The sequence below is a fragment of the Lentzea californiensis genome, from assembly GCF_024648825.1.
GTDB classification, from domain to species: Bacteria; Actinomycetota; Actinomycetes; order Mycobacteriales; family Pseudonocardiaceae; genus Lentzea; species Lentzea californiensis.
The window spans coordinates 1530953-1988517 of record NZ_JANBBE010000001.1 but is presented as its reverse complement, the minus strand read 5'-3'; the positions used below and the strand labels follow the sequence as shown (position 1 = coordinate 1988517).

The following is a 457565-nucleotide window of genomic DNA, read 5'->3' as shown; positions in this document are numbered from 1 at the left end:
GTGGCGCCCCGGCGAGGTCCGCGTCATCGAGGAGGACATGCAGGAGCTCGCGGTCACCATCGTCGGTGAGACGCTCTTCTCGACGGAGATCGGCAAACGCGCGGTCGAGGAGGTCCGCCGGTCCATCTTCACGGTCATCCAGCAGGGCATGATCCGCGCGTTGTCCCCGTCCTTCGTGGAGAAGCTGCCCCTTCCGGGCAACCGGGAGTTCGACGCGGCCATCGCGCGCATGAAAGCCGTTGTGCTGCAAGTGATCGAGAGCTGGCGCGCGGACGGCACCGACAACGGCGACGTCCTGTCCATGCTGCTGCTGGCGCAGGAGGACGGCGTCGGCATGACGGACCAGCAGACCTACGACGAGGTCCTGACCCTGCTCACCGCGGGCATCGAGACCACGGCGATCGCGCTGGCCTGGGCGCTCTACGAGGTCGGCAACGACCCGGAGGTCGAACGCCGGCTGCACGCCGAGGTCGACTCTGTGGTGGGCGACCGGCCGGTGACGTTCGCGGACGTCGCGTCGCTGACCTACACGGCCCGGATCGTGCAGGAGACTCTGCGGAAGTACCCGATCTGGTTCGTGATGCGCCGCACGCTCACCGAGGTCCAGCTGGGCGAGGTCACCCTGCCCGCCGGCGCCGAGGTGATCGTCAGCCCCCACGCGCTGCACCACGACGAGCGCTATTTCCCGTCGCCGGAACGGTTCTGGCCCGACCGCTGGACGCCCGAGTTCACCGCCGGCCTGCCGCGCGGCGCGTTCATCCCGTTCGGCGGCGGCAACCGCCAGTGCCTCGGCAACACCTTCGCCCAGACCGAGATCGTCATCACGCTCGCGACCATCGCGGCGAAGTGGCGCCTCTCCCCCACCCGTCCGGCGCGCGTCAAGTTCACGTCCGCGCCGTACCCGAACGGCCTGCTCATGAAGGCCGTCCCCCGCAACTAGTTGGAGGTAGTTCCCCCATGCGTTTCCGCCGGCTGTGCGCCATCGCGCTGCTCGCCACCGGAACCCTGTTAGCCCCGCCGCCGGCCTCCGCCGCCACGGTGTGCCAGGACGTCACCTACCCCGTGCGCATCGGCCTGACGCCGCTGGTCACCTCGCAGGAGACCGTGGCAGGCAGGCTGTGCGTCCCCGCGGGCGCGACGACCGTGCAGGTCCTGATCCCGGGCGGCACCTACGACAGGACGTACTGGGACGTCGGCTTCGAGCCGTCGACCCACTCGTTCACCCGCTCCCAGAACAACGCGGGTTTCGCCACCCTCGCGCTGGACCGCCTGGGCACCGGCAAGAGCTCCAAGCCGCTGAGCGCCCTGATCACGGCCTCGACCCAGGCCAGCGCCGTCCACCAGGTCATCACGACCCTGAAACCCCGCTTCACCAAGGTGATCGTCGCGGGCCACTCCATCGGCTCCGCGATGGCGATGATCGAGGCAGGCACCCACCGCGACGTGGACGGCGTCCTGGTCACGGGCTTCACGCACAAGATGAACTACATAACCGTCGTCCCCGTGCTCGCCAACATGATCCCGGCTGGCCTGGACCTCGGCTACCTCACCACGATGCCGAACACCCGCTACAACTCGTTCCACAAACCGGGCCCGCTGATCCCGGGCTCGATCTCGTTCGACGAGGCCACCAAGGACGTCTTCTCCGCGACCGAGGCCGTGGACACCATCCTGCTCAACACGGTGATCATCCCGATCTCGCGCAGGATCAACGTCCCGGTCCTCATCGTCGTGGGCAACGACACCCACTTCTGCAGCTCCGGCATCCCGCTGATGGGCAGCGACTGCTCCTCCGCCGCCGCCCTCAAGGCGGACGAGGCCCCGTTCTTCCCAGCGGCCCCGCGCCTCGACACCTACGTCCTCAACGGCTACGGCCACTCCATCAACTACGCCCCGAACGCCCCCGACTACCACGCCGCCGTCGCCCAGTGGTCCAAGGGCATCTAGCCAGTGGTGTGGCCCGGAAGGTCGCCGGGCGAATTCGCGGTCAGACGGGTGCATCGTGGTGCCGCCCCCACGTCCTCGTACTGGATGTACGGGGGCGTGGGGGCGGTGCCGCGAGGCGCCCCGCTGAGCGTGAATTACCCAGCCGACCATCCGAGCCACACCACTAGACTCGGCGCATGGACGAAGAGATCCACGAGCGAGTCCGCGACTTCATCAAGGCCATCCCCCGCGGACGAGTCGCCACCTACGGCGACATCGCAGATCTCGCCAAGGCCCCGTCGCCACGGCTGGTCGGCCGCATCCTCAACGAGGACGGCAACGACCTGCCGTGGCAACGGGTCCTCAAGGCCGACGGCACCTGCGCCCAGCACCTGCGCGAGACCCAGCTGCAGATGCTGCACGAGGAGGGGGTGCCGAACCTCGACGGCAAGGTGAACCTGCGGGAGTACCGGTGGGAGGACGCCCGCAAGGAGGCGGACGAGGTACCCGGCCTCTGGTGACGCCCAGTACGGCAGGTGACACCTCCACTGGAACAGGACCCGGCCACCGCAACCCGCCGCGCGCGGTGCCACCAGACGCCCGCCCACGCAAGGCGACCACGTACGAACCCTGGCGTGGCGATGCGAAGCGAGCCGTGTGAACGCCCTGATGGACCACCCTCGCAAGGTGACTGATCGTCAGGGCGCGACCCCTCAAGCAGATCGCAACAACACAGCCCGAGCCTCGTAGTACTTCCGCAAAACCACATCCACCACCAGCGGATGAGCCCCAATCGGCTCAGCCACGACATCCGCCCCACACCCCGCAAGCGACCCGTGAAACACCCCAGGCGCCAGCAACCAAGAAGCAACGGCAACCCGGCGCCCAGACCCGCGCAACCCAGCCACCACATCCCCCACTCGAGGCGTAGCGGTAGCCACATACCCGGCCCCAGCCGCCCCCAGCAAAGCCGCAGCCTGCCGAACAGTGGCCAAAGCCCGAGCATCAGACGAACCCGCCGCGGCGAGCACAACTGCGTCGCCGCGGCGGAAACCTGCCTCCCGCAACCGATCCCGGACCGCCGGCACCGCGTCCAACCCCACGGGCGACGTCAGCACCACATCGGCCCGAGGCCCGATCTGCTCGGGAATGTCGACCCGGACGTGATACCCGGCAGCCAGGAACACCGGCACCACGACACAGGGACCATCCACAACGGACCGGACGTCCGGCTGCCGCACATCGGCGTACGCGACCTCGACAGGCAGGTCCACCGACTCCTGAACAGCAGCGGCGATCTCCGAACACACCGCAGCCCCACGCGGATCACGCGTCCCGTGGAACGCCAACACCAGTTTCATGCAGGCTCCATCGCTAGCCGATAACCACGCTTCACGACCGTGCACACCATCTGCGGCGACCCCAAAGCGGTCCGCAACCGCCCGATCGCCGTCTCGACGGCATGCTCCTCGCCACCGGAAGGCAAGGCAGCCAACAGGTCCTGACGCGACACCACCCGGCCACGAGCGGCCACCAACGTCCGCAACACGGCCATCGGGGCAGGCGCGACAGGCCGCAGCTCCCCGTCGATCACCACGGCCTGAGCACGCATCTCCATGTCACGAGAAGCGATCCGCAACCGCAACGCCCGCGAAGGCAGCTCCAGCGCCAACTCGCGCACCATCGACCCGATCCGCGACCGGGCAGGCTGCACGACGGGAATCCCGGCGGCCACCAACGGCCCGGCGGTGATCGCGCCAACGCCGACAACAAGAACATCGCGCCGCAAACAGGAAACCAAAGCCCCGAAGTCCGGAGCCGTGCGCAGCACAGAAGAAGCCGCAGGCGCCGAGGTGAACGTCAAGGCGTCCACCTGCCCGGCCAGGACAGCGTCGATCAACCGCTGCAAGGGCCCCAGATCGGCCGGCGGCTCCCACCGGTAAACGGGAATCTGTACGACGAGAGCCCCGGCGGCTTCCAGTGTGTTCACGAAGTCGGACAACGGCTCACCGTGCAGCTGAACGGCCACTCGCTTGCCCGACACGCCCATCCGCAGCAGGTACTGCAGCAGCTCGGCGTTCGACTCGGACGAAGGCGACCAGGCCTCGACCAACCCGGCCGCGCGGACCGCACCCTTGGCCTTCGGGCCGCGCGGCAGGACCACGGCGCCTTCCAAGGCCCGGTGCAGGCGCCCGGCGAGCCCCCATCCCTCGGCTGCCTCGAACCACCCGCGGAAGCCGATCGCGGTGGTCGCGACGACGACGTCCACGGGTGACGACACGAGTTCCAGCGTGGCGGCGTGCAGGGTCGCGTCGTCGGGCAGCGGCACGATCCGCAACGCCGGGCCGTGCAGCACCGAGGCGCCCTTGCGTTCCAGCATCGCGATGAGCTCGTCGGCCCGGCGGGCCGCGGTGACGCCGATCGTGAAGCCCGCCAGCGGACCCGTCATGTCAGCTCCACAACACCGTCACGCACGCGCACTTGATGCACCGCAACGGAGACAGATGGTTCGTCCAGGCACTTGCCGGTCGCCAGCTCGAACGCCTGCTTGTAGACCGGCGACACCACGACGGGCACGCCGCCGCGGTCGCCCACGATGCCGCGCGACAGCACCGCGGCCCCGCTGAACGGGTCGATGTTGTCGAGCGCGTGCACCGTGCCGTCCGCGGTCAGGAACACCGCCACCTGCGAGCCGTCGGGCCGCAACGCGGCGACACCCTGTTCCGGCTTCAACACGTCAAAGTCACAGACGATCATCTGACGACCTCCGGGATGCCCAGGGAAACGGGGACGCGCTGACCGCGTTCAGCGCGGAACGAGATCGTGGGGTCGGGGACGCCCGGCGCGTTCACGAACGACGTGAACCTCGCCAGCTTCTCCGGGTCCTCCAGCACTCCGCGCCATTCGTCGGCGTAGTCGGAGACGTGCGACTCCATCGCGGTCTCCAGTTCGGCGCAGATGCCGAGCTTGTCTTCGACGACGACCTCGCGCAGGTGGTCGAGCCCGCCGTCGAGCCCTTCCAGCCACGCCGCGGTGCGCTGCAACCGGTCGGCCGTGCGGATGTAGAACATCAGGAACCGGTCGATGATCCGGATCAGCTCGGCCGTGTCCACATCGGACACGAGCAGGTCGGCATGCCGGGGCGTGAAGCCGCCGTTGCCCGCCACGTAGAGGTTCCAGCCGTTCTCCGTGGCGATGATGCCGAAGTCCTTGCTGCGCGCCTCGGCGCACTCACGGGCACAGCCGGAGACGGCCGACTTGAGCTTGTGCGGCGACCGCAGGCCCCGGTAGCGCAGCTCCAGCTCGATGGCGAGGCCGACGGAGTCCTGCACGCCGTAACGGCACCACGTCGTGCCGACGCAGGACTTCACCGTGCGCAACGACTTGCCGTACGCGTGCCCGGACTCGAAGCCCGCGTCGACCAGCCGGCGCCAGATCTCCGGCAGCTGGTCGACGGTGGCGCCGAACAGGTCGATGCGCTGGCCGCCGGTGATCTTCGTGTACAGGCCGTAGTCGCGGGCCACCTCGCCGATGACGATCAGCTTCTCCGGCGTGATCTCACCGCCGGGGATGCGCGGCACGACCGAGTAGGTGCCGTTGCGCTGCAGGTTCGCCAGGAACCTGTCGTTGGTGTCCTGCAACGAGACCTGCGTCTCGCCCAGGATGTGACCGTTGCCCAGCGACGCGAGGATCGAGGCCACCGCGGGCTTGCAGATGTCGCAGCCACGTCCGGTGCCGTGCTTCTCGATCAGCGCCGAGAACGTCGTCACCTGCGTCGCCTGGACGATCTCGAACAGCTCCGCGCGGGAGTACGTGAAGTGCTCGCACAGCGCCTTGGACTGCTCGACACCGCACTCCGTCAGCAGCTTCTTCAGCATCGGCACGCACGAGCCGCAGCCGGTACCGGCCTTGGTGCACGCCTTCAGCTCGGCCACGTCGCACGCCACGCCGTGCTGGATCGCGTCGGTGATCGTCTGCTTGGTCACCGCGTAGCAGGAGCAGACCTGCGCGTCGGCAGGCATCTCCACGTCCACGGCCCCGCCCGGCTGCAACAGCGCGGCCGGAACCTCCTTGCCCACCAACGGCCGCAGCGACAGGTACGACGAGGCGTCACCGACGAGCACGCCACCCAGCAGGATGCGGGCGTCGTCCGACACCACGAGCTTGCTGTAGGTGCCCGCGACGGCGTTGTTCACCACGACTTCCAGCGCGCCCTCGGTCTGGGCGTGCGCGTCGCCGAACGACGCCACGTCCACCCCGAGCAGCTTCAGCTTCGTGGACACGTCGGCACCGGGGAACACCCGAGCGCCACCGGAGAGCTGGTCGGCGACCACCTCGGCCATCGAGTAACCGGGGGCCACCAGCCCGTACGTGACCCCCTCGACCGCGGCGCACTCGCCGATCGCGAACACGTGCGGGTCGGAGGTGCGGCAGGCCGCGTCGACCAGGTAACCGCCGCGCGGCCCGAGCTCCAGCCCCAGGTCGAGGTCGGTGCGCGGCCGGATGCCGGCGCTGAACACCACGACGTCCAGGTCGAGCTCGAGTCCGCTGGCGAGCTTCGCGATCAACCGCGAGCCGTCGCGTTCGATGGAGGAGGCGGACGTCCCGGTGTGCACGGTCAGGTCGAGCTTCTCGACCAGCCGCTTCAACAGCCCGGCACCACCGTCGTCGACCTGGATCGGCATCAGCCGCGGCGCCAGTTCCACGACGTGCGGCGAGACCCCCATGCCGCGCAACGCGTTGGCGGCCTCCAGGCCGAGCAGGCCACCGCCGAGCACCATGCCGGAACGCCGGCCGGGCCGGTCGGCCGCCTCGACCGTCGCCCGGATCTCGTCCAGGTCGTCGACCGTGCGGTAGACGTGGCATCCGGGCAGGTCACGACCGGGCACCGGCGGTACGAACGGCACCGAGCCGGTGGCCAGCACGAGAGCGTCGTAGGAAATCTCGACACCCGAGGAACCCACCACGACCTTGCGGGCGCGGTCCACGGACACGGCCTTCTCGCCGAGCCGGAGCTCGCAGCCGTCCAGCGCGGGCAGCTCCAGGTCCGCGAAGGTCCAGCTGTCCACGTAGGACGACAGCGCGACGCGGTCGTAGGCGGGGCGGGACTCCTCCCCGAACACCACGATCCGCCAGGACGAGCCACGAAGGATCTCGACGAGCCGGTGGCCGACCATGCCGTTGCCAACTACGACCAGAGTCTGGGTCATCGGGCATTCCTCCTTCCGCCCGGTATGCTCACCGGGCGGCGTGTCATCCCAAGGTCCGCGGTATTTCGCGGGTGTTAAAGGAAACTCTCTCCGCAGTTCAGGGAGTTGTGCGTCACACGCCCGCGTAGGCGAGCGACGGACGCGCCGCGAACACGTTGCGCCGCAGGTAGAACCACCAGGTGGTGCCCACGCAGAGCCCGTAGAAGACCAGGAACGCGGTCAGCGCGGGCGTCAGGGTCTTCGATCCCTCGAGCGAGAACTTGAAGACCAGGTTCACCAGCACACCACCGGCGGCGCCGATCGCACCCGCGATGCCGACGACGGCGGCGGCCTGGCGCTTCGCGGACTTGTCGTCGTCGGACTGGGTGCGGAAGATCGCCGGGATCATCCGGTACGTGGAGCCGTTGCCCACGCCCGCCAGTACGAACAACGCGATGAACGAGCCGAAGAACAGCGCGAAGTTCCGCGAGTCGACGCTGACGATCACGCCGACGGAGCCGATGGCGAGGCCGACGAACGTGCCCAGCGTCACCTTGGCGCCACCGATCCGGTCGGCGAGCCAGCCACCGAACGGGCGGGCCACCGAGCCGATCAGCGCGCCGAGGAACGCGAGCGCCACCCAGCCCTTGTAGTCCACGAAACTGATCTTGATCAGCGACGGGAACGCGAACGAGAACCCGATGAACGAGCCGAACGTGCCGATGTACAGGAAGGACATCACCCACGTGTGCCGGTTCGACAGCGCGAGCTTGTACGACTGCCCGTCCGGCTTGGCCTGGGTGAGGCTGTCCATGAAGAACCACGCGCAGGCCGTGGCGAGGACGATGAACGGCATCCAGATCAGCGCCGCGTAGGCGAGGTGGATCCCGGTGCCGATGGTGATCACGATCGGCACGAGGAGCTGCGTGATCGCGACACCGAGGTTGCCGCCGGCCGCGTTCAGGCCGAGCGCCAGGCCCTTCTTGCCCTCGGGGTAGAAGAACGAGATGTTCGCCATCGACGACGAGAAGTTGCCGCCACCGAGGCCCATCGCGGCCGAGGTCAGCAGGAAGAACCAGTAGGGCGTGCCCGGCGTCGAGACCGCGTAGGCGAGCATCGTGCACGGGATGAGCAGCAACCCGGCGCTGATCGTCGTCCACAGCCGGCCGCCGAAGCGCGGCACCGCGAACGTGTACGGCACCCGCAGCGCGGCACCGACCAGGTTCGGCACGATCAGCAGCCAGAACTGCTGGCCGACGCTGAAGTCGAAGCCGACGGAGCCGAGGCTGACGACGACGATGCTCATCAGCACCCAGACGCTGAAACCGAGGTTCTCCGCGAGGATGGAGAACACGAGGTTCTTGCGGGCGATCCGCTTGCCCTTGTTCTCCCAGAACTCGGGCTTCTCCGGCTCCCAGTGGTCGATCCAGCTCATTTGAAGTCCTCCGCGGGGTCGGCGTTGCCGCAAAAACTAGGAAGCGCGCATTACCGAGGCGTTCTGGGCGGTGACGGCGGAGGCAACTCCGCCGCACATCACGCCGGGGCGGGCTGTGAGGCTCCGAGCCAGTCGAGCAACCCGCACACTGCGTCCTTGCAGCCACCACAGCCCGTGGTCGCGCGGGTGGCCTCCGCGAGCTGCGGCAACGACTCCGCGCCCGCACGCCAGGCCGACACGATCTGTCCCTTGGAGACGGTGTTGCACCGGCAGATCACCGCGCTGGACGGCAGATCGGCGGGGGACGCGGCCTCGGCGGGCAGCGCACGTCCGAGCAGCAACGCCAGGCGGTCGGTCGGCGCGGGGATGCCGCGGTCGTAGAGCTGGGTGATCGTGGCCGCCGCGTCGGGCGCGCCCAGCACGATCGCGCCCGTCACCCGGTCGTCGCGCAGCACGAGCTTGGCGTACCGGCCGCGCGAAGGTTCCTGGAAGCACAGGACTTCCGAGTCCGGGCAGTCCACATCGGTGTGCACGTCACCCAGTGCCGCGAGGTCGACGTCGCGCGCCTTCAACCGCGTGACGACGGACGTGCCCCGGTAGCGGGCGGCCGGGTCCGCGCCGGTCAGGCGGTCCGCGAGCACGGCGGCTTGGTCCCACGCGGGCTGCACCAGGCCCGACACCGTGCCGGGGTGCTGGGCGCAGTCGCCGATCGCGTGGACGCGCGGGTCGCTGGTGCGCAGCGCGTCGTCCACGACGATGCCGCGGTCGACGGTCAGGCCCGCCCGCACCGCCAGCGACGTCTCGGCGCGCACACCGGCGGAGACCACGACGAGCTCGGCGGGGACGTGCGTGCCGTCGTCGAGGATCAGGCCGTCACCGGGCAGGTACTTGGTGGCCATCGAGTTCAGGCGGAACTCGATGCCGAGCTTGCCGAGCGTGCGGGCCAGCACACCGCCGGCACCGGGGTCGAGCTGACGTTCCATGAGGTGGCCGACGGGGTGGACGACGGTGACCAGGCAGCCGCGTCCGGCCAGGCCACGGGCGGCCTCGATGCCGAGCAGGCCACCGCCGAGGACGGCGACGGGCATGCCCTTGCCGGCCTTGGCCTCGATCTGGGCGCAGTCGTCGAGGGTGCGGAAGGCGACGACACCGGGGGCGAGCCTGCCGTCCTCGGTGAGGCCTTCGGCCGGCGGCACCCAGGGGACGCTGCCGGTGGCCAGGACGAGGGCGTCGTAGGGAACGGACTCGGGCTCCGGATCACCTGCCCTGCCGGCCACCACGGTGCGCGCGGCGCGGTCCACCTCGAGGACCTCCCAGCCCAGCCGCAGGTCGACGCGGTGCTCCTCCGCCCACCTGTCGTCGTGCAGCCGCGTCGACTCCGGCGTCATCGTGCCCGCCACCACCGTCGACAGCAGCACGCGGTTGTACGCGGCGTGCGGTTCCGCACCCACGACCGTGATGGAGATGTCGGCGTCACGCCGGCGCAGTTCGTCCGCCAGCCGAGCCCCTGCCATGCCGTACCCGACGATCACGACTCGTCTCATGCCCGCTCCAATCGAACCGCGCAGACCTTGAACTCGGGCATCCGGCTCGTGGGATCGAGCGCGGGGTTGGTGAGCAGGTTCGCCCGCCCGTCACCGGGGAAGTGGAACGGCAGGAACACCGCGTCGACGCGCATGCTCGGCACGCACCGCACGACCGCCGTCACCGTTCCCCGTCTGGACACGACGTGCGCCGACTCGCCGGAAGCGAGGCCGGCCCGCGCGGCCGTGTCCGGGTGGATCTCCACGTACATCTCGGGAACGGCCTTCATCAGCTCGCCGATCCGCCGCGTCTGCGCTCCCGACTGGTAGTGCTGCAGGACGCGGCCGGTGGTGGCCTGCAACGGGAACTCGTCGTCCGGAGGCTCGGCGGGGCCGCGGTGGTCGACCGGGATGAACCGCGCGAGGCCGTCGGGGTGCGCGAACCGGTCGAGGAAGAGCCTCGGCGTGCCGGGGTGGTCCACCGACGGCACCGGCCAGTGCAGCTGCTCGGACTCCAGCCGCTCGTAGGTGATGCCGGAGTAGTCGGAGGGGCCGCCGGCCGACGCGCGCCGCAGTTCCTCGAAGACCTCTACCGGCTCCACCGGGAACTTCTCGCCGACGCCGAGCCGCGAGGCGAGGCCCTGCACCAGCTCCAGGTCGCTGCGCACCCCGGCCGGGGCGTCGAGTGCCTTGCGGCGCCTGATGATCCGGCCTTCGAGGTTGGTCATCGTGCCGTCTTCCTCGGCCCACTGCGTCACCGGGAACACGACGTCGGCCATCGCGGCGGTCTCCGACATCACGAAGTCCGCCACCACCAGCAGGTCCAGCGCCTTGAACCGGTCGACGACACCGGACGCCCGCGGCGCCGACACCACCGGATTGCTGCCGAACACCAGCATCGCCTTGATGTCGTCCGCGACCAGCAGCTCGTACGCGCTGCGCCCCGGTCCGGGCAGCCAGTCGACGCCCCAGACGTCCATCACGTGCCGCCGCGCGGCGGGATCGTCGATCTTGCGGTATCCCGGCAGCTGGTCGGCCTTCTGCCCGTGCTCACGGCCGCCCTGGCCGTTGCCCTGCCCGGTCAGGCAGCCGTACCCCGAACCGGCGCGACCCGGCAGACCCAGTGCCAGGGACAGGTTGATCCACGCCGAGACGGTGTCCGTGCCGGACGCGTGCTGCTCGGAACCGCGCCCGGTCAGCACGTACGACCGCCCGGCCAGCATGTGCACGGCAGCGCGCTGATCGGCGGCGGACACCCCCGTGACGCGTTCGGCCCGCTCCGGCCACCACCCCGCCGCCACCCGCCACGCGTCGTCGAAACCCGAGGTCCGCGAGGTGATGTACTCCTTGTCGATCACGCCCTCGATGACCGCGGTGTGCAGCAACCCCAGTGCCAGCGCCAGGTCCGTGCCCGGCGCGGGCTGCAGGTGCAGCGTCGCGCGCTCGGCGGTCGGCGTGCGCCGCGGGTCGATGACGATCAGCCGCGGGCCTTCGAGGTGCCGCAGGAACGGCGGCATCGTCTCGGCCGGGTTCGAGCCCGCCAGCAGCACGGTGTCGGCGCCGCGGAGGTCCGTCAGGGGGAACGGCAGCCCGCGGTCCAGTCCGAACGCCCTGTTGCCCGCGGCGGCGGCCGACGACATGCAGAACCGGCCGTTGTAGTCGATCTGCGAGGTCTTCAACGCGACGCGCGCGAACTTGCCGAGCGCGTAGGCCTTCTCGTTCGTCAGCCCGCCGCCGCCGAACACGGCGACCTCGTCGGGCTCGTAGGAGGTGATCCGGGCGGCCACGAAGTCCAGTGCCTCGTCCCACGACACCGGCCGGCCGTGCAGGAGGGGCGTGGTGAGGCGGCCGGGATGGCGCAGCAGCTCCCCTGCCGTCCAGCCCTTCTGGCACAGCCCACCGGGACCAGGTGTCACCTGGCCGTCGATGACGCTCATGGAGCACTGCAGCGCGCAGTAGGGGCAATGGGTCACGCCCCTGACGCTAAGAAGCTCCCGTTAACGCCGCGCGCCGGAATGTTTCTGACGTGGAAAATGGCCCGCTCAGAGCAGTGCGGTGACGTGGTGAGCAGCTCGTTCCAAGCCCGCAAAGGACTGTGGCGTTGACAACGGGTGCAGCGCGTGCACGGCCAGCCGGAACAGCGTCGCGCGCACCAGTGCCTGCTCCCACTCCGCCTGGTGGCTCCACCGGTGCAGCAGCCCGGAGTCCGCGCCACCCCACGCGACGGCGTCCACCGCGACCACGGCGGCAGCCCACTCGGCGGGACGCCAGTAGGCGGTGAAGTCGATGACGGCCGGCGGCGCGTTGCCCGCGAACAGCACGTTGCCGAACAGGTCACCGTGCACGACCTGCGGCTTGAGGTTGATCGGCTTCTGAGCTTCCTCGATCAGGTCGAACAGCCTGCCGCCGAGGTCGGCCTCGAGCGGCACGTCCTCCTCGCCCCACGCCTTGCGGTCCGCGACGGCGAACACGTCCGTGCGCGCCTCCAGGAACCGGGGCTTGGGCAGCTCGGCGGTGGCCTGGTGCAGGCGCTGGGCGACGGCGATGACCTCGTCGTGCCGCGCCTCGGCCCGGCCGGCCAGGAACTTGGTGGCGGACCAGCCGCCGACGACGTACCTGCCGTCCGTGGACCGCAACGGTCTGCCGATGCGGAGGTGGTGGACGTCGAGACCGTCGAGGGTCTTGGCGATCCAGGTGGCCTCGGCGGGCCTGGGCGACGGTCTGATCGTGGCGTCGCCACAACGCCAGGCGGGGCCGCCGTCGATCAGCTCTGGCTCGGCGTCACGTGCCCCGAACGCCGCACGCACGTGCGCTGGGGGCGGCTCGGGGGACCTGGTCACGGAAGGGCACGCTACCTGCTTAGACCGTCCGGGTGGTGGAAGGCAGCACACCACGATTCGCGCCGCCACCCGAAAAGCCGAACGGCTGGTGGGTGCTTTCGGGCGCTCGCGCACCCAAAAGCACCCGTCACCGTTAGTACGTCGGCAGGCTGGGGTCGACCTCGCGGGCCCACGCCAGCACGCCGCCACCGACGTGCACGGCGTCCTTGAAGCCCGCCTTGTGCAGCGCCGCGAGCGCCTCCGCGGAACGGGCGCCGGACTTGCAGTGCAGCACCAGCGGCTTGTCCTGCGGCAGCTCCGAGAACGCCTCCCCGGACAGGATCTTGTCCTTGGGGATCAGCACCGAGCCCGGGATCTTGACGATCTCGTACTCGTGCGGCTCGCGCACGTCCACCAGCAGGAAGTCCTCGCCGGACTCCTGCTTGTGCTTGAGCTCGAGCGGCGTGATCGTGTTGCCCGCGGCCGCCTGCTGCGCGTCCGTGGACACGACACCGCAGAACGCCTCGTAGTCGATCAGCTCGGTGATCTTCGGCGACTCCGGGTCCTTGCGGATCTTGATGGTCCGGTAGGACATCTCCAGCGCGTCGTAGACCATCAGGCGGCCCAGCAGCGGGTCGCCGATGCCCGTGAGCAGCTTGATCGCCTCGGTCACCATGATCGAGCCGATCGACGCGCACAGCACGCCCAGCACGCCGCCCTCGGCGCACGACGGGACCATGCCGGGAGGCGGCGGCTCCGGGTAGAGGTCGCGGTAGTTGAGGCCCTGGCCGTTCGGGGCGTCCTCCCAGAAGACGCTGACCTGGCCCTCGAACCGGAAGATCGAACCCCACACGTACGGCTTGCCCAGCAGCACCGCGGCGTCGTTCACCAGGTACCTGGTGGCGAAGTTGTCGGTGCCGTCGAGGATCAGGTCGTAGTCGCGGAAGATCTCCAGCGCGTTCTCTGAGTTGAGGTGCGTCTGGTGCAGGACCACCTTGACGAACGGGTTGATCTCGGCGACCGAGTCGCGCGCCGACTCCGCCTTCGGGCGGCCGACGTCGGACTGGCCGTGGATCACCTGGCGTTGCAGGTTGGACTCGTCCACGACGTCGAAGTCGACGACGCCGAGCGTGCCGACCCCGGCCGCGGCCAGGTACAGCAGTGCCGGGCTGCCGAGGCCGCCCGCGCCGACGACGAGCACCTTCGCGTTCTTCAGCCGCTTCTGCCCGTCCACCCCGACGTCCGGGATGATCAAGTGGCGGCTGTAGCGCGCGACTTCTTCCTTGGTCAGCTCCGCGGCTGGCTCAACGAGCGGCGGAAGCGCCATGCTGGTCCTCCTCGACGAATGTCTCCGTGTCCGAGACAACGTCTACCCTGCCTCGACTCTTCCCCGTTGGAAAGTCGTCTCAGCCTGCGGGAAACGCGTTCGGCGTGCACACCTTGCCGTCGGCCGGCACCACGTCCTGGCCCGCGTTGAGCTGCGAGACGAAGTCGTTCGAGACTCCGAACGTCTGCTGCATCATCACGGGGGCGGGCGCGCCGTTCTCCGCGCAGGCCGCGTGGCCGCTGCCCAGAGCGTGACCGACCTCGTGGTTGATCACGTACGTGCGGTATCCGGCCAGGTCAGGGCCGTAGACCATGGCGCCGCGCACCCAGCGGGCGACGTTGATGATCACGCGCTTGGTGCCGGGGTTCCAGCAGGAGGTCTCGAACGGGATCTCCTTGCCGCACAGCGTGTGGGTCGTCTTCGTCGTGGTCAGCGTCACGAAGAAGTCCGGGTTCTGGTTCGCCTCGACGCGCTGCAGCGCGACCTGCTTGGTGCCGATCCAGCTGCGCGGGTCGGAGAGGATTCCGTCGATCGTGCGCGCGAACGCGGCCGGGTCGTCGTTGAAGTCGGCGGGCTTCACACCGTCCTCGACGGCGATGGCGTACTTGCGGAACTTCGGCGCGCCGGCCTCTCCGATGCGCGGGCCGCTGCCGGCGATCACCTTGAACGTGCCGACGCCGTCCTGCGAGAAGTCCGGACCGGCCGGCAACTCGGCGGTCGGGATCTTCAGGTCGGGTTTCTTGGCCGGCAGCTCGGAGGCGGGCGGCTCCGGCGTGCCCACGGGCGTCTCGGCGGCGTTCGTGCTGCCTCCGTCGCCGGTCGCGGGCGTCTTCGGCTGCACCGTGTCGAGCACCACAAGAGCCGTCAGCACGAGCAGGACCGGGATCGCGTAGATCCGCCAGCCGTAGTTCGCGACGAGCTTCTTGACGCCACGACGCTTGGGCGGCCGGCGCATCGCCTGCGTGCCGTCCGGCTCCCAGGCGGCCGCGAGCGGTTCCGCGCTGGTCCGGCGCTCGCCGCGACGGTAGCGGTCAGCGGGCGGAGCAGTACGTCCTCGCTCGGGGGCGCGATTCACGTGCTCCAGGGTCCCACACCCCCCGTATGGCCGTCGTTCGTCACCATGAGCGCCGGTCGACCGCCTCCCACATGCCCAGCACGGCCCTCGCCACGGTGGCGGGCCGCTCCATCTGGGCGACGTGGCCGGTCTTGGGGAGCACCAGCAGTCGTCCCTGCGGCAGCGACCGCGCCGTCCGCGGGCCCTTCCGCACGCTGACGAGCCGGTCGTTCTCGCCCCAGAGCACCAGCGTCGGCACCTTGACCAGCGGCAGCAGCCGCCACAGTGACTTCGGTCCCGGCGTGAGCCAGCTCTGCATCAGGCCGAACGTGCTGCGGTTGAGCGCCTGCCCCGCCCACTTCTGCCGGGCGCGCTCCTCGTTCTCCTTGATCGACTCCTCGATGCGGTGGTCGGGCACCACGCTCGGGTCGGCGAAGCACAGCTCCAGCATCTGCCTGGTGCGCTGGTGCGCGGACAGCTTCGCGAGCTCACGGCGCACCTTGGCGCCGACGATCGGCAGGACGGCGAGCGCCATCCGCGGATCGGACATGCGGTCGAGGCGCGGCCTGAGGTCGGGCACGGCCGGCGAGACCAACGTCAGCGTCCGCACGAGATCCGGCCTGCTCGCGGCCACCATGACGGAGATCGCGCCACCCATGGAGTTGCCGAGCAGGTGCACCGGCTGTGAGAGCGTTTCCAGGTACTTGATCACCGTGCGCGCGTGCGTGGCGAGACTGAAGTCGTAGCCGGGAATCGGCTCCGAGCGGCCGAACCCGGGCAGGTCGATCGAGTAGCCGCTGACGTGGTCCTTCAGCTGCGCCGCGAGATCTGTCCAGTTCGTCGCGGACCCGCCAAGCCCGTGCACGTACACGGCCGGCGGCCCGTCGCCTGGAGTGACCCTCACGTGCACCTCGTGGCCGTCTACCTGCTGGAACTCACCGGGCCACGGCGTCTGGGACTTGTCCAGCGGCGGCAGCGCGACCGTGGACAACGGGGCGGGAATGATGGTGCTCACCGGACCAGGATGCGGGAAAGAACGGCAAGATGGTTCCCGGAAGTCCGCTACCAGCGAGTAAGGTTGCGCTCAGCCTCGGTCTGGCAACCCCTGTCCGACGGCCGGATCACTCGTGCTGGAGGCACCATGACGGAGACGGCGCAGAGCGCACCCGCGGGCCGGGGCGTTCGACTGCCGCGCACCGCCCGCCGTGCGCAACTGCTGGCGGCGGCGCAGGACGTGTTCGTCACCAACGGCTACCACGCCGCGGCGATGGACGAGATCGCCGAACGCGCGGGCGTGTCCAAACCGGTGCTGTACCAACACTTCCCGGGCAAGCTCGAGCTCTACATGGCACTCCTCGAGTCCCATGTGGACGAGCTGGTCGGCCGCGTGCGCACCGCGATCGGTTCCACCACGGACAACAAGCTCCGCGTCCGTGCCGCCGTCGCCGCGTTCTACGACTTCGTGGACGGCGAGGGCCAGGCGTTCCGCATGGTGTTCGAGTCCGACCTGCGCTCCGAACCCGCCGTGCAGTCGGCCGTGGAACGCGCGACCACCGACTCCGTGGACGCGATCACCGACACGATCACCGCGGACGCGGGCCTCGACGAAGAGCGGGCACGCCTGCTGGCCGTCGGCCTGGTCGGGCTGTCCCAGGTCACGGCACGGTCCTGGCTCGCGGACAACCGCCGCGTGCCCAAGGAAGACGCCGTGGCGCTGATCTCGAACCTGGCCTGGCGCGGCATCGGTGGCGGTTTCCCGCTTCAGCACTGACGTTCCACACCGATGAGTAGCGTCTCCCCCTTGGATCATCGGCCTGAGGGGGAAGCATGATTCTCGTTACCGGTGCTACGGGGAACGTCGGCGCGGAAGTGGTGGCAGCGCTCATCGCCGCCGGTGAGCCGGTGCGCGCGCTCCAACGCAAAGGCGAGGCACCGGCGGGTGCGGAGACCGTCGCCGGCGACCTGAACGAACCGGAAAGCCTCAAGCCCGCCCTCGACGGGGTCGCTGCGGTCTTCCTCCTGCCCGGCTATCGGCACATGCCGAAGTTGCTCGAGCAGGTGCGCCTGGCGAGGGTGGCACGGGTCGTGCTGCTGTCCGGTGGTTCCGCCGGCGACGGCGATCCGGACAACGCGGTTTCCCGTTACATGGCCGAATCCGAGGCAGCGGCACGGGAATCCGGTGTGCCGTGGACGTTCCTGCGGCCGAGCGCGTTCATGTCGAACACGCTCCGCTGGGCTCCGCAGTTGCGGGAGGGCGACGTGGTGCGGGAGCCGTTCGCGGACGTGCGCGTCGCGAACATCGATCCGTGCGACATCGCCGCGGTCGCCGTCCAGGCCCTGCTGACGTCCGCCCACGAGGGACAGATCCACCACCTCAGCGGTCCGGAGTCGTTGCTGCCCGCCGACCGGCTGCGGGTGCTCGGCGAAGTGCTCGGCCGTGACCTCGTCCTGCGCCCGCAGGCGAACGACGAGGCGCGGACCGAGATGAGTGCGGCGATGCCCGCCGAGTACGTCGACGCCTTCTTCCGCTTCTACGTCGACGGCACGCTCGACGAGTCGAAGGTTCTGCCGGCCGTCGGGGAGATCACCGGCCAGCCGCCGCGGACCTTCCGGCAGTGGGCCGCCGACCACGCGGAGGCCTTCGCCTGAGGCTGATGAGGGGAGCTTTCATAAACCTCAGGTTCATGAAAGCTCCCCTCATCTCACATCAGTGCGGCTATTCGTCTCGCCACGTCCTCGGACCGTTCCAGCGGCAACATGTGCCCGGTCTTCGGATAGATCACGAACTGCGCGCTCGGCAGCGCCTCGGCGAGCACCCGTGAGTGCCGCATCGGCGTGAGCACGTCCCACGACCCGGCCATCACGACCGTGGGGATGTCCGACAGGACCGCCAGCGCTTCCCGACGCTGGTGCAGCGTCAGCTCCTCGCGGATCCCGACGAACGCCTCACCGGTCGTGTTGCCCGCCATCGCCGCGGCCGCGCGCACGTCGGCCCACCTGGGACGCCGCCCGAACGTCATCCGCAGCCCAGGGGCGATCACGCGGCCGAACCCGACCTTCGGCCGTCCGGCCAGCCACCGCCCGGCGAGCCGCTCCACCCAGAGCTGCTGGGGCAGGTTGCCGCACGACGTGGCGATCAACGCCACCCCCGACACCCGCTCGAACAGCTCGGGCCGCTGCTCGGCCAGGGCCATGATCGTCATGCCGCCCAGCGAGTGGCCGGCCAGCACGATCCGCCCGGTCGGTACGCACTCCTCCAGCACCGCGGCCAGGTCGTCGGCCAGCTCCGAGATCGTTCCCGCACCCGAAGAACCACCGTGACCACGCACGTCGTAGCGCACCACCCGGCCAGGCAGCGCGGCGGCGACGCGGTCCCAGGTGGTCAGGTCCATGGTCCACCCGTGCAGCAGCACCGCGGTCACGTCGGAGGGCGAAGTCCCCGACGTGACGACGTTCAGCCGATCAAGAACGAGCGACGCCATGAGCGCATCCCCGGCCTTCCCACGAGTCCGGCCTCGTCCAGGAACGTCATGATCCGCTCGCCGGCCCAGCGGATCATCTCCTGGAACCGCTCGTTGCCCAGCGCGGCCCGGTGAGCCTCGCGGACGTCCAGCCCGACGGCGGCGTACGCGGCGGGGTTGATGATCGCGCGCGTGATCATCATCGACACGTACCCGACCAGCCACTTCTGGTACGGCAGCTCGTAGCCCTTCAGCTCCGACATCCCGCGCAGCAGCTCCTCACGCGCGAACCGCACGTGCCGGGCCTCTTCGAGCACGTGGATCCGGTTCACCATCCGCACGAGCGGCTGGATGGTGTCGTCGGTCATCGCCTCGCGCTGCAGCCGGTCGAGGATCTCCTCCGCGACCAAAATCGAGCCGTACATCGCGGGCCCGTAGCCGATCACCGGCAGGAGCTTGCCCATGCGGTGCGTGTGGCGCGTGGGCCCGTAGGCCGGGCAGCCGATCCGTTCGACCAGGCGCGCGAACATCGTCGAGTGACGGCACTCGTCGGCGACCTCGGTCAGCGCGTACTGGGCATGCCGCGTGGTCGGGTCGGTGTTGTAGACCATCTTCACGAGCATCTGCATGAGCAGCAGCTCGAACCACAGGCCGACGGACGCGATCGACGCCAGCTCGTGCTTCGACAGCTCGATGCGCTGCTCCTGCGAGAGCGAGTCGTAGAGAGGCGTGCCGTAGAGCGAAATGCGCTGTTCAGGGATGTAGAAGAGACCGTCGACCAGAGGTGCGGACCAGTCGATGTCCACCTCGGGGTCGTAGAACTTCTCGGCGGACGACTTGAGGAGTCGTTCCGCTGTCTTCTCCCGATCGGCGACCCTCATCGGTTGCCCTCCCCGGTAAGTGTTACTTGAGGTAACGGTTACTTCTGGTAGCGTGCGTCACATGGCACGTACTGTCAAGGGGCCGGACGCGCGACGTGAGCGGTGGAAGGGTCACCGCGAGCAGCGCAGGGCGGAGTTCGTGGAGGCCACGATCGCCGCCGTGGCCAAGAAGGGCCCGGACGTCGGCATGGACGACGTGGCCGCGGAGGCCGGCGTCAGCAAGCCCGTGCTGTACCGGCACTTCACCGACAAGTCCGACCTGTACCTGGCAGTGGGCCAGAAGGCCACCGAACTGCTGATGGACCGCATGGGTCCCGCCCTGATCGCCGACGGCCCGATCCGCGGCCGCATCCTCGGGATCGTCGACGCCTACCTGTCGGTGATCGAGGAGAACCCGAACCTCTACCGGTTCGTCGTGAAGGGGTCCTTCGTGGACCGCCCGGTCGAGAAGGACGTCGTCGCCGAGGACAAGAACCTCATCGCGTCGACCCTCGCCAGGATCCTCGGCGACTACCTGCGTTCCTTCGAGATGGACTCCGGCGGCGCCGAACCGTGGGCGCACGCGCTCGTCGGCATGGTGCAGAACGCGGGCGACTGGTGGCTCGACCGCCAGACCATGTCCCGCACGAACCTCAGCGAGTACCTCACCACGCTGATCTGGCACGCGATCGACGGCCTGCTGCGCTCGGCGGGCGTGCAGGCAGACCCGGCGAAGCCACTGACCCCTCTCCGATTGGTGGATTGATGAGCGAGCACGAGCACGACGAAGAGGGTTACAGCGGCGCCGCCACCCTCGTCTTCGGTTCCGACGAGGTCGCGGTCGAGGTCGACCTGCGGGGCTACTTCCAGCCGATCGACGGCCGCTACCACTGGTACGGGCGGATCAAGAAGCACGACGACGTCACGAGCCGGGTCGAGGGCGGCGCGCGCACCGCGCTGCTGCGCACCCCCACCGGCGAGGCGGAGGGCACGCTCACCGACCAGGACCCGTGGGGCCGTTACCGGGTCGGTGGCGTCTCCACCCCGCCGTACAAGGTCGAAGAACCGGTCGAGCACTAGACCGTCCACCGCAGCGAGAAGGGCCCCGGTCGCGGTGACCGGGGCCCTTCTCAGTGCTGACGACTCAGGCGCCGAACCCGACCTTGCGCGAGTCCTGCGGGCCGATCTCCACGTACGCGACGCGGCCAGCGGGCACGACGAACCGCGCACCCTTGACGTCCACCAGCGACAGCACGCTGGACTTGCCGGACACCGCGTCCGCAACCAGAGTCTCGACCTCGGACGGGTTGAGCTCACTGGTCACGACGAGTTCGCGTCCGCTGTCCGCGACGCCGATCCTGACCTCCACGCTGACCTCCGTGCTCAAGAGAAAAATCTGATCCCGAGCCTACCTAGCCCAGACCCAGCTGCGTCATGCGCCGCGCGTGCGACTGCTGGAGGCGGCGGAACAGCTGACCGATCCCGGCGAGGTCCCCCGAGCCCCGGATGATCAGCTCCGAAAGGCCGTCCCGCTCCGCCACCACGTACTGGGCCTGCGTCAACGCTTCTCCGAGCAGCCGCCGGCCCCACAGCGCCAGCCGGTCGCGCACCCGCGGATCGGACTCGACGGCGGCCAGGACTTCGCGTTCAGCGAACGCCGAGTGACCCGTGTCGGCGAGCACGTGGAGCACCAGTTCCTTGGTCGGCGCGTCCAGCCACTCCGCGATCTCGCGGTAGAAGTCGGCCGCGAGCCCGTCGCCGACGTACGCCTTCACGAGCGACTCGAGCCACGACTTGGGGCTCGTCGACTCGTGGAACGCGTCGAAACCCTTCACGAACGGCCCCATCGCGTCCTCGACGGTGATGCCCTCGGCGGCGAGGTGCTTCTGCAGCAGCGTGAAGTGGCCGATCTCGGCCGCGGCCATCTGCGCGAGAGCCGCGCGCCCCTCCAGCGTCGGCGCCGTGCGCGAGTCCTCCGTCATCCGGTCGAAAGCCGAGAGCTCGCCATATGCAAGCGCTCCCAGAAGATCGACAACACCCTCCGCAACACCCATGAGACCGAACTCTAGTGCGCGCTAGGTGGTCAAATGTGTCTTGCCAGGTAGAATGGGGGCGGACGCCCGGCGTGACGAGTGTGACGACCACGCAGTGGCCCAATTTCTTCTTGGGCAGGCGCCAGAATGGTGCGCGTACACCTTTCCCGCAGCTGCTCATCGAGCGCGGTCGAGAGGCCCGGCCAGGGCTCGTACGCGCTTGGTACGAGAGAGGCTGATCACCCTGACCGCTGAAGTAGAAGCACATCTGGACCCGGTTCTCCTGGAGCACAGCGAGACCGGAGTTCCCGTAGAAGACACGTCGCACCCGTTGCTGGCAGACGCTCCGGTGCAGGCCGAGTCCCCCACGTTCGCCGAGCTCGGCGTTCGTCACGAGATCGTCAAGGCGCTCGGCGAAGCCGGCATCGAGCGCACGTTCGCCATCCAGGAGCTGACGCTCCCGATCGCTCTCGCCGGTGACGACCTCATCGGCCAGGCGCGCACCGGCATGGGCAAGACCCTCGGGTTCGGCGTGCCGGTGCTGCACCGCGTCGACCTGCCCGGCGACGGCACCCCGCAGGCCCTGGTGGTCGTGCCCACCCGTGAGCTGTGCCTCCAGGTCTCGCACGACCTCACCGACGCGTCGAGGCACCTCGGTGTGAAGGTCGCCGCGATCTACGGCGGCATCCCCTACGAGCGGCAGATCGCGCAGCTCCGCAAGGGCGCCGACGTCATCGTCGGCACGCCCGGCCGCCTGCTCGACCTGGCCGAACAGCGCCACCTGGTGCTCGGCAAGGTCCGCATGCTGGTGCTGGACGAGGCCGACGAGATGCTCGACCTGGGCTTCCTGCCCGACATCGAGCGCATCCTGAACATGGTTCCCGACGAGCGGCAGACGATGCTGTTCTCGGCGACGATGCCGGGCCCGATCATCACGCTGGCGCGCACGTTCCTGAACCAGCCGACGCACATCCGTGCGGAGGAGAACGACGCAGGCCAGACGCACGAGAACACGTCGCAGTTCGTCTACCGGGCGCACTCGATGGACAAGCCGGAGATGCTGGCCCGCGCACTGCAGGCCCGTGACCGGGGTCTCACGATGGTCTTCGCGCGCACCAAGCGGACCGCGCAGAAGGTCGCCGACGACCTGACCGAGCGCGGGTTCGCCGCGGCCGCCGTCCACGGCGACCTGGGTCAGGGCGCGCGGGAGAAGGCGCTGCGGGCGTTCCGCGCCGGCAAGGTCGACGTGCTGGTCGCCACCGACGTCGCCGCGCGCGGCATCGACATCGACGACGTGACGCACGTCATCAACTACCAGTGCCCCGAGGACGAGAAGACGTACGTGCACCGCATCGGCCGCACGGGCCGTGCCGGACGCACGGGTGTCGCCGTCACGTTCGTCGACTGGGACGAGACGCACCGCTGGAAGTCCCTCAACGACATCCTGGGCCTCGGCCAGCCGTTGCCGGTCGAGACGTACTCCACGTCGGACCACCTGTACGCCGACCTGGGCATCCCGTCCGGTTCGACGGGCCGGTTGCCGCTGAGCCACCGCACCCGTGCGGGCCTCGACGCCGAAGAGGAGGAGAAGCTCGACACGGGCAAGCGCAAGCGCCGCAGCAGCACCACCAGCAGCGGTGGCAGCAGCCGTCGTACGGGTTCCTCCCCCGCCGGTGCCGAGCAGGTCACGGAGTCGAGCGAGGAGACGAGGCCGAAGCGGTCCCGCTCGCGCACGCGCAGCCGCGCCGGCGTGTCGCAGGAGGGCGAGCAGACGCAGGGGGCTCCCGAAGCCACCGAGAAGTCCGCCTCGGACAAGCCGCGCAGGCGCCGGCGTCGCCGAAGCTCTGCCGAACAGGCCGCTCCTTCGGCAGACTGATCACATGTCGTCCCCCGGTTCCGACGTCACCGACGTCGAGGACGTGCTCGACGAGCCCGCACACGAGGCCGCACCCGTCGCAGAACGTCCTCCCGCCCGGTCCTGGCGCACCCGCGCCGACTTCATCGCGATCGCCCTGATCGCGGTGGTGTCGGTGACGGCGTCCGTGCTGACCTGGGCTTTCAGCGATGCTCGCGCCACGACGTCGGTCACGGGTCCGTCGTCGTGGGAGCCGCTGCCCGAAGTGACCACGCTGCCTCCGTCCCTCGCCGAGGTGTGGCGGGCGAAGAGCGGCGCCTCGCTGTCCCCCGTGGTCGTGCAGACCGCGTCGAAGGACACGGGCGAGGAGAAGCCGTCGACGGTCGTGACCGGCGACGGCGGCGCGGTCCACGGGCGCGACCCGCTGACGGGCGACGTGCGGTGGACGTACGAGCGCGACCTGCCGCTGTGCGTGGTGAGCACGGGCTGGGGCCGGGCGATGGCCCTGTACTCCAAGGGCACGAACTGCTCCGAGCTCACCTCGCTCGACGGCGTGACCGGCGAGCGGCGGGCACAGCGCAACGGCGACGCGGAACCGGGCACGGCACTGCTCAACGAGGGTTCGCACCTGATCACCACCGGCTCGAAGTTCGTCGAGGTCTACCGGCGCGACGACCTGGTGCGCTCGCTCGAGTACGGCGGCCTGCGCGCGATCGTGAACCCGAACAAGCAGCCGCGGGCCGGCTGCACCTACGGCTCGGTCGCCGTCACCACCGGCAGGTTCGCGATGGTCGAACGCTGCCCCGACGACGCGTCGGACCGGGTGACGATCCTCAAGCCGAACCCGGACAAGTCCGACGAGCCCAAGGTGTTCGGCAGCCCCGTCACCGGCGCGAAGAACGTGCAGGTCGTGGCTGTCACCGAGAAGCTCGTCGCGGTGGCGGCACCGGGTCCGAGCCGGTTGCTGATCTTCGACGCGGAGACCGGCAACCAGGTCGGCGAGGCACCGCTCGACGTTCCCGAAGCCGACTTCGCCGAGCCGCCCAGCCACGTCGCGCGCGTCTTCACGACGAAGACGAACGCCTTCTGGTTCACCGGGTCCCGGACGGTGGCGCTCTCGCTGGAGACGCTCACTCCACTGTGGACCGCCGAGGGCACGCTGGGCGCCGGTACGACGCTCGCGGGCCGCGCGGTCATCCCGGTGAAGGAGGGCCTGCGGGTGTACGAGCAGGCCACCGGTGCGGTCGTGGGCACCATCCGGCTGAACCGCGAGGGCCACACCGGCCCTGTGCAACTCGCCACAGCCGGTCCGGTCGTCCTCGAGCAGCGTGGCGAAACCCTGGTCGCGCTGAGATAGTTCAGCTCGTGCACTCGCAGATCAGCCCTCACCGGGCGCAACGCGTCGACCTCCCGGGCCGCTACGGCACGATCGCGGCGCTGCGCGCGCCCGCGCTGGGCGACGACGCGATGCGCACGACCGTGCTGCTCGTGCCGGGCTATACAGGCTCCAAAGAGGACTTCGCGCCGATGATCGATCCGATCGCGGACGCGGGTTTCGAGGTCGTCGCGATCGACCTGCCCGGCCAGCAGGACTCGCAGGGCCCGGACGACGAGGCGCTGTACCGCCCCGGTCCGCTGGGGTCGGTGCTCGCCGAGCTGATCGGCAAGATCGCGGCGGACGGCCGCAAGGTGTTGCTGCTCGGCCATTCCTACGGTGGTCTGGTGTGCCGGGCGGCGGTGTTCGCGGGGGCCCCGGTCGCGGGGCTCACGCTGATGTCGTCGGGCCCGTCCGAACTGCCCGCGGGAGATCGCCGCACGGTGCTGGAGGTCGGCGAGCACGTGCTGGCCGAGCAGGGCGTCGAGGGCACCCAGCGGCTCAACGAGCTGCGGGCGGCGCAGAACCCGGCGTACGCGGTGCTCCCGCGGGAGCTGAAGGACTTCTACCGCACCAGATTCCTCAAGTCGCAGCCCGCGGCGTTGCTCGGCATGGGCAACGGACTGCGCTACGAACCGGACCAGGTCGCGAAGCTGGCCCGCGCGCTGCGTTCGTCCGGCACGCCTTGCCTGGTGGTGTGCGGCGACGCGGACGACGCGTGGACGCCCGCAGCCCAGCGCGACATGGCGGAACGGCTGGACGCGGACTTCGCGGTGCTGCCCGGCGTGATGCACTCGCCGAACACCGAAGCGCCGCTGGACCTCATCGCCACACTGCTGCCGACGTGGCGGGCCTGGCTGAGCTCCTGAAGCCACTCAGCCAGACCGTTCACGGCATCACCAGCTGATCTTGATCTCACCCTCGTGGGTCGCGGAGTGCGGCCACGCGCTGAGCTCGGCCTTGGCGTACGCCGTTCCCCGGAGGAACGCGCGGTTCTGCGCGGTCACGCTGAGCCTGACGGTCTGGAACGCGCCGGTGCAGGTGATGCTCTTCGACGTGCTGCCGGAAGCCACTCCGAGCGGCACCCTCTGGGTGATGCTGAGGTTGATGTACCCCTGCTGCCCGCCGGCCGGGCACGAGAACGTCACGTCGGCCTCGACTGCCGCGCCCGACGCCTTCCGCTTGGCCGGCGACTCGACTCTGACGAGCGCCTGCGAAGGCGACTGCGCGCTCACGTCGGCCATGACCGGCGCGATGGACGCGAGGATCGCACCGCCCGCGACAGCCACGACAGCCGCCGTCTTCCCCGCGGTGAACTTCTTCATGCTGTTGTCCCCTCATTCATTCCATCCTCTGTGGATGGAAACCCCAGACCGGCGCAGAGGCCGGCGACGATCAGCACAGCGGGCAGGTGCCACAGGAAGTCGAAACCGCTGTGCACCAGCACGACGACGACTGCCGCCATCGCTCCCGCCCACAACGGGGTTCCGCGCCCGCGCCACAGGACGGACAGCGTGGCCGCCACCACCCCCAGGGCCAGCACCAGCCCGACGGCCCCCAGTTCGACGAGCACCTGGAGGTACTCGTTGTGCACATAACGCATGACACGGGAGCCTTCGTCGCCCCTGTCGAAGAAAAAAGATCCATTCCCCGGTCCGGCTCCGAGCAACGGCGTCCGGGCGACGAGGTCCAGCGCGGCCCCGGTCGCGCCGGCGCGGTCCGGTGAGCTGAACGAGAACCGCGTGGCCAGGCCGTCGGCGAGGCCGTACCCGGCCACCGCGGCGCCTGCCAGCGACAGCACCGCGACCGGCACCACGAACCGGCCCAGCCTGGGCAGGCCGAGGGTCACCAGCGCTCCGGCGATCAGGCCTGCGACCGCGAGCACGGGCTGCGGTTCGCCGGCCACCCGCATCGACGGGAGCAGGGCACCCACCGCCACCCCGGCCCCGAGCAACGGTGGCAGGGCGGCGGTCAGCGTCTCCTTGACACCCCGGGAAGCACAGAGCACCACCAGGCCCGCCAGCAGTGCGATCACACCGGCCCGGCTCATCGTCGCGCCGATCCCCGCGCACAGCAGGAAACTCGCCACCGCCGTGAGCGGACTCGGCCGCAGGACGAGTGACAACACAGCGGTCGCCGCCATCACCGCCGCGGCCGCGTTCGGGTAGGTCAGGGTCGACCCGGCCCGCAGCAGCCCCTCCGCCACCGTCGACCACGACGGCAGCCGGAACACCACGGCAAGCCACCCGGTGAAGCCGATCAGCGCACCGACGCCGACGATGACGGTGGCGAGCAGCTCGCGCTGGTCGCGATCTGCCTGTGCCGCAACGAGTGCGGCACCGGCGAGCACCACGGCCGCGGCGGCCGGCGGGAGTCCCGACAGCACGTCACCTTCGAGCAGTCCCCGCAGCAGGGCCCACGCCGCGAACGTTCCCCCCAGTGCCACAAGGATGTTCGGCCGCGGACGGACCAGCACGACGGCCAGCACGACGAGCAGCCCCGACAACACACGACCGGGCAGGTAGTACCCGCCCTGCGCGACGACGGCCGCGGCGAACCCCGCGACCACCAGCAACACCGGCACCGGCAACGCGACCGAATCTCGGCGCGCACCAACGACGTCCCCCACGTCCATCGACTTCCCCCAAGGATGATCGAACCGCCTCCCCAAGCGGATCGAGAGCACACTGTAGGTGCAGGAAGGCTGCGGCGGAAGGACGAGTTCCCGTCAGGACAGCAGCACCGCGGTGAACGCGCCGAGCAGCATGAACGGCCCGAAGGGCAGCGCGCTCTTGAGCGTGATCCTCCGCAGTAGCAACAGGACCAGCGACACGAGGGCCGACAGGACGAACGCGAGAGCCGCGCCGACCAGCAGCACCGGCCAGCCGAGCCACCCGAGCGCCATCCCGACGACCCCGGACAGCTTCACGTCGCCGAAACCCATCCCGGCCGGGTTGAGGAACTCCAGCACGCGGTAGGCGAACGCGAGCGCGAGCCCGCCCAGCACCGCCCGGCCGAGCGCGCCGAACGTGCCGCCGGTCAGCGCGGCCAGGGTGAGCAGGGCCAGCACCAACGGGTACGCGGGCAGCGTGAGCACGTCCGGCAGTCGTTGCACGGCCGTGTCGATGAACGCCAGCGCGACGCCGACGGCCCCCAGGTACGCGAACGCGAGCAGTTCGGCCGAGCCCGCGAACTTGGTCGCGAGCACGGCGAGAACCGCCGCCGACACCAGCGGCAGTGCGATGCCGGTGGGCGTGAACCGGCCGACCAGCCCGCGCAGCGCGACAGCCGAGGCGAGCCCGCCCAGGGCACCGCCGGCGGCCCAGAGAACCATCATGCGGCCGACGGTAGAGCGCGTACGATCGCGACGGAACGTGACGGCGGCAGGTCTGGCCGAGTGGTCTACGGCGTGTCCCCCTGTCGGCCGACAACGTCCTCCGATCTGCGGTTTCGTTACACCTCATCGCCCGATACCGGCGGTCGTCCCCCATCACGCAGAGTTGCGGCGTCCCGACTTGGACCTCACATCCCTCAGGAGACCGCCATGCTCAGCTTCCTCAGCTACGTGCAGACGTTCCTCACCCGCACCAAGCGCGAAGACGACGACAGAGGCGCGACCGCCGTCGAGTACGGCCTCATGGTCGCCCTGATCGCGATCGTGATCATCGCCGGTGTGACCGCGGTCGGCGTCAACCTCCTGGCGCTGTTCAACCAGATCGCCGGCGAGCTCATCTGACCGGTCGCGACTTCACTGATGGCTGAAGTCTCCTGTTCCCGCGTGGCCGGCGCTCCCCTCCGCCGGCCACGCGCCTTCCTCCGGAGCGGTCATGACGAACCTTGCTCGCGATCGCGGCGCGACCGCTGTCGAAGTCGCCCTCCTGATGCCGATCGTGCTCGTCCTCGTGATGGGCATCGTCGACTTCGGCTGGGCCGTGCGCGCCCAGATCACCCTGACGCAGGCCGCCCGCGAAGGCGTCCGGGTCGCCGCGCTGGGCCAGCCCGATCCGGGCGGCCGCGCGGTGCTCGCCGCGACCGGTCTCGACGGGGTCGACGTCGCGGTCGACGCCTGCCCGGCAGGCGGGACCCCCGGAGAGGACAGCGCCGAAGTGACGGCGACCCACACCTACACCTTCATCACGCCGATCGGCGGACTCGCCGGACTGTTCGGCGGCGGTGGCTTCGGAGCCCCGATCTCCCTGAGCGCCACGGGGGTCATGCCATGTGGATGAGGACGGACGACGACCGGGGAGCGCTCGGAGTGCTCTTCGCCATCCTGCTCGGGTTCGGCGTCCTGCTCGGCATGGGCGCCGTCGTGATCGACGTCGGCTTCCTCTACGAGGAGCGGGCCGAGCTGCAGAACGGTGCCGACGCGGGCGCGATCGCCGTCGCCCAGACCTGCGCCGGCGAGCCCTGCCTGGTGAACAAGTCCAACTACTTCGCCAACCACAACGCGAAGGACGGCGCGTCCACTGTGGACGCCGTGTGCGGGCACGACGAGGGTGGCGTGCTGCCCTCGTGCCCCGCGGCGACCGGCGCGATGACCGACTGCCCCGCGAAACCCGCCGCCGGCGTCGAGTACGTGGACGTGCACACCTCCACGCAGACCTCCGGCGGTGGCACCCTGCTCCCGCCCATGTTCGCCCGGTCGTTGCTGGACAACGGCTCCTACCAGGGCTCCCGGGTCGCTGCCTGCGCCCGCGCGAGGTGGGGTCCGCCGGCGACCGCGGCGAAGTTGATGGCGATGACGATCTCGTGGTGCGAGTGGGACCAGGCGACCTCGAGCGGCTCGAACTTCGGCCCGGAGCCGCCCGCGACACCACCGTTGTCCGTGCACCGCGTGCTGAAGCTCCACACCACCGGCGGCACGGCCTGCCCGAGCGGCCCGGCGGGCTCTGACGGTCCCGGCATGTTCGGCTGGGTCGACGGCACCGGCTGCTCGGTCGACATCACGAACAACACCTACAGCGCGGACACCGGCGCCTCGGCCGGCAGCGACTGCAAGACCGCGCTCGCCGACGCGTACTCCTCCCGGCGCAAGGTCTTCCTCCCGATCTACACCAACGTCACCGGTACCGGCACCGGCGGCACGTACGCGCTGGCGGGCTTCGCGGGGTTCGTCGTCACCGGCTACTGGCTGCCCGGTGCGAGCCAGAAGGACTGGCTGACGAACAAGAACGAGTGCAAGGGCTCGGACAAGTGTGTCGCGGGCTACTTCGTCGAGGGCCTCATGCCCAGCACCGGCACCATCGGCGGCCCCGACCTCGGTGCCCGCATCGTCCAGCTCATCGGCTGAAATCCAGGAGTCGTCATGAAGAACCGCGCATTCGTCATCGTCCTGGCGGTGTTGCTGGCCGTCTGCGGCAGCGCCGGGGTGTTCCTCTACGTCCGCAGTGCCGACACCCGCGCGATCGCGGGCCAGCAGGCCGTGACGGTCCTCGTCGCGAAGGAACGCATCCCCGCCGGCACGAGCGCCGACTCGCTGAAGGACCTCGTCGAGCAGCAGCAGATGCCCAAGAGCACCGTGCCGGAGAACACCATGTCCGAAGTGGACGCGTCGGTGGCGAAGCTCGTGACGTCGTCGGAGATCCCCGAGGGCCAGCTGCTCACCAAGGCGCTGTTCACCGAGCAGGCGTCGCTGGCCAAGGGGATCTCGATCCCGGACGGCCTGATCGCGGTGACCGTGCCGACCGAGGCCTGGCAGCGCGCGGGCGGGCTCATCCAGAAGGGCTCGAAGGTCGCGGTCTTCGACACCTTCACCGTGATGGACGGCAAGGGCAACACCCCGGCGGGCGACGGGCTCTCCAAGCAGTACGAGCGGAACCAGTCCACCCGGCTGCTGCTGACCGGCCTGGAGGTCCTCTCCGTCGTCGACGAGAAGAAGGCGGCCGAGGACGGCGACGTCGGCAAGGCGATCGTCACGGTCGCGGTGAAGCAGGCCGACGCGGAGAAGCTCATCCACGGCCAGCAGACGGGAACGCTCTACTTCGCACTGCTCGGCGGCAAGTCCGAGATCGCGCCCGGCAACGGCGTCGACAACCGCTCCCTGTTCGGAAACTGAGGCGTGCCATGACGATCCTGTGCGAACCGGCCGCGCTCGCCGGACAGCTGTCCCCCGCGCTCGGCGGTGACGTCCGCGCTGCGGAGACCCTCGGCGAGGCCTCGCGGTTGCTCGCCTCAGACCCCCTGGAAAGCCTCGTCGTCATCGGTTCGGCCGTCGGCCTGGACGAGGCACTGGCGTTCACCGCGGGCCTGCGGGTCGAACGCCCGTCGGCCGGCGTGGTGCTGCTGCGCGACGTGCTCGACGTCGCGGTGCTGACCCGTGCGCTGCGAGCCGGGGTGCGGGAGGTCGTCGCGCGGGACGACCTCGCCGCGCTGGTGGATGCCTGCACGCGGTCACGGGCCCTGTCCTCGCAGGTCACCGGGGTGCCGTTGCCCCGGGCCGACGAGGGCCGGAACGGCCAGGTGCTCACGGTGTTCGCCGCGAAGGGCGGGTGCGGCAAGACGACGCTGGCGGTGAACCTGGCCGCGTCGCTCGCGGCCGGTGGTGAGAGGTCGGTCTGCCTGGTGGACCTCGACCTCTCGTTCGGCGACGTCGGCATCTGCCTGCGGGCGGAGCCGGTCCGCACGATCGTGCACGGGCTCGGGATGGTCGGCCACGTCGACGCGGCCGGGGCGTCGTCGCTGCTCACGGCGTGCCGGCCGGGGCTGAGCGCGTTGCTCGCGCCGGTCGAGCCCGGCGACGCGGAACGGATCCCGGCGGCGCTCGTCGGCGAACTGCTGGAGGTGCTGCCCAGGATGTTCGACTTCGTCGTCGTGGACACGCCGTCCGCGTTCAGCGAGCACGTGCTGGCCGCAATGGATGCCTCGCACCACCACGTGCTGCTGACCACGCCGGACGTGCCGGCGCTGAAGAACCTGCGCGTGACGCTGGACATGCTGGACCTGCTCTCCTACGCGCACGACATCCGGTCGGTCGTGCTCAACAGGTCCGACGCGAAGGTCGGGCTCTCGATGGACGACATCGACCGCGTGGTGCGCAGCGACATCCGCGCGCACGTGCCGTCCAGCCGCGACGTCCCGATCTCGGTCAACAAGGGCAACCCGATCGTGCTCGACCTGCCCAGGCACCCGGTCAGCGAGGCCGTCTCGCGGTTCGCCCGCGAGCACGTGCTCGCCGAGCCCGTCGCCGCCGCCAGGCCCTCGAAGAGGTGGTTCCGATGAGCCTGGCCAACCGCATCGCCGCGCAACGGGAATCGTCGTCACCGACGCCGCCGTTGCGTCGCCAGAGCCGCGCCGCCGACCCGTTCGCCGAGGTCAAACGCAGCGTGCACGCCGGTCTGCTGGAAGTGCTGGGCCCCAAGCTCTACGACGCGCACCTCGACCAGCGCGAGCTGGAGACCCGTGTGCGCCAGACGTTGCAGGCGGTGCTGGAGCGCGACGAGACGCCGTTGACCAACGCCGACCGCGCCCGCATCGCGCTGGAGGTGCTGGACGAGATCCTCGGCCACGGGCCGCTGGAGCCCTACCTCCGCGACCCCGGCATCTCCGAGATCATGGTCAACGGGTTCGACCAGATCTACGTCGAACGGGCCGGGCGCCTGGAACCGGTGCCCGTGGCGTTCGCGGACGAGTCGCATTTGCGCCGCACCATCGACAAGATCGTCGCCAAGGTCGGGCGCCGGGTCGACGAGGCGTCCCCGATGGTCGACGCGCGCCTGCCCGACGGCAGCCGCGTCAACGCCGTCGTGCCACCGATCGCGCTGGACGGCTCGGTGCTGACGATCCGCAAGTTCGCCGCCGACCCGTTCACCGTCGACGACCTGGTGGGCTTCGGCACGCTGACGTCCGCGACGGCGTACCTGCTGCAGTCGTGCGTGCAGGGGCGGCTGAACGTCCTGATCGGTGGCGGCACCGGCTCGGGCAAGACGACGTCGCTGAACGTGCTGTCGTCGTTCGTGCCCGCGGACGAGCGCATCGTCACCATCGAGGACGCCGCCGAGCTGCAGCTGCGCCAGGACCACGTGCTGCGCCTGGAGGCCAGGCCGCCGAACGTGGAGTCGCGTGGCGAGGTGGCCGTGCGGGACCTGGTGCGCAACGCGTTGCGCATGAGGCCCGACCGGATCATCGTCGGCGAGGTCCGCGACGGCGCGGCCCTGGACATGTTGCAGGCCATGAACACCGGCCACGACGGCTCGATCACCACCGTGCACTCCAACTCGCCGCGCGACTCGTTGTCCCGGCTGGAGACGATGGTGCTGATGGCGGGCGTGGACCTGCCGGCGCGGGCGATCCGCGAGCAGATGGCGTCCGCGATCGACCTGATCGTGCACCAGTCGCGGCTCAAGGACGGCACGCGGCGGATCACCCACATCACCGAGGTCGTCGGGATGGAGGGTGAGATCGTGACGCTGCAGGACATCTTCACGTTCGACTTCCACGCCGGGGTCGACGAGCGCGGCTTCTACCGGGGCGCGCTGCAGTCGACCGGGTTGCGGCCGCACTTCGTGGAGCGGTTGCGCGATCGTGGCATCGACGTTCCGCCGCACCTGTTCGGAGGTGGTCCGCGATGACCCGCGTGGTGGCCGGTTTCGTCGCCGGCGTGCTGCTGACGTTCGTGTTCGGCGCCTTCGCCTCCGCCGCACCGACTCGCGGGGTCGTGGTGCTGCTCGACACCAGCGGGTCGATGGCACCGGACCGGATCGTCGTCGCACGGCAGGCGATCTCGACGTACGTGTCGTCGTTGCCCGCCGACGTCCAGGTAGGGCTGGTGGCGTTCGCGTCGCGGCCTTCGCTGGTACTCGCGCCCACCGCGGACCGAGCCGCCTTCTCCGGTGCGCTGAACTCGTTGCAGGCCAAAGGTGACACGTCGTTGTTCGACGCGGTGCCGGTCGGGCTGTCGGCGTTGCGGGGCATCTCAGAACGGCGGATGGTGATCGTGTCCGACGGCGAGGACACCGTCTCCCGTTCCACTGTGGACGCTGCCGTCTCCGCGGTCGCGTCCGCCGGTGTGCCGGCCGACGTGATCGGCTTCCAGTACAGCGACGAGGCCCTGCGCCGGATCTCCGCCGCTGCCGGAGGACGACTGCTGACCGCATCCGACGCGCCTGCCCTGGCGGCCGCGTTCGCCGCGCTGACCGTGCCGGCCCCGGTCACCGCCGCACCTTCCGTCGCCGCTCCCGCACCCCTGCCCGCCGTCGCACCTGTTCCGGCTCCCGGGCAGAACTGGGTGGCCTGGGTGTTGGTCGTGGGCACGTTCCTCGTCGTGTTCCTCGTCGTGATCATGTTTCTGGTGCCGCGCCGGTCCGCCGCCGGACGCAGGCTGGAACAGCACCTGGGGCACTACGGGGCGCAGGAACCCGTCGCACAGGAGGAAAGCCAGGCCGCGCAGACCGCCGTGGTCTGGACGCGCCGGGTGATGAGCGACGACGGTGCCGCCCGCCTCGCCGACCGGCTCGACCTGGCCGGCATGAAGGCGAGCCCCGCCGAGTGGACCCTGCTGCGGCTCTGCGCCGGTGCCGGGCTCGCCGCGCTGCTGACGTTGCTGACGACGTGGTGGATCGGCGTGCCGCTGGGCTTGGTGCTCGGCTGGCTGCTGGCGGCGCTGGTGGTGCGGGCGCGGGCCTCGAAGCGCCGTGCCGCGTTCGCCGACCAGCTCCCGGACGTGCTGCAGCTGGTCGCGAGCTCGCTGCGGTCCGGTTTCTCGCTGGCGCAGTCGATCGACGCCGTCGTCCGCGACGACACCCAGCCCACCGCGGGCGAGTTCTCGCGCGCGCTGGCCGCCACCCGGATCGGTGCCGAACTGGAGGACGCGCTCGACCGCGTGGCCGCCCGGATGCGCAGCGCCGACCTCACGTGGGTGGTGATGGCGATCCGCATCCAGCGCCAGGTGGGCGGCAACCTCGCCGAGGTGCTGATGAACACCGTCTCCACCATGCGCGACCGTTCGCAGACGTTCCGGCACGTCCGCGCCCTGTCCGCGGAAGGCCGCCTGTCGGCGTACGTCCTGGTCGGGCTGCCGATCTTCCTCGCGGGGTTCCTGTTCTGGTTCCGCGCGGAGTACATGCGGCCGCTCTACACGACGTTGATCGGCGTCGTGATGCTCTCGTGCGCCGCCGTCCTGGTCGTGCTCGGCTCGTTGTGGATGCGCAAGCTCGTGCGCGTGGAGGTGTGACATGGCGCTGTACCTCGGTGTTGGCTGCCTGCTGCTCGCGGTGTTCCTCGGTGCTTTCGCACTCGTGGTGAAGCCACGCGTCACTGCCGCCGGTTCCCTCGCGCTGATCGAGACGAGCTACTCGGCCGCCGTGACGGCGAAGCAGGACGTGGTCGTCTCGCCGGGCTGGTTGCGGTCGATCGCACTGCGGCTGTCCCCGGCCGGTGTCGCGTCGGGGCTGCAACGCCGCCTCGACCTCGCGGGCAACCCCGCCACGTGGACGCCGGACCGCGTGCTGGCCGCCAAGGGCCTGGGGCTGCTGCTCGGTCTCGGGCTGGGCGGTCTGCTCGGCGCGCGTTCGGTGGGCTGGCTCGTCGCCGGCCTCGTGCTGGGCGCGGTGTTCGGCTTCTTCCTGCCCGACCTGCTGCTGCTCAACGCGGGCCAGAAGCGCCAGGAGCTGATCCGCCGCGCGCTGCCCGACGCGCTGGACATGCTCACCGTGTGCGTGGAAGCGGGTCTCGGCTTCGACGCGGCCATGGCCCAGGTGGCCCGCAACACCTCCGGCCCGCTCGCCCAGGAATGCGTCCGCGTCCTGCAGGAGATGCAAATAGGCAAGTCCCGCAACGAATCCCTGCGGGCCCTGACCCTGCGCACCACCGTCGCCGAGCTCCGCGCGTTCGTCTCGGCTTTGGCCCAGGCAGGTGAACTGGGTGTCCCGATCGCGTCCGTGCTGCGCGAACAGGCCCGCGAGATGCGCCTCCGCCGCCGGCAGCGTGCCGAGGAGCAGGCCCAGAAAGTCCCGGTGAAGATCCTGTTCCCATTGATCACATGCCTGTTCCCGGCCATGTTCGTGATCATCATCGGTCCCGGCGCCATCAGCATCGCCCGCGTGCTGATGAACCTGTAGGTCCTGTCCTCTGAGGACGGAAGACTCCGTTACTCCCTTCGATGTAACCAATTGGTACGTGCGACCGACATGCGGGTTGAACCTTCAGTGAGAGGGGCGGCTCGTGGGAACCAAAGTCGTCGTCGTCGACGGACACGCACTCACCCGCTTCGGCCTGAGAATGCTCGCCGCCACGAGCAGCGACCTGGAGGTCGTCGACGAGGCGGGCACGGCGGCCGAGGCCCCCGCGATCATCGCCGCGGCCTCTCCGGCCGTGGTCACCGTGGCGGTGGGCCTGCCGGACGGCAACGGCCTGCGCCTGGCCCGCGAACTGCGCGACCGCTACCCGCTACTGGGCATAGTCGTCCTGACCTCGCACGGCGAGGACGACGTGCTCTTCCGCGCACTGGAGACCGGCGCCTCGGCGTTCGTGGGCAAGTCCGCACCCGTCGAGGAGATCCTCTGCGCGATCCGCCACGCGTCCGTGGCGGCCTTGTCGTTCACCGCCACCGGCCTCGCCACGGCCATGGCCCGCCGCCACACCGCCCACCTGCTGCTGAGCCCGCGCGAACGCGAGGTGCTCAACCTCCTGGGCGAGGGCGTGTCGATCCCGGCGATCGCGCGAACCCTGTTCGTCTCGCCGTCGACGGCCAAGACCTACGTCTCACGCCTCTACGAGAAGCTGGGCGTCTCCAACCGCGCCCAGGCCCTGATGACGGCCCTGCGCATCGGCCTCATCCACAGCGACGCCGCGACCGCCTGAACCGCCCGGTCCCCACCGGCTCAGGCCCACCAGAACGTCCACAGCGTCGCGGCGCTCACCACGAGCACCACCAGCGACGCGACCGGCGCCTTCCAGTCCGCGTACCGGTCGGCCACGATCTGCCCGGCGACCACGAGCAGCGCCGCCACCACGTGCGCGACGACGGACAACGTCCCAGGTCCAGGCAGATCACGGGAGTTCGCGTAGAACTGGACGCCGATGTTCCCCAGAGCGAGCAGCACCATTCCCACCGCGAGTACTCCGCTCACGGCGCGCAGGAATCCGTAGGTCCGCGACGGTCGCTTCGCTGCTTCGACGTCCACTCCAGCCACCCTACGGGTCCACGGATGCGCAGGCAGTCATGCCCCGGACGGCCCAGGGCGCGTCCCGTAAGTCTCGTCCGCGACAGTCGCGGCCGAGGGCCCCGGAGGCGGAAGCCGCACCTCGGACACCTTCACGGCGCCAGCAACGCCCAGGGGTCCAGCGAAGGCGCCGCCGCCTGCCCCTCCGCACAACTGCGCCGGAAGTCGCACCACTGGCACTGCCGCCCGGTCACCGCCGGGAACAGGACCTCCTGGTCCCCACCGGCCTTCAGGGTCTCCGTGGCCAGGTCGATCTCGTCCGCGGCCTCCTCCGCCCGCCGCACGTGCCGCGCCAGCGACTCCTCCGTGTGCTCCCACTCCGCGATCGACCCGGACGGCAGGTGGTGCAGCTCGACCTTGCGGCACGGCTTGCGCAACGTCCGCCGGGCCGCGAGCGCGTACAGGGCCAGCGCCTGCGAACCACGGGCGTCGTCGGACGTCAGGACGTGACGGCCGGTCTTGTAGTCGACGATGACGAGCTCACCGTCGCGGGAGTCGATGCGGTCGACCCGGCCCTCGGCCACGATGCGGTCGGTCGGCGACGACACCCAGCGCTCCACGCCCAGCGGTTCGAAGTCGACGTCCAGCGCCGTCACGTAGTCGTGGACCCAGCCCTGGGCTCGGGTGCGGTACTCGGTGGCCTGGTCGACGTCGCGAAAGCCCTCGGACTTCCACTGCCGGTTCAGCAGCGCCACGGCCTGGTCCGGGGTGCGGCGGTCGGGCGGCAGGTCGAACAGTGCCTTCAGCGCGTTGTGCACGACGGCGCCGAGGGTGTTGTGCGCCCACGCGCCGCCCCTGGGTGGTGAAGGCCGGTCCAGGTACGTCATCCGGAAGCGGCGCGGACAGCTCGTCCACGTCGACAGCTTCGCGGGCGTGACGCGCACGAGCTTGCGGGGTGCCGCGGTGCCGAAGTCGAAGCCGAGTTGTTCCACCCCAACCAAGTTACTCAGGCACCCTGACAGTTTTCGATGGCCCCTGCTCCGCAGATGGCGGCGAGTTCGTCGGGAAGTCGGTCGCTACATTTCCGGGCATGGAGATCTGGCACAACCCGCGCTGCTCCAAGAGCCGCGCCGCCAAGCAACGCCTCGACGACGAGGGCGTCGACTACACCGAACGCCGCTACCTCGACGACGCGCCGTCAGCCGAGGAGCTCGACCACGTCCTGAAGCTGCTCGGCAAGGAGCCGTGGGAGATCGCGCGCACCAAGGAAGCCGCCTACCCGAAGCTGCTCGAACACGACCGCGCGAAGTGGATCGCGCACATGGTCGCCAACCCGAGCCTGATCGAGCGCCCGATCATCATCGACGGGGACAAGGCCCACATCGAGCGCTAGACACCGGACGAGATGAAGCCCTGCACGGACGACGCGACGAGCTGCACGGCGATCGCGGCCAGCAGCAGACCGGCGATCTTGGCCATCAGCAGGATCCCGCTCTCCTTGAACACCTTGATCAGCAGGCCGGCGGACCGCAGCGTCCCCAGCAGCACGAGGTGCACGGCCACGATCGCCGCGGCCAGGGCCAGGTAGGAGCCCCAGTCGCCGTTCGCCTGGCGCACGAACACGATGGTCGCGGCGATGGCACCAGGTCCGGCCAGCAGTGGTGTGCCCAGCGGTACGAGGGCGATGTTGACGTCCTCGACCTCGGGGTGGTTGGTCGCGCCCTTGCCCGTCAGCAGGTCGAGTGCGATCAGCAACAGCAGCAGCCCGCCCGCGCCCTGCAGGGCGGGGATGCCGATGTGCATGTACGCCAGGATCGAGTTGCCGGCCACCGCGAACAGCGTGATCACCAGGAACGACACCAGCACGCCCTGCCGCGCCGCGGACTTGCGGGCCTCGCGCGACTTGCGGCCGACCAGCCCGAGGAAGACCGGCACGGTCCCGGGCGGGTCCATGATCACCAGCAGCGTGATCGAGGCCTCGATGAAGAGCCGCAGGTTGAACACGAGAACACCGCCCTATCCCACGAGGATCTTGCAGCCCGTCGCCCTCTCGGCCAGAGCATCCAGCATCTCCGGCGCCGTCGTCTCCGCGCCGAGCCGCACCGTCTTGTTCGTGCCGTGGTAGTCACTCGACCCGGTGACGATCAGGCCCAGCGAGTCGGCCAGCGACCGCAACGACCGCCGCGTCTCCTGGTCGTGGTCCGGGTGGTCCACCTCGACGCCGAAGAGGCCGGCTGCGGCCAGCGAGCGGACGACGGAGGGCGCCACGACGGGGCCGCGGGAGCGGGCGAAGGGGTGGGCCAGCACGGTGACGCCGCCGGCCTCGGTGATCATCTCGATCGCGCGCTCGACGGGGGTGTCGGTGCGGCCGACGTAGTACTGGCCGCCGGTCAGGAACGTCGCGAACGCCTCGTCGACCGACGTCACCACGCCGGCGCGGATCAGCGCCTGGGCGAGGTGCGGGCGTCCGGCCGGCGCGTCGAACGGCAGGCGGGACATCAGGTCGACCGGGTCGATGGGGAAGCCGTCGGCCCGCATCATCTCGGCCATCTTCTGCAGCCGCTGCCGCCGCTCCTCACGCAGGCGCGACTGCTCCTTCATCAGCATGGCGTGCGTCGGGTCGTACAGGTACGCCAGCAGATGAACGGTGATGGTGTGGCCGTAGCCGTCGGCCGACGAGCACGACAGCTCGGCGCCGCGCACCAGCCTCAGCCCGGACGGCAGCGCCGCCTCGGCCTCGGCCCACCCGGCCGCCGTGTCGTGGTCCGTGATGGCCACCGCGTCGAGTCCCGCGAGGGACGCGGCCCTCACCAGGTCGGCGGGGCTGTCGGTGCCGTCGGACTCGGACGAATGGGTGTGCAGATCGATGACCACGTCGTCCAGTGTGGACGACGTGGCGAACGATCCGTGTTACGGGACCATCTTCTTCCCGCGCGCCGCGCGCTGGGCCTTGATCATCGAGAACCGCTCGGCCTGTGCCTTCTTGTCGCCGAAGGTCAGCTCCGAGATGGCGTCGTAGACCTCTTCGGGGTTCGGCAGGAACTCCAGGCGGTTCAGCGCCTGGATCTGTCCCGCCGACTCCACGATGAGCGTGCCGTAGCCGAACATGCGTCCGCCCACGGTGCGCTCGTAGGTGAGGTCGGTGACCTTGGTGATGGGCATCATCGCGACCTTGGTCTCGAAGACGCCCGAGGTCAGCATGAAGCGCTTGTCGGTGACGACGATGCGCTCCACCCACCACTCGATGATGAAGTACGCAACGCGCAGCAACACCAGCAGAGCCCCGTACCAGAGCACGTTCTGCAGCAGGCTCGCGTCCGCCGGGAGCAGGTACGAGATCATCATGAAGCCGGCGAGCAGCGCCGCCGCCTCCAGCACGTCCCAGATCAGGTAGGACCAGTGCCTGCGCACACGGATGACCCGACGCTCGCTCGGGAGCAGGTAGTCGTCCGGATCACGTGGTGCGAACATGCGCTACCAGCCTTTCCTGGTACCAGGCAGTGCCCTGTCTGACCTGCTCCCGCCACCCGGCAGGTGGCTGGTACCCAGACTAGAAGACGGAGCGCACGAACGTGATCAGCGCCTCGGCCGCGGTTCGCAGCGAGTTGAGGATGTTCTGCACGAGTTGAGCCGCCTGCTGAGGCTCCGCGATCAGGAAGAACAACAGCAAGGCGATTCCAGCGAAAGTGAGAATTTTCTTCAAGTTCACGGTGTCCACCCCGTCCGCGTCGCACCCGTTTGGCGCCGTTCGTGACCGTTGTACAGCACGATTCAGCGCCTTGGGAGATTTGTACCGCAGCCGGGGTAGCGGACAGCACCGCCGATCCGGTGTGACTACGCTTCGTGATCGTGACGCCCAGCAGCAAGCGCACGATCCGTTGCGTCGGAGCCGTCGTTCATGACCCGAACGGGCGACTACTGCTCGTGCGACGCGCCAATCCACCTGGTGAGGGCCTGTGGTCGGTACCAGGTGGGCGCGTGGAGGCCGATGAGACGGATGAGGCGGCCGTGACTAGGGAACTAGCCGAGGAGACGGGACTCTGCGTCACCGTCGGACGCCTCGTCGGCCACGTGGAGCGACCGGCCACGAACGGGGTTTTCCTGATCTTCGACTACGAATGCCAGGTCACGTCGGGTGTGCTCCGAGCGGGCGACGACGCATCGGATGTCGCTTGGGTCGACCGTGCGACCTTGGACACACTTCCGACCACCGACGGGCTCGTGGAAGCGCTCTCCGAGTGGAACTGCCTGCCCAGGGCCTGATCAGGGTTCACGCGTTAGGGGCGGGCCCTCAACGCCAAACGAGACGTTGCCCGTGGGCCTCGGTGGTCGCCAGTGTGGTCGTCTCCACGCCTGACTCACCGACTCGGATGAGGCGCAGCTCACCGGCCTCGTGAGCGGCCCACCAGACAGGTCTGCCCAAAGCCGACAACGCGGGCACGAGGTCGAGGCCGGACCCGCTCGTGATGACGACGAGCGGTGCGTCGATCGGCTCGACCGCCTTGGCCAGGTCCGCGACCGGGTCGCCGGCCACCAGGCGCGGCGGGTTCTTCCGCAGCACCCCGCACGCCACCCCGAACAGGCGCAACTTCTCCGGCTGGTCGGCCCACACGCAGGCCTCCAGCCACGCGTAGGCGTCCTCGTCGGCCAGGTCGGCGGGCGCGACCCCGATGCCCGCCTTCGCGGCCACCTTGATCGTCTTGGGCAGCTTCGGCAGCACGGCGCCGGGCGCGAGCTCCAGCGAGCAGTGCAGCCCCAGCGCGGCCTTGGCCGGTCCGGCGACGAGCTGGCCGGCCTCCGCGGTCTGGTAGCGGTACGAGTACTGGTCGAGCCCGAGCAGCAGACCGGCCGTCGTCGCGGCCTCCACGAGCCCGATCGGCCCGCCCGCCTGCTTCGCCGCGGCCACGACGGCCGGGTAGAGCAGGGCCGCGCGCCGCACCTCGTTGGTCTGGATCACCTGCGAGCTCACCAGCGCCCGCACGCGGTCGCCGCGTTCCAGCAGGAAGTCCCGGAACAACGGCCAGGTGCTCTCGTCCGCGCCGTACGTCCCGCCGAGCGACGGGTAGTAGTTCGAGAGCTGGTGGAACGGCTCGGCCTGCACCAGCCGGTGCGCCGCCGCCAGCAGGAGCTCGCCCGTGGCGTTGTCCTCGCTGGCGGCGGTCAGCAGGTCGGCGACCTCCGGATCGGCGGCAGCACGTGACGCGAGGTGCTCGTAGAGCGGCGATGTGGCCGCTGCTTCCTCCGCGAACGCACGCAGACGTTGCTGTGCCAGGTCCAGAGACGTCACGTCACTTCCCCAAAACTAGTTGGACACCGGTTCAGGCCGTCCCGGCTGCTCGCCGCCGCGGGCCTCGCCGTAGGACTGCTTCGGCACCATGACCTTGCGCCTGAAGATGCACACGACCGTGCCGTCCTGCTTGTAGCCGCGAGTCTCCACGTAGACCACGCCCCTGTCGTCCTTCGACTTGGACGGCGTCTTGTCGAGCACCTCGGTCTCACCGTAGATCGTGTCACCGTGGAACGTCGGCTTCACGTGCCGCAGCGACTCGATCTCCAGGTTGGCGATCGCCTTGCCGGAGACGTCGGGCACGGACATGCCCAGCAGCAACGAGTAGATGTAGTTGCCGACGACGACGTTCTTGCCGAAGTCCGTCGTGTTCTCCGCGTAGTTCACGTCCATGTGGAGCGGGTGGTGATTCATCGTGAGCAGGCAGAACAGGTGGTCGTCGTACTCCGTCACCGTCTTACCGGGCCAGTGCTTGTAGACCGCTCCGACCTCGAACTCCTCGTAGTACCGACCGAACTGCACCGCGCCTCCAACTACGTGTGATCGAGATCTGACTCAGGTGGGGAGACAGTCTTCACACGGAGGGAGTACCCTCGGCAACCGGTGTGTGAGGATTTCCACCACCAGTGACTTCGCCCCGAGGAGGTGAGGACCCCTAAATGAGCAAGGACCCCCACCCTGCCAGTACCAAGCGCGTCCTCACCGAGGTGGCCTGCTAGATCGTTCTAGTTCGCTGAGTCTCCACCGGTAGGACGCCCGTCGTGCTTTTCGTGCACTTCGACGACGTGTGGCCCTGGAGGAACTCACCATGCCCAGCCTGCCCTCGATCCGCGGACGCGGCGCCCAGCAGCGCCCTGCGCCGCGCATCGCCGTGCCTGTGTCGCACTACGTGGTCGACTGCGCGGTCTACGTCGATGGCAAGCGCTTGCCCGGCCGGTGGACGCACACCGACGCCGTCAAAGAGGTCAGCAAGCGCAAGGACGGGTTCGTCTGGATCGGACTGCACGAGCCCGACGCCGAGCAGATAGAGGGCATCGCCGAGACGTTCGGGCTGCACGAGCTCGCGGTCGAGGACGCGGTGCACGCGCACCAGCGCCCGAAGCTGGAGCGGTACGACAACACGCTGTTCATGGTCTTCAAGACCGTCCGCTACGTGACCAACGAATCCCCCGACACCGCCAACGAGATCGTCGAGTCCGGCGAGATCATGGTGTTCCTGGGCAAGGACTTCGTCATCACCGTGCGGCACGGCAACCACTCCGGGCTCTCCAAGCTGCGGCACGTGCTGGAAGCCGACCCGGAGCGCCTGGAGATCGGCCCGTCCGCGGTGATGCACGCGATCGCCGACCAGGTCGTCGACAACTACCTCGAGGTCACCGACCACATCGAGGCCGACATCGACCGCATGGAGGAACGGGTCTTCGCGCCGCGCACCGAGGTGAGCGCGGAGCAGATCTACATGTTCAAGCGCGAGGTCGTGGAGCTGCGCCGCGCGGTGATGCCGCTCGCGAACCCGTTGCGCCGCTTGGCGGAGGGCTACACGCCGCTGATCCCCGAGCAGGTGCGCGCGTTCTTCCGCGACGTCGACGACCACCTCACCGAGGTGTCCGAGCGCGTCATCGCGTTCGACGAACTGCTGACGACGCTGGTCGACGCGACGCTCGCGAAGATCACGCTGCAGCAGAACACCGACATGCGCAAGATCACCTCGTGGGTCGCGATCATCTCCGTGCCCACCATGGTCGTCGGTGTGTACGGCATGAACTTCGACTACATGCCCGAGCTGAAGTGGAAGTTCGGCTACCCGCTGATCATGAGTCTGGTCCTGATCGCCTGTCTGACGCTCTACCGAATACTGCGCCGAAATCGCTGGCTCTAGTCCCGGTTTCGCCCGCTTTCTTCGTTGTAGAAGGGCCCCGTCATGACCAGAATCCTCACCAACATCCGCTTCTGGATCCTCGCGTTCCTGCTCTGCTGGATCACCACCGTGTTCGTGCTCATCAGCGGAACCCCCTGACGTGAAAGCGCGGCTGACGAACCTCAGGTTCTGGCTGCTGGTGTTCCCGATCGGCTGGCTCGCGATGGTGTTCGTGTCCATCGCGGTCTGGCCGTCGCCGGGCGCCGGGTCACCGGACGAGCTCGCCGCCGAAGTGACGAACGCGTTGCGCCTGCACGACTTCCACAAGCTGGAGCCGCTGCTGGCGGTCGGTGGCGAGGACGTCGCGAAGACGACCGCGGACCAGTTCCAGACCGCACAGGTGGAACGCGGCGTCTACCGCGATGGCGCCATCATCGTCGAGTACACGCATGACGGCACCCGCGCGGAGTTCCGGCTGCCCGTGGAGATGCAGGACGGCCGGTACGTGGTGAACCCGGTCGTCACTCCCAGGGGGTGACGTCCCAGGTGAACGGCGTGCCGTGGCCCGCGCCGTGGCCGAGGTTCAGCGAGATCCCGGCCGGCCAGAGCTTGAGCAGCAGTTCGAACCGGTAGTCGTCGTCGGTGCGGCGAGGCTCGAAGACCAGCAGCGCCAACGGTGACAGGGGCGTCGCCTTCGCGGCCGCGTCCGCCAGCACGGCCCTGCCCATCGCCCGGTCCGCGGGCGAGGCGTACTGCCACACCACCGAATGCCACACGACGGTGAGCACGTCTCGTTCGGCTCGGGCGAGCTGGTGCGCGAGCCACTCCGGAGCGGCCGACCGGTCGACCCGGACGGGGTCGGTGGCGGCGAGGTCCAGCGCGTCCCGCAGGCGGTTCCACCTCTCCAGCTGGTCCGGCCAGACGAACGAGCTCAGGTGCAGCCGTCCGTCCTCTGTGGACACGTCGACCGGGGTCAGGTCGCAGCCCGCCCTGCCGACGACGCGCAACCGGTGACTCAGGTCCGCGGACGGCCGGCCGGTCCACTCCGGGTCGAGGACCAGGAGGCTGTCCGGATCGCCGAGAACGGTGTCCGGAAGCTGGTAGCCGACGTGGTGCGGGCGCAGGTTGAGCCCGCCGCTCGCGCCGACCTCCAGCAGCCGCACGCAGAACGGCACATGCCGGCCGGCGGCCTTCGCGGCCTCCTGCGCGGCCACCATCAGACCGCCGTAGAGGGGCGCGCTGCGGCCGGGTTCGTTGGTCTGCACGACGGTGGCCAGGACGCGTTGCCGCAGGACGTCCGCGTGTTCGTTGAGCGCGGGCAGCGCGTCCTCCCACAGCGTCGGCAGGTGGGGCTGGCCGCCGACCGACGGGTAGTGCTTCGCGAGGCCGGGCGCGCGGCCTTCGAGCACGAGCCGGTGGACGGCGCCCGCGAACCGCAGCCCGGGCACGGTGCCCTCCCGGTCGCGTTCGGAACCGGCCATGATCCTGGCCGTGACACCGCCCTGCCGGAGGTCGTCGGCAGCGTCGGTGAGGAGTCGCTGGGTCAGCGGACTGCGGTCGCGGCACCCGTGGGCGGCCGCGCCGAACAGCTCGGCAAGCACGGTCATAACGCTAACGGCAGCGCCGCCGCCCGTCATGTGGGGAAAGTCCTCATTAAGCTGCTGGGATGGCTCGGATTCTGGCTGTCGCGGACGAGGTGGTCGAGCAGCTGTGGACCGATCAGGTGCACCAGCACTCGGGCGTGGACCTGATCGTCGCGGCCGGTGACCTGCCGTTCGACTACCTGGAACACCTGGCCAACGCCCTGGACAAGCCGCTGGTGTTCGTCCCCGGCAACCACGACACCGACCTGTCGGGCTACTCGAACGTGCGCGGCCTGTGGACCAAGGCGGGCGTGCCGGTGCGCTGGCCAGGACCAGCCGGTGCGGTGAACGCGGACGAACGCGTGATCGACGTCGCCGGCCTGCGGATCGCCGGTCTCGGTGGTTCGATCCGCTACAACAAGGGCCCGAACCAGTGGACGGAACGGCAGCAGGCCCGCCGCGCCCGCCGGGTGTCCCGGCTGGCCGGGTGGCGCAGGCTGCGGGACGGACGTGGCGTGGACGTGCTGCTGACCCACTCGCCGCCGTTGGACTGCGGCGACGAACCCGACGGGCCGCATCGCGGTTTCGACTGTTTACGCGGACTTGTCTCTCGGCTGCAGCCCTCGTTCATGCTGCACGGCCACATTCATCCGCACGGCGTGCCGCGCCCGGACCGTTCGCTGGGCGCCACACGCGTGATCAACGTCGTGCCGCAGAAGGTCTTGGAGATCTCGGGAGGTTCGTGATGAGACGTGACACCGGTTTCCCGGTGGCCGATGCCGAGAGCGACTTCCTGCGCGCTCGCCGCCGTCAGGTGATGTCGCGTCTCGCGGCCTGGCTGCGCCGCGAGCCCGACGACGTGAACATCATGCTGCCGTTCCACGAGGTCGTGGACGCCCTGGGCATGGCGTCGGAGAAGCGCCTGGGCCTGCAGACGATCCGCCTGGACTCGATCGTCGGCAGCGTCGACCGCACCCGCGACTTCGACCGCCGCTTCCGCCCGACCTCCGGCCGCGTCCGGGAACGCTGGCAACGGCTGGCCCTGGCCGCACGCCGCGGCGAGAGCGTGCCGCCGATCGAGGTGTACCGGGTCGGCGAGCTGCACTTCATCAACGACGGCCACCACCGCGTGTCCGTGGCACACGCCATGGGCCTGGAGGTGATCGACGCGTACGTGACGCAGGTGATCACCCGGATCAACTCGTCCGGCATCCGGTACCGCGGCGACCTCATCGTGAAGGACTACCGGCGCCTGTTCCTGGACCGGGTCCCCCTGAGCGGCGAGGCCCGCGCCGCCGTGGTGCTGTCCGACCCGTGGCACTACGCCCAGCTCGGCGAGCACGTCGAGGCGTGGGGGTTCCGGCTGATGCAGGACAGCGGCCAGTTCCTGGACCGCGCCGAGGTGGCGCGCCGCTGGTACGCCGACGAGTACAAGCCGGTCGTGGCGATGCTGCGGCAGGCCGACATGATCGGCGACCGCACCGAGACCGAGGCGTACATGTGGGTCGCGGCCGAGCGGTACCGGCTGATCCGCACGCACCGGTGGGACGCCGACGTCATCAACGCCGTGCGCGAGGAAAGCCAGTCGCACGGCCGAGGCCCACGCGTCTGAGGTGACGCCTCTGCGTGTCGCCCTTTGAACTGATCACCGTGGCGCCACCCGCGGCCCGTCCGCGTCCGGCAACGGCCGCGCCTGGTCCAGCACCTCGTCGGTGTACTTGTCGAGCAGCCGCGTGCCGATCTGCTGCGCGTACCCGAAGATGACCGCCCACAGCAGCAACGCCGCCGCCGACGGGATGCCGATCAGCCCGCTGGTGACCCCTGCTCCCAGCGCCAGGATGCCCACCACCGCCAGTGCCGCGCCGAGCATGATCTTGATGAGCGCCTGGTAGCCGATCATCACGTACGGCGAGAGCGACGGCCGGCGACGTAAGAGCAGCACCACGGAGGCCAGCACCGCGCCGAACGACCCGAGCACCTGCACCAGCCACACGTCCACACCGGACGCCTTCACCGTGCCACCGGGACAGACGGTGGGCAGCGCGTTCTCCTTCGGGTCGACGCACAACGGGATGATGCCGGGCTTCACGATGCCGACGACACCGAGCACCGTGTTGATCACGAACAGCACGATCGACGCGGCGATCAGCTTGTTGCGCAACGCACGCGAGCCGGCGTGCGCGAAGTCCGAGTTGTCGTAGGCCGCCCGCAGCGCGTCCACCACGATCGCGCGCTCGACCGCGGGCGTGAACTCCCCCGGCTGCAACTCCTCCAGGGCGCGGCGGCGCGGATCGTCGTCGTCCAGGTACTGCGCCACCCGCGCACGAAGACCGGGCAACCGCCCGAGGAACCCGCGCTCGGCCGAGATCGTGGCCACCTCGGCCTCGTGCAGAGCGCGCCAGGCACGTTCGATGTGCCAGCCCGACCACCACGACGGCAGCATGCGCCACCACGGCTCACGGGCGTTGAGCATCGCCTCGACCACGGCGGCCTGCGCCTCGGCCGTGCGACGCCACACGTCCCCCTCGGGATCGACCGGATCGGACGGGCCGAGGGCAGCCAGATCCGCGCGGACCCGGTCCAACCGGGACTGCACGACGAGTCTCCAGTCGGTGACTCTGGGTTTGCGCTCGGCCATGCCCCGATGGTGACAGGAGGGTCCGACAATTTCCGCAGCCATCCGTGTGACGTGGGCAAACGTCACCCGAACACCTCAGTCCGTGATCGTCTGGCGCATCCACGGACAGTAGCGGCCGATCGAGCTCGGCCGACCGCAGCCGACCAGCGGGGAAGGCGCCGCACAGGGCACCGGGCGACGCCTCCCCCGCCCGCTCAGGCGGTCTGCGAAGGTTCCACCAGCGCACGGAGCCGGGGAGGCATCCTCTTCTCCAGCCCGTACGGTTCGAGGTGGGCCTGCAGCACGCCCGTGAACGCCCGCTCCACCGAAGCGGTGTCCCAGTTGTCGCTCTCCAGGATCGGTTGCTTGAAGTACGGCTGGCCCACGATGTGCAGCTGCCTGCCGTTGCACCGGATGACCTGCCCGGTGATGCCCTCGGCTCGGTCAGAGAGCAGGAACAGCACCAGCGGCGCGACCTTGCCCGGCGTCCGGTCGGCCGGGATGGCGCGCAGGGAGCGTTCCGACTTCCACACCATCCGCGTGTGCGCGACGGGGCACACGGCGTTCACGCGGATGCCTTCGGCTTCCAGGTCGAGGGCCCACGAGTAGCTCAGTGAGGCCACCGCGCCCTTGGTCGCCGAATAGGTGGCGAGTTTGCGCTGGCCGAATGACGCGCCGGAGGAAATGTTGATGATCGAGCCGCCGCCGGTGGCCCGCATCGCGCGCATCGCCGCGATTCCGGTGTAGATGACGCCGAGGACGTTCACCTCGACCACGTGCCTGATCGTCTCGGGGTCGTCTTCCCACGGCGCGGTCTCGTAGTTCAGGCCCGCGTTGTTCACCAGGCCGTCGACTCGGCCGAATTCGTCGGCGCACAGGTCGACGATCTTCGCCGCCTCGCTCGGGTCGGCGACCGTGTGGTTCGAGGCCACGGCTCGGCCACCGAACTCCCGGATGTGCTCCGCGACCCGTTCTGCCAGGTCACCATCGTTGTCGTTGACCACCACCGACGCACCCGCGAGGGCAGCGTGCATCGCGTAGGCCTCACCCAGTCCTCGACCGGCCCCCGTGATGACGACCGCTTTTCCGTCCAGGATCCCCATTGCACGCTCTCTTTCAGTCGGCGGCGGTTCCCCGGAACCCCCCGGTGGTCTCGTACCCGCCTTCGACAAGCGTGCGGACGATCCGAAGAAGCGAAGACCACGTTTCGATGAGATGTCGCTGCCGAGCGCCCAATGGCGAACCGAGTTCGGCAGGGCAGATAGGGCGGGACTAATAAGTCCCAACTGCGCGAGGGCTTTCGCCCTCACTCGATCGAGTGACAGAAACGGGCCGCCTTCCCGCGAGGGGAAGGCGGCCCGTAAAACGAGAATTCACCGTTCCGTGTAAGTCAGGTTCCTGCCGTTGGACGGGTCGAAGAGCTGAACCTTGTCCGCGTCGAACCAGATTTCCGACGAGGCGCCTTCCACCGCGCCGGACGCCGACGACAGCCGCGTCACGAGCGAGATGCCGTCACCCGGCACGTCGTCCGATCCCGCGTCCGCCGCGAGCTCCTGGAGCTCCGCCGAGGCCGCCTGCTCGCCCGTGAGGTTGAAGTAGGCGTACTTGTCCGAGCCCATCGACTCCAGCACGTCCACGTGCTGCGTGAACTTGCCTCCCGACGACAGCGCCGCCGCGTCGACCAGTGCCGCGTCCTCGAAGTGCTCGGGGCGGATGCCCATGATCACCTCGCGGGGCGCGTCGGCACCCTCCACCAGCTGCCGCACCCGGTCCGTCAGCGTCACGTCGCCGAGGATCGAGCGCAGCGAACCGTTCTCCAGCGTCGCCGGCACGAAGTTCATCGACGGGGAGCCGATGAAGCCCGCGACGAACAGGTTCGCCGGCTGGTCGTAGAGGAACTGCGGCGCGCCGATCTGCTGCACGACACCGCCGCGCATGACCACGACCCGATCGCCGAGGGTCATCGCCTCGGTCTGGTCGTGCGTCACGTACACCGTGGTCGTGCCCAGCTGCTTCTGCAGGCGCGACACCGAGGTGCGCATCTGCACGCGCAGCTTGGCGTCCAGGTTGGACAGCGGTTCGTCCATCAGGAACGCCTTGGGGTTGCGCACGATCGCGCGCCCCATCGCCACGCGCTGCCGCTGGCCACCGGACAGGTTGGACGGTTTGCGGTCGAGGTGCTGCGTCAGGTCCAGGATCTCCGCGGCGTCGTTGACCTTCTTCTCGACCGTCGCGTTGTCGACCTTGGCCAGCCGCAGCGGGAAGGCCATGTTCTCCTTCACCGTCATGTGCGGGTAGAGCGCGTAGGACTGGAACACCATGGCGATGTCCCGGTCCTTGGGCGCCTTCTCGTTGACGCGCTGCCCGCCGATGCGCAGCTCGCCGTCGGTGATGTCCTCCAGCCCCGCGATCATGTTGAGGGTGGTGGACTTCCCGCAGCCGGACGGCCCGACCAGGATGATGAACTCGCCGTCGGCGATCTCCAGGTTGACCTCCTGCACGGCCAAAGCGCCGTCGGGATACCGCTTGGTCACCTTGTCCAGAACGATCTCTGCCATTGGTCAACTCACCCCTTGACGGCGCCGGAGGTCAGGCCGGCGACGATCCGGCGCTGGAAGAACAACACGAAGATGATGATGGGGATCGTGATGACCACGGCGGCCGCCGCGATCGATCCGGCCGGGTCCTCGAACTGCGAACTACCGGTGAAGAACGACAGCGCCACCGGCACGGTCCGCGACTGCTCGGTCGAGGTGAGCGAGATCGCGAACAGGAAGTCGTTCCAGCAGAAGATGAACACCAGGATCGCCGTCGTGAACACACCCGGTGCGGCCAGCGGCGCGATGACGCGACGGAACGCCTGCCCCGGCGTCGCACCGTCCATCTTCGCCGCCTTCTCGAGCTCCCAGGGGATCTCGCGGAAGAACGCCGACAGGGTGTAGATCGCGAGCGGCAGCGCGAACGTGATGTACGGCAGGATCAGGCCGGGCCACGTGTCGAACAGACCCAGCGAACGCTCGATCTCGAACAACGGCGACACCAGCGAGACCTGCGGGAACATCGCGATCAGCAGCGAGACGCCCACCAGCAGGTTCTTGCCGGGGAAGTCGAGCCGCGCGATGGCGTAGGCGGCCATCGTGCCGAACACCACGGCGATCGCGGTCGCGATGATCGCGATGCCGATGGAGTTGATCAGCGCTCGCGTGAACTCGGACGTCGAGAAGATGTTCTGGTAGTTCTCCAGACTCCACTCGCGAGGGATGAAGTTGCCGTCCGCCAGCGTCTTCGACGACTTGAACGACAGGGACACGATCCACAGCACCGGGATCAGCGCGTAGATCACGACCACCGTGTTGAGCACACCCCAGCCCCACTTCTTGGCCGGGGTCTCCGCTCCTCCGATACCCGCCATCAGCGCTTCCCTCCGTCGTCACTGCCGGGGGCAGCGGTGCCGAAGAGCTTGATGAACACGAACGCGATGATCGCGACCATGATGAAGATCAGCACGGACATCGTCGATCCGATACCGAGGTTCAAGCCCTTGATGAGGTTGTTGTAGGTCAGCATCGACACCGACGACGTGCCCTGCGAACCCGCGGTGAGCACGAAGAGGTTGTCGAAGATGCGGAACGCGTCGAGCGTACGGAACAGCAACGCCACCAGGATCGCCGGCTTCATGATCGGCACGGTGATCTTGATGAACCGCTGCCACCCGCTCGCACCGTCCATCGCGGCGGCCTTGAGCAGGTCGTCCGGCACCAGCGCCAGGCCCGCCATCAGCAGCAGGGCCATGAACGGCGTGGTCTTCCAGATCTCCGCGAGGCCGACGACCATCAGTGCCGGGATCTTCTCCGTGAGCACGGGGTCGCCGCCGAGCGCCTCGGCGAGGTAGCCGGTGCCGGGCGTCCAGGCGAAACGCCAGGAGAACGCCGCCACGACCGTCACGATGCCGTACGGGATCAGCGTCGTCGTGCGGACGATGCCCCGGCCGACCAGCGCCCGGTGCATGATCAGCGCGAGCGACATGCCCAGCACCAGTTCGATCGCGACGGTCACGACCGTCAGCACGACCGTCACCCACACCGCGTTCCACCAGTACGGACTGCTGAGCACGGTGACGTAGTTGTCGAACCAGATCCACTCGGTGCGGTCCGGGAACTTCAGGTCGAACCTCTGCATCGACAACAGCAGCGAGTAGAGGATCGGCCAGCCGGTCACCGCGATCATGGTGATCGCGGCGGGCGCGCAGAGCAGCCAGCCGAGCTTGCGCTCGGCTCTCTTGCCCTCGCTCAGCGCGACTTTCTTCTTGGGCGCGACGGGTTTCGGTGCCGCCGCTGCCTTCGCCGTGTCTTCTGTGGTCGCGTGACTCACGGCAGAACCCCCTTCGAGTCGAGAGCGTCCTGCAGTTCCTTGCGCAGCCTGTCCGCGGTCGCCTGCGGGTCGATGCTCGCGGGCGGCGACAGGATCGTGGAGATGACCGTCGAGACGTTCTGGTAGGCGGGCGTGCGCGGCCGCACACTCGCGTTCTTCAACGTCTCCTTGATGTCGTCGCGCATCGGGTACGCCTCGGCCATCTCGGGCTCGTCGTAGACGGCCTCGATGGTCGGCGGCACACCGTCCTTGAGCGCGGCGAGCTTCTGGCTTTCCGCACCGCGCAGGCACAGCACCGCGTCGAACGACTCGTCCGCGTGCGTGGTGTAGTTGCTGACGGCGTAGTTGATCCCGCCGACGGTGACCTTCGACTGCTCACCGCTGACCGTGGGGTACGGCGCCCACTTGAAGTTCTTCGCGAAGTCCGGCTTCTTCTGCGCCGCCGCGTAGACGTACGGCCAGTTGAGCTGGAACGCCGCGCTGCCACCCTCCATGGCGAGGCGCGCGTTGTCCTCGGCCGCGTTGGAGAACGACGGGTCGATCGCCTTCGACGTGGCGAGCTTCTTCAGCGCCGCCAACGCTTCCACGGCCTTGGCGTCGACGACGGCCTTGGTGCCGTTCTCGTCGAGGATCGTGCCGCCGTTGGAGTTGACCAGGGTGTTGTACAGCACGACGAGTCCCTCGTACTGCTTTCCCTGCGCCACGATCTGGCCGGGCTTCCCTTCCGCCACCAGCGCCTCGGCCATGGAGATCATCTCGTCCCACGTCTTCGGCGGCGTGGGCACGAGGTCCGAGCGGTACCACAGGAGCTGGACGTTCGTGTTGTCCGGAGCCCCGTACAGCTTGCCCTCGTACGTCGCGGTGTCGAGCGGCGTCTTGAGCGTGCCGTTCTGCACCTGCGACTTGACCGAACCCGTGAACTCCTTGATCCAGCCCGCCTTCGCGAGCTCCGCGGTCCACGTGACGTCGAGCCCGAGGACGTCCATGCTGTCGTCCTCCGCCGCGAGTCTGCGCACCATCTGCTCGCGCTGACCGTCCGCCTCCCGCGGCAGCTTGTTGTAGACGATGTTGTATCGCCCGCCGGCCTTCGCGTTGCAGCTGTCGACGATGGCCTGGAAGTTCTCCTGGGGATACTTGTAAACGTTGACGGTGATGCCTTGGTCGCCAGACCCGCAAGCCGTGAGGGTTCCTGCCGCGAGTACCGCGGCTCCCACTCCGGCGGCGAGTCGATAGCGCCGTGTCGCACCCATCGGCCCTGCCTCCTTCCCGACTGCACGGAGGAGCCAGACCGCTGTCTGCCCGGCACCTCGTCGTGCCACCGGCCGCACCGGGCGAACCGGTCAACCGAACCTAGGCCCGGTGATCAGGAGCCGCAACCAAGGGAAGCAACGATTCAGAACCAATGGCCTTATGTGAACCTTAAGAACTCGGGTTCACCGGACGCATCGCGAGCCTCGCGAGCAGGTCACGGCCCTTCTCGGCCGACTTCGGCTGGCAGAGCACGTCATACCGGTTCGCGACCAACTGGGACGCGGACTGGAAGTCCCGCTTGCCGCGCGCCGACCCGTACCCGACCGCCGCGAACACCAGGCCGAAGAAGACACCGGTGATCAGACCGGTCAGCACCGGCCCGACCGTGACCCCGGGCTCGGGACTGAAGAGGGTGAGCAGGAGGCCGACGAACAGACCGAACCACGCACCACTGGCCGCGCCGGTCATCAGCACCCGGCTCCAGGTGAGCTTGCCGGTGATGCGCTCGACCAGCATCAGGTCCACGCCGACGATCATGACCTCCTGGACCGGGAAGTCCTCCACGGCCAAGTGGTCCACCGCGCGTTGCGCTTCCTCGTACGTGGCGTACGAACCGATCGGCCACCCCGTCGGCGGAGTGGGCAGGCGGGGAGGGACGCCGGACCGGTTCGGGTTGGCGAACGGACTCGTCACGGGGACCACCCTCTGTCGGACGCGCTGATCGTTCCATCCTGCCAGTGCCCACTACGGCGTGCCGACATGCCTGCGGGTGTTTTGCCGGTTTCCACCTTCAGGCGGCATGACCACGTGGTCGTCGTCGTTGCCCGGCCGGAAGAACCGCCATTCCTCGCGCCCCGATTCGCCGCATCGCGCTTCGATCCGGAAGCCGTCCGAGAGGAACACCGTCAGATCTCCGTCCGCGTCCAGCTCGACTGACGTCACGACGACCTGTGCGCCGCCCAGGTGCGTGGTCAGCTCCGCGGCCCGGACGTCGAACCTGTTGGCGCCCTGCACGTCCCAGTCGAACTCACCGTCACCGCTCCAGCCCGCTGGTGGCAGGCGGACGTCGGAAGCCCCGGTGATGCGCTCGTCGCCGAGGTACACCCGCCACGGGCCCTGCAGGTGCAGCGCGAACTCGGCGATGTCGCGTGTCCCACCCCGGTGGTCGGGCAGCTCGAGGATCGGGCCGAACCCCAGCCAGACGAGATCGCAGGCACGGCCGGCACACCGCCACCGCGCACCGACCAGATCTGCCAGGGACCGGCGCGCCGCGTCGATCAGGAAGTCGCTCACCGGCGCATTGTCGCTGCGGGACCGTCAGCCGGGGAACGCGATTTCGAACCGGTGCACCAGCGCCCGGTGCGACCGCGCGTACTCGTCCCGGCTGTCCGCCACCCGTTCCGTCTCCTTCTGCAACGCCTCACGGGCCGCACCGGCGTTCCCGCCGAGCACGTGGACGACCGCGAGTTTGCGCGCCCGCTCGAAGTCGAGCAACGACTCCGGCTTGGCGACGAGCTCACGCGCCAGGGTGTCCCACTTGGCGTACTTGTCGATGTACGGCTTGCCGTGCTTCAAGAACGCGGCCACCAGCGACGCCACCAGGGGAGCGTGGTCGCCGCCGGGAGTGAAGGTCCACTTCCAGACGGGCTTGTCCTCCATCAGGTGGCCGAGCGGTGCGGAGACGACCGGTGCCGCCCGGAACCCGACGCCCAGCGCTTTGCAGGCTTCGTCGTAGCGGCGGAAGCAGACGCCGACCAGCGGAGTGAGTTCGAGAGAGCCCGCCACGCCGAAGCCGAGCCAGCCGGAGACGCCGTCACCACAGTCCTGGAGCCAGACGTGGCCGCGGCGGACGAAGCCCGTCGGCCGCAGCGCGGTGTCCACGGCCATGAGCACGTCGGTTTTCGGTGAAGGCCTCACGGACGACAGCGTCCCACCGTTCATCGGATCCAGCAGGGTCAGTGCAGCACCGGCCCGAGGAACTCGGCCAGCTTGCGCACCACGTCCGGCGGCACCTCGTCGAGGTGTTCCGTCAGCTGCAGAAGTATGCGACCGCCGCCCAGGTGCTCAACGGAAGAACACGGCGCCGTCGAACAGACCTCTTGCACACCACCCAAAGCGGCTACCTGACGCGGTCCCAGCAACGTCGCCCAGTGCGGGCCGCGGGCCATTTCCGCTGCCATGAAAAGGGATTCGTCCAGGCCGACGCCGGCGGCGACCTCATGCGCGGTGCGCACGCCGACGCGGTCCAGCGTGATCCAGCCGCCGCTGGCCCGCACCAGCGAGGCGCCCGAACGGAAGACGGACAGCCATTGTTGTTGCACCGCATGGGAGATCCAGCCGCCGAACAGCGACCGCGAGGCCGTGACCACGACCTGGTGCGGGAACGCGGGGTCGTCCTTCAGCAGGATCTCCGCGCTCCAGCCGTGGTCGACCAGGGGCAGGCCCTGGAAGTCGAGCTGGACGAGTTGCACGCGCAGGAACGACGGCAGGTCGGCCAGGGCCGCCGACCACGACGGAAGGGTGAACTCACCCGAAGAGAGCAGCAGCCGGGCATAACCCGGCGGGCCCCAGGGCGTTGTGTCGGAGGGGTGGTAGTCGCGCGCCACCGAGACGAGCTCCTCGACCGATGCCGGGCACAGGGGTGCGAGCAGGTCGGTGAACAGGGCGCCGAACCACTTGGCCAGCGCGGGACGGTCGACACCGGAGAACGTGTCCAGCTCCATGCGGACGACGTGTGGCGGCGACACAGGTCCGGGAAGTGTCAGATCTGTGCTCAAAGTGAGCGAACCTTATGGCCCGCGAGCGCAAACCGTCAGGGGCCAGTCCCGTGAAAGATTGGCCCCTAACGGACGAACGTCAACTGGCGTCTAGCCGCGCGACTGGTAGTCGCGGAGCAGGCCGCGCGAGATGATCGTCTTCTGGATCTCCGACGTGCCCTCGCCGATCAGCAGGAACGGGGCCTCGCGCATCAGGCGCTCGATCTCGTACTCCTTGGAGTAGCCGTAGCCGCCGTGGATGCGGAACGACTCCTGCGTCACCTCGGCGCAGTACTCGGAGGCGATGAGCTTCGCCATGCCGGCCTCGACGTCGTTGCGCTGGCCCGAGTCCTTGAGGCGCGCGGCGTTGACCATCATCAGGTGCGCGGCCTCGACCTTGGTGGCCATCTCGGCGAGCTTGAAGGCGATGGCCTGGTGCTCGACGATGGCCTTGCCGAACGTCCTGCGCTGCTGGGAGTACTCGATCGCGAGCTCGAAGGCGCGGATCGCGATGCCGCACGCGCGGGCGGCCACGTTCACGCGGCCCACCTCGACGCCGTCCATCATGTGGCGGAAGCCCTGGCCGGGCGCACCGCCCAGGACCTGGTCCGCGGCGATCTCGAAGCCGTCGAACACCATCTCGGTGGTGTCGACGCCCTTGTAGCCCATCTTGTCGATCTTGCCGGGGATCGTGAGGCCCGGCAGGACCTCGCCGTAGCCCTCGGGCTTCTCGACCAGGAACGTCGTGAGGTTCTGGTGCGGCTTCTCGGCGCCCTCGTCGGTCTTCACCAGCACGGCGGTGAGGTTGGACGTGCCACCGTTGGTCAGCCACATCTTCTGGCCGTTGATGGTGTAGCCGTTCGAGCCCTTGACGGCCTTGGTGCGGATCGCCGCCACGTCGGAGCCGAGTTCGGGCTCGGACATGGAGAACGACCCGCGCACCTCGCCCGCGGCCATGCGCGGCAGGTACTTCTGCTTCTGCTCGGGCGTCCCGTGCTGCTTGAGCATGTGCGCCACGATGAAGTGGGTGTTGATGACACCGGAGACGCTCATCCAGCCGCGTGCGATCTGCTCGACCACCAGCGCGTAGGTCAGCAGGGACTCGCCCAGGCCGCCGTACTCCTCGGGGATCGTCAGGCCGAAGAGGCCCATCTCCTTCATACCCTCGACGATGTCGGCGGGGTACGTGTCGCCGTGCTCCAGCGTCTGGGCGTGCGGGATGATCTCCTTGTCCACGAACGTGCGGACGGTCGCGAGGATTTCTTCCTGGATGTCCGTGAGACCCGCGGTCTGGGCGAGGCGCGCCATCGCACTTCCCTTCCAAGGCTTTGGTTACCGGCGAGTATGGACCGGTTAACGCCCGTTTGCGACCGGGGTGTGCTCTCCGCAACAACCCAGGCGCCCGCTGTACCGAAACAGCACCGCTGACAGGTGTATTCGCGCACCCGCACGCGACGAACACCGCCGGCGGACCTTAAGATCCCCGGTCAGACATCTAGGGGGATTCGCGATGACCTACGACCCGTACAACCCGAAGCAGCCAGGTGATCCGTACGGCCAGCAGCCGCCTTACGGCCAGCCCGGTCAGTACGGTCAGCAGCCCATGTACGGCTACGGCTACCCGCCCCCGCCCAAGTCGCAGACGAACGCGATCCTGGCTCTGGTGCTGTCGCTCGTGGGGTTCGCGACCTGTGGCGTGACGTCGATCGTCGGCGTCATCTTCGGGCACATCGCGATGGCGAAGATCAAGCGTGGCGAGGAGGAAGGCCACGGGATGGCGCTCGCCGGCATCATCGTCGGCTACGTCGTCATCGTCGGCTACCTGCTGTTCATCGCGTTCTACGTCTTCGCGATCTTCGCGGCGGTCAACGGGAGCTATCGCTAGAACGGGGAGATCTCAGCCCGCGAGGGCGATCTCCAGGGTGCCGCCGCAGTGGCGGCAGACGTCGGCGAACACGTGGACGTCGGCATCGCATCCCGGGCAGCTGCGGAAGCTGCGCTCGAGCAGGTCGTCCTCGCGGCGTTTGAAGAGCCGCAACCGTCTGCTCGTCTTGCCGTTACTCGAACGTGACATGCCCCAGAGCATGCCCCCACCCAGGGGCGAGATCGCAAACTCCGGTGACGGATTGTGCGCCACTTCACCCATTTTGAATGCAACCCGTGACGGTCGAACACGTCCAGTGACATTCAGCGTGAAGTAGCGCACAATCCGTAACGGAATCAGGCCTCCGGTGGCGTCCAGACGTTCGCGCGGGACATGCCCGCGGCACGGCCCTTGCCGGAGATCACCAACGCCATCTTGCGCGACGCCTCGTCGATCATCTCGTCGCCGAGCATCACCGCGCCCCGCCTGCCGCCCGCCTCGGACGTGTAGAACTCGTACGCGTCGAGGATGTTCTCGGCGTGGTCGTAGTCGTCCTGCTTCGGGCTGAAGACCTCGTTGGCCGCGTCGATCTGGCCGGGGTGCAGCACCCACTTGCCGTCGAAGCCCAGCGCCGCGGAACGACCGGCGACGCGCTTGTAGCCCTCGACGTCGCGGATCTGCAGGTAGGGGCCGTCGATGGCCTGCTTGTCGTGGGCCCGCGCGGCCATCAGGATCCGCATCAGGATGTAGTGGTAGGCGTCGCCGACGTCGTAGCCGGGCGGCTGCTCACCGACGACCAGCGACTTCATGTTGATCGACGCCATGAAGTCCGCCGGGCCGAAGATGATCGTCTCGACGCGCGGGGACGCGGTGGCGATCGCGTTGACGTTGTTCAGGCCCAGGGCGTTCTCGATCTGCGCCTCGATGCCGATCTTGCCGACCTCGTAGCCCATCGTCTTCTCGATCTGCGTGAGCAGGAAGTCGAGCGCGACGACCTGCTCGGGCGTCTGCACCTTCGGCAGCATGATGCAGTCGAGGTTCGCGCCCGCGCCCTCGACGACCTCGGTGACGTCGCGGTAGGTCCACTCCGTCGTCCAGTCGTTGACGCGCACGACACGGGCCTTGTCACCCCAGCCGCCCTCGTTGAGCGACGCGACGATGGTCTTGCGGGCATCGGGCTTGGCCAGCGGCGCGCAGGCGTCCTCCAGGTCCAGGAACACCTGGTCCGCCGGCAGCGTGCGCGCCTTGTCGATCATCTTCTGGCTCGAGCCGGGGACCGCCAGACACGAGCGACGGGGACGCTGCTGGTCGACCACTGGAGTACCTCCTTGTACCGGCCGGTAACTATGAGCGCCACAGTGGCACGCATCATCTCCGGGCGCATATTCGCTGAGTCCCGTTTCACAAACCCTGGCAGGCTGAACCGGTGGAGATCACTCGAGTACTCGACGCCGCGCTGCGGAAGGCGGCCGCCGTCTGGATCACCTCGCACGGTCATGAACCGCGTCTCGTGCACTCCCACTGGCGTGCCGACTCGCTGTGGGTCATCTCCGGCGGCACCGAACCGACGGTCCCGGGACTGGCTGACGGAGCGCAGGTCACGGTCACCGTCCGCTCCCCCAGCACGCACTCGCACCTCATCGACGCCCAGGCCGTCGCGCACCTGACCGAGCCCGACGACGAGACCGCACAGGCGCTGCGCACCGCCCGGCTCAACACCAAGCCGTCGTGGGACGCCGTGTACCGGCTGGAGTTCGGCGCATGATCACCGTGCCCGAGGGCTTCGGCGAGGGTCTGGGCGACGGCGCTCCGGCATGGGTGACGAAGTTGCCGAAGCTCGCCACCAAGGCGTGCGCGCGCTGGCGGCTCACCCCGGACGGCGCGCTGATGCACGGCTTCTGCGCGGTCGTGCTGCCGGTGCGCCGGGCCGACGGGCACCCCGCGGTGCTGAAGCTGAGCTGGACGGACGACGAGACGCAGCACGAACCGCTGGCGCTGCGGCTCTACGACGGCAACGGCGCGGTGCGGCTGCTCGACCACGACGCCGAGCTCGGCGCGTTGCTGCTGGAACGCCTCGACCAGCACTCGCTCGACGACGAACCGGTCGACCTGGCCATCGGCGTGATCGGCGGCCTGCTGCGCCGCCATCGCGGAATCCAGGCGCCGGAAGAGGTCCGGCGGGTCTCCGGCGCGGTGAGAGATCATCCGGCGATCCCGCGCGACCTGCTCGGCGCGGCCCGTGAGGCCGGCACCCGTCCGATGGGCACGACGCTCGTCAACGAGGACCTGCACTACCAGAACGTGCTGCGCGGCGACCGCGAACCGTGGCTGGTGATCGACCCGAAGCCGTTGTCGGGCGATCCCGAGTACTGCGTGATCCCGTTGCTGTGGAACAGGTTCGGCGAGCTGGACGGCTCCAGGGGCCTCACTGACCGGTTCCTGGCGGTGTGCGACGCGGGTGAGCTGGACGTGGCGAAAGCTCGCGACTGGACGTTGCACCGGGCCGTCGCCAACTGGATCTGGTGCCTCGCGGAGGACATGGCCGACGTGGCGGTGATCTGCGCCGACATTGCGCGGTGGGCGGCCCGGACCTGATCTAGCCTGGTGTCGTGGTGGCCGTGAACAGGATCTACATCGCTCAGCTGGCCGGACTTCCCGTGTTCGGCCCCGACGGCGAACCCATCGGCAAGGCCCGTGACGTCGTGATCAGCCTCCGCATCGACCGGCAACCGCCGCGCGTGCTCGGCATGGTCGTCGAACTGGTGACGCGCCGGCGGATCTTCGTGCCGATGCTGCGGCTCACCTCGATCGAGCCGAACGCCGTGACGCTCGCGACCGGGTCGGTGAACCTGCGGCCGTTCCACCAGCGCGTCAACGAGGTGCTGGTGATCGGCGAGCTGCTCGACGCCAGGATCACGGTCGACGACGGTGCCACGGCGGTCGTCGTGGACGCCGCGATGGAGCTGACCCGCACCCGCGACTGGCGCATGGTCCGCGTCGCCGGCCGGGAACGCACGGGCCGGTTCAGCCTCAAGGGCCCCGTGCAGGTGTGGCAGTGGGAGGACGTCACCGGCCTGAGCGTGAACGAGATCGCGGGCCAGCCGCAGGGCGCACAGCAACTCGTCGCTGTCTACGAGGGGATGCGCGCGGCGGACGTGGCGCATTCACTGCACGAACTGCCGCCGAAGCGCCGCCACGAGGTCGCGGACGCGCTCGACGACGAACGGCTCGCGGACGTCATCGAGGAACTGTCCGAAGAGGACCAGAAGGACATCCTGTCGCACCTGGACGAGGAACGCGCCGCGGACATCCTCGAGGCGATGAACCCGGACGACGCGGCGGACCTGCTCAGCGAACTGTCCGAGGGCACCAAGGACCGCCTGCTGGAACTGATGGAACCCGAGGAGTCCGAACCGGTCCGGCGGCTGCTGGAGTACTCGTTCGACACGGCCGGTGGCCTGATGACACCGGAGCCGATCATCCTCACGCCGGACGCGACGATCGCGGAAGCGTTGGCACGAGTGCGAAATCCCGACCTCACGCCCGCCCTGGCGTCGATGGTCTTCGTCTGCCGCGCGCCCTCCGCGACACCGACCGGCCGCTACCTGGGTTGCGTGCACATCCAGCGGCTGCTGCGCGAACCACCGTTCGACCTCGTCGCCGGCGTGCTCGACACGGACCTGACCTACCTGTCGCCGAACGCCTCGCTGAGCGACGTGACGCGGTACTTCGCGACCTACAACCTGGTGTGCGCCCCGGTGCTGGACGAGGCCGAGCACCTGCTCGGCGCCGTCACCGTGGACGACGTGCTGGACCACCTGCTGCCGGACAACTGGCGCGAGACGGGACTGAGCCATGCCTGACCTGCCACCTCGGCGCAGACTCGACCAGCCGCGCGGACCACGCGGCTTCCGGTTCACGATCGACCCGGACACCTTCGGCCAGCTCTCCGAACGGCTCGCACGTTTCCTCGGCACCGGCAAGTTCCTGTTCTGGCAGACGCTCCTCGTGATCGCGTGGATCACGGTCAACCTCGTCGCCGTGTCCCTGCGGTGGGACCCGTACCCGTTCATCCTGCTGAACCTGGCGTTCTCGACGCAGGCCGCCTACGCCGCGCCGCTGATCCTGCTCGCGCAGAACCGGCAGGACGACCGGGACCGGGTGTCGCTGGAGGAGGACCGGAAGCGGGCCGCGCAGACCAAGGCGGACACCGAGTACCTGGCGCGTGAGCTGGCGGCGGTGCGGCTGGCCCTCGGCGAGGTGGCGACGCGCGACTTCATCCGGGGTGAGCTGGAGAAGCTGGTGAAGGAGCAGAACAACCTGAAGAAGGTCCGTCCTTGACCCTGGTCACGCGCTGAGCTGGCCGCTCGCGACCAGGTCGTCCAGCACCTCGTGGATCGCGGGAGCGGTCTCGGCGTGCTCGCGGTACTCGTCGCGGGTCACGTACGTCAGTTCGGCGATCTCGCCGGCCGGGCGCGGTGTGCCTTTCAGGTCGGCCGTGAAGCAGGTCATGTCGACCATCGCGCCCTCACCCTCGCCGTAGGCCGGGGCGACGTAGCGCTTGAGGACCACGGGACGTGCGGCTTCGACGCCGAGCTCTTCGGAGACCTCCCGCAGCAGGGCCTCTTCGAGGGACTCGCCGGGCTCGATCTTGCCTCCGGGGAGGTAGAAGGCCTTCTTGTTGCGTGAGCGCACAACGAGGAGGCGGCCGGCCTCGACGTGCACGAGTCCCACCACCGTGATCATGCGGTCACGGGAACACGTCGTCCGCGGCGAGGCGGTCGCACGTGCGGCCGAACGCCTCGAGCTCACCGGGGCCGAAGCTCTCCCCGAAGTGCTCGGCGACGCCGGCGAGGTGGGTTGTGGAGGCACTGCGGAGGCGTTCGGCACCCAGCGGTGTGAGCACGGCCACGATGCCGCGTCCGTCACCGTCGGCGCGTTCCCGCCCGACGAGCCCAGCACGTTCCAAACGGTCCACCAGGCGGGTCACGCCAGAACGGGACAGCAGAACGGCATCGGCCAGTTCAGTCATGCGCATGCGCATGGAAGGCGTCTCGGCCAGTTGAACCAGCACGTCGTACGCCGCGAGCGATAGGCGCTGCTCAGCAATCAGTTCGGCCTCGAGGACCCTCGTGATCCGTGCATGCGCGCGGAGGAACGATCGCCACACCCCGAGCTCGACACGGGTGGGCAACCGGGAACTACCCGATTCCGGCACGGGCGTCGATGTTACGGACAGCGCCCTCTCCACTACGACCTGGCCCTGTACTGGAAAGTGACCGGCCGGTAGGACGGGCACGAACCGGACGTAGCATGGATCGGTGACCACCACACAGCCCCTCCCCACCACCGAGGACGTCCGCAAGGCGCTCGCCGGTGTGCAGGACCCCGAGATCCGCCGCCCGATCACCGAGATCGGCATGGTCAAGGACGTCGAGGTCGGCGCGGACGGCGTCGTCGTGGTCGGCATCTTCCTGACGGTCGCGGGTTGCCCGATGCGCGACAAGATCACCAAGGACGTCACCGCGGCCGTCACGGCGCTGGACGGCGTCTCGTCCGTGCGCGTCGACCTGGACGTGATGAGCGACGCCCAGCGCACCGAGCTCCGCAAGACGCTGCGCGGCGGCGCTGAAGAGCCGGTCATCCCGTTCGCCCAGCCGGGCTCGCTGACGCGCGTGTACTGCGTCGCGTCCGGCAAGGGCGGCGTCGGCAAGTCGTCCGTGACCGTGAACCTCGCCGTGTCGATGGCCGCCAGGGGCCTGTCGGTCGGCATCGTCGACGCGGACATCTACGGCCACTCGATCCCGCGCATGCTCGGCGCCGACGGCCGCCCCACCCAGGTCGAGAAGATGATCATGCCGCCGCAGTCGCACGGCGTGAAGGTCATCTCGATCGGCATGTTCACGCCGGGCAACACCCCGGTCGTGTGGCGCGGCCCGATGCTGCACCGCGCGTTGCAGCAGTTCCTGGCGGACGTGTTCTGGGGTGACCTGGACGTGCTGCTGATCGACCTGCCGCCCGGCACCGGCGACATCGCGATCTCCGTAGCCCAGCTCGTGCCGAACGCCGAGATCCTCGTCGTCACCACCCCGCAGCAGGCCGCGGCCGAGGTGGCCGAGCGCGCCGGCTCGATCGCGCTGCAGACCCGCCAGCGGGTGGCCGGGGTCATCGAGAACATGTCTTGGCTGGAGATGCCCGACGGTTCGCGCATGGAGATCTTCGGAACCGGCGGCGGCGCGGCCGTCGCCGAGTCGCTGACCAAGGCCATCGGCTCCGACGTGCCGCTGCTCGGCCAGGTGCCGCTGGACCCGCGGTTGCGGGAGAACGGTGACTCCGGGACGCCGATCGTGCAGGCGGTGCCCGACTCGGCGGCCGCTCAGGTGCTGACCGGGATCGCCACGAAGCTGTCCGTCCGCTCCCGCGGCTTGGCCGGCCGCCTGCTGAACGTCTCCCCAGCCGGCCGCTGACCTCTTCCGCTCGACCGCACGCGGGGACCTTTCGTACTGCATGTCAGTACGAAAGGTCCCCGCGTGCGGTTCAGAACGAGGTCAGGTCGCGTCCGGGTCGTACGGCGGGCGCTCGCCCGGCGCGAGCGGGCGCTGCTCGGCTGCCGGCGGGGTCGACGGCGTCGGGTAGCCGTTGGACTTCGTGGTGGGCTCTGGGTCGTCGAAGAGGTGCTTCGTGACCGCGCGCTTCGGGTCGAAGTTGCGCAGTTCGCGCAGGTCTTCGAGGGGCTTGCGGAGTGACTCGAACTCCGGGCCCATCTCCTGCTTGAGCTGTTCTCGTGCGCCGGTCGCGTACTCGCGGACCTGCCTCACCGTCTTGCCCAGCCAGGCCGCGGCCGAGGGCAGGCGTTCGGGGCCCAGGATGAAGAGACCCGCGATGACGATGATGAGGATCTCTACCCATCCGATGCTGTCGAACACGGGTCCCAGCCTACTTGTCAGTCGCTCTTCAGTGTCACGTCTAGTTTGAGCTCGCGGCCCTGGCGGGCCAGCACTACCTGCACGGTTTCGCCGATCGCGTGCTCGCGGACCGCTACGACCAGTTCGGCGGCGTTGCGGACCATGCGGTTGCCCACCTTGGTGATGACGTCGCCCTCCTGAATGCCGGCGGCTGCCGCGGCGCCTCCCGCGGGGACGTTCTGCACCTGGGCGCCTTCGGAGGTCTCGGCGGACACGGACTTCACGTTGATGTTCATGTCCGCGTGCTTGACCTGGCCGCTGCGGATCAGGTCCTGGCTGATCTTGCGGGCCTGGTTGCCGGAGATCGCGAAGCCCAGGCCGACGGAGCCGCCGGTCTCGGTGCGGATCGACGAGTTGATGCCGATCAGGGCGCCGCGGGAGTCGACCAGCGCGCCGCCCGAGTTGCCCGGGTTGATGGCGGCGTCGGTCTGGATCGCGTCGTAGGTGACCTGGGGGCCGCCGTTCTCGCCCGCCGCCGTGACCGGGCGGTGCAGCGCGGAGACGATGCCCTCGGTGACGGTGTTGGACAGCTGCAGCGGGGAGCCGATGGCGATGACGCTGTCGCCCACCTGGAGTTCGTCGGAGTTGCCGAACTGCAGGACGGTCGGGTTGGTGACCTCGACCTTGATGACGGCGAGGTCGGTCTTCGGGTCGCGGCCGACGACGCGGGCCTGGGCGCGGGTGCCGTCGGTGAAGACGGCGCTGAGCTTGGCCGAGGAGTCCTGGGCCGCTGGGGCGACGACGTGGTCGTTGGTCAGGATGTAGCCGCCGGCGTCGATGACGACGCCGGAGCCGACGCCCGCGACGTTCGCGCCCTTGAACTCGATCGAGACGACGCTGGGCGTCACGCGCTTGGCGATGTCCGAGATCGAGCCGGCCGGGCGTTCCTTGCCCTCCGAGATCTCGGCCAGCGTGACCGTCGAGTCGGTCAGGGGGTTGCCCGCCCGGCCGATCAGCCAGCCGACGAGGCCACCGACGGCACCGAGGACGAGCGCGACCGTCAACAGCAGCGCCAGGGCCGCCGGCTTCACGCGACGGCCGAAGAGGAGTTCGGGAACGCTCAGCTGGGGACCGGGCCCCGGCTTGCGCTCGGGTTCGCCCGGCGGATCCTCACCGACGGCGGGCGGGCCGATCACGGCGCCGGAGGCCGGGTCGCGCCACGGGTCACCGGCGGGCTTGTCGCCCCAGAACACCGGATCGATGTCCGGGTCCGGGTCGGACGTGGGCTGCGGCGGCCGCTGCAGGAGTTCCTGCGAGCCCTGGCGGCCGAACGCGGTCACGAGGGACTCGGGAGGCGGTGGTGCGGACTGGAGCTGGGACACGGGCACGTCGCGCGAGGCGAACGCCCCGGGGACACCGTCAGGACGGCCGAAGGCGGTGGCGTACGCGGGGTCGACCGGCGGCTGCACCAGGGGGCGTGGCCGGAGCCTGCGATGCGCTCCGTCGTCCACTCCGGAAACGGGTGTGGACGTCTGGCCGTTGGGCGACTGCTGGCTCATCTCTCCCCGGATTTTTCGCTAGGAGTGCTGAACTACAGCGTGCCTGACGAACAGTGAAATGACTGTCAGGGGGTGGTCGCGAAGACCGCGCCGGCGTTCTGCGGAACCGGAACCGCGGGAGCGGGCGTCTCGCTCTCCGGCGTGGTGAACGCGAGCGCGCTCAGCAACATGCCGCTGACGACGACACCGGCACCCTGGCGGGCACGACGGCCGCTGAACCAGCCGTTGCTGCCGAGCGGTCTGGACGAACCCAGCACGGGCCCGGCACCGAACGCGGGCTTGTCCGTGCGCTGCACAGCGACGAACTGACCGTCCTCGGTGATGGCGAGCCCGTCCGGAGCGGACGGCAGTTCGACCTCCTGAGGGATCGCACCGAGCCTGTCCAGCAGCGACGCCGACGCCGTGGGCGCCGAAGCGGTGCGCACGGCGGAGCGCGCCTGCTGCTGGGTGAAGGTCTCGAACGCGCAGAAGCCACAGCGCTGAACATGCGCGGACGCGCGCTCGTGCGCGGTCGAGGACAGTTCCCCGTCCACGAACGCGACCACGGCATCCGGCAAGAGATGCTGCTCAGGCAGGCCCCAACCTCGGAGGTCGGTCATGCAGAGTCCTCCAGCAACGATTCTTGACGACGGCGTTCGAGCGCGACCTTCAGAGCCTGGCGGCCCCGATGGATCCTGCTCCTCACCGTACCCATCTTCACCCCGAGAGTGGCGCCGATCTCCTCGTAGGAGAGGCCTTCCACGTCACAGAGCACGACGGCGGCACGGAACTCCGGCGGGAGCTCGTCCAGCGCGGCCTGCAGGTCGGGGTCCAGGTGGTTCTCGTCGTAGATTTCCTCAGGGGACAGGTCGTCACCCTCGAGGCGGTCGTTGTCCTCGGGCAGCGCCTCCATGCGCACGCGACTGCGTCGGCGTGCCATGTCCAGGAAGAGGTTGGTGGTGATGCGGTGCAGCCACCCCTCGAAGGTGCCCGGCTTGTACGACGCGAGCGACCGGAAGACGCGGATGAACGTCTCCTGCGTCAGGTCCTCTGCGTCGTGCTGGTTGCCGGTCAGGCGGTACGCGAGCCGGTAGACCCTGTCCGCGTGCTCACGGACGATCGCGTCCCACGAGGGCGGCGTCCAGTCGGCCGTCTCGATGGGCGCGACGGCCTCCGGAGAACTCGACTGCGTGCGCATCAGGTGTTTCGGCACCTCCATGTGGGCCGCCCGGCGACCCTTATGCGGCTCAACGGGCGACGGGTCCGGCTTGTTCCCGACTAGAGCCTGGCTTCCTGCCTCTGTACCTTCTCCTGCTCCCTTTAAACGATCGTGAGAGTGGGCTGAGAGCACCCTGAGAATTTTGGTTCGGGCCACGTTCACCCGTTTTGGGCAGAGATGGCACTAACCTGCTAGACCGTGACCACGGAATCGGCCCTGCGGGAGTACGTCGAGCAGTACCTCCCCGAGGACGACGTGCACCTGGCAGCACGAGCACGCGGCCAGGAACTGGGCTGCGTGCCCATCGGCGCGGGCGGAGGCGCCGCCCTGCGGTTCCTCGCGACCGCACTCCAGGCCCGCGCTGTGGTGGAGATCGGCACCGGAGCGGGCACCAGCGGCCTCTACCTCCTGGCGGGCATGCCACAGTCAGGCGTCCTGACCTCGATAGACGTGGCCTCGGACCACCAACGGGCAGCCCGCGAGGCCTACGCGGCGGCCGGCATCTCCCCGTCCAGAACCCGCCTGATCATGGGCAAGGCCCTGGACGTGCTCCCCCGCCTGACCGACGCGGCGTACGACCTCGTCTTCGTGGACGCCTACAAGCCCGAGTACCCGCAGTACCTGCAACACGGCGTGCGCATGCTGCGCCCGGGCGGCGTGATCGCGTTCGACAACGTCCTCTGGCACGGCGCCGTCGTGGACCACACGAAGCGGGACGAGTCGACTCAGGCGATGCGGGACATCGCGCGCCTCGTGAAGGAGGACGACCGCCTCGTGCCCGTGATCCTCCCGCTGGGCGACGGCCTTCTCGTGGCGGCGCGGCGTCCATAAGAAAGCCGGTTGGCCCACCTGAGTGAAGCGGTAACAACGCTTCGCGACCATTCGACATGTCCTCCGCAGGGTCGGGGACGGTCAATTCCCCGAAAGGGGCTCAGGTGAAACCAACAAGAGTTCTCGCCGCACTCGCGGCTGCCTTCGTACCGATCATCGGGCTGACCACACCCGCCGTCGCTGTTGACGACCCTTGCTGGGCAAACGGTGACGACATGGTCGACTCCAGCTGCGGCAGGCCCACGTACATCATCGATCCAGGCATCCACCACGAACTCACCAGGGCCGACGTCCTGAGGTTCGCGGACTATTACGTGGACCGCGGGTTCGACCGCAATTTCCTCTGGTACGCACCGGAGCAGCAGCGACAATTCCACTCCGCGACTGAAAGATGGTCCGGCTGCGTCGGCAACGTGCAGCTCTACACGCCCTGCCAACCGAGTGCGGTGAACTACCACCCCGTCGTCGGCTCCTTCGACGAGAACCCCGTAACCCTGCACACCCTGTCGTACGAAGGCAGCTTCATCGCGCTGGCCTGCGGAAACTTCTCCGAGAACAAGTCCGGCAAGCCGGTGCCGGTGATCAGCGGCCACAAGTACCACGACGCGAACCGCAACGGCGTCCGCGACGCCGGTGAGCAGGGCCTCGCCGGCTGGACGATGACCCTCCACCGCGACCGCTCCGACGCAGGTCAGGGCACTGGCGCGGTCGACACCAGAACCACTGACGCGAACGGCTACTACGAGTTCCGGCTGAACGGCCAACTGCCCGGCGACTACGCGGTCACCGAGGAGAACCGCGCCGACTGGACTCGTACCTCAAGCACCGAACGCCACGCCGTGCACGTGCCGATCGGCGCCGCCAGCACCAAGTACGGGGGCCGCGACTTCGGCAACGTGGAGACGAAGGCCGACGCCGTGAAGGTCGCCTTCGACGTCGTCGACCCGCCCGCCGAGATGACCGCCGACACCAGCCACGCCCTGCGCGTCCGCGCGCTGCTGGAGAACCGCGGCCCCGCCCCGGTCATCGAGGTCCAGGACGCGATCTCCGCTTCCGGTCCGCCGGACTGCTCGTTCACCACCCCACCGCCCGCGATCAGACAGCTCACGCTCGGCAGGCCTGTCGAGGTGGTCTTCGAGGTCGGCGTCACCTGCCTCGACCCGAGCTTCCACCCGTTGACGTTCCACAACGCGCTGACGGTCACCACCCCCGGCGTCACCGATCCGGACCCGGCGAGCAACCACCGGACCACGAGCGCCACGATCGCGGTGATCGACGAGGCGAACGTCGGCATCGACAGCACCCGGCTCGACTGCGTGACCCGCACCTACGTCCGCGACCAGTTCGAATGCACCGTCACCGCCGTCGCGGTCAACATGGGAGACCACGGCCCTGCGGACACCGACGTGCGGCTCGGACTCACCGGCCCGGCGGACTGCGCGCTGACCCCGGACGGCCCGACGAGCCACGCGACCTCGCTGTTCACCAGCCCGGTCACCGTCTCGTCGAAGTGGGACGTGACCTGCGCGAACCGCAGCTACCACGACTTCACCGCGTCTTCGGAGGCCGTGCTCGGCCACCTGCACGTCATCGACCCCGACGGCGCGAACAACAGCGGCACGGCGACCGGCCGCGTCGAGGTGTTCGAGCGCACCGACCTCTCGGTGGCGGACCTGCGGCTGACCTGCACCGAGCGCCAGTACCGGACTCAGGCGTTCGACTGCACGAGCACGGTCACCGTGGCCAACGCCGGCCCGGCCGACGCCGTGCACACGCTGACCACGGTCACCTTCGGCGCTCCCGCGGACTGCACGGTCTCGCCGGACACCGGCCAGCAGCAGGCGCACGTCCTCGGCGCCGGTGCGTCCGCGACGTTCACCAAGGACTGGACGGTGTCCTGCACGGAGAGCCGCAGGCACCTGCTGTCCACCGGTGCGGTGGTGATCGCGGACGAACCGCACCCCGAGGACACCGACCGCACCAACGACGCCCGCTCGATCTCGTGGGTGCCGCCGGACGTGAAGCCGCGCAGCTTCCCCAGCTCGATCAACGTGAAGAAGGAGGGCCTCGTCCCGGTGGCGGTCCTGTCGACGACGGAGTTCGACGCCGTCACGCAGGTCGACCGGACCAGCCTCACCTTCGGCGCCACCGGTCTGGAGCAGAGCCTCGTCCGCTGTGGATCAGCCGGTGAGGACGTGAACGACGACGGACTGGCCGACCTGGTGTGCCAGTTCGACACCACGAAGACTGGCCTGACCTGTGGCATGACGACGGCGACCCTGATGGGCCGCACGACCGACGGCCGCCGGTTCGAAGGGCAGGACGACGTCAAGCTGACCGGGTGCTGAGCCCGGCACGACCGTTCGATCAGTAAGCCCTGACGCCCTTGCCGAGGACCGTGACGCCACCGGCGCTGACCGTGTAGCGCTCACGGTCCATCGGCGCGTCCACACCGATCAAAGCCCCATCAGGCACAACGACGTTCTTGTCCAAAATAGCCCGCCGAACCACAGCACCCTTGCCGATCCGAACTCCGGGCAACAGCACAGAGCCCTGCACGACCGACCCGACCTCGACGGTCACGTCGGACGAGATCACAGACCCGTGGATCTTCCCGGAGATGATCGACCCGGGCCCCACCATGGAGTCCTCAGCAGACCCACCGGCGATGAACTTGGCCGGAGGCATGGGAGGAGTGGCGGTCCGAATAGGCCACAACTGGTTGTACAGGTTGAAGATCGGATGGACCGAAACGAGGTCCATGTGCGCGTCGTAGTAGGCGTCGATGGTCCCGACGTCCCGCCAGTACCCGCGATCCCGATCAGTGGCACCGGGCACGTCGTTGTCCTGGAAGTCGTAGACGTGCGCCTTCCCGCGGTCCACCAGCATGGGGATGATGTCGCCACCCATGTCGTGGTCCGAGTCGGGGTTCAACGCGTCCCCGCGAAGCGCGTCCAGCAACGCCTCGGTCGTGAACATGTAGTTGCCCATGGACGCGAAGGTCACGTCCGGGTCGTCCGGCACGTGCGGCGGCTCGGAGGGCTTCTCCAGGAACCGGGTGATCTTCCCCGAGGCGTCGCTGTCGATGCACCCGAACGCCTTGGCCTCGTTCCGCGGCACGCGGATGCCGGCGACGGTCACGGCCGCGCCCGACTCGACGTGCTGCGAGATCATCTGGCCGGGGTCCATCCGGTACACGTGGTCGGCTCCGAAGATGACCACGTGGTCGGGCTTCTCGTCGTGGACGAGGTTCAGCGACTGGAAGATCGCGTCGGCCGAGCCCGTGTACCAGCGGGGGCCCAGGCGTTGCTGGGCCGGGACCGGTGTCACGTACTGACCGAGCACATTGGACAGGCGCCACGTGGTCGAGATGTGGCGGTCCAGCGAGTGCGACTTGTACTGCGTCAGCACGCAGAGCTTCGCGAGCCCGGCGTTGACCAGGTTCGACAGCACGAAGTCGACCAGCCGGTAGTTGCCCCCGAAGGGCACAGCCGGTTTCGCGCGGTCCGCCGTCAGTGGCCACAGGCGCTTGCCTTCACCACCGGCAAGCACAATTCCGAGAACGTGCGGCTGCCCCTTCACGGTATGTGACCCTATCCGTGCGATCGTTCTCGAACCAGACGCAAAGCGGTTCGTCCCAACAAGTACCGCCGTGATCTACGGTGGGTGCGTGCGAGTAGCGCTCTTGACCCGGGAGTATCCGCCAGAGGTGTACGGCGGGGCTGGCGTGCACGTGGGATTCCTCGTGCCCCATCTCCGCGAGCTCGTGGACGTCGACGTGCACTGCTTCGGTGCACCGAGATCGGACGCCACGGCCCACAACCCGCCGCACAGCCTGGAGCAGGCGAACGCGGCTCTCACGACCCTCGCGGTCGACCTGGAGATGGCCTCGGCGATCTCCACTGCCACGCTGGTCCACTCGCACACCTGGTACGCCAACATGGGCGGTCACCTGGGCAAACTCCTGCACGGCATCCCGCACGTGGTGACGGCGCACTCGCTGGAACCGCGCCGGCCGTGGAAGGCCGAGCAGCTCGGCGGCGGGTACCGGATCTCCTCCTGGGCGGAGCGGACGGCGTACGAACACGCCGACGCGGTCATCGCCGTGAGCGAGGGCATGAGGGCCGACGTGCTCGACGCCTACCCCGCTCTCGACCCGGCGAGGGTGCACGTCGTGCGCAACGGGATCGACAGCGACGCCTACCACCCGGTCACCGAATCGGACGCCCTGACGTCCCGTGGAATCGATCCCACGAAGCCGATCGTGGCCTTCGTGGGAAGGATCACGAGGCAAAAAGGTTTGAGCCACCTCGTGGCCGCCGCGCACCAGATCGACCCGGACGCGCAGATCGTGCTGTGCGCGGGAGCGCCGGACACGCCGGAGATCGCCGAGGAGATCAGGCAGGCGGTCAGCGAGCTCTCGCAGTCGCGGCCGGGCGTCTTCTGGATCCAGAAGATGCTGCAACCGGCCGAGGTGCGGCAGATCCTGAGCCACGCGGCGGTGTTCGTGTGCCCGTCGGTCTACGAACCGCTGGGCATCGTGAACCTGGAGGCGATGGCGTGCGGCACCGCGGTCGTCGCGAGTGACGTCGGCGGCATCCCCGAGGTCGTCGTGCACGGCGAGACGGGCCTCCTCGTCCACTACGACGAGCATGACTTGTCGACATATCGACTCCAGCTCGCGGAATCGATCAACGAACTGATCACAGACCCCGAGCGCGCGAAGCGCTTCGGAGCCGCCGGACGCACCCGCGCTGAGCTGGAGTTCTCGTGGTCCGCGATGGCCGGGCAAACCGTCGAGGTCTACCGCAGTGTGATTTGAGCCACACTCGTCCGGGGCAACCCTGAAGAGTGAGCGCCGCCTTTAACCAGTAGTGACGTTTCGGTTTCAACTGGTGAGGGGCGCGAGGACTGTGCGTTGTGCGGTGCTGGGTCTGACGGTCCTCCTCGCAGTGACTGGATGTGCCACAGCTCCCACCGCGCAACCGGCGGCGGTCCAGCTCACGATGGACGGCAAGAAGCTCGCCGATGCCTCTGAACTGCAGGCGACCGCCGAGGCGCAGCTCGCGTACACGCTGGACTACGGCTACGTGGCACGGGCCGGTGCCGCCGCGGTCAGCTGCTGGTTCGCGAAGACCGGCCTCGAGTCCGAGGTCGACAAGCGGCTGTGGTGCGGACCGGTCCAGGTCCCCGGCACCGGCGCCAGCACCGACTGGGTGCCCGTGCCGCTCAAGGAAGTCACCAAGACGGATGATGAGGTCCGTTACGAAGTGCAGTCGCCGCAGGTACCCGAGAAGGGCAACCGCAGCACGCCGAGCGGGACGCTCGTGCGCACCGACGGCAAGCAGTTCGACCCGTCGAAGCAGCAGGACCTGACGGCCGGACGCGACTTCCTGGCCGTGCTGCCCGACGACGGCAAGCGCTCGAACCACGAGCTCGGGCTGGGTGACGCCGACATCAAGCTGCGCGACGACCTGCTCGGCACCGCCGTGACCGGCTGGGCGAACCCGGACATCTGGTTCACCTCGGAGGGCACGCTGCGCGCCGAGACCGGGTCACGGCTGCGCGTGGTGCGGATGAAGGTCGAGAAGCTGAACGAGACGGACAGCGGTTTCCACCGCACCAACTGGCAGGGGTTCGCCCCGCAGCCGTCCGAGCTCGCGCTGGAGGTCCCCGGCAAGCGCCAGGTCCTCCCGGCCGACCGGCTGCCGGCCGCCGGCTCGGTCTTCGTCGTCTACACCGTGCCCGACCCGCAGGAGGGCGCCGAGCACATCACGCTCGGCACGCTCGGCGCCAAGTCGCTGGAACAGCGCGCCGAGGTCCCGTCCGGCAAGCGTTCCGGCAACCCGCCGCAGGTGCTGACGCGCGCCTCCGCCCCCGCCCAGTTCACGGAGCAGACGCAGAAGATCCGGTTCAACGACCGGGAGCTCGGCCTGAAGATCACCGGGGTGAGGCTCGGCCGCCAGCGCCCGGTCAAGCTCGGCGAGAGCCAGTACGACGTGGCCACGATCTCCGCGCCGGACAAGGCGTTGCTGGAGGTGCGGATCGAGGCGACCGGCGACCTGCCCGACACCGCGGGCGGCCTGTGGACCAAGGACCTGATCACCGTCACGCTGCCGGACGGCTCGGCCGCCCGGCAGGTCGGCGCCCGCTACGACGGCGGCCCGCTGCCGTTCGCGATCGTCGTCGAGGTCCCGGCGGACACCCGCTCGGTCTCGGCCGGCATGGTCGACGGGCTGCTGGACCTGCCGCGCCTCGGCAGGACGACCATCGCGCCGGTCGACTCGCGCGCCACCCTCGCCCTGGAGTTCTGAGCCGGTGGTGTGTTCGCTAACCCTCGCCGGTCCATTTCGTGTCCAGGCGGGTAGCTCGCGGTGCCGCCCCCACGCCCTCATATCGGGCATATGGGGGCGTGGGGGCGGTGCCGCGAGATGCCCCACTGGGCGCGGAATTGACCGGCGAGGATTGCGAACACACCACCAGCATCGCTGCTAGCGCCAGCCAGCCCAGGAGCACCAGTACCAATCCGCTCCAGCCCCACTCCTCGTAGGCGGTGGCGCCGGACGTCCCGCCGATGCTGCTGCCGACGTAGAACCCGGCGAGGTAGAGCCCTGAGGCCTGGCCGCGGGCGTGCGAGGGAGCGCGTGCGGCGACCCAGCCGCTCGCCGTGGTGTGCGAGGCGAAGAACCCGGCGGTGACGATCGCCAGGCCGAGCGGGACCCACACCAGACTCGCCATGGCACCGAGAGCCAGCACGCCGATGCACAGCAGCAACACCTTGCCGCGGCCGAACCGGTCGGCCAGCCTGCCCGCGAACGCCGCCGCGGTGCTGCCGAAGCCGTAGAAGAGGAAGACCAGCGTCTCCAGCCACGCCGGGCCGGAGAGCTGGAAGCCCGCGACGTTGTAGAACGAGATGAACGTCCCCACGAGCAACACCGCGACCACGTACATGGACAGCAGCACGGGGTCTTTCAGCGCCGCCTTCATGCCGTTGGGCGCCCGCTTCGGCCGGTGCTGGGCCTTCGGCAGGAAGAACACCACGACCAGGGCCGCGACCAGCCCGAACACGCCGGCGAGCAGCACGGAGCCGCGCCACCCCAGCCAGTCCGACGTCATGCCGGTGACCAGCCGTCCCGACATGCCGCCCAGGCTGTTGCCCGCGATCATCGCGCCCATCGCGGCGCCGAGCTTCCCCTTGTCCAGCTCGTCCGCGAGGTAGGCCATGGACGCCGCGGGCACCCCGGCCGCCGCGACGCCCTGCAGCACCCGCAGGACCAGGAACACCTCGTAGTTCGGCGCGAACGGCAGCACGAGGCCGAGCAACGCCGCCACCAGCACGCTGACCACGATCACCGCCCGGCGCCCGGTCCGTTCGGACAGCATCGCGATCGGCACGACCACCACCGCGAGCGCCAGGGTCGCCGCGGAGAGCGCGAGCGACGCGCTGCCCGGTCCCAGCCCGTACTCGGCGGCGATCTGCGGCATCACCGCCTGCGGGGTGTAGAGCAGCGCGAAGCAAGCGAACCCCGAAGCGGCGATGGACGCGGTCAACCTGGTCACGCATCTGACGCTAAGCCATACGTCCAATACGGAAATGCGGCAAAATCGATCCGTGGACGAATTGGATCTGGCACCGAAGCTGGCGGTGCTGAAAGCGCTTGCCGCCGACGAGCACGTGACTCGCGTCGCGGAACGCCTCGGGCTCCCCCAGCCCACGGTCAGCCGCTGGATCGCCGAGCTCGGCGAGCAGCTCGGCGCGCCGCTGCTGGTGAAGACCGGCCGCCGGGTCCGCCTCACCCGCGCGGGCCGGTTGCTGGCCGAGGCCGCGACGCGCTCACTGACCGCGCTGGAGCCCGGTCTGCGCGAGGTCGAGGAGGAGCTCGACCCGGAGAAGGGCCGTGTCGTGCTGGGGTTCCTGCACATGCTCGGCCGGTCCGTGGTGCCCGAGCTGGTCCGCGGGTTCCGCGCCGAGCACCCGCACGTGCGGTTCGGCCTCGTTCAGAACGCCCGCTACACCGTGGTCGAGAAGCTCTTGCAAGGCGAGATCGACCTCGCGCTGGTCGCTCCGCCGCCGGAGGAACCCGAGGTGGAGTCGGTGGTCATCTTCGAGCAGGAGCTGATCGTCGTGGCCCCGGTCGCCCACCGGCTGGCCTCGCGCGAGGTCGTCCGGCTCGCCGATCTCGTCGACGAGGACCTCATCCTGCTGGAGCACGGCTACGGCCTGAGGCAGATCACCGACGACATGTTCGCGAAAGCGGGCCTCACCCCTCGGATCGCGTTCGAGAGCCAGGAGATCGAGACCGTGCGCGGCCTGGTGGCGGCCGGGCTCGGCGTCGCGATCCTCACGCACGCCGAGTCCACTCCACCGCCAGGCCTTCGCGAGCTACCGCTGTCGCCGCGGTCGGCCCGCGTCTTCGGGCTGGCGTGGCTCAGGGACCACCCGTTGCCGCCCGCCGTCCGGGCCTTCCGCGACCACGCGTTCCGGACTCACGGCGTCCAGCGCTGAGTGCCCGACCACGTCCGCAGGTACGACTCGGCGCCACCGAGCATGTCCTGGACCAGCTGGTCGCCGCCGAGCTGGCGGACCTTCTCGACCCAGTCCGGCAGCAGGCCGATGTGCGCGCCGCCGTCGACGTTGATGTCCCAGACGCGTTCACCGGTGCGCTGCCGGTCGACCAGCGGGCCTTCCGGGTAGGTGCGGAACGGGTAGGTCACGCCGGTCTGCGGTGCCGGGTGCGCACCGACGCCGTTGTAGTCGGAGCCGAACCCGATGCCCACGTCGTACCTGCGCCGCAACGGTTCCGCGGCGGCCGCCTGCGCGACGTACCCCTCGGGGCTGTTCTCGTAGCCCGCGATGAACCCGCCGAGCCCGTAGACCTTCTCGGTCCACTGGGCGTCCATCCAGCTGTGGCTGGAGACGATGCCGGGGTAGCGCGCCTGGGCGGCCAGGTCCAGCGTGCGACCGGCGGCCTTCACGCTCATGTGGTCGATCTCGATCATCATGTGCCGGCGCATCATGCCCTGCACCGCGTACTCGCCCAGTGACGTCAGGCCGCGCACGTTGCACCGCTTCGCCGGGTCGTACGCGGGCGCGACGGCCGAGGCCGGGACCAGCGCGTTCGGGCCGACGGTGCCGATCGGGTTGTCCTGCTGCGGGCCCTTGCACTGCTCGGTCTGCCACCACTGGCCGGTGCGCAGGAACTGGCCCGCGTTGATCACGCCGCCCTGCGTGCCCGAGTCGAACCGGACGCCGCACAGCGCGTTGTCGAACTTGTGGCACAGGAACGCGCTGCGCACGCCGAGCGCGTACATCTCGTCGAGGCCGCGGTCGATGTCGCCCCTGTTGCACAACGGGATGTCGAGGAACGTCCGGCAGCCGAAGATCTCGGAGGTCTCGATGCCGAGGACCACCGCGAGCTTGCCCTGGGTGATCACGTCACGGGCCTGCTCGGCCGACGTGACGATGCGGAACCAGCCCTTGCCCGCGCCGCCGAACTGCCTGTCGACGAACGCCTGCAGCTCGTAGGTGCGCTGCGCCTGCAACCGGACCGACTGCATCTCGTCGCAGGGCTTGTCCTTGAACGGGTGGATGACGCACAGCGTGGCGTTGCTCGTCAGGTCCTGGACCAGCACGCGCTGGCCGCCGCGCCACGCCCGTTCCAGCCAGGCGTAGTAGTTCTGCTGGTGCGAGACCGTGGTGGAGGAGGGCCAGTCCTTGAACGTCGGCCAGCCCACCGGGTCGTGGCCGTCGAGGTCGCCCGTCACGATCGCCTCGAAGATCGCGCCCAGACCCGCCGGGTGGTGCTCGGAGCAGTCCTTCAGCGCGTCCGCGATGCCCTGCTCCGAGAACGGCTTGCCGCAGATCAGCTTGCCGCCGAAGCCCTCGTGGGTCATGAGGTGGTTGTGCGCGTCGACGAACCCGCGCACCCTGCCCTGGCCGTCCGTGCCCTTGAAGGGCTCGCCCGTCACGTTGATCTGCGAGTCCACCGCCGGCCGCGCCACCGGTTCCCACCAAGGCGTGCTCGCGGTGGCAGGACTTAGGGCCGTTAGGACCAACGAGACGGCGAGAGCCAGGCGGAGTAACACGAGCGCTCCTCTACGACGGTGTGAAGGCGCTCACATCATGCCGTGGAACTTCGCCGTCTCGTATGGGTAGTTAGTAGGGATTAACGCGAATATTTTTCAGCCAGCTCGACGAGCGTCCGCGCGCCGAAGCCGGTGGCTCCCGCGACGACCTCGTCGTAGACCTTCTCCGAGCGCGCCGGGCCGGCGATGTCGAGGTGCGCCCACGGCACGTCGCCCGCGAACTTCTGCAGGAACAGCGCCGCCGTGATGCCACCGGGGCCGGGCGGACACTGCTTGTAGTCCGCGATCTCGCTCGCGACCGCGCTCACGTGCTCCTCCAGCAGCGGCATCCGCCACCACTGCTCGCCGACGTTCGCACCGGCCTCGACGACCTCGGCCGCGAGCTCGGCGGACGGGCTGAACACGCCACCCGTGCGCAGGCCGAGCGAGACCTTCATCGCGCCGGTCAGCGTCGCCACGTCCACCAGGAGGTCGGGCTCCAGGTTCTTCACCGCGTACGCCAGCGCGTCGGCCAGGACCATGCGGCCCTCGGCGTCGGTGTTCGTCACCTCGGTGGTCGCGCCGCCGTAGTGGCGCACGACGTCGCCCGGCCGGTACGCCGAGCCGCTCACGTGGTTCTCCGCGCACGGCACGAGCCCGGTGACCCTGACCGGCAGCTTCCTGCGCGCCACGGCCAGCAGCGCGCCGATCACCGCGCCACCGCCCGCCATGTCGGTGCGCATGAGGTGCATGCCGTCCGCGGGCTTCACCGAGATGCCGCCCGTGTCGAACGTGATGCCCTTGCCGACGAACACCAGGTGCGGGCCGGTGGTGCCGTACGTGAGCTCCAGGAACCGCGGCGGGCGGGCAGATCCGCCGCCGACCGCGAGCACGCCGCCGAAGCCCTGCTGTGCCAGCCACTTCTCGTCGCGCACGGTGGCGCTGAGCCCGTCGACCCTGTCCGCCAGCCTGGCGGCGGTCGTGGTGAGCCAGCGCGGGTCCTTGACGTTGGACGGCGTGTTGGCGAGATCCCGTGTCAGCGCCGTCGCGGTGGCGAGCGCGTGGGCCTTCAACGCGGCCGACGTGAGCACCTCCTCGAACCCGTCGTCGTCGGCCGTGATCAGCCGCAACGAGCCGACCCGCTTCGGGGCTTCCTCGCCGGTGACCTTGAAGCGGTAGCCGCCGAGCGCCGCGCCCAGCACGAACGCGCGCACGTTGGCGGCGTCGAAGTCGGGAGTCAGCAGGACGTCGGCGGTCTTGGGCGCGTCCTCGCCGCTCAGCGCCCGCACGAGAGCGGCGCCTGCCGCGCGGTAGTCCGCGAGCGAGCCGGTGCCGACACCGAGCGTCCAGGTCTCGTCGTGCCGCACCGCCTCGCCGGCCTTGCCGGTCAGGCCGGAGACGTCGATGCCGTCGCCGCCCGGTCCGAGCGCCGGTCCCGTGGACACGAGCACGACCGCCGGAACGTCGCGGCGTGCGGCGGTGGCCACCTCGACGTCCACGAGCTTGGTTGGCACTGACGGCACCGTCGACGCCACGGTTGGACCTCCCCTATTGCATTAACGACCGTTCATTCTCACCTGGTGCGAGAACGAAGCGATGCCCCGGTCTCCACTGTGGAAACCGGGGCTCAACACTGCTTCCTCGCCGGGATGCCTCAGCCGGCGGCGGCCCTCAGCGCGTCGCCCAAGGCGCTGGCCTCGTCCGCCGACATCTCGACGACGAGGCGCCCACCACCCTCGAGCGGCACGCGCATGACGATGCCGCGTCCCTCCTTGGTGACCTCGAGGGGACCGTCGCCGGTCCGGGGCTTCATGGCCGCCATCGCGTGCTCCCTCCGTCAACATCTTCCCCGTCCGGCCAGGCCGGATCTGCTCCATTCTCCCCTATGGCGACTCAGGGGCGAAACCGAACCGATCTTTTGGCGAGTCCGGGTGACAGTTGTCGATCTTGGCTTGTGCCTGATCAACACCTGTTTTCACGACAAGGCAACACTTTGGGCACGTAGGCCGTGTCGTGCCGGTCCGGTCGATGGGAGCCACAGGCGAGAGGCCCGGAGGCGGTGCCGCCGGGACGCCCTCATACCGGGCGTATTCGGGTGTCCCGGCGGTGCCGCCTCCGGGCCCCTCGGCTGCGGCTGTCGCGGCCGGACCGACACGGCACGGCCTTGGCCGTGTCGTGACAGACTGGGCCGGGTGCGAGCCCGTTCCGCGCTCTTCGACGTCTACGGCGGCCACCTGCGCGAGCGCGGTGGGGCCGCCACCATCGCCGCGCTCGTCCGGCTGCTCGAGCCCCTCGGTTTCGCCGCGCCGGCCGTCCGCACGGCCGTGTCGCGCACCGTCCGGCAGGGCTGGTTGCAGCCGTCGCGGCTGCCTGACGGGCCCGGATATGCCATGACACCTCGCGGGGAACGAAGGCTCGACGAGGCCGCCGCCCGCATCTACCGCACCGGGCCGTCCACGTGGGACGGTCGCTGGCACGTGGTGGTGCTGGAGGAGATGCCCGGCCGTGACTCGCGCGACCACCTGGCCTCGGAGCTGCAACTGCTCGGTTATGGCGCACTCGGTCCTGTGACGTGGATCGCTCCCCGGCCGTCGCCGGAGCTGGCCGACGTGCTGGCCGCCGAGGAGGTCGCGGCACGAACTTTTCACGGTTCACACGACGGTGGCGACGCCGAGCTCGCGGCGAAGGCGTGGGACCTGGCCGAACTGGGCCGCGACTACGCCGCGTTCGTCGCGCACTGGCACGAGACGGTGTCCGTTGTGGACGAAACGGACGACGCGGCGGCGTTCGCAGCGTCACAGCAGCTGCTGCACGCGTGGCGGAAGTTCCTGTTCCGCGATCCCGGTCTTCCTGCTGAACTGTTGCCACCGGACTGGCCGGGGCACGCGGCAGCGTCGTTCTTCGACGAACAGACACTGCGGCTGGCACCGGGCACGAGTCGTTTCGTCGACGAGTGCCTGCGGCCGGTGCGCAACGTTTCCACAGCTTGATGGAGGTCCAGTGTCCGAGCTCCTCGTCGACGACGCCGATGGTGTGCGCACGCTCACGTTCAACCGCCCCGAGTCGTTCAACGCCTTCACCGTCACGCTGAAGGAGGCGTTCCTCGCCGCCCTGCGGGAGGCGGCGGCGGACGACTCGGTGCGCGCGGTGGTGATCACGGGTGCGGGCAGGGCGTTCTGCGCGGGTCAGGACCTCAAGGAGCACATCGGCCTGCTGCAGGCCGGTGATCCGGCGCCGCTGCACACCGTCGAGAAGCACTACAACCCCATCGTGCGCGAGCTGATCGGCATGCCGAAGCCGGTGATCGCCGCGGTCAACGGCAGCGCGGCCGGTGCGGGCGCGTCGTTCGCCTACGCCGCGGACCTGCGCATCGCGGGAAAGTCGGCGAAGTTCCTGATGGCCTTCGCGAACGTCGGCCTGACGGCGGACTCCGGCGCGTCCTACACGCTGCCGCGGCTGATCGGTCACGGCCGCGCGATGGAGATGATGCTGCTCGCCCAGCCCGTCGGCGCCGAGGAGGCGTTGCGGGTGGGCATGGTCAACCAGGTCGTGCCGGACGAGGAGCTGCGGTCCACCGCGCACCTGCTGGCCGCGAAGCTCGCCGCCGGACCGACGACGGCCTACGCGAAGATCAAGGAAGCGCTGGCCGCGGCGGCGGACGGGACGCTGGAGGACGCGCTGGAGGCCGAGCGGCGCACCCAGGCCGACTGCGGCGCGACCGAGGACCACCGCGAGGCGGTCGACGCGTTCGTGAACAAGCGCGCCCCGAAGTTCAGCGGGCGCTAGCGCCCCCGCGCCGGGCCCCGGACGTTGATGAGGGGAGCTTTCACAAACCTGAGGTTTGTGAAAGCTCCCCTCATCAACCCGGATGCCATCAAGCTGAGGCGCGGAAGCAGGTCGCGATGTGGTCGTCGACCATGCCGGTCGCCTGCATCAGCGCGTAGCACGTGGTGGGGCCGAGGAACTTGAAGCCGCGCTTCTTCAGTTCCTTGGCCATCGCCTTGGACTCGTCCGTGATCGCCGGGACGTCCGCGAACGTGGCGGGCCGCACGTGGCCCGCCGGCGCGAACGACCACAGCAGTGCGTCCAGGTCGACGCCCTCCGAGACGATCACCCGCGCGTTGTGGATCGCGGCGTCGATCTTCAGCCGGTTCCGGACGATGCCCGCGTCGGCCATCAGCCGTTCGACGTCGGCGGGACCGAACTTCGCGACCAGCTCGGGGTCGAAGCCGCCGAACGCCGCGCGGAACGCCGGGCGCTTGCGCAGGATCGTGATCCACGACAGCCCGGACTGGAACGCCTCCAGCGACATCCGCTCGTAGAGCTCCGGCGTGCCGTGCAGCTCCACGCCCCACTCGGTGTCGTGGTACTCGGCGTAGTCCGGGGTCGAGTCGCCCCAGGGACAACGGGAGATCAGCTCAAGCCCGGTGCTCACTCGGCTCCAGCTCCTCGAGCTCGCGCACACGCGCCCGCAGCGTCTCGACCTCGGTCGCGAGCCGCTGCAACGCCCAGTCGACCTCGGTCATCTTGTAGCCGCGGAAGACCTGCTGGAACTTCAGCTCGCGGACGTCCTCCGCGGTGATGTCGTCGGACGGCAGCCGCGTGGGCGACGCTCCGGGTGGCAGCGGCGCGAGCTCCTCGCCGCGCCCGAACACCAACGCCGCGAGCAGGAACACCACTGCCGCGACGGCGATCATCACGATCAGGTAGATCAGGGCGTTGGTCACACGACGATCGTGGCACAGCTCAGGCAGCGGCGAGCGAGCAGACCGAGACGAACGATCACGATCCAGGTGATCAGGCTCGCGATGGTCATCGGCAACGACTGCACGAGCCGTGACGCGTCGACGTGCGCGGTGGCCAGGATGATCGCGAGGTTGCCCAGCAGCACCGCGGCGACGGCCAGGAGCGCGATGGTCGCGCCGGCCTTCGCCAGCAGCTTCGTGTCGTACTTGCGAGCCAGGACCCGGCCCAGCACCAGCGCCACCAGCGCGACGCCGGACGCGATGCCACTGGTCAGGTCGTTGGCCTGGGCGACGAACAGGTACCAGGCCGGCGGCCTGGTACCGAAGTCCTGCCACGGCCCGATGAGCAGCATCCGGCCGTACTCCCACGCCATGTGCATCAACGGCAGCACGATCGCGAGCCAGACGAGCGTGCGCGTGCCGTACGCGACGGCCAGTTCGGCCTGGTACTCGTTGGCGATCTCGCGCACCGGCCCGAACTCCTCGACCGCGCGCTCCTGGGCTTCGCGCTCGGTGAGCCCGCGGTCCACGTGCGCCTCGGTGGCGTCGGCGAGGCTGTCGCGGGTCTCGGTGAGCAGCTCGCGGACCTGCTTCTTCGAGCCCCGCAACCGTGAGCCGAGCTCGGTCATGTACCGGTCGACCACGTCCGCGTCCATCACGTCTGCGCCCACTTGCCCCCACCTCCCAGCACCCCGTCGATGACCGTCGTGAACTCGCGCCACGCGTCGCGCTCGGCGTTCAACGCGCGCTGCCCCGCCTGCGTGAGCTCGTAGGTGCGGCGCTTGCGGCCGCCGACCGTGCTCCAGTCGCTGCTGACGTGCCCGGCCCGTTCGAGCCTGCGCAGCGCCGGGTAGACGGTGCCCGTGGGCAGGTCCAGCGCACCCCCGCTGCCCTGCTGCAACGCTTCGATGATCGCGTAGCCGTGCAGCTGCACACCGTCGAGCGTGGCCAGCAGCAACGCGTCGAGGTGGCCGCGTAGCGCGTCGGGCTTCATGCGTAGCGACTCTACCGATGTGCGCCCCGGGAACGGTCCCTGAAATCTTCGGTCAGGGTCAGCCCTGAAATCCCCCTGAGATGCGCTTTCCAGCCTTAATAAGTAGGCCCGCTACACATACCGTCCCTACTCATGAGCGCAGTAGACCTCGCCCGCCTCCAGTTCGCGTCGACCACGTCGTTCCACTTCCTGTTCGTGCTGCTCACGCTGGGTCTGGTGACCCTGCTGGTGGTCATGCAGACGAGGTTCACGATCACCGGCGCGGCCGTGCACGAGCGGATGACGCGGTTCTGGGGCCGGATCTACGTGATCAACTACGCGCTCGGGATCGTCACCGGCATCGTGATGGAGTTCCAGTTCGGGCTGAACTGGTCGGGCCTCGCGACCTACGCCGGTGACGTGTTCGGCGCGCCGCTCGCGATGGAGACGCTGGTCGCGTTCTTCCTGGAGTCGACGTTCCTCGGGCTGTGGATCTTCGGCTGGGGCCGGCTCAACCGCTGGCTGCACCTCGCGTTGCTGTACCTGACGGCGCTGACCGCGTTCGCGTCGGCGTTCTGGATCATGGCGGCGAACGGGTTCCTGCAGAATCCCGTCGGCTACCGGGTCGACGGGAACGTGCTGCGGCTGGACGACTTCGGCGCGCTGCTGACCAACCCGGCCTTCACCTCGGCGCTGACGCACGTGGTCTTCGCGGCGATCACGGCCGGCGGCGTGTTCATGACCGGGATCTCGGCGTACCACTTCATCAAGCGGACGCCCGAGGTCGACTTCTTCCGCCGCTCACTGCGGATGGGCGTGGTCACCACGGCGCTGGCCACCCCGGCGTTGATCGGCGCCGGGTTCGCCCAGTTCCCCGTGATCGCCCGGTACCAGCCGGACAAGACCGAGGCGGCGCCGTGGATCGGCGCACCGCTCGGGTTCATGATCCTCATCGGGATGGGCCTGACGATGATCAGCTGGCTCACGCTGCCGCTGCTCGTGAAGGACGCCGTGATCCGGATGCGCTTTCCGTTGTACCTCATGGTGATCGGCATCCCGTTCCCCTTCGTCGCGGCCATCTTCGGGTGGATGTTCCGGGAGATCGGGCGGCAGCCGTGGCTGATCTACGGCCTGCTGCGCACCGAGGACGCGGTGTCGCATGTGGACGCTTCGCAGATCCTGTTGTCGCTCGTCGTGTTCACATTCCTGTTCCTGGCGCTGGCCTGCGTCGACTGGGCGTTGATCGCGCGTGCGGTCCGTCGCGGTCCGGACGTGGCGCCCGCTCCTGTCTCGCCGATGGTGGTGACGCTCTAATGGAAACTCTCTGGCTGACCGTGCTCGGTGTTCTCACCGTCGGGTACTTCGCTCTGGCCGGCTTCGACTACGGCTCCGGCCTGCTGCTGGCCCTGCCGAGACGATACGTCTCGTCTCATCGCAAACGAGACGAGACGTATCGTCTCGTCACACCGTTCTTCCTGGGCAACGAGGTGTGGCTGGTCGCCGCGATCGGAGTCCTGTTCGCGGCGTTCCCACGCCTCGAAGGCGAGCTGCTCTCCGGCGCACACAGCACGTTCACGCTGCTCCTGGCCGGGCTGGTGCTGTTCATGGCGGCCGTGCAACTGCGGCTCTGGTGGTGGCTGGTGTTCACGGGCGCGCTGATGGTGTCGGTGGGCTGGGGGCTGTTCCTGGCGCACCTGCTGCACGCGCCCTGGCCGGTGGCGCTCGTCATGCCGGTGCTGTTCGCGGTGCACGGCTGGGTGTTCCAGACCCGGCGCTGGAAGCTGTTCCCCGTCACCGCGCTGCTCTGCGCGCTGCCGATCCCGCTGGCGTTCAGCTCGATCGACGTCACCGGTCTCATGGCGCACGACGACACCCTCGGCCTGCTCGCGTGGGTCGCGGTCCCGATCATCCCGCTGGTGGTGCTGGCGCAATGGTCGATCGTCGCCATCTCCTCGCGCTGATCCCGGTCCCGTTCCTGGTGCTCGCCCAGGCCGAGCTCCTGGCGTCGGTGCTGAGCGGCGGAACGGGGATTCTCCTGCTGTGCCTGGTCATCGGCGCACGAGTGCTGGTCTGGTGGGTGCACCGCGAGTGGGCGCACCGGGCCGCCGAACGGACGCGGGCACGGCTGCGGGAAGCGTTCCTGCGCTCGCCCGGCACCAAGGCCGGTGAGGTCGCCACGCTGATCACTCGGGGCGTGCACGACGTGACGCCGTACGTCATCGGGTATCTGCCGCAACAGGTCCTGGCGGTGGCTGTGCCGCTCGCGGTGGTGATCAGGCTGGCGTTCGCGGACCTCACCGCGGCCCTGACGATCCTCGTGACGCTGCCGTTGATCCCCATCTTCGGTGTGCTGGTCGGCGCGCACACCCGCGCACGGACGGCCCGCCAGTGGGACGCGCTGGCCACGCTCGGCGGGCACTTCCTCGACGTGGTCAAGGGAATCGGCACGCTGCGGGCGTTCGGGCGGGCCGAGGCGCAGTCCACGACCGTCCGCACGCTGGCCGCGCGGCACCTGACCGAGACGATGTCGGCGCTTCGGGTCGCGTTCCTGTCGGCGTTCGTGCTGGAACTGGTCGCCACGATGTCGGTGGCGGTGGTCGCCGTGCCGATCGGACTCAGGCTGCTCGACGGCGGAGTGCCGCTGCAGACCGCACTCCTCGTGCTTTTCCTTGCCCCGGAGGCATTCTTGCCGCTCCGGGCCGCAGGGGCGCAGTACCACGCGAGCGCTCAGGGCCGGGAGGTGCTCGCCAAAGTGCCTGCACATCAAGAAACCACGGGTCAGGCGCCGCCGGACCTCGCCCAGGCCGAGATCGTGCTCGACGGCGTGAGCGTCCGCAGCCTGAAGAACTTCTCGCTGCGCATCCGGCCCGGTGACCGGATCGCGCTGGTCGGCCCGAGCGGCGCGGGCAAGAGCACGATCCTCGGGCTGCTGCTGGGTTTCGTGCGGCCCGACCACGGCCGCGTGCTCGTCGGTGGCGTCGACCTGCGGGAGATCGACCACGGGCAGTGGCTGGCAGCGCTGTCGTGGGTGCCGCAACGCCCCACGCTCGTCCCGGCGAACCTCTCGTCCGGCGAGCAGCAGCGGGTCGCGCTGGCCAACGCCCTGGACCGGCGTCAGGCAGGGCTGTTCCTGCTCGACGAACCGACCGCACACCTCGACGCGGAAACGGAGTCCCTAGTGCTGGAGGCAACCCGTGAGTTCACCCGAGGCCGGACCGCGGTGATCGTCGCGCACCGGCCCGCACTGCTCGGCGAGGTCGACAGGGTGGTGGAGGTGTGAAGCTCGCGATCTTCATCGGCACGCTCGCCGAACTCGCCGGCGTCGGTCTCACCGCGACCGCGACCTGGCTGATCATGCGCGCCGCCGAGCACCCGCCGATGCAGGCGCTGACCGTGGCGATCGTCGCGGTCCGCACGCTCGCGCTCGCCAAGGGCGCCCTGCGCTACCTGGAACGCCTGTCCAGCCACAAGGCCGTGCTCAGCGAGGCCGTCGAACTACGGGGCCGGGTCTACGACGACCTCGCGCACCGCAGGCACGTCCCGTCCGGCACGGCGCTGACCCGCATCGTCACGAACGTCGACCAGCACCTCGACACCAGGCTCCGCGCCACCCTCCCGTGGATCACCGCCGCGCTGGTCGGCGCCGTCGTCACGGCCGCCTCGGGCTTCTCGCTGCCGCTGCTCGCCGGTCTGCTGGTCAACCTCGCCCTGCTGCCCTGGCTCGCCGTCCGCAGGCCGCGGGACCTCACCCCGTTGCGCGCCAGGCTGACCGAACAAACCACCGAACTCCTCCACAGCAAAGAAGAACTCATCGCCTACGGCCTGTTCGACGACAAACTCCGCACCGCCACCGAAACCGCGAAAGAGCTGTCCCGCAGCGAACGCACGCGAGATCTGACACCGCTGGCGATCGCCGTCCAGTTCGGCGCGGCACTGCTGATGCTCGCGCAGCACGAACCGGCCTGGCTGGTCATGGCCGCCGTCGCCACGTTCGAGATCACCGTCCCGCTCGCGGCCCTGAGCAGGCCCGTCCCGGAACCCACCGACGAGCCCGAACCGGCCCACGAGCCGGAAACCCTGGAACTGACCGGCAGAACGGCGATCGTCGGCCCGAGCGGTTCGGGCAAGACGACGCTTCTCAACGCCCTCGCGCGGAAACTCGAACCGAGCAGGGGCGCGCTGGCCGACGCCCACGTCTTCCACACCACGGTCCGCACGAACGTCCTGCTGGCCAAACCCGGCGCCACCCAGGAAGAACTCGACAGGGCAGCCGGGATCGCCGAGCTGGACCTCGACTGGGACCGGGTCGTCGGCGAACGCGGCGAGGAGATCTCGGGAGGCCAGCGACAACGCCTGGTCCTCGCCAGGTCGGTGCTGGCGGACCCGGAGGTCCTGCTCCTGGACGAGCCCACCGAGGGCCTCGACCCGGAACAGGCCGACCGCGTGCTCGGCAAGGTCCTGGACAACTGCCAGGGCGCCGCGCTGGTCGTCACCCACCGGGAGGAGCAGCTAGCCCTTTTCGATCACGTGCGTCATCGGGGGCCGATCGGCCACGAGCACGTCGGTCGAGTCGGGTAGCCACTCGCCGCCGACCTGCACGAACTGCGTCAGCGGACCGGATTGCGCCTCGACCCCGCAGCGCGCCAGCGCCGTCCCTATGATCTGCGACGACATCGCGCCGAGCTGCAGCAGAGACCGGTTCCGGTGCTTGCGCACGCCCAGGTTCACCTGCGCCAGCGCGGAAAGCCCGTGCACCCGGTGCACGTCCAGCAGCAGCCCGATCTCCACGCCGTACCCGGCCGCGAACGGCACGGACTCCAGAAAGGACCGGGTGGCCGCGTACTCGCCGCCGAGTGGCTGCACCACACCGGAGAGCTCCGGTCGCAACGTGTTCAGCAACGGCCGCGCGACCAGCTCGGTCACCCGGCCGCCACCGGAGCTCTCCAGCCGCAACGGCCGCCGGTAGAACCCCTTCACCAGGTGCACGCCGCCGTCCAGCAGCAACGGCCCCAGCAACGCCGTGACGAACGCGGTCTCCGGGTCGACCAGGTCGGAGTCCAGGAACACGACCAGGTCCCCGGACGTCGCGGCGAGCGAGCGCCACAGCACCTCGCCCTTGCCCGGCAACGGTTCCAGCCACGGCACGACGTCCTCGCGCAGCACGACGCGCGCCCCGGCGGCGGAGGCGGCCTCCACCGTCCGGTCGGTCGAGCCGGAGTCCATCACCACCAGCTCGTCCACCAGCGTCCCGAGCAACGGCCGGACCACGGAGACGACCTCCCCGACGGTCTCCTCCTCGTTCAGCGCGGGCAGCACGACGGACACGGTCCGGCCGCGTTTCAGCGCCACCAGTTCGGCGGGGGTCCACGACGGCTGCTGCCAGGTGTGCGAGGCGAACCAGGCTTCGACGGAGGGCAGCATCAGGCGAGCGCCCTCAGTGCCCTGGCAGGCGGCCGGGTGCCCGTCACGCTCGCGACCATCTCCACGACCTTCCTCGCCTGCCGCACGTCGGACGCACGAACGGCACGTGCTCCGGACATCGCGGCCACTGTGGCAGCCGCGAGCGTGAAGTCCTCGTCCCCTGCCGGGATCGTCACGACGTCCAACGCCCCGGACAGCGGCGGCAGTTCCAGCTCGCCGTCGAACTCGACCACGTCGGCGCCGGCCTCGACCGCCCCGGCGAGGGCGTCCGCGCTGGTCAGATGCGCAACGACCAGCACGCGGTCTTTCGGCAGCTCAGTGACGCGGAATCGGTTCACACCACCCAGCGTAGACAGTGAGCTGGCTCACAGCCGCTTGCTACTCATGAGTAGCCAACTGCTTTACTCCCCAGTAACAACCCTGTGTGATCTACGTCATGGTCAAGGAGGACCAGAGTGCGACGGTCACTTGTTCTAGTCCTGGTACTCCTCTCCACCCTGCTCGGTGCTCCGGCCGCCCTCGCGGTGGTCCCTGGGCACCAGATCTCGTACCGGTCGATCCCCGGCGTCGGTGGCACCGCTCTGCAGGCCCTCGTCGTCGAGCCGACCGGACTGGGCAACGGCCCTTTCCCGTTGCTCGTCATGCCGTCCAGCTGGGCGGTTCCCAACATCGAGTACGTCGGCGCGGCGGCCAAGCTCGCCAAGCAGTCCGGGTACGTCGTGGTGAGCTACACCAGCCGCGGCTTCTGGGACTCGGGCGGCACGATCGACGTCGCCGGGCCTGAGACCGTCGGTGACGTCAGCAAGGTCATCGACTGGGCCATCGCCAACGCGCGCGCCGACGGCACCAAGGTCGGTGCGGCCGGGATCTCCTACGGTGCCGGGCAGTCGCTGCTGGCCGCGGCGAACGACAAGCGCATCAAGGCCGCGGCGGCGCTGAGCACGTGGACCGACCTGGCCCGCTCGCTCTACCCGAACAGCACGGTCAACAAGCAGGCCGTCGAGGTCCTGCTCGCGGCGGGCAAGGTCACCGGGCGTCCCGGTCCCGTCCTCGTCGAAGCCGAGGACGCCTACCGCGACGGCAGGTTCTGGGAGGTCGTGCCGATCTCCGCCGAACGCTCGGCGGCGTCCAAGATCGCCCAGATCAACGCCAACGGCACCGCGGTCATGCTCGGCAACGCCTGGAACGACGGCATGTTCGCGCCGGGCCAGATCGCGGACTTCTACGGCAGGCTGACCGGCCCGAAGCGGCTGATGCTCTCGCCGGGTGACCACGCCACCGCCGAACTGTTCGGCGCGGCGGGGCTGCCCAACGAGATCTGGGAGTCGGTCGGCCGCTGGTTCGACCGCCACGTCAAGGGCACGGCCAACGGCATCGACGCCGAACAGCCGGTGCAGCTCAAGCCCAACAACGGTGGCACGTGGAAGAAGTTCGGGGCCTGGCCGGACGGCAACGCGGACACCGTGCAGCTCGACGGCAGGAGGATCCACGCCGGCTGGGGCACCGTCGCCGACAGCGGCACGATCCTGCTCTCCGGTGCGCTGCAAGGGTTCCTGAACATCCCGACCGGGGTGTCGCTGCCGTTCGTCGACCGCAACGTCGCGGGCGTGTGGAGCGGGCCGCAGTACCCGACGGGTGCGACGCTCGCCGGCACGCCGAAGCTCAAGCTCCAGGTGACACCGAGTGCGGAGACGACGACGTTGTTCGCGTACCTGTACGAGGTGGGACCGCTGGGCCTCGGTGCGTTGATCACGCACAAGCCCGTCAAGGTGACGGGTGCGGGCCGCACGCAGACGCTCGACGTGGAGCTGGAGCCGACGGTGTGGGACGTCGGCTGGGGCAACCGGCTCGCACTGGTGATCGACACGGTGGACCCGCGTTACCTGACGGAATCGACGCGTGGCTCAACCGTCACCTTCGGACCGTCGAGCCTCACGGTTCCGAAGGCGTAAGAATGTCCGGGTGGACCTCACCCGGGAACAGGTGCTCCTCCACCGGATCCATCAGCACGAACTGGACCGGCGGATCAGCGACGCGACCGAGCTGGCGGTGTTCTCCCTGGGCGTCCAGGACAACACCTCCGGCTCGGCCCTGCTGAGTCTCGCCGCCCGGCTGGACGCACCGTCGACCGAAGACTTCACCGTGACCTGGTCCGTGCGGGGCGCTCCTCACCTGCACCGGGCCGGCGAGCTGAAGGCGTTCGCCCGCGCGCTGTGGCCGTGGAGCGACGCCGACGCCCGTGCCCGCGCCGCACGTCCGAAGGTGGACGACGTGCTGGCGTCCCTGCGGCACATAGCCACCGCCATGAGGTCGATCGTCACGAAGCCGATGGCCAAGGGCGAGGTGAGCAAGGCCCTGACCCCGTTGGCGCCCCAGCAGACGATCGAACCGTGCCGGGGCTGCCAGACCGAGCACGTGAGCGACCCGATCTTCCGCCTCGGCGCGCTGCCGGCGGGTCTCCGGATCATCCCGGAGGAGAAGACCGTGACGTTCGAACGCATCCACGGCTGGCCGGGCGTGCCGCGCAAGACGGCGGGCTTCGACGAGCTGGTGCACCGGTACCTGACATTGCACGGCCCCGCCGGACCGTCCGAAGTGGCCGGTTACTTCGGCACCAGCACCCGCGAGGTCAAGAAGCGGTGGCCGAAGGAGGGCCTGGTCGAGGTCACCGTCGAGGGCGAGAAGGCGTGGCTGCCGGAGGACGTGGAGATCGCCGAAGCCGAACCGCCGGAGATCAGGCTCCTGCCGCCGACCGACCCGTACCTGCAGGCACGCGACCGCGACCTGCTGCTGCCGGACAAGGCCGCGCAGAAGGACATCTTCCGCATCCTCGGCCGGCGCGGGGCGGTCCTGGTGGACGGCGAGATCGCGGGCTCCTGGCAGGGCAGGGTGGTGTCCGGCAAGCGGTTCGAGGTGACGGCGACGCCGTACCGCCCGCTGCCGGACCTCCTGCCGGAGGTCCAGGTCCTGGCGCGGGCGAAGGGGCTAGACGACGCAAGCGTCAAGGGCGACTGACACGTCGTCCGTGACGATCAGCGACTTCAGCGCGGCGTGCGAGACGAAACCCTTGTCCCGCAACTCCGTCAGCCACTCGACGAGTCCCTTGTAGTGGTTGTCGACGTCCAGCAGCACCACGGGCTTGCCGTGCATGCCGAGCACACCGGCCGTCCACACCTCGAAGAACTCCTCGGCGGTGCCGATGCCGCCCGGCAGCGTCAGGAACGCGTCCGCCTTGTCGTCCATCATCTTCTTGCGCTCGCGCATGGTGTCGACGACGTGCAGCTCGGTCGAGTCGCGGTCGGCGATCTCCCTGGTGGCCAGGCCCTTCGGGATGACGCCGTAGGTGTGCGCGCCGCCCGCCCTGGCCTCCCGCGCCACCGCGCCCATCATCGACGTCTGCCCGCCGCCCCAGACGAGGTGCCAGCCGCGTGCCGCGATCTGGCGCCCGACCTCCGCCGCGAGGTCGACATAACTCTGGGGGACGGTGGCGAGGCTTCCGCAGTAAACAGCTACGTACATCGGTCTGGGGTTTCCACTTTTCTCGTTCGAGGGACCAAGGGGCCCGTGACGACGTCCGAGAAGTCGCCCGTGGCCCCTGAACACGGCTTTAGTGCGCGTCCGCCCACGCCTTGTGCGCGTCCTTGACCACGCGCACCGCGTCGTCGATGTCGTCGGTGAGGTGCAGCAGCGCGAGGTCCTTCTCGCCGACCTTGCCGCCCGCGAGCACCGAGCTCTGGATCCAGTCGTAGAGACCCTGCCAGTACTCGGTTCCGAACAGCACGACCGGGAACTTCGTGACCTTCTTCGTCTGCACCAGGGTCAGCGCCTCGAACAGCTCGTCGAGCGTGCCGAATCCACCTGGCAGGCAGATGAACGCCTGCGAGTACTTGATGAACATGGTCTTGCGCACGAAGAAGTAGCGGAAGTTCACGCCGAGGTCGACCCACGGGTTCAGGCCCTGCTCGAACGGCAGCTCGATGCCGAGGCCGATCGAGAAGCCGCCGGCCTCCGAACAACCGCGGTTGACCGCCTCCATCGCGCCGGGGCCACCGCCGGTGATCGCCGCGAACCCGGCCTCGGCCAGCGCCGCGCCCAGGTCGCGCCCGGTCTGGTACTCCGGGTGGTCACGGCCGGTGCGCGCCGATCCGAAGACCGTCACCGCGCTCGGCACCTCGGCCAGCGCGCCGAAGCCCTCGACGAACTCGGCCTGGATCCGCAGCACCCGCCACGGGTCGGTGTGCACCCAGTCCGAAGGGCCGCGGGAATCGAGCAACCGCTGGTCCGTGGTGGTGGTGCGGTCGTCCTTGCGGTCACGCCGCTCCACGACCGGGCCGCGACGCTTCTCCGATGGGCGCTCATCGACGGCGCCGTTCTTCTTCTCTTCCGTCATCACTGAGATTCTAGTGATCAGTTCAACAGAAATCGCTTAAGCACGGCGAAACACTCGGTGATCTGCCGGACCGGCACGTTCTCCTCCTGGGTGTGCGCCAGCGTCGGATCGCCCGGCCCGAAGTTCACCGCGGGCATGCCCAGCGCCGCGAACCGCGCCACGTCCGTCCATCCCAGCTTGGCCACCGGGGTGCCGCCGGCGGCTTCCACGAGCTCCTGTGCGGCGGGGGCGCCCAGGCCCGGCAACGCACCCGCGGCACGGTCCGTGACGGTGACGTCGAAGCCCTCGAAGACCTCGCGCAGGTGCTGTTCGGCCTGCTCCACCGTGCGGTCCGGTGCGAACCGGTGGTTGACCGTGAGCACGGCCTCGTCCGGCACGACGTTGCCCGCGACGCCGCCGCTGATCCTCACGGCCTGCAGGCCCTCGTGGTAGTGGCAGCCGTCGATCTCGGGCTGGCGCGGCACGTAGGCCTCCAGCCTGCGCAGCGCCTCGCCCAGGCCGTGGATCGCGTTGCTCCCCATCCACGCCCTGGCGGTGTGCGCGCGCTTGCCGGACGTGGTGATCTCGATGCGCATCGTGCCCTGGCAGCCGGCCTCGACCGTGCCGTTGGACGGCTCGCAGACGATCGCGAGGTCGCCCGTCAGCCAGTCCTGCTGTTCGCGCTGGATCCTGGTGAGCCCGTTGCGCTCGGCCTCGATCTCCTCGCAGTCGTAGAAGACGAACGTGAGGTCGTGGCGCGCGTCCCGGCTCAGGGCCGCGATCGCGAGCATGACCGCGTCGCCGCCCTTCATGTCGACGGTGCCGCACCCGTGCAGGACGTCGCCCTCGCGGCGGCTCGGGAAGTTCCGGTTGATCGGCACGGTGTCCAGGTGCCCGGCGAGCACCACCCGGCGCTCGCGGCCGAGGTTCGTCCTGGCCAGCACGGCGTTCCCCGACCGGGTGATCTCCAGGTGGGGCGCGTGGAGCTCCAGCGACCTCTGCACGAGGTCCGCGATCTCCGCCTCCTCCCCGGACACGCTGCGCACATCCACCAGCGAGGCCGTCAGGTCGATCGGGTCGGCGAACAGATCAAGGGTGTCGGACACGCGGCTCACCCTACCCACGCGGCTTGGGCGCTGGGCCGTTCAGCCGATACCGTGCTCTGCGTGATCAAGCGCACACTCCTGGTCATCTCCCTGCTGCTCACGGCCACCGGCTGCGGCGAGGCTCCCGCCGCGTGCGACCGGCAGTGCGGCGAGATCCGGACGTTGTTCACCGCGCCGTGCGGCTCGCAGCACAGCTTCACCCCGGCCGACTGCGCCGCGTGGGTCGGTGACGTCAGCACCATGACCCGGCGGCTCGACAGGTCCCTGCAGGGCAAGCAGGTCCAGGAGGACGTCAGCGAGGTCCTGCCCCGCCTGATGACCGCCGTGGGCGACTTCGAGGCGCACCGGTGCGCCGAGGTGCGCGTCGACAACGTGTCCAGCACCGACGCGCGTCAGTCCAAGTGCAACGAGGCCCTCATCGCGACCAGGGGCGACCTGGGCTCGCTGTACTTCTCGGCCGAAGTGCCCGACTGACCCTTAGGACTAGGCTTGGTGGCCGTGAGCACCGCATACGGCATCGGCTTGGCCACTGTGACCCCGGACGGCACCGTCCTCGACACCTGGTACCCGTCCCCCGCGCTCGGCGGGGAGGCAGAGCTGGGGACCGTCCGCGTGTCCTCCGCCGAGATCGCGGGGGCCCTGGGTGAGGCCGCCGCGAAGCTGCTCGGCGAGGACCTGGAGCGCGGCGTCGAGGTCGTCGGCGTCAAGGTCGGCGTCGACCTGGACGCGGCACCGGAGAACACCTACGACATCTGGCTCCGCCTGCACCTGCTCAGCCACCGCCTGGTCAAGCCGCACGGCGCGAACCTCGACGGCATGTTCGGCCTGCTGACGAACGTCGTGTGGACGAACCACGGCCCGTGCGCGGTCGACGGCTTCGAGCAGACCCGCACCCGCCTGCGCGTGCGCGGCCCGGTCACGGTGATCAGCATCGACAAGTTCCCGCGCATGGTCGACTACGTCGTCCCGTCCGGTGTCCGCATCGGCGACGCGGACCGGGTCCGCCTCGGCGCCCACCTGGCGTCCGGCACCACGGTCATGCACGAGGGCTTCGTGAACTTCAACGCCGGCACGCTGGGCAGTTCGATGGTCGAGGGCCGCATCTCCGGCGGCGTCGTGGTCGGCGACGGCTCGGACGTCGGCGGCGGCGCGTCGATCATGGGCACCCTGTCCGGTGGCGGCAAGCAGGTCATCAGCATCGGCGAGCGCTGCCTGCTCGGCGCGAACGCCGGCCTGGGCATCTCGCTCGGCGACGACTGCGTGGTCGAGGCGGGTCTCTACATCACCGCCGGCACGAAGGTGACGCTGCCGGACGGCGAGGTCGTCAAGGCGGTCACTTTGAGCGGACAATCGAACCTGTTGTTCATCCGGGACTCGGTGACCGGCACGGTGAAGGTCAAGCCCCGGAAGGGCACCGGCGTCGAACTGAACGCCGCGTTGCACGCGAACGACTGAGCAACTCGGTGCCGGGGGCCCGGTCTGCGCGGGCAGGCTGGGCCCTCGCCACCCGCAGGGCCGGCTCTAGGAGGTGCACGTGCTGAAACAGCGACTGGAGTTGAACGCTCGCGCCGCGATCGAACGTGCCCTGGAGGGAGCGCAGTCCGAGGACTCCTTCGTGGAGTTCAAGACCCAGTGGCCGATCGACCACGGCAAGGCCGCCCGGCAGATCGCCGCGCTGTGCAACGCCGCGCGCGGGTCGGAGGCCATGTGGATCGTCGGCGTCGACGAGAAGGGCCGGTACGTCAAAGGCGCGCTGGCCGAGGAGCTCTCGAGCTGGTGGCCTCGCGTCGAGAGCCACTTCGACGGCGTGGCACCGGGTCTGACCACCGTCGCGTTCGACTGGGCGCGTGGCCGCACCGTCGTCGTCCTGAGCCTGCAGACCGACAACGCGCCGTATGTGTTCGTCACGAAGAAAGAGCCGTACAGCAGGGAAATCCCGTGGCGCTCCGGTGAACGCACCCGGTCCGCCCGCCGCAGCGAGGTGCTGGAACTGCTGGTGCCCAAGCTGGACATGCCCGGCTGGGAGTTCGTCAGCGCCCGTGCGACGTTGAGCCAGCACTCGCCGACGCTGCGGTTCGAGGGCGACCTCTACCTGGAGACGAACCAGCCGTTGTCGTTGCCGCACCACAGATGCCACTCGTACGCGACGTACGGGCTCGACAGCGAGACGGTCGACCTGGCGTTCAGCTTCCGCACCAACACGCGGGACGTGCGGGCGGTCGAACGCGTCGTGCGCGTCGCGGAACCGGCCGTGCTGCACGTCAGCGCGGACGCCGACGTGGAACTGGACTCGTTCGCCGACCTGTGGGACCTGCACTGGCACCTCGTGCTCGGCCTCGGCCTGAGCGGCGAGGAGATCAGCACGTCCGTGCGGCTCACGACGGATGCCGTGCCACCGAACCAGTTCACCCGCAGGGTCTGGTCGGCTCTCAAGCCCTGAGGTCAGCCGCCGAGGCGCTCGGCCGCCGCGCCGATCCGTTCGTCGGTGGCCGTGAGCGCGACCCGTACGTGCTTCGCGCCCGCCGGTCCGTAGAACGTGCCCGGAGCCGCGAGGATGCCGCGGTCGGCCAGCCACGAGATCGTCTCCCAGGCGTCCTCACCGCGGGTCGACCACAGGTAGAGCCCTGCCTCCGAGTGCGACACGGTGAACCCGGCCGCCTCCAGCGCGGGCTTCAGGACCTCACGCCGGGCCAGGTAGCGGGACCGCTGCTCGGCCACGTGCGCGTCGTCCTCCAGGGCGGCGCGCATGGCCTCCTGCACCGGCCGCGGCACGATCATGCCGGCGTGCTTGCGCAGTTCCAGCAGGCCCGCGACCAGTTCCGGGTCGCCGGTGACGAACCCGGCCCGGTAGCCCGCGAGCGACGACGACTTCGACAGCGAGTGCACGGCGAGCACCCCGTCGAACGAGTCCACAACGGACGGATGCAGCACCGACACCGGTGAGGAGTCCCACGGCAGCGCCAGGTAGCACTCGTCGGACGCCACGACGGCACCGACCGCGCGGGCGGCGGCGACCGCGTCCCGCAGCTGCCCGGCCGACAGCACGCGTCCCGTCGGGTTCGACGGCGAGTTGAGCCACACCAGCTTCGTGCCGGCGGGCGGCAGCTCCCCGTCGGCCAGGCGGACGACCTCGGCTCCCGCCAGCAGCGCGCCCACCTCGTAGGTGGGGTACGCGACGGCGGGCACGGCCACGACGTCACCCGGCCCGACGCCGAGCAGGGTGGGCAGCCACGCCACGAGCTCCTTGGAGCCGATCGTGGGCAGCACCGCCGCCTCCTGGACGCCGACGACCCCGTACCGGCGCTCCACCGCGGCGACGAAGGCCGCGCGCAGCTCAGGAGTGCCGTGGGTGGTCGGGTAGCCGGGAACGTCGGAGACCGACGACAGCGCGGACTGGATCACCGCGGGAACCGGGTCGACAGGCGTGCCGACCGACAGGTCGACCACGCCGCCGGGGTGCTTGCGCGCCTTGGCGGCATGGCCGGCCAGCTGGTCCCACGGGAAGTCCGGCAGCGCCGGGCCCCTGCGTGAAATGATCAATGCCCCTCAGCCTGCGGTGCGAGCACCTTCACGAACTCCGGGTCGGCGCTGACCTTGCCGACCTTCGACGCGCCACCGGGCGAGCCGAGTTCGTTGAAGAAGTCGACGTTCGCCTTGGTGTAGTCCTTCCACTCGTCGGGGACGTCGTCCTCGTAGTAGATGGCTTCCACCGGGCACACGGGTTCGCACGCGCCACAGTCCACACACTCGTCGGGGTGGATGTAGAGCATCCGGTCGCCTTCGTAGATGCAGTCGACGGGGCACTCTTCGATGCACGCCTTGTCGAGCAGATCCACGCACGGCTGGGCGATCACATAAGTCACTGCGCTCTCCAACTTCATCGGTCACACCGCGCAAGCCGGAGAGTACGCGGCACGTACGAGTATCACCCGGTCAGGCTTGCCTTAGCTGCACGGTGTGCCACGTCACAACCCCTGCTTGAAGAATCTCTTCCCAACCTAGCCAGGATGGACGCGTGCACACCGTGGATCACCTGGAATCACTCTGCGCGCGAGCATGGCCCGCCCTGGCAGAAGTTCCGCTTGGAGACTGGTTGATGCGTGCCGCCGCGGGCTTCACCGGCCGCGCCAACAGCACGCTGACCTGCGGTGACCCCGGAATGCCGATTCCGGACGCGTTGAGGGCCGTACAAGGGTTCGCCAGCGGGCACGGGATCAAACCCACCGCACATGTGGTCAACGGCTCACCTCCGGAACCCGCGATCGAGGCCGCCGGCTGGCGGGTCGATCTGGATCATCCGGGCGGTGCCGAGTCACTCGTGATGACCGGACCGCTGGAGAAGTTCGCGGACGGCGTGGCCGAGAGTCGTGATCTTCCCGGATGGTGGGAACTCACGGCCGGATCCGAGGTCTCGCCCGCGCAACGGCACGTGCTGGGCAGCGGGAGCGGCGTCTGCTTCGCGAGCATCACCGACGGGGACACCGTGATCGCGGCTGTGCGCGGCGCCGTGGTCGAGGACGTGCTGCACGTCGCCCGGCTCGCCGTGCGGCCGTCACACCGCCGTCAGGGCCTCGCGAGGCGGCTCATGGGCGAGGTCGCGGGCTGGGGCCTGGAACAGGGCGCCACGACGTGCGCGCTGCAGGTGGCCGAGCACAACGAACCGGCGATCAGGCTGTACGAGGAACTCGGCTGCACCGAGCACCACCGCTACCGCTACTGGATCCCGGCGGGCTCGTAGAGGCCCGGCCGGTTCGCCGCGTTGCGCGCCATCACGGCACCCACGGCCACCGCGCCGGGGAACGCGCCGGCCGCGAGCATCAGCAGCCCGCGCCAGTCCTGCAGCAGCAGGACGGGCGTGCCGGCGTTGGAGCCGGGCTCCAGGTAGCCGAACACCATCAGCGTGAAGAACCAGACCAGCAGCGGCAGCGCGGCGGTCAGGACCCGCTGGGACAGCCCGGCCGCCCACGACACCAGCAGGGGCGTCGTGACACCGGCGACGATGATCATGATCGGGAACGGCCAGGCACCCAGGTCCGGCAGCAGCGTGCCGTCGAAGCGCAGGGGCAGGAACATCGTTTCGAGCACGGCGAGCACCGCTGCCTCGACGCACAGGAGCAGCAGGAAGACGACTCGCCAGCTACCTGTCACCCAGTCCTCCGAACAGATCCGCGGCCGCACCCTCCGGCGAGCCCTTGGCGAGCACGTAGTACTCGGCACCGACCAGCGGCTGCGCGATGTCGTTCGACAACGCGTACCCGCCCTCCCACACACTGACCTGCGTCGAGTGTGCACGCAAAGCGCGGCGCTTGGCCGTCAGGTGCTCCGACACGTCGACAACCGTTGTGATCTCTTCATCCGGCGTCACGGGGAGCTCGCCCGCCTCGGGCAGCCGGAACGCCTCGGGGACGTTCTCCAGCGCGGCCACACCGGCGTTCGTGGCGTCGCGGGACGTCACGGCGTAGAAGACCCGCTCGACCTCGGAGACCTGGGCGCACGCGGCGACCGTGATCTCGTGCGCGCGGATGTGGTCCGGGTGGCCGTAACCGCCGAACGCGTCGTAGCTCACGACGACCTGGGGCTTGACCTCGCGCAGGATTTCGGCCAGCTGGGCGGTCTGGTCGTCGAGCGATCCCTGGACGAACGCGCGCGGCTTGGCGTTGGACGGCACGTCGACCATGCCGGAGTCGCGCCACCGGCCGATGCCGCCGAGGAACCTGTGGTCCGTCACACCGAGTGCGGCGCAGGCCGATCTCAGCTCACCCACCCGGTATCCACCCAGCTGGTCGGCGGCGTCCGCGGCGAGGTTCGCCAGCGCGGGCGGGATGATCTCGCCCTCTTCACCCAGCGTGCAGGTGACGACGGTGACGTGCGCGCCGGCCGAGGCGTAGCGCGCGATGGTGCCGCCGGTCCAGAGACTCTCGTCGTCCGGGTGGGCGTGCACGAAGAGCAACCGTGGTGGGGCAGTCAGCGTCACTGGAAAAGAGTAATGGTTGTGCCTGACGCCCCTCCTCCGGAGGTTGATGAGGGGAGCTTTCATAAACCTGAGGTTTATGAAAGCTCCCCTCATCTCACGAGACCACGCCCTTTAAACGACCGCTCGTTCTTCGGCGAAGTGGCACGCGGACAGCGTTCCTTCCGGCCCACCGCGCCTTTCCAGCTTCGGTTCCTCGGTGGCGCAGATGTCCTGGGCCTTCCAGCACCGCGTGCGGAACCGGCACCCGGACGGCGGGTTGACCGGCGAGGGAACGTCACCGGTCAGCACGATCCGCTGGCGCTTGCGCTCCGCCTTCGGGTCCGGCATCGGCACCGCGGACAGCAACGCCTGCGTGTACGGGTGCATCGGCTTGCCGTAGATGGCCTCGCGCTCGCCCATCTCGATGATCTTGCCGAGGTACATGACCGCGACCCGGTCCGAGATGTGCCGCACCACCGAGAGGTCGTGCGCGACGAACAGGTACGCGAGCCCGAGCCGTTCCTGCAGTTCCTCCAGCAGGTTCACGACACCGGCCTGCACGGAGACGTCCAAAGCGGACACCGGCTCGTCCAGCACCAGGAACTTCGGGTTCAGCGCCAGGGCGCGGGCGATGCCGATGCGCTGCCGCTGACCGCCGGAGAACTCGTGCGCGTACCGGCTGCGGTGCTCGGGGTTCAGGCCCACGAGCTCCATCAGCTCGTTGACCCGCCGCTGCGCAGCGCCCCGATTGTTCGCGCCCTCGACACCGTGGATCACCAGGGGTTCCGCGATGATGTCGTTGACCTGCCACTTGGGGTTCAGCGACGCGTACGGGTCCTGGAAGACGATCTGGATGTCCTTGCGCAGCGGCCGCAACTGCTTGTTGCTCATGGTCGTCAGCTCGCGGCCCTCGAACTTCACCGAGCCCGAGGTCGGCTTGTGCAGCTGCAGGATCGCGCGGCCGGTCGTGGACTTGCCGCAGCCGGACTCGCCGACGAGGCCGAGCGTCTCACCGGGCTGCAGCGCGAACGACACCCCGGACACGGCCTGCACCGTGCCGGTGTTGCGCGGGATGATCCCCTTGCCCCGCACGGGGAACTCCTTGACGAGGTCGGTGACCTCCAGCAGTGGCGCGGTCACTTCGCCTCCTCATCCGTGAGCAAAGACCCGTGCACGGCGGTCACTTCGAGCGACTCGTCGGGGTTGGCCGCGGCGAACGCGGCCGGGTTCTCCACCGTGCCGATCTCGTCGTGCAGGAACAGCTTCTGCGGCGTCTCGATCGTCGCCAGGTGCTCCCAGCGGTGGCACCGCGTCGTGTGGTTCGCGGCGCCGGCCTCCTCCAGCAGCGGTTCCCACTCGTGGCACACGTCGGTGACGAGCGGGCAGCGTGGCGAGAACGAGCAGCCGGTCGGCAGGTTCACCAGCGAGGGCGGCGCGCCCTTGATCGGGGTGAGCCGCTTGCCCAGGGTGGCCGGGTTCGGGACCGACCCCAGAAGCCCCACCGTGTAGGGCATCCGCGGGCGTTCGAAGACGTCGTCGACCGGGCCGGACTCGACCACGGTGCCGCCGTACATCACCTGCACGCGGTTGACCATGCCCGCGACCACGCCGAGGTCGTGCGTGATCATGACGATCGCCGCGTCGGTCTCGGCCTGCAGGCGCAGCATGGTGTCGAGGATCTGCGCCTGCACCGTCACGTCGAGCGCGGTGGTCGGCTCGTCGGCGATGATCACGCTGGGGTCGTTGATGATCGCCATCGCGATGACCACGCGCTGCCGCATGCCGCCGGAGAACTCGTGCGGGTACTGCGCCGCGCGTTTGTCCGGCTGCGGGATGCCGACCAGTTCCAGTGCCTCGACCGCCTTGGCCCACGCCGCCTTCTTGGAGACGTCGTGGTGCGCGCGGTAGGTCTCGGCGAGCTGCCACCCGACGGTGTAGACGGGGTTCAGCGACGTCATCGGGTCCTGGAAGATCATCGAGATGTGCTTGCTGCGGAACGGTTGCATCTGCTTGTAGGTGCGACCGTTCAGCTCCTCGCCGCGGTAGCGGATCGAGCCTTCGATGACCGCGTTCTTGGGCAGCAGGCCCATGATCGCCATGGAGGACACGGACTTGCCGGAGCCCGACTCGCCGACGATGCCCAGCACGTCGCCGGGGTTGAGGTCGAACGAGACGTTGCGCACGGCGCGGACGTCGCCGTCGTCGGTCGGGAAGGTGACCGACAGGTCCTTGACCGAGAGCAGCGGCGCGGTGGTGCCGGAGGGCAGGAAGTCCTCCGTCAGTTCGGGAACACTCATCAGGCACGCACCTTCGTCTGCCTCGGGTCGAACGCGTCGCGCAGGCCGTCACCGATGAAGTTGACGGCCAGGGAGAGCGACACGAGCACGATGAACGGACCCCAGAACAGCCACGGGCGGTTCATGAACTGCCCGTAGTTCTCGAGCACGATGACGCCGAGCGAGGTGTCCGGGGGCTGGACGCCCAGGCCCAGGAACGACAGCGCGGCCTCGGTCAGCACCGCGGCGGCGATCGCCAGCGTGGCGTTCACCGTGATGCTGCCGATCATGTTCGGCACGAGGTGCTTGAAGATGATGCGTGGCGTCGAGGCGCCGCACGCCCGTGCCGCCTCGACGAACTCCCGCTGTGCCAGCGAAAGCGTCTCACCGCGGGTGATGCGGGCGATCGACATCCACGCGAACGCGGCCAGCACCAGCGCGACGACGTACCAGCTGCCGGAGAAGCCCTTGACGACGATCGCGGCGACCGCGATCTGCGGGATGATCAGCAGCAGGTCGACGAGGCGCATCAGCACCGTGTCGATGAAGCCGCGCAGATATCCCGCCAGGGCACCGAAGGTCACGCCGATCGCGGTCGCCAGCGCGGCCACGATCAACGCGATCTGCAGCGAGTAGGCCGTGCCGCGCATGAGCAGCGCGAGCATGTCCTTGCCGACCTGGGTGGTGCCGAGCGGGTGGGTGCCGCTCATCGGCTGGTAGGACTTGCTGGTCACGTCCTCGTAGTCGAAGGTCCAGATGAAGGGACCGACGAACGCGAACAGCACGAGGAAGGCGAAGACGCCGAGGCTCACCATCGCGAGCCGGTGGCGCAGGAAGCGCCGCATCACGAGCTGGCCCTGCGTGCGGGTCTTGGTGGCGTCGAACTCGTGGGAACTGGACTCGGGAGCGCTGTTCACCACGCCGCCCTCGGACGCCAAGTTGATGTTAGCCAAGGCGAATCCTAGGGTCGAGGATGCCGTACACGACGTCGGCGATCAGGTTGAACAGCACGATCAGGGTCGCCGTGACGGCGAGCCAGCCCATCAGCATCGGCGGGTCGAACTGCCGCACGGAGTTGACCAGCAGCGTGCCCATGCCGGCCCAGCCGAACACGGTCTCGGTGATGATCGCGCCGGACAGCACGGCACCGAAGTTCAGCGAGAACAGCGTGGACACCGGGATGAGCGCGTTGCGGAACGCGTGCCTGAAGATCACGCGGCTCTGCGAGATGCCCTTCGCCCGCGCGGTGCGCACGAAGTCCGAGTGCAGGATCTCCAGCATGGAGGCCCGTTCGAACCGGCTGTAGGCGGCGAAGCTGATCAGCATCAGCGCGACCGTCGGCAGCAGGAACGTGCCGGTGTACTTGAAGATCACCTCACCGAAGCTGCCCGTGAAGCCACCCGGCCGGGGGCCGGCGGTGGTGAGCCAGCGGTCCAGCCCCATCGACTCCAGGACGTTGTTGAACTGGATGCCGTAGTTCTTCACGATGACCGCGACGCAGAAGATCGGCATCGAGAACATGAGGAACGCGGTGCTGGTGGCGAGGTAGTCGAAGATCGAGTACTGGCGCACGGCGGCGAGCACGCCGACCGAGACACCCAGTGTGAGGGCGAGGAGCTCGGCGCCGATGACGAGGCGTCCGGTGGTCCACAGCGCGTCGGTGACGGCCGGGAAGACAGCGGTCTTGGCCTGACCGAGGGCGATGCTCTGACCCCAGTCGCCGGACAGGAAGTCGGCGAGCCAGTTCCAGTAGCGGATGAAGACCGGCTTGTCCAAGCCGAGAGCCGCCTCGGCCGCTTTGAGGTCGGCTTCGGTGACGCCGGGCCGGAATCGCATTTCCGCCAAGGGGTTTCCGGCGGTGGCGACGAGGACGTAACAGGCGAAGCTGCCGATCAGCAGGATGGGTATGGAGATCAGCAGCCGTCGGATGATGTAGCGGATCACGGCGAGCTCCTAGGGGGCAACCCGGCTCGGGCGGGGCCGGACTCGTGGTCCGGCCCCGCCCGGTCAGGCGTAGCGCACTTCAGCTAAGACGATTTACTTGGTCTGCCACTCGTTGGCGTTCCAAAGCGCGCCGTAGTAGCTCTGGAAGTACACGCGGTCGAGCCCCTTGAAGGCCCACATGTTCGGCATCTGGAAGAGCGGGAGCGAAGCGTAGGCGTTCGAGATCTCCTCGTCCGCCTTCTGGAAGTACTTGAGCGAGTCCGCGATCGACGTCTGGGACACGGCCGACTTGAGGGCCTCGTCCGCGGCCGGGACGGTCAGGTTCTGCCAGTTCTGGCCACCGCCCGTCTCGTAGATCGACTTCTTGTCGCTCTTGACCGGGCCACCGGACCACGCGAACAGCGCGACGTCGTAGTCGCCCTGGCTCACGCGCTCGTCGAGGAAGTTGGGGTCGGTGTCGTCCTTGATCTCGATACCGGCTTCCTTGCACTGGCCCTGGACCAGCTCGACGGTCTGCTTGCGCCGCGGGATGTCGGTGTGGCTGATCCGGAAGGAGGCACGCACGCCGTCCTTCGCGAACACGCCGTCCGCACCCTGCGTCCAGCCCGCGTCACTGAGGATCTTCTTCGCCGCGGCCGGGTCGCCCTTGGCCTTCTCGGCGTAGAGGTCCTTGTAGCCCTCGTCCTTCGGGAAGAAGATCAGGCTGCCCAGCGGCTTCGCGTCGGCCTGCACCTCGGAGATCAGCTTGTCGATGATGTCCTGGCGCTTGACGCACATGAAGAACGCCTTGCGGATCTCTTCCTTCGAGAGAACCGGGTTCTTCATCTGGATGTCGAAGTGCTCGAACGACAGGCCGGGGCCCGCGCCGAACGTGATGCCCTGGGCGCTGAGGCCCTTCAGCTTCGTCGCCGCGTTCGCGTCCGGCTGGGCCATGGAGTTGACGGCGACCTCGCCGTTCTCCAGCGCCTGCGCCTGCGCGACGGGGTCCGAAACCGCCTTGAGGACGATCTTGGACGGGCCACCGGGCTTGCCGACCCACTTGGGGTTGCGCTCCAGCGTCACCGACTGGTTCGGCTCGAAGGCCGACAGGACGTAGGGGCCCGCACCCGGCATGAGCGCCGCGGTGAAGCCGTTCCACTTCTCGTTCCAGAAGTCGGCGGCCTTCTGGATGTCAGCGGCCGCGCTGTCCTTGTTCAGCTTGGTGATGTCGGCGATGCCGGCGTTCTTCTCCAGGATGTGCGCGGGGAGAACGTCGTTGTTGAACAGGCCGATGAAGTCCGGGTACGGGTCGGCGAACGAGCCGACGAACGTCTGGTCGTCCTTGCACTCACCGGTCATCAGGTCGTACCCGGTGCTGCCGGCCGGCTTGAAGTACTTGCTGCCGTCGGCCTTCTTGGACGAGTTGCTCTGGGTGAACCACGCCATGTAGAAGTCGTCGCAGTCCCAGGCCTCGCCGTCGGACCAGCTGACGCCCTTCTTCAGCTTCCACGTCACGACCTGCGGAGACTTCGAGGTGACCTCGACGCTCTCCATCACGTCCTTGTTGACGCTGTACTTGTTGTTGCCGTTCAGGATGTGCGCACCCGGCTGCGTGAGAACCAGGGCGAACGTGTTGTAGGACTGGTTGGCGTCCTCGGTCGCGTTGTTGTACGCGGTGAACGCCTTGTCCGTCGACACCACGATCTGGTCGCTCTGCTTCGTCTCCGGCGCGGTGTAGCCGTCCGCGGACTCGCCGCGTGCGACAGCCATCTCCGCCACGGTGGCGTCGCCACCGTTCGCGTCGGTGCTCCCACCACCGCCACCACCGCAGGCACCCAGCACGAGAGACGCGCTGGCGACCAGCGCGATCGCCGGAAGTGCTTTGGTTCTCCTCATCGACACGTGCCCTCCTAGCACTGGGCGGCTGTGGCCTGGTCGGCCAGCACGCCCATAACCGTGATGTGCCATACGCGCCCCGAACCGGCACATCGTGGGCAGCACGGTAAGAACCCGTTGAGGCGGCGGTCACTACCTGGGAGGGGGATCGTGACCCAATGGAAACAGGTTGTAGCAGGCCGCAATGGCCCGATTACCGGGCGAATGCGTTCGTTGACCGGGCACACGGAATTCTGTCAACGAGAACGGCCGAACGTAGCAACGCGAAAAGTGCGCGCGCAACGCGATTTCGACCCCTCGACTACTTGTCGAGGCGCCGCCATTCGGGTGCACCGCTGAGCACGCCCGCCAGGGGTGCCCCGGCGTCGACGCCCGAAACCGTGGGAAGAACACCAAGTAGGTCGACTACCTGGAACAACGGCACCGAGACCGCCTGGGCGGCGATCAACGGCTCGACCCTCGCCAGCACGTCGGACACGAGGACCTTGCCGTTGAGGGCGGCCTCGACGTCCGCCTGGATCGCCGGGTCGCAGAAGCCGGCGGCGTTCTGCGGGCTGGGCGTCGCCCCGTCCGGAGCGTTCCCGGCACACCCGAACTCACTCGCGAGCGCCGCCGCCGTGTCCCCCGCGTCGACCCGCGGCACGACAGCGATGTCGACGTCCTTCTCGGTGAGCTGCGTGCTGAAGAGGTCCTCGGCACTCGGCGTGACGACCTCGGAGTCGATCCCGCGTTCCTTCAGCTGGACCTTGATCCGGTTCGCGATGGAGACGTACGGCTCGGACTTCTCGGGCGCGGCGATGCGGAGCTTGAGCGCCTTGCCCTCCTTCTGCCACTCGGCGCCGGCCTTCGAGTAACCGGCCTCGGTCAGCAACTGCTCGCTCGCCGCCGCGTCGAGCGTGTTCCCGTTGATCGTCTTCACGTACCCGGCACGGCTGGGAGGCACCACGTACGAGTCGGCCCGGAACGAGGCACTGGGCCCGCTCTGCGTCCCGGAGGCGATGAGCGCCTCGCGGTCGAGCGCGGCCACGACCGCCTTGCGCGTCTTGACGTCCGCCAGCCGCTCATTCACCGGCCGCAGCAGCACCTGCACGACCTCGTTGCGCGGCACCGGCTTCGTCGTGAGCTTCTCGATCCCCTTGAGCAGGTTCACGTCCGCGGCGTCCGCACGAAGGAGCGCGGCCTGGTTGTCGCCTTTGGACAGTGACTCGGCCATCGCGCTGTGCGTGGCCCTGCGGATGACGACCCGGTCGAGCGTCGTCGGCGTCTCCCAGTACCGATCGCTGCGTTCGAGCACGACCTCGCCACGCGGCTCGTCGAGGCTGCGCACCTGGAAAGGCCCCGCCGTGGCCGGAAACCCGGTGGCGAGCACGTTCGACCACGTACCGGGCGCGTCCTTGAGCAGGTGCGCGGGCAACAGGTTCGAGAAGAGGCTCCGCCACCCCGGGAACGGCTTGCCGAAGACGACCTCGACGACCTTGCCGCCCTCACGGGAGCTGACGTTGTTGACAAGGCGGTAACCCGCCGGATCCACAACACCGGGTTCGGCGCGCATACGCTGCCACAGGTAGTAGAAGTCCTCGGCGGCGATCGGAGCGCTGTCCGACCAGCTGGCGTCCTTGCGAATCGTGTAGGTGACCGTGAACGGCTCGGCCTTGGTGACCTTGGCACTCACCATCAGGTTCCGGTCGAGCTGCGGAGCGCCGTCGTTGCCCGGCCTGAACGGACTGGGCAGCAACAACGAACTCAACGCCGTCGTGATCGGACTCTGCGCGGCGAGGGCGTGCGGGTTGTAACCGCCGGCCACGTCGTCCACACCCACCACGACCTCCGTGACCTTGGGCCCCGTGGTGGTGATGACAGGCGCCTCGGACTTCGGGACCAGGGGCGGAGGCGGCGCGTTGGTGCACGCCGCAGCTGTGCCGCACAGGACGGCAGCAGCAAGCACTCCCCCGAGTCGCCTCATGGTCCTCACATTGCCAGAAGGTTGGTGGTGGCGTTCGGGCAACCCAGGTTTTGTCACCCGCGCCACTTGAGGGACGTGTGGTGGTCGGGACGGGTTGCTCGTTCGGTTAGTAGTACGGCTCACCTGGTCGTGCGGTTCGGGGGTTTGGCTGGTGGTGCTGGGTTCGGTTGGTGCTGGGTGGCGGTGCCGGGCTGGTTGGCCTAGGTGGCGCCGGGCCAGGCCTGGGCTTCGCGCCAGACTGGGCCTGAGTGGCGCCGGGCCAGTGTCCCGCGCCGGAAGTCCGCCGCTGAAGTCCCTGCCGTTCGTGCCGCACGCGGGGCGCTTTCGTACTCTCCACGCGCACGAAAGCGCCCCGCGTGCGGTTGATGACGGCGTGGCTGAGGCCCCGCGACGTTGATGAGGGGAGCTTTCCCAAACCTGAGGTTGATGAAAGCTCCCCTCATCAACCTTCATACTTTGATGACGAAATTCCGGCGCAGGACACTAGGCCTGGGCCTCGGGCGGGCCTGGCACCGTGCGGGTCGGATTGCGTTGGTGTGTCGCGTTCCAGCGGGGTGGTCACCAGTGCGCTCAGGTCGCCTTGCGCTTGCTGCGCGGCTTGAGTCCCGCCGCGTCTCGCCTGGGCCTCGCCTCTGGCGCTCTTCTGGTCGGCACCAATCCCACCCTGCCATCGGCCATTTCCGTTCTCCAGGGCGCCTCGTTCGGCCCCTTGACGGGCCCCGGACACGACGAAGGGCGGCCGGGCCGGTGGCCTGGCCGCCCTTGTCAGGCGTGCGTGCGCGCTGGGGTCAGCCGCGTGCCTTGAGGCGCGAGCGCTCGCGGCCTCGCAGGTTCGCGTCCAGGGTCACCTTGCGGACGCGGATGACCTCCGGGGCCACCTCCACGCACTCGTCGGAGGCGCAGAACTCCAGCGCTTCCTCCAGCGAGAGCTTGCGGGGGCGGGCCAGGGTCTCCATCACGTCTGCCGTGGAGGAGCGCATGTTCGTGAGCTTCTTCTCGCGGGTGATGTTGACGTCGAGGTCCTCGGCGCGCGGGTTCTCGCCCACGACCATGCCCTCGTAGGCGTCGGCGCCCGGCTCCACGAAGAACGTGCCGCGGTCGGCCAGCTGGATCATCGCGTAGGCGGTGATGGAGCCGGTGCGGTCGGCGACCAGGGAGCCGTTGTGGCGGGTGCGGATCTCGCCCGCCCACGGGGCGTAGCCCTCGGAGACGGCGTTGGCGATGCCGGTGCCGCGGGTCTCGGTGAGGAACTCCGTGCGGAAGCCGATGAGGCCTCGCGACGGGACCACGTAGTCGAGCTTGATGCGGCCGGTGCCGTGGCCCGACATGTTCTCCATGCGGCCCTTGCGGTTCGCCAGCAGCTGCGTGACGGCGCCGAGGTGCTCCTCGGGGCAGTCGACGGACAGGCGCTCGAACGGCTCGTGGACCTTGCCGTCGACGGTGTGCGTGACGACCTGGGGCTTGCCCACGGTCAGCTCGAAGCCCTCGCGGCGCATCTGCTCGACGAGGATGGCCAGCGCCAGCTCACCGCGGCCCTGCACCTCCCAGGTGTCCGGGCGCTCGGTCGGGAGCACCTTCACGGACACGTTGCCGACGAGCTCGGCGTCGAGACGCGCCTTGAGCACGCGAGCCGTGAGCTTGGTGCCGCCGTTGCGACCCGCCAGGGGCGAGGTGTTCACACCGACGGTCATCGAGATGGCCGGCTGGTCGACCGTGATCCGGGGCAGCGCCTCGGGGGTCTCGGCGTCGGCCAGCGTGTCACCGATGGTGATGTCCGAGATGCCGGCGATGGCGACCAGGTCACCCGCACGAGCGAACTCGGCCGGGACGCGGTCCAGCGCCTCGGCGATGAGGAGCTCGGTGATGCGGACCTTGACCGGCTCGCCGTCCTCACGGCACCAGGCGACGGTCTCGCCCTTGCGCATCGTGCCCCGGTGGATGCGGCACAGCGCGATACGGCCGAGGAACGTCGAGGCGTCGAGGTTCGTGACGAGCGCCTGCAGCGGGCCGTCGACGTCGACGTGGGGAGCGGGGATGTGGTCGAGCAGCACCTGGAACAGGACGTCCAGGTTCTCCTCGTCCGGCTGGCCGCCGTCCTCGGGCTGGTTCAGCGACGCGCGACCGGCGCGTGCCGAGGCGAAGACGACCGGCAGGTCCAGCACGGACTCGTCGGCGCCCACCTCGGTCGCGAGGTCGAGCAGCAGGTCGTGGGCTTCCTCGACGACCTCGGAGATCCGGGCGTCGGGGCGGTCGACCTTGTTGACCAGCAGGATCACCGGCAGGCCGGCCGCGAGCGTCTTGCGCAGCACGAAGCGCGTCTGGGGCAGCGGGCCCTCGGACGCGTCGACCAGCAGGACGACGCCGTCGACCATCGACAGCGCACGCTCGACCTCGCCGCCGAAGTCGGCGTGGCCGGGGGTGTCGACCACGTTGATGATCACGTCGCCGTCCGGCGTGTGCCTGCGCACAGCCGTGTTCTTGGCGAGGATCGTGATGCCCTTCTCCCGCTCGAGCTCGCCCGAGTCCATGACCCGGTCGACGAGCTCGGCACGCGCGGAGAAGGCGCCAGACTGGCGCAACATTGCATCGACCAAGGTGGTCTTACCGTGGTCGACGTGCGCGACGATCGCGACATTTCGCAGGTCAGTTCGCGTCTGAAGGACAGACGCGGTGGCCGTGGGCACGCAGAACTCCTAGAGCTTCGAAGGCGTTGGAGGGGCTCGCGCCGGACACTTCGATGCGCAGGGCCACTACTGATACTACCGGCTGCGTCGCCATTACCACACAAGAGTGCCAGTGAACTGAGCCTCACCTACTCTAGCGATACGTGGCGGAGTGGAGTTCGAACAGTGGGCAAAAAGCTCAAGAAGAAGTGCTGCCGGTCCAAGCCCCAGTGCAAGCGCTGCCCGGTCCCGTTCCTGCTCAAGGAGCGTGACAAGGCCAGGAAGAAGGCCGCGAAGAAGGCTGAGAAGGCGGCCAGGAAGGCTCTGAAGAAGGCCGCCTGAAGCCCTCTGGAGGCCGCCGTGCGCGGGGGCCTTCTCCAGCGTCGCTCGACCGCCGGACGGCCCGCGCACAGGTGTCGAAGCTCACCCGAACAACACGATCGCCGGGTCCCGGACGCGCGGCGCCACCCCGGTCGCCCAGCGCGGCGATCGAGTGGCCGGCCTCACCGGAGCCCTAGGACTGCAGCACGGCCTCGTTGAGCTTCAGGAGCTCGGGCGCCGTTCGCGTCGCCTCGAACTCGCAGATCTCGTACTTCACCAGTTTCTGCTCGGCCCACGGGTCCGTGGCGAGCAGCGCCTCGAGCTTGCCCCGGGGCATGGGCCGCGTGATGATCACGCCGCCCGTCCTCGGCACCTGACGCCCCGAAGCGAGGAAGAGACCTCGCTCGTACTGCTTCTCGACCCAGTTCCGGTGGTCGGGGAGGGCGTAGTCGATCTGTTCCAGTGGCGCGGCGTACTTCAGCAGCACGATGAACATGCGTTGACGGTAGACCTATACTCACCATCGTGCGCACGATGAACGCCTACTGGTGGGCCGCTTTCAGGCGGCCGGAGTAGCTGCGCGCAGACACCACCACTGACGCGTACACGAGCCGCCCGGACGGGCGGCTTTTTCGTGCGTGTCGTCCGAGGCGGTCCTTCACGAAAGGACCACTCATCATGATCCGGCTCTCCGCCATCACGCCCTCCGGCCAGGTGCACCCTGGGCAACTACCTCGGCGCGCTGCGCACGTGGGCCCGTGAGGGCACCGACGACGACGTGTACTTCATCAGCGACCTGCACGCGATGACGTCGTCGCACAACCCGCAACGGCTGCGATCCATGACGCGGGAGCAGCTCGCGGTGCTCATCGCGTCCGGCATCGCCCCTGCCAGCGTGTGCGTGCAGAGCGATCTGATCCGCGAGCTGGGAGCGCTGAACTGGGTGCTGGAGTGCACCTGCACCTACGGCGAGGCCGCGCGGATGATCCAGTTCAAGGAGAAGTCGCTCGGCCGCGAGTCGGTGCGGCTGAGCCTGCTGACCTACCCGGTGCTGATGGCCGCGGACATCCTGCTGCAGGGCACGGCGGAGGTGCCGGTCGGCGAGGACCAGCTCCAGCACGTCGAACTGGCCCGCGCCCTCGCCCGTCGGTTCAACCACGCCTACGGCGACGCGTTCATCGTCCCGACCGCGGTGGTGCCGAAGGTGGGGGCGCGCATCAAGGACCTCTCGGACCCGGCGCGCAAGATGGACAAGTCGGCGCAGAACTCCGCGGGCGTCGTCTTCGTGCTCGACGACCCGGACCTCGTGCGGCGCAAGGTCCGCAGGGCCGTGTCGTCCACCGAGGGCATCGCGAACCTGACCGAGATCCTCGCCTCCTGCACCGGCAAGGAGCCCGAGGACTTCACGAGCAGGTTCTCCGACCTCAAGAACGTCGTGGCCGAAGCGGTGATCGAGGAGCTCCGTCCCGTGCGCGACCGCACGCTGGAACTGCTCGCCGACCCCGCCGAGCTGGACCGGATCAGGGCGTCCGGCGCGGAACGGGCCCGCGAGCGCGCCCAGCACCGGCTGAACGCGGCCCTGCGCCTGTCCGGGCTCAGTTGAGGAGCTGCTGAAGGGCCGGCACCAGCACGCGATCGGCGGGCAGCCAGTCCAGGCCGGGAAGCTCGCCGGCGGTGACCCACCGGACAGCGTTGTGCTCCAACGCCTCCGGCTCACCTCCGGCGAGCTCCGCGGCGAAGATGCGCAGCACCACGTCCTTCTTCAACGGCACGTCCGGCCCGACCTGCTCGCCGACGACGACGGGAACACCCAGCTCTTCCACGCATTCGCGCACCAGCGCGTCCGCGGGCTTCTCCCCCGGCTCGACCCGCCCGCCGGGCAGTTCCCACTGCCCCGCATGGCTTTCCGGGTAGGAGCGCTGCTGCGCCAGCAACCGTCCACCCCGGACGATCGCCGCACCCACCACGACCCTGGCCGCGCGCAGCTCCTCGCACCGCCGGGCGAGCAACGCCGAGCGCTTCTCCAGCACCCGCAACGCCATTCCGCGCCCGACCGCCACGTCCGCGAACCGGCCGACGACACCGCGTACCGAGGTCCAGGAGACCCGGTCGACCACCATCGTCCCGGCGCCGGTCGTCACGAGATCCGTGTGCAGCTCCAGGAAGTCACCGGCCGCGGACACCCCGGACAGGTCGGCGCGCGTGACCGTCAGCCGCACCCCGAACGGCCCGGTGAGCACGTCACCCAGGCACAGCAGCGGGCCCGGGACCCCCACCCCGAACCCCGCGATCAGCGAGGTGTCCAGCAGGGCACCCGCGACGACGGGGACAGGCGCGTCGACCAGCGCCGACGCTCGCAACTCAGGCACCAGAGCTTGCTACCAGGACGGCCAGCGGATCTCCAAACGCGCACCACCGGCAGGTGACTCCGCGGCGCGGACCGTCCCGCCCCTGCGTTGCACGAGGTGCGACACCAGGGCCAGGCCGAGACCGAACCCGCCGGACCGGCGGCCGCGGTCCTCCTCCACCCGGTAGAACCGGTCGAACACCTTCGCGCGGTGCTCGGCGGGGATGCCGTGGCCGTCGTCGTCCACGAGCAGCCGCACGTCCCGCCCGACCGGCACCAGCGTGAGCGTGATCGTCGAGTACGCGTACCGGGCGGCGTTGCGCAGCAGGTTGTCCAGCACCAGCTCGACCTCGGAGCGCCTGGCCGACACCAGGCACGCCGACGGCGGGGCGGTCAGCCGCACCAGCAGCTCCGTGTCCAGCCGGGAGATCGCCGCCTCGGCCTCCAGCACCAGGTCCACGGCCTCGGCGCGCGGTGGCGCCGCCGTGTCCGCGCGGGCCAGGATCAGCAACGACTCCACCAGGGCGCTGAGCCGGATCGACTCCTCGACCACCGACTCCAGCACCTCGATGGAGAAGTCGGGATCCGGGTGCGCCACCGCGACCTCGGCCTGCGCCCGCACGGACGCGACCGGCGACCTCAGCTCGTGCGCCGCGTCCCCGGTGAACCGCCGCAACCGGTCCGAGGCCTCGTCGCGCCGGGCCAGCAACGCGTTCAACGCCTCGGCCAGCGCCTGCAGCTCGTCGCGCGACGGCGGCACCGGCAGGCGTTCGCCGTGCGGCAGCTCCCCCGCCGCGACCCGCATCCGTTCGACCGGCCGCAGCGACGAGCGCACCGACAACCAGGTCGCGATCCCCACCAGCCCGGCCACCAGCACCGCCGCGACGGCCAGCCAGCGCGAGCCGAGCGTGTTGGCCTTCCCGTACCCCAGCAACGTGCTCGCGTAGACCTCCAGCCGGGGCGTCCCGTCCCCGGAGAACACCACCTGCCCCCGGAACCGGAGCGCGGACTCCCCCTCCAGCCGCAGCACGGGCTCCCCGGACCGCAGGGCCCGGATGTCCTGCGCGGTCAGCGGGAGCGGCGGCTTGCCGTCCACCGGCACACCGGCCACGTCCAGCACCCGAGGCGGCGACTTCTCCAGCTCCTGGTCGACCGCGGTGATCTGGATCAGCCCGATCAGCGAGGGCGCCAGGCCCGTGAAGGCCAGCAGGCAGAGCAACGCGACCCCGGTGGCCACGACGGTGATGCGGAAGCGCAGCGAGCGCCGCAGCCACCAGCCAGGACTCACTTGTTGCCCAGCGCGTTGTCCAGGTCCGGCGTGGACGCGATGTACCCGTGCCCGCGGATGGTCCGCACGACCTCACCGGCCCCCACGGCGTCCAGCTTGCGCCGGAGGTATCCCACGTAGACCTCGACGGCGTTGCGGGTGGCGGCCTGCTCGTCTCCCCAGACGGTCCGCAGCAGCTCGTCCTTGGTCACCACGGACCCCGCCCGGGACGCCAGCACGTCGAGCACCGCGTACTCGCGCGGCGACAGCGACACGTCCTGCCCGGCCCAGCTGACCTCGCGCAGCCCGCGGTCGATGACCAGGTGTCCCAGCGTCAGCTTCCGGCGCGCCCCGCCACCGCGTCGCAGCAACGCCCTGACCTGGGCGACCAGCACGACGAAGCTGAACGGCTTGACCAGGTACCCGTCGGCGCCGAGGTCGAGGCCGTCCGCCTGGTCGACCTCCCCGTCCTTCGCGGACACCATCAGCACGGGCGTCCGCACCCCGTCGGCCCGCATGCGTTGCAGCACGCGGTACCCCGACAGCCCGGGCAGCATGATGTCGAGCAGCACCACGTCGAAGGCCCCCGTCAGCGCCACCCGCAGCGCCGTGGGCCCGTCGGACGCGGTGACGACCTCCATGCCCTCAGCGGAAAGTCCGCGCTCCAACGCCCGGCGCACGCCGACTTCGTCGTCCACGACCAGCACTCGAGGCTTCACGGGTCACAGCATGACGGGCCCGGCTCTCAGCTGCGCGCAAGATCTCAGCCGTCTCTCAGAAATCATCGTCGCTCAGGCACAAAACCGCAGGTGGGAGTAGTCTCAGCACCATCTCAGCAACCCACCACCAAGCTATGGGTACAAGCCCTTGGAGGAGGGGACCAACTGATGAACAAGCGAAAGGTGACCCTGGCCGCTGCGGCGGCCGGTGTGATCACCGGTGTGGCAGGGCTCAGCCTTGCCGCCATGCCAGCGGGTGCGGGCCAGCCGCCATCACTCCCGGACGTGTCCGCGGAGTCACTCGTGCAACAGGTGCTGACGAGCAAGCCGGGTGCTTTCGGCGGAACGGTGGAGGTCGACAACAAGCTCGGCCTGCCGTCGCTCGCCGAGATCCCGCAGCTCGCCGACGGCAAGCACAGCGCGCGGATCTGGACGGACGGCAACGGCAAGTTCCGCGCCGCCCTGCCGAACGGCCAGTCCGAGCAGACCATCGTCAACGACGGCAAGACCACCTGGTCTTGGAACTCCGCGGACAACGAGGTCACCAAGGCCGAGCACAAGGCGGACCAGCCGAAGCCGGACGAGCAGAAGGCCCAGTCGGTCGACCCGGCCGCCGCGGCCAAGCAGGTCGTCGGCCTGACCAAGGAGTTCAGCGACATCACCGTCGACGGCACCGCGCGAGTCGCGAACCGTGCCGCCTACGAGCTCGTGCTGACCCCCAAGGCCAGCGAGAAGACCCTGATCCGCGAGGTGCGGATCGCGGTCGACGCCGAGCTGAAGATGCCGTTGCGCGTGGCCGTTCTGACCAACGGCGCGAGCGAGCCCGCGGGCACGGTCGGCTTCAAGGAGATCAACGTCGGCGCGCAGGACCCGAAGCTCTTCGAGTTCACGCCGCCGGCCCAGGCCAAGGTCACCACGCCGGAGGCCAAGGAGGAGAAGGGCCGCGACCGCAGGCCGGAGCTCGGTGTCGAGCAGGCGTTGCAGGGCAAGGACCCGCAGATCTTCGGCACGGGCTGGGACACGGTCGTCGGCGCACGCATTCCGGCCGAGGCCATGACCCAGGTTCCCGCCGAGGCGCAGGGCCTGGTCGACAAGTTCACCAAGAAGGTCAGCGGCAACTGGGGTAGCGGCCAGGTCTTCACCACGAAGGTCGCCACGATCCTGATCGCGGACGACGGCCGTGTCGTCGCGGGCGCCGTGCCCGAGCAGGTCCTGTTCGACACGATCGGACAGGTGAAGTGACCACCTCGACCAGCGCGCCGGTGACAGCGCCCAGCAAGACCGCTGTCGCCGCGCGGACCAAGGGGCTGCGCAAGGAGTACGGGAGCACGGTCGCCGTGGACCGCGTCGACCTCGAGCTGCCGGAAGGTGCCGTGCTCGGCATGCTCGGGCCCAACGGGTCCGGCAAGACGACCACGATCCGGATGCTGCTCGGGTTGGTCCGCCCCACGCAGGGGGAGATCGAACTGCTCGGAAGGCCGCTGCCAGAGGGAGCCGAGCAGGCGCTGCCGCACGTGGGCGCGCTGGTCGAGGGTCCGGGGTTCCACCCGTTCCTCAGCGGACGGGAGAACCTCGTCAGGTGTGCCGCGTTCGAGCCTCTGCTGCCTCGCAAGGAGATCAAGCAGGCCGTTGAGGACGCCATCGAACGCGTCGGGCTCGCCCAGGCGGCCCACCGCAGGTACCGGGGGTACTCGCTCGGCATGAAGCAACGTCTCGGCCTGGCCGCGGCGTTGCTCGTGCCGCGCAAGCTCGTCGTGCTCGACGAGCCGACCAACGGCCTCGACCCGGCCGGCACGCGGGAGATCCGCAAGATCATCGGGGACCTGCACGCGGCCGGCAGCACCGTCCTCGTCTCCAGCCACCTGCTGAGCGAGGTCGAGGCCACCTGCACGCACGTCGCGGTGCTGCACCGCGGCACCGTGGTGGCGCAGGGAGAACTGACCGAACTGCTGCAGGCGGGCGGCTCGGCGCTCCAGGTGATCACCCCGGACGTGGAGACGGCGCTGAGCGCGTTGCGGCAGGCCAAGATCTCCGCCCGCCCGCTCGGCGACGGCCTGCGGGTCGAGCTCGCCGGGACGAGTGCGCCGCAGGTGATCGAGACCCTGGTGCAGGGCGGCGCCCGCGTCTTCGAGGCGACGCGCTGGAAGACCGGTCTGGAAGAGCTGTTCGCGCGGCTCACCGAGGCCGAGGAGGCCGAGCGCGGGATGTCCGCTGTGGACACCCTGGACGGGGGACGGCGATGATCACGCGGCAGTTCGGTTCCGAGGTGCGCTGGATGCTGCGCCGGCCGCGGACCCTCATCGGGTTGTTCGGCCTGGTCCTCGTCCCGATCATCATCAGCTTCGGCATCTGGACCGCGAGCGACGAGGGCGAGGGCGGCGGCGGGCCTCCGGGTCTCGGCGCGATCCTGCAGGGCAACGGCATGGTCGTGCCGATCTTCACGTTGTTCCTGTCGCTCAACCTGCTGCTGCCGCTGGTGGCGTCGATCTGGGCGGCGGACGGCCTCGCGGGCGAGGCCCAGCACGGCACGTTGCGCGGCCTGCTGGTCGCACCCGTGTCGCGCGTGCGGCTGCTGTTCGTGAAGCTCTTCGGCCTCACCGCGATGTCGCTGTTCGCCGTCACGCTGATGGCGGTCGTCGGCATCATCTCGGGCACGGCGTTCCTCGGCAACGACGGCATGATGACGCTGTCCGGCACCACGCTCTCGACCGCGGAGGGCCTGGTGCGCATCGGTCTGTTCATCCTGCTGGTGACGTTCCAGATGGTGGCGATCGGCGCGGTCGCCCTCGCCGTCTCGTCGGCCACCGAGCACCCGCTCGTGGTGCAGGCGGCGACGATGACGACGATCATCGTGTTCCAGGTGCTGGGGCAGTTCACGTCGCTGGACTGGCTGCACCCGTTCCTGATCACGACGGGCTTCCCGGGGCTGATCGACGTGATGCGCGACCCGATCCCGTGGGAGCAGATCGGCGACAGCACGCTGCTCGCCGGGTGCTACCTGCTGATCGGCACGGGCCTCGCGGCCATCCGCCTGGTCACGAAGGACAGCTAGCCACCTCACATCAGGTTGATGAGGGGAGCTTTCATAAACCTCAGGTTTATGAAAGCTCCCCTCATCAACCTCAGAATCCCGACGTTTCGGACAAGATTTCTGGCCAGGTGCTAGCGGAACCCGCCCTCGCTGTTGATCACCTGACCGGTGATCCACTCAGCGTCGTCGGTGCACAGCCAGGAGATCAGCCGGGCGGCGTCGTCCGGCTGACCCCAGCGGCCGAGGGGCATGCGTTCGCGCACCCACTCCCTCGTCTCCTCGCCGGCGTAGCCGGTGTCGGTCGGGCCGGGGTTCACCGCGTTGACGGTGATCCCCTGCCTGATCAGCTGGTGCGACAGCGTCGGCATGATCCCCACCAGCGCGGCCTTCGACGCCGCGTAGGCGATCTCACCCGGCATCGGCCCGAGGTTCTGCCCGGACGTCATGAACACGACACGTCCGCCCGCCGCCCCGTCGTGCTGCCGGGCAAACGCTTGCGCCAACAGGATCGATGACCTCATGTTCACCGCGTAGTGCGCGTCGATCTTCTCCGCGTCCAGTTCGCCCAGCGCACCGTCGGGCCCGCTGCTCGCGTGGTTGCACACCAGCACGTCGACACGCCTGTAAGCCTCGACCGCCGCCGCCACCACCTGGTCGGGCGCGTCCGGCAGAGCGAGGTCGGCACCGACGTGCTCGACGCGACCGCCGATGCCCGCGACCACGTCCTCGATCGAGTCCGCGCCCCACGGCCGCTCGGCGTCGTGCGCGACGTGGTGCTGCACGAACAGATCCGCGCCCAGTCCGGCCAGCCGCCGCGCGATCGCGTAGCCGATGCCCTGCCGCCTGCTCACGCCCGTGACGAGCGCGACCCGTCCTTCGAGAGATCCCATAGACCCCACAGCTAACCGATGCGGGCGACGCCGTCCAAGTCAATTTCGAGCCGGACCCGGTCCCCGATCTCGGTCATCGGGCCCACGGCCTCGTACTCCTCGCCGTCGATGTCCACGAGCAGCCGCACGTGATCGCGCCGATGGACCCGCTCCACCACCGTGCACTCGATCAGCCCGTCGGAGTCGACCCGCAGCGCCGTTGCCCGCAGCCCGACCCGTTCCACGTCCAGGCCCACGAACGAGCCTGGGACGAACTTGGTGCAGCCCAGGAACTTCGCCGTCTCCACGTCGACCGGCGAGGACCACACCTCGGCCGGCGGGCCGACCTGGACGATCCGGCCGCGCGACATGATCGCCACCCGGTCGGCCAGCGTGAAGGCCTCGTCGTGGTCGTGCGTCACGACAAGAGCCGTCGTCGCGGCCTCGCGCAGCAACCGCGCCAGGTCGACCGCGAGCTGTTCGCGCAACGCCCTGTCCAGCGCCGACAGCGGCTCGTCCAGCAGCAAAAGCCGGGGCGAGGGAGCCAGCGCCCGCGCCAGCGCCACGCGTTGCTGCTCGCCGCCGGACAGCTGCGTCACCCGGCGATCGGCATAGCCTTCGAGCCCGACCAGTTCCAGCAGCGACAGCACGCGCTTGTCCCGCGCCTCGCGCTCGACCTTCTTCATCCGCAGGCCGAACGCCACGTTCCCGGCGACCGTCCGGTGCGGGAACAGCTGCCCGTCCTGGAGACCAGGCCGAACCCGCGCCGGTGCACCGGGACGCCGGCCAGGTCGGCGGTGTCCCAGGAGACGGACCCCGAGGTGGGCTTCTCCAGCCCGGCCACCGTGCGCAGCAACGTCGACTTGCCGCAGCCCGACGGCCCGAGCAGGGCCACGACCTCGCCGTCCGCCACCGACAGCGACACGTCCGACACCGCGGCTGTCTGTCCATAACGGACGGTGATCGAGTCCAGTTCCAGCACCATCAGAACTCCCCGCTGCTCGGCACGCGCAACCGCTCGATCAGCAGCACGCACCCGACCGTCACGACCATCAGCAGCGCGCACGCCGCGTAGGCCATCTGGCTGTTCAACTCCCCCGGCCGCGACATCAGCCGCGCGATCACCACCGGCAACGTCGGCGCGTCCGGCCTGGCCAGGAAGCTCGTGGCCCCGAACTCCCCCAAAGCCACGACGTACCCGAACCCTGCCGCCGCCACCAGGGACCGCCCGACCAGCGGGAGGTCCACCTCGCGCCACACCCGGACCGGCGAGGCGCCCAGCGTCGCCGCGGCCTGCCGCAGCCGTTCGTCGACGGCCCTCAGCACCGGCAGCACCATCCGCACGATCAACGGCGTCACCACCAGCGCCTGCGCCAGCGGCACCAGCATCGGCGACGTCCGGAAGTCCCCCGGCAGCGCGTCCATCGTGATCAGGTACCCGAAGCCGACCGTCACCGCGGACACGCCGAGCGGCAGCATCAACGCGGTGTCCAGCACCTCGGCGAAGCGGGCGCCCGACCGCCGCAACCCGACCAGCACGACGGCCGAGAACACCCCGACCACCAGCGCCACCAGGGTCGCGTCGAACGCCGTCCGCAGCGAGTTCACCGCGGCGTCGATGCCGGTGACCGCCAGCGTGCCGCGGTCGCCGCGCGTGTTCAGCGCCACGTACCCGGCGAAGCTCCATCCGTCCCTTGTGGACAGTGAGCGCGTCACCAGCCCGACGACCGGCGTCAGCAACGCCACCACGACGGCGAACGCGGCGAGGACCACGTACCACTCGCCGCCGGACGGCGGTCGCGCCAGCTCTTCCCTGTCCCGCAACGCCAGCGCGGTCTCCCGCCGGCGCCGGGCCAGCGCGCCGAGCACCAGCACCGCCAGCACGGCGGCGAACTGCAGCAACGACAACGCCGCCGCCCCGGACAGGTTGAACAGCTCGACCGTGCGCAGGTAGATCTCGGTCTCGAGCGTCCGGTACCGCGACCCGCCCAGCACCAGCACGACACCGAAACTGGTGGCGCAGAACAGGAACACGACCGCGGCGGCCGACCCGATCGCCGGTGCCAGGGCGGGCAGCACGACCGACAGGAACGCCCGCGGCCGCGAAGCACCCAGTGCCCGGGCCGCGTCCTCGGCACGCCGATCCGTGTGCGCCCACAGCCCGCCGACGGTCCGCGCGACCACGGCGACGTTGAAGAACGCGTTGGCCAGCACGATCGGCAGCACGCCGCCATCCGGCCAGAACGTGCGGAAGGCCAGGCCCACCACCACGGTCGGCAGCACGAACGGCACCATCACGGCGGCCCTGATCAGCCCGAGCCCGCGGATCCGGCACCGCGCCAGCACGAACGCCAGCGGCATGCCCGCGACGACCGCCACGACCGTCGACGCCAGCGCCTGCCCCAGGGTGAAGCCGACGAGTTCCCAGGTGTCGCTGTCGGCCAGCGCCGGCAGCACACCGCCTTCGCGCAGCCCGAGCGACACGATCGCCAGCACGGGCCACGCGAAGAAGAGGGCCAGGAAGGCCAGCGGCAGCAGCGCCGCCGCCGACCACCCCGTGCGGGAACTCAGCCCTGCACGAGCTTGCGCCACTGCTCGACCCATGCCTCGCGGTTGTCCTTCACCTTGTCCGCGGGAAGCGACTGCGGCGAAGACGGCAACGGCGCGTCCTTGGCCCACGACTCGGGCAGCGCGACACCTTCACGCGACGGGTAGACGTACATCTGCTCGGCCACCTGGGCCTGGAACTTCTCACCCAGCAGGAAGTCGAGGACCTTCTTCGCGTCCTCGGGGTTCTTGGCGCCGGACAGCACGCCCGCGTACTCGACCTGGCGGTAGCAGGTGTCCAGCACGGCCTTGGTCTTGCCGCCCTCGGCCGACGGCGACGACGCGTAGGACACGACGATCGGCCGGTCGCCCTTGGTCGCGGAGAACTCCTGGTTGTAGGCCTCTTCCCAGCCGCTCACGACCTTGACGCCGTTGGCCTTGAGCTTGGTCCAGTAGTCCTGCCAGCCGTTCTCGCCGTACTCGGCGATCGTGCCGAGCAGGAACGCGAGACCGGGCGAGGACGTGGCCGGGTTCTCGACGACCAGCTTGTCCTTGAACTTCGGGTCGATCAGGTCGTCGTACGACTTGGGCTCGGCACCGCCGAGCTTGGCCGGGTCGATGTTCAGGCACACGTCACCGACGTCGACGGCCTGCAGGCGGTTCGAGTCGTCGGCCTTGTAGCGCTGCGCGCCCTTCGAGGCCTCCGGCGAGGCGTACTCGGCGAACACGCCCTCGTTCAGAGCCCGCGAGGCGAACGTCGAGTCGACGCCGAACGCGACGTCGCCGATCGGGTTCGACTTGGTGAGCACCAGCTTGTTCGTGAGCTCGCCCGCGTCACCGCTCGCGAGCTGCTTCACGGTGATCCCGGAGGACTTCTGGAACTCCTCCAGCACCTCCGGCTTCACGGCGAACGAGTCGTGCGTCACCAGCGTGACCTCGTGCGACTGCGGTGCGGTCGAAGTACCGGCCGAACAACCGGTCAACGCCACAGCGGTGACGACGGCAGCGAAAATCCTTCTCACAGCAACCTCTCCCTACGCCGGTATGACCCGGATCAGGTGGACGGTCGAGGGCTTGCGAGCCCTCCTCTCAGCCCGGCGCTTCACCGGACTCCCGTGGTAAACGCGCAGCCTACGTGACGTGGTGGGACGATCAGGACATGGCCGAGCTGTTGAGCGACGATCAGTTGGACCACATCCTGCCCAAGCTGCCCGGCTGGTGCCCCCAGGACGCGGCGCTGGTCCGGACCGTGGAGCTGCCGAGCTTCTCCCAGGCGATCGCGGTCGTGAACCGGATCGCGGAGATCGCGGAGAACGACAACCACCACCCGGACATCGACATCCGGTACAAGACACTGACATTTCGCCTGAGCACGCACTACAAGGGAGGAATCACCGCGCTCGACGTGTCCCTCGCCGAGGAGATCGACGGGGTCCTGGACGCGATGAGCTGATTCGGTCAAGACGTGTGCTGCTCACGGCCTGTGGACCGCCGGCGCACCTCGTGGAGGCCCGCGTCAGCCGGCGACTCGGCTGGGTTCGCCGTCGGCAGCTTCCTCGTCGCCGGGCAGCAGCTCGTTCCTCTTGCGCCTGGTCGCCAGCCCGATCGCGACCAGCGTGAGCATGCCCGCGGCCGGATAGCCCCAGCCGAGCAGCACGAAGTACCAGGGTCGCGGGAAGTCCCAGATGTTCGGCTGGGCGAGCAGCAGGAACGAGATCAGGTAGCCGCCGGTCAGCAGGACCCACAGGCCGGCGGTGATCTTGCACAGCAGGTGTCCGCCCTCGTAGATCAGCCACAGGAGGGCGGGCACCATCCACACCCAGTGGTGGCTCCACGAGATGGGCGAGACCAGCAGGCCGAGCATCTGAACGCTGACGATCAACGCCAGCGCGTCCTTGGTCCTGCTGACCGCGAACCACGTGAGGGCGGCCACGACGAGCACGGCGACGATGTAGATCGGCCCGGTCTTCACGTCGTAACCGACCGTACGGCTCAACGCACCTCGCAGTGACTGGTTGATCGCGCTGCCGACCGGCCCGACGCGGCTCGCGTCACCGAGCAGCTGGAACCAGAACTTGTCCGACTGGGACGGTGAGATGGCCCACCCGATGCCGTACACCGCGACAAAAGCGACGAACGACCACACGGCGGCCATCCATCGGCGCTGAATGAGGAAGTACAGCCCGGAAATCGCGGGCGTGAGCTTGATGCCGGCGGCGAAACCCACACCGGCGCCGCCCACCCAGTTCCGCGCGCTGGCGAGCGTGCCGATCAGGATCGCGACCAGCACCAGGTTGATCTGGCCATAGTTGAGCGTGGTGCGGACCGGCTCGATCCACAGCGTCAGCGCGGTCCACATCATGGCGCGGCGCGGGTCCTGCAGCTTGAGCAGCTTCAGGCTGGTGCGCACGATGAAGTAGAGGCAGCCCAGGCAGAGCAGCTGCCAGATCCAGCGCGACGCCTCCCACGGCACCCAGCTCATCGGCGTGAAGATCGCGGCCGCGAACGGCGGGTAGGTGAACGGCAGCGGGAACACGTCCGCGTACTGGTCGAGCCGCCACTCGTAGAGGTCGCCGGAGAACAGGTGCGGCGACCCGTTGCGGTACACCAGGAGGTCGATCATGGTCATCTTCGCCTGGAAGGCGACCATGAACAGGTGCCCGGCGACCGACAACGCGAGCAACCACGGTGCTACGGAGAGCACACGCGCTTCCACAGCACGGAGTTTCACCCAGAAAACGTTACCCGAGGCAACGAAACGGGGTACCCCGGCGTCATTAGGAACGGGAGAGATCGCAAGAGGGAGTTTTTCTGATCATGTCTGTTGATCTTGTAGTTGCCGCTGTCGCCGCTCTGGCCATGCTGGGGGTCGCGTTCGGAGTGTTCGCCGCTGCCGCACGCACGAAGAACAACGTGTAAGCCGTTCTGAGACATGAAGAAGGGGCAACCTCCCATGTGGAGGTTGCCCCTTCACCGTCTCCGAGGGGGGAACGGTGTTTTGGTACGGCGTTTAGAAGTAGTGCGCCCGGCCGCCGATCGGCTTGCCGACCGCGCCCAACACGGCGAGAATCGCGCCGATCACCAGCAACACCACGCCAAGCGTCGTCAGGATGCTGATACCAGCAAGCCATCCGACGACGAGCAGGATCAGTCCGAGGACGATCATGACACCTCCAGGTGGGGAATCCTGTTCTAGGGCTACCCCGCCGAGGTCGGTACAAACCTCGCTTCATACATTCGTCACCGATAGAATCAGCTCGCGGGGCCTGCCGCACTCCCGCGCTGCTGAAATGGATCTCCCCCAGCTTGGCCGGCAGCGCCAGCTCGTCCCCGCGGCGGGGTGCACAGCCGGGAGTTGCCGGGGTACCGCGACGTGGGTGGGGACCGCGCCGCTGAGCACCTGCTCATGCGCCTCGCGCAACCACCGGGGTCCACACGAGTTCGTCGGCCGGACATGCGGGCCTCCTGATGGACCGCGAGAGCCTCCGCCTGCTGACCCGCCCGGTGCAGCGCGAGCACCAGTTGGGCCCAGAACGTCTCGCGCAACGGGTTTACCGCACCAGCGACCGCAGTTCCGGCACCAGCACGTCGGCGGAGCGGGGCAGGTCCTCGTCGATTCGGCGTTCCAGCGCGACGACCTGCTCTTTCGCTGGCAACGCTCGGTCTCAGCCCGCCGGAACAGCGACAGGCTCGCGTCGAGCAACACTTCCCAAGGCCCCAGCACGCAGTACTCGACGATCACCCCGGCCGAGTTGAGTGTGCGACTCGGCACTACACGCTCAAGAGCTTCGATCGACCGAAGCGAGCAGATCTCGTGCCCGCTGGATCTCGTCCTGGTAGTTCTCCCGGTCCCGCGCGCGCTCGGCGACGGCCAGTGCCTCGGTGAGACACTCTCGCGCCCGACCTGGCTCACCGGCCTCGATGAGTGCCGCCCCCAGCATGATCAGGCAGTCGGCCACGTCCGTCACCGCGCGCATCTGCCGCCACACCAGCACCGCCCGCTCGTAGCTCTCGACGGCTTCGGCGTGCCTGCCGAGGCCGAGGTAGATGTCGCCCAGCGCCTCCTGGTTCCCGGCGGGTCCGGCGTCCTGGCCGTTGAACTCGGTTTCGGCGAACTTCTCCGCTGCTCGCTGACAGAGCTCGAGCGCACGGATGCCGTCGCCCACGTCGTGGTGTGCCCTGCCCAGCGCGGCCAGATGGCGGCCCACCTCGTAGCTGTCCTGGTGGTCCGCCATGCGCGGATGGATCTCCGCCAGCACGTCGAGCGCTTCGGCGAAGCGGTCCTGCTTCGCGTACGAGAACGCGAGGCCGCGCCGCAGGTGCGCCTCCGCGAGGAGGTCGCCGCCTGGCTGCGCGCAGCGGATCGCTTTCAGCAGGTGGACCTCGGCGGTGTCGAATTCGTTGAGGCTGATCTGCGCGGAGGCGATTCTGCGGTGCATCAGGCTCTGGGCGTTGAAGTCACCGAGACGTTCCGCCGCCGCCAGCCCGAGGCGGTGCCCCGCCACGGCGTCGTGGATGTGGCCCTGCCGGGAGAGGTAGTCGTGCAGCGTGAACATCGTCTTCCAGGCGAAGTCGTCCGCCCTCAGCTCTCCCGCTCGTTCCACGGCGCTGAGCAGTACCCGGTACTCCGCGCCGAACCGAGCCCACGCAGCGTCCGCGTCCGCGACCGGCTCGAGCAGCACGGCCGGCGCGGGTGGCTCCGTGACGATCGGCGCGGAGTTGAACTGCAGCAGCCGCCAACTCGCGTGCGCGGTGTGCAGGTAGTGGTCGAACATCCGGCGCAACGCCTCGGCCCTCGGCTCGGCCGGCAGCTCGGCCGCCCGCTCCGCCGCGAAGTCGCGCACCAGGTCGTGCAACGCGAACCGGCCGTCGGCGCCCGTGTCGAGCAGACTTCCCGCGACGAGTTCGGCCAGCAGCCGCCGCGTCCTGGGCAGTGGCAGCCCGGCGAGGCTGGCCGCCGCTGCCGCGCCGAAGTCCGGGCCGGGGTGCAGTCCCAGGAGGACGAACAACCATGCGGCGTCCTCGCTGAGCGACCGCAGTGACCAGGAGAACACCGCGCGGACGCCGGTGGAGTCGTCGACGTCCAGCGCGTCGAGCCGTTCGCCCGCCAGCTCGTCGGCCAACGAGGTCAGCGAGTCGTCGTACGCGGCACGGGCGGCGACGATGCTCAGCGCCAGCGGCAGTCCCGCGCAGTGCACCACCAGTCGCGCCGCGGCCCCGCGCTCGGCGGCGACCCGCTCCGCACCGATCCGCGAGATCAGCAGGTCGAGCCCACCCCGTTCGTCCAGGACGTCGAGCGCGATCGGCCGCGCCCCCTCCCGCGCCACCAGGCCGCGCAACTGGTTGCGGCTCGTGACCAGCACCAGGTTGGAGGCGCTGCCCGGCAGCAACGGCCGGACCTGGTCGGCGTTGCGGGCGTTGTCCAGCAGCAGCAACACCCGGCGCGACGCGAGCACCGACCGGTAGTGCGCGGTCAACGCCTCGTCCGACCGCAGGTGCGCGAACGACACGCCGAGAGCCAGCAGCACGTTGGTGATGGCGACCAGCGGCCGCACCGGCTCTGCCCGCGAGTCGAAACCGCGCAGGTTCACGTAGATCTGGCCGTCTGGGAACCGGTAGGCCACCTGGTGCGCCCAGTGCACCGCGAGCGAGGTCTTGCCCACGCCGCCGATGCCGTTGATCGCCGCAATCAACACCGGCTCGTCCCGCCGCGCGTGCAGCATCTCGGTCAGCCGTGCCAGCTCCTGTTCGCGACCGACGAACTGCGAATGCGTGAGAGGGAGCTGCCGAGGAACCACGGGCGAGGTGGGCACGTCACCTCTGAGGACCTGCTCGTGCGCCTCATTTAGCCGTTGCCCGGGATCCACGCCGAGCTCGTCGGCCAGGTGCCCGCGGACCTCCTGGTAGACCGCGAGCGCCTCCGCCTGCCGGTCGGCGCGGTGCAGGGCGAGCATCAGCTGGGCCCAGAAGGTCTCGCGCCACGGGTGCTGCCGCACCAGCGACCGCAGTTCCGGCACCAGCACGTCGGTGGCACCGGCGAGGTCGATGTCGATCCGGCGTTCCAGCGCGACGACCTGCTCCTCCACCAGCGGCGGCACGTCCTCGCGGTGCAGCGACTCCGACGTGACGTTGCCGAGCACCGGCCCGCGCCACAGCTCCAGCGCCGCGCGGTACTCGCCCTCGGCGGCGAGGCGGCGGAACACGGCCAGGTCGAGCCGGCCGGGGCCGACCGCGGCCGAGTAACCGCGCGACGACGTGCGGACGCAGTTGGCCGCGCCGAGCGACTGCCGCAACCGCAGCACAACGGTCTGCAACGTCTTGTGCGCGCGGTCGGGGGCGGGCGGCTGGCCGTCCCACACCCGTTCGACCAGCTCGTCCACCGACACGAACTCGTTGGCGCGCAACAACAACGTGGCGAGCAACACCCGGCCGCGCCCCGCAGGGACAGCTACGGGTGCACCGTCGAGCAGTACCTCGAGGGGCCCCAGTACCCGGTACTCAACTCTCACGGACTGGAAGTCTAGGGGCGCGGACTGGGACGGCGAAGGCCCCTTCCCAGGTGGGAAGGGGCCTTCGCCGTGAGGTGCGTCAGACGTTGAAGCGGAACTCCACCACGTCGCCGTCGGACATGACGTAGTCCTTGCCCTCCATGCGGACCTTGCCCGCCGCCTTCGCGTCGGCCTTCGAGCCCGAGGCCACCAGGTCGTCGAACGACACGACCTCGGCCTTGATGAAGCCCCGCTCGAAGTCGGTGTGGATCACGCCGGCCGCCTGCGGGGCGGTGGCGCCCTTGGGGATCGTCCAGGCGCGCGATTCCTTCGGGCCCGCCGTGAGGTACGTCTGCAGGCCGAGGGTGTGGAAGCCGGCGCGGGCCAGGGCGTGCAGGCCCGGCTCGGTCTGGCCGATCGACTCCAGCAGTTCGAGAGCCGACTCGTCGTCGAGTTCGATCAGCTCCGACTCGACCTTGGCGTCGAGGAACACGGCGTCGGCCGGGGCGACGAGCTCACGCAGTTCCTTCACGCGGGCCTCGTCGGTCAGCACGCCCTCGTCGGCGTTGAAGACGTAGAGGAACGGCTTGGTGGTGAGCAGGGAGAGCTCACGCAGCAGTTCACCGTCCACCTCGGACTGCGCTGCGAACAGCGTGCGGCCCGCGTCGAGGATGTCCTTGGCCTTCTTCGCGTTCTCGAGGACGGCGCGGCGGTCCTTCTGCATCCGCGCCTCCTTCTCGATCCTCGGAATGGCCTTCTCGAGGGTCTGCAGGTCGGCGAGGATCAGCTCGGTGTTGATCGTCTCGATGTCGCTGGACGGGTCGACGCGGCCGTCGACGTGCACGACGTCCGGGTCGTCGAAGACGCGGATGACCTGGCAGATCGCGTTCGCCTCGCGGATGTTCGCGAGGAACTTGTTGCCGAGACCTTCACCTTCCGACGCGCCCTTGACGATGCCGGCGATGTCGACGAACGACACCACGGCGGGCACCTCGCGCTCGGAGCCGAAGATCGCGGCCAGCTTGGAGAGACGCGCGTCCGGCAGCGGCACGACGCCCACGTTCGGCTCGATCGTCGCGAACGGGTAGTTCGCGGCGAGCACGTCGTTGCGCGTGAGCGCGTTGAACAGGGTGGACTTGCCAACGTTGGGCAGGCCGACGATACCGAGGGTCAAACTCACGGGAAGCGAGTCTACGGCAGGGAACGGTCGTGTCCGATTTCCGCGAGCCATTGCTCGTTCCCGCTGGCAGGATCGACGGCATGGTCATTGACGAAGAACACGCGTACCGGGTGTGCTCCGCACGTGACGCCCGTTTCGACGGGTGCTTCATCCACGCGGTCCGCACGACCGGCATCTACTGCCGGCCGTCGTGCCCCGCGGTGACCCCGAAGCGCCGCAACAGCCAGTTCTTCCTGACGGCCGCCGCCGCCCAGTCGGCCGGTTTCCGCGCCTGCCGCCGCTGCCTGCCCGACGCCGTGCCCGGCTCCCCCGAGTGGGACCTCCGCGCGGACCTGGCCGGCCGGGCGATGCGCCTGATCAGCGACGGCATCGTGGAACGCGACGGCGTGACGGGCCTGGCCACCAGGCTCGGCTACTCGGAACGCCACCTCACCCGCGTGCTGACCGCCGAACTGGGCGCCGGTCCGCTGGCCCTGGCCCGCGCCCACCGCGCCCACGCCGCCCGGCTGCTGATCGAGACGACCGAACTGCCGTTCGCCGACATCGCGTTCGCCGCGGGCTTCGCGTCGGTGCGCCAGTTCAACGACACGATCCGCATGGTGTTCGCCTCGACCCCGTCCGACATGCGAGGCCGCGGCAAGGCCCCGGCCGGCACGCCGGGCCGCATCGTCCTGCGCCTGCCGTACCGTGCGCCGTTCGACGCCACGGGCCTGCTCGCCCACTTCCGGACGCACGCGCTGGCCGGCGTGGAGGAGGTGACCGCCGACTCCTACGCCCGGACGCTGTCGCTCCCGCACGGCGAGGCGACGGTCCGCCTGACGTTCCCGGCCGACCACGTCCTGTGCTCGCTGCGCCTGGCGGACGTGCGGGACCTGGGCGCGGCCGTCTCCCGGGTCCGCCGCCTCCTCGACCTCGACGCCGACCCGGCGGCCGTCGACGAGTTCCTGGGCGCGGACCCGATCATCGGTCCCCTGGTCCGCGAGACGCCGGGCATCCGCGTGGCGGGCAGCGTCGACGGCGCCGAGACCCTGCTGCGCCTCGTGGCCCCGTTCACCGGCGTCCCGCTGCAGATCCCGGACGGCAACCTGACCCACCTCTACGCGGCCGGGGACCACCCCGTCACCGAGGCCCTGGCGAACGGCAGACTCGTCGTGGACGTGGGCCGTTCGATCGAGGACCTGACCGGGGAACTGACCCCCTTGACCGGCCCAGCGGTGGCCGACGAGGTGGCCATGCGGGTGCTGGGCGCACCGGACGTGCTGGTGCTCCCCCGAGCCTCACGACACCTGACTTCCCACGGCCCGGACTGGCGGCCGTGGCGCTCCTACGCCGGAGCACACCTGACGAGGAAGGCAACGACATCATGACCGTCGCGCACACGTCCACTGTGGACACCCCGGCGGGGCCGTTCACCGCGATCGTCGCGCCGGACGGAGCAGTGCTCGCCAGCGGCTGGACCGCCGACCTGGCCCTGCTGACGCCTCAGATCCACATCACCCTGATGCCGTCCGAGATCACGACGCGACCGGACCTGGGCGACGTCACGAAGGCGACCACCGCCTACCACGACGGCGACCTGACGGCGATCGACGCGATCGAGGTCCGCCAGAAGTCGGGCCCGTTCCTCCAGCACGCGTGGGACGTCCTGCGCACGGTGAAGGCGGGCGAACCCGTCACCTACTCCGAGTACGCCGAACTCTCCGGCCGCCCGGCCGCGATCAGGGCAGCGGCCTCAGCGTGCGCCCGCAACTCCGCGGCCCTCTTCGTCCCCTGCCACCGCGTCATCCGGATCGGCGGCAACCTCGGCGGCTTCCGCTGGGGCCTCGACGTGAAGCGCTGGCTCCTGGCCCACGAGAACTAACCGACGAGGTCGATCTCCGGCACGGCCGCCACGGACACCAGCTCAGTCCCGCACCGGGGACAAGCCCTGCCCGCCGGAGCCGCGCCGGACCTCAGGTCCCCTTCGATGCCAAGCCACTCACCAACCCCGTTGTCACGACACGTGTGACAACCAACGCGGTAGTTGAGCCGCACCCACGGCTCCGCGGTCAGCTCCGAAGCCTGAACCGCGGGCTCCACCGAGTCGCTGAACGGCGCCCACCACGACGTGATCCGGCACCGCAACCGCCGCTCGGCACCGTGCTCGGCCGCATCGAAAGCACTGACGCGCATCGGAGCCGGATGCTCGTCACCGGTGCACAGCCCGTACGGCAAGCCGTGCTGCAACTGCACAACCCGCCCGGCCCGCAGGCAGACCAGGCAGTCGTGGACGAAGTCGAGCCGGTTGGACCACACGAAGTGGGCGGCCGGGGTGACGGTGACGCGAGCGGTGACTTCCACGTGGGACAGCACCAACCGAGGTTAAAGCCGCCGGCCACCCCCGTCCACACAGGACGCAGTACCTGATGAGCGTCGGGCAACGGCGAAGCAGAGCCACCCCCGGCCACCAACGGCAATGGCGAAGCCGAGGCGCGTGAACCTCTGCGGGCTGGTCAAGCGGTGGTGACCCACGCACTCGGCGATGACCGGCGCCGGCTCGGTACTGCCCGCCCGGCCACCATCAAGCCAGCGACATCTCCAACGTCGACCCGGTCCGAGCCTTCCGCACCCTCAACCGGGTAGGAATCCGCTGCCGCAACTCCTCGACGTGCGACACCAGCCCCACAACCCGCCCCCCGGCACGCAACTCGTCCAACGTGTTCATGACGATGTCCAGGGTGTCGGAGTCCAGCGTCCCGAACCCCTCGTCGACGAACAGGGTGTCCAGCAAGGCCCCACCGGTCTCGTTGGCCACCACGTCGGCCAGCCCGAGGGCGAGCGACAGCGAGGCGAGGAACGACTCCCCGCCGGACAACGTCTTGGCCGGCCGGGCCCGCCCCGAGTAGTCGTCCAGCACGTCCAGGTTCAGCCCGCCGCGCGTTCCGCGAGCCCCGGCCGAGTCGGAGTGCACGAAGCTGTACCGCCCCTGGCTCATCCGGTGCAGCCGGGCGGAGGCGGCGACCGCGACCTCCTCCAGCCGCGCCGCCAGCACGTACGACCTCAGGGTCATCTTCTTGGAGTTCTGCCCGCGTCCGTTGATCACGTCGGTCAGCGCGTCCAGCTCGGCGTAGGCGGCTTCCAGCGGTTCCAGGGACTTCCACTCGGCTCGCAGCCGCGCGGCCAGTTCGCCGACCCGCTCGTACGCCGCGCGGGCGCGGGCCAGGCCGGTGGCGGCCGACGAGGCCGCGGACCTGGCCGAGGACGCCGCCGCTGTCACCTCGTCGAGGTCCACCTCGGTGGCCGGGTCGATCCCGGCCAGTTCTTCCAGCGTCGCCGAGGCGGAGGCACGCGCGCGCTCCCAGGCGGCGATCCTGTCGTCCAGGGCCTGCAGCTTGATCGCGGGGCGGGCGGCGGCCAGGGCGGCGTCGACGTCGGTGAAACCCGCGGCGGTGGCCTGGCTCGCGACCAGGCTCTGCTGTTCCTCGATGCGGGCGTGGGCGGCGTCTCGGGCCGCGCGACGGTCTGCCAGTCCCACCAGGGCCTTCGACAACCGGAGCAGGTGGTCGCGGCGGGTCAGGACGTCGTCGTGCTCGCCGCGCGCCTTGTCCAGCCGGGCGCCGCGTTCCTCGACCACCGTCACCAGCGACGCGTGCTCGGTGTGCAGGCCCACCAGCTCTCGCTCCACCTGGGCCTTCTCCTCGCCCAGCTGGCGGGTCTTGGCCTCCAGGCCGACGAACTCGTTCTGCCGCTGCGAACGCGTGCGGGCCAGTTCCAGGGCCGCGCGGTACTCCGCGATGGCGACGGCGGGGTCGTCCGAGCCCAGTGCCTCCCAGCAGGCCTGGATGCGCAGTTCGGCGGCGTGGGCGGCGCGTTCCGCCTCGTTGCGGCGGTCCAGGGCGGCCTGTTCCTCGTGCGCCGCGTCTTCCTCGTCGGTCGCGCCGACGCCGCCGAGCATCGGTTGCGCGGGCGCGGGGTGGGACGGTGAGCCGCAGACGGCGCAGGGCTTGCCGCGCTTCAACGCCGCCGCGAGTTCGATGGCCATGTTCTCGAGGCGCTGGTGGCGGACCTGCTGGAGGACGTCCTTGGCCTTCTGGTGGACGTCGATCGCTTCGTGCAGCTGCTTTTTGGTGCGCTCCAACGCTTCCCCCGCATCCGGCAGGGCGAGGGCGGCGTCCGCGCGGGACTTCAGCGACTCCAGGCGGGCCGAGGCCTCCGCCGCCGCGTCCAGTTGCAGACGGCACTGGGCGAGGCGTTCTGGCAGCACGTCCAGTTCGGCGCCGAGGGCGAGCAGGCGGCGTTCGACCTGGTAGGAGGAGTTCTTCAGCACCGACAGCCTGCGCACGTCGGCCTGCTGGCGTTCGGCTTCGGCGGCCAGTTCGCCCAGGCCGCCCGCCTCCTCGCGGTAGCGCTCGGCGTCCTCGCGCAACGACGAACCGGTGTAGCCCAAGCGCTCCAGCGATTCGAGGGCCTGGGCCTCGTCGCGGACGGCGAACTTGTAGGTCTCCTGCAGCTTCGCGATCTCGTGGAACGCCGGCACCACGGGGATCGCGCGGCGGGCGGCGTCGCGTTCGGCGAACCACGACGCCGAATCGGCGGCCTCCACGCGGGCCAGCAGCTCGCGGGCCTCGCGCACGCGGCGGATCTGGTCGGCGTGCACGCGGGCCTGGGCCAGCAACGCGTCCGCGCCGTCGGCCACGCCCGCCGTCTCCTCCGACAGCGCGGCGGCCTCGGTCACGGCGGCGGAAAGGCGCTCCAGCACGGACTCCAGCCAGCCCGGCTCGCACGACGGCTCGCCGCCGGCGGCTTCCGCCACGCGGTGCATGAGCTCGTCGGCGCCCTTGCGGCGTTCCTCCAGCACCCGGCCGGCGGCGACGCGGCGGTCGCGGAACCACTTCTCCACGTCGAGGAACCGCTCGGTGCCGAAGAGCTTCTCCAGCAACACCTCGCGTTCGGCCGTGTCCGACCGCAGGAACCTCGCGAACTCGCCCTGCGGCAGCAGCACGACCTGGAAGAACTGCTCGTACGACATGCCCAGCATGTCCTCGACCGCGCGCGCCACGTCGTCGATGCGGGTGATGCCCTCGCCGTCCCAGCCCTCGAGCCAGGTCAGCGTGCACTTCGCGGGCTGCGTGGTGAAGCCGCCGCCGCGCTTCTTCGGGCGGTCGAACTCCGGCGAGCGCACGATCCGGAAGCGCCGCGACTGCACCGTGAGCTCCAGCGACACCTCCGTCGGCACCTGGGGGTCGGCGTACTCGCACCGCAGCTTCTTCACGTCGCCGCGCGCGCCCGGCACGCGGCCGAACAACGCGAACGCCACCGCGTCGAGCAACGTCGTCTTGCCCGCGCCCGTGTCGCCGTGCAGCAGGAACAGCCCGTCCGCGCCCAGCTCGTCGAAGTCGACGGCCTCGGGCTTCGGGTAGGGCCCGAACGCCGTCAGTTCCAGGCGGTGCAGTCTCATTGCTCCTGCTCCCTCGCCACGGACGCGAACGCCTCGCGCAGCAACGCCATCTCCGCCGTGGAAGGCTCAGAGCCGCGTGCGTCCGACACGAAGCAGCAGGCCACTTCCTCGTCGGAACGGCCGCGCACCCGGTCCGCGTAGGTCATGTTGTGCCGCAGGCCCTGCTCGGGCCGCCACTCCACGTGCACCGCGTGCTCGAACCGCTTCTGCAACTGCCGCAACGCGTCCATCGGCCGCACGTGGTCCGTCAGCACGACCGACAGGAAGTGGTTCTCCAGCGGCGTGTGCGCCGGGTCCTCCAGCACCTCGGCCAGCGTCCCGCTCACCACGGCCAGCTCCCGCGGCACCGGCAGGTCGCGCCTCTCCACGCCGACGAGCCCGCCCTCGTCCAGCTCGACCAGCCACACCGACTTGCGGTGCCGCGCCTCGGAGAACGAGTACGCCAGCGGACTGCCCGAGTACCTCAGGTTCTCCGCCAGGGTCTGCGGCCCGTGCAGGTGCCCGAGAGCCACGTAGTCGACGCCCGAGAACACCTGCATCGACACGTCCTGGACGCCGCCCACCGCGATGGTGCGCTCGGACTCCGACGGTGCCCCGCCCGTCACGAAGGCGTGCGCCAGCACCACGGAACGCGAATCCCTCGACGCCAGGTCGGCGCGAATGCGCCGCATCGCCTCGCCGAGCACGGGCGTGTGCCCCTTCTCCGGCACCCCGAGCACGTGCCGCGCGGGCTCCGGCTCCAGGAACGGGATCCCGTACACCGCGACGGGACCGTGCTCGTCCTCCAGCTCGACGGGCTTGTCGAGCAACGAGATCTGCGTGCGCAGGTACAGCCCGCCCGCCGCCGCGAACTCCCCGAACACCCCGATCCGCGCCGCCGAGTCGTGGTTGCCCGGCGTGATCACGATCTTCGACCCGGCCGCCCGGATCCTCATCAGGACCCGCGCGCACAACGCCACCGCGTCGGCGGACGGCACCGCCCGGTCGTACAGGTCGCCCGAGATGACCACGACGTCGACCTTCTCGGAAGACACCAGGTCAGCGAGGCCGCCCAGCACCGACTCCTGCTCCACGAGCAGGTCGCGGCCGTGGAATGTGCGCCCCACGTGCCAGTCGGAGGTGTGCAGGATCCGCATGGCCCCAACCGTAGAGACGGGGTCCGACAAAACTTCGGGAGGGTTCCCGGCGTGTCACCCGATCGAGTTCAACATCTCTGGTGGAGCATCATCGGTGCCGTGACCGCAGTGATCATCACCGCCTCGCTCGTCCTGGCGCTCGTGTGCGCCGGGGCGCTGGTGTTCGTCTACCGGCTCTACCAGGACAGCGTCCGGCGCACCGACGAAGCACTCCAGGCCATCGGCTCGGAACGCGCGCGCTACGACGCCCAACAGGTCGCCCTGCAACGCTACGAAGTGGCGTTCTCCAGCGTCAGCGGACGCGGTGAACTGGGCGAACAGGTGCTCGTCGAAACAGCGCGCGCACTCGGCCTGAGGGAAAACCTCCACTACACGCTTCAGACGGACGTGGCGGGCGGCGGCGCGGTCCGGCCCGACATGGTGCTGAACGTCGGCGGCGGCCGCGCGGTCCCGGTCGACTCGAAGATGTCCATGGCCACCTGGGCCGAAGCCGTCGAGACGGACGACCCGCAGGAACGCCAGGACGCGCTGCGGGTGCACGTCCGCAACATCCGCTCCCGCGCCGCCGAACTGGCCGGCAAGGGCTATCAGCGCTGGGCCGACGCCATCTACGGCACGATCATGTTCGTCCCCAACGACGGCGCGGTCGTCGCGGCGCTGGACACCGATCCCGAACTGCTGCGCTGGCTGCTCGACCGCCGCGTGTTCCTGTGCGGCCCGACCGGGTTCGCCGTGATCGCGTCGAGCGCGATGTTCGCGGTCACCGAGCGCGCGCTGGCCGACGACGTCGAGCAGGTCAGGCTGCAGGCCGGCCGTGCGAACCGGGCCGCGGACACCGCCATCGAGGCCGTCAACCTCTCCACCACGCACCTGCAGCGGTTCCTGAGCGCCAGGCGCAGGGAGCTCGACGCGCTGGAGGGGTTCCGGGCGAGCGTGGAACCGCTGACGGACGCCTCCGCCACCCCCACGCCCCTGCCGCTCGTCCGAAGGGCGGACGAACAGTCCGCTTAAAACGCACGCAGTGTGCCCGCGGGTTGCTTCTGGGTGAGAAAGCAGCGGACTGACGAACACCGAATGGCCGAACGGCTACCGTGTGCGTCGTGAGTGAGTTGCGCGAGCGTTCAGCAGCTTTCGATGACGACGACGTCGAAGACTACGACGCGGTTCCGTGGAACTACCGGGCCATCTTCGGGGAGTTCAAGGGCATCCCGTGGTGGGCGGCGATCCTCGCTGCCCTGGTCCCGGCGTTCATCGGCGCTTTCATCGACATCAGCTCCAGCAAGACCGTCGGCTGGACGTTCTACGTCGTGTTCTTCGCCGGCGCGCTGGCCGCGATCCTGCTCGTGCAACGCCGCAGCCTGTTCGGGCCGATGGTGCAGCCGCCGCTGGTCCTGGCCGCGACGGTGCCCACCCTCGTGCTGCTGACCGGCGAGCCCGGCAAGGGAGGCCTGTCCGCCATGGCGCTGGGCCTGGGCAAGCCGCTGATCGACAGCTTCCCCGTCATGGCGCTCACCACCGCCGTCACGGTCGGCCTGGGCATCCTGCGGATCTTCCTGCAGAAGAACCCGAACCGGCCGAGCAAGGACGAGGTCCGCGAGGCCAAGGCGGAGATCAAGGACCGTTCCAAGCCCGCCCGCAAGCCCCGCGAGGAGCCCGAGGAGGACGAGCGCCCGCGCCGTCCCCGCCCGGAACGCGCCGAGGGCACCCCGGCCCGCCGCCCGCGTCCCGAGGGCGCTCCCGCCCGCCGCCCGCGCCCGGAAGGCGCCCGCGCCGAACGTCCCGCGGGCCAGCGCCGTCCCCGCCCGCCGCGCGAAGACCGCTAGCTGGTTGTTCGCGGCCACTCCCCGAACCGCGAACAACGAGGTCGGGACAACGAGCAGGGAAATCGGCCGCACTCTGCCAGCATGAGCTCGATGCCTAGGGGAGAACGTCCACTGGACGAGGGCGACAGCCCGCTGCTGCGGTTCGCGAAGGATCTGCGTCAGCTCCGCGCGGACGCGGGCACCCCGACCTACCGGGAGCTCGCCCGACGCGCGCACTTCTCGGTCACGACGCTGTCCGACGCCGCCGGTGGGCGGAAGGTGCCGGGCCTGGACGTCACGCTCGCCTACGTGCGGGCGTGCGGCGGCGACGAGCAGACGTGGGCGCAACGCTGGCGTGAGGTCGACGAGAGCTGGGCGCTGTCCAAGGTCAGCCCCTCGCCGTACGTGGGCCTGAGCGCGTTCACGAGAGAAGACGCGGACCGCTTCTTCGGCCGCGAGAAACTCACCAACGCGCTGAAGAGCCGCCTGGAGACCCACGACTTCCTCGCGGTCTTCGGAGCGTCCGGCGAAGGCAAGTCCTCCCTGCTCAAGGCGGGCCTCGCCCAGCACTACCGCAACCCGGTCTGCTGCACGCCCGGCACCGATCCGGACGCCGCCATCGCCGCCGCCCTGGACCACGACCCCGACCTGTTGATCGTGGACCAGTTCGAAGAGCTCTTCACCCTGTGCGACGACCCGGTGCGGCGCGAGGCGTTCCTCGGCCGGCTGCTCGGCGCGGGCCGCAAGACGGCGATCGCGGTCAGGTCCGACTTCTACCCGCACTGCTCGCAGCACGCGGCGCTGGCCGAGGCGCTGACGGACGCGCAGGTCCTGATCGGCACGCTGACACCGGACGAGCTGCGCCGGGCGATCACCCAGCCCGCGGCCAAGACGGGTTGCACCGTCGAGGGCGCCCTGCTGACGACGCTCATCGCCGAGGCGAGCGGCCGCAGCGGCGTTCTCCCGCTGGTCAGCCACGCCCTGGTCGAGACCTGGCACCGCAAGCGCGGCAACATCCTCACCGCCGGCGCCTACGAGGCGGCCGGCGGCATCGACGGCGCACTGGCCCAGAGCGCCGAGACCGCCTACGCCCAGCTCACCGGCGACCAGCAGCACCTGGCGCGCCAGCTCCTGCTCAGACTCGCCGCGGACGGCACGAAACGTCCCGTCCCCCGCAGCGACGTGATCAGCGACGAGGTGCTGGACGTGCTGGCCGGCGCCCGGCTCGTCACCGTCGGCGAGAACACCGTCGAGGTCACGCACGAGGCGTTGTTCCGGGCCTGGCCGCGCCTCACGGCCTGGCTGGACGAGGACCGGGAGGGCCTGCGGACCCACCGCAGGCTCACCGAGGCCGCCCGCCTGTGGGAGGAGCTCGAACGGGACTCCGGCGCGCTCTACCAGTCCGTCCGGCTCGCCGAGGTCACCGAGTGGGCCGCTCGCACCGACGCCGTCCTCACCAGGGGCGAGGACGCGTTCCTGGCCGCGTCGAAGAACCTCGCCCGCCGCCGCACCCGCCGTCTGCGCGCGGCGGCGGCCGTGCTGGTCACGCTCGTCCTCGTGGCGAGCATCAGCGCCGTCACCGCCACCCAGCAACGCCGCGAGGTCGAACGCCTGGGCCTGCTCACGCAGTCGCAACAGCTCGCCGCGCTCTCGGCCGCGCTGCTGCGGAGCAATCCGGACGAGGCCGCGCGCCGTGCCGCCGAGGCGTACCGGACGGCACCGACCACGGAGGCCCGCAGCCAGGTGCTGAGCGTCGCGGCCGGGCGTCAGCGCGACACCCGGCCCGTCAACGGCCTCGGGGTGAAGGCCGGCAACGGGATCATCGGGGTGCAGAGCCCGAACGGCGCGGCACTGTTCGACGGCACCACCCTCGCGCCCCTCACCGTCCTGCGCCCCGACGACCGGGTCACCGAACTGGACCTCGCTCCGGACGGCTCCGTCGTCGTCACCGGCCTGCTGGGCCGCGTCACCGTCCACTCCTCCCCCGCGGCGGAACCCGTCGTCCTGTGCGAGACGAAGCCGTGGACCAGCGTGAACTTCATCGAGAACGGCCGTGCGGTCCTGGTCGGCGGCCAGATCTGGGACGTGGCCACGGGCAGGATGCGGGCTCAGCTGGCCCACAGCGACGACTGGTACCGGTTCGACGTCGCCGGTGACGTCATCGCCGGTTTCCGGGAGACCTCCGTGTCCGTGTGGAGCCTCGCCACCGGGCAGCGCACCGCGCAGTTCGACGTCGGCACGTACGCCGGTTCCGCGGTGCTGCTGCACGGCGGTCTCCTCGCGGTGGGCGATGCCGGTGGCGAGGTGCGGATGTGGAACACGGCGACCGGCGCCCTGGTCAGGACCCTGCCACCCCACAAGGGCTGGGCGGGACTGGCCGCCAGCGCCGACCGGACGGTGCTCGCCAGCGCGGGGAACGAGGACACCGAGGTCAGGGTGTGGGACGTCGTGCACAGCACCGCCCTGCGGCCGATCCAGGTCGGCACCACGACCGCGAGCATGGCCTTCACCCCGGACGGCAGGCTCGCGGTGTCCAACGGCAGCGCGCTGCGGCTCCTGCCGCGCAGCGCCGTGCCCGTGGCGTCCGCGCATCCTTTGCGGGCGCTCTCGATCGCCCCGGACGGCAGCATCCTCACCTTCGACGACGCGGGCGTGATCGAACGCCGCGACGCCTCCCTGCGCCGCCTCGGCCGCGTCGAGACCGGGGCGACCGGCCGCACCCTCGCGCGTTTCAGCCCGGACCGCGGCCTGCTCGCCACCGCGGGCGCCGGCGAGCCGGTGGCGGTGCGGCGGACCTCCGACGGCCGCCTCGACGCCACGCGCGACGAGGACCTCCTACCGGCCGCACTGGCCTTCGCGGGCGACAACCGGCTGCTCTCGGCCGGGGGCGACAGAACGGCGACGCTGTGGACGAGCGGCCCGAAGACGATCGACACCCACAACAACGGCACCCCGACCGCGGCCACGTTCGGCCGGAACGACCACGAGGTCGTGCTCGGTTCCGACTGGGGACTCGTGGTCGTCTGGAACCTGGAGACCGGGAAGGACTTCAACCTCGGCGCGGTGCACGAGAGCCCGGTGCGCGCGCTCGTGATGTCCCCCGACAAGCGCACGCTCGCGACCACGGGCGACGACGGCCTCATCTTGTTGTGGGACACGGCCACGTGGAAGAAGAAGGGCGAGCTGCGCGGCCACACGGGCACCATCGGGGCGTTGGAGTTCAGCCCGGACTCGTCACGGCTCGCCAGCGGCGGGAACGACAAGAACGTCGTCATCTGGGACATGAACACCCAGCAGGCGTGGGCGACTCTGCGCGGCCACGCCGAGAGCGTCACGCACGTCGCGTGGATGCCCGACGGCCGTGCGGTGGTGTCTGCCGCGGCCGACGCGTTGCTCGTGTGGCAGCTCGACGTCGAGAAGGCGCTCCAGGCACTCGGCTGAGGGTGACACCCGGCCGACCGCCCGTCCGGCGTGGCGGCCGGACGGCACCGCTGTGGTGTCCGCGGGCGCGGACGCGATGACCGTCTGGCCGCTCGACGCCGAAAAGGCCTTGGCGGGCCTCGACTAGCGGACGAGGTCCTTGCGGAGCTCTCGCGGCAGCGAGAACGTGATGCGCTCGTTCGCCGTGGTGATCTCCTCGACCTCGCCGTAGCCGTGGGACTCGAGGAACTTCAGCAGTTCCATCACCAGCAGGTCCGGCACCGACGCGCCCGACGTGACGCCGACGGTTTCGACGCCCTCGAGCCACGCCAGGTCGACCTCCTTGGCGTAGTCGATCAGGTAGGAGGCCTTGGCGCCGTGCTGCAGCGCGACCTCGACCAGCCGCACCGAGTTGGAGGAGTTCTTCGAGCCCACGACGAGCACCAGGTCGCACGACGGCGCCATCGTCTTCACCGCGGTCTGGCGGTTCGAGGTGGCGTAGCAGATGTCGTCGGACGGCGGGTCCTGCAGGTCCGGGAAGCGGTCCTTGAGCTGGCGGACGCGCACCATGGTCTCGTCGACCGACAGCGTCGTCTGCGACAGCCAGATCACCTTGGAGGGGTCGCGGACCTCGACGGTCGCGGCGTCCTCGGCGGTGTCGACGAGCTGGACGTGGTCCGGCGCCTCACCGGCGGTGCCCTCGACCTCCTCGTGGCCCTCGTGGCCGATCAGGAGGATGTCGTAGTCCTCCTTGGCGAACCGCACCGCTTCTTTGTGGACCTTCGTCACCAGCGGGCAGGTGGCGTCGATGGTGCGCAACGAGCGCTGCTCGGCCTCCTCGTGCACGGCCGGCGACACCCCGTGGGCCGAGAACACGACGAGCGCGCCCTCAGGAACCTCGTCCGTCTCGTTGACGAAGATGGCGCCGCGGTCGGACAGCGTCTCCACGACGTACTTGTTGTGGACGATCTCCTTGCGCACGTAGACGGGAGCGCCGTACTTCTCGAGGGCGAGCTCGACCGTCTCGACGGCACGATCAACGCCCGCGCAGTAACCACGCGGCTTCGCCAACAGGACTCGCTTGGGCATGGCCCCAGGGTACCCAGGCCCGGTCCTAGGCATTTCAGACGCGGTTGCGGCAGGCTAGTGCGCATGAAGCCACTGCCACTGGGTGTCCGCATCGCCGCCGGCCTGGCGGTGACCGCCCTCGAACAGGCCCGCAAGCTGCCACAGCAGCTCGCCGGACTCCCGTTGACGGTGGTCAGCGAGGCGATGCAGCTGTCCATGCGCGTGCAGCAGCATGTGACCGAACTCGCCATCAAGGGCGACGACGTCCTCTCCGGACTGCGTCCGGTGGAAGAGGAACCGGAGTGGGCGACCTTCGACGAGGAGGAGACGCCCGTCACGACTTCTCAGGAAACTCCCGTCGAAATCCCCGCCGACGACCCGTGGGAGGAAGAGGAACGGGCGATCGTCGCCGAGGTTCCCGCGTTCCTCCCGGTGTACGACGAGCTGTCGATCGCCCAGCTGCGCGCCCGCCTGCGCAACCTCGACGTCGAGCGGCTCGAGGAGTTGCTGCGCTACGAGAAGGCGCACGAGGCGCGGCCGGAGTTCGTGGGAATGCTCAACCGCCGGATCCGAACGGTGAGTGCCCCCGAAGGGATCAAGCAGAGTCGTGAGTGAAGCGAAATCCACGCCGGAGAACCCGTGGCCGGTGCGGACGGTCGCCCGCAAGCTGCTCGACTGGATCAACCGGCTCGGCGACGTGTGGGTAGAGGGTCAGGTCACGCAGCTCAACGCGCGCAGTTCCACGGCGTTCCTGACGTTGCGCGACCCGAGCGTCGACATGTCCATGTCGATCACCTGCAACGCCTCGATGATCCGCGAGCTGCAGCTCACCGAGGGCAGCAGGGTGATCGCGCACGGGAAGATCAGCTTCTACCCGAACCGGGGCACGCTGTCGTTGCGGGCGGACGACATCCGCGCCGTCGGCATCGGCGAGTTGCTGGCGCGCATGGAACGGCTGCGCAAGCTGCTGCACGCCGAGGGCCTGTTCGACCCGCGCCGCAAGCGCCGTCCGCCGTTCCTGCCGAACAAGATCGGTCTGATCACCGGCCGGGCGTCGGCGGCGGAGCGCGACGTGCTCACGAACGCGCGGAACCGCTGGCCCGGCGCGCACTTCCGCGTCGTCAACGTCGCCGTGCAGGGCCCGACCGCCGTCACCCAGGTGTTGACCGCACTGTCCACTCTGGAACGCGATCCCGAGTGCGATGTGATCATCATCGCCCGCGGCGGCGGCAGTGTGGAGGACCTGCTGCCGTTCTCCGACGAGGCGCTGTGCCGCGCGGTGTCCTCGTGCCGCACGCCGGTCATGTCGGCGATCGGCCACGAACCGGACACCCCGCTGCTCGACCACGTCGCTGACGTGCGTTGTTCGACGCCGACCGACGCTGGCAAACGGGTGGTTCCCGACGTCGCCGAAGAGAGTGAACGCGTCCGGCAGATGCGCGACCGGGGCCGGCGCGCGCTGCACGGCTGGGTCGACCGGGAACGGAAACTGCTCGACTCGCTGCGGTCCCGACCAGTACTTTCGGACCCTTACGGCCCGCTGGAGCGCCGTTCCGAGGAAGTGAAGCGTTTTCGGGACCAAGCCCGCCGGGCCGTGACGCAACGGCTCGATCGGGAGGACGTCCACCTCTCGGGGACGAAAGCGCGCTTGACGACCCTCGGACCAGCCGCCACGCTGGCCCGCGGATACGCCGTTGTGCAACTCGTCACACCTGACGGTCCCGACGGCGTGTTGCGTTCTGTCGCGGACGCGCCGAGCGGAACACAGCTGCGGGTACGCGTCGTTGACGGAGCAGTGCGGGCCGAGGTCACCGGTCCGGAAACCGATCGGGAAGGGGGAGGTACCGATGATGCGTGATGCCGTGTTCCTGCCCCTCACCATGGAGGCCGCCGGTTCCTGCGCCTCCGGCCTGCGCACGAAGGCGGAGGCGGCGAACCGCGCCGCCTCGGAGTGCTGGACGGCCATGGTGGGCGACTGCGACACCACGAGCCGCCGCACGCTGATCCTGACGTTGCACGACCTGAGCGAGGCCACCGCCGGCACGGTGCAGTACCGGCGCGTCGCGGAGGCCGAGGCGCTCATCGACGAGGCGGTGCGAGAGGGTGACGGCGAGGAGTTCGCGGAGGCCCTGGTCGGCTACGACCTGGCCGTCGCGACCGTGCTGAGCCGTCTGAGGAGTCAATCCGCGTGAGTTCGGAAACCGCCCGGCAGGACACTGCACCGGGTTACGAAGCCGCCCGCGACGAGCTGGTCGACGTCGTCCGCAAGCTGGAGGCCGGTGGCCTGTCGCTGGAGGACTCCCTGGCGTTGTGGGAACGCGGTGAGGCGCTCGCCAAGACTTGTGAGCAGCATCTCGCCGGTGCGCGCGAGCGAATCGATGCAGCTCTCGCCGTGGTCGAGGAGGACGTTTCGGACGCGTGATCCCGTGCAAGGATTCAGCTGCCGATCACAAAATCCGGCACGCTGAGTAGTCGCATGGAGGCGCGCAATGGTGAACACCCCCGCGGAACGACGTCGCGAAGCCCCCGACCGGAACCTGGCACTGGAGCTCGTGCGCGTCACCGAGGCAGCGGCGATGGCCGCGGGCCGCTGGGTGGGTCGTGGCGACAAGAACGGCGGCGACGGCGCGGCCGTCGACGCCATGCGCAAGCTCATCCACACCGTCTCGATGAGAGGCGTCGTGGTGATCGGCGAGGGCGAGAAGGACGAGGCGCCCATGCTGTTCAACGGTGAGGAAGTGGGCAACGGCGAGGGCCCCGACTGCGACGTCGCGGTCGACCCGATCGACGGCACCACGCTGATGGCCAAGGGCATGCCGAACGCGCTGGCCGTGCTGGCCGTGGCCGAGCGCGGGGCGATGTTCGACCCGTCCGCCGTGTTCTACATGGAGAAGCTCGCCGTGGGCCCCGAGGCGGCCGACGTCATCGACATCACCGCGCCGCTCGCGGAGAACATCCGCCGCGTCGCGAAGGCGAAGCACAGCGACGTGTCCGACGTGAACGTCTGCATCCTCGACCGCCCCCGGCACGAGCAGATCGTGCACGAGGTGCGGCAGGCCGGCGCGCGCATCCACTTCATCTCCGACGGTGACGTGGCCGGTGCGATCGCGGCAGCGCGCCCCACGTCGGGCGTGGACATGCTCGTCGGCATCGGCGGCACCCCCGAGGGCATCATCGCCGCCGCGGCCCTCAAGTGCGTCGGTGGCGCCATCCAGGGCCGGTTGTGGCCGAAGGACGACGAGGAGCGCGAGAAGGCGATCGGCGCGGGCCACGACCTGTCCCGCGTGCTCACGACGAACGATCTCGTCAGCGGCGACAACGTCTTCTTCTGCGCGACGGGCGTGACCGACGGCGACCTCCTGCGCGGCGTGCACTACCGGGCGGGCGGCTGCACCACCCAGTCGATCGTCATGCGCTCCAAGTCCGGCACCGTGCGCATGATCGACGGCTTCCACAGCCTGCACAAGCTGCGCGAATACGCCTCGGTGGACTTCGACCTGCCGGAGGACGTGCAGCAGCCGCTGCCGTAGTCGCTGTGAATCTGTGAACCGTCAACGGACAGTCACCCTCCGAGTGACCCTAGTGACGGAGTCACTTTCGTCCTTAGTTTCCGACCTGACCCCGGCAACCCTGCGCCGGGTTCAGGAAAGGAACTCAACGATGAGGGCACGTTCGTTGTTCTCCGCGGTCGTCGTGGCCGCCGGCGCTCTGCTCGCCACGGTCACCGCGGCCACCGCGGCTCCGGCTCCCACCGCCGACGGCGAGGTCACGCCGATGATCGTCGGTGGCACCAACGCCTCCCAGGTCTACCCGTTCATGGTCTCCCTGCAGAGCACCTCGGGCAGCCACTTCTGCGGCGCGTCGCTGGTCAAGGCCAACTGGGTCGTGACGGCGAAGCACTGCGTCCAGGGCTCTTCGGCGTCCTCGATCCGCACCCGGATCGGCACCACGAACCGCACCAGCGGCGGCACCACGACCGGTGCGTCGCGCATCATCCTGCACCCGTCCGCCGACCTGGCGGTGGTGCAGCTCAACACCTCGGTCAGCCAGGCCCCGATCACCATCCCGACGTCGTCGGGCGCGGTCGGCACCGCGACCCGCATCATCGGCTGGGGCCAGACCTGCCCGGTCCGCGGCGCGTGTGGCGCTCCGGTGACCCTGCAGGAGCTCAACACCTCGATCGTCGCGGACAGCCGGTGCTCCGGCATCAGCGGTGTGTCGGAGATCTGCACCAACAACACCGGTGGCAACAAGGGCGCCTGCTACGGCGACTCGGGTGGCCCGCAGGTGAAGTCCGTCGGCGGCCGCTGGGAGCTCATCGGCGCCACCAGCCGCTCCGGTGGCGGCGCGAACTGCGCCCAGGCCCCGTCGATCTACGTCGACGTCGCGTACTACCGCTCGTGGATCAACTCGAACGTGGGCGGCCTGTAACCCCTGCGGTCCGGTAAACGCATTCCGAGGGCCCGTCTCCCATTCGTTATGGGAGGCGGGCCCTCGCCGTTGCAACCTGGGCGACCCTCCCGCCGTCTACTTCGGCAAGGGATGGAACAACCAGGGGGTACGCGATGCGGATGCTGCTCGTGGCGGTCGCGTTGATGTCGGTGGCGGGGTGCGCGCAGGGGGCTGTGCACGCCGAGACTCCAGCAGCCCCACCACATTCGGCGTCGCCTTCCGCGTCGCCTCCTTCCGAGGCGCCGCCTTCCACGCCCTCGTCGACGCCTGCCCCGCCGCCTCCGCCACCGCCGCCGCCCGTGGTGAAGCCGACGCCGTGCACCATCAGCGACGGCGCGTGCATCCAGCTCTCCACGAACCAGTCGTGGGTCGTCCGGGGCGACAAGATCGTCTACGGCCCGACGCCGATCACCCACGGCCGCAGGGGCTTCGAGACGCCACTCGGTAACTTCCCGGTGCTGCGCAAGGTGAAGGACGAGTGGAGCCGGCCGTACAACGCGGCGATGCCGTGGTCGACGTACTTCACCGAGAGCGGCATCGCGTTCCACGAGGGTTCGCTGACCGATCCGTCGCACGGCTGCATCCACCTGGACCCGCCGTCGGCGAAGTACTACTTCACCAACCTTTCGATTGGCGACACCGTCCAGGTGGTCTCATGATCATCGACCATGAGAGCCCTGGCCATAGCGGCCTTGTTCCTGCTTAGCTCCGCGTCGCCGGCGCAGGCATCCGGCTGCACCGTCCACAACGGAGCCTGCGTGCAGAAGCACACGAACCTGGCGTGGCTCGTCTCCGACGGCGTGACGAGCTACGGCCCGGTCCGGATCAGCCACGGCAAGCCCGGCTTCGGCACACCCGTCGGCGACTTCCCGGTGTTGCGCAAGGTGAAGAACGACTGGAGCGTCCCCTACAACGGCCCGATGCCCAACGCGGTCTACTTCACCACCGACGGCGTCGCGTTCCACCAGGGCGACCTGAACTCCCAGTCGCACGGCTGCGTGCGCCTGACCTGGAACGACTCCGAGGTCTTCTACGACAACCTGTTCCCCGGCGAGCGCGTCCAGGTCCTTCCATAAGAAGATGATTCAAGTCACCCGGTAGTGGTTACTCCACCACAGAGGGGTGATGCGAGATGCGAGTTCTGATCGCGACGGTGCTCCTGATCCTCGGCTTCGCTGTACCCGCACAGGCTCAGGCGGGATGCACCGTCCAAAACGGAGCGTGCCTGGAGAAGCACACGAACCAGGCGTGGCTGGTCTTCAACGGCAGGACGAGTTACGGGCCGGTGACCATCAGCCACGGCAAGCCGGGGTACGAGACCCCGGTGGGCACGTTCTCGGTGCTGCGCAAGGTGAAGAACGACTGGAGCGTCCCCTACAACGGCCCGATGCCGAACGCGGTGTACTTCACCACGACCGGTATCGCGTTCCACCAGGGTGACACTGCCGTCCAGTCCCACGGGTGCATCCGGATGGCCATGGATGCGTCGCTCGTGTTCTACGACAACCTGATGATCGGCGAGCAGGTTCAGGTACTGCCTTAGTTCGCCGCTGGAAGGCCTGGCCGGTACCCGGCCGGGCCTTCTAGCACTGCGCGCGTTCCTTCGCGAAGTCGTCCGCGGTGAGGTAGTCGCCGTCGTAGCTGACCTTGCCGTCCTTCAGGCCGTCGAGCGTGAACTCCACGACGGGCGTGCTGCCGTCGTCCCGTTGCACGGACAGCCGGAGCGGCTCGGCACCGTTCAGCCGCTGCCAGGCGACCTTCTCCTCGGCGCCGCCTGGTTTCTGGCCGACGGTGAGCTCGCGGACCTCGGCGGGTTGCGCGAACCCGATCCGCCAGACCTCCTTCTCACCGGCCTGGACCCACATGGCCCTGACGCCCGGCCTGCCGCAGCCGGCGTCGACGAACTGCGGCAGCCCGGTCGGCGTGAGTTTCACGGCCCACGTCTGCTCCGGGGAGCATCCGCCGAGCACGGTGACCGCGGCGAGCACCGCGATCGTCTTCCACCGGGTCATTCCGCTCTCCTCAGCCGATAGCCGCCCACCAGCACCCATCATCGCGTCCCATCACCGAGACGCGGGCGGCGAGACCGTTCGGCAACCACCCCGTGAGCCGTTCGAGTTCCTTGCCGGCCACGACCAGGGCCGTTCCGGGGTCGGCGGACAGGTCGTCGAGCAGCACCGGCACGTCCACCGCGCTGAAGTCCACATCGGACACGGGCCGCCCGGCGGGTTCGTCGTTCACCCGCACGACCCGCCAGCCCTCGTACCCCTCCCACTCGACCTCGGCCGCGTTCAGCGTGGCCACGAACTCGTCCAGGCGCGCGTGCGGCGCCACGAGCGCGATCGTCCCACCGAACCGCCCGGCCAGCGCGCTCAGCCGCAACGGGTGCTCCAGGCTCGTGGGCTCGGCCTTCGTCCGCGCGTACGGCACCCCGAGCCGCCGCGCGACCCGTTCGACCGTCGCGTGCACCCCGTCCTCCAGCGCCGCGACGACCAGTCCGACGTCCCGCGACCGGTTGAGCGCCTCCGGCAACGCGAGCTGCGCGACGGCGAACCCGGGCAGCACCGCGACGTCCGGGCTCAGCAGGTCCGGCACCGTCAGCTCGACCAGCACGTCGGAACCCCAGCCCGACGTGCTGGTCGAAGCGTTGACCCGCCGCTCGACCAGGTCGGACAACGGCTGCCAGTACACCGCGCGCGGCCGGCGTGCGACGGGCCCGGCCCACCACGGCATGCCCGGCACCATGTCGGCCCAGTAAACGTGAATCACGAGATCCCCCAGGGTTGCGTCGGTGCGCGTCCCCCTGACACGCGCAACCCAGTGCGTTCAGACGCCCATGTTATCGACGGGCACCGACGTCCCGCTGTCGTCCCGCTGACGCGCGAGGAGCCTCTCGACCGTCGCCTCGATGCCGTCGACCCTCTTCAGCGCGGTCTCGTGGTCCACCCCGTCGTCCTCCCTGGCCAGCGTGTAGATCACCCCGCCGGCGCTCGCCACGTGGTCGGGCACCCACACGATGCCCCGCTCGCGCAGCAGCGCGGCCACCCCGTCGTCGGTGAGCTGGTTGTTGGCCGGCCCCACGACCAGCCCGACGTTCAGCCGTGCCACGGTCTCCGGGCTCAGCACCCCGCCCACCGCGGCGGGCACCAGCACGTCCGCCTCGACCTCGTACGCCTCGTCCGGGTGCACCCAGCCGAACTCGCCCGTCCGCCTGCTGCCGTCCACATCGGACACCGTGATGTCCGCGCCTTCGAGCCCTCTCGCGATCAGCTCCCCCACCGACCCGAACCCGCTGATCACGACCTTCCTGCCGGTGAGGTCCGGCGTGCCGAAGGTGTGCCGCGCGGCCGCCCTCAACGCCGCCAGCACGCCCCGCGCCGTCGGCCCGCTCGACGACCCGGTGCCGCCGTTCTCCTCGGGCAGGCAGTAGGCGTGCGGCGTGAGTTCCCTGAGCACCAGCATGTCGGCCGGTCCGGTCCCGACGTCCGGCCCGGCGCGGTAGGCGCCGCCGAACTCGTTGATCAGGTCGGCGTGGTCGAGCAGCACGGCGCGCCTGCGTTCCGGCGTGAGCTCGCGGTCGACCACGATCACGCTCTTGGCTCCCCCGTGCGGAATTCCGGCCGCCTCGCACTTCAGCGTCATCGCCTTCGACAACCGCAGCACGTCGGTGACGGCGTCGGTGATCCGCGCGTACGGCTTCATCCGGCACCCGCCGACCGCCGGTCCCGCCTCGGTCGAGTGCAGGGCGACCATGGTGGTCATCCCCGAGCGCTTCCCGGTGCGGACGACGAGTCGTTCGTGCTCCCACATCTGCGTTCCTCCCGAACTTCGGTCAAGCATCGATCTCGAAGTTAGGGTGAACAGCAACGGCTGACGTGCTTCGCCGAACGTTGTTCGGCAGAGCGATCTGAGGAGTGCGATGGATGAACTTGATTCGGCGATCGTGCGCGAACTGCAGCGCGATGCCCGGCAGTCGAACCGCGACATCGCCCGCAAGGTGGGCGTCGCGCCGTCGACGTGCCTGGAGCGCACCCGCCTGCTGCGCGAGCGGGGCGTGATCCGCGGCTACCACGCGGACATCGCGCCGTCCGCGCTGAACCGGGGCGTGCAGGCGCTGGTGTCGGTGCAGGTCCGCCCGCTGAGCCGGACCGTGATCGACGCCTTCAAGGCCTTCGCCGCGGGCCTTCCCGAGGTGACGGCGGTGTTCGTGATGGCGGGCAGCGACGACTTCGTGATCCACGTGAGCGCCCAGGACAACGACCGCCTGCACGCGTTCCTGGTCGACAGGCTGAGTCAGCGCAAGGAGATCGTCGACTTCCGCACGTCGATCATCTTCCAGCACCTGGCGAAGCACGACCCGGCGCCGCTGCCGGGGGCCTGACAGACCCCCGGCGCACGCGTCAGCTGCCGTCGCTCGAATGCCCCGGGAACAGGTGCGCCGAGGGGTTGAGGGCCACCGCGATGTTGTTGACCGCGGTCGCCGCCTCGCCGAACCCGGTCGCGATGAGCTTGACCTTGCCGGGGTACTGCGCGACGTCGCCCGCCGCGTAGATCCTGTCGAGCTTGGTCTTCATGGTGGAGTCGACGAGCACGGCGCGGTGGTCGAGCTCGAGTCCCCACGACTCGATCGGCCCGAGGTCCGCGGTGAAGCCGAGGGCGGCCACGACCGCCTGCGCGGGCAACGTCCGCGCGTCGCCACCCTTGCCCTTGACGTCCACTTCGGACAGTGGCTCGCCGCGCAACGCGAGCACCTCGGCGTCGGTGATGATCTCCACGCCGAGTTCGCGCACCTGCCGCACGGTGGCCGCGTGCGCGCGGAAGTTGGCCCTGCGGTGGACGATCTTGACGCTCGCGGCGATCGGGTGCAGCGCCAGCGCCCAGTCGAACGCCGAGTCGCCACCGCCCACGATCACCACGTGCTGCCCGGCGTGTTCGGCCAGCACCGGCACGAAGTGCACCATGCCGCGGCCCAGCCAGCCGTCGCCCGCGGGCAGCGGGCGCGGGTTGAACTCGCCCATGCCCGCCGTGATCAGCACGGCCTTGGTGGTGATCGAGGAACCGTCCGCGAGCCCGACCCGCAGACCGTCCTCATTGGACTCGCAGGTGCGTGCCTGCTGGCCGAGCAGGTAGGTCGGCTTGAACTGCGCGGCCTGCTCCACCAGCCCGTTGACGAGGTCACGTCCCCGCACGGCGGGGAACCCGGCCACGTCGAAAATCATCTTCTCCGGATACATCGCCGTGACCTGGCCACCCGGTTCTGGCAGAGCGTCGACCACTGCGACGTTCATTTCCCGGAAGCCTGCGTAGTAAGCGGCGAACAACCCCGTGGGACCAGCTCCCACGATGAGGAGGTCGACGTCACGCTCCATGAGTGGTGCCCTTCTGCCAGTGGTGGGTGGCAGTGCTGTGATCGACGATAGAGACTCGGAGGTATGTCTGAACAGGAGTACCGCGTCGAGCACGACACGATGGGTGAGGTCCGCGTGCCGGTCGACGCATTGTGGCGCGCCCAAACACAACGCGCGGTGGAGAACTTCCCGATTTCCGGTCGAGGCCTGGAACGAGCCCAGATCAGAGCGCTGGGCCTGCTCAAGGCAGCGGCGGCCAGGGTCAACGCTCAGCTCGGCGTTCTCGACGCGGGCGTGGCCTCCGCCATCGCCGCGGCGGCCGACGAGGTGGCCGCCGGTCAGTGGGACGCCCACTTCCCGGTCGACGTCTTCCAGACGGGTTCCGGCACGTCCTCGAACATGAACGCCAACGAGGTCATCGCCACCCTCGCCACCCGCGCGCTGGGCAACGACGTCCACCCGAACGACCACGTCAACGCCTCGCAGTCGTCCAACGACACGTTCCCCACGACCCTGCGCGTGGCCGCCACCGAGGCCGTGGTGACCGACGTGATCCCGTCGCTCGAGCACCTCCTGGGCGTCCTGGAGTCACGCGCCCTGGAATGGGCGGACCTGGTCAAGTCGGGCCGCACGCACCTCATGGACGCCGTCCCGATCACCCTGGGCCAGGAGGCGGGCGCCTGGGCGGCCCAGGTCCGCTACTCCGTCGAGCGCCTGCAGGCCTCCGTCCCGCGCCTCGCGGAACTGCCGATCGGCGGTACCGCGGTGGGCAGCGGCCTGAACGCCCCCGAGGGCTTCGGCGCGGCGGTGGCGGCAGAACTGGCCAAGGCCACCGGCCTGCCACTGGTGGAGGCCCGCGACCACTTCGAGGCCCAGGCCACCCAGGACGGCGTGGTCGAGATCTCCGGCCAGCTCCGCGCGTCGGCGGTGGCACTGTTCAAGATCGCCAACGACCTCCGCTGGCTGGGTTCCGGCCCCCGCACCGGCCTGGGCGAACTGGCGCTGCCCGACCTGCAGCCGGGCAGCTCGATCATGCCGGGCAAGGTCAACCCGGTGATCTCCGAAGCCACGATGATGGTCGTGGCGCAGGTCATCGGCAACGACGCCACCGTCGCGTTCGCCGGCTCGCAGGGCAACTTCCAGCTGAACGTGATGCTGCCGGTCATCGCCCGCAACGTCCTGGAGTCGTCCCGCCTGCTGGCCGCCGTGGCAAGACTCCTGGCGGACAAGGTCCTCGCCGGCACCGAACCGCAGGTGGCGCGGATGAGCGAGTACGCCGAGTCGTCCCCGTCCATCGTCACGCCGCTGAACCGCTACATCGGCTACGAGGAGGCGGCGTCGATCGCCAAGCAGTCGCTGAAGGAACGCAAGACGATCCGCGAGGTGGTGCTGGAACGCGGCCACGTGCCGGGCAAGCTCACCGAGGAACAGCTGGACGCGGCGCTCGACGTGCTGCACATGGCCCGCGGCGGCCGCTGAACACCTGATTCCGGTCGCCGGGCCTATCCCTCGGCGACCGGAGCAGCCTCTTCCTCGGCCATGTACGGGTATCGCAGGCTGCTGAACTCCAAGACCTCGTCGTCGGTCATCGGCGGTACCACCCACTGGTTGGCCGCCATGTGCGCGAGGAACTCCTCGGGCAGCGCCACGTGGTACTTGCGCAGGTAGTGGACGAGCGTGCCGCTCCAGAACCACACGCCGTCGGTCCACTCACCGCGCTCGTTGACGCCCGGTCCGTCCGGGTCGGGCAGGTCGGTCGCCCAGGCCTGTGGGAGCACGACCAGACGCCCCTGTTCCAGGTAGCGAAGCGCGTCCTGCTCCCAGGGCTGTTCGCCACCGGCCATCGCGGCCCGCACTTCGTCCGCCGACTCGTAGAACCCGATCTCCTTTGCCACGACACCGCCGTGCCGGAGCTGGTAGGGCGTCACCGTGACCTCAGGGCGGCCTTCCCCCCAAGGCAGCACGACGGTGACGAGATCGCCGTCCGCCTGCACGACCTCGCAGGCGAGTTCGACGTCGAGCGGAAGCGCGGCACCAGGAACCAGCCACGGGTAGCCGAACGCCGACGCCTCGTGGACCGCACTCCGCTCGGTGCCCTGCGCATCGGTGAGCCGGACCTCGACCACCTCGTCGTCGACCCACCGGACCGCCTGGCACACAACACGCGACATGCGGCCAGACGCTAGAAGACGGTGGCGGTTCGTGCACATGAGGACGAGTCGTCGGAGCCGTTGGTCATCGCGTTCACCCGCTGAGGCGCCAGGTCAGGAGTACATCGCGAGCCAGATCGCGATGTAGTGGCAGAGCGCCGCCACCACGGTCGCGGCGTGGAAGAACTCGTGGTACCCGAACACCTGCGGCCAGGGGTTGGGCCACCGGGTCGCGTAGAACACCGCGCCCACCGTGTACAGCGCCCCACCCACCAGCAGCAGCACCAGGGCGGCAACACCGGCGTGGTGCAGCAACTCGGGCAGCACGAAGATCGCGACCCACCCGAGTGCGATGTAGATCGGCACCCCGAGCCACCGCGGTGCGTGCGGCCAGGCCAGCTTCAGCGTGACACCGAGGATCGCGCCGACCCACACCACGGTCAGCACGACGCGTCCGGTGCCGGGGTTCATCGCCAGCAGCGCGAACGGCGTGTAGGTGCCGGCGATGAACACGAAGATCATCGAGTGGTCCAGGCGCTTCATCCACGTGCGCACGCGGTCGGACTTCCACGTCACGCGGTGGTACAGCGCCGAAACACCGAAGAGGCCCACGACCGTGAGGCCGTAGACGGAGGTTGCGAGGGCAGCGCGTGCGGACACCGTGGACGCCGCGAGAGCGATCAACGTCGCGCCTGTCGCCACCGAGGCGACGAACGACCAGAAGTGCAGCCATCCACGCAGGCGCGGCCGCAGTCCGGGCTGGGGAGGAACGGTCGCAGTGGTCACGAGGTCCTAGGTTACGCGACCGTAGGTTTCCGACCAGTACTCAGTGATGAAGCTTGCACGGCGTACGCTGTTCGGACGTGGCACTCCGCACCCGTGTGAAAGACGTCGCTATCCACCTCTACGAGTGGATTCTCCGCCGCGAACTGAGCACGACGCCACAGGCGCCCAAGCACGTCGGCGTGGTCCTCGACGGCAACCGAAGGTGGGCCAGAGAAGCCGGCTTCACCGATGTCGCGCACGGGCACAGGGCCGGCGCGCGCAAGATCCTCGAACTGCTCGACTGGTGCGCTGACGCCGACGTCGAGGTCGTCACCCTCTGGATGCTGAGCACCGACAACCTCAACCGCGACAACGACGAGCTCGCGCCGTTGCTCGACATCATCGCGGACATCACCGACGAGCTGGCCGGGGACGGCAAGCCGTGGCGCGTCCGGCACGTCGGCGCCATCGACATGCTGCCCAAGGAGCACGCCGAGCGGCTCACGAACGCCGCGGCCCGCACGAGGAACCGCACGGGCATCCAGGTCAACGTCGCCGTCGCGTACGGCGGGCGGCAGGAGATCGCGGACGCCGTGCGGAAGCTCCTGCAGGCGCACGCCGAGCGCGGCGGCACCATCGAGGAGCTCGCCGAGGTGCTCGACGTCGACCACATCGCGGAGCACCTCTACACGTCCGGGCAGCCCGACCCCGACCTGATCATCCGCACGTCCGGTGAGCAGCGGCTCTCCGGGTTCATGCTCTGGCAGTCGGCGCACTCGGAGTTCTGGTTCTGCGAGGCCTACTGGCCCGGTTTCCGGCGCACCGACTTCCTGCGGGCCATGCGCGAGTACGCCAAGCGCCACCGCCGTTACGGCAGCTGACGAACGCCGAAGGGGCGCCCACCGCGAGGTGAGCGCCCCTTCGAACCGAGAACGTCAGCCCTCGACGTTGACGTCGTCGCCGTCCACCACGCCGCCCGCGGCGCAGGTCTCGGTGAGGCTCGGGGAGTTGATCGGCACCGCAGCACCCAGCACGCCGACGTTGTTGCCGCAGGCGCCGACAACGGCGTTCACGTTGTTGCCGTTCAGCACGCTCAGGAGCGAGCCGTTGGTCTGGTGGAAGCTGTCAGGCGCCGCGGACGCCATCCCGGTGGCGCCGAACATCATGAGGCCAGCCGCAGCGACCGTGGCGACACACGCCTTCTTCAGCATTTCTTCTCCTTGTGAACAGGTGCTACTACCAGAAAGAGTCCAGGGGCGCCCTGAAATGACGCCCCTGGAACCATGAATCAAGTGCGAGCGAAAATCAGCCGTCGACGTTGACGTCGTCGCCGTCCACGATGCCGCCCGCGGCGCAGGTCTCGGTGATGCTCGGGGAGTTGATCGGCACCGCAGCACCCAGCACGCCGACGTTGTTGCCACAGACGCCGACAACGGCGTTCACGTTGTTGCCGTTCAACACGCTCAGGAGCGAGCCGTTGGTCTGGTGGAAGCCGTGGTAGTGGTGGTGATGGTCGTCGTCCCCTCCCGCCATGGCTGCCGGGGCGAACGCGAGCGACAGAGCGGCAGCGGCGGCAACCACTGCGAATGTCCTCTTCACGTCAATCTCCTTCATGTCGGGTCATCCCCGTCATTTCCGGAGTCTTCGGGGATCTCCGGACTTGGGGTCCTCGTGCGAAAGTTACCCGCGCCCGTTCGGCTTGATGCTCCCATTAGCCCGATTGTGTGACCACATGATCAACAAATTCCCCGATCAGGTGGTAGTCGTTTCTCAATTCGGTCGCGAGTAAGGCGCTGTGGTAGACGCCTTAAACTCTCCGACTCATGGACGCCAACGAACTGGTGCGCGGATATCTGGTGCTGGGGCTGCGGCTCGGGCGCCTGGTGTCCGGGTTCGTCGACTCGTTCACCGGCGACCCGGCCCTGAGCCGCGCCGTCGACAACGAGCCGCGCCTGCACCCGAGAGCACTGGGCGACCACGCGCGGGCGCTGCGCCGGGAGATCCCCGGCAGCGACCTGGCCGAGCAGCGCAAACAGTTCCTCGACGCGCACCTGAGGGCGTTGGAGTGCACGGCGCGCAGGCTCGACGGCGAGCGCATCTCGTTCGTCGACGAGGTCGAGCGGTACTTCCAGGTCCGCATCCGCCCCGGCGACGAGGACTCGTACGCGCAGGCCCACCGCAACCTCGACGTGGCGCTCGCCGGGCCGGGTTCGCTCGCGGACCGCCTCACGGCCTTCCGCGCGGCCGACGAGGTGCCCGCACGCAGGCTCCAGGGCGCCGTGCAGGCCCTGTCGAGCGCGCTGAGGGACCGGGTGCGCCAGAAGTACGCGCTGCCCGAGCAGGAGATCGTGGAGTACCGGGTCGTCACCAACAAGCCGTGGAGCGGCTTCAACTACTACCTCGGCGGCTACCGCAGCAGGGTCGCGATCAACGCCGACATGGGTCACCGGATGGCGAACCTGCCGCACCTGGTCGCCCACGAGTCCTATCCGGGCCACCACACCGAGCACTGCCGCAAGGAGTCGGGCCTGGTCGCCAAGCGCGGCCACGCGGAGCAGTCGATCTTCCTGATCAACACGCCGCAGTGCCTGATGGCCGAGGGCATGGCGGACCTCGGCCTGCACGCCGCCGTCGGGCCCGGCTGGGGCTTGTGGACGGAGCAGATCTTCCGCGACCTGGGGTTGCGAATGGACGGCGAGCTGTCCGAAAAGGTCGAGTCGGCGGCATCGGGCCTGCTCACGGTGCGGCAGGACGCCGCCCTGCTGCTACACGACCGAGGTGCGGACCAGGATGACGTGGTCGCGTATCTGCGCAGGTGGCTGCTGGTTCCAGAGCGTCGCGCACGGCAGATGGTCCGCTTCCTGGCCGATCCGCTGTGGCGCGCGTACACCACGACCTACGTCGAAGGGGTGCGTCTCGTACGGGCCTGGTTGGACGTCCGGGTGCCCGGCGAATCGCTCGACTCCCGCTATCTGAGGCTTCTCGACGAGCCCCTCGTGCCGAAATCACTCGAATCCCAGGTCAGGGACGGCTTGTCGTGGTTGGCGCGCAACACCCACGAGAACAGCATGTGACCAGCGGAAACACGGCTGCGGTCACGTTTCGGGATGTTTTCGGGCAGATGACAACTCGGGATTCACCTGTGTGGCTTCGTGCAGATGGGGCACTTCCGCAGGTAACTTCGAAAGTGGCGGGACGCGACCACTGCGGACCGCGCAGGGAGGCTCTGATCGTGGCAGACAACGTCGCGAGGGGGCCGGCACCCGGCCCTCGTGGTCGACCTGCCTGACGCCACACCGGCGGATGGCGGGACGATCAATCAGGGTGGTGCCTGGCCCAGCGAGGAGCGGACGCGGGTGCCGCGTTCGTGAGGGAGTTGCCGTGAACGCACGACGTCCCGCGAGCCGTTCCTCAGGCTCATCGCGCAGTTCTTCCTCCCGGCGCAAGTCCGCCGCCCCAGCCATCACGACATATGTGCTGGACACGTCGGTACTGCTGTCCGATCCTCTCGCCGCCACCCGTTTCGCGGAGCACGAGGTCGTGCTCCCGCTCGTGGTGATCAGCGAGTTGGAGGGCAAGCGCCACCACCCCGAACTGGGCTGGTTCGCGAGGGAAGCACTGCGACTGCTCGACGACCTGCGCTTGCGGCATGGTCGCCTCGATTCGCCGATCCCCATCGGGGATCTGGGAGGCACCTTGCACGTCGAGCTCAACCACTCCGACCAGGAGGTGTTGCCATCAGGTTTCCGAACGGACTCCAACGACGCCCGAATCCTCGCCTGCTCCCTCAACCTCGCTGCTGAGGGACGCAACGTCACCCTGGTGACCAAGGACATGCCCCTGCGGGTCAAGGCCGGATCGGTCGGCCTGCAGGCGGAGGAGTACCGGGCACACGACGTCACCCTGTCAGGCTGGACGGGGATGTCCGATCTGGACGTCCCCCAGTCCATGGTGGACAGCCTGTTCAAGGAGAACGTCGTCGACCCCACCCAGTACGAGGACCTGGAGCACATCGCGGAACTGCCCTGCCACACCGGAATCCGGTTGCTGGCGGGCACCTCGAGCGCTCTGGGCCGGGTGACCGCGGACAAGCAGATCAAGCTGGTGCGCGGAGATCGGGAGGCGTTCGGACTGCACGGGAGGTCCGCCGAACAGCGGATCGCCCTGGACCTGTTGCTGGACTCGGAGGTCGGCATCGTCTCGCTGGGCGGGCGTGCCGGCACCGGAAAATCGGCACTGGCGCTGTGCGCCGGTCTCGAAGCGGTGATGGAACGCAGGCAGCACCGCAAGGTCGTGGTGTTCCGGCCGTTGTACGCGGTCGGTGGCCAGGAGCTCGGCTACCTGCCGGGTAGCGAGAACGAGAAGATGGGGCCGTGGGCGCAGGCGGTGTTCGACACCCTCGGCGCGCTGGTGAGCCAGGCGGTCGTGGAAGAGGTGATGGACAGGGGCATGCTCGAGGTCCTGCCCCTCACCCACATCCGCGGCCGCTCGCTGCACGACTCCTTCGTGATCGTGGACGAGGCGCAGTCGTTGGAGCGCAACGTGTTGCTGACCGTGCTGTCGCGTCTGGGCAGCAACTCGCGGGTGGTGCTGACGCACGACGTGGCGCAGCGCGACAACCTGCGGGTCGGCCGGCACGACGGCGTGGCGGCGGTGATCGAGAAGCTGAAGGGCCACCCGCTCTTCGCCCACGTCACCCTGACGCGCTCGGAGCGTTCGCCGATCGCGGCTCTCGTCACCGAGATGCTGGAGGACTACGCCTCATAGCAATGGTGTGAAACGGCCCCGCGCAGCTTTCGTTGCGCGGGGCCGTTTCCTGTGCGGTCTAGTCCAGCGCGCGTTTCATGAAGCCGCGCAGACCGAGCCCGCCGAAGCCCGCGATCGCGACGACGAGCACGACCAGCACGATCGGCAACGGGATGTGCGGGACGTCCGGCACGAGCTCCGCGCGCATGCCCTCGCTCACGTACGTCAGCGGGTTGAGCGCGCAGACCACCTTGAACCACAGCAGGTCGTCGCTCAGCGACCGCCACGGGAACTGCGCGGACCCCGTGAACAGGATCGGGGTGAGGATCACCGCGAACATCACGTTGACCCGGCGCGCGGGCACCGACGTGCCGATGACGAGGCCGACGCTGCCGCCGGCGAGACATCCGAGGACGATCACCAGCAGTGCGCCCGGGATTCCCGACCACTGCCACGACACGTCGAGCATCACGAACCCGACCGGCACCATCAGCACGGCCGCGAAGAACCCGCGGACCGCGCCGAACACGATCTTCTCCACCGCGACGAGCGGGATGGAGATCGGCGCGAGCAGCCGGTCCTCGATCTCGCGCGTCCAGGAGAAGTCCAGCACCAGCGGGAGCGTCGTGTTCTGCAACGCGCCCAGGAACCCGTTCATCGCGATGATGCCGGGTAACAGCACCTGGGCGAAGTCGTCCTGGACGTACCCGATGTCCCCCAGCACCTTCGCGAAGATGAAGAGGATGAAGAACGGCTGGATGACCACCTGCGCGAGGAAGCTCGGCAGTTCGCGGCCCGTGACGAAGACGTCGCGCCACAGGATCGCCTGGAACGTCCTGAGTTGACTCACCGAAGCTCCCTGCCGGTCAGGTGGATGAAGACGTCTTCCAGGCTGGGCTTGCCGATCGCGACGTCGCTGACCGTGACGTCGAGGTCCCGCAGGACGTTCAGCACGGCGGGCAGCGTGACCGAGGTGTCGGCGTCGGTGTAGACGCGGTACACGCCGTTGAGCTCCTCGACGCGCTGCGCGCAGTCCACTTCGGACAGAGCTTGGGTGATCTCGGCGATGTCGTGGCCGTTCGGGCTCACCGTGACGCCGACCGTGTTGCTGCCGGGCAGGGTCTTCGTGAGCTCGTCCGGCGCGTCCAGCGTGAGCAGCTTGCCGTGGTCGACGATGCCGACCCGGTCGCACAGCTTCGTGGCCTCGTCCATGTCGTGCGTGGTGAGCACGACCGTGACGCCGTCCGCGTGCAGTGCGGCGACGCGCTCGTGGACGAAGAGCCTGGCCTGCGGGTCGAGGCCGGTGCTCGGTTCGTCGAGGAACAGCACCCTGGGCCGGTGCATCAGGGCGCGGGCGATCATCAGCCGTTGCGCCTGACCGCCGGACAACGTGTCGACGAGCGCGTTCTGGTGGTCCTTGAGGCCCATCCGCTCGAGGATGTCGTCGGCGAGCTTCTGCCGTTCCTTCGGCCCGATGCCGTGGTAGGCCGCGTGGAACAGGAGGTTCTGCCGCGCGTTGAGCGACCGGTCGAGGTTGTTGCGCTGCGGCACGACAGCAAGCAGCTGCCGTGCGCGCTTGGAGTCGGTCACCACGTCGACGCCCTCCACGAGCGCCTGCCCCGAGGTGGGGCGGACGCGCGTGGTGAGGACACCGACCGTGGTCGTCTTGCCCGCGCCGTTGGGGCCGAGCAGTCCGAAGACCTCACCCCGGCGGACGTCGAAGCTCAATCCGTCCACCGCGGGTTTCTGTCCCGTTTTATAGACTTTGCGGAGATCTCTTACCGAGACCGCTTCGTCCACCTGTTCACCATCCCCCTGGCAACGGCCTTCCCTCCGCGAATCCAGCGGCGGACTGGATGCCGAGCACAGCCTTGTCGTGGAATTCCTCCAGCGAGTTCGCACCGGCATACGTGCAGGCCGAGCGAACGCCGGACGTTATCGCATCGAGCAGGTCCTCCACGCTCGGGCGCACCGGGTCCAGCTTCATCTTCGAAGTGGAGATGCCCTCTTCGAACAGCCCCTTCTTGGCCCGGTCGAACGCGTTGTCACTGCGCGTCCGCGCCGTGACAGCACGCTTCGACGCCATTCCGAAGGATTCTTTGTAGAGGTTCCCGCGCTCGTCCCGCTGCAGGTCCCCGGGCGACTCGTACGTGCCCGCGAACCAGCTCCCGACCATGACGCTGCTGGCCCCGGCGGCCAACGCCAGCGCCACGTCCCGTGGATGCCGCACACCACCGTCGGCCCACACGTGCTTGCCGAGCCTCCGGGCCTCCGCGGCGCATTCCGCGACAGCGCTGAACTGCGGCCGCCCCACCCCGGTCATCATCCGCGTAGTGCACATCGCGCCGGGCCCGACACCGACCTTGATGATGTCCGCGCCGGCCTCGACCAGATCCCTGACACCCTGTGCGGTGACGACGTTGCCCGCCGCGACCGGCACACTTGGGTTGGCTCCCTTGAGGGCCTTGAGCGCCGCGAGCATCTTCTCCTGGTGCCCGTGCGCCGTGTCCACGACCAGCACGTCGACCCCGGCCTTGATCAACGCCTCGGCCTTGGCCCGCACGTCCCCGTTGACCCCGACAGCAGCCGCGACCCGCAACTTGCCGTCGTCGTCGGTAGCGGGCCTGTAGACCTCCGCCCTCAACGCGGTCAGCTCCGTCAGCACGCCACGAAGCCTCATCGCCTCGTCCACACCCAACGCGATCTTGTGCGCGCTGTGGTGGAGCTCGTCGAACACGTCCTGAGGCCGCGAGTCGAGCGACAGCTTCAACACGTCGGTGCTCATCACGTCGCCAAGCCGCGCGAACCGGTCAACCCCCGTGAGCGCCGCCTCGTCGACAACGCCAAGGGGCCGCCCACCGTCGTCCACGACGACAACGGCCCCATGCGCCCGCTTGTGCAACAGGTTCCACGCGTCCGCCACCGCATCACCCGTGGTGAGCGTCAACGGCGTGTCCCAGACGGGATGCCGCTCCTTGACCCACGCGATGATCTCGGCGACGGCCTCGGTGGGCACGTCCTGCGGGATGACGACAAGCCCGCCACGCCGCGCGATGGTCTCCGCCATCCGCCGCCCGGCCACGGCCGTCATGTTGGCGACGACGATCGGGATCGTGGCCCCGGTACCGTCCGAAGTGGAGAGGTCGACGCCGAACCGCGACTCCACGGCGCTTCGGCCGGGAACGAGGAACACGTCGTCGTAGGTCAGGTCGTAAGAGGGTCGATGCCCTTCGATGAACCGCACGTGCTTCCACGATACCCGCAGCGTCCCACTTGGGCAGCTACGCGCACGTCACGTCGGCCCGCGGTCCGCGTCCGGATCGGACGGACTCGGCGATCCCAACTCGGCGACCCGGACACAGCTGCCCATTGCCTGACCGACCCGCCCCCGCGCTTCCTTACCTTGCGGAACGATTGAAATTCAGTTTCGGTTCCCGGCTGTCCACAGCTTACCCAGCCACACGTTTCCGCAGGTCAAAGCTCCGCAATCTGTGGACAACTCGAGATCTTGACCGGACGAGCACGTCGGCCCGGGAATCACCGGTTCGTGAGCGGCAGGTTCCAGCGAACTGCGGACAAGTGCGTCTCAGCATCAGCTCCGAGCCTCAGCTCGGGTTCCACGCGTACCCGGTCGTCGTGGTGACCGCCACGAAACCGAGCCGCTCCAAGATCGGCCGGCTGTCCTCGGTCGCGTCGACCTGGAGGTATTTGATGCCGCGGTCGACGGCGAGGCGGGCGCGGTGTGCGACGAGCGCGCGGTAGATGCCCTTGCCGCGCCACTCGGCGAGGGTGCCGCCGCCCCACAGGCCCGCGAACTCCGTGCCGGGCACGATCTCGATGCGCGAGGACGACACGACCTTTCCGTCTGCCTCCGCGATCACCGCGATGACGTTCGGGTCGTCCTTCTTCTTCATCAGGCGGTCGACGAGCCAGCTGTGTTCACGGCCGAAGACCTCGGTGGCGGTGGCGGCCAGCCTGTGCACGTCGGCCTCGTCCACGGCCTCCCGGATGACGACGCCGTCCAGCTGCACCGGTGCGGTCATCTCTTCGGCGAGGCCGATCAGCACAGTTTCCCGGCCTTCCGACTCGAAGCCGGCCGCTATCAGCCGTTCGGGCAGGTCGGCGGGGGTGTCGTGACTCCACGTCTTCCACTCGACGCCTTGGTCGCGTGCGGTGAAGAAGTCGCGTTGGCGGGCGATGAGCTCGTCCAGTTCGGGCCCGGTGACGCCCAGGTCGGGCGGGCCCCCGATGAAGCCTCGCCGGCGTGGCCAGTGCACCCGGAACACCGGGCCGTCGCGGTGCACCTCGGCTCCGGGATCGAGGATCGTCCACTCGGCTGGGCGGGCCTGGTCGTCGAACGCGCTGAGCAGCGCGGCTGCAGTCACTGGCCTGACGGTATTGACAGGCGCTGCTGGTGCGCACTCGATTTTCGGGCGGTCAGGCCTCGGGGTTCGGTTGTGCGGTGGGCAGGAGTGCCCGCACCTCCTCGATCGTGGTCGCTTCCGACGGGTCCTTGTCCGGGCGGTAGCGGACGACGCGAGCGAACCGCAGTGCCACGCCGCCGGGGTAGCGCGGGGAGACCTGCACGCCGTCCAGTTCGATCTCGATCACCAACTCCGGGCGGACCATGACGACCCAGTCGTTCTGTTCGGTGACGATCTCCTGCAGGGCTTTGGTCTGCCACTTCAGCAGCTCGTCGGTGAGGCCCTTGAAGGTCTTGCCGACCATCACCGGCGGGCCGCCGTCCGGGTCGCGGGCGCCCAGGTGCAGGTTCGACAGCCAGCCTCGGCGGCGGCCGCTGCCCCACTCGACGCCGAGCACGACCAGGTCGAGCGTGTGCACCGGCTTCACCTTCTGCCAGGCGCTGCCCCGGCGGCCTGCCGCGTAGGGCGAGGCCAGCGACTTCACCATCACGCCCTCGTGGCCTGCGGAGAGCGCCGCTGTGACGACGGTCGCCGCTTCCTCCGGCGACGGGTCAAGCACGCCTGGGATGACGTGCTCGCCCGCCACCTGCCTCAGTGCGGCGAGGCGGTCGCGCAGCGGCTCGTCGAGCAGGTCCTTGCCGTCGAGGTGCAGGCAGTCGAAGAAGTACGGGTGCAGCAGCAGCTCTCGTTCGTCCTGCGCGCCGAACCTGCTCATCGTCTCCTGGAACGGGCGGGGTCTGCCCTCGTCGGTCAGCGCCAGCGTCTCGCCGTCGAGCACCACCGACGTGCACGGCAGGCCGCGGACGAGCTCGACCAGTTCCGGCACCGTCTTGGTGATCTCGCGCAGCGTGCGCGTGTAGATGTGGACCTCGTCGCCGGAGCGGTGCACCTGGATGCGTGCGCCGTCGAGCTTGTGCTCGACCACGCAGCTGCCGAGCTCGGCCAGGGCCTCGTCCAGCGACTCCGCCGGTGAGGCCAGCATGGGCCGCAGGGGGCGTCCGACCTCCAGCCGGAACGCCTCCAGCACGGGTGCGCCGCCCTCCAGCGCGGCCACCGCTGTCTCCGGTAGCCGGCCGGACAGCATGAACGCTCGCCGCACCGTCTCGCCGGGCACGTCCGCGGCCGAGGCGATCGCGTCCAGCATGACGCCCTCCAGCGCGCCCTGGCGGAGCTCGCCGGTGAGCAACCTGCGTAAGAAGTCCTGCTCCGCCTCGGTCGACCGCGCGAACAGCGCCGTGAGCAGGCCGGCTCGGCGCTGCGCCGAGCCCTTGCCGGACGTCTCCGCCACCTCGGCCAGCGCAGCGTCGACCTCGGCGATCGTCAGTTCGGCTCTGGCGGCGGGCGGCACGGACAGGTCGAGGACCGTCCGCCAGCCCGCGCCGATGCGACCCTGCCGCGGCGTGCCTATGAGGAACGACACCACCGCGACCACCACGTCCGCCGTCGCCGCGCGCAGCAACGCGGACAACGCCTTGACCTTGGCCAGGCGTGACCGGGTCGCCGCCACCGCGGCTGACGTGTCGACCACTTCGGAGAGGAGCACGGTTCTATGGTGCACCCGAGCACTGACAATTTCTGGAGGCTCGGGCTAGGCTGACCGGGTCAACCGTTCTACCTGGGGGTTTACCGCACCATGCGTGCATTCATCGCTGCCGCCCTGCTCTTCGCGGCCGTCGCCGTCACGTCCTTCGCCGGTCCCGGCACCGGAGATCGCGAGCACATCCTCGGCTCGGACGCGAGCGCTATGCGGGAGCACATCCTTTAGGCGAAGACGTCGGCGATCTCCCTGACCGCCTCACGCAGGCGGTCAGGGGTCAGCGACGCGTAGCCGAGCACCAGACCGGGCCACATGGGCGTGCGCGTGTACTGCGCCAACGCCCAGACGTGCACGCCACGCTCCGCAAGCCTGCTCTTCAACGCGAGGTCGTCCGTCCCGTCGGGCATGCGCAGCACGACGTGCAACCCGGCTGCGACGCCGATGGGCTGCCATGTGGGCAGATGCTCTGCAACGGCCTCAAGCAGCGCATCCCGTCTCTTCCGGTAGAGCGCGCGCGTACGGCGTAGATGCCGGTCATAGCCGCCTGTCCGCAGCAGGTGCGCGAACGCGGCCTGCGGGATCGTGCCGGTGCCCATGTCGTTGTACTGCTTGCGTTGCACGATGCCTTCGCGCAGACGTTCCGGCACCACGAGCCATCCGAGGCGCAACGCGGGCGCCAGCACCTTGCTCGTCGTGCCCTGGTACACCACGTGTTCGGGCGCGAGGGCCTGCAACGCTCCCAAAGCGGGCCGGTCGTACCGGTGCTCGGCGTCGTAGTCGTCCTCGATGATCAACGCGTCCCGCTCGCGCGCCCACTCGACGAGCGCCCGCCGTCGTTCCGGGTGCAGCACCATGCCCAGCGGAAACTGGTGCGCCGCAGTGACCAGCACCGCTTTGCAGTCCGTTTTGGACAGAAGGTCGACGCGGATGCCCTTGTCGTCCACCGGAACCGGCACGGTGACGAGGCCGTGCGAGCGCAGCAGGTCTTCGCCGCCGAAGTGACTGGGTTCCTCGATCGCGATGCTGCCGTTCAGCATCCTGGCGGTGAGCTGCAGGCCGTCCGCCGCGCCGTTGGTGATCACCGCGTCCTTCGCGACCACGGCCCGGACGCGGGCGAGGTAGTCGACGATCTCCCTGCGCAGTCCCAGAAAACCGGCCGGGTCGGGGTAGGCGAGGTCGTCGTCGGGGAGCTCGGCGAGTGCCGCCCGATGAGCCGCCACCCACTCGGCTCGGGGGAACGCGCCCAGTGCGGGCAGGCCGGGCCGCAGGTTGTACCGCCACCGCTGCGGCGGCTCGGGCACACCGCACGCTCCGGCCGGCCCGAGGCTCGCGACCGTCGTCCCCGAACCGCGCCGCGTCGTGAGGTACCCCTCCGCGACGAGCTGCGTGTACGCCGACGTCACCGTGCCGCGCGCCACCCCGAGCTGCGCCGCCAGGTCGCGGCTCGACGGCAGCCGCGTGCCGGGCAGGAGCCGCCCGTCCCGGATCGCGCGGCGCAGTTCGGCCTCCACCCCGCGACGCCGCTGGTGCTCCGGCAACAGCAGCTCGCGAAAAGTGGTCCAGTTCGTGGTCATCGAAGTGGAGCTTAAACCTGGACCAGTTCAGCGCAAGGCTCTGAGGCATGAAACTTGGGGTGGCCGCGGGAGCGACAGCGGCAATGATCGTCGGCGCTTCGGTGCCGATCACGGGAATGCTGGAGGGCTACCCGGTCCTGACCGGCCAGGCCATGCGCTACGCCCTCGGTGCGGCCGTGTTGCTGCTGGTGGCACGCCGTTTGCCGATGCCTGCGTGGCGCGATGTCCCGCCGTTGCTCGGGGTAGTCGTCACGGGCATGCTCGGCTTCAACGCCCTGCTCATCGCCGCCCAGCAGTACGCGCAGCCGGGTTTCGTCGCCGCCGTCATGGGCGGCTCACCTGTCCTGCTGGCCCTGCTCTCCCGGCAACGCACCACATCCGCCCTTGTCGGCGCCGTGGTGGTGGCGGCAGGCATCGTGCTGTTGTCCGGCGGCGGCTCGTGGCACGGCCCCGGCCTTGTTCTGGCGTTGCTCACGATGGTCTGCGAGGTCTGCTTCACCCTGTTCGCCGTGGGAGTCGTACGGCGCCTTGGCGTGCTCGGCGTGGCGACCTGGACGTGCATCTTCGCGACGGTGATCGGCGCCGTGCTCGGCACGTTCATCGGCGGCTGGCAGGTGCCGACCCCACGGCAGAGCTTCGCTCTCGTGCTGCTGGCCGTGTTGGTGACCGCGCTGGCCTTCGGGCTCTGGTACTTCGCCGTGAACCGTCTGGGCTCCGACCGCGCGGGCGTGCTCATCGGCCTGATGCCGGTAGCCGGCCTGGCGGCTTCCGTGTTGCTAGGCGCGCAGGAACTCTCTCTCGTGTCCGTCGTCGGCGTCACCACGGTCGCACTCGGATGCGTCATCGGGCTCCGGCGCGGAACGCACGAACCAGCGGGGACTCACGACGCAGAGGGAGCCCACCACACACACGACGCGGGCCGGGTACCCCCAAAATCAACAATAGCGAGTGGGTTTGACACTCCTGCGGGAGTTGTTGCGCCGTAACGGTGTCAGGAGTAGCGACCACGACAGTCATCTGCCGGACGATCGACCGGGAGTGTGTTGACGCGATGCCCCAGAAGTAGTGGCGTGTCGAGAAACTCGAAAACTCACGAACTGACCTTCGCGGGCCACGAAGCAGCCTCGTCAGCGGGCAGTACGCGAGCGATGTCGACGAGAGGCGTCATCATCGGGTAGACGCGGCCCGCGTTCCACGACCGCAGGTACGGCGGCGGGTCCAGCACGACGACCCGGCGGCCCTCGAACAACGGGATGTCGGACGGGTGGCCCTCGTTCCAGATCGTGGCGCCGGACGCATCGGAAAGCTGGAACTGGCCCCGGATTCCGCCCTCGGGTTCGAGGTCCGGGCCCACGGACGCCGCCTCCACCCACGACTCCAGCGGCGGTTCGCCGGGCACGTGCTCGGGGATCAGGCGGTACGCGAGCAGCGTGTGGAGCTGGAAGTTGTCGCCGATGCCGCCGATCGTCACCTCGAAACCGGTGCCACTGGGGCGATGCAGCACCAACAGCGGTTCGAGGTCCACCACCATCAGCAGGCCGTACAGCCACGAATCAGCGGGCACGGCAGCGAGAAGGCGCCCGCGGTGCGGCAAGCCGGCGCGGACGTCCTCGTCCTGCAGGGGCAGGAGAAGCGCGCTCCCAGGCCTCGCCTTCACCGCGCTCGAAGGCTTCCACCACACGCAGGACCAACGGTTCCAACGCATCGCACATGCCGATGTAGAACAACAGGTTGCCGAGCAACTCGTTGGCCTGGACGTCCGGCGACGAGGACAGCACCAGGGCCGCCGCCGACATCTCGTCGGACGAACGGCCCTGGGCCTCGTTGATGAAGGTTTCGAACGCGCCCGGTTCGCCCCGGACGACCGCTGCCGACGTCAGATCCACGCGCGGGACACTAGGCCAGATCAGGTCCCTGCGAGCGGAGATCGTCGACCTTGGACATGGCATCGCGCAGTTCGCCGAGCCACGTGTCCGCGTGCTCGCCCACCAGGCGCACGGCCCATGCCAACGCGTCTGCGCGTGAGCGGGCCACGCCGGCGGCGACCAGTGTGTCGAGCACTTGGCGTTCTGGCTGACGCAGGCGCGTCATGACCGGCACGGCCAGGTGCGTGAACAGTTCGCGCGTGCCGCCCAGAGAAGCGCCCCAGGCGACCTTGCGGCCGTAGCGGTGCTCGGCCTGCCGGGCGATCTCGATGCGTTCGTCGCGCGTTTCCTCGCGCCAGCGCGAGATGCGGCCCGACTCGGCCGCCGAGCGGGAGGCGTCGTCGAACTCGCCCTCCAGCGGCGCGAGCGTGCCGATGACCGTGATCTCCTCGCGGTCGACGATCACCTCGGCGGCACCGGTGAACCAGCCGTCCGGGAGCCTGCCCGCGAACCACGCCGCCGCGTCGTCGGCCGGGGGCAGGTCAGCCTGCTGCCACCCGCCTCGTCCTCGCCATCCACGTCCCATTACAACCGCCTCTGATTACATGATTACGTTGTAACCGACGCTACGCCTGCAATCAGTCAGGCAGTGTTCGCCGTCAGCGAAGTGACCAGGGCGTCTACCGATACGACGGGCCTGTCGCACACGTAGCCGCGGCACACGTAAGCCGCGGGACCTTCGTCGACCAACGGACGGTCTTCGAGCAACGGCACGGACGCCGGCTCTCCGGCCACGACGACGCCGCCTCCGGGCACATGGGCGACCGCCGCCGCCCACAGCGACGCACGGCGCGAGTCGTCGGCACCCACCACCGCCACCTGCAACGGGCCCGCGACCAGCGCCTCGGCGGCGGTGAGCCAGTGGCCGGCGAACCGGGGTGCCCGCGCGGCCAGCAGACCGGCCCGCGTCACCGCCTCCGAAGCAGCGGTGAAGTAGTGCGAGGAACGATCAGCGCCGGACAGCAGGGAAGCCGTCAGCAAGGCCGAGGCCAGCGAGGACGCACCGGAGGGCGACGCGTTGTCGGTCGAGTCCGCAGGACGCCTGACCAGAGTCTCGGCGTCGTCGGCGGTGTCGTAGTAAGCGCCGGGAGAGTCCGGCACGGCGAACCGCGCGAGAGCGGTGTCGAGCAGCCCGCAGGCGAGGTCGAGCCACCGGATCGAGCCGGTGACCTGGTGCAACGCCAGCAGGCCGTCGGCGAGGCAGCCGTAGTCCTCCAGCACGCCGAACGACGGCCCGGCGACGCCGTCGCGCGAGGTCCGCAGCAGCCTGCCCTCGACCAGGTGCACCGAGGCCAGCAGCGACGCCGCCTCGGAGGCCGCCGAGATCCACGACTGCTCACCGAAGAACGCGCCCGCCTCGGCCAGCGCGGCGATCGCCATGCCGTTCCAGGAGGCGATCACCTTGTCGTCCCGCCCGGGCTGTGGCCGCAACGCGCGCTTCGCCAGCAGCCCGGCCCGCACCTCCTCCCCCGGCTCCGACACGAACCGCAACGTGGACTTGCCGTCCTCGAAGTTCGGCTCGGGAGTCACGCCGAACGCGGCAGCCGCTGACCCGAGCTCCTCGAACGACCACACGTACGTCAGGCCCTCGACACCCTCGGTGTCCGCGTCGAGCGATGCCGCGAACCCGCCTTCGGCCGTCCGCAGGTCCCTCAGCAGGAACGTTGCCGTGTCCCGCGCGACCCGGTCGTAGCGCTCCGAACCCGTCACGCGAGCGAGGTGGGTGTAGAAGCGGAGCAGCAAAGCGTTGTCGTACAACATCTTCTCGAAGTGCGGCACGACCCACGAGGCGTCGACGCTGTAGCGCGCGAACCCGCCGCCGAGCTGGTCGTAGAGCCCGCCGTCGGCCATGGCGTCGGCCGTCGCGGTCGCCATCGACACGGCCTCGACCGAGCCGGTGCGTTCGTGGTGGCGCAGCAGGAACTCCAGCGCCATCGACGGCGGGAACTTCGGCGCGCCACCGAACCCCCCGTTGCGCCGGTCGAACTCGCCGAGCAGCGACACCACCGCACCCGCGAGCACATCCGCATCCACAGTGGACGGCGGCAACGGCGAGGCGTGGCGTGAGATCTCCTCCACCACAGCGGAAGCCGACTCCAGGATCTCGCCGGGTTGCGCGGCCCAGGTCGCCGACACGGCCTCGATGAGCTGCCGGAACGACGGCATGCCGGGGCGGGGGGCCGGCGGGTAGTAGGTGCCGGCGTGGAACGGTCGCGCGTCCGGCGTCAGGAACACCGTCATCGGCCATCCGCCGTGGCCGGTCATGGCCTGCGTGACCTCCATGTACACGGCGTCGACGTCCGGGCGTTCCTCGCGATCCACCTTCACCGACACGAAGTTCGCGTTCAGGAACGCAGCGACCTCGGCGTCCTCGAACGACTCGTGCGCCATCACGTGGCACCAGTGGCAGGCCGCGTACCCGATGGACAGCAGCACCGGCACGTCGCGCCGCCGTGCCTCCTCGAACGCCTCCTCCGTCCAAGGCCACCAGTCGACCGGGTTGTCCGCGTGCTGCAGCAGGTAAGGGCTGGTCGCGTCCGCGAGCCGGTTAGTCATGCGAACCACACTAAATCAGCAGCGCAGAGGGCGAATCTCGATCAGACTCACGCTCGTGTTGCTCACCATGACCACGACGCACCAGCCGGCGACCGACCTGGGCCACCTGCTGCACAAGCATCCCGACCGGGCTCAGTCCTTCACGACGAGCTCGGGTGTCGCGCACGTCTTCTACCCGAAGGCGACGAACGAGGAATGCACGGTCGCCCTCCTGCTGGAGGTCGACCCGATCGCGCTCGTCCGAGGTCCCGGCAGCACGCTCACCCAATACGTCAACGACAGGCCGTACGCGGCCGGGTCGTTGCTCACGGTCGCGCTCGGCAGCGTGTTCCGCACGGCCATGAACGGCCGCAGCGAGAGCTACCCCGAACTCGCCGCGACACCGATCCCGCTGGTCATCCGCATCCCCGCGCTGCCACACCGGCTCGCGGAGCGGCTGTTCACGCCCCTCGGCTGGACCGTCGAGACGACCGGGCACGGCGATTCGCGCTTCGGTGACGTGACGCTGACCGGCACCGTCAGGCTCAGCGACGCGCTGAAGCACCTCTACGTGCTGCTGCCCGTCCTCGACGGCGGCAAGCACTACTGGGTCGCGGCCGACGAGGTCGACAAGCTGCTCAAGGCCGGTGACGGCTGGCTGGCGGCGCACCCGGACAAGGAGCTGATCACCACCCGCTACCTGGCGCGCAAGCAACCGTTGATCACCTCGGCCCTGGAACGCCTCGCGGACGTCGACGAGGTCGAGCCCGAGGAGCTCGACAACGCGCTGGCCGAGCCGAAGATCTCCCTTGCCGCACAGCGCAAGGAGGCCGTGGTCAAGGCGCTCAAGGACGCCAGGGCCAAGCGCGTGCTCGACCTCGGCTGCGGTGGCGGGGCGCTGCTGCGCGCTCTCGTCAACGAGCCTGAGTTCACGGAGATCCACGGTGTCGACGTGTCCGCGAAGGCGTTGCAGGAGGCCGCGCGCAAGCTGCACCTGGACCGCATGGGCGAGCGCCAGCGCGAGCGGATCACGTTGCGGCAGTCGGCTTTGACGTACGCGGACACCGAACTGGCCGGCTATGACGCGGCGGTGCTGATGGAGGTCGTCGAGCACGTCGACCCGTCGCGCCTGCCCGCGCTGGAACACTCGGTGTTCACCGTGGCACGCCCGGCGACCGTGCTGGTGACGACGCCGAACGTCGAGTACAACGCGCTGTTCGACACGTTGCCGGAAGGCCAGCTGCGGCACTCCGACCACCGTTTCGAATGGACTCGTCAGGAGTTCCAGGATTGGGCCGGCGGCGTCGCGGAACGCCGTGGCTACGCGGTGCGCTTCGTGCCGATCGGGCCGGAGGACGCCGAACGCGGCGCGCCGACCCAGATGGCCGTGTTCAGCTCGAAGGACGTGAACTGATGGAACTGAAGATCCCCGACCTCTGTCTGGTGGTGCTCGTCGGCGCCTCCGGTTCCGGCAAGTCCACGTTCGCGCGCAAGCACTTCCTGCCCACGCAGGTGTTGTCGAGCGACTACTTCCGCGCGCTCGTGGCAGACGACGAGAACGACCAGTCGGCGTCCACGGCAGCGTTCGACGTGCTGCACTACGTGGCGGGCAAGCGGCTGGAGGCCGGGCGCGTCACCGTGGTCGACGCGACCAACGTGCAGCCGCAGGACCGCGCCCGGCTGGTCGAGGTCGCGCGCAGGGCGAACGTGCTGCCGGTCGCGATCGTGCTCGACACCCCGACCGAGGTGTGCCTTGCCCGCAACGCGCAGCGTCCCGACCGCGACTTCGGCGCGCACGTCGTGAAGCGGCACCGGGCGGCGTTGCGGCGCTCGCTGAAGTTCCTCGGCAAGGAGGGGTTCAAGCGCGTCCACGTGCTGCGCTCCGAGTCCGATGTGGACAACTCGACGATCGTGTACGAGCGCCTGCTCAACGACCTCAAGCACGAGACCGGCCCGTTCGACGTGTTCGGTGACGTGCACGGCTGCCGCGCGGAGCTGGAGGAGCTGCTCACCGAGCTCGGTTACACCCTGGTGCGCGACGACGAGGGCCGCGCGGTCGACGCCGTTCCGCCGGCTGATCGCAAGGCCGTGTTCGTCGGCGACCTCGTGGACCGCGGCCCGGACACTCCGGGCGTGCTGCGTCTCGTGATGGGCATGGTCGCGGGCGGTCACGCCTTCAGCGTGCGCGGAAACCACGAGGAGAAGCTCGTGCGGGCGATGCGCGGCCACAAGGTGACGGTCCGGCACGGGCTGGAGAAGTCGCTGGAGCAGTTCGCGCACGAGCCGGAGGAGTTCCGCCTCGCCGCGACGAAGTTCTGCGACAGCCTGGTCGCGCATTACGTGCTGGACGGCGGAAAGCTCGTCGTCGCGCACGCCGGGCTGCCCGAGCGCTACCACGGCCGTGCGTCCGCGAAGGTCCGCAGCTTCGCCCTGTACGGCGACACGACCGGCGAGACCGACGCGCACGGACTGCCGGTGCGCCTGCCGTGGGCGAACGACTACCGCGGCTCGGCGATGGTGCTGTACGGGCACGTCCTGACGCCCGAGGCCGAGTGGATCAACAACACCATGTGCCTCGAGACGGGCGTGGTGTTCGGCGGCAAGCTGACCGCGTTGCGCTACCCGGAGAAGGAGCTCGTCTCCGTCAAGGCGCACCAGACCTGGTACGAGAACGACGCACCGTTCCCGCCGAAGGCCGTCGAACGCGCGGCGGACGTGCTGGCGCTCACCGACGTCACGGGGACGCGCCGGGTCGACACGTCGCTGATGGGTGCCGTGACGATCCGCGCGGAGCAGTCCGCTTCGGCCCTGGAGGTCATGAGCCGGTTCGCGATCGACCCGCACGAGCTGCTGTACCTGCCGCCGACGATGGCACCTGTGGCGACCTCGCAGCGCGACGACGTGCTGGAGCACCCCGAGGAGGCCTTCGCGGAGTACAGGTCGGCCCGCGTCGAGCAGGTGATCTGCGAGGAGAAGCACATGGGCTCCCGCGCGGTGTTGCTGGTGCGCAAGGTTGGTGGCGCGATCTACACGCGCACCGGCCGTGCGTTCTTCGACGGCGCGTTGGGCACCGAACTGCTCGATGGCGTGCGTTCGGCTTGTGCGGGGCTGTTCGAGGAGTTCGCTACAGACTGGCTGCTCATCGACGCCGAGCTGATGCCGTGGAACGCCAAGGCGTCCGGGCTGATCCGCGAGCAGTACGCGGCGGTCGGCGCGGCGGCGAACGGCGCGCTTCCGGTCGCGGTCGACGCACTGGCAACGGCCGCTTCGCGCGGTGTCGACGTCACGGAACTGTTGGCACGCACGACTCAGCGCGCCTCGAACGCCGCTGCCTACAGCGCGGCGTACGAGCGTTACTGCTGGCCCACCGACGGGCTGGAGGGCGTGCGGGTCGCGCCGTTCCAGCTGCTCGCCGCGGAGGGCCGGACGTTCCATGACCGTTCGCACCTGTGGCACCTGGAGACGCTGGGCAAGCTCGAAGGACCGTTGTTCCAGCGGACCCGGCACCTCGTGGTCGACGTGAACGACGCCGCGCAGGTGGCCGCCGGCGTCAAGTGGTGGGAGGACCTGACCGCGGCCGGCGGCGAGGGCATGGTCGTGAAGCCGCTGGCGAACCTCGGCGGACGCGTGCAGCCGGGTGTGAAGGTGCGCGGGCGCGAGTACCTGCGGATCATCTACGGCCCGGACTACACGTCGCCCGAGAACCTCTCGCGGCTGCGCAAGCGTTCGCTCGGCCGCAAGCGCGGACTCGCCCTGCGCGAGTACGCCCTGGGCATCGAGGCCTTGGAACGCCTCGTGCGCGGCGAACCCCTGTGGCGGGTGCACGAGTGCGTCTTCGGCGTGCTCGCGCTCGAGTCGGAACCGGTGGACCCAAGACTGTGATCCTCGAAGCCGTGATCGGCTCGCACGCCTACGGGCTCGCGAGTGTGGAGTCTGATGTGGACAGACGCGGGGTGTTCGTCGCGCCCACGGAAGCGTTCTGGCGCCTGGAGAAACCCCCGACCTCGGTCGAGGGGCCAGATCCGGAGCAGCTCAGCTGGGAGGTCGAGCACTTCTGCAGGCTGGGCCTCAAGTCGAACCCGACGGTGCTCGAAACGCTGGTGAGCCCGCTGGTCGAGATCAGCACGCCGATGGGAGAGGAGCTGCGGGACCTGTTGCCCGCGTTCCTCTCCCGGTACGCCGTGCGCGCCTTCACGCGCGCAACGGAGATGCAGCTGTCACGCGCAGGCCGCAACCTCAAGCCGAAGCAGCTCATGCACGTCGTGCGGTTGCGGCTGGTGGGGCTGAACCTGCTGCGCACCGGCCGTTACGACATCACGGCGGACCGCTCGTTGCTGCAGATCCGCGACGGCTCGATGGCCTGGGACGACGCGGTGGCGTGGGCGCATCGGCTCGGCGACGAGATCGCGTGCGCTGAGGGCCCGCTACCGGAGGAGCCGGACCGGGCGCGGGTGGAGGATTGGCTGGTGTCGGTGCGCAGGAGGATGTTGTGAGCTACGAAGTACCCGACCTGAGCGCCGTCGTCGCCGAGCAGTCGCACGGCCTGCTGTTCGCGACCGTGTCCGGCGCGCACCTGTACGGCTTCCCGTCGCGCGACTCGGACGTGGACCTGCGCGGCGTGCACGTGCTGCCGCTCGCCGAGGTCCTCGGCCTGCGGCGCGGCCCGGAGACCAAGGAACGGATGTGGGTGCGCGACGGCGTCGAGATCGACCTGGTCACGCACGACGTGCAGAAGTTCTGCCGGCTGCTGACCCGCCCGAACGGCTACGTGCTCGAGCAACTGCTCTCGCCGCTGGTCGTGCACACCACGGACGCGCACCGCAAGCTCGCCGCCCTGGCCGCCGGGTGCCTGACCTCACGGCACGGGCACCACTACCGCGGGTTCGCCGCCACCCAGTGGCGGCTGTTCGAGAAGACGGGCGAGATCAAGCCGCTGCTCTACACGTTCCGCGCGCTGCTGACCGGCGTGCACCTGCTGCGCACCGGCCAGGTGAACGCGCACCTGCCGACGTTGCTGGAGGAGCTCGACGGCCCGGACTACCTGCCGGGACTCATCGAGGCGAAGATCCTCGGCGAGCACCGGGCGCTGGCCGGGGTGCCGGGCAGGCCCGCTCCCGAACGGCTGGAGGCGGACCTCGCGCACTGGCACGAGGAGCTGCGGCAGGCGCGGGAGAGCAGCGATCTGCCGTTGGAGCCGCCGGCCTCCGAGGAGGTCCACGACTTCGTGGTCTCGACGCGGCTGGCCTGACTTCGGGGCGACCGCGTTCGCGTGACCTGGCGTCGGGCCGAGCGCGCTCGCGTGGCCTGGCGTCGGGCCGAGCGCGCTCGCGTGGCCTGGCGTCGGGTCAACTACGCAGGCGTGGTCTGGCGTCGGATCGACCGCCCTCGCTGCCCTGCCGTCGGGTCCACCGCGCTCGCTGCCCTGCCGTCGGGCGCCCATGCTCGCTGGCGTCGGCCACGCTCGTCTGAGTTGGCCGTGATCCCGGCCGTCGACCACGCTTGCCTGGCTGGCCGTGATCCACGGCTCAGCTGCCGTGACACTGAAGATCTGACATGGCCGGGCTCACCCCAGCTGTCCTGACCCTCGCCCCCGCGCTTCCTCCTCCTGCGGAACGAAGGAAACGCCATTTGCGTTCCCGCGTATCCACAAGCTACCGCGCCTAGGCATCTCCGCAGGTCAGCGAGCTACAACCTGTGGACAACTCGCGATCATGACAATCCAGCGAGCCGGACAACCGCCGCGGCAAGCGAGGAGTCAGTCCTTCTTCTTCTCAGCCTTCGAGGAAGCAGGCGCCGCCGGAGCGTCCTCAGAAGCCTCAGCCGGCTCGTCGAACGATGCGGGCAAGCCCTTGATGTGCTTGTTCATCGACTTGACGAGGAAGAACACCGCGATGAAGAAGACGATCAGCAGGACGAGGCCGACCGGGGAGGACTTGCCGAAGTCCTCGCCCTGGCCGCCCTTGTCGTCGTCGTTCGTGTTCGACGGCTGCACGGCGACGAGCGCCACCGTGCTGCCGACGGAGAAGTCTGGGGAGAGCACCCCTAGACCTTAACTCCGGCGAACAGGTCGTTCTCCGGCAGCGTCGAGTCGACCAGGGAGCGGACGAGCTCGTACTCCTCGGTCGGCCAGATCTCTCGCTGCAGTTCCATCGGGATGCCGAACCAGCGGCTGGTCGGGTCGATCTGGGTGGCGTGGGCCTTCAGGGCCTCGTCGCGGACGTCGAAGTAGTCCGCGCATTCGACCTGGGTGGTCACGCGGTCCATGACGTCCGGGCGGTCGGTGCTCCAGTTCGAGAGCCACTCGGTGTACGGCGACTCCATGCCGCGGGCCTCCATCGCCTCGTGGAACGCGAGGATCTTGGCGCGGGAGAAGCCGTGGCCGTAGTAGACCTTCTGCGTTTCCCAGGCCTCGCCCAGTTCTGGCTGGTAGGCGGGGTCGGCGGCCGCGTCCAGGGCGGCCATCGAGATCTCGTGCGTGCGGATGTGGTCCGGGTGCGGGTAGCCGCCGTTCTCGTCGTAGGTCACCACGACGTGCGGGCGGAAGTCGCGGATCGCCTCCACCAGGGACGGCACCGACTCCTCCAGCGGCACGAGGGCGAAGCACCCCTCGGGCAGCGGTGGCAGCGGGTCGCCCTCGGGGAGACCCGAGTCCTTGAAGCCCAGCCAGCGGTGCTGGATGCCGAGGATCTTGGCCGCGCGGGCCATCTCCTCCCGGCGAACCTCGATGATGTTCTCGAGCACGTCCGGCCTGTCCATCGCCGGGTTGAGGATGCTGCCCGCACCACCGTCGGTGCAGGTCACGACCATCACGTCGTGCCCTTCGGCGATGTAGCGAGCCATCGAGGCCGCGCCCTTGCTCGACTCGTCGTCGGGATGTGCGTGCACTGCCATAAGGCGCAGCTTGTCGGCCATGACCCCCGTGGTCCTCCTGTGAGAATGGTCCTGCGACACTCATCAACTGAACGCCGGGCACCATTGTTCCCCAGAGGCCGAGGAGGACGCGGAAGTGGCACAGCGCGTGCTCCCCGAGGGGCGCTACAGCAGGCAGAGCCGCAAACCGCTGGCCACCTGGGCGCGGTGGGCATTACTCGCCGTAGCCGTCGCGGTAGGTGCCGTCATCGCCTTCGTCGGTTACCGAAATCTCGGCACAAAGCCGATCGAGGCGAAGCAGACCGCGTTCATCCTCCTCGACGACGACCAGGTGAAGGTCAGTTTCGAGGTTTCTCGCGATCAACCGGAGCGTGCAGCGGTCTGCATCATTCGGGCCCGGTCCAAGGACGGGGACGAAGCAGGCAGACGCGAAGTTCTGGTTCCGCCGGGAAATGACGTCGTCGTGGAGACAACCGTTCTCCGCACCTCGAAGCCGCCGGTCACCGGCGAGGTGTTCGGGTGCTCCTACCAGGTTCCCCCCTACTTGTCCACGAGCTAGCGGCCAAGCGGGTGATCTGCGGTTTAAACGGCGAGATGGGGAACAAATCGCCGTCGCTGAACGTTGTCTACGTGTTACTATTGCAGCTCAAGCACGGCCCCGGCGCGGGCCGTGTTTTTCCGTTCCGGGCCACGGCCCGGGAACTATCTGGGGCACACGCGTGCGCCGGAGCAAGACGAGGAGTTGGTGACCGTGAGCGACACCCAGGTGACCTGGCTGACCCAGGAGGCCTACGACCGGCTCAAGGCTGAGCTGGACGAACTCATCGCGTACCGCCCGGTCATGGCTGCCGAGATCAACGCCCGCCGCGAGGAGGGCGACCTCCGTGAGAACGGTGGCTACCACGCGGCTCGCGAGGAGCAGGGCAAGCAGGAGGCGCGCATCCGCCAGCTGCACGAGCTGCTCCAGGCCGCGAAGGTCGGCGAGGCTCCCACCACCAAGGGTGTCGCGGCACCGGGCACAGTGCTCACGATCCGCTACGAGGGTGACGACGAGACGGAGACCTTCCTCCTCGCCACCCGCGAAGAGGGCGCGCACGGCGAGATGGAGGTCTACTCCCCGCTTTCGCCGCTCGGCAAGGCCCTGAACGGCGCCAAGGACGGGGAGACCGTGTCCTACGAGCTGCCGAACGGCAAGCAGCAGAAGGTCACGTTGATCTCCGCTGTTCCTTACCAGTCGTAGTCACGCCACAAAACGTTGGAAAGGGCGGTCACTTCGGTGGCCGCCCTTTCACGCGTTCCAGCAAAGGCCGCACACGTGGGGGCACCGGAGTCGACAACGCAATGGAAGTCGACAGCCTTCGGACGTGAGGAACGTCGACGATGTGATCTACCACGCGTTGCAGGTCCGCATTCGATCTCGCGACCATTCGCACGAACAGATCTCCTTGGCCAGTCGTCGCGTGCACCTCGCACACTTCACTGATCGCGGCCAGCCCTTCGCACACTTCGGCCCGGCGTCCCTGCGCGATCTCCACCGTCGCGAACGCCGTCAGCCCGTATCCCATCGCGCCGAGGTCGACTGCCGGCGGGAACCCGGTGAGCACTCCCCGCTCGACCAGTCTGTCCAGCCGGGCCTGCACGGTCCCCCGCGCGACGCCCAGTCGGCGGGAGCATTCGAGGACGCCCAGGCGGGGCTCGTCCGTCAAGAGCAACAGCAGCTTCGCGTCGAGTTCGTCAACGGGCTGGTCAGAGTGCTCACTCTGCTGATCCGAAGGCATAGATCACTATACAAATTGTCCTGTGAATTCGCTGACTGTTGCTCACCCTGTCGGGTCGAATCATGCTGATGGGCATGACGCAGCAGCTTGACGACGTGAGCTACGACCAGCTCCGGCAGCTCGTGGGGTTGGTCGACTACGACGCGACCAAGGACCCCTTCCCCGTGCGCTCCATGGACGCTGTGGTGTTCGTCGCGGGCAACGCCACGCAGACCGCGTGGCTCTACCAGGTGGCGTTCGGCATGGAGCTCGTGGCCTACGCGGGCCCCGAGACCGGCCAGCGCACCCACAAGTCGTTCGTGCTGAAGTCGGGCTCGGCCCGCTTCGTGATCCACGGCGGCGTCACGCCCGGTTCCGAACTCCTGGACCACCACCGCCGCCACGGCGACGGCGTGATCGACCTGGCGCTGGAGGTCGGCGACGTCGACCAGTGCATCAAGCACGCCCGTGAGCAGGGCGCCACCGTGCTGGAGGAGCCGCACGACGTCACCGACGAGCACGGCACCGTCCGTCTCGCCGCGATCGCGACGTACGGCGAGACCCGCCACACGCTCGTCGACCGCTCCAAGTACACCGGCCCCTACCTGCCTGGTTACGTGGCGCGCAGCTCGTCCGTGAAGCGCCCGGAAGGTGCCCCGAAGCGCCTCTTCCAGGCCGTCGACCACTGCGTCGGCAACGTCGAGCTCGGCAAGATGGACTACTGGGTCGAGTGGTACAACCGCGTCATGGGCTTCGTGAACATGGCGGAGTTCATCGGCGACGACATCGCCACGGACTACTCCGCGCTCATGTCGAAGGTCGTCTCCAACGGCAACCACCGCGTCAAGTTCCCGCTGAACGAGCCGGCGATCGCGAAGAAGAAGTCGCAGATCGACGAGTACCTCGAGTTCTACGAGGGCGCGGGCGTCCAGCACATCGCGCTGGCGACGAACGACATCATCAAGACCGTCACGGCCATGCGCGACGCGGGCGTCGAGTTCCTGGAGACCCCGGACTCCTACTACGACGACCCGGAGCTCCGCGCCCGCATCGGCGAGGTCCGCGTCCCCATCGAGACCCTCAAGGAACACCGCATCCTGGTCGACCGCGACGAGGACGGCTACCTGCTGCAGATCTTCACGAAGCCGATCGGCGACCGCCCGACCGTCTTCTACGAACTGATCGAGCGCCACGGCTCCCTGGGCTTCGGCAAGGGCAACTTCAAGGCGCTTTTCGAGGCGATCGAGCGCGAACAGGAGCGACGCGGCAACCTCTAGTGGTGTGGCTCGGCACGTTGCCGGTGCATCCGCGGTCAGACGGGTGCACCGTGGTGCCGCCCCCACGTCCTCGTACTGGTCGTACGGGGTCGTGGGGGCGGCGCCGCGAGGCGCCCTGCTGAGCGTGGATGCGCCGCCGACGTGCCGAGTCACGCCACTGGTGGCGATCCCCCGGTAGGCTGCCTCACGGGGGACTCACATCGGGTGGAGGTGGCATGGCATTCGCGCGACGCGTGGCCGCGGTGATTCCGCTGGTCGGAGCCGTGACCACGGCTGCGGCACTGACCGGCGCGGCGTTCTTGACAGTGGCGCACGCGGGCTGTGACGAAGCCGGCCGCTTCGTCCGCACCGGCGAGACGATCCAGTTCGTCGGCGGCTGTGTGAACGGCGCCGACCTACCGTCGGCTCCGACGGCCGAGGTCGAGAACGTCGACAGGTTCGGCTCGAAGAAGCCGTAGAAGTCGCACGCGGGGACCTTTCGTTCGGTCTGACCGAACGAAAGGTCCCCGCGTGCGGTTCAGCTCAGCCGAGAGCGGCCAGCAGGTCGGCCACCAGGTCATCGCCGGACTCGATACCGACCGACACCCGCACCAGATCGGCAGGCACCTCCAGCATCGACCCGGCCGTGGAAGCGTGCGTCATCTTCCCGGGGTGCTCGATCAACGACTCGACCCCACCGAGCGACTCGGCCAGCAGGAACAGCTGGGTCCGCGCACAAACCTCGAGCGCAGCCTCCTCGCCGCCCTCGACGATGAACGACACCATCCCGCCGAACCGGCTCATCTGCTTGGCCGCGACGGCGTGCCCGGGGTGCGACTCGAGGCCGGGGTAGATGACCTTCTTCACGCGCGGGTGCCTGGTCAGGGCCTCGGCGACCAGTTCGGCGTTGTCGGAGTGCTTCTCCATGCGGAGCTGGAGGGTCTTGATGCCGCGCAGCGTCAGGTAGGCGTCGAACGGTCCGGGAACGGCACCGGCGCCGTTCTGCAGGAAGCCGAACGCCGCGTCGAGCTCTTCGTCGGAGGTGATCAGGGCGCCGCCGACGACGTCGGAGTGGCCGCCGATGTACTTGGTGGTCGAGTGCAGCACCACGTCCGCGCCCAGTTCCAGCGGGGTCTGCAGGGCCGGGGAGGCGAAGGTGTTGTCGACCACGAGCTTGGCGCCGGCGCCGTGGGCGACCGAGGCGATCGAGGCGATGTCGCCGATGTTCAGCAGCGGGTTGGTGGGCGTCTCGATCCACACGAGCTTCGTCTCGGGACGGATGGCCGCGCGGATGGCGTCGACGTCCGAGACGGGGGCCGGCGAGTGGGTGACGCCCCACTGCGAGAAGACCTTGTCGATCAGGCGGAACGTGCCGCCGTAGGCGTCGTTCGGGATGACGATGTGGTCGCCGGGCTTGAGGAACGTGCGCAGCGCGGCGTCGGTCGCACCCATGCCGGAGGAGAACGCACGGCCGTAGCGGCCGCGTTCGAGCGACGCGAGGCACGTCTCCAGTGCACGGCGGGTGGGGTTGCCGGTGCGCGAGTACTCGAAGCCTTCACGCAGGTTGCCCACGCCGTCCTGGGCGTACGTGGACGTGGCGTAGATGGGGACGTTCACCGCACCCGTGGTCGGGTCCGGGTCCTGACCGGCGTGGATCGCCCTGGTGGCGAAGCCGTATGGGGTGCTCATGTTCGAAGGGTACTCACCCATCTGGCCGCCGACCGCAAGAGTCCAAGCAGTGAAAACGGACCAGCCCCCGGCCGAGGTGGCCGGGGGCTGGTCGAGGTGGTGCCTTGGGCTTTACCAGCCCTGCTGCTGACCGCCGTAGCCCTGCTGCGGGGGCTGGCCGTAGCCGCCCTGCTGCGGGGGCTGCTGCTGCGGGTAGCCGCCGGTGCCGGGCTGCTGCGGGTAGCCGCCGGTGTTCGGCTGGCCGTAGCCCGGCTGCTGACCGCCGCCGTAGGAACCCGTCTCCGGCCAGTTGATCACGACAGTGCCGCAGATCTTGTCGGAGTAGGTGTCCTTCTTCGGCTGGTTCCACAACGGCGACAGGTAGTTGATCAGTGCGCCGATGCCGCAGAGCAGGCCGAACGCGTAGTTGACCAGCAGTCGGAGGAACGCGACGCCACCGCCGGGTGGCTGCTGCGTGTCCTCCTTGATCACCTTGATCTTCGCGACCTTCTTGCCGAGCGACTGCCCCGTGGAGCCACCGCGCAGGACGGTGTTCCAGATCAGGAAACCGAACATGCCGCCGTAGCCGACGAGGAGCGCGACCAGGCTGAGGATGCCCGCGGTGTCCGGGTCACCGGTCGAGGCGCCGATCATGCCGACCACGAACACGACCAGCCAGCCGACGACGCCGGGAATGCCGTAGTCGATCAGACCTGCGACCGCGCGCGAGCCCCACTCGGCGTAGCCGGTCGGGGGCTGCGGGGCCATTCCGTAGGCGGGCTGGCCGTAACCGCCGGGCTGGCCGTAGGCCTGCTGCTGCGGCTGGCCGTACGGGTTCGACTGCGGGGCCCCGTAAGGCTGCTGCGGAGCACCGTAGGGCTGCTGCGGCTGTTGCGGCTGGCCGTACGGGTTGGACTGCGGAGCGCCGTAAGGCTGCTGCGGAGCACCGTAGGGCTGCTGCTGCGGAGCGCCGTAGGCCGGCGGCTGGGCGGGGAACCCGCCGGAGCCGGGTCCCTGTGCCGGGAAACCACCCGAGGCGGGCGGCACCTGACCGGGGCTGACGACCTGGGTGGCGTCCGCGTTCTGCTGCGGTGCGGCAGGAGACTGCCCTGGCGAGACGACCTGCGTCGCGTCCGGGTTCGGGTTCGCCGCGGACGGCTGGCCACCCCCCGGGACGATCTGCGTTGCGTCCGCGTTGGGCTCCTGCGGCTGACCGCCGAACGGATTTCCTGGCGGCTGCGGAGCGTTCATCCGGTTTCCAACCCCCTTGGCTGGGCCGTGTACGAGTGAGACAGGTGTTGATCTGGGGCGTCACGCTATCGGACGCACCGGCTTCTACGCTCAGCGACCAGCCAAGAACCCCAGAATGTCCTGTCGGGTGACGACTCCGGCGGGCTTTCCGTCCTCCAGGACGAGGGCGGCGTCGGCGTTCGAGAGCGCGTTCATGGCGATGCCGACCGGCTCACCGGCGCCGAGCGTCGGCAGCGGCGGCGACATGTGCTTGTCGAGGCGGTCGGACAGCTGGGCCTTGCCGGTGAACAGGGCGTCGAGCAGGTCGCGTTCGTTGACCGCGCCGGCGACCTCGGCCGCCATGATCGGCGGTTCGGCGTTGACGACGGGCATCTGCGAGACACCGAACTCGCGCAGGATCGCGACGGCGTCGCCCACGGTCTCGTTGGGGTGCGCGTGCACGAGGTCGGGGAGCATGCCGCCCTTGCGGCGCAGCACGTCGCCGACGGTCGCGCCGGTCGAGTCGGGCGGGAGGAAGCCGTAGGACGCCATCCAGCGGTCGTTGAAGACCTTGGACAGGTAGCCGCGGCCGCCGTCCGGGAGGATCACGACGACGACGGCGTCCTCGGGCAGGTCCTTCGCGATGCGCAGCGCCGCGGCGGCCGCCATGCCGCAGGAACCGCCGACGAGCAGGCCTTCCTCGCGGGCGAGGCGGCGGGTGGTGTCGAACGAGTCCGCGTCCGAGACCTCGACGATCTGGTCGCAGATGGTCTTGTCGTACGCCTCGGGCCAGAAGTCCTCGCCGACGCCTTCGACCAGGTACGGGCGGCCGGTGCCGCCGGAGTAGACGGAGCCTTCCGGGTCCGCGCCGATGACCTTCACGGCGCCGTCCGAGATCTCCTTGAGGTAGCGGCCGGTGCCGGAGATCGTGCCGCCGGTGCCGACGCCCGCGACGAAGTGCGTGATCTTGCCGGCGGTCTGGCGCCAGATCTCGGGGCCGGTCTGGTGGTAGTGGCTCGCCGGGTTCTCGGGGTTGGAGTACTGGTCGGGCTTCCACGCGCCGGGGATCTCGCGGACGAGCCGGTCCGAGACGTTGTAGTAGGAGTCCGGGTGCTCGGGCGCGACGGCGGTCGGGCACACCACGACCTCGGCGCCGTAGGCCTTGAGGACGTTGCGCTTGTCCTCGCTGACCTTGTCCGGGCACACGAAGACGCACTTGTAGCCCTTGCGCTGGGCGACCAGCGCGAGGCCGACGCCCGTGTTGCCGGAGGTCGGCTCGACGATCGTGCCGCCGGGCCGCAGCTCACCGGACTTCTCGGCGGCCTCGACCATCCGCAGCGCGATGCGGTCCTTCACGCTGCCGCCGGGGTTCAGGTACTCCACCTTGGCCAGCACCGTGGCCTTGATCCCCGTGGTCAGGGAGTTGAGCTTGACCAGCGGCGTGTTGCCGACCAGATCGACGACGTGCTCGACGTACTCCACCGGTATCTACTCCCCTGCTCCCACTCTCCGAGATAGCGGGACGAAGCGTAGCTCTAGTCGCGGCAGAGGTTGATTCGAACGGCGAGGCCGACGATTCCGGTGGGAAGGGGGTGACGCGGATGATCGGACTGCGGACGCTGCGAGCGGTGGCGATGACCGCCGTGACGCTCGGGGGTCTCTCGGGCGCGATGGCCGGTCTGCTCACTGAGCAGGGACGACGTGCTCGCGCGGCCATCGGTGTGCTGGAGCACCTCTGGCCCGCGCCGGACGGCGTGTACCTCGACGACGGCGGTGAGCCGGTGCGCCTGGCGGTGCTCGGCGACTCGATGGCGGTGGGTGTCGGTGTGACCCATCCCTCGCAGATGCCGGGCGTGTTGCTGGCCGAGGCGCTGGCCGAGGAGGCCGGCCGGCCGGTGCGCCTGTCGACGTACGCGATCAGCGGCTCGACCACGCGTGACCTGGTGCCGCAGGTCGACGCGGCCGTGCGGGACGTGCCCGAGGTCGCGTTGATCATCGTCGGTGCGAACGACGTCACGTCGCGGCTGGGCACCGCCGAGTCGGCCCGGTTGCTGGCGGAGCAGGTGGGCAGGCTGCGCGCGGTCGGCTGCGGCGTGGTCGTCGGCACGTGTCCCGATCTCGGGATCGTGCGGCCGATCCCCCAGCCGTTGCGGATGATCGGGCGCCGGTACAGCCTGCGTCTCGCGGCCGCGCAGACCGCCGCGGTGCGCCGGGCGGGTGGCGTGCCGGTGCCGCTGGGGAACCTCCTGGCGCCGGAGTTCATGGCACGGCACACCGACATGTTCAGCTCGGACCGCTTCCACCCCAGCGCGATCGGCTACGAGGCCGCGGCCGGCGCGCTGCTGGCGCCGTTGTGCCAGGTGGCGGGGCTGTGGCCGGGTTGGGTCGCCCCTGCCGTGCGGATGCCGTCCGCGGCGGCGCTGGCGGTGCGGCCGTCCCGCGTGCCGGCGTGGCTACAGAAGCGGCACGCTTGAGTTTCGGAATTCTCGTCACTCGCGCTGGCCGTGGTGAGCGGGCGTTAACTAGGCTCGAAGGCAACCTTGACTCTCAACGAGGAGTTTCGTGATGCCTGAGGCCGTGATCGTCTCCGCCGCCCGCTCCCCCATCGGCCGTGCGGGCAAGGGTTCGCTGAAGGACGTTCGGCCCGACGACCTGGTGGCGCGGATGATCCGCGCGGCACTGGACAAGGTGCCGCAGCTCGACCCCGCGCAGATCGACGACCTGATGCTCGGCTGCGGCCTGCCCGGCGGTGAGCAGGGCTTCAACATGGCGCGCATCGTCGCCGTGCTGCTGGGGTACGACAACCTGCCCGGCACCACGGTGACCCGGTACTGCGCTTCGTCGCTGCAGACCACGCGCATGGCCCTGCACGCCATCAAGGCGGGCGAGGGCGACGTGTTCATCAGCGCCGGCGTCGAGACCGTGTCGCGGTTCGCCAAGGGCAGCTCCGACTCGTGGCCGGACACGCACAACCCGCTGTTCGGCGAGGCCGAGGCGCGCACCGCCTCCGTCGCCCAGGCCGGCGCCTCGGAGTGGGTGGACCCGCGTTCGGTCGACGTCGTGCCGGACGTCTACATCCCGATGGGCCAGACCGCCGAGAACCTGGCTCTGCTCAAGGGCGTCTCGCGCCAGGAGATGGACGAGTTCGGCGTCCGCTCGCAGAACCTCGCCGAGAAGGCCATCGCCGACGGCTTCTGGGCCCGCGAGATCACGCCGGTCACGCTGCCCGACGGCACCGTGGTCTCGACCGACGACGGCCCGCGCGCCGGCGTCACCTACGAGGCCGTGTCCCAGCTCAAGCCCGTCTTCCGTCCCGACGGCCGCATCAACGCCGGCAACTGCTGCGCGCTGAACGACGGCGCCGCGGCCCTCGTGATCATGTCCGACACGAAGGCCCGCGAGCTCGGCCTCACGCCGCTGGCCCGGATCGTGTCGACCGGCGTCTCCGGCCTGTCCCCCGAGATCATGGGCCTCGGCCCGGTCGAGGCGTCGAAGCGCGCGCTGGCGCTGGCGGGCCTGTCGGTCTCCGACATCGACCTCGTGGAGATCAACGAGGCGTTCGCCGCCCAGGTCATCCCGTCCTACCAGGACCTCGGGATCGACCTCGACCGCCTGAACGTGAACGGCGGCGCCATCGCGGTCGGCCACCCGTTCGGCATGACCGGCGCCCGCATCACCACGACCCTGATCAATTCGCTGCAGTTCCACGACAAGCAGTTCGGTCTGGAAACGATGTGCGTCGGCGGCGGTCAGGGCATGGCGATGGTCATCGAGCGCTTGAGCTGATCTTTCGCTCAAGATCTGCAAATTGACGCTTGCAAGTGGCTCCGTATCACCCGAACGGAGCTACTTGCCTGCGCCCTTCCTGCCGATGAGATGAATCATCGCGCAATGGCGTCATCAGGCGAGGGGAAGTCCGTCCCTACCGATGAGCAAGGAGGGGTCGGACATGCCCTACGTGTGGTGGCAAAGCGAATATGACCTGCAATGCCATGCTTTCCCGCTCGACCAAGCCGATGGTCCGCGCAGCTTTTACGAGGCCGTCTGCGAGCATTCGGTGCCCGACGAACGGGTGTCGCGCGCGCAGGCGGGTGCTCTCTGCATGGACTGCCTGATCAAGGTGGGCACCGAACTGCCGGACGTGCGCTGGCGGGCTTAGCGCCGCCACATCCCGATCGAGCCCGGTGCGCTCTCCACGAAGCCATGTCGTGCGTAGAGGCGACGGCCGGGCGGATCGGCGAGCAGACTGACCTGAGCGCCTGGAGAGGATTCGTAGATCCTCGCCAGCAGGGCGGTCATGATCGCGTCGCCGATGCCTTTGCGCTGATGCTCGGGCAGCACCGCCATGTCGATGATGACGAAGTACCAGCCGCCGTCGCCGAGCACTCGGCCCATGCCCGCGGTTTCACCCGATTCCACGTGAATGACGATTGCGCAGGCCCATGCGCCGTTGATGCCGTTCTCGGCTTCTTCGCGAGTTCGTTCACTAAGTCCGGATTCCTTGCGCAACCGCAGGTAGTCGTCGACCGACGGCGGTTCCATGACCAGTTGATATGCGGAGTCCACCGCGATTCCCCCAGAAGTCGAATTCCTGATCGTCATCCCGAACGCCGAAGGGGCGCCCCGCCGCAGCGGAACGCCCCTCCAGCACACCCGAAGCGTCAGTCCGAGTTGAAGTACGACAGCAGGCGCAGGATCTCGGTGTACAGCCACACCAGGGTGACCGTGAGACCGAACGCGATCTGCCACGCGAACTTGGCCGGCACGCCGGCGCGGATCGCCTGGTCGGCGGCGTCGAAGTCGATCAGGAAGCTGAACGCCGCGAGGCCGATGCAGACGAGGCTGAAGATGATCGCGAGCGGGCCACCGCTGCGGAGGCCGAGGCCGCCGTCGGTGAAGAAGCTCATGACCAGGTTGAAGAGCATGAGGATGCCGACGCCGATGATCGCGCCGACGATCCACTTGGTGAACTTCGGCGTGACGCGGATCGCACCCGTCTTGTAGACGACGAGCATTCCGAAGAACACGCCGAGCGTGCCGATGATGGCCTGACCGATCATCACGACACCCTGACCGGGGTTGCCGGTCATGCGGTCGACCATGTTGCCGATGATCCCGCTGAACGCGCCGAGGAAGACACCTTCGACGGCGGCGTAGGCGAGGACGAGCGGCGGGCTCGGCATCTTCTTGAACATGATGACGAGGGCGAGCACCAGACCGATGATCGCCGCGGGGAACAGCAGACCCCACGCCTTCATGAGGTACGTGATGACGGCCGTCGTGGCCACCAGCGCGAGCGTGATGCCCGTCTTGGTGACGACGTCGTCGATCGTCATCGGCCGCTCGCTGGTCAGCGGCGGCGGGGCCTGCTGGTAGCCAGCCTGCTCTGGCTGGCCGAAGCCTGCGTAGCCTCCGTACCCGCCGCCGGTCGGCAGGTTGCGGAAGGCCGGGTTGCTGCTCGAGCGCACCTGATCCTCCTGTGGCGTTGCTTTACGCCGTCACTGGGTTCAACGAGCACGCTCGGTGCCATGTTCCCCATCGGTAAAGGCGACTTTACCCCCGACGACGATCACACGTGCGCAAATACTGCGCCAACTCCAGAGCGTTATACGACTACGGCGTGTCGCGGCGTGTCCGCCCCGAACCGCGTAAGCCGCGTCACATTCCGATCACGTTCACACGCAGAGTAGCGAGAGACTTCCCCCTCGTGGCGGCTTGTCCCCGGTGTGGGGGACCGACAAGCTCGCACGCGGGATAATCCGCAGGTCAGAGGGGATCAAGATCCAAATGGGCTGGAAACGTCTGGCCGCCGTGGCGATGGTCTCGGGGCTCGCGCTCCTGACCGTTCCCGCGACGGCGTCAGCGGTCGGCGTCAAGGGCATCGGCCACAACGCGTCAGGGCTCCAGCCCAACGCCACACCGGGGAGCGAGTGGCACGGGTCATACATCTGGCAGGACAAGCAGGTGTGGTGCGTGCAGTACGCACTGCCCGCGCCCGACAGCGGTGTCGGTTACCGCGAGGGCGACGAGCTGCTGACCAAGGCCGGCAAGAAGCTCGACGCCGGCGTCGCGGCGAACATCTCGTACCTGCTGCTGCGCTACTCCACGACCAAGTCGCCGGAGGAGGCCGCCGCCCTCGCGCACCTGCTGCACAGCTGGACGTCGGTGCCCGACGGCGCGGTGCGGCTCGACACGACCGACCCGAAGTTCCTCGCCTACGACGCGCCCTTCTACGCCGCGCGGCTCCCCGCGCCGGTCCTGGACGCCGTCGCGCGCATGAAGGCCGACGCCGAGGCGAACCGCGGCCCGTGGACGCTCAGCGCGACCGCGCCGAAGGAACCGCTGATCATCGGCACCGAGTCGGCCTGGAAGCTCGCGCTGCTCAAGGCCAACGACAAGGGCGTCACGAACGCGCCGATCAACTTCACCCTGACCGACGCCACGCTGGCCGACGGCAAGACCAGCGGCACGGCCACCACGGGCGCCGACGGGCAGCCGGCGACGGTGAAGATCATCGCGACCGGTCCGAAGCCCTCGATCGCGGCCGTCGCGGACTCCCCCGCCGACCGGCCCGTCGTGCACTTCCCGATCCAGACGGAGAACATGCAGCGCATGGTCACGACCGGTGGCGAGAAGAAGCTGAACGCCACCGCGAACGGCCAGGCCAAGACCGCTCCCGGCGCCGTGAAGATCACGAAGATCGACTCCGAGACGAAGAAGTCCATCCCGGGCGTCGCGCTGCGCGTCACCGCCAAGGACCAGACGTCGGCGGCGAAGAAGCAGGACGACACCGACCTTCTCGGCACGGACGGCAAGCCGCTGGTGCTGCAGACCGGCCCCGACGGCACGGTCGAGGTGCCGGACCTGCGCACGCCGCAGGAGATCTGCCTCGTCGAGGTGGCCGCCCCCAAGGGGTATGAGGAGTTCTTCGACCCGAAGGCGCCGCCGTCCGCGTGCGGCACCCTTGCGGCGGGTCAGACGCTCGCGCTCGAACTGGTGAACAAGCCGAACAAGCCGGTCGTGCCGAGCACGATCCCCGCCGGCGCGGACGGTCAGACGCCGGTGGCCACCGCGTCGTTCGACATGGCGCTGCGTCCTGGGCTGATGCTGGCGGTGGGTGGCCTGGTGCTGCTCGGCGCGGCGCTGGCAGGCTTGCTGGTGTGGCGCAGGCAGTGAGTCCCAAGGCTTTCCTGACCGGTGCGCTGGTGGCGGGTGTGGCCGCCGCCAGCGTGCTGGTCACCACGTCCGAGACCGACGTCCTCCCCGGACGCGCGGTCGCGGACGAGATCCCGGTGGTGGGACCGGGGCCGGTCGCGGACAGCCTGAGCACCGGCCGCGGTCCCGACCTCACCGGGTTGATCGGCGGTGCGAACACGGCCAACGCCAAGCCCGCCGACCCCACTCGGCAGCAACCGCAGCAGCAACAGCCCGCGCCGCCCAAGGCCGGTCCGGGCTCGGTCCGGCTGCCCGCGGGCGGTTCGGCGACGCTGGTGCGCAAGGAGGTCGAGGACGGCGTGCTGCCGGTGCCCGACGGCATCGGTGAGGCCACCTGGTGGGGCACCGAGATCGCGGGCGCCGAGGGGGCGACGGTGCTGGCCGGGCACGTCGACTGGAAGGGCGCGAAGGGCCCGTTCGCGGAGCTGTGGCAGGCGCAGAACGGCCGTGAGGTCGTGATCGCCGACAGCGCGGGCAAGGAGTTCAAGTTCCGCATCCGGCAGATCGAGACCATCCGCAAGGAGGAGCTCCCGGCGCGCGCCGTCGAGTTCTTCGGGCCGCGTGGGCCGCACCGGCTCGTGTTGGTCACCTGCGGTGGCACGTGGGTGGGCGGTCAGCAGGGGTACGAAGCGAACCGAGTGGTCATCGCCGAACCCGTTCAGTGACCAATCGCGCACCTCGCGCAACCCGTTCGGGTAATCAGTCGTCTCCTAAGGTGTGAAACGGTGGGGATGGTTGACCACGGGCCTTGCTCTGGGACTGGTTCTGGCGGTGGTGATGACGCTGGGGTCTCACGAGGGCCCGGCGAACCAGGCGGACTCCGGCCCGTTGCCGATGGCACCACGGCTGCCCGCTCCCAAGGACGCGGGACCGACGCCGACGGTCCCCGCAGCCACGCCCGAGCAGGTGCGCAAGCAGCCGTGGATGCACAAGCTGACGCCGGGTGAGAAGCCACCGCAGTTCGTGCTCTTCTCGTTCGACGGCGCGGTGTCGAAGCAGCACTGGGACAAGGTCCTGCCGATCGCGAAGTCCAAGAACGCGCACGTGACGGGTCTGCTGTCCGGCGTCTACATGCTGGCGGACCCGGACAAGAGCCAGTACCAGCCGCCGGCGGGCCTCAAGCGCGGCCTGTCCGACATCGACTTCGGCGGCACCAGGCAGGACGTCACCTCCCGGATCGGCTACCTGAACCAGGTGATCGCCGACGGCCACGAGATCGGCACGCACTACAACGGCCACTTCTGCTCGAACGGCACCCAGCCGTCGGTCGACAAGTGGGACACCGCGGCCTGGAACGCGGAGCTCGCCCAGTTCAAGCAGATCGTCGACAGGTCCCGCGCCGCCGGGCTCAACCTGCCCGCCGACGCCGTCCGGGGTGGACGGACGCCGTGCCTGGAAGGCAACTGGGACCAGGCCTTCCCGGCGATGGCCGCGAACGGGCTCGTCTACGACACCAGCAAGGTCGCCCTCGGCGTGCAGTGGCCGACCGTCCAGAACGGACTGTACGAGTTCCCGATGCCCGAGGTCCGTGTTCCCGCGCTGGGCAAGCAGGTCGTCATGATGGACTTCAACCTCTGGTACTCGCTCAACCAGGCGAAGGACGAACCCCACCGCGCGGCCGACTTCGCCCAGATCGTCCTCGACACCTACAAGTCGGTGCACCAGGCCGCGTTGAACGGCAACCGCGCGCCGATCGTCGTCGGCAACCACTTCAACGAGTGGAACGGCAACGCGTTCTCGACGGCGATGGAGCAGTTCATGGAGTACGTGTGCGACAAGCCGGAGACGGTGTGCGCCACCTACACCGAGGTGATCCAGTGGATGCAGCTGCAGGACCCGGCGGTGCTGGACCAGCTCCGCCGGATGCCCGCTGCTCGCAACTAGGTGACCCATCCGTGTTTGCCGACGCCACGCGGGGACCCCGCGTACCGTCATGGGGTACGCAAGGTCCCCGCGTGGCGTCGCAGCAAGACACGATTGGGTGGATCTAGCCGTCGGTCGAGATGATCCGGTCGTCGTTCGCGCCGGGTGAGCCGTTGGCGTCCTGGTTGGACGTGCCCAGCCACAGCGTGCCGTCCGGCGCCGGAGCCACCGCGCGCACGCGGCCGTAGCTCGTGAACACCGCCTGCGGGGTGCCGAGCGTGGTGCCGTTCACCGGGATCTTCCAGACGCGCTTGCCGGTGACGGCGCCGACGTACAGGGCGTTCTTGTAGAACGCGATGCCGGTCGGGCCGGCCTGGCTGGTGGACCACGTCTTGACCGGGTTGGTCATACCCGCGGTGTTGCAGTTGCCCTCACACGTCGGCCAGCCGTAGTTCTTGCCGGCCTCGATCCGGTTGACCTCGTCGGTCCTGCTGTTGCCGAACTCGGTGGCGTACGCGGTGTTGCCGATCCACGTGATGCCCTGGACGTTGCGGTGACCGATCGAGTAGACGACGCTGCCGGCGCGGGGGTTGCCGGCGGCGGGCTTGCCCGTCTCGTCGAAGCGCAGGACCTTGCCGCCCAGCGAGTTCCAGTCCTGCGCGAAGGCCGTGTTCTGGCCGTCGCCCGTGGTGGCCCACAGGAAGCCGTCCGGACCCCATTCGAGACCGCCGCCGTTGTGGTAGCGGTTCTTGGGGATCCCGGTGACGATCGGCTGCGGCGTGCCACCGAGCGGGAGCTTGGCGACGCGGTTGTCGCTGGCCGTCGAGTAGTAGATGAAGACCGAGTTGTCGGTCGCGAAGGTCTTCGACACGGCGAGGCCGAGCAGGCCGCCCTCACCGCCGGTCAGCTGGGCCTGTTCCACCGTGTCGAGTTCGGTCACCGTGGTGCCCGTGATCTTCTTGATCTTCCTGGTGTCCCGCTCGGTGAAGATGCCGCTGCCGTCCGGCAGGAACTCGATGTCCCACGGGATGTCCAGCCTCGTGGCGAGTGTCCGTTCGGCGAGGACCGAGGGATCGTCCTGTGCCGACGCGGGCAGTGCGCAGAGGGAAGCGGCAAGGGCAGTGCAGGCTGCCACTGCTGCGATACGACGAGCACGCATGTGTGCTCTCCTTCGGGTCCGCTCGTAGGGGTCTGCGGCGGCGGCGTTGCAGGGCGTGTTCACGCAATCACAGATCGCGGTGACCCGCAACAGTGGTCGGAGGTTCCGGTATTCCCGGCTGTCGCGGAGGTGAAACAAGCCGATTTCCCTCCGATGTTTTCGGGTAACTTCGTGGACGGTCTGGACCTCGGCGACCCGGAAGACTTACCGTGTGGGGCGCCGCCGCGCCCCAACGGAAAGCGCTTGCACGCCCATTCGGGCATGCGGGCCGGACACCCGAGGAGTTGCGCCATGAACGTTGCCGTCACCACCAGCGAGACGAAGCTGCCCGAGGTCAGGCGCGAGTGGGTCAAGCCCGACTTCCGCGACTTCGAGACGCCGATGGAGGTCACCGCCTACGCGGCCCGCAGCTGACGTCAGGCATCGCGCCGGGGTTCCTGGCAGGCTGCCGGGAACCCCGGCCCCGCGCGCGTTCCTGGAGGAGTTCCCGCCCATGTCTGCCGTCGCCCCCGCGGAGTTCGTCGCCGAGCTGCGTGCCCTCGCACCCCGGTACTGGGACAGCCACCCGTTCCACCTGCGCATGCACGCCGGCCAGCTCAGCAAGCACGAGCTGCAGGCGTGGGCCGCGAACCGCTGGTACTACCAGCGTTGCATCGCGCAGAAGGACGCCGCGATCCTCTCCAACTGCCCGCTGCCGGAAATTCGCCGTCAGTGGCGTGAGCGGATCATCTGGCACGACGGCACCCGGCCGGGTGAAGGCGGCGCGGAGAACTGGATCCGCCTCGCGGAGGCCGTCGGGCTGACGCGGGAGGAGGTGCTCGACGAACGCCACGTGCTGCCCGGCACGCGCTTCGCCGTCGACGCCTACGTGAACTTCGCGCGCACGCGACCGTGGGTCGTCGGCATCGCCTCCGGCCTCACCGAGATGTTCTCGGGTGCGTTGATGCGCAAGCGTTTGGCGGCGCTGCGGGAGCAGTACCCGTGGATCGCCGAGGAGGGCTTCGCCTACTTCACCGACCGGATCCAGGCGGTCGCCGGTGAGGGACGGGCCACTTTGGACATCGTGGTCGAGCACTCGACCACCCGCGAGCAGCAGCTGGCCGCGGTGTCCGCGCTGTCGTTCAAGTGCGACGTGCTGCGGGCCGTGCTGGACGCTGTCGACTACTACGCGGGCAAGGGCAAGCCATGACGACGGCCGTCGCGCTGGACGCCGTGCCGCGGATCCGGCGCGGCGTGAAGTGCGCCTACGACCAGATCCGTTCCGCGCACGTGGTGCTGTTCCCCGAGGGCGTGCTGGTGCTGAACGAGACCGCGGCTTCCGTTGTGGCGCTTTGTGACGGCGTTCGATCCGTCGGTGACATCGCCGTGGCGCTGGCCGGCGAGTACGACGGCGTCGAGCCCGGCGACATCGCTTCGCTCATCGCCCGCATGGTCGAACGAAGGGTGGTGGACGTCGATGGCTGAGGCACCTTTCGGCCTGCTGGCCGAGCTCACGCACCGGTGCCCGTTGCAGTGCGGTTACTGCTCGAACCCGCTGGAGCTGGTCCGCCGCGACGCCGAACTGCCGACCGAGGACTGGCGGCGGGTATTCGACCAGGCACGGTCGCTCGGTGCGTTGCAGATCCACCTGTCCGGTGGCGAACCGTTGCTGCGGCCCGATCTGCCGGAACTGGTGGCGCACGCGAACAGCCTCGGCTGCTACGTCAACCTGGTCACCTCGGGGGTCGGTCTCTCGCGGGACCGGTTGCGGTCACTGGCCGCCGCGGGTGTCGACCACGTGCAGCTTTCCCTGCAGGACGCGACACGGGCGGGCAACGACCGGATCGCGGGCATCAAGGCGTTCGACCGGAAGGTGGAGGCCGCGGCCCACGTGCTCGCCGAGGGTCTGCCGCTGACCGTGAACACGGTGCTGCACCGGCAGAACCTCGACAACGTCGCCGGCATCATCGCGATGGCGGAGCAGATGGGCGCCGAGCGCCTGGAGCTCGCCAACACCCAGTACTACGGCTGGGCCCTGCGCAACCGCGCGGTGCTGCTGCCGACCCGAGCCCAGCTCGCCGTCGCCGACCCGATAGTGGCCGCGGCGCAGGAACGCCTGCGCGGCCGGATGGAGATCGTCTACGTCATCGCGGACTACCACGAGGCCCACCCGAAACCCTGCATGTACGGGTGGGGCGCGCGGCAGCTGACGGTGGCGCCGAACGGTGACGTGCTGCCCTGCCCCGCCGCCACGGTGATCTCGTCGCTGGAGATCGAGAATGTGCGCGACTCCTCGTTGCACGACATCTGGCACCACTCGCCGTCGTTCAACGCCTTCCGCGGCTTCGAGTGGATGCAGGACCCGTGCCGCTCGTGCCCGCGCAAGGAGATCGACTTCGGTGGGTGCCGCTGCCAGGCGTTCCAGCTGACGGGTGACGCCGCCGCGACCGATCCCGTCTGCTCCCTGTCGCCCGAGCGGTCCACTGTGGACCTGATCCTGGAGACCGAGATGGCGCCGTCCGAGGTGCTCGCGATGGCGATGCGGAAGATGCGGTGAAGGCGGTCCTGCTCGGCACGACGGCGGGGGGCGGTTTCCCGCAGTGGAACTGTGCCTGCCCGCTGTGCGTGCGCGCCCGTTCCGGCTCACTGCCCTCGCGGTCCCAGGACTGCCTGGCGATCACCGGCAACGGCACCGACTGGTGGCTGGTCAACGCCTCCCCGGACATCCGGACGCAGATCGCCTCGTGTTCGTTGCTGAACCCCGGTCCTGGAGCGCGTGACACGCCGTTGCGCGGCGCCCTGTTCACGGACGCCGAGCTCGACCACACGCTGGGACTTCTGACGTTGCGCGGCGGCGCGGGCCTGACGGTGTGGGCGCCGGGCACGGTCCTGCACGCGTTGAAGGACCAGTTCGACCTGCGCACCGTGATCGACGGCTACGCGCCGGTGGCGTGGCGTCAGGTCGACGAGACCTTCGAGGTCGCTGGGCTGCGGGTCTCAGCGATCCCGATCAGCGGCAAGCGCCCGAAGTACGCCCGTTCGTCCACTGTAGACGGCCATTGGGTGGTCGCCTACCGCTTCGAGGATCCCGTTTCCGGCGGCGTGCTGGTGTACGCGCCCTGCCTCGCGTCGTGGCCCGCCGGGTTCGACGAGGTGGTGGCCGGTGCCGACTGCCTGCTGCTCGACGGCACCTTCTACGCGGCCTCGGAGATGGGATCGGCGACCGGCAGCTCGTCCGGCCAGGCCGCGATGGGCCACCTGCCGATCACGGCGAGCCTGCTCGAGCTGCGGCGGTTTTCGGGGGTGCGGCGGATCTACACGCACCTCAACAACACCAACCCGGTGCTCGACCCGTCCTCGCCGGAATCGGCGAAGCTGCGTGAGGCCGGTGTCGAGGTCCCGTTGGACGGCACGGTGATCGAGCTGTAGATCGGCCACAATCACCGGATGTCCTTCATCATCGGTGGCCGCCCGCTGGCCGAGCGGATCGTGGCCGAGCTGCCGTCGTTCGTGCGGCTCGTGCTCGCGAAGATCACCGAGCGGGTGCCCGCCTACCAGCAGCTGCCCGCCGAGGAGCTGTCCGGCGACATCGCCCGCGTCATCGAGGGGACGCTGCGGGCGTTCGCCGAGGTGCTGCGCACCCGCGAGCTGCCGGCGCCGGAGGAGCTGAGGTTCCTGCGCGAGTCGGCGGCACGGCGCGCCGAGGAGGGTGTGCCCATCGACGTCGTGCTGACGGCGTACCACGTGGGCATCCAGGTGGTCTGGGACGTGCTGGTGCCCGAGGCACGGCCCGAGGAGGTCGGCGAGGTGCTGGCGCTCAACGCCCTGGCCATGCGCTACCTCCAGGTCGTGACGCCGGTCGTGAGTGCCGGCTACCTCGACGAGCGGCAGACGATGTTCGACGACGAGCGGTCGGCCCGGCACTCGTTGCTGACCGGCCTGCTCGACGGCACGCGCGTCGCGGACTGGCCGGTGGTCGTGCTGGCCATGCACGTGCCGCCACACCCCGACGAGCTCACCGACGGGGTGGACGCCGCGGTCGCCGCACGGCGCAAGCTCCGCAGGCTGCGCACCGAACTGGAGCGGCACAGCCGTGAGCCCGTGCTGTCCTCGCTCACCCCTGCCGGCGGTCTCGCGCTGGTGCCCGGCGACGACTCCCGCGTGGAGCAGGTCCTGTCGGACGTGACGAGGGCGACCGGGGTGGCGTTGACCGTGGCGGCGGTCGCGGCCCCACCCTCCGGGGTCGCGGCCGCCGCCAGGCTCGCGCGCGAGGTGCTCGACGTCGCGGTGCGGTCGGGTCCGGGCCTGTACCGGCTCACCGACGTGCTGCTGGAGTACCAGCTGTCCCGGCCGAGCGCGGCACTCGGTCCGCTCGCGGGGATCGTGGCACCGCTGACCGAGGAGCTGGTGCAGACGCTGGAGGTCTACCTGCGGCGGGGGTCCCGGCGTCCTGCCGCGACCGAACTGCACGTGCACCCGAACACCGTGGACTACCGGCTGCGGCGGGTGGCCGAGCTGACCGGGCTCGACCCCACCCGGATCGAGCACGTCACCCTGCTCACGGCCGCTCTGGCGGCCAGGTCAGCCACCGGTCAGCGGCAGGACCGGCCGTGAGCAGTCCGGCGCCCGCGCGCTCGGCGGGTCGAGCGCGTTGAGGACCTCCCGCAACGCCACGTGGTCGAAAGCCAGTGCCAGGTGGTCGACGAAGTCGTTGACGCACAGGTCCTGCACGACGACGTTGCGACCGCCGTCGAGGAACTGCGACCGGTACGGCGTGACGATGCCGTCGTACCGGGTGGCGATCGTCGTGTACCGCACGCCCGGCACGGTGTCGGGAGTGCTGTTCATCAGCTCCATGAACGGCGAGCCGCGCAGTTGTTGCAGCGCGGCGGGATCGGTGGCGTCCACCAGCCCGCGCAGCGCCGGGAACACCTGCAGCAGCGACCAGATCCACCGGTCGAGGCCCGCGGCGTCCGACCCGTGGCTCGTCGGCGCGAGCCCGACGACGTCGTGCACCTTCGCCGCGCCACCGAGGAACTTCACGTAGTACTGCGCGAGCAGGCCGCCCTGCGAGTGACCGACCAGGTCCACTTCGGACGCTCCGGTCGCCATCCGCACCCGCTCCACGAACTCGGCCAGTTCGAGCCCCGACTCCTCGATCGGTTCGGTGCCACCGACCTGGCCGGACCGCAGGCCGCCGTAGTTCAGCGCGAAGACGCAGTAGCCGTTGTTCTTCAGCAACGGCGCCAAGGCGTTCCAGTTGAGCGTCATGTTCACGTGCGTGCCGTGCAGCAGCACGACCGGCCTCTTCGTGCTGTGACAGCTCCACTCGTTGGCCCCCGGAGGTGCGGCACCCGGTTCCGAGATCGTCATCGCCACGGCGGGCAGCGAGTTGTAGGTGACCGGCAGCGGGGTCGTCGCGACGAGCCCCGCCGCAAGCAGCAAACCGATCACCGCACGGCCTGGGCGACTGCCTTGCCGAACGCCGCCATGCCCGCCGCGTTCGGGTGCAACGGCGCCGCGATCGTCGTCGGGACCAGGCCCTCCAGGTACCGGTCGGCGGGCTTGGCGCACGTGTCGTGCCCGACGCTGACGGCCGCGAGGTCGACGTAGGTCGCACCGCGCTTCTCGGCCTCGGCCTTGGCCGTCGCGCTGAGCAGGTTCACCGATCCCTGCAGGTAGTCGGCGTCGCGGGCCCAGATCGGCTGGACCGGGTAGCAGCCGCCGGGCCGGATGTAGGTGCCGTAGCCGGTGACGAGGACCTTCGCGTGCGGTGCCCGCCGCTTGACCTCGTCGAGGGCCGCGCCGAACTCCGGTGCCCACTGGGCGATGGCCGCGGCGACCTGGTCACCGCCGGCCGTGAGCCGTGCCTTGCAGGAGAGCCCGACGGGTTCCGGCAGGAGGTTGATGCAGCCGAGCGCGGTCTGCACGAGCCCCACGTCGTTGCCGCCGATGGTGATCGACACCAGGTCCGTGGTGGACTTCAGCGCGTCGTACTGCGGCGCCACGAACCCGAACTGCCGCCCGGCGAAGTCTTCCGTCTTCGCCCCGGAACAGGTGACGTCGGTGAGCTTCGCGTTCAGGAGCTTCGCGGCGACCTGCGGGTAGTTGTCGTTGCTGCTGCGCAGGCACCACAGCGCAGGGTCCTGGTTCGGGATCAGCGGCCCGGCCGCCGCCGAGTCCCCCAACGCCACGTAGTCGAGCGTGTCCGCCTGTGCGGTGCTTGTTCCGGCGACCAACATCGCCACGACAGCCAACCCGGCCACGATTCGCATCCAGTCCTCCAACGTCGTTGTCAGGTCAGCTCATCGTGGTGGCTCAGGTCACTGACGCGGGTAGGACTCTGCCCAGAGTCATCCGGTCGTGTTTGTGACCGATCACAATGGGCCCCGTGACTCCTCCCGATCTCCTCTCGCTGGCCGCGCAGTCGTGCGTGGACGCCGCCGCCCTGCTGCGCTCCGTCGAGGTCGACGTGTCCGCCAAGGGCGACTTCGACCAGGTCAGCAACGCCGACGTCGAGGTCGAGGCGTTCCTGCGGGCCGCGCTCATGTCCGGCGCGCCCGGCTCGGCGGTCGTCGGCGAGGAACTGGGGTCGGCCACGGCCGCGGTCACCTGGTTCGTCGACCCCATCGACGGCACGCGGAACTTCGTGCGCGGCCTGCCCCTGTCGTGCATCTCGGTGGCCGCGGCCGTGGACGGCGTGCTGGTGGCCGGCTGCGTGCTCGACCCGTTCCGCGACGAACTCTTCACCGCGGCTCACGGCGTGCCGTTCAGCGTCCGGTCGACCGGCCTGGTGATCACTCCCGCCGAGAGCCCGCGCCCTCTGGTGCTGACCGACATCCCGCTGCCCGGCAGCCCTTACTCGGGCGAGATGGAACTGCTGGCCGAGCTGATGGAGATCGCGGACGTGCGCCGCGTCTACTCGACGGCCCTGTCGCTCGCCTGGGTGGCGGCGGGCCGGGCGGACGCCGTGGCGAACATCGGCGTGTTCCCCTGGGACACGGCGGCAGGTGCGGTGCTGGTCCGTGAGGCGGGAGGCCGGTTCGTGGAGATCGCGGCCAACGCGTTCGCGGCGGGCCGGGGTGAGATCGTCGACTGGTTGGCTTCGGGCGTGAAGGGCATCGTCTCGTGATCGATCTCAGCGGCAAGGTAGTGCTGGTCACCGGCAGCCACGGCACCATCGGCGCCGGCATCGTCCGCCGCTTCACCGCCGCGGGCGCCCAGGTCGTGCACCACACCGGCACGGACGACGGCGACCTGCGCACGTCGGCCCAGCGCGTGGTCGAAGAGGCCTTCGGTCAGCACGGCAGGCTGGACGCGGTCGTGAACAACGCCGGCATCCAGCCCGTGGAACCGTTGCCCGACATGACGTCCGCGCAATGGCAGTCCGTGATGGACATCAACCTGATGGCACCGTTCGCCGTCACCCAGGCCGCGGTGGCACACCTACCGGCAGGCGGCTCGGTCACGCACATCGCGTCGATCGAGGGCACACACCCCGCCCCCGGCCACGCCCACTACGCCGTGTCGAAGGCGGGCCTGATCATGCACGCCCGCGCCGCCGCGCTGGAGTACGGCGGGCGCGGCATCCGCGTGAACACGGTGTCGCCCGGCCTGATCACGCGGCCGGGCATCGCGGAGCAGTGGCCTTCCGGTGTGGCGCGGTGGGAGGCCGCCGCGCCGTTGGGCCGCCTCGGGACGCCGGAGGACGTCGGGGACGCGTGCGTGTTCCTGGCTTCGGACATGGCCCGGTGGATCACCGGGCACGACCTGGTGGTGGACGGAGGCGTGACGGCCCGCCCGACCTGGTGACCCACCGGTCGGGCACCAACGGCCGAGCAACCCAGGCGCACAGGTACAGCCAAACCCCGCCGAACAGCACGACCAGGGCGATCCCCCAGCCCGCGGAGGGCCGCTCCGGCGTCACCTCGCCACGCCGGAACTCACGCACCACCACCGGTTCGCCGACGAGGTGAGAGGCGAGGAACCCGCGCACCGTCGCGACCGTGGCACCACCGCCGACCTTGTACTGCACCCTGGCCCGGCACTCGGAAACGAACCCGAAACCGCGCCATGTCACAGGCCCGTACTCCTGGCACGACAACGCCGTGACGGTGAGGTCGGCGTCCGCGATCTCGACCTTGTCCCAGAAGTGGGTGAAGATCGTCGCCCCGAGCAGGTAGCCGAGCACGGGCATGATCAGGAACGCGAAGACGCGGCGCAGGGCGTCCGGAACTGCCACGGCGCCAACGTTAGCGTCACTCGCCGACGAGGTACCGGTAGGACACCGGCGTCAGGTTGGGCTCCACGATCTTCCACGGGTGGACGACCCGCAACTCGCCACCCGAGGCAGCGGGCGGCGTGACCGAGTGGTCGAGCACGATGCGGCTGACGATCACCAGCATGGTGCGCGGGTACTCGCGCAGGTGGAGCTCGACCTCGTTGCGCGTCAGCATGATCTCGGAGGTGTCCGTCCACTTCGTCGTGGTGCCCTTGACCTCGACGTACAGATGCTCCTCGCCGCGCCGGGCATCGAGGTCGTACGACCTGGTGGCACCGACGTCCTTGACCGAGTACCCCTGCGCCACGAGGTGCTGCATGGCCAGATCGACGGCACGCCGTTCGATCGCGATCCGCTCGCCCGCGTCGAACCTGAGTCCCTGCCCCCGCCGGGCCTTTCCCGCCGACCGTCCAGCCTCGACCTCCGCATCGGCGATCTCCGGAGCGGGGTCGCCTGGGGGAAGATCGACAGCTAGGTCCAGGATCTCGTACAGCTCGCTGAGAACGGAGCCGAGGAAGAGCAGATCGGCGGCGAGCACCTCGTCAGAAGGCAACTCCTCCAACGAGTACTCGAACGCCACGACGGTGCCGTTCTCGTACGCAGGCCCCAACTTCCGTCCGCGCGCCTTGAGCTCGATCACCGTGACCAGATCCGGACGTACATCCAACCGTACCTTGAGCATGTCCCGCGCCCAGCGCGCTCGCTGCAGCAGCTCCTGCTTCGGACGAGCGGGGAACTCGGTGTTCTCCCAACGCGTCGCGCCCTGCATCAACGACAGGTAGACGCGTTCACTCTGCGCCCCGAACAGGTAGACGACGTACCACCCGATGGTCGCCGACTGCGAGCGAGCGAGCGAATGCACCCGTGCCCAGGGGATCTCGGCCTTGCCACCCGTGGCGTCCTTCGCCTGCACCCCCCAGTCGATCTCGACAGGCGCCGCACGCCTGAGCGCGGGCAACTGCTCTCGCAGCCAGTTCGCCACGCCGTGCCGAACCAGCCGGCCGCGCTTCTCCATTGCGGGCGTGTTCTTGGAGGTCCACTCGCGCTGGAGCAGCAGGACATCGCGCAGGAGCTCACGCATGGGGAACGGGCCACCACCCTCACGACACGAGGCCGCATGTTGCACAATCGGTAACCACAAGATCGCACGTAACCCATATGCGTGTTACCCATCAGGGTGACAGTTGCACTCGAGCCCACAGCAGCTCTGTCGTCATCCTCGTCATTCCATGGCACTTGTGATCACCAACACAGGTGCTGACAGCGGCGGCTCGGCACCACTTCGGCACGACGACTGCCGAAAAGCTGGCGCGAACGAGCGGTCACGAGGAGTCACAAGATCATCGCCTGATAGCGTTTTTGCAGGTCAGACTATGATCCATACAGGTGAACGTTGGTGCCCCCGACGGGATTCGAACCCGTACTGTGATCCTTTTAAGGGACCTGCCTCTACCGATTGGGCTACGGGGGCGCGGTGAGCCTAGGCCTTGATCGTCGGCTTGTGTGAGCGGATGGTCGTTTCTCGCCCGAGCGGCCCAGCGAATTGGACTAGAGCGAGCATCCGGCTAAGCGTCGAACGGTCCCGGACATCAGCGTGCCCTCCCCGCGCCGAGCAGCTCCTTGAAGCGGAGCGCCACCCAGTCGTGCACGGCCGTGGAGACGCTGTTGTCGCCTGCCCTGTGTTCGAACCAGCGCCAGTCGCAGTTGACGTTGATCTCCAGGAACACGTGGTCACCGCCGGTCACGAGCAGGTCGAACGCCGCCACCTGGACGCGCCAGTGACGGGCCAGCGCCAGGAGCTTGTCCGAGAGGGACGCGGGGACCGTGGTCGGCGTGACGCGGACCGCGTCGGGGTCCACCCAGAGTTGGGCCGGGTCCAGCTTGTCCACCTGGTAGGCCAGGCACTGCTCGCCTACGACGAACACGCGGAGTTCCGTCTCGGAGGGCACGTACTCCTGGACGATCACCGGTGCCGGCTCTGGGGCGTCGGAGGCGCGGGAGGTTTCCAGCGGGCGTGGGAACAGGCCGTGTTGTACGCCTGGGCGTGGTTCCAGGAGGTGTCTGCCCGCCGTTTTGACGATGCAGGCGCCGCCTCCTGGGCGGGTTCGGCCTGGGCGGGTCGTCACGGCCGTGCGCGGTACTCGCAGGCCGAAGGTGGACGCGTCGGAGAGCTGCGTCAGGCGGTCCAGGTGCGTCGAGAAGCGGGACGGGTTCACATGCGCCCAGTCGGAGCGTGAGGACAGCCAGTTGGCCACTGAGGCCCACTGGTCGACCGCGTAGGCGCCGGCCAGAGTGCCTGGTTCCACTGGGACGGCGGAGAGCTCGAAGTGGCGGCGCCAGACCAGCAGGGGGCGCAGCAGCCAGCGGTCCAGTTCGACCAGGGGCTGGTCGGTGTAGACCGTGAGGGGCAGGTCGACGCAGCGGTCGGCGTCGATCCTCGCCATGCGGATGCCGCGCTCCGCCAGGGCGATGGAGAGTTCGTTCATCTCCATGTCGGCGGCGCGGGCCAGCACGAGCACGCAGGGTTGCGGGTTGCCGTCGCCCTCGTCGACCATGCCGAGGCGGTGAACCTGTTCCTGGAAGTCCAGACACTTGGGCGGGGAGCGGAAGAGGTATTCCTGACCCTGCAGCAGCAGTGGTCTGGCAGCCTCGGACGGGGCACCTGGCACCCGCCCGTCAGCCGACCTGCTCAATCGTCCTTCTTGCTGCGGAAAACTTGCCCCGCCTGCGCGTACTCTGCGGCGTACTGCGCCAACGCGGGGTCCTCGATCTCACCGCGACGAAGCTGTGCGGCCAGCTCCTCGAGAGACATCGGGATCACCTCTCTCCCCACATGGCGAATCACGCATTCAGGTGATGCACCAGCCGTAGTCTCCGAAACACGTAACGCAATGTCAAGACGACCCTCGGAGCTTACTCCGATTGGGCGCTCAAGTTCCGCCCTCAGGTCAGACGAGTGCCCCGAACGAGGAGATCGTCCGGGGCACGACGTCACTCACAGAGAGTTAAGACTAGGACTGCACTGCGCGATCGAAGTCCGACTTCGGGTCGTTGATCTGGCCCAGGGCGACGATCTCGCGGCCGTAGAACAGCGCCTGCGTCCAGTCCATCAGCACGCGGAGCTTGCGGTTCACGGTCGGCATGAACATCACGTGGTAGCTGCGGTGCATGAACCACGCCGGCACGCCCTTGAAGCGCAGGCCGAACACGTCCGCCACGCCCTTGTAGAGGCCGAGGCCCGCGACCGAGCCGAGGTACTTGTGGAAGTAGTCCTTCGGCTTCTGGCCGCGCAGCGACGCGACGATGTTCTTCGCCAGCAGCTTCGACTGGCGGATGGCGTGCTGCGCGTTCGGCACGCACGTCGCCGTCGGGTCCTCCTCGGTGCGCGAGAGGTCCGGCACCGCGGAGCAGTCACCGGCGGCCCACACGCCTTCGAGGCCCTGCACCTGCATGGCGGCGGTGCACCGGACGCGGCCGCGCTCGTCGAGCGGGAGGTCCGTGTTGCGCAGCACCGGGTTCGCCTTCATGCCGGCGGTCCAGATGATCGTGTCCGAGTCGAACTCGGTGCCGTCGTCGAGGATGACGTGACCGCCCTCGAGCGACTTCACGCGGGTGTCGAGGTAGATCTTCATGCCGCGCTTCTCCAGCGCCTCGACGGTCCACGCGCCGAGCTTGGCGGACACCTCGGGCATGATCCGCCCGGCGGCCTCGACCAGGACCCAGTTCATCTCTTCGGGCTTGATGCCCTCGTAGTACCGAAGCGCATACCGCGTCATGTCCTCGAGCTCGGCGAGCGTCTCGATGCCCGCGAAGCCACCACCGATGACGACGAAGCTCAGGAGCTTCTTGCGCAGGTCCGCGTTGTTCGTGCTCGCTGCCTGGTCCAGGCGCGACAGCACGTGGTTGCGGACGTAGATCGCCTCGCCGATCGTCTTCATGCCGATGCCGACCTCGGCCAGGCCGGGGATCGGGAGCGTGCGTGAGATCGCACCCAGCGCGGAGACGAGCACGTCGTACTCGATCTCCTCGACGTGACCGTCCGACAGCTCGGTGGTCACGATCTTGCGCGCGTGCTCGATCTTCGTGACGCGGCCGGTGACGACGTGGCAGCGCTTGAGCACCTTGCGCAGTGGAGCGACGACGTGGCGCGGCTCGATCGAGCCGGCCGCCGCCTCAGGCAGGAAGGGCTGGTAGGTCATGTGCGGCTGCGGGTCGATTACCGTCACGGACGCCTCACCGGAGCGCAGTTTCTTCTGCAGTCCGAGAGCCGTGTACATCCCGACGTACCCACCGCCGACAATGACAATCCGAGTGGGGTGCGACTTCACAGCAGCCATACACACATGGTCGCACCAGGACCCCCTTTTTCGCGCGTCCGAAGGGGCCGTTGTGACTACCGTCGCCGGGTGATGCGGGACACGATCGCGGCTGACCTGCGCCTCCACCCGAAGTCGAGGTGTTCTGCCTGAGAGAGTCGATTCAGATCCTCAGCGCGATGACCCCGATCACGACCGTCAGAGCGCCCAGTCCGAGCACTTCCACGAGCCCGACGCCGGTACCCGATGGGACGAACGCGGCGAAGGCCGTGACGGCGAATGTGATCACTTGGACAATGGCGAACCGGCGCGCTGGTGCTTTCAGCGCAGCGGGCTCGATCCTCGTTTTCACCGGAACGACCGCGGCGAGCGCGGACGTCACGTGAATGAGGTGCAGCGCCGGAATCAGGACCAGCACCGCGAGCCGCAACGGGTGGCCGTCGGCGAACGCCGTCGCCACCGCCGCGTAGCCGATCAGCAACGCCGCCCCGGCGCTCCCCGGCATCAACGCGGTGAGCACCGTCAGCACGGTGACGATCACCAGCGGCGCGATCGACGAGGACTCCAGGTGCAGGACCAGCGCCACGGGCAACGCCGCGAGCACGATCGCCAGACGCATCAGCATTCGCGCGTCACCGCCACCCCGTGCTCGGCCATGCGCCGCAGCCGCAGCCGGTGCTCCGCGGCGATCATCTCGGCCGCGACCTCACCCCAAGGCGTCTCCGCGTCGGGTACCAGCGGCATCGGCAGCGTGTTGATCGCCAGCACGACGTGCCCGTGCTTGCGCGTCTGCACGGCCAGCTCCGCGACGTCGTCGTCGAGGAACGGCGACAGCAGCACGACCACGCTCCCGTGCGGCAGCCTGCGCAACGCCACCCGCGACGACCACCCGGCGGCCTGCACGCACACGACGAGCTGCGTGCGGATGCGCATCAGGTGCCGCCGCCCGACGCCGGAACGCACGTTGAGCTGCGGCCGGGACAGGTCCGTCAACGCCACCCGGTCGCCCTGCCGCAGGTAGCCCGCGGCCATCGACGCCGCCAGCCGCACCGCCCGGTCGAGGCTGCCGCCGGGCCGCGTCGTCGCCCCGTAGTGGGGAGAGGCCCAGTCCGCCACGTCCACGCCGACGTCCGCGCGCGTGTCCAGGGCCAGCACGATCTCCGCGTCGGCCTCGGCGTGCCGTTCGCGGACGTGCACGGTGCCGGTGCGGGTCGTGACGCGCCAGTCGATGCGCTTGAGCCTGTCCCCCGGCTGGAACGCCCTGATGTCGCGCAGTTCGGTCGAGTCGCCGGCGCGGGGCGAGCGGTGGATGCCGACCAGCCCGGCGGGCCGGGGCGGCAACGGCCCGGACGGGTGGTGCTCGACAGGCGGCAGGATCGTGCGGACGTGCTCGACGCCGACGATCGGCCCGTAGACGTGCATGCCGTCCGGCCCGGCGAACAGGTGGTCCAAGCGCAGGTCGACGCCGGGACCCCACGCGTCGCGCCGGATCTCGACCGGCAGGTCGGGCGAGTGCGCCGGCACCGCGCGGGCGCCACCCGGCAGCTTGACGACCGCGATCTCCGCGTCCGCGCCGTCGAGGTGCGCGACGGTGTGCACGACACCCATGCCCGCCCCGCGCGGCACGGGATGGACGTCGACCTTCGGTGTGCCACGGGGTTTGTGGGTGAGCAGCACGGACAGGACCAGCGGCACGCCGAACAGCACCAGTTCGACCTGGTGCAGGAACATCCCGCCGACGACGAGCCCGACGCCCAGCCAGACGGCGCGCGAGTACGCGTCCGTCGGGTGCCAGTGCGCGCCGTGCGACTGGGCGAACGCCTCCCTGATCTTGTCCGCCCTGCTCATGAGCTGGGCGGGCCCGGAACCTTGCCGAGCAGCTCGGTGACGACCTGCACACCGTTCACGCCGGACGTCCACGTCTCGGGCTTCATCACGAGCCGATGCGCCAGCACGGAGACAGCGCACTCCTTGACGTCCTCGGGCGTCACGTACGCACGATCGTCCAAAGTGGCCAGTGCGCGGGCGACGAGAACGAGCCCCTGGGCGCCGCGGGGCGACGCGCCGACCTCGACCGAGGAGTGGTTGCGCGTGGCGACCGCCAGGTCGACGCAGTACCGCAGCAGGTCGTCGTCCACTGTGGTCCTTTCGAGCTCGGCCTGCAGCTCGGCCAGCCTGCCCGGGGCGAGCACCGGCGCCACCTCGGCGTCCTCCCGCTGCCGCGCGAGCCGGCGGCGCAGGACCTCGACCTCCTCCTCCGGCGGCGGGTACCCGATGTCGAGCCGCACGAGGAACCGGTCGAGCTGCGCCTCGGGCAACGGGTAGGTGCCCTCGTACTCGACGGGGTTCGAGGTCGCGAGCACGTGGAACGGCCTGGGCAGCGGGAACGTGCGCCCCTCGACCGTCACCTGCCGCTCCTGCATGGCCTCCAGCAACGCGGACTGCGTCTTCGGCGGCGTGCGGTTGATCTCGTCGGCCAGCAGCAGCCCGGCGAACACCGGGCCCTGGTGGAACTCGAACTCGCGGCTGCCGGGGTCGTAGAGGAACGACCCGGTGACGTCCGCGGGCAGCAGGTCCGGTGTGCACTGCAAGCGGCGGAAGTCGAGGCTGAGCGCCTGCGCGAGCGAGCGTGCGATCAGCGTCTTGCCCAGGCCCGGTACGTCCTCCAGCAGCACGTGCCCTCCCGCCAGCACGGCCGCGAGCGCGAGCCGCAGCGTCCGCGTGCGTCCCACGACGACCTGGCCGATCTCGTCGAGGACCGCCTTGGCCTCAAGCGTTATGGTCACTCGACCCTCCTGAGCCTCTCCGCGAGTTGTTTCGGATCCGGCATCTCGGACGCCTCGATCCCCAGTCGTGCGAACCGGGCGCGGAACCGTTCCTGGTAGCGCCTCGGGTCCTCCGCCGCCTCGGTGAGCCTGCTCGCGAGCGTGCTGGCGACTGCGGTGCTGATCGAACCGGGTGGCGGCGGTGCCGAACTCCAGACGATGTCGGTGGCCCGCGGCAGCCTCGTGACCAGCACGCCGAACGCAGTGGGCGGCACTGCCAGCGCCGCGGCCCACGCCGGCGGGGCGCCGAGCAGCCAGATCACGACGCCGATGACCACTCCGGCCGCCAGTGCCAGCGCGGTCTTCATGCGAGCTCCCGGACGATGCGGCTCAGCTCTTGCCGTGCCTGCTCGGCCTGCGCGGCCGTCACGTCCTCGTGCCCGAACCGCGCGCGTTGGTAGAGGTCCTTGAGCACCACGGCGTCCACGCCGAGCTTCTCGGTGAACTCGGTGGGCGTCTGGTGCGGCAGGCGTTCCTCGGCGGCTTCGAGCGCGAGCCAGGCGGCGATCACGGCGTCGCGCGGCGGCCGGTTCGGGTGCTCGGTGAACTGCTGCAACGCCTTCTCGACGCGCGCCACCACCGCGGGCTCCCCGAACTCGGCGCCCTCGATCTCCACTCCCCGCACGCCTCGGCGGCGGCGCCAGCGGGGCAGCTCGAAGGCCAGGACGATCCCGATCAGTCCGAACAGGACGAGCGCGGCGAGCAGGACCAGGTACACGGTGAGCGGCACGGCGAACACGCCAGGCAGCTCGTTGGGCAGCGAGACGTCCAGCTGAGGCGCCCTGTCCTGCGGCGGTGGGCGGTCGTCGAGGCGGTTGACGAACGTGACCGGCGACGTGCCACTGGCAGCGACGACGACGATCAGCAACGCCGCCACCGCCGCCCCTGCGCGCCACCACTTCATGCCGGTCAGCCTCGCACGGGTCGGCGGGGTTCGGATGATCCTCCGGTCAACTCGCTAGCCGAACGACTCGGCGGGCACCAGGCCGTCGAGGAACGTCCGGAGGTCGGGGGCCAGCGGCAGCTCCCACTCGTCGTCGGCGTCGAGCCACACGACCGACGGCTCACCGGTCGCCCCGCACGTCCGGTAGTCCAGCGCGATCCACCAGTGGCCGTCCCCGGTCAGCAGCACCACGGGCGACGGCAGCCCCCACTCCCGCACCAGATAGGGCGTGTCGAGCAACGACGTGGTGCGCTCCGCCGTCCCGATGCCCATCAGGCTGTCGAACGGCGCGTGGTCCGGCGCCCACGACGTCGGCTCGCTCGTCGGGAACGCGGACCGCGCGGCCACGACGCCGCCGCCGTTCTGCACGCGCAGCAGCTCCAGCAGTGCCTCCGGCAGCCGCACGCCCAGCACCGCCTCGGCCTCGCGGACGGCGTCATCGGTGAGCGGTGCCTGCATGCCGTAGCTGTCCTCGGTCCAGAACTCCACGCGGCGGATCCTAAGTGGAACCCATCGCCCGTTTCAGCACGTCCTGCAGCATCTCCTGGGTCAGCCTGCCGGTGTAGGTGTTGTGCGGGGACACGTGGTAGCACCCGAACACCCGCAGCCCGCCCATCTCGACCTCCACGCCGTGCCCGAACTTCGGCCGCTCCGGCCCCAGCAGCGGCAGGAACGCCTTCCACCCGAACCCGCCGAGCACCATGACCGACCGCAGGTTCGGCATCAGCGAGATCTCCTCGCGCAGGAACGGCGAGCACCGGTCCCGTTCCTCGGCGGTCGGCTTGTTCTCCGGCGGTGCGCACCGCACGGGCGAGGCCATGCGCACGCCGTACAGCTCCATGCCGTCGTCCCGGGCCCACGCGGTGGGCTGTGAGGCCAGGCCGACCTCGTACAACGCCCGGTAGAGGAAGTCACCCGAGGCGTCGCCGGTGAACATTCGCCCGGTGCGGTTTCCGCCGTGCGCGGCGGGTGCGAGGCCCACGATGAGCAGCGAGGCGTCCATCGGACCGAAGCCCGGGACGGGTTTGCCCCAGTAGTCCCAATCCATGAACGCCGCGCGCTTCACCGTCGCCGCTGTCTCGCGCCACGCGACCAGGCGCGGGCACGCTCGGCAGGCCGTTATTCGATCGTCGAGTTCCGTAGTGTTGCTCCCATGTCCGAGGAGAAGACCGAAGAGAAGCCCGAGTCTCCCGCTGATGATCTGGTCACCACCCAGCACAGCATCGTCGTCAAGGGCCGCGAACTGAACTACACCGCCACCACCGGGCGGATCGTGCTCAAGGAAGAAGTGCTCAAGGACGGCGTGTTCGAGGGCCACAAGCCCAAGGCCGAGGTGTTCGTGACCACCTACACGCTCGACGGCGCGGACCCGCTGAAGCGGCCCGTGACGTTCGCGTTCAACGGCGGACCGGGTTCCGCGAGCGTGTGGCTGCACATGGGGCTCCTCGGGCCCCGCCGCGTCCTCAGTGGCGACGTCGGCGACCTCACCGCCCCGCCGTACGGGATCGCGGACAACGAGGAGAGCCTGCTCGCCGAGAGCGACCTCGTGTTCATCGACCCGGTGTCCACCGGGTACTCGCGGGCCGCGAAGGGCGAGAAGCCCGGCAGCTACCACGGCTACCAGCCCGACATCGAGTCCATCGCCGAGGTCATCCGGCTCTGGACCTCGCGCAACGGCCGCTGGATGTCGCCGAAGTTCCTCTGCGGCGAGTCCTACGGCACGCTCCGCGCGGCCGGTCTCGCCGAGCACCTGCAGAAGAAGTACGGCATGTACCTCAACGGGCTCATGCTGATCTCGTCGGTGCTGGACTTCGCGACGCTGGAGTTCAACGAGGGCCACGACCTGGCCTACACGCTCTTCCTGCCGACGTACGCGGCCATCGCCAACTACCACGGCCTGCACGGCGACCGTCCGCTCAAGGAGGTGCTCGCCGAGGCCGAGGAGTTCGCGGTCCGCGACTACCCCTACGCCCTCGCCCGCGGCAACCGGCTCAGCGACGCCGAACGCGCCGCGACGATCGAGAAGCTCGCCCGGCTCACCGGCCTGTCCGAGGAGTACGTGGACGCGGTCGACCTGCGCATCGAGCACATCCGGTTCTTCACCGAACTGCTCCGCCGCGACCGCAAGACCGTCGGCCGCATCGACTCCCGCTTCACCGGCTGGGACACCGACTACGGCCGCGAGGGCATCTCCGCGGACCCGTCCATCGACGCGATCCTCGGCCCGTACTCGGCGGTGCTCAACCACTACCTGCACGCCGAGCTCGGCTACTCCAGCGACCTGCCGTACGAGGTCCTCGCGCGAGTCATCGAGAACTGGTCGTACAAGGAGTTCGAGGGCCGCCACGTCACGACGGCGGGCAAGCTCTCGTCGGCGATGCGGGCGAACCCGCACCTCAAGGTCCACGTCGCGTTCGGCTGGTACGACGGTGCCACGCCGTACTTCGCGGCCGAGCACCTCATCGCGCACCTGCAGATCCCGAAGGAGCTCACGGCGAACATCGAGTCGGCCTACTACCCGGCCGGCCACATGATGTACGTCCACGAGCCCAGCAGGGTCCAGCAGTCCGAGGACCTGGCGGCGTTCGTCCGGAACTCCTCCGGCACGTGATCCTCACCCTTTCGGGTGGTTGATGAGGGGAGCTTTCATAAACCTCAGGTTTATGAAAGCTCCCCTCATCCAGCGCACATCCGGAATGTCAGACCTGCCGGGCAGCATGGCCTCCATGGAACGAGGGAGATGGGATCGCGCCGACGGCGAGCTGTGGAAGCACAGCCGGTTCGGCGTGATCAGGGCATCGGTTCTCGAGACCCTCGGCATCAGCCAGACGACGACCTACCGGCAATGCCAGCCTGGCGGCCGGTGGCGTCATCTCCTGCCGGGGGTGGTGCTGCTGTCCAGATCACTGCCGACAGCACGTCAACGGATCGAGGCCGCGCTCGTCTTCGCGAAGCATCAAGCTGTCGTCACGGGACTTCAGGCAGCACGTCTGTACGGCCTTCGGGCCGGACCGGATCCGCAGTTCGTACATGTCCTGATCCCTCACGAAAGCCGCGTGCTCAGCTCAGGATTCGCGGTCTTGGAACGCACGCGGTTTCTTCCTGAGGCGAAGTACCGAGACGGCGTACCGCTTGCTCCGCCAACTCGAGCAGTCCTGGACGGCGTCCGCAGAATCCGGGACCTCGACGCTGTGCGAGCTCTTCTGATCGAAGCAGTTCAAAGTGGCCTGACCGACATAGATCATCTTCATGGTGAACTGAACGTCGGAACGAAGCGTGGAACCGCGTTGCCAAGGCGTGTGCTTGAGGAGATCGACCTAGGTGTGCGGTCGGTCGCAGAGGCTGACTCCTTGGAGATCTGGCACCGAGCCAGTCTTCCAACCCCGCATCGAAACGTCGTCATAGTGGATCATGACGGCAACTACGTGGGCATGCCGGACACGTGGTGCGACGAGGTCGGCCTCGCCTGGGAGATCGACAGCAACGAGTTCCACTACAGCAAAGACGCCTACGCAAGAACCCTGGAGCGCAACTGCAGGTATGCGGCAGCCGGCATCAGCGTGGTCCAGACGCTCCCGTCGCGCCTGCGCAAAAAGCCTGACGCAGTAGTCGCCGAACTACGCGCGGCCTACACGGCAGCGCAGGCACGTCCCCGACCGGCCGTGAACATCAGAAAGGCGGAACCGACATGACCAACCCTGCGGTTGATGAGGGGAGCTTTCATCAACCTGACGTTGATGAAAGCTCCCCTCATCAACGTCAGGTCGGGAGAACCGGGATCCTCGACCTGACCGACGACACCGTCCTGCACGAGCTCTGGACGGTGCAACGGCTGGCGTACGCCGTCGAGGCCGAGCTCATCGGCTTCGACGGCATCCCGCCGCTGCACGAGTCGCTCGACGAGCTCCGCGCCTGCGGCGAGACCTTCCTCGGGCTCTACGACGAGGAAGGTCTCGCGGGCGCGGTGTCCTACCGGCTCGACGGGTCCACAGTGGACATCCACCGGCTCGTCGTGCACCCGCGAGCACACCGCCGCGGCATCGCGTCGAAGTTGCTCGACGCGCTGCCGGACGGGCCGCAGGTCGTCAGCACGGGCACCAGGAACGAGCCCGCGCTCACGCTCTACCGCAGGCGCGGGTTCGTGGAGACCGGCACGCGCGAGGTCGGTCCGGGCGTCTCGCTCACCGACCTCGCCAAGCAATGATCATCTTCCTCAACGGGACGTCCAGCTCCGGCAAGTCGAGCATCGCCGAGCAGCTGTTGCTGGTGCTGGACACCCCGTACTTCCACCTCGGCGTCGACGCCTTCGGTGCCATGCGCGCCGTCGAGCGGACGCTGGAGCTGGACGGCCCCGCGCAGGCCGAGGTCCTGCGCCGCACCAGGGCGGGCTTCCACCGTGCCGTGGCGGGCATGGCGCGGGCCGGCAACGACGTCGTGGTCGACCACCTGCTCAGCGAGCCGTGGCGTCTGCAGGACTGCCTGGAGGTGATGGACGGCCTGGACGTCGTGCTCGTGGGCGTGCACTGCCCTCCAGACGAGCTGGAGAGGCGCGAACGGGCCCGGGGTGACCGGGTGGCCGGGCAGGCCGCCGCGCAGCTGCACAGCGTCCATCAGCACGGGCTTTACGACTTCGAGGTCGACACCGGCGTGAACAGCCCGCATGAGTGCGCGCTGGCGATCAAGGAGTTCCTGGGCCAGGCCTCGGGAACCAGGGCCTTCGACGAGTTGAGGGGCCGTGCCCGTGGGCACGACCCCTCGACCAGCTGAAAACCAGATCAGACGACCGCGCGCTCCTCCGCGAAGTGGCACGCGGCGGGGTGACCGCCGCCCCGCACCACGAGCTCGGGAACCTCGGTCGCGCAGATGTCCTGCGCCTTCCAGCACCGCGTGCGGAACCGGCAGCCCGACGGCGGGTCGATCGGCGAAGGCACGTCACCCGTCAGGCGGATGACGTCGCGCCGGCCGCGCTGGGTCGGGTCCGGCACCGGCACGGCGGACAGCAGCGCCTGCGTGTACGGGTGCATCGGGCGCTCGTAGATCTCTTCCTCGGTGCCGATCTCCACGATCTTGCCGAGGTACATCACCGCGACGCGGTCCGACAGGTGGCGGACCACCGACAGGTCGTGCGCGATGAAGACGTACGAGAGACCCATCTCGGACTGCAGGTCGCCCAGCAGGTTCATGACCTGCGCCTGGATCGAGACGTCCAGGGCGGACACCGGCTCGTCGCACACGATCACCTTGGGCTTCAACGCCAAAGCACGCGCGATGCCGATGCGCTGGCGCTGACCGCCGGAGAACTGGTGCGGGTACCGGTTGATGTGCTCCGGGTTGAGACCCACGGTCTCCAGCAGCTCCTGGACCTTGCGCTGCCGGTCGCCCTTGGGCGCGACCTCGGTGTGGATCTCGTAGGGCTCACCGACGATGTCGCCGACCGTCATGCGCGGGTTCAGCGACGTGTACGGGTCCTGCAGCACGATCTGGATGTCGCGGCGCAGCTTGCGCAGCTCCGCACCCTTCATCGCGAACATGTCGCGGCCCTCGAAGCGCGCCAGGCCCGACGTCGGCGGTTCCAGGCGCATCAGCACCTGGGCCAGCGTGGACTTGCCACAACCCGATTCGCCCACGACGCCCAGGGTCTCGCCCTTGTTCAGCGAGAACGAGACACCGTCGACGGCCTTGACGTGGCCCACGGTGCGCTTGAACAGCACGCCGACGCGGACGGGGAAGTGCTTGACGAGGTTCTCGACCTCGAGGATCGGCTCAGCCACGAGCGACGACCTCCTCCGCGATGTGGCACCGGCTGGTGCGGCCCATGCCGAGGTTGTGCACGGCAGGCACCTCGGTGGGGCAACGGTCGAACGCCCGCGGGCAGCGCGGGTGGAACGGGCATCCCGACGGGATGTTGGTCAGCGACGGCGGCAGGCCCTTGATCGTCTTGAGTTCCTGGCCGCGCAGGTCCACGCGCGGCAGGGACTCCAGCAGCGACTCGGTGTACGGGTGCCCCGGCGCGCGGAACAGCTCGTACACGTCGGCGTGCTCGACGATGCGGCCCGCGTACATGACCGAGATCCGGTCCGCGACGTCGGCGACGACGCCGAGGTCGTGGGTGATCAGGATCATGCCCATCTCGCGTTCCTTCTGGATCTCCGCCAGCAGGTCCATGATCTGGGCCTGCACGGTGACGTCCAGCGCGGTCGTGGGCTCGTCCGCGATCAGCAGCTCCGGGTCGAGGGCCAGCGACATCGCGATCATCGCGCGCTGCCGCATACCGCCGGAGAACTGGTGCGGGTAGTCCGAGACGCGACCCTTGGCGTTCGGGATCTTCACCTGGTCGAGGAGCTCGACCGCCCGCTTGCGGGCGTCCGCCTTGGACATCCCGCGGCGGACCTTGAGCTGCTCCTCGATCTGGAACCCGATGGTGAACACGGGGTTCAGGGCCGACAGCGCGTCCTGGAAGATCATGGCGATGCCCTCGCCACGGACCTGGCGGCGCTCTTCCGCCGACTGCTTGAGCAGGTCCTCACCGCGGAACTTGATCGTGCCGTTGGTGATGAACCCCGGCGGCGTGTCCAGGATGCCCATGATGGTCTGGGCCGTCACGGACTTGCCGGAACCGGATTCGCCCAGCACGGCGAGGGTCTCACCCGCCGAGACGTGGTACGAAACGCCGTTGAGCACCTTCGCGACACCGTCGCGGGTGCGGAATTCCACGTGGAGATCCTCGACCTCCAGCAATGGCTGAGTCACAGGATTCCCCTATCGGGACTTGGGATCGAGGGCGTCACGCACGGCGTCACCGAGCATGACGAAGGCCAGCACGGTGATCGTGACGAAGCCCGCGGGGAACAGCAGCATGTGGGGAGCCGACTGGAAGTAGTCGCGCGACTCGGAGATCATCACGCCCCACGACACCACCGGCGGACGCAGGCCGATGCCGAGGAACGCCAGCGTCGCCTCGGCGCCGATGAAGGCACCCAGGGCGATCGTCGCGTACACCAGCACGGGCGCCACGGTGTTCGGCAGCAGGTGCCGGAACACGATCCGCAGCGGGGACGCGCCGAGGCCGCGGGCGGCCTTGACGTAGTCCTGCTGCTTCGCGACCAGGGTCGCCGAACGCATGATGCGCATGGCCACCGGCCAGGACAGCACGGCGATCGAGAGCACCACCTGCGTGATGATCCGGAAGACGCCGGGGTTCTCCGTGGGCGCGTTGAGCGTCGTCAGGATGACGATCGCGCCGAGCACGAACGGGATGCCGGCGAAGATGTCGCTGAACCGCGACAACAAGCTGTCGATCCACGTCTTCGCGTAGCCGGCGATGATGCCGACGGTCGACCCGATCAGCACGGTCAGCAGCGTCGCGAAGATGCCGACCAGCAGCGACGCGCGAGCACCGTGCATCGCACGGGCGTAGACGTCGTAACCCTGCAGGTCGTAGCCGAACCACGCGTCACCCGAAGGCGACTGCAGCGACTTGTCGAGGTCGGCCGCACGCGGGTCGACCGACGTGAACAGCGTCGGCCAGATCGCCATCAGGACGATGATCGCGATGATCACCAGCGAGATGATGAACGTGGGCTTGCTGCGGAGCTCGCCCCACGCGTCGCTCCAGAGCGAGCGCGGCTTCTTCTGCTTCTGCGACGAGTCGTCGACGTGGCTGAGCTGGTCGACACCTGCCGCCGCGGACGCCTCGAGTCCGGTTCCGCCGGACACGGATCCTGGGTCACTCATAGCGAATCCTCGGGTCGAGAACGGCGTACAGGAGGTCGACGATCAGGCTCATCAGCAGGTAGACGAGGACCAGCAGGGTCACGATGCCCGTGACCATGATGCCTTCCTTCTCCTGGATGCCGCGGAAGATCAGACCGCCGATGCCGTTGATGTTGAAGACGCCCTCGGTGACGATCGCGCCGCCCATGAGGCTGCCGAGGTCGGTGCCGAGGAACGTGATCACCGGGATCAGAGAGTTGCGCAGCAGGTGGATGCCGACGACGCGGCTCTGCGGCTGGCCCTTCGCGATGGCCGTGCGCACGTAGTCCGCGCGCCGGTTCTCGACGATGCTCGACCGGGTCAGCCGGGCCACGTAGGCCATCGAGAGACTGCCGAGCACGAAGCCGGGCAGGATCAGCTCGCCGAACGTCGGATCCGAGCTGACCGAGGTGTCCATCAGGTCGAAGCCCTGCGGGCCGAGGTAGAGCCGCAGCACGAAACCGGTGACGAAGACCGGCAGCGAGATCAGGAACAGGGTCGAGACCAGGACCAGGTTGTCCAGGAAGCCCTGCTTGCGCAGACCGGTGAGGACGCCGGCGACGATGCCGATGACGGCCTCGATGATCAGCGCGATGATGCCCATCTTGAGCGTGATCGGCCACGAGGTGGCGATCTGCTCACCGACGGAGACGCCGTTGAAGGTGGTGCCGAAGTCACCGACGAGCAGGTTGCCCAGGTACTTGAAGTACTGGACGACCAACGGGTCGTTGAGATTGAGCTTCTGGCTCATCTCGGCGATGTAGGCCGGATCACACGGCCGCTGGCCGCACTTGCCCGCGAAGGGGTCCTGCGGAATCGCCCAGACCAGGGCGTAGATCAGAAAAGTGGTCCCCAGGAAGACCGGTATCAGCTGCAGCAGACGGCGCAGCACATAGCGACCCATGAGGTCGGCTCCTTGCGTGGTGGGGGCGCCCAAGGTCCTGACACCGCACCGGCCCCGCGCCCGTAACGCTCGAGGGACGCGGGGCCGGACGGATCAGTCAGAACTCAGGTGTTCGGCAATCAGGCCTTGACGCGGAACGACTCCAGAGCGCCCTGACGCTTGAACGACATCTTGGCGGCGAGCAGGTTCTTGGAACGGCCGCCGATGCCCTTCTCGTTCCAGGTCGGCATGGAGGGCAGGTCCTTGGCGATGATGTCCTCTGCCTGCTGGTAGATCTTGATCGCCTCGTCCTCGTTGGCCGTCTCGTCGGCCTTCTTCAGGAGCGCGTTGACCTCGGGGTTGTCGTAGTTCGAGTCGTTCGACGAACCACCGGTGCGGTACAGCGGGTTGAGGAAGTTCTCGATCGACGGGTAGTCGGCCGACCAGTCCGAACGGCTCATGCCGGTCAGCTGCTTGCCGTCGACGATCTGGCGGAACGCACCGAAGTTGGTGGCACCGACGAACTCGCAGTCAACGCCGAGCGCCTGCTTGATGCTGTTGCAAGCCGCCTCGAGAGGCTCCTTGCGGCCACCGTCCTGGTTGGACTGGATGGTCAGCTTCTTGCCGGTGAAGCCCGACTCGGCGAACAGCTGCTTGGCCTTCTCCGGGTTGTACTTGCAGTACTCGCCGCAGGTGTCCGGGCGGTAGCCCTTGATGCCGGGCGAGACGAAGCTGGTGGACGGCACGTACGAGCCGGCCAGCACGGTCTTCGTGATCTGCTCGCGGTTGATGGCCATCGAGACGGCCTGGCGCAGCTTCACGTTCTTGAACTCGGGGATGTACTGCGGGAACGCGATCGCGCTCTGGCCGAGCAGGTTGGCGTTCACCACGGCGTCACCGAGGTCGGCCTTGTACTTCTCGCCGACCTTGGCCGACGGGGGCAGGGCCTCCATGAAGTCCAGCTTGCCCGCGACCAGGTCCTGGTACGCGGTCTCCTGGGAGGAGTAGATCTTGTAGTCCAAGGTCTTGAAGTGGACCTTGTCCTCGCCCTTGTAGTCGTCGAAGCGCTCCATCTTGATCAGCGCGTTCGGCGTGCGGGAGACGAACTTGAGCGGGCCGTTGCCGATCGGCTTGGCCTCGGCGGCCTTCGGGTCCGCGAAGAACGAGTCGGCCATCGGCGAGAACGGCGTGTAGCCGATCATCGTCGTGAAGACCGAGGTCGGGCCGTTGAGGGTGACCTTGAACTCGTAGTCGCCCACCAGCTCGAGACCGGACATCTTGTCCTTGGCCGGCTTGGCGTTCTCGTCGGCCGGGTGAACGTCCTCGAAGCCCGCGATCGGGGAGAAGAACGATGCCGCCTGCTGCGCGTTCGGCGCGTACGCGGCCCAGTTCCAGGCGTCGACGAAGTTCTTCGCCTTGACCTCGGTGCCGTCGTGGAACTTCCAGCCCTGCTTGAGCTTGATCGTGTAGACCTTCGCGTCACTGGTCGTGATCGAGTCGGCCATCAAGTTGTAGGGCGCGCCGTCTTCGGTCTTGTAACCGACCAGCCGCGAGAACAGCGAGTCGGTGACCTTGCCACCGCCGGCCTCGGTCGTGTTGGCCGGGAACAAGGTGCTCTTGGGCTCGGTGCCGTAGATGGACACCGTGCCGTCCGGGTTGTCCTTGCCATCGGTGGCCGTGTTGCCACCGCCACCGCCGCCGCATGCGCTGAGCGTCATGGCGAGCGCGGTGGGAAGTACCACCCACGCAACCCGTGATCGCGACATCAGTCTCTCCCGCCTTTCCCCGGCGCCGCTCCGCAGATATTGCGTGCGCGCGCCTCCCCGGGAGGTCTCGTCCACCTCCCAAAACGTGAGAGGACGTTAACCGGGGCGTCCAGCAGTACGCGCACTGAAATCGGTCACAAAGTCGTCACGATCACCTCAAGCGCACCTTAATTCGGCGCTAGACCAGCGAAAACGCGATGCCGTCGAGGATGTCGTGCTCGCTGCACACGAGCGTGCGAATTCCCGCGCGATTTTCCAGTTCGTCGGCAATCGCACGCAGTACCACTGCTCCACCGCAGATCACGTCCACTCGACCGGGGTGCATGGGTCCCAGCGAGGCACGCTCATCATGCGTCATGGAGAGGATACGGTCGGTGATTTCACGAACATTGTCAAGTGTGATGCGACTCAGGTGAATATCGTCGCTGTTGTACACCTCCAGCCCCTGGACCAGGGCTGACAATGTCGTAACCGTGCCGGCGACGCCGATCCACGTCTTGGTCTTCTCGACTGGGACGACTTCGAATGCTTCTTTGACCGCCGCACGCGCAAACGCTTCCGCCTGCGCGATTTCGTCCCCGGTGGGCGGATCGGACTTGATGAACCGCTCCGTGAGCCGCACGCAGCCGATGTCCATCGACCTCGCGGCCTCCACGTCCGAGCCCGTGCCGAGGACGAACTCGGTGCTGCCACCACCCAGATCGGTGACGAGGAACGGTCCCTCGTCCGGGTCGAGGTCGGCCACCGCGCCGAGGTAGGACAGCCTCGCCTCCTCGTCCCCGGTGATCACCTCCGCGGGCGCGCCGAGGATCTGCTCGGTCATGCTGAAGAACTCGTCGCGGTTGCGCGCGTCTCGCGTCGCGCTCGTCGCGACCATCCGCGCGGTCTCCACGCCCTTGCGTTGCATCGTGCGCGCGTAGTCGAGGAGGGCTTGCCGAGTGCGCTCGATCGCGTCGGGGTGCAGGCGCCCGGTCGCGTCCACGCCCTGCCCGAGCCGGACGATCTTCATCTCGCGGTGGACGTCCCGCAGCCACGCCGTGCCGTCGTCGCGCTTGGTCACGTCGGCGATCAGCAGCCGGATCGAGTTGGTTCCGCAGTCGATGGCCGCAACGCGCGACATGATCACTCCTCGTCTCGGTGGAGCGGTCAAACCTACGCGTCGCGACCCCGGTGCCCCACTCAGCCGGAACGCGACGCGCGCCACTCGTCCGCGAGCATCGCGTAGACGAACTCGTCGCCCCACTCGCCCTTGAAGATCTCGTTCTGCACGAAGTGCGCCTCGCGGCGGAACCCGAGCCGCTCCATGAGCCGCCACGACGGGTCGTTGCGGGGGTCGCAGCGCCCGATGATCCGGTGCAGGCCCAGGTCGGCGAACCCGAGGCGCAACATCACCTCGGTGGCCTCGCGGGCGAGCCCCTTGCCCTGGTAGGCCGGGTGGAAGATGAAGCCGGTCTCGCCCTGCCGGTTCTCCTCGCTCAGGTAGTTGAGGTTGACCTCGCCGATGACCTTGCCCACCTCCGGCCAGTGCACGGCCAGCACGAGGTAGTCGCCCTCGGCGGCGAGGTGGTCCTGCTCCACCTTCTTCTTCAGCGCCTCCGCGACCTGGTCGCGCTCGCGGGCGTCCCAGTAGAGGTAGCGGGCGACGTCGGGCAGCGACTGGTAGGCGTACAGGTCGTCCAGGTCGGACTCGGTGAAGGGACGCAGGACGAGGCGGTCCGTGGTCAACGGGTGATCGGGTCGCAACACGCTGTGATCCTATGCAACGGGGACTGGTCGGGGAGTGAGAAAGCGAAGACCGGCGGCGCAGACGGCCACCGTGAGCACACCGCAGGCCGTGGCCAGGCCGAACGCCGCCGCGCTGCCCGCGAGGTCCGCGAGCGCGCCCCCCGCGGCCGAGCCCGCCGCCATCCCGAGCGTGACACCGCTGCCCACGACGGCGAACCCCTCGGTGAGGCCGCGCCGGGGCACCAGGGACTCGACGAGCGCACTGCCCACGACGAGCAACGGCGAGATGCCCACGCCGAGCAGCAACACGGCCAGGCACATCGTCCCGACCGACCCGGCGAACAACGCGGGCACGCTGCCGCAGGCCAGCACGGCCGCGGTGAGCAGCAGCCGGCCGGACAGCCCCAGCTGCCAGCGGAGAAGCCCGAACGTGAGCCCGGCGACCATGCTCGCGAACGTCATCAACGCGAGCAGCAACCCGGCCGCACCGGGGTCCTGGTGCTCGCCCGCGAACTTCACGGCCGCGACGTCGATCGCGCCGATCAGGCCACCGGCGGCGAAGTAGACGGCGGTGAGGACCTTCATGCCGTGGATCCGGATGACACCGGTGCGCGGTTCGTCGCGTGCTTCGGCGAACGGTGGCGCGGTGCGCGGTTGTGCGGCCAGGGCGAGTCCGCCGGCCACGGCCAGCACGACCGCGCCGAGCAGGCCCGCGGCCGGCGTGAGCTGCACGGACAACCAGACGACGAGCAACGGCCCGAGGATGTAGATGACCTCGTCGACCACGGCTTCCAGCGCGTAGGCCGCCTGGATCCGGTCGCCCGCCACCACGGCCCACCGCGCGCGGACCAGCGACCCCATCGGGATCGACGTGAGCCCGGCGACGACCGCCGCCGGGAAGTAGGTCCACGCGGGCGCACCCCAGACGACGGCCGCGACGAGCACGCCGACACCGGCCCCGTGCGCGAGCGCCGACCAGACCAGCGTCCGCGACTGGCCGTGCCGGTCGGCCAGCCGGGCGAGGAACGGGCCGCTGACCGCCATCGCGATGCCGAACACCGCCGAGACACCACCGGCCAGCGAGTACGACCCGGTGAGGGCGGACACCATCAGCAGGCAGCCCAGCGTGCGCATGGCCATGGGGAGCCTGCCGACGAAGCCCGCCGTCACGAACGCCGCCGCGCCCGGCAGCGCCAGCAGGGCGCGGTACGTGCGCATCAGCGTTGCCGGCAGCAGCCGTGCACGGCCGACTCCGAGTGGTGCCAGTAGTGCGCGGGGTTCCGCGCTGCCGACGGCGCGTCCGGACGGACTTCCGTCGTGCTCAGCGCCGCGGGTCGCGCGACGCGGAACGGCGCAAGGAGGTCCGGCACGGTGTGCATCATCCCGCCGACCATGACCTGCCGCACCGCCGCGGCCCTGCCGATGTCCCGCAACGGGTCGCCGTCGACGAACACGAGGTCGGCGAGCAGACCGGGGGCGACGGTGCCGAGCCGGTCGGCGAGCCCGAGCACCCGAGCCGCGTCACGGGTGGCCGTGGTGAGCGCCTCGAACGGGGTGAAGCCGTGCTTCACCATCACCCGCAGGTTCTGGTGGTAGCTCACCCCGATGTCGTCGAGCGCGGCGTCGGTGCCGCACGCCACGAGTCCGCCGCCGCGATGCACGCGCAGCAACGCGTCCACGTCACCGGCGGTCCACGCCCGGTACAGCTCCGCCCACGGTGCGGCGGCGTCCTCCGCCTTCTGCAGCAGCCGCTGGTACTCCCAGTCGGGGAACAGCACCTTCGTCCGCTCGTCCTCGATCAGCGACCGGTCCTCCAGGAACAGCTCGCTCGCGAACAGCGTCGTGGACGACATCCACATGCCGCTCGCGACGAACAGGTCGACCGAGTCCTGCGAGGTGCGGCCGGCGCCGTAGCTCAGCGTGCGCGAGTACCCGAGCCGGTTGCCGCCGCCGGTGTGCTCCATCCCGTCGAGACCGGTGATCGCCGCCGGGTAGAGGTAGTGCGAGGTGACCGGAACGCCCTGCCGGTGCGCGCGTTCCACGATCCGCCGCTCCAGTGCGACCGGCATCCTCATGTACGACTTGAGCAGGTCGTACTCGAGGCCCTGGGCGCGGTCGAGCTCGCGCTCCAGCTGCTCGCGGTTCATGGTCGTGCGCATGAAGTTGTAGTAGGCCCTGGTGCCGTCGAGCGCCTCGCCGGTGCCGAAGAACCTCGGTCCCACCTGGGTTCCGGCCGCGAGCGCCTCCCGCGTCTCCACCATCTGGTAGGCCGGGTCGCCGGGGGAACGGCTCGTCGTCACGCCGTACGCGAGCCACGCCCGTCCCTGCCGGTCGCCCCACTGCCGGCCGCGAAGGTGCCAGTGGTTGTGCACGTCGATCATGCCGGGCATGACCGTCAACGCCGACGCGTCGACCACCCGGCCCTTCGCCCTCCCCTGCGGCAGGATCGCGGCGATGCGGTCGCCTTCGAGCACGATGTCGACGTTCTCGCGCAGCTCGGTGCTCTTGCCGTCCCACAACGCGCCCGCGCGCACGACCACCCGGTCGGCGGACCGCTTGGCCTTCCACGTCAGGTCGAGCGGGATCGTCCGCGCCGGGCCGCCGTTCAGGCCGGCGAGCCGCAGCCTGCCGTTGGAGAGGTACAGCACCCGGTCGCCGCTGACCGACACCGAGTCGGTGACCTCGTCGCTCAGGCGCACCGGTTTGCCGGTGATCCGGCCCGCCGCGTCGACGGGCACCTTCCACAGCAGGCTCTCCGCGACCACGACGAGCCAGCCGTCCGTCCACACCGGACCATCGTCGCCGCGGGTGGCGATCGAGCGTTCCGGCGCGATCGGCTGGTAGGTCACGGTGCCGGACGCCAGGTGCGCGGTGAGGACCTGGTTGTGGCCGGACGTGCTGCGACGCGAGTACGGCCTCACCGCGGCGAGCGCGATCGTGCCGCTGTCGGGCGACCACGCCGGCCTGCCGGGCTGGTACATCGCGGGCAGCACCTTGGTGACCGCGCCCGCCTCCCACACCCAGGTCGCGCCGGCCTCGTCCTGGTAGGCGATCCTGCGGCCGTCCGGGGAGACGCGCGGGGTCAGCTGGGCGTTGGGCAGGGAGGTGACCTGCCGTGAGGCGCCGGTGGCCAGGTCGTAGTTCCACAGGTTCGCGGTGCCGGCACGGTCGCTGACGTACACCAGGGACTTGCCGTCCGGGAACCAGTCCGGGTCGCTGTCGAAGTACGCGTCGTCGGTGATCCGGCGGGCCTTGCCGCCCTCGACCGGCAGGAGCCACAACGAGTTCAGCGCGCGGAACACGATGGTCCGGCCGTCCGGGGAGAGCACCGGCCCGGCGATGCCCTTGACCTGCTGGGGCGTCGAGGGGGCGAAGTCGCGCAGCCTGCGCTGGTAGTTCCGCTGCCGCAGCACCGGTGCCGCGACGACGAACGGGATGTCGCTCACCGCGCCGCCGAGCACGCGGCGGCGGATCCCGCCGTTCGTCGCGTACACGATCTCCTCGGCGGACAGCCAGTTCGGCCCGAACGGCGCCACGTCCTCGCCGTCCGCGACCACCGCGCCGTCGACCACCACGGCGGTCCTGGAGCCGCGGGCCTCGACGTACCCGAGCCTGCCGTCGGGTGCGTAGGCAGGCCCGAACACCGTGTCGGCATCGGACTTCCGCACTTCGGCACGTGCGCCCGTGGCGATGTCGGTGGACTCGACCGTCGTGTCGTTGACGACGTAGACGACCTTGCGTCCGTCGGGTGACCACGACGGCTGGGCGTGCTTCTTGTCGCCCTCGGTCAGCACCCGCAGCACGCCGGTCGCGATCTCCAGCAGCCAGACGTGACTTGCGGAGCCGCGGTCGGAGGCGAACGCGACCAGCCTGCCGTCCGGGGAGAACGCGGGCTCCTGGTCGTAGCCGGGACCGTCGGTGAGCCGGCGCAGGCCGGTGCCGTCGGCGTTGATCGTCCACAGGTCGTACGTGCCCTCGCGGAACGACTGGAACACCAGCGACCTGCCGTCGGGCGCCCAGTTCGGCTGCGTCGAGTCCTGCACGTCGTCGGTGAGCCTGCGCGCCCTGCCGCCGCCGATCGGCACCAGCCACAACGAGTTGAGCGCGTCGAACGCGATGGTCCTGCCGTCCGGCGACACGTGCACCCGCGGACTCGTCGACTCGCGCAGCTCGACCAGCTTCGTGCCGGTCTCGTGGTGCGGTGCGGCGGTGGCGGTGCCCGCGGTGAGCCAGATCGCGCCCGCTCCGGCGGCGACCTGGCCGCCCCTGCGGAACACGTCCCGGCGCGAGACACCGGGTGTGTCAGATGTGGACACTCAGATTCTCCTGTGCGCGGTGGTGAAACGGGGATCACCGTGGTGGTCCGGGTGGTTGGTGATGCCGGTGAGGACGCCGGTGTCGCGCATCAGCGCGGCGACGACGTCCACCTGCGGGTCGCCGTGCTCGACGGCGAACCCGCCGCCGGGCCGTGCCAGCCGGGCGGCCAGCGCGATGACGTGCCGCAGGACGAACGTGCCGTCCGAACCGGCGTACATCGCCATCAGCGGCTGGTGCTCGCTCCACTCCGGCAGCATGTCCACGTCCATCGGCACGAACGGCGGGTTGGCGACCACGAGGTCGACGGCGCCGTGCAGGTCGTGGAACAACTCCGGGTCGGTGACGTCTCCCCGCACCAGCCGGATGGCCGTGTCCCCCGCCTCCGCCCGCTGCTTCGCGTTGCGGAGCGCGAAGTCCAGCGCCACGTCGGAGAGTTCGACGGCGTGCACGGTCGCGTCCGGCCGGGCGTGCGCGATGGCCAGTGCCAGCGCGCCGGAACCCGTGCAGAGGTCGACGACCACGGGATCGGAGACCCCGCGCAGACGTTCGAGTCCCCACGCCAGCAACGGTTCCGTGTGCGGGCGGGGCACGAACACCCCCGGCCCGACGGCCACCCGCACCCCGCCGAGCTCGGCCCAGCCGGTGACGTAGGCGAGCGGGATCCGTTCGGCTCGCCGTGCCACCAGCCGGTCCAGCTCCGCTGCCTGCACCGCGTCCAGCTCGGCGTCGGGTTCGAGCACGCCGAGCACGTGTGCCGCGAGCACCTCGGCGTCCGATCGCGGCGCCCACACGCCGGCCGCGGTCAGCTTCCGTTCCGCGTCGGCCAGCGCGTGGGCCAGCGGCCGGGACGTCATCAGCTCCCCGACGCCGTGCGGCTGGCGGCGTAGTAGTCGCGCAGCGCCTTCACCAGGCTCGGGTGGATGCGCGACGAGGCGAGCAGCTCGGGCGGCGGCGTGAACTGCGGGTCGAGCTCGTCGGCCCACCGCTGGTAGGACGCCGTCAGGTTCTTCTCGATGATCACCGGCCAGTCGACCGGCACCTGCCAGTTGTACTCGTAACCGGTCGCCAGCATGTGCGTCACCGCGGTCTCCACCGTCTCCTGGCGGGTGGCGGTCTGGATGGGCGAACGCACGGGCTGGAACACGTCCAGGTCGTGCGCGGGCTTCTCACCGAGGATGCGGGCCGTCATCTCACCGGCCAGCAACGGCGACAGGTGCAGACCGTCGCGGTAGGTGCCGGTCATCATCCACAGGCCGTCGAGCTCCGCCTCGCCCAGCAGGGGGAACCCGTCGAGCGCGACCGGCCGGTTGCCGACCTGGATCTTGTCGATCCCGCTGTCCCAGAGGTTGCGGCGGACCTGCTTGTTCACGCAGTCGAGCAGGAACAGCACGTCCCGCATGACCGGGGTGTCGACGGGGTCCGGCGAGATGATGTTCGTCGCGCCCACGTAGACCTTGCCCTGGCTGCGCGGCACGACGTGCAGGCCGCACGCGAACGCCCTGTTCGGCGTGCGGATCACGCTGTCCGGCGAGGTGCCGTCCTCGGTCTTGACCAGCACCGACACGCCGTAGCCCGAGACCAGGCGCGGTACCCGCGGCGCCACGTCCGGCACGGTGTCGAGCAGGTCCTGGGACTTGGCGCCCGCGGCCAGCACCACGTCGGGCGCGCTCAGCCGGGTGCCGGACTCCAGCACGACGCCCTCGACCTTGCCGCTCGCGTACTCGACGCGGGAGGCGAGCTCGGGGATGACCGTGCCGCCGGCCTTGAGGAACGCGTTCTGCAGCTGCAGGAGCAGCGCGTGCGAGTCGACCGCGTGCTCGCCGGGGATGTAGAAGGCGCGCAACGGCCGTGAGCTCGGGTGCGGGTCGAGCCACTCGACGTCCGCGGGGTCGACGTCCTCGAACGGCGCGTCGTAGCGGCGCATCTCGGCGCGGATGGCCTCGAAGTTCGCGTCGTCGATGCCCGGCACGCCGATGGTGTTGAGCATGACGACGGTGCCGTTCGCGGTCCGCACGTCCACGCCGTCGGTCTCGGCGGCGAGCTCCGCCGACCACTCCGGCCACAGCGCGGTGGCCGCGATGTCGAGCTCCAGCTTGGAACGGCCCTCGTCGCTCGCCACCAGCGTGGTGGTGACCTCACCGAAGCAGCCCAGCATCGCGCCCGCCGCGGTCGAGGCGGCGTACGGGCGGTGCGGCTGCCCGAGCAGCGCGACCTTCTGCCCGCGCCGGGCCAGTGTCAGGGCGACGGACGAGCCCAGAGCACCGTTGCCTACGACGACGACGTCGAACACCCTGGTGCCGGTGTTGACGGTTTCATTGGTGCTCAACGGTTTTCACGCCCTCCGGTAGGTGCGGTCAGTCCCAGGACCTGTGCCGCGCTTTCGAGATGTGCCTGCTCGTGCAGTGACGACAGGGCGAACCGGATCAGGCCGGTGCCCCTGGCCACGGTGGGGAAGAACGCGGGCAGGATCAGCAACCCGGCTTCCTTCAGCCGCCGGGCGACGTCGAACGCCTCGTCCTCGGTCGGGTACAGGGCTCCGCGCACGGGTGAGCGCAGGCCCGCGTTGACCAGCTGCCCGCCGGTCAGCTCGTCGAACTGGTCGGTGTTGTGCCACAACCGCTTCTGCAGTGCGGCGACCTCGCCGGTCAGGTGCAGCTTCGCCGCGGCGACGTTGGCGGCCAGCATCGGCAGCATGATGGAGTGCCCGAACACCAGCGGGTTCGCGAACTTCCGCAGCTTCAGCACGTCCGCTTCGGTGGGCACCAGGGCGAAGCCGCCGGAACCGCCGAACGCCTTGGATAGCGAGCCGGCGATGACCACGCGCGGCGGCAGGCGGTCGCCGAGGACCTCGAACGCGTAGCCCGCGCCGCGTTCACCGGCGATCGAGATGCCGTGCGCGTCGTCGACGTAGAGATGGCCGCCGTGCGGTTCCAGCGCCGCGAGGATCCCGGTGACGTCGATCAGGCCGCCCATCGATCCGACACCGTCGACCAGCACGATCGGCGTGCGGCCCTCGCGGGTCTTCAGCGCGGTGGCGAGCGACTCCGGGTCCTGCAGGTCGAACCGGCGGACCGGGCCGATCTGCTCCAGCAGGCCGCGCAGGATCTGCATGGACGCGTGGGCGGTCTTCTCCACCAGGAACAGCGCACCCGCGTCGGCCACCGGGTAGCTCGGCAGCACACCGGTTCCCAGCAGCGGCAGCAGTCCCAGGTGGACGGTGCCGACCGAGGTGAAGGCGACCGGCCGGTTCCCCTGGTAGACCGCGCCGAGCAGCTCTTCCAGCTCACCGAGGTAGTGCGGCCGCATCCGGTTGCGCGACGAGGAGAAGTGGGCGCCGAAGCGCTGCAGCGCCTCCGTCGCGGCCGCGACGAGGTCCGGGTGCTCCTCCAGCCCGAGGTACGAGCAGGAGACGAACTCCACGGCGTCGCCGCCGTCCTGGAGCTGCACGCGTTTGCCCTCGCGGCCGACGATCACGTGCCCGGTCAGGCCTTCGTCGAACGCGCGGTCGAGCGAGTCGGACGTCTTGCCGACCCGGGACTCCACCCAGTTGGCGGGTCGCTGCACCTGCGTCATTTCTCCTCCATCCCCTCGAAGATCCGCTCGCAGAGCGCGCGGTGGTGCGGGAGCCCGTCGCCGAGGAAGCCGCGCAGCTCGTCCAGCAGGTCCGCGAAGGCCGTCTCGTCGCCGTTCTCGACCACGTCGGCGACCCTGCGCATCCCGTTCGCCAGCGCGGTACGTGCCCGGGGCGCATGGGGGTTCGCCGCCTGGACGTCCCAGTAGACCTCCGGCGTGCCGCCCGCGATCCGTGCCAGCAACGCCAGCAGGGTCCGGTGCGGTGGCGGGGCGACGGCGGTCAGTGCGGCGGCGTCGACGTCCAGTTCGGCGAGCCCGAGACCGAACCCGAGCACCGCCGCGTGCGTCAGCGCCTGGGAGGCGGCCGTCAGGCGGTCGTGCTCGGGTGCCGTGACCTCGACGACCCGCGCGCCCCAGGAACCCAGCAGTCGCAGGAAGTCCCTCGCCCGTGGGCCGTCGCGCACCACCACCGCGGCGATCGGGCGACCCCGGACCGGCAACGACGGCGCGAACATCGGGTTGACGCTCACCGCTTCGAGTCCGGTCGCGCGGACGGCCTCCACCACGCCGGACTTCACCGAGAGCGTGTCCACGAGCAGCGTGCCGGGCTTGAGGGACAACGCCTTCACCGCGTCGAGCGCCACCTGTTCCGGCAACGCGACCACCACGACGTCGGCGTCCAGTTCCCGATCCGGTGCGGTGGCGTCGAAACCCGTGGCCAGGTCCAGCACCTCGACCTCACCGGACTCGCGCAGCCGCTCGGCGAAGAGCGAACCCACCGCGCCGGAGCCACCGATGACCGCGTACCTCACCGGTCCTCACCCACGAGCTGGGCCGCGGTCGCGGCGACGGCGGTGAGCATCGCGCGGGACTTGACGACGGTCTCCTCGAACTCCTCCGCCCGGTCCGACAGCGAGACGATCGCACCGCCCACACCGAACGTCACGTGGTCGTCCGTGACGACCAGCGTGCGGATCACGATGTTCAGGTCGGCGGCGCCGGACAGCGAGAACCAGCCGAGCGACCCGGAGTACACGCCCCGCGGCCCTTCCTCCAGCCGGTCGATGATCTCCATCGTGCGCACCTTGGGCGCGCCGGTCATCGAGCCGCCGGGGAACGCCGCGCGCACGCAGTCGACCGCCGACCGGTCCGGCAGCAGCGTGCCGCGGATCGTCGACACCAGCTGGTGCACCGGCGCGTACGTCTCCACCGCGAAGAGATTCGGCGCGTGCACCGACCCGACCTCGCAGACCACGTTCAGGTCGTTGCGGACCAGGTCGACGATCATCAGGTTCTCCGCGCGGTCCTTCTCCCGGCTGAGCAGGTCGAGCCGCAGCGCCTCGTCCTGGGCGGGGGTCGCGCCGCGCGGGCGGGTGCCCTTGATCGGCTTCGACTCCGCCACCCGGTCGGCCCCGATGCTCAGGAACCGCTCCGGCGACGCGCAGAGCACCGCGACACCGGGGAAGTCCAGCAACGCGGCGTACGGCACCGGGCTGATCCGGCGCAGGTGCAGGTAGGTGTGCAGCGGATCGACCCGCGCGTGCACGGTGACCTCGTTGGTCAGGCAGATCTCGTACGACTCGCCGTTGCGGATCTCCTCCAGGCACGCGTCGATGCGCTCGAGGTAGGCCTGCTCGTCGTGGCGCCGGTCGAACGGCACCGGGCCCGACTCCAGCAGCACCGCCGCGTCCGCGGGTTCCGGCGCGGGCAACAGCTCCACCCGCTGGGCCGTCTCCTCCAGCCAGTCGCGGTTCTCCTCGCCCAGCGCCAGCACGTAGGTCGTGCCGGTCCGGTGGTCCAGGACGACCGCGCGGTCGCAGAACAGCAGCGACGCGTCCGGCGTGCCCGCGGAATGTGCGGGCGCGCCACCGGTCTCGGCCTTCAGCTCGTACCCGAGGTAGCCGACGTAACCGAGGTTGAAGTCGAACGGCAGGCCGGGCGTGCTGGTCGAACGCAGCCGCAGCTGTTCGTCGAGGTAGTCGAAGAAGGGCTGGCGCACCAACGAGACCGAGCCGTCGGCGCGCCGCACCTCGACCACGCCGTCGGCCACCCGGTAGGTGACGTGCTCGGCCAGCGGGCCGGACCCGCCGCCCAGGAACGAGAAGCGGGACACGCCGTCGATCACCGCGCTGCTGTCGAGCCAGAACCCGTGCTGCCCGCCGGCGAAGAACTCGCGGTACACCGCCTCCGCGTCCGGCAGCGCCAGTACCTGCCGGACGTGCACCGGCAGTCCGCCGGTCGGTTCCGGCCGGCGGCGTGGCGCGGGCACGTACGGGTCGGCGGCCACAGCGCGTTCGCCCATCACCAGGTCGCGGAAGTTCGCGAGCAGTTCACGGCCGTACTCGCTGCTGATCGACTCCGGGTGGAACTGCACGCCCCAGACGGGCCGCGTGCGGTGCCGGACGGCCATCAGGATCCCGTCCGGGGTCCAGGCGATCGGCTCCAGCTCGCCGGGCAGCGCGGTGACCGTCAGCGAGTGGTAGCGCACCACGTCGAACGGGCTCGGCAGACCGCGCAGGATGTCGACGCCGTCGTGCAGCACCGGCGAGATGCGGCCGTGCATGGGCTCCGGCGCGTAGCCGACCTCACCACCGAACAGGTGCGCGATCCCCTGGTGCCCCAGGCAGACCCCGAGCACCGGCAGTCCTCCGTCGAGGATCGCGCGGGCGCTCACCCCGAAGTCGCGCTCCCGGTCGGGACGGCCGGGCCCCGGCGAGATCACGACGGCGTCGAACTCGGTGAGGCGCAGGTCGGACCACTCGACGTCGTTGCGCACGACGACGGGTGGCTCCCCGTTGACCTCGCCCAGCAGCTGGTGGAGGTTGTAGGTGAACGAGTCGTAGTTGTCGATCAGGATCGTTCGCATCGCGGGCGCCGCTCCTCGACTGCTATTCGGCCGGTGTGTTGCCCATGACCACGTCCTCGACCCGGCAGGTCTCGGTGATGATGAGCTCGTACAGCCGGTGCAGGAAATCCTGGTTGAGGCCGTGCTCGGCGCCGTACTCCGCGGCCCGCTCCTGGACTATTCCAATCCGGTGGGGCTGCATCATCGGCACGCCGTGCTCGAGTTTGTGCTCGGCAATGCGCACGCACACTCCGATGCGGTCGCGCAATGTGTCGAGCAGACGAACGTCAATGGCGTCGAGTTCCGCGCGCAGCTCCTCGAGGCGGTCGACTCCGGTGACCGAATTGACCGTTGACACAATGCACCTCCACGACGTGGTTTTCTCTTTTCGCCCATGCCGGACCCGGCCCGCCGCACAAAAACGGCAAACCTCTGCAGGAGAACGTGCGGTCAGGTCATATTCGCTGGAACAACACCGGCACCTTGCCCCGTGCCGATCTCTCGAATTCCGCGAGTTCCGCCCGTTCGACCGAGAATCCGGCACACCTCGGGCTTATCAGCACTTTGCGCAGCTGGTAGGCGGGCAGCAGGTGTTCTCGCACCAGTTCGGTGGACAGGCCTTGCGGCGTGCGCGGTGACAGCAGCAGCCGCACCTCGTACTTCGACGACTCCCACAGGAACTGGAGCTGCACGTCCTCGGCGTCGGTGATGCCGAGGACCTCCAGAGCCCCGATGAGCTGGTCGGACGAGATCGTCCAGTTGTCCACGTTCATGGACTGCGCGGTCCGCCCGAGCAACGTCAGCAGCCGTGCCGGACTGCCGCACCCGCACGGTTCGGTGGTGAAGTACCCGCGGTCGCCGATGCGGTAGCGCAGCAGCGCCATGCCCGTGTCGGCGAGCGGCGTCACCACGATCTCACCGGCTTGACCAGCGGGAACGTGCTCGCCGGTCTCGCTGTCGACGATCTCGACCAGCACCGCGTCCTCGTGCACGTGGTGGGTCGCTCCGCTCAGGTGGGCGCACTGGTAGCCGATCGGCCCGGTCTCGGTCGTCGAGTAGGCGAGCGAGCGGACGTTCAGCCCCGGCAGCACGGCGTGCACCGCGTCCAGTCTCGCCCGGCCCATCGCCTCGCCGAGGTAGAGCAGGTTCTCGAGCGATCGCAGCTGGTCGGCAGGGGTGGTGGTGATCAGTTCGGTGGCGAACGCCGGCCCCGCGACCAGCGTGTCGATCCCGTGGTCACCGATGGCCGCGGTGATCTCGTGGAACGGCATCGTGCTGCCCAGCGGAAACGTCAGCGTGGGCAGATGTTTGCTCAAATCGTGCACGAAGATGAATGCGCCGTTGAGCTCCGCCGGGAACAGGCAGTTCGCAATGCGTTCCGGCGTCTTTCCCAGCACCGCCCGCACGCCGCGGGCACCGAGCAGGTCGACGACCTCGTTCGACTCCCACGAGTGGTACACGACCTTGTTGCGTCCCGACGTGCCGCTGGAGCGCAGCACCATTCCCGGCAGGCCACCGCGCAGCAGGAAGTCGTCCGAGTGCGGCGGGCAGCGTTCGGCCAGCTCAGCAGGGGTGAGCAGAGGCAGTGCGGCGATGCCGGCGACACCCGCACCGTCGGCGAGCGACGGCCATCGCCTGCTCACCGCGGGCGTCTCGCGGACGGCTCGCACCATCGCCGCGAGGTTGTGGTCCCTCAGCTCCTCCAGCTCTTCCCTGCTGATCACGTCCAGATCGCGGGCAAGTCGCACCGCGCTCGCGCCGCCAATGGCGTGCGCGAACAATTCGTATTCCAAATTCATCAGACCCCCGCTGGTCGTACCGCTCACCGTATTCGCCCCAGTGCGATGTGCGGTACCCATGACTCGTCTTCGAACGTAGCCGAGGCCCGGCAGCTCGTCCAGCGGTTCTCCGGTAATTGCCGGTCCAGCTGCGACGCACACCGTTGACACACTGCGGGATGCACCTTTGTGGAAAATGAAGTCCACCACGAAGGATCACCCGATCGGACCTCACGTCCGCCACGGAAAGTATGCACGGTGAGAACCGTGAGCATTGCGCGTGATTCCGCGCTAGGCTCGGTCGGGGGAGTCGAGGTGCATTTCCTCGTTGTTCACTTCAAATTTCTGTTCGCTTGTCGGAACCCGGGGAGACCGATGAACAGCGTCGTGGAAAGCACCTGCGCACCGACACGCGTGCGTGAGGTGCGAGCCGTCTCCGCACTGCCGTTCGACGTCCGCCACGAGGTCGAGGAGGCGCTGAGCCTGCCGGCGGCCCAGCAGCCGGTCTGGAGATCGGAGGCGGGCTGCCGCGACGCCGTGGCCGCGCTCAGCACCGCGCCACCGGTGGTGCTGGCGTCCGAAGTGGACGAGCTGCGCACACGGCTGGCGTCCGTGGCGCGCGGCGAGGCCTTCCTGCTCCAGGGCGGCGACTGCGCGGAGACCTTCGCGGGCAACACGGAGGCGCACATCCGCGCCAACTTCACGACGCTGGTGCAGATGGCGGTCGTGCTCGCGTACGGCGCGGGCACCCCGGTCGTCCGGGTGGGCCGGGTGGCGGGCCAGTACGCCAAACCCCGTTCGTCCGAAGTGGACTCCTCCGGCCACCCCTCCTACCGCGGCGACATGGTCAACTCGGCGTCACCGGCCGACCGGAGCCACGATCCCGCACGCATGGTGCGGGCGCACGCGAACTCGTCCGCCACGATGAACATGTTGCGCGCCTTGGCCCACTCCCCCGTCCCCGTGAGCGACGCCCCCACCGGCCGCCGGTACGCGGCCCTGGTGGCCGAGGTCGACCGCGCCCTGCGTTTCATGCAGGCGTGCGGCGCCGCGAACGACTACACCCGTGACGTCTACGCGAGCCATGAAGCCCTGGTGCTCGACTACGAACGCGCCCTGCTCCGCATGGCCGGCGGCAGGGTGTACGGCCTGTCCGGCCACTTCCTCTGGGTGGGCGAACGCACCCGCCAACCAGACGGCGCCCACATCGCCCTGGCCGCACTGCTGGCCAACCCGATCGGCCTGAAGATCGGCCCGGCCACCACCCCGGAGTCGGCGGTGGAGTACGTGCAACGCCTCGACCCGCACGGCGAACCCGGCCGCCTGACGTTGATCAGCAGGATGGGCCACGACCGGATCAGGCACGTGCTGCCGCCCATCGTCGAGAAGGTGACGGCCTCCGGGCACCAGGTCGTCTGGCAGTGCGACCCGATGCACGGCAACACCGAGACGTCCTCGACCGGCCACAAGACCAGGAGGTTCGACCGGGTCGTCGACGAGGTGGCGGGGTTCTTCGAGGTGCACCGCGCCCTCGGCACCCACCCCGGCGGCCTCCACGTGGAGCTGACCGGGGAGGACGTCACCGAGTGCCTCGGCGGCGAGCAGGACATCGCGGAGGCCGACCTCGGCGAGCGGTACCTGACGGCGTGCGACCCGCGCCTCAACCCGCGGCAGTCGATGGAGCTCGCGTTCCTGGTGGCGGAGATGCTGCGGGGCTAGCGGGGATCTGCCGTCACGAGGTGGAGGAACGCCGACCACGCCTGCTCCGACACGGGGAGGTGGGTGGCCGGGGCCTTGCTGTCGCGGATGCCGACGCCGTGCCCGACCTCGACACAGTCGCTCGCCGACGGGCTGTAGCTGCTCTTACGCCACTGGGACATGCGGCACACCTCCTCAGACAAGCAGGTTGTTGATCAACCTCCTGGATTGTTCCGCATCCAAGGCGTCCTGATCCAGCCGTTTCAACACTTCGGCGTAGCTGGCCAGCGATCGGCTGTCCTCCAGGAAGAGTCCGGAGTTCTCGCTTTCGATGAAGACAACCGGCTCGAACGTGTCGAAGTTGAGCTGGGTGAACGAGCCGGACATCCCCGAGTGCGCGCCGATGGCGATCGGCACGATCCGGAAGGTGATGTACTGCCGCACCAGCATCACCTGGATGTGGGTGAGCTGGGACCGCATCACGTCCGGTCCACCGACAGGCAGCCGAAGCGCCTGCTCGTGGACGAAATAGACGAACTCCCTGCCAGGCCTCAGGATCGACTGACGATCGAGCTTCGTCCGGATCAGATCGTCGATGTCCGGAGGCTTGATCCTGGCCGACTTCTCGCAGGCCGCACGCATGTATCCGGCGATCTGGAGATGGCCGGGCACGAGGTTCATCGACCACACGGTGATCTTGTTGGAGAGGCGTTCCTGCGTGATGAGCGAGTGCACCTGGTCCGGTACTCCGTCCTCCGGGAACAGCAACCAGCCCTTCTCGCGCGATTCCCGGTAGAGCGCGACCAACCGGTCGACCTCCGTGTAGGGGACGCGGCAGTAGGAGAGCAGCCGGATCAGCTCGACCTCGGTGATGCCGCCCTTGCCGTTCACCGCGTCGGACATCTTGGCTTCCTGCCAGTCCAACAGTTCGGCGAGTCTGCGTTGGGTCATGCCGCTCTGTTCGATGGCGTCGCGGACGCCCTGACCGAACTCACGGCCCACCACGCTCGAGTTGCGCTTCGGCATGCAGACGAAGCTAGGAGACGGACTCCCCTTCACTCCAACGTTTCTGCCCGAATCTCACCGAACGAAGTACGACTTGGATTCGTTCCAACCCGACACGCCGTGCTAGCTGGGCGTACTCGTTAGCAAGCTCTGCGACGTCGTCGGCACCGAACTGTTGGCACTGCTGCCCACGGACGACGACTGCTGCGGCGGAGTCGACGGCTCCGTCTGCGGCGGGTTGGTCACCGTGGTCGTGGTCGTCGTCGTCGTGGTCGTCGTGGTGGTGGTCGGCGGCGTCGTTGTGGTCGTCGTCGTGCACGAGGACGGCGGCGGTGTCGTGGTGGTGGTCGACGACGTGGTGCTGGAGGTCGTGCCCGTGGTCGTGGTCGGGCAGTTCGGCGGCGTCGTCGTCGTGGTGGTCGTCGTGGTCGTGGTCGTCGGCTGGGTCGGGTCGCCGGGGTTGTTGCCGTTGGTCGGCGGGTTGCCCGTGCTGGGGTTGCCCGGCTGCGGGCTCTGCTGGTTGTTGCCGTTGTCCGGCAGCAGGGGCAGCGCGTCGATGTTCTCGCTGTAGACCTTGGCCCACTTGAGGACGTTCGCGACGTACGTGTCGTCGTTGTTGTAGCGGAAGACGGCCCTCGCGCGGTCCTGCTGCTTGCTCAGGTCGTAGCCGCCGGAACAGAGGTAGCGGCCGGCGCCCAACGCGGCGTCGTAGATGTTCTGCGGGTTGCTGGCGCCGTCGTCGTTCAGGTCGCCGGCGAAGCTCGCCCACGTCTGGGGCATGAACTGCATCGGGCCGACCGCGCGGTCCCAGGAGGCGTCGCCGTCGAACCGGCCGCCGTCGGTGTCGCGGATCGTGGCGAACCCGAGGCCCATGGCGCCGTTGAGGACCGGGCCGAGGATCTTCGGCGTGGCATCGCCGACGCCGTTGACGCGACCGTTGTTGGCGTGTTCGGACTCGATCTTGCCGATGCCCGCGAGCAGCGACCAGTCGAGGTTGCAGCCCGGGACGAGCTCGCCCATCCTGTCCGCGGCGCGGAGGTAGGCGTCGACCATCACACCGGGGATGTCGTGCACGCCGGGGGTGCTGTCGTCGATGAGGTCGCCCTCGTCGAGGTCTCCCTCGTCGATGGTGCCGTCTTCCAGGTCGGCGAGCAGCGCTGCGCTCAGTTCGTCGGACAGCGGCAGCCGGCCGGTCGCGCCCAGTTCGGACGGGTCGCGGTGCAGGGCGCCGAACACGTCGGCGGGGCCTAACGAGACAGCGATGTCATCGTGCTTGGCGAGGTTGACCCAGTCGACGAGCTTGGTGCCGACGATCATCGCTGGGGCGAGCATCGCAGCCAGCGCGGCGACGGCGAAGCCCTTTTGCCTAGGGCTCAACGCCGACGGACCACGCAGTTTGGCCATTGCCACGAATACTCACCTCTCGTGCGTCATCGCGGCTCGCCGTCCTGCAGTTACGGCGAACGCCCCCTGTCCCACCCTGCCCCACTACGAAGCCTAGGTGTACCCAAGACGGAGTGAAGCGTGTGTTCGGTTCCGTTGACTGTTAACTCGCCGAACATTCACCTGCGGGCCACAGGCCCTGCTCGCCCAAGAGTGCCAGCGCCTCGTCGCCCATGGGGTTGACCCCGGGGCCCTTCGCGAGCGCGTGTGCGACGTGCACGTGCAGGCACTTGACCCTGACCGGCATGCCGCCGGCGGTGACCTGGGTGCCCAGCGACTCGATGGCGTCGCGTTCCGCGAGGTACGACTCGTGCGCGCGCTGGTAGGCGGCCGCGAGGTCCGCGTCCGTGGCCAGCCGCTCCTGCTGCTCCTTCATCAGCCCGCCGCCTTCGAGCGTGCTGACCAGGGAGTTCAGCTTGGGGCAGGTCAGGTAGTACAGCGTCGGGAACGGCGTCCCGTCGGGCAGCCGCGGCGCCGTCTGCACGACGTTTGGGTGCCCGCTGGGGCACCGCGAGGCGATCGCACGTGTCCCGCGCGGCGTGCGGCCGAGCTGCTGAGCGACCGTTTCCAGGTCAGCAGCACTTACTTGTGCGTCACCGATTCCCACAGTTCCTCGTACCAGGACCCTTCTGCCGCCTGCTTGCCCGACGGCCTCTCCGTCTCCGTGTTGCGACCCTCGTCACCCGGCAGTTGCACGATGTAGGGCGTCTCGCCGGGCCGCACCCAGTGCAGCCGCTTGCGCGCCTCGATCTCCACGTACGCCGGGTCCTGCAGTTCCGACTTGCGCTTCTCCAGCGCGGCGACCGTCTCGCGCAGCTTCTGCTGCTCGGCGCCCACGTCGCGCAGCTCGTCGCGCTGCGAGAGGTAGGTCCGCAACGGGACCGCGATGCTCAGCGCCAGTGCGCACAGCACCATCGCGAACATCGCGGCCCGCCGCGTACCGGTCATTCCGAACGCGCCACCCGTGCCCTCACTGCGCCGCGACGGCGCCTTGGGACGGGGTGGCTTGCGCGCGCGTGCGGGCCTCGCCTCCCGCTCTTCGCGGGGGCGGCGGGGACGACGCGCGCGCTCGGCCATGCCTTACAGCCTCTCAGCTCTCCGGCGTGTAGCGCGGGAACGCGAGCTCGCCCGCGTAACGCGCCGCGTCGCCGAGGCTCTCCTCGATGCGCAGGAGCTGGTTGTACTTCGCGGTGCGCTCACCGCGGGCAGGCGCACCGGTCTTGATCTGGCCGGCACCGGTCGCGACGGCGAGGTCGGCGATGGTCGTGTCCTCGGTCTCGCCCGAGCGGTGCGACATCATCGTCTTGTAGCCGTACGACGTGGCCAGCGAGACCGCGTCGAGGGTTTCGCTGAGGGTGCCGATCTGGTTGACCTTCACCAGCAGCGCGTTGGCGGCGCGGCGGGAGATGCCCTCCTCCAGGCGCTCCGGGTTCGTGACGAACAGGTCGTCGCCGACGATCTGGACCTTCTCGCCCAGCTCGGCGGTCATCTGGACCCAGCCGTCCCAGTCGTCCTCGGACAGCGGGTCCTCGATGGACACCATCGGGTAGTCGCGCACGAGCTCGGAGTAGTAGCCGATCATCTGCTCGGCGGACCGCTTGCTCTTCTCGAACGTGTAGGCACCGTCGGAGAAGAACTCCGTGGCGGCCACGTCGAGCGCGAGCGCGATGTCACGGCCCGCCCGGTAACCGGCCTTCTCGATGGCCTCGAGGATGAGGTCGAGCGCGTCGCGGTTGCTGCCCAGCGACGGCGCGAAGCCACCCTCGTCACCCAGACCCGTGGCGAGACCCTTGCTCTTCAGCACGGACTTCAGGGCGTGGTAGACCTCGGTGCCCCAGCGCAGACCCTCGCGGAACGTCTCCGCGCCGATCGGCGCGATCATGAACTCCTGGATGTCCACCTCGGTGTCGGCGTGCGAGCCACCGTTGAGGATGTTCAGCATCGGCACCGGCAGCACGTGCGCGTTCGGTCCACCGATGTAGCGGAACAGCTCCAGACCGGAACTCGTCGCCGCAGCCTTCGCGACCGCGAGGCTCACGCCGAGGATCGCGTTGGCGCCGAGACGCCCCTTGTCCGGCGTGCCGTCCAGGTCCACGAGCTTCTGGTCGACGATGCGCTGCTCGACGGCCTCGATGCCGACCAGCTCGGGCCCGATCTCGTCGAGCACCGCCGTGACCGCGCGCTCGACACCCTTGCCCAGGTACCGCTTGGCGTCGCCGTCCCGCAGCTCCACCGCCTCGTGCTCACCGGTCGAAGCACCCGACGGAACAGCCGCACGCTCCAGCGTGCCGTCGTCCAGCGCCACCTCGACCTCGACGGTGGGGTTGCCGCGCGAGTCCAGGATCTCGCGTGCTCCGACCTGTTCGATGACCGCCACTTGCGCTCCCTGTTTCTCCTGCGTCTCGTCTCGCGACGAGCCTACTTGGGCCAGGTGACCGGCCGGGGCTCGACACCGTCAGATCACAGTGGGCCCATCGCGCCTGTCTACTGAATCGTGCCAGACGCTCTACGTGCTGCCTATAGCGCTCAGCCGACCTCGGCCAGAGTCCTCGCCGCGCGCCGCGCCGCCTCAGGCAGGTCCTGCCTCGCCTTCGGCTCGTCGCCGGACACGACCCGGAGCCCGACGACGAGATCCCCGCGCACGAGAAAGGCCTCACAACCCCACACGGGTGGCGAGATCTCGGCGAAGCTGGAGCAGAACGCGTACGAGCCTTCGACGCCCTCGAGCTCAGGCAGTTCGACGTCGGCCTTGACCTCGCGCTCCGGCTTGCCGATCCCGTCGACCCACGTCCGGCAGGATCGAGCCTTGTCCCGCACCCTGCCGAGGACGTGCTGCGCATCGGCACCCACCAGCCCGAACACGATCTGGTTGATGATCACGGGCCCCGTCCACACCCGAGTGCGCGAGGTCGTGACACCGGAGCCGACCTTCGCCCCCTCGCACACCCGGCTGAGATCGCCTTCGGTGGCGGCGGGCTCGGCGGCGAGCTTCGGCTTGTCCGACTGGAACCGGCCGCCGATGTCGTCGAAGGTCTCCGGCGGCATCAGGGCGGCCTTCACCTTCACGTCCACCGCCTGCACCAGGTCCGTCGTCGACACCGGCGGCGGGACGGAACCCTTGTACACCGGGTCGGTCGCGGTCGGCGTGCAGGCCGTCAGCGCGATCGCGCACACGGCTGTTGCGAATCTCATCAGTCTCGTTCCCCCCAGGAACGCTCAGGCTAAACGGCCTGGCCCGAAAAGCCCTTCGTATTCCCCCGTTCCGTCCCGGAAGACGAACTCGGGTCCGGAGCGGAGGACAGCAGCGCGCAGGCGGTTCAGCAGCACGTCCGGCGCGAGGAGGTCGAGGGACAGGAGCGCGGCGGCCTCTGTTTGCGCGTGCCGTACGGCATCCGTCGTCACGTCGGGATGCCCGCCGTTCAGGCAGTCACGCCAGTGAGGCAGTCCGATGACCAGTCGCAGGGCCTCGCGCACGCTGTCCGCGATGAGGCCGGCCTGGCCCTCCGAACTCGCGTAGAGGACCGGCCCCTCGGTGCCGAACTCGCCGCACCGGTAGAACCGGCCTCCGGTGAAGTCGCCCGCCAGCACGACGAGAGGGATCCCGCAGTCGATCGACTCAGTGCCGTCGACCTCGATCCGGAAGACGTCGAACTCCAAGACCGCGAGCAGTTCTGACAGGCGCGCGCTGTCCCGCACGTCCTCCAGCAGCCCGGTAGAGCGCCGCGCCCAGCCGAGATCTGAGTTCGTGAGACCGAATTCGTTCATCACCGCGCCGTGAGCGACCTCGAAATCGGAGTCCTCATCGACGTAGACGACCGTGCCTGCGAACGGCGCGTCGGTGTGCCTGATCAGGCCAGCTGTCCCGAACGGTCCCTTCACGACGGCGAGCTTCAACGGACCGAGGCCGTCCTCGTCGTCGACGAAGACGAGTCCGAACTTCTCGGTCAACTCCCCCGGGCTGAACACCATCTGCAGGAGCGGCCGGGTCTCGCCGGTCGGCCATTCCGAGGCCGGGAGCTGCTCAATCGCCACGGCACATCCTCACCGGCAGGTGCTTCACGCCGTTCTGGAAGTTCGACCGCAACCGGCTGACCTCCCCGTCGAGCTCCAGCATCGCAGGCAGGTCGAGGACCGCGTCGAACACCGCGCGCATCTGCGTCCGGGCCAGCTGCGCGCCCAGGCAGAAGTGCGGACCGTGCCCGAAGCTCAGGTGGTCGGCCTCGCGCCGCCCCACGTCGAACCGGTCCGGCTCGGTGAACACGCGCTCGTCCCGGTTGGCCGACGAGAACCAGGCGACGACCTTGTCCCCCGCGTGAATCTCCTGGCCTGACAACGAAGTGTCCTGCACGCAGGTGCGGCGGAAGTGCATGACCGGTGTCCACCACCGCAACATCTCTTCCACCGCAAGCGGAAGCAGCGAACGGTCGGCGCGCAGGCGCTCGTACTCGCGAGGGTGGGAGAGCAGCGCGATCATGCCGCCGGGGATGCCGTTGCGCAGGGTTTCGTTGCCCGCCACGGAGAACAGCCAGAAGAGGTTCTCGAACTCCTCCAGCGAGACGTCCTCCCGCATGAGGTTGCTCAGCACGTCGTCCCCAGGTGACGAGCGCTTGTAGGAACCCAGCGCGTGTGCGTAGGCGTAGAGGTCGGGCATGCCGTCGCGGGCACGTGGGTCGCGGCCGTCGTCGGGACGGAGTTCCAGCGCGGCGAGGGCCATGTCCGTCATACCGGCGGTCGAGCTGGACGACAGGGCGTAGTCGGGGTCCTGGAAGCCGATCACGCGGTTGCTCCAGTCGTAGAGCAGCGCACGATCGCAACGAGGTACACCGAAGACGTCGGCCAGGGTCAGCAACGGGAGGTCGGCGACGTCGGACGCGAAGTCGCCGGACAGGCCGTGAACGATCTCGCGGGCGTTCGAGCGGATGCGGTCTTCCAGGCGTGCCACGGCGCGAGGGGTGAACGCCCTGGTCAGCATGCGTCTGAGCCGCGTGTGCGAGGGCGGGTCCTGGTTGAGCATCATGCGTTGGACGTAGGCCAGATCGGCAGGCAGGGGGTCGCGGATCTGGGTGGCGCCGCGGTGCGAGGAGAAGACAGAAGGCGTCTTCAACACCGTCCGGACGTCCTCGTGGCGGAAGACCGCCCAGAAGTCGTCGATGCGCACCACGTTCTTCTCACGCAGCCGGGTTAGTGCGTCGTGCGGGACTCCCGATGTATACGTGTCCGGGTCGACGATGAGGTCGGCATCGGTCCTGGGCATAGAACGGATTCTGACGTGCTTCATGTCGAACGTGGTGGGAACGGGCCGTTGCTGGTGCTGTTGCACGGGCTGGGCGCTACCGGCGAGGTGTGGCGGGACGTCGTGGAGGACTGGTCCGGCAGCTGGCTCGTGCCCGATCTGCCTGGTCACGGACGAAGCCCGGCAATCGACCGGTACTCGTTCGGTTCGCTCGCGGCGGCTGTCGCGGACGAGATCCCGCGTGAGCCCGTCACGATCGTCGGGCACTCGCTGGGCGGCGTGGTCGGGCTGACGCTGGCGAGCGGGTGGTTCGGGGTCGAGGTCACCACCTGCGTCGGCGTCGGGATCAAGGTGCGGTGGACCGACGAGGAGTTGCAGAAGGCCGCCGCGCTCGCCGCCAAGCCCGGGAAGGTCTTCGCCACCGAGGAGGAAGCCGTCGGACGGGCGTCGAAGATGGCCGGGGTGCCGCTGCGGCACGGCGTGTCCGAAGTGGACGGTGGATGGACGCCGTCGCTGGACATGAGGGCCTTCGGCGTGGGCCTGCCGGACATGGCCGGGCTGATCATGGCCGCGCAGGCCCACGTCGTGCTGGCCGCGGGGGAGAACGACCCGATGAGTCCCCAGGAGCACCTGCGGGAGCTGGTGCCCGAGCCGGTGGTGTTCCCCGGCGCGGGCCACAACGTGCACGTCGAGTCGCCCTCGTCCCTGCGCACCGTGCTGGCTCAGCCCGCCACGTAGCCGCCGTCGGCCGTGATGACCGAGCCCGTGATGAAGCTGGCCCTGTCGGACGCCAGGAACAGCACGGCTTCCGCGATCTCCTCGGGCTCACCGACGCGCTGGAGAGGAAGGTCCTTCGCGATCGCGTCGAACACCTCGCCGGCTTCCGTCAGGGCCTTCTCGGTGCCGACCGGGCCGGGCGCCACGGAGTTCACGCGGACGCCGGCGGGACCGAACTCGGTGGCCCAGGAGCGGGTCAGCGCGTCCATCGCGGCCTTGGAGGCGTTGTAGACGGAGCCGACCGGCGTGCCGACCACGGCCGCGATCGACGAGACGTTGACGATCGAGCCCTTGCCCTTGGCGACCATCGCCGGGGCGAGGGCGGCGGTGAGGAAGTAGGTGCCGCGGACGTTGACGTCGAACACCTGCTGGTAGCCCTCGACGGACTGCTCGGTCGTCGGCGAGAACGGGAAGATGCCGGCGTTGTTCACGAGCACGTCGACGTCGCCGACCTCCTCGGCGAGCTTGCGGACGTCGTCGACGCTGGCGACGTCCGAGACGATGAAGTGACCGGTGCCGCCGGCCTGCTCGATCAGCGCGACGGTCTCCTTGCCGAGCTCCGCGCGGCGGCCGGTGAGGTAGACGGTGGCCCCCGCCTCCGCGAGCTTGACCGCGATGGAGCGGCCGATGCCGGAGGTGCCGCCGGTGACGAGGGCCTTCTTGCCTGCGAGTTCCTTGGTTGCCATGTCATCGAACTTGCCGACGCCTGATCGTCTGGCCATAAATTCCGGATGAATCAGCTGGTCAGCACGGGTGAACGCCACCCGAAGTACATCCGCACGAACCGCGGCAGCCGGTATCGGCCGAGCACCAGCGGTTCGATCAGGTGCACGTCGGCGAGCGACTCCAGCGCGTACTCGATCGCGCCGGGATCGGCCCCGGACATCTCCGCCGCCTCGCACACGTCGATCACGTCCGCGTCGCGGCCCGCGAAGCACCGCAGCAGGTGGCGTTCCTGCTCGGTGAGCTGCTGCTCCGCCTTGATCATCGGTGCCAGCACGGCCGTGCAGTCCGACGGGACGGCGTCACCGAGCTGCGTCTCGCGTTCCATCTGGGCCAGCAGCATCGCCACGGTCCAGTTCGGGCGGCCGGTGAGCTTGCCGCCGAGCACGCGGATGGGGTTCGGCAGGTACGAGACGCGCGCCAGCACCTCGTCCGTGGCGTCGGCCTCGGCCCTGGAGGGGTCGAGGACCTTGCGGAAGAACTGGTGCGCCTCGGCCTCGGTCAGCCCGGCGATCTTCAGCCACGTCACGCTGGGCAGCTCGTTCCACCTGCGCACGCTCGTGAGGATCATCGCCGAGCCGGGCGTGTGCAGCTCCGCGATCTGAGCGGGGTCGTGCACGTCGTCGACGACGATCAGGAACCGCTTGCCGCGCGCCTTCTCCCGCCACAGCGCGGCTTTGTCGCCGTGCGGGTTCTCGACGCCGACCGCGCGCAACAACTCGTTGGCGACGTCCTTGCCCCGCACGAAGATCTGCCCGTCGGGGTAGTCGTGTTTGGCGAGATGCGCGATGTGCGTGGCGAGCGCCGTCTTGCCGCTGCCGTGCATGCCGGTGATGCCGACGGTGCGCGGGAGAGTCCGGAGTGCCAGCGCGATCTCGGCGGTGCGGCCGGTGAAGTCGGGCAGGCCGGGCGGCAGCTGCTCGGGCCGGCGCGTCAGGTTCAACTCGCCCCGGAGGATCTGCGCGTGCACCTCGCGCAGCTCAGGACCGGGTTCGAGGCCGAGTTCGTCGTTGAGTAACGCGCGTGCCTGGTGGAACTGCTCCAACGCATCCGCCTGCCTGCCCTCGCGGTAGAGCGCCTGCATCAGCAGGGCGCGCGTCCGTTCCCTGAGCGGGAAGGCCGCGACGTGCTTCTGCAGTTCGAGGACGTCCATCTCGCGTTCGAGCAGGGTTTCGCGGCACTGCAGCCGTTCGTTGGCGATCCTGACCCGCTGGGCCTCGAAGTAGGTGCTGCTCAGGCCTTCGAACGGCTCGCCGCGGCAGTCGTCGAAGATCTCGGCGCGGAGCGTGTAGCCGCCGTCCTTGGACTTCAGGTCCAGCTCGGGGATGGCTTTGCGGATCTTGTAGGTGTATGTCCGCAACGCCATGACCGCGCTCGGCGTCGGATCGTCCCAGACCATGCCGATCAGCTGGTCGTTGCTCAGCCGCAAGCCGTTGTTCAGCAGCAACGCCGCCAGCACCGCGCGCTGCTGGCGCGGCCCCAGGTCGATCTCCTCGTCGTTTCGCCAGGCTCGTACCGGACCCATCAGTGAGAAGCGCAGGCTCATGCAACGTGACAACGCCCGCGGGCATTCCCGGCATGCCCGGCGGGAATGAGTATTATGAAAGTAGGCTCTGAGCCTACGGAGGTTGTATGAATGACCGCGTCACCATCCCGACCGCACTCGCCCGGCGAGAGAACAAGGTGCTGCGTCCAAGGGACGCGAGAGATGTGTACGCCCACCCCGGCAGCGAGTTCGAGCGGTTGCTCGAACAAGCGGTGCTCAGCCACATCAGCACCGGCTACTACGCCCTGGCCCCGATGGAACGGCTGGGCGATCCACGATGGCGCCCAGATCTCGCGGCGGCCGCACTCGGCATCGCCCAGGCGGACTACGGCAGGGATGCCGCGGCACTGATGAGCATCACTGCCGCACGTCGTCACGGTGCCCTGCCGCGCGCCATCGCCACGGCCGTCGTGGCCGTGCCCAAACAGCGGCCCGTCCTGCACACCAACGTCGGAGACGTGGTCTTCGTGAAGCGCGACGTGCGCCGCCTCGACCTCGAACGCGTGGAAACCGCGCTCACGGCGGGGTGGATGACCACACCGGAGCAGACGGCGCTCGACATCGCGGCCCGGCCCGAACTCGGTGGCATCGAGGAAGCCGACGCCGCGTCGATCCTGCGAGCGCTCACCCGCAAGATCGACTGGACGGTCACCGAAGAACTCGCGCGTGATCAGCACAGGCCTGCAGCGCTGGCACGAGTGAGGAAGGCCGCACATGCTTGAACACGAGACCACCTGATCAGCCACGTGCTGACTGGCTTGCCGCAGATCGCGCCCGATGTTCTTTTCGTCGTGGGACCGCACTGGCGCGAACGCATCTCGCCGATCCTGCGGCGGGCGGGCGGCTGTCAGAGGACATCGATCTGTGGACGCCTGATCGCTCTGCGATCCACGAGGTCCGCGGTCGAGCGTCGTGCTCAGAGTCCCTGCGCTGCAGGCATTCCGGCGATGAGAACGCTCGCTTGGGCGAACAGGCACGCGGCCCGGGACCTCTACGACCTCGCACGCCTCGCTGAACGGGGTGCGCTCACACCAGAGGCGGCCGACCTGTTCCGAGACGCGACGGGTGTCTCGGTGCAGAAGTACGAGTTCGCATCGTTGCCGTCCGGACTGGACTGGCAGTCGCAGTTGGCACACCAGGCGAGCGAACTCCCATCACCGCAATGGTGCTTGCAGGTGGTGCGGGAGGCGTACGCAGCGGCACTCGGCTGGTAACTCGTCTCACGGACTGGCCGGCAACGGGCGCGGCCCGATCACCTGCTTCATCACGATCGTCGAGGTCAGCCCGCGCACCCCGGGCAGCTTCGCCAGCGTCTCCTCGTACAGCCGCTGGTACGACGCGAGGTCCGCGGTGACCACGCGCAGCAGGTAGTCGGGGCTGCCGAACAACCGTTGCGCCTCCACGACGTTCGGCACGTCGACCAGGGCGCGGTCGAAGTCGGCCATGGTGTCCAGGCGCACCTTGGCGAAGACGAGGGCCTCGAAGCCGAAGCCGAGTGCCGCCGCGTCGACCACCGCGCGGTAACCGTGGATGACGCCTTCGCGTTCCAGCTCGCGCAGGCGGCGCTGGCAGCGCGAGATGCTCAGTTGCACGCGCTGGGCCAGGTCGGTGACGGTGATCCGCCCGTCGCGCTGCAGTTCAGCAAGAATCTTGCGGTCCACGGCGTCCATGAGCAAAGAACGCAAACACCTTGCCCGCGAGTTCCCCTAGCTTCTGCCTCATGAGCAGCGCGAATCCGTTACGTCAGCTGACCCTGGACCAACTGAGGCGCCGCACCAGTATGAAGTGGCGGTACTACCCCGAGGACGTGCTGCCCGTGTGGGTGGCCGAGATGGACGTCCCGCTCGCCGAGCCCGTCGCCAGGGCGATCACCGACGCCGTCGGGCGAGGGGACACCGGCTATCCGGCCGGGACCGCCTACGCCGAGGCGCTGGCCGGGTTCGCGAAGAAGCGCTGGGGCTGGGAGCCCGCGGTCGAACGCACGGCGATCGTGCCGGACGTGATGCTCGGCGTGGTCGAGATGTTCCGGCTGGTCTCGCACCGGGACGCGCCCGTCGTCGTCAACTGCCCGGTCTACCCGCCCTTCTACCAGTTCGTCGAGTCGCTGGGACGCCAGGCGGTCGAGGCGCCGCTGGGCGCGGACGCGCGGATCGACTTCGTCGCGCTGGAGGCGGCGTTCGCGCGGGCCGGACGGGGTGCCGTGTACCTGCTGTGCAACCCGCAGAACCCGACCGGCACCGTGCACACCGCCGCCGAACTGGAGGAGGTCGCGCGGCTGGCCCGCGCACACGGCATCCGCGTCGTGGCGGACGAGATCCACGCGCCGCTCACGACCTCGGGCTTCGTGCCGTACCTCAGCGTCGCGGACGACGGGCTGTCGTTGATGTCCGCCTCGAAGGCGTGGAACCTCGCCGGGCTCAAGGCCGCGCTCGCCATCGCGGGACCCGACTCCGCCGACGACCTGAAGAGGCTGCCCGAGGAGGTGGGCCACGGGCCGAGCCACGTCGGGATCCTCGCCCACACCGCGGCGTTCAACGACGGCGTCGACTGGCTGGACGCCCTCTTGGAGGGCCTCCAAGAAAACCGGGAACTGCTGTCCGGCCTGCTCGCCGAACACCTCCCCGCCGTCCGCTACTCCCCCGGCCAGGGCACCTACCTCGCCTGGCTGGACTGCCGCGAGCTCGGCGACGACCCGGCCAGGACGTTCCTCAAACGCGGCAGGGTCGCGCTGAACTCCGGGATCCCGTTCGGCACGGGCGGTGCCGGTTTCGCCCGGATGAACCTCGCGACCTCGCCGGAGATCATCACCGAGGCGGTTCGCCGGATGGCCGAGGCATGGCACGGACAGCCCGCTTGACGGCCGTGGTGGGTCGCCTGGGTGTTCCGTGTCCGCAGTGGACTCGGGCAGGTCGCCGGTCTGCTGCTCGGCGGTGCGGCCACTCAATCGAGTTCTGTCGCCCGGACGGCAGTCGAAGAACCGGCAGGCGGTGGGTAACGTTGATCGAATGACGGACGGCACCTTCGAGGCGTTTCGGAAGGCCGAGGCGTTGATGGCCCAGCGCAGGCCGCTCGACGCGCTGCGCGAACTGAGGCAGGTGCTGGACGAGGCCGGCGAGGCGCCGTCCGTGCAGCTGCTCGCCGGCCGGGCCTATCTCGGGTCCGCGCAGCTCAACCGGGCTGAAGAGGCGTTCCGCAAAGTTCTCGACCTCGATCCGAGCGATCACTACGCACGATTTGCGCTGGGCAGGACGCTGCAACGGCAGAACCGCCTCCCCGAGGCGCTCGCCCAGCTCCGGATGGCGGTCGCGATGAACCCGTCACCGGAGTACCAGGAAGCGCTCGGAGAGGTCAAAGCCCGGCTGGCCCTGGGGAACTGATCACCGGAACAGGGTGTCTCCCCAGAACCCGCCCTCCTCCACCCCCGGCGGCACCGCGAAGTGCCCGGACCCGGTGTGCTCCAGGTACTCCATCATCTCGTCCTTTGTGGACAAGGCCTGCTGCATCGGGACGAACTGGGTGCGCGAGTCCCGGTTGAACGCCACGAAGAACAGTCCCGCGTCGAGGTGCCCGAGCCCGTCCGTGCCGTCGGTGAAGTTGTAGCCGCGGCGCAGAATTCTGGCGCCGTTCAACGACTCCGGCGCCGCGAGCCGGACGTGCGCGATCTCGCCGATCAACGGGATCCCGCCCGCGCCCTTGACGTGCAGGTCGGGTTCGTCGAACTCCTTGCTCTGCCCCAGCGGCGCGCCCTCGCCCTTGGTGCGGCCGACGATCTGCTCCTGCTCGGCCAGTGACGTGCGGTCCCAGATCTCGATGTGCATGCGGATCCGGCGCGACACCAGGTACGTACCGCCGACGAGCCATTCCGGCCCGTCCTCCTCCGAGACCCAGACGTGGTCCCTCAGGTGCCCGGTGTCCTCGGCCTTGATGTTGCGCGTGCCGTCCTTGAACCCGAACATGTTGCGCGGTGTCGCCTGGTCGCGCGTGGTCGAGGACGTCCGTCCGAACCCGAGCTGCGACCACCGCACCGCGACCCGCCCGAACCCGATGCGCACCAGGTTCCGGATCGCGTGCACGGCCACCTGCGGGTCGTTCGCGCAGGCCTGGATGCAGATGTCCCCGTTGCTGCGCGCGGGGTCCAGGTCGTCCTGCGGGAACCGGGGCAGGTCGATCAACCGCTCCGGTCGCCTGTCCCTGATCCCGAACCGGTCGTCGAACAGCGACGGCCCGAAGCCGATGGTGATCGTCAGCGCGGACGCGGGCAGGTCGAGCGCCTCACCGGTGTCCTTGGGCGGCGCCTGGGCGCTGCCGCCGACCGCACCGTTCTCCGCGGCCTCCTGCCCGGCCGTCATCCGTTCCGCGGCGACGGTCCACTGCTTCAGCAGGTCGACCAGCTCGTCGCGGCTCTTCGTCTTCACGTCCAGCGCGACGAAGTGCATGTGGTCCTGCGCGGGCGTGGTGATGCCGGCCTGGATCTCGCCCCGGAACGGCACCTTGGCCGCGGCGACGTTCTCGATCTCAGGTGATCGGGACGCCAGCACGCCAGCGGCGGCGCCCGCGCCCGCGAGCGCCACACCGGCGCCCGCGAACCCGAGCAGCCTGCGGCGGGGAACCCCCGTCACTTGGCCGACACCACTTCCGCGACCTTGCTGACGGGCTCGCCCAGCGCGTCGACGGTCTCGGCCAGCGCCTTGACCTCGTCCTGCGTCAGCTCGGTGTAGAGCTTGAAGCCGTCACCCTTGCGGTGCTTCTCCAGTGCCTCGTCCAGCGCCTTGAACTTCTCGTCCAAAGTGGACACGAGTGCCTTGTCCCTCTGCTCCACCACGGGCCGTAGCGCGGCGATCGCGGCCTGCGACCCGTCGACGTTCGCGCGGAAGTCCCAGAGGTCCGTGTGCGAGTAGCGGTCCTCCTCGCCGGTGATCTTGCCGGTGGCGACCTCGTCCAGCAGTTCCTTGGCACCGTTGGCCAGCTGGACCGGCGTCAGCTCCACGGACTTCGCCTTGGACACGATCTCCTTGACGTCGACCAGCAGCTGGTCCGCGATCTTGTCGGAGTCGGCCTGCAACCCGGACTCCCACAGGTCCTTCTCGAGGCGGTGGAAGCCGGTGAACGCCATGCCCTCCTCGATGACGTCCTCACGGCCGTCGATCTTGGGGTCGAGGTCGCCGAAGCTCTCCGCGACGGGCTCGATGCGCTCCCAGTACAGGCGCGACACGGGGAACAGCGCCTTGGCGTCGTCGACCTTCTCGGCCTTGACGGCGTTGACGAACTCCTCGGTCTTCACCAGCAGCTGATCGGCCTGCGAGCCGACGTAGCGCTGGTAGCTCCTGGTCGCCTCGGCCAGCATCGCGTTGCCGTCGGTCGACTTCTTGGCGTCACCGGTCACCGTGAAGTCGCCGCGGATGCCGTCGCCCTTCATGCCGGGCTTGCACGCGGTCTGGAACTTGCCGGACTCCGTGACCTCGACGATCAGCTTCCGGGTGAGCCCGGGCCCGATGTTCTCGACCTCACCGAGGATCCGGTCCCCTTCGGCGTAGAGGTAGAACTCGGTCACCTTGGTGCCCTTGTTGGTCACCTCGAACGTCACGTTGCCGGCGCCGGCCTCGGTCTTGGCGACCTTGCACGCGTCGTCGGTCGCCTCGACGGCGATGTTGCCGCTAGCGCCGGTCGTACCGCCGTTGCTGCTGCACGCCGCCAGCACCGCGAGGGAACCCAGGATGACTGCTGCCTTGCGCACGGTTGCTCCAGTGATCAGTTGGCCACGGCGGCGCGACGGCGCGGCCGGACGAGGAACAGGGACAGGACCACCACCACGTAGGAGACCCACGCGATGGCCTGCAGCACGGACGTCCGCTGCGAGTAGTTGAAGAAGCCCTTGAGCAGCGCCCCGTACCAGGAGTCCTCCGGCAGGGTGTCGCTGATGTCGAACGCCAGCGTGTTCAGCCCGGGCAGGATCGCGGCCTCCTGCAGGTCGTGGATGCCGTAACTGAGCACGCCGGCGGCCACGAACACGAGCAGCACGCCCGTGACGGTGAAGAACTTGCCGAGGTCGAACCGGATCGCCCCCTGGTAGAGCAGCGCGGCGATCAACACGGCGACGAAGATCCCCGCCAGAAATCCGATGAGCGGCTCCGCCGTACCCCCTCCGGCGGCCTGCACACTGGAATAGAAGAAGACCGCCGTCTCCAGCCCTTCCCGGCCAACGGACAAAAGGGACACGACAACGATGGCAAAAGGTCCGATTTCGAGCGCTTCATCCATTTTTCCGCGCAGCTCGGCAGCAATCGTCTTCGCCGCCCTGCGCATCCAGAAGATCATTCCGGTGACGAACGCGACCGCAATGACCGACATCGTCCCGCCGAAGGCTTCCTGCTGCTCAAAGGTCATCCCGGCGGCACTGAACGTGATGATCGCCCCGGCCGCTACGGACAGTGCCACCGCCGTCGCAACACCGGCCCAAACCCATTTGAGCGCATACCTTCGATCCGTCTTCACGAGGAATGCGATCAGGATGCTCACCACGAGCGCGGCCTCAAGCCCTTCGCGCAGCCCGATGAGCCCATTGGCGAACAACATCCCACGCCTCCGAAAATTAGGTCGCCCTATTTAAGGTAAGCCTCACCTGAATGTCCAGACGCCATCAGTGCCGGTTTCATCACGCTTCCCCCCGTCACCACTGGCGCGGAGCACGTAGCCTGGGTCGCGTGGTCCCGCCGCCCTCAGTCCAGGAACCCGCCCGCCGCAACCGCTCCGGCAACATCTTCGGCCGCATCGTCCTGGTGCTGCTGCTGATAGTCGTGGTCGCCGCAGGCGCCTGGGGCCTGGGCGCCCTGAACCGCAGGGACGCCGCCCCCTTGGGCCCACCCCCGTTCCTGGTCCCGATCCAGCAGGTCGAACCGGGCGCAGCGGCCCCAGGCAGCGCCCCGTCCCCAGGCACCACGGCAACCGCCAACCCCCTGGCCGACTGGGCGACACGAGTAGCGTCGAAGACCGACATTCCGGTCAGAGCGCTGCACGCCTACGCGCAAGCAGACCTGACGATGCAACAAGAGGCCCCAGCCTGCCGAATCAGCTGGGCGACCCTGGCCGGCATCGGCAGGATCGAGTCGCACCACGGCAACATCAACGGCGCCCGCCTACAAGAGAACGGCCTGCCGTCCCGCCCGATCATCGGCATCCCTCTAGACGGCGGCCCAGGCGTCAAAGCCATCAAGGACACCGACGGCGGCCGTCTGGACGGCGACACCACCTGGGACCGAGCAGTGGGCCCGATGCAGTTCATCCCGGGCACCTGGAACCGCTGGGCAAAACGAGCGGCAGGCGACGGCCTCCCAGCAGACCCGCAGAACATCGACGACGCCGCCCTGACAGCGGCCCGCTACCTCTGCGGAGGCAGCGCACGAGACCTGGGCACCGGCCAAGGCTGGTGGGCAGCAGTGCTCGCGTACAACAACTCCGTGGAGTACGGCCAGAACGTGTTCAGCGGAGCCGACGCCTACGCACGGGCGAGCATCCCGCAGTAGCGCCGAACCACGCTGACGCAGGGGTCCCCTTCGACCAAGGACCCCCCGCGACCCAACGTACAGAGCAGGTCTGACACTCCGCCGAGGCCAAGGCAGCCCACGGATCGCACGCCATGCCGCAGGCGAGCCGTCCTTACCGCAAGGTCTGGGTGGGACCACCCCACCACCGCACCCCTCAAAGCAACGCAACTCCGCCCAAAGCAACAGGCGTGCCATCAACCCACGCGTGGCGCGGGCCGGTCTTTGATCAGATTGTGGGGGGTCTGGGGGGCGGAGTCCCCCAGGAAGCAGCGCAACCACACGCCCGCAACGCAACCACCTACGAACTCAAAACAGGAGCCCCCACCGAAACCTCAACCACAACCTCCTCAACAGGAGGCTCAGCCCGATCAACAGAAGGCTCAGCCCGATCACAAGGCGGCTCACCCGGCGAGGCAACCGGCGTCACCACCGGCGAAACCGGCTCCTCAGCCCGAGGCGCAGACGAAGGCGGAGCCTCGACAGGCGCTTCCCCCGGCGCCACAACAGAACCAGGCGCCTCACCAGGAGGCCTGGGGTCCACACTGGACACAACCGCAGAAGTAGTGGTAACCACCGGCGAAGCCGACCCAGAAGGCAAATTGGGCTCTTCCTCGCCAGGCCCAGCAGGCTCCCCAGGCTCATTCCGCCCAACGGCCACAGGCTTGGAAGAACTAACCCGGACAGTCTCGGTAACAGTGGCCCCAACCACCCGAGTCTGCGTAGCGGCACGACCAGCCCGAACCTCCCGAGCAGCCCCCTCCACCACCACGGTCTCAGTAACGGTGGCCAAAGAAACCCCAGCCTCGAACGGCTCAGTCCACCACTGGGACGAGGGCCGGACAGGCGGAGGCGCAGCCAGCGGCGCCTCCGAGGGCGACCCGGTCAGCGCGATCAACGCGAACATGCCGCCCAGCGCCAGGAACGGCACGACGACCACGGCCCCGAAGCATCCACGGCCACTGCGCGGCTCTTCACGATGACTCATCTCCAGCACACCCCCGAACGGTGAGAACTGTTCCATCTGGTTGATCGTCCACATGGAACAGTCCGTCACAGTTCTTTAGTAACACGATGGGGTGTTCATGCCAGCGGCGGCAACTCCGGAGCGTGAGCTGCGGGCGAAGATGAAAGAGTTTCCAGGGCCAGTGAGACTGCCTTCTCCAGCTGCGGGTCGCGTCCGGACACGCGGTCGGCAGGCGTCATGACGACCTCGATGTCGGGGTCCACGCCGTAGTTCTCGACCGCCCAGCCGTGTCCCTTGAAGTAGGACGCGTACCTCGGCTGGGTGACCAGGGTGCCGTCGACGAGCGTGTACATCATGTCGATGCCGATGACGCCGCCCCAGGTGCGCACCCCGACGACGGGGCCGATGCCGAGCTCCTTGATGGCCACGTTGACGATGTCGCCGTCGGAACCGGCGTACTCGTCGGCGACCGCCACTACGGGGCCGCGCGGCGCGTCCTGCGGGTAGGACTCGGAGGCCGTGTAGCCGCGGGCGACCGACCAGCCGATGACCTTGCGGCCGAGCTTTTCGATCACCAGCTGCGAGGTGTGGCCGCCGCCGTTCTCGCGGACGTCCAGCACGAGGGCCTCGCGGGTCAGCTCGACGCGCAGGTCGCGGTGCAGCTGCGCCCAGCCGGCGCCCATCATGTCGGGAACGTGCAGGTAGCCCACGCGGCCACCGGACTTCTCGTGCGTGAACGCACGGCGGTTGGCGACCCAGTCGTGGTACCGCAGAGGCTCCTCATCGGCCAGTGGCACCACCACGACCCGTCGCAGCTCTCCACCACCACCGGGCCGCACGGTCAGCTCGACCGGCTTCCCTGCGGTTCCGACGAGCAACGGGCCGGGGCCGGCCAGACCGACCGGACGACCGTCGACGGCCACGAGTGCATCTCCCGCGCGCACGGCCACGCCGGGCGCGCACAGCGGCGAACGGGCGTGCGGGTCGGACGTCTCGCCCGGGATCACGCGCTCGATGATCCAGTCCGAGCCGGAGCGGACCAGGTCGGCGCCCAGGAGGCCCTGGCGGCGGGACGCGGGCACGCTCGGCGCCGAGCCCCAGACGTACGCGTGCGAGGTACCCAGTTCGCCCTGCACCTCCCACAGCAGGTCGACCAGGTCGTCGTGGCTGCCCACCTCGGCCACCAGCGGCCGGTAGCGGTCCAGTTCGCCCTGCCAGTCGACGCCGCCCATGTCGGTGCGCCAGAAGTTGTCGCGCATGAGACGCCCGTTCTCGGCGTACATCTGCGCCCACTCCAGCGCGGGGTCGACGACGACCCGCACGCGGGAGAGGTCGATCTCCACGTAGTCGGCCGAGTCCTCGTCGGCCTTGCTGTCGGTCGGCACGACCCGCAGGTCACCGCGGTCCTCGACGAGCATCCGCTTGCCGTCGCCGGACACCGCAAACGCTTCCGCGCTGTCCGCCAGGCACTCGGTCTTCTGCTTGCCGAAGTCGTAGCGCTCCAGCACGGTGCGCGGCGGGCGCGCGTCCGGCGAGGCCAGGTTGTCCCCCAGCACGCCGAGCAACGGCCGGCGCAGCCACAGCAGACCACCGCGAGCCGCCTTCAGCGACACGTAGTCGGCGGCCGCGACGGGCACCGGCACGACGCGGTCGGCGAGGCCTTCGAGGTCGACCTTCGTCACCGGCGCCTTGTCGTCGTCGTCCTCCGAGTCCTTGTCCTCGTCGCCGACCGGGCGCCCGCCGTGCATCGGGGCGAACGGCGACGGCGTGGTGGCGGCCAGCGGCACGAGGTGCGGGCGGCAGCCGGTCGGGAACGACAGGTCGAACACGTGCGCGTCGTAGATCGGGTCGAACGTCCGGATCGACAGGAACGCCAGGTACTTGCCGTCCTCGGTGAAGGTCGGCGCGAAGTCGGCGAACCGCAGCGACGTCACGTCCACGACGGACAGGTCCGCCGCGTTCACCATCTTGATGTGCCGCAACGGGGTCGGGCCGGGGTGCGACCACGCCAGCCACGCCGAATCCGGCGAGAACGCGAGGTGCGTGACGTGCGCGTTCGCCCCGCGGACGACCTCACGCACCTCACCGGAAGCGATGTCCACCAACAACAACCGGCCGTCGTGCGTGGCGACGGCGACTCGCGAGCCGTCAGGCGCGGCGGCGAGCGACATGACTCGGCCGAGAGCACCGGAAGCGATGCGGCGAGCGGTGTTGCCCGGCTCGACACCGCCGACGGGCGCGATCTCCAGCGCCTCCTCGCCCTCGACGTCGGTCACCCACACCACGTGACCGGTCTCGCCGAGCACCTTCGGCAGCCGCGCCCGGACGTCGGAACGGTCGGCCAGCACCCGGACCGGGCCGTCGCGATGCGTCACCCAGTGCACGGAGCCGCGGACCTCGACGGCCGACGCGCGGCCGGTGTGGTCGACGCTGAACGACTCGATGTTGCCGGAAGCCTTGACGTGGCGCGGTTGCAGGCCGGTGCGCGGGCCGCCGAGCTTGATGTCGAGCTTGCGCAGGTCCTCCAGGCCGTCGAGCAGCCACAGTTCGCCGGCCTGGTGGAAGATCACCCGCGAACCGTCGGTGGAGGCGTTGCGCGCGTAGAACTCGCCCTCCGAGTGGCGGCGCAGGTCGGTGCCGTCCGGCAGCACCGAGTACACGCTGCCGACGCCCTCGTGGTCGGAGAGGAACACGATCCGCCCGCCGACCCACATCGGGTTCGACAGCGTCGACTTCAGCTCGGACAGGATCCGGGTGAAGTCACCGGAGCCGTCGGCGTCGACCCACAGCTTGCCCGCCGTGCCGCCGCGGTACCGCTTCCACATCGACGGTTCCTGCATGTAGCTGGACGACGTGACGACCTGGCCGTCCGGGCCGAAGGACACGTCGTTGACCCAGCCGTACGGCAGCACCTCGGACGGTCCGCCGTCCAGCGGAACGGCGTGCGCCCGCTTGCGGTTGCGCGACATCTGACCAGTGGTCGACACCGCCAGCACTCGCCCGTCCGGTGTCCACCCGGACACGGCTGTCCGGGCCACGCCCCAGTGCGTCAACCGCCGTGCCGGACCACCGTCCACAGGCGCCACGCGCACTTCCGGGGCGCCGTCGATCACGCTGGCCCACGCGAGATGCGTGCCGTCAGGCGAAAAACGGGGCGTACGGGCCGGAACCTGGTCAGCGGACGCGCGCCAGGCCCTTCCTCCATCGACGGGCGCGAGCCACACGTCGTCCTCGGCCACGAAGGTCACCAAGTCACCGCGCAGGTGCGGATACCGCAGGTAAGTCACGAGATCGACGTTAGCCCACGCCCACCGTTTCAGGAGGGCGAAAAACGCCGCCAGTCCTCAGCCGCAAGAGAATCAAGACCTTCGGCCCGTGCCTTGGCCTCCGCCTCGCGCACGTTCGCGGCGAAGCGGCGGCAGACCTGGCGCAGTTCCGTCTCCGGGTCCTCGCCCGCGAGCTTGGCGAGCGCGGCCACGGCGAACAACGTCGTGCCCGTGTCGTCGCCCTCCGGCAGCAGGTCGACGGGGAAGCCCGCGCGTTTGGTGCGTTGCACCAGCTTCGCGGCCAGCGCGACGGCAGGCTGACCCAGCGCGACACCGTCCACACTGGACTCGCGTTGCTTCTCGGCCTGCTTGAGCTCCTCCCAGCGGTGCTGCTGGGAGGTCGCGTCGTGCACGGCCGGGTCGTTGCCCTCGAAGACGTGCGGGTGCCGGCCGACGAGCTTCGCGACCAGTTCGGACGCGACGGCGTCGATGTCGAACGGGTCCTCGGCGGCCTCGGCCGCGACACGCGCGTGGAACAGCACCTGCAGCAGCACGTCGCCGAGCTCCTCGCGCATCGCGGCGCGGTCGCCGTCCTCGATCGCCTCCAGCAGCTCGAAGGTCTCCTCGACGAGGTACTGGCGCAACGAGTCGTGCGTCTGCTCGGCGTCCCAAGGACATCCGCCCGGCGAACGCAGCCGGTGCATGACGGCGGCCGCGTCGAGCAGCCCCGCACCCAGCGGCTCCGGAGTCGTGATCACGTGAGCGTCCGGGTAGGCGTCGGCCGAGGTCGCGATCACCACCGCGCCGGCCTCGACCACCGCGGGCGCGGGCCCGTCGACGCCCAGCGCGGACCAGGACTCCAGGGGTACGCCCTCACCCGCGTAGACGGCCTCGGCCGTGCGCAACGCGGGCAGGGCGGCAGCGGGCAGCACGGCGCCGAGTCGCTCGCTCAGGACTACGACAGTGATCAAGACTTGTTCTCGGCCGCGGTCACGCCGACGAAACCGGCCCTCTCACCGGCATTGCCGACGACCTGCGCGTTGGTCGGGTCCCACACGCCGTAGCGGGGGTTGACCTCGATCTTCAGGTCGGCGGTCAGGAACTGCGCGATGCGCAGGCCGAACGCCGCGAGCAACTGCGGGTCGATGCGCTCGATCAGGTCCTCCTCGCCCGGCGTGGGCGAGACCTTGTTGCGCTCCTTGACCAGCGCGACCATCCAGCTGGACTGCTGCTCGTCGGCCGGGAAGGCGACGACGGTGCCGGGCTTCACACCCCACAGCATCGTGTGCACCAGCGACGGGTTCTCGGTGACGCGGACCCGCTGGTTCGTCGAGGACGCCTGCTGGCCGCCGGTGGTGCGCGGGGCCTCCTGCACGAACCGCGACATCTTCGAGGGGTCGGCGGTGACCTCCGCCGCCTTCTCCTTGGCTTCCTTCGGGTCCTGGACCTGGAAGAAGTCGATCACGACCTCGAGCGTGGAGAGGTTGCGGCGGGCGAGCTCACCCATCACCAGCACGTCGCGCTGACGGCGGTAGATCGTGGTCTCGTCCTGCTCGCTCTGCTTGGCGGCGGCCTCGGCGCCGCCCTTCTCCTTGATCGCGTCGTACACCTTGGTCTCGTCGACCGTGATGTTCTCGCGCTGCGCCGCGGTGGCCGCGAGCCGGTGGCTGATCTCGTCGGCCAGCACGAGCTTCGAGACCTGGTCGAGCTTGCCCTGGTCCTGCATCTGCTGGGCCGCGGGCTCCTTCTTGAGCACCTTCACGGTGCGGTCCTGGACGGTCTGCAGGCCGATCGCCTGGTCACCGACGATCGCGGCCGAACTGGCCTTCGCGGGCCCGGTCGCGCATCCGGTGGCGAGGAGCGCCACGGCCACACCGACCAGCGAGAAACGCTTCAGAACAGTGCTCACGAGGATCTACCCTCTCACGCCTTGGTGACTCCGGTCACGGGAGTCCCCGCGAGTGAGTTCAGGAACGCACCGCACCAGTCCAGCAGCTCCTGGTCGCGCAGCTGAGGTGCGCCCATCCGGCCGCCCGCCGCTCCCTCCGTCGGCCTAGGCACGGTGACCGTGCCCATGGACTGCTTGTAGACGGCCTTCGGGAACAGGCGCCGCAGCCTGACCAGCTGCGAGTCGAGCAGGTCCAGCTTCGCGAACCGCAGGTTCTGGCCCATCGCGATCACCTCGGTGACCCCGTGGCGGCGGCAGGCGTGCCGCAGGCGGGCCACGCCGAGCAGGCGTTCAACCGGCTCCGGCGGCGTGCCGTAGCGGTCCTTGAGCTCGTCCCAGACGGACGTCAGCGCGGCCTCGTCGGCGGCGGCCGCGATCTTGCGGTACGCCTCCAGCCGCAGCCGCTCGCCCGGCACGTACTCGTGCGGGATGTGCGCGTCGACCGGGAGGTCCACGCGGACCTCGGCGAGCTCCTCCTCGACCTCGCCGCCGTCCGCTCCGGCGTGCTTGCGGAACGCCTCGACGGCCTCGCCGACCAGCCGGATGTACAGGTCGAAGCCGACGCCCGCGATGTGCCCGGACTGCTCGGCGCCGAGGATGTTGCCGGCGCCGCGGATCTCCAGGTCCTTCATGGCGACGGCCATGCCGGCGCCGAGCTCGGTGTTCTGCGCGATCGTCGCGAGCCGGTCGTGGGCGTGTTCGGTGAGCGGGGTCTCCGGCGGGTACAGGAAGTACGAGTACCCGCGCTCGCGGCCACGGCCGACGCGGCCGCGCAGCTGGTGCAGCTGCGCCAGGCCGAGCAGGTCGCCGCGCTCGACGATCAGCGTGTTCGCGTTGGAGATGTCGAGGCCCGTCTCGACGATCGTGGTGCAGACGAGCACGTCGTACTCGCGTTCCCAGAACCCCTGGATGAGGTGTTCGAGCTTGTCCTCGTTCATCTGGCCGTGCCCGGTCACGACCCGGGCCTCCGGCACCAGCTCGCGGATGCGCTTCGCGGCCTTCTCGATCGTCGAGACCCTGTTGTGCACGTAGAAGACCTGGCCGTCGCGCATCAGCTCGCGCCGGATCGCCGCGCCGACCTGCTTGTCGTCGTACGCGCCGACGTAGGTGAGGATCGGGTGCCGTTCCTCCGGCGGGGTCAGGATCGTGGACATCTCGCGGATGCCGGCGAGCGACATCTCCAGCGTGCGCGGGATCGGCGTCGCGGACATCGTCAGCACGTCGACGTGCGTGCGCAGGGCCTTGATGTGCTCCTTGTGCTCCACACCGAAGCGCTGCTCCTCGTCGACGATCACGAGGCCCAGGTCCTTGTACCGCACGCTCTTCTGCAGCAGCCGGTGCGTGCCGATCACGATGTCGACCTCGCCGTCCGCGAGGCCCGCGATGGTCTGCGCGGACTCCTGCGGGTCGGTGAAGCGGCTCAGTCCCTTGACCACCACGGGGAACTGGCGCATGCGCTCGGCGAACGTGTTGAGGTGCTGCTGGGCGAGCAGCGTCGTCGGCACCAGCACGACGACCTGCTTGCCGTCCTGCACGGCCTTGAACGCCGCGCGGACCGCGATCTCCGTCTTGCCGTAGCCGACGTCACCGCAGATGACGCGGTCCATCGGTACGGACCGTTCCATGTCGGCCTTGACCTCGTCGATCGCGGCCATCTGGTCCTGCGTCTCGGTGAACGCGAACGCGTCCTCCAGCTCGCGCTGCCAGGGCGTGTCGCTCGCGAAGGCGTGGCCCGGGGCGCTCTGCCGCGCCGCGTAGAGCTGCACCAGCTCGGCCGCGATCTGCTTGACCGCCTTGCGCGCCTTGGACTTCGTGTTCTTCCAGTCGCTGCCGCCGAGCTTGTTCAGCGTGGGCAGCTCGCCGCCGACGTACCGGCTGACCTCGTCGAGCTGGTCGGTCGGCACGAACAGCCGGTCGCCGGGCTGGCCGCGCTTGGACGACGCGTACTCCAGGACCAGGTACTCGCGGGTGGCAGACGCACCGACAGTGTCTTTGGTAGTGCGCTGGACCATCTCCACGTACTTGCCGATGCCGTGCTGCTCGTGCACCACGTAGTCGCCGGCCTTCAGCGCGAGCGGGTCGACCGCGTTGCGCCGCTTGGACGGCATCTTGCGCATGTCCTTCGTGGACGTGCCGCCGCGACCGCCGGTCAGGTCGGTCTCGGTGAGCACCACCAGCGCGAGGTCCGGCAGCACGAACCCGTCCTCGAGCGAGCCGCGCACGACCGTGACGGTGCCCGCTTTCGGTGCCTCGTCGAGGGATTCGACGCAGACGGCCGAGAGTTCGGCTTCCTTCATCCGTTCGACGGCGCGCTGCGCGGTACCGGCGCCGGGCACGACCAGCACGGCCGCACCGCCCGTCGCCGTGTGCGCCTTCAGGTCCGCGAACGCCCGATCGACGTCGCCCTGGTAGGCCTCGACCGGCTTGACGTCGAGGTGCACGACGTCCCTGGCGTCGCTGGTGAGCTGGCTGAGCGTCCACCAGGGACGGTCGCCTGCCTTGGCGTGCTCGGAGATCTCGCCGAGGCCCTGGTAGCCGCTGCGGCCGAGGTCGATCGGCGCCTTGCCGCCCGCGGCGGCCGCCATCCAGGACGCCTCGAGGAACTCCTGCCCGGTGCGCACCAGGTCGGCCGCGCGGGCCCGGATCTTCTCCGGGTCGTTGAGCAGGACGTGCGTGCCCTTCTCGACCACGTCCGTGAGCAGCTGCAACTCGTCCGGGCAGAGCGCCGGGATGAGCGCCTCCATGCCCTCGACCGCGATGCCGGCCGAGATCTTCTCCAGCATCTCCGCGAGGTGCGCGTCCGACCGGTGCTCCTCGGCCAGCTCGGCCGCGCGGTGCCGGACGTCGTCGGTCAGCAGCAGCTCACGGCACGGCGGCGCGACGAAGTCGGTGACCTCCTCGGGCAGCGATCGCTGGTCCTGCACCGAGAACGGCCGGATCTCGCTGACCTCGTCGCCCCAGAACTCGACGCGGTACGGGTGCTCGGCGGTCGGCGGGAAGAGGTCGAGGATGCCGCCGCGCGTCGCGTACTCACCGCGCTTCTCGACCATGTCGACGCGGCTGTAGGCGTTCTCGGCGAGCGTGGTGAGCAGCTCCGCGAAGTCCTGCTCCTCGCCGACCTTGAGGTGCACGGGCTTGAGGTCGCCCAGCCCCGGCGCCATCGGCTGGATGAGGCTGCGGACCGTCGTGACGAGGACCTTGATCGGGTTGCCCTCGGGGTGCTTGAGGCGGCGCAGCGTCTGCAGGCGCGCGCCGACCGTGTCCGCACGCGGGCTCAGGCGCTCGTGCGGCAGCGTCTCCCAGCTGGGGAAGAACACGACCTTGTCCGGGCCGATCAGGTCCTTGAGGACGTTCGTCAGCTCTTCGGCCTCCCTGCCCGTGGCGGTCACGGCCAGCACCGGCCTGACCGTGGACAGCGCGGCGGTGACGAGCGGGCGGGCGGCCAGCGGACCGTCCAGCTCCAGCTCGGGAACGCCCGCCGATTCGATCAGCGTGCGGAGGGCTTTGTCGGGCAGGACACCATCGAGCAGGCCGAGCAGCGGCATGTGAGAAACCCCGGTCGAGTGCGGAATGGGCGCGCGATGTGCGAACGCCGACAGACCCCTGCCTGGGACGAGGGGTCTCACCACCCACCATAGCTCGTTCCGCGACCACTTATCGGGTGGCTCGAGCACGGCCCCAGCAGGCACCCTGTGCACGTGTCAACGAGAGAGATCAGGGCTGACTACGACGATCAGTCCATAGTGGTTTACCAGGCCTATTCGCCCGCGATCGCCGGCCCCGCCGTGGCCGCGCAACGGTTCGTGCCGCCGTTCAAGCTGGAACGGATGACGTGGATCAAGCCGTCGTTCCTCTGGATGATGTACCGCTGCGGCTACGCCCGGAAGGAAGGCCAGGAGCGGGTGCTGGCCGTGCGCATCACCCGTACGGGGTTCGATTGGGCCGTCTCCAACGCGGTCGAGAGCAGCATCAAGGGCAAGCCTCCGGTGCGCGTGCAGTGGGACCCGGAACGCGGGCTGAACCACGAGGCCCTCCCCCACCGGTCCATCCAGATCGGGCTGACCCGCGAAGCCGTCGACATGTACGTCAACGAGTGGACGGTCGGCATCACCGACGTGACGGCCCTCGCGCACGAGGTTCACGAGAAGGTGCGGGCGCGTGACCTGGACGGAGCGCGCGCGTTGCTGCCCGTTGAGCGGCCTTACGGAACCTCCACCGCACAGAACGCATAGTTGGGACATGCGCGCACTCGTTGCTGCTGGGTTGGTGCTGGTCGTCGCGGCGTGCTCGTCGCCGGAACCGGGCGGCAACGCGCCGTCCAAGGCTCCGGCACCGCAGGGCCTGAAGGTCGAGGAGGTCGCGGGCGGCTTCCAGCACGGCTGGGACATCGGGTTCCTGCCCGGCGGTGCGCTGCTGGTCACCGAACGACCCGGCGGCGTCAAGCTGGTCAGGAGCGGCCAGGTCACGCCCGTCGACATCGACCTGACCGACCTGCAGGCGCGCGGCGAGGGCGGCCTGATGGGTCTGGTGGTCCACCCCGACGACCAGCGCTTCACCGTTTGCTACAACACGTCCCGGGACGTGCGGCTGGTGACGTTCCGCCTCGACGGCACGAAGGCGACCAAGACGAAGGACCTGCTCACCGGCATGCCGTCGAACTCCAGCGGGCGGCACTCCGGCTGCCGGCCGACACTGGCCCCGGACGGCTCGATGTTCGTCGCGACCGGCGACATCGCGCAGGCCCGCAACCCGCAGGACCGCACGAGCCTCGGCGGCAAGGTGCTGCGGATCGACGCCGAGACCGGCGAGGGCGCGGCCGGCAACCCGTTCGTCACCTCCGCGAACGCCAACGAGCGCCGCGTCTACACCTACGGCCACCGTAACGTGCAGGGCGTGGTGTTCCGGCCGGACGGCGAGCAGGCGTTCTCCAGCGAGCACGGCCCGAGCGTCGACGACGAGGTCAACCTGCTGAAGAAGGGCGCCAACTACGGCTGGGACCCGTCCGAGGGCGGCACGAAGGGCGGCTACGACGAGAGCGTGCCGATGACCGACCTGCAGCGGTTCCCGGACGCGGTGCCGGCGGTGTGGTCGTCCGGCTCGCCGACCGAGGCGATCTGCCAGGCGGCGTTCTGGAACGGAAAGCTCGCGATCACCGCCCTGAAGGGCTCGAAGCTGATGCTCTTCACGCTCGACCAGGCCGGCAAGGTGCAGGACGTGAGCGTCCCCGAGGAGCTGAACGACAAGTACGGCCGCCTCCGCGCCGCCCGCACCGCGCCGGACGGCTCGCTCTACCTCACGACGTCGAACGGCACCGACGACAAGCTGCTCAGGCTCACCGGAACCGGGTGAAGCCCGTCCGAGCCGTTCGACCCCTCGACGAACGGCTCGGACGCCGAGCTTCACTGGAACCATCGCTCGGGCGCACCCGGACCGTTTCACCGTCGAAGGCGGATTAGGCGCCCTGCACTAACGCCGGACCCGTGATGCGTGCAGATGCACTAAGAACAACAGCTCACGAACGGCTGCGCAGCTTGGGCTTGTGCTCCATCGCCGACAACCCGTTCCACGCGAGGTTCACCAGGTGCGCCGCGACCTCGTCCTTCTTGGGCTTGCGGGCCTCCAGCCACCACTGCCCGGTCAGCGCGACCATCCCGACCAGCGCCTGCGCGTAGAGCGCGGCGAGCTTGCGGTCGTAGCCCTGCTTGGCGAAGTGCAGCCCGAGGATGTGCTCGACCTGCGACGCGATGTCGTTGAGCAGGGAGGAGAACGTGCCGGAGGACGACGCGACGGGCGAGTCGCGCACCAGGATGCGGAACCCGTCGGTCGAGCCCTCGATGTAGTCGAGCAACGCGCAGGCGGCCTGTTCGAGCAGCTCACGCGGGTGCGCGCCGACGTCGAGCGCGTCGACGATCTGGTCCATCAGGCGCTGCATCTCGCGGTCCACGACGACGGCGTAGATGCCTTCCTTGCCGCCGAAGTGCTCGTAGACGACGGGCTTCGACACGCTGGCGCGGTGCGCGATCTCCTCGACCGAGGTCGCGTCGAAGCCCTTCTCGGCGAACAGGGCACGGGAGACGTCCAGGAGCTGCTCTCGGCGTTCCTTGCCCGTCATCCTGACCCTGGCCATCGAGTCAGCCTACAAAGGTCACTTCTGCGCGGTGATCCTGGCCAGCCGCTGTTCACTCGGCCAGCGGACGTGCGTGGCCCAGCCGAGCTTCTCGTACAACCAGATCACGCGGGCCGAGATGTCGATCTGGCCGCGCCGCACGCCGTGGCGCGCGGAGGTCGGGTCGGCGTGGTGCAGGTTGTGCCACGACTCGCCGAAGCTCAGGATCGCCAGCGCCCAGACGTTGGCCGAGCGGTCGCGGGCGGCGAACGGGCGGTCGCCCACCATGTGGCACACCGAGTTCACCGACCACGTCAGGTGGTGCAGGAACGCGACGCGGACCAGACCGGCCCAGAAGAACGCCGTCACGCCGCCCCAGACCGACCACGTGACCAGGCCGCCGAGAACGCCCGGCGCGGCCAGCGAGATCGACGTCCACAGCACGAAGTGCCTGTCCACCCACACCACGTCCTCGTCGGCCAGCAGGTCCGGCGCGAAGCGCTCGTGGTTGGTCTTGTTCCGCTGGAAAAGCCAGCCCATGTGCGCGTGCCAGAAGCCCTTGGCCAGCGCCGCGGGCCCGGTGCCGAACAGCCACGGCGAGTGCGGGTCGCCCTCGCGGTCGGAGAAGGCGTGGTGGCGGCGGTGGTCGGACACCCAGTCGAGGACGGGCCCCTGCAACGCCATCGAGCCTGCGATCGCCAGCGCGATCTTCAGCGGACGCCTGGCCTTGAACGAGCCGTGCGTGAAGTAGCGGTGGTAGCCGGTCGTCACGCCGAGGCCGGAGAGGTAGTAGAAGACGACGAAGAGCACCACGTCGACCCAGCCGAGGCCCCAGCCCCACGCGAAGGGAACAGCGGCCAGCAGCGCTAGGAGGGGAACGACGACGAACACGTACACGCCGAGCTGTTCGGCGTTGTTGCGCCGCTTGCCGAGCAGGGGTTTGGGGCCGTGGCCGGTGGCCCGGTCCATGGTCGAAGTCATCCAGAACCTCTGAGGGGTGAGGGGACCGACGTACCTACGCGACCGTAAGTTACGGAAGCGTAGGTTAGGTCCCCACGCCGTCGCCACGCCCCGCGTGGAAAATCACGGGCAGTTCTCAGGATCAGCACGTTGTGTCGCATGGAATCGAGACCTCGACCCGGCATCATCGAACGATGGCCAGACGCAAGATCATCCGGATCACCGCGACCTCGTTGCTCGTCCTGCTCGTGCTGGTCACAGCGGCTCTGGGCGGCGTCGGGTGGTACTACAGCGGCGAGCTGCTCGAACCGGAGGAGGTGCCGCGGCGCCACCCCGAGACGGCACTGGGCGTCGACGACAAGAACGTCGTGCTCGCCGAATCGAAGCTCACGCTGCAGCGCGGCACGTTCGGCATCGTCTGGCCCGGCGGCACCGCGAAGGTCGGCGACATCGCGTCGACCAGGAACGGCCGCGTGGAACGCCCTCTCCTGGAAGGCACCGCACCGCCCGAGGGCACCAAGGTGCGCATGGAGACCAACGTCTACGAGGGCAACCCGAAGACGTCGCTCGGCCTGGTCTTCAGCGACGTCGCCATCCCGGGCGAACTCGGCGACATGCCCGCGTGGTTCGTCCCGGCGTCGAACCCGGACACGTGGGTCATCACCGTGCACGGGCGTGGCGCGTCGCGTGAGGAGGCGCTGCGGGTGGTTCCGCAGTTGCACGGCGCGGGGCTGCCCGTCCTGCTGATCACCTACCGCAACGACCCCGGCGTCCCGAAGTCGCCGGACGGCCTCTACCACCTCGGCGACACCGAGTGGCACGACGTCGAGGCCGCCATCAGGTACGCGCAGGCCAAGGGCGCGAAGAAGGTCGTGCTCTACGGCTGGTCGATGGGCGGCGCGATCGTCGGCCAGACGCTCGCCCGGTCCGGCCTCGCGGCGGCCGTGAGCGGCGTCGTGCTCGACTCCCCCGTCACGAACTGGACGCAGACGCTGAACCTGCAGGCGGAGAACCGGGGCGTGCCGACGTGGCTCACGCCGGTGGCCGAGGTCGTGTCCGGCTGGCGCGCGGACATCGACTTCGACCGATTCGACCTGGTCCGCACCCCGCCCGCGCTCAAGCCGCCGACGCTGCTCGTGCACGGCTCGGCGGACGGCACGGTGCCCGCCCAGTCGTCGCGTGACCTCGCCACCGCGGCGAACGGGCTCGGGTGGCCGCTGCAGTACGTGGAGATCCCCGGCGCCGATCACACGTCGGGGTGGAATGTGGCGACGGACACGTATCGCACCGCGCTCGGTGACTTCCTGACCAGGTCAATCGGCGCCAAGCCGTGATCTTGAACTGAGCCGTGCGAGTGGTGGTTGGACAAGAAGCGGACCACTCGTGACAACATGTGCCCTGAGCGGACGCGAGTTCGCTCATTCCGCCATGGTGTAAAGGCAGCACCTCTGATTTTGGTTCAGATGGTCCAGGTTCGAATCCTGGTGGCGGAGCTGGGCACGAGTCAGTGTGGTCTTTGGGAGGTGCGAAGCTGCCCGAGGAAACGGTCGACGAGCAGGGCAACGTGGGCCACCGCCATCACGAGATGTCCGACGCGTGGCTGGTCGGTCGCGCGTCCGAACTGGTCGCCGTGGCCCAGAGCAGCCACCTCGCCGCGCAACTGGACGCGGCGACCGAGATCGACCGCATCCTCGCCGAGGCGCAGGGTCGCGGAGAGCCCCGCATCGTCGCGCAGCTGCTCAGAGCCGCGGCCGTGGTCAGGCTGGTCACGCCCGGCCTCGTCGACATGTCCGACCCGCAGCTCGACGAGATGCTCGCCCACTGCCGCCGCCACGGCCTGATCGTGCTGGAGGCGGACGCGCGAGCGTTGCGCGGACGCCGGTTCCTGCTGGGCAACGCCGAGGACAAGGCGCTGACCGAGATCGCGTCGGCGCTGGCGATGATGCTCGACGAGGAACCCGAGGTCGACCCGGTCTTCGACAAGCGGATCTGGGACCAGCTGCTCGCCACGACGCTGCAGGACATCGCGCTCGTGCTGACCCAGCTCGGCGTCTACGAGATGGCCGACGACGTGCTGGCGGGCGCCAACAACGCGTTGCGCGAGAGCGGCCAGCCGCACCAGATCTACGTCCACCTGGTCAACCGCGCCCGGCTGCGCATCGGCTGGGGCCTGCGCCTCGAACGGGTGAACCTGCACGACGCCGCGCACGAGCAGTTCAAGGTCGCCTCCGGGCTCGCCGAGGCCGCCGAGGTGCCGTTCCGGCAGTCGCTGCACCCCGGCCGGCGCGACCTCGACGCCGCCGAGCAGGTGCCGATCCTCGGTGCCGCCCACGCGCTGACGAACCCCAGGGAAAGCCACCTCGACCGGCTCTGGTCGTTGCGCGGCCTGTCGATGTACGCGCGAGAACTGATCATCGTCGCGATCGCACTGGCACGATGCCTCGTCGAGGCGAACCGGCTGGACGACGCGCTCAAGGTCCTCGACGACACGCGCACGCAGATGGAGCACGACACGTCGGAACCGTCGCTGGTGCTGTCGCTGGAGCGCGAGTACGCGCACATGTGCGGGCCGCACACGACGTCCGCGCTGCAGGCCTACAACGCGGCCCTGGAGCTGGAGCTGTGGCAGATGCGGGAGTCCCGCGTGGCCACACTGCAGACGCGCCGCGAACACGAAAGGCTGACGCGCGCGCACGGCCAGATCGCGCAGCAGGCGTTGCAGGACCCGTTGACCGGCCTGCCGAACCGCCGCGCGCTCGACGACAAGATGGGCGAACTCATCGCCGGTCAGGTCGACCCGTTCTCGATCGCACTGGTCGACCTCGACGGGTTCAAGGGCGTGAACGACCGCCATTCGCATGCCGACGGTGATGATGTTCTCCGGGTGATTGCCAGCACACTCCGGCAGGCCCTGCGGGGTGACGACATGGTGGCCCGCTACGGCGGCGACGAGTTCGTCGTGCTGCTGCCGGGGGCCCCTCTGCACGCCGCCGAAGCAGCACTCGGCCGGGCCGTGGATGCGGTGGCAGGCTTGCCAATCGACCTCTCCCGGGGCGTGACGCTGTCGGTCGGCGTCATCTCGCTGCGCCCCCGCGAATCCGCCAACCAGGCCCTGTCGAGGGCTGACTCGGCGATGTACGTGGCGAAGCGCCAAGGTGGCTGCCAGGTAGCGGCGGTGGCGGGGGAGCCGTCCGCGGAGGCCTAGGCTGGTCGCGGACTTCGAAACACCCAGCCTGTTAGGGAGAGCATTGATGCTCGAGGGCCCTGTCAGCACGGTCGTGCTCGCCGCCGGGGAAGGCACCCGCATGCGGTCGTCCACGCCCAAGGTGCTGCATCGGATCGCCGGTCGCTCACTCGTCGAACACGCGGTGCGCGCGGCGGCCGGCACAGACCCCGACCACCTGGCCGTCGTCGTCGGTCACGGCCGTGAAGCCGTCACCGAGCATCTGGAGACCCTGGCCGGGACGCTGGGCCGCAAGGTCACCGTCGCGGTGCAGGCCGAGCAGAAGGGCACCGGTCACGCCGTCTCGTGCGGCCTGGCCGAGCTGCCGCACGACCTGGCCGGCACGGTGATCGTCAGCTACGGCGACGTGCCGCTGCTCGACACCCGGACGTTCACCGCGCTGCTCGCGGAGCACCGGTCCGCCGGCAACGCGGTCACCGTCCTGACGGCCGTGGTGGAGAGCCCCACCGGGTACGGCCGGATCGTCCGCGACGCGGACGGCACCGTGCAGCGGATCGTCGAGCAGAAGGACGCCGACCACGCCGAGAAGCTGATCAACGAGATCAACTCCGGCGTCTACGCGTTCGACGCGGCGGTGCTGCGCGACGGCCTCTCGCGACTGTCCACCGACAACGCGCAGGGCGAGCTCTACCTGACCGACGTCCTGGGCATCGCCCGCGGCGACGGCAAGCGAGTGGGCGCGCTGATCGCGTCCGACCCGTGGCTGGTCGAGGGCATCAACGACCGCGTGCAGCTCGCGGCCGTCGGCACCGAGATGAACCGCCGCATCGTCGAGGGCCTGATGCGCGGCGGCGTGACCGTCGTCGACCCGGCCTCGGTGTGGGTGGACGCGGGCGTGCAGGTGGGCCAGGACGCCCTGATCGAGCCGAACGTGCAGCTCCGCGCGGGCACGGTGATCGGAGCCCGGGCGACCGTCGGCCCCGACACGACGCTGTCCGGCGTGACCGTCGGCGAGGGCGCCTCGGTGATTCGGACCCACGGCAGCGACTCGGTGATCGGCGACGGCGCGTCCGTCGGCCCGTTCGCCTACCTCCGCCCCGGCACCTCCCTGGGCGTGAAGGGCAAGATCGGCACGTTCGTCGAGACGAAGAACTCGCAGATCGGCGACGGTTCGAAGGTCCCCCACCTGTCCTACATCGGCGACGCCACGATCGGCGACCACAGCAACATCGGTGCGGCCTCGGTGACCGTCAACTACGACGGCGTGAACAAGCACCGCACGATCGTCGGATCCCATTGCCGCACCGGCTCGGACAACATGTTCGTAGCACCGGTGACCGTGGGCGACGGCGCGTACACCGGCGCGGGCACCGTCCTGCGCCGCAACGTCCCACCGGGCGCGCTCGCCGTGTCCGGAGGCCCGCAGCGCAACCTCGAAGGCTGGGTCCTCAGCCGTCGTGAAGGCACGGCGGCCGCTCAGGCGGCAGCCGAGGCCCTGGCGAAGCAGAATGCCGACGAGAACACAGAGGAGGGTCGCTGACCGTGAACCCGCAGATGCCCGGCACACCGAAGAAGAACCTGATGCTCTTCGGCGGGCGTGCCTACCCGGAGTTGACGGAAGAGGTCTCGAAGCACCTCAACGTCACGGTGACTCCTCAGTCGGCCTACGACTTCGCGAACGGCGAGATCTTCGTCCGCTTCGAGGAGTCCGTCCGAGGCTGTGACGCCTTCGTCATCCAGTCGCACACCGCGCCCATCAACCAGTGGCTGATGGAACAGCTGATCATGGTCGACGCCCTGAAGCGGGCCTCCGCCAAGCGCATCACCGTGATCATGCCGTTCTACCCGTACAGCCGCCAGGACAAGAAGCACCGAGGCCGCGAGCCCATCTCCGCCCGCCTGGTGGCAGACCTGTTCAAGACCGCGGGCGCAGACCGCCTCGTCTCGGTCGACCTGCACACGGCCCAGATCCAGGGCTTCTTCGACGGCCCGGTGGACCACCTGTGGGCCATGCCGCTGCTGGCGGACCACATCCGCGGCAAGTACGCGGGCCACGAGATCACCGTCGTCTCCCCCGACTCGGGCCGCACCAAGCTGGCCGAGAAGTGGGCGGACACCCTGGGCGGCACCCCGATCGCGTTCATCCACAAGACCCGAGACCCCCTCCGCCCGAACGAGGTCGTCTCGAACCGAGTGGTGGGCAAGGTGGAGGGCCGCCTCTGCATCGTGATCGACGACATGGTCGACACCGGCGGCACCATCGCGGGCGCGGTGAAGCAGCTCCTCAACGAGGGCGCCTCCGACGTGGTCATCGCCGCCACGCACGGCATCCTCTCCGGCCCCGCAACCCAGCGCCTGCAGGACTCGGGCGCCCGCGAGGTCGTGTTCACCGACACGCTGCCGATCCCAGCGGAGAAGCGCTTCCCGAACATGACAGTCCTGTCCATCGCGCCACTGCTGGCACGAGTGATCCAGGAAGTGTTCGAGGACGGCTCCGTCACGTCGCTGTTCGACGGCAACGCCTGACCCAGCAAGCCCGATGGGGCCTCCCGCAGTCCACAGGACGCGGGAGGCCCTTTGCTTTCCGCGAAGCCGAAGGCGAGCCGTCCTTCCACGCGGGCCAAACGCACTCTCAACGCAACAGGCAGCCGCCCAACGCAACAGGCGTGCCATCAACCCGCCCGTGGCGTGGACCCCCTGATCAGATTGCCGGGGTCTGGGGCAGAGCCCCAGGGGAAGCACGCAACCGCAAGCCCGCCGCCCGCAAGGCGACCACCCACAGGGTCGCGAACCGCCCCAACAAGCCACCCCGATTAACACCCACCCCGCCCACTCACCTACACTGGTCGGGTTGCCTCGGCGAGGGCGAGCTTTCCAGCTCAACGTGATCGACGCGGTGGCTCGATGCCGCGCGTGTTGAAGTCATCCGTGTGCTGCTCGCCACCGCTGGCCACCCCCTAGCTGATCCGCTGATACTTGTGCACCGCCCCGACGTACAAGGCCAGACTTGTAAGGAGTACCCCACCGTGTCCGAGGTCCGTCTCGCCGCTGAGCAGCGCACTGAATTCGGCAAGGGCGCCGCCCGCCGTACCCGTCGCGCCGGCAAGATCCCCGCGGTGCTCTACGGCCACGGTTCCGACCCGAAGCACCTGGCCCTGCCGGCGCTCGAGTTCGCCCGTGTCGTCCGTGAGCACGGCCAGAACGCTGTCCTCACCCTCGCCCTTGACGGCGCGGCTGAGCTGGCGCTCACCAAGACCGTCACCACGCACCCGATCAAGAACTACATCGAGCACGTCGACCTGCTGCTCGTGAAGCGCGGCGAGAAGGTCACCGTCGAGGTGCCGCTGGTCATCTCGGGCGAGCCCGCTTCGGGCACGCTGCTGACGCAGGACCTCAGCACGATCCAGATCGAGTCCGACGCCATGAACATCCCGGACCAGATCGAGCTGTCGATCGCCGGTGTCACCGCGGGCACGCAGATCCACGCCAGCGACCTGACCCTGCCGGCCGGTGCCGTGCTGATCACCGACGCCGACGCTCTCGTCGTCGCCGTGAACGAGGCGCCGTCCGCGGCGCAGCTCGAGGGTGACGAGGCTGCTCCGGCGGCTGAGGCCACCGAGGAAAGCTGAGCCCCATCACGTCGGGCCGAAACGACGGCGCGTCACCTCCTCACAAGGGGGGCGGCGCGCCGTTGCCGTACCTGCGGCCCGCAGACGTCCGGTCGAAGACCTTCCGCCGCAAGCGGCAGGGTTACGACCCGGACCAGGTGAACGAGTTCCTGCAGATCATCGCCGACGCCCTGGCCGGTCGTCTCCGCCTCGACCCGGACCACGTGCGCACCGTCAGGTTCGCCACGGTCCCGAACGGCTACGACCCGCTCAGCGTCGACGGTGTCCTGCACCTGCTGGAGTTCCAGGTCCGCAACGGCATCGTGCCGCCGACGGGCCTGAGCTCCGGCGAGGACCTGTACGCGCGCAAACTCCCGAGGTCCAGCACCGGTTACGATCGCGCCGAAGTCGACGCCTTCGTCATCCGTGCCGCCGCCAACCTGGACGGCCGGGGTGCCATGACCTCCACCGAGGTCCGCAACACCCGGTTCAGCACCACGTCCGGCCTGCTGGGCAAGGGGTACCAGGTGCAGGCCGTGGACACGTTGCTGGACGATCTCGAGCAGGAGTTGCGGTTCCGTGGACGCTGACCTCGCCCTCATCGTCGGGCTGGGCAACCCAGGCCCCAAGTACGAGGGCAACCGCCACAACATCGGTTTCCTGGTCCTCGACGAACTGGCCGCCCGCGTCGGCGGCAAGTTCAAGGCCCACAAGTCGGGCGCCGAGATCGTCGAGGGCAGGCTGAGCGGCCACCGGGTCGTGCTCGCCAAGCCGCGCAGCTTCATGAACCTCTCCGGCGGCCCCGTCGCGAGCGCCGTGAAGTTCTTCAAGCCCACCACCATCGTCGTGGTCCACGACGAGCTGGACCTCCCGTTCGCCGTGCTGCGCATGAAGCTCGGCGGCGGCGACAACGGCCACAACGGACTCCGCTCCATCACGAAGTCCCTGGGCACCAAGGACTACCACCGCCTCCGCTTCGGCGTGGACCGCCCGTCCGGCCGCCAGGACCCGGCCGACTACGTCCTGAAGGACTTCTCGACCGTCGAGCGCAAGCAGCTCGCCCTGGAGATCGACCGGGCGGCGGACGCGGCCGAGGCCCTCGTGACCAAGGGCCTCGAAGCCGCGCAGAACACCTTCCACTGAGCCACTGGTGGCCCGGCGACGTTCCGGGCCGCTAGACCAGAGCAGCCGCGGCAGACCGCCTCAGCTTGCCGGAGGGCGTCTTGGGCAGCGTCCCGGGTGGCTGCACCACCACCGCGAACGGCCGCAGCCCCACGGCGTCCACAACCCGAGCCGTGACCTGCTTGACCAGAGCCCTCTCGGCCTCGGCGTCCCCGGCCAGCTTCGACTCCACCACGACGGCGAACCGTTCGCGCTGCGTCCCGGCGTCCAGTCGCACGGCGACGGCGTTGCCGGGCCGCACCCCGTCCACCGAGCAGGCGGCACGCTCCACATCGGTCGGGTAGATGTTCCGGCCGCCCATGATGATGACGTCCTTGCGGCGCCCGCAGACGACCACCTGGCCGTCCTCCACCACGTACCCGACGTCGCCGGTGGACAGCCACCCCTCGGCGTCCTGTGTCGCCAGTGGACCGTTCACCGTGAGGTAGCCGGGTGTGACGGCCTCACCGCGGACCTGGAGCTCACCGACGTCGCGGACGCCCAGCACCTCACCGGAGTCCGACACCACCCGCAGTTCCAGCCCCGGCAACGGCGGCCCCAGCAACGGGAACGCGCGCCCGTCGGCAGCGGGCACGGCCTTCTTGTCCGCCTCCACCGCGTCCGCGTCCACCACGTCCACCGACAGTCCGGTGAACAGAGGCGCGAAAGCCACACCCAGAGTGGTCTCCGCCATGCCGTAGGCGGCGAGGATCGACTCCGGCCGCAGCCCGAACCGCGCCCCGGCGTCCACGAACGACCGCACGGCCGCCGGGTCGATCGGCTCGGCGCCGTTCAGCGCGAGCCTCAGCGAGGACAGGTCGAAGGAATCGGACGAGGAAGCGAGCCGGCGCGCCACGATCGCGTAGGCGAAGTTCGGCGCGGCGGTGATCGTGCCGCGGTGCCGGGTGATCAGGTCGGCCCACAACGTCGGGCGCGACAGGAAGTCGACGGGTGTGACCTTCACCAATTCCAGACCGAACAGCATGGGGACGGTCAGGAACCCGACCATGCCCATGTCGTGGAACAGCGGCAGCCACGAAACCATGACGTCAGAGGCAGGATCCAGGGCCGCCGCGACGCGCATGCCCTCGGCGTTCGCCATAAGATTGCGGTGCGTGATGCGCACCGCCTTCGGATCGGCGGTCGATCCACTCGTCAACTGCAGCAGTGCCGTGGCATCCTCGGGGGTGGGAACAGGAGCAGAGATCGGTTCCGCATCGAGTTCGGAGAGCAGTTTGTAAGGCACTCCGTGCTGGTCGAGCACGGCAGCCAGAGCGTCAAAAGGGCTGCCTAGCAGGACCAGGTGCGAATCGATCATGGCGAGCACCCGCAGCGTGTCCTCGGCCCACTCGGCCAGGTCGGTGCGTGGTGTGGGTTGATGCAACATCGTGACGCTGCCACCACACAGCCATGCGGCTTGCACGGCTGGGGCGATCACGGCTGGTTCGGCGGCGAGCACGGCGATCGCGGTGCCCGGCGCCACGTCGAGCGCACCGGCCATCCGCCGGGCGCGTTCGTGCACCTCGGCCCAGGTCCGGCGGACTGGCGAGGCGGGTTCGCCCGTCGTCATGCCCCTGTCCCCGCCGCTGGAGGCCGTCGCCAGCATCACATCCACGAACTGACTCATGTTCGCGATCGTAGTGGCGCCGTTTGGTCCATCAGGGCGAAACGTTATGCCACACGAAACGCGATACTCCCCAGTACAGGTACGCAGGAGGAGGTCATTGGTGGATCGGGGCGGCCCCGGAGCGCAGCATTCTCTACCCGCGCATCCGGCACCTCTGCTCTCCGCGCAGGACGTGGCCCTGGTCGCGTTCCACCGTCCTCCGCGAGGTCAGCGCGGGTACGACGCGGCTGAGGTGGACGCGTTCCTCGACCGGGTCGAGGGCACCATGAAGAGCAAGGACATCCTCACGCGTGAAGACGTGCTCAACGTCAAGTTCAGCACCGCCACCCGGGACCCGGGCTACGACGTGAACGAGGTCAACGTCTTCATGGAACTCGTGGCGGACACGCTGAGGTCCACTCCGCAACGCGCGCAGGCCTCCGCGCCGGCCAAGGGCGCCCACGCCACGTCGCAGGCGATGAGACCCGCGGTGCGACTGTCCCCTGACGACGTTGCCGCCGTGCGCTTCCACAAGCCAAGACCGGGGACCCGCGGCTATCACGAGGGCCAGATAGACGCGTTCCTCGACCGCATCGAGCAGACCCTGCGCGGCAGGGACAACCTGACCGCGCAACAGGTGCAGGACGCCGTGTTCGGCGAGACCGCGCCCGGCACGTTCGGCTACGACGAGGAAGACGTCGACACGTTCCTCGACCTCGTGGTATTGATGTTCGAGGTCGCTCCGCCGCCGCGCGACGCGGGCCCGCCGACCACGGTGCTCCCGCCGCTGCCGCAGCAACAGCAACGGCCGCAGCAGCGCAGTCCGCAACCGGATCCCCGCCCGCAGCAGGACCAGCGTCCCCAGCAGCCTCGACGCCCCCAGCCGGCCCCGGCGCAGCCCGCCCAGCAGCCCGCGCTGCAGAAGGCCATCGACTCGCCGAAGCTCACCGCGGCGGACATCCGCAACATCGCGTTCCACCGCCCTCCCCGCGGCCGCCGCGGCTACCAGGAGTCCCAGGTGGACGCGTTCCTCGACCGCATCGAGGCGACGCTGCTCGGCCAGGACAACCTGACCTCGAAGGACGTCCGCGACGTCCGGTTCTCGCGCCCGCTGATCGGCCGGCGCGGCTACGACGAGACCGAGGTGGACGGGTTCCTCGGCCAGATCGAGCAGCAGCTCTCCGGACCGGTGCGCAGCAGCATGCCGACGGTCAAGTCGTGGAAGGACTTGCGCCAGCTGCGGATTCCGCAGGCGGCGTCCGGGCAGCGCGGTTACCGCACCGCGCAGGTCGACCGGATGCTGGAGGAGATCGGCGTCGCGCTCGACGGCATGCTCGGGGCGAGCTCGGACGAGGTCATGAAGGCGCGCTTCAGCTACGCGTTGCTCTCCGGCCAGGGCTACGACACGTCGTTCATCGACGAGCTGCTGCCCCTGCTCGCGACCGAACTGCGCCGCCAGGGCAAGTAGCCCCGGCGGCGATCAGGCCGATACGGCTCAGCCCTCGACGGCCTCGGCCGCGACCATCCACTGGGCCTCCACGTCGGACTCCTCCGCCAGCACGGCACGGAGTTCGGCGTCGAGCTTCAGCAGCCTGGCGGAGTCGGTCGAGGCCTCGGCGAGCGCCGCGTGCAGCTCGGCTTCCTTCTTGTGCAGCACCTCGAGGCGCCGTTCCAGCCGGGCCAGCTCCTTGCGGGCGGCACGCTGGTCGGCGGCGTTCGAGGGTGCCTTGTCTCCGGACGGTCCGGTGGCGGACTCCCTGTCGCGCATCGAGTCGCGGCGCTTCAGGTACTCCTCGATGCCACCGGGCAGCTCGGTCAGACCGCCCTCGCCGAACAGCGCTACGACCTTGTCGCACACGCGCTCGACCAGGTAGCGGTCGTGCGAGATCACGACGAGCGTGCCGGCCCACGAGTCGAGCAGGTCTTCCAGCTGCTGCAACGTGTCGATGTCCAGGTCGTTCGTCGGCTCGTCGAGCAGCAGGACGTTCGGCTCGGCCATCAGCAACCGGCACAGCTGCAGCCGGCGCCGTTCACCACCGGACAGGTCGGAGACCGGCGTCCACTGCTTCTGCGAGGAGAAGCCGAACCGCTCGCCCAGCTGCGACGCCGACATCTCGTACTTGCCGAGCACGACGCGGCGCGCGACCTCCTCGATCGCCTCCAGCACGCGCATCGACCCGTTGAGGTCGAGCAGCTCCTGCGAGAGGTGCGCGATCTTGACCGTCGAGCCCTGGATCCGCTTGCCCGTCTCGGGTTCGCGCTCACCGGCCAGCAGCTTCAGCAGCGTCGTCTTGCCCGAGCCGTTGACGCCGACCAGCCCGATCCGCTCACCCGGCCCGATGCGCCACGTCAGGTCGCGCACCAGCACCCGGTCCGGAATGGACAGTGTGGCGTCCTCGACCTCGATGACCGTGCGGCCCAGGCGCTTCTTCGCGAACGCCAGCAGCTCGACGTTGTCCCGCAACGGAGGCACGTCGGCGATCAACGCCTCCGCGGCCTCGATCCGGTAGCGGGGCTTCGAGGTGCGCGCGGGAGCGCCGCGGCGCAGCCAGGCGAGTTCCTTGCGCGCCAGGTTCTGCCGCTTCTCCTCCAGCGTGTCCGCGAGCCGCTGCCGTTCCGCGCGCGCGTAGATCCAGTCGGCGTAGCCGCCCTCGTACTGCTCGACCTTTCCGTTCACCACTTCCCACGTGCGGTTGCAGACGGTGTCGAGGAACCACCGGTCGTGGGTGACGACGACGAGCGCGCACTTGCGGGCCAGCAGGTGTTCCGCGAGCCACCGCACGCCCTCGACGTCGAGGTGGTTGGTCGGCTCGTCCAGCACGAGGAGTTCGAGGTCCTGGATCAACGCCGCCGCGAGCACGACCCGGCGCCGCTCGCCACCGGACATCCGCGACACCACGGAGTCGAGGCCCAGCGCCGTGATGCCGAGTCCGTCCAAAATGGACCGGACGCGGGCGTCGGCGGCCCACTCGTGCTCGGCGTCGAACCCGAGCGGGTCGATCACCGCGTTGCGCACGGTCGACCCGTCCGGCAGTTCGGTCCGCTGCGTCACGACGGCCATCCGCAGGTCGCGCGACCGCGACACGCGGCCGTCGTCGGCGGGCTCCACCCCGGCCAGCACCTCGAGCAGCGTCGTCTTGCCACCGCCGTTCAGGCCGACGACACCGATGCGGTCGCCTTCGTTGACGCCGAGCGACACGCCGTCGAGCAGCGGCCGGACGCCGAACGACTTCGACACGGACTCCAGGTTGACCAGGTTGGCCATCAAAACCTCACGACTAGTAAGAAACTGCCCGATGCAGGCTACCCAGCCCCGCCAAGGCGCCTGTCCCTGACCGCACGCGGGGACCTTTCGTACTGTCTGACAGTACGAAAGGTCCCCGCGTGCGGTCAGGCGTGCACTTCGGGCGGCGTGGGCTTGGGCTCCTCAGTCGCGATCACACGCGCTCCGGGCACCGGCCCGTGCGCCACGCGCACCGTCCGGCACACACCGGCACCAGCGAGTTCGGCGGCCACGCGCACGGCCGTGTCGCCGTCTTCGCACAGGAACGCCGTCGTGGGGCCGGAACCGGACACGATGCCGGCCAAGGCACCCGCGTCGACACCCGCGCGGAGCGTCCGGCGCAGGTTCGGGCGCAGCGACACCGCGGCGGCCTGCAGGTCGTTGCCCAGCAGCAGGGCGAGCTGCCTCGGGTCACCAGAGGACAGGCCCTCCAGCACGGCCTCGACCTCGCCGACGCGCGGCGGGTCCCCGTCCGCGCGCAGGCGGTCCAGCTCGTCGAAGACGTCCGGAGTGGACAGTCCGCGGCGGTCGAACGCCAGCACCCAGTGGAACTGGTGGCGGCCCAGCACGGGCACGATCCGCTCACCGCGGCCGGTGCCCAGGGCGGTGCCGCCGTAGAGGGCGAAGGGGACGTCCGCGCCGAGCTTGCCGGCCAGTCCGGCCAGTTCGTCGCGGCTGATGTCCAGGCGCCACAACGACGACAGGCCGACCAGCGCCGCCGCCGCGTCCGCGCTGCCGCCCGCCATGCCGCCCGCGACGGGGATGGCCTTGCGGATGACGACGCGGACCTTGGGGTCGTCCGCGTCCTTGCCGACGTGCGTGGCGAGCAGCTGCACCGCACGCCAGGCGAGGTTCGAGGCCCCGGTGGGCACCTGGTCGGCACCCTCGCCGTACACCTCGACGCCTGGCTCGTCGGCGACCGCGACCGTGACCTCGTCGACCAGCGACAGCGCCTGGAAGATCGTCACCAGGTCGTGGTAACCGTCCGGGCGCACGTCACCTACCGCCAGGTGCAGGTTGACCTTGGCCGGGACGCGAACTGTGACCGGGGGAGGAACGACTGCGAGCACCATGTCAGGGTACGGGCGTTCTGGGGTCCCGGACTCCTCCCCTGGCCACTGTCACGGTCAGACCGGGATGACCGAACCGCTGAACGTCTGCTTGATGTAGTCCTTGACCTGCTGTGATCCGAGCAGCTCCGCCAGGTCCTTCACGCGCTTGTCGTCCTTGAGCTCGGTGCGGGTGACCAGGCCGTTCGCGTTCGGGTTGCCCTCGGCCTTCTCCAGCGCGAGCGAGTCGGTGGCAGGCTTGAGGCCCGCGTCGATGGCGTAGTTGCCGTTGATCACGGACGCGTCGGTGTCCTCCAGCGACCTGGGCAGCTGAGCGGCCTCCAGGGGCACGAACTGCAGGTTCTTGGGGTTCTCCGCCAGGTCGCGCACGGTCGGCTGGTCCACGGCCTTGAGCTTGATCAGGCCGTTGGCCTCCAGCAGCTTCAGGCCGCGGGCCTCGTTGGTGGCGTCGTTGGCCACCGCGATCTTCGCCCCGCTCGGCAGTTCGTCGAGCTTCTTGACCTTCTTCGAGTACAGGCCGAGCGGCTCGACGTGGACGGGCTGCACCCACTCGACCTTCGCGCCGCTCTCCGAGGTGAACGTCTTCAGGTACGGGACGGTCTGGAAGTAGTTGGCGTCGAGCGACCCGTCGACCAGCGCCGTGTTCGGCTGCACGTAGTCGGTGAACTCGACGACCTCGATCTTCAGACCCTTCGACGCGGCGAGGTTGTCGGCCACGTACTTGAGGATCTGGGCGTGCGGGACCGGCGAGACGCCGACCTTCAGCGTGTCGGACGCGCTGGAACCACCTGACGAGCAAGCGGACAGAGCAGTCAAACCGGTCAAAGCTACTGCGATCAGGGCAGCACGAATACGCATGACGTTCCTTTTGAGAAATTGCTACGGGTCAGACGGAGGCGTGCCGGCGCCGGTCGGCGGCAGCGGCGACACGGGTGAAACCGAACTGGATCACGGTGGTGAGCACGGCGAGCCACGCCACGGTGCTCCACAGGATCCGGTCGTTGAAGCGCTGGTAGCCCTCGCGGATGGCCAGGTCGCCGAGACCGCCGCCGCCGATCACGCCGGCCATCGCCGAGTACCCGATCAGGGCGATCACGGTGACACCGATGGCGTTGATCAGTGCGGGCAACGACTCGCGGATCAGCACGCTGCGCACGATCCTCAGCGTCGAGGCACCGGTCGTGATCGCGGCCTCGACCACGGTCACGTGCACCTCGGACAGGATGTTCTGCACGAGCCGCCCGACGAAGGGGATCGCTCCCACGGCCAGCGGCACGATGACCGCCGTGCTGCCGATGGAGCCGCCGACGAGCAGGCGGGTGACCGACGTGAGCGCGACGAGCAGCACGATGAACGGCATCGAGCGGCCCAGGTCGGTGACGAAGCTGAGGATCCTGTGCACCGCGGCGTTCGGCCGCAACCCACCCTTGGCGGTGAGCTGCAGCCAGACACCTACGGGAACTCCGAGAACAGTGGCGATGACGGTCGAGACGCCGACCATGTACAGCGTCTCGCCGGTGGCCTCGACGAGGAAGCGGACGACGTCGGACCAGGGTGTTGCAGACCTCACGCAGCTACTCCCTGGGGGCCCTTCAGGGACCTCTGCACCGAGCCGCCGGCCTCGCCGATCCACTCCAGGGCGGAGTCCGAGCGCTCGCCGTTCAGGCCGAGCCGGAACCGTGCGACCGGGGTCTCGCCCAGCCGCGTCAGGCCGCCACCGACGATGTTCAGCTCGACGCCGAACCGGTGCGCGGCCTCGGGCAGCAACGCCCCGACCGCGGCGAACCCGACGAGCACGACGTCCGCGACGCGGTCGTAGCTGCTCTCGTTGATGGGGTTGAGGTCGACGGCGGGCAGCAGCGCACTGCTCGTGCGGCTCGCGACGTCGTTGACCAGGTCGAGCACCTTGCCGTGCTCGACGACGCGGCCCTGCTCCAGCACGGCGACGTCGTCGCAGATCTTCCGGACCACGCCCATGTCGTGCGTAACGATGAGCACGGTCACACCCAGCTCAGCGCGCGCACGGTCGAGCACGGTCAGCACGGAACCGGTGGTCTCCGGGTCCAGGGCGGACGTGGGCTCGTCGGCGAGGAGAACGCTGGGGTTGGCGGCGAGGGCGCGCGCCACGGCGATGCGCTGACGCTGCCCGCCGGAGAGCTGGTCGGGGTACGAGGCGGCCTTGTCGGTGAGCCCGACGAGGTCCAGCAGCTCGCCGACCCTCGTCCGGCGCTGCGGCCCGGGGATGCCCGCGGACTCCAGCGGCAGTGCGATGTTGCCGGCCGCCGTGCGCTGACGGAGAAGCGAATCCCCTTGCGGCACAACGCCGATCTGGCGGCGAGCAGCCCTGAGGGCCGACCCGTCGAGGCTGGTGATGTCGGTGCCGTCGACGCGGATCGCACCCGAGTCGGGACGCTCCAGCAGCGCGACGCAACGGGCCAGCGTCGACTTGCCGGCGCCACTCGGGCCGACCACGCCGAGCACGGTTCCGGCCTCGACGTCGAGGGTCACGCCGTTGAGGGCACTGACGCCCTGGAAGGACTTGGTGAGGTTTTCGACAGTGATCACGTCTGCTCCACGGCTGCGCGCGACGGCACACAGTCCGTTGTGGACGGACGTGCGCGGTCGAGAGTTCTGCTCAGGTGTGTGCGCCACTCGTTGACTGAGTGCGCGTCAGGAGGACTTTTAGAAGGCGCCCTAGACGAGGTGGCGACGACATGCAGAAGACGAGCGACGGCACTGGTCGATGACTCGACGGCGCGTCAGCATTCGCACGGTACCCATGGTGCTCCTCCATCGGTCCTGGCGTTAGCACCTGCCCGCATCCAGCGGGTGGTTGCTGCGACGTCGTAGAGCCAGGTCTCTCAGTCGCTCCGGATGGCAAGTAGCAGTCAACCGGACGGACGTTCGGTTGCGCAAGCCAAAACCGGATTCGTTCGACAGATCACACTGTTGGCCGATGGATCCCCGGCCTAGACCTCGGCAATCCGGATGAAGTCGATCACGCTCAACTGCTCGCCCCGAACCTGGGGATCAACGCCCGCTTTCTCGAGCAGTTCGTCGATGTCCCCCAGGTCGCCGGCCCAGCCCCTGAGCGCCGCCCGCAGCGTCTTCCGACGCTGGGCGAACGCGGCGTCGACGATCTGGAAGAGCTTCTTCCGATCCACAGTGGACAAGGGCTTTTCGTGACGCTGGAAGGAAACCAGCCCCGAGTCGACGTTGGGCGCAGGCCAGAACACGTTCTTGCCGACCGCCCCGGCCTTCTTCGCCTCGGCGTACCAGGCGAGCTTCACACTGGGCACGCCGTAGATCTTGTTACCGGGCTTGGCCGCCATGCGGTCCGCCACCTCCGCCTGCACCATCACCAGACCCTTTTGCAGGCTGGGCAGTTCGGCCAGGAGGTGCAGCACGACCGGGACCGCCACGTTGTACGGCAGGTTCGCGACGATCGCGGTGGGTTGCGCCGGCAGGTCTTCTTGGGTGACTTTCATGGCGTCCATGAGGACGACGTGGAGTTTGCCGGCGTTCTCCGGGTCCATCTCGCTGACCGTCCGCGGAAGGCGGTTCGCCAGGGCCGGGTCGATTTCGACTGCGACTACCTGGCTGGCGCTGGGGAGCAGGGCAAGGGTCAGGGAGCCCAGGCCCGGGCCTACCTCCAGGACGACGTCGTCTGGCGTCAGGCCGGCCGCGGTGACGATCTTGCGGACGGTGTTCGGGTCGTGCACGAAGTTCTGGCCCAGCTTCTTGGTTGGGCGGATGTCCAGCTCTGCGGCTAGACGGCGGACTTCGGCAGGTCCCAGCAGGCTCACTTGGGCATTCTCGCAGGCCCGGTGGTGGAGGGGTGGGCTGGGACCTTGCTGGTGGGTGCTGGGGCGGGTTGGCCGGCGCCGGTTCCAGCAGGATGGTCACCCACCGTGCGAAAGGTCGCCTTGCGTGCGTGGCCGGGCGAGCAGTACCGAGCCGGTGCCGGTCATCGCCGCTGCGCGTCGATAGCGATGGTCACCACCGCTTCACCAGCCCGCAGAGGTTCACACTCCTCGGCTTCGCCTTGCGATTGGCGGCCAGGCGGCTCGGCTTCGCCGTTGCCCGTTGCGTACGGAGGGACGCCTCGGCTTGGCCGTTGCGTTGGGCGGCAGGGTGGCTCGGCTCCGCCGTCGCTCTGCGCGAGCCTTCATGCCGCACCCGCCTGCAGCATCTCCCCCACCGCATGCCCGTCCGCTGTGCCGCACTTCGACTGCGGCGCGTCCTCTACCTCTGCCGCGCGCCCGCCACCCTCCGCCTACGCTCCCGCCACCGACCTTGCCCCGCCGCGCCGGATCTAGCCCTGCGCAGCCCCGGCAACGACGAAGGCCGCCCGTGGCGAACCAGGGCGGCCTAAGTCAGGGGATGGAGAGAGTGTTTACGGCAGGCCGAGCTTCGCGCGGCAGCCCGGCCATGCGCCGTACGTGCCGCCCGCGCGGTCGCGCAGCTTCGTGGCGGTGGCGATCTGCTGTTCGCGGGTGGCCTGGTGCGGCAGCTGCGCGTAGGCGGTGCCGCCGTTCGAGGCCCAGGTGCTGGCCGAGAACTGGAGGCCGCCGTAGTAGCCGTTGCCGGTGTTGATGGCCCAGTTGCCGCCTGCCTCGCACTTGGCGAGGCGGTCCCAGACTTCGCCGTCCGGGATCGGCTTGGTGCCCACGGTGATCTTCTTGGGCTTCGGCTCCTTGGTGATCTTGCCGCCGATCTTCTCGCGGCTGATCTCCTTGCCGTTCTTCACCGTCACGCGGTACGTCGACGTCTGCTCGCCCGGCGTGCCCGGGTCGGTGACGGTCTGCTGGCCGCTGGCCAGGTTCGGGTCGTTGGTCTTCTCGACCGGCGGGGCCACCGGCTCGTTCACGTTGATGACCGTGACGCCGGTGCGCGAGATGTAGATCTCGGCGCCGGTCGCGATCTTCACGTCCATGCCGGACGCGACCGCGTCCTCCGGGCCGAGGGTGAGGTTCTCGCCCTTGAGCAGCTCGTCGACGGTGAGCGCGGTCGTCTTGACCTCGCGGACCGGGTTCGCGCCGTCGAAGACCTTGACGTTCTTGAGGGTCTTGACCTCGACGCTCATGCCTTCCAGCGGCACGTCGTGCGAGCCGGGCATCGACATCCAGGCGCCTTCGAGCGGCACGCCGAGCTGCTTGGCGGCCTCCTCGACGGTGACCGAGCGGACCCAGTCCTCGCGGGCCTGGCCGTCGATGCTCATCTTGAGCAGGCGGCCGCGGTCGAGGCTGATCTTGGCGCCGTCGGAGATCGGGGTGTTCAGCGACGGGGACAGGGCGTCGTGCTCACCGACGACGATGCCTTCCTCCGCCAGGACCTCGCCGACCGTGCCCTCGTAGGAGTGGACGGTCTGCATCGCGCCGTCGACCTCGACGGTCAGCGACTTGTCCATCGCCATGGCGGTCACGCCGCCACCGGAGATCGACACGAGGACCGCGGCGACGGTGCCCTTGAGGAAGCGGCGCTTCCACGTCGAGGCGGCCGTGACGAGGACCTGCGGGTCGTTGCGCTCTTCTTCCTCCGACGGGAGGACGAGCGGCGGCATGATCGTCGTCTCGGCGTTGATGAGACGGATCAGCTCGTCTACGTCGACGTTGGCCGAGGCCAGCAGGTCGTCGGCGTCCGGGCCGAGCACCTCGAGCACGTCCGCGGGCGTGATGGTCAGCGCACCGGCGGGGAAGCTCGGGTGGGGATCGGCGACGTCGACCGCCGTGCCGCCGACCGGCGTGAACCAGTCGGTGTCGTCGTTGAAGTCGTACTGAGCAGCAGCTCTGTCGCTACCAGACAAGGGTCGATACCTCCATTGCGGAAGCTGTGAGGCCACCGCACAGTTGGCGTTGACAAGATCATTCGAGTTGGAGCTCGAAGGTTCCCGGCAACTCCTCCTACGTGGTCTCGCTTCTTCGCGCTTCTGGCTTCGGTCCCGCCCCGACTGCGGGCGTGCTCCGAACCGACAAGGTCGACTCAGGTGGCACGGTCACGGGACAGTAACGGGGTAGCCGACGTTGCGCAAACACCCCCGCCAGAGTTGTGACCTCAGTCACCCCATGGAGGTAGGAACCCTTTGCTCCGTTCGCCCTAAGTCGCATTTCAGTGGTCAAGCCCGAACACTCGTTGAGCAGTACGGGTGACGGCGACGCAGAGTTCAGAAAGATCTTCGCCACGCAACGTAGCGAGATCGCGAACTGTGTAATTCACACAATAAGGTTCATTTGGGCGCCCACGATAGGGATGGGGCGTCAGGAACGGCGCGTCCGTCTCGACCAGGAGCTGGTCCTGCGGCACGAGCGCCGCCGCTTCCCGCAGCGCACGGGCGTTCTTGAACGTCACCGGGCCCGCGAACGACAGCACGTACCCCGCGTCGACGCACCGCCGGGCGAAGTCCGCGTCGCCGGAGAAGCAGTGGAAGACCACAGTGGACGGTGCGCCCTCGGAGTCGAGGATCTTGAGGATGTCCTCGTGCGCGTCCCTGTCGTGGATCATCAACGGCTTCCCGACGCGCTTGGAAAGGTCGATGTGCCAACGGAAAGCCTCGTGCTGGGCGGCCGGCGGCGAGTAGTCCCAGTAGTAGTCCAGACCGGTCTCGCCGATCGCGACCACGCGGGGCAGAACGGCCAGCCGCTCCAGTTCGGCCTTCTCCTCGTCACCGAACGAAGAGGTGCGCGTCGGGTGCACGGCGACCGCGGCGTAGACCCTGGAGTCCCAAGTGGACGCTTCGGCGGCCCACTGCGCGGCCTTCAGGTCGTCCGCCACGGTGATCACGTGCGAGACGCCGGCGGCCTCCGCCCGATCGAGCAGGACCGCCACGTCGGCGGCATCGACGGCACCGCACGCGTCGAGGTGGGTGTGGGCGTCGATCACCGGTGCCGGAAGAGCTTCCGGCACCGGCGGTCGTTCCCGCTCGTCCGCCACTACTCGGTCACGATCGGAGCCCACTCGGGCCCGACCTCGCCCAGCTTCGAGTCCAGCTTCGTGAACAGCGGCGACGGCTTCTGCAGCGGCCGGCCGACCTCGAGCGGCGTGGACTCCCACTTGGCCTGCTCACCGGCGTAGTCACCGGTCAGCACCGGGTACGAACGGTCGGGGATGTCCAGGTCGTCGACCTCGGTCATCTCCGGCTGCGCGGCCCACACGCCCGTGCCACCCAACGCCTCGTGGATCTTCTGCGCCGAGTGCGGCAAGAACGGCGTCATCAGCGTGTTCGCGTCCTGCACGACCTGCAGCGCCGTGTGCAGCACCGAGTCGCGACGGTCCAGGTCGTCCTTGAGCTTCCACGGCTCCTGGTCGGACAGGTACTTGTTCGCCAGCGAGATCACGCGCATGGCCTCGCCGGAGGCCTGCTTGAACCGCGAACGGCGCAGGTGCGCGCCGACCGTGTCGAACGCCGCCTTGGACTGCGCGAGCAGCTCGTGGTCGGCGGGGGTCAGCGCCGTGGCCTTCGGGATCGCGCCGACGTTCTTGTGCGCCATCGAGATCGAGCGGTTGACCAGGTTGCCCCACTCGTTCGCCAGCTCGAAGTTCGTCCGGCGGACGAACTCCTCCCAGGTGAAGTCGGTGTCCTGGTTCTCGGGACCCGCGACGGAGATGAAGTACCGCAGCGCGTCCGGCCCGAACTCCTTCAGGAAGTCCCCGACGTAGATCACGGTGCCGCGCGACGTCGAGAACTTCGAGCCGCTCATCGTCAGGTACTCCGACGACACGACCTCGGTCGGCAGGTTCAGCGTGCCGAACCGGCCGGGCTCGCCGCCCTTGTCGCCCGCGCCGTTCTGCCCGAGCAGCAGCGACGGCCAGATGAGCGAGTGGAAGACGATGTTGTCCTTGCCCATGAAGTAATAGCCCTGGGCGTCACCCGTCCAGAACTCCTTCCAGGCGTCGGGGTTCCCGGTGCGCCGCGCCCACTCGACGGACGCGCTCAGGTACCCGATGACGGCGTCGAACCACACGTAGAACCGCTTCATCGGCTGGTCGCTCCACCCGTCGAGCGGGATCGGCACACCCCAGTCGAGGTCGCGGGTGATGGCGCGCGGCCGCAGGTCCTTGATCAGGTTCTGCGAGAACTTGAGCACGTTCGGACGCCAGTCCGACCGCGTGCCCATCCAGCTACTCAGCGAGTCGATGAACGCGGACAGGTCGAGGAACAGGTGCTCGGTCTCGACGAACTTCGGCGTCTCGCCGTTGATCTTCGAACGCGGGTTGACCAGTTCCGACGGGTCGAGCTGGTTGCCGCAGTTGTCGCACTGGTCGCCGCGCGCGCCCTCGTAACCGCAGATCGGGCAGGTGCCCTCGATGTAGCGGTCGGGCAGCGTACGGCCGGTCGACGGGCTGATGGCGCCCATCTCGGTCTTGGGGACGACGTAGCCGTTCTTCCACAGCGCCGAGAACAGGTCCTGCACCACCTGGTAGTGGTTGCCGGTGGTGGTGCGGGTGAAGAGGTCGTAGGACAGGCCGAGGCCCTGAAGGTCACCGGCGATGACGCGGTTGTACTTGTCGGCGAGCTCGCGGGCGGTGAGCCCTTCCTTCTCGGCCTGCACCTGGATGGGTGTGCCGTGCTCGTCCGTGCCGCTGACCATGAGCACCCGGTGTCCGGACATTCGCATGTAGCGGGAGAAGACGTCGGACGGGACACCGAAACCGGAGACGTGACCGATGTGCCTGGGGCCATTGGCGTAAGGCCAGGCCACCGCGGTCAGTACGGAGGCACTCATGGCAATAGCCTACGGAGGCGGTGCCAGGGGGTTTTCACCGAGTAGGAGGTCTGTTTGTCCGCGACCAGAATGCTGGTGCTCGGCGTGGTGAGGCTCGTCGGCGAGGCGCACGGTTACGTGGTGCGCCGCGAGCTGAAGTCGTGGTCGGCGGACAGCTGGGCGAACGTGCAGCCGGGTTCGATCTACCACGCGCTGAAGTCGCTGGCCAAGGACGGCCTGCTGGAGCCGGTCGGCACCGAGGAGTCCGACGAGGGCCCCGCCCGCACGACCTACCGGATCACCCCGGCCGGCGAGCACGAGCTGCGGGACCTGCTCGCGCACGCGCTGGCCGACCCGGCGGCGGGCAACGACGAGGTCTCCGCAGGCGTCGCGATGCTCAACCTCGTCCCCCGCAAGCAGGCCGTCGTGCTGTTGAAGAACCGGCTGGCGGGCTTGGAAGGGCAGCTCACCCCGACTCGGCACGGCATCTCGTCGATGCCGGAGATGGGCAAGCCCGCACACGTCAGCGAGCTGTTTCGACTCTGGCTCGTCCATCTCGAAGGCCAGGTGCGCTGGACTCAGGAGCTGATCGAACGCCTAGAGGCCGGTGCGTACGAGCTGACGGACTAGTCAAACTTGATTAGTTCGCGCTAGCCTCTAGTCAAAGTTGACTAGAGGGGGTTTCGTCATGATCAAGGCACGCGGTCTCGCGCGCCGGTTCACCACGAAGACCGGTCCGGTGGACGCGGTCAAAGGGGTGGACGTCGACGTTGCCGAGGGCGAGCTCGTCGGGTTCCTCGGCCCGAACGGCGCAGGCAAGTCCACGACGTTGCGCATGCTCACCACGCTGCTGCAGCCGACCGCGGGCGAGGCGGTCATCGCCGGGCACGACCTGCTGACCGACCCGGCCGGGGTGCGCCAGAACATCGGTTACGTCGGCCAGAAGAACGGCTCCGGCCAGGACCAGCGCGTCGCCGACGAGCTGGAGTTCCAGGCCCGCTTCTACGGCCTGTCCAGACATGACGCCCGCAGGAAGGTCGCCGACCTGCTCGAACGGTTCGACCTCCAGGGCCTGGAGAAGCGTGGCGTGATCACGTTGTCGGGCGGCCAGCAGCGCCGGCTCGACATCGCGATGGGCATGCTGCACGACCCGCGGCTGCTGTTCCTGGACGAGCCGTCCACGGCACTCGACCCGCAGAGCCGCCGCAACCTGTGGGACCACATCAGGCAGCTCAAGGCCGACGGCGTCACGGTCTTCCTGACCACGCACTACCTGGACGAGGCCGACTTCCTCAGCGACCGGCTGCTGGTGATCGACCACGGCTCGATCGTCGGCGAGGGCTCACCGGACGAGCTCAAGCAGCGCGTCTCCGGCGACCTCGTCGTGCTCGGCACACCGCAGGCCTCGATCGTCGCCTCGAAGTTCGAGAACGCCGTCGTCGAGGGCGAGCAGGTCAGCTTCCGGATCCCGAACGGCGACCGCGCGTTGCCCGGGCTCCTGCGCGACCTCGACAACATCGGCGTGGAGCTGCACTCGGTGCAGGTCCACCGGCCGACGCTCGACGACGTGTTCCTGACCATGACCGGCCGCTCGCTGAGGGAGGAAGCCAATGCCGCCTAGGAACCTTTTGGGTGACACCTGGCTCGTGTTCTGCCGCGTGATGCTGCCGGTCGTGCGCAACCCCGTGGCGGTCGTGTTCGGGATCGCCCAGCCGTTGCTCTACCTCGGGCTCTTCGGGCCGTTGCTGGGCGAGGGCGGCTGGCAGTGGTTCGTGCCGGGCCTGCTGGTGCAGATGGCGTTGTTCGGCACCGCCTACGCGGGCTTCTCGTTGCTGCCCGAGGTGCGCACGGGCGTGATGGAACGGCTGCGGGTCACCCCGGTCAGCCGGATCGCGCTGCTCGTCGGCAGGGTCGGCAAGGACGTGGTGCTGCTGGTCGTGCAGAGCCTGCTGATCATGCTGGCCGCGATGCTGTTCGGCTTCCGGGCCACGGCCGGGCAGATGCTGCTCGGGCTGGGGCTGGTGGCGTTGCTGGGCATCGCGATCGGCTCGGTGTCGTACGCGATCGCGCTGAAGGTGAAGCTGGAGTACGTCTTCGCGTCCGTGCTGTCGGCGACGATCGTGCCGTTGATGCTGCTCTCCGGCGTGCTGCTGCCGATGTCGAACGGCCCGCGGTGGCTCTACTGGCTGTCGCGGATCAACCCGCTGGCGCACGTCGTCGACGCCGAGCGGTCGATCTTCAACCCCGGCACGGTGCTGTACGGGCTGATCTCGGTGGCGGCGCTGGTGCTGGTCGGCGTGTTCTACGGCGTCCGCACGTTCAACAAGGAGTCAGCTTGACGCACGCGGGGACCTTTCGTGCGCTACAAGCGCACGAAAGGTCCCCGCGTGCAGTCCGGCGGCACGGTCAGGAGGACTTGATCGCCGCGTCGTAGAGCGTCTTCTTACTGATCCCGGCCGCCTCCGCGACCTCGGCGGCGGCCGACTTCATCCGCTCGCCGTCGGCGACGCGCTGCCTGACCTCGGCGACGAGCGTGTCGAGGTCCGGCGTGTCGGCGACGGGAGCGGGGCCCAGCACCACGGTGATCTCACCGCGTGCGCCTTCCACGGCCCACTCGGCGAGCTCGGCCAGTGAGCCGCGCACGACCTCTTCGTACTTCTTCGTCAGCTCACGGCACACGGCGGCACGGCGGTCAGGACCGAGCACCTCGACGGCGTCCGCGAGCGTGTCCGCGAGCCGGTGGGGAGCCTCGAAGAAGACAACCGTGCGCTGTTCGGTGGCCAAAGGTGCGAACCAGCGCTTGCGCTCACCGGACTTGCGCGGCGGGAAGCCGTCGAACGCGAACCTGTCGCTCGGCAGGCCGGACAGGGCGAGCGCCGTCGTCACCGCGGACGGCCCCGGCAGGCACGTGACCGTGAGGTCCTGCTCAACGCACGCGGCGACGAGCCGGTAGCCCGGATCGGAAACGGACGGCATTCCGGCGTCCGTCACGAGCAGCACGGTCGCGCCGTCGCGCAGCGACTCGAGCAGCCCCGGCAGGCGCCCGACCTCGTTCTGGTCGTAGAAGCTGATCACCCGCCCGGACGGTTTGACCTGCAACGCGGCAGCGAGGCTGTGCAGCCTCCTGGTGTCCTCGGCGGCGATCACGTCAGCCGTCCCGAGTGCCTCGATCAGGCGCGCGGAGGCGTCGCGGATGTCCCCGAGAGGGGTGGCTGCCAGGACGAGACGGCCTGAACCGGATACAGGACTCACAAGCTTCACCCTACGATCGGCGGCGTGACAGTCCTCGTGCAGCCAGGAGAGGCGCCCGTCGTCGTCGAGGAGCCGCCTACGGATCGTGCGGCGGTACTAGACCCGCCTCCGTCCGGAGACCGCATGCGCGGGTGGCTCATGACGGCCGTCGTGACGCTGATCGGTGCCGTCGTGCGCTTCTGGAACGTCGGGTATCCGACGGACAAGGGCACGCCGATCTTCGACGAGAAGCATTACGTGCCGCAGACGGCGCAGGTGCTGCGCAACGGTGGCTACGAGGACAACCCCGGCTACGAGCTGATCGTCCACCCGCCGCTCGCCAAACAGCTGATGGCGATCGGCCAGGAGCTCTTCGGCTACGACGGCATCGGCTGGCGGTTCGCCTCGGCGCTCGCCGGCGCGATCACGATCCTGCTGATCGTCCGCATCGCCCGCCGCCTGACCCGGTCGGACCTGCTGGGCGCGCTGGCCGGCGTGCTGCTCATCGCGGACGGCGTCTCGCACGTCCAGTCGCGGATGGGCATGCTCGACATCTTCATCGCGTTGTTCGTCGTGGCCGCGTTCGGCTGCCTGGTCGCCGACCGCGAACAGATGCGCGCCCGGCTGGCCGTGGCCGTGCGCGAGGGCTTCGTCAACAACTCGGCGTTCGGTCCGTGGATGGGCTTCCGCTGGTGGCGCTTCGGCGCGGGCGTGATGCTCGGTGCGGCGTGCGGCATCAAGTGGTCCGGCATCTGGTACATCGCCGCGTTCGGTCTGCTGACGGTCATCTGGAGCGCGCTGGCACGGCGTGCCGCGGGCGTCGAGGAGCCGTGGCTGGGCGCGCTGGTGAAGGACGTCCTGCCGTCGCTGGGCGGCCTGGTCGCGGTCCCCGTGCTCGTCTACGTCGCGACGTGGTTCCCGTGGATGGCCAGCGAGACCGGCATCGACCGGCACGTGGTCGGCGGCAAGGTGCAGGACATCGCGTACGTCCCGGACGTCCTGCAGGCGCTTTGGTACAACGCGAAGAACGTCTACAAGTTCCACGTCGAGCTGGTCACCTCGGCGACCAACCAGCACCCGTGGGAGTCGAAGCCGTGGACGTGGCCGATGGGCCTGCGTCCGATGCTCTACTACTACGACAACTCCGTCACGGGCTGCGGCGCGGCGTCGTGCCTCGGCGCGATCATGCTCATCGGCACGCCCGCGATGTGGTGGCTCGCGTTCCCGGTCATCGGCTGGGCGATCTTCCGCACCATCGGCCGCATGGACTGGCGTTACGCCGGCGTCCTGGTCGGCTACGCCGCGGGCCTGCTGCCGTGGTTCCTGAACCTCGACCGGCAGATGTACTTCTTCTACGTCACGCCGATGGCGCCGTTCCTGGTGCTGCTGATCGTGCTGGCGCTGGGCGAGATCCTGGGCCGGAGCACCGCGGGTTCCGAACGCCGGGGCACCGGGTTGCTGGTCGTGGCGCTGTACGTGGGCATCGTGGTGGCGAACTTCGTGTGGCTGTGGCCGATCCTGAACGGCAACCCGATCACACCGGAGATGTGGCAGCAGCAGCTGTGGCTGCCTAGCTGGCGCTGATTTCGAGGGCTTTCTCCTTGGTCAGGTCGCCTTCGAGCCTCATGGTGACCTGACCTCGTTGCCAGAGCAGGGTTTGCCCTGCCCCGTTCGGTTCCTCGGTGTGCCACGCGCCGTCGCGGTCGATGTAGAAGAACACGTGCGGGTACGGGATCCAGATCTTGTCGCCGATCTGCTCGACGCCCTCCTGGTGCACCAGCTTGCCGACGGTCGAGCTGATGGTGCCGTCGAACTGGTCGAGCTTCAGGCCGCCGTAGTGCAGGGTGACGAACCGTCCTTCGTGGACGATGACCCGGTCCGGCGTGCCGAGCTCTCCCGGCAGGTGGATCTCGAACGGCATCTGCTCGCGTGCCTCGTCGAGCGAGACGTCGTTGCTGGGCAACGGAGGGGCGACGGACCGCGGCGCCTCCGTGCGGAACTCGACACCGGCGAACTCCAGCAGCTGCTGCACGCCCGCCCGCACCGCCGGGGACACCGCGAAGGCGATCGCCGCCGCGGTGATCGCCGCCACCAGTGCCTGGAGCCAGCGGGTTCGCCTCCGGGGCGCGTTGATCCTGGTCAGCACCTGGGCGGTGACGTCCGGCGGTTCCGGCACGTGGACCTGCCGGCCCAGGTCGCGAAGGGCGGCCTCTGCCCGGTCATCGGTCATGGGCCACCTCCTCCAGCATCGGGCGCAGCTTCGCCAACGCGCGCGACAGCCTCGACTTCACGGTTCCCTTGGCCACGTTGAGGGTCTGCGCGGTCTCGGCCTCGCTCAGGTCCAGCAGGTACCGGCACGTGACGACCTGGCGATCGGTTTCGTTCAGGCTCTGGACGGCGTGCAGGAGCTTGGCGCGGGAGTCGTCCACGAGCGTGCCGGGGTCGTCGTGGTCGACGGTCTCGGTGATGGCGGCGAGCCTGAGCTCCATCAGGTTGCGCCGCCGTCTGCCGCGGTGCAGGTTCTTGGTCTCGTTTGCGACGATCTTGAGCAACCACGGCTTGAAATCGGCCTCGGGCTTGAACGTGTGGAGCTTCCGGTACGCCTTCACGAACGCCTCCTGCACCACGTCACCGGCGTCCGCACCGGCCCCGAGCAGGTACGCCGTCCGGTGCGCGAGCGCGGTGTACCGGGCGACCAGCTCGCCATAGGCCGCCTGGTCGCCTGCGATCGCCCGTGCCACCGCTTCGTCCGTGATGCCCTCTCTACACCGGGAACCTCATCTTGGTTCCCGGTGTATTCGCGCCATGAGGATTCTCGCCTTGTTATGCGCTTTCCTGCTGATCAGCGCACCGAGTGCGCTCGCGGGCGGCTGGGCGGTCACGTACGTCGACCCGGTGCCGTCGATCCAGCCCTCCGTGACCCACACGGTCGGCTACTGGGTGCTGCAGCACGGCACCCACCCGTTCTCCGGCGACCTGGGCAAGACCGGCCTGCGTTTCAAGTCCGGGGCCGGCTACCGCGACTTCGTCGGCGTGGCACTGGGCGAACCCGCGCACTACGCCGTGACGTTCTCCCTGCCCGCCGGCACGTACGAGGTGTTAGGCGTGCAAGGCATGTTCCCGGAACACCCGCTGGGCACGCTGACCGTGCCGGGCACGTTGCTGGTGAAGCCGGTGGACCCGCAGATGGTGCAGGGAACGGTGGACGGCCCGTCCCCGTGGCAGGAGATCGCACCGCCACTGGCGGTCTCCGCTTCCCCCGCCCCGGCCGCCGCGGTGGCGCCTTCCGAGCCTTCGGGAAAGCCCTTGCCCGTGTGGATCGCCGGACTCGTCGTCGCGGGCGCGGCCGGTGTGTTCCTGCTGCTGCGCAAGAGGTTGCGGCCGAACGCCCGAAGGTGAGTGGTGAGACGATCGGCGGAAACCGCCTCACCACTCTCGCGTGGCATCCCGTGAGGGTGCCGAGGCTTCGCGGGTGGACCACGGCTTAGGTCGGTGAACGGTGAACTACCGTTACGGACCGGTCCAACGTTCACCCGGTTCGCCTAAGCGTCGACCGGCACCGTGCCAAGGCGCCAAGAACGAGCTCGCGGCCATCAAGTTCGAACAGGACCCTTCGGGATCAGGCATTCACCCGGTTCGCCTACATCGGCATGTGCCGCGTGGGCGGCGGCGTCGGCTTGCTGATCATCTTGGTGACCGGGCCTTCCTTGCTCATGCCCTGCTGGTCGAGGAACTGCGACAGCTGCCCGCGCACCTGGGCCAGCGACGGGCGGCGGCCCGGTTCGGGGTCCATCGCCGCGAGCAGGAGCCTCGCGTGCTTGCTGTTCTGCGGCAGCTTGGTGATCGGTTCGCCCTGGGCCGCGGCCATCAGCGAGGAGATCGGGTTCTCGCGGGAGCCGCGCGGCGGGTGGCCGGTCAGGGCGTAGGAGACCGTGGCGGCCAGCTGCCAGGAGTCCGACGCCGGGGACGCGGTTTCGCCGCGGGCCGTTTCCGGGGCCAGGAAGTCCGGGGTGCCGACCATCATGCCGGTGGCGGTGAGGGTGCTGTCGCCCTTGGAGCGGGCGATGCCGAAGTCGATCAGGTGCGCGGTGCCCTGGTTGTCGACGATCACGTTGGACGGCTTCACGTCGCGGTGCAGCACGCCTCGGTCGTGGGCCGCCGCGAGCGCGTCGGCCATGTTCAGCCAGAGGCGGGCGGCGAGCTTGTCGTCGATCAGGCCGTTCTTCAGGACCGTCTCGGACAGCGAGGCGCCCTCGATGTACTCCATGACCAGGGCGAGGCCGTCCGGGTCCTGGACGATGTCGAAGACCCGCACGCAGTTCGGGTGCCGGACCGCGGCCAGGGCGCGGGCCTCACGGAGCATGCGCGCCTCGGTGTCGTTGTCCGGGGCGTGCGCGAGCTTCACCGCCACCGTGCGGTCGAGCTGCTCGTCCACGGCCAGCCAGACCGTGCCGAAGCCGCCGGAACCGAGCTGGCGGACGCGGCGGAACCGGCCGTTGCCGGGGTTCCAGACCTTGCCCGACTTCTGCACCGGCGCGGGCGACTCGGCGTTGGCCGCGCCCGGACCGAACGGCAGCGGGCCCGGCGTGTCCGCGAGCACCGCCGGGTTCGACGGTTGCGGCGGACCCGGCGGCGGCAGGACCTCGGCGACGCGGGTCGGCGGGTACTGACGCGGCGGCTGGTTCTGCGGCGGCTGGTGCTGCGGCTGCGTCACCGGGCGCATCGGCCGGTTCATCGGCGCCGGCTGGTACTTCGGCACCTGCGCCGGCTGGTACGGCGGCGGGTTCTGCGGCGGCGGCTGGTGCTGCGCGGCCGTGATCGGCTTGGTCGCCGCCTTCTTCTGCGGCTGACCAGCCGGGAGCTGGTTGTTCTGGGGCTGGGGCTTGCGCGCCACCGGCTGCGGTGGCGGCGAGTTCTGCGAGTTCCGGTCCTGGGACCGGTCGCGGCCGGGGCGGTTCAGCATGGCGGTAGTCAACCCGAAAATCCGCACGACGAGTGAGCCGATTATCGCAATCGGCAGAAACCCGAGAAGCACATGGCCGACGAGGGTCACGGGGAATGCCGACGTCGTCACCAGCAGTACCAGGAACATCGGCCAGAACACTCGGCGCGGCCAGTTCGGCCCGAGCCGGAACGCCGAACCGGACTGCAGCATGACGAACAGCAGGCACAGCAACGCGAGCGCAGCGGTGATGCCCGCGGCCGCCAGGAACAGGGGCTGCTCCGTCGGCCGCTGGATCACGCCGATGATCGACGGCGCACCGTCGACCAGGTAGCTGCCCTGTGAGAACGTCCCGAAGCAGGTGTCCTGGTCCAGCGACGCCGATCCGGGGACATCCCGTCCGGACAGCCCCTGCACGGTGCCGCGCATGACGAGCCACGGCAGCACCAGACAGCTGGCGACGCCGAGCACGGTGAAGATGGCACCGGTCACGGGTCCGTAGGAGTTGCCGACCACCCGGCGCACCGCGATGGACAGCAGCGCCCCGATCGTCGGGAACAACCCGAGCACCGCACCGAGCGCCGTGGTGGTCCACACCCAGTCACCGGGGCAGACACTCGCACCCACGAAGCCGTGCAGCCACGTGAGCAAGGACTCAGCGAGCCCCACGACTCACACCACCCCTTCCGAGATCACCCCCAGCCTAGGCGGTCTGTCAGCGTACGGTGCGTGATTGGTTTGCGGTTGACGCCACAGCAACCCTTTCCTTGATCACCGCGTTGTACCTCCGTCCGGCACGCGTTGAGCCTCTTGGTCCTCAACACGTCTCGACGGACGGCTTCGTTGACAGAAGTCGGCAGTGCTGCGCGATTCGTTATCGAGGCAGCACGAACGGACACCTGGCGAACGGGTGGAAAAAGCGACGTCAGCCGACATCTGCCCGGTGATCGGAGGAAGTGCGCGAACTGCCCCTGCCCGCCGACGCGCTGGAACTCCGCGCGGCCGGATCGGACGCCACCGGCAGGTCGCCGAGGCCGGCGACGAACTCGACGGTCCACAGGTGCCGCGCGGCCGGGTTGCGCTCCGTGAAGGAGTCGCTGAGGCCGTAGGTGGCGACGCGGGTGTTCTGCTGGTCGTGCATCTCGACGGTGATCTGCGAGCCGAGCAGGCCCTTCTCACCGGGTGCGCAGGCCACTTCCAGGCGGGTGCGGATCCACTGCGGCTCGGTGGCCGGGTCCGCTTCGAGCTCCTCGGAGACGGCGGTGCAGGCCGTGCCGTGGGCGCGGAAGGTCAGGGCGGCCCGGAAGACGACGAGCTCACCGGCCGTGCAGCCGGTGAGAACGCGCGCTTCTACAGCTGTCTCCGTGCTGGAGACGACGGGACGGGCGGCCGTGCACCGGGCGGTAGGGGCTTCGGTCGACGCCGCCGCACCGCTGGAGGTGACGGCCCCGAGTAATAACGCGGCGACCACAGATCTCATGAGAGAAAACTATTTGTGGCCGCCGCATTCTTCACTCAACTTCACCCCATAGATGGGTGAGCGCGAAATACGTCGTCAGCGCTGGCCTGTCAGTGGTCGTGGTGGTCGTGCTCGGGAGCGAACGGCTGGTAGACGTAGAACATCGTCACGGGCTCGTCGCCCGCCACGGTCTCGTGGTCGACACCCGGCGGCACGAACGCGTACGAGCCCGCCGTCGCCTCCACCCCGCCGATGCTCACGGTGCCGTCGACGACCCACGTGTGCTGCGTCGCCGACGGGTGGTTGTGGCCGACGTCGCGTGCGCCCGGCGCCATCTGGATCAGGCCGACGATGGTGTCGCCGCTGGGCGACTTCCACAGCAGCTTGTTCTGCAGCCGTTCGTCGCCGTGCAGCGGGAACGCCTTCAGCTGGGCGAGGGCTTCGGCGGACAGGACCGTGACCTTGTCCTGCGGCACGTCGCTCATGGGAACAGCCTTTCGGGAGCCGAACGAGCTTACGGCCGTTATATAGACGAAAGGGCCGTCCCCATTACCGAGGACGCCCAGGAACCACTCAGTCCAGCCGCATTAGACCGCACCGCTGAACAGCACCCGCGCCAGGTCTCCGACACTGCCGCAGACCCGAACACCTTTACCGGCCCACCTGGATGGAACCCCTGCCCGACAAGGAACCTACGGGGGGTCCGGGGGCTTGCCCCCGGCTGGGGTCTGGGGGCTTGGCCCCCAGAAAACACCGAGGGCCGAGAAGATCTGCGCTTTATGCAGATACTTCCCGGCCCTCGGAACGAGTGGAGCTGAGGGGAATCGAACCCCTGACCTTCTCGATGCGAACGAGACGCGCTACCAACTGTGCTACAGCCCCTTGCGGTGTTACGAGAGAACTATAGCAGTCCCAGAAGGGGTGTTTCACCACCCCCTCCTATGCCCCGACAGCACCTCGGTACCGCAGCGACTCCAGTCCCTCTAACTCGACGAAGACCGGGTCTTCATCGTCGGAGTCGACCGGGATGGTGCCCGGAAGCACGCGGTGTTCGAAGCGCGGCAACGGCGGCAGCGCGGGCCCGTCGTCGACGACTTCGACCTGGGTGGTCTCGGAGTCCTCGGCGCCGGCCTGCTGCGGGACCTCGGCGGCGGCCGCGATCTCCTGGTGCTGCGGGCCCGTCTCACGGCGGCGGCGCACCTGCTGCAGGCGGGCGAGCCGCCGGGCGCGGATCTCCTCCTCGATCCGCACCTGCCGGCGCAGGTACGTGAGGTAGCCGACGAGCAGCAGGTCGAGCGCGGCGTGTCCGTACCAGAGCTTCGCGAAGAACACTCCGGCGACGATTCCCGACGCCACGGCGGCGACCAGCAGGAACGCCACCACTCTGCGGCGGAACGCGTACTTGGCCTGCGCCACCAGAACGGCGGCTTCCGGGTCGTAGCCACCACGGCCACGCCGGAACGGGCGCTCGACGTACTCCTCCTCGTCGAAGTAGTCGTCGTCGATGTCGTGGATGTCGTCGTACTCGGCGTCCGGCATGGCGTCGTACTCCTCCCCCACGCTGCGCGCACTCTCCTGGCGCTTGCGGGCCATCATGGGGACGAGGACCACGAGCCAGGCGACGACCAGCGCAACGATGATCAGCGAACTCGGCATTCCCCGTTCACCTCCCCCGGCCCACGCGTGGTGCTGTCAACCACGCTAGTCACAACAGTCACACCTGTCTCGGAGGCACGCCGAACTCGGTGCGTACCAAAGTGTGGTGTATCACCCACTTTTGGGTGAAGTGATTAGGGCAAACGGAAGCAGATGTCAGGGAAGACGGGCCTCTCCGCGTGCGACCAAACGGCGCACTAGGCCATCCGGGACCTCTTCGGTCGTGAGCGCGAAGCAGAGGTGGTCGCGCCACTGCCCGGCAACATCCAGATAACGCTTGAAGAGGCCTTCCTCGCGGTAGCCGGACTTCGTGAGCACCCGGATCGAGGCGCCGTTCTCCGGACGGACGGTGGCTTCGAGCCGGTGCAGACCAGCGTTGCGGAAAGCGTGGTCCGTGAGCAACGCCACGGCCGCCGTTGCGACGCCGCCTCCCGCCCGATCGGCGGCCACCCAATAGCCGATCCACGCCGACAGCAGCGAGCCGCGCACGATGTTGCCGACGGTGATCTGACCGGCGACCTCGCCGTCCACGAGGATCATGAACGGCAGCGTGGTGCCGCGGCGGGCCATGCCGCGCAACGACGACCACTGCGCGGGCCAGGACAGCGTCGCGTTGCGCTCGTCCCAGCCCTCCTGCGCGGTCGGTTCCCATTGTTCGAGGTAGGCGCGGTCGCGGATGCGCAGCCTCGACCACTTACCGCCGTCGAAGAGCCTCGGCCCGCGCAGCTCGACGGTTCCCGCGCGCACCTGGAGAGGCCCCAGCCGGACCGGCCAGCCGGGGTGTCTGCCCAGATCGGCGAAAACGCTCATCCACGCTGCGCAAGGAAGCTGACCAGCACCTCTTGGCCGACGGAGACCTCCGTGACGTCCTCTTCGACCATGATCAGGCAGTTGGCCTCGGCCAGTGACGCGAGCAGGTGCGACCCGGACGTGCCGAGCGGCTGCACCAGGTACTCGCCGTTGTCCGCGTCGCGCAGCAGCTGACCGCGCAGGAAGCCCCGGCGGCCCTTGGTCGACTGCAGCGGCGACAGCAGGCGTGCGCTGACGGCGCGGCGGTACGGGTTCTTCTTGCCCAGCGCGGCCCTGATCAGGGGCCTGACCAGCACCTCGAACACGACGAGCGCGCTCATCGGGTTCGCGGGCAGCAGGAACGTCGGCACGGCGTCCGGGCCGAGCCGGCCGAACCCCTGCGCGGAGCCGGGGTGCATGCCGACGCGCGTGACGTCCATGTCGCCCAGGTCCGTGATCGCGGCCCTGACCTCGTCGCCGACCGTGCCGCCAACACCACCGGCGATGACGACGATCTCGGAGAGCAGCAGCCTGCCCTCGACCACCTCGCGCAGCCGGCGCGGGTCGGCCGACATGATGCCGACCCGGCTGACCTCGGCGCCCGCGTCGCGTGCGGCGGCGGCCAGTGCGTACGAGTTCACGTCGTAGACCTGGCCCTGGCCGGGCGTGCGGTCGACGTCGACGAGCTCCTCACCGAGCGAGATGACGGACACGCGCGGACGTGGGTGCACGAGCACCTTGTTGCGTCCGACGGCGGCCAGCAGACCCACCTGAGCAGCACCGATGGACGCGCCGCGGCGCACGGCGACGTCCCCGGTCTGCACGTCCTCGCCGGTGCGGCGGACGAACCCGGCGGACGGCACGCTCCGGTTGACCGTCACCTTGGCCTGGTGACCGTCGGTGTACCCGAGCGGCACGACCGCGTCGGCCAGCGTGGGCAGCGGCGCGCCGGTCGCGATCCGCACCGCCTGGCCGGGCTGCAGTCTGCGCGGCTGCCGGGAGCCGGCCGCGATCTCACCCACGACCGGCAGCTGCACGGGGCTCGCGTTCGCACCGGACACGTCGACGCTGCGCACCGCGTAACCGTCCACGGCGGCCTGGTCGAAGCCGGGCAACGCGCGTTCCGCCACGACCTCTTCGGCGCAGAGCAGGCCCTGCGACTCCGAGATCGCCACCCGCACGGGTGCGGGCCGCACCGCGGCCGCGATCACCCGAGCGAGCTGCTCGTCCACTGACCTCATGTGATTGGTCCTCGCGCTCAGGAGTTGTCGAGGCGTTCCCGCAACCACTCACGCAGATCGGGTCCGTACTCCGGGGTGTTGAGTGCGAAGTCAACCGCAGCACGCAGGAATCCGGCGGGATTACCAAGATCGTGTCGCCCGCCGCGGTGGACCACGACGTGCACCGGGTGACCCTCGTTGATCAGCAACGCGATGGCGTCGGTGAGCTGCAGCTCCCCGCCCGCGCCGGGCGTGATGCGCTTGAGCGCGTCGAAGATCGCCCGGTCGAGGAGGTAGCGCCCGGCGGCCGCGAACGTCGACGGCGCGTCCTCCGGCTTCGGCTTCTCGACCATGCCGACGACCTGCTTGACGTCGTCGTTGCCGGTGTCGCGGACGTCGAACACGCCGTACGCGGAGATCTGCTCACGCGGGATGTCGAACGCCAGCAGGACGCTGCCGCCCTTCTCCTGGCGGACCTCCGCCATCTTCTTCAGGGCGCCGGTCGGCAGGATGATGTCGTCGGGCAGCAGCACCGCGACGGCCTCGTCCTCGCCGGTCAGGTTGCCCTCGGCACAGCCGACGGCGTGGCCCAGGCCGAGCGCCTGCTCCTGGATCGCGGTCTCCGCCTTGATCAGCTTGGGAGCGCGCTGGATCTTCTCGACGAGGTCGGCCTTGCCGCGCGCGGCCAGCGTCTCCTCGAGTTCGGGGTTCGCGTCGAAGTAGTTCGCGACCGCCGCCTTGTCCGGCGACGTCACGATGACCAGCTTCGTCGCGCCTGCCTCGGCCGCCTCGCGCGCCACGTACTCGATGGCGGGGGTGTCGACGAGGGGCAGCAGTTCCTTCGGCACGGCTTTGGTCGTGGGGAGGAAACGGGTGCCCAGACCGGCCGCGGGCACGATAGCGGTGTGGAAGGCGCTGCTCATGGGCTGCGATGCTAACGACATACCGGGGGATACCCATCATGACGTCCGATCTTCGTGACCGTAAGGCCACGTTGCGTTCACGGTTGCTGGCCTCACGGCGATCCCTGACGGCCGAAGTTCGGGCCCTGGAAGCCGCCGCGCTGGCCGCGCACGTCGCCGCCCTGGACGTCACGCCTGATCAGACGGTGTGCGCGTTCCTGCCGGTCGGATCGGAGCCCGGTGACGCGTCGTGGCTCGACGGGCTGCGGTGCCGGGTGCTGCTCCCGATCGTGACGGGCGACTCGCCGCTGGACTGGGCGGTGCACGACGGTCCGTCCGCGCTCGCTCCCGCCGGGTTCAAGTTGCTCGAGCCCACCGGTCCCCGGCTCGGCGCCTCGGCGATCGCTGGAGCGTCGCTGGTGCTCGTGCCCGCGCTGGCCGTGTCGGTGGACGGGGTGCGGATCGGGAAGGGGCAGGGCCACTACGATCGCTCGTTGCCGCTGGTCAACGCCCCGCTGATCGGCGTCGTGCGGGACAGCGAGGTGCTCGCCGAGGTGCCAGGTGAGCCTCATGACGTGAGGATGAACGGCGTGCTGACCCCCTCGGTCGGCCTCCGATGGCTGTGACATTGACCTGGGGTGTTTGCGCTCCGGGAAGGTCCTGAGCGAAAATCGTGTTGGCACTCACAAAGGTCGAGTGCCAGAGCTAGGAGCAGACCCAGTGCCTACGTACCAGTACGCCTGCACCGCGTGTGAGCACCGGTTCGAGGCTGTGCAGTCGTTCAGCGACTCCTCCCTCACCGAGTGCCCCGAGTGCTCGGGCAAGCTGCGCAAGCTCTTCGGCGCCGTCGGCGTCGTCTTCAAGGGCAGCGGCTTCTACCGCACGGACAGCCGCTCGGGCTCGTCCACGAGCGCGGCCACCACGACGTCCTCTTCGGACGCGAAGCCGGCCGAGAAGAAGTCCTCGGACACGAAGTCCTCATCGGACTCGAAGTCCTCGACGAGCGCTCCGGCGGCCGCCGCGTCCTGAAGATCGCGAGTTGTCCACAACTTGCGACCAGCCCCACTCGACCTGCCTCCGACCGCCCTACGGTCGGAGGCATGACCCTTTCCGCGACCGCCCTGGACCGAGTCCGCACCCTGTGCCGCCGCCGCCCTTCCGTTGCGTGGCGCCGTTTTCTGGCTCTGGGCCTGGCGCTGATGGCGGTGTCCACGTTCTTCTGGCCCGACGTGGGCCATCCGGCCGTGGTCGCGGCGCGGGACCTGCCGGCAGGCGTGTCGTTGTCCGCCTCCGACCTCCGGCTGGTCTCGCTGGCCTCACCCGTACCGGGGACCTTCCCCGATTCCGCCGAGCTGGTGGGCAGACCGCTGGCGTCCCCCACACGCGCAGGCGTCCCGTTGACGGACTTCGACCTCGCAAGTACCTCAGAAGAGCAGGCCTCCGTCGCCGTGCGGGTGGCTGACCAGGGCCTCGCCGAGGTGGTGCGGCTGGGCAGCCGGGTCGACATCGTGTCGTCGTCCGGCGAGGTGCTCGCGGAGAACGCGGCGGTGCGCGAGACACGCGGCGAAGTCGTCGTGCTCACGTTGCCGAGACTTAATGCAACTCGTGTGGCCGCGATGTCACTGGATCATGCATTAGCCGTTACTCTCCGCTGATGCTGAAGGGATTCAAAGACTTTCTGATGCGTGGGAACGTCGTCGACCTGGCTGTGGCCGTGGTCATCGGCACGGCGTTCACCGCGATCGTCACCGCGTTCACCACGAGCCTCATCAAGCCGCTCATCGCCTCGCTCGGCAGCACCGAGACGAAGGGCCTCGGTTTCTACATCCGGTCAGGCAAGGAGGACACGTACCTCGACTTCAGCAACGTCATCAACGCCGCGATCAACTTCGTGATCGTGGCCGCTGTCGTCTACTTCGTCCTGGTGCTGCCGATCCAGAAGATCCAGGAACGCCGCAAGAGGGGCGAGGAGGCCGGCCCGTCCGAGCCGACGGACGTCGAGTTGCTGATCGAGATCCGCGACCTGCTCGCCGCTCAGCAGCAGAGCACCACCGTGGTGCAGAACACCGCACCGGACCGCCGCGGTCCCGCGATCTGATCTCCACCCGTCCCCGCCGAGACGAAGCGCGCAGCCACCGCGGTACCGCGCGCTTTGTCCTGGCCCCGCGGCCGTAGCCGGCACGGTCCCAGCGGTTCCACGGCGCGGCCGTTCTGAACGACCCGCACGCTTCGGCGTTCAGCGATGACAGCCCATCCGTGGCGCGTCCATGCCCTTGAGCCGTACCTGCGAGGCCCAAGGTCCAGGCAGCGCCGGGCAACCACCGGCAGAGGCCGGAGGCCGAGCAGCGCTCACTACGGGTGCGTTGGCACAGCCCCAAGTTGAGCACCGGCAGCTTCGCCGCGCCCCAGCCTTGAGGCCCCAACGGCGAAGCCGAAAGACCAGAGGACCGCCGCACCCCGGAGACCGGCCCGCACGCTCCGACGTTCAGCAACGTCAGCCCGGCGACGATGCGTCTGTCAGCCGCCGGCAGAGCCCGAAAGCACACTCGCCACCACCGCGTCAGCCGCCGTGGTGCGGCGGCAGGCGCGCCAGCACAACTCGCACGTCAAGCACCGGCAGCCCGCAGCACATCCAAGTCCTCAGACCCGACTGTGAGGCGAAAGCTCAACGGCACCGCCGCAGCGTGCCCGAGCCCCTCCAGCCAACGGCAGAGCCCGAAAGCACACTCGCCACCACCGCGTCAGCCGCCGTGGTGCGGTGGCCTGTTCTCGCGGTACCAGGCCTCGCGGTCGTCCGGGGAACCCCCGCCACCGCGCTCGTCCGACGTCGTCTCCGGGAGCACGTCGCCGAACACCTCGGCCAACCGGCGACGACGCGCTGCGGCGTCGTCGTCGGCCGGCTTCGGCGACTCACTCTTCGTCAAGACCGCTCAGCTGTTCGATCACGTAGGGCACCAGAGCCGACAGCGTCGCCATGCCGTCGCGGACCGCGGAGCGTGAGCCCGCGAGGTTCACGACGAGCGTGCTGCCGGAGACGCCGGCGAGGCCGCGCGAGATGCCCGCGTCGACCGCGCCCGCGGCCAGCCCGGACGCCCGGAGGGCCTCCGCGATGCCGTGGATGGGACGGTCGAGCACGCCCTGCGTGGCGTCGGGGGTGACGTCGCGCGGGGACACGCCTGTGCCGCCCACCGTGACCACGAGGTCGACGCCACCGATGACGGCCGTGTTGAGAGCGGCCCGGATGTCGACCACCTCACCCTCGACCGCGACGGTGCCGTCGACGATGAAGCCCACTTCTTCCAGGAGTTCGGTGACGAGAGGCCCGGAGTTGTCGTCCTGCTCGCCGTGCGCCACCCGGTCGTCCACGATCACGACCAAAGCGCGGCCAAGGCGCTGCGCGCTGCGTTCCATACCGATCACCGTAGCGGGAGTCTGACTTCGAAGCGGCAGCCAGGACCGTGGTTCTGAACGCCGACTCGCCCGTGGTGCGCCTCGACGAGCCCTCGCGCGATGGAAAGACCCAGTCCGGCACCGGAGGGATTGCGTGCGGAGGAGCCGCGGAATCCCACGTCGAAGACCTGTGGCAGCACGTCATCGGGTATGCCGCCGCACGCGTCGTCCACCCGCACCACCGCTTCGGGTCCGTCCACATCGACCTGGACGGCGACCGAACCGCCCTCCGGTGTGTGGCGAATGGCGTTGGACACAAGGTTGCGCACGACACGCATCAGTTCCGGATCGGAGCCCTTCACGACCGGCCACGCGCGAGCGTCGGCACGCAGCTCGACACCCTCGCGCGCGGCGACCGGGCGGGAGGCCGCGACCACGTCGCTGACCACGTCGGCCAAGGCCACGTCGTGCATCGGCAGGTTCAAGGCGCCCGCGGTGATCCGCGAGAGCTGGAACAGGTCGTCCACCAGCTTCGAGAGGTGGTCGGCCTCCAGGGCGATCTGCTTGGCGTAGACGGCGACCTCACCCGGCTCGGAGACGACCCCGTCCTCCAGCGCCTCGGTCATCGCCCGGATCCCGGCCAGCGGCGTCCGCAGGTCGTGGCTGATCCACGCCACCAGCTGCCGCCGCGCCGCCTCTGCCTCGCGCTCCCACATGGTGCGCCGCGCGATCGCCCGGCCCAGCATGATCGAGAACGGCACGGTGACCACCCCGACCAGCACGCACGCCATGAGCGTGGCGTTGAGCATCGGCGTGAACATGAACCCGCTGACCACCAGCACGCCGGCGATGGTCGCCACCACCGGCACGATGACCATGACGGTCATCGCGGTGGTCAGGGAGACGCGGCTCAGTCGATCGAACACGGGTCATACCGGTAGCCGACGCCCCACACCGTGCTCAGCCGCCGGGGCTTCGCAGGGTCTTCCTCGATCTTCTCGCGCAACCGTCGCACGTGGACGGTCACGGTCGACTGGTCGCCGAACTGCCAGCCCCACACCCGTTCCAGCAGCTCCGCCCGACCGAACGCCTTGCCCGCGTTGCCGATGAAGAACGCCAGCAGGTCGAACTCGCGCGTCGTCAACTGCAACGGCTGCCCGTCCAGCGTCGCGGTGTGCGCGGCCACGTCCAGCACGAGGTTCCCGTCCCGCACCACCCGCGGCTCATAGGCCCGATGCGCGCGCCGCAGCACCGACGAGACGCGCAACGCCAGCTCACGCGGGCTGAAGGGCTTCGTGACGTAGTCGTCCGCGCCGATCTGCAGCCCTGCGATGCGGTCTTCCTCCTCGCCCAGCGCCGTCAGCATGACGACGGGCGTGCTCCCGCGTTCCCGGATCCGCCGGCACACCTCGAGGCCGTCGATGCCGGGCAACATCAGGTCCAGCACCACGATGTCCGGCTCGTTCGCGGCCATCAGCCGCAGCGCCTGCTCCCCGTCACCGGCGAGCTCGACCTCGTACCCGGCGTGTTCGAGGTAGCGGCGCACCACGTCGCGCACCGTCGTGTCGTCGTCGACGACCAGGACCCGTTCCACCACGTCACCACGCTAAGCCACGAACGCCGGCCCGGCCCGCATCTGTCACGAGGACGTAAGAAGAGGCCCCTCCCTGTGTGCGGGGCAGGTGCTCACAGGGTGGGGCCTCTCCGGGGTCGTCACGCTCGGTTTCCGGCGGGCGGCGGTTGCCGGAAACCGGGCGTCCCCCGACCTATCCCACCTCGACACCGTCGAGGGTGGCTTCCACCGTCCTGTTGTCGGACAGCGTGATCGTGACCTTGTCGCCGGGAGCCTTGGACCGCACCGCGGCCACCAGCGTGTCCGACTCGTCGATGCGGCGGTCACCGAACTTCGTGATCACGTCGCCTGCCTTGAGCCCGGCCTTCTCCGCGGCACCACCGGAGGTGATCTCGGAGATGCGGGCGCCCTGCTCGGTCGACTCGACCTTCACGCCGAGCACGGTCTGCCTGGGCTTGCCGCTCTTCACGATCTCGTCGATCGTGCGGCGGGCCTGGTCCATCGGGATCGCGAAGCCGATGCCGACGGAACCGGCCTGGCCCTGGCCCTGGCTGGGGCTGTAGATCGCGGAGTTGATGCCGACGACCTGGCCCTGCATGTTGACGAGAGGTCCGCCCGAGTTGCCGGGGTTGATCGCGGCGTCGGTCTGGATGGCGTTGAGGACGGTCGCCTGCGAGTTGCGGTCGCCTCCCGCGGAGACCGGGCGGTTCACCGAGCTGACGATGCCGGAGGTGACGGTGCCGGACAGTTCGAACGGCGAGCCGATCGCGACGACGGCCTGGCCGGTCTTCATGTCGCCGGAGTTGCCGAGCTGCACGACCGGGAGGTTCGAGACGCCGTCGGCCTGGATGACGGCGATGTCGGAGCTCGGGTCGCGGCCGAGGATCTTGGCGGACGCCGTCCTGCCGTCCTGGAAGACGACCTTGATCTCGCCACCGGAGGCAGCACCCTCGATGACGTGGTTGTTCGTCACGATCTGGCCGTTGCCGGAGATGATGAAACCGGAGCCCTCGCCGGCGCCGGACCGCGTCGTGACCTGGATCTGGACGACGGACGGCAGCAGCCTGTTCGCCACGTCCTCGACCGAGCCCGCGGGTGCGTTCGAGGTCTGCGAGGCCGGGCGGGGCGTGTCGAGGGAGCTCACGGACGACGAGTCGTTCGCGAAGTTGTAGCCCAGGTAGCCGCCGAGGCCACCGGAGAGCCCGCCCACGAGCAGCACGAGTGCCGCGACGCCCGCCACGACCTTCCCACGGCCCTTGGGCTGCGGCGGGACGGGCGGCGGCTGGTAGCCGGGCGGGAGGTAGTACTGACCCGTCTGAGGACCCGTGTGCGGTCCGCCGAAGGGGCCCGGTTCCGCGCCGAACTGCGCGGTCGTGGCGCCGAGGCCGAGCGGGTGAGGTTGGCCGGACCCTGATGGAGGAAGCTGCTGGCCGGGTCCGGGCCCGCCGAGCTGCGTCTGGCCCGCGTCAGGTGAGGGCACCTGCGGCTGGGCCGAAGAGTAGGAGGCGGGCAGATCGCCCAGGCCTGCGGGAGCGCTGTGTGCCCCAGCCTGGCCGGGAGCGTTGTGTACCCCAGCCTGGCCGGATCCCCCCTGCAAAGGATCCGGCTGGCCGGGATCCGGCAGCGACGGGCCCTGCTCCCGTGCGCCGGAGTCTGTCTGACCGGCGCTCGTCGGCACGGAGTGGGACTCTTCCGGCTGCGGCGCTGGCTTGTTGCTCTCGGTCATGGGCATAGTCTCTCGGCTCGTCCTGAGAGAACCCTTAGACCAGCCTGGGAGCTACTTGTGTGTTCCCCGGAGCCGCTCGGCGATCTGCTCGGGCGTCACGTCGTTGATCCACACGGCCTCACCGGACTCCGAGCCCGCGAGGTACTTGAGCTTGTCCTTCGTCCTGAGCACCGAGAAGACCTGCAGGTGCAGCCACATCTCGTCGCGGCCCGCGTTGACCGGCGCCTGGTGCCAGGCCGCGATGTAGGGCAGCGGACGGTCGTAGAGGGCGTCCAGCCGGTGCAGCACCTTCAGGTAGAGCGACGCGAAGTCGTCACGCTCCACAGAGGACAGTGCGGCGATGTCGGGTACCTGACGCCGTGGCGCCAGCACGACCTCGACCGGCCAGCGGGCGGCGGCGGGCACGAAGGCGACCCAGTGCGGTGACTCGTCGATCACGCGCGCGCCCGCGCGTAGTTCGGCCTCCAGCACGTCGCCGAACAACGGGCGCCCGTGCTCGGCGTAGTAGTCCAGAGCCGCGTTGAGCATGCGTTCGGTACGAGGTGTCACGAACGGGTAGGCGTAGATCTGGCCGTGCGGGTGCGAGAGCGTCACGCCGATCTCTTCGCCGCGGTTCTCGAACGGGAAGACCTGTTCGACCCCTGGCAACGTTGACAAGTAGGCGATGCGGTCCGCCCAGGCGTCCACGACGGTGCGCACGCGTGACTCGGAGAGCTCGCCGAACGACTTGTTGTGGTCCGACGTGAAGCACACGACCTCGCACCGCCCACGGCCCGGAGCGCGCGCGAACAGCGGTTCGCCATCCACAGTGGACTCCACGTCCGGCACGTTCTGCGCCAGCGAGGGGAACCTGTTCTCGAACACCACGACGTCGTAGTCGGCCTCGGGGACCTCCGTGGGCCGGCCCGGCGTCGACGGGCACAGCGGGCACAGGTCCGCCGGCGGCTTGTACGTGCGTGTCTGGCGGTGAGCCGCCATGGCGACCCACTCGCGGGTCAACGGGTCCAGCCGGACTTCGGACATCGGCTGGGTCTCGGGGAGATCCCGGGTGTCCACCGCGACTCGCGGTGGCGCCTCAGCGCTGTCGTCGAAGTAGATGATCTCCCGGCCGTCCGCCAGCTTCCCCGCGGTACGCCTCACGCCAACTCCTCGTCACTTCCCGGTACATGAGCCAACACCAACTCGCCGACCTGCTCGGACAGGATCGCCCGCGCGTCGTCCGGCAAACCCTCGTCCGTCACCAGGACGTGCGCCTCGTCGAGGTCCGCGATCGTGGAAATGCCGACCGTGCCCCACTTCTCGTGGTCCGCGACCACGACGACGCGTCCTGCCGCGTCGACGAGCGCGCGGTCCGTCTCACTCTCGTTGAGGTTCGGGGTCGTGAAGCCGGAGCGCTCGGCCATGCCGTGCACGCCCAGGAACACCACGTCCAGGTGCAGCGATCGCAGCGCCTGGACGGCCACGGGGCCCACCAGCGCGTCGGACGGCGTGCGCACGCCACCGGTCAGCACGACCGTGCGGTCCGTGCGCCCGCTTTGTTGCAGCACGTCCGCGACGCGGATCGAGTTCGTGACGACGGTCAGGTCCGGGATGTCGTCCAGGAACCGCGCTAACGTCCACGTCGTCGTGCCGGCGGACAGGCCGATGGCGGTGCCGGGGCGCACGAGGCCCGCGGCCGCGGCCGCGATCGCCTCCTTCTCGGGCAGCTGCCGCACCGACTTGGCCTCGAAACCGGGCTCGTCGGTCGAGCGCCCGACGACGGACGTAGCGCCGCCGTAGACCTTCTCCACCAGGCCGCGTGCGGCGAGCACGTCGAGATCGCGGCGCACGGTCATGTCCGAGACGCCGAGCCGCACGACGAGGTCGCTGACGCGCACCGCTCCCGTACGACGGACCTCTTCGATGATTACCGCTTGCCGCTGACGTGCCAGCACCTCACACCTCTTCCCTGAGGACGACTACGTCCCCGGCGCGCACGGTGAGGCGTCCGGAGACCTGCGTGCCGGACAACACGTCGACACCGGACGCCTCGATCTGCACGTCGGTGCCGGTGTGGTTGACGGCGAAGAGGAACGATACGGCGCCTTTGCGCCGCACGAGCTCGATCTCAGAAGGCGACACCGGCACGCCCGCACCGGAAAGCGCGTTTTCCACCGTTCGGCCGAGACCGCCCTCGTCGAGGTCGCACGCCACGTACCAGGCGACACCGTTGCCGAACGCGTTGCGCGTCACCGCCGCGACGCCGGGCAGCGGCCCGTCCGCATAGGAGACAACGGTGTCAGCGGTGCGCGTGTGCAGGTGCTCCGTCCACAACGAGGCGGTCGAGCCGTCGGTCAGCGTGACCTTCTCGTCCTGGCGCAGCGGGTAGAACTCCTCGGACCACACGCCCAGCACGTCGCGGAACGCGCCGGGGTATCCGCCCAGTCGCGCTCGCGTGTACTGGTCGGCCACACCGGACAGGTACGTGACCACGACGTGGCCGCCGCCCGCGACGTAGTCCGCGATCACGGCGGCGTGCGCGTCGGACACCGCGTAGAACGCCGGCACGACCACCAGCGAGTACTTCGAGAGGTTCGTGCCCGGCGCCACGAAGTCGACGGTGACACCGGCCTGCCAGAGCGCCTTGTAGTACCCGAGGACGTGCTGCCAGTAGTCGAAGTCGTTGGTCGGGTGGGCGTCCTGGCGCAGCGCCCAGCCGGACTGGAAGTCGAACAGGACCGCGACGGAGGCGTCCACAGTGGAGCCCACGACCTCGGCGAGCTTCGCGTACTCGGCACCGACCTCGCAGACCTCGCGGTAGACCTTGGTGTCCGTGCCGGCGTGCGGGACCATCGCCGAGTGGTAGCGCTCGCTGCCACCGCGCGACTGCCGCCACTGGAAGAACAACGTGCCGTCAGCGCCGCGCGCGATGTTCTGGAACGAGTGCCGCCGCTGCTCCCCCGGCAGCTTGGCGATGTTGCGCCGCTGCCAGTTCACCGCCGACGTCGAGTTCTCCATCAGCAGCCACGGCTTGCCGCCGGCGAGGCCGCGCACGAGGTCGGCGGACATCGCGAGCTCGATGTGCCGGTCCGGCGACTGGGCCTCGGTGTAGTGGTCGTTCGAGACGAAGTCGACCTCGCGGGCCCACTTCCAGTAGTCGAGGTCCCCGAACGTCCAGTTGACCATGAAGTTCGTGGTGACCGGTACGCCGGGCGTGATCATGCGCAGCACGTCGCGCTCGGCCTTGTACAGCTCGAGGATCGCGTCGTCGGAGAACCTGTCGTAGTCCAGCACGTGCGCCGGGTTCGAGAACGTCGGCGTCACGCGCGGGGGCAGGACCTGCGCGAAGTCGGTGTAGCCCTGGCTCCAGAACGCCGTGGACCACGCGTCGTTGAGCTGGTCGAGCGTGTAGCGGCTCGACAGCCACTCGCGGAACGACGCGGCGCACGTGTCGCAGTAGCAGCGCTTCACGTGGCACGCGTACTCGTTGCCGACGTGCCAGGCGGCGAGCGCGGGGTGGTCGCGGTAGTGCGAGGCCATCTCGGCCGCGAGTGCGGTCGCCCGGTCGCGGTAGATGGGTGACGACGGGCAGTACGCCTGCCGTGAGCCGTGCGAGAGCCGCACACCGTCCGCGCGGACGGGCAGCATCTCGGGGTACTCGGTGGTGAGCCACGGCGGGGGCGCGGCGGTCGCGGTCGCGAGGTCGACGCGGATGCCGCCGGCGTGCAGCAGGTCCATCACGCGGTCGAGCCACTCGAACCGGTACTCGCCCTTGCTGACCTCGATCTTCGCCCAGCTGAAGATGCCCAGGCTGACCATGGTCACCCCGGCGCGCCTCATGAGCTCGACGTCCTCGACCCACACGTGTTCGGGCCACTGCTCGGGGTTGTAGTCAGCCCCCCAGCCGAGGCCGGGCAGGTCTGTGGGCCATGTCGTCACGAGCGCAAGCGTGGCCGACAACAACCCCCAACGTCAACACAAGCAAACACAACTTCGCGTTGGGGTCTGTTCGGCCTACGACCGGGACAAGTACCGGGAAACGACGCCGCACGCGGCTGTGCACTGGTTTAACAGCTCCGTAACGGGACTTGACAGGCTGTGTGCCTGGGACCACATTATGCGCAACTTTGTTGGAGTCCTGTTCGGTTCGCACGTGCGAGTGTCACCTGTAGGAGCGATGATGGTTCTGCACACGCCTGGTTCCACTCCGTTACCGCACTTCGGTCGGCGAACGATGCTGCGAGTCATGCTGGCCGGTGCGGGCGTCGCCGCGACCGGTGGTCTTCTCTCAGCGTGCGGCGGCGGTTCGAGCACGGGTGGTGACTCGAAGGTCGTCACCTTCGGCAACAACCTGTCCGACCAGGTGCCGAAGGACGCGATCACGGCCGCGCTCAAGGGCTTCGAGGGTCAGTCCGGTGGCCTGTCGGTCACGATCAACACCAAGCAGCACGAGCAGTACCAGGAACAGATCAACAACTACCTGCAGGGCAAGCCGGACGACGTGCTCGCGTGGTTCGCCGGCTACCGCATGCGGTTCTTCGCGGACCAGGGCCTCACCGGCGACCTGAGCGACCTGTGGGGCAAGGTCGGGGGCAACTACTCCGACGCGCTCAAGCAGGCGTCGACGGGCTCGGACGGCAAGCAGTACTTCGTGCCGTTCACGCAGTACCCGTGGGGCATGTTCTACCGCAAGAGCCTGTGGCAGGAGCGCGGTTACGCGATCCCGAAGACGCTCGACGAACTCGTCGCGCTCTCCACGAAGATGCAGTCCGACGGCCTGAACCCGATCGCCTTCGCGCAGAAGCAGGGCTGGCCGGGCATGGGCACGTTCGACCAGCTGAACTTCCGCACCAACGGGTACCAGTTCCACGTGGACCTGCTGGCGGGCAAGGAGGACTGGCAGGACAAGCGGGTCAAGGACGTGTTCGACACCTGGAAGCGGCTGCTGCCGTTCCACCAGGAGAACGCGCTCGGCCGCGAGTGGCAGGAAGCCGCGCAGTCGTTGCAGCAGAAGAAGTCCGGCATGTACCTGCTGGGCTCGTTCCTCGGCCAGCAGTTCCCGGACGCCGAGAAGGAGGACCTGGACTTCTTCCCGTTCCCGGAGATCAACCCGGAACACGGCACCGACACGGTCGAGGCACCGATCGACGGCTACATGATGGCGAAGAAGCCCGGCAACTCCGAGGGCGCGCTCAAGCTGCTCGAGTACCTGTCGACGGCCGAGCCGCAGCTCACCTACCTGAAGTCCGACTCGTCCGTGGTCGCGACCAACCAGAAGGCGGACACCTCCGGCTACAACTCGCTGCAGAAGAAGGCGGCCGAGGTCATCAAGGGCGCCAAGCACATCACGCAGTTCCTCGACCGCGACACCGACCCGGCCTTCGCGAGCGAGGCGGCCACCAACGGTCTCATCGCGTTCATCAAGGACCCGAACAGCGTCGACTCCGTGCTCAAGGGCATGGCTGACCAGGCGAAGAACATCTTCAAGTGACCGCGTTGCAGGAGAAGCCGAAGGCGGTGACCCCCAGCGGGTCGCCGCCTCGTCGGCGTGGAAAGCGTGCCACGGCCCTCGCCGGCACGGACAAGCTCGTGCTGGCGCTCATGCTCGGCATCCCCGCGTTCGTGCACCTGCTGTTCGTGTGGATCCCGGCGCTGGGCTCGGTCGCGTTGTCGTTCAGCAGGTGGAACGGCATCGGCGGCTTCGAGGACATCGAGTGGATCGGTGTCGGGAACTACGTCGAGATCTTCAGCGAGTACCCGCGCTTCTGGCCGGCGGTGCAGCACAACCTGATCTGGTTGCTGTTCCTGCTGATCGTGCCGACGTCGGTGGGTCTGCTGCTCGCCGTGCTGCTGGACCGCGAACTCCGGTTCAGCCGGATCTACCAGTCGGCGCTGTACATGCCGATGGTGCTGTCGCTCGCGCTGGTCGGGTTCATCTGGCAGCTGATCTACACGCCGGACGGCGGACTGCTGAACTCGGTGCTGGGACTCGACAAACCGGTCGACTGGATCGGCGACTCGGACATCAACCTGTACGCGGTGATGGTCGCGGCGGCGTGGCGGCACACCGGCTACATCATGCTGCTGTACTTGGCGGGCCTGAAGTCGGTGGACCCGGCGCTGAAGGAAGCCGCGTCACTCGACGGCGCCTCGGCCTCGCAGACGTTCTTCCGCGTCACCTTCCCGGTGATGAAACCGGTGAACATCGTGGTGGCCGTGGTGACGGTGATCGAGGCGCTGCGGGCGTTCGACATCGTGTACGTCATCAACAAGGGACGCAACGGCCTGGAGCTGCTGTCGGTGCTGGTGACCGACAACATCATCGGTGAGGCTTCGCGCATCGGCCGCGGTTCCGCGGTCGCGGTGATCCTGCTGACGATCTCGCTCGGCGTCATCATCCCGTACCTGTACCAGGTGTTCAGCAAGGAGAACCGGACGTGACGGCCACGCTGGAACGGCCTTCGGTGCCGGTGAAGAAGACCAGGCCGATCACGCCGGCCCGCATCGCGCTGCACGTCTTCCTCGTCCTGACGTGCCTGATGACGCTGGCGCCTCTGCTGTGGGCGGTCTACGCGTCGCTGCGGACGTACGAGGACACGTCGGTCAACGGCTACTTCTCCATCGCGAAGTCGCTGACGTTCGAGAACTTCGCGAAGGCGTGGGAGATCGGCGACCTGCCGCACTTCTACTGGAACACGTTCCTGATCACCGTGCCGGCCCTGGTCATCACGTTGCTGCTGAGCTCCATGGTGGCGTTCGGGGTGTCGCGGTTCAGCTTCAAGTTCAACATCGCGCTGCTGATGCTGTTCACCGCGGGCAACCTGTTGCCGCAGCAGGTGATCGTGACGCCGCTGTGGAGGCTGTACCGGCTGATCGAGCTGCCGGCGTGGATGTCGGAGAGCGAGTCGCTGATCGACTCGCCGCTCGGCGTCATCCTGATCCACATCGCGTTCCAGATGGGCTTCTGCACGTTCGTGCTGTCGAACTACATGAAGACCATCCCGTACGAGCTGACCGAGGCCGCCAGGGTCGACGGGGCCTCGGTGTTCCGGCAGTACTGGCAGCTGACCCTGCCGTTGTGCCGGCCGGTGCTCGCCGCGCTGGCGACGCTGGAGTTCACCTGGATCTACAACGACTTCCTCTGGGCGTTGGTGCTGATCCAGGACGGCGACAAGATGCCGGTCACCTCGGCGTTGCAGAACCTCAAGGGCACGTTCTTCACCGACAACAACCTGATCGCGGCCGGCTCGCTGCTCGTGGCGTTGCCGACGCTGGTGGTGTTCTTCGTGCTGCAGCGGCAGTTCGTGGGCGGACTGACGCTGGGGTCGACGAAGGGCTAGAGACGCACGGAAAAGGGGCGAGGACCACCTTGGTCCTCGCCCCTTTCGCGTGCTTGGCGACTACTTGCCGCCGGTCTGCGGGTTGTGGTCCGAGATCGAGCCCCAGCGGCCCACCGGGATCACGATGACGCGGGCCTTGCCGATCACGTTGTCGACCGGGATGGCGCCGTCGGCCGGCGTGGGGTCGCCGTGCTTGCGCGAGTCCGACGAGTTGTTGCGGTTGTCGCCCATCACCCACAGCGTGCCCGCGGGAACGGTGACCTTCTCGAACGAGTCCTGCTGGCGGGGGCCGCCACCGAAGTTCAGGTACGGCTCGTCGAGCGGCTTGCCGTCGACCATCACGCGGCCCTCTTCGTCGCAGCACTCGACGGTCTGGCCGCCGACGGCGATGACGCGCTTGATGAAGTCCGTGCCGCTGGGCTCGGAGAGGTTCACCATCGAGCCCAGGTCCTGCAGGGTGCCGACCACGAAGTTCGGGGGCTGCTTGCCGCCGGTCCAGTTCGGCGGGCCGCGGAAGACGATGACGTCGCCGGGGCGCGGGTCGTTGAACAGGTACGTGATCTTCTCGACCAGCACCTTGTCGTTCACGCAGCCGGTGCAGCCGTGCAGCGTCGTCTCCATCGAGGCCGACGGGATGACGAACACGCGCGCGACGAACGTCTGGATGACCACGGTCAGCAGCAGCGCGACGCTGAAGATGACCAGCAGCTCTTTCCAGAACGGCTGCTTCTTCTTCGCATTCTTCTTGTGGAACCTGGGCGCCGGGTCGTCCTCGTACGCGGAGGAACGCGACGAGCGGTCCTCGTACGACGAAGCGGGCGAACCGGACGTCGAGAAGCGCGACGTGGGTTCGGGGCCGTCTCCGGAGGGAGGGGTCGTCTCCCAGGTCGACGAAGAATCGTCGTTCACGCGATGACTCACACGCCCCACCTTACGGTCGTCCGGGTAGGCGCAACGTGAACAGGGCTCCACCCTCGGGGGCCCTGCCCGCCGTGGCCGTGCCGCCGTGCCGTTGCGCCACCTGCTTGACGATGGCGAGTCCCAGACCGGAGCCCGGCAGGGTCCGCGCCTCGGACGAACGGTAGAACCGCTCGAAAACGTGAGGTAGATCGGCATCCGCGATGCCAGGGCCCGCGTCCGCCACCTCCACGACGGCGCTGCCGTCGCCCACCTGACGGAGGTGCAGCCGCACCGCCGAACCCGAGGGACTGAACTTCACCGCGTTGTCGAGGAGGTTCAGCACCGCGCGTTCCAGAGCACTGGAATCACCCAAAAGTGTCCACGGTTGCAGCTGCACGTCGAACGTGACGTTCGTGGCGCGGCGGCGCGCGCGGTCCAGCGACCGTTCCACCACCTCGTGCAGGTCGACCGGCTCGTGGATGACCTGCGGTGCGTCCTCGCGGGCCAGTTCGACCAGGTCACCGATCAACGTGGTCAGTTCGTCGATCTGGGCGCGCACGTCCGCCTGGATCTCCGTCTTGTCCTCCTGCGACAGGTTCGGCGCGTCCGGGCGCTCCGAGGCGAGCAGCAGCTCCAGGTTCGTGCGCATGGACGTCAACGGCGTGCGCAGCTCGTGGCCCGCGTCGGCGACCAGGCGGCGTTGTCGTTCCTGCGACTCGGCCACGGCGCCGAGCATCGCGTTGAAGCTGTGCGTCAGTCGCGCCAGCTCGTCGTCGCCCGCGACCGGGATCGGGGTCAGGTCACCCGTGTTCGCGACGCGTTCGGTGGCCTCGGTGAGTCTTTGCACCGGCCGCAGGCTCGTGCGCGCGACGGCCGTGCCCGCGATGGCCGCGAGCAGTACGCCGGCACCGCCGATGAGCAGCAGGACCACGCTGAGCTTCGCGAGCGTCGTCCGTTGCGGCACCATCGACTGGGCGATGATGATCGCCTGGCCCGGCTGGTACGCGACGGCGATGACCCGCGTCTCGGTCTTGTGGTCGGTCCAGATGAACTCGGGCCGGTCGCCGTCCGCGACGTCCCAGGCCTCCTGGACGCTGGGCGGCGGGGTGGAGTCCTTCGGGTAGATGATCTTCCCGGGATCCGCCAGCAGCACGCCCATCTTCACGTCGCCCGCCGCGAGGAACGCCGCCGGGTAGTTCGCGACCTCGTCCGGTGTGGTGACCTTCGTGCCGTTCGCCACCGTGGCGGCACGCTGGCGCAGACCGTCGTCGAGCGCGTCGTACGTGCTCTTGCGCACGACCATGTACGCACCGAGAGAGACCAACGCGACGGCTCCGGCCACGCAGAACGCCGCAAGCCAGGTGACCCGCGCCCGCAGCGACGCCCGTTGCAGGCGCCCCTGGGGTTCGGCGATCACGGAGGTGTTTCCCTCATGACGTAGCCCACCCCACGCACCGTGTGGATCAGCCTCGGTTCGCCCTCCAGCTCCGTCTTGCGGCGCAGGTACCCCACGTAGACCTCGAGTGCGTTGCCCGAGGTCGGGAAGTCGTATCCCCACACGTCCTCCAGGATGCGGCTGCGGGTGAGCACCTGGCGCGGGTGCGCCAGCAGGAGCTCGAGCAGCGCGAACTCGGTGCGGGTGAGGCTGATCGGACGCTCGCCGCGGCGGACGTCACGGGTCGACGGGTCCAGCTCCAGGTCGGCGAACTTCAGCACGGCGGCGGACTGCTGGGCCGCGTCGTCGTCATGGGCGGCCCTGCGCAGCAACGCGCGCAACCGGGCCAGCAACTCCTCCAGCGCGAACGGCTTGGGCAGGTAGTCGTCGGCTCCGGCGTCCAGCCCGGACACCCGGTCGCTCACGGCGTCCCTTGCGGTCAGCACGAGGATCGGCAGGTCGTCACCGGTGCTGCGCAGCCTGCGGCACACCTCGAGGCCGTCGAGGCGGGGCATCATCACGTCGAGCACCATCGCGTCCGGCCTGGCGGCGGTCACCGACTCCAGGGCCTGCATGCCGTCTCCGGCAGTCTCGACCTGGTAGCCGTTGAACTGCAGCGAGCGGCGGAGTGACTCCCGGACCGCCCGATCGTCATCGACAACGAGGATGCGCATGAGGGCAGTCTTGCCGAGGGATCTGAGAAGTGCCTGAGAAGGGCCCTAACTGCGGGTGTGAGTACTGCGTTAGTTTCTTGCTAGCCCTCCAGGCCCCTCGCGACCGGCGCGTTCCACTTCCGCCAGAGCGCGATCAGCCTGATGGTGATGATCAGCACCGCGCCGGTCAGCGAGACCAGGCCTTTCGGCAGCCCGGCCCATTCGCCCACCGCCACGACGACCGCGCCGCACAGCGCAGCCACGGCGTAGATCTCTCTCCTGAGGACCAGAGGGATCTCACGGAGGAGCAGGTCACGTAGTGCGCCACCGCCGATGCCCGTCGTCATGCCGATGAGGCACGCCGCGTAGGGCGTCGCTCCGAGGGACAACGCCGTCGACGTGCCGGACGTGACGAACAGGCCGAGGCCCACGGCGTCGAGCAGCAGCACGCTGCGGCGCAGCTTCGCGACGTGCGGGTGGAACCAGAAGACGATGAGGCCCGTACCGCCCGCGACCAGCAGGTACGGCCAGTTCCGCAGGCTCGTCGGCGGGTGCACGCCGAGCAGCACGTCGCGGATGATGCCGCCGCCCAGTGCCGTGGTGAGCGCCAGGATGGTCACGCCGAACACGTCGAGGCGGGCGCGGACCGCGGCCACCGCTCCGGAGGCGGCGAAGACCGCGAGACCGATCAACTCCAGGACGACGAGCAGCACGAACGGAGAGGGTAATGCCGGTCAACGGGGCGGTGCCGCCCGGCGGTAACCGGCGTCCAGCCGCCCTCCCGCGGACACCAGGACGGCTTCCACGACGGCGATGAACCGCTCGGCGCCCTCGCCCCGCACCAACGCCCGGTAGGCGTCCACGAGCTCGTCCTCCTTGGCGTCGCGCAGCCGGCGCAACAGCCACTTGCCGTGCCCGAGCCACCGGTTCTGCATGACCAGCGCGAGCTCTCCCGCGCAGCTCAGGAGCCTTGCCGCGACGAACAGACGCTCGTCCTCGTCGCGTGCGCCGATCAGGTCCTCAAGCAGGTCCGTGGTGCCGTAGCGACGGTCTTCCAGTTCGGTGACCGTCGCGGGAGCAGGGCCCGCATCGAGCAGGGCGCGTGCCTCGGACCGCATGCGTTGACCTGTGCCGTCGGCGTCGAGCATGAGGAAACCCTCGGCGCACATGTGCAGCAACGGAGGCCGCCGGCCCTCGGTGTCACGGGCCACGAAGTCCTGGAACGACTCGATCGTGTGACAGAACAGCTCGACCGGCCAGCCGCGGTACCGCAGCGTCTCGCGGAACGCGCCGGGCAGGTCGTCGACGATCACGACCATGTCCAGGTCGGAGTTCGCCGTGTAGTTGCCCGCCGCCACGCTGCCGCCGAGGAAGGCCGCCCTCGCGAGCGGGTACTTGACGTCGAGCAGGTCCCGCGCGACCTGCACCGGGTCCTTGTCCCAGTCCAGCGGGTGGCCGTTGACGTAGTAGTCCTGGTCGGGGTCCAGCGGGCCGAGCACGTGCTCGATGCACGGCCGGATCGCGGGCAGCACCTCGTGGAGGTCCACCAGCCACGGGTTGTCCTCGGCGTCGAAGAACGGCCTGATCGTCAGGAACTGGGCTCGCGAGATCTCCCGCACGCTGACCGGTGGCCCGCTGCGGTGCTTCGCGTAGCCCTTCAGGCGCCAACCCATGTTGTCGCCGTAGGCATGCCTGACCTCGTCCTGGTCCCCCGCCACGCGTCCATTGTGACCGAAGGACAGGTGAGAATCCCGTTGCGAACGGCCGATCGTCAGAAGAAGTCCGCGAGCCGGGGCGTGCCGGACGAGCCGGTGAGCTGGTCGAGCACCGCCGCGTCGGCCGGGTCGCCCTCCAGCAAACCCCCACGTCGCAACGCATGCGTGTTCTGCGCGCCGGAGAACCACGGCCCGAGCGCTCGCGCGTGCAACCGCACCGCGCCGGTGCCCCCTGGTTCGACGCGCACCGAACCGTCCTCCACGACGAGGCGCTGGAGGCCCGCGTGCCACGGCGCGTGGTCGTCGACGACCTCCAGGTCCACGGCGGCGTTCGCGAGGCGCGGCCAGCCACGGGCGGCCACGGCGGCGGGCAGGTCGACGACGCGCTGCATCCAGGTCGAGGTCCACACAGAGTGGCGGATCGGCGTGCCGCCCAGGAAGCCGATCGTCGCCGGGTCGGTGATCCGCAGGTCGATCGCCTCGAGCGTGCCCGCCCAGGACGCCAGCGAGGCGAGGAGGTTCAGCTGGGCCTCGACGTCGACGCCGATGAGGTCGTGGACCTTGAGCCGGCCCATGTCGCCACCGGACTCGCGAGTGGCCGTCAGGTAACCGCGCAGGCCGTTCGGGCCGGGCAGCACGGTCACCAGGTCCATCTCCAGGACCTTGTCGAGGTCCATGCGCGGTGGCCTGCGGTCGGCCATGCCGTCGATCGTCCGCGCCACCTCCAGGTAGCACTCGTGCAGGGCGGGGAGGTCGCTCTTCTCCGCCGGACGCGACGGGATCAGCTCGGCGGGCTTCGGAACGGAGAGCAGCCGGTCCATCGGCAGCTCGACCCACTCGAAGACCCCGGCGCGTTCCCAGCCGCGGCGCCGGTACAGCGTCGGCACGGTCGCGTAGAGCACCGAGAGCGGCTGGCCGTGCTCGCGCATCGTGGTCAGCGCGGCGTCGAGCAGCGCGTTCGCGATCCCCCGGCCGCGATAGGCCCCGTCGACGGCGACGCCACCGATCCCGCCCATGGGAACCGCGGCGCCGCCGTAGAACTGCGCGTACGAGCCGATGCCGAGCACGCCCGCGACCCGTCCGTCGATCTCGGCGAGCAGTCCGTGCGAACCCGGCCGCAGCAGCGGTCCCGACGGCTTGGTGCCGTTGAACGCGACCCTGCGCAGCCGGAACACGGCGTCGCGGTCGTCCTCGGTGAACTCGCGGATGTGCACGGACAACTATCTACCAGGAAAAGAAGCCCTGGCCCGTCTTCTTCCCCAGCTCACCCCTGGCGACCTTGTCCCGCAGCAGCCGCGGCGGGTCGAACCGCGGCCCCAGCTCGGCCGCGAGGTGCTCGGCGATCGCCAGCCGCACGTCGAGCCCGACCAGGTCGGTGAGCTCCAGCGGGCCCATCGGCCAGCGGTAACCGAGCTTCATGCCGGTGTCGATGTCCGCGGCGGAGGCGACGCCCTCTTCCAGCATGCGGATCGCCTCCATGCCCACGGCGACTCCCAGCCGTGAGGTAGCGAATCCCGGCGAGTCGCGCACCTCGATGACGGTCTTGCCCATCTGCTCGGCCCAGGTCCGCGCCTTGGCCACGTTCGCGGGGTCGACGCCCTCGTGGTGGACGAGCTCGACGAGCTGCTGCACCGGGACGGGGTTGAAGAAGTGCATGCCCAGCACGCGTTCGCCGGGCAGGCCGGCGGCGATCTCGGAGATCGACAGCGACGACGTGTTGGAGGCGAGGACCGCGTCCGGGCACTTCTCGGCCGCGAACCCCAGGACCTTCTGCTTCAGCGGCACGTTCTCCGGCACGGCCTCGACGACCAGTTCGGCGTCCGCGGGCAGCTCGCCCGTGGAGAGCTGCGCGAACACCGCGTCGGCGTCGGCGAGCTTGCCCTTCTCCTGCGCCCTGCCGAGCGACCGCCGCACGGCGAGCCTGCCCTGCTCGGCGCGTTCGGCGTCGGCCTCCGACAGCGTGACCTCGTGACCGTTCGCGAGCAGGAGGTGCGCGATGCCCGCGCCCATCGTGCCGCCGCCGATGACGACGGCCTTCACGACACGACCTCGGCGCTGAACATCGCGACCAGCTCCATCCCGCCGATCTCGGCGAGGTTGGCACCCGAGGTGGCCCACTCCGGCGACTGCAGGACGGCCTTGAACGACTCCTCGGACTCGAAGTACATCTCCGCGATCAGGTGCGGCTCGTTGTCACCGAGGAACCCCGCCAGGAACACCTGCTGCACCTTGGCGACCTCGGCGCGGACCAGGCCGGGAACCGAGTTCACGATCGGCAGGTGCGACTCGAAGTACCTCTGGTCGAAGCCCTCGTCCGCGGGCTTCTTGTACAGCGCGATGTACTTGATCATGTGACACCATCCTCCTCGACTCGCCGAGCACTGTAACGCCCGGAGCAGTCCCCGGGCTGAGGCACGATGGTGAGGTGCGGATCATCCTGCTGCGCCACGGACAGAGCCTCGGCAACGTCGACGAGCTCGCCTACTGCCGCATCCCCGACCACGCCCTGCCGCTCACCCAGACCGGCGAGAGCCAGGCACGCGCCGCCGGACCGACGATCAAGGCCCTGATCGGCGACGGGCCGGTCGCGGCCTACGTCTCCCCGTACAAGCGGACCAAGCGGACGTTCGAGCTGCTCGGGATCTCCGCGGAGCGGATCGTCACCGAGCCGAGGGTGCGCGAGCAGGACTGGGGCAACCTCCAGGACCCGGTGCAGCAGGAGGTGCTCAAACACCAGCGGCACGCGTTCGGCCACTTCTTCTTCCGGCTGCCCAACGGCGAGTCCGGCGCGGACGTGGACGACCGGGTGGCGGCGTTCCTCGACGGCCTGGAAGTCCGGCTGCGCAAGGACGAGACGCACCCCAAGACGGTGCTGGTCGTGTCGCACGGCCTGACGATCAGGCTGCTGTGCCGCAGGCTTTTCGACTGGAGCATCGACCTGTTCGAGTCACTGTCCAATCCGGACACGTGCGAGAACCGCGTGCTCGACCACGACGGCACGGGGTGGAGGCTGGACCGCCCTTTCGACCAGTGGCGCGACTCACCGGACGGAACGGTCCAGCAACCCCTTTAGATCAGTCCGCGCTTGTAGGCGGCGACCAGCCGCCGAGGCACGAGGAGCTCCTTGCCGTCCAACGTCCGCACGCGCACGAGGTCCGGCGCGGTGGCCTTCCACTGCGACCGGCGGTGGCGGGTGTTGGACCGGGACGTCTTGCGCTTGGGAACGGCCATCAGCGCTCTCGCTTTCCGTAGCGGCGGTTGAACTTCTCGACCCGGCCCGCGGTGTCCACGAGTCGTTGCGTGCCCGTCCAGAACGGGTGCGAGTCGGCGGTGATGTCGACGACGAGCAACGGGTAGGAGTTGCCGTCCTCCCACTCGATCGTCCTGGACGACTTCGCGGTCGAGCGGGTCAGGAACGTCTTGCCGGTGGACGCGTCCTGGAAGACGACCGGGTGGTAGTCGGGGTGGATTCCGGGCTTCATATGGCCAGCTTTCGGATCGAGTCCACGAAGGACAGTTCGTCGTCGGTGAGCAGTGCTTCGGCGAACGCCGCGGTGATGGAGTCCGGTTCGCCCAGGGTGATCGCCACGATCTGGGTGGTCCTACCCCCGAGCGGCCCGCCCTCGCCGACGTGCAGGCCGCAGCCCGCGGACTCCAGGTGCAGCGCGACGTCCGGCTCGTCCGCCACCCAGAGCCGGCCGCGCGAGCGCACGACCGTTCCGTCGAGCAACGAGTCGAGCGCGTCGTTCAGCCGTGCCGGGTGGAACGGCCGGTCCGCCGTGAAAACCGCTGTCGAGACACCGCATTCGGGCATCAGGGGCATCAGCCGCGGCCGGGTGCGCCTGCGCGCGACCACCGTCTCCGGCGTGCAGCGGTGTGCGCCCGGAGCGAGCCGGTCGAGCACGGCGAGCGTGCGTTCGTCCGCGTCTCCCTGCAGCACCAGCACGTCCGCGGCCTCGGCCTGCGCGACGACGACCTGGGCCACCGTCCGCTGGTCGCTGACCATCGAGGCGTCGCCCAGCGCGTCGTCCAGCCAGGTCGCCGCGTCGAGCACGGTGATCACGCACTCGACGTCGATGCCGAGCTTGCGGCGCACCGCGTCCGGTTCCAGCAACGGGTCCAGCTGCAGCACGACCGTGTGGCCCTCCAGGCCGGCGAGCAGCTCGCGCAGGTCCTCCCGCACGGTGCAGGACACGCAACCGTGCAGCAGGCCGATGTCGGTCGCGATGCCGTCGACCCAGCGCCGCACACTGGTTTCCGCGGCCACGTGACGCACGAGCACCGAACCGGGCCGGTCGCGCCACACCCGCACGGCGACGTCGTGGTCGACCAGCCCCGCCACCATAACGACAACGGTTTCCATGTGAGGTACCGTAGATGAAAACGAAAGTCGTTTCAATCTGGAGGTACCTCAGTGCGCTGCCAGCTGACCGGCCGTGAGCCGGGCTTCGGCAACCGCGTCTCGCACTCGCAACGCAAGACGCGGCGCCGGTGGAACCCGAACGTCCAGCACAAGCGGTACTTCGTGCCGTCGCTGAACAGGTTCGTGACGCTGACGCTGTCCGCGAAGGGCATCAAGACCATCGACAAGGTGGGGATCGAGGCCGTCGTGGCCCGGCTCCGCGCGCAGGGGGTGAAGGTCTGATGGCCAAGAGCACCGATGTCCGGCCGATCATCAAGATGAGGTCGACCGCCGGAACCGGCTACACCTACGTGACGCGCAAGAACCGCCGCAACGACCCGGACCGGATGGTGCTGCGCAAGTACGACCCGGTGGCGCGCAGGCACGTCGAGTTCAAAGAGGAGCGCTGAGGACGTGGCGAAGAAGTCGAAGATCGCCGCGGACCTGCGCAGGCGCGAGGTCGTGGCGCGGTACGCGGAACGGCGGGCCGAGCTCAAGGAGATGCTGCGGGACCCGGAGACGCGCGCGGAAGCGTTGCAGGGTCTGCAGAAGCTGCCGCGGGACGCGTCACCGACCCGGTTGCGCAACCGCGACGTCGTGGACGGACGGCCGCGCGCCTACAACCGGAAGTTCGGCCTGTCCCGCGTCCGGCTGCGGGAGATGGCCCACCGCGGTGAGCTGCCCGGCGTCTCGAAGGCGAGCTGGTGATGCGCGAGAAGAAGCCGCTCAAGCGCAGGGTGAACCTGCTCGCGAAGGAGGGCGTGACCGTCGTCGACTGGAAAGACGTCACGCTGCTGCGCAAGTTCCTCTCGGACCGGGGCAAGATCCGGTCCCGCCGGGTGACCGGCCTGACGCCGCAGCAGCAGCGCCAGGTCGCCACGGCGATCAGGAACGCACGGGAGATGGCCCTGCTGCCGTACCCGTCACAAGCGCGATGACCCGCACCGCCGCGCTGGTCAGGAAGGCCAGCGCGGCGAGCTGCACCAGCAACGCGAGCACCCAGGTCGTGTGTTCGTCGACCGTCAGGTCGCCGCGAACACCCACCAAGAAGGTCGCGTAGAGGCCCCAGCACTGCAGCGCGGCCAGGCCGGCGCCGACGATCGTGGTCCGCAGCGAGACGACCACCACGACGGCGGCGAGCAGGAGCAGGGCGAGCAGCGGCCAGGCGCCGGTGAACGTGGTCACGCCGACTCCGGCACCGAATGCGAGCGCCGAGCCGTAGCCACCTCTCATTCTTCGCATCCGATCGGTGTATCGCCTCAGGTGAGATCAGCGCCACCTCTCCAGCGTGAAGTTGGTGCTTTCGAGTGAGGCACGATCGCACGAATGAACCTGTACGACGTGGTCCACCGCCGCAGGGACACCCGCGCCGAGTTCTCCGGTGAGGAGATCCCCGCCGACGTGCTGCGCCGGGTGTTGAGCGCCGCACACGCCGCCCCCAGCGTCGGGCTGTCCCAGCCGTGGGACTTCGTGCTCGTGCGCGACGAGTCGACCCGGCGTGCCTTCCGCGACCACGTCCAGGCCGAACGCAGCGTCTTCGCGGCCCAGCTGGACCAGGAGCGGGCGGAGACCTTCTCCCGCATCAAGGTCGAGGGCGTCATGGAGTCGACCCTCGGCATCGTGGTCACCTACGACCCGGACCGGGGCTCGCCGGCGGTGCTCGGCAGGCACGCGATCGCGGACGCCGGTCTGTACTCCGTGTGCCTCGCCATCCAGAACCTGTGGCTGGCCGCGACGGAAGAGGGACTCGGTGTGGGCTGGGTGAGCTTCTACCGGGAAGATGTGCTGCGCCGGCTGCTGGACATCCCCACAAGGGTCCGTCCGGTTGCGTGGCTGTGCGTCGGTCCGGTTCGATCACTGCCCGAGACGCCCGATCTGGAACGTCACGGTTGGCGCAACCGACTACCCCTCGATGACGTCCTGCACCACGATCGGTACGGGGCGCGACCGACCCGGTAGCCTGTGCGGGCCGCTCGGCCAGTCGGAACGGAGTCGATGAACGAGTGGAGCAACGCGATCCGCTGGTAGCGGGGCAGATTCCGCGGTTGGACCGAGAGGTCCGCGCGTTGCTCAACGCTGGCCGCTTGCCGGAGGCGAACAGTCTTTTCGACGAGGTGGTCACCAAGGTGTCCCCCGGCGCCGACCGCTGGGTTCGATCGGCGGTTCTGGTCAACCGGGCGGTGATGGCCTGGCGCCTCGGCCGCATCCCCCTCGCGCTGGAACTGGCCGCCGAGGGGTGGACGGACCTCGACGCCGACCGTTCGGACAGCCCCGCCGTGGCCCACACGATGGGCTCCCTCGGCTATCTGATGGAGGGCATCGGCAACCGGCGCGCGGCCCTGGACATGCTGCGGCTCTCGGTGCAGGTGGCGCGTCGTGCGGGCAACACCGACGTGCTGGCCCACTGCCTGCAGCGCCTCGGCGGTTCGCTGAACTTCCGCGCCTGTTCCGGGCCTCCCGCGGCGGCGCCGGCGATCTTCGAGGAGGCGCTGGCCTACCTCGACGAGGGCCTCGGTATCGTCAAGGACGAGGTGCACCGCCGCGCGCTCCTCGGTGCGTGCGGACGGTCCCTGGCCGGCGTCGGCCAGCTGGACAAGGCCGAGGAGATGGGCGACGAGACGCTGCGACTCGCCCTGGACGCTGACGACCTGTGGGGCGTCTCGGTCGGCAACTGGGTTCTTGCCGTCGTGCGCCGTGAGAAGGGCGATTTCGACGAGGCGCGCACACTCGCGTCCCGTGCCGTGACGAGCGCCGAACGCATCAACGACACGTCACTGCTGCTGCGGTTCTCGACCGAGCTGGCGGACATCTGCCACGCACTAGGGGACGCCGAGGGCGAGGCCGAGGCGTTGCGCCGGTCGATGGCCGCCTCCCGCACGGCCAGGGAGACGTTGCAGGAGGGCCTGGGCCAGGCGCTGGAGCAGCGCCGGGTGGCCGTTCAGGCACAACGGCTCGCGGTGGCGGCGCAGGAGGCCGCAGCGCGTGACCCGTTGACGGGCCTGGCGAACCGGCTCGGGCTGGAACGGGCGGCCGCCGCGTTGCTGGAGTCGACGGCGGCGCGCGGGCGGGTGCCGTGGCTGGTGCTGGTCGACGTGGACTGGTTCAAGAACGTCAACGACGACGCCGGGCACGCGACGGGCGACGCGGCGTTGCGCGAGATCGCGGCGTTGCTGCGGCGCGAGTGCCGGTCGGACGACCTGGTGGCGCGCTGGGCCGGTGACGAGTTCGTGGTGCTGCTCGGGGACACCGGGCCGAACATGGACGTCGGCCCGAACGTGGCCGAGCGGATCCGCGCGGCCGTCGACGGGCACGACTGGACGATGGTGCTCGGCGCGGTCCGCCGCCCGACGGTCAGCATCGGCGTGGCGGCGGGACCGGCCAAACTGGACCAGCTGTTCGCGGCCGCCGACATGGCGCTCTACCGCGCCAAGCGGCACGGCCGCAACAGGGTCGAGGTCGAGCCCTCGGTGGACGAGGTGCCCGAGATCGTGTCCGGGAACTAGCGTTCGCGTGGTTGATGAGGGGAGCTTTCATAAACGTCAGGTTTATGAAAGCTCCCCTCATCAACCACGTTTTCAGGCGATCAGGCCGCCGCGGTAGGCCACCAGTGCGGCCTGCACGCGGTTGACCGCGCCGATCTTGCCGAGCACGGACGAGACGTAGCCCTTCACCGTCGCCTCCGACAGGTGCAGGGTGCCGCCGATCTCCGCGTTGGACATGCCCTGGCCGATCAGCACGAGCACCTCGCGCTCGCGTTCGGACAGGCTCTGGAGAAGCCTTCGTGCCGGCTCCGCCATCCGTTCGCCGTCGGCGACGGCCGCGAGAACTCTCGCCGCCACACCGGGGTCGAGAACAGCGCCTCCGCGCGCGAGATCACGCACGGCCTTGACGAGCTGTTCCGGTTCGGTGTCCTTGAGCAGGAAGCCGGCCGCGCCCAGGCGCAGAGCTTCCGAAACGTACTCGTCGACGTCGAACGTGGTCAGGATGCAGACCCTCGGTGGGTCCGGCAGGGTCCGCAGCCTCCGCAGGGCCACGAGTCCGTCCGAGGTGCGCATCCGGATGTCGAGCAGAACAACGTGCGGACGATGCTGGCGTGCCAGGTCGGCTACCAGATGTCCGTCATCGGCCTCAGCAACAACTTCGATGTCTCCGACGCTGCTCAGGATCATGCGAAGGCCGGAGCGGACGAGGTCCTCGTCGTCGGCCAGCAGAACCTTGATCACGACGCCTCCCGCATTGGCGTTCCGTGCTCCCTCATGTTCGTGATCTTGGCGTACGCACGCCGAAGACCACGTTAATTCTCAGTTATCTCATCATGTGGTTACAGATTTTCGAGAACGCCAACCGCGTTCACAGTTACCGGAATTGGCGTCTGACTTCGCTGCGTAGGCGGGCCACCAGGCGTTAGGAGGGATCATCGGAACACTGAGTGACGAAACATCGAAATCCCACTGAGTGGAATGCGGTACCAGAAACACGGATACGCCCTCGGTAATCCGATTCAGATGTCTCGCTTGGCCTCGTTTCTGCCCATATGGCTCCTTAATGGGTTTCGGGATCGATACAGTCCGTCCTGCACCGGATCAGAAAACGCGAAGGTCTTTCGCAATAGCCTTACCGGAAAGTAACGTGCGTCACAACAGCCCTGCCCTGCACGGAGAGGAGCTTCGCGCGATGCGGAGAGCCAATCCGGTGACGACCCTGCTGGCGACCGCCGCCGTCACCGCCTCCCTTTTGATCGTTCCGTCGGCCAGCGCCGAGGAACCCCCACGCGCGGCCGCGTACGCCGCGGACGACTACTGCCTCGGGCAGTGCAACGACGTCCTGCCGCCCGGCAACAACGGCAACGCGACGCTCGCCGAGGTCCTCGCGCACAAGGCGCTCGGCACCCGGCCCGCGCATTCGGCGGACCAGCTCGGGAAATACGACGCCCTCGTCAACGGTTACGGTGGACTGACGAACTCGCAGCTGACGGACTTCTTCAACGACGCGTCGTTCGGCGTGCAGTCCGACCAGGTCGAGAGCACCATCAAGCCGCGGTCCGACGTGACGATCGTGCGCGACAAGAAGATCGGCATGCCGCACATCACCGGGACCACGCGGTCCGGCACGATGTTCGGCGCCGGTTTCGCGGCCGCGCAGGACCGCCTGTGGCTGATGGACGTCTTCCGCCACCTCGGGCGCGGCCAGCTGACCGGTTTCGCCGGTGGCGCGCCGGGCAACCGCGTGCTGGAGCAGAGCTTCTTCAACCAGATCCCCTACACCGAGGCGGACCTGCAGAAGCAGATCGACAGCGCGACGACGAACGGCGGTGAGCGCGGGCGTCAGGCGCTGGCCGACGTCACCGACTACACGGCGGGCATCAACGCGTACATCACGCAGGCCATCGGCGCGCGGAACTTCCCCGGTGAGTACGTGCTGACCGGGCACGCCGACGCGATCACGAACTGGAACGACATCCAGCCGTTCAAGACGACCGACATGGTGGCGATCGCGTCCGTGGTCGGCGGCCTGTTCGGCGCCGGCGGTGGCGGCGAGGTCCAGTCGGCCCTGGTGAAGCTGGCCGCGCAGAACAAGTACGGCGCTGCCACCGGCGAGCAGGTCTGGAAGGCGTTCCGGGCGCAGAACGACCCCGAGGCCGTGCTGACCCTCCACGACGGACAGTCGTTCCCGTACTCCGCCTCACCCGCATCGCCTCAAGGCGTAGCACTTCCCGACGGTGGCGTCGTCACACCGGAACGCATGGTCTACGACGAGGTGGGCGGCACGGGAGCGTCCGTCGCCGTTCCCGCTGCCGAAGACGTGGCGAAGGCCCGGGGCATCTTCTCCGACGGCGTGCTGCCCGCCGACCTGCTGAACAAGAAGCACGGCATGTCGAACGCCCTCGCGGTGTCGGGTGCTCACACGGACAGCGGGAACCCGATCGCAGTGTGGGGGCCGCAGACCGGTTACTTCGCGCCGCAGCTGCTCCTGTTGCAGGAGCTCAACGGCCCCGGCATCCGGTCGCGCGGCGTCTCGTTCGCCGGCGTCTCGATGTACGTGCAGCTCGGCCGGGGTGTCGACTACTCGTGGAGCGCCACCTCGTCGGGCCAGGACATCGTCGACACCTACGCCGTCGAGCTGTGCAACGCGGACGGCTCTCCCGCCACCAAGGCTTCGACGTCGTACCTGTTCCACGGCGCGTGCCTGCCGATGGAGCGCCTCGAGCGCAAGAACGCCTGGAAGCCCACGGTCGCGGACGGCACACCCGCCGGCTCGTACACGCTGGTGATGCACCGGACCAAGTACGGCCTGGTGACGAGCAGGGCGACTGTCGGCGGCAAGGTCGTGGCGTACACGACGTTGCGTTCGACGTACATGCACGAGGTCGACTCGATCATCGGCTTTCAGGAGCTGAACGATCCTTCGGCGATCCGTTCGGCCACCGACTTCCAGCGCGCGGCCGGCAAGATCGGGTACGCGTTCAACTGGTTCTACGTGGACTCCCGCGACTCCGCGTACTTCAACTCGGGCCTGAACCCGGTTCGCCGTTCCACTGTGGACCCGAACCTGCCGACGTGGGGCCGCGCCGAGTACGAGTGGGTGGACTGGAACGGCGACGAGAACGTTGCCGCCTACATGCCGTTCGCGGCGCATCCGAACTCGATCAACCAGGACTACTACGTGTCCTGGAACAACAAGCAGGCCAAGGACTTCACGTTCGGCGGGTTCGGCCACAGCGCCGTGCACCGCGGTGACCTGCTCGACATCCGCGTGCGCGCTTTGATCGCCTCCGGCCAGAAGGTCACGCGTGCTTCTCTGACCCGCGTGATGGCCGAGGCGGCCGTGGCCGACCTGCGCGCCGAGCAGGTGCTGCCCGAGCTGCTGCGGGTGCTGGAGTCCGCTCCGGTCGACGCCACCCTGGCCCCGGTCGTGCAGAAGCTGAAGGACTGGCAGCGCTCCGGCTCGTTGCGCAAGGAGACCGCGAAGGGCAGCAAGGCCTACAGCCACGCCGAAGCCATCCGAATTCTGGATGCCTGGTGGCCCCTTCTCGTCGAGTCGCAGTTCAAGCCGACGCTGGGTGACGGCCTGTACAACGCCCTGGTGGCGGCCCAGCAGGTGGACGAGGCCCCGTCCGACGCGCACGGCGCCGCGCCGCACAAGGGTTCGTCGTTCCAGTACGGCTGGTGGGGCTACGTCGACAAGGACCTGCGCAAGGTCCTCGGCGACCCGGTCCAGGGAGCGTTCCCGCAGACCTACTGCGGTGGCGGCACCCTGTCAGGTTGCCGCACGGCTCTCGTCTCGTCCCTGCAGGCGGCCGTGGCGAAGCCCGCGAACGCCGTCTACCCAGGTGACGCGGACTGCGCCGCGGGCGACCAGTGGTGCGCGGACACGATCATCCACCGCGCCATGGGCGGCATCACCCAGGACAAGATCCACTGGCAGAACCGCCCGACGTACCAGCAGGTCGTGCAGTTCCCGTCCCGACGGGGCCAGACCATCACCAACCTGGCAGCCGGTCGCACCGCTACCGCGTCATCCCACGAAAAGGGCTGGAACACCCTCCCGCCGTCGAACGCGGTGGACGGCAACCCGACGTCCCGCTGGGCCAGCGACTGGAGCGACAACCAGTGGATCCAGGTCGACCTTGGCTCTGTGCAACGAATCGGTCGCACCGTGTTGCGATGGGAATCGGCCTTCGGCAGGGGATACCGCATCGAGATTTCCAATGACGGCACGAACTGGCGGAACGTTTTCTCCACAAGTAGTGGCGATGGCGGCGATGATGTCGTAGCGTTCACACCACAGGACGCGAGACACCTACGGCTGACGGGCACCCAACGGGCCAATCAGTACGGGTACTCCCTGTACGAGCTTGAGGTCTACGTTTCGTAGGCCTTCGAGATGAGGACGCCGATCCACCCCCAGGGGTCGGCGTCCTCTACTTATTTCAGACCCTGAACAGGTAGTTCCGGATCTCGCCCCCGATGTCGCCGGTGGGCACCCACTCACCGCCGTGCCACGTGGTCATCCGGTACCCGCGCTCGGTGAGGAAGTCGGCGACGTCCTTCGCGTGGTACCCGAACCGTTCGACGTGCCGTTCCTCGATCTCGAGCAGGAACGCGGGCTTGAGCCGCTCGATGGTCTCCACAGCCCCTTCGAGAACCCGGAGCTCGGCCCCCTCGACATCGGCCTTGACGAAGTCGAGCCGGGTGATCCCCTGCTCCTCGACGAAGTGGTCGAGCGTGTCCGTCTTGACCAGAACATCCAGGTGCTGGTCGAACTCGTCGTTGGACCCGAGCCCGTTGGCCCCCACCGTGAGGAACGAACGCCCGGTGACCGGGCTCCCGTGCCGCACCGGCACGGACATGACCTCGCGCCCCTGCTTCTCCGCACCAAGCGCCACCGAGTGCCTCTTGATGTTGGCCCCTTCACGCGGCCGCAGCACGTACGACAGGGTGGGGTGCGCGAACACCAGCGGCTCGAGGCTGTGCACAGTCCCTTGTGGACCGACCAGTCTCGACAAGGTCACCGTGTAGAGCCCCAGCGCGGCCCCGACGTCGATGCAGACGTCCCCCGGCTTGACGACCTTGCGAAGCCCGATGAGCTCTGCCTCGGCATAGGGCGTGAGCCGGGCGAGGGCCTGCAACCCGGCGACAACAGCGGCACTGCGAAGTTGGGTCAACACCCCAGTCACCCTAGACGTGCCCGTTCGTGTGACGTTCGCCCGCAGGCAACCCGACCTGGTCAGCGAACTCGGCAGCCACCCGAGCCCCACCGTAGACGCTCAGCGCTTTCACCAGGTGCAGCCGCAGGTCCTGCCGATGAGCGTCCCCGAGCTCGGGCATGGCCCGCTCCACACTGCTGACCAACGACTCGGCCCAGTTGGTAGCAGGCTCCCGCTGCGCGAGCTTCACGAGCTCAGCGAGGTGATCAGCCAGCTTGACCGCCTCAGCGACCTGATACCCGTTGCGCTGCAACCACCAGATCGTCGCCGTACCGACGTCCGTCAGCACCTCGTCCCGCAGGTACCGGATCTCAGCCCGCTCGACATCCCGTTCGGCCAGCTTGAACGTGGAGTTCCGCAACAGCTCGACGTGCTTCCGAGCCATCTCCAGGTCCTCGTCCCCAACAGTGATCTTCACCTGCTCGGCCCGCGCCCAGACATGCGTGCCGGGCACCTGCCGTTCGGTGGCGAGCTCATCCCCCAACTGCACCTGCAGGGCAGCGTGATGGATCAACATCGCCTTGGAACTGATCTCCTTGGCCCGCTGCAACACGTGGTGGATAGCCGCACTGCGCGGCGAGTTGTGCCGCAACCCAGTGGTCAGATCAAGCCGCCACACCACGGTGAACTTGAAGTGGAAGTCCAACCCGTACACCGCACTCGCCAACGGCGTCTCGAACTCCTGCTGATGACTGCTCGCCGGCGGCACGAACGTGATGTCGTCAACGCGCCTGGGCACCCTCTTGCGCCACCAGGCCTTGAGGGAACCAAGCGGGCCAGGACGGAAGTCGGGCCAAGGTCTGCTCACGCCACCTCCCTACCTGACGTTTGTGCCCGGCAGAAGGTGGCCTGCCTCACTTCCCTCCAACGGCCGCACGGTGCTTTGGGTGCTCCTCACGGTGCGTGAGCGGCGTGCCGGTCCGCGGTAGCCGGGGGCGCTGGTCAACTCGGTGGCGGCACCCCGGTAGACTGCTGTCGCCGGCCCTAGTAGCTCAGGGGATAGAGCATCGGTTTCCTAAACCGTGTGTCGCAGGTTCGAATCCTGCCTGGGGCACCACCTTTCGCCGGGTGAAATCAGGGCCTGACATGCTGAAACGCTGTCGGGCCCTGATCTTTTCGGGCAGCTCACCCGCCGGCGCGCACGTGACTGATGTACGGCTCGTACGCCGACAGGTCGCGGGACGGCTCGTACCTGCTCAGGTAGTAGTAGTCGGCGATGATGTTGGCCTGCTGCTCGGTGTTGAAGTCGGCGAACGTCTTCCCGTGCAGGCCTTCGATGCCGCCGTAGTCGTAGAGCCCCTTCGCGAAGAAGCCGGCGATCGCCGTCGGCAGGAGGCTCAGGACGCTGCGGCCGTGTTGGTACTGGTAGGCGTGCGTTAGTTCGTGGACCAGCCAGCGTTCGTAGCGGGCCTGGTGTTGCGGTGTGGTCAGGACGCCCTTGGGGAAGGTGACCAGGCGCGGGAGGGTTCGGGCTACGCCGAAGCTGCCGAGTACGCCGCCTTCGGCGAGGATCAGTGCGCTGATGTCCAGGGCGTCGCCGAACACCTCGCGGGCTATCGAGGCCTCGTGTGACTCCAGGTTGCGGCGGAACACAGGTCGGAACGCCACGGTGGCTCCCCTGCTCTGGCTTCGGGCTGGCGATGTCGAGCAAGGATGTCACGGGTCACGCGTCGAAGTCCTGTTTGGACACAGAGGTTCTACAAGAGGCTCAGGACGGCGTGCTGATCGACGAGGTCATCCTGCGACGCCCGTGAGCCGGTAACGGATCTCCCTCAGCTCGGCCCCGCCGATGGTCTCGGTCTTGACCGTGCCATCGGCGCGGAACCCGAGCCGCTCGTAGAACCGCCGCGCCCGCGGGTTCTCGTCGAACACCCACAGCACCACGTCCTGCTCCGCGCCGAGTGCCGCACGTGCCAGCTCGTACCCCAGCGGAGTGCCCCACGCCGAGGGCAGCACGTAGAGCGCGAACAGCTCAAAGGCGGCATCGGGCTCACGAGAGGGACCGACGGCGCAGAACCCGGCCACGGCGTCGTCGACGAACCCGACCCAGACCCCACCGCGCGGGATGCCCCGTTCCCACATCGACGCGCGCTCCTGCACGGAGAGCTCGTCCAGCACGGAGTCCGGCACCAGACCGCGATAGGCGGCCTGCCACGTCTGGACGTGCACCGACGCGACGGCAGGAGCGTCGGAGACAACTGCGAGACGGACCGTCATGACTTCCCCCACTGGCATGATCGGACGCATGCGGATCATCGTCGACGCGGACCCCGGCATCGATGATGCCCTCGCTTTGTACTACCTGCGGTCCCAGCCGGAAACCGAGATAGTCGCCATCGGCACGGTGCACGGCAACGTGCCGGTGCAGCAGGCCACGGCCAACGCGTTGAGGCTCACCGAACGCCTCGGCCTCGACGTCCCGGTGGCCATGGGCGCGGCGAAACCGCTTGCCCAGCCCCTCATGACCGCGGAGAGCGTGCACGGCGAGGACGGCCTCGGCGGCCACGCGGGAGACGAGCCCGCCACGTGCCCCACCGGGGAGAGCGCCGCCGAGCAACTGGCGAACCTGGCACGGGAGAATCCAGAAGAACTGAGCCTCCTCGCGATCGGGCCGCTCACGAACGTCGCTCTCGCCCTGCAGATCGAGCCGCGCCTGCCGCAGTTGCTGGACAAGGTTGTCGTCATGGGCGGCGCGCTCAACGTGCCCGGCAACATCACGTCCCACGCCGAGGCCAACTTCTGGCACGACCCGGAGGCGGCCGACCTGGTGCTCGCCGCCGGCTTCGAGGACCTCACGATCGTCGGCCTCGACGTCACCATGGCGGGCCACGCGTCGCAGGAGTGGCTCGACGCGCTCCCCCACGACTGCTTCCCGAAGCGGATCCTCGGCTTCTACGCCGACTTCTACGGCAGCTTCCTCGGCAAGAACGGCTTCGTCCCGCACGACCCGCTCGCGGCGGCGATCCTCTGCGACCCCGGCCTCGCCACCTACGACGAGGACCGGTTCGCGATCGAGCTCACCGGCCGCTACACGCGCGGCAAGATCGTCGCCGACCAACGGTTCCTCGCCCCGGAAAGCCCGTTCGGGCGTGACATCGCCACCGAACGCACGAGGGCCAAGTACGCCGTCACGGCCGACAACGCCCGGTTCCTCGACCAGCTGAGGCGCGCTGTGACACAACCATGACGAACCACCGACGGGACCTGGACAAAAAACGGGGACCGTGAGAAGCATGAACGTCCACTTGAAACGATGGCTCGCGGTCTCGGGGGCCGCCGTGGTCATCGCTGCGGGCGTCGTGGCCGGGGGTTCCTACTGGCGGCTCGAGAGCAATCTCAAGACCGTCGATCTCGCCGAGGAGATCACCCACCCCAGGCCTCCGTCGACGCCTGGGCGCCCCCTCAACATCCTCCTCGTCGGCAAGGACGACGAGCGGTCCGACACGGCCATGGTCGTCCAGCTGAACGCGGCGGGCGACCAGGCCCGCGTGATCAGCATCCCGCGCGACACCATGGTGCCCAGGCCTCAGTGCGGGGCCAGCCCGCCGGTCGCGATCGCCATGTTCAACAGCGCCTTCTCCACCGGCGGGGCCGCGTGCACCGTGGCGACGGTCGAGCAGATGAGCGGCATCCGGATCGACCACTTCGTGCAGGTCGACTTCAACGGGTTCCGCGACCTCGTCGACCGGCTCGGCGGCATCGACGTCACGATGCCCGAGGCGATCGACGACGAGAAGAGCGGGCTGCACGTGCCGGCCGGGCCCACGAAACTCGACGGAACGCAGGCGCTCGCATTCGTGCGCACCCGCTACAGCATCGGTGACGGCAGCGACCTGAACCGCATCAAGAACCAGCAGCTCTTCATGCGGGCGTTGAGCGAGAAAATGGCGAACGAGAACTGGCTCGCCAGTCCGGCGAGAACACTCGAGCTCGCCGACGTCCTCACGAAGTCCATCGTCACGGACACCGGAATCGGCTCGATTCCGAAGCTGGCGGATCTCGCGGGAAAACTCACCGCGTTGAAACCGGAGTCCATCACGTACGCGACGCTTCCGACCGAGACCTACCTCCCGGATCCGAACCGGGTCCAGCCCAAGCAGCCGGAGGCGGACGCGCTCTGGCAGGCGGCCTGACCTAGCAGACGGCGCCCTGCCACTCGCCGGGAAGCGGACCCGAGGGCCACGGCTGAGGAGACCCCCGGTACTCCTCAGCCGTGGACGTTCTGCCCCAGTCGGTCGCTCTCACGTCGACGATCTCCCCCCGCTCGTGAAGGACTTGGAGTCGAGGTTGTCAGACCACCTCGTTATGGTGGGTCTCTGACTACCTTTGCGGTGCGTTCGCCGCAGCTCAGACGGGTGGTCCTCGTTTTCCGGTCCGGACGGGGAGGAGGTCGCTTGGGACCCCGTGGCGTCTTCGCGGAGCGCTTCGCGCTGCTCTACGCGGAGGCAGGCGACCCTCCCCTGAAGAGGGTCACGGAATCGGTCGCCCGTGCCCGCCGATCGGACGAACAGGGCAGGCCGCTGCGAGTGCCGGCCCAGCGGGTCAGCGACTGGCGGCGAGGGCGCAACGTCCCCGCCAGGTTCAGCGGGCTGAGCGCGGTCCTCGAGGTGCTCGTCGGCGAGGCCCGCAAGCGCAGGCCGCAGCCGGCGATCGACGGCCTGTACGACATCGACGTGTGGCGCGCCCTCTGGGAGGCAGCGCTGGCGAGCCCCGTCACGGAATCAGACACACCCCCTCGGGAAGACGACTCCGTCTGCCCGTACATGGGTCTGAGCGCATTCGGGCCGCAGGACGCGAATTGGTTCTTCGGCCGGGAAATGGCGACGAACGCACTTCTCGACCGGCTGAACGACAACGGCATCACGATGCTCGTGGGCGCGTCCGGCGCCGGCAAGTCCAGTTTGATGAAAGCGGGCGTGCTGCCCAGGCTCGGCAAAGAGACCATCGTCCTTTCTCCTGGCACCGATCCGCTGAAGGAGTTCGCACTCCAGGCGCCGGAGCTGGTCCACGCACTGGAGTCGGCGGCCGCCGCGGACGTGCACGTCGACCTGGCGCACGAGGTGCAGCTAGCGGTCGGCGACCGGGTGGTGATCGTCGACCAGTTCGAGGAGGCGTTCACCCTCGGCGGCGACGAGAACCGGTTGCGGATCTTCGTGCAAGCTCTGCACGCGGCGGCGGAGAAGAGCGCGGTCGTGCTCGGCGTGCGGGCCGACTTCTACGCCCGCTGCCTCGACTTCCCCGAGCTCGCCGAGGCCCTGCAGAGCAGGCAGATGGTGCTCGGCGCGATGTCCGCGGCCGAGGTGCGCGACGCCGTCACGAACCCGGCCAAGGCCGCCGGCCTGCAGCTGGAGGCCGGTCTGGTCGACCTCATGCTGCGCGACCTGGGCACGCACAACCGCCGCGGCAAGGACGCGTACGACGCCGGCGCGCTCCCCCTGCTCAGCCACGCGCTGCTGGTCACGTGGCAGCGCAGGCAGGCGGGGCGCCTCACGATCTCCGGCTACCGGGCGGCCGGCGGCATCCAGGGCGCCGTCGCCACCACCGCCGAACGCGCCTGGTCGGACCTCGACGAACCGGCCAGGGCCGCCGCGAGGCAGCTGCTCCTGCGCCTGGTCAGGGTCGGTGACGACACGCAGGACACCCGCCGCCGTTCCAGCCGCCGCAGCCTCCTCGAAGCCAGCACGAACCTCCCCGCGACGGAACGTGCGCTGGAAGTCCTCACGCAGGCCCGCCTGATCACCACGGACGCCGACTCGGTCGAGATCACGCACGAGGCGTTGCTGCAGGCCTGGCCTCGGTTGCGCAGCTGGATCGACGAGGACCGGGCCGGCAACCTCACCCGGCAGCGGCTCGAGGAGGACGCGGCCACGTGGTCCGCGCACGACCACGACTCGTCACTGCTCTATCGCGGCGCACGGCTGGAGGGGGTGCGGCAGCAGCGGGACGTCACCACGATCGCCAAGGAGTTCGTGCGCACGTCCGAACGCCAGCACCGCAAGAGCGTCTGGCTGCGCAGGTCCGCGGTCGCGCTGGTGGCGGTGTTCGCGCTGATCGCGGCCGGCGCGGCCGTGATCGCGGTGAACCAGCGAAACGACGCCCAGTTCCGCCAGGTCGTCGCCGAGGCAGACCGGCTGACCGCGAGCGATCCGTCGCTGTCCGCCCAGTTCCTGATGGTCGCGCACCGCATGCGCCCGGCCGACCGGGGTGTGGCAGCGAAGCTGCTCGCCACCCAGCAGGTCCCGCTGGCCGTGCCGCTCGTCGGGCACAGCGGTGCGGTCTACCTGACGACGTTCAGCCCGGACGGCTCGCTGCTAGCCACCGCCAGCTACGACCGCACCGCACGCCTGTGGGACGTCCGGGACCGCAGTCGTCCCAAGGAGGTCGCGGTGATCTCCGGGCACCGGAACTGGTTGAGCTCGGCGGTGTTCTCGCCGGACGGCAAGGTGCTCGCGACCACCGGCCAGGACGCGACGATCCGGCTCTGGGACGTGACGAACCCAAGCTCTCCCAGGGCGTTGCAGACGATCGAGACCGGCAACGGCCCCTCGTACCTGCTGGAGTTCAGCCCGGACGGCACACTGCTCGCCGCGGCGAACGAGGACGGCTCGGCGAGGCTGTGGGACGTCCGCGAACCGGCGAACGCCCAGCCGTCCGGCGAACCGCTGCGCGACCACTCCGCCGCGGTCCGCTCGCTCGCGTTCAGCCCGGACGGCAGGACCTTGGCCACCACGGGCGACGACCAGACGATCAGGCTGTGGGACCTCGCCACGAGGACCAGGACCGGCAAGCCGATGACGGGCCACACCCTCGGCGTCCACACCGTCGCGTTCAGCGGCGACGGCAGGCTGCTCGCGAGCGGCGCCGACGACAAGGTGGTGCGGCTGTGGGACCCGGCCACGCAGGAACCGGTGGGCCAGCCGCTCGCCGGTCACACCGGACCGGTGTGGTCGGTGAAGTTCAGCCCGGACGGCCGCACGCTCGCCTCCGGCGCGTCCGATGCCACCGCACGGCTGTGGAGCCTCAGCAACCCGGCCTCACCGACCCCTCTCGGCCGGCCGCTCGCCGCACGGGGCGCCGGCGTGTTCGCGGTCGGTTTCAGCCCGGACGGCGACTCGCTCGTGACCGGTTCCCTGGAGAACGCCGTGAACCTGTGGTCGTTGCCGCAGGCGATGCTCCTCGGCCACTCCTCCCAGGTGACCACACCGTCGTTCAGCCCGGACGGCAAGATCGTCGCGACCGGCTCCGGCGACAAGACCGTGCGGCTCTGGGACGTCTCGGACCCGAAGCACCCCAAGCAGATCGGGCAACCGCTGCTGGGGCACGAACGTTCGGTCAGCCGACCGCGGTTCCGCCCGGACGGCAAGGTGCTGGCCACCGCGGCCGGCGACAAGACGGTGCGGCTGTGGGACGTGGCCGATCCGGAGCACCCGAAACCGCTGGGCGAGCCACTCGTGCTGTCCAACCGGTTCTCGGCGTGGGCGGTGTTCCGCCCGGACGGCCAGGTGCTGCTGACGAGCAACACCGACGAGTCGGTGCGGTTGTGGGACGTGCGCGACCCGGCGCGGCCCGTACCGCTCGGTGTCCCGCTGACCGGGCACGACGCCTACGTCAACGACGCCGAGTTCAGCCCGGACGGCCGCACGGTCGCCACGGCGAGCAGCGACAAGACGGTCCGGCTCTGGGACGTGAGCGATCCGGCGCGGGCGCGACAGCTGGGAGAGCCGATCAAGGCGCCCCAGGTCGTGGGGCAGGCGATCTTCACCGCGGACGGGCACACGCTCATCACGTCGGGTCAGGACAAGGTGATCCGGCTCTACGCCGTGCGCGACCGCGAGCACCCGGCGCTGATCAGCGAGTTGTCCGGGCACACGGGCACGATCAGCGCGATCTCGGTCAGCGCGGACGGCAGGACGCTGGTAAGCAGCAGCGCAGACAAGACGTTCCGGCTGTGGAACGTCGAGGACCCGGCCAACCCGGCGGATCTCGGCCTGCAGATCGCGGGCGACTGGGCGGCGGAACCGCTGGCCCAGTTCGCGCCGCGGGGCGAGGTGCTCGCGACCGGCAACGCGGACGGCATCGTGCGGCTGTGGGACCTCGACGTCGAGCACGCGATCAGCCGGATCTGCACGGCCACCCGCGGCGTGCTGACCCCGGCGCTGTGGCAGGAACGTCTGTCTCAGATGGACTTCCGGGATCCGTGCTGACCCTCACCGAGCAACTGCCTCACCGGCAGCACAGCATCGGTTACTGTCCGCTCCATGCGTCTTCTTGCTCGGGTCGGCAGCTTGCGCGCGATCGTCGCGGTGACCGTCGGGTTCATCGCCCTCAACATGATTCTGGTGGTGCTGGGCAACCTCACGGACTACGGCACGAACGAGGCGTTCGTGCAGCACGTCCTGGCGATGGACACCACGTTCGGCACGGAACTGAGGTGGCGGGCGATCACGAGCCCGGCCGTCGTCACGATCGTCTACGTCGCGATCATCCTGTGGGAGGCGGTCTCCGCGGTGCTGCTGACCGCCGGCACCGTCGCCTACCTGCGGGACAAGGAGGACAGCGCGCGCAGGTTCGCGTCCGCCGGCCTGCTGATGGTCGTGGCGTTGTTCCTCGGCGGTTTCATCACCATCGGCGGCGAGTGGTTCGCGATGTGGCAGTCGAAGGACTGGAACGGCATCGGCGCGGCCCTGCGCATGGTGACCATCGCGGGCTTCGCGCTGATCCTCGTGCACCTCAACCCTCGTCGGGCCACTCCGTAGTCGGCTCCACGCAGAACACCGGCCCGACACCCGCGTCGGCGCCGAGCTCACCCCACCAGTCGCGCTGCTCGGCGTCCTCGATCGAGTCGACCACGACGATCCCACCGGCTTCGTGCACGAACACGACGAGGTCGCTGAGCACGTGCGACACCAGCTCGTCCGGCTTCTGGCACCGCCCCTTCACCCGCACGGCCGCCACCCCGAGCGAGCGCACGAGCTCGATCTCCGCGGTGGAGCCCTGGAAGTCGCGCGCCCCGATGTGGATGCCCATGTCGGCCAGCAGGTCGAGGTTGTCGGCGGCCTCGCTGTCCTCGGACGCGAGCACGTGCACCGGGAAGCCCAGCAACAACCGCCCGGCCTGCAAGCCGGTGTCCGCCAGCACGCGCCGCACGTCCCGGACCAGGTCGGGGCTGTTCGCCATGCTCTCGGTGAGGCAGACCGCGAGCATCTCGTCGTACTGGCACGCGGTCTCGGCGGCCGTCCGCAACATCCACTCGCCGAGAGGCAGCATCAGCCCGGTGTGCTCGGCCATCGACACGCACTTCTCGTGCTGGATGAGCCCGGCGTCCCGATGCCGCCAGTTCAGCTCGGCCTCGACGCACACCCGCGCCGTCCCGTCGAGCTTCATGACGGGGTTGAACACGACCTCGATCTCGCCGCTCTCCCAGGCCCCGGGCATCACGGCGGCAAGCGCAAGATCTTCTTGCTCCCGCTTGTCCTGCGTGGCGTCGTGCAGCCCCCACTGCCGCCGCCCGACGCGCTTGGCCCGCCGCAACGTCATGTCGGAGGCGCGCAGCACCTCGGCGGGATGATCCCCGGGATGCAACCGCGGCAGCACCCCGATCGACGCCGACACCGCCACCCCGTGCTCACCGAAGTACACGGGCTCGGCGAGCTCGTGCTCGATCATCCGGATCGTCGTGTCGACGTCCGGCGTGTCGATCCCGTTCTCCACCAGCACAGCGAACTCGTCACCCTCGAGCCGGGCCACCATCGCCTTCTCGGCGGAGAACACGGAACTGAGCCGCTCGGCGACGAGCTTCAGCACCTTGTCGCCGATCTCGCGCCCGAGCCCGTCCGTGATGACCGCGAAGGCGTCGAGATCGAGGTGGTACAACGCGACCCCGTGCTCGATGTCGCTGTGCAGCAACGATTCCAGCCGAGTGGTGAGGTACTGCCGGTTCGGCAGCCCGGTCAGCGCGTCGTGCAACGACTGGTACTGCAACCGCCCACCGAGCAACGTGAGCTGGCTGTCGTCGTCGATCATCACCACGTAGTGCCGCGGGTTGTCCTCGGCGTCCTTCTGCACAGTCGCCGCGAGCAACACCCGGAAGTGCTCACCATCGCGGTCGATGAGCCGAGGCCGTTCCTCGACCCGCCGCATCCGCCCGTACCGCAACCCGGCCAGCGCGTCGTTGATGAGCGGCAGATCAGCGGGAGCGATCAAATCGGTGAGCGTCATCCCGGCGACGTCGTCACGCCGGAGGATGGCGCACAACGCCTCGTTGGCCCGCGTCAGCTCCCCGTCGAGATCAACGATCGCAATGCCCGTGGACGAGTGCGCGAAAATGTCCTCGAACCGTTCCTCGCTCGCCTGCAGGTCCAGCTGCACAGCCCGATTCGCGCGTAACAAGGCCTGACTGATGCTTTCCTGCTGCTCCAACACAAATGCTTGAATGGCCGCCGTATAAGCAGCGGACAGAGCACCGATCACCAGCGCGGCCTGCCGGGCGTCCGCCTTCTCCTGCACGACGAACCGCGCGAGAACCTCGACGGACTCCCGCAAACTCTCAGCGCCGACGCAGTGCATCTCAACGAGCCGAGTACCGACCCACGAGGCCACGTCAGGCTCCCCGACGAGCGCCTCGGCCACCACGTTGAGCAGCTCGTGCAACTCTTCGGTCAGCTTCGCCGCAGACAGCGGCACATACGCGGTACGACTGATCTTGGCAGCCCAGTCGCGCGCCAGCTCGTCACGTCCCAGCGGACGTGACGGTCTCGCGTCGTCCTGGCTCGGCAACCGTTCCACCTGACCTGCTCGGCGAGCAACGGTGCGGAAGCCTACCGCCAGCAACCCACACCGTCCCAACGCGCGGAGACGTTCCCTCCAACGGGGTAATAGAGATCTCTGAGCGTTACAACAATTACTAGCTCGATCGGACCAATTTTCTCACGAACCACCCCAACCCTCGACCCCACATCGACTGACAGGCGGCCAACGGACCCTTGGCAACGGCGAACGGCCAGGCAGTCGCGACCGTCAGCTTCCCGAACCGACTATGTGCCTCAACTGGGCCAGCAGATCCGACCGGGACGTAGACCCCAACCGCTGCCGCATCCGAGCCATGTGGTGCTCAACAGTCTTGGCGGAGATGAACAACCGATCCCCCACCTGCCGATAAGTCATCCCCTCCAACACCAGCTGAGCCACCTCCCGCTCCCGATCGCTCAACTTCCCGGCATCCTCGACCACGGGAACAACATCAGCCTCAGCAGCACGCCGAGCCGAAACCGGCCGCCCCTGCAACAACCGCGCACAGTCCAGCAACCGAACCATCGCCTGCCGGTCAGAAGTCCGGATGGCAGCCTGCCCAGCCAGCCGAGAAGCGTCCCACCACAACCCAACGGCGTGCAGGCTCCGAGCGACTTCCTCGACCCGATCAGCGTCGACATCCCCGGCCACCACATCAAGCCAGCACTCGGCAGCAGCGGACAGGATCGCGCAGTACCGGCTCCGCTCCCGATTAACCGCCAGCGCCGCGGCATGTTCCTCAGCCGATGCGGTGTTCTCATCGATGATCGCCGCGTGCAGCAGACTCCAGTGCAGCTGCGTGGCCCACATAGGCGGATTCCCCAACGCCCGCAACAACACAGCGGCCTGGGCCAGGTGAGGCGCCAACCGCTCCTTGTCCCCCAACCGGGCAGCGGCAGCGGCGAACTCCCCCAACGGCAACAGGCTGAACAGGTCGACGGGATGCCTCAGAACAGCCTCACAGGCCTGCTCCCAAGTGCGGCGCAACGTAGCGAGATCAGAGTTCCGCCGGGCCACCCCGACCTCGAGCGCCACCGCGAAAATCCAGTCACGAGGCTCAAAAGCACCCCGAACGGACATCAGCGTCTCGCGTGCCACCGCCAGGTTCCCACGCAACATGTGCAGCCAGGCCTGCAACAGCCGGTGCCGGACGGACATCAGCACCCCACCGGTACCGGCCTCCACGGCCCGGTCCAGCACGGACTCGGCAACGTTCGGCTCGCCGCAGTGCACGGCGACCAACGCCGCCAGCGCGGCCGGACTGTCCGGCAACAGCACAGCTCCGCCGGCAGGTTCGAGCATCGACGAAGCACGTACCAAAGTGGACAGTGCCGCGGTCTCGCCGCCGGCCACCGACTGCCGAACTCCCTGCAGCATCAACGAGGCCGCGCCGCCGAGCATCGTGGGAGGCTGCGGAGGCGTCTCCTCGAAGACGTGTCCGGTGCCGATCAACCCGATCCCGGCGAACGCGGCGGCATAGGGAGTGGCGGCCCACCGGAACAGCTCGGTGCTGCGCGCCAGCTGCCCGCGGTGGGCCAGCGCGACGGCCGCCACCTCGGCCGCGGTCCGCCGGTGCGGCGAATCGGCGACGCTGATGACCTGGTCGGCGAGGCGCAGGGCGCCGTCCAGGTCCCCGGCCATGGCCGAGGCGGTGGCCCAGGAGGCAGCGGTCTCGGCGGAGGGCGTACCTCCGCCGGTCGAGGCCTTGAACAGCCGGGCGGCCAGTGCGGGATCGGAGGCCAGGGCCTCACGGGCGGCCGCGACGAACACGGGGCCGCCGATCCCGGTGTCGACCAGGGGCCGCACCAACTCCAGCACCGGGCCACCGCGGTCGAGCTGCAACTGCGCCAGCTTCTGCCGCACCGCGATCCGGCGCTCGGCCCGGGTCAGCGCGCCGACAGCTCGTTGCGCCAACGGCAGCAGGGTGCCGTCCTCGGTGAGCATGCCCGTGGCGCGGGCGGCTTCGATGATGTCGCTGACCTCGTCGAAGTCCTTGTCCAGCAGGGCGGACAACAGATCCAGCCGCTGAGCGGCACCGGCTTCGGCGGCCAGCAGGAACTTCTGGAGGTCGGCGTCCAGCCAGTCGAGGTCCGCGCGGAACGCGCCTAGGGCGTCGGCGGAAACCTCGGTCACGGCGCCAAGGCGTTCCACGTACCGCGGCACGCCGCCGGTCTGCGCGAAGACGAAGTCGGCAACGGGCTTGGCGGCGCCGAGCAGTTCGCGAACACCGTCACGGGACAGTGGCGCCAACGACACGACGACGGCGCCACCGCTCAGTTCGGCCAGCGCCGCACGGCGTGGCCAGGGCCGGTGGGCGAGCACCAGAAGAGGTTCCGCGGCAAGCGCGCGCAGGGAGGCGTCGTCCAGCATGTGCGCGTCGTCCACCACGCGCACAGCGGAGTTGGTGATCTCCGAAAGCAGCGCTGTCTTGCCGTAACCACCAGGCGCCGCAACGACTACGCGCAGGCGGGTGCCCGCGGCGGCTTCGTTGATCCGGTCGAGGACACCCCGCACCGGGGCGTCCAGCACCAACCTGGCTCGCGTGGTCACGCTCAACGGCCGTCCTCATCATCGTCTCGGGATCGGGAGCTGGAACCGGCGCGGCGGCCTGCGGGCTTCAGCACGCGCGCGACGCGCTTCACCCGCCTCGGCGGCAGTTCCAGCGGGGACACGTCCACCGGCGGGCGGGGCGGTGGCGCGCTGAACTCGTCGTCGGCGCTGGGGACCTCGCCGACGGGGAAGCGCATCGAGGCTTCACGGGTGTGCACGAGGACCGACGTGTCGAGCGGTTCCGGCTCAAGCTCGGGGCCCATCAGGACCAGCCGTGCGGCGACCGCGAGGCCCTTGGCGACCGAGTGCTCGGGGCGGGCCTCGGCCAGCACGCGGCAGTCGACCGCGGACGACAGCGCGTCGCCGATCACGGACATCCGGCAGGCGCCGCCGACGAGCAGCACCGCATCGGGCTGCACGGGTCCGACGGCACGAACGAAGGTGCTGACCAGGTGGTCGACGGACGGCCGGATCTCGTCCACGAACTCGTCGCGCGCGATCTCCACCCCGCTGACCACGACGGACGGCGCGGAAGGGCCGAACGCCCGCTTGGCCGCCTCGCACTCGGCGGACGACACGTGGCCGTCCTTGCCGAGCCGGCCGCGCACCAGCCCGAAGAGCAGGTCGTCGAAGTCGGCGCCGGTGTGGTGGTCGACGCCGTCGACGTGGTTGACCAGTTCGAACGTCCGGTTCTGCGCTCGCCGGACCACTGACGCGGAGAAGGCGTGGCTGCCCAGCGAAAAGACCGCCAGCGACGCGTCGAGCACCACGCGGGAACGCACGGCGTGGTTCTCGGCGGCCGCCAGCGGCTCCGGCACGAGCGTCGCGTCGGGCAACCCGACCGCCCGCAGGGCCGCGTGGAGCTGCCCCCGGCGGTAGGGACCCCACCCGGCTGGGTGACTGACCGCCAGGTGACGGGGCTGTTCACCCTCTCGGGCTACCACCTCGCCGACGACCCACATGATCAGCAACGCGGTGAGCTCCTCGGCCGGGCACAGCTCCGGCCCCAGCGCGAACGGCACGGCGTCGCCGACCCGGCGGGCGAAACCGGAGGCGGTCCACCCGGCCACCCCGCGCTCGCCGACGGAGAACGTCCCCGCCTCCGTGAGCTGCAACGAGGACGGCGCCACGAGGGCGATCTCGGCATCCCGGGCACCGTCGAGGCGGCACACGGCAGCCGTCGTCCGGGTGGTCCCGACATCGACTCCGAGTACGTACGCCAAGTCTCTTCCTCACCTGTTCGCAGCAGCGACCAGTACCTACACGGGTGAACGAGAGACGCTCAAGCGAGGCCCCTAACCCCCTAGGGGGTCAACGACCATCACCCCATCGGGGAACGGGGATTCACTGGGAGTGATCCCCGATGCCGGTCAGGGGCCCGCTCTCATAGCTTTCAGCCACACGCCCCGACCGAATTCGTGCCTTCATTCAGGAGTTCCTTCAGATGATCCAGCCCAGCACGCTCCACGACTTCGTGCTCAACCTGCTCAGCGACCCGTCGCTCAAGGACGCCTTCGCGGCCGACGCTCAGGGCACCCTGGAGCAGGCTGGTCTGGCCGACATCACCGCCGTCGACGTGCAGGAAGTCATCCCGCTGGTCCTCGACCTGCTGCCCGCCACCCCCGCTGGCCTGCCCGCCATCGACGGTGTCGACCTGACCCTGCCCGCCGGTGACGTCCTCGCGGACGGCCCGCTCGGCGCCATCAGCCAGCTGCAGGCGGTCGCGTCTCAGCTGACCTCGTCGGGCGTGAACCTCACCGACCTGCAGACCTCCTCCGCCGGCATGCTCGCGGTGGGCGAGGACGGCCTGCAGCTCGCGGCGGCCAACCAGAGCCTGGGCGAGTACGCCCGTGTCGGCCTGGGCATCGACGGTGACTTCTCCGCCGTGACCGACGTGACGTCGGTCCTCGACCAGACCGCGTCCCCGGTCACCGGCACCGTCCTCGACGTGGCCGACACCGCCACCGCCACGGTCGACGCGCCGCTCGACGGCGTCACCACGACCGTTCCGGGTCTCGACGGCGTCCTCGGCCAGCTCGGCGGCGTGACGGGCCTCGGCCACGACGCGCTCGGCGTGCTCGGCGGCAGCGACCTCAGCCTGGGCGTCCTGAACACGAGCGGCCTGGACGACCTGGCCAACGGCGACGTCGGCGCGCACTCCTTGGACACGATCGGTCAGGTCACCAGCACCGCGACCGGCCTCGTCGGCACGGCGACCGGTGTCGCGACCAGCGCGACCGGCGTTGCCGGTGACCACGGCGTCGGCAACGTGCTCGGCACCGTCACCGACGTGACCCACAACGTCCCGGTCGTCGGCGACCTGGACCTGGGCCTGCTCGGCTGAGCCACCCTCTCGAACGCGGACCGGCCCTGTCTCTCGCAGACAGGGCCGGTTCGTCGTCTCAAGTCTCTGGCTGACAAAACGCTCAAAACAATTCACGTTCCCACGCGGTGAGCAACGTCACCGCCCTCCCGAACAGCCCCGTCTGTTCGAACTAAACCGGTATCGAAGTCAAGGCTTTCACCCAAGGGGGTGAACACGGCACTATGAGTCAGGTGATGGCACCGCCCTGGCTCGACGTGCTCGACGAGACGATCGGGGCCTGCGTCACGCACCGGAGGCCCGATCTGGAGGCCCGGCTGCGGGAGAAGCGGGCACAGCAACTGGACCCCAAGTTGCGCGTTCTCGTCGTCGGCGAGTCCAAACAAGGCAAGAGCCAGCTCGTGAACGCGTTGCTCAACGCACCCGTGTGCGCCGTGGGCGACGACATCACGACGACTGTCCCGACCTTCGTCCAGCACGCGGACACCCCGTCCGCGGCCCTGGTCCGCAACGCCTCGGCGGGCGGATCGATCTTCCACACCCCGACCGAGCGCATCGCCGTGCCGATCGACCAGGTGACGAAACAGGCCGCCGCGCAGCACGTCGTGCGGGCCGAGATCGGCATTCCGCGCGCGCTGCTCGACAGCGGCCTGGTCCTGATCGACACCCCCGGCGTCGGCGACACCCGCTCCGCGCACACCGCCAGCACGTTCGCGACGCTGATGCAGGCCGACGCCGTGCTGCTGGTCTCCGACGCGACGGGTGAGCTGACGTCGGCGGAGATGACGCTGCTCAAGAAGGTCATGGAGGCCTGCCCGAACGTCACCGTGGTCGTCACCAAGATCGACCTGGTGCCGAGCTGGCGGCACGTCGTGGAGCGCAACCGGGCGCTGCTCGCCCGCGCCGGCATCCGCGCGAAGCTCATCCCGGTCTCGTCCGCGCTGCGGCTGCGCGCCGCGAAGACCGGCGACCAGCGCCTCAACAGCGAGTCCGGGTTCCCGGAGCTGGTGACGTGCGTGCAGAGCGACATCGTGGCGAGCGCCGACCTGCTTGCCCGCCGCGCCGTCGCCGTCGTGGCGTCGTCGGCGATCACGCAGCTGGTCACGCCGTTGCGCGAGGAGCTCACGGCCCACGACTCGTCCCGCACGGTCGCCACGATCTCGACGCTGCAGGAGGCCCAGCGGCGCGTCGACGAGCTGCGCCGCCGGTCCGCGCGCTGGCAGAACGTGCTCAACGACGAGATGGCCGACCTGATCTCCGACGTGGAGTACGACCTGCGCGACAGGACCCGCAAGATCCTGCGCGAGGTCGACAAGACCTACGACGAGGCCGACCCCGCGATCGGCTGGGACCAGTTCGAGCAGTGGCTGGAGGACAATCTCAACGAGGCCGCCACCACGAACTTCGCCTGGCTGATGGAACGCGCGGAGTGGGTGGCCGCCAAGGTGGCCAGGAACTTCCCGGTCTACCGCGAGGACCTGATCCCTGGGTCGGTGTTGCCGGACGACCTGCTCGAACCGGCGAGCAAGCTCGAGAAGCCGAAGATCGAGCCGTTCTCGATGCCGCAGAAGCTCTTCACCGGTCTGCGCGGCTCCTACGGCGGCGTGCTGATGTTCGGCCTGGTGACGTCGCTGGCCGGCATGCCGCTCATCAACGTGATCTCGCTCGGCGCCGGCGCGCTGTTCGGCGGGAAGTCCATTTTGGACGAGAGCGACCAGCGGCTCAAGCGCCGCCAGGCCGCCGCGAAGGCCGCCGCGCAACGGCACGTGGACGACTTCTTCATGAAGTTCTCCAAGGACGTCCGCGACTCCGGGCGTCACATCCAGCGCTCGCTGCGCAACCACTTCAGCACGCTCGCCGAAGAGCTGCAGGAGACGTTGCTGGAGTCGGCCCGCAGCGCCAAGCGCGCGGTGCAGGACGACCAGACCGAACGCGAGCGCAGGATGCGGGAAGGCCGCAAGGAGCTGGACAAGCTCGTCACGCTCTACAAGCGGGTACAGGCACTCGGGGGTCCTGCGATGGAGCTCACCGCGTGACATTGGACCGCGTCGTCTGGTCGATGCTGCAAGAGGCACTGGGTGTCTACCGGGACAGCCCCCGCGCCACGGCCTGGCTGCGCACGCACGTCGAGCGCTACACCGAACCCGTGCGGATCGCGGTGGCCGGCCGGTCGCGGATCGGCAAGTCCACTGTGGTCAACGCGCTGGTCGGCGACGAGTTCACGCCGCAGAACTCGTTCGTCTGGTACCGCGGTGGCACCGAGCAGCGGGCACACGTGTTCAACGGCCCAGGCCGGCCGCACGAGGTCGGGATCGGCAGGCGGGGCAGCCGCAACCACGTCGAGACGGGCCAGTTCGACCGTTCCGACCGGATCGTCGTCGACTGGCCCGCACGCACGCTGCGCGACGTCGTGCTGATCGACACCCCGTCCGAGGCCACGCCGGAACAGGTGCTCGGGGACGCGGACGCGTTGCTGTACCTGATGCGGCACGTGCAGGACGAGGACCTGAGGTTCCTGCAGTCCGCCAACGACCACCCGATCGCCAGGACCGCCGCGGTGCACACGGTCGCGGTGCTCGCCCGCGCCGACGAGATCGGGGCCGGGCGGATCGACGCGCTGTCGTCGGCCAAGCAGATCGCCCGCCGCTACCGGCGTGACCCGGCCGTGCAACCGTTGTGCCAGAACGTGGTCTCGATCGCCGGGCTGCTGGCGGTGGCCGCGAAGACGTTGCGGGAGGACGAGTTCGCCGCCCTGCGGGTGCTGTCGTCACTGGGACGCGAGGAGTTGGAGGACCACCTGCTGTCGGCGGACCGGTTCGCCGGCGATCAGTTCCCGCTGGCGATGGAACCCGCTGTGCGACAGGCGTTGCTGGAGCGGTTCGGGATCTTCGGCGTCCGGTTGATCACCGCGTTGATCAGGCAGGGCTTCGACTCGCAGGTGAAGCTGACCGGCCAGCTGGTGCAGCGCAGCGGGCTCGGCGAGCTGCGCGACTCGATCGCGGTCCACTTCGTCGAACGCCGCGAGGTCCTCAAGGCGCGGTCGGCGCTGCTGGCACTCGACGTGCTGTTCCGGATGGAGCCGCGGCAGAACGCGCGCAAGCTGGTGGCCGATCTGGAACGGGTCGTCGCCTCCGCGCACGACTTCCGCGAACTGAGGCTCGTGGCCGCGCTGCAGTCCGGCCGCACGAAACTGCCCGCCGAACTGCAGACCGAGGCGCTGCGGCTCGTCGGCGCCGAGGGCGTGGCCCCGTTGGCACGGCTGGGTTTCGACTACGAGGCCGATGCCCGTGAGCTGCGCGAGGCGTTGCTCGACGCGCTGCTGCGGTGGCAGGCGCAGGCCGCGGACGTCCACGCGACCCACGCTCACCGCAAGGCCGCCCAGATCGTGGTGCGCACGTGCGAGGGACTGCTCCCGCAGTTCAGCTGAGGCACGATGGTCCTCATGGAACTCGTGCGTTGGGAGAACGAGCACTTCGGCTACATGCTGCGGTGGGCGTCCGACCCGCGGATGACGGCGTACGTCGGCAACGGCATGCCGTGGACCCCTGACTACGTGACGGAACGGCACGAGCAGGCGTTGCGGCACTGGGAGGTGCACGGCTTCGGCCTGCACGTGGTCGTCGAGGACGGCGTGGTCGTCGGGCTCGCGCAGATGCTCGACGGCGACCTGGGCGAGATCGAGATCGGCTACTGGATCGACCCCGCGTGGTGGGGGCGTGGGATCGCCTCCCGGGTCGCGGTGGAGCTGCGGGACCGGGCGCTCGCCATCGCGGACCGGGTCGTGGCCGGGACCGATGCCGGGAACTCCGCGTCGGGACGGGTGCTGGAGAAGGCCGGGCTGAGGTACTTCACCAGCAGGAACATGGGCGGAAGACTTCAGCACTGCTACGCGTTGGACCGGGGTATGAGCGACAAGGGCGTCCTGCGGTACAGCGCGTTCACGACCGACCCGGCCGGGGGGAACCCGGCGGGCGTGGTGCTCGACGCGTCCGATCTGAGCGACGACGAGATGCTCGGGATCGCGGCGAAGGTGGGCTATTCGGAGACCGCGTTCGTGGTGCCGCGGACCGAGCGCGAGTTCGACGTCCGGTACTTCAGCCCGAAGGCCGAGGTGCCGTTCTGCGGGCACGCCACGATCGCCACGTCCGTCGCGCTGGCCGAGCGGATCGGGGACGGGCCGCTGACGTTCCACACGCCGGCCGGGAAGATCACCATCGAGACCTCCGGCGGGACCGCGTCGCTGACCAGCGTGCCGACGAGCACGTCCGCCGCCGACCCGGCGCTGGTCGCGGACGCACTGGAAGCGCTGGGGTACAAGGAGATCGGTGACGGACCGGTGCACGTCGGCTTCGGCGGCGCACGCCACCTGCTGATCCCGCTGAAGGACCGCGAGCAGCTGCGCGAGCTCGACTACGACTTCGACGCGTTGCGCGACCTGATGCTGGCGCACGACCTGACGACCGTGCACCTGTTCTGGCGGGAGTCCGCGGACCTCGTGCACGCCCGCGACCCGTTCCCCGTCGGCGGTGTCGTCGAGGACGCGGCCACGGGCGCTGCCGCCGCCGCGTTCGGTGGCTACCTCCGCGATCTCGAAGGACCGCAGCGGTTCGTCATCAGCCAGGGTGAGGACATGGGCAGGCCGTCCCGCCTGGAAGTCGACGCCACCCGCGAGGACCGCCGCGTCACCGTCACCGGTGCAGCCGTGGTCATCCCTTAGGGTTCGACGCCGCTGCCGCAGAGCGCAGGGTGTGCGGCAGCAGCGTCGAACCGAGGGGTGCGCACCCTCCCGCGCCGGACCCGAAGGCGCTGCCGCAAGCGCCGGGCCGGATGATCGATCGAGTGCCACTATGCACCGATCGAAGGGTGGCGGCGCATTCAGAAGGGGGATACAAGGTCTTTATGCCCGAGCTGGAGCTCAGACACCTCCGCGCGGTACGAACCATCGCCGAGGAAGGCAGTGTCACCAGGGCCGCGACGCGGCTCGGACTCACCCAACCCGCCCTGTCCGCCCAGCTGCGCACCGTCGAGAGACTCGTCGGCGGCCAGCTGTTCGACCGAACGCGCAACGGTTGCGTCCCAACGGACCTGGGCCGCCGGGTGCTGGGCACCGCACGCCTGGTGCTCGACGAGATGGCGCAGCTGATGGCCAACACCCGTGAGACGGACCGGCGCGGCCCGCTCTTCGTCGGCTGCATCCCGATCCTGTACTTCGCCCGGCTCGTGGAGGGCATGCGGGGCCTCAACGCGGATGTGCGCGCCGAAGTCCGGCCCTCGTCCGCGGAGATCGTGGACATGCTGGAGGCCGGACAGGTCCACGTGGCGCTGTTCGAGTTCTTCGACGGCATGCACGCGCGCGACCTGGCCGGCATCGAACTGCGGAAGCTGGTGACGGAGCCGGCGTTCGTGGCGTTGCCGGAGACGGACCCGCTGGCCTCGCAGGAGGAGGTCGACCTGGCTTCCCTGGCCGATCGGGACTGGGTCACCCCGCCGAAGCAGAACATCGGCAGCCGGACCCAGATGTTCCAGGTGTGCGCCGACGCCGGGTTCGTGCCCCGGCTGACGCACCACACCGGGGAGGCCAGCATGGCCCGGGGACTGGTCGCCGGCGGGTGTGTCTCGTTCGCCGCGGCGCCTTCGCGGACCGGGGAGGGGATCGTGATCCGGCGGCTGCGGGGGATGCCGTTGATGACGGACATCTTCGTGGCCACGCGCAGGGACTCGCCGGTGGCGGGGCGGGCGCACGAGGTGTTCGCGTGCGCCGCCGACGCCTACCGGTCGGTGCTGGACCGCAACCCGGAGTACCGCAGGTGGTGGGACGCGCACCCGGAAGCGCATCCCGAGTTCACCTAGACCCCGAGCACCTGCTCAGAAGTTCTGTCTCAGAACGGCATCACCCCTTCCCACCCGGCGACGTCCCGCACCACGCCGGACACCCCCACACGACGTTGATGAGGGGAGCTTTCATAAACCTCAGGTTTATGAAAGCTCCCCTCATCAACCTCAGAGCACGGGGCGTCCCGCCCGTTCGGACAAGACTTCCGGCCAGGTTCTCAGACCGCGATCGGGTGGGAGGGACGGCCGATCAGCTTCTCCAGATCCGGGCGGACCTCGGCGAACACGCCTTCGCGGATGGCCTTGAAGAAGTCGACGAAGATCGCGGGCACGCCGGCCGCGACCAGGTCGTCGTCGCTGACGTCGCGGTAGCGGTCGCCCGCGAGCTCGGGGAACGACCACGAGGTCGAGCCGGTGAGTTCGTAGACCTGGTTCTCGTGGCCCTCGGTGGTCAGCGCGACGGCGGCGGCGAGGGCGTAGTCGTCGCGGGCGGCGCTGGCGACCCGGCCGTCCTTCGTGGAGATGGCGACGGTCTCGCCGGCCAGCACGCCGAGGTAGTTCTCGTGGTACATGCCGTTGCGCAGGAACGTGAACGGGATGCCGGTGGCCCGGATGATCTCCTCAGTGGCCTTGTGCACGGCCGCGACGCCCACCGTGGACGTGTCCGCGTCGGTCAGGCTCGTGTAGAAGATGTGGCCCACGCCGTGCTCCACGGCCTTGGCCACGGCGTTGCGGTGCTGCTGGACGCGGGTCTCCGTGTCGGGTGCCTCGCCGGACACGATGAGCAGCTTGTCGGCGCCGCGGAAGTCGAGGGTCTCAGGCTGCTCGAAGTCGCCCTGCCTCACCTCGACGCCTTCCAGGGTGAACTTCTCCGGGGAGCGCACGGACACGACGACCTGCTCGTTCGTGCGGTCGAGAACGTAACGGACCACGGCGTTGCCGAGCTGGCCGGAGGCTCCGGTGATGAGGATCGTCATGGATCTGAAGGTAGGGTTAGCGCTATCCTTTCGTAAGTACCCACTTTGGAGTCGGGTACTTACGTGGAGGTGAGCATGCAGGTCACGATGTGTCCCGAGCGGGCGATCATGGAACACGTCACAAGCCGGTGGGGTGTGCTGGCGCTGCAGGCGCTGTCCAACGAAGAGGCGTGGCGGTTCAGCGAGCTGCGCCGGGAACTGGAGCACGCGAGCGAGAAGATGCTCACCCAGACGTTGCGGACGCTGGAGCGCGACGGGTTCGTGCACCGCGAGGTCTTCCCGGTCATCCCGCCGCACGTCGAGTACACGCTGACACCTCTCGGTAAGGGTGCGGCGAACCACCTCGTGGCGCTCGCCCACTGGATCGAGGCGAACGTCCCAGAGGTGGCCCAGGCGCAGCAACGCTATGACAACCCCTGAGGTACACCGGAGAGCGGAGCAACAGACATCGGACTAGTCACCCGGATGCGCAGTGAACGTTCTCACTTGAACGCCTTAAACCCGAGAGAGACATCGGATGGGTCACGAATTGGGGGCGCCATTTGGGGGTCGATACTGGCACAATGGACCAATGGCCCAACCGTTCACCGACGAAAGCCATCCGGCTGAGCCCTATCCGGGCACTCGTCCAGACCACTGTTTCGTCCACGTGGACGAAACGGGCTGGCCAGTGCGACCGGACCTCACCATGGAGTCGGGATGGCGTGTTGAGCCGGAGAACATCGATCTAGACCAATGGCTTGCGAACCACGGTGAGCCTCCCCTGGCGGGCCGCATGCCGGTGCTCGGCTACGGGTCGAACGCCAATCCCAGCAAGCTCACCTGGCTCCGCGAAGAGCTCGGGCTCGAAGGCCCCGCGGTCGTGCTGCGCGCACGGTGCGAGGGCCTTTCTGCTGTCTGGGCCGCCGGCCTGCGCATGCGGGACGGGCAGCGGCCGGCGACGCTCGCGGGGGCGCCCGGCGTCACCGAGGAGCACTCGATCTGGTTCGCCACGCCCGACCAGTTGCGTGTGCTGGACCGGTGCGAGGGACGTGGGCTGCGCTATCGGCTCGTACGCGTGCACACGGGCCGTGTGGTGCTCTACAACGGCGGCGTCATCGACAGCGTTCTGGCGTACACGGCAGGCTCCAAGAAGCGCATGCCCGTGCTCTTCAACGGCCGCATGGTCCGTTGCGCGGACGTCTCGCAGCGGGGCGCGCGGGTGCTGGGCGAGAGGCCCGCGCCGAACGACGGACTGGACGTCACCGAGATCCACGGCGAGCCGTCGGCCGACGACTGGCCCGAACTGCTGTTCGCCTACGGCACCCTCCAGCCGGGCGCAAGCGCTTGGCACCTGATGGAGCCGCACGTCGTGGAGGCCGAGGAGACCCACCTGCCCGGCACGTTGTTCGACACCGGCCAGGGCTACCCCGCGCTGCGCCCCGGCGCCGGCCTGGGCGTGCCCGGCTTCGTGCTGCGGCTCAGGTCGCCCGAGGACGCCCTGCCGCTGCTCGACGAGTACGAGGGCGAGGACTACCGCCGCGTGCGCGTCGTGCTGCCCGACGGGCGCATCGCCTGGACGTACCTGTGGACCGCCGCCGTGCAGGGCATGGCGGAACTTCCGGACGGATGGGACGTCCACCAGATCCGGTGAATTTCCGGCACGTTGTGTTGGTTGATCGGTAATTGGGCACATCCTTCGGTGGTAGGAGGTGCACCCATGACTCGACGGTTGATCGCTTGCGGACTGCTGGTGCTCGCTTCCGTTACGGCTTGCGGGACGAGAACGCCGGACAACGCGTCGCAAACGCTGCCGACGGCTTCGCCGACATCCTCGTCGACGTCTTCGTCCGCACCCGCTTCGAACACCCCCCAGGCGCTCTCGCCCAACGGGACGCGCTGCAACTCGGCGGCGCTGAAGGGCGAGGTCGTTCCGACCGACGCCGGCGCGGGGAACAGGTACGGCAAGTTCGTCGTGACGAACAGCGGAACGGTGCCGTGCACGTTGGACGGTTACAGCGGTTTCCAGCTGGAGAACGCCTCCGGCGCCGTACCCACCAAACTGGAGCGCAAGGCCGACCCCGGCCCCGCCGCTCTGACGCTCGCGCCCGGTGGCAAGGCCTCCGCGAACCTGCACTGGAGTGTCGTGCCCGCGGGCGGTGAGCCGGTGGAGGGCTCGTGCCAGCCGGAGCCGTCGAAGGTCGCGGCGATCCCGCCGAACGAGACCGCTCCCCTGTCCATGCCGTGGACCTTGGGCCCCGTGTGTTCCGGTGGCCGGATCGAGATAAGTGCCTTCTACGCTTCGTAGATGCACGTACCTGGATGGCTCGCCGTGCTGCCGCACGGCGAGCGCATCGCCTTCTCGCTGCGCACCGCGGGCGTTCCGGTCGCGGTGGGCGAGAACTTCGAAGCGGTGATCGCGGCCGCGGACCGGCCGGTCGTCCTCATTGGACACTTCACCGCCGCGCCCGCCGCGGTCCGCTGCGCCCAGAAGCGTTCCGGGCTCGCCGCGCTGGTGCTGGTGTCGCCGGTGCTCGGCCTGTGGGACGGCGCGTCGAACGAACTGGCCGACCTGATGGACGAGGTCGGCTTCGGGCCGGCGCTGGGCGACCTGCCGACGCTGTGGCTGCACGGCTCGGACGACGAGATCGCACCGATCGCGGACACCCGCGCGGGCACCGACCGGATCCGCGGTTCGGCCTTCGAGGAGTACGTCGCGGACGGGCTGCTGACCGACGGCGAGGCCGTCACTCGGGTGCTGGAGTTCACGCGGAGGGTCATCTGACACCATTTCGGGTGTCATGGACGAAGACGACCTCGTGCTCCTGATCACCGTGGTGGTCGAGGCAGCGGACGAGCAACAGGCGCGTGCCGCGTGCGACGCGCTCATCAACCGTGCGGGCGCCCAGATCGTGGACGCCCGCGACTGTTCCGACGAGGAGCCGGGCTGCTGGGCCGTCGTGATCACACGGCCGAGTACGGAGAAGGCCACCCACAACGTCGCGGCGGCGCTCGCGCGGGCCGTGCGCACGTTCGTGCGCGGGCTGGGTGAGGGCTTCTCGACCCCGCGGGTGGCGTGCGAGCCGCCGACGGCGTGGACCGTGCTGGACGAACCCGAGCTGATCAACGACCTCGTACCGGGTGCCGAGAGGGTTCTGGTCGAGGTGTGGGCCGGAGATGACCCTTTCGGGGCAACAACTTTGCGTGACAACTCGCCCTCGAAGCCGTCTTGATTCACCCAGCCGGTCGGCATGAACGCTCAACGGGCTGTAGGCGTCGTTGTGAGAGTTGCTACACGCGTGGAAGAGCGGCCAGCGGCGGGCTGAACTGATCATTAAATCAAGGCCCGTTCGAGTGGATTCAGGCATCCACCCGGTTAGCCGATCTTCGCTCTCAACTGTGAAAATCTGGGCACAATCTCTACTAAAGGTGGTCGTCAGACCATCTTGTTCCGGAGGGTTCGGGAGCCGACATGGCCAGCATCGAAGAGGTCCGTGCCGCAATTGCCCAGGCGATCGACAAGGCTGCTCAAAGCCAGTCGGCCCTCCAACAGGCGGCTGAGCTCGCCGAAGACGCGCAGCAGCTGCTGACATCGGTCACGCAGGGCTCCGTGCAGGCGGACGTCGAGACGACGAACGCCCAGTTCGCCCAGGTCGTGTCCGGCGTGAGCGAGCTGCAGAACTACCTCGGCGCCGGCATTTCCGGGGCCGAGGGCATCAACAGCAGGCTTTGATGGCGTCCATCGGCGAGGTTCGTGCCGCGCTCGAGCAGGCGAGCGAGATCCTGCGCGAGTCGTACCGCAACGTGCGATCAGCGCAGGAGGGCCTCGACGAGGCGGTCGCGATCCTCGCCGAGTCGAGTGAGAACCACCACGAGTCGCTGCTTCCAGTGGAGTTCGTGCGCGCGAAGGAAAGATTCCCCGATCAGCTGGAACTGATGGTGGGAACCCTAGAGCGCATCCAACGACTCACCGTGGAGCTGTGATGAGCAGGCGGGACGACCGGCGGACGAAGATCGAGAACGCCTTCGGGGAGTTCCAGCGCGCCGTTTCGGCCGCGCTGGGCTCCGTGGCGCGCGAACACCGGTTGCTCGCCACCGAGCACGCCAAGGACATGTTCGAGTTCACCGTGCGCGGCATGGGCGTCCACAAGGCGTTGCAGGACGTCGCCCTGAAGGACGTGACCTCGCTCCTGACGGTCGACGAGAAGCGCCAGAAGAACCCCCGTCAGGCGCCGCTGTCGATGCCCCAGTTCGCCGAGCGCCTCGACCAGATCAAGCACGACTGGGAGCAGTCGTTCCACGAGTGGACGACCACGGGCCCGGAGCAGCTGACCGAGCTGGTGAACTCGGTCGCCGCCGGACCGGCGTCGTTGCCGTACGAGTCGTGGCTCGGGCATCCGGGCACGCACGACGGCAGCGAGGGCGTGCCGGAGCTGTGGCGGATCGGCGCCGGCGTGGTGACCTCGGCGCCGACGCCCGCCCCGTTCCCCGTCGCGGTACCGCTGCTGGACCAGGCGCACCTGCACATCTCGTCCACTTCGGACACCCGCCAGCTCGCGGACACGCTGGTCGAGAGCCTGTTGCTGCGCGTGCTGTCGCACTTCCAGCCGGGGCTCGTGCACGTGCACGTGTGGGACGTCGGCCAGCTGACCGGGTCGTTGCCCGGCCTCTACCCGCTGACCCGCGCGAACCTGCTGACGGTGCACGACCCGGCACGGCTGCACGAGCTGCTCGACGAGATGTCCGAGCACATCCGCCAGGTGCACACCAAGGTCCTGGTCGACGGCCACCTGACCGTTCGTGCGGTCAGCGGCGAGGGCCGGCGCACCGAACCGTGGCGCATCGCCGTGCTGTTCGGCAACCGCAAGGCGTTGAAGGAAGACCAGCAGCAACAGCTGCAACGCGTGGCGCGCAACGGTTTGGCGTGCGGCGTGCAGCTGTTCATCGTGGACATCCCGATCACGATCAACTCACCGGTGGAGACGGTGTCGTTGCGCGGCGACGGCACCGCGTTCTGCACGATGACCGGCAAGGACGTCACCGTCACGCTGGACGACGCCCTGCCGCGCACGCTGGTGCCGCGCGCTTGTGCCGCCATCGCGGAGAAGCGCGAGGAACGGCGTTCGCGCATGAGCACGTTCGGCGACCTGCTGCCGGACAGGCCGTGGACGGAGAACTCGTCGGCCGGGGTCATCGCGCCCGTCGGCTTCGACGACGGCGAGCAGGTCTGCGTGCAGCTCGGCGACACCTCGCCGCACGCGTTGATCGGCGGGCCTTCGGGTTCCGGCAAGACGAACTTCCTCTACGCGATGCTCGGTTCGTTGTGCGCGCGCTACTCGCCGAACGAGCTGGAGCTGTACCTGCTGGACTTCAAGGAAGGCGTGTCGTTCGCGCAGTTCGCGCCGGGCCGCAAGGACCCGTCGTGGCTGCCGCACGCGCGCCTGGTCGGCGTGAACGTCAACACCGACCGCGAGTTCGGCGTGGCGCTGCTGCGGTTCCTGTCCGACGAGATGCGCCGGCGCGCGGACGCGGCCAAGCAGCACGAGGTCACCAAGCTGGAGCACCTGCGCGCCGAGGACCCCGGTGGCCGCTGGCCGCGGATCGTCGCCGTGATCGACGAGTTCCAGTACCTGTTCGGCGAACGCGACCAGGTCACCGCCGCCGCGACGCAACTGCTGGAGGACGTGGCGCGCCGCGGCCGGTCTCAGGGCATCCACCTCGTGCTGTCGTCGCAGGACGTCTCGGGCATCGAGGGTTTCTGGGGCAAGTCGGCGATCTTCGAGCAGTTCACCGTCCGCATCGCGCTGCCTAAGGCCCGCCGCGTGCTGGCCGAGCCGCAGAACGACGCCGCCGTGGAACTGCCGCGCTGGCACGCGGTGATCAACCACGAGTCGGGCGTCAAGCCCGGCAACGAGATCTGCCGGGTCCCGGACTCGACGTCCAAGGGCACCATGGACTTCCTGCAGACCGAGCTGTGGCGCCGCGAACCGGGCCGGGCACCTGGTCTGTTCGACGGCAGCAAGATCCCGCTGATCGACGCGACGCAGGACTTCTCCGACCTGCGACCGGGCGAGGCATCGCCTACTGTTCTTCTCGGACAGGTCATCGACGTCGCGGGCAGCGCGGCACGTGTGCGTTTCGCCCGGACCCCGGGCCGCAACATCGCGGTGATCGGCTCCGTGGTCCAGGACGCGGCCGCGGTGCTCGGCGGAGCGGCCGCGTCACTGGGCAGGCAGCACCACCCGCACGAGGCGCGGTTCTCGCTGGCCTGCCTGGTGGAAGAGGCGATGCCCGAGGCGTTGTACCTGTCGAAGCGCCTGAGTGCGGACGGGCACGACGCCGAGGTGGTGCAGATCGACGGCATCCGCAGGCTGCTGGACGAGACGGCGGCCGAGCTGCAGGCGATCAACACGGGCCAGGCCGACGCGCCACTGAAGCCGCACTACCTGGTGCTGTACGGCGTCGACGCCGCGCAGACGTTGCTGGAGCAGAAGGACCCGGCGACCCGGGTGTCCGGTGTGGACAGTCTCCGCACCGTGCTGAAGCACGGCCCGGAGAACCGCACGCACGTGCTGGGCTGGTGGCGCGGCGTGCAGAGGCTGAAGGCGAGCCTCCCGCCCGGCGTCTACGACGACATCGGCGCCTGGGTGGCGTTCGACGTCCAGGGCAAGGAACTGCTGTCGCTCGGACCGGAACAGGTGATGTCGTGGTCGCCGAGACCACGCCGCGGCCTGTTCTTCGACCGGTTCGAGCACTCGCGACCGCAAGTGATCATCCCGTTCGACACTGGAGAAGCGTCATGAACCCGATGATGACGACGATGTTCGAGTCGGTCCCGTCGCAGCGTCAGAGCGAGGAGGTGATCGAGGTGCCCACGATCTCCGCCGTTGAGCGCTACAAGGAGATCATCGCCATCGCCACCGACGCGGCTGCCCGGCAGCGCAAGCTGGACGAGGTGCGGTGCGCCGAGCTCGCCGAGCGGATCGCGGCGACCCAGCACGAGATCGCCGAGGTGCGCGATCGCGAGCGGGTCGTGCGGATGGGCGCCGCCCTGCACTGGGAGGCGGCGGTCGAGCAGCTGTGGAACGAGCGCTGGCTGCAGATGGTCACGTTCCCGCAGGCCGACGAGTCCGTCCCCCCGCGTCCCCAGGGCGACTACAACCGGGCGATGGACCTCGCCTACCAGGCGCTGGAGGAGTCGCTCGCGAAGCGAACCCTGTTGCGCCGCAAGCAGAAGGACTGAGTGCGCCGGTTGCGCACCACCGCCGACGTGCAGGACGCCAGCGACGACCCGATGGTCCGCTGGGCAGCCCAGGCACTGTCGTCGGGCGGTGCAGCCTGGGCACACGGTGACGCGGTGGCCGTATACGCCCCATCACTGACCCGCCGCCGCCGGCTGGTCCTGTCCGGACCGGCCGAGTGCGTGGCGTCCCTGCTGGCAGCACACGGCCGCGGCGTGGAGCTGCGGCCTCTGCTGGAACGCCAGCTGGCCTTGGAGGTGGCGTCCCTGATGCCGACCCCGTGGCTGGAGGACAAGCCCTTCGGCTGGATGGACCGCTCGGGCACGCTGGACCTCCCGGCCGAGGCAGCAACCTGGCTGCGGTCCTCCGAAGGCGTGGAACCCCTCCTGCGCGAGGCCAACCCGAACTCCTGGGCCTGGCCCGGCGAGAAGGGCGTGCGCCGCTGGGCAGGCGTGCACGAGGACGGCGAGCTGGTAGCCACCGCAGCCGAAGCCTGGTCGTCCACCGACGTGGGCTTCATGATGGGCGTGGCAGTCCGCCCGTCCTGCACCAATCAGGGCCTGGGCAGGCGCATCTGCCAGTTCGTGGCCTCCTCCCTGCTCACCCTCTACGGCACCTGCGCTCTCTTCGTGGAGAACCACAACGCCTCGGCGATCGCCGTGTACCGCAAGCTCGGCTTCGCGTACCGCGACGTCACGACACTTCTTCCTGCGGCCTAGGTCACATTCCGGAACAGTCATCACCGGCAGCCGGTTGAAACGGATAACTGATCCGAATGACTTCAGACAGGGAGATGCTCACACCATGACGAACACCGCACTAGAGGTCCGGCTCGCGTCCCGCCCGAACGGCTGGCCGACCGAGGAGACCTTCGAGATCGCCGAGGTCGAGATCCCCACCCCGGGCGAAGGCCAGATCCTGGTGCGCAACGTGGTCATGAGCGTCGACCCGTACATGCGCGGCAGGATGAACGACGTCAAGTCCTACATCCCCCCGTTCCAGGTGGGCGCCCCACTGGACGGCGGCGCGGTGGGCGAGGTAGTGGCAGTGGGCACGAACGTGGAGGGCTTCGCCGAGGGCGACAACGTCCTGCACGGCTTGGGCTGGCGCGAATACGCCGTGGTCAACACCAAGCACGCGGTGAAGGTCGACAGCTCGGTAGCCCCGCTCTCCACGTACCTGGGCGTCCTGGGCATGCCAGGCCTGACCGCCTACGCGGGCCTGCTGGCCACCGCCGAGTTCAAGCCGGGCGACGCAGTCTTCGTCTCAGGCGCAGCAGGCGCAGTGGGCCAGATCGTCGGCCAGATCGCCCGCCTGAAGGGCGCCAGCAGGGTGATCGGCTCCGCCGGTTCCGCCGAGAAGGTCAAGTACCTCACCGAGGAACTGGGCTTCGACGCAGCCTTCAACTACAAGGACGGCCCAGTGGCCAAGCAGCTGGCGGCCGCAGCCCCCGACGGCATCGACGTCTACTTCGACAACGTGGGCGGCGAACACCTCGAAGCAGCCATCGAGGCCCTCAACCTCAACGGCCGGATCACCATGTGCGGCGCCATCTCGCAGTACAACGCGGCCGAGAAGCCGACGGGCCCGAGTAACATGATCCAGATCCTCGCCAAGCGCCTGACGCTCCGCGGCATGCTGGTAGGCGACCACAAGGCCCTGCAGGAGCAGTTCGTGTCCGAGGTGGCAGCCTGGATCGCCTCCGGCGAACTCAAGTACTCCGAGACCATCATCGAAGGCGGCGCCCGCCAGGCCCCTTCAGCATTCCTGGGCATGCTGCGAGGCGAGAACACCGGCAAGATGCTCGTGAAGTTCTAACCAACGCCTACGCCCGACCACCAGCGAAGCCGAAGGCGAGCCGTCTTTCCATACGGGCCTGGCGGTGGGTCCCGTCACGAGTCGCGCCATAGCTCCTGCTGTGGCTCGTGACGGGACCCACCGCCAAACGCACTCTCAACGCAACCGGCGGCCGCCCAACGCAACAGGCGTGCCATCAGCCCATAGGCGGCGCCACCCCCCGATCAGATTGCCGGGGTCTGGGACGCCCCCAGGAAAACGCACGCAACCGCAACTCGCTCAACGCAACCGGGGAACGCAGCAGACCCGCGACTAAACCAACTTCCCAGGATTCAAAATCCCAGTCGGATCAACCCGCTCCTTCACCGCCCGCAACACATCAACCCCAACAACTCCGATCTCCCTCTCCAACCAGGGCAAATGATCACGCCCCACCGCATGGTGATGCGTGATGGTCCCCAACCGAGAGATCGCGTCAGAGGCAGCGACCTTGGCCCTCCCCCACTGCCCGACAGGATCAGAAAGATCCCGAGGCACCAACACGGTGAAGTAAAGCGAAGCCCCAGTCTCATAAGCATGGGAGACATGGCACATAACCACAGGATTCCCAAGCTCGGCAACCAACGCGCCACGAACAGCATCACGCAGCTCAGAAACCCGAGACCAGCAAGTAGCAGTCTCCAGGGTCTCAACACAAACACCGGCGTCCAGCAGGGCATCCCGCTGCCGAGGCCCGTTGAACCGCCCGTGCAGCCACGAAGCGCCCATGGCCCGGCCAAGTCGCACGACTTTGTGCCCGCTCAACGCTCTCACGGTCGCGGCACGGGATCGGCACTCCCACCCAAGAATCACCAGGCAAGGCTGCTTCACGCCACGCAACCGAAGGTACTTCTTGACCAGATCAGCCTTAGCACCGGCCATCTCCAAGGCGACCTCAGTCTCGTCCACATCGGACAACCGAGTGACATCAGCCAAAACCCCAGCCTGAGCCAGCGACCGCACCAGGGAGACCCCGGCCTCCCACCCGTCAACCACAAACCCCTCGTACCGGGCCCCCACCGGCTTGGGCCGAACCCGCACGGAAACCTCAGTGATAACCCCGAACAGCCCTTCACTACCAAGCACCAACTGCTTCAGATCCGGACCAGCAGCAGACGCGGGCGCAGCCCCGGCAACCCACTCGCCAACTGGCGTAGCGACCCGAACCGACTCGACCATGTCCTCGAACCGCCCATACCCGGACGAGGCCTGGCCGGCAGACCGGGTAGCAGCGAACCCACCAATCGTGGCCCGCTCGAACGACTGCGGCACATGACCCAGCGTGAACCCGTGCTCCCCCAGCAACTTCTCCGCCTCAGGCCCGGTGATCCCAGCCTGCAAAACAGCCACCCGCGACACAGGATCGACAGAGACCAGTCGCCCAAGCCCGGCAAGGTCCAACGCCACGACAGCAGACTTGGATCCGCGCAGAGCCTCAACGCCACCCACCACAGAAGTACCACCACCGAACGGCACCACAGCGATGTCGTACTCGACACAAACCCTAAGCACCTCAAGGACTTCCTCGGGCGAGCCAGGCTGCACCACGGCATCCGGCACAGCGAGCTCCCCATGCCCACGACGCCGCAACAGGTCCAGGTAAGACAGCCCACCAGCACGCCCAAGCCGGTCCGCATCCTCGACGGAGACCGCACACACGGCCTCCAACGCCGTGAAAGCGTCCTCAGTCATCTCAGACGGAGGCACCACGACAGGCACCTCGGGAAGCGGCTCCCCCAGCCCGACGCGCTGACTGAGCCAAGCCAGCGCATGCGGCGGCAACGGCACGGTTTCGGAGGTCCATCGAGCCCTGGTCACTGCTACAGTGTTACACATGACGTCTCAACGTCACACCCACGACGCCCTGCTCGACGCCACCCGTGAGTGTGTTCTGGAGGTGGGGGTCCGCCGGACGACCCTGACCGACGTGGCGAAACGGGCCAACGTGAGCCGCATGACGCTCTACCGCCGCTACCCGGACGTGGACCACCTCGTCAGAGCCCTGATGACCAGGGAGTTCGCTGCGCTGCTCGAAGAGGTCGAACGGGCAGGCGGGCACGGCAACGCGCGCGAACAGCTCGTGCAACGGGCCGTGGACGCCATCCGGTTGCTCGACGCCAACCCGTTGATGCAGCGCGTGCTGCAGCTCGACGCGGACCTGATGCTGCCGTACCTCACCGACCGGCTCGGCAGCACGCAGCGGCTGGTCGAGCAGTTCCTCGTCGCGCAGGTCGAGGCCGGGCACCTCGACGGCTCGATCCGGTTCGGTGACGCCAAGACGCAGGCACGCGTGGTGCTGCTGACCACGCAGTCGATGGTGCTCTCGACCAGACCGGCCACGTCCGGGCTCGACTTCACCGCACTCCTCGACGAGCTCGCCAAGCAGCTGGACGGAGCCCTGAAACCGTGAACACGTCCTTGAACGCCGCGAGGCGCCTGCAGGACCTCGAAGCAGCGCAACGGGAAGTCGCCGACCTGCTCGTCATCGGCGGTGGCGTCACGGGCGCGGGGGTCGCGCTCGACGCGGCTTCCCGAGGCCTGAGGACCGTCCTGCTGGAGGCGCACGACCTGGCGTTCGGGACGTCCCGGTGGTCCAGCAAGCTCGTCCACGGCGGCCTGCGCTACCTCGCGAAGGGCGACGTGCGGCTCGCACACGAGAGCGCCGTCGAGCGCGGCATCCTGATGACCAGGACGGCACCGCACCTCACGCGCACGTTGCCGATGCTGTTCCCCTTGCACGCCAACGCCGGCCACTTCGTCATGTCGGGATTCCGCGCCGGCAACGCGCTGCGCATCGCCGCACGCACGCCGTCGGACGTGCTGCCGGGCCCCCGCCGGGTGCAGCGGCACGAGGCCATGGCGTTGGTCCCCGGCCTTGATCCGGCGAAGCTCACCGGCGGTCTCCTGAGCTATGACGGCCAGCTCGTCGACGACGCACGGCTCGTGGTCGCGCTGGCCAGAACCGCCGCCGGGCAGGGCGCGAGGATCATCACCCGCGCGAAGGTCGTGACGCTGCAGGGCGATGGCGCCGAGGCGGTGGACACGCTGACCGGCACCACCTTCACCGTGAAGGCCCGGGCTGTGGTCAACGCGACCGGGGTCTGGGCCGGCACGCTCGCCCCGGTGCAGCTGCGCCCGTCGCGCGGCTCGCACCTCGTGATCGACGCGAGGAGCGCGGGCCTCACCGGCACGGCGCTGACCATCCCCGTTCCCGGCGAACGCAACCGCTACGCGTTGTTGCTGCCGCAGGCGAACGGCCGCGCATACCTCGGCCTCACCGACGAGCCGGTGGACGACATCCCGGACGTGCCGCAGGTACCGGAGTCCGATGTGGACTTCCTGCTCACGACCGCTTCCCACGTCCTGCAACGAAATCTCACGAGGGACGACGTCATCGGCAGCTACGCGGGCCTGCGCCCGTTGATCGAGTCCGAGGGCCGGACCGCGGACCTCTCCCGCCACCACGCCGTGCTGACGGCACCGAACGGCGTGATCACGGTCGTCGGCGGCAAGCTCACCACCTACCGCAGGATGGCGGCGGACGCGGTCGACGCGACGAACCTGACGCAGGTCCCGTGCCGCACCAAGGACATCCGCCTGGTCGACGACAGGCCGGCGCCCACCACCCCGATCGCGCCCGGCGTCACAGAGGCCGACGTCGTTCACGCGATCCAGCACGAGGGCGCGCTGGACGCCGACGACGTACTCGACCGGCGCACACGCATCGGCCTGGTTCCCAAGGACCGCGAGAAGGCCGCACCCGAGATCGAGGAGCTCCTGACGAACGCATGAAAAACGGGGCGTCCGCGAAGGACGCCCCGTTTCAGCGCAAGGACCGCAGGATCACTCGCCGATGACCGGCTTCGCGGCCTTCGGGGGCTCGACCAGGGACTCGCCCTCGATCCGCACCTTGCGCTTGTGCTCGTTGCTGCCGCCCTGCTGACCGGCACCGCCGGCCATCGGAGCGCCACCCATCATGCCCGCGCCCATACCGGCGCCACCGCCCTTGCCGCCGCCACCGGCGCCACCGGCCGCGGGAGCGGCAGGAGCAGCGCCGCTACCGGCCGCCATGACGCCGGCCGCGCCACCGAACTGCGTGGCCGAGGTACCACCGGCACCACCGCCACCGGCCGGGCCACCGCCGAGACCGGGGGGCATACCGCCTCCGCCACCACCGCCGCCGCCCTTGGGCGCACCGCCACCCGCTCCGCCACCCGCCGCCGCAGCGGACGCGGCGTGGTCGGTGGCCGGCGGGCGGTACCAGTCGTTCGCCGCCGGCGGAGTGCCGATCGACGGGATCTTGGTCCCGGTCTCGCCACCGGCCGTCGTGGTCTTGCCGGACTCCCAGTGACCGGGCACCCAGCGACCGGGACCGCTCGTACCCGCGCCGGAACCGGAACCAGAGCCGGAGCCGGGCGGGACGTAACCGCCACCAGAGCCGCCGCCCGCGTTGCCGGGAAGCGTGCGGACCGGGCTCACAGCCGGTCCTCCGACACCGCCGCCCGCCTGACCGGGGTTGCCGGGGGTGGGGTTGTAGCCGGTGCCGCCGGTCGCGGTCCGCGCGTCGTGCAGGTTGTCGCCCGCCGTCGGACGGGCCGTGGAGGTGTCGGTGACGCCGCTGGTGAACGTGCCGTTCGCACCGGCGGCGGCGCGGTTCTGGTCCTCGGCGCGGATGCCGTCGAAGCCACCGGCGGTGTTGCGGACGGGTCCGCCGCCGCCACCGCCCTTGCCGCCGTTCGCCATCGAGGAGATCGCGTCGACGACCTGCTCGGCGACCTTGGCGATCTGCGAGACCGACTTGATCAGGTTCATCAGCTTCTGCACGGAGCCGACGAGCTTCTGCAGGAAGTCGGCCAGCTTCTTCGCGTAGTTGACCGCGGTCGTGACGATGTCCGAGATGGCGCCGGCGATGGCCGCGCCGAAGGTCAGGAACGACGCCGCCAGCCACTGGATGATCTTCATGACCATGTCGGACACGGCCTGGCTGATCAGATCCATGATCATCTTGCGGACGGTGCCGACGAGCTCGCCCGCGCCCTTGACCGCGCCCGCGATGCCCTCGACCGACTTGGCGAGGGTCTCCAGGCCACCCGCGTGCCGCTTGGCCGCGGCGCGGTAGCCGTCGGCCGCCTTGCCCGACCACTCGCGGGTCTGCGAGACGCAGATCTTCTCGTACTCGTTCGCGATGGCGTGGACCTGTTTGCCCGCGTTCTGGAACGACTGCGACATCTTGGCGATCGACTCGGGGCTGCCGAGCAGGACGTCGAACGGCTCGCGCAGGAAGTCGACGTGCTGGATGGCCCAGCTGAAACCGGCGGAGAGGAAACCGCTCAGCGGGTTCGCCGACATGCCGACGATGCCCATGGCCGAGTTCGCGATGCCGAGGCCCGCGTTGACCCAGTCGCCGCGCTCGATGGCGGAGTAGGTGTTCGAGATGTTGCTGATCAGCTGCTGGGTGTCGGCACCGTTGGACTGCGTCGCTGGGGCGTTCATCCCCGGCCTCCCTGGAACCCGAACATGTTGTCGAGGTCGACCTGCTCGTACTGCTCGACGGTCTTCTTGAGCCCGCTGGCCATGTCCATCAGCGAGTTGGCGGCCTTGCCGAGCCCGTCCTGCGACAGGCCCGCCTGCTGGAGGACGTTCTGGGCGAGGAAACCGAGGAAAACGCCGAACGCCTCAGTGGTGAGAGCACCCGGATCGCACGTCTCGGTGGCCTTGCGCATCCGTTCCATGAGCCGGTCCACGTTCGCGGCGTGGGTTCTCAGCTCGTCCAGGTCGATGTTGAATTGCTGCTGCATGCCTAACCCCCTCCTGCACTCAGGCCATGACGTCGGGCGGGTTGGTGAAGTACTCGTCGTCCGGCCGGACGTCCTTGCGCTCCAACTCCGACTTCGGTTCTTCCTCGTCGGTTCCGTCGCCCTTGTATCCGTTCGGCATCTGCGCCTTCACGAACTCGAGCGCGGGACTGTCGCCGACGAAGTCCGTCATGATCTGCACGACACGGCCGGAGGCGTCACGCTGGGCCTTGGTGGAAGCGGCGAGCACTGCGGAGGCGATCTCACTGGGGTCCATGCCACGGGCCTCGGGCTTGATCTGGAGGTCTGTCAAGACGCCTGTGGCGTTGACAGTCACCGTGATCAGGCCGTCTGGCGAGCTGGCGCTCCCGCCGACACCACCGAGCTGGTCGCGTGCCTGCTCAGCGTGCTGCTTGGCCTGCTCGATCTTGGCCCCGTACTGCTTGAGCCACTGATCCGGGTCAATGGGCTCCATGGTCACCCCCGTTGAGTGAATTGGTCGTTCATTCGATTCGCCGTAGACGCCCGTATCGTTTCACCCGTTCCCTGCTCACCGATACTTTCAGTGCGATTACCGCCATCCGGGCTAACGAAGGGGTTCACCGTGCCTGAGGGAGTGCTGGAGATCGACAGGATCTCCAAGCGCTACGGGGAGGTCGTCGCCCTGCGGGACATGTCCTTCGACGTGCGCGCCGGCGAGCTCTTCGGTTTCGTCGGCAGCAACGGCGCCGGGAAGACCACGGCCATGCGCATCGCGCTGGGCGTGCTCGCGGCCGACTCCGGCGAGGTGCGGTGGAACGGCAGAGCTGTCGACCTCGACACCCGGCGCAGGATCGGGTACATGCCGGAGGAGCGCGGCCTCTACCCGCGCATGAAGGTGCTCGACCAGCTCGTCTACCTGGCCGAACTGCACGGCATGGGCACCAACGAGGCCCACACGAGCGCGGAGAACTGGATCGCGCGCCTCGGGCTGCGCGACCGCCGCACGGACGAGGTGCAGCGCCTGAGCCTCGGCAACCAGCAGCGCGTCCAGCTGGCCGCCGCACTGGTGCACGAGCCGGACGTGCTGGTGCTCGACGAGCCGTTCTCCGGCCTCGACCCGGTCGCGGTGGACGTGATGAGCCAGGTGCTGCGCGAGAAGGCGTCCGCCGGGGTGCCGGTGGTGTTCTCCAGCCACCAGCTCGACCTGGTGGAACGGCTGTGCGACCGGGTCGGCATCGTCAGCGCCGGTTCGATGGTCGCGACCGGAACGGTGGACGAGCTCCGGTCGAGTGGCGAAGCTCGCCTCGTGGTGGAGTCGCCAACGACCGAGTGGGCTGCCACGCTGGGTGGCGTGCGGGTGATCGAGAAGAACGGGACGCGGTGCGTCCTCGAACTCGCCGACGGCGTGGACGACCAGGCGGTCCTGCACGCGGCGCTCTCGGCCGGTCCCGTGCACGAGTTCTCCCGGCAGCGCCCGTCGCTGACCGAGCTGTTCCGCAACGTCGTGACCATCGAGGGCAGGAGCGCATGACGTCGGCCCGAGCTGTCTCGCTGGTGGCGAAGCGCGAGTTCGTCATGAAGGTGCGCACCAGGTCGTTCCTGATCGGCACCGCCGTGATCATCGCCGTGCTCGCCGGGTACGTGGTGCTGCAGTCGGTCCTGTTCGACGACCAGCAGCACAGCGTCGTGGGGCTGTCCGGGCAGGCCACGCAGCTCGCGGACCCGTTGCGGGACAAGGCGAAGGCGTTCGGCATCGAGGTCGAGACGCGCGACGTCACGACCGCGGGCGACGCCGAGCAGCAGGTCCGCGACGGCTCCCTCGACGCACTGGTGACCGGTGCGCCGCCGGAGCTGAAGATGATCGTCAAGGGTTCCGGCGACGAGGTGCTGGCGACGGCGCTGAACGACGTGCTGCGTCAGCAGGTGCTGACCGCGAAGCTGGCGGAGGCGGGCATCAACCCGCAGGAGGTCGCGCAGAGCCTCGCGAACGCCCGCGTGGCCGTCACCGCACTCGAACCCGTTGACCCGCAACGAGGTCAGCGCCTCGCGATCGGGTTGATCGTGGCCGCGCTGCTGTACTACTCGCTGCTCGTCTACGGCACGATGGTGGCGCAGGGCGTGGTCGAGGAGAAGTCCAGCCGGGTCGTGGAGATCCTGCTCGCGACCGTGCGGCCGTGGCAGTTGTTGCTGGGCAAGGTGATCGGCCTCGGCGCGGTCGGCCTGCTGCAGCTGCTGGTGATCTCCACGGTCGGCCTGGGACTCTCCTCCGCCTTCGACGTGATCGACGTGGGCACGCTCGGCGGTGCGGCGCTGCTGACCGGCGTGCTCTGGTACCTGCTCGGGTTCTTCCTGTACGCCACCGTGTTCGCGGCCGCCGCGTCACTGGTGTCACGCCAGGAGGAACTGCAGTCGGTGCTGACGCCGATCAGCATGACGATCATCGTGGCGTTCGTGGCCGGCATCAACCTGATGATCGGCAACCCTTCCGGCACAACGGTCACGGTGCTGTCGATGCTGCCGCCGTTCGCCCCGATCCTGATGCCGGGCCGGATGGCGCTGGGTGTCGCTCCGGCCTGGCAGGTGCTGCTCGCGGTCGTGCTGGCACTGCTGGCCATCGCGGCGATCACGTGGCTGGGCGGCAAGGTCTACGCGAACGCCGTGCTGCGGACCGGCGCTCGCGTCAAGCTCCGCGAGGCGCTCAGGCTTTGATCGCCTGGTAGCGGTCGAGCGCCACCTGGCGTTCGACCGCGTGGTCCACGATCGGTTCGATGCCGGGCGAGTCCGGCGCGTACCTCCTGACGTAGGCGCCGTCCGGGTCGAACTTCTTGGCCTGCGTCGTCGGGTTGAAGACGCGGAAGAACGGCGAGGCGTCCGTGCCGCTGCCCGCGACCCACTGCCAGTTGTGCTGGTTCGAGGCGATGTCGCCGTCGATCAGGTGCTCCATGAAGTGCCGGGCGCCCCACCACCACGGCAGGTGCAGGTCCTTGACGAGGAAACTCGCGACGATCATGCGCACCCGGTTGTGCATGAAGCCTTCCTGCAACAGCTGCCGCATGCCGGCGTCGACGATCGGAAACCCGGTGCGCCCCTCGCACCACGCCTCGAAGAGCTCCTTGTCGTCGTCGTGCACCATGCGGTCGAACTTGCGGTCGTAGTTCTCGCGCGCGGTCTCCGGCTTGTGCCACAGCACGTCGGCGTAGAACTCACGCCACGCGAGCTCGCTGCGGAACGTTCCGTCACAGTCCTGCAGCAGGGTCCGGGGGTGCAGCACACCCCACCGCAGGAACGCCGACATCCTGCTGGTCGCGTCCATGTCGGGCCGGTCCCGGGTGGTGTCGTAGTCCTGCAGCCGTTCGTCGCGGAACTCCTCCCAGAGTTCGAACGCGTCCGGAAGCTTCTCCTCGATGGCCGGGATCGTGGTGCTGTACTCCGGTTCCAGCCAGTCCAGAGTGGACGCGCCGGTGTCCGCGGGCTTGCGCCAGCCGTGCTCCAGCCAGGCGTTGCGGAACGGCGTGAAGACCTTGAACGGCGTTCCGTCCTGCTTGCGCACCCGGCCGGGCGCCACCGCGTAGGGCGAGCCGGAGCGGACGAGTTCGATGTCCCCCAACGCTTCCTCAACGGCCTCGTCCCGGCGGCGCCCGTATGGCGCGTAGTCCGCGGAGATGTGGACGCTCTCCGCACCGATCTCCTTCGCGATGCGCGGAACCACCTCCACCGGATCACCGTGCACGACCATCAGACGACCGCCCAGTTCGTCGTTCAGGGCGTGCAGACAGCGGTGCAGGAAATCGATTCGCGGCTGTCCGGACGGTTTCAGCAACCGGTCGTCGAGAACGAACAACGCGAGTGCGCGAGGCGATCTTTCCGCTGCCGCGAGAATGGCCGGATGATCGGATGTCCGCAAATCGCGGCGGAACCAGACGAGCGACGGGGAACTCACGGATCGACGCTAAGACGAACGGGGCGCGCCTGCATGACAGGCGCGCCCCGCACGGGTGAAGCAGTGTCTGACTAGCGGTTCTCCATCGCGATGAAGTCGCGCTCCGTCGGGCCGGTGTAGATCTGCCGCGGGCGGCCGATCTTGGTGGCCGGGTCGTTGATCATCTCGCGCCAGTGCGCGATCCAGCCGGGGAGCCGGCCGAGCGCGAACAGCACGGTGAAGAACTTCGTCGGGAAGCCCATCGCCCGGTAGATCAGACCCGTGTAGAAGTCCACGTTCGGGTAGAGCTTGCGGGAGATGAAGTAGTCGTCGCTCAGGGCGGCTTCTTCCAGCTGCTTCGCGATGTCGAGCAGCTGGTCGTCGGCGCCGAGCTTGCCGAGGATCTCGTCGGCGGTCTTCTTGATGATCGCGGCGCGCGGGTCGTAGTTCTTGTAGACCCGGTGGCCGAAGCCCATCAGGCGGACGCCGTCCTCCTTGTTCTTCACCTTGTTGACGAACGACTGCACGTCGCCGCCGTCGTTCTTGATCTTCTCCAGCATCTCCAGCACCGCGCTGTTCGCGCCGCCGTGCAGCGGGCCGAACAGGGCGTTGATGCCCGCGGAGATCGAGGCGAAGAGGTTCGCCTCGGAGGAGCCGACCAGGCGCACGGTCGACGTGGAGCAGTTCTGCTCGTGGTCGGCGTGCAGGATGAAGAGCAGGTCGAGCGCGCGGACCAGGTCCGGGTCGAGGTCGTAGGCCTCGGCCGGGAACCCGAAGGTCATCCGCAGGAAGTTCTCCACCAGGCCAAGGGAGTTGTCCGGGTAGAGGAACGGCTGGCCGACCGACTTCTTGTACGCGTAGGCCGCGATGGTCGGCAGCTTGGCGAGGAGGCGGATCGTGGAGATCTCCACCTGGTTCGCGTCGAACGGCGACAGCGAGTCCTGGTAGAAGGTCGACAGCGCGGAAACCGCGGACGACAGCACCGGCATCGGGTGCGCGTCGCGCGGGAAGCCGTCGAAGAAGCGCTTGAGGTCCTCGTGCAGCAGCGTGTGCCTGCTGATCTTGGAGGTGAAGTCCTCGAGCTGGGCGGCGGTCGGCAGCTCGCCGTAGATCAGGAGGTAGCTGACCTCCGCAAAGTTCGAACGCGCGGCCAACTGCTCGATCGGGTACCCGCGGTAACGCAGAATTCCCGCGTCACCGTCGATGTAGGTGATCTCGGAGGAGCAGGAGGCCGTGTTGACGAAACCGGTGTCCAGGGTTACCAGACCGGTGGTCGACAGCAGCTTGCCGAGATCGATGCCGGACGCGCCTTCGGACGCCCGCACCACCTTCATCTCGAGCTCTGCGTCCCCGTGGCGCAGCGCGACGGTCTGTGGGTCGGTCGGCGCAGTCGTCGCGTCGGGCATTCAAGTCCCTCTCAACGCTCGGACGGGGTGGCGGCAGTCCACGCTGGGTCTGCCGTCGTCTCGGACCACCCCGTTGGGATCTGAGTCTTCAAGTCCACTCACGCTAGTCGGCGGAAGGCCCGCCTCGCAGCAGCGGTGTGAACCGATTCTGAGAGATGGGACCGGCATCACATCCGTAATGCCAGTTTCTAGCGCGGCTCCCCCACGGTAGTCCGATCCTCCGTTTTATCCACCCAACGCGGCGGTGAGTTCGCTCGCAAAAGGCGGTTCGGCGCCCGCACGGGAACATGTGATCGCGGCGGCCGCACCGGCGTACGTCAATGCCGCGGTCCATTCCTCCGTGGAGAGACCACGGATCTTCTCCGCGCTCAACGCGTCATGGTCGTGCAGCCACGCGAGCAGGGCGCCTTGCACCGTGTCGCCCGCCCCGATCGTGTCGACCACGTCCACCTTCACGGGCGGCACGTCGACCTGTCCGGTGGCGGTGATCACGGACAGACCGTCGCCGCCTTTCGTCAGCACGACGGCGGCGGGTCCCTGTGAAATCCACGTCCTTGCGATCTCGATCACGTCACCGTCCTCGGCGAGCCACCGCGCGTCCTCGACGGAGGCCTTCAGCAGCCCGACGTCCGGCAGCCAAGACCGGAACCGCGCCCGGTAAGCGCCCGGATCGTGGATCAGGCCCGCCCGGATGTTGGGGTCGAGCACCGTCAGCAAGCGCTTGCTCTCGCGCCGCAGCACCGTCTCGTAGACCGAGGCACCGGGCTCCAGCACCAACGACAACGTGCCGAACGACACGGCCTTCGTCTCCGCCGGTAGCGCGCCGGGATCCTCGACGAGGCGGTCGGCCGTGCCGTCGACGTAGAACGAGTAGCGCGCGGATCCGTCCTCCGCGAGGCCGACGACGGCGAGCGTGGTGTTCTCCGGTCCACGTTGGACCAGATCCGTCGCCACCTGCGACGCGTGCAGCCGCTTGATCAGCTGCTCCCCGAAGTGGTCGGTCGACACCCGCGACAGGAAGCCCGTCGGCACGTCGAGCCGCCCGAGCGCGACGGCCACGTTGTACGGCCCGCCACCGAGCTTCGGCGCGAGCGGCGTGAGCTCGTCGTCCCCCACCGGCACCATGTCGACGAGTGCCTCACCAGCAACCACGATCACGCGCTCTACTCCTTCTGGGAGGCTCCGGTCCTTTGCAGCCCATCCAACAACAGTTCGCCCAGCGCGGTGAACGCCTCGGCGTCCGAAACACCTGCCCGTTTCGTGAGCACACCCGTCTGGATGCCCTCGATGAGCAGACCGGCCATCTCGGCGAACAACGCGGCGTGCACCTCGCGGAACACGTGCCGCTCCACGCCGTCCTGGATGAACGCCTTGATGCGCTCGGCCGCTGCGCGCGCGTTGCGTTCGTACGTGGCGCGCGTGGGCGGGAAGTCCGACACGTCCGCGATGAACGCCGCTGACGCCTTGTTCAGCTCCTCAGCGGCTCCCGCGAGGTAGCTGCCGATGCGTTTGCGCACGTCGTCGAGGCCCGCGATGCGCTTCTCGATGCGCTCGGCGGCCCCCTTGAAGTACCTGCCGACGACCCTGACCGCCAGCTGTTCCTTGCTGCCGGCGAGCGCGTACAGCGTCGATTTCGAGCAGTGCAGCCTGCCCGCGATGTCGTCCAGGGTGAGATGTCCGAAGCCCTCGGTGAGGAACAACGCCTCCAACCGGGTGAGCAGCTCGGCCTGCCGCTGCGTGAGCGCCCGCGTCATGGTGACGACCCTGCCACATTCACTGGCAGCTGTACTGCACAAGGCACTAGAGTACAGCTACCAGTACACACCGGAGGTCGACGATGCCCGCCGAGCGGTTGCTCCCCACGCAAGAGGCCGAGGACCTGATCGCGCTGGTCAGGGAGATCGCGCGGGACGAACTGAAGCCCCACGCCGCGGACGCCGAGGAGAACGAGAAGTTCCCCCGCGACGCGTTCCGCCTACTGGGCAGGTCCGGCCTGCTGGGCCTCCCGTACCCCGAGGAGTTCGGCGGCGGCGAGCAGCCCTACGAGGTGTACCTGCAGGCCCTCGAAGAGGTCGCCTCCGCCTGGATGACGGTCGCCGTGGGCCTCTCCGTGCACGTGATGTCGTGCTACGGCCTCGCGACCTTCGGCACCCGCGAACAGCAGGACCGCTGGCTCCCGGAGATGCTCGAGGGCGAACTCCTCGGCGGCTACGCCCTCTCCGAGGTCCAGGCGGGCTCCGACCCGGCCGCCATGTCGACCAGGGCGGTCCGCAAGGGCTCCGAGTACGTCGTGAACGGCACCAAGGCGTGGATCACCCACGCCGGCGCCGCCGACTTCTACACCCTGATGGCCCGAACGTCCCCCGACGCGGGCCGAGGCATCTCCTGCTTCCTGGCCCCGGGCGAGGCCCAGGGCATCACCGCAGCCACCCCGGAACGCAAGATGGGCCTGACCGGCTCCATCACCGCCCAGTTGGCGTTCGAAGACGTCCGCTTCGGCACCGACCGCCTGATCGGCAAAGAGGGCGACGGCCTCAAGATCGCACTGTCCGCTTTGGACTCGGGCCGCCTGGGAATCGCCGCCTGCGCCGTGGGCCTGGCCCAGGCCGCCCTGGACGAGGCAGTCGCGTACGCCAAGACCCGAACCCAGTTCGGCCGCCCGATCATCGAGTTTCAGGGCCTCGAGTTCCTGCTGGCGGACATGGCAGCGGCGGTGGAATCGGCCCGAGCCACCTACATCTCAGCCGCCCGCCGCCGCGACAAGGGACTCCCCTTCCGCCAGCAGGCGTCGATCGCCAAACTCATCGCCACAGACGCGGCGATGAAGGTGACGACCGACGCCGTCCAGGTGCTCGGCGGCGCCGGCTACACCCGCGACTTCCCGGTGGAGCGCTACATGCGCGAGGCGAAGGTCCTGCAGATCTTCGAGGGCACCAACCAGATCCAGCGCCTGGTGATCGGCCGAGGCCTCCGCTAAACGCTCTCGCGGTAGAAGGGGTCGGCCACGACCCCTTCCCCAGCAGCCTCGTCCCACGTGTAGACCTCGCGCCCCTGCACGAACACACGCAGGGCCCGGCTCATCACGTCGAGCGGATCCCCGGACCAGACAACAACATCACCGTCAAGCCCAGGCTTCAACGACCCAACCCGATCATCCAGCCCCATGATCCGCGCAGGGTTGGTCGTGATCGACCGCAGCGCGACATCACTGTCCAACCCTTCCTTCACAGCCAGCGTGGCCTGGTGCACCAGGAAGTGAATGGGCACAACAGGATGGTCAGTGGTGATCGCCAACTCCACCCCAGCTCGCGCCAAGATCCCGGGGTTGCGCAGCCCCCGGTTCCGCAACTCCACTTTGGACCGACTGGTGAACAGCGGCCCGATGATGACCGGAATCTGCTTGTCGGCAATGACATCGGCGATCAGATGCCCCTCAGTCCCATGGTTGAGGATCAGCCGATACCCGAACTCCTCAGACAACCGAATCGCAGTGGCGATGTCGTCGGCCCGATGCGCGTGCTGACACCAGCCCAGCTCGCCGGAGAGCACCTTCCCCAGAACCTCGAGGGTGGTGTTGCGGTCGAAGGACTTCCCGTCAGCCTCAGCCTCGGCCTTCTTGGCGAGGTAGTCCTGAGCCTTGGTCAACTCGTCCCGGATGACCGCCGCAACCCCTTGCCGCGTAGACGGCAACTTCCCCTTCTCGCCATACACCCGCTTCGGATTCTCACCAAGCGCACTCTTGACGCTGACCGGCTCCTTGACGAGCATCTCGTCAACAGTCCGCCCCCAGCACTTGACGGCAACAGTCTGCCCACCGATGGGATTACCAGACCCGGGCTTGATCACCGCCGTGGTAACCCCACCACTGAGCGCGTCGGCAAAGCCGAGGTCAGCAGGGTTGATCGCGTCAAGCGCCCGCATCCGAGCCCCAACAGGATCAGTCATCTCGTTGGTGTCCTGCCCAGCCCAGCCTTCGGCCTCCTCATGGACACCGATGTGCGCATGAGCCTCGACGAACCCAGGCAAAACCCAAGCCCCGTCAGCATCGACGACCTGAACCCCATCAGGAACGTCGACGTCAGCACCCACAGCAACGATCTTGCCGCCCCGGATGAGAACAGTGCCGCCTTCAAAGGGCTCGCCGTCGACGGGAACGACGTAACCACCGGTGATCGCGATGTCCATGGTTAGCAACGCTAACGGTTACTCCGACACTCGGCCACCCCTGACGCCCAGCGAAGCCGAAGGCGAGCCGTCCTTACCGCAAGGCAAGGGCGGTGGGGTCCCATCGCCAACGCCACCCTCTAAGCAACAGGCAGCCGCCCAACGCAACAGGCGTGCCATCAACCCACCCGTGGCGTGGACCCCCTGATCAGATTGCCGGGGTCTGGGGCAGAGCCCCCAGGAAAACGCACGCAACCGCAAGCTCGCCGCCCGCAAGGCGACCACCCGCAAGGTCGCGGCCCGCAAGCCGGGGAACCGACGCGCTCAGCCCAACGGCCGAATCCCCCACCGAGCCCCCCAAGACTCCCCAGGAGAAACCCAGATCAAATCCACTCCAGAATTCAAAGCATCCGGCGGACAGGTCATGGGCTCAACAGCCACAGCCCGCCCCCGCCCAGGATAGGAATCAGGCGTATAAACCTGAACCCACCGAAACGCAGGATCGGCCCAAACCTCAACCCCACCGCTCTCAGCGACCAACGTGTGGTGGACCAGCCCGTCCGCTCCAGGCTCACACCCCCCAAAGGGCGTGTCCAACCGAGCACCTTCCAACGACCGCCCACCACGGAAGTCGAACTCGGTCCCCTCCACCGGCACAGCCGGCCCAGAAGGCACCATCCGCTCAGCATCCAACGGCAAAACCGTAGTAGCCGCCAACGTCAAAGTGCACGAATCGGTAGCAGCGTTCCCAGCCCGAGGATAGGGATGCGTACCAACCCCAAAAGGCGTGGCAACGTCCCCGACGTTGGTAACCCCATGCGTGACGGTGAGCCCGCGCTCATCCAACGCATAAGAAACGGTGACGTCCAAAGCAGCAGGCCACCCGGCCTGGGGCTCGATCAGAACCCGCAAGGACACCAACGACCCGGTGTGCTCCAACACGTCCCAGGGCCGGCGCCGCACCAGCCCGTGAACCGCGTTCCCGCGAGCAGGCTCCGTGACCTCCAGCTGCTGCCGAGCCCCGTCCAGCACCCAGGACGCACCGGCGGTCCGGTTGGGCCAGGGCACCAGCACGGCCCCGGCGCTCATCGGGGGTTTCTCGTCAGCGCCGAAAGTCTCGACGTACGGCACACCGTCCACCTCGAAAGACCGCAGCCCCGCGCCTACAGTCGTGATCACGGCGGTGGCACCCTCGTACGAGATCCCCAACATGAGGCTGAAGCCTACGGGGCCAGCGGAAGGATTTGCCCATGAAGGTTCATCACCTCAACTGCGCCACGTTCCGGCCTCCCCTGGTGGCGGGCGGCCTGGTGGCCCACTGCCTGCTGATCGAGACCGACCAGGGCCTGGTCCTGGTCGACACCGGCTTCGGCACGAACGAGGTGATCAACCCGAAGGCGACGATCGACGGCCTGAGCCGCAAGCTGCTCAAGCCGGTGCTCGACATCACCGAGACGGCGATCAGCCACGTCGAGAAGCGCGGGTACACGGCCGACGACGTGAAGCACATCCTGCTCACCCACCTCGACCTCGACCACGCGGGCGGCCTGCGCGACTTCCCGAAGGCCACCGTGCACGTGCTCGACACCGAACTGGAGGCCGCGACCAACGCGCGCGGCACCAAGGAGCGGGCGCGGTACCCGAAGGCGCAGAGGGACGGCGTCAAGTTCGAGACGCACAGGGCCGAGGGCGAGGACTGGTTCGGCTTCCAGGCCGTCAAGAACATCGCCGGCCTGCCGGAGGAGGTGCTGATGGTGCCGCTGATCGGCCACACCCGCGGCCACACGGGCATCGCGGTGAAGTCGGACGACGGCTGGCTGTTGCACGCCGGCGACGCGTACTTCTACCGCGGCGAGGTCGAGACGCCGCCGAGCAACATCTTCGCGCTCAAGCTCACCGCGAAGCAGACCGAGACGATCCGCGAGCAGCGTCTGTCCAATGTAGAACGCCTCAGGGAGCTCAAGGCGAGCGGCGAGGCCGAGGTGTTCTGCGCCCACGACCCGGTCGAGCTGGCACGGCTGGCGTGACGTTCATCCGGCAGATCCGCCTCGACCAGGCCGACGACACCCACCGCTACCCGTTCACGCTCCCGGTCGTCCGGCACCTGATCGAGCACCCGCTGGAACTGAGGTCCCCCATCACCTTCCTCGTCGGGGACAACGGCGCGGGCAAGTCCACGCTGGTCGAGGCGATCGCGGTGGCGGCCGGGTTCAACGCCGAGGGCGGCACCCAGTCGTTCAACTTCGCCACCAGGGCGACGGAGTCGTCGCTCGGCGACTACCTGGTCCTCAGCCGGGGCACGAGAAAACCCAGGACCGGGTTCTTCCTGCGCGCCGAGTCGTTCTACAACGTCGCCACCGAGATCGACCGGATCGGCGGGGGGATCCACGCGTCGTACGGCGGCAAGTCGTTGCACGAGCGGTCGCACGGCGAGAGCTTCATCGACCTGATGAACCACAGGTTCGGCAGCAGGGGCCTCTACGTCCTCGACGAACCCGAGGCCGCCCTGTCGGTCAAAGGCTGCCTGACGGTCCTGAGGCGCATGCACGAACTCGTGGAGGAGGGTTCGCAGTTCATCATCGCCACGCACTCGCCGATCCTGCTCGCGGCACCGAACTCCACGATCTTCGAGATCAGCGACACGATCGACGAAGTCTCCTACGACACAGCGGAACCGGTCCGGCTCACCCGCAACTTCCTGGGTGAACCGGACCGGTTCCTGAAGCACCTGCTGGACTGAGAACCCCTACTTGGTGAGGTTCTCCGGGTGGATCTCCACCTTGCCGTGCAGCACGCGGTTGATGCCCCAGAGCACCAGACCGGCGAGCAGCAGGTAGCCCGCGATCACGTAGTCGCCTGCCGGGCGACCGGACGTCCACGGGATCGCGAGGTACGCACACGTGATCGCGCCGAGCACGGGCGCCCACGTGGGCGCGCGGAAGTGCTTGTGCTCGGACGGCTCCTTGCGCAGCACGAGACACGCGACGTTGACGATGGTGAAGACGATCAGCAGCAGCAACGACGTCGTGCCGCCGAGCTTGCCGATGTCGGCGGTGGACACCAGGATCACCGCGACGCCCGTCGTGAAGACGATCGAGATCCACGGCGTGCGGCGGAACGGGTGCACGACACCGAAGAACTTCGGGATGATCTTCTCGTTCGCCATGCCGTACAGCAGTCGCGACGCCATCAGCATGTTGATCAGGGCCGAGTTGATGACGGCGAGCAGACCGATCAACGCGAAGATCCACAGCGGGAAGCCCGGGGCGCCGACGGTGACGACCTTCAGCAACGCGCCGCTACTCGCCTTCGCCAGCTCGTCGGACGGGATCAGCAGCGACGACGTGATCGCGACGAGCACGTAGATCAGGGCCGCGATGCCCATGCCCCACAGCATCGCGCGCGGGAAGATCTTGACCGGGTTGCGGCACTCCTCCGCCATGTTCACCGAGTCCTCGAAACCGACCATCGCGAAGAACGCGAGCGCCGTGGCCGAGGTGACCGCGAGCATCACGTTGCTGCCCGACGGCACGTTGATCTCAGTGAGCCTGCCCGGGTCGCCGTCGCCGTTGACGACCGCCCAGGCGCCGATCAGGATGATGATCACCAGACCGGACAGCTCGATGCAGGTCAGCACCACGTTGGTCTTGACCGACTCGGACACGCCGCGAAAGTTGATCAGAGCGAGGCCGGCGATGAAGACGATCGCGATACCGGTGATGACCAGCGACTCCGGGCTCAGCGCGACGTCGAAGAACTCGATGAGCAGCTGCCGCAGGTACGTGCGGCCGAAGGCGAGCGCGGCCGACGAGGCCGACGTGATGCCGGAGCACATGACCGCGAACGCGACCATGAACGTCAGAAAGTGGATCTTGAACGCTCTGTTCGTGTACAGCGCGGCGCCGGCGGCCTTGGGGAACTTGCCGACGAGCTCGAGGTAGCTGAACGCGGTCAGGAATGCCACCACGAACGCGAGCAGGAAGGGCAGCCAGAGCGCGCCGCCGATCTTGCCCGCCACGTTGCCGGTGAGGGCGTAGATGCCGGTGCCGAGGATGTCGCCGACGACGAAGAACAGCAGCAGCTTCGGGCCGATTGCCCGATGTAGCTCTGGTTGCTCCGTTTGTGGAGTCGCTTCAGCCATGCCCGAAGATTCTGCCCGTTGTGCCTGCCCACCAGCACGAACGGACGCCTACCTCACCCATTTGATGTAACAATTGCCCGATGAGACTCGCGGCGACCGCGATCATCGCCGCTCTGGCGCTGACCGCCTGCTCCTCCTCCGAACCCGCGAGCGACACCAAGTCCCAGCACCGCGACGTGCAGAGCCTGGTGGCCGCGGTGACCAAGACCGCCGGCGAGAAGGGGTCCTACCGCTTCTCCATCACGCCACCGCCGACCGGAGGCGGAGTCCGGGCACCGTCGAGCGGCAGCGTGCGGCTGGGCGGCGAGGTCCCGAGCATGGACGCGACCACCAAGCGTCCCGTGCAGACCGGCGGCGAGGCGGTCGACCTCCGGCTGGTGTCGACCAGGAAGGACATCGCGTTCGTGAAGCTGCCCGCCGCGGTGTTCGGCCTGCCGGCCGACAAGCCGTGGGTCGAGCTGGACCGCAGGGTCGACGACGACTTCACGACGACGTTGCTCGGCTTCCACGACATCGTCTACCAGCAGGCCGCCTTCACGACCTACCACCTGCCGGTGATCCAGGCCGGCGGTGAGCTCAGGCTGACCGCGCAGGTCGGCGGCAGCACCCGGTACTCGATCGCCGTCGACTACCAGAAGGCGTACGACAACCTCACCGACGAGGGCCTGAAGGCCGAGGTCAAGCTCGCGCTGGACCAGGAGGTCGCCGGTTCGACCGGCGAGGTCGAGCTGGACGGCAGCGGCCTGCCGATCCGCATCACCTTCTACACCGAGTTCCAGGGCGCGCAGATCGTCGACGAGGCTCGTTTCTCAGACTGGGGCTCCGATGTGAAGGTCGCCGCGCCGAACCCGGCGGAGATCAGCTCGCGGAAGTGAAGCGGTAGCGCCAGATCGCCGGCAGCACCGCCACCATCGCGACGGACGCCACGACGACCAGCAGTCCGCCGACCGACACCGCCGCGGCCGTGCCGAACGCCGCGCCACCCGTGCCGTGCAACAGGTCCGCGATGCGCGGGCCACCGGCCACGACGACGATGAAGACGCCCTGCATCCGTCCGCGCATCTCATCCGTCGCGGCGGACTGCAGGATCGCGCCGCGGAACGCCATCGACACCATGTCCGCCGCACCCGCGAGCGCCAGGAACCCCGCCGCGACCCACAGCGAACCGGCGAGACCGAAGCCCATGATCGCGAGCCCCCAGCCGACGACGGCCAGCGTCAGCGCGACGCCGTGCCTGCTGACGTTGGAGATCCAGCCGGACGTGAGACCGCAGATCACCGCGCCGACGGGGATCGCCGCGAACAGCACGCCCAGCGCGAACCCACCACCGGCCGGGTCGCCGAACGTGTGCTGGGCCATCTCCGGGAACAGCGCCCGCGGCATGCCGAACACCATCGCGATGATGTCCAGCAGCATGCTCGCCATCAGCACCTTCTGCGCCCACAGATACGTGAACCCGGCCAGCACGTCCTTGAGGCCGGCGCGCCGGATCACCCCGTCGAGCGGGGGCATCGAGGGCAGCTTCCACACCGCGTAGACCGTGGCGGTGAGCGCGATCGCGTCCACCAGGTACAACGTGGACAGCCCGACGACCGGCATGAACGCACCCGCGAGCAACGGCCCGAGCACCGCGCCGAACTGCATGACCGTCGAGCCCAGCGCACCGGCCGACGGCAACAGCTCCGCCGGCACCAGCCGCGCGATGGAAGCCTGCCGCGCCGGAGCGTTGGCCGCGAAGAAGACCTGTTGCAGGCCGAGCAACCCGATCACCAGCCACACCGAGCCGACGTTCATCGCCGCCTGCGCCCACAGCAGCACCGACGAGACCGCGATGCCGATGTTCGTGACGAGCAGCAGCTTGCGACGGTCCACCGTGTCCGCGACCGCCCCGCCCCACAGCCCGAACACGAGCAGGGGCACCAGCGCCACACCGGCGGCGATGCCGACCCACGCCGAAGACCCGGTGAGGTCGTAGACCTGCTTGGGCACGGCGACGGCGGTGAGCTGGGAGCCCACCGCCGTGATGATCGTGGAGACCCACAGCCGGCGATACGCGACGATCTTCAACGGTCGCGTGTCGATCACGAACGTAGAGCGCGTACTTCTCCCCGCAGTGGCCACTTGGTTAGCCTATGACAACTAACAAGCCCTTCACGTGGAGGTGTCACCAACACCACTCGTCAAAGGCGGACGGGGTACACCGGCTCCGGCACCTTCGGGCTGATCCGCCCCTCGACGAAGATCCCGTGCCAGATCATGAAGCAGAGCACGCTCCACAGCTGCCGGCTGCGGTCGAACTGCTCGGACTTGTGCTCGGCGAGCAGGTTCATGACCGCGTTCTTGTCGAGCAGGTGACCGGTCTGCGAGTCGTTGATGATCCCGCGCGCCCAGTCGTACATCTCGGCCCGCAGCCAGTGCCGGATCGGCACCGGGAACCCGAGCTTGGGCCGGTTGAGCACGTGCGCCGGAATGATCTTCGCCAGCGCCCTGCGCAGCGCGTACTTGGTCGTGCCCTCGGTGAGCTTCTGGTCGAGCGGCACCTCGGCCGCGACCCGGAAGACCTCGGGGTCGAGGAACGGCACGCGCAGCTCGATGGAGTTCGCCATCGTCACCTTGTCGGCCTTGACCAGGATGTCGCCGCGCAACCACGTGAAGAGGTCGATGTGCTGCATCCGCGCCACCGGGTCCCAGGCCTCGGACTCGCGGTACCAGGGCGCCGTGACGTCCTGGAAGCCGATGCCCTCGACATAACCGGGGAACACAGCACGCACCTGCGCGTCACTGAAGTTGCGAGCGTTCCCGTAGTACCGCTCCTCGAGCTTGAGCGCCCCACGCCGAAGCAGGTCCTTACCGCGCACACCCTCCGGAATGGACTTCGACACAGCGCCCATCAACTTGCGGACGCCGCCCGGCACCTTCTCGAAGGGCGACAAGGACAGCGGCTCGTGGTAGATCACGTACCCGCCGAACAACTCGTCCGCACCCTCACCGGACAACACAGCCTTGACGTACTTACGCGCTTCCTTCGCGATGAAGTACAACGGCACCAACGCCGGGTCCGCCACCGGGTCGTCCAGGTACCAGATGATGAGCGGCAACTCCTCCATCATCTCGTCCGCAGACACGGTCCGAACGACGTGCCGCACCCCGATGGCCGCCGCAGTCTCCGCGGCAACGTCCACCTCCGAGTACCCCTGGCGATCAAAACCGCTGGTGAACGCGATGAGGTTGGGGTTGTGCTGCTTGGCCAGCGTCGCAGTAGCCGTGGAGTCGATACCGCCAGAGAGAAACGCACCGACCGTGACATCAGGGTCGGAAATCATGTGCTTGGCCACCGAGTCACGCATGACGTCGGCAATGCGCTCGTACAGCGCCTCGGCCTCATGCGCCCCGTTGACAGGCCGAGGCGAGAACACGGGCTTGAAGTACCGGTTGAACAGCACCTGCCCACCGGGCGACACCTTGAACGACGTCCCGGACTCAACCCGCCGAATCGCCTTGTGCAACGACTCAGGCTCAGGCACGTACTGCAACACCAGGTAGTGCTGCAACGCAGTCTGATCAAGCTCCTGACTGATCCCGAGAACCCCGGTGAGCTGCAACAAGCTCTTCTTCTCGGACGAGAACCCAACCCCACCGGGCCCAGCGGCCCAGTACAACGGCTTGATCCCGAACGGATCCCGGGCGCCGAAGACCACCCGCTCCTCAGCGTCCCAGATCATGAACGCGAACATGCCGCGCAACATCTTGACCCAGTCAGCACCGAGGTAGTGATAACCAGCGACGATGGCCTCACCGTCACCGTTGGTCTTGAAGTTCGCCCCGAACTTCCGCATGAGCTCGGCCCGGAGCTCCTTGTAGTTGTAGATCTCGCCGTTGAAGTTCAACGTGTACCGCGTCGGGTTCTCCGGCGGCCCCCACACGAGCGGCTGGTGGGAGTGCTCGAGGTCGATGAAACTCAGCCGGTTGAACCCGTAAACGACCTCGGCATCAGCCCAGGTGTCCTGCTCGTCGGGCCCACGGTGCCGCTGGCAGCGCAGTGCTGCGGCCACAGAGGCACGCGCGGAAACCGCAACGGCTTCGGTGGAACAGATGAGTCCGAGCACTCCGCACACGTGAAATCGCACCTCGTAGTTCGCTGTAGCAGAAATCCCAGTATGCCGAAGCCGGGATCGGACATTCTCCCCAGCCTGAGGACGCCTGACTCACAGCTCAGGTTCACCGCGATGCCGAAGGCGAGCCGTCCTCCCGCACGCGATGCCGAAGGCGAGCCGTCCTTCCACACGGGCCGGGCGCTCTCAAACCAACCGGCGGCCGCCCAACACAACAGGCGTGCCATCAACCCACAGGCGGCGCCACCCCCGATCAGATTGCCGGGGGTCTGGGGGCAGCGCCCTCAGAAAAACGCACGCAACCGCAACCAGGCCGCCCGCAAGGCGACCACCCACAAGAGTCGCGGACAGGCCAGCACAGCCGGCCAGGAACAGCAAAAGGGGCGCCTCCCGCCCACAGGAGACACCCCATCCGCAAAAGCTCAAAAGCCCAATCCGGACGACCTACGGAGCGACCCGCTCCAAAGACCACCCATCCCGCCCATCCCGGAACCGCAACCGATCATGCATCCGATCCCGCCGCCCCTGCCAGAACTCGACCTCCTCAGGCCGAATCCGCCACCCACCCCAATGCGGCGGCACAGGAATCTTCTCGGTGTCGGCGAACTGCCGCTCGATCTTGTGAAGCGCAGATTCCAAAGTGGACCGCCCACCGACGACCCGAGACTGAGGCGAAGCCCAAGCCCCGATCTGCGACCCACGGGGCCGGGAGTTCCAGTACTCGGCGGTCTCCACCGGCCCGACCTTCTCCACAACCCCACGCACGTGGGCCTGCCGCTGCATCGCGAACCACGGAAAGGTGGCCGACGCGTAGCGAGTAGCCATCAGGTCGTGCGACTTGTTGGACGTGTAGTTGGTGAAGAACACCAACCCGCGAGCATCCAAGCCCTTGGCCAGCACGGTCCGCGACGAAGGCCGGCCCTTCACGTCGGTGGTAGCGAGCACCATCGCGTTCGGCTCGGGAAGCCCGGCGTTGGTCGCTTCGTCGAGCCACAGCTGGAGCTGTTCGTGCCAGGTGGCGGCAAGCTCCGGCTCGCTGAGCGAGCCCTGCTCGTAGGACACGCGCATCGCCGGTAGTGCGATGTTCGTGGTCTCCGTCATCGGCGAACCTCCAAGCGGCGGCAGAACTCGTGGTCCCTGGACCCGCGACCATACGCACGGGCGCCCGATCCCGAAACCGCCTGCGCGGTGATGACCACCACCTGAACGGTGACTGTCCGTGCAAAGAACAGTTCTGGATCGAATTCGTGATCGAGTCAGATGGCATCGAGCACACGTGTGACGGTGACCACGTCATCACCCAATGCGGTGGCAAGGCTTCCGCCTGCCGCCAACGGAACGACGCTCCACCACTCCCCGCCGTCCGTCCCGCGCTCCACCGAGTCCAGCACCACCTCGGTGCCGACGACCCTCCTGCCCGCCAGGCCGGCGGACGAAGCGTCGACCGAGGGATCGCCCACGACCAGTTGCTGGTGCAGCAACGGCTTGCCACAACGGGTTGCGCGCACCGAGGACGACAACGTGCCCGGCTTCTCCCCCGCACGACCCAGCACGAGAACCTCGCGAGTTCGCAACTGAGCGTGACCGTCCAATTCGGCCTCTACCACGGAAGTGTGATTCGCACGGTTCGTCACGACGGTCGGCTCGGGCAGGTAGCGAACAGAGCCCTCGACCAGGAACCGGACCGAGGACGAAGACTCCTCACCGGACGAACCGGGCAACAACAGTGTCGCCGCAACACCTCGAAGCTCTAGCGAGGCTCCAGGACCGACTTCGACGGTCAGGGACAACGAATCGCCGCCCAGGGGTGCCGTCACCGAGGAAACCAGGTGCACCAACGCAAGCGGGCCCACGCGCCGGTGCGGCACCAATGTCAACGGTGTCATCGACCGTAGGACTCGCACGACGCTGTTGCCGTGCGAGTCCAGCGTGACGACCAGCCGCGCCGAGGCCTTCACAGATCCGCCCTCACAGCTGGGCCAGCACCCACTTCGCCACCTCGGGCGCGTCCGGCGTCTCGACCAGCGACTGGGCGATGACGGGCAGCTCCCCGCGCATCCGGTGCGCGTCGGAGATCATCACGTCCAGGTCCGCGCCCACGAACGGCGCCAGGTCGGTCTTGTTGATGACCAGCAGGTCCGCGGTCGTGACGCCGGGACCGCCCTTGCGCGGCACCTTGTCCCCGCCGGCCACGTCCACGACGAAGATCTGCGCGTCGACCAGCCCGCGCGAGAACACCGCCGTCAGGTTGTCCCCGCCGCTCTCGATGATCACCAGGTCCAGGCCGGAGTACCGGTGCTCCAGCCGCTCCACCGCGTCGAGGTTCGCGGTGATGTCGTCCCGGATCGCGGTGTGCGGGCAACATCCCGTCTGCACCGCCTCGATCCGCGACGGGTCGAGCACCCCGGCCCGGCGCAGGAAGTCCGCGTCCTCGGTCGTGTAGATGTCGTTGGTGACGACCGCGAGCTCCAGCTGCGAGCCCAGCGCACGGCACAACGCCGCGGTCAGCGCGGTCTTGCCGCTGCCGACCGGGCCGCCGATGCCGATGCGCGGCGCGGCTCCGTGGTAGTGATCATGCGGGTCGGGCCCGTGGTTAGCTCCCAAAGAGACGCACCCCTTCACGTCGTACATGTGCCTCGGCCAGGAGATCCAAGGCAGGCGAACCCAGCGCGGGCAGTTCCTCGCACGCCCGCGAAGCAACGTCTTCCACAGCGAGCGAGGCCACGATCGCGTTGACCCCGAACGGATCGAGCCCGAGCAACCGGACAGCCGCCGACGCCGGCCCGCTCACGGCAAGATAAGCGCAGGTCAGAGCAGCTTCGAAGGCATCGTCGACCAACACCCCGATCACCAGCGGCTGGTGGGGGTCGCGAGGCAACGCGTCCAGCCGGGCGGAAGGCCAGGCCCGGCGAGCCGCCCGCAGCATGCCGCGCCCCTGCGCCCGCGAAGCCGCGCGCTGGGCAGGCGAAGGCGTGCGGGCGTCCAGTTCCGCGTCCAGCACCGCGAGGTCCTCACCCCGGGCCGCCGCCGCGGCGAACCCGGCCGCCAGCAACCCGGCACCGAGCAACCGGCCGTGCAGGAACGCCCGCAACGACGGCTCGTCGTGCACCAGGCCACGCGCGGCGGCCTCCTCCAGCCCACCGGAGTGCACGTGGCCGCCGCCGGGGAAGCGGGAGTCGGCGAGGATCAGCGCGGTCAGCATCAGAACAGGAAGTACCGTTGGGCCATCGGCAGTTCCGCGACCGGCGAAGGCACGACCAGGTCCCCGTCGACGTGCACGGCGAAGCTGTCCGGATCGACCCGGACGTCCGGCATCGCGTCGTTGTGCACCATGTCGGCCTTGGTCACCGCACGCGTCGAGGCCACCGGCAGCACCCGCCGCGCGTACCGGTCGCCGACACCGGCCTCGATCGCCGACGGCGCGACGAAGAAGACCGACGAGGCCGCACCGGCCGTCGCACCGAACATCGGTCGCGCCCACACCGGCTGCGGTGTCGGGATCGAGGCGTTCGCGTCCCCCATCGCACCCCACGCGATGAACCCGCCCTTCAGCACCACCGAGGGCCGCACGCCGAAGAACTTGGGCTCCCACAGCACCAGGTCGGCCAGCTTGCCGGGCTCGACCGACCCGACCTCGTCGGCGATCCCGTGCGCGAGAGCGGGGTTGATCGTGTACTTGGCGACGTACCGCTGCGCTCGCAGGTTCGCGTCCATGGAACGACGTGACGACATCACGTGCGCGGTCTGCCAGGTCCGGATGATCACCTCGCCGACGCGGCCCATCGCCTGCGAGTCGGACGAGATCATCGAGATCGCGCCCAAGTCGTGCAGCAGGTCCTCGGCCGCGATCGTGGTCGGCCTGATCCGCGACTCGGCGAACGCCAGGTCCTCCGGCACGGACGGGTTGAGGTGGTGGCACACCATCAGCATGTCGAGGTGTTCTTCGAGCGTGTTGACGGTGTGCGGGCGCGTCGGGTTCGTCGACGACGGCAGCACGTTCGGCAGCGAGACCACGCGGATGATGTCCGGCGCGTGCCCGCCACCGGCGCCCTCGGAGTGGTAGGCGTTGATCGACCGGCCACCGATGGCGTCCACAGTGGACTCCAGGAAGCCGGCCTCGTTCAGCGTGTCCGTGTGGATCGCGACCTGGACGCCGGACTCGTCCGCGATGCGCAGGCAGGCGTCGATCGCGGCGGGGGTGGTGCCCCAGTCCTCGTGCAGCTTGAACCCGCCGGCACCGCCTGCCAACTGCTCGCGCAGGCCCTCCTCGGAGACCGTGTTCCCCTTGCCCAGCAACAGGACGTTGATCGGCATGTGGTCCATCGACGTCAGCATGCGGTCGAGGTACCAGGCTCCGGGCGTGACGGTGGTGGCCTTCGTGCCCTCCGCCGGACCGGTGCCGCCGCCGATCAGCGTCGTCAGCCCGGACGCCAGCGCCTCGTCCACGATCTGCGGGCAGATGAAGTGGACGTGGCAGTCGATGCCGCCCGCGGTGAGGATCTTCCCGTTGCCGGACAGGATCTCCGTGGACGGGCCGATCACCAGCGCCGGGTGCACGCCGTCCATCGTGTCCGGGTTGCCCGCCTTGCCGATCGCGATGATCCGGCCGTCCCGCACGCCGACGTCGGCCTTGACGACACCCCAGTGGTCGAGGACCACCGCACCGGTGATGACCAGGTCGGGAGCACCCTCGGCGCGGGTCGCGACGCCCTGTCCCATCGACTCGCGGACCACCTTGCCGCCGCCGAAGATCACCTCGTCGCCCGAGCCCGCACCACGTGAACGGTCCTCGGTGACCTCGATGAACAGGTCGGTGTCGGCGAGCCGGATGCGGTCACCGGCCGTCGGCCCGAGCAGCTCGGCGTAACGCTCGCGGTCGATCATCGCTGCAACCCCCGGACGATCCTCAAACCTGCCAGCGGAACCAGCGTGACCTCGCGCTCGACACCGGGCTCGAACCGCACGGCAGTCCCCGCCGGGATGTCGAGCCGGTAGCCGAACGCGGCCTCCCGGTCGAAGGACAGCCCCGTGTTGACCGAGGCGAAGTGGAAGTGCGACCCGACCTGGACGGGCCGGTCGGCGACGTTCACGACGACCATCGTCACGCGCGGCCGGCCGGGGTTGAGCTCGACGGGCTCGGAGCCGACGAGCACCTCACCCGGCGCCGGACCGGCCGAGGGCGCGATCGGGTGGTGCACGGTGACGAGCTTCGTGCCGTCCGGGAACGTCGCCTCCGCCTGCACCGAGTCGATCATCTCCGGGACGCCGCGCATGACCTGTTCCGGCGCGAGCACGGTCCGCCCGCTCTCCATGAGCTCGCTGACGGTGCGGCCGTCCCGCGCGCCCTCGAGCACGTGGTCGGTGATCAACGCGACCGCCTCGGGGTAGTTGAGCAGCACTCCGCGTTCGAGTCTCCGCCGCGCCACGTCGGCAGCGACGTGCACGAGGAGCTTGTCCCGTTCATGCGGCGTCAGATGCACTCCGCCGTTCTAACACGCGAAAGCGCGCTATCGCGGAGTGGAAACACGGCCGAAACACGACCGCGTGTCCACCGACCGGTTGACAGCCGGAGTCAGCGGTGCGGTCGTCCCTGGCAAGCCCTTCGGAAACGCAGGATTCATCCCATGAACGCGATCCGAGTGAGGGGCCTGCAGAAGGCCTATAAGGGCCACCAGGCGGTGGCGGGGGTGGACCTCGACATCGCCCGCGGTGAGGTGTTCGCCGTCCTCGGCCCGAACGGTGCGGGCAAGACCACGAGCGTCGAGATCCTGGAGGGGCACCGCGACCGCGACGCCGGCGAGGTCAGCGTGCTCGGCACCGACCCGGCCAAGGCGGGCAGGGAGTGGCGCGCGAAGCTCGGGATCGTCCTGCAGAGCGCGACCGACGCCGCGAACCTCACGGTCCGCGAGGCCGTGCACCACTACGCCAAGTACTACGCGGACCCGCGTGATCCGGAGGAGGTCATCGACCTCGTCGGGCTCACCGAGAAGGCCAAGTCCCGCGGCGGCACGCTCTCCGGTGGCCAGCGGCGCCGCCTCGACGTGGCGCTCGGCATCATCGGCCGCCCGGAACTGATGTTCCTGGACGAGCCGACCACCGGCTTCGACCCCGAGGCGCGCCGCCAGTTCTGGAACCTCATCAAGCGGCTGGCCGCCGAGGGCACCACGATCCTGCTGACCACGCACTACCTGGACGAGGCGGAGGCGCTCGCGGACCGCGTGGCGGTGCTCGCGGGCGGCCGGGTCGTCGCTGAGGGCACGCCGCAGACGCTCGGCGGCCGGGCACACGCCGACGCGGCCGTGCGCTGGCTGTCCGACCGGGGCTACCAGGAGATCCGCACCTCCGAGCCCACCAAGACGATCGCCGAGCTGTCGAGGCACGGCGAGCTCGCCGAACTCACCGTCACCCGCCCGTCGCTGGAAGACGTCTACCTGGAGCTGATCGCGTGACCACCGCAACGTTGCCCGGAACCCTGTCGCTCGGTCTCTCGAGGGGTGCGACCGAGCTGCGGGAGTTCTTCCGGCAGAAGGAGAACCTCATCTTCACGGTGTCGTTGCCCGCGCTGCTGATGCTGCTGCTGGGCACCGTCTACGTGAAGGAACCCGCCGCCGCGCAGATGTTCGCGGCCAGCATGATCGGCGCCGGCATCATCTCGACGTCGTTCGTCGGACTGGGCATGAGCGTCGTGGCCGACCGCGAGGACGGCACGCTGAAGCGCCTGCGCGGCACACCGATGCCGTTCACGTCCTACTTCATCGGCAAGATCATCTTGGTCTTCGTGTCGAGCCTGGTCGAGGCCGTGCTGCTGATGGTCGTCGCCGTGCTGCGGTTCGACGTGGAGCTGCCCTCGACCGCCGGGAAGTGGCTGACCTTCGGGTGGGTCTTCGCGCTCGGCGTGATCTCGTGCTCGCTGATCGGCGTCGCGCTGAGCTCGATCGCGAAGTCCACCCGCAGCGCGGCGGGCGTGCTGAACCTGCCGTACATCGTGCTGCAGTTCCTCAGCGGCGTGTTCATCATGCAGATGGCGCTGCCCGAGTCGCTGCGCACGGTGGGTTCGTTCTTCCCGCTCAAGTGGGTGTGTCAGGGTTTCCGCTCGGTGTTCGCACTGAACGACGACTACGCGGTCATGGAGGCGGCGGGATCATGGGAGCTGGGCAAGATCGCGCTGGTGCTGGGAGCGTGGACGATCGTGGGCCTGGTTCTCGTGAGCAGGACTTTCAAGTGGAGCAACACCAGTCGCTGATCACCTGGTACGTGCTCTTCGCGATCACCCAGGCCACCGCGCTCGTGCTGATCCTGATCGACGACAACACGCTCGCCGACCGGCTGTCTGCGGCGGGGTTGTTGTCCCTGAACGGCGTGTGGTTCCTGCTCTACGGCAAGAAGCTGGTCAAGCGCGGGCACGACGACTGGCACGGCTTGATCTACGCGGCCGGTTCGCTCGCCACGTTCGCCCCGGCGGTCTGGTTCAGCGGCAACGCGACCTTCGCCCTGTTCGGCCTGGTCCCTCAGATCTACATGGTGCTGCCGGTCGCGTGGGCGTTCTGGCCGATGGCGCTGTTCGTGTTCACGCCGCAGATCCTGACCTGGGCCGCCGGTGCCGTGCCGGCACTGCCCTGGCCGGCCGCCCTGCTGATCATCGCGTTCTCCCAGGCGTTCGGCTGGGCGATCAGCCGCATGTCCGAGCAGAGCAGGCAACGCGCCGAGCTGCTCAACCGGATCGAGGCGCTCACCATCGAGGCCGAACGGGCCCGGTGGGCCGGCGAGATCCACGACACGCTGGCGCAGGGCTTCACGTCGATCATCACGCTGCTGCAGGGCGCGCAGCCGAACGTCGAGCTGGCGTTGCAGACCGCGCGGGAGAACCTGCGCGAGGCACGGGCCCTGGTCGCGTCCAACGCACCGTCGCCTTTGGACGGTTCGTCGCTGGAGGAGGCGTTGCGGCGGCTGGTGAACGGCGTGGAGCTGGAGTCCTCCTTCCGGGTCATCGGCGATCCGGTGGGGCTGCAGACCTCGGCCGAGGTGGTGCTGCTGCGGACCGTTCAGGAGGCGCTGACCAACGTGGCCAGGCACTCCGGGGCGTCACGGGTCGATGTCGTGATGAGGTTCGACCAGGACGGTGTCTCGCTGGAGGTGCGCGACGACGGCCGCGGGTTCGGCGACGCGCCGGAGGGCTTCGGCCTGCGGGGCATGCGCGCACGGCTGGAACAGGTGGGTGGGACGCTCTCGCTGTCCTCGGACGAGGGAGCGTCAGTGCTGGTGGAGGTGCCGCTGTGATCAGGATCCTGCTGGTGGACGACCACCCCGTGGTGCGTCAGGGCTTGAAGGGCATGCTCGTCGCGGACGACCTCGAGGTCGTCGGCGACGCGGGCTCGGGCAAGGAAGGCATTGAGAAGGCCGCGCTGTTGAAGCCGGACGTCGTGCTGATGGACCTGCGGATGCCCGAAATGGACGGTGTGGCCGCGACCGCGAAGATCGCCGGGACCGGGCCGCGCGTCCTGGTGCTCACCACGTACGAGACGGATTCGGACATCCTTCGCGCGGTCGAGGCCGGCGCGTCCGGCTACCTGCTCAAGGACTCGACGACCGAGGACCTCATCGCGGCCATCCGGGCAGCGGCGCGGGGTGAGACCGTGCTGGCGCCGTCGATGGTCGCGAAGGTCGTCGGGCAGGTCCGCACCCCGCCTCTATCGGCACGCGAGGCCGAGGTGCTGAAGTGGGTCGCCAAGGGGATGTCCAACGTCGAGATCGGCCGGACGCTGTTCATCTCGGAGGCGACCGTGAAGACGCATCTGCTGCGGGTGTTCAACAAGCTGGGCGTCTCGGACCGCACGGCCGCGGTCACCACAGCCCTGGATCGAGGCATGTTGCAGTGACGCAGGACACCCGGTTGACACCTCCCGGCTACCCTCCTGCAACACTGTGAACTCCGGCAACGGCGCCGGTCAGGTCCCTGAAGCTCGTCAATCGCCCCGGAGGCGTGACCACATGACCCAGACCGCCGATCCGACCTCGTTGGTGCTTCCCGCCGAGCTCAAGCCGTCTGACGGCCGCTTCGGCTGTGGACCGTCCAAGGTGCGTCCCGAGGCCGTCGCGGCCCTCGCTTCCGAGGGTGCGGCACTGCTCGGCACGTCCCACCGGCAGAAGCCCGTCAAGAACCTCGTCGGCCGCGTCCGCTCCGGACTGCGCGACCTGTTCCAGCTGCCGGACGGCTACGAGGTCGTGCTCGGCAACGGTGGCACCACGGCGTTCTGGGACGCGGCGTCGTTCGGACTGGTCCGCGAGACCGCGCAGCACTTCACCAACGGTGAGTTCTCCTCCAAGTTCGCGAAGGTCACGCAGACCGCGCCGTTCCTGAAGGACTCGCTGGTCACCAAGGCCGAGCCGGGCACCTCGCCCGAGCTCTTCTACGCCGAGGGCGCCGACCTGGTCGGCTGGGCGCAGAACGAGACCTCGACCGGTGTCGCGATGCCCGTCACGCGCATCGAGGGCTCCGGCGACGCGCTGATCGCGATCGACGCGACGTCCGGTGCCGGTGGCCTGCCGGTCAAGGCCGAGGACTTCGACGTCTACTACTTCGCGCCGCAGAAGTCGTTCGCCTCGGACGGCGGCCTGTGGCTCGCGCTGATGTCGCCGGCCGCTCTCGCCCGCGTCGAGGAGCTCAAGGACCGCTGGGTGCCGGAGTTCCTGTCGCTGCCGACCGCGCTCGACAACTCCACCAAGGACCAGACGTACAACACGCCGTCGGTCGCCACGCTCTTCCTGCTGGCGCACCAGATCGACTGGATCAACGGCAACGGCGGCCTCGACTGGTCGGTCGCGCGCACGAAGGACAGCAGCGACCGCCTGTACTCCTGGGCCGAGAAGACCGCGTACACCACGCCGTACGTCGAGAAGGCCGCTGACCGCTCGCAGGTCGTCGGCACGATCAACTTCTCCGACGAGGTCGACGCCGCCGTCGTGGCGAAGGTGCTGCGCGCCAACGGCATCGTGGACGTCGAGCCGTACCGCAAGCTCGGCAAGAACCAGCTGCGCGTCGCGATGTTCCCGGCCATCGAGCCGAACGACGTCACGATCCTGACCGAGGCGATCGACTGGGTCGTCGGCCAGCTCTGAAGTTCCTGAAGTAGCAGCCTGGGGTGCACCGACTCGCTTGCCGGTGCACCCCAGGGCTTTTTCAGGCAAGCGCCTCCGTGGGCGACTGGCGTGCCGCCCGCACCGCGGGATAGACGCCGGCGATGGCGCCGATGAGGACCGCCGAGCCCACTCCCCCGAGCAGGGCCGGCCACGGCAGTGCCGCAGGCCATTGCTGACTGATCGAATATCCGGCCGTGACCGCGATTCCCACGATCACGCCGACCAGTCCGCCGAGGCCCGACAGCAGCACCGACTCGGTCAGGAACTGCCACCGGATCTGCCGCCGGGTCGCCCCGAGCGCCCGCCGCAGACCGATCTCCCTGCGCCGTTCCAGCACCGAGATCACCATCGTGTTCGCCACGCCGACGCCACCCACCAACAACGCGACCCCGCCCAGGCCCAGGAACAGCGCGTTGTAGGAACTCTCGGCCAGCTGCTGCGCTTCCAGCGCCTCGGACGGCCGCGAAACCTTGACCTCGTTGGACTTCTGCGGGTTCAGCGTCGGCCCGAGCAGGTTGCGGACGTTGTCCACCTGGTCCGGGGACGTGCGCACGTAGACCGTGTTCGCGTGGCCCTCGAACCCGAACGCCTCCTTGGCCGCCTCCCAGCCGATCAGCGCCGACCTGTCGATCTCCGGCGAGAGCGGCAACGGCCCGAGGATGCCGACGACGGTGAACCACTGCCCGTCGAGCCACAGCTGCACACCGGGCTCGTCCACGCCCAGACGTGAGGCCGCGGTGCCCCCGAGCACCACCGACTTCTCGCCCGGCGACAGCCACCGGCCCTTGCGGACCTCGGCGCCCAGCACCTTCAGCAGGTCCTTCTCCGCCGCCTGCACCTGCAGCCCGAGCGTGTCGCTCGCCGGCACGAGGTCGTTCTTGCGGACGCTCGCGGAGAGCTTGCCGGTGGCACTGGCCGCCGACACCGCGCCGATCCGCTTGGCCATCGGCACCGCCGTCTCCGGCAGCTTCGCGTCCTGGCCGAAGAAGTCCTGGCCGGGCGCGGCCGTCAGGAGGTTGGTGCCCAGCTTGGACATCTTCTCGTTCAGCGCCGCCGCGCTGGAGGCCGGGATGCCGACCACCGCGACCACGGCGGCGATGCCGATCGCGATGCCCAGGGCGGACAACACCGCGCGGATCGGGCGGGTCCGCATGCCGAAGAAGCCGAGGCGAAGGAGGTCGATCACAATGCCCTCCCACCGAAAGCCCGCGTCCAACCAGTCATGGCGTTCCCGGTTGGTTGTTCTTCGTGCGAACGGCGTACAAACGCCGGGCCTACCCGACCCCTGAACAAGCTGCGGTGCTGTCGCGCACCCTCGGGTGCGTGCGTCTGGTGTGGAACAAGGCATTGGGCGAACGGACTCGCCGCTATCGCACCGAAAACGCACCCACGTCGTACAGAGAGACAAGCGCCACGCTGACCACGTGGAGGCGGGGTGAGGAACTCACGTTCCTGTCGGAGGTGTCTTGTGTGCCGTTGCAGCAAACGTTGCGGCACCAACAGGCGGCGTTCCAGAACTTTTTCTCCGGACGTACTCGCTATCCGAGGTTCAAATCGCGGACGGCCCGTCAGAGCGCGCATTACACCCGATCGGCGTTCCGGATGCGCGACGGTTCGCTCATCCTGGCCAAGACGAGCGCGCCACTGCGGTTCATCTGGTCCTTCGACCACATCGACGTCACCGAACTGAATCCAACGATGGTGATGGTGTCCCGCGAGCCTGATGGCCGCTGGTACGTGAGCTTCGCCGTGGACGCTCCCAAGCCTGCTGTCCCTCCACCCACGAACCGCGCGATCGGGCTCGACCTCGGACTGGCGACCTTCCTGACGACCAGTGACGGCATCCAGATCGCCAATCCGCGAAACTCGGCCCGCAAAGCCAGAAGTCTTGCCCGCTACCAGCGCAGACTTGCTCGGTGTCAACGCGGCAGCAACAACCGGCACAAAGCCAAGGCCAAGGTCGCTCGTACTCATCGCAAGGTACGCAACGCGCGGCAGGACTTCCTGCATCGCACCAGCACCGCGTTGGTGCGGTCGGCAGACCTGATCGCGATCGAAGACCTCAACGTCTCTGGCATGGTCCGCAACCGTCGGCTCTCCCGTGCCATCTCCGATGCCGGTTGGGGCGAGTTCCGGCGGCAGCTGGAGTACGAGTGCGAACGAGCCGGTCGTTCGCTGGTCGCGGTCGACCGCTGGTACCCCTCCAGCAAGACCTGCTCGAACTGCGGGTACCTGCTCGCCGAGGTGAAGCTTTCCGCCCGGCACTGGACGTGTCCGAGCTGCCGCACCCGGCACGACCGGGACTTCAACGCGGCGAAGAACATCCTTGCGGCTGGTCGAGTCGTAGCCCGAGACGCCTCGGGCGATGCCTGCGGAGCTGATGTCAGACGGCAAGGGTCACCCTTTCCGCGATCGGTGATGAAACAGGAAGCGCGCGCCCGAAGTTTCGGTTCGTGAGCGAAGTCAAACGATCACTCCGTCGCGGACCTCGACGCGGCGCGGCGCCCACGCCGCGATGTCCCGGTCGTGCGTGATCATCACGATCGTCGTGCCGTCGGAGTTGAGGCTCTCCAGCAACTCCAGCACGCCCGCGCCGTTCTTCGTGTCCAGGTTCCCGGTCGGCTCGTCGGCCAGCAGGATCCCCGGCGTGTTCACCACGGCCCGCGCGATCGCGACCCGCTGACGTTCACCGCCGGACAGCTCGTGCGGCTTGTGCAGCGCACGGTGGATCAATCCGACCCTGTCCAAGGCGGACATGGCCATGGACCGTCTCTTCGAGCGCGGCACACCGGCGTAGACGAGGCCAGATGCCACGTTCTCGATCGCGGACAGCCCGTCGGTGAGGAAGAACTGCTGGAACACGAACCCGATGGTGCGCGCCCGCAGCGCCGACAAGGCGTTGTCCGACAGGGTGGAGATGTCGTTTCCGTCGATCTCCACCTTGCCCGTCGTCGGCTTGTCGAGCGTGCCCATCAGGTGCAGCAGCGTCGACTTCCCCGAGCCGGACGGTCCCACGATCGCGAGCATCTCCCCGCCCCCGACGGTCAGGGAGACGTCGCGCAACGCCTGCACACCACCGGGATACGTCCGGCTCGCGTGGTCGACGGTGATCACTCGGTGGTCACCACCTTCATGCCCTCGCGCAGGCCCTCGCCCTGCACCTCGACCTCGCCCTTGGCGAAGATGCCGACGGTGACCGGGATGGTCCTGCCGTCGTCGGTGACCACGCCGTAGCCGCCCTCGTTGAGCGCGAGGAGTGCGCCGATCGGGACCGCGAGCACGTTCTGCTTCTTCGACACCGTGAACAACGCGGTGACGTTGCCGCTCTCGATGCCCTCGGCGGCCTTGGGGTCGTCGACGGAGATCGTGAGGACGAGCTTCGGCTTCTGGCCCTGGTTCGGGTCGCCGGGGTTGCGGGTGACGCCGGTGATGGTGCCGGTCGTCGGCTTGCCGCCGGTGATCGACAGCTCGACCTTCTCGCCCTGCTTGGCGAGGCGCTGCTTGGACTGTTCCAACTCGACGGTCACCGCGCGTTCGGTGCCGGTGACCTTCATGACGTCGCCGCCGGCGGGTGCGCCGAGCTGGGCTGACAGGGACGAGACGCGGATCGCCCCTGGCTGGACGACCACGTCACCGGAGCCGAGTTTTCCGTTCTGCTCCAGGCCGTTGGCCTTCTGCCACTTCTTCAGCGCGGAGGCCGTGTACGAGGTGAACTTCTCGTCGGGGGCGCCGAAGTCCTTGTACCCGAGTGCGGCGAGGTTCTCCTCCACCACCTTGACGTCGGGTCCGTTCGGCATGCCCGCTTCGAGATCGCGGTAGAGCGGCATCGTGCCGTAGAACAGCGGCACCGGTTCGGCGTCCGACCAGAACACCGGTTTGCCCTGGTCGATGACGGCGCCCTGGTCCGGCAGCCCGGTGACGGTGCCGCCTTTCCGGCTGGACAGGGCTCGTTCCGCGCCGAAGCCGAGCTGGCCGGTCACCGACTGCTGGTCGGCCAGGTTCGTCTTCTTGACCTGCGTGGTCTTCGACGGGTCGTTCTGCAGCGGCGCGGCGTTGGCCTGGTTGGACGCGATCCTCGTGAGCACCACGACCCCGCCCGTGCCGAGCACCACCGCGGCGACGAGCACGGCGATGAGGAGCTTCCTGTTCACCTGGCGCTTCATCCGACGGGCCTCGCAGCGACCATGCCTTCACCGAGGCCGCAGTCCTTCATGTCCTGCTTGACCTTGTCGTCGTCGAAGTTCGGGAGCTCCCTGGCCTCGGCCGTGCCGCCACCCTCGAACGACGGGTCGGGCCAGTCGTGTCCCTTGTCGCGCATGCACTTCGCCTGCTGGCGCATCTTGTCCTGCTGCTCCGGCGACGGTGGCTTCATCTCGCCGCCGTTGGGCAGGTGCTCCTTGCAGGCCTCGTGGGCGGTCTTCATCTTGTCCTCGTCGATGGACGAGGCGTCGCCACCGGGCATCGCCTCGATCATCACGCCGCCACCGTCCTCGCTGGTCTTCGGGTCCGGCATGTCGACGCCGTTCTCCCGCATGCACTGGGCGAACTTGACCATGTCGCCCTTCTCGTCCTTCTGAGCGGCAGGCTGCTCTTTCGACCCGCAGGCGGTGAGCGCCAGGAGCAGGCCCAGCAACACTGCGATGGTGGATTTCATGGGGACAGGTCTACGGAGGGCGTCATTCGGCGGCGTTAAGCGAAAGGCCTTATCCGGCGCTTATGCCCGTTGCGCGGAAAATAGCGTCATGCGTGTGCTGGTGGTCGAGGACGAACAGCTGCTCGCGGACACGATCGCCGAGGGGTTGCGCAGGTTCTCGATGGCGGTCGACGTCTGTTACGACGGCGAAGCGGCGTTGGAACGGGTGGGGGTGCATGCGTACGACGTCGTGGTGCTCGACCGCGATCTGCCTCTCGTGCACGGTGACGAGGTGTGCAAGGCGGTGCACGCGACCGGGGGTGAGGCGCGGGTGCTGATGCTGACGGCGGCGGCCGAAGTGGACGACCGGGTGGCCGGACTCGGGCTCGGCGCCGACGACTACCTGACCAAGCCGTTCGCGTTCGCCGAGCTCGTGGCCCGCGTGCAGGCGCTGGGCCGCCGGGCCCGTCCGGCCTTGCCGCCGGTGCTGGTGCGGGCGGGCGTGACGCTGGACCTGCCGCGCCACCAGGCGATGCGTGACGGGACGTTCCTGCCTCTCTCGCCGAAGGAGTTCGCCGTGCTGGAGGTGCTGATGCGGGCGGAGGGCAACGTGGTGAGTCCCGAGGAGCTGCTGGAGAAGGCCTGGGACGAGCACGCGGACCCGTTCACCAACGCCGTGCGGGTGGCGGTGATGACGCTGCGCCGCAAGCTGGGCGCGCCGCAGGTCATCCAGACCGTGCCCGGCGCCGGTTACCGGTTCGGCTCATGACGCTGCGGACCAGGCTGACGGCCTGGTACGCCGGGGTGTTCCTGATCGCGGGCATCGCGCTGGTCGGGCTCAACTACTGGCTCCTCGCCGACTGGACGCCGCTGGAAGGCGGGGTGGCGGCGCGGGCGATCCCCGCGGAGACGATGGAGGTGTACGGGCGCTACCCGGCGCTCGAAGCGGCCCAGCTTCCCGCCGACACCCTCGTGTTCACCGCCGACCAGGTCAAGGCGAACACGATGGAGACGGTCCTGTGGCAGTCGATCATCGCGTTGCTGGTGGCCGCGGTGATCGCCGTGTGGCTCGGCTGGGTCGTGGCCGGACGGGTGCTGGCGCCGTTGCACTCGATCACGTCGACAGCGCACCGGCTGGAGGCCGAGCGGCTGGACCAGCGCATAGAGCTGGACGGGCCGCCGGACGAGCTGAAGGAGCTCGCGGACACCTTCGACGGGATGCTCGACCGGCTCGCGTCGTCGTTCGACAGCCAGAAGCGGTTCGTCGCGAACGCCTCGCACGAGCTGCGCACGCCGCTGGCCGTGCAGCGGACGTTGATCGAGGTGGCGCTGGCCGCACCGGACGCGAACGACGACATGCGCCGTCTCGGCACGCACCTGCTCGACACCAACGAGCGGAGCGAGAAGCTCATCGACGGGCTGTTGCTGCTCGCTCGCAGTGACCGCGGCCTCGCCACGCGTGAGCTGGTGTGGCTGGACGAGGTGATCGACGACGAAATCGAGTCCTGCGCGGCTTTGGCTTCGGAGAAAAAGGTCACGTTTGCGGTTCGGACTCGCAGGTATCTGGTCGACGGTGACCCGGTCCTACTTGCGCAGCTCGTCGGCAACCTGTTGCGCAACGCCGTCCTCTACAACGAGCCGGGCGGTTCCGTGTCGGTGGAGCTTGATCGAGAACTGGTCGTCACCAACACCGGTCCCACCGTGCCTGCCCAGGCAGTACCCGGATTGTTCGAGCCGTTCCGCCGGCTCCGGGACCGCACCGGGACCGCCGGGTCCGGCCTCGGACTGTCGATCGTGCAGTCCGTGGCGAGGGCGCACCAGGGCGCGGCGAAGGCTCGTCCGAACGGGGGAGGAGGTCTCGTGGTCCAGGTGAACCTTCCGGAAACGGGAGTGCGGCAACCCTCGTGAACTGGCAAGATCACGTATAGATATCGGCGAGTCTCCCACTCATCGGGGGCTCGTTGTCCTAACGTTGTCTGCTGGCGAGGTGCGAATTCAGGGAGGCCACGATGCGAGCGCTGCGAGTCATCGGGCTCGACGAGGACGGCAAGTCCGTCATCCTCGAGGACCCCGAACACCGCGGCGAGCGCTTCACGCTCCCCGCGGACGAGCGTCTTCGGGCGGCCCTGCGCGGTGATCTGGCGCGCCTCGGCCAGATGCAGATCGAGTCCGGCGAGGCCCAGATGCGGCCCCGGGAGATCCAGGCCCGCATCCGTTCCGGCGAGTCGATCGACCAGGTCGCTGCCGCCTCCGGCATGCCGGCCAACCGCATCGAGCGCTTCGCCTACCCCGTTCTGCTGGAGCGTTCGCGCACGGCCGACATGGCCCAGCGCGCGCACCCGGTCCGCGAGGACGGCCCGGACGTGCAGACGCTCGGCGAGGTCGTCGCGCACTCGTTCGGCCAGCGCGGCCACGACCTGTCCGACACCAGCTGGGACTCGTGGAAGGGCGACGACGGTCGCTGGATCGTGCAGCTGCACTGGAAGACCGGGCGCTCGGACAACCGCGCGCACTGGGCGTTCCACCCCGGTGCGCAGGGCGGCACGGTCACGGCGCTCGACGACGTCGCCGTCGACCTGATGGACCCGAACCCGAACCGGACGCTGCGCACGGTGCGCCCGGTGACGCAGCTCGCGCGGCAGGCACTGGAGGCGACTCCGGTCATCCCGCCGATCCTGCTCGACGACGAAGAACTGCAGGTCCCGGCTCAGGCGACTGCCCCCGTGGCGGCTCCGGTTGCGGCTCCGGCCGTGGCCGAGCCGGCTCAGGAGAAGCTCCCCGAGCCGGAGCCCGCCCCTGCTCCCGCACCGCCGGTGAAGGAGCAGGAACCCGTGGCCGAGAAGCCGGTCCGCAAGGACCCTCCCCCGAAGAGGGGGAAGAAGAACCACCCCATCGTTCCTTCGTGGGAGGACGTTTTACTGGGCGTGCGGTCGAACCGCTGAGTGAGACGCTGCCGTCATGGGACGTCGTGTCGCGCTGGCTGCCGGAGTGGGTGCACTCCTCGGGCTGGCCTGGTGGGGAATGTTCGAGCTCCTCGCTTCGGGTGCTGTCTGCTCGAAGGACGACTGGGGCTGCCTCCAGGCGTTCGTGATCGCCGCACCGGTGTTCGCGGTGCTCGGAGCGGTCGTGGGTGGTTTCGCACTGCGTGCGCTGAGCGTGTCGCGGGCATGGCTGGTCGCCGTGCCCGCGACCCTCATGGCCGTGGTGGCGATGGTGTTGTTGCTGGGCATGACTTTTCTGGCCTTCGCGGTGTTCGCCGCGCTGTACGCGTTGATCGCCGTGCTCACGGGTGCGCGTCGTGAAGGTGCTGTGGAAAGTTCGTGAAGATCAGGCCGGTCGCGGCCTTGATCGGGTAGCTCTTGACGCATGTTGTCGCGCACTGTTCTCGGGGCCGTCATCGGAGCGGTGGCGGGCTTCGGGTTCCTGTCGACCATGACCCTGACGGGCCGGTACTGCACCTTTGGCTCGGGCCGCCCCCTGTGCGGTCACCTCCCGCTGCTGATCCCGCTCCAGTTCCTGTTCTGGGTGGCTGCGGCCGGGATGCTCGTCGTGGCCGGCTTCCGCCTCCTGCGGCAGCGACGCGGGTGGTGGGCGGCGGGGGCCGCCGCCGTGCTGTGGGTCGCGCTGGTCGCGGCGACCCTCTACGTGATCTACGAACACGCCGACCTGTACCAGGCGGAACGCGGTCCCGTCATCACGACGGCGGCGGTGGTCGCGGCGTGCGCCGCCTACGCGGTCGCCGCGCTGGCGGTGGGGCGGGCGCAGCGTTGCTGACGCGGGCGCTGATCGGTGCCTTCGCCGGCGCGGTCGCCGGTATCGCGGGTTACCTGGGCTGGTCGTGGGTGATCCCTGTGGAGTGCCCCGAACTGGGCGGCCGGATCTGCGACGAGTGGTACAGCGTCGCGACGTTCTTCCTGCCCGTGTGCTGGGCCGTCGTGGCGGGGCTGGTCCTGGCGGCGGTGCTCGCGTTGTTCGCACTTCCTCGCGCTTGGTCCGCGTCCGGGCTCGGATGCGCCTTCTGGCCGGTCCTGTGGGTGGCGGGCGCCGTGGTCGACGTCGCGAACATGCAACTCGTCGTGTCCGCCGTGCCGGTCGTGGCGTTCGCGCTGGCAGGCGCGGTCACCGGCCGTTCAGCCCCTGGTGAGGCGACCGCCCGACCGTCATGATCTACCCATGAGGAAGCTCCCGGCGATGCCGGTCGCGGCGATCGTCGGGGCGTTGTGCGGAGCCGGATGGTTCTTCTCGGTCAAGTCGGCCTTCGACCTGCCGTGCAACGGCACCGGGTTGTCGTGCACTTTCTTCGTGCTGCTCTGCGTGGCCCCGGCGCTGCTGATTTACTGGGTGGTCGTGGCGTGGGGGCTGCTGCGGCTCGCGCGGTACTCGCCCGCCTGGCCGACGGTTCTCGCGGGGACGTCGATCGCAATCGCGCTGGCTTGGACACTCGTTTTCGTGATGTCCCTGCTGTCGCTGTCGCGGTGGTTCAACTTCGTCTTCATACCGTTCTTCGGAGCGGTCGGGTACGCCTTGGCCGCCAAGGCGGCCGGGAATCATCGCGGGCGGCGCGCCGGAACGGAGCACCTCGGGCAGGACGACACGCCGGTTGCGTGGTTCTGCGCATGGCAGTGCGTCCTGCGGATCGTCATGCTCCAGCCATGAGGGTGCTCACGGCGGCGGTGGTGGGGGCGGTGTGCGCGGCCGCGTGGTGGATGTCGTTCATCCCCATCGGTCAGTCCCTGTGCCAGGGCACCAGCGCGATCGGATGTGCGGGTCTCATCTTCCTGTGGGTGGCGCCGATATCGGCGGTCGTGTGGGCGGTCGTGGCGTGGGCGCTGCTGAGGCTCGCCCGGTGGAGGCCCGTCTGGCCGACCGCCGTCCTGGGACCGATGGGCTCGTTCGTGCTGGCGCTGACAGGCGCGCTGACCATCGTGGGGATGCGCGCCCAGCCGCCGGAGATCGTCGGTGTCCTGGTGGTCACGATCTCGGCCGGAGTCGGGTACGCCTTGGCTGCTGCGGTGACCGCTGGTTACGGTGGGCGGCGTGACGGAGCAGAGCACCGCGGGCAAGACGGGTAAGGCAGGACGCCGGCTGTTGTTCCGGGTCGTCCTGTCGATGGCCGTCGGGGCCGGGCTGGTGCTCGGGTGGACGTGGGCGTACGAGTCGGGCTTCCTGAAGTCGTGGCTCGACAGCACGTCGATGTCGACGTTCCTGCTGCTCGTGCTGATCGGGCTGCCGCTCGCGCTCGTGTCGTCGCTGGTGCTGGCCGGGCCGGTGCTGTGGGTCTTCGGGGTGCGGCCGGTGTGGCCGATCATCCTGCTCGGGCCGATCCTGCTGGGTGTCGGGCTCTACTTCAAGGTGCACGAACCCGTCCTCGGGTGGTTCACCAACCGGCACCACGCCGAGGCGTTGCTCGCGGCCGTCGCCTACGGGCTGGTCGGCCTGTTCACCTTCAGGAAGTAGCCGGCACCTCGTCGAGCAGGTGCAGGTCCCAGCCCTCTCGTTCGCACCAGTCCTCCGCGTCCTCGCGGGAGACGAGCGTGGCGTGTCTGGGGCGCTCGCCGGCGAGCCGGTCCCAGCCGTCCGGAGCCAGGACGAAGTTCACTCCGTCGTGTGAGGCGATGAGCCGTCCGTGTGGAAACGCCATCGTCTGCTCGGTTCGCAGAAACCGCGTCATGGTGTTCATCGTGCCCTTGACCTCGACCTAAGTCGAGACAGGAGGCTCCGGTGGGAGAAAAACCGGATGCTGAGTGTCGGTCGTACTTCGTACCGTGGAGACGACCTGGAGGGGGCTCACCGCGTGAGCGATCAACGTAACTCGACGATCAGGACCTTGCGGAGGTTGTGGCCGTACGTGCGGCCGCACCGCGCACGGATGACTGTCGTGCTGTCGGCGACGATGCTCGCGATGCTGTGCGGTCTCGGCATCCCGCTGCTGACGCAGCGCATCGTCGACGGTCCGATTCAGAACAAGCAGACCGGCCCGCTGCCCTGGCTGATCGCCGGGGTGCTGGTGCTCGGCATCGGCGAGGCGGTGCTGTTCTACGTCCGGCGCAAGATCGTCGCCCGGCCCGCGGCCGAGGTCGAGGCGCGTATGCGGTTCGACCTCTACAAGCACCTTCAACGGCTGCCGGTGTCGTTCCACGACCGGTGGCAGTCCGGCCAGTTGCTGTCGCGCGCGACGAACGACCTCACGACCGTGCGGCGGTTCGTGGCGTTCGCGATCGTCTTCCTGATCGTGAACAGCGTGGTCGTGCTGATCGGGCTGGGCATCATCGCCTCGCTCTCGCCGTGGCTGCTGATCGTGTCGCTGTGCGGCGCGCTGCCGTTGATCGTCATCTCGTACTTCTTCGAGGCGAAGTTCAAGGTCGTGGCGCGCAGGGCGCAGGACCAGGCGGGCGACCTGACCACGACGGTCGAGGAGTCGGTGCTCGGCATCCGGGTGCTCAAGGCGTTCGGGCGCGGGCCGGAGCTGTCGAAGCGGTTCCTGGCGCAGGCCCGTGACCTGCGGACGACCGAACTGAACAAGATCTCGATCCTGGCCGCGCTGTGGTCGGTGCTGATCGTGCTGCCGGAGCTGTCGATCGCGGGCATGCTCGCCGTCGGCGCGGTCGGCATCGTGCAGGGCTGGATGACGGTCGGCACGCTGGTCGCCGCGGTCGCGGTGAGCGCTTACCTGCGCTGGCCGGTCGACTCCATCGGCTGGTTGCTGGCGGAGACGAACCAGACCGCCTCGGCGCTGGAACGCTACTGGGAGGTCATCGACTCCCCCGTCGCGATCACCGGTCCCGCCTCGCCCGTGCCGCTGCCCACGCCGCTGCGCGGGCACGTTCGTTTCGAGGGCGTGCGGTTCGCGTTCGACGACGGCCGCGAGGTGCTGTCGGGCGTCGACCTCGACCTGCGTCCCGGTGAGACGGTGGCGCTGGTCGGCGCGACGGGGTCGGGCAAGACGACGCTGACCGCGCTCGTGCCGCGGCTCGCGGACGTGACCGGCGGCCGGATCACCATCGACGGCACCGACGTGCGGGACCTCTCGCTGGAGGACCTGCGGACCGTCGTGGGCATGGCGTTCGAGGAACCGGTGCTGTTCTCCGCGTCGGTGACCGAGAACGTCGGCCTGGGCCTGCCGGACGTCACCGAGACCCAGGTGCGCGAGGCGTTGCGGGTGGCCAAGGCGGAGGAGTTCGTGGAAGCCCTGCCGTGGGGCCTCGCGACCCGGATCGGTGAGCAGGGCCTGTCGCTGTCCGGTGGTCAGCGGCAGCGGCTGGCGCTGGCCCGCGCGGTCGTCGGCAAGCCGGCGGTGCTGGTGCTGGACGACCCGCTGTCCGCGCTGGACGTCCACACCGAGGCCGAGGTGGAGGGCGCGCTGCGGCGCGTGCTGAGCGAGACGACGGCGTTGGTCGTGGCGCACCGGTCGTCGACGGTGCAGCTGGCCGACCGAGTGGCGTTGCTGGTCGACGGCAAGATCGAGGCGATCGGCTCGCACCGGGAGTTGTTGGACACCAACGACGAGTACAAGCGTCTTCTGTCCAGCATGGACGACGAGTTGGTGGAAGAGGAGGTGGCGTCATGAGTGAGGTCGTCGCACCCGTTGCGGCTGAAGAGGAGTGGCGCGGCGTCGCCTCCGAGGACATCGAGGAGATCTCCTACTCGACGGGTCTGCGCCTGCAGGCCCGTTCGCGCCGTCTGCTGGGTTCGTTGCTGCGCCCGCACGTCGCCCGCACGTCGCTGGCGATCGCCGCGGTGGTCACCGGCAACCTGGCGGCACTCGCGGGCCCGCTGCTGATCGCCGCCGCGATCGACCGCGGCATCCCCGCCGCGGTGGGCGGCAGTCCGGCGATCCTGATCTGGTGCGTTGTGGGCTACGGGGTCAGCGCGCTGCTGATGACGTTCCTGCGCTGGGCGTTTCTGCGGGTCTCCGGCCGAGTGGGCCAGGACCTGCTGCTGGACCTGCGCGGCCGGATCTTCCGGCACTCGCAGGGCCTGTCGGTCGGCTTCCACGAGTCGTACACGTCCGGCAAGGTCATCTCCCGGCTGACCAGCGACGTCGACGCGTTGCAGGACCTGCTGGAAGAGGGCCTGGACAGCCTGTTCAACGCCGCGCTGTCGGTCGTGGGCATTGCGGTGATCCTGATCTGGCTCGACGCCCCGCTCGCGTCGGTCGTGATCGCGGGTTTCGTGCCGCTGTACTTCCTGTGGCGCTGGTTCCGCCGGCGCTCGATGGAGGCGTACCGCGGCACGCGCGGTGCGATCGCCAAGATCATCGTGCAGTTCGTGGAGTCCATGAACGGCATCCGCGCGGTGCAGGCGTTCCGGCGCCAGCCCCGCAACGAGCAGATCATGGCGGGCTTCAACGGCCAGTTCCGCGACGCGAACACCGACGCGCTGGGCGTGATGGCCACGTTCGTCTCGACGATCCGCGCGATCGGCAACGTGTCGCTGGCCGTCGTCCTCGCCTGGGGCGCCTACCGGGTGGCGGACGGCGCCATCGAACTGGGCGTGCTGGCGGCGTTCATGCTGTACCTGCGCCGCTTCTACGACCCGTTCGACGAGCTGGCGATGTTCGCGAACTCCTACTCCTCCGCCACCGCCGCCCTGGAGAAGATCTCGGGCGTCCTGGAGGAGAAGCCGTCCGTACCGGAACCGACGTCGCCGGTGGTCATGCCCCACGCACGGGGCGCCGTCCGGTTCGCCGACGTGGAGTTCCAGTACCCCGGCACGTCCCGGCAGGTGCTGCCCCGCTTCTCGCTGGACGTGCCGGCGGGCGAGACCGTGGCCCTGGTGGGCGCGACCGGCGCCGGCAAGACCACGGTGGCGAAGCTCGTAGCCCGCTTCTACGACCCGTCAGAGGGATCCGTGCAGCTCGATGGCACGGACCTGCGCTCGGTGACGGACACGGACCTGCGCCGGGCCGTGGTGATGGTGACGCAGGAGAACTTCCTGTTCTCAGGTTCGGTAGCGGACAACATCGCCCTGGGCCGCCCATCCGCGTCACGGGCGGAGATCGAGGCAGCAGCAGCCGAGGTGGGCGCACACGAGTTCATCGCCGCCCTCCCGGACGGCTACGACACGGACGTCCGCAAACGAGGCGGCCGCCTCTCCGCGGGACAACGCCAGATGGTGGCCTTCGCCCGCGCGTTCCTCGCAGATCCGGCGGTACTGGTCCTGGATGAGGCAACATCATCCCTGGACGTGCCCACCGAACGCGCCGTGCAGGCAGCACTGGAAACAGTGCTGGCGGACCGAACCGCGTTCATCATCGCCCACCGCCTGTCGACGGTCCTGATCGCGGACCGCGTCCTGGTGCTGGATGGTGGCATTGTGGTGGAAGACGGCTCCCCGGAGGAGCTGATCGGTGAGCGGGGCAGGTTCGCCGCCCTGCACACGGCCTGGCGCGACTCGCTCGCGTAGGCCTGCAGGTCGCGTTCGCGCCAATGGGGATCTGGCGCGAACGCGACCTCACGACTCCCCCGCACGCCCCCAGGCAGGCGCACGGCCAGGACGCCGCGCGGCCAGGCATGGCGAACCACCCTGCCGCGCAACGGAATGGCCGGGCTGACGCACCCCTTCCGGCATGTACAGGGCAACGGCGGGGCCAAGCACCCGCGCGCGTAGGGCGATGGCGGAGCCGAGCCACCCTGCCGCCCCAAGGCAAGGGCGGAGCCGAGGTGTCCCTCCTGCGCGCAGGAGGGACGGCGAAGCCGAGCCGCCCGGCCACGTACGCAAGGCGACCTGAGCGCACTGGTGACCGCCCTGCTGGAACGGGAACAGGCCAACGCGAGCCGACCCGCACGCCCCAACCCGCCTCGCCAAACCCCTTATCCGTTCTCCCCACCCTCCCCGTCCGATAGGTTCTGCCCGATAGCCAGACCAAGGAGGGCTCTGTGGAGTTGCGAGTCCGGGACGGCCGTGCCGTGCTCGCCGGAGAAGACGATTCCGGTGAGCGCGAGGTCGACCCGCACAGCCTGCCCCTCGGCGCCGATCTCGCCGAGGCACTGCACGAGTGGGCGAAGGTCGCCGACGCGGTGGTGCGCACCGAGACGCCGTCCGACGGCGTGGCCAGCGCGCTGATCGCACGCAGAGGCAAGCAGCTCGCGGGCAGACTCGCCGCGGTCATGAACTCCCCCGTCAGCTACACCGACCCGGTCAGCGGCGACCTGCTCACCGTGGAGGCGCCCGAGGTGCCGTTCGAGGCCGCGTTCACCGCGGAGCCCGAGGCCGAGCCGGAGCCGACGCCGTGGGGCACCGGGCTCACGGTCAGCGCCATCACGGCCGCGATCGTCACGGTGACCGTCGTGTCGTTGTCACTGGGTCTGGGTGAGACGAGCCGGTGGCTGGCCCTGGTCGCGAACGTCCTGGTGGTCGGTGGCCTGGCGCCGAGCGTCTGGCTGGGGCGCAGCGTGCCGGTGTGGCGCTGGGTCGCGTACGGCGTCGTGACCGGGGTGCTCGTCGCCTGGCTCGCCCTGATCCTGACCCTGCTCTGAAGCTCTAGAGCAGCGCGTGGAACGCCACCGCGCCGGCGGTGGCCACGTTCAGCGAGTCCACGCCCGACGACATCGGGATGCGCACGGCCAGGTCGGCGGCGTCGATGGCCTCGTCGGTGAGGCCGGGGCCCTCCGACCCGAGCAGGACCGCCACGCGCCGGCCTCGCAAACCTGCGTCTGCAAGTTGCAGAGCGGAGGGGCGGGGCGTCAGCGCGGCAACTGTATAACCCTTTTGCCGCAACAGGTTCAGCGCCGCGGGCCACTGATCCGTGGTAGCGAACGGCACGCGCAGCACGTGCCCCATCGAGACGCGCACGCTGCGCCGGTACAGCGGATCGCTGCAACCCGGGCCCAGAACGACGCCGTCCACGCCCAGCGCAGCGGCGTTGCGGAAGATCGAACCGAGGTTCTCGTGGTCGCCCACGCCTTCGAGCACGGCGAGGCGCTGGGCGCCTGAGGCGAGCTCGTCGAACGACACGGCGGGCGCGCGGCCGGCCGCCGCGAGTACACCCCGGTTCAAGTGGAAACCAACGACCGACGCCATAACCTCTGCTGACGTCACGTAGGCGGGAACGTCCAGGTCAGAAAGGTCCAGCGCCTCGATCCTGCGCCGCACCCCGAGCAGCCCGCGCACCGGGTACGGCGATGCCAGCAGACGTTCCACCACGACGACGCCTTCGGCGATGACGAGACCTCGTCCTCCGGGCCGGTCGGGCCTGCGGTCGGCCGTCGACAGGTCGCGGAAGTCGTCCAGCCGGGCATCAGCCGGGTCGTAGATCTCGATCACGTCAGCCACGCCGGAAGTTTCGCATCCGGCGGGATGTGGAACAGGCGAGGTAGTCCGGAGGGCGGAACCGCACACGCCCGACCAGCGGATGATCGCTGGTTGTTACCTCCACGTGACAGAGAGCACCGTTTTGGGCGATGTAAAGGGGGATTCCGCTGTGTCACGTTTGGCGTTCCGCCTGGCCCGCGCCCACCGGCGCCGAGCGAAGGGGTAGCGGCATGGGAAGTGAAGTGTCCAGCCGCACTTTCACCAGAGACGACCGCCAGCGTTATCGGGAGAAGATGCAGCGGAGTCTCGACGCACTGGCCACGATGCTGGCCGAAGACACGTTCTCCTTCCCCCGTCGCCAGATGGGGCTCGAGATCGAGCTGAACCTCGTCGACGACGCGATGCGGCCGGCGATGGCGAACTCGGAGGTCCTCGAGAAGATCGACGATCCCTCCTACACCCTGGAGCTGGGACAGCAGAACCTGGAGATCAACGTCCCCCCGCGAGAGCTCGCCGGGGGTGAGATGCTCGGCCTGGAGGAGGAACTGCGGCAGTCGCTCGACAACGCGGACTCCAAGGCCAACGACGCGGGCGCCAACCTCGCCATGATCGGCCTGCTGCCCACGTTGCGGGAGCGGCACTTCGACCGCAAGTGGCTCTCCGAGGGGCCGCGGTACGCGCTGCTCAACGACACCATCTTCAAGGCCCGCGGCGAGGAGATGGTGCTGCACATGGAGGGCCCGGCGATGCCGGGCAAGGGGCCGGAGAAGCTGCTCAGCTACGCGGACTCGATCCTGCCGGAGGCCGCGTGCACCTCGGTGCAGCTGCACCTGCAGGTCGAGCCGACGCACTTCGCCGCGCACTGGAACGCCGCGCAGTGCCTGGCAGGCGTCCAGGTCGCCATCGCCGCGAACTCGGCTTTCCTGCTGGGCAAGGCGCTCTGGCACGAGACCCGGATCCCGTTGTTCGAGCAGGCCACCGACACCCGCCCGGACGAGCTGAAGAACCAGGGCGTCCGTCCGCGCGTGTGGTTCGGTGAACGGTGGATCACGTCGATCTTCGACCTGTTCGAGGAGAACGTGCGCTACTTCCCCAGCCTGCTGCCCGAAACCGACGACGAGGACCCGTTGGAGGTCCTGGAAGCCGGTGGCGCGCCTCGTCTTTCCGAGCTGCGCCTGCACAACGGCACGATCTGGCGCTGGAACCGCCCGGTCTACGACGTGGTCGACGGCGTGCCGCACCTGCGCGTCGAGAACCGGGTCCTGCCCGCGGGCCCCACGGTGCTCGACACGATGGCGAACGCCGCCTTCTTCTACGGCGCCCAGCGCGCGCTCGCCTCGCAGGAGCGTCCACTGTGGACGCAGATGTCGTTCCAGGCGGCCGAGGAGAACCTCTACACCGGTGCCAGGCACGGCATGCACGCCCAGCTGTACTGGCCGGGCATCGGCTGGATCCCGCCGGACGAGCTCGTGCTGCGCCGGCTCCTGCCGATGGCGCACGAGGGCCTGCGCGACTGCGGTGTCTCCGACGAGGCCCGCGAACGCTACCTCGGCGTGATCGAGCAGCGTTGCCTCGCGCGGCGCACGGGATCGTCGTGGCAGCGGGAAACCGTTGCGCTGCTGGAAGAACGCGGCATGTCGAGGGACGCGGCGCTGTCCGGCATGCTCAAGCGGTACATGGAGTTGATGCACGCGGGCGAGCCCGTGCACACGTGGCACATCGGCTAGGTCGGCGTCACCACGTCGTCAGCTTGCTCCGGAACGCCCGCAGGATGTCGTTGGGCAGGCCCGTCGCCGTGACCGGCCTGCCCTGCACCTCGACGTTCGACTCCGCTCCGACGAAGACGACGACCGACAACCGCGGCGTGTACCCGATCATCCAGGCGTGCCGGACCACGTCCCCGTCTTTCACCTCGACGGGCAGGCACGCCGCCTCCGGGTGGTCGCCGCACAGCGGATCGGCCCGCAGCTCCTCGGTGACCCGTGCCGCGAACTCCTTGCTGCGCCCGGGATCCAGGCCCAGCGCAGGTCTGGACGCGGTCGCCGCCCGGTACAGCGTCTTGCCGCCGGCCTCGGTGACGTGGGTGATGAAGTGCGTGTCGTGGTGCACGCCTTCGGCCGCGAAGGTCGCGTAGGCGGTCGCGACGTCGAGCGGCCTCAGCAGTGCCTCGCCGGTGGCGAGCAGGTCCGTCCTCCTGCCCTCGACCTCCGCGCTCTCCGGCACCCCGGCCGCTCGCATGAGCGCCACCGACCCGAACGGCCGCGTCGCGTCACCGGCCGCCCTGACCACGCCACCGGCGTAGTCCGCGGCGGGGTCCAGTCCCGGCACGTACGCCCGCACGCTGCCGTTGGCCGGGTCGACCGCCGTGATCGACGCCGGACGCGCGGCCGCCAGCTGACGGACCACCTCCGTCGCACCGGCCTGCGCCTTCGAGTCGATCGTCGTGACCACCAGCGCACCGCCCGCGGCGCGGAGATGGTCGAGAGACGTACCGGTCGTCCCGAGTTCCCGCAGCACCTGCTGGACCAGCGGCGTCTCCGGCTGACCGGAACGCCACAGCAGCGAGCCGTCCGAGTGCTGCAGCACGACGTCACCGGCGGCGATGGCCTCCGGTGACGCCTCGGGCCGTTGCCACACAACAGCTCCGACGACCGCCGCGACGAGAACCAGTGCGCCCAGAACAGGCAGGAACCGCTTCATCGAATCCCCCAGCGAGAAACTCCCCCAGGGAATCGAATGTAGCGGTGCCGTCCAGCCCTCAGGCCTGCGCCGCGAACGCCTCCCAGACGGTCTTGGGGAGCACGGCCTGCTCGATCGTCTGCTTCACGTCGAGCGGCACGTGCTGCGCCCGGTTCTGGGTCGTGACCAGCACCGTGATCGCCATCCGGTCCGTGTACCCGGTCGCCCACGCGTGGGACCTCTGCCCGGTCGCGTCCTGCTGGTAGTAGGCGGTGCGGCACACCGCACCGGGGCAGGCCGTGTTCTCCTTCAGCACACCGGTGATCCGCGACGAGACCTCCGCGCTCACCGCGATGTCCGGGTCGAACGCGGGCGTGGTGCTCTCGACCACCTGGTACAGCGGTCTGCTGTTGTCGTCGGTCACCTTGGTGACGAAGTGGGTCCGGTGCTGCACGCCGCCCGCGGCGAACGTCGCGTACACCGTCGTCAGGTCGAGCGGGCGCAGGGACGCCGGGTCCGCGCCGAGCGCGATGTCCGTGTCAGGCGGGTTGCCCTTCTCGCCGACGAGCAGTTTCGTTTCCTTGCCCTCGACGACAACGGATTCCGGCACCCCTGCCTGGCGCGCCGCCGCCTGGACGGCCCGCGACCCGGTCGAGTTGGCGACCAGGTCGAACATGACGACACCACTCGACTTGGCCAGAGCCTCGCGCACGGTGCAGCTCTTGCCGCATCTGCCTCCGTCCCAGACCTCGACTCCGGCGACCCTGCGCTTCGTGCCGTCGAACACGGAGTCCAGCTGCTTGCCCTCCTTCATCCCCGCCACGACGTTGAGCGGGAAGAAGGTGGTCCCCGGCTGCTTGAGCACTCCGCCCGCGTAGTCGGTCGGGTCCGGATCGCCGTCGCGCGTGCCCTCAGAGCCGGGCACGTACGCGCGCACACCACCCGTGGCGGGGTCGACGGCGGTGAGCGAGTAACGAAGCGCGGGTGCTTGAGCCCGCGCGGTCGCGTCTACCGCGGAAGTTGCGGCGACCTGGGCCTTCGGATCGATCGTCGTGACCACCGTGCCGCCGACGCGGCGGAGCTGGTCCCGATCGAGAGAAGCCTGCCGGCTCAACTCGGTCAGCACCTGGGTGACGAGCGGGGGCTCCGGCGTGGTGCTGTCGCTGCTCCACAACGGCGACCCGTCCGCGTACTTGATCGCGAAGTTCTTGAGCGGAGGCGGACTTGCCGCCTCAGGCCGTTGCCGCACCACCACCGCGACAACGGCCCCCACCAACACGAGCGCGCCTAAGACGTAGAGCAGACGTTTCATCGGAAACTCCCCCCAGAGCGTGATCCCTGGGGAACAACCTAGCGGCGGCGACCCGCCTTCAACGGCGCGACGTCCGCACCGTCGTGGGACGTCCGGCACTCGTCGGGCGTCACGGCCTCGACCGCCAGCGTCAGCTCGCCCTTCACGCCGGTGTAGATCGACTCACCGCGCGACGCCAGTGAGGCGTGCACGCGGTTGGAGTCGGTGAAGTCGCGTTCGTCCTTCACGCGTTTCTTGCCGGTCTCCTCGGGCCTCGTCGCGCTGCGGAGGTTGATTTCCAGCCACGCGGCGACCTCGGCCGGCGACGTGAGCACTTCCTCTGGGGTGCGTTCCAGCCGAACCTGCCGAGGAGAGGCGTGGTCGAGCGAAGTGTGCTCCACATAGGCGTGCCAGTGGGTGTTGCGCATCGACCAGGTCTGTTCGACCGGCCAGTCCTCCTCGGTGGTCATGACTCCTATCTTCCACCCTTCACACGCGGAAACGTGAGACGGTCGCGGACGTTGATCTCGTGGTCCACCCGCACGGCCGATGCGAGCCGCCGGTCGTGCGTGACCAGCAACAACGTTCCCTCGTAGTTTTCGAGGGCCTGTTCCAGCTGCTCGATGGCCGGCAGGTCGAGGTGGTTCGTCGGTTCGTCCAGGACCAAACAAGTGGTGCCACGAGCCTGCAACAGGGCCAAGCCCGCTCGGGTGCGTTCGCCCGGTGAGAGCTCCCGCGCCGGCCGCAGCACGGCGTCGGCGCCGAGGCGGAACTTGGCCAGCAGCGTGCGCACCTCGACGTCCGGCAGCCCGGTCGCGTCCGCCACGATCCGCAACGCGCTGTCGTCGCTCGCGAAATCGGCCCGCAGCTGGTCGACCTCGCCGACGACGACACCGGGACCGGTCGAACGATCTCCGTGCGTGAGCGGAATGCGGCCGAGCAGCGCGCCGAGCAGCGTCGACTTGCCGGAGCCGTTGGGCCCGGTGATCCGCCACCGCTCACCGGCGCCGATCGTGAGGTCGATCGGCCCGAGCGTCACGTCGCCGCGGCTGACCACGGCCTGGCGCAGGGTGAACGCGACCGAGCCGCCCCGTCCCGCCGACGGGAGGGTGAGCCGGAGCTGCCACGCCTCGCGCGGTTCCTCGACCTCGTCCATCCTCGCGAGCTGACGGTCCACAACGGACGCTTTGGCGGTCAGGCCCTCCGCGCCGCGTTTGTGGGCGGCACGGATGTTGCGGTCCGGTTCGTCGTTCTGCGTCTTGGCACTCGTCGCCCGGCGCACTCCCTTGCGCGACCACTCCCGCACCTGACGGCTGCGCTGCGTCAGCGAGTCGCGCTTGGTCTCGTACGCCTCGTACTCCTCGTGCGCCCGGCGTTCCGCGTTCGCCTTCTCCTCGACGTAGGCGTCCCAGCCGCCACCGAACACGGTGATCTTGTGGGAGAACTCGTCGAGTTCGGCGATCGCGGTCGTGGTGCGCGCGAGGAACTCCCGGTCGTGGCTGACCAGCACGATCGCACCCTGGTACGCCCTGACGTGGGACTCCAGCAGGTCGAGCCCGGCGGCGTCGAGGTCGTTCGTCGGCTCGTCGAGCAGCAGCACGTCGGCGCGCGTGAGGAGGACGGCGGCGAGCCTGAGCCGCGCCTGCTGGCCACCGGACAACTCGTCCGGCTCGCGGCCGTCGAGCAGGTCGGCCCGCAGCCCGAGGCGTTCGCAGACGACGTCAGCGCGTTCGTCGAAGTCACCGGCACCGATGGCGGTCCAGTGGTCGAACGCGTCGGAGTAGCGCTCACCGCCGCCGTCCGCGAGTGCTTCGGCCTCCCGCTGCAGCCACTGCTCGGCCCGCGCGACGCCGGTGCGGCGGGCGAGGTGGTCGCGCAACGACTCCCCGGCCACGGGGAGGGTCTCCTGCGTCAGGTGCGCGACGGTCCCGGTGCTGGAGACAGATCCGGATTCCGGCAGCAGCTCACCGGCGAGCAGGCGGAGCAACGTGGACTTGCCGACGCCGTTGGGCGCGATCAGGCCGACGCGGTCACCAGGCGAAACATCGAAATCCACCTCCGAGATCACGGTCCTCGGACCGAACGACAGCGAAATTTTCCTGGCTGTCAGCACGGACACGCTTCCGACGGTACGGCCATCCGCAACTGGTTAACTGGTCCTTATTGCTAGTAAGTTGCAAGTACCAAGAGATTGCAGGAGATGTCATGGGCCAGTACGTGCTGCCGGATCTCGACTACGACTACGGCGACCTCGAGCCGGCGATCATCGGTGAGATCAACGAGCTGCACCACGGCAAGCACCACGCGGCCTACGTGAAGGGCGCGAACGACACGCTGGAGCAGATCGAGGAAGCCCGCGACAAGGAGTCCTTCGGCTCCATCGTCGGCCTCGAGACCACGCTGGCGTTCCACCTGGCAGGCCACGCGCTGCACCAGGTGTGGTGGAAGAACCTCTCACCCAACGGCGGTGACAAGCCGGTCGGCGAGCTCGCGGCCGCGATCGACGAGCACTTCGGCTCGTTCGACAAGTTCCGCGGCCAGCTCAACGCCTCCGCGTCCTCGATCCAGGGCTCGGGCTGGGGCATCCTCGCGTGGGAGCCGATCGGGCAGAAGCTGGTCACGCTGCAGCTCAAGGACCACCACTCGAACCTGTCGATCGCGACGACGCCGCTGCTCGCGTTCGACATCTGGGAGCACGCGTACTACCTGCAGTACCGCAACCTGAAGGCCGACTACATCTCAGCGCTGTGGAACGTCGTCAACTGGGACGACGTCAACGCCCGCTTCGAGGCGGCGCGTGCGGGCCAGAACGGCCTGCGGCTCTGACTCGCTGAAGCTTCGGCAGTGGATGCTCCGACAAGCTCCTGCTGCTGAAAACGACGAGGCCCCCCTCTGCCCAGAGGGGGGCCTCGTCCGTTCCCGAACTGACTGCCGCTCCCACCACGAAGCGACGAGACTTAGGTTAGCCTAACTTCGCTGTCTTGGGAAGGTCTCCTGATCAGACCCCTGGCGACCAGTTCGACGACGGTCGCCACGGCGGCGGCCTCGACGGCCAGAAGGGCCAGCAGCACCACGATCTGCAGGGCACCGGCCTGCCAGACCGGCGCACCGCCGAGCAGCATTCCGACGAATGCACCCGGAAGGGTGACCAGCCCGACCGTCCTGGTCTGGTCGAGCGGCGGCAGCAGCGCCTCGGCAGCGGGCTGGCGGACGATCAGGCAGACCGCGTCGCGTTCGCCGAAGCCCATCGCGCGGGCCGCCTCGTACTCGCCGTGGCGGTCCCTGAAGGTGTCGAGGGCTCTGCGTGCCGACAGCGTGGTGGCGGTCATCGCGCCGCCGATCAGGATGCCGCCCACCGGGATCAGCGCGATGCCCTGGACGGGAAGCAGACCGATGGCGAGCAGCAGGCCGAGCGCGGGGACGGCGCCGACCAGGATCGAGAGCGCGACCCAGACACCCCTGCGGCCTGCGCCGGTGCGCCGGGCCGAAGTGGCGGTGGCCACGACCGCCATCACGACGAGGAACGCCCACGTGAGCCCGAGGTGGGTCAGGACGAACGTGATCACGGCCGACACGGCCGCGAGCTGGAGGGCGGCACGCGCCGCCGCCTTGAGGAACGGCTTCGGCGTGGCGAGACCGGCGAACCACGCGATGGCACCGGCGGCGGCCGTGAAGACGACGCAGACGATCAGCAGCCGAACCCAGTCGGCGACAAGCACCACGCGCGGCTACGCGCCTTCGAGGCCCTGCTGGGCCCCGCGTGACCCTCGCCTCGCGGCCCGGCGTTGCCAGTAGAACACTCCGTACCCGATGATCCCGAGCGAGCTTCCGGACAGGGTCGTCCAGATCAGGGTGCTGTTCGAACGATCGACGAGCAGGACCACCAGAAAACCGAGGAACCACAGCGCGGTACCACCCAGCACGACAGGCACGGGATCTGCCAGCCTGTGCGGCAACGAAGGCGGGTGTGGGGCGGAGTCGCGTTCGGACACATCGTAAGGAGAGCAGATGCTGGACGGGTTCTTCAAGATTTCCGAGCGCGGGTCGACCGTGTCGCGCGAGGTGCGCGGCGGTGTCGTGACCTTCTTCACGATGGCGTACATCGTCGTGCTGAACCCGCTGATCATCGGCAGCTTCGCGCCGACCGGTCCCGGATCGCACCCCGACGTGCTCGGCAACATCCTCCCCGTCGGCCAGGTGGCGGCGGTGACGGCGCTGGTCGCCGGTGTGATGACCATCCTCTTCGGACTCATCGCCAACTACCCGTTCGCGCTGGCCACAGGCCTGGGCATCAACTCGTTCGTCGCGGTCTCCGTCGCCGCGAAGGTCACCTGGCCCGAGGCGATGGGCCTCATCCTCGTCAACGGCCTCGTCGTCCTCCTGCTGGTCGTCACAGGCGTGCGGACCGCGGTGTTCAACGCCGTGCCGAACGAGCTCAAAGCCGCGATCGCGGTGGGCATCGGCCTGTTCATCACCTTCATCGGCCTGGTCGACGCCGGCTTCGTCCGCCGGCTCCCGGACGCCGCCGGCACCACGGTGCCGGTCGGCCTCGGCATCAACGGGTCGATCGCGAGCTGGCCGACCCTCGTCTTCGTCGTGGGCCTGGTCGTCACGGGTGTGCTGTTCGCACGCAGGATCAAGGGCGCGATCCTCATCGGCATCGTCGCGACGGCGATCTTCGCGATCGTCCTCGAGGCGATCGTCAAGGCGGGCCCGTCCGCCGGCGTCAACGCCAAGGGCTGGAACCTCGGCTACCCCGCCCTGCCCGACCAGGTCTTCGGCATCCCGGACCTCAGCCTGCTCGGCGACGTGTCGTTCGGCGCCTGGACCAGGATCCCGGCACTGGCCGCCGCTCTGGTCGTCTTCACCCTCGTCCTGACCGACTTCTTCGACACCGTCGGCACGATGACCGGCCTCGGCAAGGAAGCCGGCCTGATCAAGGAAGACGGCCAGCTGCCCAACGTCAGCAAGGCCCTTTTCGTCGACGGCCTCGGCGCCGTGGCCGGCGGTGCCGCGTCCAGCTCGTCGAACACCGTCTACATCGAATCCGCGTCCGGCATCGCGGAGGGCGCCAGGACGGGCCTCGCGAACGTCGTGACCGGCGTCCTGTTCCTCCTGGCGATGTTCTTCACGCCGCTCTACGAGGTAGTGCCGATCGAGGCGGCCGCCCCCGCGCTGGTGATCGTCGGCGCGCTGATGATGATGCAGATCCGCGACATCGACTTCAGCGACTTCAGCATCGCCCTCCCCGCGTTCCTCACGATCGTCGTCATGCCGTTCACCTACTCGATCGCGAACGGCATCGGCGCCGGCTTCGTCAGCTACGTGCTGCTCAAGGCCATGACGGGCAAGGCGCGCGGAATCCACCCGCTGATGTGGGTCGTGGCGGCCGCTTTCGTCGTCTACTTCTCACTGGGACCGATCCAGGCCCTGGTGAGTTGACCTTTCGGCAGGAAACTATTTCGTGAGGTATGCTAACTACGTGGCGATCGATCAGCACGGACTGGCGAGCAGGCTCAGGCTTGCCGTCGTTCGCCTCAACCGCCGCCTGCGGGCACAGCGCACCAACTCGTCGGTGTCGCTCACCCAGGTGTCAGCACTCTCCACACTGCACAAGTGCGGCCCGCTGACCCCAGGCGAACTGGCGGCAAAAGAAGGCGTGCAGCCGCCGTCGATGACGCGCGTGATAGCAGCCCTGGAGGAGTTCGGCTTCGCGACCAGGAGCCCGCACCCCACCGACGGCCGTCAAGCCATCGTCGAGCTCACGAGCGAAGGCTCGTCGTACCTGCAGGACGAGATCACGGCCCGCGAAGCGTGGCTGGACAAGAGGCTGGCCGAGCTGGACCCCGAGGAACGGGAACTGCTCACACACGCCGCCGAAATCATCGACAGGATGGCGGGTCGGTAAGAACGTGTCGGGTTACGCGGGTGGTGGAGCAGACAGTTCGCCACCTCGTCGTACCGGAATGTTCGGATCGTTAGGCATATACAACTACCGCCTCTACGCCTCAGGCCAGATCATCTCGCTGGTCGGCGTCTGGATGCAGCGAGTGGCCCAGGACTGGCTGGTCCTGGAGCTCTCCAACGGCTCCCCGATGGCCCTCGGCATCGCCGCGTCACTCCAGTTCCTCCCGGTCCTGCTGCTCTCCATGTGGGGCGGCGTACTCGCCGACCGCATGGACAAGCGCAAACTCCTGCTCTGGCTGGAATCGGCACTGGGCATCTGCGCCCTGGCGCTGGGCATCCTCGACGTGACCGGAGTGGTAGAACTCTGGCACGTCTACCTGCTCTGCCTGCTGCTAGGCGCCTTCTCGGCAGTAGAAACCCCAGTACGCCAATCGTTCGTAGTAGAAATGGTCGGCCGCGACCAGCTCACCAACGCCGTGGCGATCAACTCGATGATGTTCAACCTGGCCAGGATCATCGGCCCGGCCATCGCAGGCCTGGCGATCGTGGCGATAGGCACGGGCTGGGTCTTCCTGGCGAACGCCATCAGCTTCGTGGGCGTAGTAGGCGGCATCTGGCTGATGCGGACAACGCAACTACTGCGCTCCGACCCCCTCCCCAGGGAAAAGGGCCAACTGCTCTCAGGCCTCCGCTACGTGAGAAGCCGCCCAGACCTGATGACGGTCATGCTCCTGGTGTTCTTCATCGCCACCTTCGGCATGAACTTCTACATGACGCTGGCAATCATGGCCCGCAACGTCTTCGGCGGCGACGCAGACGCCTACGGCCTGCTCTCCACCCTCATAGCGGTAGGCACCCTCGCAGGCGCAACCCTGGCAGCCAAACGAAAAACGCCGAAGATGTCGGTCTTCATCGGCTCAGGCGTGATCTTCGGCGTACTCGAAATCATCTCGGGCATGATGCCGACGATGCTCCTGACCGGCCTGATGATGATCCCGGTAGGCGTAGCGATGATGACCTTCAACACCACAGCCAACGCCACCATCCAACTGGCAGTGGAACCAGAGATGCGCGGCCGGGTGATGGGCATCTACATGCTGGTGTTCCTAGGCGGCAACCCGGTGGGCGGCCCACTGATGGGTTGGCTGGGCGAGATCAACGGCAGAGCCCCGATCATCATCGGCGGAGCAGTCTCGACACTGGTGACGATCACAGCGTGGATCATCCTGGTGAAGCGGGGAGACATCGGGAAGCCGCGACTGCGCAGGCGGCGGCAACCTCCGACAAAGCCGCTGCCAGAACCAGCAGAGGTAACCGGCTAGCACGCAAGGCGGCCAGGCCGCCCGCGAGTCAGCCGAGCAAAGTGGCCGCACTCGGATCACTGATCAGCGCAACAAAAGTGTGCCGATCTCCCCACCGCCCAGAAACCCAAGCCAACGCCCGCCCAAGCCCCTCAGGCGAGTCAGCAGCATGGGGAACCCCGTCCACCATCCACCACTCGACCCGCTGCCCGTCGACCTGCAAATCCTCATGCACAACGACCACACCGTCGGGCAACGCAACCTCGAGCAACTCACAGGCCATCCGAACAGCCCCGAGGTCCTGCCACTGCACGACCTCACCGACGTGATCGGGAGACCCCTCGAACTCCTCCGAGGCCAGCGCCAGATCCAAAAGATCGGCAAGCTCCTCAGACCCGTCAGCCAGCAGCACGCGGGAAGCCGGCACCACCCCGAGCAACCACGGGTGATCCAGCACCACAACATCATCAGCGGCAACTACGGCCCCGGAAAGCACCCGAACCCGCTCAGGCGGCGCGAAATCACCCTCAGGCAGCCCCGCGTAGGCCCTCAGAACCACGGCGTCAGCGACCGCACGATCGGCGTCCCCGAGCCGCTCCAGCACGAACTCGGCATCCTCGTCGTCAAGGATCTCCAACGAGGACCGCACCCCAGCCGCCCGCAGCACGTGCTCAGGCAACTCATGATCCGGCACGACGTCGAACAGCCCGTCCAACAACGAGGCACCAGGCAGCCGGTACGAACGAGGCGCGGCACCATCCAGCGACGCGTAGCGAGCAATCCACCAGCCCGTGTACCCGTCAGGCTCGGTAACCGCACGCCAGGTCACCGGATCAGCGGCCAGCAACCGCAACGCCGCGGGCCAGTCGGCAACGAGGTCGAGATCCCGAACCCCCACCACCCGACGGGGCTCGTCAACGACAGACGACCACCACGCGGACTCGTCAGCAAGGTCATGATCCGGCCCAGAAGGCTCGTCGTCGACCACCAACGAGAACCCGTCGACAACCCCGGCCGCAACCAACGCGGCACGCGAGTAAGTCTCAGCGATCTCCTTGGACAGCAACGGAAAAGCATCAGCCTCGACCACACCGACCAACGGTGAATCAGGCAGAAGCAACTCATCAGCCCGATGCCACTCGCCATCAGAATCCGGCAGGGCGAGCGCCCCCAGCCAGGGCTCCTCACCAGCCCGAACCCCAGCGAGATCCACCAGCCGCAACACGGTCTCGACCAGGTCGAGCCCGTCAAGCCCGGCCTCAGCGTCCTCCAACGACCGAGCCACGTTCTCACGCAACGACGGATCGGCAAGCAACTCGGCAGCGCCGGCCTCAACAGCTCCAAGCCGCACCAGCAACGGATGCACGGCATCGGGGTGCACGACCCGCAAGCCGGGCAACGGCTCATCGGCGATCAGGGTCGTACGCGGCCCGGTGACCACCCGCCCATCGGCCAACGGCACGGGCAAAGCCGCCAAAGCCTCACGAACGCCCGGATCCACCTCGGCCAACGGCGAGAACGCCGCATAAACGTCACGCCACCAGCCGGGATCACCAGAAACCCCGGACAAAGCGGCAACGACCTCGGCGGTGGTGACCCGCGGAACTTCCAGCGCAGCCAAGGCAGCCGCGTGCACAGGAGCGGACAGCTCGGCGTCCAGCAACCCGGGCAGAGCGTCCTCGACGAGGTCGACGAGCTCCTCGGAGCCGACGTCCAGCACGCGAGCCCGGGAAGGCTCGATCCACTCACCAGAAGCCAGCGGCAACCAGGCGGAAGCCCGCAACGACCGCAGCACACCGGTCCGCAGCCGATCGTCCACTTCGGACAACGGGAAACCGGGCAGCGGCACCAGCGAGGTCCGCTCGATGGCGGGAACGCGAGCAACGAGCGCCGGATAAGCAGCGGCAGCGGCGTCCAGCACCGACCACGCCGCGGGACCGGGCAGGATCCGGCGCCGGGAGGGCTCGACCGGCAAGGTCGCGATCAACCGAGCGGGCAACGACAACCGCTCGTCGGTCGGGGTCGGCGCGTGCAGCACGTCCTCACCCAACGGAGAATCCAGCGGGTAGGCCCAGGAAACGGTCCACTGAGGACGCTGCTCGACACCCTGCACGAGCTCGGAAGGCAGCTCGCCGACGGTCCGCTCGACCAGCCAGCGCGCCGGGCCGACCGTGACGACGCCGTCGTCGGAGACGGAGCGCTCCCACGACTGGGAACCGATCTCGATCCGCCGCAACCCCGGCAGGGCCAGCAGCAGGTCCGGGACCTCGGCCGCCAGGTCGTCCAGCGACAGGTCGACCTTCAGCGGCAGCCGGACCTCGGTCGCGAACCCCTCCGGCACGTCCTCGGCGACCGGCCAGACCAGGCGCAGCACCGGCACGTCGCCGCCGCGTTCGGAAGCCAGGTCCGGAACCTCGGCCTGGGTCCGCGCCAGGGAGAACTCGACGCCACCGGAGACGGACACCACGCGCGGGGCGTCCGAGACGGTCAGCACGGCCGCGAAGCCGACGCCGAACTGCCCGACGCCGGACTCCTTCGACGACGCCCGCAGCGAAGCCAGAGCGGCGACGCCGGCGGAAGTCAGCGGAGCGCCGGTGTTGGCGGCACGCAGCTCACCGTCGACCAGAGTGATCCGCAACACACCCGGTGTGGAACCGGCCGCGTCGGACGCGTTCTGGGCCAGTTCGACGAGCAGCCGGTCCCGGTAGCCGCCGAGGCGGAGGTCTTCCTCGGCGTTCGCGTCTTCACGAAAACGGGTGGGCGAACCACGCCATGCGGCGAGGACCGAGGTGCGCAGGGCCTCGGTGCCGAACGGATCGGTCACTCCGAATCTTCCAGAACGTCCAGCTGGGCGTCGTCGTAGACGAGGTCGGCCACCGGCACCATCGGGCTGATGTCGACCTCGACCTGGGAGTGCGCGCCGCAGCCGTACTCGACGTGCACGACGTGGCCGTCCGCGGGCGCGATCTCGTTCGCGCAGACACCGAACGCGGCGCCGAACGCGCCGGCCACGCGGGTGTAGAAACCGCAGGTGCCGCAGTGCGCGGGGGCGCTGCGGGCCATCTCGGAACGCGGGCCGAAGTCCGAGGTCTCCCAGCGGTCGGCGGCCTCCAGGCGGCCCTCGCGGGACAGGACGCGGGTGCGGCCGAGGCCGATCTCCAGCGCCACCTCCTCGATCGCGGGGTCGTCGGACTGCACGTAGGCCTCGACCAGGCGCGGGTCGTTCTCCCGGGGCGGCATGAGGTCGCCTACACCCAGGTCACCGGCACGGACCCGTTCGCTCCACGGCACCCACTCCGGGGCGACCAGGGCGTCCTGGCCCGGCAGCAGCACGACCTCGCTGATGGAGACGGGGGAACCCTCGCCGGCGTAGGCGACGGTCACGGCCCAGCTCCAGCCGCGGTAGCCGGCGTGCTCGGCTTCGAAGAGGTGCGTGACGGAGTACTCGTCCTCTCCGTGCACCCCGACATGAGCGCCGACGCTCTCCACACCCGCCTCTTCTTCTGCGGCGGCGCGGGCGAGATCAACGGCGTCGAGGAGCATCTCAGTCGCGGTCACGTCATGAATTGTGCCGCAGGACTTCGCCGGGACGAAAACTCGTGCCACCCTCCGTTGGGTGCGCTCACCCGTCTGGCTGGTCGTTGTCGCGGTCTTGGCCGCCTGTTCGACGCCGCAAGAAGCAAAACCGCAGGTAGAAGTCCTGCAGAAGATTCCGCATGATGCAACGGCGTTCACCCAGGGGTTGGAACTCGTCGACGGCGTCCTCTACGAGGGCACCGGCCTGGAGGGCCAGTCGACGATGCGCGCGCTCGATCCGTCGAGCGGCGACGTCCAGAAGAAGGTCGACCTGCCGCCGGACTTCTTCGGCGAGGGCATCACGGTCGTCGGCGACACCATCTGGCAGATCACGTGGCAGAACGGCATCGCGATCGAACGCGACCGCAGGACGCTGGACGAGCTCCGCCGCGTGAGCTACCAGGGCGAGGGCTGGGGCATCTGCGACGACGGCCGGCGCCTGGTGATGAGCGACGGCACCGCCAAGCTGACCTTCCGCGACCCCAGGTCGTTCCAGGAGACCGGCAGCGTGCAGGTCACCCGCGACGGCAAGCCGCTGACCCAGCTGAACGAGCTGGAGTGCGTCGGCGGCAAGGTCTGGTCGAACGTCTGGAAGACCGACGAGATCGTCCGCATCGACCCGGCCACCGGGAAGGTCGTGAACACCTACGACCTCGCGTCGCTCAAGCCCTCCGGCGACGTGGACGTCCTCAACGGCATCGCGCACGTCCCCGGGACCAACGAGTTCCTGGTCACAGGCAAGAACTGGCCGACCATCTTCCGAGTGAGGTTCAACGGGATGGGGCAGGATTGACGGTGTGACCGGCGACCGCGGGTGGAGTGACGAACCGACTCCGAAGCGCTACCCGTGGCAGGACGACGAGTACCAGCCGCGGCAGCGTCGCGGAACACCGTCCGAGCACGGTTTCCAGCCGCCACCGAAGCGTCCCCAGAACACCCGTCCGCTGCCCAACCAGGACCAGCAGACGACGCCGACGCCCAAACCGCCGCGCAAGCTCACGGTGACGCGTGTGGCGTGGTTCCGCAGCAAGCAGATCTCGCAGAAGGCGGTCGCGGCGTTCCGGCGCGCGGCCCGCGCCGACGGCGCCGGGAAGTCCGGCATGACGTCGGTCACCTACGCGGTGATGATGAACTACGCCGCCGACGCCGCGATGGCCGTCGCGCTGGCGAACACGCTCTTCTTCAGCGCGGCCACCGCGGAGTCCAAGACCAAGGTCGCGCTCTACCTGCTGATCACGGTCGCGCCGTTCGCGTTGATCGCGCCGGTGATCGGCCCGTTGCTCGACAGGATCCAGCGCGGTCGCAGGCTCGCCCTCGCGGCGTCCTGTGTGCTGCGCGTCGGGCTGGCGGTCGTGATGGCGCTGAACTTCGACAACTGGCTGCTGTACCCGGCCGCGCTGGGCAGCATGGTCCTGTCCAAGTCGTTCACCGTGCTCAAGTCCGCGATCACGCCGCGGGTGCTGCCGCCGGACATCACGCTGTCCAAGACCAACGCCCGCATGACGATCTTCGGACTCGCGGCGGGCGGGGTGTTCGGCGCGCTCGCCGCGGGCTTCGCGAACGTGTTCGGCTCGCCGGGCGCGCTGTGGTTCACCGCCGCGCTGTGCCTGGTGAACGCGTGGCTGTGCATGAAGATCCCGTCGTGGGTCGAGGTGACCGAGGGCGAGGTCCCGGCGACGCTGACGGCCAAGCCCGCCAGGCAACCCATCTCCCGGCACGTCGCGGTCTCGTTGTGGGGCAACGGTTCCATCCGCATGCTGACGGGGTTCCTGACGCTCTTCGCGGCGTTCGTGGTCCGCGAGCAGACCGAGGGCGACGCCGTCCAGCAGTTGCTGCTGCTCGGCGTCATCGCCGGTGCGGCGGGCGTCGGCAGTTTCCTCGGCAACGCGATCGGCGCGCGCCAGCAGTTCGGCAAGCCGGACGAGGTGGTCATCGCCTGCGTCGCCACGGCGCTGGCGGCCACCATCGTCGCCGCCGCCCTGCCCGGCCTGGTCACCGCCGCGATCGTCGGCCTGCTGGGCGCCACGGCGTCGTCGCTGGCCAAGATCAGCCTCGACGCGGTGATCCAGGACGACCTGCCGGAGGAGTCGCGCGCGTCCGCGTTCGGCCGCTCCGAGACGATCCTGCAGCTCGCGTGGGTCTTCGGCGGTGCGCTCGGCGTGCTGCTGCCCGCCACGTTCTGGGTCGGCTTCCTCGTGCTCGCCGTGCTGCTCGCGCTGGGCCTCGCGCAGACCTGGATGTACCGCAACGGCACGTCGTTGCACAGGCTGGTCCGCAGGCCCTCGCCGGTGACCCCGTAGGCTGCCTGACGTGCGTCGACTTGCTTCTGTGATGGCTGCCAGTGTTCTCGTGCTGTCCGGCTGCTCCCTGCAGCAGCACGACCCCGAGGTCACCTTCTACGCGAACGGCAAGACCATCCGCCTCGAGCCGACGATCTACTGCGACGTCGAGGGCTCCAACTGCGCCGAGAAGAACCCGCCCGGCGCGTTGAAGGTGCCGGCGGGCAAGGTCGTGCAGATCTCGGTGGACGGTCAGCTCGCGAGCGGCCTCTGGGAGGTCGTGTGCGTGTACGAGAACGCCGCGCGCGTGCAGGAGGGCTGCTCGTCGCCGTTGCTCGGCAAGGGCGACGACTACACGTACACGCTGGCCGTGCCGAACGACTCGGACCAGTTGCTGCGCATCGAGGTGCACGAGGCGGCCGGCGCGGTGCTGGAGACCGGCCAGCCGCTCATGCGCGGTTCGTGGGTCGTCGACGTCACTCGCTGATCACCGCCTGCCGAACGCCTCCCACCACTCGCTGGGAGCGATTCGCAGAGCGGAGTCGAGCAGGGCCTTGCCGGTGTCGGTGACCACCGACTCCTGCATGGTCTGGATGAAGCGCTCCATCTTGGAGACCCCTGCGGCCTGGTACTCCCTGGCCTGCAACAACAACTCGAGCTTGTCCGCGTCACGCGAGCAGCGCGCCTCGGGCGTGTGGTCGAAGCCCTTGGCGGACTCGTGTTCGGCGACGAGTGCCTCGATGTGCGCGGCCAGCGGCGCCGGCAGGTGCTGGACCTGGTCGCGCGCCACGGCTTCCGGCGGCATCTTGACGTCGAGGTAGAGCTTGCCGACGTACGGGATGTCGCCGATGCGCGCCTCCGGCACGTCGTGGAAGAGGCCCAGGGTCGCCGCCCTGTCGGGGTTCGCGCCTTCCTGGACGGCGATCGCGAACGCCAGAACGCCCACCCGGAACGAGTGGGCGGCCACCGACTCGGGGTTCTGCACCCCGGCGAAGAGCCACCCCGCTCTGGGCAGGCGTTTGAGCTGGCCGACCTCGTAGACGAACTCGACGATCCTGTCAGCGTCAGACATGACGCTGATCCTTTTACGGATCGAGGTCCCGCGCCACCACGCGGACGGCCTCGGCGACGAGCTTCATGGTCTTCTTGTCGGACGGGTAGCGGCCCCGGCGCAGGTCAGGCTGGACCTTGTTCTCGAGGAGCCTGATCACTTCCTCGATCAGGCCGTGCAGCTCCTCGGCGGGACGGCGACGCGCCTCCACGACGGACGGCGCGGGGTCGACCAGGCGCACGGACAGCGCCTGCGGACCGCGGCGGCCCTCCGCCATGCCGAACTCGATGCGCTGGCCGGCCTTGAGGCCTTCGACTCCGGCAGGCAGAGCGGCTTTGCGGACGTAGACGTCCTCGCCACCGTCCTGGGTGACGAATCCGAAGCCCTTCTCCGTGTCGTACCACTTGACCTTGCCGGTCGGCACCGCGCTCACCATTCCCTTGCTTCTGCACAACGAACGCGCCCGGGGGCGTGCCCAGGACGCGTCCCACCAGACTAGCCAGAAGACCTCGGGGAAGGCACCTCCGTTAGCGCACTATCCTGCTTCTATGACCGCTCCGAAGTTGATGCCGCTGGCCATCGGCCTGTTCGCCGTGGGCGTACTGGCGATCATCGTGGTCTTCGCGCTGTTCCTCACCGGCCACAGCGACCTGCCGGTGGCGCTGAACGTCGCGGCCACCTACCTGCCCGCGATCGGGCTGGGGCTCGGCATCATCGCGGTGGTCAGGAAAGCACGCCAGAAGAAGTCCTGAGCCACTCCGGGAACTCGCGCAGGTCCTCCAGCACGACCGCGGCGCCCGCTTCCGTGAGCTCGGCACGCGAGCACGGCCCAGTGACGACGCCGACGCCCAGCGCTCCAGCCTCGGCCGCGCCACGCATGTCGCCCATGTGATCACCCACGTACACGGCGGCGCCGTGCAGCTTGAGCGACTCGGCCTTGCCCGTCGCCCACAGCTCGCCGTAGAGGTGGTCGACCTCCCAGCCCATCGCCTCGAGGTGCAGCGCGGCGTTCTTGCGGTACTTGCCGGTGACGACCATGGTGCTGCCGCCCAGTTCCCGCACGCACTGCAGGGCCATCGCCGCTCCCGGCAGCGCGACGGTCGACGGGATCACGACCTCCGGGTACAGCGCGCGGAAGAGCGAGATCAGGTCCGGGACCTCTTCCTCGGGCACGCCCATGTCGCGGTAGATCATGTCGAGGGGCGGGCCGAGGTTCGACGCGAACTTCTCGCCGTCGAGGGCGTAACCGGTGCGGGCGCCCACCTCGTTCATCACGGCGGCCATTCCCGGTCGCGGGTCGATGAGGGTCATGTCCAGGTCGAAACCCACGGTGAACGGCACAGATCCTCACTTTACGTCTTTACAAGAACCATAACTGTGTAAAGGTGAGGTGGTGAGCGACATCACCGAGCTCTTGCTGGACGCGGCTGCCGACCTGCTGGCCGCCCGAGGCTTCCACGGGTTGCGCATGATCGAGGTCGCCGGCCGCGCCGGCGTGAGCAGACAGACCGTCTACAACGAGTTCGGCAACAAGGAGGGGCTCGTCCAGGCCGTCGCGGTCCACAAGACGGAGGAGTACCTGACCGGGATCGCGACCCGGCTCCAGGAGAACCCCGACCCGTGGGAGGCGATGCGGTCGGCGTTCCGCTTCACCTTCGAGCAGACCGAGAAGGACCGGCTGGTCTCGGCCGTGCTGACCGGGCAGAACGCCGAGGACCTGCTGCCGTTCATCACGATCCGCGGCCACCCGATCCTGTTCCACGCGACCGAGGTCGTCGAACAGCACCTCAGCAGGCACTTCCCCGGCCGGCACGTGCGGTTCACGGCGGAGACGACCGTGCGGCTCGCGCTGAGCCACCTGCTGATGCCGAGCGGCGACCTGGACGGCGCGATGGACGCCGTCGTCAGGGTCGCCAGGGTGACGATGGACGCCTGACTTCGGCCCCTTGTCGCAATTCCTGCAACAAGGGGCCTTCGAACTACTTGACGATGTCCGCGTAGGAGACGCCGAGCTGGCCGAGCGCGGTCTCGAGGATGCGGATGATCTCCAGCGAGTCGTCCAACGACATGTCGGAGTGCTCGATGAAACCCATCGTGACGAAGGCTTCGACCGACTGGATCTGGTGCGTGTAACCCCCGTCCTCGATCTCGTGCTCGACGCCGTTGATGACCACCTTGGTGGGGTTGTAGAACGCGTCGGGGATGTCGATGCGTCCCTCGGTGCCGACGATGGTGGCGCTGCTGCCGGTGTTCGCGGCCAGTGAGCAGCTGAGCAACGCCTGAGCGCCGTCCTCGTAACCCAGCAGGATGCCGGCGTCGGCGTCCACTCCGGTCGGGGCGATGCTGCCGTGCGCGTGGATGTGCGTTGGCACGCCTAGGATTTGGTGCGCGAGCGAGACCGGGTAGACACCGAGGTCGAGGATCGAGCCACCGCCCGCTTCCTTGGCCCACAGGCGGTCGGCCGCGTCGAAGGTGTGCCGGAACCCGAAGTCCGCGCGGATCATCCGCACGTCACCGATCTCACCGTCGTCGACGGCCTGCGCGATCTTCTGGATCAACGGGTTGAAGCGCGTCCACATGGCCTCCATGAGGAACAGCTGCTTCGTCCTCGCCCGTTCGGCCATCTCCTCGGCCTGCGCGACCGTCAGCGCGAGGGCTTTCTCGCACAGCACGTTCTTGCCGGCGTCGAGCGCGGCGAGCACGACCTCGTGGTGCTGGCCGTGCGGCGTGGCGACGTAGACGATGTCGACGTCCGGGTCGGCGAGCAGGTCGTGGTAGTCGCCGTACGCACGCTCGATGCCGAAGTGTTCAGCGAACTTCTGGGCCTTCGTGATGTCGCGCGAGGACACCGCGAGCACCGTGACCCCCGCCTTCACCATGTCGGCCGTCACGGCATGCGCGATTCCGCCCGTTGCGATCACACCCCAAGTCATGGCTTGAGCTTAGATGGAGGCATGCGCCTCATCCTGAACGTGATCTGGCTGGTGCTCGCCGGTTTCTGGATGGCCGTCGGCTACGCGGTCGCCGGCGTCATCTGCTGCATCCTGATCATCACGATCCCGTGGGGCATCGCGTCGTTCCGCATCGCGAACTACGCCCTGTGGCCGTTCGGCCGCGAGGTCGTGGACAAGCCGGGCGCCGGCACCGGATCGCTGCTGGGCAACGTCATCTGGATCGTCGTCGCCGGGCTCTGGCTCGCGATCGGCCACATCGTCACCGGCATCGCGCTGTGCGTGACGATCATCGGCATCCCGCTCGGCGTCGCGAACTTCAAGCTGGTGAAGGTCTCGCTGGTGCCGCTGGGCAAGGAGATCATCGAGGTCCCGTAAGAGCCCTCAGGTTTCACCGTCCGCCAGCTCGTGCAGGCACAGGACGTTGCCCTCGGTGTCGTGGAACCACGCCGCGCGCTCGGTACCCATGACCGCGATGTGGTTCGTGGTCTTGAAGTCGGGCAGGTCGTAGTCCTCGAAGCGCACGCCCCTGCCTTCGAGCTCCGCGATCTCGCCCTCCAGATCGGGCACCTCGAAGCTCAGCACCGTGTGCCCGGTCTGCGCACCCTTCTCCGCAGGCATCAGTCCCAGCGCGTCACCCTGGCCGAGCGCGAAGATCCGCGTGCCGTCGGGGTTCGTGGTGACGGGCTTCAGGCCGAGCATGTCCGCGTAGAAGCGGCCGGCGCGTTCGGCGTCCTCCACGGGCAGCATCGTCGTGGTTCTGGTGGCGGTGAGCATGCGCACCTCCTTCGACGGAATCCATCGATGCTGCGCCCGTCACACCGCCCTGACAAGGGCTTTTTCGGTCACGTAGGGGTCACTGGGCGTGGCCGGTGCCGTCTTCGAGACCGAGCAGCTCCACCGACTTGGCCCGCATCTCCACCTTGCGGACCTTGCCGGTGACCGTCATCGGGAACTCGTCCACCACGTGCACGTAGCGCGGGATCTTGTAGTGGGCGAGCTTGCCGGCGCAGAACTCCCGGACGGCCTCGGCGGTCAGCCCCGGAACGCCCTCGCGCAGGCGCACCCAGGCCATCAGCTCCTCGCCGTACCGGGTGTCCGGCACGCCGACCACCTGGGCGTCGAGCACGTCGGGGTGCGCGTAGAGGAACTCCTCGATCTCGCGCGGGTAGATGTTCTCGCCGCCGCGGATGACCATGTCCTTGATGCGGCCGGTGATGTTCACGTAGTCGTCGTCGTCCATCACAGCGAGATCGCCGGTGTGCATCCAGCCCGCGCTGTCCACGGCTTCGGCGGTCTTCTCCGGCTCGTTCCAGTAGCCGAGCATCACCGAGTAGCCGCGCGTGCACAGCTCCCCCGGCTCGCCGCGCGGCACCGTGCGGCCCGTGTCCGGGTCCACGATCTTGACCTCGAGGTGCGGGCCGACCCTGCCGACCGTCCCGACGCGACGGTCGAGGGAGTCGTCCACGCGCGTCTGCGTCGACACCGGGGAGGTCTCGGTCATGCCGTAGCAGATCGAGACCTCGCGCATGCCCATGCGTTCGACGACCTGCTTCATCACCTCGACCGGGCACGGCGAGCCCGCCATGATGCCGGTGCGCAGGCTGCTCAGGTCGTAGCCGTCGATCAGGTCGAGCATCGCGATGAACATCGTCGGCACGCCGTACAACGACGTGCAGCGCTCTTCCTGAACGGCGGCAAGGGTTTTCGCCGGGTCGAACGCGGGTGCCGGGATCACGACGCACGCGCCGTGGCTGGTGGCGGCGAGGTTGCCCATGACCATGCCGAAGCAGTGGTAGAACGGCGGCACCACGCAGATGCGGTCGTGCTCGGTGTAGTTGATCAGCTCGCCGACGAAGTAGCCATTGTTGAGGATGTTGTGGTGCGAGAGCGTGGCGCCCTTGGGGAAGCCCGTGGTGCCGGACGTGTACTGGATGTTGATCGGGTCATCGCGGTCCAGCTCGACGTCCGGGACCTCCTCGCCGGTCCACTGTGGATCGTCGACGTACACGACGTGGCGCAGCTCGGGACAGCGCGGCCGGACCTCCTCGACCATGGCCGCGTAGTCCGACGTCTTGAACGACCTGGCGGACACCAGCGTGTGGATGCCCGCCTGGTTCAGCACGTACTCCAGCTCGCTCACCCGGTAGGCCGGGTTGACGTTGACCAGGATCGCGCCGATCCGGGCCGTCGCGTACTGCACGAACACCCACTCGGCGCAGTTCGGCGCCCAGATCCCGACCCGGTCGCCCTTGCGGACGCCCAGCGCGTGCAGCCCGGCGGCGGCCCGGGAGACCTCCTGCGCGAGCTCCGCGTACGTCCAACGTCGATCTGTGGCTTTGTCGACAAGTGCCTCACGGTCACCGAACCGCGCGACGGTCGCCGCGAGGTTCGCGTGGATCGTGTCGCCCAGCAGCGGGGCGGCGGACGTGCCCGAGGAGTAGCTGGAGGTCATCCCCCAGACGGTAGTCAGGCCTCGGCGTATGGCAAGGGCACGACCAGGCACGGACCGCCGCTGTAGAGGCCGGCGTCGATCGCCAGCACCTTGTCGTCCGCGTAGACGAGGGGCCCGTCGATCTGGTCCGGCGGCACCCCGAGCTGGTCGGCGATGATGCTGTGCCCGTGCACGATCGTGGTACCGCCGAGGGTCGCGAGCAGCTCGTCCGCGATTTCGGGACCCTGCGGACCCCGGAACGCGTACCGGGTCGTCATCTTGCGCCAGCACTCCCACCAGTCGACGAGGTCGTCGCCCTTGAGCACGTGCCGGACGGCCTCGTTGACCTCTTCGATCGAGGCCCCCCATTCGAGGTAGGCCACCGTGTCGGAGTGCATCAGAAGGTGGTCGTCGCGCAGCTTCAGCGCCGGCCGGCTCGTCAGCCACTCGACGTGCTCGTCGGTCAGCCGGTCCTGGTCGCTGCGCAGCCCGCCGTTGAGCAGCCAGCTGCGCGCGAACGACCGGGGTCCCATGCTGTCCGGCACCTGCTCGTCGCCGAACCGGTACATGCCGAGCAGCAGCACCTCGTGGTTGCCGATCAACGAGCTGACCGTGCCACCGGCCTCTGCCGCCTCCTCGCCGAGACGCATGACCATGTCGATCACGCCCACGCCGTCGGGCCCGCGGTCCACGAAGTCGCCGAGGAACCACAGTTCGGCCTCGCCGCCGATCCAGTGCCCTTCCTCGTCGCACAGCTCGGCGGCGTGCAGGGCCCTGGTCAGTTCTGCGAGGTGCCCGTGCACGTCACCCACGACGTACATCGGGCGTCGATCCGTGTCCACCTCCGCGACGATAGGTGATGAACCCTCGCGCGTCAGTGTTCGGCCTGATTCAACGTTCCCGCCGGGCGAGCGGGGAGGTCGTCAACACACCTGCGGGGGCCGCGAGACGCGACCCCGCAGGTGCACTCGGCCTACAGGTCCAGCAAAGCCAAAGCTTCGCGGACCTTGGTGACCAGTTCTTCGTCGTTCAGGTCACCGGGCTCCCACAGGTCCGGTGCCGCGTAGTCCTCGATGACGAAGAAGACGTCGTGCAGGGCGGCGCCCAGCGCGCCGCCCACCCGTTCGCCTTGGCGCTGTTCCCGCCTCGACGCGTCCATCCACTTCGAGGTGAAAGCAGGCGGCGAGATCTCGCCGGCGACGACCGCGGTCATCAAGGCCAGCTGATCGGACACGGCCGAGCCGGGTGCGACCTCGTGCACGGTCACCCACACCCGTTGCAGGGGCGGGTACTGGGCCGCGATCCCGGGGAGCGCACCGCCGAGCTTCTTGGCGACACGGCCGAAGCGAGCCCTGGCGTCATCGACACCTCCGCCGACGACGGCTCCCTGGACGAAGGCAGGGGAGCCGCCGAGCAGCGAGTAACCATCGGTGGTGACCACCAGCGCCGCCGTCAGGTCGGGCAGTGCCACCACGAAGGCGGTGTCCCGCCACGTCGCAGCCGCTAGAGCAGCCGCATCCGTCAGCGACACCGGCACGAGCGCGTCGTTCCGGTGATCTTCGCCGAGCCGTCCGGCCACTCCCCGGTCCACCCGGACCGCTTTCGCGCCCGCGTAGAGCACGCCGGCGAGTCTGCGGTCGATGTGGGCGGGGGACGCGAACGGAACCACGATCCCGTCCACTCGGCTCAACCAGGCAGGGCTGAAGCTCGCCGCACCGTCGAAGAGGATGTCCGACAACCCTGCGACACCGTCCAGCCCAGCTCGATCGGTCACCAGAGGAACCCCTTGTCGATGATGCTGGCGAATTGGTCGTAGACCGAGAGGGTCTTGTTGGGAATGACCTTGTCCATCTTCCTCTGGATCTTCAGCTCGTAAGCAGACCAAAAGCTTCCGTCAGCGCGCAACATGACCATGAGCTTGGTCTCTGGATCGATGAAGCCGATCGCCTGACCTTGGTTGCGATAGTTGAACCGGTAGATCTTCGTGTCCGGCGCGGTCATGTGCGCTCGCATGGCCGCTTCGAACTCGGCGAGCTTCGCCGGGTTCCGGTTGCCGGTGATGCCGAAGTCACCGGCATGGGCGTCGTACTTCTTGTTCATGGTCTTCGTGCTGGTGAAGTCGGACTTGCTCTCCCAGGCGCCCTTCGGGCCCGATGTCGGGCATCCTGTGTTGTGCACCAGGACCGACGTGTCCCCGGCCAGCACGTAGTAGGTGTGAATGCCGTCAACCGTGAGGTTGTAGACCTTCATGACCTCGGTGTGCCTGGTGGTGCCCGTGACGGCCACCTGGTCACCCGTCACGGTCCGGAAGTGCTCGCCTGCCCGGACGTCCCGCGCGTCGATCCACTGGCCACGGTCGGTGACCCAGAACGGGTGCCGGGCGGTCGCTTCGACGACGCCCGCGTTCGGGCCGCCGACACCTACCGAGACCATCTGCTTCGTGCCCTCGCCGACGATCACCCTGGTGACCGCGCGGGCTCCGGACAGTCCGGTCCGCGGGTCGGTCGCGGCGACCTGATCACCGACCACGACGTCCTTGATCTCTTTGCGTGAACCGTCGGCCATGTAGACCTTGGTCGCCGGAGCGAAGCTGTTGCCCGGCACCGTGCAGGCCTCCACGGCGTCCTGCATCGCCTTGCGGCCCGCCTTCAACTCCCCCGCGGCTTCTTCTGAGCGCTTGAGGAACTTGCCGACCTTGCCGATCACCCTGCCGATCGCCCCGGCCAGCTTCACGCCCTTGCCGATCAGCGCGAGCGGGTTGGCCATCATCAGCGCGTTGACCGCGGTCCAGATGCACGCTTCGATGTCACCCTGGGTGAAGCACTTGACGGCGTCGTTGTAGCCGATGAGGTCGAGGATGACCTCGGCGCCGTTCTCCAGCAGGAAGTCCATCATGGTCTTGCTGGCATCGCGCTGCGCTGCCTTGAACTTCTCGATGCACGCCGCGTCGCCGTTGCAGCTGGCTTCCAACTGGGCCTGCTCTGAGGCGTTCAGCGGCCCGCTTTGGTTCTGCTGCTCCTCCGCGGCCTTCTTGGAGATCGAGATGTTGTAGGCGTCGTCGGCCGCGACCTGAGCCGCCTCCGCATCCTTGCCTGCCTGGACCGCCGAACTGCGCGCGGCCTGAGCGGACTGACTCGCGTCGGCCGCCGAGGCACTGGCCGCGGTGGCGGAACTCGCGGCCCTCGTCGCGGCTTGTGAAGCCGATTCGGCATCGCGAGCCGCCGCGTCGGCAGCGGAGCGAGCCACCTTGGCAGACTCGGCTGCCTGGTTCGCCGAGACCTGTGCGGCGTCGGCGGATGCCTTGGCCTGCTTGGCGTACTCCGCGGCCTCGTTCGCCGAGTTGCGGGCCCGGTCGGCCCACACAGCGGCCTCGTCGGCGGCGTGGCGGGCCACCGCGGCCACCCTGGCGGCTTCCGCGGCGTTCTCCCGCGCGGTCGCCGCGATCCGTGAGCCTTCGGCGATGAGCCTTCGCACCGTCGACACGTGCGAGGCCACCAGTTCATCGCGCTGCCTGGCTTTGTGCTGACCGGTCTGCACGAACTCCCGCACGTAGGACGGCGGGCCTGCCAACGCGATCTGGCCTGCCGCCTTCACCTCGGGGCCGCCGGAGCCGATGATCTCGCCGGCCTTCATCCGGTCGTCCAGGTTGGCCGAGTCGAACTGGCCCTTGGCCAGGAACTCGGTCACGTCGGAGGGTGTGCCCTCCAGGGCTTTCTGACCGGCCCGTTGAGTGGCCGGGCCGCCCTTGGACATGATCAGGCCGACCTCTTTGCGGTCGTCGACCACCTTGCCCTCGTAGTCCTGCGTCCGCAGGAACTCCTCGATGTCCTCGGGGTCACCGCGAACGGCGCTGTACGCCGCGGCCTGCTTCCTCTCGTTCGGAGTCGTCTTGGCCACGTGCCGCACCCGCGCCAGGTCGTCGGCTTCAGCCGCCCTGGTCCGTCGCTGCGTCAGGTAGCTGTACATCTCCGTGGCACCGCCTGCCAGCGCCTGTTCGGCTGCCGAGCGGCTCCAGGACCCACCGACGTTGCGCAACCGCAGCGCCGCCTGCCGTCCGGCCTGCAACATCGTGGCGTCGTCCACGCCTGGAGTGATGGCCGCGTGCAGCGCCGCGTTCAGCAGCGCCTGCGTTTCCTGATCGATCCGCGCTGCCTCCGCGGTCTCGTAGGCGGCGTGGTCGGCGAGGTCCCTCTTCACCTTTTCCGCGGCTGCGACGCCCTCGTCCTGCAGCAACTGCAGACGGTTGCTGTCCGCTGTGCGGGCGTTCTTCTCGATGTCGATGGCGAGATTGGTGGCATCGGTCGCTGCCTGAGCGGCCTCGTGGGCTGCTTTGGCGTGTTTCTCCGATTCCTGGGCGGCTTTCTCGGCTTCTCCGGCGTGTGCGGCGGCCTCGTCTGCGGCTCTGGCGGCGTTTTCGGCGTGTTCGGCGGCGCTCATCGCGGCGCGGTAGGCGTCTCCGGCGGCCTTGGCTGCCTGGTTGGCCAGTGATTCGGCGTTGGTGGCGGCCCGGTTGGCCTGTCCGGCGAACTTGTGGGCGTCTGCCGCGGCGCGCCGGGCGCGTTCGGCTTCCGCGCCGGACACGCCGGCCTGGTTGGCGGCGTCCTCGGCGGCGGAGGCGGCCCGGTCGGCGTTGGCGCCCGCGCTCGATGCGGCTCGGGCGGCGCCCGCTGCCTGGTTGGCGGCGTCGCCGGCGGCCCTGGACGCTTCCGCGGCAAGGCGTGCGCCCGCGGCGACGTCCCGTGCCTTCTGCGCGGCGATCCTGGCGTTGGCGGCCTGGTTCGCATCGGTTGCGGCGTCCGCGGCGGCGCCGCGGGCGTCGGAGGCTGCCTGCGCGGCGGCGGAGGCGGCGGAGGCTGCCTGCATGGCGGCGTTGGAGGCGACGCGGGCGGCGTTGTTCGCGGAGTTGGCGGCGGAGACGGCTTCCTGTGCGGCGCTGGCGGCGCGGCCGGCGAAGTCGGCGGCCCGTCCGGCGGCGGCCGCGGCGGCAGCGGCGTCGTCCTTCGCCGCGGCGGCTTCGGCCGCGGCTGTCAGTGCTGCCTGTTTGGCTTGTTCGGCTGCGGCGACGGCTCGTCCGGAGGCCTCCTTGGCGGCTTCGGTCTCGAGGGCGGCTTCCGTGCCCGCGGCTTGGGCGAGGTTGACCAGTTCGGTGATGCTGGCCTGTTCGTTGTCCCTGGCCCGTGCCGTGTGCTGGCCGGTCGCGAGGAACTCCTGGACGTCGTCGTCGCTGCCGTTGAGGGCGATCTGGGCGGCTTTGTTGACCTCCGTGCCGCCGGTGGCCATGATCCCGCCGACCTTCTTGCGGCGGTCGATGACGGCCGGGGAGTACTGGCCGGCGGCGATGAACTCGAGGACGTCCTCGGCGGTGCCCTCGAGCGCTGTCTGGGCAGCGCGTCGGGTGGTGGGGCCGTTGGCCGCCATGATCTCGCCGACCTTGGCCCGGAGGTCGAGGCGGTGCGGTTCCTGCCAGCCTCCGGCCAGGAACTTCCGGACGTCTTCCGGGGTGCCGCCGAGTGCGGCCTGGGCGGCTTCACGGACCCGTCGGCCCGAAACGGCCATGATCTGGCCGGTTCTGAGGCGGTTGTCGTGGGTGGTGGTGACGTGCTGGCCGGTGGTGACGAACTGGCGGAGTTGGTCGTCTGAGCCCAGGAGTGCGGCTTCGGCGGCGCTCTTGGTGGCTCGGCCGCCGGTCTTGAGCAGTTCGACGGCCACGGCCCGGTCGTCGAGGGCGGTTTGGGCGCTTGCTCGTGGCGGGGTCACGGTGGCGGAGGTGCCGAGGATCGCGGCGACCAGGGCCATGATGGTGACGAGAATTACTGTAACGCGCGCGGTACCCGCGCGCGACAAATCTATACGGACGTTGTCGTCCACAAATCCCCCAGTTGTCAACGCTTTCCCCGAGAAGATGTCCAGATGGCGAGAGCCCGTGTTCCTCGCTACTCCGGGAAAGTTCGCGCCACCTTAGCATTGACGCGCGAATCGTCAAGTTGTATCTTCCTGCTTGGCACGATGGGGGCTGACCTGGGGGTTCAATGGAGTGTAGGGCAATATTCGTCGTGCACTTCCGCAGTTGCACAGTCCTTTGTTGATCTTGCTTTATCGTGTTTTGTGTCCTTTTCTGCACTGGGGGTTCTTTTTCATGCGTTCGTCTTTGACCATTGCCTGTGTGGGCGTGTTGAGTGCCGCCGCGATCCTGGTGACGACGGCAAGTGCGCAGAGCATGGGTGCCGCCTCCGACGGCCCGACGGAGCAGTCGTCGCTCATAGAGGACTTCGAGCACCCGAACAAGGAGGCTGCCGCGGCGATCGGCATGACCTTGAAGAAGGGCGACGGCAGGATTTACTGGGTGGACTGCGCGGTGGGTGGCGACCTGCTCACCGTCGAGAGCGACAGCATCACCACGCCTGATCACATCGCCTGCTTCAGGGTCACCGGCCGCGATGCGCATCTGGCTTTGGAAATCCCCTCGACGTACTTCATCAAGGCAGGCAGCCTCAAGATCAAGGCCGTGCTGACCGCTCAGGTCGATGGCCAGGAAGTCAAGCGGGAATACACCATCAAGTCCGGTGAGCTGACTCCGGTTGGTGAGAGCATCCACCCTGAGGAGGGTGTGGCCGCCCTGGTCGAACTGCGTTCTTTCGCCTAACCAGAAAACAGGTGATCGGTCGATTCATTTATTCAGCGACTAGACGTCGCTCTCGAACGCGCAAGGGTTCAAAAAATGTCACAGCAAGATAGAAGAGTCGTCGCCTTGGTGGCAGCCGTGCTCGCGAGCGGTCTGCTCGTCACCGGATCGGCTCAGGCCGGCTCGGGTGGTACGCCCGTTCCGGACGGCACGTACCAGTTCGTCGCGAAGGTGGAGATCGAGGGCCGGGCGTGCACGGGCGCCCTGATCGACCCGCAGTGGGTCATCACCGCCCGCTCGTGCTTCCCGGAGAACGCCCAACGGACCGGTGCTCCGGCGAAACCCACCACCGTCACCATCGGGCGGACCAACCTCGTGGGCACCGCAGGCCGGGTGGCCAAGGTCACCACCCTCGTGCCGCGCGCGGACCGGAACGTGGTGCTGGCCAGGCTCGACACGACCATCAACGACATCGCCCCGATTCCGGTGAGCACCACCGCGCCGAGCACTGGGGAGACCCTGCGCGTCGCGGGCTACGGCCGCACCGCGACCGACTGGGTGCCCGACCGGCTCGCCGTCACCGAGTTCACCGCCGGGGCTGTCGCCGACACCACCCTCGCCCTCACCAACTCCGCCGGTGCGGACACCTGCAAGGGTGACGCGGGCGGCCCGGCTTTCCGCGAGACCGCCGGTCGGGTCGAGCTGGTCGCCGTCAACTCCACCTCGTGGCAGCACGGCTGCCTTGGTGTGACCGAGACCCGGAAGGGCAGCACCGAGTCGCGGGTGGACGACCTCGCCGGCTGGATCCGGCAACTCGAACAGGCCAACGCCAACCTGGCGCAGAACAGGGTGGTGACCGCCTCCAGCACCGTCGGCGGTATCCCGGCCTGGAGCACGGCGGCGGTGGTCGACGGTGTCCGGGCGTCCACCTCGGCTTCGTCCGGCTGGAGCAGCAACGACAACCTCGCCGCGAACCACGCGGAGTGGCTGACGGTCGACCTGGGGCGTTCCCAGCCGTTGAGCCGGGTGGACCTCTACCCGCGATCCGATGGCGCCGCCACGGGCACGGGCTTCCCGCGTGACTTCACGATCGAAGTGTCCGGCGACGGCACGAACTGGACGACCGCGGTCACCCGCACCGGCTACGGCAGGCCGGGCGCAGGTGCTCAGGAATTCAGCCTGGCCGGGAAGTCCGGCCGCTACCTGAAGGTCACCGGCACCAGCCTCAGCACGGACGACAACGGGCACTACCGCATGCAGTTCGCCGAGATCGAGGCCTACGGCCCGAATTCGGCCCAGGGCAAGGCGGCCGTCGCCTCCAGCACCGTCGGCGGTATCCCGGCCTGGAGCACGGCGGCGGTGGTCGACGGTGTCCGGACGACCACCTCGGATTCCGCGGGCTGGAGCAGCAACAACAGCCTCACCGCGAACCACGCGGAGTGGCTGACGGTCGATCTGGGGCGTTCCCAGCCGTTGAGCCGGGTGGACCTCTACCCGCGATCCGATGGCGCCGCCACCGGTACGGGCTTCCCGCGTGACTTCACGATCGAAGTGTCCGGCGACGGCACGAACTGGACGACCGCGGTCACCCGCACCGGCTACGGCAGGCCGGGCGCAGGTGCTCAGGAATTCAGCCTGGCCGGGAAGTCCGGCCGCTACCTGAAGGTCACCGGCACCAGCCTCAGCACGGACGACAACGGGCACTACCGCATGCAGTTCGCCGAGATCGAGGCCTACGGCGCGAGCTTGGCCACCGGCAAGACCGTGTCCTCGGCCAGTTCGATCGAAGCGCTGCCAGGGTGGGGTCGTAGCAACGCCACCGACGGGACCCGCGTCTACACCGGCAACGGCGCCGCCGGGTGGTCCAGCGGTGTCGGGCCCGCGGGCCGCAGCGAGTCGGTCACCGTCGACCTCGCGGCACCGACCGCGGTCGACCGGGTGGACCTGCTGCCCAGGACCGACCAGCTCGACGGTCGTTCCGGATTCCCGTCCGACGTCACCATCGAGGTGTCCGGTGACGGTCAGACCTGGACCACGGTGGCAACCGGAGCGGGCATCGCGACTCCTGGACAGCCTGGCCGGTCTTTCCCGATCCCGACCTCGGCAACCCGCTACCTCAAGATCATTGGGACCGGGTTCGGCGCGGACTCCTTCGGCGACCACTACCTGCAGTTCGGTGAGATCGAAGCCTGGTGATCGAGGGGCCAGAGCAGTCGCCCTGACCACCCTTCTCCGCTTCGTGGGCGGGGCATCGGGAGCACGTCCCGATGCCCCGCCTTCGTCCGTCCACGGGATTTGCGCGTCTCAGGCGAGCCTGAACGTCAGCCGGTCCAGTCGCCGAACGGGTCCGCGGAGTGACCGACGAGGTCCGCGATCGACTTCAGCACGCGCGTCGGCCGGTACGGGAACATCTCGGCGGACTCGGCGGTGAAGACCCCGGACAGCACGAGGATGGTCGACAGGCCCGCTTCCAGGCCCGACCGCACGTCGGTGTCCATACGGTCGCCGATCATCAGCGCCTGCTCGGAGTGCGAGCCCAGGGTGCGCAGGGCCGAGCGCATCATCAACGGGTTCGGCTTGCCGACGTAATACGGCTCACGGCCGGTGGCGCGCTCGATCAGCGCCGCCACGGCGCCGGTCGCGGGAAGCGAGCCCTCGCGCGACGGACCGGTCGCGTCGGGGTTGGTCGCGATGAACTTCGCGCCCTCCTCGACCAGGCGGATGGCCTTGGTGATCGCGGTGAAGCTGTAGGTGCGGGTCTCGCCGAGCACGACGTAGTCCGGGTCGCGGTCGGTCAGCACGTAGCCGATCTCGTGCAGCGCCGTGGTGAGGCCGGCCTCACCGATCACAAACGCCGAGCCGTTCGGGCGCTGCGAGTCGAGGAACTTCGCCGTGGCCAGCGCGGACGTCCAGATGGACTTCTCGGGGATGTCGAGGCCCGTGCGCTGCAGGCGCGCACGCAGGTCCCGTGGCGTGTAGATGGAGTTGTTCGTGAGCACGAGGAACGGGGTCTCCGACGCCCGCAGCTCCGCGACGAACTCGTCCGCTCCCGGGATCAGGTGCTCCTCATGCACGAGGACGCCGTCCATGTCCATCAAGTAGTGCCACATGGGTCTAAGTATCGATCACGCGCTTGCGAAACGTCTCGGTCTGGAGCTTGAGATAACGCTCGATCACCTGAAGTTCGTCTTCGTCGAAGTGGCCCAGGACCTCGACCATGCTGTCGCGGGCCTTCTCGAACGGTTCACCGAACTTGTCCACGTCGCCCACCGTGACCTCGACCAGGACCTTGCGGCGGTCGTGAGGATCACGGACACGACGGACATATCCGGCACGCTCGAGGCGGTCGATCACGCCCGTGACGGCCCCGGTGGAGAGACCGGACAGGTCGGCGATCCGGCCCGCGGTGAGCGGGCCGTCCGCCCGCATGGCGAGATCGAGGCACTTCTCGTCCGTCGCGGACAGGCCCATCTGCTCGGCGACCCGAGCGTGGAACATGACGGTGAGCGCGCTCTGCTCCCGCATGTACCAGGTGAACCTCTCCAGCACCTCAGGTTCCATGTTGAACATCTTAGCCGCTAAGACATTTTGTTGTCAGAGTGCTCCAAACGGGCGGAACGTGAGAAACCTCGTTTGTGGAGTCACCTACAAGGAGTTGTTCATTAAGCTGAACAAGGTGACAGCAGTGGAGTTGGGACTACCCATCGTGCGTGGTACGCCGGACGTGTCCGCACGTCCGGACTCGCCGCTGCTCGTCGACAGGTTCGGGCGGGTGGCGAAGGACCTCCGGGTCTCGCTGACCGACCGCTGCAACCTGCGCTGCACCTACTGCATGCCCGCCGAGGGCCTCGACTGGCTGCAGAAGGACGAGCTGCTCACGGACGCCGAGCTGATCCGGCTCATGCGCATCGCCGTGGTCGACCTGGGCGTGACCGACATCAGGTTCACCGGCGGTGAGCCGTTGCTGCGCCGCGGCCTGGAGCAGGTCATCGCCGCGACGGCCGAGCTCGAACCGCGACCGCGCATGTCGATGACCTCGAACGGCATCGGCCTGTCGCGCCGCGCGCAGTCGTTGAAGGACGCCGGCCTGAACCGGATCAACGTCTCGCTCGACACCCTCGACCCGGACCGGTTCGCGACGCTGACCAGGCGCGACCGCATCACGGACGTGCTGGACGGCCTCGACGCCGCCCGCGAGGCCGGACTGGAGCCGGTGAAGGTCAACTCCGTGCTGATGCGCGGGATGAACGAGGACGAGGCGGTCCCGCTGCTGCGGTTCTGCGTCGAGAACGGCTACCAGCTGCGGTTCATCGAACAGATGCCACTCGACGCGCAGCACGGCTGGACGCGCACGAACATGGTCACGGCCGATGAGATCCTCACGATGCTCTCGTCGGCGTTCACGCTGACCCCGTCGGAGGTCCCGCGCGGCGGTGCCCCGGCCGAACGCTGGCTGGTCGACGGCGGCCCCGCGGTCGTCGGCGTGATCGCGTCGGTGACCAGGCCGTTCTGCGCCGCCTGCGACCGCACCCGGCTCACCTCGGACGGTCAGATCCGCAACTGCCTGTTCAGCCAGGGCGAGACCGACCTGCGCGCACTGCTGCGCGACGGCTCCCCCGACGCCGCGATCGCCGACGCCTGGCGTGCCACCATGTGGGCCAAGGCGGCCGGTCACGGCATCAACGACGCGGGCTTCTCGCAGCCAGACCGCCCCATGAGCTCCATCGGAGGATGACAGTGACGGCCGTGAAGATCCGCTACTTCGCAGGTGCGCGGGCCGCGGCCGGGGTGGCCGACGAGGACCTGCAGCTCGACGCCTCCGAGCCCACCGTGGCGCTCGTGGTCAGCACCATCGGCGAACGGCACGGCTCGAAGCTCGGCAAGGTCCTCGCGGCGTCGAGCTTCCTGCTGGACGGCGTCGCGGTGCGCGACACGTCGGTGCGCGTGCCGGCCGGTTCTCAGCTGGACGTGCTGCCGCCGTTCGCGGGCGGCTGAGCGGCCAGGAACGCCTCCGCACGACGCACCACAGCGCCCTGCTCGCGTGCTTTCGCGAGCTCCAGGGCTTCCCTCGCCAGGTCCGGGTCGGCGGTCGCCTCGGCCAGCGCGAGCACCGCCGGGGACTCCATCAGCAGGTCGTTGTTGTCCCGCACGTCTCGCACCAGCTCGGCGGCGACCGTCCGGTCGTGCCTCGCGAGCTTCAGCTGCGCCTTGCGCCGCCCGCTCGGGAAGTTGATCCGGTTCGCCAGCTCGATCGCCGCCTCCAGCTCGTCCAGTACGACCATCGCGTCGATCTCCATCCGGACCTGGTGCACCTTGCGCGCCATCGCAAGCCCCTCGGACGCCAGCGCCCTGGCCCTCTCGCGATCACCGGTCAGCCCGGCCACCTCGGCGAGCATGATCAGCATGTTCGGCTTCGCGATGTTGATCCGCGCGTAGGCGGTGCGCGAGATCTCCAGGTGCCGCCGCGCCTGTTCGTACTCCCCCAGGTCCACGTGGACGACGCCGAGGTTCTCGTGGGCACCGGCGGTCTTGATCTTGAATCCGTGCTCCTCCGACAACAGCACGGTCTCCTCGAAGAGCTCGACCGCCTTGCGCAGCTCGCCGCGCATGCCGTGGACGGTGCCCAGGTTGGGCAGCACGGTCAGGTAGAGGGCCGGGTGGGCACGCGAGATCGGCAACGCCTCCCGCAGATCCGCCAGCGCACCGTCGAGGTCGCCGATATCCCGCTTCACCAGCCCCATGTTGTTGAGCAACGTGCCCTTCATCAGGTCCGAGGTCGCGAGTTCGGCCGCGGCACCGTACGACTTCAGGGCCCCGGCGTAGTCGCCCGTCTCCCAGCGCAGGTGGCCGAACCCGTTGTGCATCGCCACCTCCCCGTCCAGGTCGGCCGCCGCCCGTGCTGTCCTGAGGCCGGCGTCCAGCACCACGCCGAGTTCCAGCCGGTAACCACCGGAGTTGAGGTAGCCGCGCAGCGCGTCGGCCAGGCGGCTCGCGAACGGATGTGGCGCGACCTGCGCCGCCGCCACCAGGACCGCGCGCTTCGCGTCGAGCCACCGATGCGCCTCGTCGGCACTGGCGAAGCTCAGTCCTTCTACGTCGAGCTCCAGCTGCGGCAGCCTGGTGATCGCGGGAGCGACCAGCGCCACGGCTCGCAGTGCGGTGGCCAGGTAGGCGGACAGCAGCCGCCGCAGCGCCGGAGGTCCGTCGGGGCCGGCGCTTTCCGCGGCGAAGAGCCGGATCAGGTCGTGCAGGGCGAACCGTTCCCCTGACCGCTGCACGAGTCCCGCGTGCACCAGCACCTCGAGCTGCCGGGCGGTGTCTTCAGCGAGCATTTCACTGAGCACGGCCGTGTCCTCGACGTCGAAGCCGGTGCCGGGGTGCACGCTCAAAAGCCCGAACAGGTGGCGTGCGTCGTCCGGCAAAGCCTTGCGGGACAACGCGAACGCCGCCCGCACCGCCGCGTCGCCCTCGATCTCCAGCGCGTCCAGCCTGCCGTCGCCGCGCAGGTCGGCGAGGTAGTCGGGCAGGTGCTGGTCGGCCAGGTGCGCACCCGCGATGCGCAGCGCCAGCGGCAGGTGCGCGCAGAGCCGGATCAGCTCGGTGCGGTCACCGGACGAGCCGTCGATCTTCATGCGATCGAGCAGCGCTGCGGCCTCCGCGTCGCCCAGCACGTCGAGCCTGATCTGCCCCGGGAGCTCGTTCCTGCTGGTCACGATGGCCGTGCATCCCTCGACATCCGGCACGAGCGAGGTCAGTTCGGTGGCGTTGTCGAGCAGCACGAGCACCCGCCGGCCCTGCAACTTCGCCCGGTAGAGCTCGATCTGCTCGTCGAGGTCCACGGGGACGTTCGCGGGCGGCACGCCGAGCGCGCGCAGGAACCGGCCGAGCGCCTGCTCGACGGTGACCGCCGGTCCCGTCGCGAACCCGCGCAGGTCGACGTGCAGCTGGCCGTCGGGGAACCGGTCGCGGATGCGGTGGGCGAGCCGGACCGCGAGCGCCGTCTTGCCGACGCCGGGAGGGCCGGTGATCGCGAGCACCGGCGAGCCGGACGAGGACAGTGCGGCGAGCTCCTCCTCGCGGCCG

At 69.0% G+C, this 457565-nt stretch carries 457 protein-coding genes, 4 tRNA genes, 2 pseudogenes and 2 riboswitches (2 of these 465 running past the window's edge); of the genes and pseudogenes, 201 read left to right on the top strand and 262 right to left on the bottom strand.

What is annotated here, in order from left to right; genetic code table 11:
• The 3 genes from LX88_RS10290 to LX88_RS10280 form a co-directional block, all read left to right on the top strand.
• A protein-coding gene (locus LX88_RS10290) for a cytochrome P450 (protein WP_258947483.1) crosses the window boundary here: on the top strand, window positions 1-940 show its 3' portion. 371 nt of this gene lie to the left of the window's left edge; the window shows 940 of its 1311 coding nt (coding positions 372-1311); its start codon lies off the left edge, out of view; the stop codon is at window positions 938-940.
• Window positions 941-957: 17 nt separating this feature from the next.
• Window positions 958-1947, top strand: coding sequence for an alpha/beta hydrolase (locus LX88_RS10285; RefSeq protein WP_258947482.1), 990 nt, complete (start codon window positions 958-960; stop codon window positions 1945-1947).
• A 176-nt stretch (window positions 1948-2123) separates the two neighbouring features.
• Window positions 2124-2447 (top strand): MGMT family protein, encoded by a 324-nt coding sequence (locus LX88_RS10280; protein ID WP_258947481.1) that lies wholly within the window; start codon window positions 2124-2126, stop codon window positions 2445-2447.
• A gap of 192 nt (window positions 2448-2639) precedes the next feature.
• Here LX88_RS10280 and LX88_RS10275 read toward each other — a convergent pair whose 3' ends face one another.
• From LX88_RS10275 to LX88_RS10225, 11 genes are all read right to left on the bottom strand, one after another.
• Complete coding sequence (locus LX88_RS10275) at window positions 2640-3287, bottom strand: sirohydrochlorin chelatase (protein ID WP_258947480.1); 648 nt, start codon at window positions 3285-3287, stop codon at window positions 2640-2642.
• The gene (locus LX88_RS10270; RefSeq protein WP_258947479.1) at window positions 3284-4375 is read right to left on the bottom strand and encodes a uroporphyrinogen-III synthase; all 1092 of its coding nucleotides are present in this window, start codon (window positions 4373-4375) and stop codon (window positions 3284-3286) included. Before LX88_RS10270 ends, LX88_RS10275 begins: the two co-directional genes overlap by 4 nt.
• The gene (gene nirD, locus LX88_RS10265) at window positions 4372-4683 is read right to left on the bottom strand and encodes a nitrite reductase small subunit NirD (RefSeq protein WP_258947478.1); all 312 of its coding nucleotides are present in this window, start codon (window positions 4681-4683) and stop codon (window positions 4372-4374) included. The genes LX88_RS10270 and nirD overlap by 4 nt, the downstream gene beginning before the upstream one ends.
• The gene (gene nirB / locus LX88_RS10260; protein ID WP_258947477.1) at window positions 4680-7136 is read right to left on the bottom strand and encodes a nitrite reductase large subunit NirB; all 2457 of its coding nucleotides are present in this window, start codon (window positions 7134-7136) and stop codon (window positions 4680-4682) included. Before nirB ends, nirD begins: the two co-directional genes overlap by 4 nt.
• 112 nt (window positions 7137-7248) lie before the next feature.
• On the bottom strand, window positions 7249-8550 hold the full coding sequence (locus LX88_RS10255) for an MFS transporter (RefSeq protein WP_258947476.1): 1302 nt from the start codon (window positions 8548-8550) through the stop codon (window positions 7249-7251).
• A 98-nt stretch (window positions 8551-8648) separates the two neighbouring features.
• Complete coding sequence (locus LX88_RS10250) at window positions 8649-10094, bottom strand: FAD-dependent oxidoreductase (RefSeq protein WP_258947475.1); 1446 nt, start codon at window positions 10092-10094, stop codon at window positions 8649-8651.
• The gene (locus tag LX88_RS10245; protein ID WP_258947662.1) at window positions 10091-12010 is read right to left on the bottom strand and encodes a molybdopterin oxidoreductase family protein; all 1920 of its coding nucleotides are present in this window, start codon (window positions 12008-12010) and stop codon (window positions 10091-10093) included. The genes LX88_RS10250 and LX88_RS10245 overlap by 4 nt, the downstream gene beginning before the upstream one ends.
• A 105-nt stretch (window positions 12011-12115) precedes the next feature.
• Window positions 12116-12913: a TIGR02569 family protein gene (locus LX88_RS10240; protein ID WP_258947474.1), complete on the bottom strand. Its 798-nt coding sequence runs from the start codon at window positions 12911-12913 to the stop codon at window positions 12116-12118.
• A 133-nt stretch (window positions 12914-13046) separates the two neighbouring features.
• Window positions 13047-14219, bottom strand: coding sequence for an adenylyltransferase/sulfurtransferase MoeZ (gene moeZ, locus LX88_RS10235; protein WP_065914603.1), 1173 nt, complete (start codon window positions 14217-14219; stop codon window positions 13047-13049).
• A 79-nt stretch (window positions 14220-14298) separates the two neighbouring features.
• On the bottom strand, window positions 14299-15294 hold the full coding sequence (locus LX88_RS10230; protein ID WP_258947473.1) for a DUF3152 domain-containing protein: 996 nt from the start codon (window positions 15292-15294) through the stop codon (window positions 14299-14301).
• A gap of 40 nt (window positions 15295-15334) precedes the next feature.
• Window positions 15335-16288, bottom strand: a complete 954-nt coding sequence (locus tag LX88_RS10225; protein WP_258947472.1) for an alpha/beta fold hydrolase — start codon at window positions 16286-16288, stop codon at window positions 15335-15337.
• 126 nt (window positions 16289-16414) lie between these two features.
• Between LX88_RS10225 and LX88_RS10220 the strand changes: the two genes are divergently transcribed.
• Both LX88_RS10220 and LX88_RS10215 read left to right on the top strand, forming a co-directional pair.
• The gene (locus tag LX88_RS10220) at window positions 16415-17044 is read left to right on the top strand and encodes a TetR/AcrR family transcriptional regulator (protein ID WP_258947471.1); all 630 of its coding nucleotides are present in this window, start codon (window positions 16415-16417) and stop codon (window positions 17042-17044) included.
• A gap of 56 nt (window positions 17045-17100) precedes the next feature.
• A complete protein-coding gene (locus tag LX88_RS10215; RefSeq protein ID WP_258947470.1) occupies window positions 17101-17922 on the top strand; it encodes an NAD(P)H-binding protein in 822 nt (273 codons plus the stop codon).
• A 53-nt stretch (window positions 17923-17975) separates the two neighbouring features.
• Here LX88_RS10215 and LX88_RS10210 read toward each other — a convergent pair whose 3' ends face one another.
• Together LX88_RS10210 and LX88_RS10205 are read right to left on the bottom strand one after the other, a co-directional pair.
• On the bottom strand, window positions 17976-18755 hold the full coding sequence (locus LX88_RS10210) for an alpha/beta fold hydrolase (protein ID WP_258947469.1): 780 nt from the start codon (window positions 18753-18755) through the stop codon (window positions 17976-17978).
• The gene (locus LX88_RS10205; protein WP_090065712.1) at window positions 18728-19615 is read right to left on the bottom strand and encodes an AurF N-oxygenase family protein; all 888 of its coding nucleotides are present in this window, start codon (window positions 19613-19615) and stop codon (window positions 18728-18730) included. Before LX88_RS10205 ends, LX88_RS10210 begins: the two co-directional genes overlap by 28 nt.
• A 61-nt stretch (window positions 19616-19676) precedes the next feature.
• Between LX88_RS10205 and LX88_RS10200 the strand changes: the two genes are divergently transcribed.
• The gene (locus LX88_RS10200; protein ID WP_258947468.1) at window positions 19677-20360 is read left to right on the top strand and encodes a TetR/AcrR family transcriptional regulator; all 684 of its coding nucleotides are present in this window, start codon (window positions 19677-19679) and stop codon (window positions 20358-20360) included.
• Window positions 20360-20674: a DUF4873 domain-containing protein gene (locus tag LX88_RS10195; protein WP_258947467.1), complete on the top strand. Its 315-nt coding sequence runs from the start codon at window positions 20360-20362 to the stop codon at window positions 20672-20674. The genes LX88_RS10200 and LX88_RS10195 overlap by 1 nt, the downstream gene beginning before the upstream one ends.
• A gap of 64 nt (window positions 20675-20738) precedes the next feature.
• Here LX88_RS10195 and LX88_RS10190 read toward each other — a convergent pair whose 3' ends face one another.
• Window positions 20739-20963, bottom strand: coding sequence for a DUF3107 domain-containing protein (locus tag LX88_RS10190; RefSeq protein WP_189158308.1), 225 nt, complete (start codon window positions 20961-20963; stop codon window positions 20739-20741).
• 43 nt (window positions 20964-21006) lie between these two features.
• A complete protein-coding gene (locus tag LX88_RS10185) occupies window positions 21007-21648 on the bottom strand; it encodes a ferritin-like fold-containing protein (protein WP_258947466.1) in 642 nt (213 codons plus the stop codon).
• 214 nt (window positions 21649-21862) lie between these two features.
• Here LX88_RS10185 and LX88_RS10180 point away from each other — a divergent pair, with 214 nt between their 5' ends.
• From LX88_RS10180 to LX88_RS10170, 3 genes are read left to right on the top strand one after another with little or no spacing between them, the layout of a single operon-like run.
• On the top strand, window positions 21863-23503 hold the full coding sequence (locus tag LX88_RS10180) for a DEAD/DEAH box helicase (protein WP_504928580.1): 1641 nt from the start codon (window positions 21863-21865) through the stop codon (window positions 23501-23503).
• Window positions 23504-23507: 4 nt separating this feature from the next.
• A complete protein-coding gene (locus LX88_RS10175) occupies window positions 23508-24839 on the top strand; it encodes an Rv3212 family protein (RefSeq protein WP_258947464.1) in 1332 nt (443 codons plus the stop codon).
• An 8-nt stretch (window positions 24840-24847) separates the two neighbouring features.
• A complete protein-coding gene (locus tag LX88_RS10170) occupies window positions 24848-25726 on the top strand; it encodes an alpha/beta fold hydrolase (protein WP_258947463.1) in 879 nt (292 codons plus the stop codon).
• Window positions 25727-25753: 27 nt separating this feature from the next.
• Here LX88_RS10170 and LX88_RS10165 read toward each other — a convergent pair whose 3' ends face one another.
• From LX88_RS10165 to LX88_RS10155, 3 genes are all read right to left on the bottom strand, one after another.
• Entirely contained in the window at window positions 25754-26182 is a 429-nt protein-coding gene (locus LX88_RS10165) for a hypothetical protein (protein WP_258947462.1), read from the bottom strand.
• Window positions 26179-27486, bottom strand: a complete 1308-nt coding sequence (locus LX88_RS44215; protein WP_258947461.1) for an O-antigen ligase family protein — start codon at window positions 27484-27486, stop codon at window positions 26179-26181. The genes LX88_RS10165 and LX88_RS44215 overlap by 4 nt, the downstream gene beginning before the upstream one ends.
• A 99-nt stretch (window positions 27487-27585) precedes the next feature.
• The gene (locus LX88_RS10155) at window positions 27586-28194 is read right to left on the bottom strand and encodes a prepilin peptidase (RefSeq protein ID WP_258947460.1); all 609 of its coding nucleotides are present in this window, start codon (window positions 28192-28194) and stop codon (window positions 27586-27588) included.
• 207 nt (window positions 28195-28401) lie between these two features.
• Here LX88_RS10155 and LX88_RS10150 point away from each other — a divergent pair, with 207 nt between their 5' ends.
• The 9 genes from LX88_RS10150 (at window position 28402) to LX88_RS44210 (ending at window position 36656) form a co-directional block, all read left to right on the top strand.
• On the top strand, window positions 28402-28593 hold the full coding sequence (locus tag LX88_RS10150; RefSeq protein WP_258947459.1) for a Flp family type IVb pilin: 192 nt from the start codon (window positions 28402-28404) through the stop codon (window positions 28591-28593).
• Window positions 28594-28684: 91 nt separating this feature from the next.
• Window positions 28685-29086 carry a TadE/TadG family type IV pilus assembly protein gene (locus LX88_RS10145; RefSeq protein ID WP_258947458.1) on the top strand — a complete coding sequence of 134 codons (402 nt, stop codon included), beginning with the start codon at window positions 28685-28687 and terminating at the stop codon, window positions 29084-29086.
• Window positions 29077-30150 (top strand): pilus assembly protein TadG-related protein, encoded by a 1074-nt coding sequence (locus LX88_RS10140; protein WP_258947457.1) that lies wholly within the window; start codon window positions 29077-29079, stop codon window positions 30148-30150. The genes LX88_RS10145 and LX88_RS10140 overlap by 10 nt, the downstream gene beginning before the upstream one ends.
• Window positions 30151-30165: 15 nt before the next feature.
• Window positions 30166-30915 (top strand): Flp pilus assembly protein CpaB, encoded by a 750-nt coding sequence (cpaB, locus tag LX88_RS10135; RefSeq protein ID WP_258947456.1) that lies wholly within the window; start codon window positions 30166-30168, stop codon window positions 30913-30915.
• 8 nt (window positions 30916-30923) lie between these two features.
• Window positions 30924-32078 (top strand): CpaE/TadZ family protein, encoded by a 1155-nt coding sequence (locus tag LX88_RS10130; protein WP_258947455.1) that lies wholly within the window; start codon window positions 30924-30926, stop codon window positions 32076-32078.
• Window positions 32075-33427 carry a TadA family conjugal transfer-associated ATPase gene (locus tag LX88_RS10125; RefSeq protein WP_258947454.1) on the top strand — a complete coding sequence of 451 codons (1353 nt, stop codon included), beginning with the start codon at window positions 32075-32077 and terminating at the stop codon, window positions 33425-33427. The genes LX88_RS10130 and LX88_RS10125 overlap by 4 nt, the downstream gene beginning before the upstream one ends.
• Window positions 33424-35028 carry a VWA domain-containing protein gene (locus LX88_RS10120; protein WP_258947453.1) on the top strand — a complete coding sequence of 535 codons (1605 nt, stop codon included), beginning with the start codon at window positions 33424-33426 and terminating at the stop codon, window positions 35026-35028. The genes LX88_RS10125 and LX88_RS10120 overlap by 4 nt, the downstream gene beginning before the upstream one ends.
• Before the next feature lies 1 nt (window position 35029).
• Entirely contained in the window at window positions 35030-35914 is an 885-nt protein-coding gene (locus LX88_RS10115; RefSeq protein ID WP_258947452.1) for a type II secretion system F family protein, read from the top strand.
• 103 nt (window positions 35915-36017) lie between these two features.
• Window positions 36018-36656: a response regulator gene (locus LX88_RS44210; RefSeq protein WP_258947451.1), complete on the top strand. Its 639-nt coding sequence runs from the start codon at window positions 36018-36020 to the stop codon at window positions 36654-36656.
• A gap of 20 nt (window positions 36657-36676) precedes the next feature.
• On the opposite strand, the gene LX88_RS10105 is transcribed toward LX88_RS44210, so the two are convergent.
• Together LX88_RS10105 and LX88_RS10100 are read right to left on the bottom strand one after the other, a co-directional pair.
• Entirely contained in the window at window positions 36677-36979 is a 303-nt protein-coding gene (locus tag LX88_RS10105) for a hypothetical protein (protein WP_258947450.1), read from the bottom strand.
• 131 nt (window positions 36980-37110) lie between these two features.
• Window positions 37111-37950 (bottom strand): RecB family exonuclease, encoded by an 840-nt coding sequence (locus tag LX88_RS10100; protein ID WP_258947449.1) that lies wholly within the window; start codon window positions 37948-37950, stop codon window positions 37111-37113.
• Between the two features lie 98 nt (window positions 37951-38048).
• On the opposite strand from LX88_RS10100, the gene LX88_RS10095 reads away from it, so the two are divergent.
• Window positions 38049-38351 carry an ArsC/Spx/MgsR family protein gene (locus LX88_RS10095; RefSeq protein ID WP_258947448.1) on the top strand — a complete coding sequence of 101 codons (303 nt, stop codon included), beginning with the start codon at window positions 38049-38051 and terminating at the stop codon, window positions 38349-38351.
• Here the strand turns inward: LX88_RS10095 and LX88_RS10090 are convergent.
• From LX88_RS10090 to LX88_RS10075, 4 genes are all read right to left on the bottom strand, one after another.
• Window positions 38348-38962 (bottom strand): MarC family protein, encoded by a 615-nt coding sequence (locus tag LX88_RS10090; RefSeq protein ID WP_256239079.1) that lies wholly within the window; start codon window positions 38960-38962, stop codon window positions 38348-38350. The two genes, LX88_RS10095 and LX88_RS10090, sit on opposite strands and share 4 nt — an antisense overlap.
• Before the next feature lie 12 nt (window positions 38963-38974).
• Window positions 38975-39832, bottom strand: coding sequence for a PHP domain-containing protein (locus LX88_RS10085; RefSeq protein WP_372511233.1), 858 nt, complete (start codon window positions 39830-39832; stop codon window positions 38975-38977).
• A gap of 36 nt (window positions 39833-39868) precedes the next feature.
• Window positions 39869-40429, bottom strand: coding sequence for a PH domain-containing protein (locus tag LX88_RS10080; protein ID WP_090065690.1), 561 nt, complete (start codon window positions 40427-40429; stop codon window positions 39869-39871).
• A 79-nt stretch (window positions 40430-40508) separates the two neighbouring features.
• Window positions 40509-40667 carry a hypothetical protein gene (locus LX88_RS10075; RefSeq protein ID WP_169746024.1) on the bottom strand — a complete coding sequence of 53 codons (159 nt, stop codon included), beginning with the start codon at window positions 40665-40667 and terminating at the stop codon, window positions 40509-40511.
• Window positions 40668-40801: 134 nt separating this feature from the next.
• On the opposite strand from LX88_RS10075, the gene LX88_RS10070 reads away from it, so the two are divergent.
• Entirely contained in the window at window positions 40802-41221 is a 420-nt protein-coding gene (locus tag LX88_RS10070; RefSeq protein ID WP_372511232.1) for an NUDIX hydrolase, read from the top strand.
• 28 nt (window positions 41222-41249) lie between these two features.
• Here LX88_RS10070 and LX88_RS10065 read toward each other — a convergent pair whose 3' ends face one another.
• A complete protein-coding gene (locus LX88_RS10065; protein ID WP_258947446.1) occupies window positions 41250-42245 on the bottom strand; it encodes a DUF2332 domain-containing protein in 996 nt (331 codons plus the stop codon).
• 15 nt (window positions 42246-42260) lie between these two features.
• Complete coding sequence (locus LX88_RS10060) at window positions 42261-42767, bottom strand: MaoC family dehydratase (protein WP_090065688.1); 507 nt, start codon at window positions 42765-42767, stop codon at window positions 42261-42263.
• A 286-nt stretch (window positions 42768-43053) separates the two neighbouring features.
• Here LX88_RS10060 and corA point away from each other — a divergent pair, with 286 nt between their 5' ends.
• Both corA and LX88_RS10050 read left to right on the top strand, forming a co-directional pair.
• Entirely contained in the window at window positions 43054-44124 is a 1071-nt protein-coding gene (gene corA / locus LX88_RS10055; protein ID WP_258947445.1) for a magnesium/cobalt transporter CorA, read from the top strand.
• A gap of 139 nt (window positions 44125-44263) precedes the next feature.
• Entirely contained in the window at window positions 44264-44641 is a 378-nt protein-coding gene (locus LX88_RS10050; RefSeq protein WP_258947444.1) for a hypothetical protein, read from the top strand.
• Here the strand turns inward: LX88_RS10050 and LX88_RS10045 are convergent.
• Window positions 44625-45710 (bottom strand): DUF2332 domain-containing protein, encoded by a 1086-nt coding sequence (locus LX88_RS10045; RefSeq protein ID WP_258947443.1) that lies wholly within the window; start codon window positions 45708-45710, stop codon window positions 44625-44627. The two genes, LX88_RS10050 and LX88_RS10045, sit on opposite strands and share 17 nt — an antisense overlap.
• Window positions 45711-45769: 59 nt before the next feature.
• Here LX88_RS10045 and LX88_RS10040 point away from each other — a divergent pair, with 59 nt between their 5' ends.
• On the top strand, window positions 45770-46432 hold the full coding sequence (locus LX88_RS10040; protein ID WP_258947442.1) for a metallophosphoesterase family protein: 663 nt from the start codon (window positions 45770-45772) through the stop codon (window positions 46430-46432).
• Entirely contained in the window at window positions 46432-47298 is an 867-nt protein-coding gene (locus LX88_RS10035) for a chromosome partitioning protein ParB (RefSeq protein WP_258947441.1), read from the top strand. The genes LX88_RS10040 and LX88_RS10035 overlap by 1 nt, the downstream gene beginning before the upstream one ends.
• Window positions 47299-47331: 33 nt before the next feature.
• Here LX88_RS10035 and LX88_RS10030 read toward each other — a convergent pair whose 3' ends face one another.
• From LX88_RS10030 to LX88_RS09980, 11 genes are all read right to left on the bottom strand, one after another.
• Window positions 47332-48324 carry a hypothetical protein gene (locus LX88_RS10030; protein WP_258947440.1) on the bottom strand — a complete coding sequence of 331 codons (993 nt, stop codon included), beginning with the start codon at window positions 48322-48324 and terminating at the stop codon, window positions 47332-47334.
• Window positions 48325-48518: 194 nt separating this feature from the next.
• Window positions 48519-49406 carry an SDR family NAD(P)-dependent oxidoreductase gene (locus LX88_RS10025; protein WP_258947439.1) on the bottom strand — a complete coding sequence of 296 codons (888 nt, stop codon included), beginning with the start codon at window positions 49404-49406 and terminating at the stop codon, window positions 48519-48521.
• A 270-nt stretch (window positions 49407-49676) separates the two neighbouring features.
• Entirely contained in the window at window positions 49677-50861 is a 1185-nt protein-coding gene (locus LX88_RS10020) for an ABC transporter ATP-binding protein (RefSeq protein ID WP_258947438.1), read from the bottom strand.
• Between the two features lie 8 nt (window positions 50862-50869).
• The gene (locus LX88_RS10015; RefSeq protein WP_090065680.1) at window positions 50870-51715 is read right to left on the bottom strand and encodes a carbohydrate ABC transporter permease; all 846 of its coding nucleotides are present in this window, start codon (window positions 51713-51715) and stop codon (window positions 50870-50872) included.
• Window positions 51715-52674, bottom strand: a complete 960-nt coding sequence (locus tag LX88_RS10010; protein WP_308203429.1) for a carbohydrate ABC transporter permease — start codon at window positions 52672-52674, stop codon at window positions 51715-51717. The genes LX88_RS10015 and LX88_RS10010 overlap by 1 nt, the downstream gene beginning before the upstream one ends.
• Window positions 52671-53924 (bottom strand): ABC transporter substrate-binding protein, encoded by a 1254-nt coding sequence (locus LX88_RS10005; protein ID WP_258947437.1) that lies wholly within the window; start codon window positions 53922-53924, stop codon window positions 52671-52673. The genes LX88_RS10010 and LX88_RS10005 overlap by 4 nt, the downstream gene beginning before the upstream one ends.
• Window positions 53925-54093: 169 nt before the next feature.
• Complete coding sequence (locus LX88_RS10000; protein ID WP_372511231.1) at window positions 54094-54627, bottom strand: YflT domain-containing protein; 534 nt, start codon at window positions 54625-54627, stop codon at window positions 54094-54096.
• A 42-nt stretch (window positions 54628-54669) separates the two neighbouring features.
• Window positions 54670-55218 carry a hypothetical protein gene (locus tag LX88_RS09995; RefSeq protein ID WP_258947435.1) on the bottom strand — a complete coding sequence of 183 codons (549 nt, stop codon included), beginning with the start codon at window positions 55216-55218 and terminating at the stop codon, window positions 54670-54672.
• 24 nt (window positions 55219-55242) lie between these two features.
• A complete protein-coding gene (locus LX88_RS09990; RefSeq protein WP_258947434.1) occupies window positions 55243-55842 on the bottom strand; it encodes a hypothetical protein in 600 nt (199 codons plus the stop codon).
• A gap of 38 nt (window positions 55843-55880) precedes the next feature.
• Complete coding sequence (locus LX88_RS09985) at window positions 55881-56702, bottom strand: DUF3396 domain-containing protein (protein WP_258947433.1); 822 nt, start codon at window positions 56700-56702, stop codon at window positions 55881-55883.
• A gap of 90 nt (window positions 56703-56792) precedes the next feature.
• Window positions 56793-57989 (bottom strand): acyl-CoA dehydrogenase family protein, encoded by a 1197-nt coding sequence (locus LX88_RS09980; RefSeq protein ID WP_258947432.1) that lies wholly within the window; start codon window positions 57987-57989, stop codon window positions 56793-56795.
• Between the two features lie 202 nt (window positions 57990-58191).
• Here LX88_RS09980 and LX88_RS09975 point away from each other — a divergent pair, with 202 nt between their 5' ends.
• Window positions 58192-58566 carry a DUF4190 domain-containing protein gene (locus tag LX88_RS09975; protein ID WP_258947431.1) on the top strand — a complete coding sequence of 125 codons (375 nt, stop codon included), beginning with the start codon at window positions 58192-58194 and terminating at the stop codon, window positions 58564-58566.
• A gap of 12 nt (window positions 58567-58578) precedes the next feature.
• On the opposite strand, the gene LX88_RS09970 is transcribed toward LX88_RS09975, so the two are convergent.
• Together LX88_RS09970 and LX88_RS09965 are read right to left on the bottom strand one after the other, a co-directional pair.
• A complete protein-coding gene (locus tag LX88_RS09970; RefSeq protein ID WP_157529767.1) occupies window positions 58579-58755 on the bottom strand; it encodes a hypothetical protein in 177 nt (58 codons plus the stop codon).
• A gap of 146 nt (window positions 58756-58901) precedes the next feature.
• Window positions 58902-59861: an HpcH/HpaI aldolase/citrate lyase family protein gene (locus tag LX88_RS09965; protein WP_258947430.1), complete on the bottom strand. Its 960-nt coding sequence runs from the start codon at window positions 59859-59861 to the stop codon at window positions 58902-58904.
• A 110-nt stretch (window positions 59862-59971) separates the two neighbouring features.
• On the opposite strand from LX88_RS09965, the gene LX88_RS09960 reads away from it, so the two are divergent.
• The 4 genes from LX88_RS09960 to LX88_RS09945 are packed head-to-tail and all read left to right on the top strand — an operon-like array spanning window position 59972 to window position 62886.
• Complete coding sequence (locus tag LX88_RS09960; RefSeq protein ID WP_258947429.1) at window positions 59972-60310, top strand: hypothetical protein; 339 nt, start codon at window positions 59972-59974, stop codon at window positions 60308-60310.
• A complete protein-coding gene (locus tag LX88_RS09955) occupies window positions 60307-61140 on the top strand; it encodes an aminoglycoside phosphotransferase family protein (protein ID WP_258947428.1) in 834 nt (277 codons plus the stop codon). The genes LX88_RS09960 and LX88_RS09955 overlap by 4 nt, the downstream gene beginning before the upstream one ends.
• Before the next feature lie 14 nt (window positions 61141-61154).
• Entirely contained in the window at window positions 61155-62408 is a 1254-nt protein-coding gene (locus tag LX88_RS09950; RefSeq protein WP_258947427.1) for a magnesium transporter MgtE N-terminal domain-containing protein, read from the top strand.
• Complete coding sequence (locus LX88_RS09945; RefSeq protein ID WP_258947426.1) at window positions 62401-62886, top strand: DUF1003 domain-containing protein; 486 nt, start codon at window positions 62401-62403, stop codon at window positions 62884-62886. The genes LX88_RS09950 and LX88_RS09945 overlap by 8 nt, the downstream gene beginning before the upstream one ends.
• A 6-nt stretch (window positions 62887-62892) precedes the next feature.
• On the opposite strand, the gene LX88_RS09940 is transcribed toward LX88_RS09945, so the two are convergent.
• Entirely contained in the window at window positions 62893-63291 is a 399-nt protein-coding gene (locus LX88_RS09940; RefSeq protein ID WP_258947425.1) for an NUDIX hydrolase, read from the bottom strand.
• A 4-nt stretch (window positions 63292-63295) separates the two neighbouring features.
• Window positions 63296-63763 (bottom strand): MarR family winged helix-turn-helix transcriptional regulator, encoded by a 468-nt coding sequence (locus tag LX88_RS09935; protein WP_035913526.1) that lies wholly within the window; start codon window positions 63761-63763, stop codon window positions 63296-63298.
• A gap of 103 nt (window positions 63764-63866) precedes the next feature.
• Here LX88_RS09935 and LX88_RS09930 point away from each other — a divergent pair, with 103 nt between their 5' ends.
• Window positions 63867-65012 (top strand): Mrp/NBP35 family ATP-binding protein, encoded by a 1146-nt coding sequence (locus LX88_RS09930; protein WP_090065666.1) that lies wholly within the window; start codon window positions 63867-63869, stop codon window positions 65010-65012.
• A gap of 81 nt (window positions 65013-65093) precedes the next feature.
• Here the strand turns inward: LX88_RS09930 and tatB are convergent, their stop codons facing one another.
• The 4 genes from tatB to sigE form a co-directional block, all read right to left on the bottom strand.
• Entirely contained in the window at window positions 65094-65471 is a 378-nt protein-coding gene (gene tatB / locus LX88_RS09925) for a Sec-independent protein translocase protein TatB (RefSeq protein WP_258947424.1), read from the bottom strand.
• Between the two features lie 17 nt (window positions 65472-65488).
• Complete coding sequence (locus LX88_RS09920; protein ID WP_090065664.1) at window positions 65489-67009, bottom strand: trypsin-like peptidase domain-containing protein; 1521 nt, start codon at window positions 67007-67009, stop codon at window positions 65489-65491.
• A 65-nt stretch (window positions 67010-67074) separates the two neighbouring features.
• Window positions 67075-67608 (bottom strand): zf-HC2 domain-containing protein, encoded by a 534-nt coding sequence (locus LX88_RS09915; RefSeq protein ID WP_258947423.1) that lies wholly within the window; start codon window positions 67606-67608, stop codon window positions 67075-67077.
• A complete protein-coding gene (gene sigE / locus LX88_RS09910) occupies window positions 67605-68186 on the bottom strand; it encodes an RNA polymerase sigma factor SigE (protein ID WP_082374044.1) in 582 nt (193 codons plus the stop codon). The genes LX88_RS09915 and sigE overlap by 4 nt, the downstream gene beginning before the upstream one ends.
• 219 nt (window positions 68187-68405) lie before the next feature.
• Between sigE and LX88_RS09905 the strand changes: the two genes are divergently transcribed.
• Complete coding sequence (locus LX88_RS09905) at window positions 68406-69038, top strand: O-methyltransferase (RefSeq protein WP_258947422.1); 633 nt, start codon at window positions 68406-68408, stop codon at window positions 69036-69038.
• A 215-nt stretch (window positions 69039-69253) separates the two neighbouring features.
• Complete coding sequence (locus LX88_RS09900; RefSeq protein WP_258947421.1) at window positions 69254-71386, top strand: SdrD B-like domain-containing protein; 2133 nt, start codon at window positions 69254-69256, stop codon at window positions 71384-71386.
• Window positions 71387-71405: 19 nt separating this feature from the next.
• Here the strand turns inward: LX88_RS09900 and glgC are convergent, their stop codons facing one another.
• Window positions 71406-72620 carry a glucose-1-phosphate adenylyltransferase gene (glgC, locus tag LX88_RS09895; protein ID WP_258947420.1) on the bottom strand — a complete coding sequence of 405 codons (1215 nt, stop codon included), beginning with the start codon at window positions 72618-72620 and terminating at the stop codon, window positions 71406-71408.
• Window positions 72621-72708: 88 nt separating this feature from the next.
• Here glgC and glgA point away from each other — a divergent pair, with 88 nt between their 5' ends.
• Both glgA and LX88_RS09885 read left to right on the top strand, forming a co-directional pair.
• The gene (gene glgA, locus LX88_RS09890) at window positions 72709-73860 is read left to right on the top strand and encodes a glycogen synthase (protein WP_258947419.1); all 1152 of its coding nucleotides are present in this window, start codon (window positions 72709-72711) and stop codon (window positions 73858-73860) included.
• A 130-nt stretch (window positions 73861-73990) separates the two neighbouring features.
• Window positions 73991-75352 (top strand): hypothetical protein, encoded by a 1362-nt coding sequence (locus tag LX88_RS09885; RefSeq protein ID WP_258947418.1) that lies wholly within the window; start codon window positions 73991-73993, stop codon window positions 75350-75352.
• A gap of 16 nt (window positions 75353-75368) precedes the next feature.
• Here LX88_RS09885 and LX88_RS09880 read toward each other — a convergent pair whose 3' ends face one another.
• Window positions 75369-76598: an MFS transporter gene (locus LX88_RS09880; RefSeq protein ID WP_258947417.1), complete on the bottom strand. Its 1230-nt coding sequence runs from the start codon at window positions 76596-76598 to the stop codon at window positions 75369-75371.
• 52 nt (window positions 76599-76650) lie between these two features.
• Here LX88_RS09880 and LX88_RS09875 point away from each other — a divergent pair, with 52 nt between their 5' ends.
• Window positions 76651-77544, top strand: coding sequence for a LysR family transcriptional regulator (locus LX88_RS09875; RefSeq protein ID WP_258947416.1), 894 nt, complete (start codon window positions 76651-76653; stop codon window positions 77542-77544).
• Here LX88_RS09875 and LX88_RS09870 read toward each other — a convergent pair.
• The 3 genes from LX88_RS09870 to LX88_RS09860 form a co-directional block, all read right to left on the bottom strand.
• Window positions 77526-79040, bottom strand: coding sequence for an amidohydrolase family protein (locus LX88_RS09870; RefSeq protein ID WP_258947415.1), 1515 nt, complete (start codon window positions 79038-79040; stop codon window positions 77526-77528). The two genes, LX88_RS09875 and LX88_RS09870, sit on opposite strands and share 19 nt — an antisense overlap.
• A 164-nt stretch (window positions 79041-79204) precedes the next feature.
• Entirely contained in the window at window positions 79205-80617 is a 1413-nt protein-coding gene (locus LX88_RS09865) for a leucyl aminopeptidase family protein (protein ID WP_258947414.1), read from the bottom strand.
• A 140-nt stretch (window positions 80618-80757) separates the two neighbouring features.
• Window positions 80758-80925, bottom strand: coding sequence for a DUF3117 domain-containing protein (locus LX88_RS09860; protein ID WP_084402065.1), 168 nt, complete (start codon window positions 80923-80925; stop codon window positions 80758-80760).
• A gap of 370 nt (window positions 80926-81295) precedes the next feature.
• On the opposite strand from LX88_RS09860, the gene LX88_RS44205 reads away from it, so the two are divergent.
• Window positions 81296-82093, top strand: a complete 798-nt coding sequence (locus tag LX88_RS44205) for a PaaX family transcriptional regulator (protein WP_090065657.1) — start codon at window positions 81296-81298, stop codon at window positions 82091-82093.
• Between the two features lie 10 nt (window positions 82094-82103).
• A complete protein-coding gene (locus LX88_RS09850) occupies window positions 82104-82889 on the top strand; it encodes an enoyl-CoA hydratase-related protein (protein ID WP_258947413.1) in 786 nt (261 codons plus the stop codon).
• Window positions 82890-82977: 88 nt separating this feature from the next.
• Here LX88_RS09850 and LX88_RS09845 read toward each other — a convergent pair whose 3' ends face one another.
• From LX88_RS09845 to LX88_RS09830, 4 genes are read right to left on the bottom strand one after another with little or no spacing between them, the layout of a single operon-like run.
• Window positions 82978-83538 (bottom strand): DNA-3-methyladenine glycosylase I, encoded by a 561-nt coding sequence (locus LX88_RS09845; protein WP_258947412.1) that lies wholly within the window; start codon window positions 83536-83538, stop codon window positions 82978-82980.
• On the bottom strand, window positions 83522-83830 hold the full coding sequence (locus LX88_RS09840) for a DivIVA domain-containing protein (RefSeq protein ID WP_090065655.1): 309 nt from the start codon (window positions 83828-83830) through the stop codon (window positions 83522-83524). Before LX88_RS09840 ends, LX88_RS09845 begins: the two co-directional genes overlap by 17 nt.
• A complete protein-coding gene (locus LX88_RS09835; RefSeq protein WP_258947411.1) occupies window positions 83827-84519 on the bottom strand; it encodes a permease prefix domain 1-containing protein in 693 nt (230 codons plus the stop codon). The genes LX88_RS09840 and LX88_RS09835 overlap by 4 nt, the downstream gene beginning before the upstream one ends.
• Window positions 84504-84842, bottom strand: coding sequence for a PadR family transcriptional regulator (locus tag LX88_RS09830; protein WP_258947410.1), 339 nt, complete (start codon window positions 84840-84842; stop codon window positions 84504-84506). The genes LX88_RS09835 and LX88_RS09830 overlap by 16 nt, the downstream gene beginning before the upstream one ends.
• Window positions 84843-84974: 132 nt before the next feature.
• On the opposite strand from LX88_RS09830, the gene LX88_RS09825 reads away from it, so the two are divergent.
• Genes LX88_RS09825 through LX88_RS43570 form a run of 4 tightly spaced genes read left to right on the top strand, consistent with a single transcriptional unit; the run spans window position 84975 to window position 89399 of the window.
• Window positions 84975-86135 (top strand): cytochrome ubiquinol oxidase subunit I, encoded by a 1161-nt coding sequence (locus LX88_RS09825; RefSeq protein ID WP_258947409.1) that lies wholly within the window; start codon window positions 84975-84977, stop codon window positions 86133-86135.
• Window positions 86135-86782 (top strand): cytochrome d ubiquinol oxidase subunit II, encoded by a 648-nt coding sequence (locus tag LX88_RS09820; protein ID WP_258947408.1) that lies wholly within the window; start codon window positions 86135-86137, stop codon window positions 86780-86782. Before LX88_RS09825 ends, LX88_RS09820 begins: the two co-directional genes overlap by 1 nt.
• A complete protein-coding gene (locus LX88_RS09815; protein WP_258947407.1) occupies window positions 86752-88101 on the top strand; it encodes an ABC transporter ATP-binding protein/permease in 1350 nt (449 codons plus the stop codon). Before LX88_RS09820 ends, LX88_RS09815 begins: the two co-directional genes overlap by 31 nt.
• Window positions 88098-89399, top strand: coding sequence for an amino acid ABC transporter ATP-binding/permease protein (locus LX88_RS43570; RefSeq protein ID WP_308203428.1), 1302 nt, complete (start codon window positions 88098-88100; stop codon window positions 89397-89399). Before LX88_RS09815 ends, LX88_RS43570 begins: the two co-directional genes overlap by 4 nt.
• On the opposite strand, the gene LX88_RS09805 is transcribed toward LX88_RS43570, so the two are convergent.
• On the bottom strand, window positions 89331-90242 hold the full coding sequence (locus LX88_RS09805; RefSeq protein ID WP_258947406.1) for a glucosyl-3-phosphoglycerate synthase: 912 nt from the start codon (window positions 90240-90242) through the stop codon (window positions 89331-89333). The genes LX88_RS43570 and LX88_RS09805 overlap by 69 nt on opposite strands.
• Window positions 90242-90580, bottom strand: coding sequence for a hypothetical protein (locus tag LX88_RS09800; protein WP_258947405.1), 339 nt, complete (start codon window positions 90578-90580; stop codon window positions 90242-90244). The genes LX88_RS09805 and LX88_RS09800 overlap by 1 nt, the downstream gene beginning before the upstream one ends.
• 117 nt (window positions 90581-90697) lie before the next feature.
• Here LX88_RS09800 and LX88_RS09795 point away from each other — a divergent pair, with 117 nt between their 5' ends.
• Both LX88_RS09795 and LX88_RS09790 read left to right on the top strand, forming a co-directional pair.
• Window positions 90698-92194, top strand: a complete 1497-nt coding sequence (locus tag LX88_RS09795) for a CocE/NonD family hydrolase (protein WP_258947404.1) — start codon at window positions 90698-90700, stop codon at window positions 92192-92194.
• Window positions 92195-92204: 10 nt separating this feature from the next.
• Entirely contained in the window at window positions 92205-93257 is a 1053-nt protein-coding gene (locus LX88_RS09790; protein ID WP_258947403.1) for a winged helix DNA-binding domain-containing protein, read from the top strand.
• On the opposite strand, the gene LX88_RS09785 is transcribed toward LX88_RS09790, so the two are convergent.
• From LX88_RS09785 to dapE, 3 genes are all read right to left on the bottom strand, one after another.
• Window positions 93228-93761: an LOG family protein gene (locus LX88_RS09785; RefSeq protein ID WP_191305496.1), complete on the bottom strand. Its 534-nt coding sequence runs from the start codon at window positions 93759-93761 to the stop codon at window positions 93228-93230. The genes LX88_RS09790 and LX88_RS09785 overlap by 30 nt on opposite strands.
• A gap of 88 nt (window positions 93762-93849) precedes the next feature.
• Window positions 93850-94632, bottom strand: a complete 783-nt coding sequence (locus LX88_RS09780) for an LOG family protein (RefSeq protein WP_090065644.1) — start codon at window positions 94630-94632, stop codon at window positions 93850-93852.
• 17 nt (window positions 94633-94649) lie between these two features.
• Window positions 94650-95717: a succinyl-diaminopimelate desuccinylase gene (dapE, locus tag LX88_RS09775; RefSeq protein ID WP_258947402.1), complete on the bottom strand. Its 1068-nt coding sequence runs from the start codon at window positions 95715-95717 to the stop codon at window positions 94650-94652.
• 60 nt (window positions 95718-95777) lie between these two features.
• On the opposite strand from dapE, the gene LX88_RS09770 reads away from it, so the two are divergent.
• The 3 genes from LX88_RS09770 (at window position 95778) to LX88_RS09760 (ending at window position 98157) form a co-directional block, all read left to right on the top strand.
• Window positions 95778-96191, top strand: a complete 414-nt coding sequence (locus tag LX88_RS09770) for a hypothetical protein (protein ID WP_258947401.1) — start codon at window positions 95778-95780, stop codon at window positions 96189-96191.
• A 24-nt stretch (window positions 96192-96215) separates the two neighbouring features.
• Window positions 96216-97172, top strand: coding sequence for a 2,3,4,5-tetrahydropyridine-2,6-dicarboxylate N-succinyltransferase (gene dapD, locus LX88_RS09765; RefSeq protein WP_258947400.1), 957 nt, complete (start codon window positions 96216-96218; stop codon window positions 97170-97172).
• A 79-nt stretch (window positions 97173-97251) separates the two neighbouring features.
• Window positions 97252-98157 (top strand): hypothetical protein, encoded by a 906-nt coding sequence (locus LX88_RS09760; RefSeq protein ID WP_090065641.1) that lies wholly within the window; start codon window positions 97252-97254, stop codon window positions 98155-98157.
• Window positions 98158-98159: 2 nt separating this feature from the next.
• On the opposite strand, the gene dapC is transcribed toward LX88_RS09760, so the two are convergent.
• A complete protein-coding gene (gene dapC / locus LX88_RS09755; protein ID WP_258947659.1) occupies window positions 98160-99251 on the bottom strand; it encodes a succinyldiaminopimelate transaminase in 1092 nt (363 codons plus the stop codon).
• Between the two features lie 2 nt (window positions 99252-99253).
• Window positions 99254-99580, bottom strand: a complete 327-nt coding sequence (gene fdxA, locus LX88_RS09750; RefSeq protein ID WP_030480843.1) for a ferredoxin — start codon at window positions 99578-99580, stop codon at window positions 99254-99256.
• 152 nt (window positions 99581-99732) lie between these two features.
• Here fdxA and LX88_RS09745 point away from each other — a divergent pair, with 152 nt between their 5' ends.
• Window positions 99733-100455, top strand: coding sequence for a GNAT family N-acetyltransferase (locus LX88_RS09745; RefSeq protein WP_258947399.1), 723 nt, complete (start codon window positions 99733-99735; stop codon window positions 100453-100455).
• On the opposite strand, the gene LX88_RS09740 is transcribed toward LX88_RS09745, so the two are convergent.
• The 9 genes from LX88_RS09740 to typA all read right to left on the bottom strand — a co-directional run bounded on the left by LX88_RS09740 (window position 100431) and on the right by typA (window position 112412).
• Window positions 100431-100865 (bottom strand): hypothetical protein, encoded by a 435-nt coding sequence (locus LX88_RS09740; protein WP_258947398.1) that lies wholly within the window; start codon window positions 100863-100865, stop codon window positions 100431-100433. The genes LX88_RS09745 and LX88_RS09740 overlap by 25 nt on opposite strands.
• The gene (mshB, locus tag LX88_RS09735) at window positions 100855-101691 is read right to left on the bottom strand and encodes an N-acetyl-1-D-myo-inositol-2-amino-2-deoxy-alpha-D-glucopyranoside deacetylase (RefSeq protein WP_258947397.1); all 837 of its coding nucleotides are present in this window, start codon (window positions 101689-101691) and stop codon (window positions 100855-100857) included. Before mshB ends, LX88_RS09740 begins: the two co-directional genes overlap by 11 nt.
• A 111-nt stretch (window positions 101692-101802) precedes the next feature.
• Window positions 101803-102810, bottom strand: coding sequence for an ABC transporter ATP-binding protein (locus LX88_RS09730; RefSeq protein WP_258947396.1), 1008 nt, complete (start codon window positions 102808-102810; stop codon window positions 101803-101805).
• Window positions 102807-103967, bottom strand: coding sequence for an ABC transporter ATP-binding protein (locus LX88_RS09725; protein WP_258947395.1), 1161 nt, complete (start codon window positions 103965-103967; stop codon window positions 102807-102809). Before LX88_RS09725 ends, LX88_RS09730 begins: the two co-directional genes overlap by 4 nt.
• Complete coding sequence (locus tag LX88_RS09720; RefSeq protein WP_307789586.1) at window positions 103967-104899, bottom strand: ABC transporter permease; 933 nt, start codon at window positions 104897-104899, stop codon at window positions 103967-103969. Before LX88_RS09720 ends, LX88_RS09725 begins: the two co-directional genes overlap by 1 nt.
• Window positions 104892-105890, bottom strand: coding sequence for an ABC transporter permease (locus tag LX88_RS09715; protein WP_258947394.1), 999 nt, complete (start codon window positions 105888-105890; stop codon window positions 104892-104894). The genes LX88_RS09720 and LX88_RS09715 overlap by 8 nt, the downstream gene beginning before the upstream one ends.
• Before the next feature lie 93 nt (window positions 105891-105983).
• On the bottom strand, window positions 105984-107765 hold the full coding sequence (locus LX88_RS09710) for an ABC transporter family substrate-binding protein (protein ID WP_258947393.1): 1782 nt from the start codon (window positions 107763-107765) through the stop codon (window positions 105984-105986).
• Between the two features lie 301 nt (window positions 107766-108066).
• A complete protein-coding gene (locus LX88_RS09705; protein WP_258947392.1) occupies window positions 108067-109728 on the bottom strand; it encodes an ABC transporter family substrate-binding protein in 1662 nt (553 codons plus the stop codon).
• Window positions 109729-110516: 788 nt separating this feature from the next.
• Window positions 110517-112412 carry a translational GTPase TypA gene (typA, locus tag LX88_RS09700; RefSeq protein ID WP_090065633.1) on the bottom strand — a complete coding sequence of 632 codons (1896 nt, stop codon included), beginning with the start codon at window positions 112410-112412 and terminating at the stop codon, window positions 110517-110519.
• A 165-nt stretch (window positions 112413-112577) separates the two neighbouring features.
• Here typA and LX88_RS09695 point away from each other — a divergent pair, with 165 nt between their 5' ends.
• The gene (locus LX88_RS09695) at window positions 112578-112733 is read left to right on the top strand and encodes a hypothetical protein (RefSeq protein WP_176929698.1); all 156 of its coding nucleotides are present in this window, start codon (window positions 112578-112580) and stop codon (window positions 112731-112733) included.
• A 172-nt stretch (window positions 112734-112905) separates the two neighbouring features.
• Here LX88_RS09695 and LX88_RS09690 read toward each other — a convergent pair whose 3' ends face one another.
• The gene (locus LX88_RS09690) at window positions 112906-113208 is read right to left on the bottom strand and encodes a YciI family protein (RefSeq protein WP_258947391.1); all 303 of its coding nucleotides are present in this window, start codon (window positions 113206-113208) and stop codon (window positions 112906-112908) included.
• A gap of 182 nt (window positions 113209-113390) precedes the next feature.
• Here LX88_RS09690 and trpS point away from each other — a divergent pair.
• Window positions 113391-114315, top strand: a pseudogene (gene trpS, locus LX88_RS09685) (tryptophan--tRNA ligase).
• Here the strand turns inward: trpS and LX88_RS09680 are convergent.
• Genes LX88_RS09680 through LX88_RS09670 form a run of 3 tightly spaced genes read right to left on the bottom strand, consistent with a single transcriptional unit; the run spans window position 114308 to window position 117045 of the window.
• The gene (locus LX88_RS09680) at window positions 114308-115081 is read right to left on the bottom strand and encodes a (deoxy)nucleoside triphosphate pyrophosphohydrolase (RefSeq protein WP_258947390.1); all 774 of its coding nucleotides are present in this window, start codon (window positions 115079-115081) and stop codon (window positions 114308-114310) included. The pseudogene trpS and the gene LX88_RS09680 overlap by 8 nt on opposite strands.
• Window positions 115082-115090: 9 nt before the next feature.
• Window positions 115091-116347, bottom strand: a complete 1257-nt coding sequence (locus tag LX88_RS09675) for a sensor histidine kinase (RefSeq protein ID WP_090065630.1) — start codon at window positions 116345-116347, stop codon at window positions 115091-115093.
• On the bottom strand, window positions 116344-117045 hold the full coding sequence (locus LX88_RS09670) for a response regulator transcription factor (protein WP_258947389.1): 702 nt from the start codon (window positions 117043-117045) through the stop codon (window positions 116344-116346). Before LX88_RS09670 ends, LX88_RS09675 begins: the two co-directional genes overlap by 4 nt.
• A 168-nt stretch (window positions 117046-117213) precedes the next feature.
• On the opposite strand from LX88_RS09670, the gene LX88_RS09665 reads away from it, so the two are divergent.
• The 3 genes from LX88_RS09665 to LX88_RS09655 are packed head-to-tail and all read left to right on the top strand — an operon-like array spanning window position 117214 to window position 120097.
• Window positions 117214-118287: a LolA family protein gene (locus tag LX88_RS09665; RefSeq protein WP_258947388.1), complete on the top strand. Its 1074-nt coding sequence runs from the start codon at window positions 117214-117216 to the stop codon at window positions 118285-118287.
• Window positions 118284-119288, top strand: coding sequence for an ABC transporter ATP-binding protein (locus LX88_RS09660; RefSeq protein WP_258947387.1), 1005 nt, complete (start codon window positions 118284-118286; stop codon window positions 119286-119288). The genes LX88_RS09665 and LX88_RS09660 overlap by 4 nt, the downstream gene beginning before the upstream one ends.
• Complete coding sequence (locus LX88_RS09655; protein WP_258947386.1) at window positions 119285-120097, top strand: ABC transporter permease; 813 nt, start codon at window positions 119285-119287, stop codon at window positions 120095-120097. Before LX88_RS09660 ends, LX88_RS09655 begins: the two co-directional genes overlap by 4 nt.
• Before the next feature lie 110 nt (window positions 120098-120207).
• Here the strand turns inward: LX88_RS09655 and LX88_RS09650 are convergent, their stop codons facing one another.
• The 4 genes and pseudogenes from LX88_RS09650 to LX88_RS09635 all read right to left on the bottom strand — a co-directional run bounded on the left by LX88_RS09650 (window position 120208) and on the right by LX88_RS09635 (window position 124514).
• Window positions 120208-120966, bottom strand: a complete 759-nt coding sequence (locus tag LX88_RS09650) for an SDR family oxidoreductase (protein ID WP_258947385.1) — start codon at window positions 120964-120966, stop codon at window positions 120208-120210.
• Between the two features lie 11 nt (window positions 120967-120977).
• A pseudogene (locus LX88_RS09645) lies at window positions 120978-121930 on the bottom strand (ABC transporter ATP-binding protein).
• Complete coding sequence (locus tag LX88_RS09640) at window positions 121930-123549, bottom strand: ABC transporter permease (RefSeq protein ID WP_258947384.1); 1620 nt, start codon at window positions 123547-123549, stop codon at window positions 121930-121932. Before LX88_RS09640 ends, LX88_RS09645 begins: the two are co-directional and overlap by 1 nt.
• The gene (locus LX88_RS09635; protein WP_372511227.1) at window positions 123513-124514 is read right to left on the bottom strand and encodes a thiamine ABC transporter substrate-binding protein; all 1002 of its coding nucleotides are present in this window, start codon (window positions 124512-124514) and stop codon (window positions 123513-123515) included. Before LX88_RS09635 ends, LX88_RS09640 begins: the two co-directional genes overlap by 37 nt.
• Window positions 124505-124619, bottom strand: a riboswitch (TPP riboswitch). Its footprint overlaps the gene before it by 10 nt.
• Window positions 124620-124651: 32 nt before the next feature.
• Between LX88_RS09635 and LX88_RS09630 the strand changes: the two genes are divergently transcribed.
• The gene (locus LX88_RS09630; protein ID WP_258947383.1) at window positions 124652-124945 is read left to right on the top strand and encodes a 4a-hydroxytetrahydrobiopterin dehydratase; all 294 of its coding nucleotides are present in this window, start codon (window positions 124652-124654) and stop codon (window positions 124943-124945) included.
• A 63-nt stretch (window positions 124946-125008) separates the two neighbouring features.
• Here the strand turns inward: LX88_RS09630 and LX88_RS09625 are convergent, their stop codons facing one another.
• The 5 genes from LX88_RS09625 to ychF all read right to left on the bottom strand — a co-directional run bounded on the left by LX88_RS09625 (window position 125009) and on the right by ychF (window position 131160).
• Window positions 125009-126223 (bottom strand): mannosyltransferase, encoded by a 1215-nt coding sequence (locus LX88_RS09625; RefSeq protein WP_258947382.1) that lies wholly within the window; start codon window positions 126221-126223, stop codon window positions 125009-125011.
• 279 nt (window positions 126224-126502) lie between these two features.
• Window positions 126503-126658 carry a DUF6131 family protein gene (locus LX88_RS09620; RefSeq protein WP_090007203.1) on the bottom strand — a complete coding sequence of 52 codons (156 nt, stop codon included), beginning with the start codon at window positions 126656-126658 and terminating at the stop codon, window positions 126503-126505.
• An 86-nt stretch (window positions 126659-126744) separates the two neighbouring features.
• On the bottom strand, window positions 126745-127011 hold the full coding sequence (locus tag LX88_RS09615) for a hypothetical protein (protein ID WP_258947656.1): 267 nt from the start codon (window positions 127009-127011) through the stop codon (window positions 126745-126747).
• A gap of 260 nt (window positions 127012-127271) precedes the next feature.
• Window positions 127272-130001, bottom strand: coding sequence for an AfsR/SARP family transcriptional regulator (locus LX88_RS09610; RefSeq protein WP_258947381.1), 2730 nt, complete (start codon window positions 129999-130001; stop codon window positions 127272-127274).
• A gap of 79 nt (window positions 130002-130080) precedes the next feature.
• Window positions 130081-131160 carry a redox-regulated ATPase YchF gene (gene ychF / locus LX88_RS09605; RefSeq protein WP_258947380.1) on the bottom strand — a complete coding sequence of 360 codons (1080 nt, stop codon included), beginning with the start codon at window positions 131158-131160 and terminating at the stop codon, window positions 130081-130083.
• Between the two features lie 80 nt (window positions 131161-131240).
• Between ychF and LX88_RS09600 the strand changes: the two genes are divergently transcribed.
• Both LX88_RS09600 and LX88_RS09595 read left to right on the top strand, forming a co-directional pair.
• Window positions 131241-132527: a bifunctional transcriptional activator/DNA repair enzyme AdaA gene (locus LX88_RS09600; RefSeq protein WP_258947379.1), complete on the top strand. Its 1287-nt coding sequence runs from the start codon at window positions 131241-131243 to the stop codon at window positions 132525-132527.
• Window positions 132524-133021 (top strand): methylated-DNA--[protein]-cysteine S-methyltransferase, encoded by a 498-nt coding sequence (locus tag LX88_RS09595; RefSeq protein WP_258947378.1) that lies wholly within the window; start codon window positions 132524-132526, stop codon window positions 133019-133021. Before LX88_RS09600 ends, LX88_RS09595 begins: the two co-directional genes overlap by 4 nt.
• Here the strand turns inward: LX88_RS09595 and LX88_RS09590 are convergent.
• The 3 genes from LX88_RS09590 to LX88_RS09580 form a co-directional block, all read right to left on the bottom strand.
• Entirely contained in the window at window positions 133018-133512 is a 495-nt protein-coding gene (locus LX88_RS09590) for a hypothetical protein (RefSeq protein WP_258947377.1), read from the bottom strand. The two genes, LX88_RS09595 and LX88_RS09590, sit on opposite strands and share 4 nt — an antisense overlap.
• Window positions 133513-133720: 208 nt before the next feature.
• A complete protein-coding gene (locus LX88_RS09585; protein ID WP_258947376.1) occupies window positions 133721-136597 on the bottom strand; it encodes an AAA family ATPase in 2877 nt (958 codons plus the stop codon).
• Window positions 136594-137733: an exonuclease SbcCD subunit D gene (locus tag LX88_RS09580; protein WP_258947375.1), complete on the bottom strand. Its 1140-nt coding sequence runs from the start codon at window positions 137731-137733 to the stop codon at window positions 136594-136596. The genes LX88_RS09585 and LX88_RS09580 overlap by 4 nt, the downstream gene beginning before the upstream one ends.
• A 99-nt stretch (window positions 137734-137832) precedes the next feature.
• On the opposite strand from LX88_RS09580, the gene LX88_RS09575 reads away from it, so the two are divergent.
• From LX88_RS09575 to LX88_RS09565, 3 genes are all read left to right on the top strand, one after another.
• Window positions 137833-138744 carry a DNA recombination protein RmuC gene (locus LX88_RS09575; RefSeq protein WP_090065612.1) on the top strand — a complete coding sequence of 304 codons (912 nt, stop codon included), beginning with the start codon at window positions 137833-137835 and terminating at the stop codon, window positions 138742-138744.
• Between the two features lie 89 nt (window positions 138745-138833).
• Entirely contained in the window at window positions 138834-139556 is a 723-nt protein-coding gene (locus LX88_RS09570) for a DUF6542 domain-containing protein (protein WP_258947374.1), read from the top strand.
• Between the two features lie 81 nt (window positions 139557-139637).
• Entirely contained in the window at window positions 139638-142976 is a 3339-nt protein-coding gene (locus tag LX88_RS09565) for an nSTAND1 domain-containing NTPase (protein ID WP_258947373.1), read from the top strand.
• A 123-nt stretch (window positions 142977-143099) separates the two neighbouring features.
• Here the strand turns inward: LX88_RS09565 and LX88_RS09560 are convergent, their stop codons facing one another.
• Window positions 143100-144044: a 4-hydroxy-3-methylbut-2-enyl diphosphate reductase gene (locus LX88_RS09560; RefSeq protein WP_177224544.1), complete on the bottom strand. Its 945-nt coding sequence runs from the start codon at window positions 144042-144044 to the stop codon at window positions 143100-143102.
• 63 nt (window positions 144045-144107) lie between these two features.
• Here LX88_RS09560 and LX88_RS09555 point away from each other — a divergent pair, with 63 nt between their 5' ends.
• From LX88_RS09555 to LX88_RS09515, 9 genes are all read left to right on the top strand, one after another.
• Window positions 144108-144638, top strand: a complete 531-nt coding sequence (locus tag LX88_RS09555) for a lipid droplet-associated protein (protein ID WP_258947372.1) — start codon at window positions 144108-144110, stop codon at window positions 144636-144638.
• Complete coding sequence (xseA, locus tag LX88_RS09550; protein ID WP_258947371.1) at window positions 144631-145881, top strand: exodeoxyribonuclease VII large subunit; 1251 nt, start codon at window positions 144631-144633, stop codon at window positions 145879-145881. The genes LX88_RS09555 and xseA overlap by 8 nt, the downstream gene beginning before the upstream one ends.
• A complete protein-coding gene (locus tag LX88_RS09545) occupies window positions 145871-146215 on the top strand; it encodes a sugar ABC transporter substrate-binding protein (protein ID WP_258947370.1) in 345 nt (114 codons plus the stop codon). The genes xseA and LX88_RS09545 overlap by 11 nt, the downstream gene beginning before the upstream one ends.
• Window positions 146212-146445 (top strand): exodeoxyribonuclease VII small subunit, encoded by a 234-nt coding sequence (locus tag LX88_RS09540; RefSeq protein ID WP_258947369.1) that lies wholly within the window; start codon window positions 146212-146214, stop codon window positions 146443-146445. The genes LX88_RS09545 and LX88_RS09540 overlap by 4 nt, the downstream gene beginning before the upstream one ends.
• A 67-nt stretch (window positions 146446-146512) precedes the next feature.
• A complete protein-coding gene (gene glpX, locus LX88_RS09535) occupies window positions 146513-147553 on the top strand; it encodes a class II fructose-bisphosphatase (RefSeq protein WP_258947368.1) in 1041 nt (346 codons plus the stop codon).
• A gap of 130 nt (window positions 147554-147683) precedes the next feature.
• On the top strand, window positions 147684-148454 hold the full coding sequence (locus LX88_RS09530; RefSeq protein ID WP_090065603.1) for a S1 family peptidase: 771 nt from the start codon (window positions 147684-147686) through the stop codon (window positions 148452-148454).
• 134 nt (window positions 148455-148588) lie between these two features.
• Window positions 148589-149134, top strand: a complete 546-nt coding sequence (locus LX88_RS09525; RefSeq protein ID WP_258947367.1) for a L,D-transpeptidase — start codon at window positions 148589-148591, stop codon at window positions 149132-149134.
• A gap of 99 nt (window positions 149135-149233) precedes the next feature.
• Window positions 149234-149551, top strand: coding sequence for a L,D-transpeptidase (locus LX88_RS09520; protein ID WP_258947366.1), 318 nt, complete (start codon window positions 149234-149236; stop codon window positions 149549-149551).
• Between the two features lie 56 nt (window positions 149552-149607).
• Entirely contained in the window at window positions 149608-150018 is a 411-nt protein-coding gene (locus LX88_RS09515) for a L,D-transpeptidase (RefSeq protein ID WP_258947365.1), read from the top strand.
• 40 nt (window positions 150019-150058) lie between these two features.
• Here the strand turns inward: LX88_RS09515 and LX88_RS09510 are convergent, their stop codons facing one another.
• Genes LX88_RS09510 through LX88_RS09500 form a run of 3 tightly spaced genes read right to left on the bottom strand, consistent with a single transcriptional unit; the run spans window position 150059 to window position 152285 of the window.
• Window positions 150059-150487: a hypothetical protein gene (locus LX88_RS09510; protein ID WP_258947364.1), complete on the bottom strand. Its 429-nt coding sequence runs from the start codon at window positions 150485-150487 to the stop codon at window positions 150059-150061.
• A gap of 10 nt (window positions 150488-150497) precedes the next feature.
• Window positions 150498-151244: a hypothetical protein gene (locus tag LX88_RS09505; RefSeq protein WP_258947363.1), complete on the bottom strand. Its 747-nt coding sequence runs from the start codon at window positions 151242-151244 to the stop codon at window positions 150498-150500.
• 57 nt (window positions 151245-151301) lie between these two features.
• Window positions 151302-152285: a Glu/Leu/Phe/Val dehydrogenase dimerization domain-containing protein gene (locus tag LX88_RS09500; protein ID WP_258947362.1), complete on the bottom strand. Its 984-nt coding sequence runs from the start codon at window positions 152283-152285 to the stop codon at window positions 151302-151304.
• Between the two features lie 109 nt (window positions 152286-152394).
• On the opposite strand from LX88_RS09500, the gene LX88_RS09495 reads away from it, so the two are divergent.
• Window positions 152395-152856: an Lrp/AsnC family transcriptional regulator gene (locus LX88_RS09495; RefSeq protein ID WP_258947361.1), complete on the top strand. Its 462-nt coding sequence runs from the start codon at window positions 152395-152397 to the stop codon at window positions 152854-152856.
• Window positions 152857-152875: 19 nt separating this feature from the next.
• On the opposite strand, the gene LX88_RS09490 is transcribed toward LX88_RS09495, so the two are convergent.
• Window positions 152876-153844: an NAD(P)/FAD-dependent oxidoreductase gene (locus tag LX88_RS09490; RefSeq protein WP_258947360.1), complete on the bottom strand. Its 969-nt coding sequence runs from the start codon at window positions 153842-153844 to the stop codon at window positions 152876-152878.
• Between the two features lie 63 nt (window positions 153845-153907).
• Here LX88_RS09490 and LX88_RS09485 point away from each other — a divergent pair, with 63 nt between their 5' ends.
• Entirely contained in the window at window positions 153908-155302 is a 1395-nt protein-coding gene (locus LX88_RS09485; RefSeq protein ID WP_258947359.1) for a class II fumarate hydratase, read from the top strand.
• Window positions 155303-155325: 23 nt separating this feature from the next.
• Here LX88_RS09485 and LX88_RS09480 read toward each other — a convergent pair whose 3' ends face one another.
• Both LX88_RS09480 and trhA read right to left on the bottom strand, forming a co-directional pair.
• Window positions 155326-155994: a hypothetical protein gene (locus LX88_RS09480; RefSeq protein ID WP_258947358.1), complete on the bottom strand. Its 669-nt coding sequence runs from the start codon at window positions 155992-155994 to the stop codon at window positions 155326-155328.
• Between the two features lie 93 nt (window positions 155995-156087).
• A complete protein-coding gene (gene trhA / locus LX88_RS09475) occupies window positions 156088-156759 on the bottom strand; it encodes a PAQR family membrane homeostasis protein TrhA (RefSeq protein WP_258947357.1) in 672 nt (223 codons plus the stop codon).
• A gap of 77 nt (window positions 156760-156836) precedes the next feature.
• On the opposite strand from trhA, the gene LX88_RS09470 reads away from it, so the two are divergent.
• Entirely contained in the window at window positions 156837-157619 is a 783-nt protein-coding gene (locus LX88_RS09470) for an isoprenyl transferase (protein ID WP_090065593.1), read from the top strand.
• A gap of 54 nt (window positions 157620-157673) precedes the next feature.
• Here LX88_RS09470 and LX88_RS09465 read toward each other — a convergent pair whose 3' ends face one another.
• Together LX88_RS09465 and LX88_RS09460 are read right to left on the bottom strand one after the other, a co-directional pair.
• The gene (locus tag LX88_RS09465) at window positions 157674-157949 is read right to left on the bottom strand and encodes a hypothetical protein (RefSeq protein ID WP_258947356.1); all 276 of its coding nucleotides are present in this window, start codon (window positions 157947-157949) and stop codon (window positions 157674-157676) included.
• A 94-nt stretch (window positions 157950-158043) separates the two neighbouring features.
• On the bottom strand, window positions 158044-158337 hold the full coding sequence (locus LX88_RS09460; RefSeq protein WP_258947355.1) for a hypothetical protein: 294 nt from the start codon (window positions 158335-158337) through the stop codon (window positions 158044-158046).
• 224 nt (window positions 158338-158561) lie between these two features.
• Here LX88_RS09460 and LX88_RS09455 point away from each other — a divergent pair, with 224 nt between their 5' ends.
• Both LX88_RS09455 and phoH2 read left to right on the top strand, forming a co-directional pair.
• Window positions 158562-159812, top strand: coding sequence for a DUF885 domain-containing protein (locus LX88_RS09455; RefSeq protein ID WP_258947354.1), 1251 nt, complete (start codon window positions 158562-158564; stop codon window positions 159810-159812).
• A gap of 388 nt (window positions 159813-160200) precedes the next feature.
• Window positions 160201-161505 carry an RNA 5'-3' helicase PhoH2 gene (gene phoH2 / locus LX88_RS09450; protein ID WP_372511259.1) on the top strand — a complete coding sequence of 435 codons (1305 nt, stop codon included), beginning with the start codon at window positions 160201-160203 and terminating at the stop codon, window positions 161503-161505.
• Window positions 161506-161563: 58 nt separating this feature from the next.
• Here the strand turns inward: phoH2 and LX88_RS09445 are convergent, their stop codons facing one another.
• The 5 genes from LX88_RS09445 to LX88_RS09425 form a co-directional block, all read right to left on the bottom strand.
• On the bottom strand, window positions 161564-162334 hold the full coding sequence (locus LX88_RS09445; protein ID WP_258947353.1) for an ABC transporter permease: 771 nt from the start codon (window positions 162332-162334) through the stop codon (window positions 161564-161566).
• Complete coding sequence (locus tag LX88_RS09440) at window positions 162331-163284, bottom strand: ABC transporter ATP-binding protein (RefSeq protein WP_258947352.1); 954 nt, start codon at window positions 163282-163284, stop codon at window positions 162331-162333. The genes LX88_RS09445 and LX88_RS09440 overlap by 4 nt, the downstream gene beginning before the upstream one ends.
• A 4-nt stretch (window positions 163285-163288) precedes the next feature.
• On the bottom strand, window positions 163289-164728 hold the full coding sequence (locus LX88_RS09435; protein ID WP_258947351.1) for a GuaB1 family IMP dehydrogenase-related protein: 1440 nt from the start codon (window positions 164726-164728) through the stop codon (window positions 163289-163291).
• A gap of 361 nt (window positions 164729-165089) precedes the next feature.
• Window positions 165090-165869, bottom strand: a complete 780-nt coding sequence (locus tag LX88_RS09430) for a GNAT family N-acetyltransferase (protein WP_258947350.1) — start codon at window positions 165867-165869, stop codon at window positions 165090-165092.
• A 52-nt stretch (window positions 165870-165921) separates the two neighbouring features.
• Window positions 165922-167451: an ATP-dependent DNA ligase gene (locus LX88_RS09425; RefSeq protein ID WP_258947349.1), complete on the bottom strand. Its 1530-nt coding sequence runs from the start codon at window positions 167449-167451 to the stop codon at window positions 165922-165924.
• A gap of 90 nt (window positions 167452-167541) precedes the next feature.
• Here LX88_RS09425 and LX88_RS09420 point away from each other — a divergent pair, with 90 nt between their 5' ends.
• On the top strand, window positions 167542-167673 hold the full coding sequence (locus LX88_RS09420) for a hypothetical protein (protein ID WP_258947348.1): 132 nt from the start codon (window positions 167542-167544) through the stop codon (window positions 167671-167673).
• Here LX88_RS09420 and pdxR read toward each other — a convergent pair.
• A complete protein-coding gene (pdxR, locus tag LX88_RS09415) occupies window positions 167670-169019 on the bottom strand; it encodes a MocR-like pyridoxine biosynthesis transcription factor PdxR (RefSeq protein WP_258947347.1) in 1350 nt (449 codons plus the stop codon). The genes LX88_RS09420 and pdxR overlap by 4 nt on opposite strands.
• A gap of 47 nt (window positions 169020-169066) precedes the next feature.
• Here pdxR and LX88_RS09410 point away from each other — a divergent pair, with 47 nt between their 5' ends.
• Window positions 169067-170005 carry a DMT family transporter gene (locus LX88_RS09410; protein ID WP_258947346.1) on the top strand — a complete coding sequence of 313 codons (939 nt, stop codon included), beginning with the start codon at window positions 169067-169069 and terminating at the stop codon, window positions 170003-170005.
• Between the two features lie 104 nt (window positions 170006-170109).
• On the opposite strand, the gene LX88_RS09405 is transcribed toward LX88_RS09410, so the two are convergent.
• Genes LX88_RS09405 through LX88_RS09390 form a run of 4 tightly spaced genes read right to left on the bottom strand, consistent with a single transcriptional unit; the run spans window position 170110 to window position 173500 of the window.
• A complete protein-coding gene (locus tag LX88_RS09405; protein ID WP_258947345.1) occupies window positions 170110-170583 on the bottom strand; it encodes a hypothetical protein in 474 nt (157 codons plus the stop codon).
• Window positions 170573-170905: a hypothetical protein gene (locus tag LX88_RS09400; RefSeq protein WP_258947344.1), complete on the bottom strand. Its 333-nt coding sequence runs from the start codon at window positions 170903-170905 to the stop codon at window positions 170573-170575. The genes LX88_RS09405 and LX88_RS09400 overlap by 11 nt, the downstream gene beginning before the upstream one ends.
• Before the next feature lie 10 nt (window positions 170906-170915).
• Entirely contained in the window at window positions 170916-171470 is a 555-nt protein-coding gene (gene abmR, locus LX88_RS09395; RefSeq protein ID WP_258947343.1) for an ATP-binding transcription factor AbmR, read from the bottom strand.
• Between the two features lie 56 nt (window positions 171471-171526).
• A complete protein-coding gene (locus LX88_RS09390) occupies window positions 171527-173500 on the bottom strand; it encodes a thioredoxin domain-containing protein (RefSeq protein ID WP_258947342.1) in 1974 nt (657 codons plus the stop codon).
• Window positions 173501-173555: 55 nt separating this feature from the next.
• Between LX88_RS09390 and LX88_RS09385 the strand changes: the two genes are divergently transcribed.
• The 4 genes from LX88_RS09385 to LX88_RS09370 are packed head-to-tail and all read left to right on the top strand — an operon-like array spanning window position 173556 to window position 178727.
• Window positions 173556-174893 carry a 3' terminal RNA ribose 2'-O-methyltransferase Hen1 gene (locus tag LX88_RS09385; protein ID WP_258947341.1) on the top strand — a complete coding sequence of 446 codons (1338 nt, stop codon included), beginning with the start codon at window positions 173556-173558 and terminating at the stop codon, window positions 174891-174893.
• On the top strand, window positions 174893-177361 hold the full coding sequence (locus LX88_RS09380) for a polynucleotide kinase-phosphatase (RefSeq protein ID WP_258947340.1): 2469 nt from the start codon (window positions 174893-174895) through the stop codon (window positions 177359-177361). Before LX88_RS09385 ends, LX88_RS09380 begins: the two co-directional genes overlap by 1 nt.
• Window positions 177358-177972, top strand: coding sequence for a nucleotidyltransferase domain-containing protein (locus LX88_RS09375; RefSeq protein WP_258947339.1), 615 nt, complete (start codon window positions 177358-177360; stop codon window positions 177970-177972). The genes LX88_RS09380 and LX88_RS09375 overlap by 4 nt, the downstream gene beginning before the upstream one ends.
• Window positions 177969-178727 carry a nucleotidyltransferase domain-containing protein gene (locus LX88_RS09370; protein WP_258947338.1) on the top strand — a complete coding sequence of 253 codons (759 nt, stop codon included), beginning with the start codon at window positions 177969-177971 and terminating at the stop codon, window positions 178725-178727. The genes LX88_RS09375 and LX88_RS09370 overlap by 4 nt, the downstream gene beginning before the upstream one ends.
• Window positions 178728-179234: 507 nt before the next feature.
• Here the strand turns inward: LX88_RS09370 and LX88_RS09365 are convergent.
• The gene (locus tag LX88_RS09365; protein WP_372511223.1) at window positions 179235-179519 is read right to left on the bottom strand and encodes a hypothetical protein; all 285 of its coding nucleotides are present in this window, start codon (window positions 179517-179519) and stop codon (window positions 179235-179237) included.
• Window positions 179520-179521: 2 nt separating this feature from the next.
• Window positions 179522-180391, bottom strand: coding sequence for a mycothiol conjugate amidase Mca (mca, locus tag LX88_RS09360; RefSeq protein ID WP_258947337.1), 870 nt, complete (start codon window positions 180389-180391; stop codon window positions 179522-179524).
• 94 nt (window positions 180392-180485) lie between these two features.
• On the opposite strand from mca, the gene LX88_RS09355 reads away from it, so the two are divergent.
• Complete coding sequence (locus LX88_RS09355) at window positions 180486-180908, top strand: DUF4307 domain-containing protein (protein ID WP_258947336.1); 423 nt, start codon at window positions 180486-180488, stop codon at window positions 180906-180908.
• Window positions 180909-181091: 183 nt separating this feature from the next.
• Window positions 181092-181589 carry a transcription elongation factor GreA gene (greA, locus tag LX88_RS09350; protein ID WP_090007240.1) on the top strand — a complete coding sequence of 166 codons (498 nt, stop codon included), beginning with the start codon at window positions 181092-181094 and terminating at the stop codon, window positions 181587-181589.
• A gap of 28 nt (window positions 181590-181617) precedes the next feature.
• On the opposite strand, the gene LX88_RS09345 is transcribed toward greA, so the two are convergent.
• The gene (locus LX88_RS09345; protein ID WP_258947335.1) at window positions 181618-182127 is read right to left on the bottom strand and encodes an Lrp/AsnC family transcriptional regulator; all 510 of its coding nucleotides are present in this window, start codon (window positions 182125-182127) and stop codon (window positions 181618-181620) included.
• Between the two features lie 74 nt (window positions 182128-182201).
• Here LX88_RS09345 and hppD point away from each other — a divergent pair, with 74 nt between their 5' ends.
• Together hppD and LX88_RS09335 are read left to right on the top strand one after the other, a co-directional pair.
• Window positions 182202-183383, top strand: a complete 1182-nt coding sequence (gene hppD / locus LX88_RS09340; RefSeq protein ID WP_090065835.1) for a 4-hydroxyphenylpyruvate dioxygenase — start codon at window positions 182202-182204, stop codon at window positions 183381-183383.
• A 215-nt stretch (window positions 183384-183598) separates the two neighbouring features.
• Window positions 183599-183841: a hypothetical protein gene (locus LX88_RS09335; protein WP_051771941.1), complete on the top strand. Its 243-nt coding sequence runs from the start codon at window positions 183599-183601 to the stop codon at window positions 183839-183841.
• A 64-nt stretch (window positions 183842-183905) separates the two neighbouring features.
• Here LX88_RS09335 and LX88_RS09330 read toward each other — a convergent pair whose 3' ends face one another.
• From LX88_RS09330 to LX88_RS09320, 3 genes are all read right to left on the bottom strand, one after another.
• On the bottom strand, window positions 183906-185051 hold the full coding sequence (locus LX88_RS09330) for a cystathionine gamma-synthase (RefSeq protein ID WP_258947334.1): 1146 nt from the start codon (window positions 185049-185051) through the stop codon (window positions 183906-183908).
• Between the two features lie 111 nt (window positions 185052-185162).
• Window positions 185163-186281, bottom strand: a complete 1119-nt coding sequence (locus LX88_RS09325) for an RDD family protein (protein ID WP_258947333.1) — start codon at window positions 186279-186281, stop codon at window positions 185163-185165.
• Between the two features lie 90 nt (window positions 186282-186371).
• Window positions 186372-187742 carry a cystathionine beta-synthase gene (locus LX88_RS09320; RefSeq protein ID WP_258947332.1) on the bottom strand — a complete coding sequence of 457 codons (1371 nt, stop codon included), beginning with the start codon at window positions 187740-187742 and terminating at the stop codon, window positions 186372-186374.
• A gap of 119 nt (window positions 187743-187861) precedes the next feature.
• Here LX88_RS09320 and LX88_RS09315 point away from each other — a divergent pair, with 119 nt between their 5' ends.
• The 3 genes from LX88_RS09315 to LX88_RS09305 all read left to right on the top strand — a co-directional run bounded on the left by LX88_RS09315 (window position 187862) and on the right by LX88_RS09305 (window position 190419).
• Entirely contained in the window at window positions 187862-188734 is an 873-nt protein-coding gene (locus LX88_RS09315) for an SGNH/GDSL hydrolase family protein (protein WP_258947331.1), read from the top strand.
• Between the two features lie 91 nt (window positions 188735-188825).
• Complete coding sequence (locus tag LX88_RS09310) at window positions 188826-190046, top strand: acetyl-CoA C-acetyltransferase (RefSeq protein WP_258947330.1); 1221 nt, start codon at window positions 188826-188828, stop codon at window positions 190044-190046.
• Between the two features lie 163 nt (window positions 190047-190209).
• Window positions 190210-190419, top strand: a complete 210-nt coding sequence (locus tag LX88_RS09305) for a hypothetical protein (RefSeq protein WP_258947329.1) — start codon at window positions 190210-190212, stop codon at window positions 190417-190419.
• Here the strand turns inward: LX88_RS09305 and LX88_RS09300 are convergent.
• Entirely contained in the window at window positions 190416-190826 is a 411-nt protein-coding gene (locus LX88_RS09300; RefSeq protein ID WP_258947328.1) for a GNAT family N-acetyltransferase, read from the bottom strand. The genes LX88_RS09305 and LX88_RS09300 overlap by 4 nt on opposite strands.
• A 95-nt stretch (window positions 190827-190921) precedes the next feature.
• Complete coding sequence (locus tag LX88_RS09295; protein ID WP_258947327.1) at window positions 190922-191728, bottom strand: Bax inhibitor-1/YccA family protein; 807 nt, start codon at window positions 191726-191728, stop codon at window positions 190922-190924.
• A gap of 319 nt (window positions 191729-192047) precedes the next feature.
• On the opposite strand from LX88_RS09295, the gene LX88_RS09290 reads away from it, so the two are divergent.
• The 3 genes from LX88_RS09290 (at window position 192048) to LX88_RS09280 (ending at window position 195359) form a co-directional block, all read left to right on the top strand.
• A complete protein-coding gene (locus tag LX88_RS09290) occupies window positions 192048-193436 on the top strand; it encodes an MSCRAMM family protein (RefSeq protein WP_258947326.1) in 1389 nt (462 codons plus the stop codon).
• Window positions 193421-194140 carry a class F sortase gene (locus LX88_RS09285; RefSeq protein WP_258947325.1) on the top strand — a complete coding sequence of 240 codons (720 nt, stop codon included), beginning with the start codon at window positions 193421-193423 and terminating at the stop codon, window positions 194138-194140. The genes LX88_RS09290 and LX88_RS09285 overlap by 16 nt, the downstream gene beginning before the upstream one ends.
• Before the next feature lie 70 nt (window positions 194141-194210).
• The gene (locus LX88_RS09280) at window positions 194211-195359 is read left to right on the top strand and encodes a polysaccharide deacetylase family protein (RefSeq protein ID WP_258947324.1); all 1149 of its coding nucleotides are present in this window, start codon (window positions 194211-194213) and stop codon (window positions 195357-195359) included.
• A gap of 103 nt (window positions 195360-195462) precedes the next feature.
• On the opposite strand, the gene LX88_RS09275 is transcribed toward LX88_RS09280, so the two are convergent.
• Window positions 195463-196497, bottom strand: coding sequence for a PQQ-dependent sugar dehydrogenase (locus tag LX88_RS09275; RefSeq protein WP_258947323.1), 1035 nt, complete (start codon window positions 196495-196497; stop codon window positions 195463-195465).
• 291 nt (window positions 196498-196788) lie between these two features.
• Here LX88_RS09275 and pqqA point away from each other — a divergent pair, with 291 nt between their 5' ends.
• From pqqA to LX88_RS09245, 6 genes are all read left to right on the top strand, one after another.
• Window positions 196789-196911, top strand: coding sequence for a pyrroloquinoline quinone precursor peptide PqqA (gene pqqA / locus LX88_RS09270; protein ID WP_114773677.1), 123 nt, complete (start codon window positions 196789-196791; stop codon window positions 196909-196911).
• A 79-nt stretch (window positions 196912-196990) separates the two neighbouring features.
• A complete protein-coding gene (gene pqqC, locus LX88_RS09265) occupies window positions 196991-197686 on the top strand; it encodes a pyrroloquinoline-quinone synthase PqqC (RefSeq protein WP_258947322.1) in 696 nt (231 codons plus the stop codon).
• Window positions 197683-197961 carry a pyrroloquinoline quinone biosynthesis peptide chaperone PqqD gene (gene pqqD, locus LX88_RS09260; RefSeq protein ID WP_258947321.1) on the top strand — a complete coding sequence of 93 codons (279 nt, stop codon included), beginning with the start codon at window positions 197683-197685 and terminating at the stop codon, window positions 197959-197961. Before pqqC ends, pqqD begins: the two co-directional genes overlap by 4 nt.
• Window positions 197954-199033: a pyrroloquinoline quinone biosynthesis protein PqqE gene (gene pqqE, locus LX88_RS09255; protein WP_258947320.1), complete on the top strand. Its 1080-nt coding sequence runs from the start codon at window positions 197954-197956 to the stop codon at window positions 199031-199033. Before pqqD ends, pqqE begins: the two co-directional genes overlap by 8 nt.
• Entirely contained in the window at window positions 199030-199905 is an 876-nt protein-coding gene (gene pqqB, locus LX88_RS09250; protein WP_258947319.1) for a pyrroloquinoline quinone biosynthesis protein PqqB, read from the top strand. Before pqqE ends, pqqB begins: the two co-directional genes overlap by 4 nt.
• An 18-nt stretch (window positions 199906-199923) precedes the next feature.
• A complete protein-coding gene (locus LX88_RS09245; RefSeq protein WP_258947318.1) occupies window positions 199924-201090 on the top strand; it encodes a PucR family transcriptional regulator in 1167 nt (388 codons plus the stop codon).
• On the opposite strand, the gene LX88_RS09240 is transcribed toward LX88_RS09245, so the two are convergent.
• Window positions 201058-201921 carry an esterase/lipase family protein gene (locus LX88_RS09240; RefSeq protein WP_258947317.1) on the bottom strand — a complete coding sequence of 288 codons (864 nt, stop codon included), beginning with the start codon at window positions 201919-201921 and terminating at the stop codon, window positions 201058-201060. The genes LX88_RS09245 and LX88_RS09240 overlap by 33 nt on opposite strands.
• A gap of 5 nt (window positions 201922-201926) precedes the next feature.
• Window positions 201927-202751, bottom strand: coding sequence for an SGNH/GDSL hydrolase family protein (locus tag LX88_RS09235; protein WP_258947316.1), 825 nt, complete (start codon window positions 202749-202751; stop codon window positions 201927-201929).
• A 116-nt stretch (window positions 202752-202867) separates the two neighbouring features.
• Between LX88_RS09235 and LX88_RS09230 the strand changes: the two genes are divergently transcribed.
• Both LX88_RS09230 and LX88_RS09225 read left to right on the top strand, forming a co-directional pair.
• Entirely contained in the window at window positions 202868-203608 is a 741-nt protein-coding gene (locus tag LX88_RS09230; protein ID WP_258947315.1) for an inositol monophosphatase family protein, read from the top strand.
• Entirely contained in the window at window positions 203605-204288 is a 684-nt protein-coding gene (locus LX88_RS09225) for an SDR family NAD(P)-dependent oxidoreductase (RefSeq protein ID WP_258947314.1), read from the top strand. The genes LX88_RS09230 and LX88_RS09225 overlap by 4 nt, the downstream gene beginning before the upstream one ends.
• On the opposite strand, the gene LX88_RS09220 is transcribed toward LX88_RS09225, so the two are convergent.
• The 13 genes from LX88_RS09220 to LX88_RS09160 all read right to left on the bottom strand — a co-directional run bounded on the left by LX88_RS09220 (window position 204233) and on the right by LX88_RS09160 (window position 213907).
• Entirely contained in the window at window positions 204233-204718 is a 486-nt protein-coding gene (locus LX88_RS09220) for a DUF6346 domain-containing protein (protein WP_258947313.1), read from the bottom strand. The two genes, LX88_RS09225 and LX88_RS09220, sit on opposite strands and share 56 nt — an antisense overlap.
• A gap of 16 nt (window positions 204719-204734) precedes the next feature.
• Entirely contained in the window at window positions 204735-205838 is a 1104-nt protein-coding gene (locus LX88_RS09215) for an MrcB family domain-containing protein (protein ID WP_258947312.1), read from the bottom strand.
• Window positions 205839-206151: 313 nt separating this feature from the next.
• Window positions 206152-206228 (bottom strand) — tRNA-Leu (locus tag LX88_RS09210).
• Window positions 206229-206346: 118 nt separating this feature from the next.
• A complete protein-coding gene (locus LX88_RS09205) occupies window positions 206347-207450 on the bottom strand; it encodes an ATP-grasp domain-containing protein (RefSeq protein WP_258947311.1) in 1104 nt (367 codons plus the stop codon).
• Entirely contained in the window at window positions 207447-207569 is a 123-nt protein-coding gene (locus tag LX88_RS09200; protein ID WP_256238980.1) for a hypothetical protein, read from the bottom strand. The genes LX88_RS09205 and LX88_RS09200 overlap by 4 nt, the downstream gene beginning before the upstream one ends.
• Window positions 207570-207768: 199 nt before the next feature.
• Window positions 207769-209094 carry an NAD(P)/FAD-dependent oxidoreductase gene (locus tag LX88_RS09195; protein ID WP_258947310.1) on the bottom strand — a complete coding sequence of 442 codons (1326 nt, stop codon included), beginning with the start codon at window positions 209092-209094 and terminating at the stop codon, window positions 207769-207771.
• 142 nt (window positions 209095-209236) lie between these two features.
• The gene (locus LX88_RS09190) at window positions 209237-209698 is read right to left on the bottom strand and encodes a hypothetical protein (RefSeq protein WP_258947309.1); all 462 of its coding nucleotides are present in this window, start codon (window positions 209696-209698) and stop codon (window positions 209237-209239) included.
• Complete coding sequence (locus tag LX88_RS09185; RefSeq protein ID WP_258947308.1) at window positions 209692-210921, bottom strand: DUF58 domain-containing protein; 1230 nt, start codon at window positions 210919-210921, stop codon at window positions 209692-209694. The genes LX88_RS09190 and LX88_RS09185 overlap by 7 nt, the downstream gene beginning before the upstream one ends.
• Window positions 210918-211859, bottom strand: coding sequence for an AAA family ATPase (locus tag LX88_RS09180; RefSeq protein WP_258947307.1), 942 nt, complete (start codon window positions 211857-211859; stop codon window positions 210918-210920). Before LX88_RS09180 ends, LX88_RS09185 begins: the two co-directional genes overlap by 4 nt.
• Complete coding sequence (locus tag LX88_RS09175) at window positions 211856-212206, bottom strand: hypothetical protein (RefSeq protein WP_258947306.1); 351 nt, start codon at window positions 212204-212206, stop codon at window positions 211856-211858. Before LX88_RS09175 ends, LX88_RS09180 begins: the two co-directional genes overlap by 4 nt.
• Window positions 212203-212802, bottom strand: a complete 600-nt coding sequence (locus LX88_RS09170) for a DUF4129 domain-containing protein (RefSeq protein WP_258947305.1) — start codon at window positions 212800-212802, stop codon at window positions 212203-212205. Before LX88_RS09170 ends, LX88_RS09175 begins: the two co-directional genes overlap by 4 nt.
• Window positions 212803-212856: 54 nt before the next feature.
• Complete coding sequence (locus tag LX88_RS09165; RefSeq protein ID WP_258947304.1) at window positions 212857-213330, bottom strand: SMI1/KNR4 family protein; 474 nt, start codon at window positions 213328-213330, stop codon at window positions 212857-212859.
• 10 nt (window positions 213331-213340) lie between these two features.
• Window positions 213341-213907, bottom strand: coding sequence for a uracil-DNA glycosylase (locus LX88_RS09160; protein WP_372511221.1), 567 nt, complete (start codon window positions 213905-213907; stop codon window positions 213341-213343).
• Window positions 213908-213994: 87 nt separating this feature from the next.
• Here LX88_RS09160 and LX88_RS09155 point away from each other — a divergent pair, with 87 nt between their 5' ends.
• The 4 genes from LX88_RS09155 (at window position 213995) to LX88_RS09140 (ending at window position 217608) form a co-directional block, all read left to right on the top strand.
• A complete protein-coding gene (locus LX88_RS09155; protein ID WP_258947303.1) occupies window positions 213995-215452 on the top strand; it encodes a S10 family peptidase in 1458 nt (485 codons plus the stop codon).
• A 52-nt stretch (window positions 215453-215504) separates the two neighbouring features.
• Window positions 215505-216533, top strand: coding sequence for a hypothetical protein (locus LX88_RS09150; RefSeq protein WP_258947302.1), 1029 nt, complete (start codon window positions 215505-215507; stop codon window positions 216531-216533).
• Between the two features lie 131 nt (window positions 216534-216664).
• A complete protein-coding gene (locus LX88_RS09145) occupies window positions 216665-217045 on the top strand; it encodes a GNAT family N-acetyltransferase (protein ID WP_258947301.1) in 381 nt (126 codons plus the stop codon).
• The gene (locus LX88_RS09140; protein ID WP_258947300.1) at window positions 217042-217608 is read left to right on the top strand and encodes a chloramphenicol phosphotransferase CPT family protein; all 567 of its coding nucleotides are present in this window, start codon (window positions 217042-217044) and stop codon (window positions 217606-217608) included. Before LX88_RS09145 ends, LX88_RS09140 begins: the two co-directional genes overlap by 4 nt.
• Before the next feature lie 8 nt (window positions 217609-217616).
• Here the strand turns inward: LX88_RS09140 and LX88_RS09135 are convergent, their stop codons facing one another.
• From LX88_RS09135 to LX88_RS09060, 16 genes are all read right to left on the bottom strand, one after another.
• Window positions 217617-218612 (bottom strand): ABC transporter ATP-binding protein, encoded by a 996-nt coding sequence (locus tag LX88_RS09135; RefSeq protein WP_090065541.1) that lies wholly within the window; start codon window positions 218610-218612, stop codon window positions 217617-217619.
• On the bottom strand, window positions 218605-219591 hold the full coding sequence (locus tag LX88_RS09130; RefSeq protein ID WP_443674872.1) for an ABC transporter ATP-binding protein: 987 nt from the start codon (window positions 219589-219591) through the stop codon (window positions 218605-218607). The genes LX88_RS09135 and LX88_RS09130 overlap by 8 nt, the downstream gene beginning before the upstream one ends.
• A 9-nt stretch (window positions 219592-219600) precedes the next feature.
• The gene (locus LX88_RS09125) at window positions 219601-220575 is read right to left on the bottom strand and encodes an ABC transporter permease (RefSeq protein ID WP_258947298.1); all 975 of its coding nucleotides are present in this window, start codon (window positions 220573-220575) and stop codon (window positions 219601-219603) included.
• The gene (locus LX88_RS09120) at window positions 220568-221497 is read right to left on the bottom strand and encodes an ABC transporter permease (RefSeq protein ID WP_258947297.1); all 930 of its coding nucleotides are present in this window, start codon (window positions 221495-221497) and stop codon (window positions 220568-220570) included. The genes LX88_RS09125 and LX88_RS09120 overlap by 8 nt, the downstream gene beginning before the upstream one ends.
• A gap of 119 nt (window positions 221498-221616) precedes the next feature.
• Complete coding sequence (locus LX88_RS09115; protein WP_258947296.1) at window positions 221617-223194, bottom strand: peptide ABC transporter substrate-binding protein; 1578 nt, start codon at window positions 223192-223194, stop codon at window positions 221617-221619.
• Between the two features lie 226 nt (window positions 223195-223420).
• Window positions 223421-224362 carry a Ppx/GppA phosphatase family protein gene (locus tag LX88_RS09110; protein WP_258947295.1) on the bottom strand — a complete coding sequence of 314 codons (942 nt, stop codon included), beginning with the start codon at window positions 224360-224362 and terminating at the stop codon, window positions 223421-223423.
• A 59-nt stretch (window positions 224363-224421) separates the two neighbouring features.
• Complete coding sequence (locus tag LX88_RS09105; protein WP_258947294.1) at window positions 224422-224988, bottom strand: GNAT family N-acetyltransferase; 567 nt, start codon at window positions 224986-224988, stop codon at window positions 224422-224424.
• A gap of 9 nt (window positions 224989-224997) precedes the next feature.
• Window positions 224998-226185 carry an MFS transporter gene (locus LX88_RS09100; protein ID WP_258947293.1) on the bottom strand — a complete coding sequence of 396 codons (1188 nt, stop codon included), beginning with the start codon at window positions 226183-226185 and terminating at the stop codon, window positions 224998-225000.
• The gene (locus LX88_RS09095) at window positions 226185-229283 is read right to left on the bottom strand and encodes an amidohydrolase family protein (RefSeq protein WP_258947292.1); all 3099 of its coding nucleotides are present in this window, start codon (window positions 229281-229283) and stop codon (window positions 226185-226187) included. Before LX88_RS09095 ends, LX88_RS09100 begins: the two co-directional genes overlap by 1 nt.
• Complete coding sequence (locus LX88_RS09090; RefSeq protein ID WP_258947291.1) at window positions 229284-230138, bottom strand: N5-glutamine methyltransferase family protein; 855 nt, start codon at window positions 230136-230138, stop codon at window positions 229284-229286.
• The gene (locus LX88_RS09085; RefSeq protein ID WP_258947290.1) at window positions 230138-231610 is read right to left on the bottom strand and encodes an NAD(P)/FAD-dependent oxidoreductase; all 1473 of its coding nucleotides are present in this window, start codon (window positions 231608-231610) and stop codon (window positions 230138-230140) included. Before LX88_RS09085 ends, LX88_RS09090 begins: the two co-directional genes overlap by 1 nt.
• Window positions 231607-232857: an aminotransferase class I/II-fold pyridoxal phosphate-dependent enzyme gene (locus LX88_RS09080; protein ID WP_258947289.1), complete on the bottom strand. Its 1251-nt coding sequence runs from the start codon at window positions 232855-232857 to the stop codon at window positions 231607-231609. The genes LX88_RS09085 and LX88_RS09080 overlap by 4 nt, the downstream gene beginning before the upstream one ends.
• Complete coding sequence (locus tag LX88_RS44200; protein ID WP_258947288.1) at window positions 232854-233669, bottom strand: prephenate dehydrogenase dimerization domain-containing protein; 816 nt, start codon at window positions 233667-233669, stop codon at window positions 232854-232856. The genes LX88_RS09080 and LX88_RS44200 overlap by 4 nt, the downstream gene beginning before the upstream one ends.
• Window positions 233666-235723: an aminodeoxychorismate synthase component I gene (gene pabB / locus LX88_RS09070; protein WP_258947287.1), complete on the bottom strand. Its 2058-nt coding sequence runs from the start codon at window positions 235721-235723 to the stop codon at window positions 233666-233668. Before pabB ends, LX88_RS44200 begins: the two co-directional genes overlap by 4 nt.
• Window positions 235724-235745: 22 nt before the next feature.
• Complete coding sequence (locus LX88_RS09065) at window positions 235746-236060, bottom strand: chorismate mutase family protein (protein ID WP_258947286.1); 315 nt, start codon at window positions 236058-236060, stop codon at window positions 235746-235748.
• 97 nt (window positions 236061-236157) lie between these two features.
• Window positions 236158-237501, bottom strand: a complete 1344-nt coding sequence (locus LX88_RS09060) for a phenylacetate--CoA ligase family protein (RefSeq protein WP_258947285.1) — start codon at window positions 237499-237501, stop codon at window positions 236158-236160.
• Window positions 237502-237855: 354 nt separating this feature from the next.
• On the opposite strand from LX88_RS09060, the gene LX88_RS09055 reads away from it, so the two are divergent.
• Window positions 237856-239199, top strand: coding sequence for a 3-deoxy-7-phosphoheptulonate synthase class II (locus LX88_RS09055; protein WP_258947284.1), 1344 nt, complete (start codon window positions 237856-237858; stop codon window positions 239197-239199).
• On the opposite strand, the gene LX88_RS09050 is transcribed toward LX88_RS09055, so the two are convergent.
• The 9 genes from LX88_RS09050 to LX88_RS09010 form a co-directional block, all read right to left on the bottom strand.
• Window positions 239196-239360 (bottom strand): DUF397 domain-containing protein, encoded by a 165-nt coding sequence (locus tag LX88_RS09050; RefSeq protein ID WP_258947283.1) that lies wholly within the window; start codon window positions 239358-239360, stop codon window positions 239196-239198. The genes LX88_RS09055 and LX88_RS09050 overlap by 4 nt on opposite strands.
• Window positions 239361-239373: 13 nt before the next feature.
• The gene (locus LX88_RS09045; protein ID WP_258947282.1) at window positions 239374-240204 is read right to left on the bottom strand and encodes a helix-turn-helix domain-containing protein; all 831 of its coding nucleotides are present in this window, start codon (window positions 240202-240204) and stop codon (window positions 239374-239376) included.
• Between the two features lie 102 nt (window positions 240205-240306).
• Window positions 240307-241587, bottom strand: a complete 1281-nt coding sequence (locus tag LX88_RS09040; protein WP_258947653.1) for a lytic transglycosylase domain-containing protein — start codon at window positions 241585-241587, stop codon at window positions 240307-240309.
• 142 nt (window positions 241588-241729) lie between these two features.
• Window positions 241730-242227, bottom strand: a complete 498-nt coding sequence (locus tag LX88_RS09035; RefSeq protein ID WP_090065825.1) for a DUF501 domain-containing protein — start codon at window positions 242225-242227, stop codon at window positions 241730-241732.
• Window positions 242209-242703 (bottom strand): FtsB family cell division protein, encoded by a 495-nt coding sequence (locus LX88_RS09030; protein WP_245816708.1) that lies wholly within the window; start codon window positions 242701-242703, stop codon window positions 242209-242211. The genes LX88_RS09035 and LX88_RS09030 overlap by 19 nt, the downstream gene beginning before the upstream one ends.
• Before the next feature lie 13 nt (window positions 242704-242716).
• Window positions 242717-244003 (bottom strand): phosphopyruvate hydratase, encoded by a 1287-nt coding sequence (gene eno, locus LX88_RS09025; RefSeq protein WP_258947281.1) that lies wholly within the window; start codon window positions 244001-244003, stop codon window positions 242717-242719.
• A 149-nt stretch (window positions 244004-244152) separates the two neighbouring features.
• Window positions 244153-244818 (bottom strand): hypothetical protein, encoded by a 666-nt coding sequence (locus LX88_RS09020; RefSeq protein ID WP_258947280.1) that lies wholly within the window; start codon window positions 244816-244818, stop codon window positions 244153-244155.
• 24 nt (window positions 244819-244842) lie between these two features.
• A complete protein-coding gene (locus LX88_RS09015) occupies window positions 244843-245658 on the bottom strand; it encodes a hypothetical protein (protein WP_258947279.1) in 816 nt (271 codons plus the stop codon).
• On the bottom strand, window positions 245648-246880 hold the full coding sequence (locus tag LX88_RS09010; RefSeq protein ID WP_258947278.1) for a cytochrome P450: 1233 nt from the start codon (window positions 246878-246880) through the stop codon (window positions 245648-245650). The genes LX88_RS09015 and LX88_RS09010 overlap by 11 nt, the downstream gene beginning before the upstream one ends.
• A 15-nt stretch (window positions 246881-246895) precedes the next feature.
• Between LX88_RS09010 and LX88_RS09005 the strand changes: the two genes are divergently transcribed.
• Window positions 246896-247597 (top strand): alpha/beta fold hydrolase, encoded by a 702-nt coding sequence (locus tag LX88_RS09005; RefSeq protein ID WP_258947277.1) that lies wholly within the window; start codon window positions 246896-246898, stop codon window positions 247595-247597.
• Here LX88_RS09005 and LX88_RS09000 read toward each other — a convergent pair.
• Window positions 247582-248322 carry an SDR family NAD(P)-dependent oxidoreductase gene (locus LX88_RS09000; protein WP_258947276.1) on the bottom strand — a complete coding sequence of 247 codons (741 nt, stop codon included), beginning with the start codon at window positions 248320-248322 and terminating at the stop codon, window positions 247582-247584. The genes LX88_RS09005 and LX88_RS09000 overlap by 16 nt on opposite strands.
• Before the next feature lie 50 nt (window positions 248323-248372).
• A complete protein-coding gene (locus tag LX88_RS08995) occupies window positions 248373-249884 on the bottom strand; it encodes an AfsR/SARP family transcriptional regulator (protein ID WP_258947275.1) in 1512 nt (503 codons plus the stop codon).
• A 107-nt stretch (window positions 249885-249991) separates the two neighbouring features.
• Here LX88_RS08995 and LX88_RS08990 point away from each other — a divergent pair, with 107 nt between their 5' ends.
• The gene (locus tag LX88_RS08990; protein WP_258947274.1) at window positions 249992-250627 is read left to right on the top strand and encodes a type IV toxin-antitoxin system AbiEi family antitoxin; all 636 of its coding nucleotides are present in this window, start codon (window positions 249992-249994) and stop codon (window positions 250625-250627) included.
• 225 nt (window positions 250628-250852) lie between these two features.
• Window positions 250853-251119 (top strand): nucleotidyl transferase AbiEii/AbiGii toxin family protein, encoded by a 267-nt coding sequence (locus LX88_RS08985; protein WP_258947273.1) that lies wholly within the window; start codon window positions 250853-250855, stop codon window positions 251117-251119.
• A 6-nt stretch (window positions 251120-251125) separates the two neighbouring features.
• Here the strand turns inward: LX88_RS08985 and LX88_RS08980 are convergent, their stop codons facing one another.
• On the bottom strand, window positions 251126-251575 hold the full coding sequence (locus LX88_RS08980; RefSeq protein WP_258947272.1) for an Lrp/AsnC family transcriptional regulator: 450 nt from the start codon (window positions 251573-251575) through the stop codon (window positions 251126-251128).
• Window positions 251576-251685: 110 nt separating this feature from the next.
• Between LX88_RS08980 and LX88_RS08975 the strand changes: the two genes are divergently transcribed.
• Together LX88_RS08975 and LX88_RS08970 are read left to right on the top strand one after the other, a co-directional pair.
• Entirely contained in the window at window positions 251686-252762 is a 1077-nt protein-coding gene (locus LX88_RS08975; RefSeq protein WP_258947271.1) for a MalY/PatB family protein, read from the top strand.
• Between the two features lie 148 nt (window positions 252763-252910).
• Entirely contained in the window at window positions 252911-253282 is a 372-nt protein-coding gene (locus LX88_RS08970) for a tetratricopeptide repeat protein (protein ID WP_258947270.1), read from the top strand.
• On the opposite strand, the gene efeB is transcribed toward LX88_RS08970, so the two are convergent.
• From efeB to efeU, 3 genes are read right to left on the bottom strand one after another with little or no spacing between them, the layout of a single operon-like run.
• The gene (gene efeB / locus LX88_RS08965) at window positions 253283-254524 is read right to left on the bottom strand and encodes an iron uptake transporter deferrochelatase/peroxidase subunit (RefSeq protein ID WP_258947269.1); all 1242 of its coding nucleotides are present in this window, start codon (window positions 254522-254524) and stop codon (window positions 253283-253285) included. It lies immediately after the preceding gene.
• Complete coding sequence (gene efeO, locus LX88_RS08960; RefSeq protein ID WP_372511217.1) at window positions 254521-255639, bottom strand: iron uptake system protein EfeO; 1119 nt, start codon at window positions 255637-255639, stop codon at window positions 254521-254523. Before efeO ends, efeB begins: the two co-directional genes overlap by 4 nt.
• Window positions 255640-255653: 14 nt before the next feature.
• Window positions 255654-256478: an iron uptake transporter permease EfeU gene (gene efeU, locus LX88_RS08955; RefSeq protein ID WP_258947268.1), complete on the bottom strand. Its 825-nt coding sequence runs from the start codon at window positions 256476-256478 to the stop codon at window positions 255654-255656.
• 128 nt (window positions 256479-256606) lie between these two features.
• Here efeU and LX88_RS08950 point away from each other — a divergent pair, with 128 nt between their 5' ends.
• Window positions 256607-257425, top strand: coding sequence for a lysozyme family protein (locus LX88_RS08950; RefSeq protein ID WP_258947267.1), 819 nt, complete (start codon window positions 256607-256609; stop codon window positions 257423-257425).
• A 1101-nt stretch (window positions 257426-258526) separates the two neighbouring features.
• Here LX88_RS08950 and LX88_RS08945 read toward each other — a convergent pair.
• Genes LX88_RS08945 through mfd form a run of 4 tightly spaced genes read right to left on the bottom strand, consistent with a single transcriptional unit; the run spans window position 258527 to window position 267169 of the window.
• The gene (locus LX88_RS08945; protein WP_258947266.1) at window positions 258527-261697 is read right to left on the bottom strand and encodes a S41 family peptidase; all 3171 of its coding nucleotides are present in this window, start codon (window positions 261695-261697) and stop codon (window positions 258527-258529) included.
• Window positions 261698-261726: 29 nt separating this feature from the next.
• Window positions 261727-262647, bottom strand: coding sequence for a nucleoside triphosphate pyrophosphohydrolase (locus LX88_RS08940; RefSeq protein WP_258947265.1), 921 nt, complete (start codon window positions 262645-262647; stop codon window positions 261727-261729).
• Window positions 262644-263585: a hypothetical protein gene (locus LX88_RS08935; RefSeq protein WP_258947264.1), complete on the bottom strand. Its 942-nt coding sequence runs from the start codon at window positions 263583-263585 to the stop codon at window positions 262644-262646. The genes LX88_RS08940 and LX88_RS08935 overlap by 4 nt, the downstream gene beginning before the upstream one ends.
• Before the next feature lie 14 nt (window positions 263586-263599).
• Window positions 263600-267169, bottom strand: coding sequence for a transcription-repair coupling factor (gene mfd / locus LX88_RS08930; RefSeq protein ID WP_258947263.1), 3570 nt, complete (start codon window positions 267167-267169; stop codon window positions 263600-263602).
• Between the two features lie 153 nt (window positions 267170-267322).
• Between mfd and LX88_RS08925 the strand changes: the two genes are divergently transcribed.
• On the top strand, window positions 267323-267856 hold the full coding sequence (locus tag LX88_RS08925; protein WP_258947262.1) for a DUF4291 domain-containing protein: 534 nt from the start codon (window positions 267323-267325) through the stop codon (window positions 267854-267856).
• Window positions 267857-267863: 7 nt separating this feature from the next.
• Entirely contained in the window at window positions 267864-268973 is a 1110-nt protein-coding gene (locus LX88_RS08920) for a PQQ-dependent sugar dehydrogenase (protein WP_258947261.1), read from the top strand.
• A 163-nt stretch (window positions 268974-269136) separates the two neighbouring features.
• Here LX88_RS08920 and LX88_RS08915 read toward each other — a convergent pair whose 3' ends face one another.
• A complete protein-coding gene (locus tag LX88_RS08915) occupies window positions 269137-269736 on the bottom strand; it encodes a TetR/AcrR family transcriptional regulator (protein WP_258947651.1) in 600 nt (199 codons plus the stop codon).
• A gap of 33 nt (window positions 269737-269769) precedes the next feature.
• On the bottom strand, window positions 269770-270711 hold the full coding sequence (locus LX88_RS08910) for an acyl-CoA desaturase (RefSeq protein ID WP_258947260.1): 942 nt from the start codon (window positions 270709-270711) through the stop codon (window positions 269770-269772).
• A gap of 173 nt (window positions 270712-270884) precedes the next feature.
• Here LX88_RS08910 and LX88_RS08905 point away from each other — a divergent pair, with 173 nt between their 5' ends.
• The 8 genes from LX88_RS08905 (at window position 270885) to pth (ending at window position 278625) form a co-directional block, all read left to right on the top strand.
• Window positions 270885-272024 (top strand): alpha/beta hydrolase family protein, encoded by a 1140-nt coding sequence (locus LX88_RS08905; protein WP_258947259.1) that lies wholly within the window; start codon window positions 270885-270887, stop codon window positions 272022-272024.
• Between the two features lie 88 nt (window positions 272025-272112).
• A tRNA-Gln gene (locus LX88_RS08900) sits at window positions 272113-272183 on the top strand.
• 14 nt (window positions 272184-272197) lie between these two features.
• On the top strand, window positions 272198-273895 hold the full coding sequence (locus tag LX88_RS08895) for a GGDEF domain-containing protein (RefSeq protein ID WP_258947258.1): 1698 nt from the start codon (window positions 272198-272200) through the stop codon (window positions 273893-273895).
• Window positions 273896-273941: 46 nt separating this feature from the next.
• Complete coding sequence (gene glmU / locus LX88_RS08890; protein WP_258947257.1) at window positions 273942-275414, top strand: bifunctional UDP-N-acetylglucosamine diphosphorylase/glucosamine-1-phosphate N-acetyltransferase GlmU; 1473 nt, start codon at window positions 273942-273944, stop codon at window positions 275412-275414.
• Between the two features lie 14 nt (window positions 275415-275428).
• The gene (locus LX88_RS08885; RefSeq protein ID WP_030482093.1) at window positions 275429-276400 is read left to right on the top strand and encodes a ribose-phosphate diphosphokinase; all 972 of its coding nucleotides are present in this window, start codon (window positions 275429-275431) and stop codon (window positions 276398-276400) included.
• Between the two features lie 500 nt (window positions 276401-276900).
• Window positions 276901-277503, top strand: coding sequence for a 50S ribosomal protein L25/general stress protein Ctc (locus LX88_RS08880; RefSeq protein ID WP_090065506.1), 603 nt, complete (start codon window positions 276901-276903; stop codon window positions 277501-277503).
• Window positions 277504-277565: 62 nt separating this feature from the next.
• A complete protein-coding gene (locus tag LX88_RS08875) occupies window positions 277566-278072 on the top strand; it encodes a DivIVA domain-containing protein (protein WP_258947256.1) in 507 nt (168 codons plus the stop codon).
• Window positions 278062-278625, top strand: coding sequence for an aminoacyl-tRNA hydrolase (gene pth / locus LX88_RS08870; protein ID WP_258947255.1), 564 nt, complete (start codon window positions 278062-278064; stop codon window positions 278623-278625). The genes LX88_RS08875 and pth overlap by 11 nt, the downstream gene beginning before the upstream one ends.
• A 31-nt stretch (window positions 278626-278656) precedes the next feature.
• Here pth and LX88_RS08865 read toward each other — a convergent pair whose 3' ends face one another.
• Window positions 278657-280270, bottom strand: a complete 1614-nt coding sequence (locus tag LX88_RS08865) for a fatty acyl-AMP ligase (RefSeq protein ID WP_258947254.1) — start codon at window positions 280268-280270, stop codon at window positions 278657-278659.
• A 100-nt stretch (window positions 280271-280370) separates the two neighbouring features.
• On the opposite strand from LX88_RS08865, the gene LX88_RS43560 reads away from it, so the two are divergent.
• Window positions 280371-281717, top strand: coding sequence for a DivIVA domain-containing protein (locus LX88_RS43560; protein WP_308203427.1), 1347 nt, complete (start codon window positions 280371-280373; stop codon window positions 281715-281717).
• Window positions 281718-281744: 27 nt separating this feature from the next.
• Here the strand turns inward: LX88_RS43560 and LX88_RS08840 are convergent, their stop codons facing one another.
• The 9 genes from LX88_RS08840 to metG form a co-directional block, all read right to left on the bottom strand.
• Window positions 281745-283514 carry an ABC-F family ATP-binding cassette domain-containing protein gene (locus LX88_RS08840; RefSeq protein WP_258947253.1) on the bottom strand — a complete coding sequence of 590 codons (1770 nt, stop codon included), beginning with the start codon at window positions 283512-283514 and terminating at the stop codon, window positions 281745-281747.
• Window positions 283515-283639: 125 nt separating this feature from the next.
• Window positions 283640-284605 carry a 4-(cytidine 5'-diphospho)-2-C-methyl-D-erythritol kinase gene (locus tag LX88_RS08835; protein WP_258947252.1) on the bottom strand — a complete coding sequence of 322 codons (966 nt, stop codon included), beginning with the start codon at window positions 284603-284605 and terminating at the stop codon, window positions 283640-283642.
• Window positions 284606-284659: 54 nt separating this feature from the next.
• Window positions 284660-285418 (bottom strand): MetQ/NlpA family ABC transporter substrate-binding protein, encoded by a 759-nt coding sequence (locus LX88_RS08830; protein ID WP_258947251.1) that lies wholly within the window; start codon window positions 285416-285418, stop codon window positions 284660-284662.
• A gap of 70 nt (window positions 285419-285488) precedes the next feature.
• Window positions 285489-286172: a methionine ABC transporter permease gene (locus tag LX88_RS08825; RefSeq protein ID WP_258947250.1), complete on the bottom strand. Its 684-nt coding sequence runs from the start codon at window positions 286170-286172 to the stop codon at window positions 285489-285491.
• Window positions 286169-287167 carry a methionine ABC transporter ATP-binding protein gene (locus LX88_RS08820; RefSeq protein WP_258947249.1) on the bottom strand — a complete coding sequence of 333 codons (999 nt, stop codon included), beginning with the start codon at window positions 287165-287167 and terminating at the stop codon, window positions 286169-286171. Before LX88_RS08820 ends, LX88_RS08825 begins: the two co-directional genes overlap by 4 nt.
• 222 nt (window positions 287168-287389) lie before the next feature.
• Window positions 287390-287483, bottom strand: a riboswitch (SAM riboswitch).
• Window positions 287484-287571: 88 nt separating this feature from the next.
• Entirely contained in the window at window positions 287572-288402 is an 831-nt protein-coding gene (gene rsmA, locus LX88_RS08815) for a 16S rRNA (adenine(1518)-N(6)/adenine(1519)-N(6))-dimethyltransferase RsmA (protein WP_258947650.1), read from the bottom strand.
• Between the two features lie 596 nt (window positions 288403-288998).
• Entirely contained in the window at window positions 288999-290408 is a 1410-nt protein-coding gene (locus tag LX88_RS43555; RefSeq protein WP_307789569.1) for a resuscitation-promoting factor, read from the bottom strand.
• 302 nt (window positions 290409-290710) lie between these two features.
• The gene (locus tag LX88_RS08800) at window positions 290711-291556 is read right to left on the bottom strand and encodes a TatD family hydrolase (RefSeq protein WP_258947248.1); all 846 of its coding nucleotides are present in this window, start codon (window positions 291554-291556) and stop codon (window positions 290711-290713) included.
• Window positions 291532-293325 (bottom strand): methionine--tRNA ligase, encoded by a 1794-nt coding sequence (gene metG, locus LX88_RS08795; RefSeq protein ID WP_258947247.1) that lies wholly within the window; start codon window positions 293323-293325, stop codon window positions 291532-291534. Before metG ends, LX88_RS08800 begins: the two co-directional genes overlap by 25 nt.
• Window positions 293326-293379: 54 nt before the next feature.
• On the opposite strand from metG, the gene LX88_RS08790 reads away from it, so the two are divergent.
• The 3 genes from LX88_RS08790 to LX88_RS08780 are packed head-to-tail and all read left to right on the top strand — an operon-like array spanning window position 293380 to window position 295643.
• Window positions 293380-293934, top strand: coding sequence for a PadR family transcriptional regulator (locus LX88_RS08790; RefSeq protein ID WP_258947246.1), 555 nt, complete (start codon window positions 293380-293382; stop codon window positions 293932-293934).
• Window positions 293935-293992: 58 nt separating this feature from the next.
• Complete coding sequence (locus tag LX88_RS08785; protein ID WP_258947245.1) at window positions 293993-294925, top strand: ATP-binding cassette domain-containing protein; 933 nt, start codon at window positions 293993-293995, stop codon at window positions 294923-294925.
• Window positions 294915-295643, top strand: a complete 729-nt coding sequence (locus tag LX88_RS08780) for an ABC transporter permease (RefSeq protein ID WP_258947244.1) — start codon at window positions 294915-294917, stop codon at window positions 295641-295643. The genes LX88_RS08785 and LX88_RS08780 overlap by 11 nt, the downstream gene beginning before the upstream one ends.
• Before the next feature lie 67 nt (window positions 295644-295710).
• Here the strand turns inward: LX88_RS08780 and rsmI are convergent, their stop codons facing one another.
• Window positions 295711-296556: a 16S rRNA (cytidine(1402)-2'-O)-methyltransferase gene (rsmI, locus tag LX88_RS08775; protein ID WP_090065491.1), complete on the bottom strand. Its 846-nt coding sequence runs from the start codon at window positions 296554-296556 to the stop codon at window positions 295711-295713.
• Between the two features lie 24 nt (window positions 296557-296580).
• On the opposite strand from rsmI, the gene LX88_RS08770 reads away from it, so the two are divergent.
• Window positions 296581-298119: a dolichyl-phosphate-mannose--protein mannosyltransferase gene (locus LX88_RS08770; protein ID WP_258947243.1), complete on the top strand. Its 1539-nt coding sequence runs from the start codon at window positions 296581-296583 to the stop codon at window positions 298117-298119.
• Here the strand turns inward: LX88_RS08770 and LX88_RS08765 are convergent.
• Entirely contained in the window at window positions 298106-298765 is a 660-nt protein-coding gene (locus tag LX88_RS08765; RefSeq protein ID WP_258947242.1) for a hypothetical protein, read from the bottom strand. The two genes, LX88_RS08770 and LX88_RS08765, sit on opposite strands and share 14 nt — an antisense overlap.
• Window positions 298755-299276 carry an RNA polymerase sigma factor gene (locus LX88_RS08760; RefSeq protein ID WP_258947241.1) on the bottom strand — a complete coding sequence of 174 codons (522 nt, stop codon included), beginning with the start codon at window positions 299274-299276 and terminating at the stop codon, window positions 298755-298757. The genes LX88_RS08765 and LX88_RS08760 overlap by 11 nt, the downstream gene beginning before the upstream one ends.
• A 64-nt stretch (window positions 299277-299340) precedes the next feature.
• Here LX88_RS08760 and LX88_RS08755 point away from each other — a divergent pair, with 64 nt between their 5' ends.
• The gene (locus LX88_RS08755) at window positions 299341-299934 is read left to right on the top strand and encodes a hypothetical protein (protein ID WP_258947240.1); all 594 of its coding nucleotides are present in this window, start codon (window positions 299341-299343) and stop codon (window positions 299932-299934) included.
• Window positions 299935-300175: 241 nt separating this feature from the next.
• Here LX88_RS08755 and LX88_RS08750 read toward each other — a convergent pair whose 3' ends face one another.
• From LX88_RS08750 to LX88_RS08715, 8 genes are all read right to left on the bottom strand, one after another.
• Entirely contained in the window at window positions 300176-302146 is a 1971-nt protein-coding gene (locus tag LX88_RS08750; protein WP_258947239.1) for a serine/threonine-protein kinase, read from the bottom strand.
• Between the two features lie 256 nt (window positions 302147-302402).
• Window positions 302403-302957, bottom strand: coding sequence for a hypothetical protein (locus tag LX88_RS08745; RefSeq protein ID WP_258947238.1), 555 nt, complete (start codon window positions 302955-302957; stop codon window positions 302403-302405).
• Between the two features lie 89 nt (window positions 302958-303046).
• The gene (locus LX88_RS08740; protein WP_258947237.1) at window positions 303047-303421 is read right to left on the bottom strand and encodes a cupin domain-containing protein; all 375 of its coding nucleotides are present in this window, start codon (window positions 303419-303421) and stop codon (window positions 303047-303049) included.
• A 324-nt stretch (window positions 303422-303745) separates the two neighbouring features.
• Window positions 303746-303818: transfer RNA gene (locus LX88_RS08735), tRNA-Ala, on the bottom strand.
• 57 nt (window positions 303819-303875) lie between these two features.
• A complete protein-coding gene (gene sepX, locus LX88_RS08730) occupies window positions 303876-304592 on the bottom strand; it encodes a divisome protein SepX/GlpR (RefSeq protein WP_258947236.1) in 717 nt (238 codons plus the stop codon).
• 156 nt (window positions 304593-304748) lie between these two features.
• The gene (locus tag LX88_RS08725; RefSeq protein WP_258947235.1) at window positions 304749-305402 is read right to left on the bottom strand and encodes a GNAT family N-acetyltransferase; all 654 of its coding nucleotides are present in this window, start codon (window positions 305400-305402) and stop codon (window positions 304749-304751) included.
• A complete protein-coding gene (gene glp, locus LX88_RS08720) occupies window positions 305399-306622 on the bottom strand; it encodes a molybdotransferase-like divisome protein Glp (protein ID WP_258947234.1) in 1224 nt (407 codons plus the stop codon). The genes LX88_RS08725 and glp overlap by 4 nt, the downstream gene beginning before the upstream one ends.
• Before the next feature lie 17 nt (window positions 306623-306639).
• Window positions 306640-307524: a UTP--glucose-1-phosphate uridylyltransferase gene (locus tag LX88_RS08715; RefSeq protein ID WP_258947233.1), complete on the bottom strand. Its 885-nt coding sequence runs from the start codon at window positions 307522-307524 to the stop codon at window positions 306640-306642.
• Between the two features lie 38 nt (window positions 307525-307562).
• Here LX88_RS08715 and LX88_RS08710 point away from each other — a divergent pair, with 38 nt between their 5' ends.
• The 4 genes from LX88_RS08710 to mscL all read left to right on the top strand — a co-directional run bounded on the left by LX88_RS08710 (window position 307563) and on the right by mscL (window position 309601).
• On the top strand, window positions 307563-308129 hold the full coding sequence (locus LX88_RS08710; RefSeq protein ID WP_258947232.1) for a 5-formyltetrahydrofolate cyclo-ligase: 567 nt from the start codon (window positions 307563-307565) through the stop codon (window positions 308127-308129).
• 94 nt (window positions 308130-308223) lie between these two features.
• Entirely contained in the window at window positions 308224-308532 is a 309-nt protein-coding gene (locus LX88_RS08705; protein ID WP_258947231.1) for an FmdB family zinc ribbon protein, read from the top strand.
• A 71-nt stretch (window positions 308533-308603) separates the two neighbouring features.
• A complete protein-coding gene (locus LX88_RS08700; protein WP_258947230.1) occupies window positions 308604-309158 on the top strand; it encodes an SAF domain-containing protein in 555 nt (184 codons plus the stop codon).
• The gene (gene mscL, locus LX88_RS08695; RefSeq protein WP_258947229.1) at window positions 309158-309601 is read left to right on the top strand and encodes a large-conductance mechanosensitive channel protein MscL; all 444 of its coding nucleotides are present in this window, start codon (window positions 309158-309160) and stop codon (window positions 309599-309601) included. The genes LX88_RS08700 and mscL overlap by 1 nt, the downstream gene beginning before the upstream one ends.
• 643 nt (window positions 309602-310244) lie before the next feature.
• Here the strand turns inward: mscL and LX88_RS08690 are convergent.
• The 8 genes from LX88_RS08690 to LX88_RS08655 form a co-directional block, all read right to left on the bottom strand.
• Complete coding sequence (locus tag LX88_RS08690; RefSeq protein WP_258947228.1) at window positions 310245-310427, bottom strand: hypothetical protein; 183 nt, start codon at window positions 310425-310427, stop codon at window positions 310245-310247.
• Window positions 310414-310914: a MogA/MoaB family molybdenum cofactor biosynthesis protein gene (locus tag LX88_RS08685; protein ID WP_089909148.1), complete on the bottom strand. Its 501-nt coding sequence runs from the start codon at window positions 310912-310914 to the stop codon at window positions 310414-310416. The genes LX88_RS08690 and LX88_RS08685 overlap by 14 nt, the downstream gene beginning before the upstream one ends.
• A 5-nt stretch (window positions 310915-310919) precedes the next feature.
• Entirely contained in the window at window positions 310920-311780 is an 861-nt protein-coding gene (locus tag LX88_RS08680) for a sensor histidine kinase (RefSeq protein ID WP_258947649.1), read from the bottom strand.
• Between the two features lie 23 nt (window positions 311781-311803).
• On the bottom strand, window positions 311804-312490 hold the full coding sequence (locus LX88_RS08675) for a response regulator transcription factor (protein ID WP_258947227.1): 687 nt from the start codon (window positions 312488-312490) through the stop codon (window positions 311804-311806).
• A 169-nt stretch (window positions 312491-312659) separates the two neighbouring features.
• Window positions 312660-314192 (bottom strand): trypsin-like peptidase domain-containing protein, encoded by a 1533-nt coding sequence (locus LX88_RS08670; RefSeq protein ID WP_258947226.1) that lies wholly within the window; start codon window positions 314190-314192, stop codon window positions 312660-312662.
• A 51-nt stretch (window positions 314193-314243) separates the two neighbouring features.
• Complete coding sequence (gene galT, locus LX88_RS08665) at window positions 314244-315332, bottom strand: galactose-1-phosphate uridylyltransferase (RefSeq protein ID WP_258947225.1); 1089 nt, start codon at window positions 315330-315332, stop codon at window positions 314244-314246.
• Window positions 315329-316126 carry a DeoR/GlpR family DNA-binding transcription regulator gene (locus tag LX88_RS08660; RefSeq protein ID WP_090065471.1) on the bottom strand — a complete coding sequence of 266 codons (798 nt, stop codon included), beginning with the start codon at window positions 316124-316126 and terminating at the stop codon, window positions 315329-315331. The genes galT and LX88_RS08660 overlap by 4 nt, the downstream gene beginning before the upstream one ends.
• A gap of 1 nt (window position 316127) precedes the next feature.
• Window positions 316128-318110 (bottom strand): beta-galactosidase, encoded by a 1983-nt coding sequence (locus LX88_RS08655; RefSeq protein ID WP_258947224.1) that lies wholly within the window; start codon window positions 318108-318110, stop codon window positions 316128-316130.
• Between the two features lie 295 nt (window positions 318111-318405).
• On the opposite strand from LX88_RS08655, the gene LX88_RS08650 reads away from it, so the two are divergent.
• The 3 genes from LX88_RS08650 to LX88_RS08640 are packed head-to-tail and all read left to right on the top strand — an operon-like array spanning window position 318406 to window position 321511.
• Window positions 318406-319662: an ABC transporter substrate-binding protein gene (locus tag LX88_RS08650; RefSeq protein ID WP_258947223.1), complete on the top strand. Its 1257-nt coding sequence runs from the start codon at window positions 318406-318408 to the stop codon at window positions 319660-319662.
• The gene (locus LX88_RS08645; protein ID WP_258947222.1) at window positions 319659-320612 is read left to right on the top strand and encodes a carbohydrate ABC transporter permease; all 954 of its coding nucleotides are present in this window, start codon (window positions 319659-319661) and stop codon (window positions 320610-320612) included. The genes LX88_RS08650 and LX88_RS08645 overlap by 4 nt, the downstream gene beginning before the upstream one ends.
• Window positions 320609-321511 (top strand): carbohydrate ABC transporter permease, encoded by a 903-nt coding sequence (locus LX88_RS08640; RefSeq protein WP_245982998.1) that lies wholly within the window; start codon window positions 320609-320611, stop codon window positions 321509-321511. The genes LX88_RS08645 and LX88_RS08640 overlap by 4 nt, the downstream gene beginning before the upstream one ends.
• 60 nt (window positions 321512-321571) lie before the next feature.
• Here the strand turns inward: LX88_RS08640 and lepB are convergent, their stop codons facing one another.
• The 8 genes from lepB to LX88_RS08600 all read right to left on the bottom strand — a co-directional run bounded on the left by lepB (window position 321572) and on the right by LX88_RS08600 (window position 328565).
• Entirely contained in the window at window positions 321572-322432 is an 861-nt protein-coding gene (gene lepB / locus LX88_RS08635; RefSeq protein ID WP_258947221.1) for a signal peptidase I, read from the bottom strand.
• Between the two features lie 10 nt (window positions 322433-322442).
• The gene (locus LX88_RS08630; RefSeq protein WP_372511214.1) at window positions 322443-323828 is read right to left on the bottom strand and encodes a sensor histidine kinase; all 1386 of its coding nucleotides are present in this window, start codon (window positions 323826-323828) and stop codon (window positions 322443-322445) included.
• Window positions 323825-324520, bottom strand: coding sequence for a response regulator transcription factor (locus LX88_RS08625; protein ID WP_258947220.1), 696 nt, complete (start codon window positions 324518-324520; stop codon window positions 323825-323827). Before LX88_RS08625 ends, LX88_RS08630 begins: the two co-directional genes overlap by 4 nt.
• Window positions 324521-324600: 80 nt before the next feature.
• Window positions 324601-325212 (bottom strand): trimeric intracellular cation channel family protein, encoded by a 612-nt coding sequence (locus tag LX88_RS08620; protein WP_258947219.1) that lies wholly within the window; start codon window positions 325210-325212, stop codon window positions 324601-324603.
• A 21-nt stretch (window positions 325213-325233) separates the two neighbouring features.
• Window positions 325234-326217, bottom strand: a complete 984-nt coding sequence (locus LX88_RS08615) for a nucleotidyltransferase domain-containing protein (protein WP_258947218.1) — start codon at window positions 326215-326217, stop codon at window positions 325234-325236.
• A 53-nt stretch (window positions 326218-326270) separates the two neighbouring features.
• Window positions 326271-327428, bottom strand: a complete 1158-nt coding sequence (locus LX88_RS08610; RefSeq protein ID WP_258947217.1) for a GNAT family N-acetyltransferase — start codon at window positions 327426-327428, stop codon at window positions 326271-326273.
• A gap of 10 nt (window positions 327429-327438) precedes the next feature.
• The gene (locus LX88_RS08605; RefSeq protein ID WP_258947216.1) at window positions 327439-328254 is read right to left on the bottom strand and encodes a 3-hydroxyacyl-CoA dehydrogenase family protein; all 816 of its coding nucleotides are present in this window, start codon (window positions 328252-328254) and stop codon (window positions 327439-327441) included.
• Window positions 328251-328565 carry an EthD family reductase gene (locus tag LX88_RS08600; RefSeq protein WP_258947215.1) on the bottom strand — a complete coding sequence of 105 codons (315 nt, stop codon included), beginning with the start codon at window positions 328563-328565 and terminating at the stop codon, window positions 328251-328253. Before LX88_RS08600 ends, LX88_RS08605 begins: the two co-directional genes overlap by 4 nt.
• Before the next feature lie 74 nt (window positions 328566-328639).
• On the opposite strand from LX88_RS08600, the gene LX88_RS08595 reads away from it, so the two are divergent.
• Window positions 328640-329287 carry a histidine phosphatase family protein gene (locus LX88_RS08595; protein WP_258947214.1) on the top strand — a complete coding sequence of 216 codons (648 nt, stop codon included), beginning with the start codon at window positions 328640-328642 and terminating at the stop codon, window positions 329285-329287.
• Here the strand turns inward: LX88_RS08595 and rpmF are convergent.
• Genes rpmF through LX88_RS08580 form a run of 3 tightly spaced genes read right to left on the bottom strand, consistent with a single transcriptional unit; the run spans window position 329284 to window position 330577 of the window.
• On the bottom strand, window positions 329284-329445 hold the full coding sequence (gene rpmF / locus LX88_RS08590; RefSeq protein ID WP_030481357.1) for a 50S ribosomal protein L32: 162 nt from the start codon (window positions 329443-329445) through the stop codon (window positions 329284-329286). The two genes, LX88_RS08595 and rpmF, sit on opposite strands and share 4 nt — an antisense overlap.
• Window positions 329445-329696, bottom strand: a complete 252-nt coding sequence (locus LX88_RS08585) for a type B 50S ribosomal protein L31 (RefSeq protein ID WP_030481358.1) — start codon at window positions 329694-329696, stop codon at window positions 329445-329447. The genes rpmF and LX88_RS08585 overlap by 1 nt, the downstream gene beginning before the upstream one ends.
• Complete coding sequence (locus LX88_RS08580) at window positions 329693-330577, bottom strand: GTP-binding protein (protein ID WP_258947213.1); 885 nt, start codon at window positions 330575-330577, stop codon at window positions 329693-329695. Before LX88_RS08580 ends, LX88_RS08585 begins: the two co-directional genes overlap by 4 nt.
• 51 nt (window positions 330578-330628) lie before the next feature.
• Here LX88_RS08580 and rpmB point away from each other — a divergent pair, with 51 nt between their 5' ends.
• The 4 genes from rpmB to rpsR are packed head-to-tail and all read left to right on the top strand — an operon-like array spanning window position 330629 to window position 331554.
• Window positions 330629-330859 (top strand): 50S ribosomal protein L28, encoded by a 231-nt coding sequence (gene rpmB, locus LX88_RS08575; protein WP_258947212.1) that lies wholly within the window; start codon window positions 330629-330631, stop codon window positions 330857-330859.
• Window positions 330859-331026: a 50S ribosomal protein L33 gene (gene rpmG / locus LX88_RS08570; protein WP_030481361.1), complete on the top strand. Its 168-nt coding sequence runs from the start codon at window positions 330859-330861 to the stop codon at window positions 331024-331026. Before rpmB ends, rpmG begins: the two co-directional genes overlap by 1 nt.
• 4 nt (window positions 331027-331030) lie before the next feature.
• Entirely contained in the window at window positions 331031-331324 is a 294-nt protein-coding gene (rpsN, locus tag LX88_RS08565; RefSeq protein ID WP_258947211.1) for a 30S ribosomal protein S14, read from the top strand.
• Window positions 331324-331554: a 30S ribosomal protein S18 gene (gene rpsR, locus LX88_RS08560; RefSeq protein ID WP_258947210.1), complete on the top strand. Its 231-nt coding sequence runs from the start codon at window positions 331324-331326 to the stop codon at window positions 331552-331554. Before rpsN ends, rpsR begins: the two co-directional genes overlap by 1 nt.
• On the opposite strand, the gene LX88_RS08555 is transcribed toward rpsR, so the two are convergent.
• Window positions 331502-331858, bottom strand: coding sequence for a hypothetical protein (locus LX88_RS08555; protein WP_258947209.1), 357 nt, complete (start codon window positions 331856-331858; stop codon window positions 331502-331504). The two genes, rpsR and LX88_RS08555, sit on opposite strands and share 53 nt — an antisense overlap.
• Window positions 331859-331942: 84 nt before the next feature.
• Between LX88_RS08555 and bluB the strand changes: the two genes are divergently transcribed.
• Both bluB and LX88_RS08545 read left to right on the top strand, forming a co-directional pair.
• On the top strand, window positions 331943-332575 hold the full coding sequence (gene bluB, locus LX88_RS08550) for a 5,6-dimethylbenzimidazole synthase (RefSeq protein WP_258947208.1): 633 nt from the start codon (window positions 331943-331945) through the stop codon (window positions 332573-332575).
• An 86-nt stretch (window positions 332576-332661) separates the two neighbouring features.
• Entirely contained in the window at window positions 332662-334119 is a 1458-nt protein-coding gene (locus tag LX88_RS08545; RefSeq protein ID WP_258947207.1) for a GGDEF domain-containing protein, read from the top strand.
• A 72-nt stretch (window positions 334120-334191) separates the two neighbouring features.
• Here LX88_RS08545 and LX88_RS08540 read toward each other — a convergent pair whose 3' ends face one another.
• Entirely contained in the window at window positions 334192-334839 is a 648-nt protein-coding gene (locus LX88_RS08540) for a response regulator (RefSeq protein WP_030481367.1), read from the bottom strand.
• 451 nt (window positions 334840-335290) lie between these two features.
• Here LX88_RS08540 and LX88_RS08535 point away from each other — a divergent pair, with 451 nt between their 5' ends.
• Window positions 335291-338491: a penicillin acylase family protein gene (locus LX88_RS08535; protein WP_258947206.1), complete on the top strand. Its 3201-nt coding sequence runs from the start codon at window positions 335291-335293 to the stop codon at window positions 338489-338491.
• A 55-nt stretch (window positions 338492-338546) separates the two neighbouring features.
• Here the strand turns inward: LX88_RS08535 and LX88_RS08530 are convergent, their stop codons facing one another.
• Both LX88_RS08530 and LX88_RS08525 read right to left on the bottom strand, forming a co-directional pair.
• Window positions 338547-339284, bottom strand: coding sequence for an FkbM family methyltransferase (locus tag LX88_RS08530; protein WP_258947205.1), 738 nt, complete (start codon window positions 339282-339284; stop codon window positions 338547-338549).
• A 10-nt stretch (window positions 339285-339294) separates the two neighbouring features.
• Window positions 339295-340131 (bottom strand): hypothetical protein, encoded by an 837-nt coding sequence (locus tag LX88_RS08525; RefSeq protein ID WP_258947204.1) that lies wholly within the window; start codon window positions 340129-340131, stop codon window positions 339295-339297.
• A gap of 173 nt (window positions 340132-340304) precedes the next feature.
• Between LX88_RS08525 and LX88_RS08520 the strand changes: the two genes are divergently transcribed.
• Window positions 340305-340380: transfer RNA gene (locus tag LX88_RS08520), tRNA-Arg, on the top strand.
• A gap of 68 nt (window positions 340381-340448) precedes the next feature.
• Here LX88_RS08520 and LX88_RS08515 read toward each other — a convergent pair.
• The gene (locus LX88_RS08515) at window positions 340449-340931 is read right to left on the bottom strand and encodes a hypothetical protein (RefSeq protein ID WP_258947203.1); all 483 of its coding nucleotides are present in this window, start codon (window positions 340929-340931) and stop codon (window positions 340449-340451) included.
• 126 nt (window positions 340932-341057) lie between these two features.
• Entirely contained in the window at window positions 341058-341540 is a 483-nt protein-coding gene (locus LX88_RS08510; RefSeq protein ID WP_258947202.1) for a GNAT family N-acetyltransferase, read from the bottom strand.
• 28 nt (window positions 341541-341568) lie between these two features.
• Here LX88_RS08510 and LX88_RS08505 point away from each other — a divergent pair, with 28 nt between their 5' ends.
• The 4 genes from LX88_RS08505 to LX88_RS08490 all read left to right on the top strand — a co-directional run bounded on the left by LX88_RS08505 (window position 341569) and on the right by LX88_RS08490 (window position 348079).
• Window positions 341569-342510 carry a nucleoside hydrolase gene (locus LX88_RS08505; protein WP_258947201.1) on the top strand — a complete coding sequence of 314 codons (942 nt, stop codon included), beginning with the start codon at window positions 341569-341571 and terminating at the stop codon, window positions 342508-342510.
• 46 nt (window positions 342511-342556) lie between these two features.
• The gene (locus LX88_RS08500; RefSeq protein WP_258947200.1) at window positions 342557-343456 is read left to right on the top strand and encodes an LCP family protein; all 900 of its coding nucleotides are present in this window, start codon (window positions 342557-342559) and stop codon (window positions 343454-343456) included.
• Window positions 343457-343717: 261 nt separating this feature from the next.
• Entirely contained in the window at window positions 343718-347527 is a 3810-nt protein-coding gene (locus tag LX88_RS08495) for an nSTAND1 domain-containing NTPase (RefSeq protein ID WP_258947199.1), read from the top strand.
• A gap of 54 nt (window positions 347528-347581) precedes the next feature.
• Window positions 347582-348079 (top strand): DUF2165 domain-containing protein, encoded by a 498-nt coding sequence (locus LX88_RS08490; RefSeq protein WP_258947198.1) that lies wholly within the window; start codon window positions 347582-347584, stop codon window positions 348077-348079.
• On the opposite strand, the gene LX88_RS08485 is transcribed toward LX88_RS08490, so the two are convergent.
• The 3 genes from LX88_RS08485 to LX88_RS08475 form a co-directional block, all read right to left on the bottom strand.
• The gene (locus tag LX88_RS08485; RefSeq protein WP_258947197.1) at window positions 348054-350108 is read right to left on the bottom strand and encodes a diguanylate cyclase domain-containing protein; all 2055 of its coding nucleotides are present in this window, start codon (window positions 350106-350108) and stop codon (window positions 348054-348056) included. The two genes, LX88_RS08490 and LX88_RS08485, sit on opposite strands and share 26 nt — an antisense overlap.
• A 231-nt stretch (window positions 350109-350339) precedes the next feature.
• A complete protein-coding gene (locus tag LX88_RS43550) occupies window positions 350340-352661 on the bottom strand; it encodes a helix-turn-helix transcriptional regulator (RefSeq protein ID WP_308203426.1) in 2322 nt (773 codons plus the stop codon).
• 2 nt (window positions 352662-352663) lie between these two features.
• Window positions 352664-353884 (bottom strand): Hsp70 family protein, encoded by a 1221-nt coding sequence (locus tag LX88_RS08475; RefSeq protein ID WP_258947196.1) that lies wholly within the window; start codon window positions 353882-353884, stop codon window positions 352664-352666.
• A gap of 221 nt (window positions 353885-354105) precedes the next feature.
• On the opposite strand from LX88_RS08475, the gene LX88_RS08470 reads away from it, so the two are divergent.
• From LX88_RS08470 to LX88_RS08445, 5 genes are all read left to right on the top strand, one after another.
• Entirely contained in the window at window positions 354106-355005 is a 900-nt protein-coding gene (locus tag LX88_RS08470; RefSeq protein WP_258947195.1) for an IniB N-terminal domain-containing protein, read from the top strand.
• A gap of 203 nt (window positions 355006-355208) precedes the next feature.
• Window positions 355209-357020 carry a dynamin family protein gene (locus LX88_RS08465; protein ID WP_258947194.1) on the top strand — a complete coding sequence of 604 codons (1812 nt, stop codon included), beginning with the start codon at window positions 355209-355211 and terminating at the stop codon, window positions 357018-357020.
• Window positions 357017-358411 carry a P-loop NTPase family protein gene (locus LX88_RS08460; RefSeq protein WP_258947193.1) on the top strand — a complete coding sequence of 465 codons (1395 nt, stop codon included), beginning with the start codon at window positions 357017-357019 and terminating at the stop codon, window positions 358409-358411. Before LX88_RS08465 ends, LX88_RS08460 begins: the two co-directional genes overlap by 4 nt.
• A 15-nt stretch (window positions 358412-358426) precedes the next feature.
• A complete protein-coding gene (locus LX88_RS43545; protein ID WP_307789564.1) occupies window positions 358427-359701 on the top strand; it encodes a PhzF family phenazine biosynthesis isomerase in 1275 nt (424 codons plus the stop codon).
• 182 nt (window positions 359702-359883) lie between these two features.
• On the top strand, window positions 359884-360834 hold the full coding sequence (locus LX88_RS08445) for a LysR family transcriptional regulator (protein WP_258947192.1): 951 nt from the start codon (window positions 359884-359886) through the stop codon (window positions 360832-360834).
• A 200-nt stretch (window positions 360835-361034) separates the two neighbouring features.
• Here LX88_RS08445 and LX88_RS08440 read toward each other — a convergent pair whose 3' ends face one another.
• Window positions 361035-361793, bottom strand: coding sequence for an NmrA family NAD(P)-binding protein (locus LX88_RS08440; protein WP_258947191.1), 759 nt, complete (start codon window positions 361791-361793; stop codon window positions 361035-361037).
• Between the two features lie 75 nt (window positions 361794-361868).
• On the opposite strand from LX88_RS08440, the gene LX88_RS08435 reads away from it, so the two are divergent.
• The 11 genes from LX88_RS08435 (at window position 361869) to LX88_RS08385 (ending at window position 370831) form a co-directional block, all read left to right on the top strand.
• A complete protein-coding gene (locus LX88_RS08435) occupies window positions 361869-362213 on the top strand; it encodes a winged helix-turn-helix transcriptional regulator (RefSeq protein WP_258947190.1) in 345 nt (114 codons plus the stop codon).
• A 268-nt stretch (window positions 362214-362481) separates the two neighbouring features.
• Window positions 362482-363426, top strand: a complete 945-nt coding sequence (locus LX88_RS08430) for a gamma-glutamylcyclotransferase (RefSeq protein ID WP_258947189.1) — start codon at window positions 362482-362484, stop codon at window positions 363424-363426.
• Window positions 363427-363492: 66 nt separating this feature from the next.
• Window positions 363493-364080, top strand: a complete 588-nt coding sequence (locus LX88_RS08425; RefSeq protein ID WP_258947188.1) for a DUF4232 domain-containing protein — start codon at window positions 363493-363495, stop codon at window positions 364078-364080.
• Window positions 364081-364557, top strand: coding sequence for an alpha/beta fold hydrolase (locus LX88_RS08420; protein ID WP_258947187.1), 477 nt, complete (start codon window positions 364081-364083; stop codon window positions 364555-364557).
• A 16-nt stretch (window positions 364558-364573) separates the two neighbouring features.
• The gene (locus LX88_RS08415; protein WP_258947186.1) at window positions 364574-365005 is read left to right on the top strand and encodes a hypothetical protein; all 432 of its coding nucleotides are present in this window, start codon (window positions 364574-364576) and stop codon (window positions 365003-365005) included.
• Between the two features lie 239 nt (window positions 365006-365244).
• Window positions 365245-365505 carry a hypothetical protein gene (locus LX88_RS08410; protein WP_030481403.1) on the top strand — a complete coding sequence of 87 codons (261 nt, stop codon included), beginning with the start codon at window positions 365245-365247 and terminating at the stop codon, window positions 365503-365505.
• The gene (locus LX88_RS08405) at window positions 365505-365756 is read left to right on the top strand and encodes a hypothetical protein (RefSeq protein ID WP_030481404.1); all 252 of its coding nucleotides are present in this window, start codon (window positions 365505-365507) and stop codon (window positions 365754-365756) included. Before LX88_RS08410 ends, LX88_RS08405 begins: the two co-directional genes overlap by 1 nt.
• Window positions 365756-368575 carry an FtsK/SpoIIIE domain-containing protein gene (locus LX88_RS08400; RefSeq protein ID WP_258947185.1) on the top strand — a complete coding sequence of 940 codons (2820 nt, stop codon included), beginning with the start codon at window positions 365756-365758 and terminating at the stop codon, window positions 368573-368575. The genes LX88_RS08405 and LX88_RS08400 overlap by 1 nt, the downstream gene beginning before the upstream one ends.
• Window positions 368572-369015: a hypothetical protein gene (locus LX88_RS08395; protein WP_258947184.1), complete on the top strand. Its 444-nt coding sequence runs from the start codon at window positions 368572-368574 to the stop codon at window positions 369013-369015. The genes LX88_RS08400 and LX88_RS08395 overlap by 4 nt, the downstream gene beginning before the upstream one ends.
• The gene (locus tag LX88_RS08390) at window positions 369016-369732 is read left to right on the top strand and encodes a GNAT family N-acetyltransferase (protein ID WP_258947183.1); all 717 of its coding nucleotides are present in this window, start codon (window positions 369016-369018) and stop codon (window positions 369730-369732) included.
• Window positions 369733-369817: 85 nt separating this feature from the next.
• Window positions 369818-370831 (top strand): NADP-dependent oxidoreductase, encoded by a 1014-nt coding sequence (locus LX88_RS08385; RefSeq protein WP_258947182.1) that lies wholly within the window; start codon window positions 369818-369820, stop codon window positions 370829-370831.
• 291 nt (window positions 370832-371122) lie between these two features.
• Here LX88_RS08385 and LX88_RS08380 read toward each other — a convergent pair whose 3' ends face one another.
• The gene (locus LX88_RS08380; RefSeq protein ID WP_258947181.1) at window positions 371123-372685 is read right to left on the bottom strand and encodes an FAD-binding oxidoreductase; all 1563 of its coding nucleotides are present in this window, start codon (window positions 372683-372685) and stop codon (window positions 371123-371125) included.
• Here LX88_RS08380 and LX88_RS08375 point away from each other — a divergent pair.
• Window positions 372684-373259 (top strand): TetR/AcrR family transcriptional regulator, encoded by a 576-nt coding sequence (locus LX88_RS08375; protein ID WP_258947180.1) that lies wholly within the window; start codon window positions 372684-372686, stop codon window positions 373257-373259. The two genes, LX88_RS08380 and LX88_RS08375, sit on opposite strands and share 2 nt — an antisense overlap.
• Entirely contained in the window at window positions 373256-374641 is a 1386-nt protein-coding gene (locus LX88_RS08370; RefSeq protein ID WP_258947179.1) for a glycerol-3-phosphate dehydrogenase/oxidase, read from the top strand. The genes LX88_RS08375 and LX88_RS08370 overlap by 4 nt, the downstream gene beginning before the upstream one ends.
• A 51-nt stretch (window positions 374642-374692) precedes the next feature.
• Here the strand turns inward: LX88_RS08370 and LX88_RS08365 are convergent, their stop codons facing one another.
• The 3 genes from LX88_RS08365 to LX88_RS08355 are packed head-to-tail and all read right to left on the bottom strand — an operon-like array spanning window position 374693 to window position 377119.
• Entirely contained in the window at window positions 374693-376342 is a 1650-nt protein-coding gene (locus LX88_RS08365) for a WXG100 family type VII secretion target (RefSeq protein ID WP_258947178.1), read from the bottom strand.
• On the bottom strand, window positions 376339-376647 hold the full coding sequence (locus tag LX88_RS08360; RefSeq protein ID WP_258947177.1) for a hypothetical protein: 309 nt from the start codon (window positions 376645-376647) through the stop codon (window positions 376339-376341). The genes LX88_RS08365 and LX88_RS08360 overlap by 4 nt, the downstream gene beginning before the upstream one ends.
• A gap of 19 nt (window positions 376648-376666) precedes the next feature.
• Window positions 376667-377119, bottom strand: a complete 453-nt coding sequence (locus tag LX88_RS08355) for a YbaB/EbfC family nucleoid-associated protein (RefSeq protein ID WP_090065808.1) — start codon at window positions 377117-377119, stop codon at window positions 376667-376669.
• A 129-nt stretch (window positions 377120-377248) separates the two neighbouring features.
• Between LX88_RS08355 and LX88_RS08350 the strand changes: the two genes are divergently transcribed.
• Window positions 377249-378157, top strand: a complete 909-nt coding sequence (locus LX88_RS08350; RefSeq protein WP_258947176.1) for an ABC transporter ATP-binding protein — start codon at window positions 377249-377251, stop codon at window positions 378155-378157.
• Window positions 378154-379335, top strand: coding sequence for an ABC transporter permease (locus tag LX88_RS08345; RefSeq protein WP_258947175.1), 1182 nt, complete (start codon window positions 378154-378156; stop codon window positions 379333-379335). Before LX88_RS08350 ends, LX88_RS08345 begins: the two co-directional genes overlap by 4 nt.
• On the opposite strand, the gene LX88_RS08340 is transcribed toward LX88_RS08345, so the two are convergent.
• From LX88_RS08340 to LX88_RS08325, 4 genes are all read right to left on the bottom strand, one after another.
• On the bottom strand, window positions 379325-380566 hold the full coding sequence (locus LX88_RS08340; RefSeq protein ID WP_258947174.1) for a cryptochrome/photolyase family protein: 1242 nt from the start codon (window positions 380564-380566) through the stop codon (window positions 379325-379327). The genes LX88_RS08345 and LX88_RS08340 overlap by 11 nt on opposite strands.
• 71 nt (window positions 380567-380637) lie before the next feature.
• Window positions 380638-381951: a citrate synthase gene (locus tag LX88_RS08335; RefSeq protein WP_090065417.1), complete on the bottom strand. Its 1314-nt coding sequence runs from the start codon at window positions 381949-381951 to the stop codon at window positions 380638-380640.
• Window positions 381952-382176: 225 nt separating this feature from the next.
• The gene (locus LX88_RS08330; RefSeq protein ID WP_258947173.1) at window positions 382177-383109 is read right to left on the bottom strand and encodes a carbohydrate kinase family protein; all 933 of its coding nucleotides are present in this window, start codon (window positions 383107-383109) and stop codon (window positions 382177-382179) included.
• Between the two features lie 5 nt (window positions 383110-383114).
• A complete protein-coding gene (locus LX88_RS08325) occupies window positions 383115-383705 on the bottom strand; it encodes a TetR/AcrR family transcriptional regulator (RefSeq protein ID WP_258947172.1) in 591 nt (196 codons plus the stop codon).
• Window positions 383706-383788: 83 nt separating this feature from the next.
• On the opposite strand from LX88_RS08325, the gene LX88_RS08320 reads away from it, so the two are divergent.
• Window positions 383789-384928 carry an acyl-CoA dehydrogenase family protein gene (locus LX88_RS08320; RefSeq protein WP_258947171.1) on the top strand — a complete coding sequence of 380 codons (1140 nt, stop codon included), beginning with the start codon at window positions 383789-383791 and terminating at the stop codon, window positions 384926-384928.
• Here LX88_RS08320 and LX88_RS08315 read toward each other — a convergent pair.
• Together LX88_RS08315 and LX88_RS08310 are read right to left on the bottom strand one after the other, a co-directional pair.
• The gene (locus LX88_RS08315; protein ID WP_258947170.1) at window positions 384925-386136 is read right to left on the bottom strand and encodes an amidohydrolase; all 1212 of its coding nucleotides are present in this window, start codon (window positions 386134-386136) and stop codon (window positions 384925-384927) included. The two genes, LX88_RS08320 and LX88_RS08315, sit on opposite strands and share 4 nt — an antisense overlap.
• Window positions 386137-386439: 303 nt before the next feature.
• Window positions 386440-387327: an aldose 1-epimerase family protein gene (locus LX88_RS08310; protein ID WP_258947169.1), complete on the bottom strand. Its 888-nt coding sequence runs from the start codon at window positions 387325-387327 to the stop codon at window positions 386440-386442.
• Between the two features lie 38 nt (window positions 387328-387365).
• Here LX88_RS08310 and LX88_RS08305 point away from each other — a divergent pair, with 38 nt between their 5' ends.
• Both LX88_RS08305 and LX88_RS08300 read left to right on the top strand, forming a co-directional pair.
• Window positions 387366-388142 (top strand): MBL fold metallo-hydrolase, encoded by a 777-nt coding sequence (locus tag LX88_RS08305; RefSeq protein WP_258947168.1) that lies wholly within the window; start codon window positions 387366-387368, stop codon window positions 388140-388142.
• Window positions 388139-388855 carry an AAA family ATPase gene (locus LX88_RS08300; protein WP_258947167.1) on the top strand — a complete coding sequence of 239 codons (717 nt, stop codon included), beginning with the start codon at window positions 388139-388141 and terminating at the stop codon, window positions 388853-388855. Before LX88_RS08305 ends, LX88_RS08300 begins: the two co-directional genes overlap by 4 nt.
• A 6-nt stretch (window positions 388856-388861) precedes the next feature.
• On the opposite strand, the gene LX88_RS08295 is transcribed toward LX88_RS08300, so the two are convergent.
• Window positions 388862-390256, bottom strand: coding sequence for an APC family permease (locus LX88_RS08295; RefSeq protein ID WP_258947166.1), 1395 nt, complete (start codon window positions 390254-390256; stop codon window positions 388862-388864).
• Window positions 390257-390336: 80 nt separating this feature from the next.
• On the opposite strand from LX88_RS08295, the gene LX88_RS08290 reads away from it, so the two are divergent.
• Entirely contained in the window at window positions 390337-391131 is a 795-nt protein-coding gene (locus tag LX88_RS08290) for a hypothetical protein (RefSeq protein WP_258947165.1), read from the top strand.
• Here LX88_RS08290 and LX88_RS08285 read toward each other — a convergent pair.
• From LX88_RS08285 to LX88_RS08250, 8 genes are all read right to left on the bottom strand, one after another.
• Window positions 391115-392341 carry an MFS transporter gene (locus tag LX88_RS08285; RefSeq protein ID WP_258947164.1) on the bottom strand — a complete coding sequence of 409 codons (1227 nt, stop codon included), beginning with the start codon at window positions 392339-392341 and terminating at the stop codon, window positions 391115-391117. The two genes, LX88_RS08290 and LX88_RS08285, sit on opposite strands and share 17 nt — an antisense overlap.
• A 95-nt stretch (window positions 392342-392436) precedes the next feature.
• Window positions 392437-394371 (bottom strand): asparagine synthase (glutamine-hydrolyzing), encoded by a 1935-nt coding sequence (gene asnB / locus LX88_RS08280; protein ID WP_258947163.1) that lies wholly within the window; start codon window positions 394369-394371, stop codon window positions 392437-392439.
• Between the two features lie 441 nt (window positions 394372-394812).
• Complete coding sequence (pdxH, locus tag LX88_RS08275) at window positions 394813-395469, bottom strand: pyridoxamine 5'-phosphate oxidase (protein WP_258947162.1); 657 nt, start codon at window positions 395467-395469, stop codon at window positions 394813-394815.
• A 155-nt stretch (window positions 395470-395624) separates the two neighbouring features.
• Window positions 395625-396326: an urease accessory protein UreD gene (locus LX88_RS08270; RefSeq protein ID WP_258947161.1), complete on the bottom strand. Its 702-nt coding sequence runs from the start codon at window positions 396324-396326 to the stop codon at window positions 395625-395627.
• Window positions 396327-396336: 10 nt separating this feature from the next.
• Complete coding sequence (gene ureG, locus LX88_RS08265) at window positions 396337-396972, bottom strand: urease accessory protein UreG (RefSeq protein WP_307789562.1); 636 nt, start codon at window positions 396970-396972, stop codon at window positions 396337-396339.
• The gene (locus tag LX88_RS08260; RefSeq protein ID WP_258947645.1) at window positions 396962-397573 is read right to left on the bottom strand and encodes an urease accessory protein UreF; all 612 of its coding nucleotides are present in this window, start codon (window positions 397571-397573) and stop codon (window positions 396962-396964) included. The genes ureG and LX88_RS08260 overlap by 11 nt, the downstream gene beginning before the upstream one ends.
• Window positions 397570-399252, bottom strand: a complete 1683-nt coding sequence (locus LX88_RS08255) for an urease subunit alpha (RefSeq protein WP_258947160.1) — start codon at window positions 399250-399252, stop codon at window positions 397570-397572. The genes LX88_RS08260 and LX88_RS08255 overlap by 4 nt, the downstream gene beginning before the upstream one ends.
• Window positions 399249-399848 (bottom strand): urease subunit gamma, encoded by a 600-nt coding sequence (locus LX88_RS08250; RefSeq protein ID WP_258947159.1) that lies wholly within the window; start codon window positions 399846-399848, stop codon window positions 399249-399251. The genes LX88_RS08255 and LX88_RS08250 overlap by 4 nt, the downstream gene beginning before the upstream one ends.
• Before the next feature lie 144 nt (window positions 399849-399992).
• On the opposite strand from LX88_RS08250, the gene LX88_RS08245 reads away from it, so the two are divergent.
• From LX88_RS08245 to serC, 5 genes are all read left to right on the top strand, one after another.
• Window positions 399993-400817 carry an ABC transporter ATP-binding protein gene (locus tag LX88_RS08245; protein ID WP_258947158.1) on the top strand — a complete coding sequence of 275 codons (825 nt, stop codon included), beginning with the start codon at window positions 399993-399995 and terminating at the stop codon, window positions 400815-400817.
• A complete protein-coding gene (locus LX88_RS08240) occupies window positions 400814-401611 on the top strand; it encodes an ABC transporter permease (protein WP_258947157.1) in 798 nt (265 codons plus the stop codon). Before LX88_RS08245 ends, LX88_RS08240 begins: the two co-directional genes overlap by 4 nt.
• Window positions 401590-402645, top strand: a complete 1056-nt coding sequence (locus LX88_RS08235; protein ID WP_258947156.1) for a sensor histidine kinase — start codon at window positions 401590-401592, stop codon at window positions 402643-402645. Before LX88_RS08240 ends, LX88_RS08235 begins: the two co-directional genes overlap by 22 nt.
• The gene (locus LX88_RS08230) at window positions 402642-403244 is read left to right on the top strand and encodes a response regulator (protein ID WP_258947155.1); all 603 of its coding nucleotides are present in this window, start codon (window positions 402642-402644) and stop codon (window positions 403242-403244) included. The genes LX88_RS08235 and LX88_RS08230 overlap by 4 nt, the downstream gene beginning before the upstream one ends.
• A gap of 112 nt (window positions 403245-403356) precedes the next feature.
• The gene (serC, locus tag LX88_RS08225; RefSeq protein ID WP_090065397.1) at window positions 403357-404484 is read left to right on the top strand and encodes a phosphoserine transaminase; all 1128 of its coding nucleotides are present in this window, start codon (window positions 403357-403359) and stop codon (window positions 404482-404484) included.
• Between the two features lie 61 nt (window positions 404485-404545).
• Here the strand turns inward: serC and LX88_RS08220 are convergent, their stop codons facing one another.
• On the bottom strand, window positions 404546-405658 hold the full coding sequence (locus tag LX88_RS08220; protein ID WP_258947644.1) for an ABC transporter permease: 1113 nt from the start codon (window positions 405656-405658) through the stop codon (window positions 404546-404548).
• Window positions 405659-405753: 95 nt separating this feature from the next.
• Between LX88_RS08220 and LX88_RS08215 the strand changes: the two genes are divergently transcribed.
• Entirely contained in the window at window positions 405754-406962 is a 1209-nt protein-coding gene (locus LX88_RS08215; RefSeq protein WP_258947154.1) for an RNA-guided endonuclease InsQ/TnpB family protein, read from the top strand.
• A gap of 6 nt (window positions 406963-406968) precedes the next feature.
• Here the strand turns inward: LX88_RS08215 and LX88_RS08210 are convergent, their stop codons facing one another.
• The 3 genes from LX88_RS08210 to LX88_RS08200 are packed head-to-tail and all read right to left on the bottom strand — an operon-like array spanning window position 406969 to window position 409159.
• A complete protein-coding gene (locus LX88_RS08210; RefSeq protein WP_258947153.1) occupies window positions 406969-407619 on the bottom strand; it encodes an ABC transporter ATP-binding protein in 651 nt (216 codons plus the stop codon).
• Window positions 407616-408656 carry a peptidoglycan-binding protein gene (locus tag LX88_RS08205; protein WP_258947152.1) on the bottom strand — a complete coding sequence of 347 codons (1041 nt, stop codon included), beginning with the start codon at window positions 408654-408656 and terminating at the stop codon, window positions 407616-407618. The genes LX88_RS08210 and LX88_RS08205 overlap by 4 nt, the downstream gene beginning before the upstream one ends.
• 8 nt (window positions 408657-408664) lie before the next feature.
• The gene (locus LX88_RS08200) at window positions 408665-409159 is read right to left on the bottom strand and encodes a hypothetical protein (protein WP_258947151.1); all 495 of its coding nucleotides are present in this window, start codon (window positions 409157-409159) and stop codon (window positions 408665-408667) included.
• Window positions 409160-409247: 88 nt separating this feature from the next.
• Here LX88_RS08200 and LX88_RS08195 point away from each other — a divergent pair, with 88 nt between their 5' ends.
• The 9 genes from LX88_RS08195 to LX88_RS08155 all read left to right on the top strand — a co-directional run bounded on the left by LX88_RS08195 (window position 409248) and on the right by LX88_RS08155 (window position 414595).
• On the top strand, window positions 409248-409907 hold the full coding sequence (locus LX88_RS08195) for a response regulator transcription factor (protein WP_258947150.1): 660 nt from the start codon (window positions 409248-409250) through the stop codon (window positions 409905-409907).
• Window positions 409904-411046, top strand: coding sequence for a sensor histidine kinase (locus tag LX88_RS08190; RefSeq protein WP_258947149.1), 1143 nt, complete (start codon window positions 409904-409906; stop codon window positions 411044-411046). Before LX88_RS08195 ends, LX88_RS08190 begins: the two co-directional genes overlap by 4 nt.
• 101 nt (window positions 411047-411147) lie before the next feature.
• Entirely contained in the window at window positions 411148-412080 is a 933-nt protein-coding gene (gene sepH, locus LX88_RS08185) for a septation protein SepH (RefSeq protein WP_258947148.1), read from the top strand.
• 16 nt (window positions 412081-412096) lie between these two features.
• On the top strand, window positions 412097-412462 hold the full coding sequence (locus LX88_RS08180) for a hypothetical protein (protein ID WP_258947147.1): 366 nt from the start codon (window positions 412097-412099) through the stop codon (window positions 412460-412462).
• Between the two features lie 42 nt (window positions 412463-412504).
• A complete protein-coding gene (locus LX88_RS08175; RefSeq protein ID WP_258947146.1) occupies window positions 412505-412912 on the top strand; it encodes a hypothetical protein in 408 nt (135 codons plus the stop codon).
• Window positions 412858-413304: a hypothetical protein gene (locus LX88_RS08170; RefSeq protein WP_258947145.1), complete on the top strand. Its 447-nt coding sequence runs from the start codon at window positions 412858-412860 to the stop codon at window positions 413302-413304. Before LX88_RS08175 ends, LX88_RS08170 begins: the two co-directional genes overlap by 55 nt.
• 7 nt (window positions 413305-413311) lie before the next feature.
• Entirely contained in the window at window positions 413312-413794 is a 483-nt protein-coding gene (locus LX88_RS08165; RefSeq protein ID WP_258947144.1) for a hypothetical protein, read from the top strand.
• The gene (locus LX88_RS08160; RefSeq protein WP_258947143.1) at window positions 413791-414210 is read left to right on the top strand and encodes a hypothetical protein; all 420 of its coding nucleotides are present in this window, start codon (window positions 413791-413793) and stop codon (window positions 414208-414210) included. Before LX88_RS08165 ends, LX88_RS08160 begins: the two co-directional genes overlap by 4 nt.
• Entirely contained in the window at window positions 414176-414595 is a 420-nt protein-coding gene (locus LX88_RS08155; protein WP_258947142.1) for a hypothetical protein, read from the top strand. Before LX88_RS08160 ends, LX88_RS08155 begins: the two co-directional genes overlap by 35 nt.
• Here LX88_RS08155 and LX88_RS08150 read toward each other — a convergent pair.
• Window positions 414585-414809 carry a hypothetical protein gene (locus LX88_RS08150; protein WP_258947141.1) on the bottom strand — a complete coding sequence of 75 codons (225 nt, stop codon included), beginning with the start codon at window positions 414807-414809 and terminating at the stop codon, window positions 414585-414587. The two genes, LX88_RS08155 and LX88_RS08150, sit on opposite strands and share 11 nt — an antisense overlap.
• 123 nt (window positions 414810-414932) lie before the next feature.
• Here LX88_RS08150 and LX88_RS08145 point away from each other — a divergent pair, with 123 nt between their 5' ends.
• From LX88_RS08145 to LX88_RS08135, 3 genes are all read left to right on the top strand, one after another.
• Window positions 414933-416705 (top strand): ABC transporter ATP-binding protein, encoded by a 1773-nt coding sequence (locus LX88_RS08145; RefSeq protein ID WP_258947140.1) that lies wholly within the window; start codon window positions 414933-414935, stop codon window positions 416703-416705.
• Window positions 416702-418543 (top strand): ABC transporter ATP-binding protein, encoded by a 1842-nt coding sequence (locus LX88_RS08140; protein WP_258947139.1) that lies wholly within the window; start codon window positions 416702-416704, stop codon window positions 418541-418543. The genes LX88_RS08145 and LX88_RS08140 overlap by 4 nt, the downstream gene beginning before the upstream one ends.
• Before the next feature lie 473 nt (window positions 418544-419016).
• A complete protein-coding gene (locus tag LX88_RS08135) occupies window positions 419017-419616 on the top strand; it encodes a DUF2537 domain-containing protein (RefSeq protein WP_258947138.1) in 600 nt (199 codons plus the stop codon).
• A gap of 4 nt (window positions 419617-419620) precedes the next feature.
• Here the strand turns inward: LX88_RS08135 and LX88_RS08130 are convergent, their stop codons facing one another.
• Entirely contained in the window at window positions 419621-420412 is a 792-nt protein-coding gene (locus tag LX88_RS08130; RefSeq protein WP_258947137.1) for a TrmH family RNA methyltransferase, read from the bottom strand.
• Window positions 420413-420621: 209 nt separating this feature from the next.
• Between LX88_RS08130 and LX88_RS08125 the strand changes: the two genes are divergently transcribed.
• The gene (locus tag LX88_RS08125; protein WP_258947136.1) at window positions 420622-422118 is read left to right on the top strand and encodes a glutamate-cysteine ligase family protein; all 1497 of its coding nucleotides are present in this window, start codon (window positions 420622-420624) and stop codon (window positions 422116-422118) included.
• Window positions 422119-422125: 7 nt separating this feature from the next.
• Here the strand turns inward: LX88_RS08125 and LX88_RS08120 are convergent, their stop codons facing one another.
• From LX88_RS08120 to LX88_RS08105, 4 genes are read right to left on the bottom strand one after another with little or no spacing between them, the layout of a single operon-like run.
• Entirely contained in the window at window positions 422126-423091 is a 966-nt protein-coding gene (locus LX88_RS08120; protein ID WP_258947135.1) for a hypothetical protein, read from the bottom strand.
• A 58-nt stretch (window positions 423092-423149) separates the two neighbouring features.
• On the bottom strand, window positions 423150-424382 hold the full coding sequence (locus LX88_RS08115; protein ID WP_258947134.1) for a penicillin-binding transpeptidase domain-containing protein: 1233 nt from the start codon (window positions 424380-424382) through the stop codon (window positions 423150-423152).
• A 38-nt stretch (window positions 424383-424420) separates the two neighbouring features.
• On the bottom strand, window positions 424421-424831 hold the full coding sequence (locus LX88_RS08110) for a hypothetical protein (protein WP_258947133.1): 411 nt from the start codon (window positions 424829-424831) through the stop codon (window positions 424421-424423).
• A 5-nt stretch (window positions 424832-424836) separates the two neighbouring features.
• A complete protein-coding gene (locus LX88_RS08105) occupies window positions 424837-426480 on the bottom strand; it encodes an ABC-F family ATP-binding cassette domain-containing protein (RefSeq protein ID WP_308203425.1) in 1644 nt (547 codons plus the stop codon).
• An 86-nt stretch (window positions 426481-426566) separates the two neighbouring features.
• Between LX88_RS08105 and LX88_RS08100 the strand changes: the two genes are divergently transcribed.
• Window positions 426567-427187 carry a superoxide dismutase gene (locus tag LX88_RS08100; protein WP_258947132.1) on the top strand — a complete coding sequence of 207 codons (621 nt, stop codon included), beginning with the start codon at window positions 426567-426569 and terminating at the stop codon, window positions 427185-427187.
• 131 nt (window positions 427188-427318) lie between these two features.
• On the opposite strand, the gene LX88_RS08095 is transcribed toward LX88_RS08100, so the two are convergent.
• The gene (locus LX88_RS08095) at window positions 427319-428083 is read right to left on the bottom strand and encodes an ABC transporter permease (RefSeq protein WP_258947131.1); all 765 of its coding nucleotides are present in this window, start codon (window positions 428081-428083) and stop codon (window positions 427319-427321) included.
• A gap of 6 nt (window positions 428084-428089) precedes the next feature.
• Window positions 428090-428353, bottom strand: coding sequence for a DUF2530 domain-containing protein (locus LX88_RS08090; RefSeq protein ID WP_258947130.1), 264 nt, complete (start codon window positions 428351-428353; stop codon window positions 428090-428092).
• A gap of 16 nt (window positions 428354-428369) precedes the next feature.
• On the opposite strand from LX88_RS08090, the gene LX88_RS08085 reads away from it, so the two are divergent.
• From LX88_RS08085 to LX88_RS08075, 3 genes are read left to right on the top strand one after another with little or no spacing between them, the layout of a single operon-like run.
• Window positions 428370-429803 carry an NCS2 family permease gene (locus LX88_RS08085; RefSeq protein WP_258947129.1) on the top strand — a complete coding sequence of 478 codons (1434 nt, stop codon included), beginning with the start codon at window positions 428370-428372 and terminating at the stop codon, window positions 429801-429803.
• Between the two features lie 40 nt (window positions 429804-429843).
• Entirely contained in the window at window positions 429844-430269 is a 426-nt protein-coding gene (locus LX88_RS08080; RefSeq protein WP_372511212.1) for a MarR family winged helix-turn-helix transcriptional regulator, read from the top strand.
• A 58-nt stretch (window positions 430270-430327) separates the two neighbouring features.
• The gene (locus LX88_RS08075) at window positions 430328-431590 is read left to right on the top strand and encodes an MFS transporter (protein WP_258947128.1); all 1263 of its coding nucleotides are present in this window, start codon (window positions 430328-430330) and stop codon (window positions 431588-431590) included.
• A gap of 28 nt (window positions 431591-431618) precedes the next feature.
• Here LX88_RS08075 and LX88_RS08070 read toward each other — a convergent pair whose 3' ends face one another.
• Together LX88_RS08070 and LX88_RS08065 are read right to left on the bottom strand one after the other, a co-directional pair.
• Window positions 431619-434393, bottom strand: a complete 2775-nt coding sequence (locus tag LX88_RS08070; protein WP_258947127.1) for a sacsin N-terminal ATP-binding-like domain-containing protein — start codon at window positions 434391-434393, stop codon at window positions 431619-431621.
• Window positions 434390-435127 (bottom strand): DUF3027 domain-containing protein, encoded by a 738-nt coding sequence (locus LX88_RS08065; protein WP_258947126.1) that lies wholly within the window; start codon window positions 435125-435127, stop codon window positions 434390-434392. The genes LX88_RS08070 and LX88_RS08065 overlap by 4 nt, the downstream gene beginning before the upstream one ends.
• Before the next feature lie 58 nt (window positions 435128-435185).
• Between LX88_RS08065 and LX88_RS08060 the strand changes: the two genes are divergently transcribed.
• The 3 genes from LX88_RS08060 to LX88_RS08050 are packed head-to-tail and all read left to right on the top strand — an operon-like array spanning window position 435186 to window position 437911.
• Complete coding sequence (locus LX88_RS08060) at window positions 435186-435938, top strand: glutaminyl-peptide cyclotransferase (RefSeq protein ID WP_258947125.1); 753 nt, start codon at window positions 435186-435188, stop codon at window positions 435936-435938.
• 4 nt (window positions 435939-435942) lie between these two features.
• Window positions 435943-437445, top strand: coding sequence for an MFS transporter (locus LX88_RS08055; protein ID WP_258947124.1), 1503 nt, complete (start codon window positions 435943-435945; stop codon window positions 437443-437445).
• A gap of 31 nt (window positions 437446-437476) precedes the next feature.
• Window positions 437477-437911, top strand: coding sequence for a DUF2771 family protein (locus LX88_RS08050; protein WP_258947123.1), 435 nt, complete (start codon window positions 437477-437479; stop codon window positions 437909-437911).
• Here the strand turns inward: LX88_RS08050 and LX88_RS08045 are convergent, their stop codons facing one another.
• On the bottom strand, window positions 437912-438496 hold the full coding sequence (locus LX88_RS08045) for an HD domain-containing protein (protein ID WP_258947122.1): 585 nt from the start codon (window positions 438494-438496) through the stop codon (window positions 437912-437914).
• Window positions 438497-438509: 13 nt separating this feature from the next.
• Complete coding sequence (locus LX88_RS08040) at window positions 438510-438899, bottom strand: cold-shock protein (protein ID WP_258947641.1); 390 nt, start codon at window positions 438897-438899, stop codon at window positions 438510-438512.
• Between the two features lie 124 nt (window positions 438900-439023).
• Here LX88_RS08040 and LX88_RS08035 point away from each other — a divergent pair, with 124 nt between their 5' ends.
• A complete protein-coding gene (locus LX88_RS08035; protein WP_258947121.1) occupies window positions 439024-439227 on the top strand; it encodes a hypothetical protein in 204 nt (67 codons plus the stop codon).
• Here LX88_RS08035 and LX88_RS08030 read toward each other — a convergent pair.
• A complete protein-coding gene (locus LX88_RS08030) occupies window positions 439199-439816 on the bottom strand; it encodes an HAD family hydrolase (protein ID WP_258947120.1) in 618 nt (205 codons plus the stop codon). The two genes, LX88_RS08035 and LX88_RS08030, sit on opposite strands and share 29 nt — an antisense overlap.
• Window positions 439817-439868: 52 nt before the next feature.
• On the opposite strand from LX88_RS08030, the gene LX88_RS08025 reads away from it, so the two are divergent.
• Window positions 439869-440411: a TetR/AcrR family transcriptional regulator gene (locus LX88_RS08025; RefSeq protein ID WP_258947119.1), complete on the top strand. Its 543-nt coding sequence runs from the start codon at window positions 439869-439871 to the stop codon at window positions 440409-440411.
• Window positions 440412-440454: 43 nt separating this feature from the next.
• Here the strand turns inward: LX88_RS08025 and LX88_RS08020 are convergent, their stop codons facing one another.
• Complete coding sequence (locus LX88_RS08020) at window positions 440455-441408, bottom strand: Gfo/Idh/MocA family protein (RefSeq protein WP_258947118.1); 954 nt, start codon at window positions 441406-441408, stop codon at window positions 440455-440457.
• Between the two features lie 21 nt (window positions 441409-441429).
• Here LX88_RS08020 and LX88_RS08015 point away from each other — a divergent pair, with 21 nt between their 5' ends.
• Complete coding sequence (locus LX88_RS08015; protein WP_258947117.1) at window positions 441430-441804, top strand: YccF domain-containing protein; 375 nt, start codon at window positions 441430-441432, stop codon at window positions 441802-441804.
• 6 nt (window positions 441805-441810) lie between these two features.
• On the opposite strand, the gene LX88_RS08010 is transcribed toward LX88_RS08015, so the two are convergent.
• The 5 genes from LX88_RS08010 to LX88_RS07990 all read right to left on the bottom strand — a co-directional run bounded on the left by LX88_RS08010 (window position 441811) and on the right by LX88_RS07990 (window position 449656).
• A complete protein-coding gene (locus tag LX88_RS08010) occupies window positions 441811-442203 on the bottom strand; it encodes a VOC family protein (RefSeq protein WP_258947116.1) in 393 nt (130 codons plus the stop codon).
• A 79-nt stretch (window positions 442204-442282) separates the two neighbouring features.
• Window positions 442283-443881 (bottom strand): AMP-binding protein, encoded by a 1599-nt coding sequence (locus LX88_RS08005; protein WP_258947115.1) that lies wholly within the window; start codon window positions 443879-443881, stop codon window positions 442283-442285.
• Window positions 443882-443895: 14 nt separating this feature from the next.
• Window positions 443896-444681 (bottom strand): metallophosphoesterase, encoded by a 786-nt coding sequence (locus tag LX88_RS08000; RefSeq protein WP_258947640.1) that lies wholly within the window; start codon window positions 444679-444681, stop codon window positions 443896-443898.
• Window positions 444682-444833: 152 nt separating this feature from the next.
• Window positions 444834-445634, bottom strand: coding sequence for a hypothetical protein (locus LX88_RS07995; protein WP_258947114.1), 801 nt, complete (start codon window positions 445632-445634; stop codon window positions 444834-444836).
• Complete coding sequence (locus tag LX88_RS07990) at window positions 445631-449656, bottom strand: polymorphic toxin-type HINT domain-containing protein (RefSeq protein WP_258947113.1); 4026 nt, start codon at window positions 449654-449656, stop codon at window positions 445631-445633. The genes LX88_RS07995 and LX88_RS07990 overlap by 4 nt, the downstream gene beginning before the upstream one ends.
• A 286-nt stretch (window positions 449657-449942) precedes the next feature.
• Here LX88_RS07990 and LX88_RS07985 point away from each other — a divergent pair, with 286 nt between their 5' ends.
• Window positions 449943-450503 carry a hypothetical protein gene (locus tag LX88_RS07985; protein ID WP_258947112.1) on the top strand — a complete coding sequence of 187 codons (561 nt, stop codon included), beginning with the start codon at window positions 449943-449945 and terminating at the stop codon, window positions 450501-450503.
• A 75-nt stretch (window positions 450504-450578) separates the two neighbouring features.
• Complete coding sequence (locus tag LX88_RS07980; protein ID WP_258947111.1) at window positions 450579-452678, top strand: discoidin domain-containing protein; 2100 nt, start codon at window positions 450579-450581, stop codon at window positions 452676-452678.
• A 125-nt stretch (window positions 452679-452803) separates the two neighbouring features.
• Here LX88_RS07980 and LX88_RS07975 read toward each other — a convergent pair whose 3' ends face one another.
• Both LX88_RS07975 and LX88_RS07970 read right to left on the bottom strand, forming a co-directional pair.
• Window positions 452804-453592 (bottom strand): HAD-IIA family hydrolase, encoded by a 789-nt coding sequence (locus LX88_RS07975; protein WP_258947110.1) that lies wholly within the window; start codon window positions 453590-453592, stop codon window positions 452804-452806.
• A 4-nt stretch (window positions 453593-453596) separates the two neighbouring features.
• Window positions 453597-454043, bottom strand: coding sequence for a MarR family winged helix-turn-helix transcriptional regulator (locus LX88_RS07970; protein WP_258947109.1), 447 nt, complete (start codon window positions 454041-454043; stop codon window positions 453597-453599).
• Window positions 454044-454158: 115 nt separating this feature from the next.
• Here LX88_RS07970 and moaA point away from each other — a divergent pair, with 115 nt between their 5' ends.
• The gene (gene moaA, locus LX88_RS07965; protein ID WP_258947108.1) at window positions 454159-455217 is read left to right on the top strand and encodes a GTP 3',8-cyclase MoaA; all 1059 of its coding nucleotides are present in this window, start codon (window positions 454159-454161) and stop codon (window positions 455215-455217) included.
• On the top strand, window positions 455214-455477 hold the full coding sequence (locus LX88_RS07960) for a MoaD/ThiS family protein (protein WP_090014830.1): 264 nt from the start codon (window positions 455214-455216) through the stop codon (window positions 455475-455477). The genes moaA and LX88_RS07960 overlap by 4 nt, the downstream gene beginning before the upstream one ends.
• On the opposite strand, the gene LX88_RS44195 is transcribed toward LX88_RS07960, so the two are convergent.
• Window positions 455441-457565: the 3' portion of a tetratricopeptide repeat protein gene (locus LX88_RS44195; RefSeq protein ID WP_258947107.1), read on the bottom strand. It continues 287 nt past the right edge of the window; only the last 2125 of its 2412 coding nucleotides appear in the window; the start codon falls outside the window, past its right edge — the gene reads right to left on this strand; it ends in the stop codon at window positions 455441-455443. The two genes, LX88_RS07960 and LX88_RS44195, sit on opposite strands and share 37 nt — an antisense overlap.

Bases quoted from the DNA above. Each gene is read 5' to 3' on its own strand.
- LX88_RS10285 (WP_258947482.1), top strand. From the start codon at position 958: ATGCGTTTCCGCCGGCTGTGCGCCATCGCGCTGCTCGCCACCGGAACC.
- LX88_RS10280 (WP_258947481.1), top strand. From the start codon at position 2,124: ATGGACGAAGAGATCCACGAGCGAGTCCGCGACTTCATCAAGGCCATC.
- LX88_RS10275 (WP_258947480.1), bottom strand. From the start codon at position 3,287: ATGAAACTGGTGTTGGCGTTCCACGGGACGCGTGATCCGCGTGGGGCT.
- LX88_RS10270 (WP_258947479.1), bottom strand. From the start codon at position 4,375: ATGACGGGTCCGCTGGCGGGCTTCACGATCGGCGTCACCGCGGCCCGC.
- nirD (WP_258947478.1), bottom strand. From the start codon at position 4,683: ATGATCGTCTGTGACTTTGACGTGTTGAAGCCGGAACAGGGTGTCGCC.
- nirB (WP_258947477.1), bottom strand. From the start codon at position 7,136: ATGACCCAGACTCTGGTCGTAGTTGGCAACGGCATGGTCGGCCACCGG.
- LX88_RS10255 (WP_258947476.1), bottom strand. From the start codon at position 8,550: ATGAGCTGGATCGACCACTGGGAGCCGGAGAAGCCCGAGTTCTGGGAG.
- LX88_RS10250 (WP_258947475.1), bottom strand. From the start codon at position 10,094: ATGAGACGAGTCGTGATCGTCGGGTACGGCATGGCAGGGGCTCGGCTG.
- LX88_RS10245 (WP_258947662.1), bottom strand. From the start codon at position 12,010: ATGAGCGTCATCGACGGCCAGGTGACACCTGGTCCCGGTGGGCTGTGC.
- moeZ (WP_065914603.1), bottom strand. From the start codon at position 14,219: ATGGCGCTTCCGCCGCTCGTTGAGCCAGCCGCGGAGCTGACCAAGGAA.
- LX88_RS10220 (WP_258947471.1), top strand. From the start codon at position 16,415: ATGACGGAGACGGCGCAGAGCGCACCCGCGGGCCGGGGCGTTCGACTG.
- LX88_RS10215 (WP_258947470.1), top strand. From the start codon at position 17,101: ATGATTCTCGTTACCGGTGCTACGGGGAACGTCGGCGCGGAAGTGGTG.
- LX88_RS10210 (WP_258947469.1), bottom strand. From the start codon at position 18,755: ATGGCGTCGCTCGTTCTTGATCGGCTGAACGTCGTCACGTCGGGGACT.
- LX88_RS10205 (WP_090065712.1), bottom strand. From the start codon at position 19,615: ATGAGGGTCGCCGATCGGGAGAAGACAGCGGAACGACTCCTCAAGTCG.
- LX88_RS10200 (WP_258947468.1), top strand. From the start codon at position 19,677: ATGGCACGTACTGTCAAGGGGCCGGACGCGCGACGTGAGCGGTGGAAG.
- LX88_RS10195 (WP_258947467.1), top strand. From the start codon at position 20,360: ATGAGCGAGCACGAGCACGACGAAGAGGGTTACAGCGGCGCCGCCACC.
- LX88_RS10185 (WP_258947466.1), bottom strand. From the start codon at position 21,648: ATGGGTGTTGCGGAGGGTGTTGTCGATCTTCTGGGAGCGCTTGCATAT.
- LX88_RS10175 (WP_258947464.1), top strand. From the start codon at position 23,508: ATGTCGTCCCCCGGTTCCGACGTCACCGACGTCGAGGACGTGCTCGAC.
- LX88_RS10165 (WP_258947462.1), bottom strand. From the start codon at position 26,182: ATGAAGAAGTTCACCGCGGGGAAGACGGCGGCTGTCGTGGCTGTCGCG.
- LX88_RS10155 (WP_258947460.1), bottom strand. From the start codon at position 28,194: ATGATGGTTCTCTGGGCCGCCGGCGGTGCCCTGGGCGGGCTCGCCTCG.
- LX88_RS10150 (WP_258947459.1), top strand. From the start codon at position 28,402: ATGCTCAGCTTCCTCAGCTACGTGCAGACGTTCCTCACCCGCACCAAG.
- LX88_RS10145 (WP_258947458.1), top strand. From the start codon at position 28,685: ATGACGAACCTTGCTCGCGATCGCGGCGCGACCGCTGTCGAAGTCGCC.
- LX88_RS10140 (WP_258947457.1), top strand. From the start codon at position 29,077: ATGTGGATGAGGACGGACGACGACCGGGGAGCGCTCGGAGTGCTCTTC.
- cpaB (WP_258947456.1), top strand. From the start codon at position 30,166: ATGAAGAACCGCGCATTCGTCATCGTCCTGGCGGTGTTGCTGGCCGTC.
- LX88_RS10130 (WP_258947455.1), top strand. From the start codon at position 30,924: ATGACGATCCTGTGCGAACCGGCCGCGCTCGCCGGACAGCTGTCCCCC.
- LX88_RS10125 (WP_258947454.1), top strand. From the start codon at position 32,075: ATGAGCCTGGCCAACCGCATCGCCGCGCAACGGGAATCGTCGTCACCG.
- LX88_RS10120 (WP_258947453.1), top strand. From the start codon at position 33,424: ATGACCCGCGTGGTGGCCGGTTTCGTCGCCGGCGTGCTGCTGACGTTC.
- LX88_RS10115 (WP_258947452.1), top strand. From the start codon at position 35,030: ATGGCGCTGTACCTCGGTGTTGGCTGCCTGCTGCTCGCGGTGTTCCTC.
- LX88_RS10095 (WP_258947448.1), top strand. From the start codon at position 38,049: ATGGAGATCTGGCACAACCCGCGCTGCTCCAAGAGCCGCGCCGCCAAG.
- LX88_RS10080 (WP_090065690.1), bottom strand. From the start codon at position 40,429: ATGTTCGCACCACGTGATCCGGACGACTACCTGCTCCCGAGCGAGCGT.
- corA (WP_258947445.1), top strand. From the start codon at position 43,054: ATGCCCAGCCTGCCCTCGATCCGCGGACGCGGCGCCCAGCAGCGCCCT.
- LX88_RS10045 (WP_258947443.1), bottom strand. From the start codon at position 45,710: ATGACCGTGCTTGCCGAGCTGTTCGGCGCGGCCGCCCACGGGTGCCGC.
- LX88_RS10040 (WP_258947442.1), top strand. From the start codon at position 45,770: ATGGCTCGGATTCTGGCTGTCGCGGACGAGGTGGTCGAGCAGCTGTGG.
- LX88_RS10035 (WP_258947441.1), top strand. From the start codon at position 46,432: ATGAGACGTGACACCGGTTTCCCGGTGGCCGATGCCGAGAGCGACTTC.
- LX88_RS10030 (WP_258947440.1), bottom strand. From the start codon at position 48,324: ATGGCCGAGCGCAAACCCAGAGTCACCGACTGGAGACTCGTCGTGCAG.
- LX88_RS10025 (WP_258947439.1), bottom strand. From the start codon at position 49,406: ATGGGGATCCTGGACGGAAAAGCGGTCGTCATCACGGGGGCCGGTCGA.
- LX88_RS10020 (WP_258947438.1), bottom strand. From the start codon at position 50,861: ATGGCAGAGATCGTTCTGGACAAGGTGACCAAGCGGTATCCCGACGGC.
- LX88_RS10015 (WP_090065680.1), bottom strand. From the start codon at position 51,715: ATGGCGGGTATCGGAGGAGCGGAGACCCCGGCCAAGAAGTGGGGCTGG.
- LX88_RS10005 (WP_258947437.1), bottom strand. From the start codon at position 53,924: ATGGGTGCGACACGGCGCTATCGACTCGCCGCCGGAGTGGGAGCCGCG.
- LX88_RS09980 (WP_258947432.1), bottom strand. From the start codon at position 57,989: ATGGCGCGCCTCGCCCAGACCGCGGGTCTCACGGACATCCAGGAAGAA.
- LX88_RS09975 (WP_258947431.1), top strand. From the start codon at position 58,192: ATGACCTACGACCCGTACAACCCGAAGCAGCCAGGTGATCCGTACGGC.
- LX88_RS09970 (WP_157529767.1), bottom strand. From the start codon at position 58,755: ATGTCACGTTCGAGTAACGGCAAGACGAGCAGACGGTTGCGGCTCTTC.
- LX88_RS09955 (WP_258947428.1), top strand. From the start codon at position 60,307: ATGATCACCGTGCCCGAGGGCTTCGGCGAGGGTCTGGGCGACGGCGCT.
- LX88_RS09945 (WP_258947426.1), top strand. From the start codon at position 62,401: ATGCCTGACCTGCCACCTCGGCGCAGACTCGACCAGCCGCGCGGACCA.
- LX88_RS09940 (WP_258947425.1), bottom strand. From the start codon at position 63,291: ATGATCACGGTGGTGGGACTCGTGCACGTCGAGGCCGGCCGCCTCCTC.
- LX88_RS09920 (WP_090065664.1), bottom strand. From the start codon at position 67,009: ATGAGCCAGCAGTCGCCCAACGGCCAGACGTCCACACCCGTTTCCGGA.
- LX88_RS09915 (WP_258947423.1), bottom strand. From the start codon at position 67,608: ATGACCGACCTCCGAGGTTGGGGCCTGCCTGAGCAGCATCTCTTGCCG.
- sigE (WP_082374044.1), bottom strand. From the start codon at position 68,186: ATGCGCACGCAGTCGAGTTCTCCGGAGGCCGTCGCGCCCATCGAGACG.
- LX88_RS09900 (WP_258947421.1), top strand. From the start codon at position 69,254: ATGGTCGACTCCAGCTGCGGCAGGCCCACGTACATCATCGATCCAGGC.
- LX88_RS09860 (WP_084402065.1), bottom strand. From the start codon at position 80,925: ATGGCGGCCATGAAGCCCCGGACCGGCGACGGTCCCCTCGAGGTCACC.
- LX88_RS09830 (WP_258947410.1), bottom strand. From the start codon at position 84,842: ATGAAGCCCGACGCGCTACGCGGCCACCTCGACGCGTTGCTGCTGGCC.
- LX88_RS09825 (WP_258947409.1), top strand. From the start codon at position 84,975: ATGAGCGCAGTAGACCTCGCCCGCCTCCAGTTCGCGTCGACCACGTCG.
- LX88_RS09820 (WP_258947408.1), top strand. From the start codon at position 86,135: ATGGAAACTCTCTGGCTGACCGTGCTCGGTGTTCTCACCGTCGGGTAC.
- LX88_RS09815 (WP_258947407.1), top strand. From the start codon at position 86,752: ATGGTCGATCGTCGCCATCTCCTCGCGCTGATCCCGGTCCCGTTCCTG.
- LX88_RS09805 (WP_258947406.1), bottom strand. From the start codon at position 90,242: ATGCTGCCCTCCGTCGAAGCCTGGTTCGCCTCGCACACCTGGCAGCAG.
- LX88_RS09785 (WP_191305496.1), bottom strand. From the start codon at position 93,761: ATGTACGTAGCTGTTTACTGCGGAAGCCTCGCCACCGTCCCCCAGAGT.
- LX88_RS09780 (WP_090065644.1), bottom strand. From the start codon at position 94,632: ATGACGGAAGAGAAGAAGAACGGCGCCGTCGATGAGCGCCCATCGGAG.
- LX88_RS09725 (WP_258947395.1), bottom strand. From the start codon at position 103,967: ATGAGTGTTCCCGAACTGACGGAGGACTTCCTGCCCTCCGGCACCACC.
- LX88_RS09710 (WP_258947393.1), bottom strand. From the start codon at position 107,765: ATGAGGAGAACCAAAGCACTTCCGGCGATCGCGCTGGTCGCCAGCGCG.
- LX88_RS09705 (WP_258947392.1), bottom strand. From the start codon at position 109,728: ATGAGGCGACTCGGGGGAGTGCTTGCTGCTGCCGTCCTGTGCGGCACA.
- LX88_RS09690 (WP_258947391.1), bottom strand. From the start codon at position 113,208: ATGTTCATCGTGCTGCTGAAGTACGCCGCGCCACTGGAACAGATCGAC.
- LX88_RS09665 (WP_258947388.1), top strand. From the start codon at position 117,214: ATGAACAAGCGAAAGGTGACCCTGGCCGCTGCGGCGGCCGGTGTGATC.
- LX88_RS09655 (WP_258947386.1), top strand. From the start codon at position 119,285: ATGATCACGCGGCAGTTCGGTTCCGAGGTGCGCTGGATGCTGCGCCGG.
- LX88_RS09650 (WP_258947385.1), bottom strand. From the start codon at position 120,966: ATGGGATCTCTCGAAGGACGGGTCGCGCTCGTCACGGGCGTGAGCAGG.
- LX88_RS09640 (WP_258947384.1), bottom strand. From the start codon at position 123,549: ATGGGTCGAGCAGTGGCGCAAGCTCGTGCAGGGCTGAGTTCCCGCACG.
- LX88_RS09630 (WP_258947383.1), top strand. From the start codon at position 124,652: ATGGCCGAGCTGTTGAGCGACGATCAGTTGGACCACATCCTGCCCAAG.
- LX88_RS09620 (WP_090007203.1), bottom strand. From the start codon at position 126,658: ATGATCGTCCTCGGACTGATCCTGCTCGTCGTCGGATGGCTTGCTGGT.
- LX88_RS09600 (WP_258947379.1), top strand. From the start codon at position 131,241: ATGGTCATTGACGAAGAACACGCGTACCGGGTGTGCTCCGCACGTGAC.
- LX88_RS09595 (WP_258947378.1), top strand. From the start codon at position 132,524: ATGACCGTCGCGCACACGTCCACTGTGGACACCCCGGCGGGGCCGTTC.
- LX88_RS09585 (WP_258947376.1), bottom strand. From the start codon at position 136,597: ATGAGACTGCACCGCCTGGAACTGACGGCGTTCGGGCCCTACCCGAAG.
- LX88_RS09580 (WP_258947375.1), bottom strand. From the start codon at position 137,733: ATGCGGATCCTGCACACCTCCGACTGGCACGTGGGGCGCACATTCCAC.
- LX88_RS09565 (WP_258947373.1), top strand. From the start codon at position 139,638: ATGAGCTCGATGCCTAGGGGAGAACGTCCACTGGACGAGGGCGACAGC.
- LX88_RS09560 (WP_177224544.1), bottom strand. From the start codon at position 144,044: ATGCCCAAGCGAGTCCTGTTGGCGAAGCCGCGTGGTTACTGCGCGGGC.
- LX88_RS09555 (WP_258947372.1), top strand. From the start codon at position 144,108: ATGAAGCCACTGCCACTGGGTGTCCGCATCGCCGCCGGCCTGGCGGTG.
- LX88_RS09545 (WP_258947370.1), top strand. From the start codon at position 145,871: ATGATGCGTGATGCCGTGTTCCTGCCCCTCACCATGGAGGCCGCCGGT.
- glpX (WP_258947368.1), top strand. From the start codon at position 146,513: ATGGTGAACACCCCCGCGGAACGACGTCGCGAAGCCCCCGACCGGAAC.
- LX88_RS09530 (WP_090065603.1), top strand. From the start codon at position 147,684: ATGAGGGCACGTTCGTTGTTCTCCGCGGTCGTCGTGGCCGCCGGCGCT.
- LX88_RS09525 (WP_258947367.1), top strand. From the start codon at position 148,589: ATGCGGATGCTGCTCGTGGCGGTCGCGTTGATGTCGGTGGCGGGGTGC.
- LX88_RS09515 (WP_258947365.1), top strand. From the start codon at position 149,608: ATGCGAGTTCTGATCGCGACGGTGCTCCTGATCCTCGGCTTCGCTGTA.
- LX88_RS09510 (WP_258947364.1), bottom strand. From the start codon at position 150,487: ATGACCCGGTGGAAGACGATCGCGGTGCTCGCCGCGGTCACCGTGCTC.
- LX88_RS09500 (WP_258947362.1), bottom strand. From the start codon at position 152,285: ATGTGGGAGCACGAACGACTCGTCGTCCGCACCGGGAAGCGCTCGGGG.
- LX88_RS09495 (WP_258947361.1), top strand. From the start codon at position 152,395: ATGGATGAACTTGATTCGGCGATCGTGCGCGAACTGCAGCGCGATGCC.
- LX88_RS09490 (WP_258947360.1), bottom strand. From the start codon at position 153,844: ATGGAGCGTGACGTCGACCTCCTCATCGTGGGAGCTGGTCCCACGGGG.
- LX88_RS09485 (WP_258947359.1), top strand. From the start codon at position 153,908: ATGTCTGAACAGGAGTACCGCGTCGAGCACGACACGATGGGTGAGGTC.
- LX88_RS09480 (WP_258947358.1), bottom strand. From the start codon at position 155,994: ATGTCGCGTGTTGTGTGCCAGGCGGTCCGGTGGGTCGACGACGAGGTG.
- LX88_RS09465 (WP_258947356.1), bottom strand. From the start codon at position 157,949: ATGCTGAAGAAGGCGTGTGTCGCCACGGTCGCTGCGGCTGGCCTCATG.
- LX88_RS09455 (WP_258947354.1), top strand. From the start codon at position 158,562: ATGGACGCCAACGAACTGGTGCGCGGATATCTGGTGCTGGGGCTGCGG.
- LX88_RS09420 (WP_258947348.1), top strand. From the start codon at position 167,542: ATGCGTGCATTCATCGCTGCCGCCCTGCTCTTCGCGGCCGTCGCCGTC.
- pdxR (WP_258947347.1), bottom strand. From the start codon at position 169,019: ATGACCACGAACTGGACCACTTTTCGCGAGCTGCTGTTGCCGGAGCAC.
- LX88_RS09410 (WP_258947346.1), top strand. From the start codon at position 169,067: ATGAAACTTGGGGTGGCCGCGGGAGCGACAGCGGCAATGATCGTCGGC.
- abmR (WP_258947343.1), bottom strand. From the start codon at position 171,470: ATGGGACGTGGATGGCGAGGACGAGGCGGGTGGCAGCAGGCTGACCTG.
- LX88_RS09390 (WP_258947342.1), bottom strand. From the start codon at position 173,500: ATGACTAACCGGCTCGCGGACGCGACCAGCCCTTACCTGCTGCAGCAC.
- LX88_RS09380 (WP_258947340.1), top strand. From the start codon at position 174,893: ATGGAACTGAAGATCCCCGACCTCTGTCTGGTGGTGCTCGTCGGCGCC.
- mca (WP_258947337.1), bottom strand. From the start codon at position 180,391: ATGGCCGACAAGCTGCGCCTTATGGCAGTGCACGCACATCCCGACGAC.
- LX88_RS09345 (WP_258947335.1), bottom strand. From the start codon at position 182,127: ATGCCTTCGGATCAGCAGAGTGAGCACTCTGACCAGCCCGTTGACGAA.
- hppD (WP_090065835.1), top strand. From the start codon at position 182,202: ATGACGCAGCAGCTTGACGACGTGAGCTACGACCAGCTCCGGCAGCTC.
- LX88_RS09335 (WP_051771941.1), top strand. From the start codon at position 183,599: ATGGCATTCGCGCGACGCGTGGCCGCGGTGATTCCGCTGGTCGGAGCC.
- LX88_RS09330 (WP_258947334.1), bottom strand. From the start codon at position 185,051: ATGAGCACCCCATACGGCTTCGCCACCAGGGCGATCCACGCCGGTCAG.
- LX88_RS09325 (WP_258947333.1), bottom strand. From the start codon at position 186,281: ATGAACGCTCCGCAGCCGCCAGGAAATCCGTTCGGCGGTCAGCCGCAG.
- LX88_RS09315 (WP_258947331.1), top strand. From the start codon at position 187,862: ATGATCGGACTGCGGACGCTGCGAGCGGTGGCGATGACCGCCGTGACG.
- LX88_RS09310 (WP_258947330.1), top strand. From the start codon at position 188,826: ATGCCTGAGGCCGTGATCGTCTCCGCCGCCCGCTCCCCCATCGGCCGT.
- LX88_RS09305 (WP_258947329.1), top strand. From the start codon at position 190,210: ATGCCCTACGTGTGGTGGCAAAGCGAATATGACCTGCAATGCCATGCT.
- LX88_RS09290 (WP_258947326.1), top strand. From the start codon at position 192,048: ATGGGCTGGAAACGTCTGGCCGCCGTGGCGATGGTCTCGGGGCTCGCG.
- LX88_RS09275 (WP_258947323.1), bottom strand. From the start codon at position 196,497: ATGCGTGCTCGTCGTATCGCAGCAGTGGCAGCCTGCACTGCCCTTGCC.
- pqqA (WP_114773677.1), top strand. From the start codon at position 196,789: ATGAACGTTGCCGTCACCACCAGCGAGACGAAGCTGCCCGAGGTCAGG.
- pqqC (WP_258947322.1), top strand. From the start codon at position 196,991: ATGTCTGCCGTCGCCCCCGCGGAGTTCGTCGCCGAGCTGCGTGCCCTC.
- pqqD (WP_258947321.1), top strand. From the start codon at position 197,683: ATGACGACGGCCGTCGCGCTGGACGCCGTGCCGCGGATCCGGCGCGGC.
- pqqE (WP_258947320.1), top strand. From the start codon at position 197,954: ATGGCTGAGGCACCTTTCGGCCTGCTGGCCGAGCTCACGCACCGGTGC.
- LX88_RS09245 (WP_258947318.1), top strand. From the start codon at position 199,924: ATGTCCTTCATCATCGGTGGCCGCCCGCTGGCCGAGCGGATCGTGGCC.
- LX88_RS09235 (WP_258947316.1), bottom strand. From the start codon at position 202,751: ATGCGAATCGTGGCCGGGTTGGCTGTCGTGGCGATGTTGGTCGCCGGA.
- LX88_RS09215 (WP_258947312.1), bottom strand. From the start codon at position 205,838: ATGCGTGAGCTCCTGCGCGATGTCCTGCTGCTCCAGCGCGAGTGGACC.
- LX88_RS09200 (WP_256238980.1), bottom strand. From the start codon at position 207,569: ATGTCTCTCGAGGAGCTGGCCGCACAGCTTCGTCGCGGTGAGATCGAG.
- LX88_RS09195 (WP_258947310.1), bottom strand. From the start codon at position 209,094: ATGGCTGCTGTGAAGTCGCACCCCACTCGGATTGTCATTGTCGGCGGT.
- LX88_RS09190 (WP_258947309.1), bottom strand. From the start codon at position 209,698: ATGCTGATGCGTCTGGCGATCGTGCTCGCGGCGTTGCCCGTGGCGCTG.
- LX88_RS09185 (WP_258947308.1), bottom strand. From the start codon at position 210,921: ATGAGCAGGGCGGACAAGATCAGGGAGGCGTTCGCCCAGTCGCACGGC.
- LX88_RS09175 (WP_258947306.1), bottom strand. From the start codon at position 212,206: ATGAAGACCGCGCTGGCACTGGCGGCCGGAGTGGTCATCGGCGTCGTG.
- LX88_RS09170 (WP_258947305.1), bottom strand. From the start codon at position 212,802: ATGAAGTGGTGGCGCGCAGGGGCGGCGGTGGCGGCGTTGCTGATCGTC.
- LX88_RS09155 (WP_258947303.1), top strand. From the start codon at position 213,995: ATGTCCGAGGAGAAGACCGAAGAGAAGCCCGAGTCTCCCGCTGATGAT.
- LX88_RS09150 (WP_258947302.1), top strand. From the start codon at position 215,505: ATGAAAGCTCCCCTCATCCAGCGCACATCCGGAATGTCAGACCTGCCG.
- LX88_RS09140 (WP_258947300.1), top strand. From the start codon at position 217,042: ATGATCATCTTCCTCAACGGGACGTCCAGCTCCGGCAAGTCGAGCATC.
- LX88_RS09125 (WP_258947298.1), bottom strand. From the start codon at position 220,575: ATGAGTGACCCAGGATCCGTGTCCGGCGGAACCGGACTCGAGGCGTCC.
- LX88_RS09120 (WP_258947297.1), bottom strand. From the start codon at position 221,497: ATGGGTCGCTATGTGCTGCGCCGTCTGCTGCAGCTGATACCGGTCTTC.
- LX88_RS09115 (WP_258947296.1), bottom strand. From the start codon at position 223,194: ATGACGCTCAGCGCATGCGGCGGCGGTGGCGGTGGCAACACGGCCACC.
- LX88_RS09110 (WP_258947295.1), bottom strand. From the start codon at position 224,362: ATGTCGCGCGTTGCGGCCATCGACTGCGGAACCAACTCGATCCGGCTG.
- LX88_RS09100 (WP_258947293.1), bottom strand. From the start codon at position 226,185: ATGCGCACGTACCGCGCCCTGCTGGCGCTGCCGGGCGCGGCGGCGTTC.
- LX88_RS09090 (WP_258947291.1), bottom strand. From the start codon at position 230,138: ATGACGTCCCGGCCGCTGGCCCACGCGCTGGCCGACGCGGAACGGAAG.
- LX88_RS09080 (WP_258947289.1), bottom strand. From the start codon at position 232,857: ATGACGCAGGTGCAGCGACCCGCCAACTGGGTGGAGTCCCGGGTCGGC.
- pabB (WP_258947287.1), bottom strand. From the start codon at position 235,723: ATGCGAACGATCCTGATCGACAACTACGACTCGTTCACCTACAACCTC.
- LX88_RS09060 (WP_258947285.1), bottom strand. From the start codon at position 237,501: ATGAATTTGGAATACGAATTGTTCGCGCACGCCATTGGCGGCGCGAGC.
- LX88_RS09055 (WP_258947284.1), top strand. From the start codon at position 237,856: ATGAACAGCGTCGTGGAAAGCACCTGCGCACCGACACGCGTGCGTGAG.
- LX88_RS09050 (WP_258947283.1), bottom strand. From the start codon at position 239,360: ATGTCCCAGTGGCGTAAGAGCAGCTACAGCCCGTCGGCGAGCGACTGT.
- LX88_RS09045 (WP_258947282.1), bottom strand. From the start codon at position 240,204: ATGCCGAAGCGCAACTCGAGCGTGGTGGGCCGTGAGTTCGGTCAGGGC.
- LX88_RS09040 (WP_258947653.1), bottom strand. From the start codon at position 241,587: ATGGCCAAACTGCGTGGTCCGTCGGCGTTGAGCCCTAGGCAAAAGGGC.
- LX88_RS09030 (WP_245816708.1), bottom strand. From the start codon at position 242,703: ATGGCCGAGCGCGCGCGTCGTCCCCGCCGCCCCCGCGAAGAGCGGGAG.
- LX88_RS09020 (WP_258947280.1), bottom strand. From the start codon at position 244,818: ATGAGATTCGCAACAGCCGTGTGCGCGATCGCGCTGACGGCCTGCACG.
- LX88_RS09010 (WP_258947278.1), bottom strand. From the start codon at position 246,880: ATGCCCAGGACCGATGCCGACCTCATCGTCGACCCGGACACGTATACA.
- LX88_RS09000 (WP_258947276.1), bottom strand. From the start codon at position 248,322: ATGGCAACCAAGGAACTCGCAGGCAAGAAGGCCCTCGTCACCGGCGGC.
- LX88_RS08995 (WP_258947275.1), bottom strand. From the start codon at position 249,884: ATGGGTCCGGTACGAGCCTGGCGAAACGACGAGGAGATCGACCTGGGG.
- LX88_RS08990 (WP_258947274.1), top strand. From the start codon at position 249,992: ATGAATGACCGCGTCACCATCCCGACCGCACTCGCCCGGCGAGAGAAC.
- LX88_RS08985 (WP_258947273.1), top strand. From the start codon at position 250,853: ATGAGAACGCTCGCTTGGGCGAACAGGCACGCGGCCCGGGACCTCTAC.
- LX88_RS08980 (WP_258947272.1), bottom strand. From the start codon at position 251,575: ATGGACGCCGTGGACCGCAAGATTCTTGCTGAACTGCAGCGCGACGGG.
- LX88_RS08975 (WP_258947271.1), top strand. From the start codon at position 251,686: ATGAAGTGGCGGTACTACCCCGAGGACGTGCTGCCCGTGTGGGTGGCC.
- LX88_RS08970 (WP_258947270.1), top strand. From the start codon at position 252,911: ATGACGGACGGCACCTTCGAGGCGTTTCGGAAGGCCGAGGCGTTGATG.
- efeU (WP_258947268.1), bottom strand. From the start codon at position 256,478: ATGTTGTTCGCCAATGGGCTCATCGGGCTGCGCGAAGGGCTTGAGGCC.
- mfd (WP_258947263.1), bottom strand. From the start codon at position 267,169: ATGCCGCTGCTCGGCCTGCTCGATGGTGTCCTGCCCGACAAAGCCCTC.
- LX88_RS08920 (WP_258947261.1), top strand. From the start codon at position 267,864: ATGCGCGCACTCGTTGCTGCTGGGTTGGTGCTGGTCGTCGCGGCGTGC.
- LX88_RS08915 (WP_258947651.1), bottom strand. From the start codon at position 269,736: ATGACGGGCAAGGAACGCCGAGAGCAGCTCCTGGACGTCTCCCGTGCC.
- LX88_RS08910 (WP_258947260.1), bottom strand. From the start codon at position 270,711: ATGACTTCGACCATGGACCGGGCCACCGGCCACGGCCCCAAACCCCTG.
- LX88_RS08905 (WP_258947259.1), top strand. From the start codon at position 270,885: ATGGCCAGACGCAAGATCATCCGGATCACCGCGACCTCGTTGCTCGTC.
- glmU (WP_258947257.1), top strand. From the start codon at position 273,942: ATGCTCGAGGGCCCTGTCAGCACGGTCGTGCTCGCCGCCGGGGAAGGC.
- LX88_RS08885 (WP_030482093.1), top strand. From the start codon at position 275,429: ATGCCCGGCACACCGAAGAAGAACCTGATGCTCTTCGGCGGGCGTGCC.
- LX88_RS08865 (WP_258947254.1), bottom strand. From the start codon at position 280,270: ATGAGTCAGTTCGTGGATGTGATGCTGGCGACGGCCTCCAGCGGCGGG.
- LX88_RS08840 (WP_258947253.1), bottom strand. From the start codon at position 283,514: ATGGCCAACCTGGTCAACCTGGAGTCCGTGTCGAAGTCGTTCGGCGTC.
- LX88_RS08835 (WP_258947252.1), bottom strand. From the start codon at position 284,605: ATGGTGCTCGCAGTCGTTCCTCCCCCGGTCACAGTTCGCGTCCCGGCC.
- metG (WP_258947247.1), bottom strand. From the start codon at position 293,325: ATGAGTGCCTCCGTACTGACCGCGGTGGCCTGGCCTTACGCCAATGGC.
- LX88_RS08785 (WP_258947245.1), top strand. From the start codon at position 293,993: ATGATCAAGGCACGCGGTCTCGCGCGCCGGTTCACCACGAAGACCGGT.
- LX88_RS08780 (WP_258947244.1), top strand. From the start codon at position 294,915: ATGCCGCCTAGGAACCTTTTGGGTGACACCTGGCTCGTGTTCTGCCGC.
- LX88_RS08765 (WP_258947242.1), bottom strand. From the start codon at position 298,765: ATGACCGATGACCGGGCAGAGGCCGCCCTTCGCGACCTGGGCCGGCAG.
- LX88_RS08755 (WP_258947240.1), top strand. From the start codon at position 299,341: ATGAGGATTCTCGCCTTGTTATGCGCTTTCCTGCTGATCAGCGCACCG.
- LX88_RS08745 (WP_258947238.1), bottom strand. From the start codon at position 302,957: ATGAGATCTGTGGTCGCCGCGTTATTACTCGGGGCCGTCACCTCCAGC.
- LX88_RS08740 (WP_258947237.1), bottom strand. From the start codon at position 303,421: ATGAGCGACGTGCCGCAGGACAAGGTCACGGTCCTGTCCGCCGAAGCC.
- sepX (WP_258947236.1), bottom strand. From the start codon at position 304,592: ATGCCGAGTTCGCTGATCATCGTTGCGCTGGTCGTCGCCTGGCTCGTG.
- LX88_RS08725 (WP_258947235.1), bottom strand. From the start codon at position 305,402: ATGAGCGTTTTCGCCGATCTGGGCAGACACCCCGGCTGGCCGGTCCGG.
- glp (WP_258947234.1), bottom strand. From the start codon at position 306,622: ATGAGGTCAGTGGACGAGCAGCTCGCTCGGGTGATCGCGGCCGCGGTG.
- LX88_RS08715 (WP_258947233.1), bottom strand. From the start codon at position 307,524: ATGAGCAGCGCCTTCCACACCGCTATCGTGCCCGCGGCCGGTCTGGGC.
- LX88_RS08710 (WP_258947232.1), top strand. From the start codon at position 307,563: ATGACGTCCGATCTTCGTGACCGTAAGGCCACGTTGCGTTCACGGTTG.
- LX88_RS08700 (WP_258947230.1), top strand. From the start codon at position 308,604: ATGACCCTTTCCGCGACCGCCCTGGACCGAGTCCGCACCCTGTGCCGC.
- mscL (WP_258947229.1), top strand. From the start codon at position 309,158: ATGCTGAAGGGATTCAAAGACTTTCTGATGCGTGGGAACGTCGTCGAC.
- LX88_RS08685 (WP_089909148.1), bottom strand. From the start codon at position 310,914: ATGGAACGCAGCGCGCAGCGCCTTGGCCGCGCTTTGGTCGTGATCGTG.
- LX88_RS08680 (WP_258947649.1), bottom strand. From the start codon at position 311,780: ATGACCGTCATGGTCATCGTGCCGGTGGTGGCGACCATCGCCGGCGTG.
- LX88_RS08670 (WP_258947226.1), bottom strand. From the start codon at position 314,192: ATGACCGAGAGCAACAAGCCAGCGCCGCAGCCGGAAGAGTCCCACTCC.
- LX88_RS08650 (WP_258947223.1), top strand. From the start codon at position 318,406: ATGCTGCGAGTCATGCTGGCCGGTGCGGGCGTCGCCGCGACCGGTGGT.
- LX88_RS08625 (WP_258947220.1), bottom strand. From the start codon at position 324,520: ATGCGCATCCTCGTTGTCGATGACGATCGGGCGGTCCGGGAGTCACTC.
- LX88_RS08600 (WP_258947215.1), bottom strand. From the start codon at position 328,565: ATGATCAAGTACATCGCGCTGTACAAGAAGCCCGCGGACGAGGGCTTC.
- rpmF (WP_030481357.1), bottom strand. From the start codon at position 329,445: ATGGCCGTTCCCAAGCGCAAGACGTCCCGGTCCAACACCCGCCACCGC.
- LX88_RS08585 (WP_030481358.1), bottom strand. From the start codon at position 329,696: ATGAAGCCCGGAATCCACCCCGACTACCACCCGGTCGTCTTCCAGGAC.
- LX88_RS08580 (WP_258947213.1), bottom strand. From the start codon at position 330,577: ATGGAAACCGTTGTCGTTATGGTGGCGGGGCTGGTCGACCACGACGTC.
- rpmG (WP_030481361.1), top strand. From the start codon at position 330,859: ATGGCCAAGAGCACCGATGTCCGGCCGATCATCAAGATGAGGTCGACC.
- rpsR (WP_258947210.1), top strand. From the start codon at position 331,324: ATGCGCGAGAAGAAGCCGCTCAAGCGCAGGGTGAACCTGCTCGCGAAG.
- LX88_RS08555 (WP_258947209.1), bottom strand. From the start codon at position 331,858: ATGCGAAGAATGAGAGGTGGCTACGGCTCGGCGCTCGCATTCGGTGCC.
- bluB (WP_258947208.1), top strand. From the start codon at position 331,943: ATGAACCTGTACGACGTGGTCCACCGCCGCAGGGACACCCGCGCCGAG.
- LX88_RS08535 (WP_258947206.1), top strand. From the start codon at position 335,291: ATGCGGAGAGCCAATCCGGTGACGACCCTGCTGGCGACCGCCGCCGTC.
- LX88_RS08510 (WP_258947202.1), bottom strand. From the start codon at position 341,540: ATGACGGTCCGTCTCGCAGTTGTCTCCGACGCTCCTGCCGTCGCGTCG.
- LX88_RS08505 (WP_258947201.1), top strand. From the start codon at position 341,569: ATGCGGATCATCGTCGACGCGGACCCCGGCATCGATGATGCCCTCGCT.
- LX88_RS08500 (WP_258947200.1), top strand. From the start codon at position 342,557: ATGAACGTCCACTTGAAACGATGGCTCGCGGTCTCGGGGGCCGCCGTG.
- LX88_RS08490 (WP_258947198.1), top strand. From the start codon at position 347,582: ATGCGTCTTCTTGCTCGGGTCGGCAGCTTGCGCGCGATCGTCGCGGTG.
- LX88_RS08470 (WP_258947195.1), top strand. From the start codon at position 354,106: ATGATCCAGCCCAGCACGCTCCACGACTTCGTGCTCAACCTGCTCAGC.
- LX88_RS08465 (WP_258947194.1), top strand. From the start codon at position 355,209: ATGAGTCAGGTGATGGCACCGCCCTGGCTCGACGTGCTCGACGAGACG.
- LX88_RS43545 (WP_307789564.1), top strand. From the start codon at position 358,427: ATGGAACTCGTGCGTTGGGAGAACGAGCACTTCGGCTACATGCTGCGG.
- LX88_RS08445 (WP_258947192.1), top strand. From the start codon at position 359,884: ATGCCCGAGCTGGAGCTCAGACACCTCCGCGCGGTACGAACCATCGCC.
- LX88_RS08440 (WP_258947191.1), bottom strand. From the start codon at position 361,793: ATGACGATCCTCATCACCGGAGCCTCCGGCCAGCTCGGCAACGCCGTG.
- LX88_RS08435 (WP_258947190.1), top strand. From the start codon at position 361,869: ATGCAGGTCACGATGTGTCCCGAGCGGGCGATCATGGAACACGTCACA.
- LX88_RS08430 (WP_258947189.1), top strand. From the start codon at position 362,482: ATGGAGTCGGGATGGCGTGTTGAGCCGGAGAACATCGATCTAGACCAA.
- LX88_RS08425 (WP_258947188.1), top strand. From the start codon at position 363,493: ATGACTCGACGGTTGATCGCTTGCGGACTGCTGGTGCTCGCTTCCGTT.
- LX88_RS08420 (WP_258947187.1), top strand. From the start codon at position 364,081: ATGCACGTACCTGGATGGCTCGCCGTGCTGCCGCACGGCGAGCGCATC.
- LX88_RS08415 (WP_258947186.1), top strand. From the start codon at position 364,574: ATGGACGAAGACGACCTCGTGCTCCTGATCACCGTGGTGGTCGAGGCA.
- LX88_RS08410 (WP_030481403.1), top strand. From the start codon at position 365,245: ATGGCCAGCATCGAAGAGGTCCGTGCCGCAATTGCCCAGGCGATCGAC.
- LX88_RS08405 (WP_030481404.1), top strand. From the start codon at position 365,505: ATGGCGTCCATCGGCGAGGTTCGTGCCGCGCTCGAGCAGGCGAGCGAG.
- LX88_RS08400 (WP_258947185.1), top strand. From the start codon at position 365,756: ATGAGCAGGCGGGACGACCGGCGGACGAAGATCGAGAACGCCTTCGGG.
- LX88_RS08395 (WP_258947184.1), top strand. From the start codon at position 368,572: ATGAACCCGATGATGACGACGATGTTCGAGTCGGTCCCGTCGCAGCGT.
- LX88_RS08385 (WP_258947182.1), top strand. From the start codon at position 369,818: ATGACGAACACCGCACTAGAGGTCCGGCTCGCGTCCCGCCCGAACGGC.
- LX88_RS08375 (WP_258947180.1), top strand. From the start codon at position 372,684: ATGACGTCTCAACGTCACACCCACGACGCCCTGCTCGACGCCACCCGT.
- LX88_RS08380 (WP_258947181.1), bottom strand. From the start codon at position 372,685: ATGTGTAACACTGTAGCAGTGACCAGGGCTCGATGGACCTCCGAAACC.
- LX88_RS08365 (WP_258947178.1), bottom strand. From the start codon at position 376,342: ATGAACGCCCCAGCGACGCAGTCCAACGGTGCCGACACCCAGCAGCTG.
- LX88_RS08360 (WP_258947177.1), bottom strand. From the start codon at position 376,647: ATGCAGCAGCAATTCAACATCGACCTGGACGAGCTGAGAACCCACGCC.
- LX88_RS08355 (WP_090065808.1), bottom strand. From the start codon at position 377,119: ATGGAGCCCATTGACCCGGATCAGTGGCTCAAGCAGTACGGGGCCAAG.
- LX88_RS08345 (WP_258947175.1), top strand. From the start codon at position 378,154: ATGACGTCGGCCCGAGCTGTCTCGCTGGTGGCGAAGCGCGAGTTCGTC.
- LX88_RS08335 (WP_090065417.1), bottom strand. From the start codon at position 381,951: ATGCCCGACGCGACGACTGCGCCGACCGACCCACAGACCGTCGCGCTG.
- LX88_RS08325 (WP_258947172.1), bottom strand. From the start codon at position 383,705: ATGACGCGGGCGCTCACGCAGCGGCAGGCCGAGCTGCTCACCCGGTTG.
- LX88_RS08320 (WP_258947171.1), top strand. From the start codon at position 383,789: ATGCCCGCCGAGCGGTTGCTCCCCACGCAAGAGGCCGAGGACCTGATC.
- LX88_RS08315 (WP_258947170.1), bottom strand. From the start codon at position 386,136: ATGGACATCGCGATCACCGGTGGTTACGTCGTTCCCGTCGACGGCGAG.
- LX88_RS08310 (WP_258947169.1), bottom strand. From the start codon at position 387,327: ATGTTGGGGATCTCGTACGAGGGTGCCACCGCCGTGATCACGACTGTA.
- LX88_RS08305 (WP_258947168.1), top strand. From the start codon at position 387,366: ATGAAGGTTCATCACCTCAACTGCGCCACGTTCCGGCCTCCCCTGGTG.
- LX88_RS08295 (WP_258947166.1), bottom strand. From the start codon at position 390,256: ATGGCTGAAGCGACTCCACAAACGGAGCAACCAGAGCTACATCGGGCA.
- LX88_RS08290 (WP_258947165.1), top strand. From the start codon at position 390,337: ATGAGACTCGCGGCGACCGCGATCATCGCCGCTCTGGCGCTGACCGCC.
- pdxH (WP_258947162.1), bottom strand. From the start codon at position 395,469: ATGACGGAGACCACGAACATCGCACTACCGGCGATGCGCGTGTCCTAC.
- LX88_RS08255 (WP_258947160.1), bottom strand. From the start codon at position 399,252: ATGATCGACCGCGAGCGTTACGCCGAGCTGCTCGGGCCGACGGCCGGT.
- LX88_RS08245 (WP_258947158.1), top strand. From the start codon at position 399,993: ATGAACGCGATCCGAGTGAGGGGCCTGCAGAAGGCCTATAAGGGCCAC.
- serC (WP_090065397.1), top strand. From the start codon at position 403,357: ATGACCCAGACCGCCGATCCGACCTCGTTGGTGCTTCCCGCCGAGCTC.
- LX88_RS08220 (WP_258947644.1), bottom strand. From the start codon at position 405,658: ATGCGGACCCGCCCGATCCGCGCGGTGTTGTCCGCCCTGGGCATCGCG.
- LX88_RS08200 (WP_258947151.1), bottom strand. From the start codon at position 409,159: ATGAAATCCACCATCGCAGTGTTGCTGGGCCTGCTCCTGGCGCTCACC.
- LX88_RS08195 (WP_258947150.1), top strand. From the start codon at position 409,248: ATGCGTGTGCTGGTGGTCGAGGACGAACAGCTGCTCGCGGACACGATC.
- LX88_RS08190 (WP_258947149.1), top strand. From the start codon at position 409,904: ATGACGCTGCGGACCAGGCTGACGGCCTGGTACGCCGGGGTGTTCCTG.
- sepH (WP_258947148.1), top strand. From the start codon at position 411,148: ATGCGAGCGCTGCGAGTCATCGGGCTCGACGAGGACGGCAAGTCCGTC.
- LX88_RS08180 (WP_258947147.1), top strand. From the start codon at position 412,097: ATGGGACGTCGTGTCGCGCTGGCTGCCGGAGTGGGTGCACTCCTCGGG.
- LX88_RS08175 (WP_258947146.1), top strand. From the start codon at position 412,505: ATGTTGTCGCGCACTGTTCTCGGGGCCGTCATCGGAGCGGTGGCGGGC.
- LX88_RS08165 (WP_258947144.1), top strand. From the start codon at position 413,312: ATGAGGAAGCTCCCGGCGATGCCGGTCGCGGCGATCGTCGGGGCGTTG.
- LX88_RS08160 (WP_258947143.1), top strand. From the start codon at position 413,791: ATGAGGGTGCTCACGGCGGCGGTGGTGGGGGCGGTGTGCGCGGCCGCG.
- LX88_RS08150 (WP_258947141.1), bottom strand. From the start codon at position 414,809: ATGACGCGGTTTCTGCGAACCGAGCAGACGATGGCGTTTCCACACGGA.
- LX88_RS08140 (WP_258947139.1), top strand. From the start codon at position 416,702: ATGAGTGAGGTCGTCGCACCCGTTGCGGCTGAAGAGGAGTGGCGCGGC.
- LX88_RS08125 (WP_258947136.1), top strand. From the start codon at position 420,622: ATGGGAAGTGAAGTGTCCAGCCGCACTTTCACCAGAGACGACCGCCAG.
- LX88_RS08120 (WP_258947135.1), bottom strand. From the start codon at position 423,091: ATGAAGCGGTTCCTGCCTGTTCTGGGCGCACTGGTTCTCGTCGCGGCG.
- LX88_RS08115 (WP_258947134.1), bottom strand. From the start codon at position 424,382: ATGAAACGTCTGCTCTACGTCTTAGGCGCGCTCGTGTTGGTGGGGGCC.
- LX88_RS08110 (WP_258947133.1), bottom strand. From the start codon at position 424,831: ATGACCACCGAGGAGGACTGGCCGGTCGAACAGACCTGGTCGATGCGC.
- LX88_RS08100 (WP_258947132.1), top strand. From the start codon at position 426,567: ATGGGCCAGTACGTGCTGCCGGATCTCGACTACGACTACGGCGACCTC.
- LX88_RS08085 (WP_258947129.1), top strand. From the start codon at position 428,370: ATGCTGGACGGGTTCTTCAAGATTTCCGAGCGCGGGTCGACCGTGTCG.
- LX88_RS08075 (WP_258947128.1), top strand. From the start codon at position 430,328: ATGTTCGGATCGTTAGGCATATACAACTACCGCCTCTACGCCTCAGGC.
- LX88_RS08050 (WP_258947123.1), top strand. From the start codon at position 437,477: ATGGCTGCCAGTGTTCTCGTGCTGTCCGGCTGCTCCCTGCAGCAGCAC.
- LX88_RS08045 (WP_258947122.1), bottom strand. From the start codon at position 438,496: ATGTCTGACGCTGACAGGATCGTCGAGTTCGTCTACGAGGTCGGCCAG.
- LX88_RS08035 (WP_258947121.1), top strand. From the start codon at position 439,024: ATGACCGCTCCGAAGTTGATGCCGCTGGCCATCGGCCTGTTCGCCGTG.
- LX88_RS08020 (WP_258947118.1), bottom strand. From the start codon at position 441,408: ATGACTTGGGGTGTGATCGCAACGGGCGGAATCGCGCATGCCGTGACG.
- LX88_RS08015 (WP_258947117.1), top strand. From the start codon at position 441,430: ATGCGCCTCATCCTGAACGTGATCTGGCTGGTGCTCGCCGGTTTCTGG.
- LX88_RS08010 (WP_258947116.1), bottom strand. From the start codon at position 442,203: ATGCTCACCGCCACCAGAACCACGACGATGCTGCCCGTGGAGGACGCC.
- LX88_RS08005 (WP_258947115.1), bottom strand. From the start codon at position 443,881: ATGACCTCCAGCTACTCCTCGGGCACGTCCGCCGCCCCGCTGCTGGGC.
- LX88_RS08000 (WP_258947640.1), bottom strand. From the start codon at position 444,681: ATGTACGTCGTGGGTGACGTGCACGGGCACCTCGCAGAACTGACCAGG.
- LX88_RS07990 (WP_258947113.1), bottom strand. From the start codon at position 449,656: ATGGCCCTGGTCGCCGCGATCCTCGGCACCTCCGCCACCGTGACCCCG.
- LX88_RS07980 (WP_258947111.1), top strand. From the start codon at position 450,579: ATGTCACAGCAAGATAGAAGAGTCGTCGCCTTGGTGGCAGCCGTGCTC.
- LX88_RS07975 (WP_258947110.1), bottom strand. From the start codon at position 453,592: ATGTGGCACTACTTGATGGACATGGACGGCGTCCTCGTGCATGAGGAG.
- LX88_RS07970 (WP_258947109.1), bottom strand. From the start codon at position 454,043: ATGGAACCTGAGGTGCTGGAGAGGTTCACCTGGTACATGCGGGAGCAG.
- LX88_RS07960 (WP_090014830.1), top strand. From the start codon at position 455,214: ATGACAGTGACGGCCGTGAAGATCCGCTACTTCGCAGGTGCGCGGGCC.